Origin of the sequence: Flavobacterium sp. ABG, assembly GCF_001027725.1 — a bacterium.
GTDB lineage: Bacteria > Bacteroidota > Bacteroidia > Flavobacteriales > Flavobacteriaceae > Flavobacterium > Flavobacterium cupriresistens.
In genome coordinates, this window is sequence record NZ_LEKS01000003.1 from 57,672 (window position 1) to 457,279 (window position 399,608).

Here is a 399,608-nt window from a genome sequence, read left to right on the forward strand (position 1 = left end):
TACCGAAAGTCGCTTGCATTTGGTGCATCCATTTGGGTTTGTAATTAATGACAAAAACCTGAAGCGTTCGGGTTTGGATTACTGGGTACATCTTGAAGTTACCGAATATGCGGATGTGGAAGAATGGATCCAACAAATTCCGGATCAATCCCGTGTTTTTTTGATGAGTTCTCATGCTGAGAAATCCTATCTGGAAATCGATTTTCAAGACGGAGACTGGTTGGTTTTTGGTAAAGAAAGCGTTGGTTTAAGCAAAGAAGTCCTGGATCGTTTTGAAAATCATTTGACAATTCCGATGTCCAAATTGATTCGAAGTTTTAATATTGCTAATTCTGTTGCCTTTGTGGTTGGCGAGGCAAAAAGACAGATTGGTTTAAAAATTTAATCTTCTCGCGCTTTCTTCCTGCAAGGTTTCCAAAACCTTGTAGGTATCTCCTTTGAAACGTAAATGCACTCCATATATCATGATCTCACAGGAACACAAATAGCGACCTGACACTTTTTTCATCATTTGACGTGAAGAAGAAGTACTGATTTATCAAGTAAAATATTGAACACGAATTTCACTAATTGACACGAATTATTTTGGTTGTTGTGTTTTTTTCTGCTTAAGACTTGTCCTTTCGACGAAGGAGAAATCACATCCAATATTCTATAGAAGTATTGATTCCTCAAGGAAAACATTGGACACGAATTTCACTAATTGACACGAATTATTTTGGTTGTTGTGTTTTTTTCTGCGCAAAGCTTGTCCTTTCGACGAAGGAGAAATCACATCCAATATTCTACAGAAATATTGATTTATCAAGGAAAAAATTGAACACGAATTTCACCAATTGACACGAATTATTTTGTTTGTTGTATGTTTTTCTGCGAAAAACTTGTCCTTTCGACGAAGGAGAAATCACATCCAATATTTGACAGAAGTATTGATTTATCAAGGAAAATATTTGACACGAATTTCACTAATTGACACGAATTATTTTGGTTGTTGTGTTTTTTTCTGCGTAAAGCACAAGGTTTTGAAAACCTTGCAGGACTGGTGAAGTTCTTTTGGATACAAGTGCCCTAGCCCTTATGGGAGGGAAAATCCTTTTGCTTTTTTCTTTAAAAAGCAAAAGATTGGAAGGAACAGAAGGATTAGCTCCTGAGAATAATTATACTTCTAAGTAATTACAAACTTCCCTTTTTCAGCATCAAAAACAATATGTTCGTCTTTGAATAAGGTCGCAAAACTTCCTTTTGAAATCAAATTACAAGGTTCGTCCTGCACAAATAAATCGGGTGTCATGATGATCATTTCATCGCTTAACTGAATCGCCAAATCGATATCGTGCGTTGAAAATAAAATGCATTTTTGCGTTTCCTGAGTTAGCTTTTTTAGCAATTTAAAGAGGGAAACTTTGTGCAATAAATCAAGATGTGTTGTGGGTTCATCTAAAATAATTAGCGGCGTATCTTGCGCTAGTGCTCTTGCAATTAATACTTTTTGCAATTGTCCGTCACTTATTTCGAAATGTTTTTTTCGGGACAAGTGTGTGATTTGGGTAAGCTCTAAAGCCTCGTTTACTTTTGTTACATCTTCGGGCGTCAGGGTTCCTATCCAATTGGTATAGGGTTGGCGTCCCAAGGCTACTAGTTCAAAAACCGACAAATTGCTTGGAGGTAGTTTTTCGGTTAAAACAACGCTTAGATTTTGTGCTAATTCTAAAGGTTTAAATGTAGTGATGTCTTTGTCACTAAGTAAAACTTTTCCGGATAATGGCCTTTGAATTCCTGTAATGGTGCGCAATAAAGTCGATTTCCCAATTCCGTTTGCCCCTATTAGCGAAATGAGTTTTCCTGAAACCAAATTTAAATTCAGGTTCTCAGCGATTGTGACCTTCGCGTTTTTATTTCGATAACCTATACTTAGATTTATAGTTGATAAGATACTTTTCATTACAGGGTAATTTTATTTTTAACACATAGAAACATAGACTTACTAAACTTATTTTTTAAATCCCTTGTAGAATTTACTCGTAAATTATCACATAGTTTTATGAGTCACTTTTCAGGCAATAATCTAAAATATTCGTTCACAAATGTTTTCTGGCCATCTTTAAAAATATTGAAACAATTAAAATTAATTATAATTCCTTTTGGAGCTTTTAAAAGTTTCATATAAGTCAGCAGCTGGGCCTTATGCATTGCGTTTATTTCAGAAACTGTTTTTAATTCTACTACCAAACAATTTTCAACATACAAATCACATCTCAGATCTGTGCTTAGTTCTTTATTTTTATATTGCAATGGCACTTTCATCTCTGTGAAAAAATTTAATTTTCTTTGTAAAAGCTCTTCTTTCAGACATTGATGATAAACCTTTTCAAGCAATCCATTCCCAATTGCTTTATGCACTTCTATCGAAGCTCCAATCACCTCGTAAGTCAACTCATTCAAATATTTCTGAGTAATCATTAATTAATAAATTGAAATAAAAACTATGTTTCTATGTGTTTAAAAAACCAATTTACTGATTATTTTTGAAAGAATTAACTTATGAAAAACTTTTCTTTCTTACCAAAAGCCAGATTACTACCGGCGCACCGATAATAGATGTAATTGCGTTTATTGGGAGCGTGACTTCAAATCCCGGCATTTCTGAAACGATATCACAAAACAACATAATTGTGGCACCAAAAAACAAAGTACTCCAAAACAAAATAGTATGATTACTAGTCTGAAAAGTAAGTTTTGCTATATGGGGTACTGCCAAACCAATAAAGGCAATCGGACCAGCAAAAGCGGTAATACTTCCTGCCAAAATACTTGTTGCGAATATGATAATCAATCGGGCTTTCTTGAAATTCAAGCCCACACTTTTGGCATAATTCTCTCCTAGAAGCAAGGCATTTAAAGGTTTTATACTACTTGCGCTTAAAAGCAGCCCAATACTCACGCAAATCGAAAAAATACCAATGGTAGACCAGGAAAGGTTTCCTAAACTTCCCATAGACCAAAAAGTAAATTTCTGAAGCTGTTCTGCGGTACTAAAATACGTTAAAACACTTACAATGGCAGTGGTAAAACTTCCAAACATAAGACCCACAATTAAGATCGCCATAGTGTCCCGTAATTTCTGTGAGACCACCAAAACCAATAATAAAACTAAAGTACTTCCTAAAGTGGAAGCCAATACAATTCCGTAAGAAGACAACGCAATTGCACTTAAAAAGGATGGTAAAAATCCAGCTCCTAAAATCACAAAGGCGACTCCTAAACTGGCACCGGAACTCAGTCCTAAAACATAAGGCCCCGCAAGCGGATTTCGAAACAAAGTCTGCATTAGTAAACCACTAATTGACAAACCCGTTCCTACCAAAACAGCCGTAATCGCTTTTGGTAATCTGTAATTTATAATGATGTATTCCCATGCCGATTTACTCGCATGTCCACCCGTCAGGCTCGTATACACTTCTTTTAACGGAATGGTGACGGAGCCCAGACTAATGCTGGCCAGAAACATAAAAACCAAGCCTACACCCAGCATCAAAAATAAAATGGTATTTCGTTTTTTATCTGCCAATTTAGTTCAATTTAGCAGCAAAAGTAAACTCATAACCGGGAAGTAAATCCGGATGAAAAATCTTGATATAATCTTTTAAAACCAAATCAGGTCGGCTTGGTGATAATTCGTAATAGATAGTACCTCCGGTTGCCCCTAACTTACTTTCAAAATTATAAACATTTTTATTTTTAAAAGCATCAAATTCTGTATAATGCGGATTGTTCTTCCCTAATTCTTCGAGGTTTTTAACAGCTCCCGTAGCAATCCAAAAATTAGCCGTTTTGGCTTTTACCAGTACTTTTTCGAAAGACAAACCTTCGCTTCCGGTTCCTTTAAGATCGGCCCATAAATAATTGGCTTGTGCATCTTTCATAAATTCAGCTACCCAACTGTTTCCTTTTGCTACATACCAGGTGTCTTCGTACATAGAACCATATAAAACGGTAGAAGCGGCTTTTTTGCCCGCTACTAATTTCTTAGCCTGATTGTAACTCAAAACAATTTTATCAAACAATTCTTTTGCTTTTTCTTCTTTACCAAACAGGGCGCCATAAAGTTTGATCCATTCTGCTTTTCCAAGTGGAGACTGCTCCATCCAATCGGCCTGAATGAATACATTTAGTCCGCTTTTTTTCAAATTATCCAACATTGGATTGTTGTTGTCTACACCAAACGTTACAATTAAATCCGGTGTCAATTCGATTAATTGTTCGATATTCAATTTCTCGTTTTGTCCTACGTTTTTAACAGCTCCTTTATCGATTAGGGCTCTTGTTTTCTCAGAAGAAACATAATCGGTATGTGGGAAACCTACCAGTTTGTTCTCTACTTCGAGCATTTCCAGAAACGGAATATTGGTTGTTGAGGTCACTACAACAGACTCCAAAGGAACTTTAATAACCGGGTAAGTTTGTAAACTATCCGGAACTTCCGCCGTTTTTTCTTTTAAAATATAAGTGTAGTTTTTATTGGCATTTGGCCACGGATTTGAAACCGTTACCACCGAATACCCTTCGTGTTTTACAATAGAAAGCCCCGAAGCATATTCTATACTGTTTTTTGCAATTTCAGATTTTACGCTTTCTGTATTTTCATTCTTTTTACATCCAACCAGAAGAAAAAAAGAAAAAACAAAAATAAATTTAGATACTAAATGTTTCATAAGTAGATATAGGTATAGTATTTGTAATTCGTGATAAATATAGGTCATTTTGAATCATTACAATTTCATAATGCCGGTTTCAATTAACAGCAAAGGTAAATCAATTTCTATTTTTTTTACCCCTCTTTAATCTGACAAAATTAAATAAATATTATCTTTACCTACATGAATACCACAAAAACAAAAGTTTGCTCAAGCTGTGAATCTACTTTTAGCTGCGGAGATATTTCTGTTGAGAACAAATGTTGGTGCAATAATTACCCTCCTATTTTTAATCTCTCCGAAGGTGGCGATTGTCTTTGTCCGGCTTGCTTTAAAGAAGCCTGTGAAGATAAAATTGAAGCTTATGTAGAAACTTTAACTCCGGAAAAAGCGCTTCACAATAAAGCCGCAGCCTTACCCAAATCAGAACAGTTAATTGAGGGAATTGATTATTATCTCGAAGACAATAAATATGTTTTTAAAGCCTGGTTTCACCTAAAAAGAGGCAACTGTTGCGGAAATGGATGCAGACATTGTCCTTATTAATACTGTGAAATGTAATTTGTTAAATGTAAAATATTTTTTGTAAAAAGTGAATTGCAAATTACGGTTTAGTATCTCTTTCCATTTACATCTCACAAATAACATTACACATTTTACAATCAACATCTCACAAATAACACCTCACAAAAAAATGATCTATCTAATTACAGGCGGCGAGCGATCCGGGAAAAGCAGTTATGCTCAAAATTTGGCTTTGCAACTTTCTAGTACGCCTATATATGTCGCAACGGCAAGAAAATGGGATGCCGATTTTCAGAATAGAATCGACCGTCATCAGCAGGAACGTGACGAGCGTTGGACCAATATTGAAAAAGAAAAACATTTAAGCGAAATTGATTTCACCGGAAGCGTAGCACTCATCGATTGTGTCACCCTATGGCTTACCAATTTTTTCGTTGATACTAAAAATGACGTGTCTTTATCTTTAGAAGAAGCCAAAGCTGAATTTGAAAAAATAGCCAATCAAAAAGACGCGACCTTGATCATTGTTACTAATGAAATTGGAATGGGCGTTCACGCAGAAACTCATATCGGAAGGAAATTTACCGAGTTGCAAGGCTGGATGAATCAATTTTTAGCCTCAAAAGCAGATGAGGTTGTTTTGATGGTCTCTGGAATTCCTGTCAAAATAAAGGAACAGAGGTAGTAAATTCCAAATCTCAAATTCCAAATTCCAACGCATTTATTCGCTTTTTGGAATTTGGAATTTTTAATATTGTAATTTTACAAGCTTATGAGTTATTTAGACGATATTTTAAAATCACGTCGGGACACCCGACATTTCACCGCAGATGAAGTACCTGATGAAGTAATCAACAAAGCTTTACAGGCAGGACATTGGGCTCCTTCTGTTGGTTTGACTGATGCTACAAAATACTACATTATCAGATCGACTGAGGTTAAAAGTGCCATCAAAAATTTATTTTTAGAGTATAATAAAAAAGCCGAAGCTCTTACTGACAATCCGGAGCAAAAAGAGCATTATAAATCACTGAAATTAGAAGCGATTGAAGAAGCTCCAATTGGACTTATTATCGCTTATGACCGAGCGGTTTTAAATCAATTCACTATTGGAACGGTTGGCAGTAATGAAGCCGTTAAATTTAGTTCGGTTTGTGCTGCACAAAACATTTGGCTTTCGCTTACCGAACAAGGTTATGGGATGGGATGGGTTTCTATTCTAAACTATTATCAATTTAAAAAAATACTCGATTTACCGGAGAACATCGAACCCCTTGGTTATTTCTGTATCGGAAAACCGGCTACCAATTACGATAACCAGCCGATGTTGCAACAACTCAACTGGAAACAAAAATCGGAAGTCCCTGATGTGACCGAAATTACTAATGTGCTTGAAAATGTGGTTTCGAATCTTCAAATAAATCCACAATCAGTATCTAAGGACCAATCAGATTTCACTACACTTTTACAGGAAAAAATAGACTCTAAAACCAAACCTATTGGTGCTTTGGGCATTTTAGAAACCTTGGCTTTGCAAATGGGACATGTTTTTGAAACTTTAAATCCTAAAATAAAAAGTCCAAATATCGTTGTTTTTGCAGCAGATCATGGAATTGCAAATCATGGTGTCAGTGCCTATCCGCAGGATGTTACCCGCCAAATGGTTGCTAATTTTCTCGAAGAGGGCGCAGCAATAAATGTTTTCTGCAAACAAAATGACATTACATTATCTATTGTAGATGCGGGTGTGAACTATGATTTCCCAACAAATGCCAAATTAATAAATGCCAAAATTGCAAAAGGAACACAATCGTTTTTACACGCTCGCGCTATGAGCGAAACGGAGCTGCACTTGTGCTTTGAAAAAGGAAAAACCATTGTAAATACTATCGCAGAAACGGATTCTAATTGCATTGGTTTTGGTGAAATGGGAATTGGAAACACCTCTACAGCAGCAGTATTAATGAGTCTTCTAACGGGTTTTCCGATCGAAGAATGTGTTGGAAGAGGAACTGGTGTTGAAGACGAAAAACTGACCCAAAAACAAAACATACTGAAAAAAGCGATTGAAAATTATTCAGGTCAAACTGAAATGCAACAGCAATTGGCCTATTTTGGAGGTTTTGAAATTATACAAATGGCGGGTGGCATGCTAGCTGCTTATGATTGTAAAATGTTGATTTTGGTAGATGGCTTTATTTGCAGTGTAGCGTATTTAATAGCTTCGAAAATAAATCCGAATATTAAAAGAAATGCCGTTTTTTGCCATGTCTCAGCGGAACAAGCCCATCAGAAATTGTTAAATTATTTAGAAGCGAAACCTATTTTAAATCTCGATTTACGATTAGGAGAAGGAACAGGCTGTGCGATCGCTCTTCCAATTTTAAAATCTGCAGAAGCTTTTCTCAATGAAATGGCCACTTTTGAAAATGCCGGGGTTAACAAGAAGTAACTTTTAATATGTAGTATATGCCTTTTCTTAAAATTTATATTCATTTTGTTTGGAGTACAAAAAACAGGGTTCCTCACTTAAGTTCTTTCGAATTGCGAGAAAAAGTATGGAAACACATCAAAGTGAATGCCCAAGAAAAAGGAATTTACATTGATCACATAAATGGGTACTCAGATCATTGTCATTGTTTAATTTCATTAGGTACCGATCAAAGTATTCAAAAAATTATGCACTTAATAAAAGGCGAATCTTCTTTTTGGATTAATAAAAATAAGTTAACTAAAGAAAAGTTTGAATGGCAAGATGAGTATTTTGCTATCTCCGTTTCTGAATCAATAGTTGATAAGGTAAGGCATTATATAAAAAATCAAGAATTACACCATAAGAATAAAACATTTCAAGAAGAATATGATGAGATTATTAGAAAATTTGGGTTTCAAAAAATAAATCCTAAATAAAATTTAGCTAAAGTCTTTTCTAATTTAAATTTTATAATCCTCCAGATTTATCTGGAGGTAATTCAATAAAAAAACAGCTCTGACACAATCTATAAATTTATAATACAGCAAAAACAAATTGAATCGCAAAGAGTTATGCGCATAAAATTTGGCTAAAGCCCTTTTTAATTTAAACTTTGTTACCTCCAGATAAATCTGGAGGTAATTCAATAAAAAAATAGTCCCTAACATAAATCTATAAAATTTACAGTACCGCAAAGACAAAATGAATTGCAAAGAGTCATGCGCATAAAATTTGGCTAAAGCCCTTTTTAATTTAAACTTGGTAACCTCCAGATAAATCTGGAGGCAATTCAATAAAAAAATAGTCCCTAACATAATCTATGAAATTTATAGCACTGTAAAGACAAATAGAATCTCAAATAGTTATATGCATAAAATTTGACTAAAAACCTTTTTAATTTAAACTTGATAACCTCCAGATAAATCTGGAGGCAATTCAATAAAAACATTTCAAATCACAAATAACCTTTTCTTTTACTATCATTTTACAAAAAACACACCAAATAGAAATCCACTAAAAATTCAGAAAAACATTAATTTCAAAAAAAGAAAGCCTTTGTACAGATTCAATTGCCAACATCTTTAGATGTTGGTTTCATGAAAGCAATCAAACTGGCTTTAGCCAAATAACTACATACTCTTACCAATGAAAAAAGAACTCCATATATTCTTCACAGCACTCCTGTTTTACACCCGGATTCCATGTCCAAAAAACATTGATCATAATCCGGATTATCTAAATAAAGCCACACGGTATTTCCCTTTGATAGGCTGGATTGTTGGAAGTATTTCCTTTTTGGCATTTTATGTTTTTTCTCTTTTTCTGTCGGTAGAAACTGCTGTGATACTCGCTTTTATTGCTTCTATATTAACTACAGGAGCTTTTCATGAAGATGGCTTTGCAGATGTTTGTGATGGTTTTGGTGGAGGCTGGACCAAGGAAAAAATACTACTCATTATGAAAGACAGCGCTATTGGTGCCTATGGTGCCATTGGTTTGGTTTTGCTTTTTTTATTAAAGTTCAAACTGCTTTCAGAATCTATAGCACTTTTTCAAATTCAGGATTCAACAGCACTTTTTCAAATTTTCTTATTATTTGTTTCAGCTCATGCTTTGAGTCGTTTGGCAGCGATTAGTATCATTTTCACTCATGAGTATTCGCGTGATGATGCTTCAAGTAAAAGCAAACCCATTGCTAAAAGCAATACCTGGAAAGAAATTTTAGGTTCCTTTTTCTTTGGATTAGTTCCTCTACTTGCGCTGTCCTATTTCAAGTACCAGATTCTTTTGGTTTTAATTCCTGTTTTTTTGACCCGTTATTTTTTAGCGCGTTACTTTCAGAAATGGATTGACGGTTATACGGGCGACTGCTTGGGAGCTACACAACAGGTGTGCGAAGTTGTTTATTATTTAGCGCTTCTTTTTTTATGGAAATTTATTTAGTACGTCATACCGAAACGGTTTGCGAAAAAGGCATTTGCTACGGACAATCTGATGTTACTCTAGCAGAACCTTTTGATCTTATTTTTAAAAATATCCTTTCACAATTGCCACAAAAAGCGATTCTTTTCTCAAGTCCTTTACAGCGCTGTGTAATTTTAGCAAAACACATTCAAAACGAAATCAAAACTATTTCTTACCAGGAAGACAAAAGACTAATGGAAATGAATTTTGGAGATTGGGAAATGAAAAACTGGAATGACATTCTACCCGAACAACTTAATCCGTGGATGGAAGATTTTGTGACTGTTCACGCTACAAACGGAGAATCTTTTATTGAATTACATGACAGAACCGGTGCTTTTTTATCAGAGCAAATTTCAAAAAAAACAGACCAACCGATAATTATTGTTACCCATGCAGGAGTCATCAGAAGCCTGCTTTGCCACCATACTTCACTCCCGCTGAAAGATGCTTTTCAGAATAAAGTCGATTTTGGACAAGTCGTCAAAATAAACCTACAGCTGTAAATTTGTTTTAGGAATTCACATAAAAAACAAACCAAATTTGAAAATTCAATAATTTTAACTTTATCTTTGCAAAAAATTTAAGGTTGTGTTACTGATTTATTTAGCACATTAAAAAGGGAATCAAGTAAAAACTTGAGCTGTACCCGCAACTGTAAGCTTAGTTCAGAAATGAATGCTTGTTGTTAACTACAAAACCACTGCTCGCTCTGGCGAATGGGAAGGTAAACAACAAGACGCGAGCCAGGAGACCTGCCTTTGTAACTAATATCGAACTCTCGGGAACAAGAGTTTAGAAATTATGACTTTAAAAAAACGGTTGTCTTTTTGTTTGCTCTTATTGTGTCAGATCCTTTTGGCACAGAACGATTCTATAACAAAATTGAAAGAAGTGGTTGTTTCGGACACCAATCTTAAGAAATACTCGGGTACACAGTCTGTTCAAACCTTGAATGATTCTGTAATTAACAGAAATCAATCATCCTTAACCTCTCTTTTAAATTACAATACGGTTATCTATTTTAAAGAAAACGGACTCGGAATGACTTCCGGACCTTCCTTTAGAGGGACAACCAGCGCACAAACCGCAGTCATTTGGAACGGAATCAATATTAATTCCCAATTTTTAGGTCAAACTGACTTTAATACGATCGGGACACGTGATTTTAATTCCATAGCCGTAAAAGCCGGAGGGGGAAGTATTTTATACGGAAGTGGCGCTATCGGCGGAAGTATTCACCTTAATAATGATTTGAGTTTCAAAAAACAATTCTCTAATCATTTGTTTTTTAGCGGTGGAAGTTTTGACACCTACAGCGCAAATTACCGTGCTGCCATAGCATCAGAAAAGTACAGTCTTCAAGTCAGTATTTCCAGAAACAGTTCTCAAAATGATTTTAAATATCCGGGAACAATCGATCAAAAAAATCTAAATGGTGCTTATTATAATACCAGTATGAATACCTCATTTGGATATAAAATTGACTCCAAAAACACCTTGAAATTATACAGTCAGTTTTACGATTCAGAACGTCATTTCTCACTCACTTCTCCAAGTGATACTAAAACAAAATACAATGATTTTAACACCCGTAATCTTTTAGAATGGGAAAGTGTTTTTGATCGTTTTACTTCTAAGTTAAGAGCTGCTCATATTGGAGAATCTTATAAGTATTTTGGAAACATTAATTCGGAACTCTTTACCTATGGAAAAGTTGAGACTTCTATTCTAAAATATGATTTAGCCTTTGATGTAAATGATAAAATCAAATTAAATGCTATTATCGATTATACTAGAAATAAAGGATATGGTTCAAGTATTAATAATGTAAAAAGAGAAATCGGTTCGGCCAGTTTGTTATTGCGTCATTTAGTAACGGACAGATGGGATTATACCGCCAGTATTCGTCAAGAAGTAACCGACAATTACGGAAACCCTTTTCTTTTTTCTTTTGGAACAAGATATCAATTCACAGACTTTTATCGTATAAAATTAAACGCATCAAAGAATTTCAGAATGCCCACTTACAATGACTTATTTTGGCAAGGAAGCGGTAATCCTGACTTGAAACCTGAAACTTCTTATCAAGGTGAAATTGGCAATGAGTTTTTTACAAAAAATTTCACTCTTTCTGTAACTGCATATTACAATGCAATTCGGGACTTGTTACGCTGGGTTCCTAAAGAAGGCAGCGGTGATGTTTGGTCTCCGGAAAACACAGACAAAGTTAGGGCGTATGGTGCAGAAGTGCTCTTGGAATGGAAAACAAAAATAGAAAACCACAACTTCACACTCAATGGAACTTATGCGTATACCATTTCAGAAAGTAAACAAGTGATTCGTGGAGAATCAATTTACAAGCAATTAATATATGTTCCTTACCATAAACTAACAGGATCAGCTTCTTATAATTGGAAAAAGGTATCTTCTTATTTTCAATATTTATATACAGGAGATGCTTATACCACACCTTTTAATAACCCAAATACAAAAGTAAAAGCATACAGTATTGGCAATTTGGGTGTTGATTATGATTTTGGCAAAAAAAACAGTTACAAACTTGGATTTCAAATGCTAAATATCTGGAATGAAAATTATCAGCCAGTGACTAACAGACAAATGCCGGGGAGAAATTACACAATATACATTAACCTTAACTTTTAAAAAACATGAAGAAATTTAACAAACTATTTTTAGCACTCCTTGTAAGCTCGGCCTTTTTCGCCTCTTGTAGCAGTGACGACGACACTACAGATCCGGTACAAGAACCACGTGGTAATTATGATGGTGGATTGTTTATTGCTAATGAAGGAAATTTTGAAAAAGGCAATGGATCAATCTCTTATTTATCGGAAGATTTAAAAATCGAAAACAATGTATTTTCATTAGTAAATACCGGAAAAAAAATTGGTGATGCACCACAAAGCATTGGCTTTAATGGTAATTTTGCTTACATCGTGGTAAACGGTTCCAATAAAATTGAAGTCGTTAACCGATATACTTTTAAAAGTATAGCAACTGTTACCGCAGACTTAAGCAATCCTAGATATATTGCTTTTGCAAATGGAAAAGGATACGTAACAAACTGGGGAGACGGAGCAAGCGCGACAGATGACTATGTAGCTATATTTGACCTTACTGCAAATAAAATCACATCTAAAATCCCTGTTGTTGAAGGTCCGGAAAAGATCATCGAAAATAACGGAAGTCTTTATGTAGCACACAAAGGTGGATTCAGTCAAGGAAATTCTTTAACTGTTATCAGCAGTGCAACTAATAAAGTCACTACTAATTTTGTAGTGGGTGACGTTCCGAGTTCACTTGTAAAAGATAATGGAACTTTATATGTTTTATGTAATGGAAGACCAAGTTATGCAGCTCCTGAAACTGCCGGAAAATTAGTAAAAATTAACTTAAGCACTAATACTGTAGCATCTACAATTGACTTTTCAGCTAAAACACATCCTGGATTTTTAGACATTGAAAACAACAAGCTTTATTACACAGTTGGAAAAGACATTTATTCTGCCGCTACAAGCACTACAACTTTACCTGCTGCAGCAACATTCAAAGCAACTAAAGTTACCTCTCTTTACGGTTTTGCAGTTAAAAACAGTAAAATATATGTTGCCGATGCTATTAACTTTCTGGATAATGGAGACATCTACACCTATACATTGACAGGGACAGAAACTAACGTATTTAAAGTAGAAGTAACACCAAACGGTTTTTACTTTAATAACTAAGAAAAACGTCTGATAAAATAATTCTGTAATTATTTTTCAACGTAATCAATTCATCCTTTATTATTATTTTATTTTTTTGGAACAAAGAGGTTGTCTAATTAAAAATTAGGCAGCCTCTTTTTATTTGGAACTATTTATCGTAAGAACAAAAAAACACCCATAAAACTAATTTTATGGGTGTTTAATTAAACTATTTTTGTCTAATAATGTATCTCTTACAATACGATCATCATTAATTTAATGTTCTCAAAAGCCCTTCTGGAGCTTTTTCAACATACATCTGATTTCCAATACCATTTATTGCTTTGGAATCGATGAAAGATCGAAGTGCCTTTCCTCTGTCCTGTTGTACTTTTTTAGCCGAAGCACCGGTAATTTTTGCAATGGCAGTATTTAATAAAGGCTCTGAAGGATCTCCTAAAACACCTAAATTAGATAAATACTCAAGTTGTTCATAAGCAGGTTTTAGACCATCTGTATATTCACCAAACCCTGTTGCATTAACAATTTTAAGAACCAAAGGCTGCATGGCGTATTTATGACTTGTATTGACTTTGTTTTTTGTAAATGTTTCGGAATCATATAGTGTTACGGATCCTACATTTTTTCCAACTGTATAATCTCCAATTTGCACTACAGTAATATAAGGAACTAATCCATTTATAATTAATTCACTTGCAGACGCAGTTCCATTAGAAGTCAGTACATATACTTTGCTTAAACGCAAACTATTAATGGCTCTTCCGTTGATATTGTCTACAAACCTATTGTTTAAAGATTCCGAATCTTCCGTTTCAAGATAAGCGGTAAGCTTAGCGTTCCATTTTTCTTTAGCAAAAATCTGGTCTTTAAACTGCCCCGTAATCATACTGGCCAAACGTGTAGCGGTCTGAACCGATCCTCCTCCATTGTATCTCAAATCCAGAACCAAGTCAGTTACGCCCTGCGTTGCTAATTCCTCAAAAGCATCATTTAACTGCGAATCATAAGTGCTATAAAAACCATTATACATCAAATAACCAATTTTATGACTTCCGGACGTAATAACTTTATTGATCAGAATTGGATTTTCATTCAGCGTTGTCTTTACCAACGTAACCGATTTTCCATTTGATTCTATAACATTTCCGTTATACTGCGCTAAATTCAAAGTATAACTCTCCGAATCCAAAAGCAATTGTCTGTAATTAGAAGCGGTAAGCGGAGTTCCGTTTACAGCCGTAAAAAGATCGCCACGTTTGATACTTTTGCTCGAAGCGTCTGAACCCGGAACAACATAACGTACAAAACCTACCAGATCTGAATTGCTTTCTCCTTTATAACTCAACTTAAAATCAATTCCGGTACTTTTACTGGTTCCTTGAAGTTCTTGTTCTAAAACGCTATAATCCTTAACAATCCAACTGAATCGGTCAATTGCTTCTCCTTTAGGAAACTTACTCGCCGGTTTATTCAATAAATCCTGAAACAAATTCTCCGGCTCGGCATAACCACTCAAAAAAGAATTTAAGGCACTTTGCTTATTTCCGAAGCGCTCATCAGATAAATTAGGAACATCAGCCTGCCAAAGATAGTACTGATTTAGTCCTTTCCAGATAAAATCGTTTATCTGCAAATTTGCCGGAGCAGCAATGTCATCCTGGTCTTCACAAGATTGTAAAGAAAAGAGAAGTAAGCCTAATAATAGTAAACTTCTTAATATTGTTTTCATAAACTGGTATCTATATAAAAGTAATAACGTAAAAATACTATCTTTAGTTTTAACAATAGGTAGTTTAATTATCTTTTTTTTTATACTATTTTTTTTCAGTTCTGTTGTAACAAAATTAATTGTACCTCGTCTTCCTTTATATAAGCTAACCAATAACCCTGATTTATGAATCAAATTGTTTTCATAGAGTTAATAAATCCTTTTAAAGACAAAGTATTTCGTCTGGCCAAAAGGTTGCTGACCAGCACTGAAGAAGCCGAGGATGCTACTCAGGAAGTAATGGTTAAATTATGGAATAAAAAAGAAAATTTAGAAACCTATTCCAGTGTTGAAGCTCTAGCGATGACCATGACCAAAAATTATTGTCTCGATCAGCTAAAATCTAAAAGAGCCGGAAATCTTCAAATTGTACACAACAATTTTACAGACCGACAGCCACAATTAGATAAAAAACTCGAAGATGCGGACAGTTTAGAATGGGTAGAAAAAATAATCGGTCAATTACCCGAACAATTACAAATATTAATACAATTACGCGATGTTGAACAATATGAATTTGATGAAATAGCAAAAATTGTCAACATGAATGAAACGGCTATCCGGGTAGCCCTTTCGAGAGCGAGAAAAAAAATTAGAGAATCAATGCTTAATACACACCGTTATGGAATTAAATAGAATAGAATATATATTAGAAAAATACTTTCAGGGAGAAACTACTATTGCTGAAGAAAACGAATTAAAAGACTATTTTTCTTCACCAAATGTTGCGCAGCATTTGGAGCAATACCAACCAATGTTTGGTTATTTCTCTCAGGTAAAAGAGCAAAAATCGACGCAGGAGATTCCACTACAAACTAAAAAACGAAATGTTACGTGGTTATCAATTGCAGCCTCTGCTGTTATTTTACTGGGAATCGGGACCTATTTTTATGTAAGCGATAAAAACGCAACTCCGGTTGTAGCGCAATCAGAATTAGGAACCTACGACAATCCGGAAGAGGCCTTAGCGGCAACGCAAAAAGCTTTAGCCTTAGTGTCAAACAATGTGAATGTAGGTTTAGAAAGTGTACAATACATTCACGAATACGAACAATCAAAAAACAAAATCTTCAAACAATAATTTAAAATTTATAAAAATGAAAAATTTCATCATAACACTAGTTTTCACATTCGCTACCACTGTTTTTTATGCACAGGGTGCTTTTGACAAATTTGATGGTCAGGACGACGTGACCTCTGTAATTGTAAACAAAAAAATGTTCGACTTAATGAGCAAAGTAAAAGTCGATGCCAAAGACAAGGAAACGCAACAGTACGTTAACCTGATTAAAAAATTAGACTATCTAAAAGTATTCACTACCAAAAACCCAAAAATTGAAGCCGACATGAAAGCTTCTGCCGACAAATACATTAAAACTGCCGGTTTAGAAGAATTAATGCGCATAAATGACAGCGGTAAAAACGTTAGAATATTAATCAAATCAGGAGCCAGCGATACACAGGTAAGAGAATTACTAATGTATATTGACGGTGCTAAAAATGACGAAACTGTTTTATTATCTCTTACGGGTAATTTTGACTTAAACGAAATTTCAGTGCTAACAGACAAAATGCAACTTCCTGGTGGTTCTGACCTAAAAAAAGCTTCTAAAAACAAAAAATAACATGAAAGTCAGCGTCTTTACCTCAGCCCTTTTAGCTTTACTTACTTTACTAAGTTGTAAATCTGAGCCTTCCCTGCAAAAATATTTTGTTGAAAACACAGATAACAAAAACTTCATTGCTCTTGATATCTCGCCTAGTATTCTAAACTTGGACAAAGCAAAACTATCTACAGAACAATCCGAAGCTTTAAACTCTTTTGACAAAATGAATATTCTTGCCTTTAAAGCAAATGCAACAAACAAGGCCGAATTTGAAACAGAAAGAACTAAAGTAAAAGCTATTTTAAAAGATCCAAAATATCAGGAACTGATGAAGTTTGGCTCCGGTAAAGAAGGTGCTTCTATAAGTTATGTAGGTACTGATGAGAACATCGAAGAATTTATAGTTTTTGCCAACAGAAAAGAAAGCGGATTTGCAGTAGTACGCGTTTTAGGAAAAAACATGAATCCGAATAACATCATGACGTTAATGTCGGTTTTACAAAAATCTAAAATTGACATGGAGCAGTTGAAACCCTTGGAACAGCTAATTAAAAAATAATCTTACTTTATTAAAACAGAAAAAGCTCCTAATTTGGGGCTTTTTCTGTTTTTAATTCCTTTTTAAATACTAATACTATAATTCACTTTTACTCGATCCATTACCACATGAGTATAAAAATGTTTCAGATTTTTATTATCCAGAAGATACCTCTTTTGAAACACTTCAAAATGATGCATATCTTTTACTTGTACAATTAATACAAAGTCATAACTCCCCGTCACATAATAACATTGTGACACTTCTTCGCAGTTTTGCATTCCGGTTTTAAATTCATCAATTGCTTTCGAACTACCGTCAAGCAGAACAACATCTACGACACACGTTATCCCAATACCAATTGCTTCAGGAGATACAATAGAAATATCAGCCTCAATTATATTTTCCTCCCTCATTTTAGCAATTCTTCTTTGAACTGCACTCTGACTTAAATTTACTTTATGACTTAATTCTTCAGTTGTTATCCTGTTATTCTTTTGAAGAAAATGCAATATCCTTTTATCATACTCATCAAGTTGACGCATAATTAAACTATTTAAGCCCTAAAATTAAAAGTTTTATCCCACAAAAGAGACTACACAGCATAAAATAGTCAACATTTTGCTTCTAATTTTGTTTCTCAATTTAAACGAAAAGCGATGAAAATAGTAAACAGCACAATCGATGACATACCAAGCATCAAAACACTTTATGATGAAGCAATAGTTTATCAAAAAGAAAAAAAAGGAACACCTTGGCCGGATTTGCCAAAAGAAATTATAGCAAGCGAGATTGCAGAAAACAGACAATGGAAATTAGTCTTAAACGATGAAATTGTATGCGTTTGGGTTACCACTTTTGACGATCCTGAAATTTGGAACGAAAAAAATGCAGACCCAAGTGTATATCTCCATCGAATAGCCACTAACCCCAATTTCAGAGGATTAAACATTATTTCAAAAGTTTTGGAGTGGACGAAAAATTTTGCCCTTCAAAACAACAAAAAATATGTACGATTAGATACGGCCGGTATAAATCCGGGATTGATTACCATGTATGTCAAAATTGGTTTCAAATTTATTGAAATCACCAAAATAAAAAATCCTGAAAAACTACCCGCACACTACCACAATGTTCCGGTCTGTCTCTTCGAAATAAAATTATAACCAAACCTAAATAACTATGCTATCACTAATCACGGACCTTATTGGTTATTTAGGAATAACGATCAATCTGTTTTCTATGTCTCTTAAAGGAGAAAGAAAACTAAGACTATTTTCTCTGATTGCCAATTCTATATACATCACTTATGGAATGCTTATTGGCGCTATACCTATTGTAATTGGCTCCTCTATAGCGGTGTTACTGCATACCTACAGACTACGAAAAATCAATTCTGATTAAAAAAACAGCATCCTTCCTCTCATAAAAAACCGCAGCTTTTGCGGTTTTTTGTTATAAAAATTAAAAAGATTTTTCTTGACAATTCAGCGCATTATCATTTTGATATAAACTTAAATTAGTTACATTTGAAAAAAAAGAAATTAACATAATCAACTTGAAAAAAGCACTTAAAATCCTTTTAAAATCAATCTTATTCTTTTTAGGATTTGTTCTACTCTATATCGCAACCGCCTTCGTACTTTCAAAAATAACTGTAGATAAAGAACCCGACACAAAACCCGAAGTTCAGATATTCATCCTGACAAATGGTGTTCACACCGATATTGTAATGCCGGTCAAAAACGACCAGATAAACTGGAGTCAGCAAGTTCAATTTAAAAACACAAAAGCAGCAGATTCTACCTATAACTATATCGCTATGGGCTGGGGAGACAAAGGATTTTATCTGGAAACCCCGGATTGGTCTGATTTAAGAGCCTCTGTCGCTCTAAAAGCGGCAACCGGATTAGGTAAAACTGCCATTCATACCACTTATTACAGACAAATGAGATTGGGCGATGATTGCAAATCGATAATGATTAGCAAAGAACAATACAGCCGTTTGATTGCCTACGTTACAGCCAGCTTTCAAAAAGACAGCTCGGGTAATTTCATTCCCATTAAAACAGACGCCAACTATAGCAGAACAGATGCTTTCTATGAAGCCAACGGAAGTTATAGTTTGACACACACCTGTAATACCTGGGCCAATAACGCTCTGAAAGCATCTGGTCAGAAATGCTGTTTCTGGACGCCAATGGATACCCCAATTTTTTCGAAATACAACTAAATTAAATATAAAACATGGTACAAAAAACATCGAATGCCTTTATCGCGGCATCATGGGTCGCTCTTGGAGCTGGAACAATCGGATTTATAGTAGGACTTGCAAGAGCCGAAATGTTACTTAACGAAAAAGGATATTATTTCACCGTTTTAATGTTTGGTCTTTTCGCTGTAGTCTCCCTGCAAAAAAGTGTCAGAGACAAACTGGAAAACCTTCCTGTAACGGATATCTATTACGGAATTTGCTGGTTTGGAACTCTTTTATCAATTGTATTACTTGTCGTTGGTCTTTGGAACGCTACAATTCTCCCAAGTGAAAAAGGTTTTTATGCATTTGCATTTTTACTAGCTCTTTTTGGCGCCATTTCGGTTCAGAAAAACACCCGAGACAATATGTCTTTTAGCCAAAGTGAATAACACATACAACTAGCCAAAACAAAAGAGAAAACTCCATTTAGGAGTTTTTTTTTATGCCTTCTATTACTTATAATTTCCGTTTTTACCTAACCAAATATTAACAATTATTTATTTACATTTGGCTCCAAATTAATAAATCCCATAAATGAAAACGCCCAAAATTTTATTCTTATTTTTAGTTCTAATCTTAAACAGCTGCTCAAGTGACACTGACAATAGCAACAATACCGAAACCCCTGAAGTTATCAAACCCGTAACGAAATACGCGATGACTGCCAAAATTGATGGTACATTATGGGAAATGAATAATCCGTTTGGTTCAGATTATGCTACAAAAACAATATTCGAGATGTATCCAGCAGAAGAATATATCCTTTTACAAGGGAGAAACCGTAATTTTGTAGATGAAATTAGACTTTACATTAAGAGAAGCGATCTAAAAGTTGGAACATATCCTATAACAAAAAACACGTTTGATGCATCTAAAACACAAGTTGAAATCTCATTCAACACTAAAGGGAAAAGTCAATATCCTGTTAGTGGTTCCGTATCAATTACAGCAATTGACGTAAATACTAAAAAAGTAACCGGAACATTTTCATTTAATTGCGTAGATGACGATGATAAACCAATCGACGCTTCTAATCCCATTACTACAAAAGTAACAGACGGAACATTCAATTACAGATATGACGTTACCAACTAAAGAATAAACATAAAAGGCTCCAAAATTTTGGAGCCTTTTTTTATAATCACGATTTGAGTTTATTTACTCAAATACATTTTTCTTCTCGAGTACAATTCGTAGAACTGATCGTCTTTAAGATCATCAATAAACAAGATACTTTCTCCTGTTGATTTCATTTCCGGTCCTAATGCTTTGTTTACATTATGGAACTTACTGAAAGAAAAAACCGGTTGTTTGATCGCATATCCTTTTAACTGTGGATTGAAATCAAAATCAGTTACTTTATTATGTCCTAACATTACTTTGGTAGCATAATTTACATAAGGTTCTCCGTATGCTTTTGCAATAAACGGTACTGTTCTGGAAGCTCTTGGATTGGCTTCGATGATATAAACCGTATCGTCTTTTATCGCAAACTGAATATTGATTAAACCTACCGTTTTTAAAGCTCTCGCAATTTTAATTGTATGGTCTTTGATTTGTTGCATCACGAATTCTCCTAAGTTAAAAGGAGGCAATGTCGCATTACTATCTCCCGAGTGAACTCCACAAGGCTCGATATGCTCCATAATTCCGATAATGTATACATTTCCGTCAGCATCACAAATCGCATCTGCTTCTGCTTCGATTGCTCCGGCTAAGTAATGATCTAAAAGCAATTTGTTCCCCGGAATCGTTTTCAATAAATTGATAACGTGTTCTTCCAGTTCTTTTTTGTTGATTACAATTTTCATTCCCTGACCTCCTAATACATAAGAAGGACGAATCAATAACGGGAAGTCCAAAGTATCTGCCAAAGCTGAAGCTTCGTCTGCTGTTTCCGCAATTCCGAATTGTGGGAAAGGAATGTGTAAATCTCTCAATAAGTCAGAGAAACGTCCTCTGTCTTCGGCTAAATCAAGGGCATCAAAACTGGTTCCGATGATTTTTACTCCGTATTTAGACAATTTTTCAGCCAATTTTAAAGCAGTCTGACCTCCTAATTGCACAATTACACCTTCCGGTTTTTCGTGTTGAATAATATCGTAGATATGTTCCCAGAAAACAGGCTCGAAGTATAATTTATCAGCTGTATCAAAATCAGTCGAAACAGTTTCCGGATTACAGTTGATCATGATCGTTTCGTAACCACATTCTTTTGCTGCCAATACTCCGTGTACACAAGAATAATCAAACTCAATTCCTTGTCCGATTCTGTTTGGTCCAGAACCTAAAACGATGATTTTCTTTTTCTCTGTTACTACACTTTCGTTATCTACATAACGCTCTCCGTTTGCTTTTTCGATTTCAGCCTCAAAAGTCGAATAGTAATAAGGTGTTTTTGCTTTAAATTCGGCAGCACAAGTATCTACCAATTTAAACACACGGTTCACCTTCATATTCATACGCAACGTATGCACTTCACTTTCCAGACAATTTACCATGTGCGCGATTTGTCTGTCGGCAAAACCTTTTTGTTTGGCTTCCAGCAATAACTCTTTTGGTAAATTAGAAACCTTATAGTTAGAAATTTCTTTTTCTAAAGTATAAAGTTCCTCATATTGTTTCAAGAACCACATATCGATTTTAGTAATCTCATGAATACGGCTCAACGGAATTCCCATTGCAATCGCATCATAAATTACAAAAACACGATCCCAACTTGCAAAAGTCAGTTTCTCGATAATCTGTTCGTAGTTTTTATATCCTTTTCCGTCAGCACCTAAACCGTTACGTTTTATTTCTAAAGATTGAGTTGCTTTGTGTAACGCTTCCTGGAAAGAGCGTCCGATTCCCATCACCTCACCAACAGATTTCATCTGAAGTCCAAGAGTTCTGTCAGCACCTTCGAATTTATCAAAGTTCCAACGTGGGATTTTTACGATTACATAATCCAAAGTTGGTTCAAAAAGAGCCGAAGTCGATTTTGTAATCTGGTTTTCTAATTCATCTAAATTATATCCTAAAGCTAATTTAGAAGCGATTTTCGCAATCGGATAACCGGTTGCTTTTGAAGCTAATGCAGAAGAACGCGATACACGAGGGTTGATTTCAATTGCCACGATATCCTCTTTTTCGTCCGGTGAAACTGCAAATTGTACGTTACAACCTCCTGCAAAGTTTCCGATACTACGCATCATCAAGATCGCATAGTCACGTAATTTCTGGAATGTGGTATCAGATAAAGTCATTGCCGGTGCTACTGTAATCGAATCTCCGGTGTGAATTCCCATTGGATCCATATTTTCAATCGAACAAATGATTACTACGTTATCATTTTTATCTCTCAAAAGTTCCAATTCGTATTCTTTCCATCCCATTAAAGCTTTATCAATTAAAACCTCATGTATAGGAGAAGCTTCTAAACCGCGAGTCAAAAGCTCATCAAAATCCTCTTTTTTGTAAACAATCGCTGCTCCTGTTCCTCCTAGTGTAAAAGAAGGGCGAATTACTAACGGGAAACCAAATTCCTGCGCAATTTCTTTACCTTCTAAATAAGAAGTAGCTGTTTTTGCAGGTGCAGTAGGCACATTAATTTTTTCTAAAAGCTGTTTAAACTGCTCTCTGTCTTCCGTAATGTTAATTGCATTTACATCAACTCCGATTAATTTTACTCCGAAATCTTGCCAGATTCCTTTTTCGTCGGCTTCCAAACATAAATTCAAAGCCGTTTGTCCACCCATAGTAGGCAAAACAGCATCAATTTGTGGATGCTCCTTTAGAATTTCAATAATCGATTTTGTAGTTAATGGTTTCAAATAAATATGATCGGCCATTGTTGGGTCGGTCATAATAGTCGCTGGATTTGAATTTATCAAGATAACTTCAATCCCTTCTTCACGAATAGAACGTGCAGATTGAGATCCTGCATAATCAAATTCGCAAGCTTGACCAATAACAATAGGGCCTGAACCTATTATTAAAACTGATTTTATTGATGTGTCTTTAGGCATTTTATTTGTATTGTGTAGTTATTATATTGTATTCAAAAACATCCGTAGTGCTTTAGAAACTAGAATGTTGCAATGTTTTTTACCGACAAGGTATAAAAAAAGGCGATACTAAAAAAGTAACGCCTTATTTATGTTTATAGAAACATTATTTCTTGTGTCTAGGTTCGCTAGAAACAGTCAATTTATGTCTTCCTTTAGCTCTTCTACGCGCCAGAACTTTTCTTCCATTCGCAGAAGCCATTCTGTCCATAAATCCGTGCTTATTTCTTCTTTTTCTTTTCGATGGTTGAAATGTTCTTTTGCTCATTGCTTTGTATCTTTAAAATGGTATCTAATATCTGTTTTCTGTTTTAGAATTTCGTTATCCCAAAACCGAGTGCAAATATACAAAGACTTTTTTTTCTGGCAAGTAGTTTTATAAAAATATTTTTAATTCCTTTTACTATCTTTGCAATCACAAATATACATCTATTATGTTTCACAGAAATATTAAACTTATTTTGGCCGGACTTCTAGTAGTCGCAGGCGTTTGGCAATTTACAGAGAACAATATCGGGAATGGTATTTTTCTTATTTTACTGACTGCAATCCCAATCTTTCTTTACTTTAAAAACGAATTTATCCTTTTAGCTTTCCTAAAATTAAGAAAACAAGATTTTGAAGGCGCTAAAAAATGGCTATCCTATATTAAAAACCCTGAAGCTGCACTGGTAAGAAAACAACAAGGGTATTTTAACTACTTACACGGAATCATGTTGTCTCAAACCAATATCAACCAAGCAGAGAAACATTTCAAAAAAGCAATCGAACTAGGATTATCTATGGATATGGATTTGGCTGTAGCTAAATTAAACCTTGCCGGAGTTGCGATGTCACGCAGAAGAAAACTGGAAGCAACCAACTTATTAAACGAAGCTAAGAAATTAGACAAACAAGGGATGCTAAAAGAACAAATCTCTATGATGAAAGATCAAATGAAGAAAATTTAAAATTTTCTTAAATTCCAAATTTTTAAAATCCCAAATTCCAATGAGTTTGGGATTTTTTTTTTGGCTAATTTGAAATGTGTGATCTCAGATAAAAAACATGAAACATGAAACCCAAAACACTAAGCCCCAAAATGTCAGGCTGAGGGAAGTCGAAGCCCTTTTTAACTAGCGAGCGCGCTTCGACTTCGCTCAGCGTGACAGATTGGTTTTTCACTCCTTTCAGGAATCTGAGTTTGGAATTTGGAATTTTTAAAAACTTGAAACATGAAACACCAAGCCCCAAAGTGTCAGGCTGAGCGAAGTCGAAGCCATTTTGGAATTTGGAATTTGGAATTTAAAAAATTTGGAATTTACCCCTTCAGAGGTTCCTGTATAATCAATGGCAAATTCTCATTAAGCCATTTGTACTTATTAAGGATCATAACATGGGTTCCTCCTTTTACTATGATGCAGCTTTTGATGTATTTTATAGGAAAAACATCATCCTGATCGCCGTGAATATGGATTACCTTTTCATCAATTTGGTTTCTGTCCCAAAGGATTACGGACTCTACGGCCCATTGCAGATAATGGAGATCACGTACCGATAAAAACTTTTCGTATAGTTTAATCCGTTTGTTTATTTTTTCTCCGAAAGAAAATTTAGCCAACTTTTCAACATTCAGCAACAACTGCATTGGAATTAATTTATAGGCTTTTGTCGTTTTGCCTATCTTCATTCTTTTCGGAAATTCGAGATTGCTTCTAACACTTGAAATGATAATTATTTTTCGGGCATTAATATGTCTGGCCATTTCCTGAACTAAAATACCTCCAAACGAAACGCCAATTAAAACAGGGTTCGGATGTGTTATCTTTTTAGTGATGCGAAGGGCATACTCCGATAAAGATTCTTTTGGAAGCGGGATCTCCCACTCCAACAAACACACTTCAAAAACAGAATCATCCAATTGAATTCTTTCAAAAATAGATGAACTTGCCGCCAGACCTGGCATAAAATAAACCGGAATTTTACTCATTAGATAAACAGAAATTACAATTACGACTCTTCACTTATAAAAGTTAAAGTTACTTTTTTTTATAAACTTCAAGCAAATTTCAGACCGCAATCTTACGACTGAAATAAAATCTGCTACAGCAAAGCACCAGGCTTTAGAACTGCTCCTTTAAAAAATAATTCATTATTGAAAATCAATTGATTACCTTTACATATGAAATAATTCACAATTAAAGATCTTATACAGATTTTTCTTTCACAACTATTTCGCCCCACGATTATTTGCTTTTAAACATGACTAAAACACATTACTACTATGGAACTACCTATTGAAACTATGGAAATCAAAGACAACACTTTTGCAAGACAATTTGAAACCATAGTCCCAGAAGGAATGCTAACAGTTGAATATTCTTTTCAGGAAAAAAAAATCTTTTTAACTAAAATCAATACACCCGACGGCTACGAAAATCAAGCTGTAATTGATGGTTTACTGAAAAGTATCATGGAAATTATCATTGAAAAGAAATTCAGATTAATGCCTATTTCTCCAAAAATTGCTCAATTCATTAAAAAAAATCCAAAATACAAAGAACTCCTTCCTCCGGGAATCAGGATTTAATCTTTTTAGAAATAACCGATCACCCGAAGCCATGCCCCACCGATCGTCATATAAATAAAAAGCATAACCAGTCCGGTCACCAAACCTTTTACCCACCAATCTTTCAGATCGACATAACCGCTCCCAAAGAAAACCGGTGCAGGTCCGTGACCATAATGGGTTAGTGTTCCATATAGCGATCCTATAAAACCAAGCATAAAGGCCAAGAGTAACCCGGGAATTCCGAGCGAAACACCTACGCCCAGCAGTGCCGCATACATTGCTGCCACATGCGCTGTGGCACTCGCGAAAAGATAATGACTAAAGAAATACACCAATACAATAATCGGAAAAGCCATCTGCCAGCTTAATCCGCCAATTTCTGCTTTTACCAGATTACTAAACCAGCCAATAAATCCTAATTCGTTAAGCGAACTGGCCATCATCACCAGCACCGAAAACCAAACGATAGTATCCCAGGCTCCTTTTTCGGCTTTTACATCATCCCAACTTAGAACAGAGGTTAAAAGTAAAATCACCAAACCAATAAACGCAGTTGTTGTGGCATCTATAGAAAACAAATCACCGGTCATCCAAAGAAATAAAAGAATAAAAAAGGTCAGCAACATCATCCATTCATTGCGTGAAATTGGACCCATTTCTTTCAATTTTTGACTTGCAATTTGCGGTGCATCGCCTGTCTTTTTGAGTTCGGGCGGATAAATTTTATACAATACAAAAGGAATTACAAAAAAAGCCACCAAACCCGGAACAATAGCGGCTAAAGCCCACGAAATCCAAGTGATTTTTATGCCTAAATTGAGTGCAAATTTTTGACACATCGGATTACTCGCTGTTCCTGTCAAAAACATAGACGAAGCAATCAGATTCATATTATAACTGTTTAATGTCAAAAATGCGCCTAATTTTCGGTGTGTATCCGGTTGATCGGGCATTGAACCAAAACTCATTGACATTGATTTCATAATCGGATAGATGATTCCTCCTCCTCTTGCTGTATTACTGGGTACTGCCGGAGCGAGAACCAAATCTGCCAGACCTAAACCATACGCCAGCCCAAGCGAACTTTTACCGAATATTTTTATAAACAAAAAAGCAATTCTGTTTCCCAGACCGGTTTTAATAAATCCTCTGGCGATAAAAAACGAAATTCCAATCAGCCAGATTACTTTATCACCAAAACCCTTCAAGGCTAATGTGATTGACTTACCGGCATCTCCGGGTGCTAAAACCTGTGAGAAAGCCGTCAATGCAATGGCGATCATACACATGGTTCCCATTGGTGCCGCTTTTAAAATAATACCGAGAATCGTAGCCACAAAAATGGCAAACAAATGCCAGGCTTCTATCACAACACCCTCCGGAGCCGGAATCAACCAAATTGCTATTCCAACTGCCAGCGTAATTAAGATCTGAGGGATTTTTACTTCTTTCATAAGGTGAAAATTAGATTGTATTAAAGTCTGCATTGAAACTGTATAATAAACAAGTTATCATTATACATCGTCGTATCCGGAATATTTTTATCAAAGCGGTCTATTTCAAACCCCATTTCAATTCTGCCGGTATAAGCTTTTCCAAACTCCAGACTGATCATTGGTGTATAGGTTTGACGAACATTAGAATCCAATTTAAAACTGGTATCGAAAGACTCATAACGGCAGGATAATTCTAAGGAACTCAATTTTTTATAATTAATGCGATACCTCAAATTCGGCATTATATAATAGCCTCGCATCTGATAATCATTCGCATTTTTGGTTCTGGCCTCAGCGGGTAAGGAGAAATACAAATTATGATTGGTTCCCTGTTTGTATTCTATTTGAAGATCAAAAGTAAACGCATCATTAAGTACAAAATCACTGGTAATATCGGCTCCCAGAGCAAAAACATCCTGATCGAATACTTTTCCGCTTCCACCGTTTAAGCCTAAGTTAATCTTATGGAGTTTAGACAATCCAAAAACCAATCGTGTCGAATAGAGTTTTCCGTTGTCTTTGTCTTTTTCCTGATTCTTTCCGTTTCCGTTTAAAACAGAAACCGCATAACTTACGGGAATTTTTCCAAGATCAAAAGAACCCGTTGCCGAAGCTCCGATTTGAAAACTCGTCCAACCGTTTTTTCCAAATTCATAATATTGATTAGAAAAGTCAAAAGACTTGATGATGTCAACGGGAACCAATTCTTCAATTCCAAAAGCGGGACGAAACTGTCCTCCCGTTATCGCAAAATATTTATTGAAAGTATATTTTGCGTAGGCATTTTCGAGTACTTTAGTTTTTGGATCTGATTTAAAATCAGCGAGATTTACTAAAATTGCCACTTCTGTATTTTCGCTTAGTTTGGTATTAAGTCCAACACGCATTCTTTTAATATCGAAAGACGATTGTGTAACCTCTCCTGTGGAATGATGAAGCCCGAGCACATCCACATTATCCGAAAGTGCTCCGAGAAACCGAGCCTGAAAAAGTCCTTTAAATTGAAACTGTGGATATTTAGCAACGGCATCAGAATTGGTCGTTGCCTGATTTACATCGGTCTGGGCATTTGTAAAAAAAGGCAGTAGTAAAAAAATAAAAGCAATTCTGATTCTTAAAAATTTCCTCATAAAGTAACATGCTAAAAATTAGACTTTCAACTAAAAAATGTACTCTTTAAAACTTTCGATTATTTATGCTTCTCCAAAACACCCTTGTTTTTGACTTTAAAAAAAGTTGAAACCGCAGCTTAATTAAAATAACACCCGACAAAACCAAAGCCATCCATACCGTAACGGATTGCAAAAACACTGAAGTTCTACGCAACTAAACCTACACAATAAGTACAAACGCCATCGCTTTTTTCGTATTAATAAATCGTTAAATTCGAAATGCCCTACTAAGATATAAAAAAACATTCCATGTATAACATTGCTCCGTAACTTTCTGTTTTTACAGAAAAAACTGCAAAAATCATTCTAGCTGTTTAAAAAAATCAGCTGTCGCGAAATACAACATATAAGACTAATAGCTTAAACTTTCTAAACAGTCTTCTAACGCAAAGCCCAGACTAAATTTATAATATCTTATAAAATTTGTTTGCGATTTATCACGCATTCAAACCAAAATTACAACACTATTTGAAACAGAAATGCACGCTACAAAACCATACTATTCATTTTCTCGCAAATTTCCAATAAAACCAAGGTAATTCAGGAAGAAACACAGAAAGCACTATTTCGAAAAGAATCTGAAAAGACAGAGATAATCGGACTCTTCTCTCTTTCTTTTTCAACAATCTGATACACAAAAAAGAATCTATTTTCAAACGCATATAAAACACATAAATACATTTATAAAATACATCAGGCCAATTAATAAATTAATTACTCTTTTTGTTGTCATAATTAAACAAAAAGATGAAACTAATGAAACAAAGTTCTCTTACAATAGCACTAGTTTTTTTGACCGGTTTTGCCGGTTATTCTCAAATTGCTCAAAAAATAGGAAACAATCCCATGACTCTAAATAGTACTGCTGCTTTTGAAACAGAGTCTACTACTAAAGGTCTTTTACCTCCCAGAATGACCACTGCGCAAAGGAATGCTATTGCTACTCCCGCATCTGGTTTATTGGTATACAATACAACAACAAACCTATTGGAAGTCTATAATGGAACAATTTGGTCAGGAATCTACAATCTGCCAAAAGAAATGGTCAGCATACCACCAAACGGAACTGTAACGGCTTCCAATACAGAATCACAAATTTTTGTTTTGAACAATTGCAATAATTGTAATGCAACTGTTGTATTACCATTGGAAGTTACCAATGGATTAGAACATATCATATACAACAGAAACTCTGGTGGTACTATTACTGTTACACAACCGTCAGTAGCGTCTGGGGATAAACCTACTCCTTTTACTGATAATAAAGGTGACTCTATATTAACAACACCCGCTAGCATGAGTCTGACAGCTCAAAAAGCCACAAAAATTGTGTTTTTTGACTACGATCCAAATGATATCTACAATGGAGTCTGGTGTTTCTATAAATAACCCGCACCGCTCTATTTTAAACCGATGAAGATTTCAAAGCCGATTGCCTGATTCAAGAAAATGCAAGTATTGAATTAAAGAACTTACATCATTTATATGATTTAACCTCACTTCAAATTCGTTTCATAATACCGTAAAACAAACTTTTTCCTCAAGCTTTATCTGGAATCGAAAAACTACTTTTCACTCTCTCTATTGAATTCTTTTCACTCTCATTAATAAACTATAAATAACCACTAATAAATTAAAAAAATCCAAATATTAAAAATTTCTTTCCCTTTAAACTAAACACTATAATTATTAAAAAAATGAAACAAAATTTAATCATAATCGCATTTGTTTTTGGGGTTGCTTTTACAACCCATGCCCAAATGGCTCAAAAAATAGGAGACAATCCCATGACTCTAAACCCCTCTGCTATTTTTGAAACAGAGTCTGTAACTAAAGGTCTGTTGCCTCCCAGAATGACCACAATACAAAGAAACGCCATTGCTTCTCCCCCTGCTGGTTTAGTCGTATACAACACAACTACAAACCTATTGGAGATATATAATGGAACAATTTGGTCAGGAGGCCACAATATACCAAAAGAATATGTCGCCATACCGCCAAGCGGAACTATAAATGCTTCCAATACACAATCGCAAATTTTCATTATGAACAATTGCGATACTTGTAATCCAACTATACTATTACCAACTGAAGCTACTAATGGCTTAGAACACATCATACGCAACAGAACCACTAGTACTATTACTTTTATGAAACCACCCAGCGTGTCTGGTAATAAACCTGTTAGTTTTATTGCCAATAGCAATAGTACAGTAGAAGCTACTAGCTTCATTTTGGCACCTTACAAAACTATAACAATTGTATTTTTTGATTATGATGCGAATGACTCCTTCAGTGGAACCTGGTATTTCTTTGACTAATCCGTCCTAATTGTTTGAAGCACAAAAAATATAGTCCGTACTTAATAAAAAGAAGGAAGCAGTCTCATAATGTTGAGATTCTCTCCTTCTTTCTTTTATTTTTAACAGGACAACATCAGAAATAACGATTTTTAAAAGTGATAGAAAAATGTTTTGACTTCAATTAATTGAATCGTTATTGGCGATTTTTTTGTTTTCAGAGTTCTGGGACTGTCTTCTTTTGTTAAAAAAGTCTCACACAGATTTTAGCGGATTGGACTAAAAAACCTGCATAATCCGCAAAATCTGCGTAAAAAAATATCTGACCTTAATGACATTAGGCTAAAGCCTCTTAAAGCAAAACTACCTTATCGTTGGTTAAAATCAACATCTATTCAAATCCGGATGGATTACCGGCAATAGAGAAGACTAATTTTAGCAATGCTTCGTGTTATTTGGAATAAAAAAACCTCCTCACTTGCCATAAGTGTCTTATAACTAAATTGTCAGTGGTGAATTTCAATTTCATGATTTACTGCAATTTTGGATCCTTTTTATTGATTGGTTTTCTAAATACACTGCGCGTTGTCGTATTTTTTTTTATCATTTATAAATTATAAGTAACCTATAATAAATTAATACCGTTCAAATACTCCAAATTTATTTTTGTTTGCAGTCAAAATTATAAAATATAATGAAACAAAGTTTACCTACAATCGCATTGATTTTTTTGATCGGTTTTGCCGGTCATTCTCAAATTACTCAAAAAATAGGAGATAATCCCACGACCCTAAACCCCTCTGCTGTTTTTGAAACAGAGTCTACCACTAAAGGTTTTTTACCTCCCAGAATGACCACTGTGCAAAGGAACGCTATTGCTACTCCCCCCGCTGGTCTAATGGTGTACAATACCACAACAAATATACTTCAAGTATATAACGGAGTAGCTTGGTTAGAATGTAATCTCCCAAAAGAATATCTCGAAATACCGATAAACGGAAGCATAACGGCTTCGGGAACAAAATCTCAAACTTTTTCTAATGTCTATTGCAATAATTGCAATGCAACTGTACTATTACCATATTATGCTGCTAATGGGTTAGAACATACCATATATAATTATGGTGATGGTACAATTACCATTAAAATGCCTACTCAGAAAATTGGCGATCCTAACACCGGTTTTAGTGCACATAGTGGTAAAGATTTACCTACTACTCCTCAGTTCACTATACAAGCCAATCGTTTTGTTAAAGTTGAATTTGTAAACATTAATAGTAGTGCTAAATACTTCAAAGGAGTGTGGCTTATATATGACTAATCCTACCCCGCACAATTGCATTTTACGTCAGCACTCCATGTAGAGAGCCAATCTCATGCTTACAAAGGAAAGCAAATAAAATTAAACCCGTTTTGTACTATTAATTGGTTCAGCTAACGAAGATTCTAAACTTTTCTTTTATGGCAGTAACTGCTTTATTGCACCAAAATCATATCTCTAATTTTGTCTAAATACAGATTTAAGAAAAAGTTTTCCTAACACAAGTATAGATTACCCCGTCCTAATTGTTTGAAGCACAAAAAATATAGCCCGTACTTAATAAAAAGAAGGAAGCTGTCTCATAATGTTGAGATTCTCTCCTTCTTTCTTTTATTTTTAACAGGATAACATCAGAAATAACGATTTTTAAAAGTTATAGAAAAATGTTTTGACTTCAATTAATTGCATCGTTATTGGTGATTTTTTTGTTTTCAGAGTTCTGGGACTGTCTTCTTTTGTTAAAAAAGTCTCACGCAGATTTTAGCGGATTGGAATAAAAAAACCTGCAAAATCTGCAAAATCTGCGTAAAAAAATATCTGACCTTAATGACATTAGCTAAAGCCTCTTAACGCAAAACTACCATACCGTTGGTTAAAATCAACATCTATTCAAATCCGGATGCATTACCGGCAATAGAGAAGACTAATTTTAGCAATGCTTCCTGTTATTTGGAATAAAAAAACCTCCTCACTTGCCATAAGTGTCCTATAGCTAAATTGTCAGTGGTGAATTTCAATTTCACGATTTACTGCAATTTTGAATCCTTTTTATTGATTGGTTTTCCAAACACACTGCTATTTGTAGTATTTTTCTTATCATTTACAAATTATAAGTAACCTATAATAAATTAATACCGCTCAAATACTCCAAATTTATTTTTGTTTGTAGTCAAAATTATAAAATATAATTACTAATGAAACAAAGTTTACCTACAATCGCATTGATTTTTTTGATCGGTTTTGCCGGTCATTCTCAAATTATTCAAAAAATAGGGAATAATCCCACGACCCTAAACCCCTCTGCTGTTTTAGAAGTAGAGTCTACCACTAAAGGTTTTTTACCTCCCAGAATGACCACTGTGCAAAGGGATGCTATTACTCCCCCTCCCGCTGGTCTAACGGTGTACAACATCACAACAAATACACTGCAAATATACAACGGGACCGCTTGGTTAGATTGTAATCCGCGAAGAGAAGTCGTCGTGGTCCCGGTCAACGGAACTATAAAGGCTTCCGGAACACAGTCTCAAATTTTTCATTGTCCAGATTGCCCTTCTGCTAATTGCAGAGAAACAGTAGTATTACCGCGTGATGCTACTGATGGATTAGAACATATCATACTTAATAAAGGTTTAGGTACGGTTGTTTTTAAATATCCTACTGAGGATTATGTGCTTTTTATGGCGTTGAGTGGTAAAGATTTAGTCTCTACTGATTTTGTCCTAAACCCTAACCAATTTGTTAAAGTTACCTATCTTGACCTTAAAAAATTTAATCCTAATGCATTCTTCACTGGAGTATGGCTTTTCAATGACTAATCTTACCCTAGGCCGTTCTATTTTACAAAAACAATCAATGAACATATTGTATGTGATGCTTGCAAAGCAGAGCAAATAAAACTAAGCACGTTTTGTACTGTTTATTGGCTCAGTTAACGAAGATTATAAACTTTTCTTTTATGGCAGTAACTACTTTATTCCGCCAAAATCATATCTCTAATTTTGTCTAGATACAGATTTAAGAAAAAGTTTTCCTAACACAAGTATAGATTACCCCGTCCTAATTGTTTGAAGCACAAAAAATATATACAGAACCTAAAAAAAAGAAGGAAGCAGTCTCATAACATTGAGATTGCCTCCTTCTTTTTTTTATTTAACAGCTAATCGTTATTAATAACGCTTTTTTTCTTTTTAAGTCGTGAGACCAAGAATTTTCTGTTATTATGAATCAAAAACTACTTTTCGATTTCTCTCATAGAATCCATTTTTTTATGTGCCAGGAAACCGGCAACATCTTCAAAATGTTCTTTTACGCGTTTATTTCCAAATTCAAAAACTTTTGTGGCTAAACCGTCAAGGAAATCACGGTCGTGAGAAACCAAGATCAAAGTACCATCAAAATCACGTAAAGCGTCTTTAATGATGTCTTTGGTTTTCATATCCAGGTGATTCGAAGGCTCATCGAGAATCAATAAGTTAACTGGCTCTAACAACAATTTAATCATCGCCAGACGTGTTTTCTCTCCACCCGAAAGCACTTTTACTTTTTTGGTAATATCATCACCATGAAACATAAAGGCACCTAATATATTTTTAATTTGTGTTCTTACATCACCAACCGCAATACCATCTATAGTTTCAAAAATAGTCGCATTCTCATCTAATAATGCAGCCTGATTCTGTGCGAAATAACCAATTTGTGAATTATGTCCAATATCAACACTTCCTTCATCAATGCCAATTTCTTTCATAATAGCTTTGATCATAGTCGATTTTCCTTCTCCGTTTTTACCTACGAAAGCTACTTTCTGTCCTCTTTCGATTACGATGTTAGCATCCTTAAAAACAACATGATCACCGTATGATTTCGACAATTCTTTGACCACAACCGGATATTGTCCGGAACGTGCCGCAGGCGGAAATTTTAATTTTAATGCCGAAGTATCTACTTCATCAACCTGAACAATCACCAATTTCTCCAACATCTTAACACGAGACTGTACAGCATCGGTTTTAGAAAACGTGCCTTTAAAACGATCAATAAAAGCTCTATTATCAGCAATCATTCTTTGTTGTTCATCATATGCTTTCTGCTGGTGAATACGACGGTCTTTTCTCAATTCTAAATAATGCGAATATTTAGCTTTGTAATCGTAAATTCTTCCCATCGTAACTTCAATAGTACGATTGGTAATATTATCTACGAAGGCTCTATCGTGCGAAATCACCACTACTGCTTTTGCCTGATTCAGCAAAAACTCTTCTAACCACTGAATACTTTCAATATCCATGTGGTTGGTTGGCTCATCGAGTAAAATTAAATCCGGTTTTTTCAAAAGGATTTTAGCCAATTCAATACGCATTCTCCAACCTCCTGAAAATTCAGAGGTCTGACGTGTAAAATCTTCACGCTCGAAACCTAATCCAACCAGAATTTTCTCTACTTCGGCCTCGTAATTCACCTCTTCGATGGCGTAAAATTTCTCGCTTAAGTCTGAAACTCTTTCAATAAGTTTCATGTAGGCATCACTTTCGTAATCGGTACGAACGGTTAATTGTTCGTTGATTTCATCGATCTCTGCTTTCATGCTAAAGATTTCGCCAAAAGCTTTTGATGCTTCTTCCATTACAGTTGCCCCATCTGAAGTTAACAAATGTTGCGGCAGATACGCAATAACAGCCTCTTTTGGAGCCGAAATATTTCCGGTAGAAGGTTTGCTCTGCCCTGCGATTATTTTCAAAAGTGTCGATTTCCCCGCACCATTCTTACCCATAAGGGCAATTTTATCATTTTCGTTTATAGCAAAAGAAACATCACTAAAAAGAGTAGTTCCACCAAACTGAACTGAAATATCGTTAACTGTAATCATTTTTAGATTCTAAGATTTTTAGACAATTAAATTATCTGATTTTGAAAGCGCAAAGATAGATTAATTAGATAATTAGGCAATTAGAAAATGAGGAAATGTGCCAATTGAAAAATGTGCCAATTAGATAATTAGATAATGTGTCAATTTGGGAATTTGCTAATTAAAAATTATTTTATAAAAAAAACTTCGTAAGAACTAAATCTTACGAAGTCACTTTTAAATTATCTAATTAGCAGATTATCTAATTTGTATTTAATCTTTTCTCCACTTTTTGGTTTCTTCAAAAATATGTTCTAAGATTGCTGATTCGGTTGCATCAAAGTCAATATTTCTGCGTCCCATAACCAGTTTAGCGGTTTCGAAAGCTTTTTTAGTCACATAGGTTGTAAAACCTGCCGCACCGCCCCAAGAAAAACTCGGAACAAAGTTGCGTGGAAATCCACTACCGAAAATATTAGCACTGACACCGATTACAGTTCCGGTATTAAACATGGTGTTGATTCCGCATTTACTGTGATCTCCCATCATCAAACCACAAAACTGAAGTCCGGTTTTTGCAAAACCTTCTGTCTCGTAGCTCCATAATTTTACTTCTTCGTAATTATTTTTTAGATTTGAATTATTAGAATCGGCACCAATATTACACCACTCTCCTAAAACAGAATCTCCTAAAAATCCGTCGTGTCCTTTATTTGAATTGGCAAAAAGAACCGAATTTTTAACCTCTCCTCCTATTCTGGAGCCAACGCCAACGGTAGTTGCTCCATAAACTTTAGCGTTTAATTTTACCTGTGCATTTTCGCACAAAGCAAAAGGACCACGAATGGCAGAGCCTTCCATAATTTCGCTGTTCTTACCTATATATATCGGACCTGCTGAAGCGTTTAAAGTAACGAACTCCAATTTAGCCCCTTCTTCTATAAATATATTTTCGGGTGCAATGGCATTTACGCTTTTTGGAATCGGCATGGATTTCCTGTCTTCCGTCAGATATTTAAAATCTTCGCGAATTGCTGCATCATTTTTAGAAAAAATATCCCAAGTATGTTCAACAGTCAAACAATCGTCATCATACGAAATGATTTCATACGAATCAAAGTCAACTTCTTCCTGGTTCTCCGTCGTAAAAAAAGCAATTACATCATCACCTCTAAAAATCGCCTGATTTACGGTTAAATTAGAAACCATTTCGGCTAGCGTTTCATTTGGTAAAAACGCAGCATTAATCATTACATTTTCTTCTAATTCTACCATCGGAAATTTCTCCGACAAATATTCCTCTGTAATGGTTGTTATAGTTGAACCTAAACGCATTTCCCATTTTTGGCGAATGGTCATAATTCCGATTAGAATATCAGCCACCGGTCTGGTAAAAGTAAAAGGCAATAAAGCATTCCGGACGGGACCGTCAAAAAGAATGTAGTTCATAGATAAATTTAATATTTGTTAAAATCTTGATTTGGTTATCAGGTTCAAAGTTACAAATATTTTAAAGAAAGGAAATACAGCCAAAGTTATATCGGCTTGAATTCGGGAATTATTTTAGAACTTTATGGAAACTATGCCTTTTTGTACGCGGGGTTAAACCATATAAGTCATATAAGTTCATTTAAAAAATGGATTTAGTGCATGTGGAGGGAATCCAAAGTTTGCAACGGTTCTTATACACAGAATACTCGTCTAATTATTTTCTTTAACCGCGCGTAAAAATCTCGCGAAGTCGCAAAGTCGCCAAGTTTTTGTTTTGTTTTTTTTAAACTTCGTGACTTTGCGACTTCGCGAGATAATTGTTTCTCCGCAACTTTTTCACTTCAAAGCACACAAAGATTAAAATAAACACAAAGCTTAAAATGAACTTACATCACTTATATGGTTTAAAAAATCTCGCAAAGTCGCAACTACGCAAGGGTTTAGGCAAAGGCCGCAAAGAAGAATTTTTCAAAAAGTTTTTCTTACCCATGTGTCAAGCTGAGCGGAGTCGAAGCCCTTTTTTACTTAAACAGCCTTCGACTCCGCTCAGGGTGACAAATAGTATTAAATAAGCAATGGGTGTTTTGTGGAATCTATTTGAAATGCAAAGCGCACAAAGATTAAAATAAACACAAAGCTTAAAATGAACTTACATCACTTATATGGTTTAAAAAATCTCGCAAAGTCGCAAGTGCGCAAGGGTTTACGCAAAGGCCGCTAAGAAGATTTTTTCAAGAAGTTTTTCTTACCCATGTGTCAAGCTGAGCGAAGTCGAAGCCCTTTTTTACTTAAACAGCCTTCGACTTCGCTCAGGGTGACAAATAGTATTAAATAGGGAATGGGTGTTTTACGGAATCTATTTGAAATGCAAAGTACACAAAGGTTTACGCAATAAACGCAAAGCTTAAAATGAACTTATATCACTTATATGGTTAAAAAAATCTCGCAAAGTCGCAAGTGCGCAAGGGTTTACGCAAAGGCCGCTAAGAAGATTTTTTCAAGAAGTTTTTCTTACCCATGTGTCAAGCTGAGCGAAGTCGAAGCCCTTTTTTACTTAAACAGCCTTCGACTTCGCTCAGGGTGACAAATAGTATTAAATAGGGAATGGGTGTTTTACGGAATCTATTTGAAATGCAAAGTACACAAAGGTTTACGCAATAAACGCAAAGCTTAAAATGAACTTATATCACTTATATGGTTAAAAAAAAAAACATTACCGCATAAAAAAAGCCTTCCGATTGGAAGGCTTTTATATGAAAATAAAAAACAGCTATTATTTTTTAGCGTGTTTTGCATATTTAGTTTTGAATTTATCAATACGTCCTGCAGTATCGATAAGTTTAGATTTACCAGTATAAAAAGGGTGAGATGTTCTAGAAATCTCCATTTTTACAACTGGATACTCAACTCCGTCAACTTCAATTGTTTCTTTTGTATCTGCAGTAGATTTAGTGATAAAAACTTCGTCATTTGACATGTCTTTAAATGCAACTAATCTGTAATTTTCTGGGTGAATTCCTTTTTTCATCTTTTCTTTTATTTATTGTTTAGAGCATTTTCATTTTGAAGCTTTTCCATGGTTAGAAAAAGGTGTAAACAAACGATACTCTTTTTTGTTTAAAAATTTAATTATTTTTGAGTGTGCAAATTTACATTTATTTTTCAATAAACAAATCTTTTAACCAATATTTTTAACGTCCTCTTTATCTGTGTCAATATTTTTAATATATATCTCACTTTTGTATATAGGGTAATTGCTATATTTGTGGATTAATTTTAAAACATATAGAAAATATGATCAATGAAGTTATAAAGAAAAATGGGATTACCTATGGTGTAATGATTGGAATTGCATCTGCATTAGTTACTGCTACAATATATGCCGTTGATTTAAACTTGTTCACCTCTTGGTGGATTGGAGCTACAGGTCTCCTTATAAGTTTTACACTATCGATTATTCTACTAACTAAAACGAAAAGAGAGCTAAAAGGTGTTTTTCCTTTTAAGGAAGCTTTTACCACTTATTTTATTGCAGCTGTAATTGGAATATTGATCTCTACTTTTTTTAATGTTATCCTTTTTAATGTAATTGATCCTGAGGCGAAAGATACTGTAAGCGAATTAATGATTAAATATACGGTATCGATGTTGCAAAAATTCGGAACACCTGCGTCTGCCATTAATGAAGCTGTTGCCAAAATGAAACTAAGCAATCCGTATTCTACTTTAGAGTTATTAAAAGGATCTGTTTTCACTATCGTGGTTAGTTCTATTTTAGGATTAATTTTCGCCGCAATATTTAAAAGCAAAACTACAATACAAGAATAAAAAAATAAATGAATTTATCTATACTTATACCGCTTCTAAACGAGGAGGAATCACTGCAAGAACTCTATACGTGGATTATTAAAGTGATGCAATCTAACAATTACTCTTATGAAATCATTTTTGTAGATGATGGTAGTACAGATGATTCCTGGGCAATTATTGAAAATTTTTCTACCGAAAATCCGAATGTAAAAGGAATTCGTTTCATGAAGAATTTTGGAAAATCACAGGCCTTACATGCCGGTTTTGCAAAAGCAAAAGGAGATGTAATCATTACAATGGATGCCGATTTGCAGGATAGTCCGGATGAAATTCCCGGATTGTACGAAATGATTACAGCCGAGAAATTTGATTTGGTTTCGGGATGGAAAAAGAAACGTTACGACTCTGTTGTAGCCAAAAATCTTCCTTCGAAATTATTCAACTGGGCGGCAAGAAAAACATCCGGAGTAGAATTAAACGATTTTAACTGCGGATTAAAAGCATACAAAAATACGGTTGTAAAAAACATAGAAGTTTCGGGCGAAATGCACCGTTACATTCCGGTTTTGGCAAAGAATGCCGGTTTTAATAAAATTGGTGAAAAAGTAGTACAGCATCAGGCCCGTAAATATGGCGAAACCAAATTTGGAATGGAACGTTTTATAAACGGTTTTCTCGATTTGATTACGATTTGGTTCCTGTCAAGATTCGGAAAAAGGCCTATGCACTTGTTTGGCGCACTGGGTTCGGTAATGTTTATTATCGGATTTTTTCTGGCCGGTTATATTGGTATTTCAAAACTATACCATATGTACAATGGCATGAGATACAGCCTGGTTACAAACAACCCTTGGTTTTTTATTGCCTTAACTACAATGATTTTAGGGACTCAGTTATTTTTAGCAGGTTTCCTTGGTGAAATTATTTTGAGAACCAAAAGCAACGAAGGACGTTATAAAGTAGCACGAGAAGTTAATTTTTAACGTAATCCCTTGTTCATTAAAAAACAAGCGGACTGAGAGTGGAGTGAATTGACGAAATAAACAACCGCTCCTGAAAACAACAATTATTTTGATCTAAAATAAAAGAATACGAAAGATGAATATAGCACCTAACATTTTAAATGCTGTAAACGAATGGCTGACACCAACATTTGACAGCGAAACACAAGCAGCTGTTAAAGAATTAATGACCACATCACCAAAAGAGCTTGAGGAAAGTTTTTATAAAAACTTGGAGTTTGGAACTGGTGGAATGCGTGGTGTTATGGGTGTTGGAAGCAACAGAATCAACAAATACACGCTGGGTAAAAACACACAAGGCCTTTCGGATTATATGCATCAGGTATTTCCAAATCAGCCTTTAAAAGTGGTTATTGCCTACGACTGTCGTCATAACAGCAATACCTTGGCCAAACTTGTAGCCGATGTTTTCTCTGCCAATGGAATTCAGGTTTATTTATTTTCAGATTTGCGACCGACTCCTGAACTGTCTTTTGCTCTTAAATATTTAGGATGCCAATGCGGAATTGTACTTACGGCTTCACATAATCCACCCGAATACAATGGTTATAAAGTATATTGGGAAGACGGAGGACAAATAGTACCTCCTCAGGATACTGAAATCATTACTATTATTGAAAATTTAAGCTACGATAAAATCAAATATCAGGCTAACGAAAAACTGATACAGTACATTGACACTGAAATCGACAAAGCTTTTATAAAATCTTCTATTGATAATGCCAGTTTTAATACACCGGCTGAAGCAAAAGAAAAACTGCAAATCGTTTTTACCTCTTTGCACGGAACTTCGATAAAATCTATCCCGGAGACTTTGTCTCAGGCCGGATACACTAATGTGCATATTGTTCCCGAACAAGCAATTCCTGATGGAAATTTTCCAACGGTAAAATCGCCAAACCCAGAAGAGCCTGAAGCATTGACAATGGCTTTGGCTTTAGCAGAAAAAACCAATTCTGATATTGTAGTAGGAACAGATCCGGACTGCGATCGTTTAGGCGTTGCTGTTAGAAATAACGAAGGCAAAATGATTCTTCTTAACGGAAATCAAACCATGGTTCTGATGACTGCTTTCTTATTGAAACAATGGAAAAAAGCCGGAAAAATTAATGGCAAACAATTCGTAGGTTCTACTATAGTTTCTACTCCGATGATGATGGAACTGGCGACAAGCTATGGCGTAGAATGTAAAGTGGGTCTTACCGGTTTTAAATGGATCGCCAAAATGATCAAAGATTTCCCTGAACTTCAATTTATTGGAGGCGGTGAAGAAAGCTTTGGTTTTATGGTTGGTGATGCTGTAAGAGATAAAGATGCTGTTGCCGCTACCTTATTAATATGTGAAGTAGCCGCACAGGCAAAAGCAGCCGGAAGCTCTGTTTACAAAGAACTTTTACAACTTTATGTTGAAAATGGTTTTTATAAAGAACATTTGGTTTCATTGACCAAAAAAGGTATGGAAGGTTTAGAAGAAATTAATCAGATGATGATTAATTTACGTCAAAATCCTTTGAAAGAAATCAGTGGACAACGTGTGATTATGGTGGAAGATTACCAAGCATCTACAGCCCTGAATCTTTTTACAGGTGAAGAGTCTATAATGGACCTGCCAAAATCTAATGTTTTGATTTATTATACAGAAGACGGATCTAAAATTTGCGCCAGACCAAGTGGTACTGAACCAAAAATCAAGTTCTACATCAGTGTAAATGCCGAATTACAATCTGTGGAAGAATTTGATGCTGCAGAAAGTTTCTTAGATCAAAAAATACAAAATATCATTGCAGGAATGCAATTGAAATAGTAGAATGAGTGACAAACCTGACATAAATGACAATCCAAAACTATTAGATTCCATTATTGGATTAATAGACCAGACTCGTCATTATGTTGCCAAAACGGTCAATCAGGAACTCACTTTACTCTATTGGAAAATCGGAAAATCGATTAATGATGAGATTCTAAAAAATGATCGTGCCGATTATGGGAAAAAACTTATTTTAGAATTAAGCAAAGAATTATTAAACCGATTTGGGACAGGATTTAACAAAAGAAATCTACATAGTTTCATCAAACTAAACACTGTTTTTGAAGACTTTACAATTGTGCACACAGTGTGTGCACAATTGAGTTGGTCTCATATCAGAACACTGATTTATATTGAAAGTGATATAAAACGTGAGTTCTACATACAGATGAGCATACATGAAAGATGGAGTGTGAGAACGCTTCAGGAACGAATAGACAGCATGCTTTTTGAAAGAACCGCCATTAGTAAAAAACCCGAAGAAACCATCCTTAATGACTTGGCATTATTAAAAAATGACAAGCAGATCAGTCCTGATTTAACTTTTCGGGATCCTTATTTTCTGGATTTCTTAGGTTTACACGACAGTTATTCTGAAAAAGATTTAGAAAGTTCGATCCTGGCGCAATTGCAAAATTTCATTACTGAAATGGGAAGCGAATTTGCTTTTCTCGCGCGACAAAAGAGAATAACAATTGACGACGAGGATTTTTATATTGACCTGCTTTTTTACCACCGAGGCCTGCGTCGCCTGGTTGTCATAGATCTAAAATTAGGAAAATTTAAAGCCGCCTACAAAGGTCAGATGGAGTTATATCTTCGATGGTTAGAGAAAAATGAACAAAAAGAAGGCGAAAACAAACCAATTGGATTAATTTTGTGCAGTGAAAAATCACCTGAACAAATTAATTATTTAATGCTCGACAATGACGAACAAATCAAAGTCTCAGCTTACTTAACCCAATTACCTGAAAAAAAATTATTGCTGGAGAAGCTTGAAAGAGCCATTGCCATAGCAGAAAATAACATCAAAAATAAATGAGTAATTTCAAAAAAATAGTTCCTTTTATATACCCATATAAAAAATATGCGATTCTAAACATCTTTTTCAATGTTTTGTACGCACTTTTCAGCACCCTTTCCTTTATGGCATTAATCCCAATGATTCAGGTATTATTTGACCAGACAAAAAGAAACACCGTTCTGCCTAAATACGAAGGACTTGTACACATAAAAGAATATGGAGAGCAATACCTGAGCTATTATATCACGACAACTACTGAGAAACATGATATTGGTTATACCTTATCTATCATGGTAGCCGTAATTATTTCGATATTTTTACTAAAAAACCTGGTCGATTATTTAGCGATGTTTTTTATCACCTTTTTAAGAAATGGTGTCTTAAGAGACATGCGAAATGCCATGTATAAAAAAACACTCGAACTGCCTTTGGCTTTTTATTCTGAGAAAAGAAAAGGAGATGTTATTTCCCGAATTTCTGCGGACGTTAACGAGGTACAAAACTCCTTTCTGGCCATTCTGGAACTTATCGTAAAAGAACCCCTAACAATCGTTTTTACTATAGGCGCCATGTTAGTAATTAGCGCCAAACTAACTTTATTTGTTTTTGTTTTCATTCCGGTTTCAGGATATATCATTTCATTAATCGGAAAACAACTTAAAAAACAATCTACAAAAGCACAACAGGAACAAGGAACATTTCTGTCAACCATTGAGGAAACCATTGGAGGCCTGAAAGTCGTAAAAGGCTACAATTCAGAAAATTACTTTAATTCTGTTTTTCAGAGTTCGACAGATCGTTTTTTCAATTTATCAAATACTATTGGAAATCGTCAAAACTTAGCTTCTCCTGCCAGTGAGTTTATGGGAATTACTGTAATTGCGATATTACTTTGGTACGGTGGACAGATGGTTTTAATTGACAAAACACTAGACGGCGCTTCTTTTATCGCTTATATGGGACTAGCCTACAACATCCTGACACCCGCAAAAGCTATTTCTAAAGCTTCTTATGGAGTAAAAAGAGGAAATGCAGCAGCAGAGCGTGTTTTAGAGATTTTAGATCAGGACAACACCATTACCTCAAAACCGGATGCCATCAAAAAAACCACTTTTGATTATGCTATTGATGTTCAAAACATCAACTTTAAATACGAAGAAGAAACCGTACTGAAAAACTTTTCACTTACGGTTAAAAAAGGACAAACTGTTGCACTTGTTGGTCAGTCGGGAAGTGGAAAAAGTACCATTGCCAATTTACTGACCCGTTTTTATGATGTTAATGACGGAACAATTTCTATTGACGGCATCAACATCAAAGACATGAACCTGCAATCGCTTCGTAGTTTAATGGGATTGGTTACTCAGGACAGTATTTTATTCAACGACACCATAAAAGCAAATATTTCATTAGGAAAATTAGACGCTACCGATGAAGAAATTATCGAAGCACTAAAAATCGCTAACGCCTATGAATTTGTAAAAGACCTACCACTAGGAATCCACACTAATATTGGAGATAGCGGGAACAAACTTTCCGGAGGGCAAAAACAACGTTTATCTATTGCCCGTGCAGTACTTAAAAACCCTCCGATTATGATTCTCGACGAGGCTACCTCTGCATTGGATACGGAAAGCGAAAAATTTGTTCAGATTGCCCTTGAAAACATGATGCAAAACAGAACTTCGATTGTAATTGCACACCGTCTTTCGACTATTCAAAAAGCAGATCTTATTGTAGTAATGCAAAAAGGAAAAATTGTTGAACAAGGAACTCACGAAGAATTAATCGCGCATAACGGAACCTATAACAAACTGGTTACCATGCAGTCGTTTGAATCTTAATTGCTGATTTTAGATTGTAGACTTTAGATTATTGATTATTGATTGTAGACTATTTTTTGATATTTTACATTTAACATTTGACTCTTGCCTTTTGATTTCCCAAAAAAAATCATTAAATTAGATAAATGTATATCAACAATCCGAACATAAAACTGCCTGCAGATCCAGACACCGTTGTTTGGAAATATCTGGACTTGTCTAAATTTCTTGACATACTGCTTTCTAAGAAGTTATTTATGTCCCGTTCGGATAAATTTGAGGATCAATATGAAGGCACTTTTAGCGAACCTACTTTCGAAGAGATTAAAAAACTGGCGATTGACAATCCTGAATTTTTAAATTATTACAAAACACATCGCGAAAAAGTAGCGATAAGCAGTTGGCATATCAATGAATACGAATCGTTTGCTATGTGGCAGATTTTCACTCAAAACAGTGAAGGGTTAGCCATTCAGTCGACAATTGGGAGGTTGCAGAAAGCGTTAAAACCCGAAAACAATTTTGATCAATATATCGGCAAAGTAAATTACATCGATTATAAAAAAGAATACATTCCTTTTGACGATTCGTTCTTTCCGTTTTTATTTAAGAGAAAGAGCTTTCAATACGAACGTGAAGTACGCATCATTACAGATACTTCTGAGAGCACTATAAAGCTAAATGACGGAATAAAAATCAATGTTGATATCAATCAGTTAATTGAAAAAATATACATTCATCCAAAATCAGAAAACTGGTATAAAAAATTGGTAATCGAATTGGTAGAACGTTTAGGGTTCGGAATTGAAATCGAAAAATCAGATTTAGAGAGCGATATTTTGATTTAAGTTTTTTTTGCCACAGATTAAAAGGATTAAAATGATTATTAATCTGTCACGCAAAAAAATTAAACACGAATTGCACTAATTTGCACGAATTAATTTGTGGCAATTGGTGTAATTCGTGGCAAAAGATCAAGACAATCGAAAAACATGGAATAAAAACTACTTATCCACAAACAGCTTAAAAAGGGCTAGATATGATTAATAATCTGTCACCTAAAAAAATTAGATACGAATTGCACTAATTACACTAATTAATTTGTGGCAATTGGTGTAATTCGTGGCAAAAAATCAAAACAATCAAAAAACATGGAATATAAACGACTTATCCATAAACAGCTTGAAAAGAGCTAGATATGATTAATAATCTGTCACGCAAAAAAATTAGACACGAATTGCACTAATTACACTAATTAATTTGTGGCAATTGGTGTAATTCGTGGCAAAAGAATCTAGATAATCAAAAAAAAAGAAGCGCCTTTTAAAATTAGTTTTAAAAGGCGCTTCTTTATATCATAGATTAAAAAAATCATTCTAATCTGTATAATCTTTGGCAAAAAAATCAAATAGGCTTATAACTTTTAACTTCCCATTTTTTAGACGCCAAATCAATATAGCTATAGTGCAAAACGTCGTTTTTATCAAACTGACCGTTTTGATTGGTGTCTTCAATTGTTCTGAAATACAAGCGGTTTTTAGATTCGATTAAATTCCAATCTACCAATTCCTGAAAATCTTCAGAAACTTTGGTAAAATTCTCTCCGCTAATATGACTTAAATACAATGTTTTGATGTCACTAGTATCAATTTTTCCGTCTTTGTTCGTATCAGAATCGGCCAATGTATAAACCATAACCTGATTCTGTGTTTTATCGGCAATTGTTTTTAAATACGTTGCGGTTAGAATCAAAGCCGGTTTATCGGTCAAAGGACGAATTGAATCTGAATCTGTTTTTTGAAATTTCAGGTTTTGCAAATAACCTGTGATTTCAAATTCGCCCAAATTAGAAATCGTAAAACTTACATCATTGACACTTGAAGAGCCGTATCGTGCTTTTGTTCCTTTTTCATACACTCTCAAATCACCTACCGGATGAATCAAATAGTTTGTCCCTTCCATCTGAATAGGCAAATCTGCTACTTCAATCTGAGTTGAATCTGTTTTTACGGCACTACTGGTCTTATTCGTTCTATCGTAAATAACTTTAGGTTTCTGAACTTCATCACGGCAACTCGCTAGAGTTCCGACAATTACTAATACTATATATTTTAAATAATTTTTCATCTGCATTAATTATATTCGGTTATCAAATATAGTATTTTTGGCTGTATTATTTATTTTTATTGAATTTTACTAAAGTAAGGATATTTAGAAATACAATCCCAAAAAAGCCTAAAGCAAAGAATCAAAGATTTTTCATATCAAGAAATCAGACAGAACTGCTTTCCTTCTTACCAATTCCACAATTACAACCTCGCATTCAACTTAATATTAAAAACTCTCGAAGTCATATAATTCGGAATGGCGTATTGCGTTTTAGAGTATACATCACGCACCCAAGTATTGGTTATCGCATTCTGATTGTTGAAAAGATTAAAGATTTCAAAACCAACAGATAATTCTTTGAAGTTTTTCAACCAGCTTGTTTTAGCTGTTCTGGTACTGTTATCTACAAAAACTTTAGCAAAACCAATATCTGCTCTACGATAATCATTAAGTCTGCTCTGATACAAATACGGATCAGAATAAGCGGGAGAACCTCCCGGCACACCTGTATTATACACTAAATTCAAATACATTTTAATACTGGGAATATTAGGCATATAATCCTGAAACAACATGGCAAATTTTAATCGTTGATCTGTCGGTCGTGCGATATATCCTTTGTTCTCATAGTTCTCTTCTGTTCTCAAATACCCAAAACTTATCCAGGATTCTGTTCCCGGAACAAACTCTCCGTTCAACCTGAAATCAAGACCCTGCGCGTATGCTTTAGCATTGTTATTAGCCACGTAACGAATACGAACATTATCTACCGAGTACGTATTTACATCCGAAAGTGATTTATAGTATACCTCCGTCACCCATTTAAAAGGGCGATCCCACATTTTAAAACTGTAATCGTTACTCAAAACAATATTTATAGACTGCTGTGCTTTTACATTTGGATTCACTACTCCATTTAAATCCCTCAGCTCTCTATAAAAAGGAGGCTGATAATACAATCCACCGGAAAGTCTGAAAACCATATCCATATCCCAATCCGGTTTTATAGCAAACTGAGCCCTCGGACTGAAAACAATTTGATTTTTACCTTCCTCGGTAGCCCCTTGCACGGACCAGCTCTGAAAACGCGCCCCGATATTATACCAAACCTGATTGGAACCGATTGTCTTTTTCTGATTCCATTGTGCATATCCGGAAAATCTGTTTATCGTATTAAAGTTCGTCGCACGGACATCCTGGTACGACAACAACAGTCCCGCATAAGGCACATAAGGTTGATTGTTTTCCGGAAGACCAATAATTGGCGGTCGTATAGAAAACCCAGCCGAATCAATCATTTCCCATTCTGCTATCCGATCCCGAATGGACTCGCGGGTATACTTCATGCCAAATTCCAACTGACCATCTATCCATTCCTTAAAACCTTTTATTTCTGCATTTGCAATCAGAGCATCGAGATCGTTTCGGGCATGATTAAGTTGAGAACCTATTCCGCGTGTGAAATCAACATCATCAATAGAAGTTGTCCCATCCGCATTAACGTTTCCTAATCGGTATTGCGCCAAAATATCGAAATGTTCTTTTTCTATGGTATGAAATAAAGAACCTATAAATTTTAAAGTAAAACCTGGCGACACTTTATAAGTTGTTTTCAAAGCACCAAAATAAGTATCATATTGGTCTTTTTCCTGACCCTCATAATAAACAGCGAGCGCCATTGGCTGATCAATTGTTCCAAATTTGGTCTCGCGTGTTAAAGGCTGATATAAATATTTGTTCTGCGAAATATTCCCCAAAAAACTCATTTGCCATTTTTCGGAAATATCATAATTTATGTTGGTCTGAACATCAACAAAAGTGGGGGTGTAATTCGTTTGCGTATCCTGACTGTTTACAAGCAGGCTATTATTTCTATATCGGACTCCGGTTACGGCGGACCATTTTTTATTTTTGGAAACCGCATCAACCGATACACTCCCTCCTAACAAACTTGCCTCTAAGGAAGCACCAAACTCAGTAGGTTTTCTGTACGTAATATCCAAAACAGAAGAAAGTTTATCACCAAATTTAGCTTGAAATCCTCCTGCAGAAAAATCAACATTCTGAACTAAATCGGTATTGGTAAAACTCAAGCCTTCCTGTTGTCCCGAACGAATCAAAAAAGGACGGTATACTTCTATTTCGTTTACATAAACCAGATTTTCGTCATAATTCCCACCACGCACCGCATATTGCGTACTCAGTTCATTATTTGAATTTACACCGGGTAAAGTCTTTAGAATATTCTCGATCCCGGCATTTGCTCCGGGAACCTTTTTAATTGTTGCAGCATCAATAACCGTAATTCCCTGCACCCTCTTTTTATTCTTGGAAGACACGAAAACTTCTCCCATTTGTTCTTCGGAATTACTCATTACAGGATTAAAGACAAAAACTTCATTGGTTTTTAAATTTACCGTAAGACTCATCATTTTTAATGAAATATGAGTAAAGATCAAAGCCACTTTTCTATTGGAAGGAACTTCAACTTCAAAAAAACCATTTAAGTCTGTTTGTGAAGCATTTCCCAAAAAAGAAATATTCACACTGGATACAGGTCGTTTTTCACTATCTAAAATGATTCCTTTAACACGGGCTTTTTGCGCAAACGAAACATAACCAATGCACAAAAAAAAGAAGACGAATATTAACTTACTACGATTCAAATGTCTGATTTTATTTTTGTTGACTTCTAAAAAAGTGAGTTTCAAAGGTAGTAGAATTTCCTACATTATCAACTACTTCAATTTTTAAATCATTAGCACCTTCTGCGACAATCCCATCTTCAAACCGGTGCGTAATTTTTCTCGTTTTATTATCATATTCAAACAATACCCAATTTCCATTTAAATAACCGTTATACGATTTAACTCCAGACAAACTGTCCCCGATCGTAAACTGAATTGTTTTCATATCACTGATCCATTTGTCCTGAATTGGTTTTGCAATTCTGATGACCGGCGCTATTGTATCGAGCACCAATCCGAATTGTCCCAAAATTTTTGATTTAGCCGTAAAAACATCATTTTTGCGGATCGTTCCATTATAACTCTTGCTGTTTCCGCTAAATCTGGCAATAAACAATTTATCTCTGAGTGCTTCCGGATAAGTAGCATCTTTTATAGTAACGGTAAAATTAGAATGCACTGGAACAACATCTTCATGAATATAAATTCGGTTGTTCTTTACATCAAAATTTAAATTAAAATCATCATAAAAAGTTCCCGCAGGAAAAAACACGGACATATTGTCTTTTTCGAAATTAGAATCTTTATTATAACGAACGACATACTTTGACGCTATTGGTTCTGCAATTACTATTGGCGTAGCGGCATCATATTCAACTGGAACCGTCACCGAATTTAAATTCCCATAATAATCCGAAACCTCAATCTTGTAAGTCGATGTCAAATTGGGAGCAACCGGAATAATTCCGCGCAGCGAATCTGTTTTTATAATACTTAAAGCAAAAGGCGTTTTCATAAAAAGCTTCTGAATACGCTGTCCTGATTTTTTATATCTCGGATAATCGATAAACGCGTTGATAAAACGCATCTCATCAAAGGAGTACGTATTAAACTGATAGTTGTAATTTTGATTTCCGTTTAAAAAAGTAGAGACATTAAAAACTCCATTTTTATTAAAAGAAACATCATCGGTATCAACAGCATTAATCCCAAAGCCAATCGCACCATTTGCTTTTACTTTTCCTGCGAGATAGGTTCCGTCTTTCTGAAGTGACAGACTTAATAATAAAGGCTGTTTGGATAGATTTACAACGGTGTTTTCATTTATCGGATAAACCAACAAACTTGAAATCGTTGGTTTCTTTGTGTCTTTTATATTTTGATCAAAGCCAAAAAACATTGGATTAATAACAAATTCCGTTTTAGAATCGCGAAATTCAAAATGCAAATGTGGACCTTCTGAAGACCCCGTATTTCCTGAAAGCGCAATCAATTGTCCTTTTGTAACGGGCAATTCATTTGGTTTTGGAAACATTTCTATTTCAAAAGAACGCTCCGCATAATGTGTTTTCTGAACATAATCCTGAATCGGACCCAATGTAGTCTGCAAATGTCCGTAAACAGAAGTGTACCCATTGGGGTGTGTGATATAAATACATTTACCGTTACCAAAAGTAGAAATTTTGATTCTGGACACATAACCATCAGCAACGGCATATACATTTAACCCCTCTCTTTGATTGGTTTTCAAATCGAAACCGGCATGAAAATGATTCGGTCGCAACTCCCCAAAATTACCTGAAAGTTGCATCGGAATATCCAGCGGCGGACGAAAATAATCTTTAGGATATTGCGTCTGAGCACAAATAAAATTAGATAAAAACAGAACAAGTATTGAAAATCTCATAACCAACATTTTTGCTAAGATAAAAAAATATGAGGCCAAAACCGAGTAAAAAGCTACAATAATACAATGAATTGAATTTCATTCAATTGCCTATTTTTAATGTAAAAAAATCGATAAAAAATTGCATTAATAAAAAGGAATACTAACTTTGTATGATTAAGTAATGAATTAGGATTTATAATGAGTGTAATTGCCGAAATAATTGATACTCTTGAATATAAAGTCGAAAAGCTTTTTGAGAAATCAAAGGCACTGGAGAAAAACAATCAGGAATTAAGATTAGAACTAGCCAAAGCTTCGCAAATCATTCAGAAAAAATCTGAAGAAATGGACGCTTTGAGAAAGCAATACGAAACACTTAAGATAGCCAATTCATTGCTGGGCAGTGACAATAATAAGAGAGAGACAAAGCTTAAAATAAATTCATTAATTCGCGAAATTGATTACTGTATAGCACAACTATCAGACTAGGAAACATGGACGAAAAGCTTAGAATTAAAATATCAATTGCAGATCGGGTTTATCCATTAACGGTAGAACCAAATCAGGAAGAGGGACTTAGAAGTGCTTCTAAAAAAATTGATGCTATGATCAAGCAATTCGAAGAAAGTTATGCGGTTCGCGATAAGCAGGATGTATTAGCCATGTGTGCTTTACAATTTGCTTCACAAGTAGAACAAAAACAAATTGATTATAATGTTGATGGTCACGAAACCATCGAAAGAATTAAAAGATTAAATTTACTTTTAGATCAATATCTCGAAAATTAAACGTTCTTTACAAAAACTAAGATACTGCCTACATTAGTTCATTTTTGGTAAACTCAACACTAACAATTTAGAATGAGCGAATCATCACTACTAGAGCATGCCACGCTTTTTTGCGAGGAAACTTGAACAGTGAGTTAGCTCAAAACTTGTCTTTACGAGTTTATTCAAGCAATTAATGTAGGCTTTTTTATATATAAATTTTAACAACATGGACATAATAACGATCATTATTTCAGGTATTATAGGAATTGCGGCAGGGTTTGCAATCGCTAAAATTATCGAAAAAAGCAATATTTCTAATTTAATCAAAAACGCTAAAAAAGAAGCAGCCTCAATTTTAAAAGACGCCAATTTAGAAGCCGAAAACACTAAAAAAGACAAAATTCTTCAGGCAAAAGAACGTTTTATCGAATTAAAATCGGAACACGAACAAGTAATCTTAGCCAGAGATAAAAAGGTAGCTGAAGTTGAAAAAAGAGTTAGAGACAAAGAATCACAAATATCAAATGAGCTTTCTAAAGCTAAAAAAGTAAATGACGATTTCGAAGCTAAAACACAAGAATACAACAACAAAATTGAAGTTTTAGACAAGAAACAAACAGAAGTTGACAAATTACACAAAAGCCAATTACAACAGCTTGAAGTAATTTCAGGACTTTCTGCAGAAGAAGCTAAAGAGCAATTAGTAGAAGGTTTAAAAGCCGAAGCTAAGAGTAAAGCAATGTCTCACATTCAGGATACTATTGAAGAGGCAAAACTTACTGCACAGCAAGAAGCTAAAAAAATCATTATCAATACCATTCAAAGAGTTGGAACAGAGGAAGCAGTTGAAAATTGCGTTTCTGTTTTTAACATTGAATCTGACGATGTAAAAGGTAGAATCATCGGTCGTGAAGGTCGTAACATTAGAGCTTTAGAAGCAGCTACTGGAGTTGAAATCATTGTTGATGATACACCGGAAGCAATTATTCTTTCTTGTTTTGATCCTGTACGTAGAGAAATTGCCCGTTTGGCTTTACACAAATTGGTGACTGACGGACGTATTCACCCAGCAAGAATTGAAGAAGTTGTAGCTAAAACAGCCAAACAAATTGACGACGAAATTATCGAAGTAGGTAAACGCACCGTTATTGACTTAGGAATTCACGGCTTACACCCTGAATTGATAAAAGTGGTAGGTAGAATGAAATACCGTTCTTCTTACGGACAAAACTTACTACAACACTCGAGAGAAGTTTCTAAACTTTGTGGTATCATGGCAGCTGAATTAGGCCTAAATGTAAAACTGGCAAAAAGAGCCGGTTTACTTCACGATATTGGTAAAGTGCCGGATACAGAAAGCGATTTACCTCACGCCTTATTAGGAATGCAATGGGCAGAAAAATATGGTGAGAAAGAAGAAGTTTGCAATGCCATTGGAGCACACCACGACGAGATCGAAATGAAATCATTGTTATCTCCAATCGTTCAGGTTTGTGATGCGATTTCAGGTGCAAGACCAGGCGCAAGACGTCAGGTATTGGATTCTTACATTCAACGTTTGAAAGATCTTGAAGAAGTAGCTTACGGATTCAGCGGTGTTAAAAATGCTTACGCTATTCAAGCCGGTAGAGAACTTCGTGTAATCGTAGAAAGTGAAAAAGTTTCTGACGATAACGCTGCCAACTTATCTTTTGAGATTTCTCAAAAAATTCAAACAGAAATGACTTATCCAGGTCAGGTAAAAGTAACTGTAATCAGAGAAACAAGAGCTGTTAATATTGCTAAGTAACCTCCGATTTTATATAACAACAAAGGCTGTCTTCTTCAAGACAGCCTTTGTTGTTTTTAGGTATTACCTAAAACCTTGTATAAAATGAGTTTATCTGTTTTTAGTATTGATTTTACCTCAATTTCCTACACTCCTGTCATTAGGCTAGAAATTGCATTCGGCTCGACGTGAGTACGTATGTGATTTCTCCTATGGAATTGACACAAGCTGCTCCGTTTAGACTTTCCGCAATCTTGTCATACTAAGAAACAAAGTATCTTCACGACATAATCCGTGGAGTGAAGCTCAACTGTATCGTTTCAGCAAACGGAGATCCTTCGTTCCTCAGGATGACAAACTGTACGGAGTTTCTTGTGTGATTACCGGTGCCTCAGTATGACAAAAAAAGCATCTCTAAATTCTTTAATTATTTAAACAATTTATCACCCACAAGCCCCACATAGTTCTCGTTTAAAATTGGAATTTGGAATTTAAAATATTGGAATTTAAACCCCAACTTGGCCTCAGCTATCCCAAATCACCTAAACCTCATATATCATTAAATACAATTTTAAAGCTTGTCCCTACTCCTACTTCACTTTCAACAGAGATAGAGCCTTTCATCGCTTCAATTTGATTTCGGGTAATATACAATCCAATTCCGCGTGCTTCGCGATGTTTGTGAAAGGTTTTATACATTCCGAATAAGAGATCACCATAAACGTTCAAATCAATCCCTAAACCGTTATCGGTAATCTTAAGTGATTTAAAACCGTCCGGTTCAATTGCAAAATCAAAAATAATAACGGGGTCGCGATCGGGGTGCGCGTACTTTATAGCGTTTGTTGTGAAATTCAATAACACACTTTCCAGATAAGCCGGATTAAAATTGATGCTCACGTATTTGGGAACATTATTTACAATCGAAACATTTTTTTGTCTGTCATGCCCTCTAATGGTAAAAATCGTTTTTTCAATATATTCACTTAACCTCAAAGGAACCACAATGATATTGATATTACTTTGTGTTTTTACAATCTGGGTCAGATTAGAAATAGTTTCATTCAGATCATTGGAAACGGTTCTTAAATGCTCTAACATTTCGTCAACAGTTTGTTTGTTAACATCCGCATCGATAAAGTCTAATATCGATTTTATATTCCCGGCCTGCGTATTTAGATTATGCGAAACAATATGAGAAAAATTCAGCAATCGGCTATTCTGATCACTGTATAATTTCATTGTTTTTATAAGATCCAGTTCTTTTTCTTTTTGCGAAGAGACATCAGTATGCGTTCCGATCACACGCAAAGGTTTCCCATTCTCATCGCGCTTGATTACCTTTCCTCTGTCAAGTATCCATTTATAATTACCGCTGGACGTCATGACACGATGGTAATTTTCGTAATAGGGAATTTTATTCTCAAAATGATCCTTAATATCTGAATAATACTTAGGAAGATCATCGGGATGCACGATTTTATCCCAACGTTCCGGATCATCAAAAATATCGGTTGACTCCAGCTCTAAAATTTTCAATGACAAGGAAGAATAAAAAACACGGTTGGTCACCATGTCCCAATCCCAAATACCTGCAGTTGAAGCCTCCAAAGCAAACTGAAAACGCTCCTCAGAAATACGAAGATTCTCTTCTTTCTCTTTTAGATCTGTAATGTCAGAAATATGGCCAAAGAAAGCAACACCACCATCTGCAGCTAGTTCGGTTTTAGAAGAAACCTTAAACCAGCGCAATCCTTTTTTAGGCAAGACTGCTCTAAATTCAATCTCCCAAGGCTTTATCTCTTTTCTTGCTTTTACCAAAGACGTAAAAAACAATTCTTTGTCCTGAGCAAATATCCTATCGTAAATAATTAACTTAATATCATTAGTAAAATCACTAGCGGTAAGTTCAAAAATAGCATCCGCAGACTTACTGACAAGTGGAAAAGAATATTTATTATCGCCATCAATAATAAATTGAAAAAGTAAATCCGGCATCTCTGCAAACAGCTTTCTGTAAAAATTATTTACCTCTAAGCAATCCTCACTTCCATACAAATCAAAAACCATATATTACTTATTTTATTTAATTTGAACTCCCTACACCCTATTCAAGATAAAAAAGTAAGAAAATAACCCTATATTTTCCTGTATGTAAAATATATACCCAATATATTAAAATTTAAAAAGAAAAACGACAGTTGATCACAATTATTATTCGAAATTATTTTCGGGGATGAAAAGAGTGTATCACTTCTTTCAGAAAACTTCTGTCTAAATGAACGTAAATCTCAGTAGTTGTAATTGACTCATGTCCAAGCATTAACTGAATAGATCTTAAGTCAGCTCCATTTTCGAGCAAATGGGTTGCAAAGGAATGACGCAAAGTATGCGGACTAATATTTTTATTCAGATTTACTTTTACGGCCAGATCTTTTATAATAGCAAAAATCATGGAGCGCGTTAGCTGACTTCCTCTGCGGTTTAAAAACAAAGTATCTTCGTAACCTTTTTTTATATTTAATGTATTTCTAATGCTGCTTTGATACATGCGGATGTACTTTTCAGTAAACTTACCAATCGGAACAAAACGCTCTTTATTTCCTTTTCCGGTGATTTTAACAAAACCCTCCTCAAAATACAAATCAGAGATCTTAAGTGACACCAATTCCGAAACCCGGAGTCCACAGCCGTATAAAGTCTCTAAAATAGCACGGTTTCTTTCTCCTTCATTTGAACTCAGATCTATAGCCGCAATTAAGGCATCTATCTCCGTAACAGACAAGGTATCCGGTAATTTCCGTCCCGTTTTTGGGGCTTCAATTAATTCTAACGGGCTGTCTTTTCTGTAATCTTCAAATACTAAATAATTGAAAAAACTTTTCAAACCAGAAATAATTCGGGCCTGAGACCTTGGATTCACTTCTTTTGAAACGTCATAAATAAACTGCTGTACGGTTTCGTCTGTGATTTTCAATGGCGAAACTTCAATACCATTCGTCTCTAAAAAAAGACACAATCGTCCGATATCAAAACCATAATTTTCAATTGTATTTTTAGACAATCCTCTTTCGATTCGCAAATACGATTGATAATCTTTTATGTAGGTATTCCAATTCATACGTGCAAAGTAAAACATTTTTGGGTATAAAAAAACCTTCCCGGTTAGGGGAAGGTCCATTTATAAAAAACCGAACTCTACTGAACCCTAGTCGGTTCAATTGCTATAGAATACAACCCAGAACTATATTCTCTAGTTTGATAAACTCCAGGACTTGATTCGTTAACAATAATATTATCTGCAAAATTCACAATAACATCACCTAACAAATCATTTCCTTGTGTGAACGTTCTCTGAACTGTACTCGTCGTTATAGTCTTAAGACTAGACCCATATTTTAAACCTACTTTTGTAAGAGTACCAAAAGCAGCATCGATACTAAAATTAGTCGCAAACTCGACACTTCTTGTATCAGTTAAAACAATAGTTTCTGTTAAATCGACCTCTTCAACGTTAATCTTAATAGTAGATGCGTATTGATCAAGATCCCAATTAAAAATTGGGATATTCAAATGTATCGTCTTGATACTATTTATTTTACGATGATAAACATCCCTTCTATTCCATCCCTTCTCAGCCTTTACAAAAGTAAAATCAAATAAATCTCCCAATGGCACATTGAAATATTTTACTATTTCACTTCCTATTCCATTTTTACCATTAACTATTATTCTAATTTTAAACTCAAAACTTCCCTTACTCCAGTTTGAAATTGTAAAGTCGCCAGCCATATTATCCGCTAATGCTTTTTCTGCTATCACTGGATCTCCTGTTTGATCCGCAAGTGAATTAAAAGCTGCGGTAGGATCTCCTAATAATGTAAATGATTTTACAGTTTCTTGGAAATCATACTTGAAAGGCCCTTTAGTTGTCGTTGGTGTGATACCATAATAAATGAAATCTCTATGCCAACCATCAGCAGTAGCATACATATTATAAGCATTAATAATTTTTGCATCTAAAGCAACTGAAGATATGTTACGTGAAGTTTCTTTCTTAGCATTTTTAGATTTATCAAAACAATCATCAATAAATTTAAACTCTATACCACTAGCATTTCTCAAAGACCTAGTTTTTAACTTACCGAATCCCTTGTTCCTTGAGACAACAACCCTTTCATTGTCTTTAATAACAATTACAGGAAAACTAGGAATCTCCTTCGCTTTGATTATATCCTCAGTTCCATCTTCATTTATAATCGGCACATCATTACTTGTTGTTAATGCAATAGCAACTTTAGGTATCTGCTTTTCTGTATCCCAAATACTAGCAGAAAACGAATTTTCAGGTAATTCAGGAACAAAAAATGTAAGCGCAGGATTACTTACTTCAATTAAATTCAATAAAGCTTCACTTCCCAAATTTTTAAGTATAATCTCCCTTACAGTAATATTACCCTCCAATCTTTCATCCTTTATCATTTGGTACAAAACCTCATAATCATTATCAAACATTTCTAAAGATTTATTCTTTATCAAATCTCTCAACGCTTTACTCTCGGCTAAGGATTTAACCAAAGACTTACCAAATTCTCTTTTCAAATTTGAATTTGAATCATATAATTTCTCAACACTTGCTTTACTAGCTTCATCACTTGACATCTCCGAGCTATTATCTTTTTCACAACTTGACAAGACTAATAAACAAAAAGAAAACACAACAGACATTTTAAGGCTGTTCATCATAATATAAAATTTTTAATGTTAATTTAAACACAAAATAAAGTAAATACTTTCAAAAATACTATTTGCTTTTATAAGAAAAAAAACAGTCTTAAAGCCCTAACCTACTGAATTTACACATATGCCTGAGAAACAGAAACTCAACATTTATTTGAGAATTTATAAAGATTATAAAAAAACTTCATAAATACATTTAGATAAAATTCAAATCAATAGCCTTTCTATAAATTCTGAAATCATACACATATAAACTTTGTCATTAAACCAAATCTAACTTTCCTAAATTTGATAAATCACACATTAAAAATCATAACTAATACCAAAATACTCTTCACCTATTCGCCTTACTTTATAGATTAATAAATATTCTCCAAGCTTTAACTTCCAAAAAAAAACCTTCCCGGTTAAGGGAAGGTTTTAACTTGTATTATTTTAATTTACTAGAATTTATAACCTAAAGACAATGCAAGAACGCTGTTCTTAGGGCTGTCAAAATACTCTTCCGCATCTTCAACATCGTAATCCCCAATATTTGACAAACCTACCGTATAACGAAGATTCACAAAAACATTATCTGTAAAGTGATATCCTGCTCCAAAATTAAAACCTAAATCTATTGATTTATAAGAATCCTTTGCGTTATAGCTATCATATTTTGCAGATGTCAAAAACCCAATTTGCGGACCAGCTTCAACAGTGAACTGTTTAGTTATAAAAAACTTAGCCAAAACAGGAACATTAATATAATTCAGTTTCGCATCGATATCAGAATTCCCAAAAGACTCTAATTTTGCTCCTTGTGTAGAAAACAAAACCTCGGGCTGTATGGCCAATCTCTCTATAATTTTAATCTCAGCAAAACCACCAACGTGGAAACCTACTAAAGATTTAGCATCCCAATAATTTCCTCCGGCAAAGGTTGAAACATTAAGACCTCCCTTTACTCCAAATCTGGTTTTCTGCGCATTTACAAATCCAAATGCCAAAATCGCAACCAATGTTAAAACAATTTTTTTCATTTTTTATTTTGTTAAAGTTTAGACCGCAAACGTATAAAACGCATGTTAAAATTCCTAATAAAAGAATTCAAAAAGCGATTCGCAAATATACTTCAAAACCAGACCAAATATCTTGCATCATATTGATTTAAAAGGCATTAATCTTACTCATTTCATTAAATAAGTAAGTATACAAAGAACAATATCTGTTAAAAATTTAACAACTAAAATCTTTCAAAATAATTTAATAAATAAAAAAAAACTTCCTGAATCAGGAAGTTTTTAACTTTTAGAATTTGTAACCTACAGATAATAAATAAACACTGTTATAAATTTTATTGCCATCAAGGCTTTTTCCATAAGAAGTGAGGCTTAAATTATATCGAAACCCAACAGATAGATCCTTAGTAAAATCATATCCAGCGCCAAGATTCACTCCTAAATCTAAATCATCATAGGAACTTTTCACATCGTCATTTCCTGAAAAAGTACCATTCTCACTTGTCACTTCCCACTTAGATTTAGCCCCTAATAAAAATCTAATCTGAGGACCTGCCTCAATACTAAATTTATCAACAACATAAAACTTAGCCATAACCGGAATATTTAAATAAACTAAACTTGATTTCTCTTTACTTCTAAACCCAAATCCAGAGCCAGATATTTCAGTACACCTACCTTGAGTAGATAACAAAAGTTCAGGTTGAATGGCAAATTTATCCGAAATTTTAATCTCTGCAAACCCTCCAACTTGAAATCCAACTCTTGATGTTGATTGAGTACCATATCCGTTTATTGATGTAAGATTAACACCCCCTTTAATACCAATTCTGGTTTCTTGTGCATTCGAAAATGCGAACGTAATTACTGCCACAGCAGTTAACATTAATTTTTTCATTTATTGTTTTATTCAAATTTCAAAGCGCGAATATAGTAGTAACCCTGTTATAAAATGATTTGTATTTGAAGGAATAAAGCGGTAGTGACAGCAAAAATCAACATTCTAAAACCATCCAACCGATTAAAAAACGGCAACAAAAACCCTCCAAATAACTACCCCAAAAAAAGCCTTCCTGAAACGAGAAGCCTTTTGCGATTTAAAAATAGTTGTTAAAATTTATATCCAGCTGATACTGATAAAACTCTATTATACATTTCATAATTACGCATGTTCTCTCCAAGATTCGAACAACCAATATTATAGCGAATTCCAATAGAAAGATCTTCGGTGAAATCATATCCGGCACCAAAGTTTACACCTAAATCTACGGCCCTAAGATAACGCTTCAAATCTTCCTCTCCCGATACTCTATTACCATAACTCGTAATTTCTGATGTAGCTCTTGCTCTTGCTAAAAATCCAATTTGAGGACCAGCCTCAATACTAAATTTATCAACCACATAAAACCTGGCCATTATCGGAATATTTAAATACATTAAATTTATTCTTTTTTCAATTTTATACTCATTGTCAGGCTTAACTATTTCAGTGTGCACACCTTGAGTAGAAAACAAAAGTTCAGGTTGAATAGCGAATCTATCCGTAATTTTAATCTCTAAAAAGCCACCAGCCTGAAATCCAACTCTTGAAGTTGCTCCTTCTGCATCCCCGGTTAATGTAGCAATATTAATACCTCCTTTAATACCAGCTCTGGTTTCTTGTGCATTCGAAAATGCGAACGTAATTACTGCCACAGCAGTTAACATTAATTTTTTCATTTAATTTCTTTTTTGTTCAAATTCCAAAGTGCAACTATAGAATTATCACTACTAAAAAATAATTTTGAACCATAAAAAAACCTCCCTGAATCAGGGAGGTTTTGCTATTTTTCAACTATAAATTAGAATTTGTATCCTACAGATAAAGCTAAAACACTGTTTCTAATAGCGATGCTAGGTACATCAAAACCTTCAAATTCTGCATCACCTTTTGGAGTCTTAGCAACACTTGACAAACCAGCTGTGTAACGAACACCAACAGAAAGATCTTCTGTAAAGTTGTATCCAGCTCCAACATTGAAACCGAAATCTACTGATTTGTAAAAATCTTTAGCATTTTCTCCATCTGCTTTTGCAGATAACAAAACCCCTAATTGAGGACCTGCCTCAACACTAAATTCCTCAGTTACATAGTACTTAGCTAATACTGGAATATTTAAGTAACTTAAGTTAACATCATATTTATCAGTCTCTTCAAAGAAAGTCTGTTTTACTTTTGCTCCTTGAGCAGAATATAAAAGCTCTGGTTGAATTGCAAATTTGTCGCTTAATTTAATTTCTGCGAAACCACCAACATGGAAACCTACCATAGATGAAGCACCTTCGTAATCACCAGTTAAATTAGCAAGGTTAGCTCCACCTTTAACACCAAATCTAGTTTCTTGTGCATTAGAAAATGCGAAAGCCATTACTGCAACAGCAGTTAAAATAATTTTTTTCATTCTACTTTACTTTTTATTTGAATTATAGAGGACAAATATAAAAGCATACTTGTTAAAAAATAATTTGTTTTTTAACAAATAAAGACTTAATAAGACTAAAAAACCTGTTAAAAAAAGCCAATATTTGACACATCCGTAATTTTTAAACTTACAAGCCTATATCATAAATTAGTAAGTTTTTACCTCTATTCTATCCTGTCCCCTATAAATAAAACTTAAAAATTATATTACAAAAAAGCGATAGCAAGCAAATAACAGGCCTTAAAAAAAATGTTTTTTTAGCGAAAGTAAATGTTTAACCTTTAGACAATTGAATCATTATTTCAATCAAAAAAAAGATGAAAATTTGAAAAAACATGCGAATTATAGTAATTATTTAATCTAAAATATAATACAATAAAATACTAATTCTGTAGTTTTGACCTATAAAACAACTTTAATTCTAAAAAACAATTTTATGAAAAAGATACTTTTAGCAGCAGTATTGTTCCTAGCTACAACAGCAACAATTCAGGCACAATTTTTACAACTTGGGGTTAAAGCGGGGGTTAATTTCGCAAACCAAACAGGAGGTACCTCTATTGACGCAGGAGGATTTGACAAAGAAGGAATTACAAGCTACCATGCAGGTGTTGTTGCAGAGCTAAAAATCCTTGATAGCTTTTCTATTCAACCCGAACTTTTGTATTCTACGCAAGGTGCAACTTACAAAAATGCTGTTTCAGAGTTTAAAAACGAATTAGGTTATTTATCTATACCTGTGATGGCTAAATTCTATGTAGGTAAATCTTTTAGTATTGAAGCTGGTCCGCAAGCATCATTCTTATTAAGCGAAAAAAATGATTTTGATGTAAAAAATGCAGAAACATTTGATTTCGCACTTAATGCAGGACTTGGATTTAAAATTACTAAAAGTCTTTTTGTTCAAGGACGTTACAGCCTAGGTTTGACTGAAGCTTCAAAAAATGCAGATATTAAAAACTCAACTGTACAATTATCAGCAGGATTTATGTTCTAAAAATAATATCACATACTTTTACCAAAACCGCTCTATTAATTGGAGCGGTTTTTTTATTTTTACCACTCTTGTAAAATGTTTTTTGTGAAATGTGAAATGGCTTCCCTAAAACACCTTAATTAATTTAAAATCAACTTATGAAAATCTGCATTGTTAACGGACCCAATTTGAATCTTTTAGGAAAAAGAGAACCGGAAGTTTACGGAAGTCAAACTTTTGAAGCATATTTTGAAACACTGCAGGAAAAATATCCTAACATTGAACTTTCTTATTATCAAAGTAACATTGAAGGGGAACTGATTGGCAAAATCCAGGAATGTGGTTTCACATTTGACGGGATTATTTTAAATGCCGGAGCTTATACCCACACCTCTATCGGTTTAGGTGATGCTATGAAAGCAGTTACCACACCTGTTATTGAAGTTCATATCTCAAACACCTACGCTCGTGAAAGTTTCAGACATCAATCGTATTTATCCGGAAATGCTAAGGGTGTCATTTTAGGCTTTGGTTTAAAAAGTTATGAGCTGGCAATTCAGTCCTTTTTGTAATACTCTATTTAACAAATCTTTAATAGACTCTCTTTTAAGTTCTCCTATTTTTGCAGGATAACCAACTTTTTATGAGAAACTATACTTTATTAGCCTTTTTACTTTTTTCTCTTTCCAACTTTGCTCAAATCAAAGGAACTATTACCGATGAAAAAGGAAACCCACTACCCTTTGTTTCTGTTTTTGAGGAAAACACGTATACCGGCACCACTTCAAACGAGCAGGGAAAATACCAACTTACTGTAAAAGACATTGGCAAAAACAAAATTACTTTTCAGTACTTAGGTTTTAAAACCCAAAAAATCACCGTTTCACCTGACACCAAAACCATTGTTCTGGATGTAAAAATGCAAGAAGAAAATTTTGTTTTAAATGAGGTCGTCATCGACCCTAAAAACAATCCTGCCAATGCCATAATCCGAAGTGCCATTGCAAACAAAAAAGAAAACTCCCAAAAAACAGCACGGTATACCGCCGATTTTTACTCAAAGGGAATGTTTAAAATTAAAGATTTACCTAAAAAAATCTTAGGTCAAAAAATAGATCTTGGCGCAGATATGGCCTCCAATCTGGACTCTACCGGAACCGGAATTTTGTACTTATCCGAAACCGTTTCCAAAATCACTTTTGAAAAGCCGGACAAATTGAAGGAGAAAATTATTGCTTCTAAAATCTCCGGAAACAACAGAGGTTACAGCTACAATACAGCCGCTTTATCTACTTATGATTTTTACGATAATACTTTAGATTTTGATGTAAAATTAATTTCTCCATTGGCCGATAATGCTTTCAATTATTACAAATACAAATTAGAAGGAACTTTTTTTGATTCCAATAACCAGGAAATAAACAAAATAAAAGTAATCCCAAAACGGGATAAAGAACCTGTTTTTGAAGGCTACATTTACATTGTTGATGATAGTTTTGCCCTGTATGCAGTAGATTTTGATATAAAAGGATATCGAATGAAAAATGAACTTACCGAAATTATGACTTTAAAACAAAGCTTTAGTTATCATTCGAAAAATAAAATATGGTCCAAAAATGCCCAAACTTTATCGTTTAAGGCTGGTATCTTTGGCATCAAATTTTCTGCCCATTTCAACTATATTTACTCCAATTATGATTTTCCGGATTCTTTTGCAAAGAAAACATTTGGGAACGAAATTGTAGCTTTTGAGGCCAACGCCAACAAAAAAGACAACGCTTTTTGGAATGAGATTCGTCCTATTCCGTTAACAATTGAAGAGAGCAATGATTACACCAAAAAAGACAGTATTCAAACCATCAGAAAATCGCAGAAATACACCGATTCTGTAGATTCAAAAAACAATAAATTTAAAGTCTTAGATGTATTAACAGGTTACAATTACAAGAATACCTTCAAGCAACATTCTTTTACCTACGATGGTTTATTAGACATTTCTTCCTTAAGTTTTAATACCGTTCAGGGTTTTAATTTCGATACCGGTTTTTCTTTTAAAAAATGGGATGAGGAAAAAGGAAAAAGCACTCTGATAAAAACTACTTTTAATTATGGTTTTTCAGACGAACGTTTCCGCGCTACAGCTCAATTTCACCATAAATTCAACAACACAAATTTTGCTACAATCAGTGCTTCGGGAGGAACAAAAGCAGTACAGTTTAATGGCGCGGAACCTATCTCTAAAATTGTAAATTCTGTCAGTTCCTTGTTTTTTAAAGACAACTACATGAAACTCTACAATCTGGAATTTGCTCAAATTAACTATTCGCAAAATGTTGCAAACGGCATCACTTTGAATGCTAAAATGGCCTATGAACAGCGAAAACCACTTTTTAATACTACCGACTATTCTTTCTTTAAAAGAGATGATATGTACTCTTCTAATAATCCTTTGGCGCCAAATGATTTTGATACCCCTGCTTTCAATCAGCATCATGTACTCAAAACCAGCCTAACCACGCAAATTAATTTTGGAAACAAATACATTTCAAGACCCAACGCAAGATTCAATGTTAAAAACGACAAATACCCAACACTGTATTTAACTTATGAAAAAGCCTTTGCGGCAAGCGAGAAAAACTATGAATTTGACCGAATCGCAGCTTTGGTACAATACGATTTAGCATTAGCCAATAAAGGGTTACTGGGAACGAGTTTCAGAGCAGGGAAATTCTTTAATGCAGAAAATATTTCTTTTATAGATTACAAACATTTTAACGGAAATCAGACGCATATTGGAACAGCTGATCGCTATCTAAATGTTTTCAATTTAATGCCGTATTATGCAAACAGTACTAACGACAGTTATTTTGAAAGTCATTTAGAATACAATGACACCGGATTTATCATGAATAAAATTCCATTATTGAATCTATTAAAATCAACCTTGAATTTAGGTTTCCACTCCCTGGCGATTCCGGATCGAAAGCCTTATACCGAATTTACCGTTGGTTTAGATAATCTGGGATTTGGCAAATTCAAATTATTCAGAGTAGATTATGTACATTCGTATCAAGGCGGCATCCAACAAAACGGAGTTGTTTTTGGATTGAAAATTTTGAATGTGTTGGATTAGCAAGAAGTGACTAAGGTGCTAAGGTTCTGAGCGGCTAAGTTTTTGAATTGCATTGCGGTTCTCGACTTCGCTCGAACTGACTAAATGGATTGGGAACTGAGCAATCGAAAGGTTTTACCTTTCATTACTTTAGAAATAGAAATTTTCTTTCTTTAAAAGCGCAAAAAAGTAGTGACATCCCACAAGTAACAACATAAAAAAATCCGCTTATTCTTTCAAAGAACAAGCGGATTTTTTTATACTTAAAACCTCAGCATCTTAGTCACTTAGCACCTTTCCTAATGATAGTCATCTGGCTCAATATGGATTAAAACATTTCCTAATTGAGGAATTACTTCTTTAAGAGTATCTTGTAATTTATGTGATAACTCGTGTCCTTCTTTTACCGAAATTTTTGCCGACACTATAGCATGAAGATCAACATGGTATTGCATTCCTGCTTTTCTGATAAAACATTTTTCTGTTCCTAAAATGCCGTCAACTGTCAAAGAAGTGATGCGAATTTCTTCTACCAAATCGGCGTTTAGATTTTCGTCCATGATTTCACCAAGAGCGGGTCTGAAAATTTTATAGCTATTGTATAAGATGAAGAAAGCAGCAAAAAGTGCCGCCCAGTCATCGGCAGATTCATAACCTTTCCCCATAATCAAGGCAATTGAAATTCCGACAAATGCCGCAATAGAAGTTATAGCATCACTGCGATGATGCCAGGCATCTGCCGCCAGAGAGGAACTATTGGTTTGTTTACTGCGTTTCATTACCAATCGGAATGAATATTCCTTCCAGATAATAATCAGGCCTAAAATATACAAGGTCCATGATTTTGGTAAATCGTGTGGGGTTTGAATATTAGCAATGCTTTCGTACCCAATAATCGTTGCGGAAGTAATTAAAAATCCAACTACCAAAAAGGTAATCAGAGGTTCGGCACGACCATGTCCGTAAGGGTGATTTTCATCAGCCGGTTTACTTGAATATTTGATTCCGAATAACACCAAACAAGACGAAAATATATCCGTTGTTGATTCGATCGCATCGGCAATCAAGGCATAAGAATTGCCAAAAAAACCTGCCAATCCTTTTACAAGGGCAAGGCAGGTGTTTCCAGCTATACTAAAATAAGTAGCTTTTATAGCTTTTTGTTCATTCGTCATTTGAGATTTTTTAACTATGCTCTCACGATTTTTGCTCCAATAGCTCTTAAACGCTCGTCGATACGCTCGTATCCACGGTCGATTTGTTCTATATTTTGAATTGTACTTGTACCTTTTGCAGATAAAGCAGCAATTAACAATGAGATTCCCGCACGAATATCCGGAGATGACATTGTTGTAGCTTTAAGTTGAGATTCAAAATTATGTCCCATCACCACCGCTCTGTGCGGATCACATAACATAATTTTCGCTCCCATATCAATCAATTTATCAACGAAAAACAAACGGCTTTCGAACATTTTTTGGTGAATCAAAACATCGCCCTTAGCTTGTGTTGCCACCACCAAAACGATACTCAATAAGTCAGGCGTAAATCCTGGCCATGGTGCATCAGCAATAGTTAAGATAGAACCGTCAATGTCAGTTTTTACTTCGTACCCATTTGTATGAGCAGGAATGTAAATATCATCGCCACGTTTTTCGATTGTAATTCCTAATTTTCTGAATGTGTTCGGGATCAAACCTAAATTTTCCCAGCTTACATTTTTGATTGTAATTTCGCTTTTTGTCATAGCTGCAAGACCAATCCAAGAACCGATTTCAATCATATCCGGAAGAATTCTGTGTTCACAACCACCAAGGCTTTCAACACCTTCGATAGTCAGTAAATTAGAACCAACTCCTGTGATTTTAGCTCCCATCGAATTCAACATTTTACATAACTGTTGCAAGTAAGGCTCGCAAGCAGCATTATAAACTGTTGTTACTCCTTTTGCTAAAACTGCTGCCATTACAATGTTTGCAGTTCCTGTTACGGAAGCCTCATCAAGTAACATATCCGTTCCTGTAAGACCTCCTTCCGGAGATTCTACACCATAAAAGTGATCTTCTCTGTTGTATCTGAATTTTGCTCCAAGGTTAATAAAACCTTCAAAGTGTGTATCTAATCTGCGACGACCAATTTTATCTCCTCCCGGTTTTGGAATATATCCTCTTCCGAAACGAGCCAATAACGGCCCAACAATCATGATAGAACCACGAAGTGCTCCACCCTCTTTCTTAAAAGCTTCTGTTTCTAAATATCCAACATTTACCTCATCTGCCTGGAATGTAATAGAACCTGGTTCGTTTCTTTGAATTTTCACCCCTAAATTCCCCAACAAAGTGATTAATTTATTGATATCGATAATATCCGGAATGTTATTAATTCTTACCTTTTCTCCTGTTAGAAGCACTGCACATAAAATTTGTAATGCCTCATTTTTTGCTCCTTGCGGAGTGATTTCTCCTTTTAAAGGTATTCCTCCTTCGATTTTAAAAATTCCCATATTCTTTTTTTAGGTTCTGAGGTTCTAAGGTTCTGAGGCACTAAGCTTCTGAAAAAAATCAGGATCTTAGTCTCTTAGCAACTTAGCCGTTTTTTTTATTATTGTTTTTTTTTAAAGGTTCTAAGATTCTAAGGCTCTGAGGTTCTGAGTTTACATTCAAACAAAATCTCAGGAACTTAGTAACTTAGCTTCTTAGCCACTTTTTCTATTGTTTTCTTTTAAAGGTTCTAAGATTCTAAGGCTCTGAGGTCCTGAGTTTACATTCAAACAAAATCTCAGCAACTTAGTAACTTAGCCTCTTAGCAACTTTTTTTATTATTCTTTTTTAAAGGCTCTAAGGCTCTGAGTTCACATTCAAACAAAATCTCAGCAACTTAGTAGCTTAGCAACTTTCCCTAAACATTCTTTTGATTGTTGTTTTTCTGAAAAGGTTTTGGCTTCCCGCCTTTATTATTGTTTTTGTTGCTTTGAATTTTTGGTTGTCCCGCCGGTGTGATTTTATTAGAGATACGTTTGTTTGTACGCAATAAATCGGTGGTATTCAAAAGTTCTTCTGTGCTTTGAAGTAAGTTGATTTTTCCGCCTGACAATTCAAATAAGTGTTCAAAAATAACATCGTCTTTTACGGTGTCTTTATTCCAACTTAAGTATGATTTTTTCATGTGGTTGGCAATCACCAGAACCAATGCATTTTTCATTTCGCCATCATCCCATTTATTGGCAACATCAATCATATATTTGATATTGTTCCCATAAAATCTGTATTTCGGAAAGTTCTGCGGATATTGCAAAACATCCGGTTTCAATTGCAATACATCGCGAGATGGAATTGGGTATGGAGATTCTACATTTAATTTAAAATCAGACATGATAAAAAGCTGATCCCATAATTTATGCTGAAAATCCGGTACATCACGTAAATGCGGATTCAAACTGCCCATTACCTGAATGATATACTTTGCCGCTTTATTACGCGTTTCAGCATCTTCAATAACGGTTGCCTGATCAATCAATTTTTGTAAATGACGACCATATTCCGGAATAAGTAAACGCTGTCTTTCAGAATTGTATTCTAAATTAAAAACAACGTCATTTGCGACTTCTTTTTTATATTTTTCGACCATAAGTTATAATGAAACTATACCTTCTATTGTAGAAACTTCTTTGTACTTAACGATCACTTCATCAGCACTATTCATCGTTACATCTACAGAAACACTGGTAAATTTACCTGTTTTAGATTTTGTTGTTTTAATAACCGCACCCATACTGTCAAAAGCTCTTTCGACTCTCTCAACATTATCAGCAACTGAAGGCATTATAAATTTATACAAATATTCTGCCGGCCAAGTGTTACTGTTGTCTAACTCAGTCTTTAATCTTTCGTAAAATTCAGCGGTGCTTTTTTCTTTATCGTTCTCCATGCTTATATTAAAATAAACGCAAATATACGGTTTTGATTTCAGATTTCAGATTTTAGGTTTTAGATTTTTCTGAACCGGAAATATCTCGAATAAGTTTACTTTGTTCAACACGAATTTCACTAATTTTCACTAATTATTTTTGAGCAAAATCGAATTTCACCAATCCAAAATTGTGTTAACGCCTCCATAAAACTAAAATTAGTGTAATTCGTGTCTATCTCGCTATCTGATGGACTTTTCAATCTTTTTGCTTTCCAGAACTTAAAATACCGTAAAGCTGCTTCCTTTGTTCAACACGAATTTCACGAATTGGCACTAATTATTTTGGCGCGAAATCAAATTTCACCAATCCAAAATTTGTTTTAACGCTTCAATAAAATTAAAATTCGTGAAAATTAGTGTAATTCGTGTCTATCTCGCTATCTGATGGACTTTTCAATCTTTTTGCTTTCCAGAACTTAAAATACCGTAAAGCTGCTTCCTTTGTTCAACACGAATTTCACGAATTGGCACTAATTATTGGGGCGAAATCGAATTTCATCAATCCAAAATTGTGTTAACGCTTCCATAAAATTAAAATTAGTGGAAATTAGCGTAATTCGGGGCAACCTTTTACATTTGAAATATCTTACAGATTTATGCAATTAAAAAACAAAAAACATGAGTGATAAACGAACCGACTCTTCCGAAAATAAAAATACTGACCCAAAACCTGTGCAGGAAGAGAAAACAAATTTAATTTCACATTTAGCTATCCGACTAGGGATTCCTTTTTTTATTATTTTTCTAATTGCCGTAAGCATGACTGATGCCCGTGATGAAAAAGCAATATTCTTAGCTTGGACTATTACAGTTTTTCTTTTGCTACTTCTTATTTTCTTAGCGAAAGAAACTTCCCGATTTACCAACAAAAGACAAACGTTATTAAAAAATGTAAATATTTTTTTGCTGCTACTTTACATTTTTCTTTTTGTGATATCCGGCTTATTTACGCTCTTTATTGGCGGATACAATTAAATTTCTCTTCGAAAAAAAATTTAAAATAAAAATATTCTTTAATTCAAATGAACGATGGAGGAAACTGCAGTACTAACATAAGAATCAACCTAACTAAACATAATTACTCAAACTTAAGTGCCGCCGGACGGCCTTAACAAACAATCTACAATTCACCTCTCCTGCAAGGTTTTCTTCAACCTTGTAGGTATTTATTAGATATCTATTATCCTAAGAACACCGACAAGATTAAAAAAAAACCTTGCAGGTCTACTTTCAGAAGAAAAAACCCTAAAGAAAAGGGCATTCTTCTCTCTTAACATTAATTGGAACACCTTAGTTTCATAACCTCTGATTATTATTACTAGCCATCTAAAACAAAGCCAAAAACAGAAACCTTTCTCCCTAAAATTGCGAAATCGTTCGTTTCTGAGAAATAATCTTTTTAATTACGAATAAGTTTAGGTAAATTTGCGCTTTATTTTTAGAAAGTGCAAAAACAAATCATAGTTCTCATTGGTGGCCCGGGAACGGGAAAATCTACTCTTATTAACGAATTGGTAGCTCGTGGCTACTCCTGTTATCCTGAAATTTCAAGACAAGTTACACTCGAAGCGCAACAACGAGGTATCGATCAATTGTTTTTAGATCAGCCTTTATTGTTTAGCGAAATGTTACTTCAAGGACGTATCAAACAATATGAAGATGCGGTTCAAGAATCTGACAAGGTTGTTTTTATAGATCGCGGAATTCCTGATGTTCTCGCTTATATGGATTATATTGGTGATGAATATCCGGAGCATTTTGTAAAAGCGTGTGAGGATATCAAATATTCTAAAATTTTTATTCTACCACCTTGGGAGGAAATTTACGAAAGCGATACTGAGCGTTACGAGAATTTTGATCAGGCTGTAAAAATTCAAAATCATTTGGTTGACACCTATAAGAAATATGGTTACGACTTAATCGAAGTCCCTAAAGACACGGTTGAGAACAGAATTCTTTATATCTTAGATAAAATTTAGGCCTGTTTTAAAGTTGCAAAACTAGAAACTGATTTCTAAATTTTTTAACTTTAAAACAAGACCAATGCCCGAAGCGCAGGAAATTCTATTAAAACACTGGAAACATGACAGTTTCAGACCGCTGCAAAAAGAAATTATTGATTCGGTTTTAGACGGTCAGGATACCTTTGCCTTGTTGCCAACGGGTGGAGGGAAATCGATTTGCTTTCAGGTTCCGGCTATGATGCAGGAGGGAATTTGCCTGGTGATTTCGCCTTTGGTCGCGCTAATGAAAGATCAGGTTGCCAATTTGCAGAAAAGAGAAATCAAAGCGATTGCGCTTACCGGTGGAATTCACACCGAAGAAATCATCGATCTTCTGGACAATTGCCAATACGGAAATTACAAGTTTTTATACCTTTCGCCTGAAAGACTACAATCAGATTGGATTCTCGAACGCATTAAAAATCTTCCCATAAATCTAATTGCTATAGATGAAGCACACTGTGTTTCGCAATGGGGACATGATTTTCGTCCAGCCTATTTGAAGATTTCTGAACTTAAAAAATTCTTTCCAAAAATTCCTTTTTTAGCTTTGACTGCTACGGCAACACCCAGAGTTATAGAAGATATTAAGACAGAACTGAGTTTAAAAGATACCCGATTTTTCCAGCAATCTTTTGCAAGAGAGAATATTGCTTACATGGTTTTTGAAGTAGAAGATAAACTCTACCGCGTCGAACAAATCCTAAAGAAAAACCCGCAACCTTCTATTATATATGTGCGTAATAGAAAATCATGCCTGAACATTTCAACACAATTACAATCGTTGGGTTTTAGAGCAACTTATTATCACGGTGGTCTTTCCTCTAAAGAAAAAGATAAAAACATGCAATTGTGGATGTCCGAACAAGCACAGGTCATTGTGGCAACAAATGCATTTGGAATGGGAATCGACAAAGACAACGTAAAAACAGTCATTCACACCCAACTTCCTGAAAACATAGAAAATTATTATCAGGAATCGGGAAGAGCAGGAAGAAACGGAGCTAAATCTTTTGCTGTTTTACTCACCAGTCCATCAGACACCAATCAAACGGAGCAGCAGTTCTTGAGCATTTTACCTGATAAAAAATTCCTGAATACCGTTTACGTCAAGCTTTGCAATTATTTTCAGATTGCTTATGGTGAAGGTTTAGATGACTCTTACTCTTTCAAGCTGAATCATTTCTGCCAGAAATACGACTTCCCTACTTTAAAAACATACAATGCATTGCAATTTCTAAATCAGCAAAGCATTATTACAATGTCTCAGGAATTCTCAGAAAAGATAACCCTTCAATTTTTAATAGAATCGAAAGAAGTGTTGCGCTACATGAGTCTGAATCGAAATGACGAAGAAATCATTTTGGCTATTTTAAGAACCTATCCGGGGATACACGAAATGAAAGTTCCGTTTAATCTTTCTCTAATTGCAAAAAAATCAAATCATACCGAAGAACAGGTTACGATTGTTTTAGAAAAATTAAGAGACAAAGAAATCATAGAATACAAATCTAAAAACAACGACGCTACTATATTATTTAACGAAGTTCGCGAAGACGATCGCACGATAAACCGCGTATCGAAATATCTGGAAAAACAAAATCAGCTTAAAAAAGACCAGCTTTTGTCTGTTCTTCATTATATAAAAGAAGACAAAACTTGCAAGAACCGATTAATTCTGGATTATTTTGGAGAAAAAGCAGAATCGAATTGCGGCGTTTGTTCGTATTGCATTACCAAAAAAGGTAAAATAACCGAAGCCGATTCTATAGCGGATAAAATTCTGTCTTTATTAAAAACAGCTTCTTTGACCTCCAGAGAAATCCAATCCCAAATAAAACTGGATACCAATGATGTTATTTTGGTACTTCAGGAATTATTAGAAAACAATCACATTATCATACAATCCGATAACACCTATACTTTAAAAACCTAATGGAAAAATTAAGAATCATATTTATGGGAACTCCGGAGTTTGCAGTTGGCATCCTGGACACCATTATCAAAAACAACTACGATGTCGTGGGTGTTATCACCGCAGCTGATAAACCGGCAGGACGTGGACAAAAAATAAAATATTCTGCTGTAAAAGAATATGCATTAGAAAACAACCTGACTTTATTGCAACCTACAAATCTAAAAGACGAAGGTTTTTTAGCGGAATTAAAAGCGCTAAACGCCAATTTACAAATTGTTGTTGCCTTTAGAATGCTACCAAAAGTAGTTTGGGAGATGCCAAGTTTGGGCACTTTTAATCTACATGCTTCTTTATTACCTAATTATCGTGGTGCGGCACCCATCAACTGGGCTATTATCAACGGAGAAACTAAAACAGGCGTTACTACCTTTTTTATCGATGACAAAATAGATACCGGAGCCATGATCCTGAATTCAGAAATCGCAATTGATCCAGCAGAAAACGCAGGACATTTACACGATCGATTAATGCTTTTAGGAAGTCAGACTGTTGTTGACACTTTACAGGTTATCGAAAAAGGAAATGTCATTACTACAATTCAGGAAGACAACGCTGAAATAAAAACAGCTTACAAATTAAACAAAGAAAATTGCAAAATCGACTGGACAAAATCGGGAGAAGAAATCAATAATCTGATTCGCGGCTTGAGTCCTTATCCGGCAGCCTGGTGTTTTCTGAACGATAAAAACGAAGAATTAAGCATCAAAATATATGAAGCAAAACTAGTTTCTGAGCCACACTCTTATGAAGCTGGAAGCTTGATTAGCAGTAAAAAAGAGATCAAAATTGCGATTAAAGAAGGCTTTATTCAGCTTTTAAGTCTGCAATTACCAGGAAAAAAGAGAATGCAGGTGGCAGAATTATTAAATGGGATCACATTTTCTGAAGCAGCAAAGGTGCATTAAATTAAAAAGCCTTGCTTGTCAAGGCTTTCCATATTTTCTATTTAGATCGTTTTCTTTTTAAAACTAAAATAATAATTTACCCCAAGACCTATTACACCCTGTGTATTAAATCGGTTATCTTGATCCAACTTATTTAACGCTCTCCCCAAATCAACATTATTTAAATAAATATTTAATGCCAATGATTGTGCGCTGTCATCTGATAAATCTACAACATACCCTACTCCAAATCCGAAAGAATACTGATTTTCATAAGTTTTTTGCTTTTTTTCAATGGGTTGTGACAGATTATTTGGGTTTCTGGTAAAGGCATGACCAGTAGCCTGAATATTCGAATAGGTAAGTTTGGGAAGAATTTGAATGTACCCGGAACCATCTCCATTTTTATTCCCAAGAATAACTTTAGGACAAAAGCTGTAATTTACCGCAGCTGCTCTTTTTGAATATTCAGACATTACAAGCCCGGTTTCATTCCGATTTACAACTTCTTCAAGAGCTCCATAAGTAAAATTAATTTCCATTTCAGGCATAAAATAATAGAAAACTTTATACTCAGCTCCCATTTTAATATCTCCAAAAATTGATTTATTAAAATCTGTATGGATATAAGCTGAAGCCCCAACAAAAGGCCTAATTTTTTGAGCGAAAGCTCCAAATGAAATTAAAAAAAACAACCCTACAATATGTTTCATTCTTTATTTTTTACCAATTACCCAACCTAATGTGAAATTTACTACCGGAACAAAGTTAGCTTTTCGTTCATCCGTTCCAAAATTATAACCTGCACCTGCAATTAAACTTATATTAATTCCACTTCCATAAGTCCGGTGCAATCCCCATGCCGGTGCAATTGTCAATCCGTCGTAAACACTTACATATTCCGAATTGCCAATTGGTCTGAAATAGTAACTTCCGCTAAGCGCTATGAAGTTTCCAGAATTGTTTTTAGTGTTTCTGTCTCTTGAGTATCTTTTTTCTAAATTATAATAATACCTGTACTGTTCTCTTATATAAGGAGACAGTAGCAATTTGGAGCCAGAATTACTATTATAAGCGAAACCTGCGCTAAGATTTAAGTCCGTTGCTAGCGCTGTATTTTTACTTAACCTTTTTTCATATGTTATTCCCGGGGAAAGAACATTAATTTTAAACTGATTATTTTCTAAACTACTGCTTTTATCCTGAGCATTTAAATTAATTAAAGCCAGTAAAATTAACATTGTTATGTATTTTGTCATGTCTGTATTTTTTAAACCAAGCCAAAATATTGGCTTGGTTTTTATTTTATTTATTGACCTAAAATTAACCTTCTACCTTTCCATACATTATCATGAAGAGCAGCTCCATAAATATCTGCTCTAACTCTTGCATATTTTGTAGACCCCTGCAATCCTTTCAGATAATCTTCAGGATTATTATAGTCAGAGCTATAGGTTAGAACAAAATTAAAATCAAAATAATGAGTAATTGCATTATCATTATTATTGGTCCACTTCATTCCTTGTGTAGATATAGTCGCTTTATTTAAAAGTGGATTTACCGCTACTACTTTATAAGTAAGATCTCCATTCTCTACTTTCTTTCCAACTTCAGTTAGAGCAGGATTCTGAGCCACAATAGCCTTAAAAGCTTGTTTTACTGCTACATCAACAACTTGATTATACACTTTATTTGCATCGTATTTTATCTCGAATAAATCTTGCCTAAATATACTAACGGTAACTTCTTGAGGTGATGAGCCCGAGTAAGGAAAATTTGTTGCTCCACTCGGAAATTCAATAATCTGCTTACCCGAACCAGCATATTTAACTCCGTTAATTTCTATAAAAAAGTTTTCATAATTATATTTAGCTATATTATAAACCGGAACATTATAATTATATTCATAAGAAATATCATTAACTCCTAATTCAATTTGAGTTGCGTAAGATTTTTGCCAGCCTGAAACACCTAAAATCTTAACTCTTTTCTGAAACCTTGCACTACAACCCAATGATGAAAAAATAAAATAATTTTGATTCCAAAACTTAATTTTAATTCTACGTCCATCACCATACTCTTCTGTGTCTACTTCACTTTCTCCAAATATTTTCTCAAAAAAACCATCATTATCTACTCTTGAAATTGGCAAAGAAGATTTCATCAACCTTGGCGTAGGCTGCACAGGAAAAGGATCTTGTCTTGGAATGTCTGGAAGAGGAACCTCTAAAAATGGTCTGTCTTCTGGTATAAAAAAAGAAATCTCCTCATCAACCGGAGCAACCATTGCCATCTTTCTGGTCAAATTATTCTTTTTGGAAGAAGATTTTAAACCATTTAAGTAATTATACAATTTTTGTCTGTTTTTTTCCAGACAAAAGTATAATCCTTGCTCGGTATATTTATATAAACTATCCCCAACAATTAATTCTCTATTCTCATTTAGTATTGCTGCAAAACTTGGATCTTGTATTAGATCATCTTCAACATCAAAATTCTCATCTCCAGACTCATCATTACTAATCCCATATTCAGAATTCATTTTTTGTTTTTTTGCTTTTTTCGCAACAATATAGTCTTCCATTTTTTTAACATCATCTTCGTCAAACATTGGAGTCAATGATTTAAATCCTTTAGTTTGAATTTGCCTAATCTCATCATTAAAATCATTCTGAGCTTGGACATCATTTTGATAGGTTTTTAAAATGTTTTTTAACTTTTGTACGCTTTCAATTTTGATAGTACCATCTACTATCTCATAATTGTTATGAAGACTTAAAGCCTCCTCTTTATTATCATTTTCTATATCATTTTGACAACTCGCTGTTAAAATCAAAATCAAAAAAAAAACTTTTTTTCAGTAAATTTAAATCTCGTTTTCTATTTGTATACATTATAATTATTTAATTTTTAGATTTATTAGTTTATTTAATTTGTTGAGATTATACTAAGACTATTTCAATCTAAATATAATCTCGAAATGCTCAAATAGCAACTGTGGTTTACCACCATTTTTTTCTGAATTCATGAAAAGACTTATAAAATATTCTTTACAAATATAAATAATTTCCTACAAATATAGAATTTAATTTCATTCCTATTTTCCTATCATGCCGATAGCAAGCATCAAAATAAAAATAATTAACCCGAATTAGCTGCAAATATTAATTTTAATAGTCATATTTTTCTCATATATACTACAGAAATATTTATTATGTTTATAAATTAATATTGCAACTATATCTGGACAAAAATATATTCACTTAGCACATTTATAATAAACCATCATTAAGCATCCAGGTAATAATACTGGCGTTTTTTTTACTAGTTGCAGTCGGGTAATATAGATGATTTGCCTTTTTTCTTTTACGCTAAGAAAGTTTGATAGATTTCATACTTAACATAGAGCCTACTAATTATTCTCCCCACGAAATTTTATAACCTTTATCCTTGTCAAAACTTGATAAAACACCTAGAACCAAATTATTTAACAAATCCAGATTGCAATACCATCTAACATACAATTAATCCGTTAGCCTTTAACTAATTTTAAGTAAAGACTAGTAATTATATAAGGCAAAAAAACTCTCATTGTAATTTTAATAGTTCTAAAAATCAAACTATTTGAAAAGCCCTATTTAAGTTTACAAACAGGACATTATAAATATATCAAGACCCAACCAGCACCAATAAAACAGGGGTTTCTACCTGTTTTACTCGACAAATAACATGCTTTATGAACAAAAAAAACAAGTTATCAACAATTTTTGCTAAATTTACCGAAAACACTTGCAAGGAACGGATTTCCTACTAAATTTGTGTATTAACAATTTATTTTTTAACCAACAATTAATAACTAATTATTATGAACAAATCAGAATTAATCGATGCTATCGCTGCTGATGCAGGAATTACTAAAGCTGCGGCTAAATTAGCTTTAGAGTCTTTTTTAGGTAATGTAGGGACTACTTTGAAAAAAGGAGGAAGAATTTCATTAGTAGGGTTCGGATCATGGTCAGTATCTGCTAGAGCTGCAAGAGACGGTAGAAATCCACAAACTGGAAAAACTATCAAAATTGCTGCTAAAAATGTAGTAAAATTTAAAGCTGGTGCTGAATTAGAAGGTGCAGTGAACTAAGTAAGAAAGTTCTCTAAACTTATAATATAATCAAAACCCTTCCATGTGGAGGGTTTTTTTATGCGGTTTAACGATTTTATTTGGGATTTTTAAAATTTTATAACTAAATTTAATAAAAATTGTAACCGTATGATTTCAGAAAAATTAAAAAAAGGACACCTGCTTATTGCCGAGCCTTCAATAATTGGAGATTTATCTTTTAACAGATCGGTAATTTTATTAGCAGACCATAACAAAGAAGGATCAATAGGATTTATCATTAATAAACCTTTAAAGTACACTATTAATGACCTGATACCTGAGATTGAAGCTTCTTTCAAGATATATAATGGAGGACCTGTAGAGCAGGATAACCTCTATTTCATTCACAATATTCCAGAATTAATCCCGAATAGTGTTGAAATTTCTAATGGGATTTATTGGGGAGGTGATTTTGAATCAACGAAAGACTTAATTAACGACGGATCTATTAACAAAAATAATATTCGTTTTTTCTTAGGTTACACTGGTTGGGATGAAAATCAACTCGAAAGTGAAATGCAAGGAAACTCCTGGATAATTGCTGATAATAATTACAAAAACAAAATTATCGGAAAATCCACCACTCATTTTTGGAAAGAGCAAATAATAGAGCTGGGCGGAGATTACCTTATTTGGTCAAATGCACCCGAAAACCCATATCTGAATTAATTTTCAGATATGGATTCGTTTAGTTTTTGCACCAATAAATGCGCCAGATTACTTGTAAACTCTTTTTTTCGATATTTACTTATCGGCTGTATTCCTGTAATTACATTTGTCAAAAATAACTCGTCTGCTTTTTGAAGATCAAAAGGCGAAATTATTTCTTCAACCACTTCTATTCCTTCCACTTTTTTAGCCAATGCTAAAATTTGCTTGCGCATTACACCGTTCAGACAACCTTCAGAAACGGGTGGTGTACTCAGTTTTTTACCGACAACCATAAACAGATTCCCTTGTAATGCCTCAACAACATTTTTAGTATCGTTTAACAAAATACAATTGTCTAAGCCATTTTCGTGAGCAAATATACTTCCCGTGACATTAATCAACTTATTAGTCGTTTTAATGGACGATAATAATTGTTTGGTTACATAGAAATCTTTATACAAATCAACTTCGTAATAAGCCTTATTTAAGCCATACAAAGCGCTTTCGAGAGTAGTTGCGTGAATTAAAAATGAAACATCGTTTGTTTTTGGTAAATACAAACCTCCATCGTTTCTAAAAACGGTAATTCGAGCTCTTGCGGCTGCTGAAAATTTGTTTTCACGGATTACTTTCAAAACTTCCTCTTCAAAATACTCCATGGTAAAATTCATCGGGATTTCCATTCTCACCACTCGCATGGAAGCCATCAGTCTGAAATAATGATCTTCAAGAAACAATATCTTGTTATTGACTATTTTTAGTGTTTCAAAAACACCATCTCCATACAAAAAAGCACGATTTTGAGTTAGTATATTCTCGTCCTGCGCTACCATGTTTCCGTTAAAATTGATCATAAAAAAACCCTGAATTTTGTTCAGGGCAAATATAACGCTTAAAATAGACTTTTACTAAACAGATCCGATAAGATGTTTCAAATCTGAGATTTGATTTTCCCACAATTGTTTAGCCTCGCTAACCTCTTCTTTTTCAGCAAAATCGACTACCATTAATGATACATCTTTAGTCAATTCATCGACTAAAATATGCAATTCAAAAAAGTACTCTGTATCCTTACTACTTTCATCAACCCATTTAAACTTTACTTTTTCACCTGTTTTTTTAGAAGCCAGGCGTGCTTTTTCCTGTGAATCATTCCAGATGAAAGTAAAAAATTCTCCCCGTGAATTTACATTATCAGCAAACCATTCAGACAAACCTGACGGAGTGGATATATATTGATATAATAATTGCGGCGAAGAATTTATAGGAAACTCGATTTCGTAACGTATTTTTGTATCCATGAGCTACTTTTATTTTTTTTGGAAATATAAGAATATATGTCCGAAAACAATGCATTTTTAAAAATATTTTTTTTTCTTCATTTTTTGCTTGTACCATTTAATATTATTTCTATCTTTGCACCCGCAATGAGGGAATCATTCCTGATAGCAGTCTTGGCGAGGTAGCTCAGTTGGTTAGAGCGCAGGATTCATAACCCTGAGGTCACGGGTTCAACTCCCGTCCTCGCTACAAAAACAACCCCCTAATCATCCATTGATTAGGGGTTTTTTATTGGTGTTTTATTTCAAAAAAAAGGGACAATAACTCCCTTGAAAACAACGTTTTGCAAACTAAGTAATTTACAAACAATGGATATAGTAAAATTTAAAATCACATCAAAAACGATAAAAGTAGAAGTACGCAATTCGAACAATTATGTTTTTAATTTTAATACTGCTCTAGATATTGCAAAAGAAGACAAAGATGTTTTATTAAAATTATACAACGCATTAGATATTCTTTTTAAGAAAGAAAATGCTAATGAAACGAAAAATTACGTCTCACCCAACCAAACCAATATACTGGATCAGATTTCTGATGTTGATAATTTAGAACAGGAAAAATAATTCAATTATCGATGTATTTTTTTGCAATCTTATCATTTTAAATGAGATATACCCGTAAAGCAAAAAAACCTTGTATCAAATCTAATTTTATAAAGAGAATTAAATACTAAAAAGTCAAAGCTGACAGGTTTTAAAAACCTGTCAGCTTTGTTTTAAAAGTAATAAAACAATCGGGACTAATGGCCCGAAACTGTATTAACAATAAGTACTGAGAACCATAGTATCATTACGATCATTCTCGTTTCCCGTTAATATAAGCATACATGGCGGTAGCATGTCCGTGTCCGAGATCATAATCGGCTTTTAACCAGTTGATGATATTGGTGGCTTTAATAGTTGGCCCCATCGCTCCATTTACCGTATAGCCTTTTTCTTCGGCAAGAAGTTGAAAATCCTGAGGCGTTTTACCTGTTTTCTCTTCGATGTTTTTTAGATAGGTTGCAAATGACATAGTTTATAGTTTTTCAGTGTTCGTTTTTATATTTCTCATGGTACTCTCGATATCGGCACCAATAATTTTATCCATATTCACAAATAATAAAATAATATTCATTGGCCAGTCCTTCCCTCCTTGGTACTTCCACACCAGATTTGTTTGATTCTCGTTGACCGCATTAACGAACAAAGTTCCGTCGGCAGTAAAAACATAAGGCACCATAAATCTGATTTTAAAATCTATTTGCTTGTTTTTAATAAGTCGGACATTTTCAAACTCGCCCTTTCCACATTTTTCATGCTTACTTTCAAAAGAGAGAATCGCTCCCTCCTGTCCATCTGCATTTCCTTTTAACTCAATTTTAGTATTCGGATCATACTTCAGCCATTGATTAAACTCCTGATGATGATTAAGAAACCTCAGATACTCGTATACATTTTCAGCAGGTTTATTAATCGTAATCTCTCTTGTGATGACATACTTTTTTGGGGCAAAAGCGGCAATTATACATAGTACGGCTATTAGAATAATTAGTACTACCAGAATTTTTAATAGAAACATTTTCATTTGTTTTAAGTTTTTTATAGCATGATTAATAATCATTCCCTGACAAGGATCAAAGGTACCTGATCTTTAAAGCTTTAAATGGTTCAAAAAAGGACAATAATGGTCAATTCCGGCATTTTCAATTTATCCTTACAAAGGAGCGTTTGAATATTGCACAATTCGATTTGATTTTCGATATTAGACTTTATGTTAGCGCGCCCTAAGTCGTTAGCCTGCAATACGTCCAAATACATTTAGTAAATTAGTTATAATCCTTTATTCTGTTAGACTAACACCTTAAACCAGTATGCCTGAAGAAAAAGAAAACATTCCCTTTTACGATAGTATCAATTCTTTTTTAGAATCAACCGGTGTTGAACACCGTACCTCGAATCCTCTGTTTTATTGTATGAGATTGGCAGAACACAAAGGAGATATTTACCGATCTCCATTTCGCAGAGGTTTCTATTTTGTCGCACTTTTAATTTCTAATGGAAACACGCAGGTGGGTTACAATAATATTGAAGAGAATATAAAGGAATCCTTTTTAGTCTTTCAGTCTCCAAGGCAGGTTTATAGTTTTTTCAGAGACAAAAATACCGAGGGCTATTTAATCTACTTTAAAGAGGATAGTTTTCATTTTTTTAAACCCGATTTCGTACAGGAATTTCCTTTCTTTGATACCTTAAATACTAATTTATTTCAACTCACTCAAAGTCATTACGCAGACATAGCACCCCGTTTCGAAGAGGTATTTCTGGCCTATGAAGCTTCTCAATCTATTTACAACATAGCCGTTCATAAGTTCTTCGCATTGCTTTATCAGTTAAAAGAATTTGAGATTATTGAGCAACAAAAAGTGGTAAAACTACCCAACGCACAACAAGTACTCACCAAAAAGTTTATACAATTGATAAACTTGCATTATCTCACTAAAAGAACAGTAGAAGAATATGCCGATCTTCTCACGGTGAGCGTCAGCCACCTGTCTAAATCTGTTAAAACCGTAACCGGTTTAACTGTACTTACCTTAATTAATGACCGAATTACTAAAGAGGCCAAACTGATGATCAAACACACCGACCTCAACATCGCAGAGATTGCGTTCCAACTTAACTTTTCTGACACTTCTAATTTTGGAAAATTCTTCAGAAAACAAACCGGAATGAGTCCGCTTAGCTTCAGGAGCAATGAGAAAGAGCAGGTTTGACTGACCTCCTGTCTTTCTTATCAAGTCGTAAAATAATCCCTGTGATTTCTTAAATAAAAAAACGAGCGTAATTCAAAAATAAAATTTACCTAAATAGTATTATCTTTAGTTTTACTTATTCGGCATCAAAGCGGTAAGCAATTTTCGCGTAGATTTAACGGATTCTTTCTTTATATATTAAGGAGTTTGACTTACTAAATATGCGTAAAACCATTTAAACAAAACCACTATGACCAAAACAAATCCTGTAATCTATTTTGAAATTCCCGTGAACGATCTGAATCGGGCCGAAAATTTCTATAGAAATGTATTTGGTTTTAGTTTTGAAAGAGAAATAATTGATCATTACGAAATGACCTTATTCCCATTTGAAGATACTCGTAGCGGAATTTCGGGAGCATTAGCAAAAGGAGACGTTTACAAACCTTCAAAAGAGGGTGTTATAATTTATTTCAGAACAGCTAATATTGACCAAACCTTACAAAAAGTACTGGCACAAAACGGAACCATATTGTATCCTAAAACGATAAATGAAAATTACGGATTTATCGTTGCCGAATTCCAAGACAGCGAAGGAAACAGAATCGCTATTCAAGAAATAATAGAAAAGTAAAATCACCTGTGACAGTGGAAGATCATCCGATTAATTCTAAACATAAAAGCATAAAAAAAACTATTTTAACTTAGCCATAAAAAACAAATTCACAGGACTTATAAAAGCTTTTCGCTGCTATTTAACCTTAACAAAAAACAACAAAAATGAAAAAAGTAACCGGTATTGGGGGCATATTTTTTAAATGCAATGATCCTGACAAAATGAAAGAATGGTATAAAACACACCTTGGTTTGGATACAAACGAATATGGAGCCACTTTTGAATGGAAACAAGCTTCCGACTCCACCAAAAATGGTTCTACCCAATGGAGTCCGTTTCCCGAAACCACAAAGTATTTTGAGCCTTCCGCAAAAGACTTTATGATCAATTACAGAGTCGCCGATTTGGAGGCATTAGTCGAAGAATTAAAAAAAGAAGGCGTGACTATTGTTGACACCATAGAAACGTACGAGTACGGAAAATTTGTTCATATTATTGACATGGAAGGCAACAAAATTCAGCTTTGGGAGCCTTATGAATAAACCGCTCTACAAAATAATAATACCCGTATTTTAAATCTTTATTCAATAGTAAAATTAAAATATACGTTTCAAACGTAGTACAAATTTCAGTACCGATTAAAAAAAAATACTATCTTCGCTTTCGAAATGAATTCTTTGAACCACATATTACGCCTTTCTTTTTTTAGTACTTATTATTATATGATAATTGCTCGGATAGGCTATGTATATGCTTCAAGACGATCAGTATTGTAAGTAAATCAAATATCACATACCCAAGCCCGAGCAGAAATGTTCGGGCTTTTTTATTTTAAAAAAAAATGGAAACACTAAACAGACTAAAAAAAAATGTCGAAATCATTCTTCCGGAAAACGGGCTGGAAGAGAAACTGCAACAAGCGAAAAAAGAAAACCGTAAGCTTATTATTAAACTTGGCTTTGACCCTACTTCTCCTGATTTACATTTGGGACATGCTGTGGTGCTCAAAAAACTAAAAGAATTTCAGGATTTAGGGCATCAGATTGTCATTCTGGTCGGAAGCTTTACGGCAAGAATTGGAGATCCCACAGGCAAAAACAAAAGCAGAAAACCATTAAATATTAAAGAAGTTCAACACAATTCAAAAACATACATCACGCAATTATCAAAAATTATTGATGTAAGCAAAACCGAAATCGTTTTTAATTCAGAATGGCTCGATAAACTCTCTTTTTCAGAAGTCCTTCAGCTTTTGTCTAAAGTAACGGTCGCTCAATTGCTCCACAGAAACGATTTCAATAAACGGTTTACAGAAAACATACCGATTGCCATGCACGAATTGATCTACCCGATTCTGCAAGGATTTGACTCTGTTCAAATCAATGCCGATATTGAAATGGGTGGAACCGATCAACTTTTTAATTGCACAATGGGAAGACAACTTCAGGAAACTGGCGGCAAGAATCCTCAGATTGTTATGTGCATGCCTTTATTGAAAGGGCTTGACGGAAAAGAAAAAATGAGCAAATCGTTAAAAAACACGATTGGATTAATCGACGAACCTAACGAAATGTTTGGCAAAACAATGTCAATTCCCGATCACTTGCTTATCGAATTTCTAGAATTGACAACTGATTTTTCAATAAACGAAAAACAGGTTTTAAAAGACAAATTGTCTAATGGTGAAAATCCAATGAACTTAAAAAAAATAATAGCCAAAAATATTATAACCCAATACCATACCATAGAAGACGCTAACAAAGCCGAAGATTTTTTTGCAAATCAGTTTCAAAACAAAAACTTTGAAGAAAAAGTATTTATAACTGTTCCGATCTCTTCTTTAAACTTAGAAAATAATACGCCTCCTTTGATTGATTTATGCAGCAGGTTAAAAAATGACTTGACAAGATCCTCTCATAAAAGGTTGATTGAAAGTGGTGCGGTTAAAATTAATAATGAAAAAATTATCGATCCGTACACCATTATCAGCTTAGAATCAGATACAAAAATCAAAATCGGTAAAAGAAATTTCTACGAATTAAATTAAAGACCAACCCATTCACATCTAAACAAGAATCTTTTTACGGTTCTTTTTAGGTGTGAATTGAATTCTCAGGAAACTGAAAAAATATAACGTTCAATTATTTACTCAAAAAATAGTATTTTAGCTTGACCTCATCATTGAAAAAAGAGCATGGAAAAACATAGAATATTCACCACCTCCTTTGCAAGCGTCTATCCGCATTACATCAATAAAGCGGAGAGAAAAGGTCGCACCAAGGAGGAAGTAGATACTATAATTTACTGGCTAACCGGATATAATCCTGAAGCATTGCAACAATTAATAGACAACAAAACTGATTTTGAAACCTTTTTTGCAGAAGCGCCACAAATGAATGCAAACGTTTCAAAAATCACGGGGGTAATCTGTGGTTATCGTGTAGAAGAAATTGAAAATAAACTCATGCAAAAGATTCGCTATCTGGATAAAATGGTCGATGAACTGGCAAAGGGAAAAGCGATGGAGAAGATTTTAAGAAGTTAAACTAATTAGCCAAAATTTATGGAATTTGAAATCGATAAAGATTTAGTTCAAAAAATAATCAACGAAGAAATCAGCCCAAATTATGTAATAAACAATATTATTGATACTGAAAAATATATTTTTATTGGCTACAAACACCGTTATTATGATAGAGATGATGATAGAGCAACATTAGTAGGAGTTGGACATGTAATTTATGATAAAGAAAAAAGCGAATACAAATTGCTTGGATCAGGCGATTACATAACTGGCGATTATTTAGATTATTTACAAAATGAGACTGAAGAAGAAGAAATAGAAATTAAAAGTCTTGACCAAATCATTACCCGAATTAAAGAACGAAAATATGTAAATAGAGATGATTATCACATTTTTTTAGACTCTATTGAAAAAGAGCATTCTGAGTTTAAAAAAGGAATAACTATGGATCGAAATTTGAATCTTTCGGAGCATTTTCTTTTTGAAAGCGAAAATAATATCATTCAGAATAAAATAATAGCTTTTTGGAAACTGTTTGGATACCCTTATCATCCAAGAAATCACAACCAAATAATCTTATGTCGAACAGAAAAAAGCTGCTGTTAATGGTAATTTGCAAAGTCTAAAACCAATAAATTTCAATCATTTTAAGACGATAGGCAAAATCAAATAACTCTTTTCAATCCAATAAAAAATGAATCTGTTCTCGAAGCAAATCGAAAAAATACAATCTAAACCCAAAACTATTTTTCTCCTAGATGGTTTGGGAGCTCTTTTGACCGCTGTTCTATTATTGTTTGTTCTCAGTCCCTTTGACATTTATTTTGGTATGCCAAGAGCGATTCTCACTGCGCTGTCGTTAACAGCATTTCTTTTTGCCTTCTATTCCTTCTTTTGCTTTACAATATCCAAACCCAATATTCGAAAATTATTAAAACCAATTATTTTGGCCAATTCCATCTACTGTCTTACAACACTTGGACTGGTATTCTTTTTTCTGGACCGACTTACTACTTTAGGAATAAGCTACTTTATTGGTGAAATTTTAATAATCTTTGGATTGATTTACATAGAAGTAAAAATTCTAAAAACAAAGCAACAACTATAAACCACTGATTATCTTTACCTATAACCTATACAAACTTCTTTTCGATAAAGTATTCTTTTTCTCTAAAAACAGGTATTTATACGTGTTTTTTTATTTACAATAAAAACGATTTTTGTAATCGGATGTAAAAAACTGTTGCCGATAAAAAAATAAAAAGCAGAATATCACAACAAAACATTGCAAAAGTTAGATTAATAAAAAATAATACAATGAAAAATCTTTGGTGTTGGCGTTGCAAAAAAGAAGTCCCGATGTTGAATGAAGAAGAACATCTTATAGCAACAAAACTGTATCGTCACGGTTTTCAAACCGGCAAGTGTACTATGACAAGACAGGAACGCTTTAAAGGACTACTCGATTATTACAAAGAACTTTCCGGTTATGAAGAAAAAGACCCCAATGTCATCATGCATCACAGAATTGTATTATATGGTTCTCCCTGCGAAAATTGCAACAAACCCTATCGAACGTCAAAAGCTGCCTTCTGTGCCGCCTGCGGACATAAAAAGCCTGTACAGAAGTTAGTGGTTAGTCTTTAGTCTCGCTGTGCAGTCTCAGTCTACGGTCTCAGTTTACAATTTACAAACCACATTTTACTATTTGCCATTAATAAAATCACTTTCAATCTTATTCAAAAGTATTGTGTTTGTGCTTGCAATCGTTGCAACAGGCAAACTTTGATAAATGGGTTTCGAAAGATTAATTAAACCATCATTATTTACTTTATCAACTGCTGTTTCTTTAAAAACATAGATGGAATTTTCAAAAACTACCGGATGCATTTTATTGTCATAGGTGATTAATGCTTCCGCGCTGGCTTCAAAAGATTTTAATGCCAGTACATCATTTTCTATTTTATGAAAAGTTAATCTCCACGATGCTGTTTTATTTTCTGTTATAGATTCCTTTTTACTCTCTTTTACAATTCCCTTAGTTAAATTGTTTTGGTATTCGACCGTGTTTCTAAATTCTAAAACGGCTTTAGATTTTTTATCAAAAATAACTTTACCTCTTACTCTTTTAGAAACTTCTTTAGTCGTTTCCCAATCCGACTCAAAAGATACTATAATCTGATCCGAAGGAGATTCTTCGACTACTCCAATTACGTCTTTATTAAACTTAACGAAATTCGAAAGACAGGAATTCAAATAAATTGCACTAATTAAAGAACCGGGATTTATATAACCACTGTTATTCTCATTGACACGCGGAACATCTGTAAAAATATCCAGCGGAATATTTTTATTATAATCAATCGCGCCCAATCGCAGTTTTATTTTACTCCTCTTTTGAAATTCATACGTTTTGTCCCACCAATTGATCTTGCTCAGAATTAATCTTTTTAGTTGGTTATCTACCGATACTGTTTCTTTAAAACTGCACTCTTTTTCAAACGGAGTATGAACGTAAAAACGAGCATAATTATCTAAAACATATTGTATTGCTTTATTTAAATTAAAAGATTTTATAACGATCTCGTCAAGTTGAACTGCTTGGGCAATCATAAAAATTGTATCTGATTGAGTCTCCCATCCCTTTTCTAAAATAACATCATCAAAACCTAATTTTGAAATCTTAAAAGCACCATTTTTCAATACAATGGCCGCTTTACCTTCTGAATTTGTAAATGTTCCTTCGTTTTCCTCTATAGAAAAAATAGCGGCATTGTCTATAGGAAAACCTGTTGTTTTGTCGACAACAACCAGCGTCCTATTCTGCGAAAGTCCGATTTGAAATACAAGACACAATACAATTACAATTTGTTCCTTCGTCCATTTAAAAATTCTCATACGTGGTTTTTTATTTAATTAGTGTTGGTATAGTTTTTTGATAGTCATCTAAATCGCTCCTCGACTAACACAAATTTTATTCCAAAAAACTTGGTGTCTTTTTTTTAGTTTGCAGTTGCAGTTGCAGTCGCAGTTTTCAGTCACAGTCTCATCTCAAATCCGAACTCGCAAACCGAGACTGAGACTGTGACTGAAAACTGCGACTGAAAACTGCGACTGAGACCGAGACCGAGAGCTAAACACTAAAAAAAATCGTTAAAATCCCCTTTCGTCTACTACTTTTTATACAATAAAAAATATATTTGTCAGGAAGAACAAAGGCGACCACTTTGTTGCTTATAGAAAACCGGAAAATATAATGGTATGGATTATGAAAAATTTATTTTCTGTCTGGAAGGCGTTCCCGATGTAGAAACCATTGGTGCAACTGAGGTTGTCAAAAATTTAGAAGAAATTGCAATTGACCAAGGTATAGCCAGTATCTACAGAGCCTGCGACACTATTGAAGGATTAGAAGAAAGCCTGAACATTTTACTTTATGAAGATCATAATTTTAAAGATTATGAAATCATATATTTAGTGATGCCCGGAGAGCCTAACAATATTTGCCTACACGATTATTACTATAGTCTGGAAGAAATAGCCGAACTCTTTGAAGGGAAAATGAAAGGAAAAGTAATCCACTTCGCCAACAGAAAAATCTTAGACTTAACCGCCGAAGAAGCCCAATACTTTCTGGATATAACCGGAGCACGTGCTATATCGGGTTATGGATCTACTTACAACAAAATTGCCAGTTACAGCACTATCGACAAGGCCTTTTTTAGTTTGTATCAGGACAATGACGATCTTACCGAAGTGGTTGAAGAGTTGTATCAGAAACATTACAATCTTTGCAAACTCCTTGATTTTAGATTGTATTATTAGTTTATTACTATGAAGTTCTAAAATGTAAACTGAGACCGAGACTGAGACTGTGACTGAGACTGAGACTGAGACCGAGACTGAGACTGTGTCTGTGACTGTGACTGAGACCAAGACCAAGACCAAGACCTAAAAAAATAAAACATTCCTAAAATCACCCCTCTAATTCAACGCATTATTAAACAATAAGCAGCTTTTAAATGCAATAATTAACATCTAATTAATATTCTACTTAGCCGATAGATTTTGTTATAAAAAAAATGTGACTTACATTTGCAGCGAAATTTAGAGAGATTGTGTTTTTCTTTCTACTCTTCAAATCGACTAGAAATACCAGAATATGATAGAATTAAAGAATATTACTAAAAAGTTTTATAAAACAGGAAGAGAAATTATTGCTCTTCAGGATGTAACACTTCACGTACCTGCGGGTAAAGTTTTTGGAGTTATCGGTACCTCCGGAGCAGGAAAAAGCACCTTGATTCGTTGTATCAACTTACTGGAAAAACCAACTTCAGGAGACGTAATTGTAGACGGAAAATCATTATTACAATTAAGTAATTCTCAGTTGGCGCAGGAAAGAAGACAAATCGGAATGATTTTTCAGCATTTTAATCTTTTATCCTCCCGTACCGTTTTTGAGAATGTGGCTTTTCCATTAGAATTAGCCGGAGCTTCCAAAAACACCATCAAAGAACGTGTACTGGAATTATTAGACCTTGTTGGACTGTCCGAAAAAATCAATGATTATCCGGCGAGTCTTTCGGGTGGGCAAAAACAACGTGTAGCCATTGCAAGAACTTTAGCCAATAATCCTAAAGTTCTTTTATGTGATGAGGCAACAAGCGCATTGGACCCCGGAACGACCAGATCGATTTTAAATTTATTAAAAGACATCAACAAACGTCTGAACATTACCATTTTACTAATCACACACCAAATGGAAGTTGTAAAAGCAATTTGTGATGAGGTTGCCGTAATCAGTAATGGAAAATTAATTGAGCAAGGCACTGTGGGCGAGATATTTGCCAATCCAAAAAACGAATTGACACGCGAGTTTATAGCTTCCTCTTTACATATTGAAATTCCCGAACTGTATCAGGACCGCTTACAATCGGTTTACAAAGAAGGCTTATTTCCTTTATTGCGATTGGAGCTCAATGGAAAATCGGTAAACGAACCCATACTAACTCAGGCTGCCATTCAGTTTGGTGTGAATGCCAATATTATTACCGCACAAACCGCTTATGCCGGCGAAACCAATTTCGGAATTCTTATTGTTGAATTATCTGGTAATGAAACTCAGCAAAAAGAAGCCATTCAATTTTTTAATGACAAACACGTAAAAACAGAACTATTAGGCTATGTCTGAATCTATTATAACACTACTATTACAAGGTACATTAGAAACTATTGTAATGACATTTTTAGCCGGATTCTTCGGTTTTTTATTGGGACTTCCTTCGGGAATATTACTCTTTCTTACCCGAAAAGGTCAGATTTTAGAACACGTTGTATTCAACCGAATTCTTTCGATACTCGTAAACATCTTCCGATCGATTCCGTTTATTATTTTAATTGTCTGGATGATTCCTTTTACAAGAGCTTTGGTTGGAACTTCAATTGGAGTTAGTGCAGCCTTAGTTCCTTTAAGTATTGGAGCTGCTCCCTTTATTGCAAGATTGGTCGAAAACAGTTTACTGAGCCTGCCTTCAGGGTTAATCGAAGCAGCAAGAGCTTTAGGCGCCACACCATTACAAATTGTATATAAAGTGTTACTACCGGAAGCACTTCCGTCTCTTATCAATGCGGCCTCCATTACCCTGATCACCCTTGTTGGCTATTCTGCAATGGGCGGAGCTGTTGGTGCAGGCGGACTGGGACAAATTGGCTACCAATATGGTTATATCGGTTATGATGCAACCATTATGAATACCGTTTTAGTTTTGCTTGTGGCCCTTGTATTTATCATACAATTTACCGGAGACAGACTTTCAAAATATTTCGATCACAGATAAACTCCTTTTTAATTTAAAAAATAAAAATATGAATACCAGAAATAAATTTTCGATACTTACAGGAATTCTACTCTTAGCTTTAACGCTTTCTAACTGTGGAAAAGAAAAGAAAAACGACCCTAATCACATAAAAATCGGTGTTGCTACAGGGCCGGAATTTGCTGTTGCTCAAGCCGCTCAAAAAGTAGCTAAAGACAAATACGGTTTAGAAGTTGAACTCATTTCTTTTAATGATTATGTGGTACCAAACGAAGCTTTAAATCAAGGCGACATTGACGCCAATGCTTTTCAGCACAAACCTTATCTTGATGCACAAGCCAAACAAAGAGGGTACAAATTGGCTATAATCGGTAAAACTTTTATTTATCCAATCGCCGCTTATTCCAGAAAAATAAAAACACTTGCTGAATTAAAACCTGGAAGTACAATCGTAATTCCAAATGATCCGACAAATGGTGGGCGTTCGTTATTACTACTTCAAAAAAATGGTCTTATAAAATTGAAAGATAATGTTGGTCTTTTGCCAAAAGTAATTGACATTGCTGAAAATCCAAAGAACTTAAAAATCTTAGAATTAGAAGCTCCACAAATTCCAAGAACCTTAGACGATCAAAATGTAACGATTGCTATTATCAATAACACATTCTCCTCACAAGCCGGACTTGTTCCATCAAGAGATGCTTTGTTTGTGGAAGATAAAGATTCACCGTATGTAAATCTGGTAGTTTCAAGAGAAGACAATAAAAATGATCCAAAAGTTCTTAAATTCTTAAAAGCATTCCAATCGGTTGAGGTTGAAAAAGCGGCCGAAAAAGAATTTAAAGGCGGAGCTGTAAAAGGCTGGTAAAAATCATTTTTTTTCGAATACAAAAAAGGCTGACGAGTATATTGTCAGCCTTTTTTTATGAATAAAATTCTACATCAAAGCAAGCAATTTGTTCTTTAAAATAGTGCCTCGAATTATTTTGCCACAGATTAAAAAGATTCTCACAGATTTTTTTAATCATTTTAATCCTTTAATCTGTGCCTTTTTTTCGTATGCCAGGTTAGCAACTCTTTGCCAAAGTTCAAAACGCACTTTCTTGAAATCTGTACCATTTTCCCGGAACAAAGACAAACATTTTTATACGTTTCTCAAGTTATTTTTTCTTTAAAAAATTACGCTACTTTAACTTCCTGTACTTCCACAGCGGTACTTCTTCTCTGAATAAGAACAAAAGTGATAAGCATTCCAACAACAGACATTCCAACCCCGATAAGATTGGGTGAAGCATAGCTGTAACCCGCAGCCAGAGGCAATCCACCAAGGAAAGCACCCAGTGCATTTCCGATGTTAAAACTTCCCTGCAAAGAAGCCGAAGCAATCATTTCTGCATCTTTCGCAGTACGAATCATCAACATCTGAATAGGTGCAATAACAGAGAAAGAAATTGCTCCTGTTAAGAAAGTAAAGAATAAAGAAGCATACTGATTGAAAGAGAAAAAGTAAACCAAAATCAAATCGACCGACATTACAAACAATAACGCTAAGGTAGTCGGTGCCGGTGAAAATTTATCGGCCAGTTTACCGCCTAAGAAATTCCCAACAACCATTCCCAAACCTGCCAAAATCAAGATATACGAAACATCTTCTGCAGCAAATTTAGATACGTTTGTCAATAAAGGTGCGATATAACTAATCCAAGCAAACAATCCGCCAAAACCAACTGCTGTAATTCCGATTATCAACCAGGCATCGATCTGTTGGAAAAATTTTAATTGTGTCCTCATATTTACATTTTGATTTTTCTCCAGATTTGGCATCCATAAATAGAGAAACAAAAAAGTAAGCAAACCGACAATTGCAATAAGTATAAAAGTATGACGCCAGATAAAATGGTGTCCAATATAGGTTCCAATTGGCACACCGATCAGATTAGCCAATGTCAAACCTGAAAACATAATGGCAATCGCCTGAGCTTCTTTGCCTTTATCGGCTAAACGACTTGCTACTACTGCTCCTACTCCAAAGAAGGCACCATGTGGCAAGCCCGATAAGAATCTGGAGGCGAATAAAAATTCGTAATCCGGTGCAATGATCGAAAGAGCGTTAAAAACGGTCAGCATCACAGCTAAAATTAAAAGCATTTTCTTGGGAGCATAATTTCTTCCAAGAATTACTAATAAAGGTGCTCCGATAACAACTCCAAGTGCGTAAGCCGAAATCAAATATCCGGCCACAGGAATGGAAACATTCATATCTGAAGCAATATCAGGCAACAACCCCATCATTACAAACTCTGTAATACCGATCGTTAAACCACCTAATGACAGCGCAATAAGACTTTTTTTCATTTTATTTTTACAAGAAAGGAATAGATTTTCTATACTGCAAATTTAAAGCCCTTGCTGATAAAAATAATTGTATATTTACGACATAAACTTGTATATATACGTTATGCCAAGATTAAATCAATTCAAAACACTTGTAATAGATGAATTTGAAGATGAAAAATTTCATCTGCCGCCCCACTCTCATAGTTATTATGAAATCATTTTTATCAAAAAAGGAAGTGGCATTCATCATTTAAACAACAATTTATTACCGTATAAATCAGGTGACTTATTTGTTATTTCGCCAGATGACGAACATTATTTTGATATTAAAAAAAGCACTCGGTTTTTTTATATCAAGTTTACGGATCATTATTTCAATTCGAAACAAAACCTGACCTGCGATGAATTCTTAATCCACACTCCGGAAAGTTTCATGCGTGATAAAACACTAAAAGAAATAGTTCTGAAATTAGACGATCCGTGTAAAACAATACTGCGAAATACAATCGAAAACATTGCCGCTTACAACTGCGAAACTGATGTTTCTAATTCTCCGATCGTGTTCTACCAAATCCTTTCCATCTTTGGTTTGATAAAAGAAACCCTACGCGGAATGAATCTGGTTGTTAAAGGAAATGCCATCGACAACGAGCAAATCACTTCTTATATTCATCAAAATATTTATCAGCCAAAATTGGTTCAGATCAAAGTAATTGCGGCTCATTTTAATATAGCGCAGACCTATTTTAGTTCTTATTTCAAAAGAACTTTTTCCATTAGCTATCGGGATTACATTCACAATTTACGAACCACTTTGATCGAAAAACGTTTTCAAAACAATCAACTGTCAATCAAACAAGTCGCTCATGAATTTGGATTTACTGATGAAAGTCATTTGTCACATTATTTCAGAAAAAGAAAAAACATGAACCCTACAAATTATAAAAGACTTTAGTTATTGAAATCTTAAAAGAATCCTCCGATAACTATTTTTGCCTAAATTTGTATTGCAAATAAGATTTTCTTGAGTAAAAAAACCTGCATATTATTCCTTTTCCTGACCATTGGATTCTTCCTGATTCCAAGTCATGGTTTTGCATGTGGAAATAAAACAGAAAAAAATACTTCAAAAAAAGAAATTTCTTCAGATAAAAAAGAAAAAGGCAACTGTACAAAAGACTGTTGCAAAAACACCAATCCCGCAGAAAAAGAACAACACAATTGCGACGGTAAATGCAGTCACACCAATTGCACAACCTCTTCTTTACAATTCAGCATCCCAGCTTCGAATGATTTTGAACTTCAAACCAGTAGCTTCAATTTTTCAACAAAAAAAACGATCTCCTATTACAACGAAGCCAACATTTCTGATGGTTTCACCTCTATTTGGTTGCCTCCTAAAATAAAGTAATTGCATTCGTGACAGCCATAAGTGGGTTTTGTCAGTGAAAAGCAGTCTCAGTTTATAGTCTCGGTCACAGTCTCAACCTGAAACTTGAAACTTGAAACCTGAAACTTGAAACCTGAAACAAAAAACTTAGCGTCTTTGCGACTTTGCGAGCAAGAAACACACCCCTACACGCAAACCCCCGCGAACTTTGCAGTTAAACTTTCGCACAACCCCACAAATTCTCAAAGAAAAAAACTAATTTAAAGGAATTAAAATCCTTATTAAAAATATATCAAAATGAAAAACACAATAAAAGCTGTTTTGGCAGCCATCACAATAACCTTGTCTGTAAACACCATAACAGCGACAGAAGTAAAAACTCAAATAACGACAGCAGACGTTCAGGACTCCAATTCACTTCAAGCTGTTTTTGACAATTATTTTGCTTTGAAAGATGCCCTTATCAAAAGTGATGCAAAAACATCTTCAGCGAAAGCAACCACTTTATTAGCTTCAATTGGCGCTGTAAAAATGGACAAACTAAAAAACAACGAGCACAATGTCTGGATGAAAGTCATGAAAAAAATGACCTCTGATGCTAAAGCAATTTCATCTAATCAGGATCTTAAAAAACAACGTGAGACTTTCAAATCGTTGTCTAAAAACACTTACGAACTGATCAAAGCATCCGGTGCATCTCAGCCTGTTTATTACCAATATTGCCCTATGGCAGATGCCAATTGGTTGAGCAAAGAAAAAGCCGTTAAGAATCCATACTACGGTTCATCGATGCTTACTTGCGGAAATGTGGTAGAAACGATCAAATAAAGATGAAGCTCTATATCAAAAACATGGTATGCAGCAGATGTAAAATGGTTGTGAAGTCTGAGTTTGAAAAACTCGGGCTTCCAACTATTTCTGTAGAATTAGGTGAAGTTGAATTAAAAGACGCGATCACAGAAAATCAAAAAGAAGCTTTACTCCATAAGCTAAACGCCTTAGGTTTTGATTTGATTGATGACAAGAAAAGTAAAACGATCGAAAAGATCAAAACACTTATTATCGATCTGGTGCATCATAAAAACAATGAACTCAAAATTAACCTGTCCGATTATCTGGTCGAAAACCTCAACCAGGATTACAGTACGCTCAGTAATTTATTCTCGGAAATAGAAAACACCACTATTGAAAAGTACTTCATCAGCCAAAAAATAGAGAAAGTAAAAGAATTACTGATTTACAATGAACTTTCGTTAAGCGAAATCGCCGATTTACTCAATTATAGTAATGTGGCACATTTAAGCAATCAGTTTAAAAAAATTACAGGTTTTACGCCTACCTATTTTAAGCAGTTAAAAGACAAAAAACGCATTCAGATTGAGAATTTGTAACCATCAAGATTTAACCGCAAGGTTCGCAAAGTTTAATTATAGCATTGCGAATCCTTTTTAATTTTATACCTAATTTTTTTGCACGCAGATTTAGCAGATCGCGCAGATTTTTTTATATTAGGTAAATAGATCAGCCTAATCTGCTAAATCTGCGTGCTAGAAAAAACCTTAAGCCTTTGCGATAAAATAAAATTTTGTAAATCTTACAAATCATACTCAAAATTATACAACAAGAAGTAACCGTTACTTCGGAAATTTGCATTGTAATATTAAAAGAACAAAGCAATGACACATCAATATATAATTTCAGGAATGTCCTGTAATGGTTGCCGCACCAAGGTTGAAAACACTTTAAACACGATTGAAGGCGTACAAGCCGTCGTGACTTTAAATCCACAAACGGCAACGATCACAATGGACAAACACGTTGCAACAGAAAAACTTCAAGAAGTTTTAACTGCAGCCGGAAAATATACCATTGAAATGAAATCGTCGAAAGACACTGAAGAACCAATCGTTAAATCTTGCTGTTCTTCTAAAAATGGACAGGAGCATAAAAATCACGAACAAAAAAAAACGACTGTTATCCCGCATAACGCTACAGGAGTCTTTTATTGTCCAATGCATTGCGAAGGAGACAAAACTTACAACAAAGCAGGAGATTGTCCCGTCTGTGGTATGGATTTAGTGCCACAGATTGCCATCACCCATACACAGTTTACCTGTCCGATGCATCCGGAAATTATTTCGGATGAACCCGGTGACTGTCCTATTTGTGGAATGGATTTGGTTCCGATGCAAGCTTCAGAAAATGATGAAAACAAAACCTATTTAGATTTACTGAAAAAAATGAAGATTGCCGTATTATTTACGCTACCCCTCTTTATTATTTCAATGTCGGAAATGATTCCGAACAATCCGCTTTACAAATTGATGTCTATTGAAAATTGGAATTGGGTTCAATTCCTTTTTTCTATTCCGGTGCTTTTTTATGCAGGATGGATGTTTTTCGTCCGCGCCTGGAAATCAATTCTTACTTGGAATCTGAACATGTTTACTCTGATCGGAATCGGAACCAGCGTTGCCTTTTTGTTCAGTGTTGCCGGAATGTTTTTTCCGGATATTTTTCCCGCAGAATTCAAATCACATCACGGAACGATTCATTTGTATTTTGAAGCCGCAACCGTTATTATAACTTTAGTCTTACTCGGACAATTGTTGGAAGCAAAAGCACATGGCCAAACCAACGGCGCTATAAAAGAATTATTAAAGCTAGCTCCAACCGAGGCCACTCTGGTAGAAAACGGAACAGATAAAATAATCTCTATTCACAACATCAAAAAAGGAGATCTATTACGCGTAAAACCGGGAGAAAAAATTCCGGTAGACGGAAAAATCACTTCAGGTGAAAGCAATATCGACGAATCGATGATTACCGGAGAACCAATCCCTGTAGATAAAAAAATCGGCGATGCTGTCATTTCAGGAACCATAAACGGAACCAAATCATTTGTTATGATTGCCGAAAAAGTAGGTTCAGAAACCATGCTTTCACAGATCATTCAAATGGTAAATGATGCCAGCCGTTCGAGAGCACCAATTCAGAAATTAGCCGATAAAGTCGCTAAATATTTTGTACCTACTGTAGTATTAATTTCGATTTTAACTTTTATCGCCTGGGCGAAATTTGGTCCGGAACCCGCTTATGTATACGGATTAATCAATGCAATTGCCGTTTTAATTATTGCCTGTCCATGTGCTTTAGGGCTAGCCACTCCGATGTCGGTTATGGTGGGTGTGGGTAAAGGAGCTCAATTGGGCATTTTAATTAAAAATGCCGAAGCGCTGGAAAACATGAACAAAATCGATGTTCTGATTACGGATAAAACCGGAACCATTACAGAAGGAAAACCCTCAGTTGAAAAAATTTATGCTGTAGACAATGATGTCGATTCATTATTGCAAAGTATCGCTTCGCTAAATCAATACAGTGAACATCCTTTGGCACAAGCCGTTGTAAATTTCTCAAAAGCTAAAAATAGTACTACAGTAGAAGTTCCGGATTTTGAAACTATTGCCGGAAAAGGAGTTTTGGGAACAGTTAATGCTAAAAAAGTAGCGCTGGGAAATAAAAAACTGATGCTTCAGGTTAAAGCTTCCATTTCTGAAGCTATTGAGAACAAGATCATCGCAGAACAAAACTTAGGCAAAACGGTCTCTTATATCGCAATTGACCAAACTGTTTTGGGTTATGTAACCATTACAGACGCCATCAAAGAAAACAGTGCCAAAGCAATCAAAGCCTTAATTGATCAGGGTGTTGAAGTGATTATGTTAACCGGCGACAATCACAATACCGCAAAAGCAGTAGCAGATCATTTGCATTTAACTTCCTTTAAAGCCGATTGTTTACCGGAAGACAAACTAAAAGAAATTCAACGCTTGCAAGCCGAAGGAAAAATTGTGGCCATGGCGGGAGACGGAATCAACGATGCTCCGGCTTTAGCACAATCCAATATCGGAATTGCCATGGGAACCGGAACCGATGTTGCTATAGAAAGTGCCAAAATAACCTTGGTAAAAGGAGATCTTAACGGAATTGTTAAGGCCAAAAACCTCAGCCACGGTGTAATGTCAAACATCAAACAAAACTTGTTTTTTGCCTTTATATACAATGTTTTAGGGGTGCCAATTGCAGCAGGAATTTTATATCCGTTTTTTGGAATTCTGCTTTCGCCTATGTTGGCGGCCTTAGCAATGAGTCTGAGTTCCGTATCTGTAATCGTCAATGCATTGCGATTGCGAAATTTAAAACTTTAAACTCTTATGAAAGCTTACTATATTATTTTAGCCTTTTTTGTTGTTATCACGATGAAAGCCCAGAAAATCGTACGCTATGATTTGTACGTACGCGATACAATCGTCAACTTTTCCGGAAAGGAAAAACACGCTTTTGCCGTAAATGGTCAGATTCCAATGCCAACACTAACTTTTACAGAAGGAGATACTGCCGAAATTTATGTGCACAACGAATTAAAAGAAAATACTTCATTGCATTGGCACGGTTTATTTTTGCCCAATAAAGAAGACGGTGTTCCGTATTTAACTCAAATGCCGATTGCACCAAAAACAACGCACAAGTACAGTTTCCCAATTATACAAAACGGGACGTATTGGTACCACAGTCATTCCGGACTTCAGGAGCAAGTGGGGTTGTACGGACTTTTTATCATCAATAAAAAGAAAGACGATCCAACTTTCAGAAAAGGTATTGACGATTTACCAACGGTTCCGGTTATTTTGAGTGAATGGACCGATTTGAAACCCGAGAATGTACAACGAATGCTACACAACGCCAACGATTGGTTTGCGATAAAAAAAGGAACCACTCAAAGTTATGCCGAAGCCATCAAACAAGGCCATTTTTCGACCAAGGTGACGAATGAATGGAAACGAATGAATGCCATGGACGTAAGTGATGTGTATTATGAGAAGTTTTTAATCAATGGAAAAAATGAAGACCAGCTTTCACAATTCAAACCCGGAGAAAAAGTAAGGCTTCGAATTGCAAACGGAGGAGCCTCCAGCTATTTCTGGCTGACTTACGGAGGCGGAAAAATAACAGTCGTGGCCAGCGATGGTAACGATGTTGAACCCGTAGAAGTCGATCGTCTGATTATTGCCGTTTCTGAAACTTACGATATTGTAGTTACCATTCCCGAAGACAATAAATCCTTTGCTTTTTTGGCTACAGCCGAAGACAGAACAGGCGCAGCTTCTTTATATTTAGGTAATGGAATTAAACAACCGATCGTTCCTCTTTCAAAATTAAAATATTTTGAAGGTATGAAAATGATGAACGACATGATGAAAATGAATGGCGACATGAACGACATGGGCATGAACATGACATTGAATAAAATGGATATGAATGCCGTCATGTATCCTGAAATTACAGGCGAAGAGGAAACACCAAAGCCAATGGATCATTCACAACATAATAGCGAAGGAATGCAAATGGCAACTGATAGCACCGAAACTGCCGAAATTGTTACGTTGAATTACGGAATGCTAAAATCACCGACTAAAACAACGCTTCCAAAAGACGCACCCGTAAAAGAATTACGTTTTGAATTGTCCGGAAATATGAACCGTTATGTATGGAGTCTGGACAATAAAGTAATTTCTGAAACCGACAAAATCTTAATTAAAAAAGGAGAAACCGTTCGAATTGTATTGTACAACGGATCAATGATGCGCCATCCGATGCATTTACACGGGCATGATTTTAGAATCCTGAACGAACATGGTGACTATTCGCCCCTCAAAAACGTTATTGACATTATGCCAATGGAAACCGATACGATCGAATTTCAGGCGAATGCAGATGGCGATTGGTTTTTTCACTGTCATATTTTATACCATATGATGGCTGGGATGGGACGTATTTTCAGTTACGAAAATTCAGCACCGAACCCGTTGATTAAAGACCCGAAAATGGCCTACAAGATGCTAAAAATGGACGATCGGATGTTTCATTTCAGAGCAGAAAATGATTTTGCTACTAACGGAAATGATGGGGAAGCCATGTTCAGCAACACCCGATGGAGCATTGGAACCGAATGGAGATTGGGTTACAACGATCGTCACGGTTACGAAACCGAAACCCATATTGGACGTTACATCGGTAAAAATCAAATGTTGATGCCTTTTATTGGTTTTGACTGGCGTTACAGAAAAATGGGTATAGACGAACAAGAACAAAACCTTTTCGGACAAAAAAATACAAAAGACAATCGTTCTGTTTTTAGTGCCGGTTTGGAATATACGCTTCCCATGTTGGTAAAAGCGCAAGTTGAGGTTTATACTGACGGAAACGTTCGTTTGCAGTTCGAACGAAAAGACATTCCGTTATCCAGACGTTTGCGAATGAATTTAATGTGGAATACAGATAAGGAATATATGGCCGGGTTGAAATACATTGCAACCAGAAACTTAGGAATCACGACGCATTATGACAGTGATATGGGTGTTGGATTTGGTGTTAATTTGAATTATTAATAGTAGTTTTTTTAACCATTTAAGTTAATAAGTTTGCTTAGAACATTAAGGGTTAAGGCTTTTAAATCAAAAAAAAGAAAACAACAATTTTATTTATTCATTCGGTTTGAATTGGCATTAATTTTGACAAAGCACATAAACAATTAACCCAAATCAAATTTTATGTCCGGAATTATCCTTTTTTTATTAGTTACTTCACCATTAATTTTTCAAATACTATTTGGAAGAAAAGCTATCGCAGAAAGCATAAAATTAAATTTATCTCAAGTGTGTTTGATTAGTTTTATTTCACAAATTGTATTTTTTTTCTTAGCCTCTGAAATCCTTAGTTCTAATTTAGAGGGACGATCTCATTGTGGGATGCCTTTTGTTGGATTATTAGTTTTAAACTTCTTTTTTATAATCGTTTTATTCATAACAATGTTAATTCAATTTTTCATAAAAAGGTCGTATGACTCTGAGGAACAAGAATAAGAAAACAGATTCAAGACTGTTCACATTTTACATTTTAACATCTGACAATTCACATTTACAAAAACATTAACAATACACTTATTCTTACGAACCGAAAATCCTTTTATATTTGATTCGTTCAAAAACAGAATCATCAACTTTCAAAAACACAAAAAATGACAAAAGTAATTACAGTATTGACCGTTGCTTTATTTTCAGTTGGTATATCAGCTCAGGAAACTAAACCGGCAGCTAAAAAAGAAACAGCAGCAAAAACAACAAGCAAAGAAAAATCTAAATCTGACGCAAAAACTTGTGACATGTCTAAAAAAGACAGTAAAAAATGTTGCTCTAAAAAGAAGTAATCTTTGTTAATTTCAAAAAGAAAAGCCGTTTCATAATTCATGAAACGGCTTCGTTTTTTATATATTTTACTTCCAGGCAAAGCTATTCAAAAACCTCCTCACCTTTGTGCCTCTGTACCTTTGAACCTCCACTCAAAAAAAAACCTACTTTAACCTAACGCTCCATTCAAAATCCATTTCTGAGACCTGAACGCCTTCTTCGTTGGTTCCTATAGATTTCATCCAGAAAGTTTGTCCTTCTCCGGTTGCAATAGTTTGCTGAATCGCTTCGGCTATTAAATGCCCGTCGTTACAAGCAAATGTAATTCGGCCTGTTGCCTTTTTAGTAAAGTTCCCTTTGTTGTTGGCTACTAACATAGAAATCTTTCTTCCGCTTTCCTGAATTTGAGAAATCACCAAAGCGCCTGTTGTTAGCTCAGCCGCCATTGCCTGAACCGCAAAATACATCGAACTAAACGGATTCTGATTAATCCAACGGTGCTTTACACTTACGATACAACTGTCTTTGTCGATTGCTTTTACCCGAACGCCACAAATGAACGCTGAGGGTAACTTGAATAATACAAATTTGTTGAGTTTGGAAACTGAAACTGCCATATTATTTATTTTTTTATGTAAAAATACAAAAAAACTATGCACGCACAATAAATTCTTCTTACTTTCCTACAATAGCCGTAAACACTGGTATTAACGCTGATTTTCAGCTTTCTTAATGCCTGTTCAAAACCTTATACATGTTAAAATTTTGTTAACATTTGGTACTATGCAAAACAAGATACTGTCTTTTGGATATATATTTGCATAAGAAATTACTATATACTTTTAATCATGGAAACATCAACACCACTCATCATGGAAACAACATCAGAAAAGAACACTGCAACGTTCACACATCTTAGTGCATTAAGTCAATATATTATTCCATTTGGGAATTATATTTTTCCAATCCTGATCTGGACGGGTTACAAAGACAAATCAGAATTTGTAAACCACCACGGAAAACAGGTATTGAATTTTCAATTGAGTTTATTGCTTTACACTTTGATTCTGGCTTTAATTGCAATTCCGATTTTCATCAGTGTAGTATTGCAAAATATTCCGATCGAAGCTTTTCTTTACAATGACAACTATGTAATCAGAAATTTCAACTTTGACGGGCATATCGGATTATTAAGCGTTGGAGCAACGGCGGTTTTACTTTTTGGAATGTTAAAAGTAGTAGAGTTCTTTTTAATCATTTATGCTTCTATAAAAACATCAAACGGAGAATATTACAAATACCCACTCACAATTCCTTTTATAAAGTAATTGTAAAAGATTAAAAGTTATACGACAATACGAGCTAATTCTAACAGAATAAATTCGAGATCAATCATCAATCAATCATCATCAATCAAAAAACGAATTGTTCAATCTAAAAAAAACAAAATGAAATTATGAACATTGAAAACACAAAAGCACAGATGCGCAAAGGTGTTCTTGAGTTTTGCATCTTATCGGTATTAAAAGAAAAAGACGCATATACATCAGAAATATTAGACACTTTAAAAAACGCCAAATTACTAGTTGTTGAAGGAACTGTTTATCCACTTTTAACTAGATTGAAAAACGACGGCTTACTTAATTATCGTTGGGAAGAATCAACTTCAGGACCACCACGAAAATATTATGGATTAACTGAAATAGGACAAACATTTTTAAACGAACTTAGCGGTACCTGGACAGAATTGTCTGACGCCGTAAAACTAATCACCAATCAAAAACAATAGTCATGAACAAAACAGTAAATATTAACTTAGGAGGTATGTTTTTTCACATCGATGAAGATGCATATGTAAAACTAACGCGCTATTTTGACGCTATAAAACGATCCCTGAATAATTCTTCCGGACAGGACGAAATTATTAAAGACATCGAAATGCGTGTTTCTGAATTACTAACAGAAAAACAAAAAAGCGAGAAACATGTTGTGGCATTGAAAGACGTTGATGAGGTGATTGCAGTTATGGGTCAGCCGGAAGATTATATCATTGAAGACGAAGAAAAATCAAACCAGTCCTTTAATGGATCCGGTACCAGAAAACACAAAAAATTGTACCGTGACAAAGAGAAAGGTATGCTTGGTGGTGTGGCAACAGGTTTAGGTCATTATTTTGGAATTGAAGCAGTTTGGATAAAAATTCTATTCTTAATATTTGTCTTCGCAGGTTTTGGAACAGGAATTTTAGCTTATTTCGTTCTTTGGGTTGTAACTCCCGAAGCCGTTACAACATCTGAAAAACTGGAAATGACAGGGGAACCGGTAACCATTAGCAACATTGAAAAAAAAGTTCGTGAAGAAATTGAATCTTTATCTGACAAATTTAAAAATGCAGATTATGATCAAATGGGAAACCAGGTAAAGTCGGGAGCTGAGAGAATAAGTAGTTCATTTGGAGACTTTATCATGACGGTTTTTAAAATCTTTGCTAAGTTTTTAGGAATTATTTTGATCATGTCAGGAATATCAACTTTAATTTTATTGTTGATTGGCGTTTTTACTTTGGGATCAAACATTTTTATTGAGTTCCCATGGCAGAATTTTGTTGACGCAGGAAATTTTACCGACTATCCGATCTGGGTGTTTGGTTTACTAATGTTCTTTGCTGTTGGAATTCCGTTTTTCTTTTTGACACTTTTAGGTTTCAAACTATTGTCACCAAACTTGAAATCAATTGGAAACATTACTAAATATACGTTGTTGGCCGTTTGGATTATTGCGGTTGCTATTGCAATAAGTGTTGGAATAAAACAAGCTACTGAACTTTCATACGACAATAAAGTAGTGGAGAAAAAAACAATCAACATTAACCCTCAGGATACTCTTTTTGTAAAATTCAGATACAATGATTATTATGCTAAAGGCCTGAATCATCACAGAGATTTCGAATTTGTACAGGATTCTGCAAACAATGCCTTAATCTACTCAAATGATGTGCGTTTACATGTTTTGCGTACCGATAATGCAACTGCTTATTTACAAATAGAAAAAACCGCCAGAGGAAATTCTTTTACAGCTGCTAAACAAAGAGCCGAAAAAATTGACTATAAAATTCAACTAAATGGAAATCAATTAGTTTTAGACAATTATTTCTTAACAGGGGTTAAAAATAAATTCAGAGGACAAGAAGTTGATGTATATTTGTACTTGCCGGAAGGACAGTTGTTTAAACCGGACACTTCTGTACAAGATTACGATGATTCTGAAAATGATTTCTTCAACTTACACTTTAGCGGCGACTATAGCTATAAAGTAGAAGGTTCAAAAGTTAAATGTCTTAATTGTCCAGCTGACGAAAATGACTTTGATGAGGATGCAGACGAAGAAAACAATATTGTTACAGACACTGTAAAAGAAGTATCGATTAAAATTAATGGAAAAGAAGTTTTAAACGGTAAAAAAACTACCGGAAAATTAACCACAGACAAAAACGGAGTAATAATCAAAATTAACTAAGCCATGATAAAAATAATCATTCATATTACGAAATTTGTAGTTGCTACTATCACTGCATTGTTGTTTGCCTCTTGCGGTAACATCAACAGTATTGAAGGAAGCGGAAAAGTTACTAAGGAAAAAAGAATCGTTAACGGAGATTTCAAAAACGTATCCGTAAGCAATGCCATTGATCTGGTTATCGTACAATCTGACTCTACGGAAGTTGTTGTTGAAGCCGATGACAATTTACAGGACAACATAATTACTAAAGTAGAAAACGGAACATTGAGAATTAGCTGTAAATTTAGTTCTTTCCGAAATGTTACAATGAAAACAGTGACGGTAAAAATGCCGGTTATTGATAAATTGGAAGCTTCAAGCGCTTCTAATGTACAAAGCAAAAACACCATTCGGGCAGTAGATATAAGCCTGGAAAGCTCTAGTGCTGCTAACATGATGGTTGATGTAGAATCTGACAATATTAATTGCAATTCAGGAAGCGGAAGTAATATCAATATCAAAGGGAAAGCATTAAAAGTCACCACTTCAGCATCCAGCGGAGCCACTATTGATGCACAGAAATTATTAGCAAACGAAGTTCATGCTGATGTTTCGAGCGGAGGAACCATAAATGTACATCCTATAGTAAGTCTAAAAGCGGAAGCTTCCAGCGGAGGAAACATAAATTATGACACTACTCCTAAAATTATTGAAAAAACAGCGAGTTCGGGAGGGAACATTAGCAAGAGTTAAACCTTACTAATGTGTTAAATATAGAAGAAATCATTCACCAAAAGTGGATGATTTTTTTATATTTGTCTAAAATCAAATTATAGAATTAATGAAAAAGAACACCGCCTTACTCCTATTATTATTACTTACAACGGTAACTTTCGCACAAAAGAGAGAGAAAATAAAAGGATCTAAAATCGTAACCACTTCGGTAAAAGAAGTAGGAGAATTTGATGGTATTGAAGCCGATGATAATTTGGAAGTTTACCTGGAAAAAGGAGAGAAAAACGAGATCAAAATCGAAGCCGATGACAATCTTCACGACATCATTGGAATGGACCTTAGAGACCGAACACTTCGTTTGTATACTTCTAAAGAAACAACCATTTTTAAAAAACTGATTGTTCGCGTTACCTATACAAACTCTTTTAAAAATGTAATTGCAAAAAATGAAGCTGCTATTTATGCCCTTCAGGAAGTTCAGTTAGAAGACATTACCTTTAACAGCCTCGATTATTCTAAACTATTCCTGAATGTGAATTCAAAAAAATTCACTTTGATTGCCGACGACAAATCAAAAACTGAACTCAACTTAAAATCAGAAGACGCCAGTTTACAATTAAGTAAAAGCGCTTCGATTAAAACACTGGTATCTGCCATAAAATTCAAATGTGATTTATATCAGAAAGCCGTTGCTGCCATTGAAGGTATAGCTGAAAAAGCTACCATTCGTTTAGACAATAATTCTATTTTCACGGGAACAAAATTTACTTTAAAAGATTCTAATGTTACAGTTGAGAACTATGCTACAGCAAGTATTCTGGCAGAAACTACCATTGCAATAGCCGTTGGTGACCATGCAGAACTTTCTCTTCTTGGAAACCCAACGATACAACTAACCCGTTTTTCTGAAGAAGCTAAGCTTATTAAGAAGATTAAATAGGAGTGTTTAGTTTTCAGTCTCAGTCGCGGTCTCAGTTTTCGGTTTTCGGTCTCAGTTACGGTTTACTCTTTTCGGGACTGCTACTATTTAATTCAAATTGCTAGTTATCTTATCGCTGAAACGAAACAAGTTGTATCTCATTTTCTGAATTGTTATACTGTAAATTAAAAAAATTATAAAAGGACCATTTTGAATAGCCTCCTGCTTTAGCTCAATGTCATTAAGTTAGGAGCTTTTTTCACTCAGATTCTGCGGATTTTTTTTTATTTTAATACGCTAAAATCTGCGTGAGACTTTATTTTGATAATCCTTAACTTAATGACATTATGCTTTAGCTGGAGGAATATTGCTACAGCCAAAATATATCGTGCTTCTTTCGGCTAAAGCCAACTGTGCGCCTCTTAATTATTTACCCCCAGCTAAAGCAGGGGGCTATTCAAATAGTAACAGATTAAAAAAATAGTTAACTCACAACTTGAATTATTTAAATAAAAACAAAAAAACCGTTTCAAAAATATGAAACGGTTTTTTACTTTATTGTAAACAGACCTCTGAGACTGTAAACTCAGACTGCAAACTGAGACTGTAAACTAAGATTATTCTTTCCCAGCCAAATATCTTTCAGCATCCAAAGCAGCCATACATCCGGTACCTGCAGCCGTAATTGCTTGACGGTACACGTGATCTGCAGCATCACCGGCTACAAAAACACCGGCTATATTGGTATTAGAAGTACCCGGAGTATTAATAATATATCCGGTTTCGTCTAAAGTAAGATAGTCTTTAAAAATATCGGTGTTTGGTTTATGACCAATTGCAACGAAAAATCCTGTTGCAGGAATATCAAAAATCTCTCCTGTTGTTTTGTTTTTAGCTCTAATAGCAGAAACTACTTGTTCGTCTCCAATAACTTCAACCGTATCGTGATTCATTAAAATCTCAATATTCTCTGTTTTACGAACACGATCTTCCATGATTTTTGAAGCTCTGAATTTTTCGCTTCTCACCAACATGGTTACTTTTTTACAGAGTTTAGACAAATAGTGTGCTTCTTCACAGGCAGAATCTCCAGCTCCAACAATAACTACTTCCTGATTGCGGTAGAAAAATCCGTCACAAACCGCGCAAGCAGAAACACCACCACCCATTTGCAAGTAATGTTGCTCTGATGGTAAACCTAAATATTTAGCCGAAGCACCAGTAGAAATAATTACCGTTTCACAATGTAATTCGATAGTATCGTTTATCCAAACTTTATGAATGTCTCCTGAAAAATCAACTTTAGTTGCCCAACCATCGCGAATATCAGCACCAAAACGTTTTGCTTGTTCTTGTAATTGAATCATCATTTCAGGACCGGTAACACCGTCAACATAACCCGGAAAATTCTCTACTTCATTTGTTGTAGTCAACTGGCCTCCCGGCTGCATTCCCTGATATAAAACTGGATTCATGTTAGCTCTGGCAGCGTAAATAGCAGCGGTATAACCTGCAGGACCAGAACCTATAATAAGGCATTTAATTTTTTCAATAAGATTTGACATAATTATGATTGTATTAATAATTGATGGTGCAAAAGTAAGTTTTTATTGTGGGATATGGGAATCCACATAATCAGTTTTTGTTATTCTGAAATAGAGCATTACAAATAGAACCAAAATAAAAAGTCTGTTCTACGGCTACAGAAAAACATTCTGACAACACTGCTGTAGTCTTTTCTTTATTACTTAAGAATAAAAGTATCAAATACTAATCAAACCCATACATAGCAAGCTGTAAGGGTGTTAAACATTTTAACTTTTCTATACTTTATAACCAAGTATTTATACCTGTTTTTAGAACCGCTCGCAGGAGTACATTTCGCTTTTGTGTATTTTTATCGATAACAACTTAAAATAAGTACTATGAAAACAAAACTACTTTTTCTTTCTATTTTTTTATTATTCTTTTTAAATGGCTACACTCAGGTAAAACGATTTACCTCTGATAGTCCTGGTTATATGAAAACAACTTATATTTTTACTGATGCTCCCAAAATAGTAAAAGTAGATGATACCGGAACCGAAATTACTGACGATGAAAATATCCCACTTCGAGCACCTATAGGGGCAAGATTTCAAGTTTACAATGAAATTAAAAACTCCAGAAATGTTATCACCCATTTTATAATAAAGTTTTTATACTATAATAACACAAAAAGAGCAAATTCTTATCTGACCTATAATGTTACAGAAACTACAGATGAAAAAGAATCCCGAAAAAGCATAAAAGAAGAGCAACTTACACCTGCAAAAGCTACCACTGCAGAAGAGTACAAACTTACCGAAAAAGCAGCCAAAACCTTAAACAAAGAAAAATTAGATGATCTTCCGGATGCCTATTTTAAAGTACCCGTTTCAGATCTTGAAAAATTTGCAGCGGTATATGTTCCACAATCAAAATATCATTTTGCATATGGGACTATAAGCTATCTGGCTAGAATTCGACCTCGCACACACGACATCCCGAGTAAATGGTCTACTGACCTTAGCCTTGGACTTGCTGCAGGACTGCGGTATGACCTTACAGAAAACTGGGCGATCACAGGACTTGGCGGTGTAGCCATAACCCGCATATCGATTGATAAAAATTCTGTTAGAAATCTTGAAATCACTACTCCAATAGAAAAACCTGCCATTACACCTAATATTAATGCTATGATTTCATACAAAAACTTCTCCTTTGGATTGGGCGCTGGTTTTGACTGGATCAATCGCGATGGAACACCGGAAGCCTCAGCATGGGTTTACAATAAAAAATTGTTTTATGGTATCTCTATTGGTATTAATGTGTTCACCAGTAATTCAGAAAACACAGTACCTCAGGATGGAGATCAGGATCAAAACAAAAAAGGATAAATAGAAAATACTATAATTTGCATAGAACAAAAAAAAGCCGAACATTTCTGTTCGGCTTTTTTGTCGGGGTGGCAGGATTCGAACCTGCGGCCTCCTGCTCCCAAAGCAGGCGCGATAACCGGGCTACGCTACACCCCGTAAGCGGCTGCAAAGATAGAACTATTTTCGGCTTATCCAAAAGAATTTTAAAAATAAGAGCAATTTATTTTACAGTCCCGTCTGCAAAAACTAAAACCGATCTTATAAACTACTGGGAATGAAAATCAAATCCCATTTACACCCTGTTCAACTTTTTTTTAAAGAATTTGAAAAAATTAAATTTTACAGCTTTTTTCCCTTAAAAATAAAAAAAATCCCCAATCAAACACGCACAAAACAACGCTTAATCGAAGTTTCTTAAATGTTAACAAAATAGATTTTCAAAAACCATAAATAATTGTATTTTTACGGTTCAAAATTCAGAAAATAAATGGGCAAAATCATTGCGATTGCTAATCAAAAAGGAGGCGTTGGAAAGACTACTACATCTGTAAATCTTGCAGCCTCATTAGGTGTTTTAGAAAAAAAAGTGTTACTGATAGATGCTGATCCTCAGGCAAATGCTACATCTGGCCTTGGGATTGATGTAGAATCTGTAGAAATTGGTACTTATCAAATACTTGAACATAGTCACACCCCAAAAGAAACTATAGTTCAATGTACCGCTCCAAATGTTGATGTGATACCTGCTCATATTGACCTTGTTGCCATCGAAATCGAATTGGTTGATAAAGAAAACAGAGAATATATGCTTAAAAAAGCATTAGAAAGTGTTAAAGACGAATACGATTATATCATTATCGACTGTGCACCTTCATTAGGTTTACTAACCTTAAATGCATTAACAGCGGCTGATTCTGTAGTTATTCCGATTCAATGTGAGTATTTCGCACTTGAAGGATTAGGAAAATTACTGAACACTATAAAAAGTATTCAAAAAATACACAACCCGGATCTTGACATTGAAGGATTATTATTAACCATGTACGACTCGAGATTGCGTTTATCCAATCAGGTTGTAGAAGAAGTGCAAAAGCACTTTAACGATATGGTTTTTGATACCGTTATTCAGCGTAATGTAAAATTAAGTGAGGCACCAAGTTTTGGAGAAAGCATCATTAATTATGACGCTACCAGTAAAGGAGCAGTTAATTACATCAATCTGGCTCAAGAAATTATAAAGAAAAACAGTAAATAGTTTTTATGACAAAAGCAATTAAAAAACAAGCCTTAGGAAGAGGATTATCAGCCTTATTAAAAGATCCGGAAAACGACATTACCTCAGTAGAAGACAAAAATGCTGACAAAGTTGTTGGAAATATAATAGAGCTTGAAATAAGTGCTATCGAAATAAATCCATTTCAACCAAGAAGTAATTTTAACGAAGAATCATTACGCGAATTAGCCACTTCTATTAAAGAACTAGGCGTAATTCAACCTATTACTGTTCGAAAATTAGATTTCAACAAATACCAGTTAATTTCCGGAGAGCGTCGTTTGCGCGCTTCGACTTTAGTGGGTTTAAATACGGTTCCTGCTTATATTCGTATTGCGAATGACAACGAATCATTGGTTATGGCTTTGGTTGAAAACATTCAACGTCATGACTTAGATCCTATTGAGATCGCTCTTTCTTACCAGCGTTTAATTGACGAAATTCAATTGACTCAGGAACAAATGAGTGAACGTGTGGGAAAAAAACGTTCTACAATTGCCAACTATTTACGTCTTTTAAAATTAGATCCGATTATCCAGACCGGTATTCGTGATGGTTTTATCAGTATGGGACACGGTAGAGCAATCATTAACATTGAAGATTTAGACATTCAGACCGATATCTATCAAAAAATAGTAAGTCAAAATTTATCTGTTCGCGAAACAGAGAGTTTGGTAAAAAACTACCACGAAAGTTTAAAACCACAGGCAGAAGGAAAACCGAAACCGGAATCTTCTTTTGAAGTCGAAGAAACTAAAAAAAGCACCTTCAACGATTATTTTGGCGCGAAAGTTGACATAAAAGTTGCCAATAACGGAAAAGGAAAAATCACAATTCCTTTTAGTTCCGAGGCCGACTTTAACAGAATTATAAAATTAATAAACGGATAGTGAATAAAATTGTCCCCATAGGATTATTGTTCTTTCTCACAGGAACCGTATCTCTTTTTGCTCAGGCAAAAGAAGACACGGTTTTGGTCGTTAAAGACACAACCAAGTTACAAGAAATTGATCCGCTAACCCCTGCAAAAGCAGCATTCTATTCTGCAATCGTACCGGGTCTCGGTCAGGCTTACAATAAAAAATATTGGAAAATACCATTGGTTTACGGAGCAATTGGTACCAGTTTATATTTCTATATCGACAACAATAAAAAATACCACGATTACCGTGACGCTTACAAAAGTCGTCTGGAAGGTAAAACCGATGACGACTATAGATACCTGGATGACAGCAGGCTTATCGCCGGACAGAAATTCTATCAGCGTAACAGAGACTTATCCGCCTTATTTATTGTAGGTTTTTATGTTTTGAATATCATCGATGCTAATGTCGATGCGGCTCTGATTCAATTTAATGTGAATGAAAGACTATCGATGCGTCCCGAAATTTATCCCAACGATGTAACGTTCAGACCAAATGTAGGACTAACTTTTAATTACACCTTTTAATAGACTTCACCTCTATTTAAAATTCAAAAAATACACAAATGAAAATTGCTCTTTTAGGATACGGAAAAATGGGTAAAGTAATCGAACGAATTGCTTTAGAAAGAGGTCATGAGATTGTTTTAAAGAAAGATGAAAACAATACCTACGACGGACTTTCAACAGCAGATGTTGCGATCGATTTTAGCGTTCCCGCTGCCGCCGTTGACAATATTACAAATTGTTTTCACTCCAATGTTCCGGTAGTATCAGGAACAACAGGATGGTTAGAACATTACGATAAAATGGAAGCCCTTTGCAACGAAAAACAAGGCGGCTTTATCTCCAGTTCTAACTTTAGTTTAGGTGTAAATGTCTTTTTCGAACTGAATGAATACTTAGCCAAAATAATGGCTCAATTTGATTCTTATAAAGTTACGATGGAAGAAATTCACCATACTCATAAACTGGATGCTCCAAGCGGAACTGCCATTTCATTAGCCAAAGGGGTTATTGAAAACAGCACCTATACCAATTGGACTATGGAGGAAGCAAAAGCAAATGAAATTTTTATTGAAGCAAAAAGAATTGGAGAGGTTCCGGGCACACACACCGTAACTTATGACTCAGTTATTGACAGCATCGAATTAAAACATACTGCCCACAACCGTGAAGGTTTTGCTCTTGGAGCCGTTATAGCTGCGGAATGGCTAGCCGGTAAAAAAGGTATTTACAGTATGAAAGACGTATTAAATTTAAAATAAACTACTTACCGTTTAAGGCCTAATTTTTCTTAAACCTTAAACTTAAAACAAAATATTATGACACTATATCTTTGGTTTATTTTTTTCCTGGCCGTACAAGTTATTCATTTTTTAGGAACATGGAAAATGTATCAGGCAGCCGGAAGAAAAAGTTGGGAAGCTGCAATTCCGGTATACAATGCTATTGTTTTAATGAAAATAATTGGCCGACCAACCTGGTGGACTTTACTGCTTTTTATCCCTATTATCAACCTGATTATGTTTCCGGTTGTTTGGGTAGAAACCTTAAGAACATTTGGTAAAAAAACCACTTTAGATACGGTTTTGGGGATATTTACTTTAGGATTCTATATCTATTATGTAAGCCATACTCAGAAGTTAGTATACACAAAAGACAGAAAATTAACTCCCGAAAATAAAGCAGCTGACACGGTAAGCTCTTTGCTTTTTGCGATAATAGTAGCGACACTGGTTCATACTTATATTGTACAACCTTACACGATTCCAACTTCTTCGTTAGAAAAATCATTATTAATTGGTGACTTTCTATTTGTAAGCAAAGTAAATTATGGTCCAAGAGTCCCTATGACAACGGTAGCTTTACCAATGGTTCATGATTCTATCCCTTTAACTAAGCAAAAATCATATCTGAAATGGCCACAATTGCCGTATTTCAGACTACCAGCCTTAGAAAAAATCAAACGATGTGACATTGTCGTTTTTAACTGGCCTGCTGATACCGTACATTATTTCTACGAACCAAAAGGAAGACCAGGAGTCATCAAACCAATCGACAAAAAATCGAATTACGTAAAAAGATGTGTTGGTATTCCCGGAGACAGTCTGTCTATAAAAGACGGTTTGGTTTTCATCAACGGAAAAAAATTAGTTTTACCGGAAAGAGCTAAACCTCAATATTCTTATGCTGTTGCGTTGGATGGAAAAACGTCAATAGACTTTGAATCACTACTAAGAGAATTAGATATTACAGACCGCGCCGGTTTTAAAAGCGAGAAAAGAGATACGCTTTATTTTGCCGCTTTGACTGAAGCCAGCGCTGAAAGAATAAAAAACACACCTGGAGTAACCGCAGTAAAAAGAGAAATCGACAGAGGAAACGACAATGCTATTTTTCCACATATCGACAAATGGAGTCAGGACAATTTTGGTCCAATCTATATTCCGGAAGCAGGAAAAACAGTTGCTTTAAACAATGTATCGTTGCCTTTTTATAAAGAAATCATCACTAATTACGAAGGAAACACCTTAGAAATAAAAGGTTCCCAGTTCTTAATTAATGGAAAACCGGCTACAACTTATACCTTCAAACAAAACTATTACTGGATGATGGGAGACAACCGTCACAACTCTGAAGATAGTCGTTATTGGGGTTACGTTCCCGAAAATCACATTGTAGGTAAACCCGTTTTCATCTGGATGAGCTGGGATACCAACGGAAAAGGGATTAATCAAGTTCGTTGGGACCGCGTTTTCACAACCGTAGATGGCGAAGGGCAACCACAATCTTACTTTAAATACTTCTTAATTCTACTGGCAGCTTATTTTGTTGGAGATTTTTTCTGGAGAAAAAGAAAAGAAAACAAAGCATAAATAGAAGTTTTTTTGTTTCAGGTTTCAAGTTTCAGGTTTTGTTTAAGAACATGAAACCTGAAACTTGAAACCTGAAACTTTTAAACAAAAACACAAAACAATGAATTCCTTATTACTTCCTACCTATTTTCCGTCCATCAGCCACTTTGCAGTTATGGCTCAATCTGAAAATATTACTTTTGAGATGGAAGATAATTTCCAGAAACAAACCAACCGTAACCGTACTTATATCTACAGTCCAAACGGGATACAGTTACTAAACATCCCTGTTAAACATTCAAAAGCAGCACATCAAAAAACCAAAGAGGTTTTGATTGAGAATGAATTTGACTGGCAGAAACAACATTTTAAATCTCTGGAAGCAGCGTACAGAAGCTCTCCCTTTTTTGAATTTTTTGAAGACGACATTCTTCCTGTTTTTGAAAAAAAACATACTTTTTTGATGGATTTAAACCTTGAAGTATTCGAGATTGTTACCAAATGTCTGCGAATGAAAATTGAATTCGGCAAAACAACAGAGTACTTTCACGAAGCAGAAAACATAACCGACTTCAGATACTTGGCAAACGGAAAAAAAGACGCTAATACCTTCGAAAAATACCCTCAGGTGTTTGACGACAAACATGGTTTCATCAACAACCTAAGTGTATTGGACTTGCTTTTTAATGAAGGGAAATTTGCTGTGGATTATTTGAAGACTCAGAAAATCTAAAAGCTACCTTCTCACATCATTATTATTTATATCCTGAGAATCTATTTTGTCGCTGAATTTCTTGCCAAAATTATAAGTTAAAATCAGCAACAAATTTCTTGAATTATTTGTAGTTTCAACTTTTTGATAAAAATTACCATTATTACTTATATCGGTAAATCCACTAGCTGATTTACCCAGCAAGTTTCTACCATATAAACTAATGTTTATCTTGTCTTTTAATAGATTTGTGCTAATATTAAAATCAAGATATGGTTCTGTTATTCTCTTTGACAATAAGGAATAATTAGGGCCATCTTGCCTCCCTGAAAAGGAAACCGAAATTTTATCTTGTAAAAACTTCGTACTTAAATTTATATTTCCTTTAAAAGTAAAGCCACTATTTTTTTCGATTACCGCCATTTCGCTATTGTCTTCGTAAACATTATAATCAAAGCCTGAATTAATATTAGTCATTATTTTTTTAAACAATTTTGTTTTCACTCCCACATTAAAGCCTGATGAATTATACTTTGCAGCATTGTCAAGTGTTTGAATCAATAATTCACCCTCTTTTCTGTACACCTCTGCTATTGCATTATTGATAGATTCGTGATAAAATTTTATTGAAAAACTATCGGACTTTACTGATTTACTAAAAGTCAATGAATAATAATCTCTTAATTCCGGGTCTAAATTCTCATTACCCTGTTTTGCTAATCCCGGATATATCACTATAATACTATTATTCAAGTCACTGGCATCCGGCCGTAAAACTTTTCTGGAATAACTAAATTTAGCATCCAGTGTATTCTGAAAATGATAAATTCCATTAAATGTTGGCAGTACTAAGTTATAGTTCTGGTTTAAAACATTATTACTATTATTCGTGTTTTCAAAAGTCAAAGCTATTTCTGTCGAAATCTTACCGGACCAATCCGTATCTAATTCTACTGAAGCATCGACAACTTTTTGATTGAGAAAATAAGTACTGTCAAAAAAAGTATAGTCTCTATTAATAAATTTCAGATCAGAATAAAAACTCATATTTTTTTTAAAAAAAGTCATGTTCTCTGCTTCCAGATCCAATGCAATTGACAGCTCCTTATTCTTAGATCGAACATCATAGTATTTTAAGTCTTGATGCTCATAATCAAATATATTATCATCCACTTTTCTATAGATTGAATAAGCCCCTTTTACGAAAAAAGTCATGTTTTCTTTAAGAGAATGACTGAAAACTGAGGCCAAATTCCATTGACTATTTATTTCTTTTCCTTTTTTCGTAAAAAGTTCAACCTTTTCATCATTCGCCACTGATAATCCGTTCGCGATGCTTTTAAACTTATATCCGGAAAATGCATTCGTAAAAGTAATATTTGATTTCTCTGACAATTTAATACCTGCTCGCGTATTAAAATTCGCCTGATTTCCTTTTGATTTATTTCTATTATCCTGAAAAAAAACACCTTCTTCGTCATTTCTAATGGTTTTAAAATCGATGTTACTATCGTTATTCAAAAATCTAAAATTGGATCTCAAGGCAAATCTTCCTTTTTTATACGTAAAAGCGGGGTTCACAGACCAATAATTATTACTTGCACCGACAGTACCTCCAAGGCTTCCTTTTATAAATTCTTCTGCTCTTTTTTTAGTGATAACATTTATTATAGCCCCTAAAAACTCCGAACCATATAGTGTTGATGATGGATTTGATATCACTTCAACTTTATCAATATCAATTGCAGCAATATTTTGCAGTTCGTTTGACATTGCTTCTATCCCATCAATAAAAATTTTAGCGCTTAGCACTCCATCCACAATTCCCTTCTCTTCAATTTTATTAAAATAGACATTTGGGACGGTACTTAAAACCTCTCCAGCTTTCGCATTTTTTAAAAAATCTTTTGAATCAATCTTATAAATCGATTTTCGGGCAGTGTGTACTATTCGTGATTCAGATTTAATTATTACTTCATTCAGTTCCTTTGGTTCATCACTATCAAGATAAATATTATTATCTCCTTTTAGATTCTCAATTCTATGATAATAGGTTTTATAACCCGGTTTACTTACTATTAGAAACAAAGTATCATTCTCTTTAGCAGTTATATTAGAAAATTTATACAAACCCTTTTTATCACTTATTGCAAATTTCGAAAGCTTATTACTTTTTAATTCAATTACAACGTCTATTAAAGCTGATTTATCAGAAAAAATTTTCCCGCCGATATCTGCACTACTATTCTGAGAGAAGCAATTTATCAGTACAAAGAAAAATACAATAGAAAAATTTAAATTCATTGAAAGCCGCTATATTGGTTTAATAAAAATGTTTCCCAAAAATGAATCTAGGAAACATTTAGAATTAATGTACTACAATTCAATTCATTAGATTTGACCAAAGCATCACTTTAAATATTGTTCAATAATACATGGAAGAAAAAAAAATGAAATTAGTTTTTTATAAAAACATACTAATAATACTATTAATTTTTTAAATATACGAACTTCAAGTAAGCTCACAAAATAATAACTAAGAAAATTCCTAAAAAAAATAAAGTTTCAGATACTTGGCAAACGGAAAAAAAGACACTAATACCTTCGAAAAATACCCTCAGGTGTTTGACGACAAACATGGTTTCATCAACAACTTAAGTGTATTGGATTTGCTTTTTAATGAAGGGAAATTTGCTGTGGATTATTTGAAGACTCAGAAGATACAGTAGTCTTACTCCATTGAAAGCCTCGTCATAATAGGATAATGATCGGAGTTTTCGAAATCAGAGAAGCTTTCGAATTGTTTTACTTTTATTTTACTGTCTGTAAAAATATAATCGATTCGCGCCGGATAATAGCGGAATTTATAGGTAGCACCAAACCCTTCACCTGCTTCCTCAAAAGTATCTTTTAATTTTCCTCTTATACTTCTGTATACATACGAAAAAGGGCTGTTATTCATGTCGCCACAAATAATAATCGGGTTTTTACATTGTTTAATATTTTCCTTAAAAATCTCAGCCTGCTCTTGTTGCTGTCTGAATCCTTTGCTGATTCGGGTATAAATCAACTGAGATTTCTCCTGGTTTACGTTATCGATATTATTTGAAATATCACTAACATCGGGTGAAATCTTAATCGACTGCAAGTGCATATTGTAGACACGAATCACATCTTTACCACGTTTTATATCGGCATAGATTACATTATTGTCCGATTTAGGAAATATAATATTCCCCTGATACAGAATTGGAAATTTAGAAAATATAGCCTGTCCTGTTTTGATCTGATTGCCATCAATAAAAATATAACGGTGCGGATAGACCTTTAAGTCAATGTGAGCCGAATTAGAATATTCCTGAATGCAGAGAATATCAGGATCTTTCTCATCAATAAAAGCTTTAATATTCGAAGGAACATCATCACGATCCAGCCACTTAAAAACATTAAACAGACGAACATTATAACTCATTACAGAGAAATCCTTTTCTGTTTTCACATAGTCTTTGGCAGAGAATTTATAAAATTTACTGATAAAGGTAATTCCCGTCAGCAATACCAAACCGGATAAAATAAGACGTTTTTTAAACTGAATTGCCCAGTAGACAAAGAAGAACCCATTCAACACAAAAAAGGCCGGCATAAAGAGCGTTAAAACCGATAAAAGCGGAAAACTCTTGGGCGCCAAAAAAGGTAAAATATAGATGCTGAATGTCACTACAGTAAGTACTATATTCAAAAAGAACATCAATTTATTAAACCACGACAGGTTTTGCATGCTTTCTTTATTACAAGGATTATTTTCCTGCTTTAAATAAAAATTCTTTTTCTTCTTTAGTCAGACAATCGTAGCCGGATTGGCTGATTTTATCCAAAATTTCGTCAATTTGTTGTTGCGTTTTGTCTTTCGTAACAATCTTCGAAATCGGTTTTTCTGTAGGTTTCTTATAATTCTTATGAACCGTCTTGAAAGGGGTTGTAGGTGATTTTCGGAACAAATTAGAGAAAAAATCTATTGTTTTGGAAACCACGATACTCAAGTCAGTACCATTTTGAAGCAATTTAATAAAAATAAAACCAAAAACAGCACCTGCTAAGTGCGAAATATGTCCACCCATATTCCCAAGGCGGAATTGCATTAAATCTAAAATTAAAATGACTGCCGTAATGTGCCAAAGCTTCACATTTCCAATCAATAACAAACGGATATTCATTAAAGGCTGATAGGTTGTTGTAGCCACTAAAATTGCCATAATTGCAGCCGAAGCACCGACAATAGATGCGGCACTATTTAAGAAATAATAACTTAAGGCAAAAACAACTCCGGCAAAAACAGCACTTAAAAGATACAATCCCAAATATTGCTTTTGCGTAAAAAAGGTCAAAAACAAATTACTGGCAAAATTAAGCACCATCATATTAAACAGCAAATGGAAAAATCCATCATGAAAAAAGGCATACGTTAAAAAGGTCCAGGGCTTAAATAAAAAAACCTGAGGGTCTGATGACAAAGCCAACCAACCCGGAAAGGCAAATTGTCCGACTGAAAATTGATAAAAGAACACCAAGGAGATCATAAAACAAGCAATGTTCCAATAAATAACACGCATGGCGATGCCTCCTAATTTATACTGTAATTTTAAATCATCCAGAATATTCATAAAAGCCTTTTTAAGTTTCTATTTTTCGATATTAAAATTAAAAATTAATTCCAACGATTCTTATTAAATTGATTCTTTTTCCAATACAACATCATTAAAAAACCGGTTATTGCCCCACCAATATGAGCAAAGTGCGCAATTCCTGTTCCTCCGCTGCCAAATATAGAACTTCCTTTAAATCCTAAAAACAAGTCGACAGCCAAAATTCCCGGAACAAAATACTTTGCTTTAATCGGAATTGGAATAAACATCAATGCCAGTTCTGCATTAGGAAACATAAAAGCAAAAGCCGTTAATAAACCATAAATAGCTCCTGACGCTCCTAAAACAGTTGATCCTGTAATTCCATTAGCCTGAGCCAGAATATTAAACTGTTCTTGTGTACAATGTACCTTATTCAAAATAGTAGAAACAGCACCGGGATTCATTTGTCCGTCAGCATTAAATAAAAATTTAAAATCTGTATTTAAAATCAATTGGAGCTCAGATTTTGATAAATTTAAATTAGCAACTGAATCTAAAAGAGAATGCAATTGTACATAATTCACAGCAGTATGCAACAGCGCCGCACCTAAACCACATGAAATATAGAAAAACAGAAATTTCTTTCCACCCCAAAAATGCTCTAATGCAGAACCGAAGCTATATAATGCAAACATATTAAACAAAATATGCATCAAATTCGGATACTTAGCATGCATAAACATATGTGTAATCGGCTGCCAAACCCTAAAACTGGTACTCTCCGGATAAAAAAGTGCCAGATAGTCATAAGAAATCGGGACAAGTTGCGATCCTATAAAAAAGATAATATTTATTATCAATAACTGTTTTACTACGGGAGTCATGTTCATCATAAGGCAAACTTTTTATCTATATCCTCAACACGCATGGTGATGAAGGTAGGTTTCTGAAAAGGTGAAATATTGGGGTCTTTACAAGCAAACAATCCGTTAACCAGATTATCCTGTTCTTTCTCGGTTAAATAAGACCCGGTTTTAACCGCTAAACTTTTAGCCATTGATTTGGCAATGGTATCATTCTGACTGTAACTACTTGCTGGAATTCCGTCTTGCAAATCACTTAACAATTGTTCGATTACAAGCGAAACTTCACTTTCTGTAATATTCACGGGAATACCGGAAATCACAATATGATCCGCCTTTGCTGCGTCAAAAACAAAACCGGTTGTTTCTAATGAAGGTTTCAATTCTTCGATCAATTCCATTTCTGCTGACGAATAAAACAAGTCCAACGGAAACAACAATTGCTGACTGGAAGCTTGATTTACGGTCATATTCAACAAAAATTGCTCGTACAAAATACGCTGATGTGCGCGTTGCTGATCGACAATAACCATTCCCGATTTTATAGGAGAAACGATATACTTTTTATGAATTTGATAAGTCTTCTGAATGGCTTGCTCTACATCTTCATCATTAAACAAAGACGAAGTAACTTCCTCATTTTCGAAAGTAAAAGGAGAACTTTCTATACTTTCCGTCTCTAAACCAACGTACAAACTTTCCCAACTTGCGGTAGGCTCTACTCTTTTAGAATATCCTGAATAAGAACCGGAACCGGAGGAGTACGAACCCGATCCTGAACCTGAACTACCGGAAGAACCGGATCCTGAACTGGATTTAGAGTAATGCTGATTGGTTTTGTCATCTGTAAACGGATTAAAAGTACCATCTACCTGAATGGTTGGCGTTTCGCCTTCTAAATCTTTATAATGATACGGTGTGTCTAAATTAGAATCCCGATCAAAATCAAGCACAGGAGCCACATTAAATTGCCCTAAACTATGTTTGATTGACGCTCTTAAAATAGCATACAACGCTTGTTCATCGTCAAACTTGATTTCTGTTTTGGTCGGATGAATGTTGATATCGATTGTATTTGGCGGAACTTGCAGGTACAAGAAATAACTGGGTTGCGAACCGTCTTTCAAAAGTCCGTCGTAAGCCGCCATTACAGCGTGGTGCAAATAACCACTTTTTATAAAACGATCGTTTACAAAAAAGAACTGCTCTCCCCTGTTTTTCTTAGCAAATTCAGGTTTACAAACAAATCCCTGAACATTTATAATCTCTGTATCTTCGTTTACCGGAACTAATTTTTCATTGGTTTTACCGGACATCATCCCTACAATTCGCTGACGGTATCCCGCAGCCGGCAAATTATACAATTCGCTGCCGTTATGATAAAAAGTAAAATGAATATTAGGATGCGCCAAGGCTACACGCTGAAACTCATCCATAACATGGCGAAATTCAACCGTATCTGATTTCAAGAAATTACGTCGGGCTGGAATATTAAAAAATAAATTCTTAACAGCAAATGAAGTCCCTTTTGGCAGAACAGCCACTTCCTGAGAAACAAACTTACTGCCTTCAATAACAATATGCGTTCCCAGTTCTTCCTGATCTTGTTTGGTTTTCATTTCCATGTGCGCAATCGCCGCAATAGAAGCCAATGCTTCTCCACGAAAACCTTTGGTATGCAGCGAAAATAAATCTTCGGCCTGACGGATTTTAGAAGTTGCATGACGTTCAAAACACAAACGTGCATCGGTCACACTCATTCCCATACCATTATCAATAACCTGAACCAGCGCTTTTCCGGCCTCTTTAATAATTAGCTTAATGTCGGTTGCTTTTGCATCAACAGCATTTTCTAATAGCTCTTTTACAACAGAAGCGGGTCTTTGAACCACCTCTCCAGCAGCAATTTGATTAGCAACGTGATCAGGAAGTAATTGAATAATACTCGACATTAAGAAATTTGGGTTTAAGGTTCTGTCCTCGATTTCAGCCAACTGCAAAATCTCAGATTGATATTGTTAATTTTATCTGGTTTTAAAAACCAAGGTGTACAAATTTAATGAATTTTGATGGTGATTCAGAGCATCTAAACTCATAAAAAAAACAAAAAACCTATACTATTTTTACACAGTATAGGTTTTAGTATTTTTAAAACGATTGTGTTTTATTTTTTCTCTATCTTTTTTTGTGTTTCTTCAATTTGAAGTGCACCTGAAGACAACAAAGGCTGATTGAACGGATGTGACATAGAGGCTTGTTGACGGATGTAGGCCATTTTTATAGCTGCAATTGCCGCTTCTGTTCCTTTGTTTCCGTGAATTCCGCCACTTCTGTCAATAGATTGTTGCATCGTATTATCAGTCAAAACACAAAAAATAACCGGAATATCTGTTTGAACATTCAGATCTTTAATTCCTTGTGTTACGCCTTCACACACAAAATCAAAATGTTTCGTCTCTCCCTGGATTACGCATCCAATTACGATAACGGCGTCAACATTTTGGGTCTGAAGCATTTTTTTTGCGCCATAAATCAGCTCAAAACTTCCCGGAACATTCCAACGGATAATTTGTCGAGCCGGAACATCACAATCAACCAGGGCATCAAATGCACCATTGTAAAGTCCTTCTGTTATCGTTTCATTCCACTCAGAAACAACAATCCCAAATCGAAAGTCTTTCGCATTTGGGATTGTGTTTTTATCGTATTCTGATAAATTTTTATTTTCGGTAGCCATCTTTATATTTAAGATTTTAGATTTTACTTTAGATTTCAGATTCTGAAATACAAATCTACAATCTAAAATCTACATTCTAATATTTTTATTGCGCTAATCCAATCAATACATCAACAGAAGCAGCTTCCGGAGTTGCATCGAAGTTTTCTTTGATGTCTGTAAAATACTTTAAAGCATCTTCTTTTTGACCTAAAGCCAAAGCAGTTTTACCGGCTTTTAGCAAGAAACGAGGTGTTGTAAAATCGTTTTTATTAGATTCAGCTGCTTTTACATAATAGCTTAAAGCTTCTTTTTGTTGATTTTTTTGAGAGTAAGCATCTCCGATTGCTCCTTTAGCCAAAGCACTTAAAATCAAATCTTCTGATTTAAAGTCCCCTAAATATTTAATAGCATCATCAAATTTACCTGTATTCAAATAAGCCATACCTGCATAGTAGTTTGCTAGGTTTCCAGCATCAGTTCCAGAATATTCGTCAGCAATTTTCACAAATCCGAATTTCCCTTCAGAACCGTTTAATGCCAATTTGTATAAAGAATCACTAGCTACACCGTCTGTTGCTTTTTGAAAATTTTGTTGAGCAACAAACATTTCGTTTGCAGCCTCATCTTGCTTAGGCGCTTCAATAAATTTTTGGTAAGCCAAATATCCAATTGTCGCAACCGCAATACCGGCAACTAAACCAATAATGATTTTTTGATTTTTAGCAACCCAATCCTCAGTTTTAGAAGCAGTTTCATCTAACTTAGAAAAAACACCAGCTGTTGTGCTGTCTTTCTCGTCAATGATTACTTGTTGTTCCTCATTTACTTCTTTAACTTCCTTTTCTTTTGGTGCTTTATATCCTCTTTTATTGTAAGTAGCCATTTAAAATTAATTTAGTGAACGGCAAAAATAAAATTTTTATTGAAACCGACGTAAAAAAAATCAATTTTATCACTATTTTAGAAAAAATAATTTCAAATCTCCTAAGTCCTTCCACTTCAGCAACAAAATAATTCATCCTCAAAAGCACTAAAAGTCTTTTATATCGATATTTTTCGATAATTTGCACCCTCAAATTTTATGGTTTCCAAACCTGGCTTATCTCTGCTCAAACTATTGTTTTTGCTACAGATTTCACCAATTATCACTGATTTAAAAAGACCAAAAAGAAGTTTTAACAAACCAGTTCTTTCAAATCGGAGGCAGAAAAAACGAATCTGAAAGAAAAAGTACTGCTACAGAACAACCAATTTTATCCTTAGAGCTTAAAAATGCATTTAAACAAAATCTCTTTATTCAATTATAAAAATTTCTCCGAAGTCAGTTTTGACTTCGACACTAAGATTAATTGTTTTGTTGGAAAAAACGGAATTGGAAAAACGAATGTACTCGACGCTATTTATCATTTGGCGTACGGAAAAAGTTATTTCAATCCCTTGGCCGTGCAAAACATCAAACATGGTGAAGAGTTTTTTGTAATTGATGCGGAATTAGAGAAAAACGACAGAACGGAACAAATTGTTTGCAGCTTAAAAAAAGGGCAGAAAAAAATCTTAAAAAGAAACGGCAAGGCTTACGATAAATTCTCGGACCACATCGGATTTATTCCTTTGGTAATCATTTCGCCTGCCGATCGTGATTTAATTGTGGAAGGTAGCGAAACACGTCGTAAATTTATGGACAGTGTGATCTCGCAATTAGACAGCACTTACCTGCAACAACTTATACAATATCAGAAAATAATTGTACAGCGAAATGCGCTATTAAAGTATTTTGCGCTCAATCACGTTTTTGACAACGATACCTTATCTATATATAATGAGCAATTAAATGTTTTTGGAAAATCTATTTTTGAAAAACGAAAAGACTTCCTGGAACAATTCATTCCTATATTCAACAAACATCATCAATCCATAACCGGCTCTGAAGAAACGGTACAGCTGGTTTATGAAAGTCATTTGTTTGAAAAAGACTTATTGACTCTTTTACAAGAAACCATCAATAAGGATCGTGCTTTACATTATACAAGTGCCGGTGTGCATAAGGATGATTTATCATTTGAAATTGACTCCTATCCGATCAAAAAATTCGGTTCACAGGGGCAGCAAAAGTCCTTTTTGATTGCTTTAAAATTGGCCCAGTTTGAATTTCTAAAAAAACAGAGTGGTGTAAAACCGCTTTTGCTTTTTGATGATATTTTTGACAAACTAGACGAAAGTCGTGTTGCAAAAATCATCGAGATGGTCAACAGTGAAACGTTTGGTCAACTTTTTATTTCTGATACGCATCCGGAACGTACTGAAACAATCGTAAAATCGACACATCAGAGTTACAAGATCTTTAATTTATGATTTCATTCAGAATACAAAAATGAAAAATCATTACTTTAGCGGTACTATTTTAAAAATCAAGTCCCATGAAATTCTTTTCAACATTACTGCTACTAACCGTATTTACCATTACATCTTGCAACCAAAAACAGACAAACTCTTTTGAGGAAATCAGCCCGAAAGTATTTGCAGAAAAAATAAAAACTACCGAAAACCCTCAAATCTTAGACGTTAGAACCCCTGATGAATTTGCATCTGAACACATAGACAATGCCATAAATGTTAACTGGAATGACGAAGATTTCGCTACAAAAGCGGCAACTTACGACAAATCTAAACCTGTTTTTGTTTATTGTTTAAGTGGTGGAAGAAGTAAAAAAGCGGCTGCAAAACTAAACGAATTAGGTTTTACGACAGTATACGAATTAGAAGGCGGAATCATGAGCTGGAACGCAGAAGGATTATCTAAACCATCAACCGCCCAAATCGGAATGACTCAGGATGATTTTAATAAATTACTGAATACGGACAAAAAAGTTTTAGTAGACTTTTACGCCGAATGGTGTGGTCCCTGCAAACAAATGGAACCGTACTTATTGAAAATGCAAAAAGAAATGGGAGATCAGGTAACCATTATTCGAATCGATGTGGACAAAAACAAAACATTGACTACAGAAATGAAAATAGACCAACTTCCAACTATGTTTTTATACGAGAAAAAAGAAGTCAAATGGAGAAACGTAGGTTTCATCAGCGAACAGGACTTAAAAAAACAACTGCAATAAACTCCCGACTATGCTAACGAAAGAATCATTGCAATTTTTAGACGATCTAAAAGCCAACAACAACAGAGATTGGTTTCAGGACAACAAAAAGAGATACGAAGTTTTCAAAAAAGATTACCACCAATTGGTAAGTGATTTTCTGGATGTAATGAAACCGCTTGACCCTTCATTAGAGTTACTTGAAGTCAAAAATTGTACTTTCAGGATCAACCGTGACATTCGGTTTTCTAAAGACAAATCTCCTTACAAAGCCCATTTGGGTGTCTGGATATCGGGCGGAACCAAAGGCTTAAACCGTGCCGGATATTACGTTCACATTGAAAAAGGTGCCAGTTTTATTGCCGGAGGATTTTATTCCCCTGAATCGGATGATTTAAAAAAAGTCAGAAAAGAAATTGCTTTTTTTTACGATGATTTAGAAGGAATTCTATCCGACAAAAACTTCAAAAAAGAGTTTGGCAGTTTTGATATCAACGAGAGTAATTCGCTTAAAAACCCGCCACGTGGTTATGAGAAAGATCACCCTGCAATTGAATTCTTAAAATTGAAAAGTTTTACAGCTTCTCAAAAATACGACATAAAAGAAGTGGCTCAAAAAGACTTCGTTGCTAAAATGAGTCAAAAACTAATTGCGTTAAAACCTTTAAACGAATTCATCAACCGTGCTTTAGATACGGATGAATTTTAAATTTTATTTGCCACAGATTTCACAGATTCGCACAGATTATTTTTTGAAACGGATTTAGATCTATATAAATTTTTCGCCACAGATTCACACAGATTAGATCATAAACAGGAATTAAATCCTTTTAATCTTTCTAATCTGTGTGAATCTGTGGCAAAAAATACCAATGAATTTTAAACCCATATATTTTTTTACCACGAATTCCAGGAATTAACACCAATTAATTCGTGAAAATTCGTGAAATTCGCGGCTAAAACGCATTGAATGAAAAGAAAAATACTTTTTCTTGGCGAATCTTATCGTGCCGACGCTATCACCTGGATGAAAGGCCTGAAGGAGTTTGGTGATTTTGAGATTTGCACCTGGGAGCTTAAAACTCCAAACAATACGAAACTGAACCGTTTCAAACGTATTGCAGAATACCTGTTTGCTCCTCTTTCCATTCGCAAAATCATTCGTCAGGAAAAACCGGATATGGTTATTGCTGAAAGAACGACCAGTTACGGTTTTTTAGCCGCTTTATCAGGCGCCAAAACCATCGCCATTGCACAACAGGGAAGAACCGATTTATGGCCTGAGGGTTCTGTTTTATTGCCTTTAAAAAAAATCATTCAGAAATACGCTTTCAAAAAAGCACATCTAATTCATGCCTGGGGACCGGTCATGACCATTTCAATGAAGGAAATTGGTGTTGACATGAGCAAAGTTTTGGTGCTGCCAAAAGGTATTGATTTGTCTCTTTTTACTCCTTCAACTTCAAATTCCACCAAAATTGAAGCCATCGTAACCCGTTCTTTGCAACCGGAATACCGACACGATTCCATCCTAAAAGCTTTTTCGATTGTTCACCAAAAAGGAATTGATTTCACACTGACTATCGTTGGTGACGGTACCCGTTTGACTTATTTGAAAGATTTAGCTTCAACCTTACAGATAGAAAACAAGGTGGTTTTTACAGGAAGGATCCCGAATACGGAACTTCCTAAATTACTACAACAATCGAATATCTACATCAGCATGCCAATAACCGAAGGGGTTTCTGCTTCTTTATTTGAAGCCATGGCTTGCCATTGTTATCCTGTAGTTTCCGACATTCCCGGAAATCAGAGCTGGATCACACATCGAAAAAACGGTCAGTTAATAACAATTGACGATATCGAAAAACTGGCAGAAGAACTTATTTGGTCTTTTGAAAATCCGGAATCCCGAAATCAGGCTGTACTGCAGAACAGAAAATTTGTTGAGGAAAATGCGAATTACAGCAGCAACATGAAAATGATTGCAGATAAATACCATGAATTACTTGGCTTACGAGATATGTAGCGTTACTTAACCGCAAGGCTCGCAAGGATTTTTTCGCAAAGGCCGCAAGGTTTAAAACTAAGCCTCACCGCCTTTACAAATACTGCAGTTAAAAAAACTTACTGTTACCCCAAAACCATTACAAAAATTGCCCATTCAGAAACACAAAATGACAGATTTTACAAAAAAATTTAAATTAATCTACCTTCCATTTTTACTAATTACAATAAGTTCTATACTAGGTTATACTTTTTTACACTGGCTCCTTTTTATCCAACTAGAATTATTTTCTATTAAGGAAGATATTTTAAAATTCTGGCTTCCGATCGGATTAGCCTGCCTTTCGATTTACTTTTTTTTATACCCGAGAGTAAAATTACTTCGTTTTAAAAAAGACGACACACCTTCTTTTATTTGTTTTTTAGCAGCAGCTATAATTGTCATACCTACCATTACAGCCCAAGAGTATTTAACAACCGCCACAGGAAAAGTAACCGACCTTAAAGATATTTACCAAATACAGAAATTAGAAAAAACGAAATATTATACTTTAAAAAGATGTTACATAGACAAAAGAAATATTGGCGTTCTAAACACGTCCTCTCTTAGTGGAAAAGGCAATACAACTTTCAATATCGAAATTTATGTTACAATACCCATTTTCAGAACAGCCAAAGACACCTCAAAAACGGAATGTGAATATTGGCTGGGACAGAAATACACACATAGTATAAGCAACAGTCTTTCATCTGATGATAAAAAATATTATCGCAACGAATTCGCACAAACGATAAGCCAAGAATTTAAATATACCGATTTTAGTGATTTCACTTATCTGGAGGCGATCGGCGAAACTAAAGATCATGACAATTTTGACGATGCTGTTACCAAAAACACGCAATACGATTTTAAAAAACCAATTATTTTTAAAGCCCATAAGGAACGTTTTGAGAAAAGAAATGGCGACAAATTAGAGTGGTTTTTTATCCTATTAAGCGGCGGACTTTTCATCTCGTTAATTTTCCTTCTATTTGCAAAACTAAAAACGGGAGCGGTTTATGATTTTAAAAACAGAAGAAAAGCCAGAAACAAAAGCCTAAAAGAAGCCTTTGATATTCTCCTTCCAAAAGAAGACTATTATATAACACCAGTCTTAGTAAACATTAACATTATAGTTTTTCTTATAATGGTTATTTCAGGTCTTGGTTTTATGCAGTTCGAAGGAAAAGATTTACTGCAATGGGGAGCCAACTTTAAACCCTCTACAATCAATGGGCAATGGTGGAGACTCCTAACTGCTACATTTCTTCATGGTGGAATAATCCATCTAGCGTCAAACATGTTTGGACTTTTATTTATTGGCGCTTTATTAGAACCTGTTTTAGGGAAAACCAAATTTTTACTTCTCTATTTGTTAACTGGTCTTCTTGCAAGTTTAGCAAGCATATGGTGGTTCGATGCAACTGTTAGTGTGGGTGCTTCCGGTGCTATTTTCGGGCTTTATGGGATATTTCTTGCTTTACTATTAAAAGAGGTATTTCCAAAAGAGTTTAGTACTGTTTTTATGACCAGTACTTTAATATTTATCGCTTATAATCTATTAATGGGATTAACCGGCGGTATTGACAATGCAGCCCATATTGGAGGTCTTTTGAGCGGTTTTATAATTGGCCTTGTTTTATCTCCAATAGTAAAGAAAAAATCAGAATTCGATAACAAATAAAAAGGCAGTTCAAATAAATTATAATCCTTACTTTTGGCCTCAGAATTAATTCTCTAAAAAAGCCTTTTTTATTTATGGAAATTCAATCCAATTTTTCTTTAAAAAAACACAATACATTTGGTATTGAAGCTAAAGCAAAACAATTTGTTGCCGTTCACTCTATTGCCGAACTGAAAACCGTTTTACAAGAAAATAAAAACCAGAAGAAATTCATTTTGGGCGGCGGCAGTAATATGCTTCTGACTCAGGATATTGATGCTTTGGTAATTCATATTGATTTAAAAGGAAAAAAAATCATTGAAGAAAATGATGATTTTGTCTGGGTTGAAAGTCAGGCGGGCGAAACATGGCATGACTTTGTTCTTTGGACGATTGAAAATAATTTTGGTGGGTTAGAAAACATGTCCCTGATTCCGGGAAATGTTGGCACAACTCCAGTTCAGAATATTGGCGCTTACGGAACGGAAATCAAAGATACTTTTGTTTCTTGTGAAGCGATAAACATTGAGTCTCAGGAAATCAAAACTTTCACTAATGCTGATTGTAATTTTGGTTACAGAGAAAGTGTTTTCAAAAATGAAATTAAAGATCAGTATATCATCACAGCTGTGATTTATAAACTAACCAAACGCAATCATAAAATTAATACTTCGTACGGAGATATTCAGGCCGAATTAGCTAAAAACAACATTACTACACCTACCCTGAAGGATGTGAGCAATGCTGTAATTGCGATCCGACAAAGCAAATTGCCGGACCCTAAAGAATTGGGCAACAGCGGAAGTTTCTTTAAAAATCCGATTCTGTTAAAATCGGACTTCGAAAAGATCCATCAAAAATTCCCTGAAATGAAATTTTATGAAGTTTCGGAAACAGAGGTAAAAGTTCCGGCAGGCTGGTTGATTGAGCAAGCGGGTTTTAAAGGAAAACGTTTTGGAGATGCCGGAGTACATAAAAATCAGGCCTTGGTTTTGGTGAATTACGGAAATGCAACAGGACAGGAAATTTTAGCAGTTTCCAAAGCGGTACAGGATACTGTTTTCAAAACATTCGGTATTCATATCGAAGCTGAAGTAAATGTAATTTAAAAAATAGTCTAAGAATTTAATTTCTACATGAAAAAACTTAACATACGAATTGTTTTAATTCAATTATTAGGAATGATTTTCTTCGTTAATGGTATTATGCAACTCCGATTTTATACGGTAGCCGATGAGATTTTCTTCGCAAAGAATCATTTTCACTATCAAAAACTAGAACACTGGACTCGATTTTTCCCAACAAAAGAAGAGAGTTTTAATTTCTGGCCCAACGTTTACATATGGATCTTTTATGGTTTGTCATTTGGAATCTTAATCATTTCTTATCTAAACTGGAAAAACAAACTTTCGGCACTAAACACCATTTTGGTTGCAATCGTAATGTACGTTCTTTTGAGATTGAAATTTTTCAGAAGAGAGGTAATCTCTCATTTTTTCAATCCCTTTAGAACCTTGTTTTCTAATGACTTTGCCATACAATGTTTAATTGAAGGAGCAGCTTTTACTTTAATTGGAGTCCTTATTTTATATATAAGCATCAGTCCAAGTTTATTTAATTCTGAGGAAACTCTAATTCAAAATTAAAAACAACGATAGAGATTCGCTCATTACGTTCTTAAGTCCAAAATAATAAAAAACAGTAATACCGGCGAATAAACAATAAGAAAACACTTATATTTGTTTTAATGACAGAAGGAAGTCAGACCGACGTTTTACCGTTTATATTAGAGAACAAAGTCAAAGAAGGTGACGGCATAACGGAAACTTAAGAACGGTCGTCAAGAACAAAAAAAGGGCTTGTTTTTCTAAAACTGTATTAAATGAATTATCGTAAATTACACGAAATACATAAACTGACCTGAAACTATTTACTTCGGTCGTTTTTTTAACTCGATAACACCAACTAAAATGTACACACCTCAGCTCTATAAAAACGAAGATCCGGAAGCAATCAAAACTTTTTTGAAAGAGAATAGTTTTGGCATTCTGATCAATCAGACCAACGGAAAATTATGTGCCACGCATATTCCGATAGAACTCGAAATTAACGCTGACGGAAAAGAGGTTTTACAGGGGCATATCTCAAAATTAAATCCACAGGCAGAAGGTTTTGCAGAAAACGACCAGGTTTTGGCTGTATTTTCAGGACCTCACAGTTATATTTCGCCTTCCTGGTACGATCACGAAAATGTACCAACATGGAATTATATAGCCGTACATGTTTATGGCCGTATTAAAATCACGGATGAAACTGTAACACTCGAAGGACTTAAAAAATTAGTAGATAAATACGAAGCCAACTCAGAGAATCCGATTCGTCTGGAAGATTTATCTGCGAAAACAATGCGTGAAGCCAGAGGAATCTTTGGTTTTGAAATAGAAATTGATGAAATTCAGGCGACAAAAAAACTATCTCAAAACAGGGATGATCACAATTACAAAAACATAATTTCGGAATTAAAAAAAACCGAAAACCCTCAGGCTATTGCTGTTGCAAACGAAATGTCAAAATGCCGAAAGTAAATTGGTTTTAACCATTGAAAATTAGGAATTCATAAGTACATTTGCACTCGCAAGATTCAAAAATCAAAAGACATTAAAATCAGATGCTTACATTCATTTTTTACTTTTTTATTGCTGTTGTTGTCATCCAACTTTCTTATTATCTGGGTATTTTTGGAAAATTCGCTTTTGGTAAACCACAAAGTATCACGCCAAAGAATATTCCGGTTTCCGTAATTGTTTGTGCTAAAAACGAAGAAGAAAACGTAAAAAAATACATTCCGTTATTAGCGGAACAAAACTATCCGGATTTTGAAATTGTTTTAATTGATGATGCCTCAAGTGATGAAACACTCGAAGCTTTTGAAGAATTTGAGAAACAATACGCAAACGTTCGTTTGGTAAAAGTAGAAAACAATGAAGCCTTTTGGGGCAATAAAAAATATGCATTGACCTTAGGAATCAAAGCATCAAAAAAAGAATACTTACTCTTTACCGATGCGGATTGTTATCCGGCATCTAAAGACTGGATTACAGCAATGACCTCGCAATTTACCATGAACAGAACTATTGTTTTGGGATATGGAGGTTATGATAAAATAGAGCGTTCTCTGTTAAATAAAGTCATTCGTTTCGAAACTGTTCTTACTGCCATGCAATATTTATCGTGGGCAAAAGTCGGGGCTCCGTATATGGGAGTCGGGCGAAATCTTGCCTATAAAAAAGAAGAGTTTTTTAATGTAAATGGTTTTATTGAACACATTCAGATTCGCTCCGGTGATGATGATTTGTTTGTCAATCAGGCAGCAAACAAAAACAACACAGCCATCGCTTACACACCTGACAGTTTCACTTACTCAAAACCAAAAGAAACTTACAGAGAATGGTTTGCTCAAAAAAGAAGGCATGTTGCTACAGCAAATTATTACAAAGTTTTTGATAAAATTCAGTTAGGTCTTTTTTATACCTCACAATTATTTTTCTTTATATTAGTTATCCTTTTATTGGCTTTCCAATTTCAATGGATTGCTGTATTGGCTTTGCTGGCGACACGTTACACTATTGCGTGGATTGTAATTGGATTTTCGGCATCAAAATTGAAAGAAAAAGATCTTAGAGCTTGGTTTCCTGTTGTAGAAATCATGCTTATATTCACGCAAATTAATATCTTTATAACTAATATCTTTTCAAAACCCGTACATTGGAAATAAATTCTAAAATAGAAAAAGCAAAAAAAGGCGATCAGATCGCCTTTACTTTTTTGTTAGATTTTTATTGGAATGAAGTGTACGGATTTATGTTAAAACGTACAGAAAACGAAACCACTGCCGAAGATATTACCATTGAGACCTTCTCAAAAGCTTTTGACAAGATTGCTTCCTACAACCCGGAATTTCAATTCAACACCTGGTTAATTGCAATTGCAAAAAATGTTTATATTGATCTGTTACGTAAAAAGAAAACCAATCTTTTTATAGAAATCACTGATGCTGAGGACCAACAGGCTTACAATATCGCTGACACCACTCCGTCTGCCGAAGATGCTTTAATTAAAGAGCAAAACCTGTCCCGCTTACTACAATGCATCAAAGAATTAAAACCCCACTATCAGGAAGTAATTCAGCTTCGTTATTTTCAGGAAATGAGTTATCAGGAGATTGCACTCAAAATTGATGAGCCTTTAAGCAACGTAAAAGTAAAATTACTACGCGCTAAAAAATTATTAGCCGAAATCATTGAACGCAAAAGATAATTTACTATCTTTCGGTAAAGAATGAAATATCCATGTATTTTTTCTTAAAAAAGTGAATTATCAACCCTCTAAAGTTCTTTTGTTTTTAATGACAACCAAATTAAATTTTCGTTGCTTATGATGTAATTTTTACTTAACCTTAAAATCCAATTAAACATGTCAAAACTAAGCATCTATGAAACCAAGTGGACCGATCTTGTTTTCGAAAACAAAAACAAAGAATACGGAGCGTATCAATTGCGCCAAGAAAGTGCTAAAAACTCCATAACAGCCTTATTCGGAGGATTATTGGTTATAGCCTCGTTAGGAACTGCCTCTATGCTGATTAGTAAATTCAAAAAAGTAGACGTAACTCCGATACCAACTGACATTCCAATAAGCGACCCGCTCATTGTTACACAGGTAGATCTGACTCATGAAGTAACACCGCCACCACCTCCTCCGACACAACAAACTGCCGCGACACAGGTAACAGAGGCAGTTCAATTGACAAATCCGGTCGTAGTTGCGGCATCACAGGCTGCTGTTGAAGAAATAGCTCCAAATACAGTTAATGCTCCCGTGGTAACAAATACAACAGGAAATGGAATTGCGACTACAAACGTTTTACCGTCAACCGGTAATGGTACAGGAGTTACTCCATCTGTTCCCAACACTAATGAACCAGTGCTTGCAACTGCATTAGACAAAATGCCGGAATTCCCAGGAGGAATGGCCAAGTTCTATACGTTCGTTGGAAATAATTTCCAAAGACCGGAATTAGACGCCGAAAGAACGTTGAGAGTTTATGTATCTTTTGTAGTTGAAAAAGACGGTTCTTTAACAGATATCATGGTAAAAAATGATCCTGGTTACGGAATGGGAAGAGAAGCTGTTCGCGTTCTAAAATCACTAAAAACAAAATGGACTCCCGGAATCCTAAACGGAAAAGCAGTCCGCACCGCATATAACCTTCCAATAACAATCAAAACGGAAGCTGAATAACCAAACGAGAAAAACGGCTGTCTTAAAAAGGCAGCCGTTTTTTTGTTCTTTCTCCCAAAGTGCTGTCTCAGTTTTCAGTTTCAGTCTCAGTCTCAGTTCACATTCTACAGTTCACATTCTACAGTTTACATTTTCCAGTTCACATTTTCCAGTTCACATTTCCCATCCTACTTACAGCTCAAAAACTTAACAGCCCCACCATTTAACAAACAAAAAAGCGCCCCTTGCGCAAAACCTTGCGAACTTCGCGGTTAAACCCTCATGCAGAGTCTCAGCCCCAGTCTCAGTCTCAGTCTCAGTTGAAACATGAAACATGAAACTTGAAACATGAAACAAAAAAAACCTCCCCCTCCTTCCACAATAACAACTATTTCCACAAAGTAAAAATCCAATTCATAAAATCAGCAAAATCAACTACATTTACAGCTTATAAAAAGAATTGTATTAAAAATTAAAAACAATAAAAATGGGAATATTTTCGGCTTTACTTGGTAACGCAGGCACCGTTAGTCAAGAGGATTTAGTTAAAAATTACGGTCAGCTTCTAACAGACCGTGAGGAAATCGAAATGGGTTTTAAACTAATCAGAGACACTTTTATTTTTACAAACAAAAGATTAATTCTGGTAGACAAACAAGGAATAACAGGAAGCAAAACCGAATACAGATCAATTGCTTACAAAAGCATTTCAAGATTCAGTATCGAGACAGCAGGTACTTTTGACCTTGACGCTGAATTAAAAATCTGGGTGGCCAGCGAATTACAACCAAGTATCGTAAAACAATTTAACAAATCGGTAAACGTATACGAAGTGCAGAAAGTATTAGCGCACCATGTTTTAGGTTAATCTAATAAAAAAATAAACCCGACAGGTTTTTGAAACCTGTCGGGTTTTATTTTACGACAACCAAGAATTATTTCTTCTTTTTAGTTGTTTTTTTGGTCGTTGTTGCTTTTTTAGACGGTGCTGTGTTTACAATTTTCTGTTGTACATACGCTTTATACAAACCATCTTTTTCTGCTCTGGCTTTCGCATCATCCGCTCTCTTTTTAGAATCCGGATGTGAACTCATCATCTGATCGATAAAAGAAGCTTCAGCTCCTTCGCTCATTTTGGCCAGAATTCGGAATGCAGATTCTTCGGCATTCACGTTATATCCATTTTTCTTCATGAAATTGTACGAAAACAAATCTGCTTCTGCTTCTTGTTTTCTACTATGTTTACTATCAATCATAGCGCTTCCGATTTTACCCAGCTGACTGTCTGTAACTGATGTAATAGTCGCTGATTGAGATGCAGCTCCATCAATCAAAGCTTCTTTTTGATACGCTGCTCTCATCGCGTCTCTTGAATCATTATTGGCAACGTGACCAATTTCATGACCGATTACCGCAAGCAATTCATTATCATCCATAATATCCATTAAACCCGAATATACACGAACACTTCCGTCTGCCGTTGCAAAAGCATTTACTTCTTTAACTTTATATACTTTATAATTTAAGGTATACCCTTCACCGGTAGTATATTTTCCAAAAACACGATTCAACCTCAAAGTGTAACCATCCGTTGGACCTGCAATTTCATGTTCTGCATCTAATTTAACTACCGCTTCTTTAGACAACTTTGCAGCGTCAGCATTACTCAAAGTAAAACTTGTGATTCCTTTTTGAACAGCTCCAATGGCTTTATCTCCAAAACTAATTTGCGCATTCATTCTAGTAAAACCAAAAGTGGCAAACAAAACTCCCAATACAATAAATTTCTTTTTCATGTTTTTATACTATTACAATTTAACATCAAATGTACTACTAACGAAATACTATTTTATTTCTTTTCGGTTAATTTTTTAACAATTAAAGATATAAATTTTATACGGGTAAAAATCAAACCGATATCATAATTCTTTGACTTCAATCCATAAACAAATCAAAAATTAAGTAAACAAATAAAAATAGCCGTGTAAAATTAAAGTTTTAACAGTAACACAAAATTATACGCAAAAGCCATACCAACAGTTAATAGATATCAACAGCAAATTAACCGGTAAACGAATCTCCAAATAAACTACATTCCGTATCTTTGTGCTTTGAATTTTGATTTATGGAAACAGTCATTGAAAATATACCAACTGGAAAACCGAAATGGTTAAAAGTAAAACTTCCAATTGGACAAAAATATACAGAGCTTCGTGGTTTGGTAGACAAGTATAGTTTAAATACTATTTGCACCTCAGGAAGCTGCCCAAATATGGGAGAATGTTGGGGTGAAGGAACAGCAACTTTTATGATTCTCGGAAATGTTTGCACGCGTTCTTGCGGGTTTTGCGGTGTAAAAACCGGAAGACCGGAAACTGTCGATTGGGATGAACCTGAAAAAGTAGCCCGATCTATAAAAATCATGAACATCAAACATGCGGTAATTACAAGTGTTGACCGAGATGATTTAAAAGATGGTGGTTCTATCATCTGGATTGAAACGGTAAAAGCAATTCGCAGAATGAACCCAAATACCACTCTTGAAACCTTAATTCCGGATTTCCAGGGAATCGAAAGAAACATCGACCGAATTGTAGAAGCCAATCCTGAAGTAGTTTCACATAATGTGGAGACGGTACGCCGTTTGACACGTGAGGTGCGTATTCAGGCTAAATACGATCGTAGCCTTGAAGTATTGCGTTACCTGAAAGAAAAAGGAATCAACAGAACCAAGTCAGGTATTATGCTGGGTCTTGGTGAAACGGAAGAAGAAGTATTCCAAACGATGACCGATTTACGTAATGCAAATGTAGATGTAGTGACTATTGGTCAATACCTGCAACCAAGCAAGAAACATTTGCCCGTAAAAGAATTCATAACACCGGATCAATTTGCCAAATACGAGAAATTTGGTCTTGAATTAGGTTTCCGTCATGTGGAGAGTGGGCCTTTAGTTCGTTCTTCCTACAAAGCACAAAAACATATTTTATAAAATTTATCCTTCTATTCGATTGCTTATTTTAATCCGATAAAAGGACTAACTGAATACTAAATCGCTTGAAAACAAGAATTGCTATTAACGGTTTTGGAAGAATTGGAAGAAATTTATTTCGTTTACTTTTAAACCATTCAGAAATTGAAGTCGTTGCTATAAATGACATTGCAGATAACAAAACAATGTCTCATCTGATCAAATACGACAGTATACATGGTGTCTTGCCTTTTAAAGTAAGTCACGATGAAAAAGGGATTATCGTTGATGGAAAGCATTTTTTATTTTTTCATGAAAAAAGTATTTCAAATTTAGACTGGGAAAGTCATTCTATTGATTTTGTAATCGAATCAACAGGAAAGTATAAGACCCATGAAGATTTAAACAAACATATTGAAGTTGGAGCCAAAAAGGTGATTCTTTCTGCTCCTTCTGAAGTTGATACTATAAAAACGGTTGTACTTGGAGTAAACGAACATATTCTGGATGGAAATGAAACGATAGTTTCGAATGCAAGTTGCACAACAAATAACGCTGCTCCGATGATTAAAATCATTGAAGAACTATGCGGTATTGAGCAGGCATACATTACAACAATACATTCTTACACTACTGATCAGAGTCTTCACGACCAACCACATAAGGATTTACGCCGTGCGAGAGGCGCCAGTCAGTCAATTGTTCCAACAACTACGGGCGCAGCTAAAGCTTTAACAAAAATTTTCCCTAAATTGCATGAAAAAATAGGGGGTTGTGGAATTCGAGTACCCGTTCCGGATGGTTCATTAACTGATATCACATTTAATGTGCAACGTGCCGTGACGATCGAAGAAATCAACACCGCTTTTGAAAAAGCCTCAAATACAAATTTAAAAGGAATATTAGATTACACAGAAGATCCGATTGTATCGGTTGATGTGATTGGCAACACAAATTCGTGTCTGTTTGACGCACAATTAACCTCCGTTATTGACAAAATGGTAAAAGTTGTGGGTTGGTATGATAATGAAATTGGCTATTCATCACGATTGATTGATTTGATTTTACTGATGAAAAAAACATAAGATTCATTGTAAGAAGCATTGCGATACATGAAACATTATCTTTTAATTCTTATTAGTTTTTTTAGTCTGTTTTTGTATTCTCAAGTGGAACAGAATACAGATAGTGCTTTCTATTATAATAAGTTAGCCAACGCCAATCTTCAAAACAAAAAATTCGATCAGGCTGTTTTTTTCACACAGAAATCAATTGATTTTTGTGCTACAAACAACTTTCCCGATAATTTGGCCAATCAGACTTTTAAGCTTGGCAAAATTTACTACAACCAAAGAAATTATAATGAAGCTTTAAAAAACTTTTACAAAAGTGTTGCTTTGTTTGATAAAGCAAAACCAACCTGTACCAAAGCACTGGCACTACACTACATAGGCATAACCAATGTAGCAAAAGGCAATTATCAGCTCGCTGAAATTTATTATAAAAAAGCAGATTCTCTTTTAAAGAAATTAAATATTGTTGACAAAGCTGAAATTTTGCACTACGAAAAAGCAATCGCGTTTAAGGCCAGTAACAACTTTCCTTTAGCGATAGAAACTTTTCAAAAAATAGTCAAAAAACCGGACAACAAGCCCAATTTAAAAACTAAAACTGACGCGTATTATCAACTGGGATTAATTGAAACGCAGCTGAAACAAAATGATTCCGCTATCATTCATTTCGACAAAGCTTTAGAAATAAACGCCAAAACCAATGATCTGGTTCAAAAATCAAGAATAATTCTGGCCATAAGTCAGTACTACAAAAAAAACAAACATTTTGACCTTGCTTACTCCTATCTGGATGAATACTACCAGATCGAGAACTCTCTTTTAAAAATAAAAAGTGCCAAATTAGACTCCAATCAGTTTAAAAAATTCAAACACAGCCAGTCTGTCAGCACTACTTTAAAGCGAGAGAACGAGGAGAAAATCCAATTAAAAACGTATCGATACTCCAAACTCGTAAGCATCTTGGCGATTGCCTTAATTTCGATTTTATCTCTTTTGAGTCTGGCTCTTTATAAAAACAACATTATTCGAAATCAGAATAATTTACTTTTGAGAGAGAAAAACAAAGAACTCATTCTGGCTAAAAACAAAGCAGAGAAAGCATCAAAAGCCAGATCGGAATTTTTGTCAACGGTAAGTCATGAACTCCGGACTCCCTTAAATGCAATCAACGGTATTACGCATTTATTGCTCGAAGACAGTCCTAAAAAAAACCAGCTAAAGTACCTCGAGTCTTTAAAATTCTCCGGAAACTACCTGACCACTTTTATCAACGAGATTCTTGAAATCAACAAAATTGACTCCACAAAAGTAGAAGTCGAACATATTTCTTTCCATCTGAAAGAGTTGTTATTCAACATTCAAAGCTCCTTAAAAGAGCTCGCAACGGCTAACAAAAATTACTTCAACCTTGAAATGGACGAAGCAATTCCCGATAATTTAATTGGTGACCCTACCAAATTATCTCAGATCATACTTAACCTGATCAACAACGCATTAAAATTCACTCAAAACGGACATGTAAATGTAATTGCCAAATTATATGCCATTGAAGAAGAAAATGCCACCGTTTATTTTGAAATTGTCGACACCGGAATCGGAATCCCGGAAGACAAACTGCAAACCGTTTTTGAAAGCTTTTCTCAGGCCTCTGTAGAAGTAAACCGAAAATACGGCGGAACCGGCCTTGGACTTACCATCGTAAAAAAATTAATTGAGTTGTTGGGCGGCGAAATCAAATTAAAAAGTGAAGTTGGCAAAGGCTCTACTTTTACCTTCAAATTAAACTTTAAAATCAACAATGAACCTCTCGAGGTCAAAGAAGAATCAAAACCATACAACGACAAACAATTGAAACACAAATCGATTTTACTGATTGAAGACAACAAAATCAATCAGATGATTACCCGAAAAATGCTAGAGAATAAAGCGATCATATGCGAAATAGTCGATAATGGCGAAGATGCTGTTGAACTTCTAAAAGTAAAACGATTCGACATGATTTTAATGGATGTTCACTTACCGGGAATCAACGGAACAACAGCCACAAAACAAATTAGAGAATTTGACAAAATAACACCAATTATTGCTCTAACCGCTATTTCACTAGACGAAAACAGAGACATGTTATTGTCTTACGGCATGAATGATGTCATCACAAAACCCTTTGTTCCGGACGAGTTTTACAGTATAATTGCACGCTTTTTTGATTGATTCCTTAAACCGCTAAAATCAAACGCCTCCTTTTACATACGCTAAAATCGCAGCATCAAAATTTTGGTGTTTGCTGATAAATGTGCTTTTTATCGGCAGGTAATACAACTGCGAAACCAATTTCGAGTCTTTCAGGCGAACGTAGTCTTTCTCTGTTGTAATGATTTTTTTTCCTTGAGCTTTGTTCTGAATCATTTCCAAATCGGACTCTGAAAAATGATGATGATCCGGAAAAGTGAGGCATTCTTCTTTTCCATTTTTCAAATAATTAAAAAAGGAGGTCGGTTTTGCGATTCCGGCCAAAAGTAGTTTTGGTTCGCCCTCAATCTCTTTTACAGCAATTTTCTCCTCCTTACTATAAATAAAATCATCGTATGCTATAAAAGTAAAATACAATTGCTGGGAGTCAGCCAATTTTAATTTTACCTGGATTTCATTTTGTTTTTCAACTGATAAATCCTTCGGACATTTTGTTACAATAACAATATTTGCACGATTTGCACCACTTCTGCTTTCTCTTAAATTTCCGGTTGGCAACATAAAATCATCCGCGTACAAATCATCAAAAGCCGTTAATAAAATATAAAATCCGGCTTTTACTTTTCGGTGTTGATAGGCATCATCCAACAAAATAACTTCCGGTTTTGTTGTTTGCGAAAGCAATTGTGTGATTCCGTTCGTTCTGTTCGCATCAACAGCTACCTGAACATTTGGAAATTTCTGAAAAAACTGAAAAGGTTCATCGCCTAAAACAGCAGCATTTGATGTAGCATCTGCCAAAACAAAACCTTCAGATTGTCGTTTGTACCCACGACTCAAAGTTGCTATTTTGTAAGTATCCGCCAACAACCGAATAAGGTATTCGATCTGAGGTGTTTTTCCGGTTCCGCCAACGCTCAAATTTCCAACCGCTATAACCGGCAGATCAAACGAGGTAGATTTCAGGATCCCTTTATCAAAAAGAAAATTACGAATCGTAGTAATCAATCCGTATAAAATCGCAAACGGAAAAAGTAGTTTTCGAAGTACATTCATTTTACGAAAGTATAATTTTTTTCGTTAATTTGTGGTAATCTGTCTCAGCTTTCCTTTTTCAGCACCCCCAAAACCTGAAACCTGAAACTTGAGACCTGAAACCTGAAACTTCAAACAAAAAAATGAAACTAAAAGAAATAATTGCGGTTCTTGAAGAAATGGCTCCATTAGCCTATGCGGAAGATTTTGATAATGTCGGGCTCTTAGTCGGTAATGCTGACAGCATAACTACCGGAGTCTTAGTTTGCCATGATGCACTAGAAACTGTCATTGACGAAGCTCTTGCAAAAAAATGCAATTTGGTTGTTTGTTTTCATCCCATATTATTTTCGGGCATTAAAAAAATTACCGGCAAAAATTATGTGGAACGCGCGATCTTAAAAGCGATTAAAAATGACATTGCAATTTATGCCGTTCACACCGCACTCGACAATCATTCCCAAGGTGTCAATAAAATTTTCTGTGATGCTTTAGGATTACTCAACACCAAAGTTTTGATTCCGAAGCAAAATTTCATTCAGAAATTAGTAACCTACACCATTCCTTCTAACGCTGATAAAGTTAGAACGGCCTTATTTGAAGCCGGTGCCGGAAGAATTGGCAACTATGACGACTGCAGTTTTAACTCCAATGGAATCGGGACATACAAAGGAAATGAGAACAGTAATCCCGTAATTGGAGTACGAAATGAACACACTGAAACGGAAGAAGTAAAAATAGAGGTTACATTTGAAAAACATTTGCAATCTAAAATTTTAAAAGCCCTTTTTGCCCATCATATTTACGAAGAGGTAGCCTATGAAATTTATGATTTACAAAACTCACATCAGCAAATTGGCTTAGGAATGATTGGTGAATTGGAGACCGAAATGAACGAGGATGATTTTCTGCATTTCGTAAAAGATAAAATGATTGCCGACGGTATTCGTCATTCTGCCTTTTTAGAAAAAAAAGTAAAGAAAGTAGCCGTTTTGGGTGGCTCAGGTAGTTTTGCGATAAAAAATGCCATTTCGGCCGGAGCAGATGCTTTTTTGACTGCCGATTTAAAGTACCATCAATTTTACGAAGCCGAAAATCGATTACTTTTGGCAGATATTGGTCATTTTGAGAGCGAACGCTATACAAAAAACTATATTGTTGATTATCTTCGAAAAAAAATCCTTAATTTTGCCATCATTTTATCAGAAGAAAATACAAATCCAGTTAAGTACTTATAGAATATGGCGAATACGAAAGAATTAAGTGTTGAGGACAAGTTAAGAGCAATATACGATTTACAGCTTATTGACTCTAGAATTGACGAAATCAGAAACGTAAGAGGAGAACTTCCTCTAGAAGTGGAAGATTTAGAAGATGAAGTTGCAGGTTTGAGCACTCGTTCAGAGAAACTGAAGGGAGAACTTGAAGTGGTTGAGGAGCAAATCAAAGGGAAGAAAATTGCCATTGATGAGCACAAAGAGGTTATCAAAAAATACACAAAACAACAAGAATCAGTTCGTAATAACAGAGAATTTAATTCTTTGACTAAAGAGGTTGAATTTCAGGAATTGGAAATTCAATTGGCTGAAAAGCAAATCAAAGAAATGAAAGCTTCTATCGAACATAAAAAAGAAGTTATTTCTAATTTAAAAGAAAAACTTGACGCAAAAAGTTCTCATTTAAAACATAAAAAATCGGAACTGGATGCTATTATGTCAGAAACTCAAAAAGAAGAAATCTTCTTAACAGAGAAATCTGCTGAGTATTCTTCTCAAATTGAAGAAAGACTATTAGCAGCTTATACCAGAATCAGAACTAGTGTTCGTAATGGTTTAGCGGTTGTATCAATCGAAAGAGGAGCATCTGCAGGATCATTCTTTACTATTCCGCCACAAACTCAGGTAGAGATTGCTTCCAGAAAGAAAATCATCACTGATGAGCATTCAGGAAGAATTTTGGTTGACAGCGCATTAGCTGAAGAAGAAAAAGAAAAAATGGAACAATTGTTCTCTAAATTCTAAATATTAGTCCCGATCTGATCGGGACTTTTTTTTTACCCTTATTTTTCGCTGCAGCTTACAAAGAGTTCTTAACTTCAAAGACTTATGGGCAAAAAAATAGCCACAGATTAAAGGATTAAAAGGATTAAATAATCTGTGCGAATCTTTTTATCTGTGGCAAAAAAATAATTCGTGGCAATTAGTGCAATTCGTGGCAAAACAATCCCAACCAACTTATTTATCAAAGCCCTAAAGATATTTTCCTGAAATCTGTGGCATTTTTTTTAATCTGTTTAAGATCCAATTTTTATCTTTATAAAAAATTAAGTTTTGACCATTAAAAAAGGAATTCGTTTTATTACATTAAAATCGGTCGGATCCTACATTAACTTCCTGAGTTATGTTCGCCCGAAAAAAGCAGTCGCACTTTCTTACGCCCTATTCAGTCAGCCGCGAGTGGGTCGATTAGACAAGAACAAACTCCCTAAAATTTTACAAAACACAGAAAAAGAGACGTTTCATCACAATGAACATCATTTTCAGACGTATGTCTGGAAGGGTAACGAAACGAAAATCTTACTCGTTCACGGTTGGGAAAGTAACGCTTCACGCTGGAAAAAAACGTTACCTCATCTTCAGAAATCCGGAAGTACCATTATTGCGATCGATGCTCCCGCTCACGGACAAAGTAGCGGTAAAGAATTTAATATTCCGCTTTATGCCGAATTCATTAACAAAGCGGTAGAAAAATATCAGCCTACCCTAATTATAGGTCATTCGATTGGAGGCGCTGCCTGCGTTTATCATCAATATTTGTTTCCCGATACGAGCATCAACAAAATGGTCATTCTGGGAGCACCATCAGACCTAAAAGTTTTGATAGATAATTATATTTCGATGTTAAGTCTGAATACTAAAATATTTTCTCTTTTAGAAAGCCGTTTTATTGATCGGTTTAATTTTAAAATGGAAGATTTTTCAGGACAGAAATTTGCTTCACAATTCAACATTCCCGGATTAATCGCGCACGACACCGCAGATAAGGTCGTTGCTTTTGAAGAAGGAAAAAAAATCGCAAGCAACTGGAAAAACAGCCAGTTTATTGAGACCAAAGGCTTAGGTCACGGCATGCATGATGATGAATTGTATCAGAAAGTGATTGCGTTTTTGTTTTCTGAGTAAAGGTTAAATAGGTATAGAGGTGCAAAGGTTCAGAGCTACAAAGACAGCTCACTGAAACTAAAATCTTCCTCTCCCATTATACATTTCACTTTTTACTCTTTACTCTCAAACAACAATTTTAAAATACTTAAATAGTTCTTTTTCTCCTTTTCCCGTAATTTGTATGGCCCTTGAATCCTTTGTTCTTCTTAACCAGTCATCGGCAATCATTTTATCGAGTAAGGATGCACCGAGTGAACCGGCAATATGATTTTTTCTTTCACTCCAGTCTAAACAGGGCTTCAGGAATAATCGCCTTTGTTTTTTTATCTCTTCGATATTAATTCCAAAATCAGAAAACCACTTTACCCCTTTTGAAGTCACTTCCAGTTTAGTCTCAGAATCCAAAAGAATACTTTGTTCTACTAAGCTTTCGGCAACTGCAACCCCTATTTTTCCAGCTAAGTGGTCGTAACAAGTCCTGCAATGTTTGATGGGCGAATGTTTTTCGGAATTCTTCTTTTGCAGCATTACCGGCGGAATCAAACTTGCCATTGCTTCAATCGCATAAGCAACTTCTTTATTAGAGAATCTATAATATTTATGACGCCCTTGTTTTTCGACACAGAGTAAGCCAGCCTCTAAAAGTTTAGCCAGATGCATGCTTATATTTTGTGGCGACGTATTAGCCGCAATAGCCAGCTCTGTTGCTGTAAATGCTTTACCATCGAGCAAGGCCCACATAATGACTGCTCTGGTTGGATCTCCAAGTAACGAAGCAACCTTTATAAACTGATCTTCCATTTTATGTAATCATAGTTAAATATACACTGAAGTATTGCCTTGTAAAGTTAAATAACTTTGTCAAAAACAAATACAACATGTCAGCTATATTTCTACAATCCGAAATCGAAAATCCGTATTCTTTTTATCAAAAAATGATAAAAGAACAGCCTGTCTATTGGGATGAAACAAATAAAATCTGGGCCATTTATTCTTATGCAGCCTGTGTTGAACTATTAAACAATACGGCTGCAACTATTCCGGTCTTAACTGCAAACAGCGAACTCAATAAATCTGCGACCACAATCATTGAGAACCTGGCGCGATTATCAAACGGTATTCAACACGAAATAGCAAAAGAAACTGCCGTTGTTCTTTTTTCACATCTAAAAACAGTAGGGATCCATACAATTTTAGAAGAACTGTTACCCGAAAGATTAATTCAAAACCAAATAAACTGGGTTGATTTGGTTTGCAAAAAGTTACCTGTCTTAACGGTTTTAAAAAGTTTTAATTTCAATGAAAAAGATTCCGACTTCATCTGTAAAAAAATAGCGCAGCTCGTGAAAATAATGCAACCCCATAAAACAACTGAAGCTATCGAAGAAATCAACAAAGTTGCGGAAGAAATCTATTCCATCACAGAAAGACATTTTGTAACGCTTCCGTTTCATGAAACTTTGATCCGTAAAATTTCCAAGTCCTACCCTATCTCCCAAACAGAAATCTTTTCGATCTGCGTAAGTAATCTAATCGGATTATTTATCCAAAGTTATGATGCCGGCAGCGGTCTTTTGAGTAATTCCTTGCTACAACTACTTTCAAAAGAAAATTTTTCTAAAGACAAAGTTGATAAAATTTGGATCCAAAAAATGATTGTGGAAACCTTACGATTTGACCCGCCCATTCACAACACCAGACGCATTGCTTCTAAAGACATTCAATTAAATAACAGCACCATTAAAAAAGATGATTCCCTATTGCTTGTTCTTGCCGCAGCAAACCGTGACCCCAATCACTTTACAAATGCTATGGATTTTGACACCGAAAGAAATAATAATCACGATCATTTGACCTTTGGAACGGGCGGACATATGTGCCTGGCGAAACATTTCTCCGTTACTATTGCAACTGAAACTCTGTATTATTTAGTCAACAACTATAAAAACATTTCGATATCAGGAAATAAAATCGAATACGAACCTATGCTCAACGCCCGACTGCCGAAAGCAATTTGGATTTCACTTTTATAATTTAAAAAACAACAACATGATAGCAGTAATTTTTGAAGTCATTCCCAACGAAGGAAAAAAAGAAGCATACCTTGACATTGCAGCAAAATTAAGACCTGAATTGGACACTATAGAAGGCTTTATCTCTATAGAACGCTTTCAGAGTTTTAATGATCCCGAAAAAGTCCTGTCTTTATCTTTCTGGAAAGACGAGGAAAGTATTTTACAATGGCGAAATCTTGAAATGCATCGATTTGCACAAACAAAAGGACGCGAAGAGATCTTCAAGGAGTATCATTTGCGAATTGCCAATGTGAATCGCGATTACGGAATGTTCGACCGCAAGGAAGCACCAAAAGACAGTTTTAAATTTCACAATCGATGAGTAAGGGCCCAAAGTAGCAAAGAAACAAAGGCTCAAAGGTTTCTAAAACAAACTCCAACTAAAGCAAAAAAACAACTGCCCTAAATCCCGACGAGTTTCCTACATACCAAAAACCTGAAACCTGAAACTTGAAACTTGAAATTTCAAGAACATTGGAATTTGGAATTTCAAAGAATTGGAATTTTTGGAATTTACCCCTCTTTTCTCTTTTCCGGTAATTTTGACTACTTTTGCAGTATGGAAGAGAATTTAAAACGTCTTAATAAATTTATTGGGGAAACCGGTTATTGTTCCCGTCGCGAAGCCGATAAACTTATCGAAGAAGGGCGTGTAACTATAAATGGAGTTGTACCTGAAATGGGGACAAAAGTTTCTCCGCACGATGAAGTACGCATCGACGGAAAGTTAATCGTTGAGAAACACGAAAAATTGGTCTATCTGGCTTTCAACAAACCTGTTGGAATTGAATGTACGACTAATCTGGAAGTTAGAAATAATATTGTCGATTATATCAATTACCCTAAACGTATTTTTCCTATCGGAAGATTGGATAAAGCCAGTGAGGGATTGATCTTTATGACGAATGACGGTGATATCGTAAATAAAATTTTACGTGCTCGAAACAATCACGAAAAAGAATATACGGTAACGGTAAACAAACCGATTACGGATCGTTTTATACAACGCATGGGAAATGGTGTTCCGATTTTGGATACCGTTACCCGAAAATGTAAGGTAGAGCAGATCAGCAAATACACTTTCAAAATTATACTGACACAAGGTTTGAACCGTCAGATTAGAAGAATGACGGAGTATTTAGGTTATGATGTAACGGCACTAAAACGAATCCGAATTATCAATATTTCATTGGATATTCCTGTTGGTCGCTATCGTGATCTTACGGATGATGAGATTAAAGAACTGAATCACTTAATCGAACCCTCCAGTAAAACGGAAGAAGCGAGTTTACCAAAAGCTGAAGCTCCAAAACGCAGAACAGAGTTCATCTCGGAACATGATCCTAGGTTTAAGAAAAAGGGAGACTACTAAGAAATGAAATTCCAAATTTTTGAAATTCCAAATTCCAAGTCTTGAAGTTTCAAATTCCAAGTCTTGAAATTCTAAATTCCAATCTTTAGACTATATGGAAGCCCATCATTTGATGGGCTTCTTTATTTTAATATATAATTAATAGTTTAAAGTTTCGGGTTTTAAAAATAAAGGATACTTTTGCAACACTTAAAAAAAACTTCTCCAATGGACGATTATTATTCGTTAGTGTTAAACTGAAAATAGCTTTTGAATTCTTTCAAAATGCTATGATAAAACCCTGTATTTTGAAATGAAAGCCTTTTACAAAAATAATAACAACGGATTAATCGAGATCAAAGAATGGATTCCGAATTGCTGGATTAGCATTGAATCTCCAACCCTCGAAGAAAAAAAATACTTATTAGAAGAGCTCCAAATCCCGGAAGCCTTTTACAATGATATTGAAGACATTGACGAAAGACCCCGTATGGAAGCCGAGGATGGCTGGACTTTGTTTATTCTGCGTGTTCCCATAAAAAGCAATGATGTAAAATTACCTTTTCAGACTGTTCCGGTTGGATTAATTTTCAAAGAAGACATCTGCGTTACCATCAGCTTTTATGAAACAGAAATCATGTCTGATTTTGTGGTGTACACCCAAAGAAAAAATATTGAGATAAAAGATAATTTTGACTTGGTATTAAGATTATTATTGTCCTCCAGTATTTGGTATTTAAAGTACCTGAAACAAATCAATCAGAAAATAAAACTGGCAGAAGATAATTTAGAAAAATCCATAAAAAACGAAGAATTACAAGCCTTGCTTCAGATCGAAAAATGTTTGGTGTTTTTTATTACTTCTTTAAAAGGAAATGATGTTTTGTTTCATCGCATCAGAAATTTAAAAGCTCAAAAAGCCCATTATGATTTGGATTTATTGGAAGATGTTGAAATCGAATTGAGCCAGGCACAAGATACGGCTAATATTTACAGCAACATTCTTACCGGAATGATGGATGCCTATGCTTCCGTAATTTCCAACAATATGAATAATATTATGAAACAGATGACTTCTATTTCGATTATTCTAATGATCCCAACTTTAATCGCCAGTTTGTACGGAATGAACGTTCCGAACGGTTTGGAAGAAAGTCAGTACGGTATTTGGATCCTCCTTCTTGTATCCATTATTCTCTCTGTTTTTGGCGTCTTTTTGTTCAAAAGAAAAAGATGGTTTTAAAGAATTAGAAAACGATATATCCTAAAATTGCAATAAACAAAGCCTGTTCTACGGAACGGGCTTTGTTGTTTTTAATTGCAACTAAAAAAAATGAAATAAATGTTTGTCATTTCAGAATAAAATATAACTTTGCAGTACAAAGTACTTTAATTATGAATCAGAAGCACCAAGAAGATTTATCGCATATTCGTTCCATGATGGAGCGTTCTTCAAGATTTATATCCTTAAGCGGCCTCTCAGGAGTTTTTGCAGGGCTTTCCGCTTTAATTGGAGGATTGTATGTTTATCAATTGCTTAAAGCTAATGGTCTGGATACTTTTGACGATGGAGACCGATTGTATTCCTTTCATCTGGTTTCAGAATTGATTGTTATCGGTTTAGCAATATTAATGTCTGCCTTGACGTTTGGGGTGTTTTTTACGCTTCGCAAGAGCAAAAAGCACAATTTGCCAATCTGGACAACAGCCAGCAAAAATTTGCTGTTTAATTTAGCCGTTCCGTTACTGGCCGGAGGGATTTTTTGTCTGGCACTACTCTATCATGAAATATATGTGTTAATCGCACCAACCACTTTAATTTTCTACGGTCTGGCTCTTGTAAATGCTGAAAAATATACTTTTTCGGATGTGAAATATTTGGGGTTTTGTGAATTAGTTTTAGGATTTTTCTCTTTGTTTTACCTGGGATACGGTTTGATTTTTTGGATTTTAGGATTTGGTATTTTGCATATTATATACGGATTAGTCATGTTCAGAAAATACAAATAAACCAATGGGAATCATTGATAAATTAAATAAAGATTTCGAAAGCCGTGTCAGATTAGGTATAATGTCTATTCTGATTGTAAACGAGTGGATTGATTTCACCGAAATGAAGACCCTTTTGAACATCACCGATGGTAATTTAGCAAGTCATTCTGCTGCTCTTGAAAAAGCGCAATACATTGAAATTAAAAAAGAATTCGTAGGCAAGAAGCCTAAAACATCCTATAGCGTTACTGATCTGGGGCGTGCCGCTTTTAAAGAACATTTAAATAGCCTCGAAAAATTAATGAAATTCTAATAACTCTATTTTTTTATCTAATTACTTTGAAATACAAAGTACTTTTAAAATTTTTAATCATGAAAAAAATCCATTTTATCTTAGTCAGCAGTATGCTATTTATACTGCTTTTTTACAACGAGGCCCTAGGCGTTAATCTCGCTATTTTTGGTATGGTCTTAACGGGTCTGATTTCGTATTGCTTTCAGGATCGGTTTGTAGATCGTTCGCATTTGGTTTTAGTGATCACATCAGTACTCTCCTGCATTGCTTTTGCGTGGTATGGTGATTTTGTTTCTTTTTTGGCCTTAGTACTGTCTGTCCTTTTTCTGCAGTTCAAAACGCAGGAAACCGAACTGAAAATGATTCAGATTTTTCCGCTGATATTCCTGAATGGCGTTGCTTCATTAGGGAGAGTTTTAATGTTTAGCCAATGGCTTCCACAACGAAAAGTCAGTAATAATTTAGCCAAAAAACTAATCGCTTATGTTCTGATTCCAGCCATTTTCCTAATGCTATTCTTTGTGGTATATTCTTTCGGAAGCGATCATTTTTCGGCTTTGTTTACCGATTATAAGTTAGACATTGATATTTTACACCTTATTGTGATTGCTTGTTTAGGCTTCTACATTTCTTTTTCTTTCTGGAATTATTGGGTACCGGAGATCTGTTACGAAAAGAATTCCATGTTAGATAATGATTTTGATACTACAATTGAAATTGAAAATCAAAATACCTTTTCCTTTCTGGATTTAGAGTTTGAACGCAAAAGCGGGGAAATTACTTTACTGCTTTTAAATGTGTTGTTATTGATTTTTATAGGAACCTACAATTATGAACAGTTTTTTGAAGTAGTAAAAACAACACAACTAAGCGCCGACACACATGAGCGCGTAAATTCGGTTATTTTTTCAATACTTATGGCTGTTGGTGTGATCTTATTTTATTTTAAAGGCGGATTTAATTTTGATGAAAAAGCAACAAATCTAAAACGCTTAGCCAAACTATGGATTGTTTTAAACGGAGTATTAATCGTCAGCACCATTATTAAAAACTCAGAATATGTTTCCTTCTTCGGATTGACTTATAAAAGATTAGGAGTGTACGCCTTTTTGATACTGGCGATTATCGGATTGGTTTATGCGTTTTTAAAAATAATAAAGCAAAAAACAAATGCCTATCTTTTCAATCAGATGGTTTGGTATTTTTATGGCACAGTTCTTTTATGCAGTTTTGTCAATTGGGGAAATCTGATTACAACCTACAATATTTCGGTAAACAAAGGAGTGGAACCCAGATTCCTGAGCAATTTAAATTTTAACGATGAGACTCGCAGAGTTTACTTTTTAGAGAACGATTTAAACGTCCTATTTGTACATGACCCAAGAGAGGGTGAAATTCAGAGCCATCAAAGAGATTCTTTTTTATCTAAAGCGTTATACTATGAGTTTATAAACGAAAAAAAATAAAGCTACAATCCCATTCTAAACGAGTGGGATTTTTTATTAAACGAGTTAGTGTTATTCTCTTTACAAATTGCGTTTGTTAACTTTATATTTATAAAAAAAGAAGAAACAATTGTTAATTAATTGCACTTATTGTAAACATTAAAAACTTATTAAGAATATCTTTACTATATTTGATTTCTGAAAAACCCCCTTTTTTATGTTTGCCTAATCAGCCAATTTCTTAAAAACATAAGGAACGAATATAATTTAACCCAAAAACAAAAACCATGGAAAAAACTCTTTTAAAATCGCCTGTTGCCACTATTAATCCTCCGGGGATAGAAATTATCGATGACAAAACGTATACTTCAGTAGGAAGTGTTTCATTTCCGAAAAGAAAAACGGAAGGAATTTTGGCTCCTTATGTCGAAGCATATTACAACGCTGATAAAAACATACTTACAGCAAGAGCGGTTGTTTATGTTGATGTAAATGTTTCACAAAATGAGACCTTCACTTGCTCTATCTTCCAAAATTGTTATGTTGACATGAATGGAAAATCACAATTACAATTTTTTATTGCTTATGATATGCCGGAAAAAATATCAAAAGACTTTACTATTTATGAAATTGATTTTCATGCCAAACAAGATATATTTCCAGGAAACCTTTCTGATGTAGAAACAATTCAAACTTTTCTTTGGGATATTGATCCGATATCATCAAGAGGAACAGAAACAATCGTGAGACCAACTTAGTACTTTCACAATTGTATTTGAATGAATTTAAATTGGATATACAAATGAATAAAATTATTTATATATGTATATTAATAGTTTTTCCTTTTATTCTTTTTTCTCAAAAGAAAAACAATGAATCATTAAGTTTTCAGCTTAAAAAAAAAGTAATTGAATTCAATAAAGAAGTCAATTTTAAAAAAGCGCAATCTTTTTTTTTAGAAGAAAATTGGGATTCAACATTAGTATACTCTATGAAGCAACTAAACAGGCTTCCTGTAACAGAGTTAAATGACTACTGTCATTATTTTAGAGGGGTAAGTTTTACCCAGAAAAAACTTTTAGAAGAGGCTAAGCGTGAATTTAATTTAGTTTCAGTAAAATTTGCCTTTTATTATAAGGTAAAACTCAAGTTAGGTGAAATTGCTTTAAATCAGAATCAATTTAAAACTGCATTACATTATTTTGAGGAAATCCAAAAGCTTCCAAATTCGGGTTCGTATGACTTTAACAGAAGTAATGTTTTAAAAAACATCGGATTGTGTTATTTGCATCTTAAGAAATTTGATAAAGCTGAAGAATATTTACTAAAAAATTCTAAGTTAAATGAGGTTGAAAAAGATACAATATTGGTTGTTGAATCTTATTTAGATATTGCAACTTTGTATTATGAACAATACAAAGATAATTTAGCAATTCCTTACTATGAAAAAGCGTACCATTTATCTAAAAAAGTAAAATCTTTTAATTTAAAAAGGGCAACAGCAATGAATATGGCAGTTGTTGAAGAAAACAGAAAAAACTTCCCCTTAGCTTTAACCTATAGAAAAGAGTACGAGGCCTGGAAAGATTCCTTAAACGATCAAAACAAAGTCTGGGCGATTGCAGATTTGGAGAAAAAATTTGCTGTCAAACAAAAGCAAAAAGAAGTAAACATACTCGAAGCCGAGAATAAAGTAAAAAAAGCCGAAAGAAATGGGTTTCTCATTTCTTCGGTTTTATTACTGGTATTGTTGGGTGCCGGTGTTTATTTTTATAGACAAAAGATCAAAAGCAACAAAATTATCCTAGCACAGAAAAACGAATTGGATGAGTTGAACGCTACAAAAGACAAGCTATTTTCTATCGTGAGTCATGACTTACGCTCTTCGGTAAATGCTTTAAAAGTAAGTAATGGTAAATTAATCGAGAATCTGGAAAACAAAAAGTATACAGAATTGGATGTTTTGCTGCACAACAACAGTACTATTGCCGCGGGCGCTTACAATTTGTTAGATAACCTGCTCAATTGGGCTTTGTTGCAAACGCAACAAGCCTACTTTTATCAGGAATCGTTGCATTTGGTATCGATCGTGCAACATGTAGAGTACAACTACAAGCCCTTGATGTTGGATAAAAAGCTAAGTTATAAAAATGAAGTAACGCCATCAGAGTATGTATTTGCTGATTTGGATTCGCTTAAGATCATCATTCGGAATTTTTTAGATAATGCGATTAAATTCTCTAAAGAAAACGGAACGATTTCGGTCTACTCGCGCCCTTCAACCGAAGACTTTTGTTATTTAGTAATTGAAGACACGGGATTAGGAATGAGCAATGCAAGCAGAGAAGAATTACTAAAAGAAACTGTTTTACTTTCTAAAAAGAAAAATGACGACATTATTGGAACCGGTTTAGGAATGCAGTTGTGCAAAAGCCTGATTCATAAAAATGGTGGAAAATTGGACATAGAAAGCGAAGAAAACGTAGGGACGAAAATAATCATTGCCTTGCCAAAGTTTAAAAATCATGGATAATATTAATGTACTTATTATCGAAGACACTCCTGCGGAAAGTGATGCGCTTGTAAAAGTGCTTACCGAGAATAATTACAATATTGTTGGAATTGCAACATCCTACAGCGAAGCACTGACGCTGTTTTACAACAATGTGATTGATATTGTTGTGATCGATGTTTTTCTCAACGGAAATCCGGATGGAATTACTTTTGCCGAGACGATTACCATTGTTCCGAACGGTATAAAACCCTTTGTCTTTTTAACCAGTTCTAAGGATCGCCAAATTTTTGAAAGAGCCAAGTTGACCAAACCGTTTAGTTTTTTGCTAAAACCATTCAACGAACTCGAAATTTTGTATGCGCTGGAAATGGCTGTAGAGAAATTCTACGGACAGACCAATGTATTTCATAGTGAAGATCAGAATACAGTGATCAGCAATGAATCCCTTTTTATCAAAAAAAATAAGGCTTTAAAGAAAGTCCGCATTGAGGATATTGTCTACATTGAAGTAGAAGATCGATATTGCAACATTATAACCGATGTTGAAAAATTTGTCATTCTAATTTCTTTAACTAAGATTATTCAGCTATTAGATGAAACGAAGTTTTTTCAAACCCATCGCAACTACATCGTAAACGCGACAAAAATTGAAGAAATAATTGTAAATGACAATCTGGTTATCTTAAAAGGAAATCATAAAATCACCCTAAGTGATAAATACAAAGACTTCGTAAAAAACTTCCGCATCTTAAAATAGGAGTTACAAGAGTGTCTATATAACAAAGAGCCGTTTCATTGGAAGCGGTTTTTTTTGTTTCATGTTTCATGTTTCATGTTTCATGTTTCATGTTTCATGTTTCATGTTTCAACTGGGACGGAAACTGGGACTGAAAACTGAGACCAAGACTAGTCGATAAAAGAAAAAGTCCATCACAATGGATGGACTTTCTTTATTGACATCTAAGTCTTTTTTACTCTTATTTTGCGTTTCTCATTTTACGTGCTAAAAGCGTATTTTGAAGTAACATTGCAATGGTCATTGGTCCTACTCCGCCCGGAACAGGTGTAATATAAGACGCTTTTTTACTTACTCCGTCAAAATCAACATCACCGGTGATGATGTATCCTTTTGGATGTGAAGCATCGTCTACTCTTGTAATTCCAACGTCAATCACTACCACGCCATCTTTTACCATATCTGCTTTCAGGTAATTTGGAACTCCTAAAGCAGTGATAATAATATCTGCATTTCTGGTGAATTCTTCTATATTTTTAGTTCTACTGTGGGTTAACGTTACCGTTGAATCTCCCGGATTTCCTTTACGGCTCATCAAGATACTCATTGGACGTCCTACGATATGGCTTCTTCCAATTACAACGGTATGCTTACCGGCAGTATCAATTTTATAACGCTCTAATAATTGCATAATTCCAAATGGCGTTGCCGGAATGAAAGTATCCATTTCTAAAGCCATTTTTCCAAAATTGGTTGGGTGAAAACCATCTACGTCCTTAATAGGATCAATCGCCATTAAGATTTTTTGCTCGTCAATATGTTTTGGCAAAGGCAATTGAACGATATATCCGTCAAGCGCATCATCTTCGTTTAATTCTTTGATTTTTGCCAACAACGCTTCCTCAGTAATATCTTCAGGTAAACTTACCAAAGTAGAATCAAAGCCAATTTGCTGGCAAGATCTTACTTTACTTCCCACGTAAGTTAAGCTTGCTCCGTCTGTCCCTACAATAACGGCTGCTAAATGAGGTACTTTTCCTCCAGCATCTTTTATTGATTGAACTTCGGCTGCGATTTCGTTTTTAATGTCTTCAGCTGTTTTTTTACCGTCTAGTAGTTGCATTGTTTTTGTTTCAAGTTTAATGTTTCAAGTTTCAAAGTGAAACTTCTAATTATTATAGCAAAAAAGTTCCAAATTCCGGTCTCAAAACTTGAAACCTAAAACTTGAAACTTTTTTTATTTTTATCTCGGCATTCCACCTGGCATTCCTTTCATGCCTCCCATCATTTTCATCAGATTTTTTCCGCCCGGACCTTGCATCATTTTCATCATCTTACTCATTTGGTCAAACTGCTTCATCAACTGATTTACCTGCTCGACTTTCGTTCCGGAACCTTTAGCAATTCTGGCTTTTCTTTTCACGTCGATTAGGGAAGGTTTACTTCTTTCGATTGGCGTCATCGAGTGGATGATGGCTTCGATATGTTTGAAAGCATCATCTTCAATTTCAACATCTTTCATGGCTTTTGAAGCTCCCGGAATCATTCCAACCAGGTCTTTCATATTACCCATTTTTTTCACTTGTTGAATCTGCGTCAGGAAATCGTCAAAACCAAATTCATTTTTAGCGATTTTCTTTTGAAGTTTTCTTGCTTCTTCTTCATCAAATTGCTCTTGCGCTCTTTCTACAAGAGACACAACGTCTCCCATACCTAAGATACGCTCAGCCATACGATCCGGATAGAAAACATCAATTGCTTCCATCTTCTCGCCAGTACCTACAAATTTGATTGGTTTGTTTACAACCGATTTAATTGAGATTGCAGCTCCTCCACGAGTATCACCGTCTAATTTCGTTAAGATAACTCCATCAAAGTTTAAGATATCGTTGAACGCTTTTGCGGTGTTTACAGCATCTTGTCCTGTCATAGCATCTACAACGAACAAAGTCTCCTGTGGTTGAATTGCTTTGTGAACACGTGCAATTTCATCCATCATTTCCTGATCCACTGCCAAACGTCCGGCTGTATCGACAATCACAACGTTGAAACCGTTTGCTTTTGCATGTTTGATTGCATTTTGCGCAATCTCTACAGGATTTTTATTTTCCGGTTCTGAGTATACCTCAACCCCTATTTGATCTCCTACTACATGTAACTGGTTAATCGCCGCAGGACGGTAGATATCACACGCTACTAAAAGTGGTTTTTTATTTTTCTTTGTTTTTAGAAAGTTGGCTAATTTTCCAGAGAAAGTTGTTTTACCTGATCCTTGCAATCCTGACATTAAAATAATGCTCGGAGTACCGGAAAGATTAATTCCTGCAACATCTCCACCCATTAATTCAGTTAGTTCGTCTTTTACTAACTTTACTAATAACTGACCTGGCTGAAGTGTTGTTAAAACGTCCTGACCTATTGCTTTTTCTTTTACTTTGGTGGTAAAATCTTTAGCAATTTTAAAGTTAACATCGGCATCTAACAAGGCACGACGAACTTCTTTCAAGGTATCGGCAACGTTTACTTCTGTAATTTTCCCGTGTCCTTTTAATATATGGAACGCTTTATCTAACTTATCACTTAAATTATCAAACATACTATTTTCTTTATTTGAGCTGCAAAGATAATCTAATTAGATATTTTAGGCAATTTTTATTTAGTGTCAAAGTTGGTGGGGAGTTTTTGTTTCAGGTTTCAAGTTTCAGGTTGAAACCGGGAATGTAAACTGTGACTGTTACTCAGGTTTAAATTGCTTTTTGGCTCTTGTATTTGTGGGGAATTTGATCGTAAGGGGCTTTTTTTTTGCACGCGAAGGCGCGAAGACGCGAAGTTTTACTCTCTTTTTTGTAAAAAGGTCTTGCGAACTTTGTGTGAAAAACTTGAAGACAAGGAAGCCTTGTTGTTTTTGCTCGCAAAGGCGCGAAGACGCAAAGTTTTTTCTTTAGCACGCAGATTTTACAGATTGGGCTGATTTTACTTATCTCTGATAAAACCATTTTGTCTTTCATCCCACACAAAAAAAATCTGCTAAATCTGCGCGAAAAAAAATCAAATCAAAATTGAGTTTATTCTTCAACTTTAAACTGAAAACTGAAAACCAATACCGTAAACTGAGACTGTTTTTTTCTTTATATAGAATAAGACATATAGGTTTTTCTTTAGCACGCAGATTTTGCAGATTGGGCTGATTTTACTTGTATCTAACAAAAACCATTTTGTATTTCATCCCACACAAAAAAATCTGCTAAATCTGCCAGATCTGCGTGAAAAAAATCAAATCAGAAATAAATTTATTCTTCAACTGTTAACTGAAACCCGACACTGTAAACTGAAACTGTAAATTGAAACTGAAACTGTTTTTTTTTCAAACTTTATACAAAAAAGGACGCAAAGGTTCTTCTTTAGCACGCAGATTTTGCAGATTGGGCTGATTTACTTAGTCTCTAACAAAAACCATTTTGTATTTCATCCCCAAACAAAAAAAATCTGCTAAATCTGCCAGATCTGCGTGAAAAAAATCAAGCTAAAAACAAGTCGACAACTCAACTGTAAACTGTAAACTGAAACTGCGAACTGAGACTATTTTCTTTCACATTATAAAAAAAAGGCGCAAAGAATAAACTTTGTGCCTTTGTAGCTCAGAACCTTTGTAGCTCAAAAACCTATCCTCTTAAAACTGGAAGTAAATAAAAGGTTGTGAACCTGCAACTGCGGTTGCGTAAACGATCCAGTATACAAAACCTAAGACTACTGCTTTTAAAAGCAATGGTGTTCTGTCAAAAGTCCATTTTAATTTTGTGGTGAATAACTCCGGTAAGAAATGCCAAACGTAACCGAAAAGCATTAAAAGGAATACATTTTTATATCCTAAAACTATTGCTTTCCATTGTTCCGGTTCGAAAGTTAATTGACCGATATTATTGATTACCTGTAAAGCCGTATCAAAGTCTCTGGCGCGGAAAAAGATCCAACAGAAGACTACGAAATGAAAGGTTATAACTATTGAAATAAAAGTCCAAATAGCGGGTCTTTTACTTTCTTTTTTGGCCGGGAAAAATTCCAGAAAGATTTTATGTACCGCTAATGCTAAACCGTGTAAAGCTCCCCAGATAATAAACTGTGCTCCTGCTCCGTGCCACAATCCACCCAAAAGCATCGTCGTAAACAAGTTAAAATTGGTTACTGCAGTTTGACTTTTTTTGTTTGAAAGTAAAAAGGTAAGCGCAAAAACAACAATTGAACTAATCGCAATAACTAACGGAATTATACTCACATTGATGTTTGTAATTCCCCATAATAACAATCCGAAGAAAAATAAACTCGGGAACAAATATCCTGCGAAAGATCCTTCGCGGTTTCCTCCAATAGAGATATACAAAAAGTCTTTTAACCAAGTCGATAACGAAATGTGCCATCTCCTCCAGAAATCGGTAATTGAGGTTGACTTGTACGGCGTTCTAAAGTTGGCCGGCAACTTAAATCCTAACAATAAAGCAATACCAATTGCCATATCTGAATATCCTGAAAAGTCACAGTAAATCTGAATCGCATAACCATAGGAGGCCATCAAATTCTCAAATGATGTATAGGTCATCGGCGTATCGAAAACACGATCGACGAAGTTTACCGAGATGTAATTGGAAATAACGGTTTTCTTAATTAATCCTCCAATAATAAGGAACAACGCATTGTTTACATCTTCTTTGGTCAGATTCAGCTTTTGATAAATCTGAGGAAGAAAATCTTTGGCACGTACAATTGGCCCTGCCACTAATTGTGGAAAGAAGGAAACGAAAAACAAATATTCGATGTAATTTTTTGTTGGTTTGATTTCTTCTCGATAAATCTCAATGATATAACTCATCGACTGAAAAGTATAAAACGAAATCCCCACCGGAAGGAAAACATCGTGAAGTTGGAAATGACCATTGAACATATCATTGTAAGTCACAATCATAAAGTTCATGTATTTAAAATAGCCCAGCAATCCCAAGTTCAAAATAACACTTATCACCAGGTAAATTTTCTTGATTGTGTCTTTCTTTTGTCTGTAAATAATCTGACTCAGACCATAGTCGACTACGGAAGAAAGCAGTAACAATAAAAAGTAAATCCCGCTTGACTTGTAATAAAAGAAAAGCGAAAACAATATCACGTAGGTCAATCGCAAATAGAATGTTTTACGCAAAAAGGCGTAAACGAAATAAAAAACCAAAAACAATCCGAGAAACAAACCGGTATTAAACAGTAACTTTTCTTCTGGATTGTATATAAACCAACCTTTAACCTGTTCGATGGTTATTTCACCAAAATTATGAACAAACCAATCATTTATGCTATTAACTGTTATCAACTTATTTTTTTAATTTAAAATTATCGTATGCTTTTAAAAATGCCTCGGCAAACAATTTTCCTTGTTTTTCGTATCCTTTTTTAGAGTAATGAACCCAATCCGGCCCTATTAATCCTTCTGTCCTTAATCTTCGAACTCCATTTATACCTCCAAATTCATCGTATAAATCCCAAACTGCAAAATCATCTGTTTTAGAAACTTCAATGATATGTCGGGTATAATCGGCAACAAAAGTATTAGGTCTTCTGGCTTTAAGTAAAGACGGAGGGGGTGTTGCGACAATAATAGGAACATTAATGCCTTGTGCTTTCACATTCCTAATAAACTCACGCAACTGTTGTATGTAAGCCACGGCGTCCATTTTATCATAGCTTTCGTTTGTTCCTAATGAAAAAACCAGCATGTCGGGATGAAGCGCTTTTAATTGCTCAAAAAACAAGGGATATTTATTGTAATCTGAAAACTTGGCTCCATTTACTCCAATGCTGCTGTACAATAATCCCGGAGCGTCTTTTTCCAAAACAAGTCCGCTAAGCTCGTATTTTGAAGCACTTTTATTTGGAATCAGAAAAATTTTATCCAGTGCTTTATCCGAATTATAATAATGTGAAAACGAATCGGATTGCAACTGTAAGGGAACAAATTCTGATACGGAAACGGATCTTGTTCTTTTTTCGTTTGTTGAAATTTTCAGCGTTCTGCCGGCACGAATTGCATTTGACTTTAAATGATTGTCTCTTTTTAGTTCTGAGACCGAAACATTATACTTGTCTGCGATGGTAGAAAGTGCTTCTCCTTTTTTTATTTTATGTGTGATGACTTTTGGCTCACTCGTCTGGATTGTATTGATTTTAGACGAAACCGCCAAATCAAACATATCTTGATTTTTTGGGGTTATGATTCGAATTGAATTGAATTTATAAGCCGCATCCTTCACATTTAGCTCTACTACAAAAGCTCCGTTATCCCTCCAAAGTGCAATACCACTTAAACCAACGGGATTGTTTCTCACGGGATGAATGTTTCGATAACTTTCCCAGCCTTTGCTTGACTTGAAACGTTCGTTATAAGAACCATTTGTTTTGGCCAACTGATATGGGAAAACAAAACCACGACCTCCATTACCAAATTCCTGTTGAAGCCTCTTTCTGATTTCATTGGTCATAAGATCGCTCTGAATGTGAGAATCTCCGATATGTACAATATTAATCTTCTTATTCTTTTGACTCTCGTTATCCTTTAATTTTTGGAAAACGCTCTCTAACTCTTTCGCATTATAAATCCGATCATCAGAAAAAGAATCAATCGCTGTTGTATCCACTTTATGAGTCATACTTTTTGTTATTGGAAGTGGTGCTGTCTTTTGAGGTTTTTCATTCGTAGAAAAAAAGAAACAACAAAAGAAAATAATAAGTCTATTCATTTATACTATCTTTTTTGACAGATACGGAATCTGTCTTCGTTTTTCTGACGGGTCTTGATCCCTCGCCTCTTTCTCGTTTTTCACGCAGAATTTTATACTCTTCGTATCCTTTATTTAACTGACTGTATAATAAATTACCGATTGCTTTTGCACCACGCTGATTAAAGTGGGTGTAATCTTTATTGGCTCTTGCCGGCGATTCGTCAACCCATTTTACCATCGATCCATCTCCTCCCATCAAAGTATACAAATTGACAAATCCAGATTCTGTATCCAAAGCGTATCTTTTTTGCGCTCTCATTAACGGAACTACAGCTGAATCGGTCTTCATTTCAAGATCGTATTTAGTCGATTTATCTGCTGTTGAAACAATCAGAATAGAAACTCCCGGGAAAGATTCTTTTATTTTATTGATGGTTTTTGTCATTCCTCTTTGGTACCACGAATAATTTTTGGTTCCGTAGTTCAAGACGTTCGTACCGTAATGTAAAACAATCAAATCGTATTTTAGATTGTTGTTGAATGCTTGCATTACGCCTGCATTAAACGTTGAAATCGGCAATCCTGAATTTCCTCTCTGTGAAAAATTATCCACGTGAACTCCGCTACCATTATCAAAATTAAAACCATACACAGGGATAGAATCCGCCTTTATAAAGTTGGCTTTAAATGATTTTATACTTCCTGAAGTCACTTTTAAAGTATTTACCAGATTATTCGGAACAAGGCTTTTTCGTAAGGTATCTTTACCGATAATGAAATTCACATTTCCTTTTTTGGATCCTCTTCCATAAAACAAAGTTGGATTGTCTAAGGTGGTAGAAAATTTATTTAATCCTGCCTCGTATTGCACCCAGGTTGTATTGGCTCTGTCATTGGCAAAGAATACGTGCCCATTGACTCCAAAAGGACTTGTGGGTCTTTTTACATTTAAGTAGGATTGTGTTTTCCAGTTTTTAGAAAACAGTGTTTTTACAGAACCTCTCGATGCTGATGATTCTGAAATTATCGAAACAAAACCAACTCCGGTTCCTCCAAAGCGCTCCTGATACTTCATTCGCACGTCTTGTACAATTAAATCACCATCGGTCATAGAATCGCCATAATATGCAATTCGTACTTTGGCTTGTGGATTTTTCTCTAACTGGTATAATTTCTCGTAAAAAGAAATCAGGTATTGAAATCCTTTATAATCCTCAAAAGTTTCTGAAGGAAATTCAATGCCTTCCGATTCATCAAAAACGATATTTTCTCCTGCATCTCTTTTTTCTTCTTCAGAAATACTGTCTTCGTCTGCAGACAACGAATCATTTGCCACCGACTCTAAAAGAAGACTGTCAATCAATATGTTTTTGGAATCGATCTTACTGTCGGAAAAAATTTTATCCGGTAAGATTTGTTTAAATCCAATGAATGCTATGAATGCTAATGCTACAATGGCAAAAGACTGAAAGAAATAAGATTTTGTATTCACTTAGTACTTATAAATTTGAAGATTGGTTTTCTAAAAACTTCCGCCTTTAAAATTCCTATTAATTCCGCTTAAAAAAACAGCTGCAAAGATAGGATTAAACGTTAATTTATAATTCTTTTTAACGATTAAAATAAAAACAAAAAAAGAGGCCGGATAAATCCAACCTCTCTCAAAAAAAAATAAAAAAAACAAAGCTAATGATTAACTAAATTTTAAAGCCGTTTTATTGTACAACATTGGTTTCCAGAGTTTAAAACTAAAACCAATTATAGCCAAGTTGATAAGCAATAATCCGGACATCTGAACCAATTCTCCAACCTCATTGGGTTCTAAGAACAAATGGAACAGAAAAATGTTAATCGTAACAGGTAAGGCAATAATAGCTCCCATTAGCGAGAACAGCTGACTGATCAGCAACACACCCGCTAAAAGTTCGACAAATCCCAAAAACTGCCAAAAATAATTGGTCTGTTGCATCCCGAAAATATAATTTTGAATTTTCAGAACTTCGGTATTTGGTGCTACTTCTTCTCCTTTTTTTATGGTTTCCACCATTTCTGTCGGAGCAGGACTAGGAGATTCAAACTTATTGAATCCTCCTAAAATCATTATTCCGCCTAGAATTAGTGTAAAAATTATTCTTAGTATTTTTAGTGTTTTCATCTTGTCAAACAATTTAAATTATCAAAAACAAAACCTATTGAAACGAAATCTTACCGGATTTCACTTCTTTATTATCTGCCATTATCTTATAGAAATAAAGCCCTTTTGGATAATTAGCAGGGAAATTCCAATTCACTACCTGATTTGGAGTTACTGTACCTCTAAAAATAGATTTAGTTTCTCTTAACCCTTCTGAAAAAATGGTAATTTCAATTTCTTTGTTGGCAGAGAAATTGGTTGTAAAGTTTACAGATTGTGTTGTTGGGTTTGGGTAAACGGTTACATCAGTTGGAACTGATTTTTCACTTGCAATAGCTGTTTTTGCAGAACTTCCTTTAGGTAAAATTGTAATCGTATTACTTGTAGAAATTTTATTACCTGAGTAAACTTTTCTATAGAATTTAGTCGTCAAATAACCTTGAATAACTCCCTGATAACTCTGATTGCGTCCAACTACCGTTACCCCATCAACAACCTCTCCATCAGGTAATTCATGATAAATATAATGTTCATATTTAAAACCTCCAGTACCACCAGTTGGCAATGATCCCTCAATAGTATTTCCTGATAAAGTAATTATATTATTTCCGATTTCTTTAGCTGGAGAAATGACAATCGAATTACTACCGGAAGTTTTATTACCCGATGTTACAGTTCTATATATAAATAAATTAGGATATGAATTTAAATAATTATAAGTGTCAACACTAATCTCAAAATCTTTTCCTGTATCTGCAAAAGTAAATGGTTCCTCACCGCCCATTAACACCCAAGAATATTGATATGAATTATTCCCTCCTGTCGGCTGACTACCAGTTATAGTAGAACCACTAATTGAAATTGTATTATTTTCTAAGGATGCAAGAGGTAATATTTTAACTCGGGTACTTGTAATTGTTTGCCTACCTGAGGTGACTATTCTATTTATAAAAAGATTAGGATACAAATTTAAATAGTCATATATATCTTTAGTCAGTTCAAAATTTTGTCCCGTCTGTGGAAAAGTATATGGCTCTTCACCTCCCCATAAAACCCAAGAATATTGATAACGATTCGTCCCCCCTGTTGGCAAACTACCATAAATTGTTGAACCATTTAAAATAATTGTATTATTTTCTAAGACTGGGGCACGAACTACTGTTATAGTAACTTCATTACTTACATTAGCAGTTACACCTCCAGACTTAATAATTCTTCGGTATGAGTTTGTTTCTAAATTAAAACTATTCTCAGGTGAATAACTAACACTATTAGTCCCTAAAATAGTAATCCAATCATTCCCATTCTTTTTCTGCCACTCATAAGTATAAGTTCCATCTCCGCCTGCTGGCAAAGACCCACTTATAATGTTTGGTGTTATTCCTTCATTAATTGTTTGATTTCCTGAAATGGTATTATTAGTAATTGGCTCAGCAAGTTTCGTAACATTTATATTACTACTTTTAAAACTTAATAAACTAGAATTACCAGGTCTGTACTCTACATACACAATACCGCCAGAATTATCAAAATCAAATCTGCTTAAAGTAATCGTAAAAGTCTTGGTGTTACTATATCCATTTGGTAAAACAAAATTTGTATCCGCTCCGTTTGTAGGAAGTACAGGAGCAGTCGATTTTGATGAATTTCTTTTTAATTGTACCATTATAGTTCCTTTGCCAACATAGTAACTTGAACTTACATTCGCTGTAATAGAAACATTTACAGTTTCTACATTAGTTCCGAAATTTACTGTCGTAGCCTCTATGTTCCTAACCTTTAATTGGGTTACGGTAACAGAAGCTGTCTGTCCAAAAGAAAAAATGCTAAATAATAATAAAATACTTAGAGTAATTTTTTGCATGTTTAAATAAAATACAAGTTAAAAAATACCTCGAATAATAATTTATCCGAGGTTACTAATCTTTTTCTTAGAAAGTCGTTGTGCTATTAGCTTGATAAGCAAAATTGAAAGTATAATATCTAGCTGTTGCTGTTGCTGGGTCTGGTGTTACCGGCGCACCTTTGTAATAGCTTAAGATTTCAAATTTAGCGTATTTTCCATCATGTGTTTTTACAACAAATACTTTTCCTGCTTTAGCAGTAATAAGGTGATTTCCTCCATTATAATCATACCATGCATTTACTCCTGAAGTTGGAAACGCACTGGCAGCAGTTGCGTCTTGAGTAAAAGTAGCTGCTGCAGGAATTGCATTCACACTAGCAAATGTTCCCGAAACAATACTTACCGCACCACTTCCTGTTCTGTTTGGTTCCCCAGCTGTAGCGCTAATTACAGTTCCACCATTTACAATAATGGCAGTTCCACGAAAAGCAATATCCCACTTATCACTTGTTACTACTTTATTTTCAGAAAAACTGAATTTTGTAAAATCACCAGTTGTTGGTTGTCCCATCCCACCTGATTGTGGCGCATAAATATCAGAAACTTTTTGAGTTACAACTGCTGGAGGGGTTGTATCCTCTTTCTTATCATCATCACTACTGCAAGATGTCATAAAAATAGCTACTGCTAAAAGCGAAAGTTTTAAAAAATTTGTTTTCATTGTAAAAGTGTTTAAATATTTGTTAATTAAAAATTATATTGAATTCGTGCAAAAAGCTGTCTACCTGCAAGATTAGGAATTTCACTTGGGTCCTTATAATCAAGTAAATTATTAGCCCCCAACTGAAAGAATAACTGATCTGTAATGTTTTTTGATGCCGTTAAATTGGCTATAAAATAATCGCTGATAAACTTATCGTATTTGTCCAAAATCGCATTTCCATTAGTATCAAACAATCCATATTTACTTCGGTAAAAAACTCGCAAATTAACATCTGTTTTTATTACCGGGATACTGTAGGCAAATTTGATATTAGCGGTATGTTTTGATCTGTTAAACAATCCGAAATAATCTGATTTATTAAGTTGAATTGTTTCTAGCTTCGAATTCCTTATGTATTGATATTGTTCGAAATTATCAAGTACCGCTTCATCTTTAGCCGTTAGATACTGATATCCTACTGATACGGCAAATTCTTTTGTAAAACTATAGGTTGAATTAAACTCCAAACCATAGGTAAAAACTTTACTTGTATTAAAATAACTAAAAATATTTCCGCCCGATTTCTTAGTAGCTACCACTCTCGTGTCAATCAGATTTTCAATCGAATTATAAAAAGCATTAACATCTAATCGAAGTTTATTCTTTTTATAAAAAGTACCAAAATTGAAATTTACAGCACTCTCCGCATTTAATGGTTTATCAAAACTTATTCCCTGCACTCTGCTTGCAATCTGACCTTCACTCTCGAATTGGTTCAGGCGATCTTCAGCCACATTGTACCCCAAAACACTGTATCCTGCCGCCGGATTTGTAAAATCGAAAAACAATTGGCGAAAGTCCGGTGCTTTATAACCGTAACCTACAGAACCTTTTAAAGATAAATTGTCATTTACTTTATAATTTACCGCCAGTTTCGGGCTTAATTGTGATGCATATTCACTATGATTATCATATCTGAATCCGGCAAGAATATTCCATCTGTCCGCTGGATTATAATCGTATTGCACAAAAACATATTGAGAATTAAATTTTACATTTTTATCAAAATAGGTTCTGTCCAAACTCTCGTAATTCACCCCTACTCCCGCTGTCAACTTATCCTTATTTATTGTCAGTGTAGTTCTCACTTCCGGTCGAAAAAGCCACTGATTATAATAAGCTTTATCAAAAGCTACATTATTCTCATCGTTTAAATAGGAATCATTTTTATAATTTGTCGCATATAATTCATACTCTGTGTACAGCTTAGAATTCCATTTCTGCTCTAATTTAATTTGTGAATTCCACTCGTTTTCTTTTGCCTCTCCTTTATAACTCTTAGCATCAATTATAGCCGGATTATCCATCTTCTGATTATAGAAACGATTGCTTACTGTCAATTTTAGATTATCCGAAAAGTCATAATACAATTTTGGCTGAATGGTATAATTATAAAAGCTCTCAACATTTTTCAAAGGGCTATTTTTATCTAAATCATAGCCAGCAGTCGAATAAAAATCGGCAAATAAATTAGCTGCAAACTTCTTCTTCTTCCAAAGCAAATTAGCATTAGCATTATTGGTATTAAACGTTGCATATCGATAAGAAAGAGCTCCTGAAAACGTATCTTTTTTTGGTTTTTTTGTGATTACATTAATCACTCCACCCATTGCCTCTGAACCATATAAAGCAGATGACGCTCCCTTTACAATTTCTATTCTATCTATATTTCCAACAGAAACTCTTGATAAGTCCAAAACTCCTGAAGACCTACCCACAAGTGGCACACCATCAATTAAAATCATAGTGTAGGCTGCATCCAATCCCTGCATCTGAATCCCTTCGAAACCACTTTCATCCGGAATCAATATAACTCCTGTTTGCTCATTTAAAATTTCATTTAATCTTGTAACACCTGTTTTTAGAATTGCTTCAGATGTAATAACAGTCATTGGCAACGGTAATGACGAAAGGACTCTTTCTGTTCTTGTACCTGTAATTACTATTTCAGACAATTCTTCCTTCGAATTAATTGTATCTTTTTGCTTCTCCTGCGCTGAAAGATTTAGGACAAATGCAACGGCTGCAAAAAGGATAATTTTTCTTTTCATTATTTTTATTGAATCTTAATAAGTCGATGCAAATATATAATTATTTTTATCTATTCTAAATAAAAACCATATATTTGCGAAAAATTTAAAATAAAATAATTGAAGTTATGATTACAAAAAGCCTCTATTTTTCAGCCGTTATGGCTTTGACTTGCAGCCTTGGTTTCAGTCAGGATGCAAAAAAACAACAGGACCTAAAGTCAATAAAATCAATGTGTGGATGTTATGAAGTAAAATTTAATTTTGCTGAAACTTTTCAATATGCGAAGGATACTCTTACTTATAAACCTTCTCAAACCAAACACGAATCGGCATTAGAATGGGTAGAACTTTTAGAAGATACTCCAAATAAGGTTGTAATGCAGCACTTGTTAATTGTAAGTGACGACATGATCATCAAACACTGGAGACAAGATTGGTTGTATGAAAACACAGATCTTTATTCTTTCGACAAAAGCAGCTCTTGGAAATATAAAAAATTAGACAAAAAAGCCGTAAAAGGACAGTGGACTCAAAAGGTATATCAGGTAGACGACAGTCCAAGATATGAAGGTTCTTCTACTTGGGTACATGTAGACGGAAAAGACTACTGGGCAAATGTGGCTGATGCACCATTACCAAGAAGAGAGCAAACAAAACGTAACGATTACAATGTTTTAAAAAGAAGAAACATTCATGAAATCACTGCTACAGGTTGGAACCATGAACAAGACAACGATAAAGTAGTAAGAGATGATTCCGGAAAAGATTATGTATTGGCTCAGGAAAAAGGATTCGATGTTTATACTAAGGTTCCGGATATCAAATGTATCGCTGGTCAAAAATGGTGGGCAGCAAACAATGCTATCTGGAAAAATGTTCGCGATAAATGGCAAACTCTTTTTGACAGACATAAAGACTTAAACTTAGAGGCTAAAGTAGACAGAAAAGCGCTTTATTCTTTACTGTTTGATTTAAAACCAACTGCTACAAAAGCAGAAAGTGATGCTATAATAGACAAGTTTGTAAAACAATAAATATTGTGTGTTAGTTATAAAAAAGCTGGTAATCTTAGGATCACCGGCTTTTTTTATTCCTAAAAAAACCGTTTAAAAATTAATTTAAACGGTTTACCTTTATTTTTTTTTTCTAAAAGCTTACTAATTCAAAATAGTTAAAATGAATAAAGGTTTTTATTGTAGTCCGGGTTTAATCAGAATTTAGTTGAATCCTAGTATTTGTCCCAGAATAATTTAGTTGTCATTTTATCTCCTCCAATTGCACTTGAAGCTGCTGCATAATTGGCTCCGTTTGTAGAAGGGGCTAAATGCGAGTATACCATTCTCACGGGAACCTTACCCTCGGCAGCCGGTACTGCTGTAGATGGTGCAACAAGTTTAGGAAAATCAAGTCTTCTGTATGCCGTCCAGGCTTCAAATCCCCTGTTGTAGTAGGCAATCCACATTTGGTATGCAATTCTTTCTTTGGCATTACTACCTGTTGCAGTTGCAAAAGCAACATTAGGCTGTGCCAGGTAAGCTGTTATATCTGCATCTGCAACACCCCAATATTTCATACTTGCAGTAATACCATTGGTGTAATGCGTGCTTGCAGGGCTTCCAACTGCCCAGCCCCTGTTTGCAGCATCAGCCAGTAAAAAAGAAGTTTCGGCATAGTCAAAAAGATCTCCTTTGAAATTGATTTCTTTCAGGGCTTTATTGAATATGGATACGGTTTGAACATCCGCTTTAAAACCATATGGTGCCCCAACATATACACCTCCCTTTTTAGAAGCGGGGTCAAAGTAGAAATCTCTTCTCGGATCTGTAAGATCATTTAAAGCAGTTGTAAACAAACTTGATATCGAATAGTCTGCCCTGCTTTTGAAACTCTCATAATTTGGATTGAAGTGCGGTTTAACCGAGGTGTACTGGAAAATAGCATTATCACTGTTACTTGTCATAGCACCTGAAGTATAGGCCGTTTCAACCAAGGTCTTAGCAAGAACCGGATCTACATCTGACAATTGCATCCCTAATCTGATTTGAATAGAATTTGCGTATTTTTTCCACCTTGCCACATTCCCACCATAAACCAAATCAGCTTTACCAAAACTAGCCTGTGTGAGATCTAATTTACTTATTGCCAAAGTTAAACGGCTTGCCAAATCTTTATAAATTGTTAATCCATCATCGTATTTTGGCTGTAAAACTCCTGTTTTTATGGCTTCAGAATAAGGTATATTACCATACAGATCCACCAGCGTTTGGTAGACTTGTACAATCTGAATCTCAATAATCGCTAATTTATTTTGTTTTACAACTATAGCCTGAGCGCCCGTTGCGGGAGCAGCTGTTATTTTATTCTGTGCATCGATCAGGTCTTTTAATACATCTCTGTACAACAATACCCAATTTGAGTTTCCTAACAGACGGGAATCCATGTCATATCTGGACTCATCCGGATAAGCAACCTCTGACCATTGTTGCACATACAATCTAAAGTTGTTTCTATTTACTGATGAATTATTTAAAAAGATAGCATACTGTTCTTGAGCCGAAGACATAAGAGCTTCGGGTACAGGGGTAACATACGCTTTGGTATCATCGTTTAACCCCTCAAGGTTATCACAGGAATACAAACAGAGTCCTAAGAATGCAAAAAGTATAGGATATTTTCTTTTTTTCATTTTATTGTTTTTTTTTAGAATTGAACTTTTACATTAAAGCTAATTTCTCTAACCGAAGGCATAACACCGGTTTGGAATCCCTGAAAGTTCCCGGAACCAAAGTTCGATTCAGGATCTGCGTAGGGAAGATTTTTATGTATGATCCATAAATTACTGCCATTTGCCGCAAAAATCACATTGTTAAGAAAAGTCCCTTTTAATAATTTTACAGGCAATTGGTAAGCAATAGAAACCTCTCTCAATTTTACATATGAAGCATCATAAACAAAATATTGATTGGGAAAAGATTTATAACCTAAGTTAGATTCTCCTGTGGCCGTTGTTACCATAGCTCTAACGGTATTACGACTACCGTTGGCTTGTACTCCCGGCAAAATTTGCCCTCCCGGATTTGCATCAGTAATTTTGTTACGGATTGGATTCCCTAAATCATTTGTTCCGACACTACTTTGGTAAATACCGCTAGATTGTCCATACGCCTGATCCAGAGAGAACACATCCCCTCCTTTTTTTACATCAATTAAAAAACTAAACGTTAGATTTTTGTAATTAAAAATATTGTTGATACCACCAGTCCAATCTGGATTTATATTTCCAATAATGCTATCACTAACATTATCATAGTTTCCGTTTGGCAGCACTACTCTTTCTCCGTTTAAGTATTTATAACCAGAGCCTTTAATTACTCCTAATGACTGTCCCGGAATTGCATTTAAGCTTGTTCCCTTATTAAACGTACCAATAACAATTTGCGGAAGACCATCGGCTAACGATACTACTTCACTTTTGTTTTTATTCCAGTTAATTTTTGAAGTCCAAGAGAAATCTTTTGTTTTCACAGGAACCAAAGTAAGTGTAAATTCGACTCCCGTATTGGTAAGTTTCCCGGCATTAGTTGTTGTCCCGCTATAACCTATCTCAGAACCTGTAGTAATATCCATAATCAGATCTGTCGTGGTACTCTTATATAACGAAGCTTCAAGACCGATTCTCCTTTTGAACAATTGCAACTCAATCCCTAATTCTTGTCCATCAATCGTCTCCGATTTTAAGTTTGGATTTTTACGGATGTTTTCATTAGAAAATAAAGCATTATCACCAAAATTCGTGTCTTTAGTATAGACGGGCTTAATTACATGTACGTTAGCATCATTTCCGGTTTGCGCAAAATTAACTCTCAATTTACCAAAATCTAACCAAGGAACCGTAAGATGTTTACTAAAGATATAGGTACCGGTAACGGATGGATACTTATATTTTGCTGCTTTTGCGGGCAAGGTAGAGGATTCATCGATTCTGTACGTTCCTTCAATAAAAAAAGTTTCTTTGTAATCAAAAGAGGCACTGGTATAAACACTATTCGTTCCTCGCTCTTCTAAAAATTCTGTTGGGTTTTCAATTGAACTAATAGAGTTAGAAAGCGCATACAATTTTGGAATTAACAACCCCCCATTGGTTGAGGATCGAATAGAACTAAGTTCACTTCTTCTACTGGACGCCCCTAATAGCCCCCTAAAGTTAACATCTTCCGTAATTTTAGCCTTAAAATTGAGCAGTAAATCCAGATTGACCTCTCTGAATCTTTTGTCATATCTAGCATATTTGGCAATACCACTATTGGCTCCTGACCCTAAAGCTACTCTCTCTTCGTGATTTTCTACATAAGAATCCACTGCTCCTCTTCCCGTTACAGAAAACCAGTTTGTGATTTCAGTATTAATTGTAAAGTTCCCAAAGAAACGATCTCTACTAAAATTATTGTAATTTTCATAGCGACCAAAATAAGGGTTATCCCAATATAACGGAATCGTATTTGAGACAGCTCTTGGATTCCAGGTTATATTTTTACCTGTTAAATGATAAGCACGTTCTTGCTCCATAAGATCTACATCAGTATGCCACCACTGTCTAAAACTACCCACAATATTATCTGAGTATCCCGTATCGTTCAAACCCGTTCCACCAGAAGTGATATAATTTGCGGTTGCAGCAATTTCTGTTTTACTACTAACTTTATAACTACCGGAAAAATTAAAATTATGCTTCTTTATGGAGCTATTAGGCAAAACCCCTGTTTGATCCAAATTCGTATAAGCGAATCTAAAAGTTCCATTTTCATTTCCATTAGTTATCGCAACGTTATTGGTATAGGTAGTGGAGTTCTTGAAAAATGAGTTTGGATCGTTTTTCGCTGCTTGCCAAGGTGATGTTTTTCCATAAGTGGCAACTAATTCAGGATAATAGGCATTCCAACTGTATACCTTTTGGGAGGAATCGAATGCAGGTCCCCAAGAAGAATCTTCGGGCACTATAGTTGGAAATGAACCCTGTCCTAAATCTGCATTTGAACCGAACACAAAACCGTCTCCCCCTCCATATTGTTTTTGATACTCGGGAAGCGTGCTTTTGTCGGCAGTCCCAACAGTAAGTCCGGAACTAACAGAGATTCCTAATCCTTTTCCTTTTCTTCCTTTTTTAGTCGTAACAATAATTACTCCATTACCCGCTCTCGATCCATACAAAGCAGATGCGGCTGCACCCTTTAGCACATTGATGGTTTCAATATCGTCAGGGTTTATATCCGATGCGGCATTTCCATAATCATACCCCGAACCACCTGATTTCTGACTACTTGTATTTGAGTTGTCATTATTTAACGGAATACCGTCAACGACCCAAAGTGCCTGATTGTTTCCGGTAATCGATTTAGATCCTCGAATAACAACGTTTGTAGATCCTCCGAAATTACCACTTCTCTTTATTTCAATACCGGCTACTTTACCGGAAATTGAATTTGCAACGTTTCCAGTATTAACTTTTGTCAGGTCTTCTCCTTTGACCTCTTGCGTGGCGTAACCTAAAGATTTTTTCTCTCTTTTGATTCCCATGGCCGTGGACACTACAACATCATCCAGCTCCTGAGCATCTCCGCTTAATTTAATAGTAAGTACCGATGAATTTGCCGCCACTTCCTGATTTTTCATTCCGATGTAACTGAATACCAAAATCTGATTCGATGTTGCCTTAACAGAGAACTTACCTTCAAAATCTGTTTGTGTTCCGGATTTAGCTCCTTTTAACAATACGGTAACCCCCGGTAGTGGCATGCCCATATTATCAGAAACAGTTCCTGAAACAAGTCTTTCCTGCGCAAAAAATAATTGCGAACTAAGTACAAAAAACAGCATTACCATTACTTTAATTCTTTGCTTCATTGTTTAAATTTTAAATAATTTTGGTGCAACTTACTTCATTAATATAAATTTAACAAGAAATTTATTCTTTTTAACATATTAAATTGTAATCCTAGTATTACTTTTTAACACCTAAAAGAAAACAACAAGTACACAAACAGCTGAAATAAAGACAGTTAATACAATTCATCCTTGAAAGGACAATCTTACAATTCTGGATTATTATTTTTTTGAATAAATGCCTTTTATCCTTTTTGTAGGAAGAAAGAGTGTAGAAGAAGAGGCAAAGGCTCAGAGGGAGACAAAGTGACAAAGTTTTCTTTTGTTCTAACTTTAAGAACTGCAAATTGAGAACTGCAGCAAAGGCTAATCAACCAACCCTCGTAATAATCCAAAAAAAATAGGCTGTTCGTATGGGAACAGCCTATTTTTAATTTGATATATTTCTATTTTACATTCTCTCCGGAACTTCTATTCCTAATAAAGTAAAAGCCGATTTTATAACTTCTGCCACTTTTTGAGAAAGTTGCACTCTGAATATTTTTTTTGTCAGATCCACTTCTCCTAAAATATGTACGGATTGGTAGAACGAATTGTATTCTTTTACTAAATCATAAGTGTAATTAGCAATCAAAGCCGGGCTGTGATTCTGAGCTGCGTTTTGAATTACTTCCGGAAAAAGTTCGATTTGTTTTACCAATTCTTTTTCTTTTTCATGAAGTACTTCAACTCCATCCAACGTTACATTAAACTCAAAATCCGCTTTACGAATAATTGATTGGATTCTCGCATAAGTATATTGTATAAACGGTCCTGTGTTTCCGGCAAAATCAACAGATTCTTCGGGATTAAACAGGATACGTTTTTTAGGATCTACTTTTAAAATGTAATATTTAAGTGCTCCAAGACCAATTGTTTTGTACAATTTCGCTTTTTCCGTATCAGAATAACTATCCAGTTTTCCTAGATCTTCAGAAATTTGTTTGGCTGTATCGGTCATATCTTGCATCAAATCATCTGCATCTACGACAGTTCCTTCACGGCTTTTCATTTTTCCCGAAGGTAAATCAACCATTCCATATGATAAATGATACAAACTTGAAGCCCAGTCAAAACCTAATTTTTTAAGGATTAAGAATAGTACTTTAAAGTGATAATCCTGCTCATTACCAACGGTGTAAACCATTCCGCCCACATCTGGCATGTCTTTTACACGTTGAATAGCAGTTCCGATATCTTGTGTCATATAAACGGCAGTTCCGTCTGAACGAAGTACAATTTTACGATCTAAACCTTCGTCAGTCAAATCAATCCAAACCGAACCATCAGGATCTTTTTCAAAAACACCTTTATCCAATCCAACCTGAACTACATCTTTACCTAATAAATAGGTGTTGCTTTCGTAATAATAACGATCAAAATTTACTCCGAGATTGCTATAAGTAGTAGCAAAACCGTCATATACCCATTGGTTCATCATTTTCCAAAGTGTGATCACTTTTTCATCACCAGCTTCCCATTTTTTGAGCATATCCTGAGCTTCAATAATAATCGCAGCTTGTTTTTTGGCTTCCTCTTCTGTTTTACCGGTTTCTATTAATTGAGCAATTTCAGCTTTGTACGCTTTATCAAACTCAACATAATATTTACCAACCAGTTTATCTCCTTTTAAACCTGAAGTTTCCGGGGTTTCTCCGTTTCCGAATTTCTCCCAAGCCAACATCGATTTACAAATATGAATCCCACGATCGTTGATGATCTGCGTTTTATATACTTTTTTGCCTGAAGCCTTAATAATTTCAGCTACAGAATACCCCAACAAATTATTACGCACATGTCCTAAGTGTAATGGTTTGTTGGTATTTGGCGAAGAATATTCCACCATAATCGCCTTCTCTTCCGGATTTGGTGTTACATAACCAAATTTTGTATTGTCTTTTATTCCATTAAAGAAATCTAAATAATAACGATCTGCAATTACAATATTCAGGAAACCGGAAACCACATTAAATCGTGCTACTTCAGCAACATTTTCAACCAGGTAATTTCCAATTTTAGCACCCAATTCGCCAGGATTACTTTTAATCACTTTCAACAAAGGAAAAATAACCATTGTAATATCGCCTTCAAACTCTTTTCTGGTAGTCTGAAACTCGATTTTTTCAATAGCAACATCAAATAATGCCTGTATTGCTTTTTGTATAGAAGGGGTAAGAATTTGTGATAATGACATGTAAACTTATTTTTAAAGTGAGCAAAGATACTGCTTATTCACCAATTAGAGAAAATCAAAAACATATAAAATTCCCGAAAATCCTTAGAATTAAAAAAAACTAACAATTATTTAAATGGTTAAAATAATCAAAAAACCGAAACACTAAATTACTTCAAAACAGAACATTCATAAAACAACACTCTTCTTCTTTGATTTTTTCTGCAACATCCATAAAATAGAAGAAGTCATTATGGTGAAAGCAGAATCAATCCGCAGGAAAAAATACCTGCCACGGACCGGGTTTAGAACAGTCAAAAACCTATTCGCAAATGTGCATGCCGCTACGAACTTCCAACTGGAACGCAGAGTTAATAACTCCGTTTATCGATTCAATGATCTGATACTTTTACTGCATTCAAAAGAGGCAGTACTCCCGTCTTTAAAATTTTGCCTTAAACAACATTTTCTGCCATCACTCTGAGTATCTATTTCCTACTATTAGCCGAAAGAAAAGTACTATAAATACATTTATTGAAATTAAAATTTAAGAAGCTTAACCTCTTACAAAACAGCCTTTAACAAAAAAAGAACATTTTTTATTTCATTTTTTTTGTAACATATCGCTGGTAAAATAGTCTTAATAGGGACTTTGAATTTATTTCAAAAAAGAAAAAAACTAAAAAAACAATCATCATCAGTCAGATCAAATCAATCAATTACCTAACTATGAAATTAAAATTTTTACTGTTCGCATTACTGGGTGTAATGGCAACAGCACAAGCTCAGAATTCCGGGACGGTCTCAGGAAAAATTACCGAAAAGTCGAACAATGCTCCCATTTCATATGCTACTGTTTCAATTAAAGAAAATGGAAAAGTAGTTTCCGGAGTAAACACAGACGACAATGGTGATTTTACTATTAAAAATTTAGCCTTAAAAAACTATACCATCGAAATTCAATACATTGGATTTAGAAAATACATCGGTTCTATTCTTTTAAATGAAAACAAAAAAGAAGCTATTGTTAAAGTCGCTCTTGAAGAAGAAGCTACACAACTTAAAGGCGTAAATATTGTGAGCGAGCGTTCTACAATTGAACAAAAAATTGACCGTAAAGTTGTTACTGTCGGAAAAGACCTTACCACTGCCGGAGCATCAGCGTCTGACATTATGAACAATATTCCATCTGTAAACGTAGATCAGGACGGAAAACTTTCGCTTCGCGGAAATGATAATGTACGTGTATTAATTGACGGAAGACCAAGTAACATTGACCCGGCTCAGTTATTAAAACAAATTCCATCAACCTCAATCAAAAAAATTGAGTTGATTACCAATCCAAGTGCCAAATACAATCCGGAAGGAATGTCAGGAATCATCAACATTATTTTGCATAAAAACACTAACGTTGGTTTCAACGGAAGTTATAGTGGTGGTATTACTTTTGGAGAAACGGCCAAGTACAATCAGTCTTTGGATTTGAATTATAAAACCGGGAAAGTAAACCTTTTTGGAAACGTTGGTCAAAACTTCGGAACTTACTTTAACGATGGTTTCATCAAAAGATTTGATCAGGACGTTGTTCAGAATATCGATGTTAAGAACGATAATGATTCTTATCTGTATAAAATAGGAATGGATTATTTAATTGATGACCATAATACGTTGTCTTTTTATACCAATCAAAACAAATCGAACGGAAAAGGTTTTGTAAACACCGATATTGATTATAATAATGGTGATCCGGATATCAAAAACATTTACCAAACTTCTAAATATTCAGGACCTGAAAAAACAGGAACTTACAATTTAGCCTACAAACACATCTTCAAAAAAGAAGGACACACATTGGATTTTGAAGGAAACTATAGCGATAGTAAAGAATCTCAGAATGCGTATTTTGATACTAAAACTACAGCTCCAAACAATACTGCAAAAAATCTAATTTACAATGACTTGATCAAAGGAGATCGTAAATTAAGTACGCTAAACATAGATTATGTTAATCCGTTGAACGAAAAAACAACTCTTGAGGCCGGTGCTGAAGCCAGAATCACCAGAACAGGAAATGATTACACCAGAACAGGCGTAACATTTTCTGATCAGAATGTAAACTCAAATTATACTTACGATACAGATATTTATTCTGCTTACGTAACTTTTGGTCAGAAATACAAAAAATTCAGCTACCAATTGGGTGCTCGTTTTGAAAGCTATAAAGTAGCAGCTAATTTAAATCGTGGTCAACAAAAATTTGATGATGACTATATCACTTTATATCCATCAGCTTATTTGACCTATAACCTAAACGAAAAAAATACTTTGCAATTAAGCTATAGCCGTCGTGTAGACCGTCCAAGTTTAGAGCAGACAAAACCTCTTCGTGAATTTTCTACTCCATTAGTAACTTCGTTAGGAAACCCTGAATTAAGACCTCAGTTTACAAACTCTGTAGAAGCAAATTATACTAAAACTTTAGAAAAAGGAAGTTTCACTGCGGGAGTTTATGTGAGAAGTATCAATGATCAAATCAGTAGAGTTTTGTATCCTGACGATGTCGATAATGATAGCGGTAATAAGGTAATCTTGTCTTATGATAACTTTGATCGCAACACTGCTTATGGATTTGAAGCTTCCTTCAATTATAAAATCGCAAAATGGTGGGATATTTCTCCTTCTATTGATTTCTCAAGTATCAAACAACAAGGATATGTTTCTTTGTTCGATCCTGTAACAAAGGAAAGCGATCAAGTTGAAAGAAAGATTACAGTTTCTGCTTTCAACGCCCGTATGAATTCAAACTTTAAAGTAAACAAACGTTTGAGCTTCTTATTGTTCGGATTCTACAAAGGCCCATCTGACGGTCTTCAAAATAACAGTCACGAAATGTACAAAATCGACATGGGTTCACGTTATACTTTATTGAACAACAAAATGAACATAAGTGTTCGTTTTAATGATGTTTTCAATACGATGAAATATGCTTTTGATTCACAATATCCTTATCCTCACGCAGGACAGTTTACCTGGGAGAGCCAAACGGTTTATTTAGGTTTAACCTACAACTTTGGAGGAGCAAAAATCAAAAACTTGCAACGTAAACAAAGAGAAGACAACACTAGTCAAGGTGGTGGCGGAATGTTCTAGTCCCACTCTTAATTAGCAGATTTAAATAATTTTCTTGTAGCAAAAAAGGCCTGGAGTATGCCAACTCCAGGCCTTTTTTATTGTTATTATAGTCGGATTATTTTAACCAAAAGTGCGCAAAGATTTTCGCAAGGGAAACGCAAGCAGATTTAATATGAACTTACATCACTTATATGGTTTAAAAAAGCTTTTAGTATCCATTTAGAGTCGCCAGAAATATAACTTTAAAAAAAATCAGATTGCCCAATCTTTTTTGCCTAATCCCCAATTTTTGCATCCAATCCTTAAAAATAAGCCTGTATTTTTTTTATCTCCAAAGGATCTGCCGTTTCTGTATTATTTGTAATCGCAGAAGTATGAAAAAATGTTGGTTGCAGTTTCTCCAGTAACAACTGAATATTCGAGGATCGCAAACCCCCACCCGGCATGATCACAATTCGATCCCCTGCCAATTCCTGAATTTTCTCTAAAACTGCGATCCCTTCCAGAACATTCGTTCCTTGTCCGGAAGTCAGAATGGCGTTAAAACCACAATCAATAACCTCTTCGAGAGCTTGCTCTACATCAGCCACCACATCAAAAGCCCGGTGAAAAGTACTGGAATGAGGAGCCGCCAAAGCAACCAATTCTTTGTTAACGCTTTTATTTACGCTTCCATCTTCGTTTAAAATTCCAAAAACAAAACCATCAACTCCCAGTTTTTTGAATTGTTTGATGTCTTGTTTCATTACGATAATTTCTTCATCGGAATAAACAAAGTCCCCACCGCGGGGTCTGATAATAACATGCATTTTGATTGACAATTTCTCGCGGACTTTGGCTCCTAAAATATAATTTGGTGTTGTTCCTCCGAGTTGCATGTTCTCGCATAATTCGATTCGGTCTGCTCCATTTTCCTGAGCAATCAAAGCCGATTCGTAATTGAAACAGGCTATTTCGAGTTGGTTTTTTTTCATTGTATTCATTTGTTGTAAAGCAGGGCTTCGACTTCGCTCAGCCTGACAGTCGGCTTCGCTCAGCTTGACAGTTGTTATTTAAAAAACATCTCTTAAATCCTTAGTGTCACCCTGAGCGAAGTCGAAGGGCTGTTCACTACTAAATATCTTTTTTAATAAAATTTTTATGACTCGTTAAATTTAAACATTCTGAAAGTTTTTTTAAGTCCTCCCATTTATCATTTATTATTGCTTCTTTCTTTTTTCTGCTCCAACCTTTCACTTGTTTTTCAAAAGAGATTGCTTGATTGACATCATTAAAATCAGTACAGAACACTAATTCCAACGGTCTTTTATCATACGTATAACTTTCTTTATGCAAACCGGACTTATGTTCCTTGAGTCTTCGATCCATATTATTTGTTATTCCGGTATAGTAACTATCATCAGAACATTTTAAGATATAAACATAATAAAATTTCATTTAAATAGAGGTTATGAAGTAAAAAAAGGGCTTCGACTTCGCTCAGCCTGACAGTTGTTATTTTAAAAACATTTCTTAAACCTAGTGTGTCTCCCTGAGTGAAGTCGAAGGGCTATTCATCTTAAAGTGCTTCGACTTCGCTCAGCTTGACAGTTCGTTTAAAGTTGTAAATGTACGAAAAATAACACGATAAATTATCACCTCTAATTCTTCCAAAAAAAAAACCTGCTCAGAAACTGAACAGGTTTAGTATATTATTTAAACAAAAAAATTACCATTTAATAATAGCACTTCCCCAAGTGAATCCACTTCCGAAAGCTGCTAGAACAACTGTATCTCCTGTTTTTATTTTTCCTTGTTCCCATGCTTCGGTTAAAGCAATCGGAATCGATGCTGCGGTTGTATTACCATATTTCTGAATATTGTTATACACCTGATCGTCTGACAATTTGAATTTGTTTTGAATAAACTGTGAAATCCTCAAATTAGCCTGATGCGGAATCAACATATTAATATCAGAAACCTGTAAACCATTTGCTTCTAAACCTTCGTTGATTACTTCAGCAAAACGAACTACTGCGTTTTTAAATACAAACTGTCCATTCATATAAGGATAATAACTCTCATCATTTGGGTCATTATCTGCTATAATATCGGTTACCCAACGCGCTCCCATTCCCGGTGCTTGTAGCGCTAACTCTTCGGCGTGTTGTCCTTCTGAGTGTAGGTGTGTTGATAATATTCCTTTTGTCAAATCTTCTTCACGACTTAAAACAGCCGCTCCTGCTCCATCTCCAAAAATAACTGAAACACCACGTCCGCGGCTTGTCATATCCAATCCTGTTGAATGCACTTCAGAACCAATTACTAAAATGTTTTTATACATTCCGGTTTTGATGTATTGGTCTGCAACCGAGATTCCGTAGATAAAACCCGAGCATTGATTTCTAACGTCTAAAGCTCCAACCGTTCTCAATCCCAAATCACGTTGTACCAAAACTCCTGGTCCTGGAAAATAGTAATCCGGACTTAAGGTAGCAAAAACCACAAAATCAATATCTTCTTTGGCTATGCCAGAACGTTCTATAGCAATTTTAGCTGCTTTTACCCCCATAGAGGTTGTGGTATCCTCTCCACGAATAATATGTCGGCGTTCTTGAATTCCAGTTCTTTCCTGAATCCATTCGTCATTGGTATCAATAATTTTAGACAAATCATCGTTAGTCACAACATTAGAAGGAACATAATATCCTAAGCCCGCTATTTTTGAATGATACATATTCTTTTATTATTTGTTAAAAAATTGGATTGCAAATCTAAGTATACTTTAAAATATAACGGTACAAATTACTATTTTTTTCGTGATTGACAATTTAATATACTTCAATAATACGACATATAGAATCGTTTTAAATTCTGAAAAAGCAGTTAATACATTAAAACCTTAAAAAAATCTTAAAAAAATAAAATTCTCCATTAAAATGTAACATGTCTGCACTACTTTAGACAAACTTATTAATAATACTACTTAATTTAACCCCCTAAAATTCAAATTATGAAATTAAAGGTTACTCTCTTTTTATTTTTAACCTTAGGTTTTTCTGCGATTGCGCAAGAAAATTTAACCTATCAAAAGCCTTCCAAATCCATCCTGGATTTAGCCGATTACGAAAGAGCTCCTTCAGTATCAATGGATACTAAAAAAGAATACATGCTACTTTCTTACAGAAACACTTACAAAACATTAGATGATTTAAACCAAGACGAACTTCGTTTGGCTGGTATAAGGATAAATCCTGTAACTAACATCTCAAGTACCGTAACCTACATCAACAACTTAAAAGTACGAAAAATAAACGGTACAGAAGAAGTACAAGTTGCCGGATTACCTGTTAATCCAAGAATCAGTAACATCCTTTGGTCACCAAATGACAAAAAAATCTTGTTCTCTCATACTACAAGTACGGGGGTTGAACTTTGGGTTTTGGACGTTGCTACTGCAAAAGCTACAAAACTTACCGAAGCAAATGTAAATGCAAATCTTGGTAATCCGTTTAGCTGGCTTTTAGACAATGAAACGATCTTAGTAAAGATGCTTCCTAAAAACAGACAACCTTTACTGGATTCTAAAAAAGACTTACCAACCGGTCCTATTGTTTCTAACACTTCAGGAGAGAAATCTCAAAACAGAACGTATCCTGATATGTTGAAAAACAAAAATGATGAGGCTAATTTTGAAAACATCATCACTTCAGAATTATATAAAGTAAACATTAATGGAACTGCTACTTTATTTAAAGAAGCTGCCATGTTTGCTGGAGAAAGAATTTCACCTGATGGAAATTACATCATGCTGACTACAATTCAAAAACCATTTTCTTATGTTGTACCATTGTTCAGATTCCCATCTAAAACAGTAGTTTACGACAGTAGAGGAAAAGAAATCAAAGTTGTAAATGAGGTTCCTTTAAACGAAATTATCCCAAAAGGATTTATGGCGGTACAAAAAGGAAAAAGAGAAATGACCTGGAGAAATGACAAACCGGCGACTTTAGTATATGTTTCTGCTCTTGACGAAGGTAATCCTGCTAACAAAGTAGATTTCAGAGATGAAGTTTTTCTTTGGGATGCACCCTTTACAAACGAAGCTATTACATTGGTAAAAACACCTCAACGTTTTGGAGGTATTACTTGGGGGAATGATGCGATTGCAATTCTTTCTGATTCATGGTACGATACCCGTAATGTAAAAACCTATTTAATAAACCCATCAACTCCAGGCCAACAGCCAAAAGTACTTAATGACAGAAACTATCAGGATGTATACTCAGACCCGGGTTCATTTGAAACCAGAAAAAATGAGTACAACAAAAATGTTTTAGCCATTGAGAATAACAATGCTTACCTGATCGGTGACGGTTTTACAAAAGACGGTCAGTTTCCTTTTATTGATGAGTTCAATTTTAAAACGCTAAAAAGCAAGCGTCTTTACACTTCATCTTACAAAGACAAAAAAGAAGATTTAATTGAGATCGAAGATTTTAAAACCGGAAAAGTTTTAGTAATGATCCAATCAAAAAGTGATTACCCAAATTATTACTTCAGAAACATTAAAAAACAAAACAGCCTGACACCAATTACTTCTTTCAAAAATCCTTTTGAAAGCATTAAAAATGTTAGCAAAGAAGTAATTAAATACAAACGTAAAGATGGTGTAGAGCTTTCAGGAACTTTATACTTACCTGTTGGTTACGATAAAGCTAAAAAAGAAAAGATGCCTTTATTAATCTGGGCATACCCGGCTGAATATAAAGACAGAAACAGTGCAGGACAATCTACTCAGAATCCAAATGAGTTTACTTTTCCTTCTTACGGATCATTTGTATACTGGGTTACTAAAGGTTATGTTGTGTTAGATGATGCTTCTTTCCCTATTATTGGTGAAGGAACTACAGAACCTAATGACAATTTTATTACACAGTTAGTTGATAATGCAGAAGCTGCAATTAACGCTGTAGATGCATTAGGATACATTAACAGAAAGAAAGTAGCAGTTGGAGGACATTCTTACGGTGCTTTTATGACGGCTAACTTATTAACACATTCTAATCTTTTTGCTTGTGGAATCGCTCGTAGTGGTGCTTACAACAGAACTTTAACTCCATTTGGATTTCAATCTGAGCAACGTAATTACTGGGAAGTTCCGGAAGTGTACAACACAATGTCTCCTTTTATGAATGCTGACAAAATGAAAACACCTCTTTTGTTAGTTCACGGTGAGGCAGACAACAACCCTGGAACTTTTACCTTACAGACAGAGCGTTATTTCCAAGCCTTAAAAGGTTTAGGAGCTCCTGCAAGAATGGTAATTTTACCTAAAGAATCTCACGGATATGCTGCCAAAGAAAACATCTTACACTTACTTTGGGAACAAGATCAGTTTTTAGAAAAAAACCTGAAAAACTAATCTGTCAATCTGATTATTATAAAAAAAAAGAAGCCGATTCTACCTTGTTAGAGTCGGCTTCTTCTTTTTTGAGTTGCTAAGTTGCTGAGTGACTAAGATTCTAAGTTTTTTTTTAAAAGTTTCTAAGGTTCTGAGTAACTAAGGTTCTAAGTTTTAGATACCGGTCGTCAGCTGAAAACATGAACTGAGACTGAGACTGAGACTGAGACCGAAGACTGAGACTCTACTACAAATAATTCAAACTCAGGAAAACATTTTCTTCAAGCGGCAGGTCGATTTCACTTTCAAAGAAAACCAATTGTCTTTTATAAACCGATTCAATCAAATAGTGATTCCCTCTAAAATAAGTTCTTCTGATTTTTACCGGTAGATCAGACTCCGTTACCATTTTAAACTGGTGTGGATATACCAGCGTCTTATGTGCTTCGTCTTCGTATGGAACTAACAAATGTGTCGGTACCTCATTTACTTCTCCAAAAAGAGAGGCCACATATCTAGTTTGTGGATCTTCGTAAATTGTTGTCGGATTATCTTTTACGATCACTTCGCCATTTCGCATTACAATAGCCTCGTCTGCAAACGACAAAGCGTCTGTACTGTCATGCGTTGCTATAATGCAGGTAATTCCTTTTTGTTTTAAATATCGGAACAAATTACGTCGCAAAGCATTTTTTCGGAATGCGTCAATTTGACTAAACGGTTCGTCAAGCAAAATTACTTCCGGTTCTAAGGCCAAAACCCTTACCAAAGCAACTCTTTGTTGTTGTCCTCCACTTAAAAATTTAGCCTTCACGTTAGCAAACTGATCCATCTCTACCATTTCCAGCAATTCCTGAACGCGTAATTTTTTCATGTTGGCAAAACCATTCGAAAGAAACTTTCCAACGTTTTCTGCTACCGTTTCATATGGAGATAAATCAAAATCCTGCGCCAGATACTTCATAAAAGGCATTCCGGGAATCAGATTGTATTTAGGCCCTAAGATAGGTTTTTCATTATAAAACATTTCCCCTTCATCCAGATTATACAATCCGTACATCAATTTAAGCAGTGTACTTTTTCCACAACCACTTTCTCCTATGATCGCAATATTTTGCCCTTTTTCTATTGAAAAAGTCACGTTTTTAATAACCGGTGTATCCGTATAGGAAAAGGAGATATTTTTTATGTCAAGCATTGCGTTATAATTGAGGGGGCAAATTTACAATCTTTAAAACCGAAAGTCAAAAAAAAAGCCATTCATTACGAACAGCTTTTTTCAAATTATATTGTATGGAAATTATTTTCCAGCTTCTGCTTTTGCATCATTTACCATTTTATCGTTTGCAGTAATAGCAAATTCAACACGACGGTTTTGAGTTCTTCCTTCCGGAGTATCATTTGTTGCGATCGGATCAGCTATTCCTAAACCTGAAGTTTTAAAACGAGTTGATTTAATTCCTTTAGAAACTAAATAAGTTCTAACAGATGCCGCTCTTTGTCCCGAAAGTGTCAAATTGTACTCTGGTTTCCCAGTGCTGTCTGTATAACCAAAGATCTCAATATTAGTATCGCCATACTCATTAAATACAGGAACTAATTTGTCCAGATTTGCTTTTGCCTGAGCGGTCAATGTTGATTTATTAGTATCAAAACGAACTGCATTTTCGTTTAAAGTTAAGTGAATTCCTTCTCCTACTCTTTCTACATCTGCACCTGGCAACGCTTGGTCGATTTCACGAGCTTGTTTGTCCATTTTATTTCCAATAAGAGCTCCGGTTCCACCACCAACAGCAGCTCCAATAGCAGCTCCCAGTGCAGCATTTCCTCCGCGTCCCAAATTGTTACCTAAAATACCACCAATAATTCCACCTGCAACCACTCCGATTCCGGCTCCTTTTTGAGTATTATTTGCGTTTTTTACAGAGTCACAACTTGTAAAAAAACTAGTTAATACAAGTAAACTACTTAAACCAAATACTGTTATCTTTCTCATGTTCTATCTATTTTATATTAATTTGCTCTTTGAAATTGGTACGTTACATCTTTCGTTTGTCCACCAACATTAATGTTATCAATCAACTGAAAGGAATTATCTGTCAAACCTGCTACTTTTAATAAATACCCCGATTTAACATTTTTTGATTTTGTTCCAGGCTCTACAATTTTAAGTACGAAAAGCCCTTGATTGTTAATACTCCAAACAATTGGAGATGTAAATGCAGTACAGCTTGGAGCTGTAAGTGTCATCGTTCCTTTATTATTGTTTGAAATAAAATTCCAGGTACTTCCGATAAAACATTTTGAATCAGCAAGATCAAATGAGTTTACTTTAATATAATCAGAACCCGGATAAGATACGTTGGTTAGTACCCAATTCCCTTTAATAGCTACCTGAGTAGGTCTGTCAAGTTTAGTCGAAAGTGTTGGTGCTTCCGTTGAAGCTGTTGAAGACGAAGCTGATTTACACGCAAACACCATCGTGGCAATCATGCTAATAAAAATAATTTTCTTCATTTTGTACATTTATTTAAGTTAATACTTACACATTTAAGCAATTATTGTACCGCAAAGATACGATTCATTAAAACATCTTTTGTTTTAGAATCTGTTTTTTTTCTTTCATAATTAACACCTCCGACATTTTGTCACTCAAAAACTAATTGGTATTCTATTTGACTAAATGAAAGACATCACATTAAACTAAAAAATTAAAAAATATGACAACAGGTAAAATTAATGTTTCGGTTGAAAACATCTTTCCCTTAATCAAAAAGTTCTTGTACAGCGATCACGAAATCTTTTTACGTGAGCTGATTTCAAACGGAACAGATGCTACATTAAAACTAAAACATCTTATTAGCATCGGTGAAGCCCAAGTAGAATACGGAAATCCGGTTATTGAAATCAAAGTAGACAAAGAGGGTAAAAAAATCCACATCATCGACCAAGGTTTAGGTATGACTGCTGATGAAGTAGAAAAATACATCAATCAAGTCGCTTTTTCAGGTGCTGAAGAATTCCTGGACAAATACAAGGATTCTGCCAAAGATTCTGGAATTATTGGTCACTTTGGACTTGGTTTCTATTCTGCCTTTATGGTGGCTGAAAAAGTAGAAATCCTTACAAAATCATACAAAGACGAACCAGCAGCGCACTGGACATGTGACGGAAGCCCTGAATTTACTTTAGAGCCAGCTGACAAAACTTCACGCGGAACGGAAATCATCCTTCATGTTGCTGAAGATTCTCTTGAATTCTTAGAAGATTCAAAAATCAGTGGTTTATTAAACAAATACAATAAGTTCATGCCTATTCCGATTAAATTCGGAACAAGAACAGAAACACTTCCAAAACCGGAAGATGCTCCTGAAGATTACATCAACGAGACTGTCGAAACAGACAACATCATCAACAATCCAAATCCGGCATGGACCAAACAACCAACGGAATTAAGTGACGAAGATTACAAAAGCTTCTATAGAGAATTGTATCCTATGCAATTCGAAGACCCTTTGTTCCACATTCACTTAAATGTTGACTATCCGTTTAACCTGACAGGAATTTTATATTTCCCGAAATTAGGTTCTGACATGCAGATCCAAAAAGATAAAATTCAATTGTACCAAAACCAAGTTTACGTTACCGATAACGTAGAAGGAATTGTACCGGAATTTTTGACAATGTTAAAAGGTGTTATTGATTCACCGGACATCCCTTTGAATGTTTCTCGTTCAGGTCTACAAGCTGATGGTGCCGTTAAGAAAATTTCTAACTACATCACGCGTAAAGTAGCAGACAAACTAAAAGCTTTGTTTAACGAAAACCGTGCTGATTTTGAACAAAAATGGAACGACATTAAAATCGTTTTAGAGTACGGAATGCTTTCTGATGATAAATTCTACGAAAAAGCAGGTGCCTTTGTATTATATCCAACAGTTGACGACACCTACTTTACTATTGAAGAATTAAAAGAAAAACTAAAAGAAAACCAAACCGACAAAGACGGGAAATTGGTTGTTTTATATGCCGGAAATAAAGACGCACAACACTCTTATATCGAAACTGCAAAAGCAAAAGGATACGAAGTGTTACTATTAGACTCTCCTATTATTTCACATTTGATTCAAAAAATTGAAGGAGATAACAGCGGTTTAACTTTTGTTCGTGTAGATTCTGACCATATTGATAACTTAATCAAAAAAGAAGAGACTACGATTTCTAAATTATCAGACGAAGAAAAAGAATCATTAAAAACGTCTTTAGAATCTTATATTCCAAAAGCCTACTCGGTACAATTGGAAGCAATGGACAGCCAGTCAGCTCCATTTATCATCACGCAACCTGAATTTATGCGTAGAATGAAAGAAATGAGCCAATCCGGCGGCGGTGGAATGTTCGGAATGGGAAATATGCCGGAAATGTACAATCTGGTTGTTAACACCAATTCTGATTTGGCTACAAATATTTTAAATACAGAAGACAAAACACACCAGGAACACTTGGTAAAACAGGCTTTAGACTTAGCTAAATTATCGCAAAACCTTTTAAAAGGAGAAGCTTTAACTGCCTTTGTAAAAAGAAGTTTTGAAATGATCAAATAATCCAATTTTAGTACTAATTGGTCTCAAAGCCTGCAAGTTTACTCTTGCAGGCTTTTTATATTTTAAAAAGTCTCTGTTCTCGGTTTTCAGTCTCAGTTTTCAGTCTCGGTCTCAGTCTCAGTCTCAGCTCACATTTTACATCCCCCAGTCACAATTTAAACCTAAGACCAAAAACTCAGAACCTCAGCACCTTTAAAAAAAACCTCCCTACAAACTCAGATTCAAAAAATTTCTGACAACCGAAACCTTTTTTTATTATTTTTGAGCGCCCACTATTATCTAACACTTAACAAATACCACTATGAAAAAAAGTTTTTTTCTATCGCTAACTTTTTGTGCAACAGCACTATTCTACGTTTCTTGCGGAAATGACGACAATGAAATCGTCAATCAAACTGACAACTCAGCTATTAAAGCTTCTGTCTTAATTGATGCCGTTAACGAAATGGACCTTAAAACCGGATTGCTTGTAACCACAAATAACGGCACATCAAAATCAGCTGAAACAGCACCCGGGATTTGCGGTACTATTACGGTTGAAAAACCAACTGCCGAAAATTATCCAAAAATATTCACCGTAGATTACGGAACAGGCTGTGCCACGGATCAAATCACAAGAAAAGGAAAACTAAAAATCACACTTACCGGACCAGTTACTACAACCGGAAGTAAAATGACAATCGAAAGAATTGATTATTTTATTAACAAACTAAAACTGGAAGGCACTATTGAGTATGTGAATACCACAACAGAACAGACAATCCCAAAATGGACCCGAAAAGTTCTTAATGGAAAATTGACCGATTCAGACGGACGAGTGTACTTAAATACCGGAACCTATTCAATACGACAAACAGAGGGAGTTTTGACACCAACCTTAACTGATAATGTTTATGAAATGACCGAAGGAACGCACACTGTAACTTCAGACAAAGATGCCACATTAACTTTGACAGTTCAGGAAACTTTAATTAAAAAGTATTCTTGTGAATTTATTTCAAAAGGAAAATTAAAAATCCAGGGCGGTTATTTAAACGGAGTTGTAGATTACGGAAACAATGACTGCAACAGCGCTTATACCTACACTCATGAAAATGGCAATACCTATAATTTGACTATGTAACTGATTCATTTTTACAAAAATAAGCACATCCCAATTTAGAAATAGATTGGGATTTTTATTTTTAACAAAAATTAAACCCTTACTTCTCCACATTCAAACTATTTTCTTTATTTTGCAGCAAAATCTAAAAAACCAATGAAAAAATCAATTATTGCCTTTGTTACACTTGCCCTATTGGCATCTTGCAGCAAAAAAGAAACTACTGACGGTTTACATCTTACCGGAAACATAAAAGGATTAAAAAACGGAACTTTATATATTCAAAGAGTAGCAGATACTTCCCTGGTTGCGATTGACTCTATCAAAATAGACGGAAATTCAACTTTTGAAAAAGACATCAAATTAGAATCTCCGGAAATGCTTTATTTATTCCTGGATCGCGGTGTGACAAACTCTTTGGACAATAATATTTTATTTTTCGCAGAACCGGGAAATCTTAACATCGAAACCAACTTAGACAACTTTATATACGCTGCTAAAATTACCGGATCTAAAAATCAGGAATTATATGAAGAGTATAAAAAAATAAACTCCCGTTTTAATGACGAAAACCTTTCTATGGTTGAGTCAAAATTTAAAGCGTTAAAAAGACAAGATCAAAAAGCGGTTGACAGTATTGACGCAAAACAACAGTCCAATATCAAAAGAAAATATTTATTCGCTACAAACTTTGCCATCAACCACAAAGATCACGAAATAGCGCCTTATATTGCGTTAGCTGAGATTTACGATATCAACGTTAAATTCCTGGATACGATACAAAAATCAATGACTCCAAAAGTAGCACAATCTCTTTATGGCAAAAAACTAACAAAGTACGTTAGCGAAATCAAAAAACAGGAACAAAAGTAATTTTATCTTTTTCCATAAAAAAAATGCCTTGTAAAATTTTACAAGGCATTTTTTTTATGTGGAAATCTGCAATTACAAAAGAATATATTGCCGAATAGAAATCACAAACCTATTTACGCTATCATTTGTTTTTGTTTTGCCACAGATTAAAAGATTAAAATGACTAGACAATCTGTGCGAATCTCTTTAATCTGTGGCAAGAAAAATAACCATCAGGTACAAAAATCCAGAATTAACCAAAAATATATTTAAACCCTATAAGTGATGTAAGTTCATATGATTTTAAACTCTTTCTCTTTAATGAACTTATAACACTTATAGGGTTATAATTCTTATTCCCCCACAACTTCTGGGCTTGGTCCAAAAATAATACGTCTATTTTTTTGAGTAAAAAAGCCCAAAAGTTCAGCGCAAAAAAAAAACCATCACAAAAGTGATGGTTAATTTATGTTGAGCCGGCGGAGGGACTCGAACCCACGACCTGCTGATTACAAATCAGCTGCTCTAGCCAACTGAGCTACGCTGGCGACTCATTACGGGTGCAAATATAGTACGGTTTTTCGTTTTTCCAAAATAAATTTTAACTCTGAGCAATCTTTTTTTTAAGCACTGCAAACACTGAACTGAAAATGAGATTTTTAAACCCTAAAAAAACTTTCTCTTTTTATAAAAATTTCTTCAATTTAGCCCTAAATACCTAGACTTTTGATTAGAATCACTGTTCATTTCTCTCTGGATGTCACTCTCTTTTGTCAGCAAAACAGGATTGAAAGCTAAAATAAAAGTTTTCTGCAGTTCTTTCAATTTCGACAAAGGAGAAATCACACAAGAAATTCCGCTTAGAAAATCGCCAATCTTTGTCGAATATCGGATGTGATTTCTCCTTCGTCGAAAGGACAAACTGAAGGCGTATTGCGCAAACGTGTGTATGTATGCTAAACAAACTAAATTTTCACATTCCATTTTTTGCTGCTGTACAGCTTTTGGACCTGATCCAACTTTTACATCTGATTCAAATCATTTCCCGCAAAGACGCAGAGTCGCTAAGTTAAAAAATTAGAACAAAAACTTAGCGACTCTGCGTCTTCGCGAGATTTTCTGCAGTTCTGTCATTTCGAGGTACGAGAAATCACACAAGAAATTCCGCATAGAAAATCGCCAATCTTTGTCGAATATCGGATGTGATTTCTCCTTCGTCGAAAGGACAAGCTGAGGCGTATTGTGCAAACAGGGACTGTGTTTTTTAGATAAACTAAATCTCCACATTCCTTTTTTACTGCTGTACAGCTTTTGGACTAGATCCAACTTTTACATCTGATCCATTATTTCTCGCAAAGACGCAGAGTCGATAAGTTAAAAAATTAGAACAAAAACTTAGCGACTCTGCGACTTTGCAAGATTTTGGCATTCATCCCTTTAAGTTTAGAGCAAAAAAAAACCATCACAAAAGTGATGGTTAATTTTACGTTGAGCCGGCGGAGGGACTCGAACCCACGACCTGCTGATTACAAATCAGCTGCTCTAGCCAACTGAGCTACGCTGGCGACTCATTACGGGTGCAAAGATAAGGTGGATTTTCGTTTTTCCAAAATAAATTTGCACTTTTTTATACTTTTTTTTGCTTACAATTCGTTGATTTTAGCAATCAATTGATTAGCAGTTTGTTCCAATTCAACATTGATTTGTTTGAAGTGTGCTTTTTTGTTTTCAACATCTTTTGCGTTCACTTTAGTGATCAAAGTATCGAAAGCAGCAATAGCTTCGTCGATCAAAGCATTCGTTTCCGGAGTTGGATTTCCTGTCGTAGACATTTCGAATAAGTAAATCGCTTCAATAATATCACCTAATACGAAATTGATGTCTTTCTTTAAATTTTTAACGTTTGCCATTTTATTTTAATTTTAATTTGCGTCTGCAAAAGTACATATAATCTTTTTATTACGAGCTATGAAATGTAAATTTCTAAAATTGAAGCTTTTCCGGTCAACATAAATGCATTTATCGCAGCAGGAACCAAAACAGTATCTCCTTTTATATAAGACTGTTTAAAACCATCGTATTCTATTTCGAAACTTCCTTCCACACACATATATACCGTAAAAGTCTGGCCTGATTTAGAAACAGCCACTTTATCTTCTAACGGAATAAAATTGGTCGTAAAATAAGGACAATCTACTACAACATTAGAAGTGTTTGTTTTAGTCTCGTATTTCTTTTGTGTATCTACCTTATTGTAGTTAATAGCATCAAGTGCCAAATCTACATGAAGTTCTCTTGTATTTCCTTGCGCATCTTTACGGTCAAAGTCGTACAAACGGTACGTGATATCTGAAGTCTGCTGGATTTCTGCCACTACTAAACCGGCACCAATCGCATGAACAGTCCCCGTTTCTAAAAAGAAAACATCTCCCGTTTTTGCTTTTACATCATCTAAAATCGAAACTAAGGTTTTATCGTTTAGATGTTTTAAATACTCTTCTTTTCCTGAATCTTCTTTAAAACCAACAATAATTCTGGCATCTGTATCCGCCTGCAATACATACCACATTTCGGTTTTGCCAAAAGAATTATGACGCTCTTTTGCCAAAGTATCATTAGGATGTACTTGTATTGAAAGGTCCTCACGAGCATCTAAATATTTAAAAAGCAACGGAAATTGTTTTCCAAAACGTTCGTAAACTTTTGTTCCTAAAATTTCGTTTGGAGTTTCATCAATAAGTTCCATTAATGATTTTCCTTTCAAAGCTCCATTGGCAACCACACTCACATCACCTTCTACAGTCGATAATTCCCAACTCTCGCCGGTAATTTTGGAAACAATTGATTTATTAAGGATTGTTTTTAATTTTTCTCCTCCCCAGATTCTTTCTTTTAAAATAGGGGAAAATTGCAGAGGGTACATTTTTGAATTCATGTTTTTTTAAGAGGCGATTATTTTTGTTAACGAACTATAGTTTCTTTATAGTACTAATTCTTTAATGGTTGCTAAGGCTTTAGGAATATGCTTGGAAGCATTCATGCTATCGAAAATCAGAATAACAACTCCATTCCGATCGATAACATACGTCACTCTTCCCGGTAAAAGACCAAATAAATTATCCCGGACACCAAAAAGATGTCTCAATTTTTTATCCTGATCTGACAACAGTATAAACGGCAACTGATGTTTATTCGCGAATTTATGATGTGATTTGACACTATCACTGCTTATTCCGATAACCTCAGCTCCAAGATCTTTAAAATCTTCATATTGATCTCTAAAACTGCAGGCTTCGGTGGTACAACCCGGTGTATTGTCTTTTGGGTAAAAATAAACCACAAGTGGCTTTCGACCCAAAACACTTTGGCTTTCAAAAACTTCACCATGATTGTCCTTTGCAGTAAAATTCGGAACTATATCTCCTATTTTTAATGACATTTTATTTTTCTCCTTTATAGGTTACAAAATTACGTTCTGTTTCATTCAAAACGATTTCCAGGTCAAAATCGGGTTGAATTCTTTTTCTGATTTTATTCCATATCACAACGGCAATATTTTCAGCAGTTGGATTCAAATCCTGAAATTCGGGAACATCCAGATTCAGGTTTTTGTGATCAAACGGAATTTCTACTTCTTCGAGTATGATATCCGCTAATACTTTCACATCTATTACAAAACCGGTTTCCGGGTCAATTTTTCCTGTTACGCTTACTGTTAAACCATAATTATGACCATGGAAATTAGGATTATTACATTTTCCAAAAACAGCATTGTTTTTTTCCAATGTCCAATCTTTCCTGTGCAATCGATGTGCAGCATTAAAATGCGCTTTTCTTGATATGGTTACTCTCATTTAGGTTTTTGGTTTGGTATCATTAAATCTTATGGTCTTCTAAATAGTGATAAAATTCATCGAAAATTATCTTAAACCAGACGGTATAAATTTCCGGATGTTTTTCAATATCCTCTTTTACGTCTTCTATTTTCATCCATTTCCAATCTTCAACTTCATCCGTATTAATGGCCGGATCCTCATTATAATAGCCAATCATAACATGATCTAATTCATGTTCGGTCAAACCATTATCAAAAGGAGCTTTGTATATAAAATGAAATAATTCTTTTAATTCTGCTTTAAAGCCCATCTCTTCAAATAATCTTCGGCTTCCTGCTGCAACATTTGTCTCCCCTTCACGCTGATGACTGCAACATGTATTGGTCCATAACAAAGGTGAGTGATATTTTTGATGCGCACGTTGCTGTAACATTATTTCATTCTTATTATTTAAAATAAAAACAGAGAAAGCACGATGCAAAAGAGCCTTTTCATGTGCTTCTAATTTTGGCATTAAGCCAATTTGCTCATCATTTTGATTGACTAATATTACGTTTTCTTCTATCATAGGGCGTTTTGTACAAACAAAAATACGAAAAAAGAAATGGCTTGAAAATCTCAGAAAAGATTGTGAAAAGTTTAACGAGCTAAAAATTTTACAACACACTAATTTCCAAAACATTGTATTTGATAATTTTATAAAAAACCTTTAAAAATAAGCCTTAAAACTAAAAACAGCTCCTTTACGTAAATACTAAAACGTTAAATCATACTTAAAAAAAACGCAATTGTAAAGTGTACGACATTTCAAAACCTACTCTGGTCGTAACTTTGAACTACAAAAATAAAGTCTCATGAAAACCACAAAAACAAAAACCCAATTTTTCAGCCTTTGCTTTTTAATTCCGCTGTTTATTTTTCAGGCGTGCGGACAAAACACCAAAAAAACAACTTCAAAAACGGTCAGCATGGAAAATAAAATCAGCAAACCGGGGAATCCCTATTATTCGAACACAGACACTGCCAAACTGAATGTCAGTAACGCCGAATGGAAAAAAGTACTTCCCGAAGATGTCTATGCTGTAATGCGCGAAGCCGATACCGAGCGTCCTTTTACCGGAAAATACTGGAAGAGCGACGAAAAAGGAACGTATTATTGCGCCTCCTGCGGAAATAAACTTTTCAGATCTACTGCTAAATTTTCAAGCAGTTGCGGATGGCCGAGCTTTTTTGAACAGGACAACAAAAAAAGTGTGGTTTACAAAACAGATAATTCTCTGGGAATGGAAAGAACCGAAGCACTTTGCGGCAGATGCGGAGGCCACTTAGGCCACTTGTTTGATGACGGCCCGGAACCAACCGGAAAACGATATTGCATGAATTCGATCGCACTTGATTTTATCCCAGACTCTAAATAAAAAACGATGAAAAATATATTTTTAACATGCGTCCTCGCATTATCACTAAACAGCTTTGCCCAGAATACCGCAACAAAAAAGGTTTCAAATCTTGAGACCATTACGCTTGGTGGCGGTTGCTACTGGTGTGTTGAGGCGGTTTACGAAAATCTAAATGGTGTAAAATCTGTTGTTTCAGGTTTCTCCGGAGGTAAAGTTTCTAATCCAAGTTATGAAGAAGTATGCTCGGGAACTACCGGCCATGCCGAAGTCGTTCAGATTACTTACGACAAAACCGTTACGGACATCAACGAAATTTTTAAAGTGTTCTTTACCGTACATGATCCAACGACATTAAACAGACAAGGAGCAGATGTAGGTACTCAATATCGTTCTGTGATTTTTTACAACAATCCACAACAGAAAGCCGCAGCAGAAAGTATTATTGCACAGCTAAACAAAGCAAAAGTATACAGCAGTCCGATAGTTACAAAAATTGAACCTTTTACTAAGTTCTATAAGGCCGAAGATTATCATCAGAACTATTATGCAAACAACAAAAATCAACCGTATTGCAAAATGGTAATTCAACCCAAAATAGAGAAATTTGAAAAAGTCTTCAAAGACCAACTCAAAAAGAAATAATTGTTAATTCAGAAAGTAACCGCTCCTTTTTAGGGGCGGTTATTTTTTTGCTGCGAATTGCATGAATTTTTTTTATCAAAATGAGAATCCATTTTTATTCGTGATAATTCGTACAATTCGTGGCAACTCCTTTTTTTCAAAATCAAATCTTTTTTTTTGTAATTTGCGTTGCTTAAAAACTAATATCATCAACCAAAATCACTACAAATGAAGCATTTAATTCTGTTTTTTTTATCCCTCCTGACAACGGTCCAGGTTTTTTCTCAGAAAAATTTACCAACTGATTACCTCACCAAAGAGTTTCACAAGGGGCGTCGCGAAGCTTTTAGAGCATTGATGCCTGATAATTCTGTAGCTGTAATTTTCTCTTATCCGGAAAGAGTATTTTCAAGAGATATAAATTATATTTTTCATCAAAATCCCGATATGTATTACCTAAGCGGATACAAAGAACCTGATGCTGTTTTATTGATTTTTAAAGAAGCTCAAGGTACCGCCGAAACATACAATGAAGTCATTTTTGTCAGAGAAAAAGACGCTACAAAAGAAATGTGGACAGGAAGGCGCCTGGGGGCTGACGGTACAAAATCTCAACTGGGAATTGCGAAAACTTTTAACGGAAAAGATTTCAAAAATTTTGATATCGATTTTAAAAGATTCAAAACACTAATATACGACAAAATCCCCACCGACATTGGCAATAACAAAAGCGGTAATGATCTTTTTGGCTTATTTGAAACTTTCAAAACCAAAGCCGGAATCACAAAAGAAGATGTTGTTTCTTTAGATCTTTTTAGAACTATTACAAGTACACTTCGTGAAATAAAAACACCGGAAGAACTGGTATTAATGCGTAAATCTGTTCAACTTTCCTGCGTTGCCCATAACGAAGTAATGAAAGCTGTAGGACCGGATATGAGCGAAAACGAAGCAGAAGGAATTCACACTTACATTCACCGCAGATATGGTGCAGAAGCGGAAGGCTATTCCCCAATTGTAGGTGCCGGAGCAAATGGATGCATCTTGCATTACTCAGAAAACAACAGTACTAAAATGGAAAACCAACTGCTTTTAATGGATGTTGGATCCGAATATCATGGTTATTCTGCTGATGTTACCAGAACCATTCCGGCTAATGGCAAATTTTCAGAAGAACAAAAAGCAATTTACCAATTGGTTTATGATGCCCAAGAGGCAGTTTTTGCCATTTGCAAAGAAGGAACTCCACTTGTAGACCTGAACAATACCGCTAAAGAAGTTCTTGCAAAGGGATTATTAAAATTAGGAATCATCAACGACCTAAAAGACGTCAATCTTTACTACCCGCATGGATGCTCTCACTTTCTTGGTCTGGACGTTCATGACAAAGGAAATTTTAAAGGCCCGGAAACGCTTTTAAAAGAAAATATGATTCTTACTGTTGAGCCAGGGATTTATATTAGTCCAAACAGCAAATGTGACAAAAAATGGTGGAATATTGGTGTTCGTATTGAAGATGATATTTTAATCAAAAAAAATACTTACGAAAACTTATCTATTGATTCTCCAAGAAAATGGGATGAGATTGAAGCTTTAGCCAAACAAAAAAGCACTTTTAATGACATGGTGTTTCCTAAAATATAGTATATAACTCATTTTTTTTTTGCCACAGATTTAAAGGATTAGAATGATTTCTTTTTCGCCACGAATTACACTAATTTTCGCGAATTGTGCCTATGTTGTTGGGGTTAAGTCTTCCTACTCCTTTAATCTTTCGCAATGTCTCTCTACCAATAATTTTAAAACTTAATTCGTGGCAATTCGCGGCAAAATAGCAAAAAACAAGGTTAAGTTAAAAAATCTTTACAATCCTTCTAATCAATGATTGTAAAAAAACATAAATCAAACCTCGACTAAATTTAGTCGAGGTTTTTTTGTGCAGTTTTATGAAAAGCTTTTCAATCTTCAATTGGATTTTTCCTTTCTTTGTATTCCTAAAAAACAATTATAAATGAAAGCACTTACCTTTTCATCTTTCGGAGATTCAACTGTTTTAGAGTACATTGAGATTCCAAACCCACAATTAAAAAGTGATGAAATTTTAGTCGAAATGAAAGCTATCGGACTAAACTTCGCCGATGTTTACAGACGAAAAGGAAATTATCATTTAAAAGGAAATCCTCCTTTTATTGCAGGCTACGAAGGTGCAGGAATTGTTGTTGATGCTAATAATAATTCGGAATATAAAGTCGGAGATCGTGTTGCCTTCGCAGACGTTCCTTTTGCCAATGCAGAATTGGTAGCTGTAAACACCAATCATATCCTTCCTTTACCGGAAGCCATTTCTTTTGAAACTGCTGCCTCTATACTATTACAAGGTTTAACTGCGCAATATTTAGCGACAGACAGTCATAAAACAGTAAAAGGCGAAACGGTTTTAATTCATGCCGTTGCTGGTGGTGTTGGTCAGTTTTTAACTCAAATCAGCAAACTTTTAGGCGCGAATGTTATCGGCTTAACTTCTTCTGCAGAAAAAGCAAAAGTAGCTCTTGAACAAGGTGCAGATCATGTGTTTTTATATAATCAAGATTGGAAATCGGATCTTTTCAAGGTTATTCCGAACGGGGTAGATGTTGTTTACGACAGTATCGGCAGCACTTTGACCGAAAGTTTTGAAGTCACTAAAGAATGTGGACAAGTCGTTTTCTTCGGAATGGCGGGTGGCGATCCTGAACCTGTAAATCCGAGAATGTTGATGGACACTTCAAAAACATTAACCGGCGGCGATCTATGGAGCTATTTGAACTCTAAAGAAGAAAGAATCAAAAGAGCCAATCAATTATTTAATTGGATTATTGAAGGCAAAATTACGCTTTCAACACCAACTTCGTTCAAACTATCAGAAGGAAAACTGGCTCACGATTATTTAGAAAGCCGAAAAAGTACCGGGAAAATAATATTGATTCCTTGATTTTTTTTGCCACGAATTACACCAATTTTCGCTAATTTTTTATCTAAAGATTTAAATTATAATTCGTGTAATTCGTGGCTAACTTATTTCTACAACCATCCCGTTAAGTGTAATTAATTTTAACACATAGAGACATAGTTAATAAAGCTTAAAAAAGACGTTTCACTTTAAATAAATCACGAAAGACTATTCAAAAAAAATTAGCGTAATTCGTGTAATTCGTGGCAAACCTATTTTATTTCAAAGTCTCGGCAATCATCAAAGCGCATTTTTCGCCGTCAATTGCTGCTGATATGATTCCACCGGCGTAACCTGCTCCTTCTCCGCATGGATACAAACCTTTTATTTGCAAATGTTCGTAGGTAATAGGGTCTCTTGGAATACGAACCGGAGACGAAGTTCTGCTTTCCGGTGCGTGTAAAATAGCCTCATTGGTCAAATATCCTCGCATTGATTTTCCGAATTCTTTAAAACCTTCACGTAATATCTGTGATAAGAATCCAGGAAAAACCTGTCTCATTTCTACCGAAGTTGTTCCCGGAACATAGGATGTTTTCGGAATGTCTGCTGACACTTTATTTTGTGTAAAATCAATCATTCGCTGTGCAGGTACTTTTTGAGTTTCTCCTGCCAAGTGCCACGCTTTTTTCTCGATACTTTTCTGAAATTCCATTCCGGCTAAAGCACCAAATTTTGCAAAGGGCTTGAAATCTTCCAATTTCAATTCGATTACAATTCCTGAATTTGCAGTCACCTGATCCCTTTTAGAAGGCGACCAACCGTTGGTAACCACTTCTCCCGGACTTGTTGCACAAGGCGCGATAACACCTCCCGGACACATACAGAACGAATACATTCCACGTCCGTTAACCTGTTTCACTATTGAATACGGTGCCGGAGGTAAATGCTCGCCACGATAATCACAGCTGTATTGAATACTGTCTATTAATTCTTGTGAATGTTCTGCACGAACTCCCAAAGCAAAAGGTTTTGCTTCTATAAAGATTTTCTTTTTGTCCAATAATTCAAAAATATCCCTTGCGGAATGGCCCGTCGCTAAGATTAATTTACTGGCAAGAATCGTATCTCCATTTTGAGTTACAATTCCTTCTACTTCATTATTTTTAACTAAAATATCTGTTACTCGGGTATCAAATAAAACCTGACCACCAAATTCGATGATTTTTTTTCGGATGTCTTCGATGATTTTCGGTAATTTATTGGTCCCGATATGTGGATGTGCTTCTACCAAAATATCATCAGAGGCTCCAAAAGCAACTAGCAATTCTAATATCCTGGTTACATCACCACGTTTCTTAGAACGCGTATACAATTTCCCATCGGAATAGGTTCCTGCTCCTCCTTCACCAAAACAATAATTGGAATCTTCGTTAACCAAATGATCTACATTTATAGCTTTCAAGTCACGTCGGCGTCCACGAACGTCTTTTCCACGTTCGATTAGAATGGGCTTCAAACCTAATTCAATTAACTGCAATGCAGCAAAAAGTCCTGCCGGTCCTGCCCCGACTACAATTACTTCCTGAGCTTTAGAAACATCTTTATATATAGGTAATTCTATTTTGGTTTCCTGAAAAGGCTCACCCGCCATATAAATCAGCACTTTTAAATTGATTTTAATCGCTTTCTGACGTGCGTCTATGGATCGCTTCAAAATAGAAACATGTTGAATTTCTTTAGGCGAAACCTTTATTTGTTTAGACAAATAGTCACGTAACAACAATTCATTTGCTGCAATTTCGGGCGTTACCTGAAGTAAAAGTTCTCTTGGCATTGTATTTTATTTATTCTATTAGCTTTTCTTTTTATGAAAAGAACATGCAAAAGTACTATTTTTGAACCGAAACTAGTTATTTAATCTAAAATCCATTTTCGAAAGAGACTTTGTACCTTTGCCTCTTTGAAACTTCGCACCTAAAAAATCATGTCCAGAAAAATAAAACTGATTTGGGATTTTCGTGGCCCCGCTTCTGCAAAAACAGCCGAACACCACGAAATTCATTTAAAAGAATATATCGCCATAGAAAAACTTCCGTTAAATATCACGGGTTATAAAATCATAAATGACATGCAGGCAATTGCTTTTATGGTAGTTACTGACGAGCATATGATTGCTGTTAGAGATGCTTTGAAACCGCATCGGGGGGAAGTCTACGTGGAGTAAAATTCCAATATTTTAAAATTCCAAATTCCAATGTTGGGGCGGTCTTAAAACTGGGAAATCTATGTAGAATAAAATTCCAAATTTTTGAAATTCCAAATTCCAATTGTGGGGCGTTTTTTTTAATTAGAGCATCCTAATTTCTTTTGGAAAGTTAATGAGATTTGGATTTACTAGCGTAAAATTCCAATACTTTGAAATTCTAAAATCCAATGTTGGGGATTTTTTGCAATCTAATTCTTGGCTTGCTACAAATAAATTTAGATTACATTTCTACTATTAATTTATTCTACACAGCTATAAAGAAACAGCTTATATTTATTTAAAAATATTTAAATTCACTTGTCTCAATTTTTACTTTAGTAATGACAGGCATTGAGTCAATTGACTAAACTGTAGCAACTGTAAACCTTTAAATTTTACAATAGGGAGGTCTAAATAATCCTCAAATTCAACTGGTTATTTAGCTTAAAAAATCACAAAAAAATGAGCACCGTATTATATCTTTTTTCAATATTTTTATTTGCAAGAGTCGTATCTCTGTTTATATCAATCCTTAATGAGAGAAGAATTAAAAAGCTTGGTGCAAAACAATATGGAAAATTTAACTCTTTCCTTCTTTCCCTATGCCATATTGCTTTTTATTTATCCTGTTTCTATGAGACTTATACCAGTCAAGCACAATTTGATCGCAATAGTCAGATCGGTTTGGGTTTATTACTCTTTTCGTATCTAATCCTTTTTTATATCATTTATGAATTAAGAGCAGTTTGGACCGTAAAAATATACATTCTCCCTAATCATAAAATTTTGCGATCCTTTTTATTCAGAACGGTAAGACATCCTAATTATTTTTTGAACATAATTCCAGAACTTATTGGTGCCGTTTTACTCTGTAGCGCTTGGAATACCATGAAGTATGTATTACCTGTATATCTGATAATCTTATTTATTAGAATTATTCAGGAAGAAAAAGCAATGAAGACTATTGTTTTATAAAATCTATTTAGAATAAAATTCCAATATTTTAAATTCCAAATTCCAATGTTGGAGAGATTTTTTAAACGAAAAAATCCAAATTCCATTCACTTTTCAGTTGGAATTTGGATTTTCTATTTTGGAATTTAAAATTCAACTCCTAGTTCGCTACTTCGCTAATAAATTTTATTCGCATTAAACGCAATTCATCAATATCGTAATCACCGTCGAATTCCTTAAGAGCATCTTCGATTTTGTCTGATTCTGATTCCATGAAATAATCGTGAATTTCTTCTTGCTGATCGTCATCCAGCATATCGTCTACCCAATATTTGATGTTCAATTTTGTTCCGGCATATACAATTTGCTCCATTTCTTTAATCAGAGCATCCATGGTCAAGCCTTTTGCGGAAGCGATATCGTTTAATGATAGTTTTCGGTCAATATTCTGAATGATGTACAACTTATTGGCAGAATTGACTCCGGTAGATTTCACTACTAAGTCATCGGGACGAATGATATCGTTATCTTCTACATAACGATTGATCAAGGTAATAAAGTCACTACCGTATTTTTTTGCTTTCCCTTCACCAACTCCATGAATGTTGTACAACTCCGTTAAGCTAATTGGGTATTTTAAAGCCATATCTTCCAGCGAAGGATCCTGAAAAACAACAAAAGGAGGAACTCCCAGTTTCTTGGCTACTTTTTTTCGTAGTTCACGCAACATCCCCATCAAAACTTCATCGGCAGTACCGGATGATTTAGAGGCGGTTACTATTGCTTCGTCTTCAGATTCATTATACTCATGATCTTCCGACATCATAAACGAAACTGGTTTTTTAATATAATCCAATCCGCTTTTGGTAATTTTTATAATTCCGTAGGTTTCAATATCCTTAGACAAATATCCCATTACGAGAACCTGTCTTAGCAGGGCCATCCAATATTTCTCGTCATGATCGGCTCCCGATCCGAAGAAGGCTTGTGCATCTGTTTTATGTGCTTTAATTACGGCATTGACACGTCCAATTAAAGTAAAAACAATTTCTTTTGATTTATAAATATGTTTGGTATCCCGGACAATTTCCAACAATTTAACAACCTGTTCTTTTGCTTCGATACGGGTTTTAGGATTACGAACATTGTCGTCCATGTCTGCTCCTTCTCCATTTTCACCGTCAAATTCTTCACCGAAATAATGCAAGAGAAATTTTCTGCGTGACATTGAAGTTTCAGCATAGGCCACTACTTCCTGTAATAAAGCAAAACCGATTTCTTGTTCTGCAACCGGTTTTCCGGACATAAACTTCTCAAGTTTTTCTACATCTTTATAGGAGTAGTATGCCAAACAATGTCCTTCTCCGCCATCACGTCCGGCACGTCCGGTTTCCTGATAATAACTTTCTAATGATTTTGGAATGTCATGGTGAATAACAAAACGAACGTCCGGTTTGTCAATTCCCATTCCGAAAGCGATTGTTGCTACGACCACATCTACATCTTCCATCAAAAACATATCCTGATGTTTGGCTCTTGTTTTCGCATCTAAACCTGCGTGATACGGAACAGCACTAATGCCATTTACTTGTAAAACTTCGGCTACTGACTCTACTTTTTTGCGGCTCAGACAATAAATAATTCCTGACTTCCCTTTATGTTGTTTGATAAACCGAATAATATCCGATTCTATGTTTTTTGTTTTTGTACGAACTTCGTAGTATAAATTAGGTCTGTTGAATGATGCTTTAAAAGTATTGGCATCAGACATTTCAAGATTCTTCAGGATATCTTCCTGAACTTTTGGCGTTGCGGTAGCCGTAAGACCTATAATAGGCACTTTACCCAATTGTTTGATAATATTTTTCAGATTTCGGTATTCCGGTCTGAAATCATGACCCCATTCTGAAATACAATGCGCTTCATCAATGGCAACAAATGAAATGGGCACACTTTGCAAAAACGCCACATATTCTTCTTTTGTCAAAGATTCCGGTGCGACATACAATAGCTTGGTCAATCCAGAAGTAATGTCTTTTTTGACCTGTGTGATTTCTGTTTTAGTGAGCGAGGAGTTTAATACGTGCGCAATTCCGTTTTCCGAAGAAAGACTTCGAATCGCGTCGACCTGATTTTTCATCAGAGCAATTAAAGGAGAAACAACGATAGCCGTTCCCTCCTGAATTAAAGCGGGTAATTGATAACAAAGAGACTTTCCACCACCAGTAGGCATAATCACAAAAGTATTCTTTTTACCGAGGATACTTGTAATGACTTGCTCCTGCAAGCCTTTAAATTGGCTAAACCCGAAATACTTCTTTAATTCTTTGTGTATTTCAATTTCGTTTGAATTCATTCTTTATATTAATGGTATTTTGTATAAATTTGCAACACATAAAGATACAACTTTCTTTTACACATACAAATTTTAAATATTCTGTTTTGATCACAAAAGAAAATATATTAGCAATAGCAAAAAAAACCATACTATCTGAAAGTGAAGCAATTACAAAGCTAATTGATTTTCTCGACGAAAATTTCTACGAAGCAACCCAACGCATATACGAAACTAAAGGCCGACTAATCGTTACAGGCATCGGAAAAAGCGCGATCATTGCTCAAAAAATGGTGGCCACTTTTAACTCCACAGGTACGCCATCAATGTTCTTACACGCCTCAGAAGCGATTCACGGCGACTTAGGAATGATTCAAAAAGAAGACATTATTATTTGCATTTCGAAAAGTGGGAATAGTCCTGAAATAAAAGTTTTAGTTCCGTTATTAAAACGTTTCGGAAACATTTTAATCGGAATTACGGGAAACATAACCTCTTTTTTAGCAAAAGGTTCTGATTATGTTTTGAATACTACGGTTGACATGGAAGCTTGCCCTATCAATTTGGCACCAACAAACAGCACCACGGCACAACTTGTCATGGGAGATGCTCTTGCGGTTTGCCTAATGGAAATGCGCGACTTTAAACCCGAAGATTTTGCAGTATACCATCCAGGTGGTGCTCTAGGAAAAAAACTATTACTTCGCGTAAAAGATATGATTGAGCATTCACTAAAACCAATGGTCACACCTGATACCTCAGTTAAAAAGGTTATATTTGAAATATCTGAAAAGAGATTAGGAGTAACGGCAGTAATAGAAAACGATAAAATAATCGGGATTATTACGGACGGAGATATCAGAAGAATGCTGAACGACCGCGATACATTTGCCGAATTAACCGCTAAAGATATTATGACTAAAAACCCAAAGTTAGTATCCTCCGATACGATGGCAGTAGATGCTTTAAATATTTTAGAAGATTTTTCGATAACGCAATTGATTGTTTCAGATAATGGAACTTATAAAGGTGTTTTACATTTACATGATATTTTAAAAGAAGGAATCGTATAATGGCAAAGAAAAATCTTAACGAAATGTCGTTTTTAGATCATCTTGAAGAATTAAGATGGTTATTAGTAAGAAGTACTATAGCAGTAGTTGTAATGGGGATTGTGACTTACTTTGTGAGTGACTATTTATTCGACAGTGTTCTTTTAGGGCCTACCCGACCAACCTTTTTTACCTACCAATACTTTTGTCAATTATCACATCAATTGGGTTTTGCTGAAAGCATCTGTATTACGGAATTGAATTTCATTATTCAGAACACCGAAATGGAAGGCCAGGTAAACATCTTTGTATGGATGTGTCTTCTGGCTGGTTTTGTACTAAGTTTCCCTTACATCTTATGGGAACTTTGGAAATTTATCAGTCCGGCATTGTACGAGAAAGAAAGAAAAAATGCTAAAGTTTTTATTTTCACCTCTTCCTTACTTTTCTTTTTAGGCGTATTGTTTGGCTATTATGTGGTTATCCCAATGTCAGTCAATTTCGTGGCTACATTCTCGGTGAGTGATGTCGTAAAAAATCAATTTACCTTAGATTCTTATATGGGAATGGTTAAAACAAGTATACTTGCGAGTGGATTGTTTTTTGAATTACCGATCTTAATTTATTTCCTAACGAAATTAGGTTTAGTTACCCCTGATTTTTTAAGAAAATATTGGAAATATGCTGTAATTATCATTTTGATTGTTGCCGCAATTGTAACTCCGCCGGATGTGGTTAGCCAGACAATTGTTGCCATACCAATGTTACTTATTTATGAAGTAAGTATCCTTATATCCCGAATTGTTTATCGAAATAAAATGAAAGAAAATGTCTGATATTATTCAAGAATTTAACGACTACCGTTCTAAAATGAACGAGAAACTGCTTGCAGATAACAACAAAATTGTAAAAAGAATTTTTAACCTTGATACCAACGCATACGCTCCGGGAGCTCTTGATGTAAAAACGAAAGAGTTATTAGGATTAGTTGCGTCAGCTGTTTTACGTTGTGATGATTGTGTAAAATACCACTTAGAAACCAGCTATAAAGAAGGAATTACAAAAGAAGAAATGATGGAAGCAATGGGAATCGCAACGTTAGTTGGAGGAACAATTGTAATCCCTCATTTAAGAAGAGCTTATGAATTCTGGGAAGCACTTGAAGAGAGCGGCAAATAGAAAACGATAATTAGAAAATATGCTAATTAGATCATGAGATAATTTTATAAATGGTCTAATTATGTACTTTTAGCATATACTTTCGATAATTTCAAAAATGCAATAATTTGTTAATTGATTTATCTGATTGATTATTTTGTTTTTATTTTGTCCTTTCAAATCAAATTTTTAAAATAGATTGAGCTAGTTTTTAGAATTACCTCGCGATCTAATTTTCACATTATCTAATTAAAAAAAATGAAGCTAAGAGCCGATAATTTAATCAAAACTTACAAAGGCCGAAGTGTTGTTAAAGGAATTTCCGTTGAAGTTAATCAAGGGGAAATTGTTGGACTTCTGGGACCAAATGGTGCCGGAAAAACAACCTCTTTTTACATGATTGTCGGGTTGGTAAAACCAAATCAGGGCAATATTTATCTGGACGACCTGAACATTACCGATTATCCGATGTACAAGCGTGCACAGCAGGGAATTGGTTATTTGGCACAGGAAGCCTCAGTTTTTAGAAAATTAAGTATTGAGGATAACATTCTAAGTGTTTTACAATTGACTAAACTTTCTAAAGAAGAGCAAATTGCAAAAATGGAAAGTTTAATTGAAGAATTTAGTCTGGAACACATTCGTACCAACCGAGGGGACTTACTTTCGGGAGGGGAACGTCGTCGTACAGAAATCGCGCGCGCACTGGCAACAGATCCTAAGTTTATTCTGCTGGATGAACCCTTTGCAGGTGTTGACCCGGTTGCCGTTGAAGATATTCAAAGAATCGTAGCGCAATTAAAAAATAAAAATATCGGAATCCTAATCACCGATCACAACGTACAAGAAACCTTGGCCATCACCGATAAAACGTACTTAATGTTTGAAGGAGGAATCCTAAAAGCCGGAATACCCGAAGAACTGGTAGAAGATGAAATGGTTCGCCGTGTTTATCTCGGACAAAACTTCGAGTTACGTAAGAAGAAGCTGGAGTTTTAATTTAGTATTCAGTCGCAGTCACTGAATACTGAGACTGAATACTGAATACTGAGACTGTAAACCGAGACTAAAAACTAATCCACTGTAATAAACTGCAATTGTTGTAAGTCTCCATTATAGATATTAACGTCAACTGTGGTTTTTATGCCCGGTACAGTTGCTTTCTCTGTAAATTGCCAGAAGAGCCAGTCTTCCTCTATTCTTTCACGGTAGAAATTATAATTGGCAATCCAAAACAAATACTCGCTGAATTCTTCTTTCAAAAAATCAGCATAATACCTTTCGCCACTATAAATAATCGGACGAACTTTATAATGTTCTTCTACTTTGAGCAACCAACGCCTCAAGCCTTTTTTCAGACTGTCCAGAGATTGGTTTTTAGGAAGTTTTTCGATGTCTAAAACCGGAGGCAAGTCGCCTTTCTCTAATTTTACGGTTTTAATAAAGAGATTTGCTTGTTCTATTGAATTTTCATTGGGACGATAGTAATGATAGGCTCCTCGGATCATTTTGTTTTCTTTGGCTCCGATCCAATTTCGTTTGAACTGGAAATCTTTTCTGTCTCGGCCGACAGTTGCTCTGATAAACACAAAATCTATCGGGTATTTTTGTTCTAAAGTATCTACGTAAGACCAGCTTATTTTTCCCTGGTATTCAGATACGTCCACACCAACTGATTTTCCTTCCCGTTTGGCCAGAACCTGAAAGTTCCGGACATCCGAAAGTCGTTTGTCCTCGGTTTCTTTTTCTGAAACCTTATGTGATTTAAACCCCAAATAGTAAGCCAATCCTCTGCGATAATGATAGGCCGCCGTCAGAAAAAGTCCAATAAAAGCAAAAATAGTCAGGTAACGAAATAATCTACCGATCGAAGAACCTGAATTTGATTTTCGATTGTTATTTGTCCTTTTGGCCGGTTTTCTTTTCATTCAATAAAAACTAACTACTTTTTCAAAAAAGTATTGTTTACCACTGATAGTAGTACATAAAAAAGTATAATTACCGGAATCGCACTATACTGAAGTAAAAATAACAGTACAAGACAAATTGACAAAAACACGATTTGAAGCGCGTTCTCTTTTAAGCTCATTTTCTTTACTTTTAAAGAAAACAATGGTATTTCGGCATTCATAATATAAGCACTACATAAAGCGATCACTAACAAAACCCATTGATTAGTCAAAATTTCCAGTACTATCAAAGAATCTGAAAATTTCAATACCAAAGGCAAACTCAAAATAAACAAAGCATTAGCGGGTGTTGGCAAACCAATGAAAGAATCTGTCTGACGTGTATCTATATTAAAATTAGCCAATCTGTAACAAGAACCTAATGTCACTATAAATCCTAAAAACGGAATAAAGGCATTTGTCCCTAAATCGTGTGCACTATTAGTAAACAGAGTAAACATAACGTAACCCGGCACAACTCCACTCGTCACCATATCGGCCAAAGAGTCTAATTGCAAGCCAAGCGGACTGGAAACTTTAAATAATCTGGCAAAAAAGCCATCGAAAAAATCAAAAAATATTCCTAAACAAACCATGTAAAAAGCCATTAGATAGTTGGCTTCTGAAACATAAACAACTGCTACGCAACCGCAGAAAAGATTGATTAATGTAATTAAATTAGGAATGTGTTTTTTAATATTCATCTGTACTAAATTTTGATAATAGTGAGCAACAAATTTAGTACAATAACTGCATCCAAAACACGTTTTTTAAGGAGTTTTTTGTCTAAAATTTTGAGTTTTGTAATATTTATCAAAATCAACAAATTAGATGATTAAAATATTATATTTTTGATAAAATTTAAAACAGACCCCGGTTTACAAAAAAAATATCCGTTGAAGAAACTTTTCGCGCTTTTACTATTTTGGAGCTCTACTATGCATTATTCACAAACGATTCGAAAATACTCGAATGAGTTTATGAATATCGGCGTTGACGCTGCTGCACTTGGGATGTCAAGCGCTGTTGTATCCTCTACAAATGATGTGAACTCCGTTTACTGGAATCCTGCCGGTTTGACTCATCTTGAAGATCACCAAATATCCTTAATGCACGCCAATTATTTTGCCAACATTGCGCAATACGATTATATTGGTTATGCGAGTCCGATTGATGACAGAAGTTCCTGGGGAATTTCGATGATTCGTTTTGGTGTTGATGATATTATGGACACGACCGAACTAATCGACAATCAGGGAAATATTGATTACAACCGAATACGCTTATTCTCAACAGCAGATTATGGTTTTACCTTTTCATACGCCCGAAAATTGCCTATAGAAGGATTTCAATATGGGGTAAATGCAAAAGTGATTCGTCGTATTATTGGAAAATTTGCGAACTCGTGGGGATTTGGTTTCGATTTTGGACTTCAGTTTGAAAGAAACGACTGGAAATTTGGTTTAATGCTGCGAGACATCACTACTACTTATAATGTCTGGAATATTGACGAGGAAGAATATAAAAAAATCTCAGACGCAATTCCGGGAGAGAATAATACCTTGCCCGAAAGTACCGAAATCACGTTGCCAAAAGCACAATTGGGCGTGTCCAGAAAAATAGATTTTCATTACGACTACAGCCTTTTAATTGCTACCAATCTTAATATGCGTTTTGAGCAAACACATGATATTATTTCCTCCAAAATTGTAAGCATCGATCCGGCAGTCGGTTTTGAATTCGGCTATACAGACTTGGTTTTCTTAAGAGCAGGAGCCGGAAATTTTCAGAATGTAACACAACTGGACAACACCGAAAAACTAAGTTTTCAACCGAATATAGGATTAGGATTTAAATATAAAGGTATTCAGGTAGATTATGCTTTGACCGATTTGGGTAACCAAAGTACTGCTTTGTACTCTAATATTTTTTCGATAAAAGTAGATTTAGGTATCTTTAGATAATAATTACAAACCTTTAAACTTCTTAAAATTTTAAATCATGAAGAAAGTCATTTTTAAAATAACGTTTTTTACTTTATTATTATTAAGTTCTACTATTGGTTTTAGCCAAAATGTACCCTTATCAAAAGAAGCTAAAGTAAGCGTTATTACTTGCGGTCTTGGCAACGAAACGTATTCTTATTTTGGACACACCGCCATTCGCGTTTCCGATCCTTTGACCAATATTGATGTTGTTTATAATTATGGTGCTTTTGATTTCAGCACTCCTAATTTTGTTGCAAAATTCACAAAAGGAGATTTACAGTATTTTGTTATTGCCCACTCCTATGCTGAATTTATTGACAACTATAACTATGAAAAACGAAGTGTTTACGAGCAGGAATTACTTATTTCGCAGGATTTAAAACAAAAACTTTTTGACAAACTAAATACAACACTGCTTTCTGAAGATCGTTTTTATACTTATAAATTTATTGATAAAAACTGCACTTCGATGGTTGTAGATGTAATCAATAACACTTTAGGAAAAAACACGATTACCAAAAAAGGCGACACTGATATCACATACAGATCTATACTGTATCCTTATTTTGACGGGCATTTTTATGAAAAGTTAGGAACGAGCATTATTTTCGGAACCAAAGTGGACCAATTGGGAACCCGCATCTTTTTACCGTTTGAATTGAAAAACAGTTTAGAAAAAACTACTTTTCAAAATCGTCCTTTGGCCAGTGCAAGTAAAACACTTTTGAGTTTTGAAAAAGAAACACCAACATCTTGGTGGAACAACATTTACACTTACCTTATTGTACTTGCCTTTGTAATTTTAGCACACAACAAAATAGTAGACAAAATCTATCTTTTAATTTTGTCGTTAATGGGAATCTTTTTTGTTTCTGTCGGATTTTATTCTTTTCATCTGGAATTATCGATGAATTATAATGTGCTTTTATTCAGTCCGCTGTTGTTGATTCTACTATTTCTTTCTATAATCAAAAACAAAAAATGGACTTATCGATTTACAGTTTTACATCTGCTTTTTCTAATCGTTTATACCATCTTCCTGATCAATAAAGCACATTTCTTTATTGTTTTGCCAATGATAATAACGAGTGGCTTTGTTTTAGTACGAGTAGCAATCCGAAACAAAAAACGAATTCCTATTATCATCTAAATTACTGTCCGCGATAAAACACAATTGTAGTAATGGTTTTAAACGTAATACTCAAATCCAGAAAAACGCTTCTGTGTTTGATGTAATACAAGTCATATTGCAATTTTATCAGACTTTCTTCTATCGATTCACCATAAGAATAATTGACTTGTGCCCAACCGGTAAGGCCGGGTTTTATAACGTGCCTTGTTTCATAAAAAGGCATTCTTTGGGCAATTTCATCTACAAAAAACGGACGTTCGGGTCTTGGTCCAATAACAGCCATATCTCCTATAATAACATTGAAAAACTGTGGTAATTCGTCAATTCTGGATTTGCGCATAAATTTTCCAAACGGAGTAACACGTCTATCCCCTGAAGTTGCAAAAGCCACTCCATCAGATTCTGAGTTTTCGACCATTGTTCTAAATTTGTATATTTTAAAAACAACGCCATTTTTACCTACTCTTTCCTGCGTATAGAACAAACTCCCTTTATTCCCAATCAAATTTCCGATAAAAATGAAAGGAATAAAAACACAACAGATTATCAGACCCACGAATGAAAAAAAGAATTCAAAAAAACGAACCTGAAACAAATACAACTTATTATTATTACTTCGGCTAAAAGGGAAAAACCGATAAAAATCTCTTGAAATATAATGCACCGGAATACGCTGCGTTTTGCTTTCGTAAACTTGTGTATACTCCCGAATTATGTTTCCGCCTTCTAATAAATGGAGTAGCTTCTGGTACAACTCAGTCGTTATTCCATCCGTATTCTGAGAGGCTATGACAATCTCTGAGATATTGTGTTTAGAAACAAAATCTTCCAGATCTTCTCTTTTGATTTTTTTCACGTAATGAAAACCCAAATCCTCCTGAACTACCGAATCTGAGTTTACGAAACCCACAATTTTATAATGAGGATCAACATTTTCAAGCCCTAAAACCAATTCTTCGACCTGATTCTGATTGCATATTAAAACTACGTTCTGTACAAATCTGTGAGAAGCCAAAAAATAAACATACAGGTATCTCCAGGCTAATAATGAAAAGAGAATAGCAAAATAAAATACCACAATTGCGATTCTGTGTTTGGGTAATTCCGGCGATAAAATCGGGGTCAGCAAATACACAATTACGGTTGTACTGGTAGTAAATATAGTACTCTTAAGAATCTGAAGCTGGTTGCTTGCGACCTGTAAATTATACATTTCGAAGATAGAGCCGAACATGTAGATGTAAAAAATCAATACAATTTCCCAGTAATAATTTGCGCTTGAAAACTCAAAATACTTAAAATCAAAAGTAACACTCAACAAAAAAAGTGCGCTTAAGACCGAAATAGCATCTAAAATATGAAGTAGTACTTTCCGTTCCGATATTTCGAAATGAATTTTATTATTTAAAAACATTTATTCTATAGTTTAATTTGGGGTAATTAACTCGCAACAAATGTATTATAAAAAAAAGGATTTAATCCAGTGAATGTTCAGGTTTTTCAGGAATGTTAATTTGAACAGAAAGCAGCGCTAAAGCATATATAAAGGCCGGGGCTGCCAATCGCATAGCCGCGTGATTAATTGTTAATAGCCAAAAAGCCCAAAATGAAAGGACAAATACATTTTGGCGGTTATTTACAAAAAACAATAACGGAGTAAACAATAAAATCAGCAAATCTATTATGCCTAAAGTCCCGTGTTCAGCCATCATCCTGGTTATCTCGTTATGAGAAGCCGCTTCAATACCTGTTTCTTCTTCTCTGATTTCTTTATTCTTTCCTACCCCTACTCCCAGAATCGGATTATCAAGAAACATTTGAAATTCGGAAGCGATAAGAACTTCTCTACCCGATAATTTACTCTTTTTCTCTCTTCCTGCTGCATCCTGATTTGCATATCTTTTATTAATCAATCCACTGGTTTGCATTGACGAGTATCCCCAGACCCCTACTCCTGCCAGAAACGTAAGGATGATTACTAAACCAACTTTCGCCTTAGACTTTGCATTTCCTTGTTTGTACAAGACAATTAGAAGCAAAACAATCATTACAATACCGGTCATTACCCCTCCTCTTGAAAAAGTAACAATTCCCCTAAAAGCAAAAACGAGGACTAGAAAACCGTTAACCGCTATGAGCAACTTACTTTTAGAGTTCAATAATAGTTGTACGAAAAACACAAAAATTCCTAAGCCTAAAATAGTTGATACCTGATTGGGGCCAAATCCACCTGAAGTTGCAAAATTAGAATCTGTTCCTCTTACAACATCCTTCACACTTGGAGAATACATAAAAAGATAAGCAGCAATAGAAACCAGGGGCAGAGCCAAGGCCGTTATCACCACCTTTAATCTGTCGAAAGTTATTCTTCTCTGAAAACAGTAAATAGACGAAATCCCTAAACAAACTGGTCCTGAAATATTAAAAACAATTGCTTTCCTGATGTCTGTATCCATATTTAAGGAAAAAACAGATAAAATCACACTTGGAATAAGTAAAATAAAAAAGATCCAGTAGATAAATGCCCGGTTCGAAAAACCGGAATAGATGATCCCAATAAACATAAAGAGTATAACAGCATATTTACCAAATTCATTTAAAATAGCACCGTTTGTCATCCTTAAAAACACCTCAACTGTAATAACATATGCCGACATTATCAGAACTTCATTATTTTTGTTTTTATTTTTCACTATGTAAATAAGTCCAAAAGCGCAGATCGACAAAGCGTATATCTTTGAGGTAAACGGCAAAATAAAAACCAACACAGCAATTGCTGCATGAATGACGAGAAGGTATATGTATATTAGTTTCGGGTTTTTCATTGGTATTTTAATTGGTATTTTTCACCACAAAATTAGTTGAAGATTGCAACCAAAAAATATATTCTTTTATTATTGCATCTTCACTATAATCTGACAGGATTCTTTTATTCAAATTCAACCCCATTTCTGTTCTTAAATTTGGTTGTTCTATCAAGATTTGAATGGCTTCAATAAATTGATCGCTATTATTAGATTCAATAATCTGTCCTTCCTTTTCAGAAGTAATCACTTTGGAAATCTCGCCTACATTTGTTGCAACAACCGGTAATTTGTACAATCCATATTCCAGAACGGCTAAAGGAAGCCCTTCAGAAAAAGAAGGCAGGACCGCAATATCACATTGTTCTAAAGCACTGCCCACATTTTTTACAGCACCGTAAAAAAAGACGGTATCCTGAAGTTTAAATTCGGCCACCATTTTATTTAATCGGTCCGCATATAAATCTTTAAAATCTTTGCCGAACAGATGAAAACTCCAGTCCGGAAATTTATCTTTTATTAGACGGGCTACATTTAATAGTAATTCATAATTCTTTTGGGGACGCAAGTTCGCAACACAAATAATTCTCTTTCCTTCGGATCCAAATAAGGATATTTTTTCATTTAAAATTACTGACTTCTCAATAAAATTAGGAAGAAATATAATATCAGGACAGAACAAATACGATGCTGCCCACTTTTCTAATGCGGTATTCACTGAAATAATACCCTTAAAAAAAACAGAGCCAAATTTAAGACTTAAGCTCTTTCTTAAAGTTAGATCCTGTGAGATTCCATAATGATCGTGCCAGATAATTTTTACTCTCGGAAGCGTTATTTTAGCTAAAACAGCAATAAAAAAAGAAGAACTATGCGCATGAATAATATCAATTTTATTATTCTTCAGATACTTTCTCAGCTGAAAAACAGCTTTAAAATCTACACTCTTTTTTCTCTTTAAAAATAAATAAGACACTTTTTCGTCTATCTGACTTAAAAGCAGCCCTTCTTTCCGGGTTGCAATTAATCCCGAAAAAGTAATTTTCTTAGCCAGAGCATTAGCATAATTTACTGCCATTCTCTCTGCTCCACCCGTTTCTAAAGAGTCTATAAGCTGTACAATTCTCATTCTGTGAGTATCTTTTTAATCTCCGTTTCAAAAACAGTTGTTGTATAATTCTGTGACCATTCCAGTGCCAGCTTGCTTTTGGAAAAAAAAGCTTTTTCATTCTCCAGTATTTCTTCCAGTTGAATTACATCTTTCTCTAAATCCATATCCAACAAGATCCCTCTGTTTCCATAATCGAGCATAAAAGGAACGCACGAAACTTTGGTTGCAACAGGTACGCATCCCCAAAACATACCTTCGGCTATTGCTTTAGGCCAGCCTTCACTTTTAGATGGCAGTACTACAAAATGACTTTTTTTATATGCTTTTTTTATGATATCCTGGTTTTGGTTACCGTGCAATAAAACATGGTTTTCTAATTGATTTACTTTAATATAGTCCCGTAAAATCTCTTTTTCAACTCCTTCTCCATAGATATTCAAAACGACGTTTTTACCTTTTTTAATCAGTTTCTCCGCCAGTCGTATTGCGTAAATCGGATTTTTACCTTTAACTAAGCTTCCGACGAAAATCAATTCTATTACCGGATCAAGGCTTGGTTTTTCTATGCTTTCCTTCTCAGATACTGAATAGGTCGCTGTAAAAAAGGGCTTTATATTTTTAGATTGGTTTTCCCAATCTCCGTAAACCAAAACCTGCATATTTTTGGTCAAAAAAGTATTGCTTAAAATATATTTTTGTATCCGATACGCCCACGGTTGTTTACTTTTTGGATCCCAATTACCTGCATATTTGGCTGTTTTTGTTTTATTCGGAAATAAAATCTGCACCAGACATCCCAACAAACCCATATTTCCCGGACAACGCAAATGAATGTGATCTGCAGTTTGCATTGCTTTATAAATCCTCCACGATACCAAGGGCAAAAAAAGAAGACTCCTTAAAATACCAACAGGCGTAGTTAATGCCAAAGCAGGAACTTCCTGAAAATTAAGCTCGGGGTGTTGATAAACCAAATCAATGTTGCCGACTTTATCTTTAACTAAAGGAGCGACAATACTGACCTGATCTACATATTTAAACCAGATATTCATCTCCCAGACATACGGCCCATAACCGCACAAATGAGTCTCTTCCTTTTTATGGAGAACATGGGTGATGATTGTAAAATTCATAGATTCTGAGCTTTTTTCTGTGACAGAAAGGGTTCTTTTAAGTAGTATTCCGAATGCAATTGGATTTCCCTTACTTTCTTTCGATTATTTTTTTCATCATTGCGCTATAGGTTTCAATACCAAATTTTTCTACAAATGTTTTCCTTGCCTTAATCCCCATCTCATATTGATTTTCAGCACTATTTTCTACTCTTTCAAAAAGCAAAACCATTTCTTCTCTAGTAGGATTAAATTTAAAGCAATCTATCCCCTCTTCCAGTTCTGTAGAAAGTCCTGTGGTATTTGAAATTAACAAAGGAGTCTGATTCATCATCGATTCTAAACCCACTGTTGGTAAATTATCAAATTTAGAAGGTATAATAGTATAATGACTTTCATTGAGATATTTATCAATTTCATTATAAGTTAACGCCCCAACAAAATTAATCTTGACATCGTTACCTATTAATTCCTCAATTTGCTTGTGCTGACTACCGCTGCCTGCAATATTCAAAATAATTTTTGATGTCTTAAATTTCTCTTTATAAACTAAAAAAGCATGAATTAAATCAATAACTCCTTTTGATGGTTCGAGCCGCCCTAAATAAGATACTACAATAGAGTCTGAATTTAAACTACTTTTTCCATTAAACCTGTCTTTCATCGGATTCACAACTTTTATCCCTTTTGTGCATCCAAAATAGTATTCCAGATCTTCTTTAGCTAAGTCCGAAGGACAAATAACCTGATCTGCAAACCATTTATAAAGCAGTTTCTTTCTGTATTTTTTGAAATTCCTTTTCAAAGAGGAACTCGAAACATCTTGCTGAATCTGAGTAGACAATGTATGATAATAGGGAAATGTTTTAATCTTACCCAGTGAAAGTATTTTAGATACTATGGTAGTGATGTTAACATTTACAAAATGGCTTATTAGTACAGTTGGCCTGTATCTCCAATAGAGTTTAGCGAACCAAAGCGCATCCTTAAATTTTACAGGTCTGTTTGCTGTTGGCCAGGAATAAACGGAAAGTTCTCCTTCTCCGATATTTTCTTTGAAGGGTTTGTTAAAAAAAGGGTTGTGCGAAATAAATACAACACTATTGCCTGCACGTGTTAAATCACGAGCTAAATAATAACTCATAAAAGAAAATGAACTTTCGGTATAATTATGTGCTATTAAAATTGTTTTCATTTATTCGTTACCTAAAATTCCCATCTTATAAAAATCAATATTCTGAAGAACAATATTCTCTAAACCATATTTTTCAAGTACAACTTCTCTGGCCTTTTTCCCCATTACAATTGATTTTTCCTTGTTATCAAAAGTCCAAATAATCTTCTGAGCTATATCTGCAGGGTTATGTGGGTCACATAACAAGCCTGTTTTATAATTTTCTATTGTCTCCGGCCCGGGGCCTAATTTGGTAAAAACAACGGCTTTTTCCATAGCCATCGCCTCCGGTGCGACTAGCCCCTGTGTTTCCATATGAGACGGGAATACACAAACTGTAGCTTCTGAATACACTACTGGTATATTTGTATATGGAATTGCACCATGAAAATGAATGTCTTTTACAAGCTCTCCTAATTGCGGCAACTCTTTTTCTTTCAAGAGCTGCAGATAAGAACTATCGTCAGGGAAAAACCAATCTCTACCGTATATTTCTAAAGTTGCCTCAGGGTATTCTTTTTTCACCAATGGAAAAGCTTGTATTAACTGACGAATTCCCTTCTTCTCGCAAACCGTACCTACAAAGACAATTTTCGATTCAGGAACTTCTTTTACCATTGGCTGAAACAATGTTGTGTTTATCGGGTTTTTAATATAGGCAACAGCTTTCCCGTTATAACTTAAATATTTTTCGGTGTGCGTTTTTACATATTGAGAAACAGCAATAAAAGCATCGCTGTTTTTAAACGATCGGTTCTCTTGAAATCCTTTCCATTTATTGATTTTTCTATTTTCACTTTCCGCAAAAAAATGATGACCTCCGTGAAGTCGTATGATGTATTTTATAGTCTTTATTTTGCTGATAAAAGCAAGACCTAACTCAGAAGACTCCACTATATTGATCGGATTGCCTTGGTGAATTTCTTTTATCTTTTTGTTAATTGCTTTAAAATTAAAATACCAGGAAATCATTTTTAAAGTACTTCTTTTTAAACGATAGACATGCACACCGTCTACAATTTCGATCTCGTCATTTAAAGTATAATTAATCCCGATTACCGAAACATGAATTCCTCTTTTGACCAATGCTACAGCCAGAGTCTTTACAAAACTACCTATCCCGCCATGAGGAAATCCTTCTTTTGGATATTCATTTGTTAAAAAACAGATGTGCATTTTAATTGGCTTTAATGATTTCTCTTATTCTCATTGAGGCATTTTTATAATCTTCCAGTACTGTTTTTTTCCATTCGATCATCTGCAAACTACAACTCTTTTGAAGCGTTAGCTTTTCTACAATTTCCGCTTTATTGTTCAGCCAAATTACGGCATCTTTATTAGGCATACTCTTGAAATGCTGAAATTGATAAATCGTTTTTACCGACCAATCTCTCACATTTTTAATTGGCTGATCGTAATTAATAAAGACACAAGGTTTGCCGAACATGGCAAAATCAAAAGCCATAGTCGATCCAACATTCACCACTATATCCGAGTAAAAAGCAGTGCTGACTAACAACTTTACGTCGTCAACCGATGGATACACTGTACTCCATTCGTCTGTAGTATTAAAATACCACAAAGGAGCGGCTTCTTTTATCAAATCTTTATATTTATGTACAACAGCATCATATCTACCTGAAAAATCGACCGGACATCTTCTGAACAAAATTTGATATTCATCCTGCAAATTAGCTTTTATCAATTCTTCGGCAATATCATTCAAGTACGCCGGATCATCGGGAGATGTCTTTGTATCATCACCTGAAAAGCAAATGATTTTTTTATTTAAATCTAAATTATAGCTCTTGTAAAAAGTCTCTTTGTCAATACTGTTTTTTTTCTCTTCGTAAAACTCAAATTGAGAAGTTCCAGTAATAGCAATCTTTTCTGATGGAATTTCAGGATAATACAGCTCTAATTCTTTTTTCATGTAAGCGGACCATACCAAATAATTATCTGCTCTTAACGCCATTCTTGCCTTTGGCAAATTATCCCAGGAATAAATTACAGTTGCTGTCTTAATTCCCAGATCGGTCGCAGCGGCAAATATAGTGGCTACTTTCAGCGCACGTTGGTGCGAGCAAAAAACAGTTTTTGGCTGTACCTCTTTTAGTATATTTTTTACCTCATCGTAAAAAATATTCTGACGGATTGCTTTTTGGTATTTTTCTTCTAATTTGAGAATATTGGAGTATTCTTTAAAAAAAGGAGCTGCCATCTCAATTAGTTTATAAAAAACCTTTTTCGAAAATGTCTTTTGATTCCAATTCCAATTGGTCAATAAGGAAGTATTTTTTACTTTTTGGGTATTATAATAGAGTCTGGAAAGGCAAATTAATTCTCTTAAAAATTTCTCTTTAGCAGATTCTTTGTAAGCCGGAATAGTAATTTCGTCATCAATTGCTACATTATCTTTAATCGCATTTACCGTTTCAGTATCAAAATTATGAAACAATACTAAATCCTCTTCCATATCTTTAAAGACATTAGAATACAGATAATTTCTAATTCCGACTCCATCGGGAAAGAGCAATAAAATTTTATCCTTCTCCATTCAAAAATTCAATCATTAACTTATAATTCTTAAAACTGGCCTGGTTACTTTTTACCAAAAAAATCATTTATAATTCTCGCCGTAAAAATCTTTGCTCCGGTATCGTTCATGTGTCCACAGGATGAGAAATACTTGTCTTCGACTACTACATTTTCATAATTATGAATTTCAGGATAGGCCTTTTTTACTTTGTCAAAATAGTTCATTCCTTTAACATTCTCGCACATTGGTGTCATTACCACTATAAAATTAATGCCATTGGCTTTGCAGATATCCTTAATCTCTTGGTAGTATTTATTATGAGGCAGTGGATTCAGATTAACAATATTGTTTTTCATATTCCCGTTTTTTGTTTTGAACAAAGGGTAATATCCTAAATTATCCAACATAGATGTTTTTTTATGAATTGCAGTAAAAAAAGCCTCTCTAAATCCAATTTTGCCATCGTACTTTATATAGCGATAAAAAGGCAGGTAATACAACTCATTGAAATCTTTTTCGTTTTCAAAATGTTTTTTTATTGTTTCAGAACTGTGAATGTAGGGTAAAAACAAGGCCGAAATCCCCTCGGACTTCTCCTCGCCGGAAAGATTTAAATCGGCTTCTAAGATTACATTCTTAATCACATATTTTCTTTCGATCATTAACTTTAACATCAGTGAAGCTTCGAAAAGATGCCCCCCGCTCATTCCGTAATTAAATGTTTTCAATCCTTTATCCTCAAACATTTGTGGGACAAAATGGTTATTGGCACGAGAAGAGCCTAGGATTACGACGTCATATTTTTTCGCTTCAGAATTTACTACCGTTTCGACCTTACCACGGTTTTTTGATTGCATAAAAACAACGGTATACAATCCGTCCAGTATAACCGCTACAAGAGCTGTTACGAATATAATTTTGACTGTATAAATTAAAAAATTCTTCATTAAAACTGAAAATATATAAATTCTTTATAATCTGAATAGGTTCCGAAAGCTAGTATAGCCACGATGGCCAATGCCAATTTAAGCATGCTTCTTTTTCCTGAAAGCGGTTCAATTTTGTTTCTGTTATTCCATTCAACCAAAACAAACAAACCAATCATTACTAACAATTCGTAGCTGTAACGTTCGTTATCTAAATATTGAAAGCTGAAATCTCTGTTTGTAACTATTCTTTTTAAATAAGAAACAGCATCTGTAATAGATCTGGCTCTAAAAAACACCCAGGCAACACAGGTTAGTAAAAAAGTATAAAGAATACTCATTAGTACTTTTACGGAATCGAAATTAAATTTCAGCTCAATTGCATCCATATTATTGCGATTGCTGTTTGACAAAAGTAAAGGCAGGAAATACACAGCGTTTATAAAACCCCAGACTACATAAGTCCAATTGGCGCCGTGCCAAAATCCGCTGACCACAAAAATGATGAATGTATTTCTGATTTTCATCCCAAGGCCACCTTTGCTTCCTCCCAATGGGATGTATAAGTAATCACGAAACCAAGACGACAACGAAATATGCCAGCGACGCCAGAACTCGGCAATATCTCTGGAGAAATAAGGATAATTGAAATTTCGTAACAAGTCTAAACCAAACAATTTTGAAACCCCCAATGCGATATCCGAATAGCCTGAAAAATCTCCATAAATTTGAAATGCAAAATATACGGCTCCCAAAATAAGAGAGAACGAATTCATTCCTGTATAATTATCAAAAATAGCATTGGCATAGGTTGCACAGGTATCTGCAATAACTACTTTTTTTACCAGACCCCAAATGATTTGATAAACACCTTCTTTTGCCAGTTGAAAATTAAACTCTCTTTTTACTTTTACCTGTGGCAATAAGTGTGTGGCTCGCTCTATTGGTCCTGCCACTAAAAGCGGAAAATAGCTTACAAAAAGAGAATAATCTACAAAATTGTATTCTGCTTTTATTCTTTTGTAATAGATATCAATAACATAGGATAGTCCGTGAAAAGTGTAAAATGAAATTCCTACCGGAAGTATAACCTCTAATAAAATCGGACTTGCCTTAACTCCCGCCGAACTTAATAATTCTGCGAAAGAAGCTGCAAAAAAGTTGTAATATTTAAAAATTCCCAGAAATCCTAAATTGACTAAAATACTAAGCCAAAACCAGAATTTTCGGCTTTTTTCAGATCTTCCTTTTTCGATCTGAATACCGGTATAATAATCCAGAAATGTAGAAAAAACCAGTAAAAACAAGAATCTCCAGTCCCAACACGAATAGAAGTAATAACTCGCTACAATCAATAAGGCATTTTGGGTGCTTTTGGTTTTATTGAAAACAAACCAATATAGAAAAAAGACGATTGGTAAAAAAATAGCAAACGCTAAGGAGTTAAAAAACATAAATTGAATTAATTATTAAAATGCAAATGCTATTTATTTATTTATTTATGGCTACAATGAATTACTTAAACCACTTGGTAGTGAAATCATGAATCGAAATGTAAAAATCTCCTACGTTCTCTTCTACTTTATCGGGGCTCCAATTCCACCATTGTATTTTTTTCATTTTGTCGATGGTATCGAGATCATATTTCATTTTTACAATTACTCCGGGAATTCCTCCAACAATTGCGTAATCCGGAACATCTTTTGTAACCACTGTACCTGCCAGAATTGTAACTCCGTCTCCAATTTTTACATTGGGCAAAATTATGGCATTCATTCCAATCCACACATCATTGCCGACTATGGTTTTACTTTCCTCTGTTCTAATATTTCTTTTAAAATCAGACTGGGTACTGCTACCGATCGGTAACTCTTTATTAACAAGGTGATTGAAGTGCGGATAACTTGTGACCTCACTTATCGTATGATGCCCTGAATCTAATATAAAATTCACATCATTGGCTATCGAACAGTATTTTCCAATTTCTAATGCTGAATTTTGGTGCCATTGCCAGACAAATGCTCCATTATGATAAGTTTTATAGCCTATAGAAACATTTTTAGCCTTATGCAAATAGGTTTTATTTTGACCTTTTAAAAAGTCCAAATATCCTTTTCCCAGAATTGTCCACGCTATTCTTCGAAAAAACTGTTTCATTTTACTTTTCCTTAGCTTGATAGCTCATTTAATTGAAAGGCACTCGTATTCCAAAACGAAACAACATTGTTATTTTCAAGACCAAATTCACAAAAAAGGGCAGACGCAAAATTTCGTAAACCAATCCCCGAGTATCCTAAAATAAAAGCCTTATTGTTTCTCATTAAAAATCTTTAAACTGCTTTTGGTGATTCAGCTGCCAAATATCGTTTTTCTTTAGTGAATCCAAAAACAATTCGCTGCTATTTCCTTGTCCAAAATCAGTAGTAGAAGCCTGAACTTCGTGAGAATCTATAACCGATAATGCTTCTTTTATACTTTCGGAAGCATAATCTGTATTGATAATATCGGCATGAACGGCCCTATTCTGCTGGCGGGTTCCGATATTAATGATTGGAATTCCATAATAAGGAGCTTCTCGAATTCCGGCGCTGCTGTTACCTATAATAAACTGGCTGTTTTTTAGCAGGGTTAGAAAGTATTCAAAACGAAGAGATGGGAAAATTCTGAATCTTGTATTTTGTTTTAACTTTTCATAGGAATCTAAAATAAATTGACTCCCTAAATCATTATTTGGAAAAATGACAATATAATTATGATCATCCGCCAGTAAACAATCGACAAAAGTAGCTGCATATTCTTTCATGGATTGAAATTCCGTCGTTACGGGGTGAAACATCACAATGGCGAATTCCTGAAACGGAATTTCATAATATTTCTTGGTGATCTCTAAATCGGGTAGTGTATCAGAGAACATAATATCAATATCGGGCGAACCTATAGCAAAAACAGATTCTTTTATTTCTCCCATTTGAATTAATCTTCTCTTGGCCTCTTTATTCGACACAAAATGAATGTGACTTAATTTACTAACACTATGACGGATTAACTCATCAACGGTTCCTGAGACTTCTCCACCTTCAATATGAGCGACCAAAATATTATTTAAAGACCCAACGATAGCTCCTGCAAGTGTCTCTACACGATCACCATGCACCACAATCATATCGGGGTTGATCTTTTTACAGTAATTGGATAAACCTTCGATTGTTTTGGCCAAAGTTAAATCCATTGTGGTTTCGTGCGTGTGATTTTCGAAAGTAAATACATTCTTAAAATTACAGCGCTCAATTTCGATTAAGGTATACCCATAAATTTCCTGCAGATGCATTCCGGTCACAAAGACATAAACTTCAAATTCCGGTTGTGCTTCCAGAATTGAAATCAGCGACTTTATTTTACCAAAATCGGCTCGGGTTCCTGTTAGGAAAAGGATTTTTTTCATTAATTCGAAACTTTCTTTTTGGACTGTTTTTGAATTTCAATTTTGGCTTTCAAAAGCAAGAATTCATGATTCATTGATTCAAAATATTTTTTGGTATTGGCAAATAGTATATTCTTTAAAAACGAACCCCAAATAACGGTTGTACTGAGAAACTCTTTTTGTCGTAATACATTCGAGGCAATGGTTTCGTTTTTATATCTCGCAATATTTCCTTTTACCGTCCTTTTTATGAAATAAAAATAAGTTTCGTTCAAATCTATTATTTGAAAGTCGTTCTTAACTACCCTGTCGGACCATTCTTTATCTTCAATTGCAACGAGCTCTTCATTAAACTTAAACTGCGCCCACACTTCTTTATTTATTAAAGCACAGGCGGCCATTAAACCACTATCAAGAGGTTCTAGTACTTTAAAATTATTTATTACTGCTCGCTTATAATTCTCTATACTATTAATATATCTTATTCCTGCTATATTTTCATTGGCAGTTAAAGCAGCTAATGTATTTTTAAAGAAACTCGTGCCAACCGGAACCGCATGGGCACTTAACAATAAAACATATTTGGTTGCCGCAGCTTCGATCCCTACATTTATTGCTCTTCCGTAGGTAAAGTCTTTTAGATTTACCACCCTGCAATTGTATTTTAAGGCTATCTCTATGCTATTGTCTGTCGAATAATTATCTACAATTATAATTTCTTTATAGTCTCCGGAATATACATTTGTAATAATAGACAGAATATTCTCAAGAGCTTTTGCCTCATTTTTATTTCTAATAACAATAGATATCATAGCCTTTTTTAGTGTTGAAAATCAGAAAAATCTAACTGCTCATCGTTTTCTATATCTCTTGTTGCCACTTTTCCAATTAGATCATTAAAATGTTCTGCCAGAATTTTTCCTGTACCGGGACGTTTTACCCAGATATTCTCTTTTGATAATTTTTCTCCTTTTTTAATTGGTGCAATCGCGCAAACTGTTGCAAAAGCAAAATCTATAGTTACCTGCTCCTCTAGTGCCGGTTTTTTTGTTCCCCCGCGCATTAAAGCAATTTCGGCACTCGAAACAATTAATTCACCACAAGCTTTTTCATCCATACTGCAAACAATATCCGGACCTGTGCGTTGCATATGATCTGTAAAATGGCGTTCTAAAATACTGGCTCCAAGAGCAACAGCTCCCAAACAGGCATTATTATTTAAGGTATGATCACTCAATCCGAAAACTTTATCAGGAAATGCCTCATGCAATTCGGTCATGGCTCCATAACGAACCAAATGAATTGGTGTTGGATATAGGTTAGTCGTATGCAACAGAGCAACGGGAATGGCATGTTTATCAAAAATAGCCACCGCTTTTTGAATACTTTCAATCGTATTCATACCTGTGCTCAAAATAACCGGTTTCCCAAAAGAAGCAATATGTTCCAGTAGTGGATAATTGTTACATTCTCCTGAACCAATTTTATAAGCCGGTATATCAAATTTCTTTAATCTTTCTGCTGCTGCTCGTGAAAAAGGTGTTGAAATAAAGATCATACCTTTACTTTCAACGTAATTTTTAAGTTCCAGTTCCTCCTCTTCATTTAAGGAACAACGCTCCATGATTTCATAAATAGAAACATCTGCATTACCAGGAATTACTTTTTTGGCAGCACCACTCATTTCGTCTGCAACAATATGCGTCTGGTGTTTTACAACCTCAACTCCTGCTCTATATGCTGCATCAACCATTTCTTTAGCAACCTCAAGAGATCCTTCGTGATTAATTCCGATTTCGGCAATAACTAAAGGTGGAAAATCCGCTCCGATTTTTCTACCGGCAATTTCTATGTATGGATTCATATTTTTATTTTTCATTATTAAAAACAGACAATGCTTTTTTCTTATTTAAAAAAGGAGTTTCTATATAGCGATAAGAAATACCTGAAATAATAATTGTCAAAATTATAGACAAAATATAGATAAGCCAATCCTCTACAATATCCAATTTAAATAAAATATTTAATACCAAAACAATTACTATTTGATGATACATATATAAGCCATATGATATTTTTCCCAAATAATTTAAAATTCTGTTTTCCAGTATTTTTTTTAATTGAGGGTTATAAACGAGACACAATATTAACATGCCAAAAAGAAGTGGATATAAACATCTACTTACATAATGGTTTTCGAAATTTAATGTAATCAGTACTATTGTAGAAATACTCACAATTATAAATAAAGGTGTATAGGTAAAAAATCTAATAACCGGATGTTTGCTATACATTAGATAGGCTAACATGGCTCCAATTGTAAGGGCATCCAGTTGAAAGCTATAGATAAAACCTATTATTAAATTGGAATACGGAACACTTTGCAAAAACGTCATATCAATTAGATACAAAAGGGCATTATAACCAAAAATTAAGAATATAAATAACAGACTTAATCTTCTAACATTGTTTATTATCCATGGCCAAATAAGATAAAATTGTTCTTCAGTTCCAATTGACCAAGTCTGCGCTGCAAACGGAATTATTTTAATCTGAATCAGCAAATTTGGCAGAAAGAAAACGAATAAAAGAATGACGATCAAATATTCAAAAGAATTCTTCAGATCTATTCGCATTCCCGGAATTTGAAATAAATCAAAAAAAGGAAGTACCCCTAAGGAAAGAATCACAATAACAAAGTACAAGGGCCAAATTCGCAATATTCTTCTGGTGTAAAACTTTTTATATGCAACTGTTGCATATTTTCCCTTTTCCATAAGTAGAAGAAAAGTAATTAAAAACCCGCTTAAAACAAAAAATAATGAAACCCCTAATTTTCCAATGTGCTTAATTTCCTGAAAATGATTAGATATCCCAAAAAGCCCTTTATTTAACTCTAAATGACTAAATATCACCATAAAAGCCGCTATAGATCTTAGTCCATTTAAATTAGGAAAATAAATCTTATCCTTCATTTTGATTTAATGCTTGTATAAATTGTGCGTATTTAAAATCGTTTTCGGTATCAATATCAACTTGTGCAAAAATATGATTTACTTCGAACGGAAATGCATTTTCTGAAATAATAATATCATCCAAAATTAAGGATGCTTTTGTGATATATAACAATCCATTTTCGAAGAAAAGAGGCTCTAAATCCTGACTCCGTTGTCCAATAGTATAATTAAAAGGAGTAAACTTTTTATTAGTGATTTTTCCAAATTTCTGATGATTTCTGGTCACTGTAAATAGACTGTCAACGTTTTCTTTTTGATAGGCTTCGAAAGTTTCTGCTAACAAATTCTCCGGTCGCAACGGATTAGTGGCTTGCAGTAAAATTACGTTTTCGATGTCATTACTTTCAATAGATTCCAAAACATGTTTTAATGCTGAAACAGTGGGCTCTAAATCACCTGAAATTGTGGCAGGTCGATCAATTACCTTTGCTCCAAATTGCAAGGCTATTTTTTTTATTTCAGCATTATCTGTCGAAACATAAATTTCGTCAATTATGGTATCGTTTTGCTGGGCATATAAAATAGAATGTACTATTAAAGGCAATGTTCCAAAAATCTGAATGTTTTTATCCGGAATTCTCTTTGAACCTCCCCGAGCGGGAATAATAGCTATAGTTTTCATAATTTTTCTGTTTTTATCAAACTGCATTTTCAGAAAGTGCCAGCCTTTTTTTCTTTGATTTCAATTGGTTTCTCAAGATAAATATAAGTTATGGAAGAAACCAAAATCAGCATACCTGATATGCAATACTTACAAGGCTTTTCATTAAATCTAATCTATTACTTAATTTTATTGTTTTGTAATTACTTCCAAGATCAAAAAAACACTCTAACCTCAAGGACAGAGCTGTCAAGAGGCATTTTTTATCTGAAGGGCAGCCTTATTTCGAATTCTCATTTTGCTTTGAATTGGTTTCTCCAAATAAATATAAGCTACTGAAGAAAAGACTATCAAGATAAAAAGCCTTAGAAAAAAGACAATTGTTGGATCACTAATATGCAGGTATTTGTTAACACTATAAGCACTTATTAAAGCATAAATCGGATGTTGTAAAATATAAATTCCAAAACTAATTTCTCCCAAGAATACAAAGACTCTATTTCTGAACAGCTTTGTTATGATTCCATTGTTTAACGAAATAAAAAACAGCATCGGAATGAAAAGCACTGCTAATAATCCATTATGAAAATTTAAGCCTAGTGGAAATTTTAATGCCAAAATTAATAAAGCGACCAATATCAGAAGGATGAAATCATAGTTGCCTTTTTTCTCTTTTAAATTTCTAATAAAAAAAAGTCCGGCGAGGTTTCCGACAAGAAACTCATTCAAATGCAGTAACGGATTGTATTTCAAAACATCCTTGATAATGCTTAATTGATTTTCTTCGTACCTGAAAAAATACAGCTGAAAAATGATCTGGCTCAAAACCCAAAACAAAATAATAACGACCGTGATTCTTTCCAAGGACATTTTTTTGAGGAATCTATTGAATACAAAAGGAAAGATGGTATAAAAAAGTAATTCAACAGACAGCGACCATCCTGGCGGATTAACAGATAAAACTTTGTCTGGAATCCAGGCCTGAATCATAAAAACATTTAAGAACAAACCCCAGTAGTCTATGTTTTTTTCTCTGAATTGCAGTAAAAGTATAATCAGTATAGCCAAAAAATAGAGTGGGTAAATCCTGGCCAGCCTGTTTTTTAAATAATCTCCCGCTGAAATAAAAGCTTTATTTCCATAGGCCAGTATCATTACAAAACCTGATAAAATAAAAAAATAACTAACACATACGTCAGCATTGCGAAATATAAAAACAATATTCTCATTGTAGAAAGGGAAGCTTTTTCCACCGTAATGAAAAACAACAACTGAAACTGCAGCCAGAAATCTGGTAAAGGTTAACTGCTCTATTCTCATAATGCTATTTGACTGTTTGCCAGTCTGCATTTTGCCTGATCAATAATCTGGTTCATTTTTATATTCCAATTCTCCATAGCATACAATTCATTTGAAAATTCAGGAAGCTCAATATTTCCCTCTAAAAATGCATTTATTGCCGTTTCCCATTCTGAAATAAAATGAGGATTTTCGATTAGCTTTCCAAGTTTCCCGTAGTGCAGCACTTCCGGAACACCCCCAAAAGCAGATGCAATACAATAATTCCCACAATGCAAAGCTTCTATCAGGCTAAGCCCAAAACCTTCCTGACATAAAGTAGGGAAAAGATAACAATCAGAAGCCTGATAATATTTTGGAAGTTCTTCATTTGGAATTTTCCCCAGAAAAACTACCCCTTCCATTTTTTGTCTTGGATCGCAACCAATCACAACTAATTGTATTTTCTTTTCAACGGAATAGATTTTTCTCCAAACCTCTAAAATTAAGTTCAATCCTTTTTTTGGTCGGTCTTGCGAACACCAAACGAAGGTTTTTTTATTGCCAAAGCCTAATTCTTCTTTTAATTTTATTTTTTCGGTTTCAGAAACTTTCTTAAACTTCTTTGTATCAATTCCGTTATTTAAAATTGAAAAATGGCTTGGAAGTATAATATTGTTTTTTTGATGCGCTTTATAACTGTCCATCGTTAACACGATCATTTCATCAATAATTTCGTAAAAATCCTGACCAGAACCTGATTTTGTATAGGGTGAAAAACCGTGGTAAAAAAACTGGATGTAACATTGTTTCTCAATTCCTTTTGAAACAAGATGTTTTCTAAGTGACTTAACCATTCCATAATTATCAACAACCTGGATGATATATTTTTGCTTGGGGTCAATTATTTTATCAAGAGCTACAAAATATTCCAGATTTTTACGCTTCAGAAATTTACGTTGCAATTTGTGCCAGAACGTAAGTTTTGCAAAATGGTATTGTATTCCATCAAACAATTTTTGCGGTTTCGGACATATGATATAATCGATTTTATGATTGTTCTCGAGGTAATTTTTATACAGAGTCGTCCAACTCCCAATCTTACTATAAGGAAGAGAGGTTTGAGAAATCAGAATTACTTGCGCCGGATTATTCATATTTCCGGGTATATTGGAGTACTTCTTCTCGGGAAAGTCCTTTTAGCTTTAGACAATATTGCCATATCCTTTTTTGTGTAATGATCCTTGAGAATACTTTATATTTAAATAAAAATGCAATTTCCGATGATTTTATTTTTCTTAAAACAGGAGGTTCAACAGGAAAAAAATCATTCGGTTTTATTTGTTCCAAGGTTTCCTGCATCCATTTCTCTTCTACATTTCCTAAATGGTAAGCAAAATTATCCTCGGTTGAAAGTCGCCACATTCCATTCTTCACTACCGGAAGATCAAGAAATTTTTCTTCACTATCTCCTCCAAGCATAAAGGCGGAGTGTTTAATCTCCATTTTTTCAAAAACTTCTTTTCTATATGTTGCTAAAAAGTGACCTGCTCCGGGAACAGCTTTAAAATTACCATTTGCAACCGTCAGATATTTTTCGAGATGCAAACTACTATACATATTAGGTTTTCCAACACTTGCCGCAAAAGCCTTTAATGCCTCGGGATTCTTAACTTTTCTAAAACGAAGTGATTTTGAAAACAGCAGTTCAAACCATATATTAAAGGTATAACTTTTTAAAGACCTCGAAGATGGAGTTGGACAAACTGTCCCCGTTTTTGGAAACATCTCAAAAACAGCGTAAGTCTCTTTTTGCCAGTCTTTTAAAAACAAAACATCACAATCAGCAACGGTAATAAAAGTAAAATCATGTCCTGAAATACCTTTGACAATAGCATTTAGCTTTCCGATATTTGTAGAGTGGATTACTTCTTGTATTTTTCCGTCTTTTTGAAGCTCGTTTAAGTATTCAACCACATCATCATGGCTCCCATTATTTACAACCGTAATGTACGTTTTCTGATGAACAGTCTTGAATATTGATTCCAGACAATATTGCAAAATTTTAAAACTTTCCTTAAAATATCCTTCCTGATCGGGAATATAAACAGGAATTACAATCTGATGAAAAAAATCATTTGATTCCTGTGGTTTATCTTTATTGGGATTAAAGCCTATTCGCATTTAGAAATTTATTTCAATATTTTGGTATAAAGCTATTACTTTTCGCTGATTAAGGGCATAATCTAATTTTTCCAAAGCAATTTTTTCATTTAATTTATTCGCATTAACCAACATTTCTTTATTCTCAATTGCTTGAATAATTAACGCTGCAATAACTTCAACATTTTCAGGATCCTGAATTAAAAAACCATTAACGCCATGTTCAATAATTTCGGCCGAAACGTTACCTGGATTAGATTGAATCGGAAAGGCTCCCATAACTATTGCTTCAAGCATTGTATTTGCCATACCGTCTGAAATGTTGTTTCCAATATATAAAAGTGCTTTTCCCATCAATTCCATTACCTGATTTTGCGATAATTCATCTCTGTCAAATACCGTAAAGGGAAGATTATTCTGTTTTACGTAGGTTATGACCTGCGGATGTGCTCCAAAAATAATTACCTCATATTGACTCAAATTGGGTAATTTTTTCTGCAATGCTTTCACTACATTAAGAGCTCTTCCAAATTTATGTTGGTACCCTTTCACAAGAATTATTCTCCTTTCTTCGAAAGGGATTTTTAACTTATCCAACGCTTCTAATTTGTAACCTGTTCCGCCCGGAATTACACCCAAGTGTTTCCCTTTAAACCCTAATTCTTTGGCAATCTGATAATCTCTCAGACAATCTGTATGTATAAAATCTATTCTTGAAAGCGCACTTCTTATTTTTGCATTATGTTTCTTATCCTTTTGAAAATAAAACAAATCATTGCCCCAACACGAATAAATCCATTTGCTATTTGGAAACTTATTCATCGTTTTGACTATTGGATAAGAACAGGATTGCATCTCAAAACTATGAATTATATCTGGACTTATCTCTCTGATAATTTTTTCGAGGGCTTCATTTTCCGTAACCTCAAGAAAAGGGCGAATACACGAATAAAATCCGGGCATTTTTTTAGAAAGAAAAAATTCCCCCTTTATGTGCGGAATTTTTCTTTTTGAAGTTTCTAGCAATTGTCGGACACTTTCTAAAGTCTCCAACTTTCCTCTTCCAAGAATGTCATACCAATACAATTCAAAAGAAGTATCTTTTAGATTTTCAATCCAGCGAATGACATGGATTGATGGCATTGATATAAAAAGGATTCTCATTTTAATAATTTATATCCTTTATTAAAAACCAAAAATACAACAGAGCCAAATAGCGTTTTAAATATTCCTTTAAAGTCTAATATTTGCAGTTCTTTTTGCAATACTTTTTTTAAGTAATAAAAACGATATTGATTTTTTTGTACCATGGCCTCCTTAAAAAAATATTTATAGCGACCAATTATAAATTTTTTCAAAACAGTTATATCGGCCCTCTTATTTTGCTTTATTAATTTGACATGCTTCGCTCGTGCACGCATTTCAGACCTGATTTCTTTAAAATTTAACTTGCCTATTTCATGTGAAAGCGAATCTGCATGAATTCTATATTGAATTAAAGGTTCCTCTATATACGCAATAGAAGGATCTTCGTACAACATTCTCAAGTTAAAATCCCAATCATCTAAATTAAATATATTTTCGTCAAAAAGAGATAGCTGTTGTATCAAAAACATTCGCCTCCAAGTTGGTGTAAAAGTAAAAAAAGTAATTTTTCCGATTAAATAATCTTCGATTGTGTTTTTTGAAATAAAATTGTGTTTTTTATCCATTTTGATCCCTCTGTAATCAACGTATTCCAAAGACGAAATGACAACATCAAATTCGCTATTAAAATAAGAGCTATTTGCACTTATAGCATTTTTAAGAAGCACATCGTCGCTATCAAACCATTTAATCCATTCTCCTTTAGAAAGTTCAAAACCGTAATTCCGACAAGCATTAGCTCCTTTAACTCTATTGTCCGGTCTTTTATGAAACTGAAAGCGATTGTCCTTTTTTACGTATTCACCTACAATACCTTCTGTGTTATCTACTGAACCATCATCTATAACAATACACTCCCAATTCGAATAGGTTTGTGCTAAAATACTTTCTAACGTTTCTCCTATTAGGTGGGCACGATTGTACGTAGGTATAATAATGGAAATTAAAGGCTTATTCATAAATTATTTTTTGAATGCTTTTTTTAAAAATCGCAAAGGTTTCAAAATGCTGTTTCCTAATTTATAATCCATTGAGTTTAATCTTTTAATTTCGTTTGCCTTATATTTTAAGGTTCCTTTTTGCAAAAACGCAATTGTTTTATCAAAATCTTCAACGTACAATTCTTTGTGTTTATTCAATACGTATCGGTAATTCTCCTCTTCGTATAAAAGATTCGTTGTTTGTAACATCGAATTTTCTTTCTTTCTGTAGTTAAAGAGAAATTCCTCGATAATGTGTATTTTCCAACTTCGTTTGGTAACTGAAATCCAAAATTCCCAATCTTCATACCCCTTCCTCATTTTCTCATCGTACCCACCGGCATCAAGCCAGCATTGCTTTCTAAATAAAGCATTCGCTATTGCATTATTAACGTATAAAAAATCGCCAATAGCCCCTCCTTTCGGACAGTGTTTGAACGTAATCCTGTTTTTATCTACAAAACATTGTGTAAAACAACTCACAACACCAATAGCACGATCTGAATCTAAAATCGGAACCGCTTTTTCTAGAAAAGAACTTTCAAAAAAATCATCGGCATCTAAGGTTAAAATATAGTCTCCATTCGCATTTACAATTCCTGTATTTCTTGCTGCACTTAAGCCCTTATTTTCCTGAGTAATTAATTTAATCTTTATGTGATTAAAACTAGACAGAACAATTTTGGTAGCTTCATCTGAGCCGTCATCGACAATTATAATTTCAGTATTTTCATACGTTTGATTTAAAGCCGAATGAACACTTTCTTCAATATAATCTTTGTCATTATAACATGGAATAACAATCGAAACTAGTTTAGAATTCTCCATTTTTTCTATTTTCTTTTTAATCCAAAATTTTTAATAAACCGAAAAGGCTTTAGCAACTTATTTCCTATTTTATAATCAATTGATCCTCGAAGCGTATGACAATTCTTTTCTAAAACTTCCATTTGAGAAAAAATAGTATGTATCATTAGTTCGTGATTATCGAGAAATAAATCTTTGTGTTTCGTATAGATATATTTCCACAAGTCGTATTTAAATAGTTTATCGGCCTGCGAATTTCTCGAATTGGGTTTATCTCTGTAATAAAACAGGTATTCTTCTATCACTTTTATTTTCCAGTTCGCCTTAGTCAAACCAATATGAAAGTCCCAATCTTCAAAACCTTTCTTCATATCTTCATCAAATCCACCAATGGCAGACCAACTTTCTTTTCTGAACAAAGAATTTCCTATAGCGCTATTATTTAAAAAAAAATGGATTACGTCTCCTTCCTTTGAAATAATCTCATCAATTATCCCATTTTCATTAAATACATAGGCATTACATGTGACTAAACCTACATCAGATTCCTTCTCAAAAACCAACATCCCCTTCTCCACAAAAGTAGCATCAAAGTAATCATCAGCATCTAGTGTCAGAATAAAATCTCCTTTAGCATGAATTATTCCATTGTTTCTTGCCGTACTGGGTCCTGCATTTTCCTGATATAGAACTGTTAAGTTTTCTTGTTTTATATTTTTGAGAATTTCTTTTGTCTCCGTACCTGATCCATCATCGATAACAATAATTTCAACATTTTTATAGGTTTGATTGTTAACAGATCCTATTGCTTCTTCAATATATGCATGATCATTATAGCAAGGAATGATTACAGATACTAAATTATTTATATTTGGCTCCATAAATCTAAACTAAATATTTCTTTCCTACTTGTTTGTTCTGTGAAACACTATTCTCCAGGCTCTTTTTATCTACCAGTTTATACTTTGTGGTATTGATTCTAAATTCATTAAATTTAAATTTCACGACACTTAGTAATGCTTCTTTCAAAAAATGCCTCTTCAGTTTATTAATTTTTCTAAAATCCTGAGAATTAACATCTGCAAATTTAACCTTAATTCTATTTAAAAATTTATTGTAATAGTCTTTAGACCCTTTTGGAAAATCTACTTTATAATTATTGCCGCTATCATGTTTTATAACCGTTGACGGTGTAATTCCTATTTTTAAATTATGATAAAGCACTCTTTGGCAAAAATTATCGTCTTCACCATACAAGAAAAATAACGGGTCAAATCCGCCAACAATTTCGAACGTTTTTTTTGGCAAAAACCAAGCGGCAGCATTTACCATTTTTAACGGGTAAATTGCTTTCTTTTTTTTACCTAAAACCGAATCGGAAATAAAATCCGGACATCCGTTATTTATATAGTATAGGAAACTTAAATCTAATGAAGTGCTGTCTCCGTTGGAATGTATGGGACTGATTATCCCAAAATCAGTATTAGCAGTTGCTACTTCTTGTAGTTTCACAACTGTATCTTTTTCTATAACGGTATCCTGGTTTAATAAAAAAATGAAATCAGCATCATTTTTTAAAGCATGCGATATCCCAATATTATTAGCTTTTCCAAAGCCAATATTCTCATTCTGAGCAAACAGTTTAATATCTGGATAAGTGTCTTTAATAAAATTGATCGTATTATCTGAAGAATTATTGTCTACTATTATAATTTCACTTTGACCAACTAAGCTTTTTAAACATTGATCAATCCATTTCATTCCATTATAAGTTACAATAACTGTAGCTATTTTCATCTTTACGCTATGTTTTTTAAGATATCCTTCAAACTACCAACGCCTCCGGCCAAGTCAATCCATAATCTCGAATTGTCATCATTAAATGCGTCTAATAAACTCCCAAAATCAAATAAATATACATTGTACCCCTTTTTTAAGATTCTTTTTTGCAAAATTCTTCCGGGACACCCCATTGCCATTACCACTACTTGAAATGAATCTCCTTTTTCTTTTAGTGTTTTTTCTAACTCTATTTCAATCCTGTCAATTTCTGTATATGAATTTACAGGAGGCGTTTTAATGTGTATGTCTCCAAATAATTTTTTCACCAATTCTTCCTTTGTATGTTGATTACCCACAAAAATCGGGTTTGTGGATTTTAGAAAATTTAAAAAATCGATACAGGCTTGTTTATTAAATGTAGCTAAGTAATGTAAAGCTACGGGTGTATAAATATTTTTTACATCAATGTATTTAGAAGTTGCACTCAGATATCTAATGGCATCTTTATCATATACCAAATGCATATCCTCTTCCATGCCTTCCTCAAAGCCAAACAAAGTAGAATTGATCGGTATAGCAAAATGATTCATTCCAACATTACACTGCATGGCTTCTTTCATTTCTTTAGCCATTTTTTCAGTAGTTTGATGCATTGGCCCATCTTTACCCAACATTAAATAAATATCTTCATCGCCAAACCTAAAATAAGCTCCCCTTTCTTTATTACTAATAGTTTTTTTAATATCGTCAATTGTTTCTAAAGAGCTTTTAATTCTTACATTATCAACAAAATATTTGTTTTTTTTATTAGACACATAAGGCCATATACTTGTTTTTTTATACAGACCTATTCTTTGAAGAAACAGTCTCACTTTTTTTTTAAACAATTGTTTTTTATTCATTATTCTAACTTTCTAAATGTTATAAAATTTATGATCCAACATAATTTTACAGGGAATGTACATAACATTAAAAACTAAAATTACTTCTCTAAGTCTTCTGCATTGAGTTAACAATAGCTTTGTTTATTTAAATAGCTTTTAAAGACGTTTTTTAGCAAAATATTTAGTAATAAAATTAAACCTATACAAAATATTTTTTTTTGGAAAATTTACATGAACGTAGCTAACCTCTTTGGAAGTCAGTCTTAAAAAAGCATTATTTCTCATAAAACTATCTACTCTTTTTTCAAATAGCTCTCCCCCATATTTCGGATACCTCTCTGATGCGGCATTCTTTTCTCCGTAGATGTTTTTTTTGAACACCTCTGATTTAATTAAATAACATTGATCGGAAAAGCCATAACTTACATAAAAATTTTCCAACTCAAATAAAGACTCTGCCTTTGCCTCTTCATAGCTATAATTCCAAGTTGGATTTGCTACAATAATATCTTCTCTTTCCTCAAAAACCTTAATAGCATCACAAATCCAGTTTTTATTTGAATCTTTAATAAAAGAATCACTTGAGAAATGCAATAAATAATCCGTCGAACATAAATAGATACTTACCAACTCCGAAATGGAGTAGTAGTAACCTCCATCAAACGAATCCTTGTTTAATCCAAAATAATCTAAAGCCTTAGATGCATATTCTTCGACTATATAGAAACGATCCAATACTCCTTCATTAATTTTTTTGTTGGCATATTTTACAACTTCATCAAGCTCTTTAACATTGTTGATGAATAAAACTTTTTCCGCAAATTGACAATTGCAATTGCGTATCATTTTATCCAGATAATCGCCTGTTAAAATATACTTCCAATCCTGCTCCCAGACTTTTGTTTCAAAGGTTATCATACTATTTTTTTGCTTAAAAAATCAAATATTTCCGGGCATACCTTATCAGGTGTAAAATTCAAGAAGTTTTTCTGGTTTACTAAACCATCATGATAAATTTCTTCCGGATTGTTCATATAATGTTCAACTTTATCAGCCATTTTTTCTACTTCAAGATAGGGAATTATGTAACCTCCGCCATTCTTAAGTATTTCGGTTATTCCGGTAGCCTTATCGAAGCAAATAATTGGTTTTCCCAGCATTGCTGTTTCTATACAAACTAACGGAAAAGGGTCTTCTCTTGAAGGAAGCAGAAACACATCGCAATCTTTTAATATCGTATGAGGGGTTAATTGTTCCCCAACAAAACTAACATAATCTGTTAATCCCATTTTCTCAATGTCTGCCTCAATTATTATTCTTTCCTCTAGCGAAATCTTTCCGATCCAAATAAACTTTATCTTTCTGTTCCTTTTGTTAAAAACAAGATGACGAGCCACTTGAATAAATAAATCGGTGCCTTTTCTCCAATCTACATAACCACATCCGCATACTAAAAAATCATCCTCCCCTTTTTTCTGATTTATAACAACCTTCTCTACTTTAGAAAATTCATAGATCATTTTAATTTTCTCCGATTCGATAGCATATTTTGTTATTAAATTATCTTTAACTAATCCAGAAACTGCAATAAATTTATCGACTGTGTTTTTTAAATCTTTAAAATTAGGAGCTATTTGATTGATTACGGTATTGAGTTCATGTACATGCAACACTAACTCGCATTTAGAGCTATCTTTTAGTTTGCTTGCGATTTGTAAGGTTCCTATTGTATTTGCATATATAATATCATAACTATTATTTCGTAGGCCTTTAAAAAATCTTTTTTTCAGAAAATAATCAACTCTTTTTTTCAGAGAAAAAGGCAATTGTTTTTGGAATAAAAACTTTCTTTCTAAACTGGAAATGCTATAATAATTATCTGTTACATTTCTAAAATCAGGACTAAGTGTTCCTTCATTTAATACCAACAAATCTATTTGATAATTTTTATGATTGTGCTTTAGCCATTGCATGAAATATAAAAGTACAAGAGGAGCTCCCGATAAAGAATTTCCATGAGAAATAAATAATATCTTTTTCATTACCTAAACAATTTTCCGGCTTTATTTTTTAATCTCTTTAATGTCTTTCTAAAAACAGTATTTCCAGCTCTTTTCAAAGTTTTTAATTCTTGAATTTCAGGCAAATGACATTGAATTTCGTAGATTATAGCTTCTTTTACTTTTTTATCAAACCGTAAATTAGTGTGAAAATTAAAAGATTGATAGATGTATACCATTCCTATCACTTTAGAATATTCTCTATGCGTATTTGATATTCCTCCTGCGTGATGTCTATATGTAGACATTACTGCGTCAATGTATTTAAAATCCCCTCTTAAAGACAGTAACAATAATAAAGGTATATCTCCGCTCTGACAGTTAACAAACCAATCCGGTATGACAAAATCAGGGTAATTTCTAAAAACGATCGAAGCAGTCGGAATAAACCATTGACCTAAAATATCATCTGTATTAAATATTTGCTTGCTAAGTTCTCCCAGCATTTTTCTTTCGTTCTCTCCACTTTTCAATATAGCGTTATGAAAGCACAGACTAAACCCTGGATTATTCTCAAGAAAATCAACTTGTTTTTGTAACTTCAATGGATCAGTCCAATAGTCATCCCCTTCACAAACTGCAATAAATTCTCCTTTACATTCCTTTAAAATAAATACAGAATTTGGCATCATTCCGATGTTGAACTCCTGTTTTATATACCTAATTTTATATCCTAGTGGATGATTTTTGATAATTGACCTTACGATTTCATCAGTGTTATCAGGAGATGCGTCATTGGAAATGATCAATTCAAAGTCAAAATCAACCTCCTGCATAAGGACACTATTGATTGCTTCTTCAATAAATGATTCATGCCCATAGGTAATCATGCATACACTGACTTTTAGATTTTTCGGCATTCTTTACGCTATTAAAAATTTAATCTGACTATTTACGCTATGCTCCATTCAAATTGTGGTTTTATATAACCGGGCTCCCTCCCCATATAAGTTCCTAATTCCCTTCCAGAATCTACAACCGTAAAAGAAATAATATCATTTTCAACAAAAATGGGTTGTTTTGAATCTTCGACTATAAAAAGCGACAGAAAATATTGCCCCGACTGGAAAAAAGACGCCGGAAAATTACATGTGATCCTATTTACTCCACCCTTTAAAGAAAATGATCCTGCATTAGAGAACGAGAACATTGCCTCGCCCATTTCGTTAAACAAGTGATAGGTTATATGATATCTCTGTGCATCATTTACTTTTATATCTATTTTTGTATTCAGAATAATTAATTCATTCTCCAGTAATACAGTATCAGAACTTCTTCCTAAATTATGTAAAGAAATTTCGTTTAATTTGAAAATCGGAAGGTCATACTCTTTTCCAAATGTTTTCAAATTCATTGCTTCAGCACCACCACCAAGATAATAACTTACTGCATTTTCTATTTCGCCTTCAAAAACAACTTTACCATTTTCTAAAATAATCCCTTTGGTACACAAACTCTTCACTGCTGCCATATTGTGACTCACAAACAAAACTGTACGCCCTTCTCCTTTAGAAATATCCTGCATTTTACCAATTGCCTTTTTCTGAAACTCGGCATCTCCAACAGCCAAAACCTCATCAATTACCAAAATTTCGGGTTCTAAAAAAGCTGCAACCGCAAAAGCCAAACGAACCGTCATTCCGGAGCTGTATCTTTTTACGGGGGTGTCAATATAACGTTCACAACCTGAGAATTCAATAATTTCATCCAGTTTTGAAGCGATTTCTTTCTTGGTCATACCCAGAATAGCACCGTTCAAGAAAATATTCTCACGACCGGTCATTTCACCATGAAAACCTGTACCTACCTCAAGAAGTGAAGCAATACGACCGCGTGATTTTATACTACCCGTTGTTGGCGCCGTTACCTTTGATAATATTTTTAACAGTGTAGACTTTCCTGCTCCGTTTTTGCCGATAATTCCCAACACCTCTCCACGTTCTACTTCAAAATTAATATCCTGAAGGGCCCAAACATAATCTGAAGTTCCTTTGGTAGAACGATCATTTGTATCTCCGATTTTCAGATAAGGATTTTCTTTTCCTAATAATTGATGCCACCATCTGTTTAAATCATGGCTTATGGTTCCTGTACCAACCTGACCTAAACGATATTGTTTAGAAATGTTTTCGGCTTTTAATATGATATCTTTTTCCAATGGTAAATTATAAGTTGACTCTTTTAAAATTTTAAACTAAACGGTATCAATAAAACTTTTTTCAGTCTTGTTAAAAACTAAAAGTCCAATAAAAAATACTACAATAGTGATTGTGACGGTGTAACATAACCCTAAAATTGATATTTCACCAACATTTAAAAGCATGTATCTGGAAGTTTCTATAATATAAGCCAAAGGATTATACGTTACAATCCAACCGTAATCCGGCAGTTTTTGTTTAATCAAATCCATTGGATACATTACGGCAGACAAATACATTAGTAACTGTATTCCAAAACCAATTAAGTAGCTAAAATCACGGTATTTTGTTACCATTGAGGAAATCAACATTCCTAGTCCCAATCCTAAAATTCCCATGATGAGAATAAGAACGGGGAAAAACAATACAAGGCTATTAAAACTTAAGTCTCTTCCCTGAATAGCGTAATAACAATAGAAAGCAATGAAAATAAAAAATTGTATTCCGAACTTGATTAAATTAGAAATCACAACTGAAAGTGGTGTTATGATTCTGGGAAAATAGACTTTACCAAAGATTCCGGCATTTGCTTTAAAAGTATCTGATGTTCCGTTAAGGCAGGCTGTAAAATAGTTCCATACAGTTATTCCGGCCAAATTAAATAAAAACGGAGGAACAGTACCGGTATTAATTCCGGCAACGTTATTAAATATTATGGTGAAAGTTATTGACGTAAACAGCGGTTGAATCAGGTACCAAAGCGGCCCTAAAACAGTCTGCTTGTAAACCGTAATAACATCGCGCTTTACAAAAAGAAACAGTAAATCCCGATATTGCCAAATCTCTTTAAGATTTAGTGAGAAGAATCTGTTTTTTGGTGTTATTTCAAACAGCCAGTCATTAGTAGTATTTGTATTGTTCATTTTTACTTATATCACAATAAAATTGCAATAGTATTATTTAAAATTGGGGCCTGCTTTTTTATTGGTATATTCAATTAACAAGATTTTTGCTTCCTTAAAAATTATTTAAAAAGCAAAAAGGCGTTTTTTAAAAAAACACCTTTTAATATACCTCTTATAATCAAAATTTAATTTACCAAAACTAGTTATCCAAAACTTCAAAAGTCGAATTCATACTTTTAAATTCCGGAACTATTTTTTTCATTTTAGTAACAATATCGTCATTATCATAAAAATCTGCAATACCGATAAGCTCTTCGATCTCTGTATGTAAATTTTCATATTCATCCTGTATCTCCTGAGCTATCATGATTTTATTGTGATAAGTGGGTAATGTTTTAGAAGTATCATTCAATAATTCCTCGTATAGTTTTTCTCCCGGTCTTAATCCAACAATTTTTATTTTTATCTCTTTGTCAGGAATAAAACCTGCCAGTTTAATCATTTTTTTCGCTAAATCAATAATTTTTACCGGTTTACCCATGTCGAAGATATAAATCTCTCCACCGTTACCCATCGCTCCGGCTTCTAACACCAACTGACATGCTTCGGGAATAGTCATAAAATAACGAATGATATCCTGATGCGTAATCGTTACCGGTCCGCCTTCAGCAATTTGCTTGGTGAACAAAGGTACAACAGATCCATTTGATCCCAGAACATTTCCGAAACGAGTCGTAATAAACTTTGTTGCGGTTTGATTCTCTTCTCTTTGATTTTTCAAAAATAAAGACTGCACGTATTTCTCCGCAATTCTTTTACTAGCCCCCATCACGTTGCTAGGATTAACGGCTTTATCCGTAGAAACCATAACAAATTTTTTGATGTTATACTTACAGGATAAATCGGCTAAATTCTTAGTTCCTTTAATGTTTGTTAAAATTGCCTGAGACGGATTCTCTTCCATTAAAGGAACATGTTTATATGCCGCAGCATGATACACAACATGTGGATTATAGGTTTTAAAAACCTTTTCCAATGCTTTTTTACTCCTTACGTCAGCAATTACAGCAACGATTTTTGTTTCGCTGTTCATGCTTAAAGTTTCTAAGCATAAATTATGAAGAGGAGTTTCTGCATTGTCCAAAATAATGATTCTTTTAGGGTTAAACCCTAATACTTGTCTTACGATCTCACTCCCTATTGACCCTGCTGCACCACTAATAAGAATTGTCTTGTCTTTTAGCTGTTTCGAAATTGATTTACTATCCAAAACGATAGGTTTTCGCTCTAATAGATCTTCAATTTGAATATTTTTTACTTTCTGTGAAATCTCTTTTTGATTCTCCCAGTCAGAAATAAGAGGTACTGTATAAACCCTGTAATTAAACTCTAAACATTGATCAACGATAATCAATTGTTCTTCTTTCGACAAACTTTTATCCGCTATAATTACGCCTTCTGCAGCAACAGAACGCATTAATGCCGGTAATTTTTTTCTTAAAATCAAAATCGGCAGATCTAACATTCGTTTAGATGCATTTTGATTGTTTTTATCTACAAAACCAACGATTTTAAATCTGGAAGGAGATTCAAATTTTAATGCATTGGCTACCGAAATAGCATTAGCATCGGTACCATAAATAACGGTTCTGATTAACTTAGAACTGGTTTTCTCAGAAAAATACAATTCGAAAGTTTGTTTGACAATTACACGGTATAAAAACAAACCGCAAAAAGATAAAACTAAATTTATAAACAGTGCTGTATTTAAAAACGCTTTGTGCCCGAAATACAACTCAAATACCAGGTTAAAAAACAAAAAGAACACCAAAACTGACATTTGTGAAAACAGCAGTTTTATAGCGTCAATATAAGACGAGTGTCTAATAATTCCTGAATAAGTCCTAAATAACCAAAAGAAGAAGATATTAATAAAAATTAAACTGGTTACAAAGTAAAAATGATGCGAAGTAACAATGTATCCCAATGCTGTTCCTTCAAACAACATATAAGTAAAAGTAAAGGAAAAGACTAATACCATTACGTCTATACCAACAATAATCCACCTAGGTAAGTAACTTAAGTTATTAATATTGGCTCTTAGATTTCTTGGCGAAAAATAACTATGCAAGAAATCCGTGATTCTGGTTGGTTTATCTGTATTCAATTTGGTTTGCTTTGCTTTGGAAATCTTAATGTATAATTTCTACAAAAATACAAATTTAAATATACTAAAAATTCATTTCAATTAAAAATAACGACTTTAGTATTTTACATCAGAATTTAAAAGATTTAATAAATACTCTCCGTAACCCGATTTTTTTAAGGGTTCTCCCAGTTTTTTTAATTGTTCTGAAGTTATAAAACCTTGTCTCCATGCTATTTCTTCAATGCAACCTACTTTTAAACCTTGACGTTCCTCCAAAACCTGCACGAATTGACCCGCTTGCATTAAACTATTGAATGTCCCTGTATCTAACCAAGCTGTACCTCTGCTTAAAATACCTACCTTTAACTTACCTTTTTCAAGATATACTTTATTGACATCTGTTATTTCATATTCACCTCTAGCACTGGGCTCTATATTTTTAGCAATTTCAACAACTGAATTGTCATAAAAATATAATCCCGGTACGGCAAAATGTGATTTTGGATTTTCTGGCTTTTCTTCTATACTTATCGCATTTAAATTTTCATCAAACTCTACAACACCATAACGTTCGGGATCTGAAACATGGTAAGCAAAAACAACTCCGCCTATTGGTTTCGTATTTGATTTCAATAATTCCTGCATATTTGATCCAAAAAATATATTATCCCCTAAAATTAAAGCTACATCGTCATTACCTATAAACTCTTCTCCAATAACAAAAGCTTGTGCCAAACCATTAGGTATTGCTTGTTCCGCATAACTAAACTTGCATCCTAAACTTGAGCCATCGCCCAGTAGCTTTTTAAAATTTGGCAAATCATGAGGAGTTGATATAATCAATATTTCATTAATTCCTGACATCATCAAAGTAGACAATGGATAATAAATCATTGGTTTATCATAAACAGGCATCATTTGCTTACTCATTGCAAGCGTTAATGGGTGTAAACGTGTACCTGAACCTCCAGCTAAAATTATTCCTTTCATAATATCTTTTTAAATTTTAAAGATTATCAGTTAATCAAATCTTAAAATCAGTTTATACAAACATTTTTTTCAAACTTTCTTTATAATCCGGAACATCCAAATTATAAATTAACTTTATTTTTTCTTTACTTAACAATGAAAATTTTGGACGTCTTGCAGGTGTTGGATACTCGGATGTTGGAATTCCGCCGACATTACAGTTGTAATTCCCAAGCTCTTTTATTGCCAACGCAAATTCATGCCAACTTATTTCGCCTTCATTTGAAAAATTATAAATTCCCGGTACCCATTTTGAAGACTCTAAAATATCGATCATAGCATTAGCCAAATCAGCCGCATTTGTTGGCGAACCTATCTGATCGTTTACGACCTTAATTTCGTCTCTTTCCTGCATCAATCGTTGCATGGTTTTAACAAAATTATTTCCAAATTTACTGTAAACCCAAGAAGTTCTTATTATAATTGAATTAGGGTTTTCTTTTAAACAGGCAATTTCTCCGGCAAGTTTACTTTCACCATATGCATTTATGGGATTTGTTTCTGAATCTTCTCCCAAAGCTATTGAAGAAGAACCATCAAAAACATAATCTGTCGAAACATGAATCAATTTCACGTTATTTTCAACAGCATATTGGGCAATTAATTCGATTGCTAAATGATTGATTGTAAAAGCCAGTTCTTTTTCAGTTTCAGCTTTGTCAACTGCAGTATAGGCACCACAACTCAATATTATGTTCGGTTTAATTTCTTTTAATTGAGTTTCCAGAATGCTTAAATCATTTAATGTAATTTTTGTTCTATCAGCAAAAATCCATTCATATTTTGGGAACTTTACAGATAAAACTGCTATCTCAGATCCTAACTGCCCGTTAGCTCCTGTTACTAATACTTTCTTCATTAAAATAAGCTATTACAGTTTTCGATAAAAGGAAGTATCTGATCTTTTTCAGAAACAATAGCGTCTTGTAAATCCATTCCCCAATCAATATTTAATGAAGGATCATCAAATTTGATTCCACCTTCAGATTCTTTGTTATAAAACTGATCACATTTGTACATTACAGATGCCGTCTCGCTAATAACTGAAAAACCATGTGCAAAACCTTTCGGAACCATTAATTGTTTTTTATTTTCTGCAGATAATAAAATACTGAATGCTTTACCGTAAGTTTGCGAATCTTTTCTTAAATCTACAGCAACATCGATAATTTCACCTTCTAAAACACGAACTAATTTAGTTTGTGCAAAAGGTGGATTTTGATAATGTAAGCCTCGTAACGTTCCTTTTTTAGAATAGGATTGGTTATCCTGAACAAATTCTATATCAATACCTAAATCACTGAATTTTGTTTTGCTGTAGGCTTCAAAAAAATAGCCACGTTCATCACCAAAAACCGTTGGTTCTATTACTACTAAATCTTTTATAAATGTTTCCTCTATTTTCACGGTACTATATAATTCTGTATTATTTTTTAATTATTCTTATTTAAAAAAAACATCTAAGACATCTTTTATTCTTGATCTGTCTTGATCTGTCAAATTTGAACCAGACGGTAAACATAATCCATTTTGAAATAAACCTTCAGAAACTTGTTCGCCATAGTAAGGATATTTTTCAAAAATTGGCTGTAAATGCATTGGTTTCCATAATGGACGACTTTCAATATTTTCGGTTTCAAAGGCCATTCGTAAATCTTCTCGAGTTTTTCCTTCTGTTTTTTTAGGGTCAACAATGATCGCTGATAGCCAATGATTAGAATAATAATTATTGTCAATTTCTTTTAAAATAATAACCCCATCAATATTTGCGAAATAATCGGCATAAAATTGATTCATTTTTCTTCTTAAAAGTACGTGCGAATCTAAGACTTCCATCTGCCCTCTCCCGATACCAGCACAAATATTACTCATTCTGTAGTTAAAACCCACCTCACTATGCTGATAATGAGGCGCATTATCTCTTGCTTGCGTTGAAAGAAAAACAGCTTTGTCTTTTGTCTCTTTATTTTGCGTTACAATTGCTCCTCCGCCAGATGTTGTAATAATTTTATTCCCATTAAAAGAAAGTGCTGCTATATCTCCAAATGTGCCACATTTTTTATTTTTATAGTGGCTTCCCAAAGCCTCTGCACTATCCTCTAAAACAGGAATATCATATTTAGCAGCAACAGCATGTATTTCTTCAACTTTATATGGCATACCATAAAGATGAACAGCAATTATAGCTTTTGGTTTTTTTCCATTCAAAATTCGATCGACAATTGCTTTTTCTAAAGAAACTGGACACATGTTCCATGTTTCTGATTCACTATCAATAAAAACAGGCATTGCTCCTTGATATAATATTGGATTTGCTGAAGCTGAAAAAGTCATACTCTGACAAATAACTTCGTCTCCAGACTTAACATCTAGCAATATTAAACCTAGATGAATTGCCGCTGTACCAGAACTCATTGCTCCTACATGAGATTCAGCATTTAAATACTCCTCTAAATCTTTTTCAAAACCATTGACATTTGGTCCCAACGGAGCCACCCAATTGGTATCAAAGGCCTCTTGTACAAAATTGCGTTCGTTTCCTCCCATGTGTGGCGAAGAAAGCCATATTTTTGAGTTATTCATTATCATTATTGTATTTTATAATTTTCCCAGGGTTTCCTACTACTACTGCATAATCGGGAACATCATTAATGATGACTGCTCCCGCACCTATAGTAGCCCATTTTCCTATTTTTTTTCCTTGAATAACTGTAGCTCCTATTCCTATCTGGCTACCTTCTCCTACTAACACATTGCCAGCCAAAGTAGCATTAGGGCAAATATGAACAAAATCCTCTAAAAAACAATCGTGTTCTACTATTGCTGCTGTATTTATAATACAATGTTTCCCTATTACAACAGCCGGATTTATAATGGCTCCTGCCATTACTACACTTCCATCATCAATAGTTACACCATAACCTATTATTACTTTAGGATGAATTAAAACGGGATATTTTAATTTATATTTTTTAGTGGTTATTTTTCTTATCCTATTGTTTCCAATAGAAATAAACAAATTTTCATCTAGATTAAATTTAAAATCATTTGATTTTATTACCTCTATACCAAATATAGCATCCAATTTTGGGTCATCATCAACTATTACTTTAATTTCAAATAAATTATTCTCCTTAATTATATCTATTATCACTTTACAATGACCACTCGCACCAAATAAATACATATTAATTACCTTTAAATGTTTCTGTTGTAACCTGTCCCTCCATATTTATTCCTTCGCTAATGAATATTTTTTTTAAAGTTAAAAAAAATATTTTCACATCTAGTACAAAACTAATATGATCAACATACCAAACATCATACTCAAATTTTTTCGGCCAACTGATAGCATTACGTCCGTTTACTTGTGCCCAACCTGTTATACCTGGTTTCACTTCATGACGTCTTCTTTGCTCTTCATTATACAAAGGCAAATATTCTGGTAATAACGGACGTGGTCCTATTAAACTCATATCGCCTTTCACAACATTTATCAATTGAGGAATTTCATCTAATGACGTTTTACGAACAAATTTTCCGATTTTTGTCAAACGTTGATCGTCAGATAGTAAATTCCCAACTACATCCTTTTTATCGTTCATGGTTTTGAACTTAATAATTTTAAAAATTTTTCCATTTTTCCCCGGACGCAATTGGAAGAAGAACGGTTTACCTTGGTTCGAAAAAAACAATCCTACCGTACAAAACAGCAGTAACGGACTAAAAATCAGCAAACTTAAAAATGAAGCTGCAAAATCAATGACTCTTTTAAAAAAGGACCTATACATTTTATTTCTTTAATTTTACAGGAAGAATACTGACCATAAAAAATTGAATGAATTTTTTAGAACTTCTCATTAAGCTAAAATTATATCTCAATAAAATAAAAAATCTTGTCAAAACATTCTTTGAATATAACTCATAAATGTATCTCTCTTTTGATACTTTCGGAAGCAGTTCTACAAACCCTTTAATATTCTCAATATACCAACCCTGACGAACCATTTTTAATCTTTCTGTCAAAGCAAAAAATGAATTTGAATTTAATTGTCCATGAACATTACTATCATGAATCCTATATAAGATAAAAGCATTGTTATCTATGGAAATTTGATAATTATTTGCTCTTGCAAAAAAATAAACAAACCAATCATGAGAGAAGAACTTCCAATTTTCATAATCAGTGACCTCCAAAGTGTTTTTTAACTTAATACAAAAATCACTGGTAAATACATACGTACAACCTGCACTCCCTCCTTCAAACAAATAATCATACTTTTTCTGAGGATAACTTTTATTAATTATTGATTTCTTATTAGTCTTTTCATTCCACAAAATCAGATTTGAAAAATAAAGACTTGAATTTTCTTCAGTTAGTTTTTCAGTTGCTGCAAGTAATTTGTTTGGCAACCAAATATCATCTTGGTCTGCAAATGAAACAAAATCATATTGGGAAATAAAATCTTTATCAAGAAATTTAATTGCTCCAAAAAAATTATTAGCAGCACTTCCTGTTGGACGATTATTCACAATTAATTGAATTCGTTTGTCTTCCTTAAATGAATTTACAATTGCTAATGTACCATCTTTACTTACATCATCAAAAACAACGATATGAACCTCCGCTCCTTTCTGATTTAATATTGAGTCTATTTGTTCTTTTATATATTTTGCTCCGTTATATGAAGCTAGAACCACAAGAATTCTCATCTGTTTTTTTTTACTTTCCAATTATCTTCCATTTTTTTGTGGATTCACTATACACCTTAATGACTCTAGCAGGCGAACCGACTGCTATAGAATTAGAAGGAATATCTTTTGTGACAACACTCATTGCGCCTATTATTGCTCCGTCGCCAATAGTAACTCCTGGCAGTACTGAAACAAACTCTCCTATCCAAACATTTCTACCAATATTAATTTCTTCTGATTTAAGAACGCGAGAAATAGGTTTTTCATTAGGACTACTTTGTATTTCCCCATTATAACAACCATGATTATGATCAGAAATAAAAACCTTTGATGCTATTAATGTATTATCTCCAATAGTTACTCCATTGGCAACACCAATGTGAACATAATCATTAATCTCAACATTCTTTCCAATTATAAGAAAAGGATTTTTCTCCTTTGAATTAATAATATCAATTCTTAAATTAATTCCTGTAGTTAATCTCTCTCCACCTTTTATTCCTTTTTTACCACGAATGTATACGGGAAATCTAACTATTCTCGCATTTGGATAAAATAAAACCGTTAATATTTTATCTTTTATTAACCTAAGTAATCCAAAAAATCCATAATTCGTATAAATTTTTCTCATCATTTAATTTTTTATTGTTTTATTTTGGAAACAAAAACTTTTATACAATTTATTATTCATACAAGGTCTTTCAATAAGTAAAAAAAAGAAAACATCATGATTAACAATAGTAACTGAAAAACATAAATCATTTAATTTATAAAAATAATGTGAAAAAGTATTTTGAAAAGATAATTACCAAATAAACTAATAATTACCCTATTTATTTACTTCATTATCCTAACTATTAGACTGATATCCTCTATTAATAATACAGTCCCTATTATCTTAAATTACAATATTTTTTTCTTAAAAATTTTTATGTTTAAGTTTATATATCCATTATTAAAATACTATCTAAGTTTGACGATAATGATTCTTCTAATATATTTCAAACATGAAAATGCAACCAATAGTAAATATTCAAAATAATTAATTATTTTTAAATTCAATACTTCCCGTAAATTTTTCAACTCTCCTTTTTCCATTTCTTTTAGATTTCCAGAAAGCCCAGAATGTCCAAAATGTGGCTTCCCTCCACCTGTAAAAGCCAAACTCTCGTTTAAAAGATAACAATTGTAATTTTGAGCGATTTTAATAAAGAAAATTCCCTCTTCAGCAAATCTGAGAGTTTCATCAAAATATCCAACAGTTGAAAGGATTTCTTTTTTAAAAATAACTGTTGGAACAATAAAAACAAATTTTAGCAATAAATCCCTTGAAGAAATCTTATTTAAATCACCTAATTTTTTCCACAAAATATTTGAGAATTTTTCTCCATTTCTGCATGCTCCTAAAAAGTCAATAGCAGGATTTTCGTTTAGCACTTGAATCTGTCTTTCTAATTTATTTGACGACCATTCATCATCACTATCAAGCAATGCTATCCAATCTCCATCAGCTACTTTCATGCCTGCATTTCTTGCTGTAGAAACACCTCCATTTACTTTATTAATTAATTTTATATCAATTGAAGAACTATTTTTCAGTATTAATTCTTCAACAATAGTTTTCGAATTGTCATTCGCTCCATCATTTACTACTATGATCTCTATTTCTCCTCTGAAAGTCTGATTAAGTACCGAATTAATACACGTTGTAATTGTTTTTTCGGAATTGTACATTGGTATGACAACTGAAATTTTCATATTATATTTTATTAATCCGTTTGATAATAATTAGTATCATATTCTCAAGTTTTTTATTGTAAATTCTTTTGAAAAAAATATCCCCATACAACTAGTTATAATCACTACCTAACTGCTATTTTTTAATATTCTTTTTATAACTATCTATTTTATCCGAAATAGTTTTATTACTAGATTCCATCTTTAGACTAGATAAATTTGATGTATAAAAATAAAATTCATTCTTACTTTTCAAATAAGATGTTTCATTTATTCTAATATTCCCTTCTAAAATAAAGTTTTTATGTTTATTTTGAACCAATCCTTGCAATGAAAAAGCATTTTTTGATTTTATATCTATATGGTTTTCTATGTTTATATTCACTTTTTTATTAATTTCCCCTTCCAATCCTTGCAATACAACTAATATACCACTCCATTCATTATTAAAAGTAACAGGATTTAATATATTGATATTCTCAATTATATCATCATTTGTATTTGGCTCAATATCCAATCCGCTTTTTGGGTTATTTCCGTTAGTATTAGACAATACTGGCGATAAAATATTAATGTCTGTTCCGCAAGTAATTGAAATTCCATTTCTTCTAACATCATTAATCAATGCATTTACTACATTTATTCTCTCACTACACTCATTACCTAATTTGCCGATGTATATTCCATCTCCCCAAGTTTCATAAACTTTGGGTTCAATAATTAATACATCCTTAGCGCCTCTAATACTTATCCCAAAACCCCATTCTCCAGTGCTAGCCAAATGTTTATATTTATCACCAATAATATTAGGAAAATATACTTTTACGTTCTTAACCCCATTTAGATTCAAAATCTCATAATTAGTTAAATTATTAGGCTCAATAATTATTTTTGATTTGGCTTGAAATAACAAAACACTATTGTCTCTTAATTTTAATCCTTTGATATTAACTAAAACTGGAAAATTTGGAAGTACTACAATTTCATTTTCATTGATCGCATCTTGAATATTTTTTGTATAATCGACCGTACCATTTTTTATGAAATTTTCAGGTAAGCGCTTTTCTGCATAATAAGCCGTTTTTAAATATTTTTTATAGTCTTTGTCGTATTTGTTTATGTTAACACGTTTGTTTAATAACGTAGAATTTAAAGGAAGTACTTTATAATCTTGAGAAAACATACTGACACTAAAAAGTGTGATCAAAAAAAATAATTTGTTTTTCATTCTATATGTTTCTTAAATTGATTAAAACTTTCCTATTACTTTCACCTAAACAATTTTCACTATCAAAATTTATACTTTTTAATTAAGTACCGACTATTCTTCTTGCTATTTTTTTATACCAATCTTTACCCATACAAGGTCTTTCTATTAATAAAAAGAAGCATGAAGATATTATCCCAATAGCAAATATTAATATTGATATGTATATACATATTATTGCCTATCAAACTGATTATTGGATAATGCAATAAATATATCGAGTAACACATCCCTCCAATATTTCAAAATAATAATTTAATTGTTTTTTCTATAATAATTCATTCTTAATCGTTAAGAAACGAATACATAAATTCTCCGATATTTGTAATATCAAAATCAAGTGGATAAACTTAGTTTTTATCAATCCTAAATTTCAAATACTTTATCCAAACTATTTAACTGATTTTCCTCTGTAAAACTTGTTTTTACAAGATTGTAACCATTAATGGCTATAAAATCATATAGCTCCTCGTTCGTTATAAGTTTTTCAACATATTCAGCATATTCCTTTGCAGAATTATGATGGGGTAAAAATCCTGTAAAACCGTTTAATATGTAATCCGAAACTCCACCAACAGCATTGGCTACAACAGGTTTTTTTAATATCATAGCTTCCATTATAACTCTCGGCAAACCTTCAGTTTCTGATGGATGTATTAAGATGTCACAAGCGTTAAAATAAGTAATAACGTTTGTTTTGTTTTTAATAATTTCAACCACATCATCTAGTTTATACAATCGTACCAAATCAACTACTTTATTGTAAAAAACTTCCGATTCCCCTCCTTTATATACTAATCCAGCAAGAACTAGCTTGAAATCTACTCCTTTTCTTTTTAGTATTTTTGCCATTTCTAATGACACTAATTGTCCTTTATCTTTTAAGAAACCTCCAGCATGTAATATTATTTTAGTGTTTGCTTCTTTTTCAATAAGAGCTTTTTCTTTAGACAAACTAAATTCTGAAATGGCATTATGCACAACATACAAATTATCTAATGAAGTAAGGCCTCCGCAAAAAAGGGCCTGCTTAGTAGCATTTGAAACACATACAAATTTATCGACCAGATGTTTATAAAGCAATTTGTCAAGTTTGGTTATTTGACTGAGAATAAACCAGCCTCGAGCAAAAAACAAAACCTTAAATTTTTTATTTGAAAAAAAAACCAATGATGACAATACCTTAGAATTATTAAGGACAATATAATCAGGCTGTATTTCCTTAATTATACTTTGAACTTTTTTTCTTATCCTAATTAAATGAGGAACAAACAAAATAAAATTTACTATTTTTATCAATAAAACAGTAGAAGTATTAATGATGTAAGGAGTATCTCTTTTGTCAATAATACGCAAATCTATTCCTCTCTTTGTTACATTCTCTAAAAAAGGTTTGCAGGATCCATAAAAATCAATTATTGTTACCTTATGCTGTTTCGACAATCGCTCTGCAAGTTCTACGGCACTTATTCTTGCTCCTCCGTAATCTTGTACGGCTTCTAAAAAAATTATTTTTTTTTGCTTCATTTAAATTATTTTAATCTAATAACAAATAGAATTACGACTAATACTATTTTTTGTTGTTCAAGGCGTTATTAAATGTCTCTCTCAAATTCTCATCAACTAATCCTTCTCTATCTATTGTCATTTCCTTATCAAATACTGAATAGTAAGGGTAATAAACATTATATGCATGTGTATCTTTAATCAAATTATCCGTAGATCTGAAGTAATAATTTACTTTATGATAAGCCGGAATAAATAAAAACAATAAACATACAAGAACATTTATTAATACCACCACTCTTGAAATAATTCTATCACTACTTAAATTTTCATTGGAATGGAGTATTCTTTTTAAGCTATTTTTAATATTATTAAACATCAAACCAAATGTGTTTGCCGCATAAACAATTACAAATGGGGCTAAATAGTTAAGAAATCTACCAAGTCCTGCGATAAGAATAAAAACAAGCGACAATGAAAAATAAATGTAAATCAGGTCATCAAATAAAGAGACTTGTTGATATCTTTTGTTATACAAATAAATACAATAGGGAAAAATCACAAATACCACAAATGTATATACCATGCCAACAATATTGAAACCCACACCCGAATAAGCTTCAAATTTATTAGAGGCAAAATCTCCTAAAAACAACATAATAAGTTCAATGGGGAAAATTGAACTTAAAAAGATTAGAAACAGAGCAATTAAAGATAAAATCAAAAATCCTTTTCCATTTATTTTTGAGTTTCTAAACAATGGGAATAACAATAAAATTAGTGCCGAATAATGGAATAATATTGCAATTGCCACAAACATATAATACTTTAACCATTTTTTTTTTGAAAAATAAGGATATACAAGTACAAAAATCATAATAGCAATTGATTCTCTCAAAATCTCAAAATCTAAATAGAAATAAAAGAAAAAAGCATATACAATTAAAGCTACATACTTTTTTGAGGCATACTTTTTTATAAAAACAAAAAGGATTACGTTTAAAAAAACAGCATGAACAAATTGAAAAAACCAGAATTCATTGACTATTGTTTTACACAAAGAAACAAGTAACACAAATAAAGGTTCCCATTGAAATGTACTAATAAATTCAAAACTTATTTCGTTCAAGTTTGGAATTTCATTTTCAAAACTACGTTCATAGGACAACGAGTCCCCCCCCACTTTCCATCTTAGTCCAGCAATAAGAATAAAGACCAAGAGATAAAACCAATATAATTTATCAAATTGTCTTTTAGAAACATTAAAATCAAATAATATTGAACTGAACACCAATGAAAGTAAAACAAAAAAATAGATCATATGAAATTATTAAATACTTCTATATTTTTTTATAAAATAAATTAAAGAAAATAGGTAAAAAAGCATTGAAAAAAAAACCAAAATCATTCTGACAAAAAAAGGTGTCTCAAGAAACATCGATACGATACTTAATGAAAAAACCGGAAAAAATAACATTAAAAAATGACCTTTATTGAATGGAACAGGATACAAATAATTAGAAACAACCCAAGATAAAATAACAAGAGTCAGATTTGAAATTATCAAAGAAAACACAACTCCTCTCAAGCCATCGAGTTGAATTAATATATAAAGGCTGAGAAAATTAACAAATAGAGAGAAAAAAAAAGTATATGAGAGATATTTGGTTTTCTCCTTAATAACAGGTCCAATATCAACTACTTCCTTAATCAGAAATAAAGAAAAATAAAGAGATAGTCCACCAATATATTTATGCCCTTCATAGAACTCTTTTGATGTCATCAAAGCAAATATTTCTTGAGAAAATAAACATATGATACAAACCAATAGAAAAATTACACAACTTATTATTGGTAATACAGAAGAAAATATGGCTTTGCTGTTTTCACTCTTAAATTTATCAAACATAAATGGTCTCCATGCCATAACAAAAGCTGCATAAAAAAGCTGTATGCCAGAAGATAATTTTAAAGAGACAGCATACAATCCAATAGCAGATAAACTAAGAAAACTTAACATAAAAAAACGATTTGCTTGGGACATCAAAATACTCCCAATTCTCGCAGGAATTTGAGGTAGGGAATATACTAATGTTTTTTTAATTACTCTTAGCGAGTAATGAAAGCAAACATATTTTTTAATAAAACCAAATAACAAACTCGAGGAAAGCAACAACGCTAATAATTGCGCGAAAAAAACACCTTGAATTCCCATTTTATTATAAACGACAAATAATAGAACAAATAACAAAGATGTTAAAACCTTAACAATAATAATAATGAAAAATTTCAAATTTTCTTTTTCAAACCTAAGAACAATAAGCCCTAACACATTCATATTAATCAGTGGCAATTGAAAACAAGCAATCCTAATTATCTTTTGGTATTTATAGTCCTCTAATAATAAATTTGCTAATATTGGAGCGGAAAAATATAATATACTTGAAACCAATACTGAGGCGATAAAAACAAACAAAAACACATTAAATGTCAATATTTTTCTTCTTACTCCCGTTGAGTCATAATAATATCTTTGAAGAGCAGTTTCAATCTGTAATACACCAAATATCGTAGCAATCCCCAAAATTACTCCAACCATATCTATAACTCCATATTCTATTTTAGTAAAACGTCTAGTATAAATAGGTAATAACATAAAACCTAACAACCCTTCAATTGCTGTGGCTAATCCAAATAACAAAAATGATTTAAACAAATCTTTCATTTAACTACTCCCCTCTATAAAAAATTGCTTAGCCAATTTTTGAATTCATACTCTTTAACAACTTTATCATCAATCTCCTTGTATTCTGAATCTATAAATTGTTTTATAGTACTAAAATCATCAATCCCAAGTATAAATATATTTTCTGGGTCATAAAAAGGTTCATTTTTAATTGCAATAAAGTTCGTTACTAATTTTCTTTTAAAAAATAATGCTTCCATAGGACGCAAGGTCATACCGTTATTACCATCAGGCACTAGATCTAATATACATTTTGAACGTGAAATCAAACAAAGATATTCTTTATAAGATATTGGTTTTATATAATCAGTTTTACTGTCTTTTTTGTCCGGAACCACGTGAAAAAAAGTTTTAACACTGTTTTCAATCATTACATTATTCAATTCAAAAAGGATTTTTTTTCTACCTTTGTCGATACCCAAAAAAAGTAAATCAATATCTTTAAATACTTCTTTGATTTCTACATTCTTAAAATAAAATGTTGAATTAAATTTTAGACCATATTCTTTACAATCTACCGGGTCATAAGACCACATTTCACATAATTCCTTTGGAACCTTCATAGGATTCACCATTTTAATAGCAGGATTCCAATACCAAAGAATCAATCTAATATTTAGATTATGTTTCTTAATGTACTGTATGTGATCTATTCTATGAGTAGCAAATACAATAATTGTATCTACTTTATCTAATTCTTTTTTCCAATCATCATACCAGTAAGCAACACCTATATTAAACTTTAAAGCTATCTTACGAGCTATTTTCTTAAAGAAATAAATTTTTTTAAATGTAGAGTAAATCTTTATCCCTTCTTTTTTCATAAAGGGAGCAAAGTCTGGAACGGAGTCATAAATAATAAGCATACTCATTCACAATATTAAATAAACACCACTTGTATAGCAATATTTAGATTGGTTAAATTTTATACGAAATTTTAGCTTTTATAGTATCTGTTTAAAATACTTTTCTTTGAATCTATAAATCAATCTTGAAAATTTACACTTCTTATTACACGTGCGGGGGTTCCTACTGCAATAGAAAAATCAGGAATAGATTTTGTTACAACTGAATTTGCTCCAACAATTGAATTCTTACCAATTTTAACGTTTGCAAGGATGGTTACGTTTTGACCAATCCAAACATTATCTTCAATAATAATTGGCCCTTTTGAATCTAATTTCCTTAGTGAAGGAGAAGTGTTTATATCTCTAAAATCCACCCATCCATGAGAATGATCAGAAATAAATACATTACTTGCAATTAAAACATTATTTCCTATTACTATTTTATTTATCGCAACTAACTGACAATTTGGATTTATTGTAACATTTTCACCTATTATTATTTCGGGTTCATACGAATATTTTTGATACCTACTTATAGCTTGAATCCGTAAATTTTTTCCACTGTCGAAGTTTTTGCCAATTATAATTTTATCTAATCCTATTGCTTTTACTGGAAACTGAAAACGAGCTATCCCATTGACTTCCTTTAATTTCTTACTTAAAGAAATCGAAAGTAAAGAATTAAATAAATAAATAAACTTCAAAAAAAGATTATAGCTAAAAAAAAAAGATAAAAATTTAAGCATATGTAATTTACAATAAATTAGACAAAGAGTTAAACGTGCTAATTTTCTGATTTTTATTATAGTTTTCCATCTACTCCTTCTGACAAGACTCCTTTAACATCATAAAGAACCCCACATTCCTTTTGCAAAGATTGGGTATTAATAGTCAAAAACTCTTTATGTGCTACTCCTAAAACTACTGCATCGAATCGTTCAGTAGGTAAAATCGCAGTTGTTATTAAATCATATTCATGTTTTACTTCTAATGGATTTGCCCATGGGTCATAGGTGGTTACTACAATACCATAATCCGTCAAGGCTTCAATGACATCAACAATTTTTGTATTACGCACATCAGGACAATTTTCTTTAAAAGTAATTCCTAACATCAATAAATTAGCCCCTTTTATAGAAATGCCTTTCTTAATCATCAATTTTACTACTTGTGAAGCTACATACTCACCCATACTATCATTTAATCTACGACCAGCCAATATAATTTCAGGATGATACCCAAATTCCTGTGCACGTTGCGCTAAATAATACGGATCAACTCCTATACAATGCCCCCCAACCAATCCTGGTTTGAAAGGCAGAAAATTCCATTTGGTACCTGCTGCTTCCAAAACAGCATGCGTATCAATATCCATTAAATTAAATATTTTAGCCAATTCGTTTACAAAAGCAATATTAATATCACGTTGTGAATTTTCAATTACCTTTGCAGCTTCGGCAACTTTAATGCATGGTGCTAAATGAGTTCCTGCCGTAATAACACTTTTATACAACTCATCTACCACGATACCTATTTCTGGAGTAGAACCTGCAGTAACTTTTAAAATTTTTTCTACTGTATGTTCTTTATCTCCTGGGTTAATTCTTTCTGGAGAATATCCAGCAAAAAAATCAACATTAAAAACTAATCCGGATATTTTCTCCAGTACAGGCACACATTCTTCCTCTGTAACTCCTGGATATACTGTAGATTCATAAATTACAATATCTCCCTTTTTTAAAACCTTCGCAACTGTTTCACTTGCTTTATAAAGTGGTGTTAAATCAGGGCGGTTATTTTTATCAACAGGTGTTGGCACAGTAACTATGAAAACATTACATCCCTTTAAAACTTCTAAATTATCTGTACAAAAAAGTCCTTTTTTATCTGAAAACTGATTGACTAAGACAGCCTGAAGGACATCATCTTCTACTTCAAGAGTACTGTCATGACCTCTATTTAATTCTGTAATTCTGAATTTATTTATATCAAAACCCACAGTAGAATATTTAGTAGCAAATAATCTGGCCAACGGAAGTCCAACATAACCAAGTCCAATAATCGCAATTTTTTTCATGATAAATCTAATTTTTAATATAACCAACTATTCAATAGATTGATCCTTAAATTTTTATTTTAAATTATTATAGTACCAAGTAACAGCTTCTTTTAAACCATCTTGAATGGAAAAATGAGGTTGATATCCTAATAAGTCTCTAGCTTTATCGATACTAGCCAAAGAATGAGGGATATCTCCCGCTCTATTAGGGCCGTGAATTACTTCAACATTAGCTATTTTCGCATCAAAAGTCGATAAATTTTCCTTTAATAAACCAACTAATTGTTTCAGAGTCGTTCTGTCTCCATAAGCCGTATTATAAACCGTATTAACCGCCGTTGGATTTTGAGTAGTCATAGCCAACTCATTCATTTGAATTACATTATCGATATATGTAAAATCTCTGGAGTAATTACCATCCCCGTTAATTACAGGACTTTCATAATTCATCAATTGCATAACAAACTTAGGTATCACAGCTGCATAAGCTCCGTTTGGATCTTGTTTTCTTCCAAACACATTAAAATATCTTAGTCCAATGGTTTCCAAACCATACGTTTTGCTAAAAATTTCAGCATATAATTCGTTAACATATTTTGTGATAGCATAAGGAGAAAGTGGTTTTCCAATAACTTCCTCTACTTTTGGCAAACCAACTGAATCTCCATAAGTTGATGAACTGGCTGCGTAAACAAACCTTTTTACTTTAGCATCACGTGAAGCAGTAAGCATATTTAAAAACCCAGTAACATTGACATCATTTGTTGTAATAGGATCATTTATAGAACGAGGTACTGAACCCAACGCAGCTTGATGTAAAACGTAATCCACCCCCGCTACAGCTTTCTGACAATCCGATAAATTACGGATATCCCCTTCTATCAATTCATATTTAGAATCATCTAAAAAATTTATCAAATTTTTTCTATTCCCTGTTGAAAAATTATCTAAGCAAACTACTTGATAACCTTTATTTAAAAAGTATTCAGATAAATTGGACCCAATAAATCCAGCTCCTCCTGTAATAAGTATTTTCATTAATTTTTGTTTTTATATTTTGAAAACATTTGCGTAATCTTTTATTTTAAGTAAAATTTTTATGTTTTTATCAAAAGCACTAAAAGTTACTAGATCTTCTTCCTATTACCCATTATTCCTCAATACTTTACATCGTTTTTGCCTCTTAAGAATCCTAACAAATATCTGGCTTCTGTTTAACTATATTAAATCTATAACGCCCTAAATATCTTCCTTACAATCAAGAATAACACTATCAAAAAACCCGCTAAAAATCCACCTAGAACAATTCCTTTGATTTTTCCAAATCGTTCTTTCTTCAAAGGAAAAACTGGTTCATCAATCACTTGTATTAATGGGGTTTCTTTACGCAAAGTAACCTTTGCCAACTCACTTTGTTTAACAAGTTCTGTCAATATAGCAGTATTAGCCTGAACGTCTACTTGTCTCCGTAATGAAGGAGCTCTTCGAACATTTAATGCAGGATTTAAATTAAAGGTATTATCATTTGCAACGGCAACACCAGTAATAGATTCATTAAGTTCACCTCGAATCGAATCAGTTTGCCTTTCTAATATATTCATATTCAATCTGGCTTTTTTACTTTTAGTATCTATGTAAAACTTACCAACCTGTTTTGCCAAAGCTTCACAGAATTTTTTCGAGAACAACTCATTTGTTGAAGAAACTTCCATCGTAATAATAGATATCTTCTTATCTTTTTGACTGACACTTAATTCTCCTTTAGATAAATTTTCATAAATTGAACCTAAAATACTATCATGTACTCTAGTAAATTCTTCACGTGTTTTACCAGGTGAAAATTGAATATTTTCTAATTTCGGTTCCTTACCCCACTGCTTCCTCCACTCATTGTTTTGAATATACATTTCAGCAAAAGAAATTACTTTACCATTAATATTAACAGGACTAAGCAACGTTTTTTCAACCATAGATCTCGATTTAAAAAGCTCTGGTAAATTAGACCCGGTAAAAATACTTCCCCCATTTCCACCAACATCTAGGCCAAAAGTACTTGCAAGACCTAATGCACCACCTAGACCTCCACCAACTTTTTCATCTTCTAATGCAAAGGAAAGAGTAGCCGTATAGACAGGCTTTTTAATTAATGAGTAAGCAATCCCCGAACAAGCACCAATTATTACTGCTAATGCTATTATCTTCCACTGAGAATACAAATAATCAAAATACTCTTTACCCTTTTCAATTAAGTCTTTTAACGATATTTCATCGTTTTTTATAGATCTATCATCCATTAATATATCCTATTTAAATGCTGTTACAATTAATAATGCCAAACTGGTAATAACACTACCTATACTAACCCATTCTCCTGTACTCATTTTTTTTGTCTCTGGTCTCTCGGGAACAACTATTTGTGAATCGGGCTCTACTGTAGGGTACATTCGGAAAAATAAAAATGATTTTGTGACATCTGCTTTCCCATTAGGATATATAATATATGCCTTTCTCTTCCAGCCTTTATTATCTACGCCACCAACAGCATTTAAATAATACTTAAAGCCTTTACCACTTCGATATGGAATTTCAGAAGTTAGTAAAACATTTCCAGTAACTTTTACTCCTTCATTATAAACAGCTACTACAATCTCATCCCCAGGAAATAAAGTAACATTAGAAAAATGCTCTTTATCTTTAACGATTTTTTCCCAGTTAATAGGGATTGTAGAAAATTTTATAGTAGCTAATTTCTCTTTTAAAGAATCATTCTTGGACAAATTTAAATCTATACTTTCTATCTTATCGATTTCTTCTTGTTTAATAGGTCTCTTGATTTTCATACCCTCCAGATTAGAAATAGAAGTTAAACCTCCTGCTCTCATTACGATATCGTATACTTTTTCTTTTTTGTTAGCCAATACGTATTTACCAGGGTAAGCTACAGCTCCAGAAATAGTAACCATTTGAGGTTTCTCATAAACTGCTATCTTTCGAATATTAATTACATCAAAAGGCTTTAATAGAAAATTCTTAATCTGTTCATTGTTATCTGTAGTGATTTCTAGTTGTAATAATTCAATACGCTTTGGATCTCCATCGTTAATCGAATCAGATTTTACCATTCTGGCAATTTCAACACGCTTTGATGCTGAACCAGTCAGCCCCCCAACCTGTATAATTAAATCATTCAAAGTCAGATTTTCATAATATTCATATACCCCTGGTTTTTTTACTTCTCCATCAATAGTTACTTTATACTCCTCTCTAAAATCTAAAATAGAGTATACCGTTACTATATCTTCTCTTTTTAGTTCAATATCAGCATTTAAATCACCCGACAATGCTGCGCTCAAATCTATATTAACAATTTCTGTTGTTAAATCCGATTTTAAACGGATAATTCTTGCCCTTTTACTATATGCATCCTCTTTAAGTCCTTCTGCTCTGGTAATAAGATCTGAAATTTTCATTCCCTCAGTAAAAGAATAGTAATCTGGTCTAAAAACTGCTCCTTCAATTTTGATACGATTTTCAAATCGGTTTAAAATTTTCGTAACGGTAAAGACATCACCTGACTTCGGACTATAAGTTGTAAAATCACTTTCATTTATATCCTGAACTTTAAACTCTTTTCCAGTTTTTTGAACAACATTAACCGAAGCTGTATAAGCAAATTCATTAAAACCCGAAGCAAAATTTAACAAATCTGAAAAAGTTTCCCCCTTTTTCATTTCAAAAATTCCCGGGCGTTTTACTTCTCCTTGAACTTTTACTCGTTGACTATAAGCAGGAATTCGGATAACATCATTGTCCTTTAAACTAATATTATCAGATTGGTCTCCTTTTACTAAAAACCTGTAAATGTCAATATTTCTAAAGACTTTGTTATTCCTGATTAATTCAATGTTTCTGTAACTGCCATTTCTTCCCGGACCACCGGCTAAATGCAATGCGTTGTAAACCGTTGCTAAAGAAGACACGGAATAATTCCCCGGTTGCTTTCCTCCGACTATTGTTATTTTTATAGTCCGAATCTTACCCAAGCTTATACTGACTTGCGATTGCCCCGAACGGACAGTACTGTACACTTTTGCAATTGCAGCTTTTATTTTTTGTGTAGCAGCTTCAACAGTCATTCCTGAAACAGAAATTTGTCCAACATATTGAATCGTAATTTTTCCCTCTACACTTACTGGTGTAGTAGCGTTAAACTCCTGAATTCCGAACACACTAACTTGCAACTCATCACCAGGCCCCAATACGTAATTTATTGGAGTTGCCAACTTTAAATCAGGTTCAAAATTTAAAGTTGGATTATCAAATAACTCTGATCCAAAAATTATAGCATTAGCTGTATCTTTTACTTTTCCATTCTTAATTTCCTCTTGTTGCCTTCCAAATACAGCTTTATTCTCTTTACCTTCCGACTTACTACTCGTATTACTAGAATTTCCTGAGTATCCATTGAGTCTCATTTTTAATTTATCATACTCTGTCTGACTCATTCCTTTTGAAAGTGCCATTCCTTCAACTTGCTCAATCGTAGTATTATTACTTTTTAATTGTGCATTAATATTAGCCAAATCACCATCTGTCAAGTCATCTACTTTTAAAGTACTTAAATCACTTGATTTAAGTATATTCTGAGCACTTGCATTAAAAGAAACAAACAAAACAGCAAACAAAGTAAGAACGTATATAATCTTTTTCATAGAAAATAAATTTAAAAAAATTTAAGAATATTGTTTTTGGTAATACTCTTTATAGGATCCTGAAGTTACATTTTGCAGCCATTCTTCGTTGTTAAGGTACCAATTAATTGTTTTTTCAAGACCTTCTTCAAAAGTCACAGATGGCTTCCATCCTAATTCTTTATTGATTTTTGAAGCATCTATAGCATAACGCAGATCATGACCTGGTCTGTCTTTTACATATGTAATTAATTCCTGTGAAGTTCCAGTTACTCTACCTAATTTCTCATCCATAATCTGGCATAATAATTTCACTAAATCTATATTTTTCCACTCGTTGAAGCCTCCAATATTATAAGTATCATGATTTCTTCCTTCGTGAAAAACTAAATCTATCGCAATTGCATGGTCTTCTACAAACAACCAATCACGTGTATAATTACCGTCTCCGTAAACTGGCAAGGGTTTATTATTAATTATATTATTAATAAAAAGCGGAATTAATTTTTCCGGAAAATGATAGGAACCATAATTGTTTGAACAGTTTGTCAAAACATAGGGCAAACCATACGTTTCACCATATGCTCTCACAAAATGGTCGGAACTCGCTTTAGAAGCTGAATACGGTGAATTAGGATCATACGAAGTAGTTTCTGTAAAAAGGCCTTCGGCTCCAAGTGAACCATAAACTTCGTCCGTACTGATATGGTAAAAACGCTTTCCTTCAAAATTGCCTTTCCATTGATTCTTTGCCGCATTTAATAAATTCATTGTACCAATAACATTTGTTTTCACAAAAGCTAAAGGATCTTCAATAGAACGATCCACATGAGATTCAGCTGCTAAATGCAAAACTCCGTCAAATTCATGTTCTGAAAAAAGCTCATTTATAAATACTTCATCTACAATATCTCCCTTTACGAAAGTGTAGTTAGAGTTATTTTCTATATCTTTTATATTCTCCAGATTACCGGCATAAGTCAAAGCATCTAAATTGAATATCTGATAATCAGGATATTTATTCACAAAACGTCTTACAACATGTGACCCAATAAAACCGGCACCACCGGTTATAAGAATTTTTTTCATTTTAGCTTTCAATTAATTTAATAAATGTGAATTTGCTTTTTCTAATTCACCGTATAAGTCTTTTACATCTTGTGAATTCTCTTTTTGTAATAGTAGATTTGCACTATCCGTACAAACAAAAATAGTATTTTTCAATCCTAAGAATGCTGTATATTTATCGCTACCAATTACCATATTCCCATTTTTATCTACAGCATGCCCTTTAGATACCAAATAGTCATAAACAGATTCAAATGATCCTAAATCGGACCAGGAAAATGAAGCGGGAACCACTTTAATTTTTTTACTACGTTCCATTACAGCATAATCGATACTAATGGATGGAATTTCTAAAGACAAATCCAAATCAAGCACTCCATTCTTGCCGGATTCCCAAACTATCTTTGCTTTTTCGTAAACATCGGGTTGAAATTGTTTTAGCTCATCTAAAAGAACCCCTGCTTTAAAACAGAACATACCACTGTTCCATAAAAAATTACCTCTTGCTATAAAGTTTTTAGCTGTTGTTTCATTTGGTTTTTCACGAAATGAAATCACTTTATCTCCATTAGATTCAATATAACCATATCCCGTTTCCGGTTTGGTTGGAATAATTCCGAATGTTACGATATAACCCTCATTTGCTTTTAAAATAGCTTCATGTATGGCTTTATTATACTCTTCCATCTTATCAATGATATGATCTGAGGGTGTCACAATTAACACATCATCAGGATGAGATGCAAATGCCGCAAAAGCAATAGCTGCAGCCGTATTTCTTGGGGTAGCTTCTACAATATTTAGAAATTCAGTCTTGGTCTTATCCATCACCTTACTGCTTAAATGGTGATTATCAACATTACCTACCACCATAACTTTATTAGCCAAATGACTGTTTCTTTCTACCGTCATTTCAAATAAAGACTTCCCTTCAAATATCTCCAGATATTGTTTGGGTTGGCTTTTTCGTGACAAAGGCCATAATCTGCTCCCAACTCCGCCAGTCAAAATTACATGTATGATTGAACTGCTTATTTCCATTTTTTTTAAACTAAAAAAGAAACTTTATTTACTACAACCTATTATCGGCAACAGTACCTAAAACTCCTTTTACATCATATACTAAACTATTTGATTTTTGTAAACCGGAAAAATCCAGTTTCAAAAATTCTTTATGGGCTACTCCTAAAACAATAGCATCAAATTTCTCTTTTGGAATTGAATCTACTGTTGTCAGCTTATATTCTTTTCTAACCTCGTCAATACTTGCTAACGGGTCGTATATCGTTACCGCTATTCCATACTCTTTCAATGCTTTTATAACATCTACAATTTTAGTATTTCGAACGTCAGGGCAATTTTCTTTAAATGTAATTCCAAGCATTAACAGATTGGCACCATTTACAGAAATCCCTTTTTTAATCATTAATTTAACCACTTGAGAAGCAATATACTCTCCCATGCTGTCATTTAAACGTCGTCCTGCCAAAATTATTTCAGGATGATACCCAAATTCCTGTGCTCGTTGTGCCAGATAATAAGGATCAACACCTATGCAATGACCTCCGACCAAACCTGGTTTAAACGGTAAAAAATTCCATTTTGTCGCAGCGGCAGTCAGAACTTCTTGTGTATCAATATTCATTAAGTTGAATATTTTAGCCAATTCATTAACAAAAGCAATATTTATGTCTCGTTGTGAATTCTCTATCACTTTTGCGGCTTCTGCCACTTTTATGCTAGGGGCTAAATGAGTTCCTGCTGTAATAACAGATTTATATAGTGCATCAACTTTTAATCCAATTTCAGGAGTTGATCCTGAAGTTACTTTCAGAATTTTCTCAACCGTGTGTTCTTTATCTCCGGGATTTATTCTTTCAGGCGAATATCCTGCAAAAAAATCTTCATTAAATTTCAAACCTGAAACATTTTCCAACACAGGTACACATTGCTCTTCTGTCACGCCCGGATAAACCGTCGATTCATAAATAACAATATCACCTTTTTTCAGTATTTTACCAACAGATTCACTCGATTTATACAATGGGGTTAAATCCGGACGGTTATTTTTATCAACTGGAGTTGGAACTGTTATTATAAAGTAATTACAATCTGCGATGTCTGCCAGAGAGGTAGTGCAGTACAGCCCAATTTCAACATTAGGATTATCTACCAATACTTTCTGCAAAGTAACATCATCCACTTCCAGTGTAGTATCAAATCCTGATTTTAAAGAATCTACTCTTGATGTATTAATATCAAAACCGATAACAGCATACTTGGTGGCAAACAACCTTGCTAAAGGTAGTCCGACATAGCCCAGACCGATAACCGCTATTTTTATATTCTCATTCAAATTGTTTTCTTTTTATACGATTTAGTCCGTAAAATTCACGGCTACGCCGTTCCCTGTCACAGTAATCGACACAGAATTTGGAAAAATCATTTTTGGCAAATATAACACATTAAGTCAATTAATTCAATACGTTTTTTTGCAGACTTAAAAACAAAAAAACCTATAAACACAAACCTTTACAAATCAAAGCTGTGCCATTTTATTTGCAAAAAAAAGAGAATGAAAAACACCAAAAACGAATTTCACTCTCAATTAATTTATATTTTAATTTCGTACATAAAATATACTACTTGTACTTAATTTTCAAAACACAACCTAAAGATTCCAATACCAAAATATAATGGGTATTAGAAATTTCCTGAACAATTGCATTTTGACTACTAAAAACCCCGGATTCCAGTTTTATTCGATCTCCAACTTGAAATGCCGTTACCGAAACATCGCTTACATTTGAATCCGAAAGACCCTTTTTTATTATAGCTATTTCTTCGTCTTTAACAATTGCCGGCTTTCCAAGCCAAAACAAATAGCGAATTACACCAGCGACCTGAAAAACAGCATTTCGATCCATATCGGGTAATTGAACAAATACATAGGAATTAAAAAGAGGTGCTTCAATTTTTTTCTTTCTATCCGACCATTGCTTTATCTGAGTAATTACCGGACAATAACATTCGATTCCGATTTGATTTAGCCGCTCTGCAACCTTCTTTTCCCATTTGGGCTTAGTATAAACTACGTACCAATTCATATCTCTTTTATAATGAAATAAAATTTTTAATTCTATCGCTTTATTCGCTTTCTGCCAAATTTTAAATCAAGACTAATAATCGACTATGAACCAATTCCGTTATAAACAAACCCAATAGACTCTAACTCTTGTGCATTTAATATATTTCTACCATCAAAGACAAATGCAGGTTTGTGCATTGCATCATAAATTTTTTGCCAATCGTATGTTGTAAATTCATCCCATTCGGTAAGAATTGCAATCGCATGGGCGTCTTTGCAGGCATCATAAGGATTATCAAACGTTAAAACAGCCTTATTATTTTCTTCAACTGTTCTTGTTTCTAAATAATTTAAATCCGCCAGCATTTTAGTTCTTGAAACTTTAGGATCGTAAACAGCAATTTTTGCCTGTTCGTTAATCAAATCATCCGCTACATATATTGCTGCAGACTCACGGGTATCATTGGTATCTTTTTTGAATGCCCAGCCCAAAAAGGTAATTTTCTTATCAGCAACCGTATTGTATAAAGTCTGAACGATCTTATTTGAAAATCTTCGTTTCTGATGATCATTCATAATAATAACCTGTTCCCAGTAGTCCGCAACTTCATTCAATCCGTATGTTTTTGCAATATAAACTAAATTCAAAATATCTTTTTGAAAGCAAGATCCACCAAAACCAACGGAAGCTTTTAAAAATTTTGGTCCAATTCTGCTGTCCATTCCTATCGCTCTTGCCACCTCGTTTACATCAGCACCAGTTTTTTCACAAAGTTCAGACATTGCATTTATAGATGAAATACGTTGCGCTAAAAAGGCATTCGCTGTAAGTTTAGACAATTCTGAAGACCAAACATTTGTAGTCAGAATTTTATCCTTACTAACCCAGTTGGCATACACATCTACCAAAGCTTTAATCGCCACTTCCCCTTCAGGAGTAGTATCGCCACCAATTAGAATTCGGTCCGGATTTAATAAATCTGTAACAGCAGTTCCTTCTGCTAAAAATTCGGGATTGGATAAGATCTGAAATTGAACTCCATTTCCGGTATTATCTAAAATACTTTTTATGGCTTCTGCAGTACGTACCGGTAAAGTCGATTTCTCAACTACGATTTTATTTTCTTTTGCCACTTTTGCAATCTGTCTGGCGCATAATTCAATATATTTCAAATCAGCTGCCATACCTTTTCCTTTTCCGTAGGTTTTTGTTGGCGTATTTACTGATATAAAAATCACCTGAGCTTCATCAATTGCTTTTTCTACTTCGGTTGAAAAGAAAAGGTTTCTTCCTCTTGCCTCCGCCACAATTTCGGAAAGTCCCGGTTCGTAAATCGGAATATTATCGGTATTTGGATCGTTCCAATCTTTAATTCTTTGTTCGTTCAAATCAACAACAGTCACTTGAATATGTGGACATTTTTGAGCAATTACTGCCATCGTCGGACCTCCAACATAACCTGCACCAATGCAACAAATTTTTGTTACTTCCATTTAATTTAATTTAATATCTTAATCTTTGACTTTATTTCAAATTGCTCCAGTACCAGCTGACAGCTTCTTTTAATCCTTCTTGTAATGAATATTTCGGATCATATCCCAGCATTTTTTTGGCTTTAGCAATACTAGCTAACGAATGCGGAATATCTCCTGCTCTATTTTGACCGTAAACAACTTCTACATCAACAATTTTTGAATCCAATTCACTTAAGTATTTTTTCAAATATCCTGTCAAGTCATTCAAAGTATTCCGATCTCCAAATGCCGTATTGTAAACTGTATTTACTGCTTCCGGATTTTGACTTAACATCGCCAATTCGTTCATCTGAATCACATTGTCAATATAAGTGAAATCACGTGAATAATTTCCGTCACCATTTATAACCGGACTTTCATAATTCATAAACTGCATCACAAACTTAGGAATTACGGCTGCATAGGCACCATTTGGGTCTTGTTTTCGTCCAAAAACATTAAAATAGCGCAATCCAATCGTTTCCAGACCATAGGTTTTACTGAAAATTTCAGCATACAATTCGTTTACATATTTTGTAATAGCGTATGGAGACAATGGTTTACCGATAATCTCTTCTACTTTTGGCAATCCTTCAGAATCTCCATAGGTAGAGGAACTTGCTGCATATATAAATCGCTTTACTTTAGCATCGCGGGACGCTGTCAACATATTTAAAAAACCCGACACATTAACATCGTTAGTAGTTATCGGATCGTTTATAGATCTTGGAACAGAACCTAGAGCGGCCTGATGCAAAACATAATCAACTCCATCAACTGCAGCGACGCAATCGGCTATGGTGCGAATATCACCCTCAATCAATTTAAAATTGGGATTCTCCATACAATCTTTCAGGTTATGGCGATGTCCTGTCGCAAAGTTATCCAAACAAACCACCTTGTGACCTGATTTTAAAAAGTGCTCACATAAATTTGAACCAATAAAACCAGCACCTCCTGTAATTAAAATTTTGTATTGAGCCGATACTTCCATATGCTTCAAATTATTTTTTATTGAATTTGTTTAAAAGAGATTTCACAACACCTTCTTTTTCTCTTTCTTCATAATAGCCGTTAGAATAGGCACCATATCCGTACCCGGAACCATACTTGGCTTTATTTTCATATCCATTTAAAACGATACTTGCATTGTTAAGTTCTCCTCTTTTCACTCTGTTATTCAACAACGTGATCATATCTTTTTTGGTATAGTTCTGCCTTACAATATATAAAGTAACATCAGCATACTGAGCCAACTCTAAAGCATCAGAAACTAAACCAACGGGAGGCGTATCTAAAATAATGTAATCGTATTCTTGCTTTAACTCATCTATTAACTCTTTCATCGCTTCACTTAAAATAAGTTCGGAAGGATTAGGAGGGATTGGGCCTGACAAAATAACATCCAGATTTGGTATCTGTGTTGGATTTGTTATTTCACTTAAACTTTTTTGTTTAATCAAATAATTAACTACACCCACATTCTTAGTCAGATTAAATTCATCAGCCAACCTCGGTTTTCTCAAATCCAAACCGACAATCACCGTTTTCTTTTCACTTAAAGCAAAAACTGTCGCAATGTTTATGGAGCAAAATGTTTTTCCTTCACCACTTACCGACGAAGTAATCATTAATGTTTTTGCACCGCTAACACGTTGTTTTTTATACAAAAACTGTAACGAAGAACGAACAGCCCTAAAAGATTCTGAAAGCGCCGATTTTGGTCTGTCAAAAACCGCCAAGCTCATATTTTCTTTATCAACCCCAATAACCCCAATAAGAGGAATCTGCGTTAATTTACTTATGTCCTCAACATTCTGAATTGAATTATTAACGAAGAAAATCACAAAAACAAACAACAAAGGAACCAACATCCCCAGAAACAAAGCCAAAACATAATTGGCAGAAGTTTTAGGCCCTACCAGATCTCCACCTATATCTTTTGCGGGATCAATAAAATGAATATCTGATAAATTAGATGCTTTTACAATTTCTGCTTCATTTCGTTTCTGCAAAAACTCCGTATAAATATTATCATTTAAATCGTATTTTCTCTTAATCTTCAACAACTCCTGCTGTTCTTCAGGAAGTCGCTTAACCGTACTTTCTGCCTGACCAATTTTAGCATTTATCATAGACAGGTCATACAACAAAGATGATTTTGCACTTGTAATATTTTCCAACAAAACACCTTTAACAGCATTCATTTGATTATCAAAATCCTTGAAAATCTTATCACTTTTTACCGCATACGCCATTTCTGACCTTTGTGCAGAGAGCGCGATAAGTTTTGAAACATTCGTAATAATATTCGGGTCCTCAATTCCTGCAACAGAAGGAGCAGGCAAACGAGAGTAATCTACACTATTATTTAGATATGCTTTTAAAGAATTATAATAGGCTATTTTTCTGGAAATCAAATCTCTCTCAACATCGAAATCCATTATTTTATCCGAAAACTTAACACCTCCACCCTCAATTTCGTAGATATTCTTGTCCTTTCTGAACGTTTTTAGCTCGTTGCCGTTTTCTTTCAACTGAGACTCCATCGCAACAAGAGTACTATCTATAAATCGGATCGTGTTGTTTGCAAATTGATTTTTACCATCAAGCTGAATTTTAATCAACATCCTTACTGTTGAGTTCAAATAATCAACCATTCTGGCTTTGTTCGTACCCTGCAATGACAAAGTTAACAACGAACCTCCTTTGTCATCAGAAGTAACATTTATACCTCTGTAATTAGACACTGTACCGTCAAAATCATTAAATCTAACGAAGTACTCATTTCCTTTATAGAGCCCCGGATTGTCATTTATTTGCAATTTCCAATTTAGGAAAGGAAGCGAAACTTGTTCTCCGACTTTATATCTTTTAACAAATTCTACAGGCTGAACCGCCGTATTAGCATAAGAATTAGTCGAATAATTTAATACTGAAACAGAATTATTTTCAAATAAAATTCTGATTTCATATACATTTTCACTTATAAATTTAACTCCGATAAGAGTATTGGCAAGCTGTCCTTTTGATTTATCAATATTCAAATAAAAAGGTACTTCGCCATAAGAATCGACCAAATTGTATTTCCCTTGCGAAAGATAATCGATATAAAACTGCAATTTATCAACAACCAATTCATTATGTGATCTTGACTTCAAGATGGTAGAAATTCCATTTACCTGATCAGAAATTCCACCCCAATTAAAAACCAAACTGGTATTCGAAGTAAAAAACGGATTGCTTTCTTCTTTAATAGAAATCATGGTTTGCATGGCGTAAATTTTTTCTTTACGAATATTTACCTGATGGGCTATTGCAAACGCAATTATTAAACTCACCAGAAACCACTTCCAATAACTTATAATTTTTAATAAAAGTCCTTTAAAATCAAAATTCGAATGATTCTCAAAAATCGAAAAATCTTTTATATCTAACATCTTTTGAACTGAGTTTTAATTTTTAAGAATCAAATAAACTGTCGTTGCCAATGACAACAAAGTAATAACAGTACCTATAGACTGTATTCCTGTCTGCCCGGTCCCCCATGTTTTTTGCCTTAGAGGCTTCACATAAATATAATCGTTAGGCTGTAAGTAATAATAAGGCGATTTCATCACATTGACATCGGTAAGATCAATATCATGCATCTGAACTCCTGTCGGGGTTTGACGAATTACTGTTACTGCTTTTCTGTTTCCAACTGTCGTAATATCTCCTGCATTTGCAATAGCCTCCATAATATTTACATGTGGCTGAAACAATGTTTTAGTCCCTACATTTCCTACTTCACCATTTATCGTATATCTGAAACCTGCCAATTTTACTGTTACAAAAATATTGGCCTCACTTTTAAAATATTCTTCAAGTAATTTTTTTTCAATCATCACTCGTACTTCTTCAAGCGTATATCCAATAACATTTAGCTCTCCTAAAATTGGCATTCTTATATTTCCATGATCATCAACTGTAAAACCATCAAAATACAAAGCTCCTTCTGATTTACCGGACGCCGCTGCAGCACCATCATTTTTATTAAAAATGGAAACTAATTTGGGATCTATTGCTTTAATATCAACACTTATAACATCATTTACCTGTAATCTGTAAGGTTTCGATTCAACGGCAGCAACTGTATTTTGTTCTCCCGAAGTATTTTTATCCTGCAAATACACCAAGTCTTTTACAGGGATACAAGATGTAAATACTGTACTAATCAATAGTAATATATAAAAACTTTTCTTTGTCATTATTAATATTTTATCCGCAAATATAGCTTTTCCTTTAATCTTCAGGAAATCTAGCTTTTTATTGACTCTATTTAGTTGTTTTTGAAAGTTTTTTCAAACGGGACGCGGTGCAAAATACTTCTTCCAAGTGTAACTTCGTCTGCGTATTCTAATTCGTCTCCAACAGAAATCCCTCGTGCAATTGTAGAAACTATGATATCGTATCCTCCTATTTGCTTGTAGATATAAAAATTCGTTGTATCACCCTCCATGGTTGAACTTAGCGCAAAAATAAGTTCTGTTACTTTCCCTGATTTTACTTTTTCCACTAAAGTTGTAATATTTAGCTGACTGGGTCCAACACCTTCAATCGGGGAAATTTTCCCTCCTAAAACATGATAAATCCCTTTGTACTGACCCGTATTCTCAATAGCCATTACATCGCGAATATCTTCAACGACACAAATCAACTCATGGTTTCTTGCCACATTAGCACAAATTTCACAAACTTTAGTATCTGAAATATTATGACAGCTTTTGCAAAATTTAATATCCTCTCGCATATTTAACAATGCCTGAGATAAAAATCCCGTTTGTTCTTTAGGTTGCTTCAATAAATGCAAAACCAAACGCAATGCCGTACGTTTACCAATTCCCGGTAATTGTGACATTTCGTTGACTGCTTTTTCTATTAGTTTTGATGAAAATTCCATGACGACAAAAATACTGTTTTTAATAATTTAGCGGCCTTGAGGCACCAAAAATCAATCGGTATCGAAAAAGTGAATTAATATTGATTTGTAGCTAATAAAACCAATGTACAAGCAACTTCTGCTTTAATATTATTCAGTTCCAATAATTGATACAACTCCGGATTCTCAGAACCAGGGTTGAAAATCACCCTCTTTGGTTGTGCTTCAACGATATAATTATAATAATCACGCTGACGTGCCGGATTCAAATACAAGGTAATAGTATCAATATTTTTAACAGGAATCGCTTTTGTATAAATTTTCACCCCGGCAACTTCGCCTGTATTTTGACCTATTGCCAAAACGGTGTGTCCTTTTTCAACTAATGCATTTATAGCTCTAAAAGCATAACGCTCCGGTTTTGTAGTTGCTCCCAGAACTAAAGTTTTTTTATTTTTCATCATTTTTAAATATCGTACAAAAGTAATCAAAAAGTACGAGCTAAATTCAGGTAATTTAGCATAGACTTAACAACAATAAAAAAGCAATATCTCACCATAAATTTACACTCAAATATTAAAAAAAGACTATTTTTACCCTACTAACCCAAACAATATGGATTTATTCATTTATTTATTTGCTGCTCTTTTCTCGGTTCTAAACCCAATCGGTACCGTGCCGATTTTTGTTGGACTGACACAGCACGATTCTCAAAAAGAACGTTCCAGGATTTCACTTTGGACAGCGATCAACGTTTTTATCATTTTATTAGTTTCCTATTTCATTGGTCAATACGTATTGACTTTCTTCGGAATTAGTATTGATGCGCTACGAATTGCCGGTGGAATTGTAATCGTAAATTCAGGTTTCTCTTTGCTCTCCGGAAAATTCAACAAGAAAAGAGGTATTAACAAAAAGATTGAAAACGAGGCACAACAACGAAACGACATTGCCTTGACTCCTTTGGCGATTCCAATGCTCGCCGGTCCGGGTTCTATGTCATTATTAATTGCTTTTTATCAGGAGCATCACGAAATGAATGAAATTATTATTTCGACTTTGGCTATTGCAGCCATTGCAATAGCGATTTTTGCGATATTAAAAAGTGCTCATTATCTTGCCAGAATTTTAGGTGCTTCGGGAATTGTTGCAATCTCTAGAATTGTTGGTTTTATTGTAATCTCTATCGGAATTCAATATATCGTGAGTTCGATTATCAATATTGTAAAAGGAAATTTGATGTAAATCTGTTGTTTACTTTAATTCTAGCCGAAAAAAAATGAAAGAAATTAATTTCTCTTTTGGAGATTTCACTATTACAACCGATAAAAACAAATTGGATCTTGATGCCATTCATGATTTCTTATCAAAAAAATCCGGGTGGAGTGATGGTATTCCTTTTGAGACCATGAAAACTTCTATTGAAAATTCTCTAAATTTTGGATTATTCTATAAAAATATACAAATTGGTTTTGCAAGGGTAATTTCAGATTTTGCTACTATTGGGTATTTGGGCGACATTTATGTATTGGAAGAATATCGAGGAAGAGGACTTTCTAAAGCTTTGATGGAACAAGTAATGAACCATCCTAATTTACAAGGTTTACGCCGTTGGATTTTATTGACATCTACAGCTGAATGGCTTTACGAAAAATACAATTTTACAAAATTACCCAATCCTGAATTCTACATGGAATTATATAATCCTGAAGTTTACAAGTCAAATTAAGCTTAACGATTAATCCACAAACACAAAATTCCAAATTCCAAACTGTACTATTCAGCTTTTGGAATTTGGAATTTTTCTATTGAAAATTATAAAATTTAACTTCTTGGCAAGAACACCTCTGCCATCATACATCTTGCACTTCCGCCACCGCACGCTTCGATTGTATCTAAGCTTGAACTTAAAATTTCAGCATGAGCTTCTAACTGTGTAATTTGTTTTGGTGTTAAACTCTGGTGAGCTGAAGCACTCATAACAATATACTTTTTATCATCAGTTCCTCTAACTTCCAGCATATTACCAGCAAAATTATTTACCTGAGCTTCTGTAATCAAAATAACTTCTTTGTTATCTGCTTTTAGATTCTCCAGAACCATTTTGCGTTCTTTTTTATCATCGATGCAATCCGCACAAATAACAGCGAAAGTTTCACCCAAACACATCATTACGTTGGTGTGATAAATTAATTTACGTTCCCCATCAACGGTCTGAAAAGCTTCAAAAATTACCGGAGCATAATCAAAATCCTCACAGAATTCGATAAACAATTCTTCATCAGCTCTCGGAGACAAAGCACAATAGGCTTTTCCGTTAGCACGATCTAAAAGCAAACTTCCGGTACCTTCAAGAAAAATACCATCTTCTTCTGCCGAGGTATAATCCATTATATTGGCAATTTCAAAACCTTTGTCTTCAAGTGTATCTAAAATATCTTCACGACGCTCCTGACGACGATTTTCTGCAAACATTGGATATAAAGCCACGTCTCCGTTTTCGTGAAACGAAACCCAGTTATTTGGAAAAATACTATCCGGAGTATCTGTTTCTAAAGTATCTTCTATAACGGTAACATCAACCCCTACAGCTCTCAATTTCTCAACAAAAACATCAAATTCCTGTTGTGCTTTTGCATTTACTGTACTCGGTAAAAGTCCGTCCAAAACTTTTTGATAATAATTATTGACAGCCGTTTGCTCATTCATTCTAAAAGCAACAGGGCGAATCATTACAATTGCATTCGTTGTTTGTTTCATGTTTTAATATTTTTTTTGTTTCAAGTTTCAGGTTTCAAGTTATTGTGAACTTGAAACCTGAAACTTGAAACTACTTTTTAATCTCTAATTAATGGTAAAGTCGAACATCTTAACAATCCCTCTTGTTTTGCGATTTCAGCGTATGGAATTTCCTCAACTGTAAAACCATTTGCACGCAACCAATTGTTTAAGCGGGTAAAGTTTTTTTCTGAAACCACTACATCGGCATCAATAGAAAATACGTTAGAAAACATATGATACATTTCGTCTCTTTCGATATGAAATAAATTCTCTTTTCCAAAAAGGTTTACCAAATACAAATAATCTGCTTCTTCACGAAAACCTCGTTTGTAAATAATACCTTTGTCTTTTCCAACAGGTTGAAAGCAACAATCCAAATGCAAAGCATTATCTCTGGCTTCTAATTTAGATTTAACCAGATCAAACTCTTTAACAATTTTGTTTGGAAATAATTCTTTAATATAATTTACACCCTCCATATTGGTACGAGCTGTAATATAATCTTTGTAATCACTGCCTTTATAGGTTCCTATAAAAATATGATCGTTCCAAAGCATCACATCACCACCTTCGATATGAACTTCTTCCGGCGGACGAACCACCTTTAAAGTATTCATTTGGTCGATTACATATTGAATCGCATCTAATTCTCGCTCTCTATCCGGTAAAATATTAGATTTCACGAAAGTATCATCAATAACAAACCCTATATCTCTCGCAAAAATTTGATTGTAATTTTCTATCATCTCAGGACGATAAACCGTTACATCATACTTTTGAAAAACAGCATTAAAAGCATCCATTTCAACAACCATATCTTTTTCAAGAGGGTAGGTTCCTGCTTTAATATGTTCCAATGATTTAGGATCATAAGCCTCATCTAAGGATGGAGTTGGCCCATTATGAACCGCTGAACCCAAAACTACAGCACGTAATCTTGACGTTTCGTTCTTTACATTTAATTGCAACATAACTTTATTGTATTTTGAACAAAGATAAAAAAAGCTTCACAGTTAGGTGAAGCTTTAAAATGTTTTTATTTATTTGACTTAAAGTCTCTCAACGGATGTCCAGTGTATATTTGTCTTGGTCTTCCGATTGGCTCTTTATTCTCACGCATTTCTTTCCATTGCGCAATCCAGCCCGGTAATCTACCAATAGCAAACATCACCGTAAACATATCTGTTGGAATCCCTAAGGCTCTGTATATAATTCCAGAGTAGAAATCAACGTTTGGATATAAATTTCTTGATTTGAAGTATTCATCTTCTAAAGCTGCTGCCTCTAACTTTTTAGCGATCTCTAAAATCGGATCTTCAACACCTAAAGTTTCTAATACTTCTTTAGCTGCTTTTTTGATGATTCTTGCTCTTGGATCAAAGTTTTTATAAACTCTATGACCAAATCCCATTAAACGGAAAGGATCATTTTTATCTTTGGCTTTCGCCATGAATTTATCAGTATCTCCACCGTCTTTGTTAATTTCTTCCAACATCTCAAGAACTGCCTGATTAGCACCACCGTGAAGTGGCCCCCAAAGTGCAGAAACACCTGCAGAGATTGAAGCAAACAATCCTGCATGAGAAGAACCAACCATTCTTACAGTAGAAGTTGAACAGTTTTGCTCGTGATCTCCGTGTAAGATAAATAATTTGTCTAATGCATTAACAATAATAGGATTTGCAGCGTAAGGTCCTGTAGGCAATTTAAACATCAATTGCATAAAGTTCTCTACATACCCTTGTGTATTGTCATAATAGTTCAATGGATACCCCATTGTTTTTCTATATGTCCATGTAGCGATCACAAGAAACTTAGCTATAGTTTTACAGATAGCTTCGTACATTTCTTTTTCGTTCTCTACATTTACAGCTTTTGGATTAAAGGCGGTTAAAGCACTTGTCAAAGCAGACAAAACTCCCATTGGGTGAGCCGTTTTTGGGAAACCGTCAATGATGTTCTTCATTTCTTCGTTAACCAAAGTATGCTTTTTAATATCAGCATCAAATTGAGCTAATTGTTGGGCTGTTGGTAATTCACCAAAAATTAAAAGATAAGATACTTCAGGGAAACTTGCTTTTTCAGCTAAATCTTCGATTGAATATCCTCTGTAACGCAAAATCCCAAGTTCTCCATCCAAGAAAGTAATCTCACTTGTACAAGATCCTGAATTTTTATATCCTGGGTCAAGCGTAATGAAGCCAGTTAAATCACGTAATTTGTTAATATCGACAGCAGACTCATTTTCACTCCCAGTGATTACCGGAAGTTCAATTTTCTTACCATCTACTTCTAATGTAGCTGTTTTTGACATAATATATCGGAAATAAATCTTTAAAATAATAATTTACCAAATCTAAGGAATTTAAGACTAATTAAAAAAAGAATCCTGCTATGAATTTGTTAAAACTCCAAAAAAAAACCATCCGTAAAAACGGATGGTTTAAATATAGTCTATAATTGTTTACAATTATTTGATTTTGAAAGCATTTAAGCCAGGGAAATAAGCAGTACTTCCCAATTCTTCTTCAATTCTCAATAATTGATTGTATTTTGCCATACGATCAGAACGAGAAGCTGAACCAGTTTTAATCTGACCACAGTTTAAAGCCACTGCTAAATCAGCAATTGTAGTATCTTCTGTTTCTCCTGAACGGTGAGACATTACTGAAGTATACCCTGCATTTTTAGCCATATTTACAGCTGCAATAGTCTCCGTTAAAGTTCCGATTTGGTTTACTTTTACTAAGATTGAATTGGCAATACCTTTTTGAATTCCTGTAGACAAACGCTCTACATTAGTAACGAACAAATCATCACCAACTAACTGCACTTTATCACCGATTTTTTCTGTTAAGTATTTCCATCCATTCCAGTCATCTTCGTACATACCATCCTCGATAGAGATAATTGGATATTTAGCAGCAAGTTCCGCTAAATAATCCGCTTGCTCTTCAGAAGTTCTGATTTTTCCAGTCTCTCCTTCAAATTTAGTATAATCGTATTTACCGTTTACATAAAACTCAGAAGCAGCACAGTCAAGTGCAATCATAATTTCGTCTCCGAAAGAATATCCTGCATTTTCAACCGCTTTTTTGATGGTATCTAAAGCATCCTCAGTTCCACCGGCTAAGTTTGGAGCAAAACCTCCTTCATCACCAACAGCAGTACTTAAACCTCTATCATGTAATACTTTTTTCAAACTGTGAAAAATCTCAGTTCCCATTTGCATCGCATGTGTAAAAGAAGTTGCTTTTACAGGGAAAATCATAAATTCCTGAAATGCGATTGGCGCATCAGAGTGAGAACCACCGTTAATGATGTTCATCATCGGTACAGGTAATGTATTAGCAGAAACACCACCTACATATCTGTATAAAGGCAATCCAAGCTCATTAGCAGCCGCTTTTGCAGCAGCCAAAGAAACTCCTAAAATTGCATTAGCTCCTAATTTAGATTTGTTTGGAGTTCCGTCTAAATCAATCATGGTTTGATCGATCACGTTTTGTTCAAAAACAGAAATTCCAACTAACTCTTCAGCAATAACAGTATTTACATTATTCACTGCATTCAAAACACCTTTTCCAAGGTAAGCTTTACCACCATCACGTAATTCAACTGCTTCGTGCTCTCCAGTTGACGCTCCAGAAGGAACAGCTGCTCTACCTAAAACTCCGTTTTCAGTTATTACATCAACTTCAATAGTAGGATTACCTCTGGAATCAAGAATTTGTCTTGCGTGAATTTTAATTATAATACTCATTATTTTTACTTTTTTATTAATAAATTATATATTTTTTTCGAAATTATAAAAATATCCAATAGAAAATACGCATTTTAACTATTAAAAACCTTTATTTATTAACTATATCGTTTTAGCAGAAGCCTCTTTGATGTTCTCTACAAATTGATCGAACAAATAAGAAGAATCATGAGGACCAGGACTTGCTTCAGGGTGGTATTGTACTGAAAAACAATTTTTGTTTTTCATACGCATCCCAGCCACAGTTCCGTCATTCAAATGCAGGTGTGTAATTTCTAAATCCGGATGCTTATCTAATTGTTCTTTATTAACAGCAAAACCATGATTCTGAGACGTAATTTCACCTTTACCTGTAATGATATTTTTTACAGGGTGATTTATTCCTCGGTGCCCGTTAAACATTTTATAAGTCTGAACTCCATTAGCTAAAGCAATTACCTGGTGCCCTAAACAAATCCCAAATAGGGGTTTATCATTCGCCAGAATTTCTTTTGCTACTTCAATTGCCCCGAAAAGCGGATCCGGATCACCAGGCCCATTTGACAAGAAGTACCCATCCGGATTAAACGCAGCCAAATCTTTATAAGTTGAATTGTATGGAAATACTTTTATATAACAATCTCTCTTAGCCAGATTTCTAAGAATATTTGTTTTAATACCAAGATCTAAGGCAGAGATTTTATAAGTAGCGTTTTCGTCACCAAAAAAATAAGGCTCAGTAGTGGAAACTTTCGATGCCAATTCTAAACCTTCCATGTTGGGCACATTTGCCAACTCTTTCTTTAAATCTTCCACAGCAGTACCATCTGTACAAATAACAGCATTCATAGCTCCATTATCACGAATGTAACTTACTAATGCACGTGTATCAACATCAGAAATACAAATTAGATTTTGTTTTGTAAAATAATCTTCCAAACTACCGGAAGCATCTTCTCTGGAATAATTAAAACTAAAGTTTTTACAAACTAAACCGGCAATTTTTATAGAATCAGATTCAACTTCTGAATCATTAACCCCATAATTTCCGATGTGCGTGTTAGTAGCCACCATAATTTGTCCAAAATAAGAAGGATCTGTAAAGATCTCCTGGTATCCGGTCATTCCAGTATTAAAACAAACTTCTCCAAAAGTTTTACCGCTAATTCCGATAGATTTTCCATGAAAAATAGTTCCATCACTTAGTAATAAAATGGCGCTTTGACGTGTAGTGTATTTCATTCTTTAATTGTATTGTTTTTAATCGTCCTATAAAACCGGCGAAGCCTGTTTCAATTGTAATTAGATATTTTGCAAATTTACTTCTTTAAAAGAGTGTCTCCAAGATTTTTTAAAAATTTCATTCATAAAAATGAAACCTAAAAATTCAAATAAGTTAGATTTCCTTTTAAAAAAAATCAAAAAAAAAGGATAAACTAAAAATTAGTTTATCCTTGATTTCTATAGAATCATTACTTTCATAATTATTCAGAAGCTTCAGTAGTCGATTCTGATTCAGCAGCTGGAGCTTCCGGAGTATCCTCAGCTTTTTTTGCTTTACCACCACGACGGCTTTTTGCTTTTTTAACTTCTTTTTTACCACCATTGTAAAGTTCATTGAAATCTACAAGTTCGATCATTGCCATATCAGCATTATCTCCCAAACGATTTCCAACTTTAATGATACGAGTGTATCCACCTGGACGGTCACCAACTTTAGCAGCTACGTCTCTGAACAAGTCAGTTACCGCATATTTACTACGTAGGTAAGCAAAAACAATACGACGGTTGTGAGTCGTATCTTCTTTTGATTTAGTGATTAAAGGCTCAACGAATTGTTTAAGCGCTTTAGCTTTAGCAACAGTAGTGTTAATACGTTTGTGCTCGATAAGAGAACAAGCCATATTAGCCAACATAGCTTTTCTATGTCCAGTCTGTCTGCTTAAGTGATTGAATTTTTTTCCGTGTCTCATTGCTATTTTAAATTTAATCCGCCGCAGCGGATTGAATTATTCTTTATCTAATTTGTATTTAGCTAAATCCATTCCGAAGGTTAGATTTTTAACTGCAACAAGTTCATCAAGTTCAGTTAAAGATTTTTTACCAAAATTACGGAATTTCATTAGGTCATTTTTATTGAACGATACTAAATCACCAAGTGTATCAACTTCAGCCGCTTTCAAGCAATTTAATGCTCTCACAGATAAATCCATATCAACAAGCTTAGTTTTAAGCAATTGTCTCATATGCAATGACTCTTCATCATACGATTCTGTTTGTGCAATTTCGTCAGCCTCGAGTGTAATTCTTTCGTCAGAAAATAACATGAAGTGGTGAATTAAAACTTTAGCAGCTTCAGTAAGGGCATCTTTTGGATTAATAGAACCATCAGTTTTAATTTCAAAAACTAATTTTTCGTAATCTGTTTTTTGTTCCACACGGAAGTTTTCAATAGCATATTTTACGTTTTTTACCGGAGTAAAAATAGAATCTGTAAAAATAGTACCAATTGCTGCATTCTGTTTTTTGTTCTCCTCAGCAGGAACATATCCTCTACCTTTTTCGATTGTTAAATCGAAGTTCAATTTGATCTTTGAATCTAAATTACAGATAACAAGGTCTGGGTTCAGAACTTGAAAACCTGAAATAAATTTTTGAAAATCACCTGCTGTTAATTGATCTTTACCAGAAACAGAAATTGTAACTGCTTCATTATCGATATCTTCAATCTGACGTTTGAAACGTACTTGCTTTAGATTAAGGATAATTTCGGTAACGTCCTCAACAACACCTGAAATAGTAGAAAACTCATGATCTACACCTTCGATACGAACAGATGTAATTGCATAACCTTCTAATGCTGAAAGCAAAACTCTTCTAAGTGCATTACCAACAGTCAATCCATAACCAGGTTCTAAAGGTCTAAATTCGAATTTACCTTCAAAATCGGTTGAATCGATCATGATAACTTTATCGGGCTTTTGAAAATTAAATATTGCCATAAATTTCGACTAAGTCAATTATTATTTGTTGTACAACTCTACGATTAATTGTTCTTTAATGTTTTCTGGAATTTGAAGTCTCGCAGGTACAGAAACGAAAGTTCCTTCTTTAAGATCATTGTTCCAAGTAATCCATTCGTAAACATGACTTGAATTTGATAAAGAACGTTCGATAGCTTCTAAAGATTTAGATTTTTCACGAACTGCAACTTTATCACCAGGCTTAAGGTGGTAAGAAGGAATATTTACAACTTCACCATTAACAGTAACGTGTCTGTGAGATACGATTTGACGAGCACCTCTTCTAGAAGGAGCAATACCCATTCTGAAAACAACGTTATCTAATCTTGCTTCACATAATTGTAATAAAACTTCACCAGTAACTCCTTTAGTAGCTGATGCTTTTTCGAATAAATTTCTGAATTGTTTTTCTAAAATTCCGTAAGAATATTTAGCTTTTTGCTTTTCCATTAACTGAACAGCGTACTCAGATTTTTTTCCTCTTTTTTTAGCCATCCCGTGTTGTCCAGGTGGGTAATTTCTTTTCTCGAAAGATTTATCATCTCCGAAAATTGCTTCGCCAAATTTACGAGCGATTCTTGTGCTAGGACCAGTATATCTTGCCATTTTAAATTGTTTAAGATAGAGATTATGAATTCAGGTCTTATCCTTCGATAATCGTATATTCTATCTAGGTTATACTATAATTAAATTTGAGTATTAAACTCTACGTCTTTTTGGAGGACGACATCCGTTGTGAGGCATTGGAGTAACATCGATAATCTCAGTAACTTCAATTCCACCGTTATGAATAGAACGGATAGCAGACTCACGTCCGTTTCCTGGTCCTTTTACATAAACTTTTACTTTTTTAAGTCCTGCCTCAAGAGCTACTTTACTACAATCTTCTGCTGCCATTTGAGCCGCGTACGGAGTGTTCTTTTTAGAACCTCTGAAACCCATTTTACCAGCTGAAGACCAAGAAATAACTTCACCTTTCTTATTAGTCAAAGAAATGATAATGTTGTTGAAAGTGGCAGAAATATGAGCTTCACCCGTTGATTCAACGATAACTTTACGTTTTTTTGCAGTTGCTTTAGCCATATTACTTATTATTTAGTTGCTTTTTTCTTGTTCGCAACAGTTTTTCTTTTACCTTTTCTAGTTCTAGAGTTGTTTTTAGTTCTTTGTCCTCTTAATGGAAGACCAGATCTATGACGGATACCTCTATAACAACCAATATCCATTAAACGTTTGATGTTTAAAGAAACTTCAGAACGTAATTCTCCTTCAATTTTGTAAAATGAAACTGCGTCACGAATTGCTCCGATTTCATCATCATTCCAATCTTGAACTTTTTTATCTTGGCTTACTTGAGCTTTCTCTAAAATCTCAATAGCTCTACTTTTTCCTAATCCAAAGATGTAGGTAAGTGCTATAACACCTCTCTTATTTTTTGGGATATCTACCCCTGCTATTCTTGCCATAATTATCCTTGTCTTTGTTTAAATCTAGGATTCTTTTTGTTTATTACGTACAATCTCCCTTTTCTACGCACAATGATGCACTCGGGACTTCTCTTTTTTACTGATGCTCTAACTTTCATAGTGAATATCCTTTAATATCGATAAGTAATTCTTGCTTTTGACAAATCATAAGGGCTCATTTCCAGTTTCACTTTATCACCAGGTAATAATTTGATGTAATGCATACGCATCTTTCCGGAAATATGAGCAATCACGATATGTCCATTTTCTAACTCCACACGGAACATCGCATTTGATAATGCTTCAATGATTGATCCGTCTTGTTCTATTGCTGATTGTTTTGCCATAAATATATTAAGCTACCGCTTTTCTATTTTTACCAGTCTTCATTAAACCATCATAATGTTTGTTTAACAAGTACGAGTTGATTTGTTGAATAGTATCTATTGCAACACCAACCATAATTATTAATGAGGTACCTCCAAAAAACATTGCCCAAGATGGTTGTACATCCATAATACTTACAACAATAGCTGGGAACACAGCAATCAAAGCAAGGAATAAAGATCCTGGGAAAGTTATCAAAGACATCACTTTATCAAGGAAGTCTGAAGTTTCAGCTCCCGGACGAACGCCAGGAATAAAACCACCACTTCTTTTCAAATCATCGGCCATCTTGTTAGTCGGTACGGTGATCGCAGTATAAAAGAAAGTAAATACAATAATTAAAGTTGCAAATACCAAGTTATACCAGAAACCAAACATATCGCTAAATGCTCCAACGATTGATTGTGATGTATCTGATTTAGACAATCCAGCTACAGCCGCAGGTATAAACATAATTGCCTGAGCAAAAATGATTGGCATAACCCCAGAAGCATTAAGCTTAAGAGGAATCCATTGTCTATTACCACCTGCTAAATCTTGCTCATAGTCACCAGTTGTCGTACGACGAGCGTATTGAACCGGGATTCTACGTACTGCCATTGTAAGCAATACACAAGAAATAATAACTAATAACCACACAATAATTTCAATAACTAACAACATTGGGCCTCCATTGTTGTTGGTAACTCTCGTTGTAAACTCTTGAATAAAAGCTTGCGGTAAACGAGCTAAGATACCAACCATAATCAATAATGAAATTCCATTTCCAATACCTTTATCTGTAATTTTCTCACCAAGCCACATAGCAAAAATTGTACCTGTAACTAAAATGATAACTGATGAGAACAAAAATTCAGGAGAATTAAAGCCTAGTAAGAATGCACTACCAGGCAATGTTCTGTACAGATTATAGATATAAGTTGGACCTTGAACCAGTGTAATAGCTATAGTCAACCAACGAGTGATTTGATTAATCTTTTTTCTACCACTTTCTCCATCGTTTTGAAGTTTTTGCAAATAAGGAATAGCAATTCCCATTAACTGAACAACAATAGATGCAGAAATATAAGGCATAATACCTAAAGCAAAAACTGAAGCTTTAGAGAAAGCACCTCCTGTAAACATGTCTAGGATAGATCCTAAACCATTTTTAGTCTGTCCCGCTAAACCTGTTAATTGAGTTGCGTCAATACCAGGAAGCGTTACGTGTGCACCAAAACGATATACTAAAAGTAATCCTAATGTAATTAAGATTCTATTTTTCAGTTCTTCGATTTTCCAAACATTACTTATTGATTCAATAAATTTCTTCATCTTAGTAGATAAGTTATATAGTTACAGCTTCTCCACCAGCAGCTTCAATAGCAGCTTTTGCAGTAGCAGTAAATTTGTGGGCAGTTACTTTTAATTTTGCTTTCAATTCTCCTCTACCTAAAATCTTAACGATTTCATTTTTGGTAGCTAGACGGTTTGCTACGTAATCTGTCATGTTAACAGAATCAGTAATAACACCATTGTCTACTAATAATTGAAGCGTATCTAAATTAACACCTTCGTATTCTTTACGATTGATGTTTGTGAAACCAAACTTAGGTACACGTCTTTGAAGTGGCATTTGCCCTCCCTCAAAACCAATCTTTTTAGAATAACCAGAACGAGATTTTGCTCCTTTGTGACCTCTTGCAGAAGTACCACCTTTTCCAGAACCTTCTCCTCTACCTAATCTTTTATTTTGATTGTGTGTTGACCCTTCAGCTGGTTGTAAGTTACTTAAATTCATAACAGTATTTGTTATTTAGCTTCTTCGACAGAAACTAAGTGTTTAACTTTGTTTATCATACCAAGGATAGCAGGGTTTGAATCATGCTCTACAACTTGTCCCATTTTACGTAGACCTAAAGCTTCCAAACCTCTCTTTTGAGAAAGAGGACAGTTGATTTTGCTTCTTACTTGTTTTACTAATAATTTAGCCATAATTTCCTTGAATTAACCTTTAAAAACTTTTTCTAAAGAAACACCTCTTTGTTTTGCAACAGTGTAAGCGCTTCTCATTTGTAATAAAGCATCAAAAGTTGCTTTCACTACGTTATGAGGATTTGATGATCCTTGAGATTTAGATAATACATCGTGAATACCTACTGATTCAAGAACTGAACGAACAGCTCCACCAGCAATAACTCCTGTACCATGAGACGCAGGAATTAAGAATACACGTGCACCACCAAATTTACCTTTTTGTTCGTGAGGAACAGATTGTCCATTCAAAGGAATTTTTACTAAATTTTTCTTAGCATCTTCTACTGCTTTCGCAATTGCTTCAGAAACGTCTTTAGATTTTCCTAATCCGTGACCAACTACTCCATTTTCATCACCTACAACTACAATAGCAGAAAAACCGAAAGCTCTACCCCCTTTTGTAACTTTAGTAACACGATTAACACTTACCAGACGATCTTTAAGTTCAAGACCACTTGGTTTTACCAATTCTACATTTTTGTATTTAGACATAATATATTAGAATTTAAGTCCAGCCGCTCTTGCGCCTTCTGCTAATGATTTAATACGACCGTGATATAAATATCCACCTCTGTCAAAAGTGATGGTATCAATCCCGGCTTTTAACGCTTTCTCAGCAACTAGTTTTCCAACAGCAGCAGCGATTTCAACGTTAGTACCTTTTCCTATTTCTTTTTCTCTTGAAGATGCAGCTAATATAGTAACTCCATTTACATCATCAATAAGTTGAGCGTAAATTTCTTTGTTACTTCTAAATACAGATAGTCTAGGATTAGAGGTTGTACCACTGATCGATTTTCTAATTCTGAATCTAATTCTCTGTCTTCTATCAGATTTTGTTAATGACATAATCTTATTTTTTAAGCTGATTTACCTGCTTTTCTTCTTAATACTTCACCCACAAATTTAACACCTTTTCCTTTATATGGCTCAGGCTTACGGAAACCTCTGATTTTCGCAGCTACTTGACCTAAAAGTTGTTTATCGAATGATGTTAATTTTACGATAGGGTTTTTACCTTTTTCAGATATTGTTTCTAAAGCTACTTCTGGAGCAATTTCTAAAACAATATTGTGAGAATATCCAAGAGCTAAATCTAACTTTTGACCTTGGTTTGAAGCTCTATAACCAACTCCAACTAATTCAAGTTCTTTTGTAAAACCTTCAGATACACCAACAATCATGTTATTGATTAATGATCTGTATAATCCGTGTTTTGCTCTTTGATCTTTATGATCAGACGATCTTTCTACTAAAACCTGATCGCCTTCAACTTTTACAGTTACGTCCGAAAACTCCTGAGTAAGTTGACCTTTTTTTCCTTTTACTGTAATAATACCGTCTTTAACTTCTACAGTTACACCAGCAGTGATTACAATTGGGCTTTTACCTATTCTTGACATCTTTATCTAGTGTTTAAAATTAGTATACGTAACAAATTACTTCACCACCTACATTTAATTGCTTAGCTTGTTTTCCAGTCATCAAACCTTTTGATGTAGAAACAATAGCAATTCCTAATCCGTTAAGGATTCTAGGTAATTTGGCAGCACCTGCGTACTTACGTAAACCAGGTTTACTAATTCTTTGGATATCTTTAATTACAGGCTCTTTAGTATCTTTATCATACTTCAAAGCAATTTTGATTGAACCCTGAACAGAGTTGTCCTCAAATTTGTAACTCAAGATATAACCTTGATCAAATAAGATCTTAGTTATTTCTTTTTTTAGATTAGAAGCTGGAATTTCAACAACTTTGTGGTTTGCAGCCACAGCGTTACGAACTCTAGTCAAATAATCTGCAATAGGATCTGTATACATATGTATTTGATTGCGATTATGGTTTTCAGGAAGCACTATGCCTCCTGAACCTTTAATCAATTTATAAACTTTTTATATTACCAGCTGGCTTTTTTAACACCTGGAATTAATCCATTGTTAGCCATTTCACGGAAAGTTACACGTGAAATACCGAATTGACGGATATACCCTCTTGGTCTACCTGTTAATTTACAACGATTGTGTAAACGAACTGGCGAAGCATTTTTAGGTAATTTTTGTAATCCTTCAAAATCTCCAGCTTCTTTCAAAGCTTTTCTTTTCTCAGCATACTTTGCTACCGTTTTTTCTCTTTTAACCTCGCGGGCTTTCATTGATTCTTTAGCCATGTCTTAATTCTTTTTAAAAGGTAAACCTAATTCAGCCAATAATGACTTTGCTTCTTTGTCAGTTTGAGCAGTAGTAACAAAAGTAATATCCATTCCTGAAATTTTGTTTACTTTATCAATATCAATTTCTGGGAAAATGATTTGCTCTAAAACTCCAAGGTTATAATTACCTCTACCATCAAATCCAGTAGCTTTAATACCACTAAAGTCTCTTACACGTGGTAAAGCAGAAGTGATAAGTCTATCTAAAAACTCATACATTCTTTCTCCACGCAAAGTAACTTTTGCTCCAATCGGCATCCCTTTTCTCAATTTGAATGACGCAACGTCTTTCTTTGAAATAGTAGATACTGCTTTTTGTCCAGTGATCTTTGTTAACTCATCAACTGCATAGTCAATAAGTTTTTTATCAGATACAGCTGCACCAACTCCACGGCTCAAAACGATTTTTTCCAATTTAGGAACTTGCATTACGTTTGTATATCCGAATTCCTCTTTAAGAGCAGCGATTACTCTACTCTTATATTCTTCTTTTAGTCTAGGTGTATATGCCATTACTATAGTACTTGATTAGATTTTTTTGAAAATCTTACTTTCTTATCTCCTTCTACTCTAATACCAACTCTAGTTGTTTCCTTAGTTTTAGGATCAATTAGTGAAATGTTAGATATTTGTATAGAAGCTTCTTTCTTAACGATACCACCTTGAGGGTTTTTAGCACTTGGTTTTGTATGTTTCGAAACCATGTTTACACCTTCAACTATCGCTTTATTTTTCTCACGGTAAACACGTACAACTTTACCTTCAGCACCTTTATGGTCTCCGGCAATTACTCTTACGATGTCTCCTGTTTTTATTTTTAGCTTTATCATCTTAAAACGAATTAAAGCACTTCTGGTGCTAATGATACAATTTTCATGAATTGTTTTTCACGAAGTTCTCTTGCTACCGGACCAAAAACACGAGTTCCTCTCATTTCCCCTGCAGCGTTCAAAAGAACACATGCATTGTCATCGAAACGGATATAAGAACCATCGGCTCTTCTCACTTCTTTTTTGGTACGTACAACAACTGCAGTTGAAACAGCTCCTTTTTTCACGTTTCCGTTTGGAGTTGCATCTTTGATAGAAACTACAATCTTGTCACCAACAGAGGCATACCTTCTTTTGGTACCTCCTAAAACACGGATAGTTAAAACTTCTTTTGCTCCCGTGTTATCTGCTACTTTTAGTCTTGATTCTTGTTGTACCATAATTATTTAGCTCTTTCTAAGATTTCAACTAATCTCCAACATTTTGATTTACTTAAAGGACGCGTTTCGCTAATTCTTACAGTATCTCCAATGTTACAGTCGTTTGTTTCGTCGTGTGCAACGTATTTCTTAGTTTTCAACACGAACTTACCGTATAATGGGTGTTTTACTCTTCTTACTTCAGCAATAACGATAGATTTATCCATCTTATTTGAAGTGACAACACCAATTCTTTCTTTTCTTAAATTTCTTTTTTCTTCCATCTTTCAGCAGAATACAATTATTGTAACTCTCTTTTAGTTAACTCTGTAGCCAATCTTGCAACTGTTCTTCTTACACTTCTAATTTGAAGTGGGTTCTCAATTGGAGAAATAGCGTGAGCCATTTTTAGGTCAGCATATGTTTTCTTAGTTTGACTAAGTTTTTCTTGCAACTCCGCTGCAGAAAGATCTTTTATTTCTGATTGTTTCATAATATAATATAAATTATGCTTCGAAATCTCTAGCAACGACGAACTTAGTTTTTACTGGAAGCTTTTGAGCTGCAAGACGTAACGCCTCTTTTGCAACTGACAAAGGAACTCCTCCAACTTCAAACATAATTCTTCCTGGTTTAACAACAGCAGCCCAATACTCAACTGCTCCTTTACCTTTACCCATACGTACTTCAAGAGGCTTCTTAGTTATAGGTTTGTCTGGAAATATTTTGATCCATAATTGTCCCTCTCTCTTCATGAAACGAGTTGCAGCGATACGTGCAGCTTCGATTTGACGAGAAGTTAAGAACATTCCATCTTCATGTACAGATTTAATACCAAACATTCCATTAGAAAGTTCATGCCCTCTTTGAGAGTTTCCTTTCATCTTACCTTTTTGTACCTTACGGTATTTTGTTCTTTTAGGCTGTAACATTTTTCTTTAGTTTAAAAATTTACTTTCTTTTACGAGCGTCTGGTTTACCACCTTTATTAAAGGGCTTTCTGTCTCCTCTTGGAGAATCGCCACCTTTACCACCACCAGTTCCGGATTGTTTTTTATCCATTCCTGCAAGTGGAGAAAGATCTCTCTTTCCATAAACTTCACCTTTCATGATCCACACTTTGATTCCCATTCTACCATAAGTAGTATGAGCTTCAGCAAGTGCATAATCGATGTCAGCTCTGAAAGTTGATAGAGGAATTCTACCTTCTTTAAAACCTTCTGAACGTGCCATCTCAGCACCATTCAAACGACCAGAAATCAAAACTTTGATACCTTCAGCGTTCATACGCATAGAAGCAGCAATAGCCATTTTGATTGCACGTCTGTAAGAAATACGGCTTTCGATTTGACGAGCGATGCTTGTAGCCACAAGATACGCATCTAACTCAGGTCTTTTGATTTCAAAGATGTTGATTTGAACCTCTTTGTCAGTAACTTTCTTAAGTTCTTCTTTTAACTTGTCTACCTCTTGTCCACCTTTTCCGATAATGATACCAGGTCTAGCAGTAGTGATAGTAACGGTTACAAGTTTTAAAGTTCTCTCGATGATTACTTTTGATACACTAGCTTTTGATAAACGAGCATGGATATACTTTCTGATTTTGTGATCTTCGGCAAGTTTATCACCGTAATCATTTCCACCATACCAGTTTGAGTCCCATCCTCTGATGATACCAAGTCTATTTCCAATTGGATTTGTCTTTTGTCCCATGCTGCTTAAGAATTGCTTTGTGTGTTATTGATAGCTCCAAGCACGATTGTTACGTGGTTAGAACGTTTTCTTATTCTGTGTGCGCGACCTTGTGGAGCTGGACGAAGTCTTTTCAACATCATTCCACCATCTACTCTGATCTCTTTAACAAATAATCCAGCCTCTTCTAAATTACCTTCACTATTTTTTTGCTCCCAGTTGTTGATTGCAGATAATAATAGTTTTTCTAGTTTTCTCGAAGCTTCTTTAGAACTGAATCTTAAGATGTTAAGTGCTCTTTCTACCTTCTGACCTCTTACCAAGTCCGCTACTAAGCGCATTTTTCTAGGTGAAGTAGGGCAGTTATTCAATTTTGCGAAAGCAATAGACTTATTAGCCTCTTTTCTCGCATCTGCTGTTTCTCTTTTACGAACTCCCATTGCTTCTTATTTTTTACCTTTATTTTTTGCTCCAGCATGACCTCTAAAAGATCTAGTTGGTGAAAACTCTCCTAATTTGTGACCTACCATGTTTTCTGTTACGTAAACTGGTACAAATTGACGACCGTTATGAACTGCGATAGTTTGTCCAACAAAGTCTGGAGTAATCATGGAAGCTCTAGACCAAGTCTTTACTACTCCATTTTTTCCGCTTTCAATGTTTTCTTGAACTTTCTTGTCTAACTTATAATGAACGAAAGGTCCTTTTTTTAATGAACGTGCCATATCTTATTATTTCTTTCTACGTTCTACGATATACTTGTTACTCGGGTTTTTCTTAGAACGAGTTCTATAACCTTTTGCTGGTATTCCATTTCTTGAACGTGGATGTCCACCAGAAGAACGTCCTTCTCCACCACCCATTGGGTGATCAACAGGGTTCATTGCAACAGGTCTTGTTCTAGGTCTTCTTCCTAACCATCTTGTTCTACCAGCTTTTCCTGATACAACTAATTGGTGATCTGAATTAGAAACAGCTCCAATAGTAGCCGAACAAGTTAACAAGATCAATCTTGTTTCACCAGATGGCATTTTAATTGTAGCATATTTTCCATCTCTTGCCATTAACTGAGCAAATGTACCAGCTGAACGAGCAATTACTGCTCCTTGACCTGGACGTAACTCAATACAAGAGATTACAGTTCCTAAAGGAATTCTGCTTAAAGGTAATGTATTACCAATTTCAGGTTGAGACTCTGGACCAGAAACTAATTTCTGACCAACTTTCAATCCGTTTTGAGCAATAACATAAGTTTTCTCACCATCAGCATAAGCTAATAAAGCGATAAATGCAGTACGATTTGGATCGTATTCGATTGATTTCACAGTAGCCGGAATTCCGTCTTTAGTTCTTTTGAAATCAATAATACGATATCTCTGCTTGTGACCACCACCCGTATAACGCATGGTCATCTTTCCTTGACTATTTCTACCTCCAGAGTTTTTTATCGGCGCTATCAAAGAGCGTTCCGGCTTATCAGTTGTAATGGCGTCATAACCATTCACAACTCTAAATCGCTGACCTGGGGTAATAGGTTTTAATTTTCTTACTGACATTTTTCTATCTTAGATATTGTTGTAAAAATCAATTGTTTCTCCTTCTTGTACTTGAACAATCGCTTTCTTAATTGCATTTGTCTTTCCACTGATCAAACCACTTTTAGTGTATTTTGTAGTTCTATCCGGTCTAACGTTCATCGTGTTAACACTAACAATAGTTACTCCATAAGCAGCTTCGATAGCTTTCTTAATTTGAACTTTGTTTGCTTTTTTGTCAACAACGAATCCGAAGCGGTTTAAAACTTCACTTTCTTTGGTTACTTTTTCTGTTACTATAGGTCTAATTATGATGCTCATATTCCTATTATTTACTTAAATTTTCTTCAATTAACTCCAAAGAACCTTCTAAAAGCACTAAATTATTAGTGTTTAAAATAGCGTAAGTGCTTAATTCTGAGCTCTTTACAACATTTGAAGCCTTTAAATTGCGTGACGACAAATATACATTTTTATTCGTCTCTCCCAACACAAATAAAGATTTTTTATCTTCTAACCCTAAAGCTTTCAAAACGTTAATGAAATTTTTAGTGTTTGGTGTTTCAAAATTAAAGTCTTCAAGAACGATGATATTCGACTCTTTTGCTTTGATTGAGAAAGCTGATTTTCTAGCCAATCTCTTCAAGCTTTTATTCAATTTAAATGAATAACTTCTTGGTCTTGGTCCAAAAATTGTTCCACCACCTTTAAACAATGGATTTTTGATACTACCCGCACGAGCTGTACCAGTTCCTTTTTGTTTTTTAATCTTACGTGTACTACCAGTAACTTCAGCTCTTTCTTTAGCCTTATGAGTACCTTGTCTTTGATTAGCAAGATATTGCTTAACATCAAGATATACAGCGTGATTGTTTGGTTCAATTGCGAATACTGAATCAGAAAGTTGAACTTTTCTTCCAGTATCTTTTCCGTTGAAATCTAATACTTTTACTTCCATTACTTCTGAATGATTACATAAGAGTTTTTATGTCCAGGAACACATCCTTTAATAACAAGTAGGTTCTTTTCAGCCACTACTTTTAAAACTCTAAGGTTTTGTACTTTTACATTATCTCCTCCCATTCTTCCAGCCATACGCATTCCTTTGAATACTCTAGATGGATAAGAAGAAGCTCCCACAGAACCTGGCGCTCTTAAACGGTTATGTTGACCATGAGTTGCTTGACCAACACCACCAAAACCGTGACGTTTTACAACACCTTGAAAACCTTTACCTTTAGATACACCTTGTACATCTACAAATTCTCCTTCAGCAAAAATAGAAACATCAATAAGATCTCCTAATTTTTGTTCAGTTGCGAAATCTTGGAATTCAACGACTTTTTTCTTAGCAACAGTTCCAGCTTTTTTAAAGTGACCTAAAGCCGCTTTAGTAGAATGTTTCTCGTTTTTGTCATCGAAACCAAGTTGCAACGCTTCGTACCCGTCAACACCTTTGGTTCTGACTTGGGTAACAACACACGGCCCAGCCTCGATTACTGTACAAGGAATGTTTTTCCCGTTTTCGTCGAAAATACTAGTCATGCCGATTTTTTTACCAATTAACCCAGACATAAATATTAATTATTAATTACTAAAATTCCCTTCAATTTGAAAATAACAGAAATTTCCAAACAGGGAGTGCAAAAGTAGCTATTAAAATTGAATATACCAAACAGTTACAAAAATTAAATCGCTCATAATCAAAATCCAAGCCCGAAATCAAACTTCATCTACCGCATAATTATAGAAAAAATAAAAATATTTTCCTTAACCAAAAACAACAAAATACTTAACAATTACATCATAATTAAAAATAAAAAACGTTGCCAACAGCCTAAAATAAAGACCTTTCGCAAAAACAAACATTATTTTTACAAAAATAAAGCACAACAATTAACCCGGAAGAAAAAACTTAAAAGCATAAAAAAAGCGGAACATTTCTGTTCCGCTTTTTATTTATAAAATATAATAAAAAATTATACTTTGATCTCTACTTCAACCCCACTTGGCAATTCAAGTTTCATTAAAGCATCAATTGTTTTAGACGAAGACGAATAAATATCGATCAATCTTTTGTACGACATTACTTCGAATTGCTCTCTCGCTTTTTTGTTAACGTGCGGAGAACGCAATACAGTGAAAAGTTTTTTGTGAGTTGGCAACGGGATTGGACCTGTTACAACCGCTCCAGTAGTTTTTACTGTTTTTACGATCTTTTCAGCAGATTTATCTACCAACATGTGATCGTAAGATTTTAGTTTTATTCTGATTTTTTGACTCATTTTCTTAAGAATTAAGCGTTACCTTTTGCTTTTTTAATTACCGCTTCTGAAATATTAGAAGGCGTTTCTGCATAGTGAGAAAACTCCATTGTTGAAGTAGCTCTACCAGAAGATAATGTTCTCAATGTAGTAACATATCCAAACATCTCTGATAATGGCACATCAGCTTTAATAGTTTTAGCACCATTTCTGTCACCCATGTCATTAACCTGACCTCTACGACGGTTGATATCACCTACGATATCTCCCATGTTTTCTTCAGGAGTAATAACTTCCATTTTCATGATTGGCTCAAGAACAATTGCACCAGCAGCTTTAGCTACTTCTCTATAACCCATTCTAGCAGCTAACTCAAAAGAAAGTGCATCAGAATCGACAGGGTGGAAAGATCCGTCTGTCAAAGTTACTTTCAAACTATCCACTTGATAACCAGCCAAAGGACCAGTTTTCATAGCTTCACGGAAACCTTTTTCTACAGATGGAATATATTCCTTAGGAACGTTACCACCTTTTACAGCATTAATAAACTGTAATCCTTTTGGAACTTTACCATCAACTTCATCAGCAGGCTCAAGTGTAAATACGATATCACCAAATTTACCACGACCTCCAGATTGTTTCTTGTAAGTTTCTCTGTGTGTTGCAGTTCTTGTAAACGCTTCTTTATATTCAACTTGAGGCTCACCTTGGTTCACTTCAACTTTAAATTCACGTTTCATACGATCTACTAAGATATCTAAGTGAAGCTCACCCATACCTGAGATAATTGTTTGACCAGAAGCCTCATCAGTTCTAACTGTAAACGTTGGATCCTCTTCAGCTAATTTAGCTAAAGCCATACCCATTTTATCTACGTCAGCTTTTGTTTTAGGCTCAATAGCAATACCAATTACCGGTGCAGGGAATTTCATAGACTCAAGAATAATTGGGTGTTTTTCATCACACAATGTATCTCCAGTTTTAATATCTTTAAATCCAACAGCAGCTCCAATATCTCCAGCCTCAATATATTCGATTGGATTTTGTTTGTTAGCGTGCATTTGGTAAATACGAGAAATTCTTTCTTTACTACCAGAACGTGTATTCAAAACGTAAGAACCTGCGTCCAAACGACCAGAATAAGCACGGAAGAAAGCTAAACGACCTACGAATGGGTCAGTAGCAATTTTAAATGCTAAAGCTGCGAATGGCTCTTTAACATCTGGCTTACGTAAAATTTTAACTTGATCTTCTTCTAATAATTCAGCATCATCAGGGTGAATTCCTTCGATACCTTCTTTATCCATTGGAGATGGCAAATATTTACATACTGCATCTAACATGAACTGAACACCTTTATTTTTGAAAGAAGAACCAGCAATCATAGGAATGATAGCCATGTCAATTGTAGCAGCTCTTAAAGCAACATTAATTTCTTCTTCAGTAATAGAGTTTTCATCTTCCATGAATTTCTCCAACAAGTTCTCATCGTAATCAGCAACTGCCTCGATAAGAATTGATCTGTATTCTTTTACTTCTGCAACCATATCCTCAGGGATAGGCACAATATCAAAAGTAGCTCCTTGAGTAGCATCATGCCAAACGATTGCTTGGTTTTTTACTAAATCAACAACACCTTTAAAATCATTTTCTTCACCAATAGGTAAAGTGATCGCAACAGCATTAGATTTCAACATATCACGAACTTGTTGACAAACTGCCAAAAAGTTAGATCCTTGACGGTCCATTTTATTAACAAACCCCATACGTGGAACTCTATATTGATCAGCAAGTCTCCAGTTAGTTTCTGATTGAGGCTCAACACCATCAACAGCACTAAACAAGAATACTAAACCATCAAGTACACGTAAAGAACGGTTTACCTCTACAGTAAAATCAACGTGTCCAGGAGTATCAATAATATTAAAGTGGTAAGGCAATGTTTCAGGCAACGTTTTACCTTGCTCAGTTGGAAAATTCCACTCACAAGTTGTAGCTGCTGAAGTAATTGTAATACCTCTTTCTTGCTCTTGAGCCATCCAGTCCATTGTTGCAGCACCATCGTGTACTTCACCAATTTTGTGTGACTTTCCAGTATAAAAAAGAATACGCTCAGTTGTTGTTGTTTTACCAGCATCAATGTGAGCAGCAATTCCGATATTTCTTGTATATTTTAAATCTCTAGCCATTTCTTTACGAATTAAAATCTAAAGTGAGAGAAAGCTTTATTAGCTTCTGCCATTTTGTGAGTATCCATTCTTTTCTTAACAGCAGCACCTTCTTCTTTAGCAGCAGCTAAACATTCTGATGCTAAACGTTGTGCCATAGATTTTTCATTTCTTCTTCTTGAATAAAGTATTAACCACTTCATTGCCATAGAAATTTTTCTGTCTGGTCTAATTTGCATTGGAATTTGAAATGTAGCTCCACCAACTCTACGACTACGTACTTCTACGTGAGGCATAACGTTTGTTAAAGCATCTTTCCAAATTTCTAATGAAGATTTTTCTGAATCTTGCTTTTTAGACTCAATGATGTCAATTGCATCATAAAATACTTTGAAAGCTGTAGATTTCTTACCATCCCACATTAAGTTGTTCACAAAACGCGTTACCAATTGGTCATTAAACCTTGGATCTGGTAAAAGTGGTCTTTTCTTTGCCGCTCTTTTTCTCATGTCTTTTTTTTAATAAAAAGTTATAGGTTATCCGTTAAATGTTATGTGTCATCCATTTTAGCTTACGCTTTAATTTCAAACCCTTAACTCCTAACCTCCAACTCTTAACGTTTTAAATTACTTTTTTGCTTCTTTTGGGCGTTTAGCACCGTACTTAGATCTTCTTTGCGTTCTTCCTGCAACTCCTGACGTGTCAAGCGCTCCACGAACGATATGATATCTAACACCTGGTAAATCTTTTACCCTTCCACCTCTAACTAATACTATCGAGTGCTCTTGTAAATTGTGTCCTTCTCCAGGGATGTAAGCATTCACCTCATTACCATTTGTCAAACGTACACGCGCAACTTTACGCATTGCAGAGTTTGGTTTTTTTGGTGTAGTAGTGTAAACACGCGTACAAACCCCTCTTCTTTGAGGACAAGAATCTAAAGCAACCGATTTACTCTTCTTAGTTATCTGAGTTCTTCCTGTTCTTACTAATTGTTGAATTGTTGGCATAATTAATACTAAAAATTTATTATGTATATTAAATTCCCGCTTTTTACGGGGTTGCAAATGTATAAAATATTTTTCACTATACAAACGTTAATTCATTAATTTTCAATAACATTATTTATACTTATGATTTTACAAACAAACAATAGATATTTGCAATACAATTATTAAACTTAATTTAACACTTGAAACAGCTTCTAAACATATTGATTTTCATTTTTGGACTTAGCTGCCATGCCCAAAATTTTTATTTAAAAATAAATGGAACCAATCAAATTGAAAACAAAACTATCGATTCGCTAAATTACACAACAAAACACAACAACATAAAATCATTGTTTGAAGAAATCAACAGCACCTCAAAAAAGCTTTCTAAAAAAGGATACCCGGACAACAAAACATTAGAAACCAGCAAACTAAACGACAGCACTTATATATCGGTCATAAATCTTAAAAACAGAATAAAACAGGCCCGTATATATATAGGTAGAAATAATTCTTTTTTCAAAACATCAAAAAACCAAAACGACACTATCGTCATCCCCTATGTTGAGATAGAAAACTATCTGAACCAAAAAACAATTGAGGCCGAAAAGCTTGGTTACGCATTAAGCAAGATAAAACTTGAAAATATCACCCGAAAGAATTCAATAATTTACGCCGACTTAAACTTTAAATCCGAAAAAAAACGTGTCCTAAATTCAATTATTCTTAATTACACAAACAGTGATGGAAAAGATTTTTTTCCAAAAGGACACTTAAAACAACTCAATAAAAAATACATCAACAAAACTTTTAATCAGGAAATAACAAAAGAATTATACGACGATATAAACCGCTTTGAATTCATAACCCAAACAAAATATCCTGAAATATTATTCACCAACGATTCAACCAAAATCTACACCTACATAGAGAAAAGAAAAGCAAACACTTTTGACGGATACATAGGTTTCTCTAATGACGAAAACAAAAAAATCAACCTTAACGGATACCTCGATGTTACCTTGCAAAACATTCTTCATTCCGGGGAAAAATTCTCCTTGTACTGGAAGAGCGATGGAAACCAGCAAAAAACTTTTAACACAAAACTAGAAATCCCATACATTTTCAAAACTTCATTGGGAATAAAAGCGCAACTCAACATATTTAAGCAAGACAGCACCTTTCAAAACACAAAAACAGCAATTGATTTAGGTTACTACATCAACTACAATTCCAAAATATATCTGGGCTATCAATCTACCGAATCAAGCGATATTCAAAACACAAACAATTCTACTATTAGCGACTACAACAACTCCTACACTACCGCAACTTTTGAGTACAAAAAAATAGACCCTATCAACAATCTCTTCCCTAAAAAAGCTTCTGCAAACTTCATAATTGGCTATGGAAAAAGAGACACAAACAATGATCCGGATACCGCAGGATCAAGTAAACAATTTTTCATCAATCTGGACATTTCCTACAATTTTGAACTAAATGAAAAGAATTTTATTAGTATTAATTCACAGAATTTCTATTTAAAAAGCAAAAGTTATATTTCGAATGAACTATATCGTTTTGGCGGAATTAATTCCATCAGAGGTTTTTTAGAAAACAGTTTACAAGCCAATTTCAATTCGTTAATTCTTACAGAATACAGATATATCGTCTCTAAAAACTTATATCTAAATTCTATCGTCGATTATGGCTTATACCAAGACTTAACCAACACCTCAAACAAAAGCGAAATCAAAAAATTAATAGGAATCGGAATTGGAACTGCGATACAAACCAAAAACGGCTTATTAAAAATTACACTAACGAACGGAGGCGAGAATATTCAGGAAATGCAATTATATAACAGTATCATAAACATATGTTATAATGTTAAATTTTAGCGTTTATCAAAAAAAGATTTTTATTTATTAGGAAAGTTAACAAATTATTAAGAGTTTTGCGATACTAATTCAAAATATTTAAAAATGAAACTAAAGTTCAATGGATTCTTAGTGCTATTGCTAGTACTAGTGGCGCAACTAACTTTCGCGCAAGAAAGAGTTGTTTCAGGAATGGTTTCTGACAATACAGGAATGCCTCTTCCAGGGGTAAGTGTATTGATCAAAGGAACAAAATCTGGAACACAAACTGATTTTGATGGTAAATTCTCTATCAAAGCATCAACAAGCCAAGTTTTGGTATTCAGCTACATTGGGATGAAAACTCAGGAAGTAGCAGCAAGCTCATCCTCACTTAATGTAAAATTAGGCGCAGATGCAAACGAACTTGAAGCAGTTGTTGTAACAACAGCTTTAGGTATTAAAAGAGAGAAAAAATCTCTTGGATACTCTGCACAACAAGTAACTGCTGAGCAAGTATCAACAGTTCCTACAGGAAACTTCGTAAACAACTTATCAGGAAAAGTTGCTGGTCTTAACGTAACCAATGGTACTAACTTCGGTGGATCTACAAACGTAGTTCTTAGAGGTTTCAAATCACTTTTGGGAGACAACCAGGCTTTATTCGTAGTTGATGGGGTGCCAATTTTGAACAGTAACGTAAACAGTGCTGATCAAAAAAGTGGTAGAGGTGGTTACGATTATGGTAACGCTGCTTCAGATATCAACCCAAATAACATTGCAGATATAAACGTACTGAAAGGTGCAGCTGCAACAGCTCTTTACGGATCTAGAGCACAAAATGGAGCGATTATCATTACTACTAAAAAAGGAAAAGCAAGAACTGATTTAGCTGTAGAATTTTCATCGTCTTACACTATGTCTACTGTAGACAAAAAAACTTTCCCTGAATATCAAAGTGAATACGGACAAGGATATCTAGGACAAAGATTTTCAAGCTATAATGGACAACCAAGATCTATAACCGGACATGATGCCTCTTACGGACCAAAATTTGATGGTTCACCAGTTTGGCAATATGCTGCTTTTATTCCTGGTTCAGCAACAAATGGACAAAGAACTCCATGGGAAGCTGCAAAAAATGGTCCTATCGAATTTTTCGAAACTGCTACATCAACTATCAACAACATCTCATTAAACGGTGGAACTGAAAAGGCGACTTACAGATTAACTTATGCTAACACAAACAGCAATGACATCTTACCAAATGCCTTATTAAGCAAGAATAACTTTAACGCAAGTGCTACTTACAAGTTTAACGATAAATTAAGTTCAACTTTTAACGCTACTTACGTATCTCAAAACACTAGAAACAGAAATACTACTGGTTACGGTGGAAACAACATGGCTGGTTTCAGACAATGGTGGGCAACAAACGTTGACTTAAAAGAACAAAAAGATCTTTATGAATTAAGCCACCAAAACTACACGTGGAACATTAAGAGTGCGGCAGATATCGCACCTCAATATTGGGACAACCCTTATTTCACAAGATACCAAAATTACAACAACGACAGCAGAAAGAGATTTGCAGCTAATGCAAGTATAACTTATGATGTATCTAAAAGCTTAAGCTTTACCGGTAGAATGGGTACTGATGGTTTCACAATGAGAACTGAAGACAGAATAGCTGTTGGTTCAATTCCTGCAACTCTTGGATCAAATTCAAACGGTCAAAATTTACCTGTTCAACCATCTGGTTATGCTTTGGACATCTACGATTTCAGCGAGCAAAACTATGATTTCTTAGCTACTTACAAAAAAGACCTAGCTGAAGAATTAAATCTTAACGTGGTTTTAGGAACAAACTACAACGTACAAAGTAGATTTATCAACCAACAAATGACATCAGGAGGATTATACATCCCAGGACTGTATACTATCTCTAACTCAATGTCAGCTCCTGCTTTACCTAGAATTATAGACACAAGAAAAGAAGTACTTGGTTTATTTGCACAGGCAACATTAGGATACAAAGGAACTTACTACTTTGAAGGTTCTGTAAGAAGAGATGAGTCATCTGCATTACCTCAAGACAACAATGCATATTGGTACTCTGCAGTATCAGGAAGTGTTGTTTTCTCAAACTGGTTAAAAGATGTTGAATTCATCAATTTTGGTAAATTCAGAGCAGCTTATGCTCAAGTAGGTTCTGATACTGACCCTAACCAATTATTGGACACTTATACTGCAAGAAATCCATTTGGAACACCGGTTTACTCTTTCAACACTACTAAGAAAAATGCAAACTTAAAACCACAACAATTAGACAATGTCGAGTTAGGTTTAAACATGCAATTTGCAAAAAACAGACTTGGATTTGATGTTGCTTGGTTCCAAAACAAAGCATACGATCAAATTTTACCACTTCCTGTATCAACAGCTACTGGATCACCATTTAACACAGTTAACGCTGGTACATTGACAACTAAAGGATTTGAGGTTACCCTTAACGCTACACCTTTTAAAACAGACAACTTTTCTTGGGATGTAAACATTAACTGGTCAAATCCAAATACTAAAGTTACAAAACTAGCTCCTGGTATCGAAAACATCAACATCAACTCACTACAAGGTGGTATCAGTATCAATGCTCCTCTTAACCAAGATTACGGTCAAATTTGGGGAACAACTTATGTACTGGATGATGCTGGAAACAGAATTATCGGAGACAATGGTGCTTATGTAGTTTCTACTACAACTGACAACAAACTAGGAACCTACCAAGCTGATTGGACTGGTGGTATCAACAACAAATTCACTTACAAAAATCTTTCTTTCAGCTTCTTAATTGACATCAAGAAAGGTGGAGAGATATTCTCTCTTGATCAATATTATGGATACGGAACTGGTATTTATGCTAATTCAGTTGGAAATAATGACTTAGGAAACCCAATAAGAAATACATTAGCCAATGGTGGTGGTGAAATCTTAAAGGGTGTAATGGCTAACCCAGCTTACACACCAGGAGGTAACCAACCGCAATACATTACAAACACAACAAGATTAGACAAATCTCAATCTAGTCAAGTTTTAGGTACAGATCCTCCAGCTGCAGCATTTATTTATGACGCCGGATTTGTAAAATTAAGAGAAGTTGTTTTTACTTATAATCTTCCAGAAAGTATAATAGGAAAATCTATAAAAGGAGCTTCATTTAGCTTAATAGGTAACAATCTTTGGATAATTGACAAAAGCTTACCATATGCTGATCCAGAAGCTGGATTATCATCAGGTAACACGCAAGGATACCAATCAGGACCTATGCCGACAACAAGAAATATTTCTTTTAATGTCAAAGTTAATTTTTAAAAAAAATGGAAATGAAAAAAATCATAGCAATATTAACCATTGGTCTGTCGATGACAGCTTGTGTTAATGAGGACATAAATACAGACCCAAACAGTGCATACACCACTGTACCGGGATCGTTAATTAATTACGCACAAAAGGAACTAAGTGATTACGTTAATACTCCAAGTGTAAACGAAAATAACTTTAGACTGACTATGCAGTACTGGCAGGAAACAACCTATGTAAATGAAAGTAATTACGACTTTACAAACAGAAATGTTTCTAACCAAATCTACTCAGATAATTATGTAAACGTCCTAAACAATTTAGGTAAAGCTAAAGAAATTATCAAGAGCTATGCGCCAACTCCAACTGAGTTAGCAGGATGGCCAAAAAACCAAAAAAACCAATTGGCTATTATTGACCTAATGCAGGTTTATACGTATCAACTTTTAGTAGATACTTTTGGTAATGTTCCTTATACTCAGGCTGCAAATCTTGTTGCCTATCCATTACCAGCATATGATGATGCTGCTACTATTTATCAAGATTTAATTGCAAGAGTTAACGCTGACTTAACTAATTTAGACAACACTGCTACAGGTTTTGGAAGCTTTGATTCAGGTGATAAGTACTACAATGGAAATATTGCAAAATGGCGTGTATTTGCTAACTCATTGAAATTAAAACTTGCAATAGGAATCGCAGATGCAAACCCAACTTTAGCACAAACTACTGCGACAGCAGCTATTGCTGCCGGAGTAATGACATCTCCTGCTGATAACTGTCAATTAAACTACCTACCGGATTCACCAAATTACAGCCCTTTGTTTGAAAACTTATCAGCAAGCGGTAGAGATGATTACTTCGCAGGTAAAACATTAGTTGATTACATGAATACAACTAATGACCCAAGAATAAGCCATTATTATGATCCAATAACTGGTGGAACTTACGTTGGTCAAGTAATTGGTCAAGGTGGTGAGTTTGGAGATTTCTCTCATATTGGTGAATTTGCATATACAGCTACTACTCCTGGTATTTTATTAAACTACACAGAAGTTGCTTTTTATATTGCTGAAGCTAATGCTCGTTGGACTCCAGCAGCAGCTGCAACAGCTTATACTACAGCTGTAACTGCATCTATCGTAGAATGGGGTGGTACTCCGGCACAAGCTACAGCTTATCTTGCAACAAAACCATATGACGCAGCTAATTGGAAAAAATCAATTGGTGAGCAAGCATGGGTAGCTATGTTTAATCAGGCAATCACTTCTTGGAACTTCTGGAGAAGATTAGATTTCCCTGTTTTAACAGCTCCAACTACTGCTATTATCAATGCAGGTGGTAAAGTTCCTGTGAGAATGGCTTATCCTGTTCTTGAACAACAAGTAAATAGCTCAAACTGGAAAGCTGCATCTACAGCAATCGGTGGAGATTTATTGACAACAAAATTATTCTGGGATAAATTCTAATTTTATTCTCAAATAAATATACTAAACCACTCTGTTCATTCAGAGTGGTTTTTTTTTATATAAACATTATCCCTATATTTGCCCTATGGAAAAAGAACATCAAATATTTGGAATTAGAGCCATTATAGAAGCAATTCAGGCAGGTAAAGAAGTAGATAAAGTATTCATCCAAAAAGAGATTTCCGGTGAGCTAATGAAAGATTTGATGAAGGTGATGAAACGCGCCAACATAAATTTTTCCTATGTTCCTGTAGAAAAACTAAACCGACTAACACCGAACAATCACCAGGGTGCTGTAGCAACAATCTCCCCTATTGGTTTTATCGATTTAGAGCATTTGGTTGAATCAACAATCGAGTCAGGTACTAAACCTTTATTTCTTATACTGGATCAGATTTCAGATGCAAGAAATTTTGGCGCTATTATTCGTACTGCTGAATGTACAGGTGTAAACGGAATCATCGTTCAGAAAGCAGGATCTGCTCCTGTGAATGGAGATACTGTTAAAACATCAGCCGGGGCCGTTTTTAATGTGCCTATCTGTAAAGTTGAACATATTAAAGATGCGATCTTTTATTTACAAGGTTCAGGAATCAAAACCGTTGCCGCTACTGAAAAAACAGAGCAAACTATTTATGATTTATCTTTAAACGAACCTGTTGCAATAATAATGGGATCTGAAGATCGCGGAATAAACCCGTCTGTACTTAAAATTGTAGATGAAAAAGCAAAACTTCCAATGTTTGGAACAATTGGCTCTTTAAATGTTTCTGTTGCCTGTGGAGCATTCTTATATGAGGCTGTACGTCAAAGAAGCTAAATAGATCAGAAGTTTAGATTTTAGATTGGTAATGAATAATTTTAACTTAAAATCGAATGCATTCATACTTGCCGTTAAAACGATCCTTACAAAAACTTTTCATACTTTTATCCATAACAGTACTTTCAGATTACTGTTATGGACAAAAGACTACCTATAATCAATTCTGGAATGAGATTCAATTTACACGTACTTTAAACGAAAAATGGTCTGCAGAATTAGATCTCGCAAACTCTTTTAGCAGTACAGAATCCTCTTCCAATCTTTTCGAAAATAATGTACAGCGCTCTTTTAGATTTTGGGGAAATTACTACCTAACTCCGAGATGGAAGACTTCAGCTTTCGTAGCTTATTACGACAATAAGGATGTACCGGAAATTGGACAATTTAAATCCCCGGAATGGAGATTTGCGCTTCAGGGTACCTACTATTTTCACAAAATAGGTTATAGTTTAACCACGAGAATGCGTTTAGAGCTGCGACACATTAGAGATGAAAATCTAGAATATGAAAACGTTTTACGGTATCGGCAACAAATTAAATACCTAAAACCATTAAATAGTAAAGTACTACGAAAAGGAGTCATTTACGCAATAGCCTCTGATGAAATATTCTTAAAATCCGGCACAAAAGTGACTGGAGAAAGTTTCTTCGATCGAAATAGATTTAATATCGGAGCCGGTTATTTATTTAATGATGACATACAGCTTGAACTTACTTATGCCAATGAATACCTCCCAAGAAACAATGGTAATCAAATAGTAAATGCAGCTTCGTTAACCCTAACTTTTAACAATCTGTACAAAAACGTTAGAAAGAAACTATCTCACAAAAATGATCCCCCAGTTACTAAAGAGGACGAGTAACACATCATTCCTCTTCTTTCAAAAAGCAATTTAACTGCTGCATTATTGCCTTTTTATGTAATTTAAAAGCATAGTTTCTCACAAACTCTGTTCCTTCCATATTTATATCAGCTGAAACTGCTTCAAAAACAGAAAAGTCTTTTAAATCTTTTTTGTCAATCAGATACAGCACCTGCATAACAGAATCATGTTTTATATAACGGGTATCGAAATGCTGTAGTTTATACTTATTAGTATTTGACAACTCAATAATCAAATCTTCTTTTATCTTTTGTCCAGTTCCCTTAGAAGGAAATGGAATCGGCTGTAAGGCAATAAAATAGCTTTCTTTATCCGTAACAATTCCAATTTTTAATGACTTTGATTTTGTAGTGTAAAAAGTTGCCGGTTCCAAAAAATAGGACATCGATCCGTCAGCCTGCACTTTATTATGAATTTCACATTGGGCAACAACCGATACAGAAAAGAAAACCGAAAGAACTACAAAGATGATACTTTTCATAATTAAACATTTAGAAATTAAATCATTAAAACAAAAGTACTCATTTTATAAAAGCAAATTTCATCATATTAAAACTATTCAATTTCGTCGATTTCATCACTTTTTCTAATGGTATAATTAACCAAAACATCAGAGCTAAAATAACTCGAAATCACCTCTTCTTCTTCGATCTCGGTATTAACAAAATTTCCATTCTCATCAAAATGTTTCATAAATGCATCTCCTTGAGGATCAAAATCCGGCTTCTGCCAATCGTAAACAATTGGTTTTGCATATTCAGGTGCTTTATAAAACAAACTCAAAACAAAACCCGTGACAAATCCCGCTAAATGCCCTTCCCAGGAAATGGACTGATCTACATCCGGAAAAACATACCAAATCATACCACCATAAAGTAAAACAACAGAAAAAGAAAGAGCTACTAAACGGTAATAACGTGTCTGAATTCCTTTGAAAAAAATAAAACTAACCAAAACATAAATCAACCCACTAGCTCCGATATGATAGTTCTCCCGACCAATAACCCAGGTAATAAATCCTGAAAATAAAATCCCAAAACCAATAACACCTAAAGTCTGTTTGGGATAAAAAAATTGCAGCGCAGCCAATAACACAAACAATGGAATGGAGTTATTATACAAATGACCCAAATTTTCATGTATAAAAGGGCTAAACAAAACTCCTTGCAGACCCGAAAAATCCCGCGGATAAATACCATTTCGATAAAAATCCAAATCAAAACGAATTTGAAACCAATAAACAATCCAAAGAAAAAGGACAAAAAACAAAGGCAGACCAATTACGGCGGTTGAAAATTTAAAGTGATTGTCGTTCATAATATAATATTCCGTTCGATTGATAACCATCAAAAAACTATCCAATTACAATTTACTGTTAATTTGTCAGCTATCAAAAATATTGTTCCCAATAGCAACAAAATAGAATTGTACAACAGGAATATACTCCTAAAAATATAAAATTAAGATTGAAAATAGTAATTTTACAAAATGGAAGCACCTTTAGCCGAACGAATTCGTCCACAGAAATTAGAAGATTATATTAGTCAAACTCACTTGGTTGGACCAAATGGTTCCTTGACACAGCAAATTTCAAGAGGAGCTATTCCTTCTTTAATCTTTTGGGGTCCACCAGGTACAGGAAAAACAACCTTAGCCCAGATTATTGCACAAGAATCAAAACGCCCGTTTTATATTTTAAGTGCCATAAACTCGGGTGTAAAAGATATTCGGGACGTCATTGAAAAAGCCAAACAAAGTGGCGGCTTGTTTACGGCCAAAAATCCAATTCTGTTTATTGATGAGATTCACAGGTTTAGCAAATCACAACAGGATTCACTTTTGGCAGCCGTAGAGAAAGGCTGGATTACACTAATTGGTGCCACTACAGAAAATCCGAGTTTTGAAGTTATACCCGCATTACTATCACGCTGTCAAGTCTACATCCTGAATGCTTTTAGCAAACATGATCTGGAAGCTTTATTACACCGTGCCATGAAATCGGACACCGAATTAGCCTCAAAAAACATAACGCTCAAGGAAACGGAAGCACTACTACGACTTTCTGGCGGAGATGGCAGGAAACTGCTTAATATTTTTGAGTTAGTGATAAATGCCTCGCCAGACGGAGAAATTATCATTACAAATGATCGTGTATTTGAACTGGTACAGCAAAATACGGTTTTGTATGACAAAACGGGAGAGCAACATTATGACATTGTTTCTGCATTTATAAAATCAATTAGAGGCAGTGATCCAAATGGAGCCGTTTACTGGTTAGCACGAATGATCGAAGGTGGTGAAGATGTAAAATTTATAGCACGAAGAATGCTTATTTTATCGAGCGAAGATATTGGAAATGCCAACCCTACAGCTTTTATTATGGCAAACAGTACTTTTCAGGCTGTATCAACCATTGGGTATCCTGAAAGTCGTATCATATTAAGTCAATGCGCCATTTATCTGGCAACCTCACCAAAAAGCAATGCTTCGTACATGGCTATCGGGACTGCACAACAATTGGTCAAGCAAACCGGAGATTTACCAGTACCTATTCACCTGCGCAATGCCCCAACTAAGCTTATGAAAGAACTGGGATATGGTGAAGATTACAAATACTCTCATGATTATGCCAATAATTTTGCCGAACAGGAATTTTTGCCGGACGCCGTAAAAGAAACGGTTCTTTATAATCCGGGAAGCAATTCCCGAGAGAATAGCAACCGCGAATTTTTAAAGAACCGTTGGAGAGATAAATATGGTTATTAAAACCAGATCTTATATTTAGAATTTAACCGTCACTTTTTCAGATACCAGTTTATCGTTTTGATAGTACTCAAAATACCATTGATTGTCTTTGGCATTTAATGTACCCTGAACAGTATCCTTTATTGCTATAAAAGAATCCGAGCGAGACGTTTTAAACAATTTCATCACTACTTTTGGAGTCTTATCAATTAACTGATATCCGTTTTCTGTTGGCTGTGCGTATAGTAAATTTGGATCTGAAATGTCTGCAACAGGAGCTGCAACAGTATTTACAGCAGCAGTAGTTGCAACAGCAGCGGTAGCAACCACAGGTAAAGACGCAACAGTGTTCACCCTCGTTGCAGGAGCTGCAACCGGATTTCCACTATATTTATAATGTAAACTATTTACCGAAACAAAAGCGCCATCAAGAGCTTCTCTATAAGCAATTTCATAATCCTTCTCTTTGCTTTTTCCAATCTCCGAAGTGTAAATCACTTTCCCGTAACAATCTTTTAATTCAACAAAAAGCTTCGTTACTAAAAAGCCCCCCTCCTTCTTTACATCAACATATAAAAGCTGACAACGATCGTTTAATTCTGCAGGGATTTCTTCATTAATATAAAATGCATTAAAACCGGCTTTAAGCAAATTTGATTTAGTTCTAGTTGCCAATCTGTACTGATTATCTGTTTTAATAAAATCATATCGCAACGGAATAATGACAGCCTTATAATCATTAACGGATTGTGAAAATCCAATAACCGAAAATAAAAGTGCTGTCAGTAAAAATTTAATTTTCATAATTATAAATATTTTTTAAGTTCTAATAAATGATTTATTTGTTTAAAATTTGTCGGGGCTTCAATCTTTTTATCATTAAAAAAAATAGCATCTAAACCTGCATTTAAAGCACCATTAACATCTGCGTCAAGGTCATCACCTATCATAATACTATTTTCTCTTGTAGTCTGAGCTAAATTGAGCGCATAATCAAAGATAATACTATTTGGCTTTTTTACACCTGCCAATTCCGAATTAGTGATCGTGCTAAAATACCCCCCAAGAGCTGCATTATTTATTTTTTTATCCTGAACCTGGGCAAACCCATTGGTAATAATGTGCAATTTGTATTTTGTCTTCAAATATTCCAATACTTCAATAGCACCGTCAAAAAGGTGATTATTCTCTGTTAAGAGCTCGATATACTCATTTGCGATTAAATCGATATCTTCATCCGAAATCTCATAGTTTAATGCATCAAAAGAAAATTTCAGTCTATTATATCGCAGTTCCTGATGTGTGATTTTATCATGTTGATACAGTTTCCAACAGGCTTGGTTTATCGGCACATATTTATCAATAAAATCGGCTGTATTTATGTTTAGAGATTTCTCTTTAAAAATACGATTAAAAGTCATCTCAGAGTTTTTATCAAAATCCCAAAGTGTATGGTCTAAATCAAAAAAGATATCGGTAATAGTAGTGTTCATATATTAAAAAATTCCTTCATCTACAAAACTATAATATTTTGTTTCAGTAATAATCAAATGATCTAAAACTTTAACATCTAAGCTGTCTCCTGCCAATTTTAATGTCTTTGTAATTTTCTTATCTGCATCGCTTGGAGATAATGCCCCCGAAGGATGATTATGACACAAAATCAAGCCTGTAGCACCTTTTTCTAAAGCTAATTTAAAAACTAGGCGTACATCAACAATTGTACCTGCTATTCCTCCTTTACTTAGTTGTGATTTAAAAATTACTTTATTCGAATTATTTAGAAAAAGAACCCAAAATTCTTCATGTGGCAAATCACCAATTATGGGTTGCATAATCTCAAAGACCAACTTGCTGGATGTAATTTTAATCAATTCTACAGAATCCTCACTTCTACGGCGACGCCCCAATTCTAAAGCAGCGACAATACTGATTGCTTTCGCCTCTCCTATTCCTTTAAAATTCATCAATTGAGGAATCGACATTTTGCCCAATGTACTGAGATTATCAGCAGTGGTCAAGATTCTTTTACTTAAATCAACGGCCGATTCGTTTCTGTTACCGGATCCAATTAAAATTGCAATTAATTCTGAATCGCTCAAAGCACTTTTGCCTTTTAGCATTAACTTTTCACGTGGTCTGTCGTCTTCTGACCAGTTTCTTATAGGAAAATGTATTGCTTCCATCTGTAAAAATTTAGGTAAATATCTTATCCTTCAAATTTAAACAAAAACTAAGAAAATTCATTCAAAATAAATATAAATTATAATTTAAATTATTCCTACATTTAAATAAAAAACAATGAAATACTTTTCTATTCTTTTCCTTTTAATTATATCCTATTCCTGTCAACAAAAAAAGGAGAGTAAAATAATTTCATTGACTTCAAATCAGGCGATAAAAAAATTTGAAGAAAAACTATCTGATGCCGCAATTTCGATCATTGACCCCACAATAGAATATGATCCTGCTTATTTTTCTATACCCTATCCCAATGGAGATGTTCCTAAAAATAAAGGCGTCTGTACAGATGTTATCATTCGTTCCTACAGAAAACTGGGTATCGATTTACAAAAAGAAATACACGAAGATATGGTTGCAAACTTCTCTGCCTATCCCAATTTAGAAAAATGGGGAATGACAAAAACAGACCCTAATATAGATCATAGAAGAGTTCCAAATCTAGAGGTTTTCTTTGAACGAAAGGGGCAGAAACTTGCCATAAGTCAAGATCCGTCTGCTTATAAAACTGGCGAAATAGTTACCTGGATGATCAATGGTAAACTTCCTCATATTGGAATTGTTACCAACAAAAAATCAAAAGACGGGAAACGAAATCTGATCGTACACAATGTAGGTAGAGGCCAGGTTTTGGAAGATTGTTTATTTGATTATGAAATTGTAGGACATTATAAATATGTAAAATAAAAAAGCCAACTAACAAACTGTCAATTGGCTCTTAAAAAATATTTAGATAAAGGCTATTCGATTAGTCCTTTAACATCATCAAAATTTAATCCTCCATAATTTCCTGAACTCATCAAAAGCAGTGCAGAATTCTCGAGATTTAAATTGAACAGGTATTCCTTAAACTCAACAGGATTAGTATAAATAATTAAATCTTTTCTATTGAATGAACTTGCAATTTGCTCATAAGTAACTTCTTCAAGCTGTTTAATCTTAACAGCATCGGGAGAATAAAACACCACTGCCACATCGGCATATTCCAATGCTCCTTCATATTCCTTTAGAAACTCAGCATTCAAGCTACTGTAGGTATGCAATTCCAGACAAGCTACCAAAGTTCTGTTCGGATATTGTTCTTTTACCGCTTTGGTAGTAGCAGCTACCTTACTTGGCGAATGAGCAAAATCTTTGTAAGCCACCTTTCCTTTTCCTTCTGCAATTTTCTCCAGACGTTTAGACGCCCCTCTAAAACTGGCTATGGCTTCGTAGAAATCGGCTTCATCAACACCCATATTCTGACAAATCCATTTAGCTCCGGCAAGATTATTTAAATTATGCGCACCAAAAACTTCAATAGGCATATCTCCTTCGGGAGTTTTTAACAAAGTAACTCCATCACTAACGGTATATACGGGAGTTTCATAAGCTAATTTACGAATTGGATTTGTTGCTGCTTCGGCAACACGTTTTACTTCAGGATCATTTTCGTTGTAAACTAAAATTCCACCATTTGTAATTTTACCAATGAAGATTTCAAATTGCTCCACATAATTCTCATAGGTTGGAAAAACATTAATATGATCCCACGCAATTCCAGAAATCAAAGCGATATTAGGTTGGTACAAATGAAATTTTGGTCTTCTATCGATTGGAGAAGACAAATACTCATCCCCTTCTAAAACCACAAAATCATTCTCTTCTGTAAGATGCACCATGGTGTCAAAACCTTCCAATTGTGCTCCAACCATGTAATCCACTTCTATATTATGATAATGCATAACATGCAAAATCATCGAAGTTATAGTCGTTTTTCCGTGCGAACCACCGATTACAACACGGGTTTTATTTTTAGATTGTTCGTATAAAAATTCCGGATAAGAATATATTTTCAAACCCAATTCCTGTGCTTTTAGCAATTCCGGATTATCTGCCTTTGCGTGCATTCCTAAAATTATCGCATCAAGATCCGCCGTGATTTTTTCAGGGAACCATCCTAATTCAGCAGGAAGAATTCCTTTTTTCTCTAACCTTGATTTTGACGGCTCAAAGATAGCATCATCGCTTCCCGTAACCTGATATCCTTTGTTATGCAATGCTAATGCCAGATTATGCATGGCACTTCCGCCTATAGCGATGAAATGTGTTTTCATTTTAAATTCCAATTTTATCTTAAATTCCGAATCCTAATACTTTAAAAATCTATTTATTAGGCCTCGAATTTTTGTTTTAAATCCCGTGCTTTTTTGGGGTCTTTTAATTTGTTCAAATATAAATTATATAATTTTTGAAACGTCGTTTTTGATTTACCAATTTCATTCGCTTTCATATAATATTTTTCGGCCGAGTTATAGCGTTTAAAATATTCTTCAATCCTTCCTTTTGACAAGTATCCGTCTACCGCAGACAATTGCATTAATTCTACTGAATAAAAAATTGCCTTAGTCTCACTTCCTCCAAAAATACCGGGCAAATGCAAATAATATTCAATTAACCCCCAACGAGCCTGAAGGTGTCTTGGATTGAGTTCTATAGCTTTTTCAAATGATTCCCGCACTTCGGTTGCCATTCCTAAAGCTTTAAATTTATTTACTTCTGAAGCCCGCATTCCAAGAGCGCCGCCATATTTAAAATAATAATTAGCTTCAGTTGGTTTTAACTCTTTCAGCTTTTTATAATATGTAACCGCTTCTTCCCACGATTTATTATAAGAAGCAATATCACCTAAATACTCTATAACCTTTGTATCTGATGGTTTGCTTTTCAAAACCTCTTCGAACAGATTTTGCGCTTCATCGTATTTTTTTGCGTGAAACAACTTCTCTCCCTTTTCGAAATTAGATTGCGAGCACATTACTAATGGCGAAAGCAAAAATAGAAGTAGCAGTTGTTTCATGTTTCAAAAATAAGGAAATATAAAATGTATCATTTGCTTTTAGATATAAATTACTAATTTGTGAGAAAAATATTTTAATAGTCTCCCAACCTATTCATCAAAATCAGCATCTCTCTATTAAAACTCTCTTATGAAAAATATATTATTTGTATTCTTATTATTTTCAACAACGCTTTTTGCACAACAAACAGAGAAAGATTGGGATGCTGTGATAACTTATGAAAATGAAAGCAAAATAAAATCAGCCAATGAAAAAGTTGCTAAACTCTATAAAAAAGCGGTAGACAACAAAGATGAAGTACAAATAATAAGATGTTTCTTTTATCAATCCAAATACCTCCAGATTCTCGAAGAAAATGCGCAGACGAAGATTATAAACAATCTAAAAACAGAAATCAATCAGAGTACCGCATCTTCTAAAGCTATTTTGAATTTAGTTTATGCTAAATGTTTGATTGATTATGCTGCGCGAAACGAGTACAAAATAAGACAGCGAACTGCCATTAAAACACTCGATGATGATTTTCTGACTTGGACTCAGAAAAACTTTGATGATCAAATCGATAAAGCGATGAAAGAGTCACTTGAAAATGAATCTTTACTAAAAAAAGTCCCTTTAACAAAATACGAATCGATTTTTGACTACTCCACGGAAGAAAATTTTAAAACCGAAAACTTGTTTACCTATGTATTAAGGGAAAACATAACATTTTACACCAAAAAAATACATACTTGGGAAATTATCAAAGATGTTTTCACCCCTTTTAAAAAAGAGCTTTTAGGCAAATCTGACCCCTTTATAAAATTGAACTTCAGCTTTGTAGCCAACGAAAGCTTGCGTCTTGTACTTTCTCTGTATCAAAAACAAGAAGCGAATTATCCGACAGATGAAAATCAATTTAACCGCATCTTATTTTTCAAAAATTATATATTTGAACCGGACGCTGCTTATGCAAATGCGCTTAATGAACTTCAAAAAAGCACCAAGAATGAAAATTTATTTCAAAAAATTCAATTAGAGAAAGCCACTAACTTACAACTAAAAGCATCTAAAAATAATAATCCGGATTATAACATCAAAGCGCTTTTGATTCTGGATAGTATCCTAAAAATTAATAATCGGTCGAATAGTTACAAGTCAGCTCTTCTTCAAAAACAAAGTATTTTATCTAAATCATTAACCATTCAACTTCAAAAATATACTTATAATAATGAAACTACCAGAGCATTTATTGAATACAAAAATGTAGAACACCTGCAAGTTTCATTTTATAAAATCAGTCAAAACCAATTGATCTATTATAACACATTTTACAAAAACAGAGATAGTTTAGTTGACGCCATTATAAAAAAATCAAAACCAGTTTCTTCGGAATTACAACCGCTAAAAAGCAAAAATGACCATTTTGAATATTCTACAGAGGTTCTTTTGAAACATTTAAAAACGGGTACTTATCTGGCTTATTTTGAAAGTGAATCTGATGTTAAAGATAAAAAAGCAATTGCTTACGAAACCATTACAGTTTCTAATCTTTCTGTTTTAGCTATTCAAAACGATTCAAAAGAAACGTTTCAGGTTCTCGATCGAAAAAGTGGAAAACCTTTAGAGAATGTAGTGATCAAATCTCCCCGATCTAGTACTAAAACAGATAAAAACGGAGTAGCCTATTTTAAGAAAAACAACAATAACTACAATGAAGATCTTACATTGTCTCTGAATAATGATACACTCCTGATTCCAAAAAATTATATCCAACACAACAATTATTACACAGGAGTCAAGACAGAGAACTCCAAAAGAAAAGTAGAATTCTATTTGGACCGCGCCATTTATCGTCCCGGACAAACCGTCTATTTCAAAGGAATTGCGATACAAAAAAACAATACTATAACAAGTGTTATCCCTAATTCTAAATATGAAATTCTTATTGAAGATGCTAACGATACAGAATTAAAACTTATTGATGTAACAACGAATGAATTTGGTTCCTTCTCTGGAGAATTTACTTTACCAAAAAATGGAATAACTGGTGACTTTAAAATTACCGCTGAAGAGCCTGATAATAAAAAGAAAACAGCTACTAACAAAACTGATAATAATTCTTTTTTCAGGAATAGTCCCGATTTTGAATATTCTCAAATCCATTTTAAAGTGGAGGAATATAAGCGTCCAAAATTTGAAATAACTTTTGATTCTAAAAAAGAAACGTATCTGCTCAATCAATCCATAAAAGTAAACGGCACCGCTAAAGCTTTTGCAGGAAGTACTATTTCTGACGCTATCGTTACTTACCACATAAAGAGATATGTAAACTATAGCAATGATTCTTATGGACGTGAAGACGATGAAGAAATAGCAGATGGGGAAGTCAAAACGGATGCAACAGGTAAATTTGTTATTGATTTTATTGCTTCTCCTGCAGAAAATTCAAATAAAGAGAAATTACCCGTTTTCAATTATGAGATTTTCGTTTCTGTAACAGACATCAATGGAGAAACACGTACAGCATCAACTACCGTAAAAGTAGGATATCATGATTTAATTCTTGGTGTACAACTACCTTATCAAATAGAAACCAAAGATAAAAACGAAATTAAACTTACAAGTTCTAATTTAAATGGTGAATTTTTAGCAACAAAAGGCGAAGTCAAAATATATTATGTTCGTCCGCTTTCAAATAAATTTAAAGCAAGAGTTTGGACAAAACCGGAAATTGAAAACATCTCCGACCTGGATTTTGAACAATTGTTTCCCTATGAAATTAACACAACACAAACAGCAGAGAAACCTAAAGAAATTTTAGTTTTTTCGAAAAACATCGACACTGAAATAAATAAAAAAATTGATTTGGATTTTATTTCTGATTATAAATCCGGAGGCTATAAAATTGTCTTTGCCGCAAAAGACAGCTTTAACAACCCAATTGAAACCACAACAAATTTTGAACTTACGCAAAGTACTGATAAATTTAATCCCAGTAAATTATTTACAGCGCAACAAATTAATGAAGATCCAAAAAAAGATGGCTTTATTCAGATCAAAATAAAATCGGTAATTCCAGAACTTTATATAGTCACATCGGGGTATTATGATAACCAAATCTTTTTTGAAGAAACCAATCATCTTCTAAACAATGAAACCATTCTAAAAATTCCATTAAAAAGTGAATTTGAAAAAACACTTAAAATAAAATTCGAGAGTATTTTTGAAAATCAACCTTTCAAAGACGCACTAACGATAGTACTAAAAAACACCAAACCTAAACTGGAGTGGAAAATTGAAAGTTTTAGGAATAAAATACAACCCGGAAGCACAGAAAACTGGTCCTTTCAACTAAAAACAGACAATGCCAGAAAAGAAGCTGAAATTTTAGCCTCCATGTATGACAGCTCATTAGATCAGTTTACCACCAAAGAATGGAAGAACCTGGCATTTAATGATTACTATAACTACGACAGTAATAAATCACGTTTAGGTTTTCAGACTACTACTATCAATTTCCGAAATTTAAACACCTATTTAAAAGGAATGCAACTCAATAACGAATCGATCAGTTTGATCTGGTTTGGATTTGACTTCAACAACACTCATTCTGCCTATCTGCATAACCAATATTATAAACAATTAGGTAAAAAAGCAAAAAAACCCGCTAACGCAAAAGTAATTTCAGGCATTATAACAGACTTCACCGAAATAGGTGTTCCAGGAGTAAATATTGTAGTAAAGGGAACTAAAAGAGGTACCGAATCTGATTTTGATGGTTATTATGAAATTGAAGCTCTTGATGGAGAAGAATTAGTTTTTTCCTATATAGGCCTGAAAACAAAAACAATTAAGATCTCAAAAGAGAAAAATATCGACATTGTTTTAGAAAATGATTCGAACCAATTAGAAGCGGTTGTGGTTACAGCTTTAGGAATGAGAACAGTAAAAAAATCATTTACAGGTTCTGTTACAAGAATTAAATCTGAAGAGATTCAAGAAAATTCAGACTCAATACTAGATACACTATCAGGAATCGTTAGCGGAATTGCCATAAGTAGGGCGCCAGGTGCTGCAGACAACTTAAGAATTCGAGGCGCAGCAGGGGATCTCAAGGAAAAAATACTATATATTCTAGATGGAGAAATAGTCTCAGAAGATATCCTGAAAAATATAAATTCATCAGAAATTCTTTCAATGGAAGTCTTAAAAGAAGATAAAGCAACAGCTCTTTATGGCACTAAAGGAACAAACGGTGCAATTATTATCACTACAAAAAAAGCACTAGAAGCCTTAACGCAAGTAAAAGCCAGAAAAAATTTATCTGAAACCGCTTTCTTTCTACCCCATTTAAAAACAGATGCTAAAGGGAATGTAAATTTCAACTTTACTTCTCCGGAAGCTTTAACCAGCTGGAAACTTCGTTTACTGGCCCATAATAAAGAGGCAGCTTCGGGGTACTTAGAAAAAACGGTAGTCACTCAAAAAGATTTGATGGTATTACCCAATTTTCCACGTTTTTTAAGAGAAAAAGATACCATTGTAATTACTGCTAAGATTTCGAACATTACGAATGAAGTCAAAACCGGAATCTCCATTTTACAATTTTTTGATGCCACCACTATGGAACCAATAGATGCCAAAATGCTAAATGCTAAAAACGTCAAAAACTTCTCCGTTGGGGCTTTGGGGAACACGACAGCAAGCTGGACAATAACTATTCCGGAAGGATTACAAGGGGTTCAATATAAAATTTTGGCCAAATCCGGAGACTTCTCTGATGGCGAAGAAAATATTCTTCCTGTCTTGACCAATAATATGCTGGTTACAGAAAGTATTCCGATTTGGGTTCGTGAAAATTCTAGAAAAGAATACACTTTTGAAAACCTTAAAAACAATACTTCGACCACTTTAAGAAATCATCAGTTTACTTTAGAATACACTTCCAATCCATCTTGGATTGCGATTCAGTCTCTTCCTTATTTAATGGAATACGAGCATGAATGCGCCGAACAGACTTTTGCCAGATTCTATGCCAATGCTTTGGCGACAGAGATTATTTCGAGTAATCCCAAAATTGCTACCGTTTTTGAAAATTGGAAAAAAAACGGAAAATTGAATTCAAAATTAGAAGAAAATGAAGAATTAAAATCAATACTACTTGCCGAAACGCCTTGGTTTAATGATGCTCAAAGTGAAGACGAAAAGAAGAAAAATATAGCCCTGTTATTTGATTTAGAGAAAATGAAAGTGTCTCAGGAAACGACTTTCAAAAAATTAAAACAAAAACAGAAGAGCTCAGGAGGATTCCCTTGGTTTGACGGAAGTGCTGAAAACAACTATATCACCAGGCACATTTTGGCAGGTTTAGGCCATTTATCTAAATTGAGTAAAACAAAAGACAATCTTTCTAAAATGGATGCCATTGCAAAAACAGCAATCCCCTATTTAGACCAACAGTTTCTGGAAAATTACAAACTAAAAACCAAAAATTTAAAAGCTGCCGACAAACTACTTTGGATTAACCCAAATGCTGATTTACACCATTTGTATGCGAGAAGTTTTTATTTAGAGAACTACCCGCTTTCAGATACTTTAAAAAAGGCTTCCAAAATGTATCTCGATACCGCCAAAAAAAACTGGCTAACCTATTCTCTATATGAAAAAGGATTAGCGGCTTTAACATTAAACCGTTTTGGAGACGAAGCAGCTGCCAAAACAATCCTCGAAAGTCTAAAAGAAACTGCCTCCAACAACGAAGATTGGGGAATGTATTGGATTGCCAATAAATCGGGTTGGTACTGGTATCAGGCACCAATAGAAACACAAGCTCTATTGATTGAAGCTTTCAGCGAAATAAACAACGATACCAAAGCTGTCGATGCCATGAAAGTCTGGTTGCTAAAAAACAAACAGACTAAAAACTGGCCCACAACAAAATCTACGACCGAAGCCATTTATGCCTTATTGTTACAAGGAACAGATTGGCTTAGTGTAAAAGACAATACTGTTATTACACTTGGGGATGAAAAAATCATGACCAAAAAATTAACTGAAAACGAAAAAGAAGCCGAAACTGGTTACCTCAAACTGAATTGGAAAGCAGATGAAGTCAAAAAAGAAATGGCTACAGTAAAAATTGAAAACAAATCTAATGTTCCCGGTTTTGGTGGTATTTACTGGCAATATTTTGAAGACTTAGATAAAATCAAAACCAATACCGGAGCGGTTTTATCCGTATCAAAGGAACTGTATCATAATAAGAGTACTATAAAAGGAAATGAACTCGAAAAAATAACAGCTGAAAAGCCATTACAAATTGGTGATCTGATAACCGTAAGATTGCTCATCACCTCTAAAGAAGATACCGAATTCGTACACTTAAAAGACATGCGTGCTTCTTGTTTTGAACCTGTCGATGTGCTTTCAAAATACCAATACAGAGATGGATTGGGTTACTACACCAGTACAAAAGACGCCGCAACACATTTGTTTTTTGACAAAATAAACAAAGGGACTTATGTAATAGAATATAATATCCGTGTCAATAACAGTGGTGAATTTTCTAATGGTATTACCACAATCGAGAGTATGTATGCACCGGAATTTACCAGCCACACTAGAGGAATTCGGGTGAAGGTCAAATAATAATAATAATAATAAGGTAACTAAAGAAACCTAACAGGTTTTGAAAACCTGTTAGGTTTAGTTTACTCTTTAGAAATTATTTCACCTATTTAAAACAAAAAACCCGACAGGTTTTGAAAACCTGTCGGATCTATTTTATAAAAAAAATCGAATTATTTAATAATTGTCATTTCATCAATAATGTTTTTGGCACCTGCGTATTTGTCAATAATCCAAAGTACATAACGAATATCTACGTTGATGGTTCTTTGTAATTTAGAGTCAAAAATAACATCTCCGGCCATAGCTTCAATGTTTCCGTCAAAAGCAACACCAATTAATTCTCCTTTTCCGTTAAGAACCGGTGAACCTGAATTTCCTCCTGTGATATCATTATCAGTTAGGAAGTTTACTGGCATGTATCCTGCTTTATCAGCATATTGTCCGTAATCTTTGGTTTTGTTTAATTCTAACAATCTTGCCGGTAAATCAAATTCCTGGTCTCCTGCTTTATACTTTTTAACCATACTTTCCATGGTAGTATAATTGTTGATTTTAGCATCGTTACGTTTGTCTTCCGGCAAAGCACGAACTTTTCCGTACGTCAATCTCAACGTTGAATTGGCATCAGGATACTGAATCGTATTTAATTTAGATTCTCTTAAACCTTCCACTAATTTTCTGTAAGCTATTGCAAAAGCTTCATCAGATTTTACTTGATCATCAGATTTAGCACGGTATTTTGTCAATAAATCAGTAGAGATAATATACAACGGATCGTGTACAATAGCCAATGGCTTTGGATCAGCCATAAACGCCACTATTTTTTCTTTAGAAGTAAAGTAACTTGTTTCAGTTGCTTTTGCAACGTCTGCTGTAAAATCACCATTATTCAATGATTTCATTTTAGTTACTTGTGGGGCTAAACCGTATTCAGCTCCTTTCGCAGCGTATAAATTTAACTGTGCTGTTAATACATCTTTTTCAAGTGGAGCATAAAAATCACCATAAATGCCATCAATCATTGCGTTGATCTTTGGTAACATTTCTGCTTTTTTAGCATCATTCTCGTTGTAGTAAGCAATCAAAGCATTTCCTAAATTTGCAGGTCCGTTTGCATAACTTGAAGTACGCATCAGTTGCATTAAATAGTTATCATGAACTACTTTTACATTTGTACTTCTGTAATACTCATTAATAGTCGGAATTACATTCTCGTACTTTTCTTTATTAGCCGGCTTAGTTGCCCACTCATAAAACTTATCTTCTTGCTCTTCTTTAGTAGCTGCTGTTCCTGCTTTAGTCAAAGCATCAATCATTCCTTGACGGTTTTTCCAGTAATTAGCTGTAGACGCATATTTAGAAGCATACTGTAAACGAACAGTTGCATCTTTGTCCATATACTTTTTCATTTGGTCCATTCCGGTCTTAGCACCTTCAACCCATGCAGGATAAGCAAATTTTACATTTTGCTCGATTCCACCTGCCGGCATCCAACGGTTTGTTCTTCCCGGGTAACCCAAAATCATAGCAAAGTCATTTTCTTTAACTCCTTTAAGACTTATCGGTAAATAATGCTTCGGCTGTAAAGGCACATTATCTTTCGAATAAGTTGCAGGATTTCCGTTTTTGTCTGCGTATACTCTAAACATAGAGAAATCTCCAGTTTGACGCGGCCACTCCCAGTTATCTGTATCTCCACCAAATTTACCAACACTTTCCGGAGGTGTACCCACTAAACGTACATCAGTATAATCTTGGTAAACGAAATAGTAATATTCATTTCCTTGAAAGAAAGGGCGAACAGAAACCGTATATTTTCCACCTTCATTATTCTCCTTTTCAATCAAAGCGATCTCTTGTTGAATAATTTTGTTTCTTTCCGTTTCCGTCATTTTATCATCAACTTTAGACAATATTCTTTTCGAAACGTCATCCATACGAACGAAGAAACGAACATATAATGATTTTGGTTTCATCTCGGCACTTTTTTCTTTTGCCCAAAAACCATCTTTCAAATAATTTTTTTCTGCAGACGAAAGTTCTGCAATAGCATTATAACCACAATGGTGATTGGTTAAAACCAAACCGCTTTTAGAAACGATTTCGGCTGTACAACCTCCATTAAATTGTACAATAGCATCTTTCAAACTATGATTATTAATACTGTAAATCTCTTCGGCTGTTAATTGCAAGCCCATTTTTTCCATATCTCTATGGTTCAATCTTTCGATAAACATCAAAAACCACATTCCTTCATCAGCTCTTACAGGAAAAGCCATTAGGCACATGGTCAAGAATAAAATTATTTTTTTCATGTCAATTATTTTAAGTCATGCGAATATAGCTCATTTTCGCAATTATCTAATCGTTGAAGTTCTTAAAACTGTGTAGAACGAAGTATTATTGGCGTTTTTTTACGAATTTAACAGTATCAAAAACAAAAAAGGTGTTCTGTTTCCAGAACACCTTTTAAATAGTGTATTACTTTTTAGTCATTCAACATCTTCCAAAGTTTATCTTTAAGATCTGTTAAGCCTTGTTGTGCCACAGAAGAGATAAACATATAAGGAATATCTTTGAAAGCAACGTCTAATTCTGTTTTTAATTCAGCCTTAAGTTCATCATCCAGCATATCGCATTTTGAAATCACTAAAAGACGTTCTTTGTCCAACATCTCAGGATTATATTTTGTCAATTCGTTTACCAAAATATCGTATTCCGCTTTAATGTCCGGTGTATCAACAGGAACCAAAAACAATAATGTTGAGTTACGTTCGATATGACGCAGGAAATAATGACCTAATCCTTTTCCTTCAGCAGCCCCTTCAATAATTCCCGGAATATCGGCAATTACAAAAGATTGATAATCTCTGTACGCCACAATTCCTAAATTGGGTTTCAAAGTCGTAAACGGATAATCTGCAATTTTTGGTTTTGCAGAAGTCAGTACAGACAATAAAGTCGATTTTCCTGCATTAGGAAATCCAACTAAACCAACATCAGCCAAAACTTTAAGTTCCAGAATAACATCCATTTCTACTCCCGGTAAACCAGGTTGTGCGTATCTTGGAGTCTGATTGGTTGAACTTCTAAAGTGCCAGTTCCCTAAACCACCTTTTCCTCCTTTAGAAAGGATTCTTTTTTCTCCGTCTTCGGTAATTTCAAACAGGGTTTCTCCCGTTTCTTTATCTTTTACAACAGTTCCTAAAGGTACTTCGATAAATTTATCATCTCCGTCGGCACCGGTACTACGATCTCCTCCTCCATCACCACCGTGACCTGCTTTTACGTGTCGCGCGAACTTTAGGTGAAACAATGTCCAAAGACTTTTGTTACCCACTAAATATACGTGTCCACCACGTCCTCCGTCACCACCGTCCGGACCTCCTTTTTCAATAAATTTCTCTCTATGTAAATGTGTAGATCCTTTCCCTCCTTTTCCGGAAGAAACATATATCTTAACATAATCTACAAAATTTCCCTCTGTCATTGTTTTTAGTATTCAGTCGCAGTCGCAGTTTTCAGCACAAATGTGACTGAAAACTGAAACTGAAAACTATTTTCTTTTTGTTTATGTATAGTTTAAAGTTTAAAGTTTCAGGTTTCAAGTTGGTATATCACACTAAACTTGAAACCTGAAACATAATAAAACCTGAAACAAATTCTCTTTACTCTTTTAGCGCTTTTACCAGCACTTTATCAATCTTTACGCCATCCATATCGATGACTTCTAAAACAAATTTTTGCCAGATTAATTTCTCCCCTTCTTTTGGAATATGAGAAAGTTCCGTCATAATCATTCCGCTTACGGTATTTACCTCGTAATCGTTTGTTAATTCGTCCAGCTCAAAATAGGTTAAGAAATCGTGTAACGAATAATGTCCGTCTACCATCCATGAACCGTCTTCTCTTTCTATTAATTGGAATTCGTCTTTATAAAAATCAGACGCATCACCAACTAAGGCTTCTAATATATCATTTAAGGTAATTATACCTTGAAAAACGCCATATTCATCTGAAACCATAGCATAATGAATTCCTGTTTTTTTGAAATTCTCTAATGCCTTGTAAGCTGTTGTTTGCTCCATTAAATAAGGAGCTTCAATCATAATTGCCGCTAAATCAAAATGATCGCTTTCAATATTGGCGAATATATTTTTTAATGTAACTATCCCGACAATATCATCGTAGTTGTCACTATATACCGGGTAAACTGTGTGCAAATCCTGCAAAACCAGCTCTTTTATTTTGGCTTTATCTGCATTTAAGGGCAACATGTCTACCGATTTACGGTGTGTCATTAACGAATTTACCTTTCGGTCACCAATATGAAAAACACGTTCCACGATATCCTGTTCAATTTCCTGAACTTCTCCGCCTTCGGTTCCTTCTTTAATAATGGCTTTAATTTCTTCTTCTGTAACTTTCCCGTCTGCTGTGGGTTTAATTTGTAAAACATTCAACAGAAAATCAGTCGATGATGTCAACAACCAAATAAATGGCGCTGTAATAATCGAGACTATTTTCATTGGCATTGCTACCATTTTTGCAATAGACTCAGGATAATTTAACCCGATTCGTTTTGGCAATAATTCCCCTAAAACCAAAGAGAAAAAAGTCAAAACAACTACTACAATACCAACTGCGACAGAATGCGCATATGGTTTTAAAACTCCAAATCCACTTACAAATATTTCAACATCCATCGTGATTTTATCACCCGAATAAATACCGGTCAAAATTCCGATTAAGGTAATTCCGATTTGAACGGTTGATAAAAATTTATTTGGAGAATTGGCCAGATCCAGTGCTATTTTGGCACTTTTATTCCCTTTTTTTGCTGCAGTCTCCAATCTGTTTTTCCTTGCTGAGATCAATGCAATCTCAGACATGGAGAAAACTCCATTTAATAGAATTAGAAAAAATATTATTAGTATTTCCAATTTGTAATTGATTCGTTATTTAATAGTCGTTAAAATAATAATTTAAAGTTCACCTGTGTTACCATCCGGAAGTCAAAAGCTAAAAGCTAAAAAAAACTAATTTTTCCTCCCAAAAAACAGCAACTCGAAGAAGCTCATTTTATGGTATGGAAAAATAGTTTTTTATATCCCAATAACCCTCGGGATGTAACGACAGCCGGAAAAAGCTTCTACAAATTATCTATAACTGACGTTAATCGTTCTGTAATTTCTTCGATAGTTCCAATACCGTTTACCGCATGAAACTTATTCTGTGTTTTATAATATCCAATTAATGGAGCTGTTTTTTCATTGTATTCCTGATATCTCACGCGAATTTTCTCTTCGTCCTGATCATCCACTCTTCCGCTTGTTTTTCCTCTTTCCAACAAACGAGCTACCAAAATTTCATCATCTGCTTCTAAGGCAATTGTTGCGGTAACACTTGAACCAATTGTTGGCAAAAATTTATCTAAAGCTTCCGCCTGATCTAGCGTTCTCGGGTAACCGTCGAATAAAAATCCCGCAGTATCCGGATGTTTTTTCACTTCGTCAATTAACATTGCAGTTGTTACTTCGCAAGGTACCAACTCTCCATTATCCATAAAAACTCTTGCTTTTTTACCTAAATCTGTATCGTTTTTTAAATTAAAACGAAAAATATCTCCGGTTGAAAGATGTGTTAATTTGTATTTTTCTTTTAAAAATTCTGCCTGAGTTCCTTTTCCCGCTCCAGGCTTTCCAAATAAAACAATGTTAATCATAATAAGTGTGAGTGTTGCTTGACTTCTTATTTTCAAAGAAGTTTAAAATGAATATATAGTTGTGTGTTTGTGTTTTAAAATTTATTCGGCTAGTTTATATACTTCTGGCAGGTTTCTTCCCAAACCGTCGTAGTCTAAACCATAACCAACAATGAACTTATTCGGAATCCTAATCCCGACATAATCAATCTTAATGTCTTTTTTATAAGCTTCAGGTTTAAAAAACAAAGTGGCAATCTTAAAATGTTTTACATTTTGTGCCTTAAACAGTGCTTTTAATTCCTCAATCGTGTTTCCTGTATCCACGATATCTTCGATAAGCACTACGGTTCTGCCAGTCAAATCCTGATTAATTCCTATTATTTGTTTCACAGAATTTGTTGATTCTGTCCCTTCATAAGAGGCCATTTTGATAAATGAAACTTCGCATGGGCTTTTATATTTTTTCAGAAAATCGGCCACAACCATAAATGCGCCATTCAAAACCCCAATAAAAATTGGCGTATCATCTCCAAAATCATCTTCTACTTGGGCAACTATTTTCGTTAAAGCAAAATCAATTTCTTTTGCCGAAATAAACGGAACAAATTGTTTATCGTGAAGTTGTATCATTATTTTCATATTTAAAATAATGCGCAAAGATACAGAATTACAACCAAAGGACAGTATCAAAATACAAGGTGAGTTAATTTTTTTCAGATTGTTTAACATCCCCTACCAATTACAAATTTTAAGTTCAAAATATTTCGATTCCGATTAAACGATTACTCTTCAAAACCTTAAGTAAAATCTAAAACCATAACACCCCATAAAAGACCGAAACACCGAACTCAAAAACCTTTAAATTCTCTCCCGATGACGACTTGATTGCGACTAAAAAACGTGCTTCCTGAGTTCAATCTAATAGTACAATAATCGATACTGCTTTGCCTTCATCTCATCAGACTGATATTCCTACAAATTTTATGAGATATTCTCACTAAATTACCTATTTTAGTTGCGTATTTAAAACCCAAACAAATGTCCTCTGAACTCCAATCAAAACTTAACTATTTAAAAGCTTACCGGGAAAACCGGCTTAAAATCGCACAGGACATTTTAGAAAACAAGGATCAATTCAAAGAATTGCTTTCTATCTGCTTTTCTCCTCTTGACAAAAACAACCATAAAGCGTGTTGGATTTTAGAGTTTGTCTCTTACGAAGAATTGATCTGGCTGCAATCCCATCTTGATTTTTTCTGTTCGAATCTTAAAATCTTAAAAGACGAAAGTGCGATTCGTCCCATTGCAAAAATCGTTCAGCTATTAGTAAAATCGCATTATAAGAAAAACGAAAACAGCATTTTACTTTCAGAAGAAAACCTTCAGGATTGTATCGAAGCCTCTTTTGACTGGCTTATAAACGACACAAAAGTAGCCGCAAAAGCCTACTCCATCAGAACTTTATACGTTTTAGGAAACCATCACGACTGGATTCATCCGGAACTGCAAATCATTCTAAACAAGGATTATGCAGCACATTCGGCAGCATATAAAGCCGTTGCCAGAGAAGTTTTAACGAAAATAAAATAGCGTTTTCCTATTCAATCATTATAAAGTATCTTTGCGCATCACAAACACACAACAATGAATTATTTTTCTTCTGATTTTAAATTAGGAATTTTAGGTGGTGGACAATTGGGCAAGATGCTGTTATTTGATACCCGAAAATTTGACATACAAACTTATGTATTAGATCCGAGTGACGAAGCACCCAGTAAAATTGCCTGCAACCAATTTTTCAAAGGCGATTTAATGGACTATGAAACGGTGTACAATTTTGGAAAACTGGTTGATGTTTTAACTTTCGAAATTGAATTGGTTAATCTGGAAGCTTTAACACAATTAGAGAATGAAGGCCTAAAAATCTACCCTTCTCCAAAAACTTTAAAAGGAATTCAAAACAAAGGAATTCAAAAAGAATTTTATGCCGCAAACCATATTCCAACGGCTCCTTTTGAAAAATTTGAGAATCTGGAAAGTCTAAAATCAAAAATCAACGATCTGACATTACCATTTGTATGGAAATGTACGGAATTTGGATATGATGGAAATGGCGTAAAAGTGATTCGTAAAAGTACCGATCTGGATTCTTTACCAAATGTAGAATGTATTGCAGAAACGATGATTCCGTTCAAAAATGAACTGGCGGTTATTGTTTGTCGCAATCCGTCCGGTCAAATAAAAACATATCCGGTTGTGGAGATGGAATTTCATCCCGAAGCCAATCAGGTAGAATATGTAATCTGCCCTGCCCGTATTGATGAAAAAGTAGCGGAAAAAGCCAGAGCGATTGCCTTAAATGTTTCTGAAAAATTCAATCACGTTGGACTTTTAGCGGTCGAAATGTTTCAAACTAACGAAGATGAAATCCTGGTAAATGAGGTCGCACCGCGTCCACACAATTCCGGTCATTATTCTATTGAAGCCAGTTATACTTCACAATTCGAAAATCATTTACGTGCCATTTTAGATCTTCCATTAGGAGATACAGAAAGTAAAGTTGCCGGAGTAATGGTAAATTTAGTCGGCGCAGAAGGATTCTCTGGCGATGTCGTATACCAAAATATAGAAACCATTTTAGGATGGAATGGTGTTACACCGCATATTTACGGTAAAAAACAAACACGCCCGTTCAGAAAAATGGGACATGTTACGATTGTAAATCAAGACATGACCGAGGCAAGACGAATTGCAGAGGATGTTAAGAATACTATTAAGGTTATTAGTTAGGAAAGTATACAGTCGCAGTTTTCAGTCACAGTGTGAAACTTGAAACTTTAAACATAAAAACAGACACAGTTTTCAGTCGCAGTCTAAAACTTGGAACAAAAAACGGTCTCTGTTTTCAATTTAAGTTTTTAAGAATTTAAGTTTTATCAAAATATAAAAATGGATTTTTTAGACTTCTTAAGTAACCTCAGCAGCGTAAATAGTAATTCAAATTTGATTAAAGACAGTTTTAAAAGATTTACGGATAGTACGGAATATCTAGGTGAAAGAATCAAAAGCTTTATCGCATTCCTTATTTTAGTACTATGTTATATTGCAGTCGCTTTTGGAATTCTATTTTTGATTTATAAATTCTTCAAATAACTTTAACTAAAAAAGTTTTTATACAAAGACAAAAACCTGAACGTGAAACTTGAAACAAAAAAAACAGTCTCAGTTTTCAGTCACAGTCTAAAACGTGAAACGTGAAACATGAAACTTTTAACTTAAAACAAAACACACAACAAAAAAACAAAAAACATGAGCAAAGTAGCTATCATAATGGGAAGTATCTCAGACATGCCGGTCATGCAGGATGCCATCGACATACTAAAACAATTTAATATAGAAGTAGAAGTTGATATTGTTTCGGCACACAGAACACCGGAAAAATTATTTGATTTCAGTAAAAATGCGCACACTCGCGGTATTTCGGTGATTATTGCCGGAGCAGGTGGTGCAGCGCATTTACCGGGAATGGTTGCTTCGATGTCACCGTTACCTGTAATTGGAGTTCCTGTAAAATCAAGTAATTCTATTGACGGATGGGATAGCGTATTGTCTATTCTTCAGATGCCGGGTGGAGTTCCTGTAGCAACAGTTGCCCTAAATGGAGCAAAAAATGCCGGAATTCTGGCCGCACAAATCATCGGAAGTCACGACAAAGCGGTTCTTGAGACTATTATCTCATACAAAGAAGAACTTAAAGCTGCCGTTAATAAAGCTGCTGAGGGTTTAAAAAAATAAAAAACTAATTCCCGCAAGATTTCCAAAATCCTGCGGGAATTTTAGATTTCAATTCAAATGGACCTTTACGCTTATTCTCTTTTGACAAACAATCAGATTTAAAACACTTTAAAACTTAAAAGAAAAACTTAACTTTGATAAAAAAGCAGTAATGAATATCCAAGCCTCTAAAATAGAATTAGCTAAAATTGTTCTGGACATAGACAATCCTGATTTGATTCAGGAAATTGTTGATTTCATTCAATCGAAAGAAAGTTTATCAGAAGAGCAAAAAAGCAAAATCAATGAAGCTATTTATTCTTTAGAAAAAGAAGAAGGAATCCAACATGATGCCGTCATGGAAGAAACCAAAATCCGTTATTCAAAATATTTTAAATAATGGATGTAATTTGGGCTCCACAAGCTAAAAAAGATTTTTGGAACAACATCGATTATCTTGAAGCAGAATGGTCTGAAAAAAGTGCTTTACATTTTATTAAAAAAGTAGACACAATAATAGCCCTTCTAAAAAATGACACCGTTTTATTCCTAAAGACCAACTACAAAAACGTCTACAAAATTGTCATTACCAAACACATTTCACTTTATTACCGAATAGAAAACGAAACAATCCAATTACTACGTTTTTGGAACAACTTTCAAGATTTAGAAAAATTCAAATTATGACTTTAACTTTTCAGGCTCCTAACAATCAAAATTAAACCGCTAAATTAGCCCGAAACGTCATAAAAAATCAGTAGAATAAAAAACAATATCAATGAGTATCTTAACACAATATTTCAACACCAGACATAATACAGCCCCATTTTCGCAAATCAAAATCGAAGATTATTTTCCTGCTTTTCAGGAAGGAATTGCTCAGGCCAAGGCCGAAATTGATGCCATCGTAGACAATCCCGAAACACCCACTTTTGAAAATACGATTCTTACATTGGAATATTCCGGTGACATTTTGGATCGTATTTCGAGTATTTTCTTCAATTTAAATTCGGCTGAAACGAATGACGAAATGCAAAAAATCGCTCAGGAAGTTTCGCCTTTATTATCGGATTTCGGAAATGACATTACGTTAAACGCCGCTTTATTTTCTAAAGTAAAAGCAGTTTATGATCAAAAAGAAAGTTTGAATCTAACTCCGGAACAAACGACACTTTTAGATAAAAAATATAAAAGTTTCTCCAGAAATGGAGCCAACTTAGCCGAAGACAAAAAAGAGCAATTACGCGAAATCGACAAAGAACTTTCTAAATTAAGTTTACAATTTGGCGAAAATGTTTTGGCAGAAACCAATGCCTTCGAATTGCATTTAACAAACGAAAGTGACTTAGCCGGATTACCGGAAGGAACTATTGAAGCAGCCCGGTCACTGGCAAAAAGTCAGGAGAAAGAAGGTTGGATTTTTACTTTAGACCACCCAAGTTATATTCCGTTTTTGACTTATGCTGACAATCGCGAATTGCGTAAAAAAATGGCCATTGCCTTTGGCGCAAAAGCATTTCAGGGTAACGAATTTGACAATCAGGAGAATGTTTTAAAAATAGCTAAATTACGTTTCGAAAGAGCCAATTTGTTAGGCTATAAAACACACGCGCATTTTGTTCTGGAAGAAAGAATGGCAGAAAGCCCGGAAAAAGTTTTTACTTTCTTAAACGATTTATTAGCGAAAGCAAAGCCTGCCGCTCAAAAAGAGTTTGCAGAATTAACGGCTTTTGCAAAAGAACTGGACGGAATTGAAGAATTGGAGAAATGGGATGGCTCTTATTACTCTGAGAAATTAAAACAACAACTTTTCAACTTAGATGATGAAAAGCTAAAACCTTATTTCCAGTTAGAAAAAGTATTAAACGGAGCTTTCATCGTTGCCGAAAAACTATACGGATTAACCTTTACAGAAGTCTTTGATATTGACAAATACCATGAAGAAGTTACCACTTATGAAGTAACAGACGCTGAAAATAACTTAGTTTCGATTTTCTATGCGGATTTTTTCCCAAGAAAAGGAAAACGAAACGGCGCCTGGATGACCTCCTTCAAATCGCAATATGTAAAAAATGATGTAAACGAAAGACCACACATTTCTAATGTTTGTAATTTCACTAAACCAACAGAAACAAAACCTTCTTTACTTACTTTTAATGAAGTAACGACTTTATTCCACGAATTTGGTCACGGGTTACACGGAATGTTGGCCAACACCACCTACCCAAGTCTGTCCGGAACTTCCGTTTTTTGGGACTTTGTAGAATTACCAAGTCAGATTATGGAAAATTGGTGTTACGAACCGGAAGCTTTGGCTTTGTTTGCCAATCATTATGAAACGGATGAAATTATCCCAATTGAATATGTTCAGAAAATAAAAGAAAGTGCCAGTTTTCAGGAAGGACTAGCGACTTTACGTCAGTTGAGTTTTGGATTATTGGATATGGCTTGGCACGGACAAGATCCGACCAACATTACGGATCTAAAAGCTTTCGAAACGAAGCAATTTGCCGATACAAAATTGTACCCTGAAGTAAAAGAGAATGCTATGAGTACGGCATTTTCACATATTTTCCAAGGCGGTTATTCTTCCGGATATTACAGTTACAAATGGGCCGAAGTTTTAGATGCAGATGCTTTTGAATATTTTCAGGAAAAAGGAATCTTTAATGCTGAAGTAGCTTCAAAGTTCAAAGAAAATGTACTTTCAAAAGGAGGAACAGAACACCCGATGCTTTTATACAAACGTTTTAGAGGTCAGGAACCAAAACCTGAAGCTTTATTGAAACGTGCGGGATTACTTTAAAAAGTTCTCCGTTTTCAGTCGCAGTTTAAGGCTGTGACTGGAATTTTAATATTAAAAAATAGCTACTCTTGAAAAAGTATTTTAAACTATTCCTTTGCCTTTCTGTTATAGGATTGGTTGCGATTATTTCTGTTAATTACTATGTAAAATCAACTACAGAAGAACTTATTTACCACTCTTTAGAAAAATCACCAAAAAACGATATTGGAATTGTTTTTGGTGCGGGAATTAATGGTGATCAGCCAAGTAAATATTTAAAGGACAGACTTGATGCCGGAATTCTACTGTACAAAACCAAAAGAATTAGCAAAATTTTACTTTCGGGTGACAATGGACGTGACGAATATGATGAATTAACGGTCATGAAAAAGTACTGTTATAGAAACGGTGTTGATACGACTAAGATTTTTGTTGATTATGCCGGTTTCGATACGTATTCGACGATGTATAGAGCGAAGCATATTTTTAAAGTTGAAAAAGCAACTTTAATCTCTCAGGAATACCATTTAAACAGAGCCATTTACATTGGAAACAAACTTGGTGTAAAATCAATTGGTTTCTCTGCAAACAAAGGGGAATATAGCGGCTATAAATATGTCCGATTTAGAGAATGTATTTCTATAGTGAAATCCTTTTTTGATGTTCTGAGAAATCGCGAACCTCATTTTTTAGGAAATCCTATCCCTCTTGATGGAGAATCTAATTATTCCAAGGAAGACAAAAGATAACTAAAAAACCGAAGCAATTGCTTCGGTTTTGATTTATACTACTATAAATGGAGCTGCTTGCTATTGCGAATAGCTCCGTTTTTTTTTATGCTTTTACTGAAGCTTATTAATGATTTCAACTTGCTCCGGAAATTTAATTTTAAGCCTTTCAATTTGTTCAGGAGTAGGAAGAAAACTATCACTTTTATCCCAGGCTGGAGCAAGACTACAGCTCGATAAGGCATAACCCGGACCTAATAATTCGGCACCAAACCAATGGTTATGCGGTGCAGCTCCCATTAGAAGTTGTCCCTGATCGAGATCACTGCCAAAAGTTATCGTAGAATAAACGCCCTCTTCTGAGAATATATGCAGTTTGATCGCGCTTCCCTGATGGAAAAACCATTGCTCATCTTGATTCAAGGCATGAATTTTAAGCACCTCACCTTCTTTTAAAAGAAAATAATTGGTAGAATAAGCCCTACGATCACCATCAAAACGTTTCGGTAAAGCTGCTTCCGGGAGGATGATATCACTTTCGGGTCCATGGGCTAAATACCCTCCGATTCCAGTGGGAACCATATTTAACTTTCGAATCAATCGATCGGCCTCGATATTGGCGTTAGGAAATCGTTTAGAAAAACACACGGTGATTCCTATAATTTCGTCGCCACCTTTCTTCCGTAAAAGCCCTTTTTGAGTAACGATTTCTAAATCGGCAACTGATCCGTCTGGCTCGGTTATTTCAATGGTCTCATAGTAATTCAACAATGGGATACCACTTTCCATAACCTCTTTGTCATGGGCCACATGTGCGGCACGACTATCTCTGGTCCCGATAAGGTCTTCTTGCTTTTGCCCTAATAGATCTGCAAAATCTTTATTGACCCACAAAAAGACAGCATCGTGATTCTTGATACAAAAATATACACCATCTGTTTTATCGAGTACATCTCCCACTGTCATGGCAGGAATAGTATCTAATGGTATATTATTTATATCGGTATCGAGTTCGTTTATAGCTTGACTTTCCATGATTAATTGGAGACAAAAGTTTTAGATTCGCTTTTAACCTTAATATGGGACTCCTGGTGCAAATTATCTGCCAAATCCTGAGCCAGTGCAACCATAGTCATTGTTGGATTCCACGAACCACTTGCAGGCCAAAGTGCTCCTCCTGTCACATAGACATTCTCAACACCGTTTGGACGGTAATCCAAACCAACAACTCCTTCGTCTCCTTTGCCAATCCAAAGACTTGAACCTTCATGAACCAATCCGCCCACTCTGCGTTGTTTAACCGGTGGGTGCTCACTCATCCAGACTCCTTCATCTGCATTACCATGCCAATATTCTACAGCAGTGTGTCCTTTTGGTGATAAAGCCTCTTCTAACATTTGAAAAGTCCCATGATCCATGGTATCCCAAGTCTGCAAATCTGTTTCACCGGCTACCGCCTGCAACGTTACATTTGTTGTAGGATCAGATTGCCCGTTAAGACGCAGGTAATTCTCCGGATTTCTGAAATCCATTTCGCCCAGTACTGCACATACAAATACCAAATAATCCTCAGAACTTGTAAGCTGTGCCATAGAGGCAGTAGCAACAACATCCGGCATATAACGAGCTGCTTTCTGAGCATTCTTAAGCGGATTTTTATCTGAAAGAACCGAAAGTTGTACGTGATATTGCATACCACTTTCTTTATTTACACCTGCCATATAGATCGCCGCTAATTCCAATTCACTTAATTGATTCGCAAAATCATAATCTTTACGCGGGATACGTGCTACTACAGAGGTAATAAAATGTGCCGTAAAACGTTCTCCTGCTCTTTTTACCTGAGGAAAAGAATTTAAGATCAACGTAGCCGGAGGAAGTGTTCCCATTGCCAAAATCACTTTAGCATTACCTACGTTTACCATTCCTCTGGAAGTTTCTAAAGCAGTGGCAACGCCGTCTTGCTGATGAATACGGTTTACAATACAATTGCCTACCATTTGCAGCGGACTACCTTGTCCTTTTTTACTTAAATCAGATTGTTTTATCGCAAGATCCAACATTACAGATGGGGTAGAGAATTTAGCAAAATCCAAACCTTCCTGTACCCCTGACCCCGCTGCTAAAGGCGCTGCTATACTTCTGGTTGCTGAAGTCACTTTCCCTAAATTAGCAGCCAACATTTCCTGAAGCTCGGTTTGCAATAGTCCGTACACAGGGCGTTGCAAAGCAACATGTTTTAAAACGGCAGGATCTAAATCACTATCGATCTGATCGGCCGGCACTACATTTAATAAAATTTCTGCCGATTTAAAATGCGCTTTTGCAGCATCTATAGTTTCTTGCGGCCAATATTGCATTTCTTCCTGTGTAGGTCTTGGACACCAGGCACTCCACATAATACTTCTTCCTCCAAAAAAAGGAATCATTCCGTGTTGAAACTGGATATTCCCTGCAGGTTGTGTTGCCGTTTTACTCGAAAGTGTCCACGGAAATGTTTCTGACAATCCACCTAACACATGTTGATAAGGAATAGGTAAATTTTGAAAATGTTCCGGCAGGAAAAAAGGACCTCTTTCTACAATCAAAATTTTAGACATTGGGTTTTGAGCTAAAGTTCGCTCAGCAAAAGCCAAAGAACAAAAACCACTACCAATTATAATAAAATCAAAATGCTCTTGTTCTCTAGCTATTTTCCAATCTGTTTCTGAAAGAAAAAAAATATGATCGAAAACTTTTTGGGGTGTCGGATCTTGCGGTCCCGGTGTCGGGTAACCATTCGCAAAATTCGGACTTGATGAAAATGTTGTCATAATACTTCTTTTTTAGGTTAATTGTTGGTGTTTGAGATTTATTATTTAGAAAGACAAAAACAGCAAAAAAACCGAAACTGTTGCTTCGCTTTTTTTGCCATTCTTATTTTAGGTGATCAATCGCTTTTTGACGACAATACCATTTTTATTTCACTTATATTTTTTTCTTACTAGAGGACGATAACGGTATAATTTCACCGAAAACATGACTCAGGATTTTGGGTTGCAGACTAGGACTAGTATTATTACTATGACAAGAAAAACAAGAGATTGCCGTGCTGTCTGTCGAAGCCGTTGATGGAGATTGAACAAACGTTTCCATGGTACTATTAGACAACTGTCCGGTACCAATTGCATCTCCATTAGGAATTGAGTCAGCTGTCCCTCCGTAGGGGTAAACATTCCCGTTTGGTGCCGCACCTCCAAAAGTCCATGTTGCTCCTATTAACAGATAATTTTTTCTGACATCTTTGCCTACCAACATCTTACGAACGGCATTATTTATGGAAATGATCTCACTGTTGGAATCAGCCGGTGTTTGATCTTCTCCGTTAGGAACGGTATTAGAAGCCACTCCCCAAGCCATAATTCTTCTTACATTAGGAGTCTTAATCGTTGTATCTTTTACCTGAATCGTATTACCTGAAACAGTCATACTTTGAAAGTTTTGATTTCCTGTTGTATCATTGGCATTGACATTAAAAAGCCATCCTTTACCGGTATCGGCTCGCACCTGTTTTATATTATTTTGTTTGTCGCGATACGCATATGCATCATTTGGTGAATTTTTCTCATGTTCAAAAGTGGCCCAAACCATTTCAGGATGTCCGGCTACACTTCCTACAACATGCATTCCTACCAATGCTAATGTTGTTGTTTTTTGCCCCTTTTCAACCCATACCTTTGGATTGGACTTATCATAAGTAGGGATTACCGCTTTTATCGTAACATAAGTATCCGCGTTTGGTAAATCTTTGACTTCTACCCATGACGTTTTTAATTCCATTGCCAAAGCATCCGGATCGGGAGGTGCGGCCCAGCCTTTTGTTTTTGCATAGGCCAAAATACTATCTCTGGCGCTGGCTGTGGTTGGAAATTGATTTCCGTTTAATTTACCCTCGTTAACTCCTGTTAAAAAATAAGCGTAAACATCATTAACCATAGTGATATAATATACTAATGATTTATTTTCTCCCATTAAAGCGCCATGAGAACCTGCCTGTCCTTGTTCAGACTGCACTTCTCTACCTTTAGAATCAAGAAAAATTGATTTTGCCCCTATTTTAAATTCCTGTACCACCGCAGACGGGTTAATTTTACTGTCGATAACAGGTTTTGGATTTTTGATGACTTTTCCTTTTGTATCAATAAAAGAGTGTAATCCTGAGGCATTGGTCGAAATATGATCGAACTGGATTAATTTGTTAACGTCGTTTTTAACTTTTTCATCCTTTTTCGCTGCTTCAATTTCAAACCTTCTTCCATTTTTATCGATCAAAATAGGCAATCTGTTTGGTCCGCTTTGATTAATGTTACTTACCGCACGAAGCGCTTCATTGGCTTTGTGTTGTGTCAGCGTACGTTTGTTTAAGGAATCAGGAGGTGAAACATTGTAGAATACGGAAGATTCTAAAACAGTTCCTTTTCCGTTATATCCTCCTGAAGCCGGAGACGTTAGCCATAAGAACATCTGCTCCGACCATTTATAAAAATCACAATTGTTTTTACTCGGAAATAATACACTGTTCGCCGGTTTGACTAATCCGTTTTCAGTTACGGTACCTGAAGCGAACCAAGACTTAAACTCGGATTCAGACATCGTACAAGTTTCTTTTACATCTTGTGGTAAATACTCATAATCATTAGAAGCCAAAAGGCCTTTCTCTTTTTTACATCCTAAAAACAGGATTACTATTACCATAAATGCTACAGCAATAATTTTTGTGGTTGTTTTTTTCATCTTTTTCACAGTTTAGATTTGGTTTATTTAGGGATATAATTAAGCAGCAAAACATTTATTTAAATTCACATTACGGGCAGTAAAATGATCAGGCGCATCTTTTTTAATTGATACCAAATTCCTCTTTCAAATTTTCCGCCAAAGCAACAGGTTCATTTTCGATCTGGTGATTGTGGCACGAAAAACCTCCCGTTCCGTCCCAGCAGTTGTTAATCGCAAAATAGGCATCAAAATCAGCCAAAAAAGAGTCATTCTCCGATTTCTCCAGCGACTGTCTGTACTTTCCTTGCAGGCTGACTACTTTTGTGAATTGTCCTAATCGCGTAACATTGATTTTTCCTTTAACCTCAACGGCTATATCATTTTCAGCATCATCTACGGTTTGTTTAATGATAACGGTACCCGTCACAGAATTCTTCAATGGCTTTACTATCAAACTAAACGTAGCAATTGGAGCACCCGGCATCCCAACATTTCCTATAGTTCCTTCTGCTAAATAATCTTCTGTTACTAAATTTTCCATTATGGTTTGGTTTTTGGTTTTTGTCATGTTTAATTAGAACTTTTCAGAATGGAGCTGGTTTCTTTCGAGTGGTTGCTCTTCTCTTTATTGAAAAGTAAACGGGCATAAAAATGGAACGCTATTCTGTACTCCATCTCTTAAATTCCCTATCAAAGCTATAACAGCAGTCGTTCTTTGTGTAAAAAAATGTCATGGGGCAAATTTTTTTTGTCATGAAAGAGCTAAAAAATGCCCCAAGAGTCCTTTTAAATGTCATGAAAGCCCTTCTTACCTATATGAGATAAATAGTTTAGTAAATGAATTCAAAGCAAACACCCCTAACTTAATCGCAGAATAGCAGTGCTTTTAAAACTTTAAAAATGCAGTTAGCACACCATTGTAAGAGGCAATGCTATTCTATTTTAAAATTATCTTTCAATTATTTTTGAAAGTTTAAAAACTTTTGCCTACATTTGATCTATGGAATTCAAAGAAGCAAAAAATAAATTCATACAGACCTGGGGAGCTTTAGGTTCTCAATGGGGCATCAATAAAACCATGGCACAGATTCATGCTTTACTGATGGTTTCTAACGAACCGGTTTCTATGGAAGATATTATGGATGAATTGCAGATCTCCCGTGGTAATGCAAGTATGAACTTAAGAGGTTTAATGGATTGGGGAATTGTATATAAAGAATACAAAGCCGGAGAAAGAAGGGAATTTTTTACTGCTGAAAAAGATCTGGACGAATTGGCCGTAAAAATTGCCAGAGAAAGAAGCAAAAGAGAAATTAAACCTGCTCTTAAAATCCTAAAAGAAGTTTCCTCAATAGAAGCAAAAGACACTGCCGAAGAAAAACACTTTATCGATCAAACCAATAAATTGTATGATTTTGTTTTAAAGGCAGATAATATGCTGGATAAAATAACAGAGTTTAACGAAAACTGGCTGGGTCGTCTGGTCTTAAAAATCATGAAATAAAAAAATTTAATTAAAAGTTTCATTTTTTTCTGAAAGTTTAAAACAATCAATAACTATAAACAAACAGACCATGAATCTCAACATTACTGGCTATCTGATTTACCTCAGCATCACGATTTTCATCATTTTCAGAGTTGGGAAAATCTGTTACAAGAATGGGAACATTTATGTCCGCGAACTAATTCCGGATCACGTCGAAATCTGTCAAAAAATCAATCAGGTATTGTTACTGGCGTATTATCTTTTGAATAGTGGTTATTGTGCCATGACTTTAGTTTCCTGGCAGAAAATCACATCATCAACACAACTTATTGAAACCATCGGAATAAAAACGGCGATCATTATTTTCATCATTTCAATTTTACATTATCTCAATATTATAATTCTTACTAAATACATTCAAAAACTAATTAAATAACACCTTAAATTTAACTCTCATGGAAACTACAAAAATCTTAATCGGTTACAGTATTTATTTGCCAATTGCATTATTCCTTACCTATTATGTTTCTAAAACGCTTTTTAAAAATGGGAAAATCTTTATGCTTGATATTTTTAAAGGAAGAGAAGATATCGCTCAGGCTACTAATAAACTTTTTGAAACCGGTTTCTATCTTTTAAATGTTGGATTCGCTTTAATGATTTTACAACTTGAATTGAGCAGAGACAGTTACCAGGAATTAATTGAAAATTTAAGTTATAAAATTGGCGGGTTTTCTATTTACTTAGGTATAATGTTATTCATCAATTTGTACTTTTTCTTCAGAGGAAAAAGAAAAGCAAAAGAAACAAGAGAAGAACGATTAGTATTTAAAGCTTAAGTCATTCCTTACATCTGGCGGGACCTATAAAACCCGTCAGATTTACTAAAAACTAACTGTCATGAAAACACTGGAAAACCAAACTTTACTGTATGACGAAGACTGTCCGTTATGTCAAGTTTACACTACGGGTTTTATAAAAGCAAAAATGCTGGACGAAAACGGTCGTAAATCGTATTGTCAATTAGATGAAAACGAGCAAACTTTTGTTGACATAAACCGTGCTTCCAATGAAATTGCGTTAATAGACAACAAAAATCAAACGGTGCTTTACGGAATTGACAGTTTGCTAAAAGTCCTTGGATTCTCTTTTCCTTTAATTGAAAAAATCGGAAATATAAAACCTGTTAAATTCTTTTTGAAGAAACTGTATTCGTTTGTTTCTTATAATCGAAAAGTCATTATTCCGAGTAAAATCAATACAGCCGCGAAGTTACAATGTGTACCGAATTTCAATTATAAGTATCGCTTTTTATTTATTGGTTTTGCTACTGTTATGACCACAATCGTATTGTACAACTATTCTTTTCTGATTCCGAGTTTGCCAAAAGCAAGTATCACAAGAGAGTTTATGATAGCGATAGGACAACTCTTTTTTCAATCTTTGTTTCTTTTGAAATCAGACCGAAAAACAATCCTCAATTATAACGGGAATCTAATGACGGTTTCTTTAATGGGATCCTTACTATTGCTTCCAATACTGGCATTGCAGACTGTTGTGAATCTTTCAGCTAATGTAACCTTAATTTGGTTTGTTCTTACCGCTTTTATTATGTTTATGGAACATTACAGAAGGATTAAAATACTACAACTACCAACTTACTTATGTATCACGTGGGTTGTTTACAGACTTATTGTTTTACTCTTAATTTTAAATTTCTAATGATCCGAAATAAATTAATCATCGCAGCAGGAACCGGCTTTTTAGGTCAGAGTTTACTAAGTCATTTTAAAGACAGATTCGGAGAAATCGTAATCTTAACCCGAGGGAAATCAAAAACGATTGACGGAATTAAATATATCAATTGGAATGCTAAGACATTCTCCGGCTGGGAAAAAGAACTGGAAAACGCAGCCGTTTTGATAAACCTTGCCGGAAAATCAGTTGACTGCCGGTACACCAAAGAAAACAAAAAAGAGATACTGTTATCCCGAATTGAAAGCACCAAGATTTTAAATAAAGCGGTCTTAAATTGCAAAAACGCACCAAAACACTGGCTGAATTCCTCAACCTCCACCATATATCGTTTCTCTTTAGACAAGGAAATGGACGAAAGGAACGGCGAAATTGGCAATGATTTCTCGATGAACGTGGCGCAATCCTGGGAAAAGGCTTTTTTTAAAACCGAAACGCCAAGTACCTTAAAAACGGCTTTGAGAACTTCTATTGTTTTAGGAAAAAAGGGAGGTGCATTAGTGCCGCTAAAAACCCTTGCCCAATTTGGCTTTGGCGGAAAACAAGGAAATGGAAACCAAATGGTAAGCTGGATTCATGAAACAGATTTTGCCAGAGCAATAGATTTTATAATCGACAAAGAAATAACCGGAGTACTGAATATTGTTGCTCCAAAACCCGTGGCAAATAAAAATTTCATGTCCTTATTACGAAAAGCTGTTCAGGTTCCATTTGGGATTCCAATAACGGAATCGCTATTAAAATTGGGCTCTCTGCTTATCCGGACAGAACCGGAATTGGTTTTAAAAAGCAGGAATGTGATTCCGAAACGATTGCTTGAAGAAGGTTTTCAATTTGAATTTGACACTTTAGAAAAAGCATTAAAAAATCTAATACAATGACAACAATAAACTTAGTCACCAAAATAAAAGCCTCAAAACAAATTGTTTTTGATACCGCCAGAGATATTGATTTACATCAGAAATCAACAGCGACTTCAAACGAAAAAGCCATTGCCGGTGTTACATCGGGCTTAATTAATTTCAATGAAACCGTCACCTGGAAAGGAAAACACTTCGGGTTTTATCTGACGCACAAAAGCCGAATCACCAAAATGGATCTTTATGATTATTTTCTGGATGAAATGGAGGAAGGGAAATTCAAAACATTCAAACACCAGCATTTTTTTGAAGAACAAAACGGGATTACCATCATGAAAGACCATTTACAATATGAAACACCCTATGGAATTTTCGGGGAATTATTTGATATTATATGTCTCGAAAAGCATCTGACTAATTTTCTTTTAGCCAGAAATAAAATCCTCAAAGAAACAGCAGAAAACAGTTTCTTATAAAAAAGATCGTCCACGTCAGAAGATTTTTTGACACGAATTTCACGAATTGGCACGAATTATTCTTGCCATAGATTAAAAAGATTTACACGGATTTTTTTAATCATTTTAATCCTTTAATCTGTGGCTAAAGGCTCGCCACGAACTACACGAATTGGCTTGAATTATTCTTACCACAGATTAAAAAGATTTGCACGGATTTTTTTAATCATTTTAATCCTTTAATCTGTGGCTAAAGGCTCGCCACGAACTACACGAATTGGCTTGAATTATTCTTGCCACAGATTAAAAAGATTAGCACAGATTTTTTAATCATTTTAATCCTTTGATCTGTGGCAAAAATTCCCCGCCAAGAATCTCATTAATTAATTAGTGATAATTCGTGTAATTCGTGTTAAAAAAAAACTACTGAAGCTTATAGCAGAACCAACATCAGCCACCAAAAGATCGGCACACTTTCTACCCAAAAAGAAGTATAATACTTAGATCTATTGGTGTTTGCAAATACAATGAACAAACACAACATTGTGATCATGATAATATTAATAAAAAGATCTTGATAATTAAAGGTCGAAATTAAAAACTCCAACAAACAAAACGGTATCAGCAATAACAGCCCTAAAATTTTGGTTTGTTTTACACCTATCGTTTGTGGTACAGTTTGCAGATGCGGATCATCATTGGCTAAATCAAGAATTTCGAAAACCAAGATCAAAACAAAAACCAGAATAAAACGCTGAATGCATTTGATAAAAAAATCAGAAGTAAAAGGAATTTCAGCATTGATTAAGGGCAAAACCAAAGTCGCTCCCACCCAACAAATGGCAACCATATAAATTTTTACTCCGGCCCAGTTTCGGGCATTTCTTCTGTTCGGAAAAAACGGAAGGGTGTATAATGCGGTAATCGCAAAAATTCCAAACGAAACAACTTGAGTAATTCGCTTTAATTGAAAAAAATAATAACCAACCAAAACCACCGAAATAAGACTCAAAAGTGCAATAATTTTCAACTGACTTCCTATCGGATTTTTTTTCACCCGAACTAAAGCATCGTATTTAACAAAATTATACCCCACTATTGTTCCGAAAAAAACAAACAAAGCCATCGGCTCATCGTACTGAATATGAAAGACATGGAATGTAATATGCACCAATGCAAAACACGATAAAGCTACATGAATGCTGCTGTTTAAATAAAAATCTAATATCTGTTTGATAAGTTTCATGACTCAAATCTAATCAATTATTAAGAAATCAACCCATTAGTTATAAATTTCACAAAATTTGAAGTTAAAAATACCGAATAAATTATTATTAATACTTAATTTTGCACCACAAAAAAACAACACTTTTACAACTATATGAAAACAGATGCTTTTGCTTTAAGACACATTGGTCCAAGAGAAACAGATCTTCAACACATGTTACAGACAATTGGAGTTGAATCGATCGAACAACTTGTTTACGAAACCCTTCCAGATGACATTCGTTTAAAAGCACCTTTAGACTTAGACCCTGCGATGACTGAATATGAGTTCTCTAACCATATTCAACAATTAGGTAACAAAAATAAAATCTTTAAAACTTATATTGGTTTAGGTTATAATCAGGCGATTGTTCCTGCTGTAATCCAAAGAAATGTTTTTGAAAACCCGGGATGGTATACGGCTTACACACCGTACCAAGCTGAAATCGCACAAGGTCGTTTAGAAGCCATTTTAAACTTTCAAACTACTGTTATCGAATTGACCGGAATGGAAATCGCTAATGCTTCTTTGTTAGATGAAGCAACAGCAGCAGCAGAAGCTATGGCACTGTTGTTAGATGTTCGTTCACGTGACCAAAAGAAAAACAATGTAAATAAATTTTTCGTTTCAGAAGAAATTTTACCTCAAACGCTTTCTGTTTTAGAAACTCGTGCAACTCCAATTGGTGTTGAACTAGTAATTGGAAACCATGAAACTTTTGACTTTTCTACTGAATTCTTCGGAGCTATTTTACAATACCCTGGGAAATACGGACAAGTAAATGATTATACTGCTTTTATTGAGAAAGCTGCTGCAAGCGAAATTAAGGTTGCCGTTGCTGCTGACATTTTAAGCTTAGTAAAATTAACTCCTCCGGGAGAAATGGGAGCTGCTGTTGTAGTTGGTACTACACAACGTTTCGGAATTCCGTTAGGATACGGAGGACCACACGCTGCTTATTTTGCAACTAAAGAAGAATACAAACGTAGTATGCCGGGTCGTATCATTGGGGTAACCATCGATACCAACGGAAATCGTGCATTGCGTATGGCGTTGCAAACCCGCGAGCAACACATCAAACGTGATAAAGCAACTTCTAACATCTGTACTGCACAAGTATTATTGTCAGTAATGGCTGGAATGTATGCGGTTTACCACGGACCAAAAGGATTACAATATATCGCTGACAAAGTACATGCTGCGGCAGCTACTTTGGCAAACGAATTACAAAAAATAGGGGTACAACAACTGAACTCTGCTTTCTTTGATACGATCTTAGTACAAGCAGATGCTAAAAAAGTAAAAGCGGTTGCTGAAGCTAAAGAAGTAAACTTCTACTATGCTGATGAAAATACAATTTCGATTTCATTAAACGAAACGACAAGTATTTCTGATGTAAATGACATCATTGCCATTTTTGCAGAAGCGCTTTCTTTACAAGCTACCACTATTTCTGAATTAACAGAAATCAATCATTTCCCGGATTCAGTAAACAGAACTTCTGCTTTCTTAGAGCATGATGTTTTCAACAAATACCATTCAGAAACCGCTTTGATGCGTTACATCAAAATGTTAGAGCGTAAAGATTTAGCGTTAAATCACTCGATGATTTCGTTAGGTTCTTGTACGATGAAATTGAATGCTGCTGCTGAAATGTTGCCATTAAGTAATCCAAACTGGAATAATGTTCACCCTTTTGCGCCACTTGACCAAGCACAAGGATACCAGGAAATGTTGAAAAAACTGGAGCAACAATTAAACGTTATTACAGGTTTTGCCGGTACTACTTTACAACCAAACTCTGGTGCACAAGGAGAATACGCTGGACTTATGGTAATTCGTGCGTACCACCAATCACGTGGAGACGATCACAGAAATATCGCTTTGATCCCTTCCTCTGCTCACGGAACAAATCCTGCTTCTGCAGCAATGGCCGGAATGAAAGTAGTGGTTACTAAAACATTAGAAAACGGAAATATCGACGTAGAAGATTTACGTGAGAAAGCCATTCTTCATAAAGACAATTTATCTTGTTTAATGGTAACTTACCCATCTACACATGGTGTATTTGAAAGTGCTATTCAGGAAATTACAAAAATCATTCACGATAACGGCGGACAAGTTTATATGGACGGTGCGAACATGAATGCTCAGGTTGGATTAACAAATCCTGCTACAATTGGAGCTGACGTTTGTCACTTAAATTTACACAAAACTTTCGCTATCCCTCACGGAGGTGGAGGTCCTGGAGTTGGTCCTATTTGTGTAGCACCACAATTGGTTCCTTTCTTACCTGGAAACCCGGTAATCCCAACAGGAGGAGAAACGGCGATCACGGCTATTTCTGCCGCACCATGGGGATCTGCACTAGTTTGTTTGATTTCTTACGGATACATTTCGATGTTAGGAGCTGAAGGTTTAAAAAGCGCTACAGAGCATGCGATTTTAAATGCGAACTACATCAAAGAAAAATTAAACGGACATTACGACACTTTATATTCAGGAGAAATGGGTCGTGCAGCGCACGAAATGATCTTAGAATGTCGTCCATTCAAACAAAAAGGAATCGAAGTTACCGATATCGCAAAACGTTTAATGGATTATGGTTTCCACGCACCAACAGTATCTTTCCCAGTTGCAGGAACTTTAATGATCGAACCAACTGAAAGTGAAAACTTAGAAGAATTAGATCGTTTTTGTGAAGCTATGATTTCTATCAGAAAAGAAATTGAAGCAGCAACAATCGAAGACAGTAATAATGTATTGAAAAATTCTCCTCACACTTTAGCTATGCTAACAACAGAGACTTGGGATTTTCCTTACACAAGAGAACAAGCTGCTTTCCCATTAGAATATATCGCTGAAAACAAATTCTGGCCTTCTGTTCGAAGAGCAGATGATGCCTTCGGAGACAGAAACCTAATCTGTAGCTGTGCTCCTATTGAAGCATATATGGAAAATTAAAAAAAAATAATTTTTCGGCATATCAATAAACCCGATAACTTCAAAATTATCGGGTTTATTATTTTTATAACATTATGCAAAGAACTTGTTATTTTACTACACAAATAAGAATGTTTTTACAAAATAAAAATACGCCCAAAAAACAATCGCAAACGTTTGAAATCTCATATAAAGCTAAAATTCATTATAAAATAACCAATAACTAGAGCTAAAAATTCTTATTTCATAATTATATGCACGCATAGTATGTTTTATGATAGTTATCATCATTTTATTTATAATTTAGCAATAAATTTACCGGCTAATAAAGGAATAATGAAAATTAAAATAATAGGTATCGGAAGTTACATTCCGAATAAAGAAGTAAGCAATACAGACTTTGACAAACATGTTTTTTTGAATGAAGACGGAACTCCTTTTGCTTATCCAAATGAAGTAGTAATTAAAAAATTTAAAGGAATAACGGGAATCGAAAACCGCCGTTATGCCGAAGATCAACATACCTCATCAGATTTAGCGTTTTTTGCTGCTGAAAGAGCCATTGAAAATGCTAAGATCGATCCTGAAACTTTAGACTATATCATCTTTGCGCATAATTTTGGCGACGTAAAATCCGGAACACACCAAACGGATATTTTACCAAGTTTAGCGACACGCGTAAAAAATAAATTAGGGATTAAAAACCCAAAATGTGTTGCCTACGATATTCTTTTTGGATGTCCGGGCTGGATTGAAGGTGTACTTCAAGCCAATGCTTTTATCAAATCCGGTATGGCAAAACGCGTAATGGTAATTGGTGCAGAAACTTTATCAAGAGTGGTTGACGATCATGACCGTGACTCGATGATTTATTCTGACGGAGCAGGAGTTTCAATCCTGGAAGCTTCTGACGATGAAACGGGATTGCTATCTTACGAAAGCGCTACTTTTGCTAACGATGAAGCCAATTTTTTATACTTTGGAAAATCATACAATGCTGATTTAGATCCGGACATTAAATACATTAAAATGTACGGCCGTAAAATTTATGAATTTGCTTTAAGTCAGGTACCCTGTGCCATGAAAAACTGTTTAGACAAAAGCGGTATCGCCATTGATGACGTCAAAAAAATCCTGATTCACCAAGCAAACGAAAAAATGGACGAAGCGATTATAGATCGTTTTTACAAATTATACGACAAAACAGCTCCAAAAGACATCATGCCAATGAGCATACATGATCTTGGAAACAGCAGTGTGGCAACGGTACCTACACTCTATGATCTTTTGATACAAGGAAAAATAGAAAATCACGAAATAAACAAAGGCGACGTCGTAATCTTTGCTTCAGTTGGAGCAGGAATGAACGTTAATGCATTTGTGTACCGATATTAATTATATCCAAAATTTTCATTTATAATCAGAAGCCCGTTTCACTTTTTCATAGTTTAACGGGCTCTTTTATATCGAATACTGAGATATAGCTAACCCGGATTAATCACACTCCTGATTCGCTCTTTTAACTAACTGTTTTGCAAATCAATAAAACAAAACTTTAATCGCGAAGAGTAAAGAAATTATACTTAAGACACATATAACGATCCCCACAAAAGTTAGTTTATTGGGTATTTTACCGAAAATATCATTTTCCTCTTTTTTCATCACTCTCCTAATTCTAATTGGTTTTGTATCAATTCAAAGTATTTCCCTCTATTTTTAATCAACTCATTATGAGTCCCGATTTCAATCATTTTTCCGTTATCTAATACGACTATTTGATCTGCATTTTTTACAGTAGACAACCTGTGTGCGACTACAATCATTGTTTTATTTTTAAAAAAAGAGTCAATATTTTCAACAATTATTCTTTCGTTTTTTGCATCTAATGAATTCGTTGCTTCGTCAAAAAACAAATAATCGGGATTTTTATAAATCGCTCTGGCAATTAATATACGCTGGCGTTGCCCATGACTAATACCAACCCCCTCTGTCCCGATAAGCGTATTTAATTTAAGAGGTAGTTTGTCTATAAAGTCTTCAATATTTGAAAGTTTAACCGCATTTACTAGTTTTTCGTGATTTGGATTTTCTTCTAAAGAAATATTATACGAAATAGTGTCCGAAAAGATGAAACTATCCTGCAGGATTACGCCACATTTATTTCGCCATAGTTTGTTATCAACTTCTTCGAGTGCTGTTTCATGCAAAAACAAATCACCTTGTTGTGGTTTATAAAATTTAAGAAGTAATTTTAACAGGGTAGTCTTTCCACTGCCACTTACACCAACAATGGCGGTCGTTTTTCCTTTTGGAATTTTTAAAGTAATATCTCTCAGAATGTAATTCGAATTATCATAAGAAAAACTCACGTTTTTTATATTGATATCCTCTATTCCATCAAGCTTTACAATGCCGCTTTTATTCTCCTCATCCGGTTTGTTGTGAATCTCATTGAGTCTTTCAAAACTTACTTTCACTAATTGATACTGCATCACAAAATTTATCAATTGGCTTATAGGCGTATTCAACCCTCCTATTACATACATAACGGCCAACATACTTCCAATAGTCAGAGTTCCGTCCATAACTGCGATTGCAGACACAAACACAACTAATATCGTCTGAAGAAAACTAATAAACCTATAACTCTCGTATTGCTGATTGATCTTAAGTTTATCAATATTATTTAAATAAATGTTTGTTTGTATCTTCTGCCACTCGTTTCGTTTTTTTTCCTCCAGATTATTCAATTTAATTTCGTGCATTGAATTGATCAGCTCATAAATCTTATTCTGGTCTTTAGAATCTAATGAAAATCTTTTTTTATCCAGAATTTTAATTTTCTTAAAAAAACTAAATATCCATAACAACTCAACTGTTGTGCAGGCGCAAATAATTAAAAAAAGGTTTAAATTGAAATAAAGCAACACAAAAGAATAAATGACAATCGTAAAAATGGAGAAGACCGTCTGTATAAGATCTTTCGACAGAAAAGCTTCAATCCGCTTATGATCGTTAATTCGTTGTACCAGATCACCAATGTTTTTACTGTTAAAAAACTTTAGTGGCAACTTCATTAATTTGACAAGGAAATCAGAAATGATAGACAAACTTATCCTACTGCTTATATGAATAAAAAGCCAAGATCTGTAAAACTCCAAACCTACTCTACTAATGAATAAGACTATTTGAGCAATCAGAATTAAATAAATGAGATCTATTTTTTTTTGCCCTACTCCCTTATCAATAATTTTTTGAGAAAAAAACGGAAAAACAAGTTCAATGCAGGAAGATATAAATAAAGTTATAGCAATTAAAAATAACTCTTTTTTATGCTTTTTTAAATATTGAGTGACGTATTGTAAATTGCCTCTTGTATTCTTTTTTTTCTTTTTTAATTGGTCATCATTTTCTTGAGCCTCCAACAACAAGACAACACCTTCATCCTGATTTTGCGACCAGCCTTTTAAAAATTCGTCTTTGGAATAAGTAGTTTTACCAAATGCCGGGTCAGCCACTTTAACTTTGTCAGTCGCAATGTCTGATACTACTATAAAATGATTCTGATTCCAAAACGCTATAAAAGGAACGGGAGCCTTATCCACCAAAGAGACATAATCCGTTTTGGCAACCAAAGTACCAAAACCAAGAGACGAAGCAAAAAGCTCTAATTTACTTAATGAAACTCCATTGTATTGGACTTCATCGTTAAAATTTTCATTCGTATAAGCCTTACCATAGTACTCACTAATCATTCGCATACAGGCGAGTCCACAATCTGTACTTGATAATTGAAAATAAAAGGGGATTTTTTTTAAGCGAAACCATTTTTTATTAAGCATAATTCTGCAAATGTTTTTTCATTTAAAATTCCTTTATACGGATTAAGATCTAACAACAAGAAACCTTTGCTGATTAATTTTAATCGATCATTTCTATAGGTTTCAGATATCTGAACTCCATATTTATCCCAAAAATGATACAAACCATACCAAACGTAAATAGCCTGCACTAAATTTCGGATTGTTATTGAATTATTGGACCATGGCGAAATTACTGTCCTTCCTATTTCACTCGAGATTTCCCGACTTGGCTGCCAAACATTAAGCTCATCGATCATGTATAATAACCCATGAATTGCTTCATGAACCAGTGCATCTACAATTACGCTGTCTTCAACGGTATGACCATTACATACCACTATTCGTCCGACATACTCCCCATCTGATCCCGACGTAAAGAGATTCTCTTTTTCCGGTATTTTCCTTAACAATAGGGCATATACATGCTTTTGAATTAAACATTTTACTATTGGATAAAAACCATTATAGATCTGCGTTAGATTGTCTGTCAGACTTTCTGCCTCTTCATAATCATAGGTCGTCGATAACCACTCTTTTGGCATATGTTCCTCATTCATCCTGTTGTACACACTAAAACAATCAATCGGGATTTTGGTGTCTGCTAAATAAGGAGTAGAGAACGTTTCGAAATTATCATTTCCTGTGTGGCTGATAAAGAACGATCCGTCTAACGTCCAAGAGCTATCAGAGTACTCCGCGTAGTCGAATTTCTTCTTTAACTTTGCCCCTTCCATTTCTATGGCATAAGAAAAAAACACTTTCAGCTGGTTCTGATCAAAATTACTTTGCCACAACAGTTTACTTATTACCTCAGGAGTTCTTAACAAATTCTTTTTTTCTTCTGCATTTAACTCCTCATAATTTTCTTCTAAATCATTCTCTTTAATGAATTTAAGGAAACGCTTTTCTAAAAAATGATTAAATTTATTTTCTACCGTTGTAAAAATACCACAGCTTTCGTCAGAAAATAATAACGCATGGCGTGCAAGCGATATGTCTATAAATTGCTCTTCCATCTTAATTAGCTTATACTTGTTACATTATTATATTCCAATTTTGTAATCATCGTATCTTGTATTACATCCTCAGGCAGATTTGATATAATACTGTTTTGAATGTGAACGATTAGTTTCATAAGGCTATCGCAGTAAATACTAGGATTATCGAAACCTTTATCATGAGAGAAACGATGCGGTAAATAACCTCCTCCGCATATTTCTTTAACTTTACATTTTTTACATACCGGAGATAAAATCTTATGACTTAACTGGTATATCTTTGCCAAGGGTGTCTGTAAAGCCTCATCAAAGCTGGTAAGACTTACATTCGCATCTCCTTTTGTAAAACCGTCTCCACATATTTTTAAGACATCTAAAGATTCTATATCACCGTTTGTCTCAATAACAAGAACATCTGTATTTTTATTCCCCATACTATCCGCTGACACATCATAACCTAAAATACTCAACATAATTCTTTCAAAGTAACCAATCTTCAAATCATTTGTAGTATCGTTAAACCATAAATCAAAGATTTTTATCATCCAGTCAGCATGCAAAGTACTGTTGTTTTCTAAGTCAATAGCAAGCTTCTCCGGTATATTTTCATAATTGCCATCCGGTAATAAAATATCGACAGACGATACATTTAAAGAAATATACATATCATATAGCATTTCAGGTTCAATGTCTATATTAATAACCGAAAGTACCCCAACAGGTCTTTCTAAGTGTACATTGGCCAATTCAATTCCCTTAACAATATCTTTATAAGACCCTTTGCCGGAATGATAAATACGAAACATATCATTATATATTTCCGGACCGTCTATACTTATTCCGATAGAAATGTTCAGTCTGTTAAACAAATCACACCATTCTTTTGTGAGAAGAACACCGTTTGTCTGCATAGAAAATCTCAATTTAATATCTGTATCCTTAAGGATTTGCTCCGATACGGTAATTAAATTTTCATAAAAACTTTGAGGAGCTAACAATGGTTCCCCTCCATGAATTATAAATGTAAATTTTTTTATGCCATGTTGTAAACAATGCTCTTTTATTCTGTAAATAAGATCCTTAACAACATTGGGGCTCATCACTTTTGGCTGAGTCAGGTAGGTTTTATCCCCTTGATTGTAAACATAGCAATAGGTACAATTCAAATTACATCTGCTTGCAACTTTAACTACTGCAAAACGACATTTTAGATTTTCAGTGGTATTTGCCATAATTTTTTTATTTGGGAAGGAGGGAGTTAAACGAACTCCCTCCAAAAAATTAAATTTAGACTCTTTCTATTGATCTTTCCCAAGTTGATCTGGAAAATCCAACAGCACGTGCTGTTGCTCCTGATAAATCAACTATATCTTTCAATCTGTTATTTTTAAATAACGATAAAGATTTAGTAAGCACTTCTTTGTCCTTTTTTGAAAATTTTGTCTTTTTCATGATTAAAATTATTAAAGTTTTAATTAATCAAAGTTTTAACACATTAGATTCGATTTGGTGTATCCTTGCAAGTATATTTTTATTTTTTTTCTGCATTATCAATTACAAAATGTTTAGTTTATAAATTCAAAAATTAGTTCGTTCTCTTTTTTTCTTCGTCATTACTAAATTTTTTCTTTTGCTCTTTAATTGACTTCCCAAAATTCCATACTAGCGAAAATCTTATTCTTTGTGAATCCCGATAATCAAAATTCTTTTGTGCTATACCATTTACCGTTTGTTCAAATATTCGTTTTTGCGTTCTGAATACATCCATGAAATTAACTGCAGTCTGCAGCTTCTTTTTAAAAAATAAAAAACTAAAACCCGTATCAAAATAATAAAACCCTGAAGCCTTATAACTCCCGACAACAGCAGGAGATTTGCAAACAAAATTTAATTCAGATTTAATCGTTTTCGATTTATTTAAAACAAAAACATTGATGGAATTAAAAGAGCACGTCCAATTTTCGATATTAGAAACAATGTCCGGAATCTCAGAAGTCGTTTTGGAATAATAAACATTCAGCTGATTGTTGCTCTCCCACCATTTCCATTTAGTAAACGTATAACTCTCCACCAGTCCAATACTCTTTTCTGTATAAAAATTAACCGGACGAACAACTTGCGTAACAGAACCCGGAGAAACATAAGCAAATTCGTCAAAACCGTTTTTCAGATAATACGCATAAACAGAAGTATACAGATTTTTATAGGTATGCGATAGTTCTATATTATCAGTAAAATAAGGCTGTAAAAAAGGATTACCTTCCGTATAATTAAAAGAAGAAGTATAAAATCTAAATGGATTTAACTTGGAGTACCCTGGCCGGTCGATCCTGCGATTGTAGTTAAATCCAAACGTATTGTCTTCAGCCAATTTATACGTTACATATAAGGTTGGGAAAAGCTTTAGATAATCGTTAGTATTGGCTTGGCTTAACGTTTCAGAAAATCCTTTTGTTTGTGTATTTTCTAATCTGAAACCCAGCTGCAGCTCCCATTTCTTAGTTAAGGTTTTATTTCCTGAAATATAAATCGCTTGTGTATTTTCCTTATAGTCGAAAATATTACTTTTTGACAAATCTAAAATGGGATGTAAATCGGTCGTATTAAAGTAAGAAACTTTACTATCACTATTGATAAAAGAAAGTTTTCCGCCAAAAGAAAGATTCACCCATTTCAAGGGTAACTCATAATCTATTTTACCAGAATAGATGTCAATATTTTGATTACTTAAATTATTTGCGGCAATATACCTTCCGGCAATTTCTGTTCCATCAGATAAAAAAGTATTGGTACTGAAACTATTGTTTAAATCCGAAGTGTATTTAAAATAATCTATATCAGCAGAAAGTTGCCTCCCGCTACTGTCGATTTTTGTTATGGTATGAAAATTTACTGAATGCATTTTCCGCTCCACTTCTAAACGGGAAGGAGTAATGATTAAAGAATCTAAAACAAAGTTATTATTGGTAATCGAAGAGTTATTTACGCCTTTACGAATAGGCTTGCTTAATACTCCCGAATATTGTACCCCCATAACGGTCTTTGAGCTAATTTGGTAATCTACTGTAAATCCTCCACTCAAACTGTTTTGAAGGCTTCTTACTTTGTTGGTTTCAAACCAGGTATAATTGGGGTAAAATATTGTATATTCCTGATATGGGGCGGTGCTACCATTGCTGTAATTAACATTCGAAGTAATTGTTACTTTATCCTTTTGATAGTTTAATCCTCCTCCAAAATTTTCTAAAGGATACTTGGCTTGCGAATAGGACGTTTTTAAATTACCGCTCACACTATTTCCTTTTGCCTTTTTTAGTTTGATATTTACAATTCCACTATTGCCCTCTGCATCGTATTTCGCAGGTGGATTAGAAATAACTTCTATACTTTTGATGTTATCCGAAGGAATTGATTTTAAAAACACAATCAAATCTTCTCCCGAGAGTTTTATGAACCTATCATCGATCATTACAGACATTCCGCTTTTGCCAATCATAGCAATTTGATCCTCTTCTACTCTTAGCCCGGGAGTTATTTTCAAAGCGTCAATCGCATCACCTCCACTGGCAGAGACAGAATTCTCTACATTAAAAACCAACCTGTCTACTTTTCGCACTATAAGTTTTTTCTTTGAAGTAACGGTAACTTCCTGAAGTTGTTGCTGATTTTCAACTATTCTAATTTCACCTATATTTAAATCGTGATCAAGGTTAAGTCTCTGTTTATGTACCATTTTACCAAATTCTTTTATAAGCATTAGATATTCTCCTTTAGCTATCGTAACTGTAAAATCCCCATCAATCCCTGTTAACTCACTTTTTACTAGCACACAGTCTTTATCTTGAAACTGTACTTCCAATAATTCTAACGATTTATTATTCTGATTTTTAACCTTCCCGCTTATCTTTACCTGTGCCAATACTTTATATGGTAGGAAAACTGTTAAAAACAACACTAAAAAATATCCTTTATTCATTCCTTAGTTATTATACTTTTAATAAACAATTTGAAATCATAGCATCACATAAAGAAAAAAATGTATTTCATACCTTTTTTGAACAATGATGGTTAAAATAATTAAGTACTAACTTAATTTTGCAAAAAAGTAGCTTTTAACTTACTTAATACAAATTAAGGGAATAAATTCCTACAAATAAAACAAAAAATGTTAATTAAAAGTTATATTTACAAAAGTAATTACCTACAAAAATACAATCCTCATACAGCTTTACAAATTCAGTAGTGTAATGAAAAGATTACGGAACATTTTTTTTAACTTTCAACTGTTTAAAATTTCCATATTTTTAAAATTAAAATCTATCGACTATATAAAAAATGGACAACAATAACGATACGAAACGACTTTCCAGACTAACTGCAATTCTCTTACAATTGCAAACGAAACGACTTATAGCAGCATCAGAATTGGCTTCCAGATTTTCAGTAAGTACCAGAACCATTTATCGTGACATAAAAGCATTAGAACAGGCCGGTGTTCCCATAGTGACAGAAGAAGGAAAAGGGTATACTTTAATGGAAGGGTACAGAATTCCGCCCGTAATGTTTACCGAAAGCGAGGCCAACGCTTTAATCACAGCCGAGCAATTGATTCTGAAAAACAAAGACGCTTCCTTTGTCAAAGAATACTCCGGAGCCATCAATAAGATAAAAGCGGTTTTACGAAACGACACCAAAGACAAAGCTAATTTACTTTCCAACCGGGTGCTGTTCAGACAAAATATTGACAACGACCGCACGAGCAATTATCTATCGACGCTTCAATTAACATTGACCAATTTTAACCTAGTCAACATAAGCTATTTTTCGCCCGACAATAACCAAACCACCCAAAGAATCATTGAACCTTTTGCAATTTACTCCACTCAGGAAAATTGGTTGCTCATTGCATTTTGCAGATTAAGAAAGGAATTCAGATCCTTTCGCCTAGACCGAATCGAAAGTTTGTTTGTGACGGATCAAACATTTGAACCTCACAAAATCACCTTTGAAGAATACATTCAATCGTGTAGAAAAAGCATTCCCACACCCTTGACATAAGGTTGTCACAACCACATTCTAAATTTACCTTGTTATTAACTGTAACCCCTTGGGTGCAATTGATTTTAGCATTCACGGAAAAAAATAGTATGACGGTGATGCTGCCGAGGTAGAAACTTTTATATCGGTAAAAGAATAAAAACAGCAAATCAAAAAACACTGCATGCCCTCCTTTTTAGATGCGGGCATTTCATTTTCGTATCAGCTAAAAACGCAAAAGAAGAAGATATCTTTGTATATTTGCACCTTTGCCGATAAAAAATAAAAAATGTACGAAAAAACGTTTCCAAATAAAAGATTCAAACTTACTTTAGAATTTTTACAAAAACACATTACTACAGCTGAAACAATTTTGGATTTAGGAGTAGAAAATCCTTTTTCTAAAATCATGAAAGAGGCTGGATTTGCAGTCAAAAACACTACCGGAGAAGATTTAGATTTAGACCAAGCTGTTTTTAAAAACGAAAAAACGGATGTTGTAACGGCATTCGAAATCTTCGAACATTTATTGAATCCGTTTACTATTTTAAACGAAATAAAATCAGACAAACTGCTAATTTCTATCCCAATGCGTTTGTGGTTTTCCCCGGCATACCGTAGCAAAACCGATATGTGGGACAGACACTACCACGAGTTCGAAGACTGGCAGCTGGACTGGTTACTGGAAAAAGCAGGCTGGAAAATTATCGACAGACAGAAATGGACTAATCCTGTAAAGAAATTTGGTATACGACCACTACTTCGCAGTTTTACCAATAGATATTATATTGTTTATGCTGAAAGAGCATAGATAATAAATTCCAAATTTTTAAAATTCCAAATTCCAATTTTCGCAACTTCAGTTGGAATTTGGAATTTAGATTTTGAAATTTTATAAAAAGTATATGAATTATTACATCGTCATTCCCGCGCATAACGAACAAGAACTTATTGGTCTGACTTTGCAGTCTTTGATTTCGCAAACCGTTTTACCTAAAAAGGTGGTGGTTGTAAATGACAATTCTACCGATAAAACAGAAGAAATTGTTTTAGAATTTGCGAAAGAAAACCCGTTTATTTCTGTTGTGAATAAAACTTCAGATGCCATACATATGCCCGGAAGTAAAGTAATTCAAGCTTTTCAAAAGGGTTTTGAGACTTTAGATTCCGATTACGATATTATTGTAAAAATAGATGGTGATTTGATTTTTCCTCCTAATTATTTTGAAACTGTTATAACGCACTTTCAATCGGATGCAAGAATCGGAATGGCCGGAGGATTTTGTTACATCGAAAAAAATGGCGATTGGGTACTTGAAAACCTAACCGACAAAGATCATATTCGTGGTGCCTTGAAAGCGTATCGAAAAGAAACTTTCCAACAAATCGGTGGATTAAAACCTGCCATGGGCTGGGACACCGTAGACGAGTTGTTATGTAAATTCTATAATTGGAAAGTTGTAACAGATGCGTCGCTACACGTAAAACACCTTAAGCCAACCGGGGCAAATTATAACAAAACAGCGCGCTACAAACAAGGCGAAGCTTTTTTTACCCTTGGATACGGTTTTTGGATCACCGCAATTGCATCGGCTAAACTGTCGATGATGAAGAAAAAACCACTTTTATTTTTTGATTATATTAAAGGATATTGGAAAGCTAAAACTGCCAAAACACCTTTATTGGTCACTCCCGAACAAGCTAAATTCATTAGAAATTATCGTTTACAGAAAATGAAAGAAAAGCTTTTTTAAGCCAAACCTTAAAAAACTCTAAACTGAAACTCTAAACTGTAAACTAATCCTTAATTTAGCCAATATTTGTAAAAACTATGATGCTCATTCGTTATTTATCCCAAATAGGAAAATATTTTTTAATGCTGAAAGAAATTTTCAACAAACAGACCAAATGGCCTGTAATGAAAAAATTAATCTTCAAAGAAATAGACGATCTAATTATTGACTCTCTCGGAATTGTATGTTTTATCTCTTTCTTTATTGGAGGGGTTGTTGCCATTCAGACCGCATTAAATTTAACTAATCCGTTAATTCCAAAATATTTAATTGGTTTTGCTACACGTCAATCCGTAATTCTGGAGTTTGCTCCTACTTTTATTTCTGTTATTATGGCAGGAAAAATGGGATCTTACATCACTTCCAGTATTGGTACAATGCGTGTTACAGAACAAATCGATGCGTTGGAAGTTATGGGGGTTAATTCCTTAAACTATCTTGTTTTCCCTAAAATAGTAGCCTTATTAATGTATCCTTTCGTAATCGGAATTAGTATGTTTTTGGGTGTTTTTGGTGGATGGTTAGCTTGTGCTTATGGAGGATTTTCGACCAGTCAGGATTTTATTCAAGGTGCTCAAATGGAATTTATTCCTTTTCATATTACTTATGCTTTTATCAAAACTTTGATTTTTGCCATGTTACTAGCTACAATCCCTTCTTTTCATGGTTACTATATGAAAGGTGGCGCACTTGAAGTTGGTAAAGCTAGTACGGTATCGTTTGTATGGACATCGGTTTGTATTATTCTTTTTAATTACATATTAACTCAATTATTATTAGGATAATGATAGAAGTAAAAAACATAGAAAAATCATTTGGTGACAGTAAAGTTTTAAAAGGGGTTTCGACCGTTTTTGAAACCGGAAAAACCAACTTAATCATTGGACAAAGTGGATCCGGAAAAACGGTTTTATTAAAAACATTATTAGGAATTCATACTCCTGACTCGGGAACTATCGAATTTGACGGACGTGTTTATTCGGCATTAGATCCGGATGAAAAAAGAGAATTAAGAACTGAAATTGGAATGGTTTTTCAAGGAAGTGCTTTATTCGATTCGATGACTGTTGCAGAAAATGTGGCGTTCCCTTTGAGAATGTTCACCAATGACAATAAAACAAAAATTAAAGAACGTGTTGATTTTGTTCTGGAAAGAGTAAACTTAGTTGATGCGCATCAAAAACTTCCTTCCGAAATTTCGGGTGGAATGCAGAAGCGTGTGGCCATTGCCCGTGCAATTGTAAACAATCCTAAATACTTGTTTTGTGACGAACCAAACTCAGGTCTGGACCCGAACACCTCAACTTTGATAGACAACCTAATTAAAGAAATTACCGAAGAATACAATATCACAACCGTAATCAATACGCACGATATGAACTCGGTAATGGAAATTGGAGAGAACATCGTTTTCCTCAAAAAAGGACTAAAAGCATGGCAGGGAACAAAAGAAGAAATCTTCAGAACAGACAATAAAGACATCGTAAAATTTGTTTACTCGTCTAATCTGTTCAAAAAAGTAAGAGAAGCTTATTTAAAAGGGTAAACCTTTTTAAATTCCAAAAAATATAAATCCCAAATTCCAATCTTAAAAGCTGGAATTTGGGATTTTTTTATTGGAATTTAATACTTCTAGTATTTTTTGCTGAGGCCGAAACCTACTGATACTCCTACTCCTGCAAAGCTGTAGGTGCCGATATGTCCGAATAGTTTAACACCTACACTTGGTATCATGGCATTGTAGATTAGTTTGGATTTCTTTTTTCTGTAGAACCATTTATAGTTTGCCTCAAAGGGAACAGCCCAAAAATTCTCGTAATGCGCGAAACGATTGCCATCGATATCTTTAACAGCCAGTTCTAAATTGTTATAACTTATTCCGGTAGAAACACTATACGAATGATTGTCCATTAGCCAGCGTCTACCGTATAACAAGGCATACTCGCTATTGTCCTCTGATTTATAATAGGCAGGAAATACTATTACAATATTTGACTTTCTCGTATAGCCAGCCGAATTGGTATATCTAAAACTAAACAGACTTTTTCCGGACTGATAATTCAATTCAACACCACCCGAAACCCCAACATTCTTAACCACCGACGGACCACCAAAACCCTCTATATAAATAATAGGATTTGAGTCTTCTTTTAGTTTAACATCACTTGTTTGCTGACTAAACATGGAATTCGAAAGAACAAATGCAAGAACAATTTTAAGTGTTTTTTTTACCACAATCTTTTATTAAAGGTTAAATCATATTGACAAAATGACAATACAAAAATCCCAAATTCCAACCGTAAAATTTGGAATTTGGGATTTAAATTATTGGGATTTAATTGCCACTCGGCAGTAACTCTACCTCAGCGTTTGGATTAAACAGATACATTTTTCCGGAACTTAACTCGATGCATTCAAAACGTTTGGTTCGTACGGCAAGTTTTTTAAATACCTTTCCGTTTTTAATTCTGAAAACACTTCCGTATGGGATCTCAAAAACATAGTTTTTGTCGTCTCTGGCATCGTATTGCTTCAAAGCCAGTGACAAAGTAGTATCGGTATCGCTACTGGCGCTAGGGTTCTTAAAATGCCTTGCTAACAGCGGCAACAAATGACCGGGGAATATTTCGGGACGAATAAACGGCACCATCAAACGTTGAAACGAATATTTCCATTCATTCCCATGAGGTTTTATATTTCGTCCAAACTTTTCAAAGGCGACCAAATGCGCAATTTCATGAACCAGCGTAATCAAAAAACGATACTTATTCAGACTTGCATTTACCGTGATTTCATGTTTACCACTCAGTCCTCGTCTGTAATCTCCATGACGCGTTTGACGCTCATTTACGATTTTCAGATGAACCTGATTGGCAACAATCAATTCAAAAACAGGCTTTACAGCATGTTCCGGTATATATCTGGCTAAAGTTTCGTTCAAAATTAGTTATGAGTTATAAGTTATGAATTATGAGTTTTTCTTGCATGAAATTTTGATGCTCTTAATAATTTTTAGCACTTCATCATATTCTTTTTTTGTGATTGATAATTTATAATTTAAAAAAAAAATCGCTTTTTACACTAACACCCTCTCGTACATTCTGCCTTCGATAAAAGTAACATAGCGTAAAAATTGCTTGCTCATGACAAAATTCTTTTCTTTCGGATATGAACCACTTACAAGAATCCATCTTTCTTATTGCTAACTCAAAACTTTTAACCTTCACAATGCTTTCACTCATAACTTATTAACTATAAGTTTTTTTTGGACGTAATTATGATACTTCTAATAATTTTCAGCACTTCGTCACATTGCTTATGAATTGAATCGAATTCGGCTAAAGAGATGTAATCTGTTTCTCTTAAGATTTCAAGCCAGTACATAGATTCGTCGCATTCTTTTTGTGCGATTGATAATTTATGAATAAAATCAGGTTTGCTTTGTGCATTAACAGCTTCACGGACATTGGCTCCGACAGAAGTAACAGATCGCAAAAATTGCTTGCTCATAACAAATTCTTTCCTTTCGGATACAAACCACTTATAAAAATTAACACCTCTTATTGCTAACTCAAAACTTTTAACCTTCACAATGCTTTCACTCATAATTCATAACTTATAACTCATAATTATTTACGGATTCGTTGAAGAAACTTCTAAAACTTTTCCGTTAAAGTATTTATTTCCGTTTAGGGTAAAATCATAAATATAAGTGGCCATTCCTTCTGCTGAAATTGGTGCCTGATATCCCGGGAAAGCTTCTTGTAACATTTCAGTCTGAACAGAGCCTAACGCCAATACGTTAAATGAAATCCCTTGTTCTTTATACTCTTCCGCCAATAACTCTGTCAACGTAATTACTGCACCTTTACTGGAACTATAAGCAGCCAGACCTGCGAATTTCAAACTACCGCGAACACCACCAATCGAACTAATGGTTACGACGTGGCTTCCCTTCCCAAGAAAAGGCAAACAAATTCGGGTAAGATTTGCTACTGCAAAAACATTCACCTTATAGATACTTTCAAAATCTGCTTGTGTGGTTTCTGCGAAAGGCTTTAGCAACAAAGCACCTGCGTTATGTACCAAAGCATCCACTTTCTTCCAGGTTGATGAAAGAAAATCTTCCACTTTATATAATTCTGACTCGTTTGATAAATCGACTGATAAACACGTTACATTTTCATGCTCCAGAAGTGCCTTGGGTACTTTTCTGGAAATAGCCAATACCTTGTTACCGGCATTTGCAAACTGCAAAGCCAATTCATAACCGATACCTCTACTCGTTCCTGTTATAATAATATTTTTCATGAAGCAAAAATAAGCAAAACCCTTAAAAAGAAGGGTTATTTAGTCATGGTAATTTCTTGTGTTTTAGAATCGGTAATTTTAGTTACGGCAGGAAGAAATTCTTGTATAAAGGCAGTCATGTGTGGAATATCCATCGCTTTGAATTCATCTGAAGGGTGATGATAAAACTCAAAATTCTCAAAATCGAAAGTACTTATGGACTGACAAGGCTTCTTGAAAACGTCATAAAACGAGTAGTTATCAGATCTGTAAAACAATTCATATTCAGCTTCTTTTGGAAGGAAACCAATTGTTTTTTTACCTGTATACTCATTTATTTTTTGAGCCATATTCGATTTATCAAAACCGGTAATGTAAGCCAAATAATCTCTTTTCATTGGCACACCGATCATCTCGATATTTAACTGGGCATACAAATTGAAGTTTTGCACTTTTAGTTTTTGCACTAAACTTTTAGACCCTAACAATCCTTTTTCTTCTCCGGCAAAAAACACGATAAGAATACTGCGTTTATTAGATTTCGTTTTACTGAAATACTTTGCCATTTCGGCTACAGCAGTTACTCCCGAAGCATCATCGTTTGCTCCATTGTTTATATTGTCTCCTTGTTTGCTTTTATCGATACCGATGTGATCATAATGAGCACTCAAAACCACAAACTCTTTTTTAAGTTCAGGATCAGTACCTTCCAGAACTCCAACAATATTAAAAGCCGGCGAATCAAAATTCGTCAATGTATCGCGATAGGTTTTAAAATAGGGCTTTACATTGTTTTTCTTTAAAAAGTCTTCCAGAAAAACAGCTGCTTTGTTAATTCCTTCCGTTCCGGTATCACGGCCTTCTAATTCGTCAGAAGAAAGATATTTCAAGAAATCCGAAACATCGGTCTGATTGACCTTATAGCCAGTCTCAGTTGGTTTTGAAGCTGTATTGGCTACAGTTGCATTAGTAGATTTACAAGAAAGCAAAACAAATGGAAGAAGAAGAAAATACAGTTTTTTCATGAATAGAATTTTAGCTTTAGAAGCTAGAATTCCAAAGCGGTTGATTTAAAATATTTTTTGTACACTTTAAATACCTGAATACCTCCCAGAACAATAAAAAACAACGGAATAAAAACAGGCATTACATACTTTGAAAATGGATTTGCTTTTTGAAAAACAGTCTGTAAAATTAAAATCAAACTTAACATTCCTAAAAACACACCTACCAAAGTTCCTGCAATATAATAATATTTTAACTTCTTTTCCGTAGTGATAAATTTTGCATTCACTAAATACAAATTCCAACTGGTCCAGAAGGGTAACTGTAAAAAATTAAAACAGTTTAAGATAACTCCAATTACAAATGGGGAGTACATTAAATATTGATTCAAATTGTTATTCACTCCGGAAGTTTGTTTTGAATTGGCGTAAAACAAATAAGCCAGAACAAACATAAAACCAACTGCAAAAAAATCAATAATTTTCATCAGTTTTCTGTTTTCTACCAATCGTTTTGCGAAAAGCAGTGTAAAATAAATCACAAAAGTTTCTACAAAAACGACACCGAACAAAAACAAAATCAGATTATCGAGCCCTGATTTGGAATAGATTTCCAAACCAGCCAGATTGAGGTAGCCCAATGGAATTGACCCGATAAAACTTACCAGAAATCCGACAGCCATATTTTGCGCCCTCTTTAACATCCTTAAAAATTTAGAATTTTACTGTTTTGAACCTGATGCAAACGGTATTGTTCCATACCGTCTTTATGAGGTAAATAGTCAAAACCTCTTTTATGATTAGCAGCACTTATCTCATACATATAAGTAATGTGACGTGCGAGTTCTTTCCAGGCAAACCAAATAGAATGTTTCGGGTCATAAATATGAGTTGGCTCACTTGCCGCACCATTTAATTCGACAATTTGAAAATTCTCGCCTCTTTCCAGCTCTTCAAAAGTGTTGTACATAATATCAAATCTTCCAAAATAAAACTCGGGAATCTCCGCACAAATTTTATTCATAGTCTCCGTTAATTGGGGTGTAATCCAATGACTGCCATCTAAAAATTTGGCTCCGCGGGCATGATTCCCAAATGGGACTAAATTTAAGGATTCACCATTTGCCAAAGTATGCTGTAACAAATCGCCATATTCTTCCTGCAAAGCTTCCAATTGCAATTCAAACCTTGGCGTTTGGCGAATTAAATCTTCAATGGTAGAAACTCCATCTCCAATTACAATTAAAAATTCTTTAGAAACAATTCCGGTAATTTTACCTTCTTTTTCGTCCGGATGACGAACATAAAAGATTCCTACTTCATTTTCAAACAAAATCAAATCTTGCAGTAAAAAGTCGAAATTGGCTTTTTCTACATACTTTTTCAACTCCGAAACAGTGTATATTTTTTTTACCCCCGAACCACGTAAACCAATATCCGGCTTCGCTATAAAGGGAAAGTAAATTCCTTTTTCGACAACCTCAGCAACAATTTTCTCCAAATCGGTATTCTCTTTTACCAGCATCGTTTTAGGATAATACCTATTGGGAAGCAAATCATAAATCTGTTTTTTACTGTCCATGATAAATCCTCCATTTCTAATATTTGGATTTGATGCACTAAAGAAAAAAACAGATCGTGCCTTGATTGCATAGAAGCCCCAAAGAAAATAAATGGGGATGTATATCACCTGAAATGGCCAATACTCCCAATTTGTGATTTTATGATAGAATAATTTCATATTAGACATCTTTAAATACTAATAAATGTGTTAGAAAATTGCTTATCGTCGACTAAGTCATGATAGGCTATAACGCCTTTGTTCTGCTCTATAAGAACCTGAGTAATACTTAATGTTTTTAAAGTATTCTCTCTATTTATCACCAAACCATTTTCAGAATCATCGTCTTCTGTATTCCGGTGAAATTCGAGCATATCTGCGGTTGAAATTTCTTCTCTTCCTCTTAAAAAATCAAAAAACCAACCCGATCGTTTCTGCCGGATCGAATCAGAATACAAGGTTACGGACGACCATATGTGATTTTGATTTTCATCTAATTGGGTCCTTCTTTTGGTTATCCCATCCCAGATCAATTCGTATAGCTTTTTTTCCTGATACAACACCAAGGTAAAGGGCTCTATATCCTCCAGATTGATCTCTTGCCAAAAATCCTTGGGAGAATCACTGCAAATAACATCCAATGCAATTAACCCTCGGCTCTTTCGATATAAAAACTGATTTTTATGCTTGGTGATTCCTCCGTTTAAAAGTACTAAAACAGTTCCCTTGGCATCTACTACAAACCAAGTTCCACCGGCTTTCGGGTCTTTCGGGTACATCACATTTTTGCCGTTACAGGTATAAGTTCTGGGTGGAATTGCACTTGGCCGAATCACTTGCTCATCCCGATTAGATGTTATAATAACCGTTCCGTTATGAGATACAAAACTTACTGTACACATTGATTTCTATAGGCTATGGTAGAACGCGCTACACCAAAATTTTCATCCAGTAAAATATCCTCAATTGGTAAAACGGCCACTTTAATCAAAGCCTGATGGTGAATACAATGTTCTAAATTGTATAGCAATTCTCTGTAATAATTACTTTGAATTCGGAACACCAATCCATCAATCATTTGTTCTAAGTAGAGTATTTTGTTCTCTTTTCTTAAACCGGATTTAACATCCAGAATAGACTGTTTTGCAAATTCTATTTCGGTTTGGATTCTTTTATTTCGTTCTCGATTATCATAATTCAAAATCCCGGAATCGTAGCTATTTTCAAGGCATTGAAACATTTCGAGGATATGACGGGTATGCTCACCTATACTTGAGTTGCTTAGCGCCTCGCAAGGTTTGGAGTAGGACTGATCTGATAATTGAGTCAACAAATTTGTCAACTCTTCTAAACTGTGGTTGATTGATTTTAGTAGCATAATTATTTCGTTTTTAAAAGGTTAATAATTATATTTCTATTTTGATAAAGCAATATCAGGCAACATAACAATGTAATCAGAGCAAGAGAAAAAAGAAAACCTCCATCTCCTTTTACTTCAATTCCTAAAACAAATAAATGCGAAAAAACAGCACCTGTCATAACGCCACATCCGCCTAAAGCTCCAAGCCACGTTGTTTTAGGAATTAAAATTAAGATTGCAACAATCAGTTCGGCAATTCCGGATCCGATTCTTCCGTAAGGTTCAATTCCCAAAGTCGAGAAAATATACACACTTTCGGGCGCAGCAGTAAACTTAAAATATAAGGTTTGCAATAAAATAGCCGAAGCAATTATTCGTAAAATCCAGGCAATTTGTTCCGTTTTCATGAGCTCTCTATTTATATACTTTTTTCCAGTTAACTTCAGCCTTAGCTTTCAAATTGGCCTCGTCTTTGTTCCAACTTTTTAGTGTATTGTTAAAATAAGCGTTGTAAAACAAATACAATTTTCCGTTTGAGATTTTAAAAGTTTCAGGATTTATATCCACTTTATCCCCATCACTTCCCATTGCATAAGCACACCAACCACCAAACTGAGGCTCATAAACAGCAGGATTTTTTATAAAAAGATCTTTATTCGCTGCCGAGATAAACTTATACACAACTCCCATATATGAAGTTACGAAATCATTGTTACCCTTTAACGCTTTTTTTTGCACAAAGTAAGCTACAGGATCATAGCCTTGAATCGCTACTTTTTTTTCTAAATTATACTGAGAAACTCGTTTTGCTTCTTCTTGTGAAAAAGAGGAAATCGAAGTAAAAACTAATAGTAATACAATTAACTTTTTCATCTTATTTTATTTTAGGTTTTTTAAAACTGAAAGTAATAATTCCGATGATATCCTGTTTTTGTAGTCCGGAGAGATGTATTCGAATAAAATAACACCTTCAGTATCTACAACAAAAACAGATGGAACAGGCAAAAAGTCCTTGTTCACCCCATTAGAATGTACGTTAATAACTGATTTATAGTTTTGCGGAGCTTTGTAAGAAATTCCGAATGCACTACTTAATTCTCCTTTTGAGTCAGACAGCAAAGTATATTTTACTTTATCTTTTCCTTCGGTAATTTTCAGATTCTCGGCAGAATCAGGACTTACTGCAATAACCTGATATCCTTCGGCTAAAACCTGATCTTCTATCTGAGCCAGATTAGCTAAATGCAGATTACAGTAAGGGCACCAGCCTCCACGGTAAAAAACCAAAACGGTTTTCTTTTTTCCAACTAAATCAGAAAGACGAACGTCTTTGTTATCTGCTGATTTTAAAGTTTGGTTTGGAATTTTCTCTCCAATCAATAAGGGCGAAATATCGGTTGCTGTGTTTGCAACTGTATTTTGTGCACTAGCGATAGTACTAAACGTTACGAATAGAATAAAAAGTGTTTTCTTCATTAGTTCCATAGTTTTTCATCTTTTATGATGATGTAAAACTACTTAAGAATGAAAAAGCAAAATGTCAGCTAATTTACACTTGAGGTAAAATAATCTATAATTGTGTAATATCCTGTATAATAATCTCTTTTCGGGTATAACTTAAAAGATGATTGGTTTCCATCTCATTGAGTAATTGCGTGGCAGTTTGTCTTGAAGTACAGATAATCTGAGCAATATCACTTTGGGTCAGATAATTTTCGATCGCGACCGATTTACCGTCAACAACGCCTTCTTTTTCTGCCCAGTCTTTTAAAAACTGATACAGTCTTGTTTTCGCATCTTTTGAAATTAAATTGGCATAACTGTTTTTGATGCGTTTCATTTTTAAACCAACAAACTTAGTATAGGAAAGTGCCAAGTTTGGATTTCTCAATAATAAATCTTCGAAATCCGAAAGCAGGAAACTGCAAATGGCAACATCATCAGAAAGTACTTTTGCATATTCGTTGTCTTTATCATCTGTTTCTAAAGTTAACTCCCCAAACAAATCTCCTTTCTGGATAATGTCTTTTATCGTTTCGTTTCCTTCTTCATCAACCGCAACAATTTTGATGGTTCCTTTTTTAAGTAAAAAAATACGGGGCACTTCTGATGAAGAAAAATAAATAATTTCTCCCTTGGAAGCTTTTTTAAAACCGGTGATAATACACAATTGTTTGATCTGTCCAAAGCTCAAAGTTCGGAACAATTTATGATCTCGCAAATACCAATATTTTAATTCTTCATACATAATCAACAAATTCTAGTATTGTAAATGTAGTTAAATTTTTTCCTCAAAAACAAAACCCTTTTGAAGCCTGAACTTCAAAAGGGTTTTTTATATGAATTAATTTACGAAAAATTATCCTGCGATAACGGCTCTCGAAATTACTATTTTCTGAATTTCTGAAGTTCCTTCATAGATCTGGGTAATCTTAGCATCACGCATAAAACGTTCTACGTGATATTCTTTCACATAACCGTTTCCACCATGAATCTGAACGGCTTCAACAGCGGTATCCATTGCCACTTGCGAAGCAAAAAGTTTAGCCATAGCACCACTTACATCATAGTTTTTATGCTGATCTTTGTCCCAGGCTGCTTTCATACACAAATGACGAGCCGCTTCAATATTCACCGCCATATCTGCCAATTTAAAAGCAATTGCCTGATGGTTACAGATTTCTGTTCCGAAAGCTTTGCGTTCTTTTGAATATTTTAAAGCCAGTTCGTAAGCACCTGAAGCAATACCCAAAGCTTGAGAAGCAATACCGATACGACCACCGGCTAACGTTTTCATAGCAAATTTAAATCCGAAACCATCTTCACCAATTCTGTTTTCTTTAGGAACTTTTACATCACTAAACATTAATGAGTGTGTATCAGAACCACGGATTCCCATTTTTTGCTCTTTTGGACCAATTGAAAACCCCGGCATGTCTTTGGTCATAATCAAAGCGTTGATTCCTTTGTGTTTCAACTCAGTATTTGTCTGAGCAATTACCAAATATACAGAAGCAGTGTTTCCGTTTGTGATCCAGTTTTTTGTTCCGTTTACCAGATAATGGTCTCCCATATCAATAGCTGTAGTTTTTTGTGAAGTTGCATCACTACCGGCTTCCGGCTCACTTAAACAAAAAGCACCGTGAATTTCACCTGAGGCTAAACCCGGTAAATATTTTTGTTTTTGCTCTTCCGTACCAAACTCCTGCAATCCCCAGCAAACTAATGAATTGTTTACTGACATTACTACAGAAGCGGATGCATCAACTTTAGAAATCTCTTCCATCGCGATTACATAAGAAATAGCATCTAAACCACTTCCTCCGTATTTCGGATCAACCATCATTCCCATGAAACCCAATTGTCCCATTTTTTTTATTTGCTCTGTCGGAAAAATTTGTTTTTCGTCACGTTCGATAACACCCGGCAACAATTCGTTCTGAGCAAAATCTCTTGCAGCTTGTTGAATCATTAAGTGTTCTTCGGTAAGATTGAAATCCATAGTCTTGTTTTTTTGTTTTTTTCTTATTCTTTTTACTAAACCAAATTCAAATCATCAGTTTAGGTGGTATTGTTTGTGTTTTTATTTAATTGCTTTTTTCTCAAAGAAAGGCTTCCAAAGATAATTTTTAAATACGAATTAACAATGCATGCATATCTTTTTAAGATATTATCGCAATTCACGATAACGATTTCGTAAAAATATTAAATTTTAAACCTCCTTATCCCATTTTTTCAACATTTTCTTCAAAAATTAAGAATTAAAGTATGGATCAAAAAAGGCATTTTCCAAAAATCTTAAATTATTATAATCTCAAAAACACAAACCCAGTAAAAACGCCTATCTCAACGTAAAACAAGTCTTACTATTTTGATTTTGAATCCCCTACAAATACAGTAAAATAAATTTCCTTAAAAAAAATATTCGTCATAAATAGCCAAAAATTATAAATTACGTTATTTTTGCCCTCAAAAATTAAATTATTGATAGCGTATGAAAAAGATTTTACTAGCATTAACATTACTTTTAAGTTTACAATTTTCTACTGTTTCTGCCCAGTCTCAGTTAGATGTTAATGGTGTTACAGTACCAAGAAAAATAGACTTTCAAAATAAATCTTTGCAACTTAATGGTGCAGGCGGAAGATCAAAAATGTGGACGGAAGTTTACGTACAAGCCTTATATTTATCTCAATTGAGTCAGGATCCAAAATTCATTATTGACAGTGACACCGAAATGGCGATCCGAATAGAAATTACTTCTTCATTGGTTTCTTCCAACAAACTTACTAAAGCAATGAATGCCGGTTTTGAAAAATCAGCAGGGAACAATTTCGAAGAATTACGACCAAGAATTGAGGATTTCAAAAAACTTTTAAGTGATGTTATTACTGAAAAAGATGTTTTTATATTGGCTTACAATCCATTTGACCAAACCATAAATGTATACAAAAATGAAGTCTTGAAAGGAAAAATCCCTGGATTTGATTTCAAAAAAGCATTCTTCGGAATCTGGCTTTCTGACAAACCAGTTGATGAAACCTTAAAGAACAACTTACTTGGGAAATAAAAATTTCTAAGTTTTTATACCATTTTAAAGCCGGAAACTACATCGTTTTCGGCTTTCTTGTTTTGTTTAAATAAAATTGCCTCCAAATACATTATTCGCATTATTCTATTTTATACTTTTACGCAAAATAAACATACGACAACAAAATGAAAGATTTATTACAACAATTTGAAAATAAAGAACCTGAAATTGTTTTTAACTGGAAAGATTCTGAAACAGAGGCAGAAGGTTGGACAGTAATTAATTCACTTCGTGGAGGAGCCGCAGGTGGAGGAACAAGAATGAGAAAGGGCTTAGACATGAATGAAGTTTTATCATTAGCCAAAACCATGGAAGTTAAATTCTCCGTTTCGGGCCCTGCAATTGGTGGTGCTAAATCCGGAATTAACTTTGATCCTAACGATCCTCGCAAAAAAGGAGTTTTACAACGTTGGTACAAAGCCGTTTCGCCTTTATTAAAAAGTTACTACGGTACTGGTGGAGATTTAAATGTTGATGAAATCCATGAAGTAATCCCAATGACAGAAGAATGTGGTGTATGGCATCCGCAGGAAGGTGTTTTCAACGGACACTTCAAACCAACCGAAGCTGATAAAATCAATAGAATTGGTCAATTACGTCAAGGTGTTATTAAAGTAATTGAGAATCCTAAATTCTCACCTGATGTTACTCGTAAATATACTGTTGCTGACATGATCACCGGTTATGGTGTTGCTGAAGCAGTTCGTCATTTTTACACTACATACGGTGGTGATGTAAAAGGCAAAAAAGCAATCGTTCAAGGATTTGGAAATGTTGGTTCTGCAGCTGCTTTTTACTTAGCAGAAATGGGAGCTAAAGTAATCGGAATTATTGATCGTGACGGAGGATTAATCAAAGAAGAAGGTTTTTCTTTTGAAGAAATCAGAAGTTTGTTCTTAAACAAAGACGGTAACAAACTGGTAGCTGAAAACATGATTCCTTTTGAAGAAATCAACTCTAAAATATGGACAATTGGTGCGGAAATCTTCACTCCTTGTGCTGCTTCTAGATTGGTAACTCAAGCTCAGATTGACGGTTTAATTGCAAACGGATTAGAAGTTATTTCTTGTGGAGCGAATGTACCTTTTGCTGACAAAGAAATTTTCTTCGGTTCAATTATGGAGCAAGTAGACAGCAAAGTAAGTTTGATTCCTGATTTTATTTCAAACTGTGGAATGGCAAGAGTTTTTGCTTACTTCATGGAGAAAAAAGTTCAAATGACAGATGAGGCGATCTTCAATGATACTTCAGATATTATAAAAAATGCGATTGTAAAAGCGCATGCTTTAAGTCAATCTAAAACAAATATCAGCGCAACTGCTTTTGAAATTGCATTGAAACAATTAGTATAATTTTTCTATACTTCATTCTAAACGAATCAAACGAGATTTTCTAATCTGTTTGATTCGTTTTTTTTTTATGTTCTTTTGGCTCACACAGATTTGGCAAATTAAGCGGATTCTTTTTCTCTTTCCTCAATCCGAAATCAAATAAAATCTGCTCCATCTGCCAAATCTGCGTGCTAAAACATTATACGAAAATCGCCTGTTATACCTTTTAATCCAAAACGAATCAAACATCTTTAAATTTGTTTGGTTCGCTTTTTTATGTTCATTTGACTCACGCAGATTTGGCAGATTAAGCGGATTATTTTTCTCTTTCTCAATCCAAAATCAAATAAAATCTGCTCAATCTGCCAAATCTGCGTGCTAAAACAGCCACTCATACCCTTTTCATAAACAAATCAAACCTCCTTAAATCTGGTTGGTTTGCTTTTTGCCACAGATTTTAAAGATTAAAAAAAAATTATAAAGCTTTGGATTTTGCCTCTAAACTTAATCAAAGACCTCTATTTAACACTTTGATGAACTTTACGTTTAAATTCTATACTCCCTTTAATTACAAACAATTTTTAGTACTTTTAAGCGTTTTTATTTAATACAATTACAAAATTCAGAATCAAAATGACTTCTACGGATTCTTCAGATAAAAAGAAATCACTACTCCTCTCGACTGCTATATATGCGGCATTATTGCTATTGCTGTTTTTCATCCGTTTTTGGCCTCCTTATAATCCGGAAAACAATGTTGCACTTGCTGCCGGTGGCGGAGGTGGTGGCGTAACTGTCAATTTTGGAGACAGTGATTTAGGCTCGGGTGCAAATTACAAAAGCGAGGTTCTCGAAGTCAAAAACGAAGCCAAACAAACTCCTGCAAAAGCAACTCCGGAAGAAGCTATTATCACACAGGAAAACACCTCAACAGATGAAAGTGTCGTAATTCCAACAAAAGAAAAACCTAAAAAAAATACTCCTGTTGAAAAACCAACAGTAAAACCCGTACCGGAAAAACCAAAAGTTTCCAATTCGACTAATGATGCTTTATCCAGCATCTTAAAAGGATCAAACAAAGGTGGTGACGGAAATGATAAAACAGCCGGAAACAAAGGAAAATCCACAGGAAGTTTAGGCTCCAATGGCTATTACGGCGATGGAGGTTCGGGTGGAGGGACCGGAGGTGGTCACGGAACCGGAAGCGGCATCGGTACTGGAAGTGGCTACGGAGCTGGAAGCGGCGGAGGCTCCGGCGGTGGATCGGGTTATTCCCTTGGAAACCGAAAAGCATTATCTAAACCTAAACCAAATAGTGAATGCAGCAATGAAACAGGGACAATAGTTGTACAAATCACCGTTGATAAAAATGGTAATACTATCAGTGCCATTCCAGGAGTAAAAGGAACTACAATTACTGCTAAATGTTTAAGAGAACAGGCTAAAATGGCCGCTATGAACACTAAATGGGATGCTAACAGTAATGCTCCGACAAAGCAAACTGGAACAATTACTTACAATTTCAGTTTAAACTAAAAAAAAACAAACCTGACAGGTTTTTGAAACCTGTCAGGTTTGTTTTTTTTATACGTTACCTCAGTTATTTAGGACTTGTAGCAATCACAAACTTCAAATTATTCTTGACTCCTATCTGCAACACATCAACTAAATCCTGTACTTGTAAATTAAACGGAATACGAACTACAACCGTTTGTTGTTTGTCTGCTCCTATTTTTGACATTAAAGAGGTTTCCAGATTTTCAAAATCTACCGGTTCTTTGTCTATATAAAACTTTTTATCTTCTGTAACCGACAAACTAATCAGTTGTTTGTTTGTTTTTTCATTGGCTTTCGCTTTAGGCAGCGTCATTTTAATAACATTCGGATTTGCAAGTGTTGAGATAATCAGGAAAAACAACAGCAGGAAAAACATAATATCACTTAATGACGATGTTGCCACCTCAGCATGAAATCTTCTTTTTCTTTTAATAGACATAGCTTATGCTCTTTGAATTATATTGACAAATTCTAATATCTGTTTTTGAATTTTTAAAGCAAAATCATCAATTTTTCCGTTCAATAAATGGTAAGCACTATAGGCAATAATACCCACGATTAATCCGGATCCACTACTGATCATTTTTTCGTACAAACCTCCCGAGATATTACCAATACTAATATTTTCCGTAACCGAAATGCTATAGAAAATCTTAATAACTCCCGAAATAGTTCCAATAAAACCTAAGGTTGGCGCAATACCGGCGATAAGTCCTAAGTGACCTAAACGTCTTTCCATCTCACCAATTTCAATATCGGCAGCACGATCCATATTCGATTCGATCTCGGCAATAGGTCTTCCAATCACCAGTACACCTTCTTTCAGGATATTGCCGGCAGCAGTATTACTTCTTTCCACAATTGTTCTGGCCAATTCAATATTTCCAGCATTCAGTTTATCGCCTACATCCTGCATCAATCGATTGTCAATCTTAGAAGCCTTACTGATATACAAATAGCGCTCTATAATAACATAAAAAGTATAAAACAATAAAAGGGCAATTGGGATCAGAAAAAAACCTCCTTTTAAGATAAATCCTAAAACTGAGATTTCCGTATTTGGAGCAATTTTTTCGACAACTAAACCAGATGCGGCATTTGCAATAGTATCAGTTTGTAATTGAATGAGGCTAAACATATTTTAATTCTTGTTTTTAATAATTAATTCTAAAAAATATTTCAATTTTGCACTAAAGATAATTTTCATTGTAGTATTAAACTAAAAAAAAGGGAAATTATTTCAATTCAACACCATTTTATCCAAACAAAATGAACTATCAAGAGACTACAAATTGGATGTTTAACCAATTGCCCATGTATCAGCTTCAGGGCGCATCGGCATACAAAGAAGATTTAACTAATATCAAGTTACTTGCGGAACATCTTGGCAATCCGGAACGTCAATTAAAATGCATTCATGTTGCCGGAACGAACGGCAAAGGCTCTACATCACATATGCTGGCTTCGGTACTACAGGAAGCCGGATACAAGGTTGGATTGTACACTTCACCACATCTAAAAGATTTCAGAGAAAGGATCAGAATAAACGGCATCGAAATTTCAGAAGATTTTGTTTGTGCTTTTATCGCCAAACACAAAAGTTTCTTTGAATCTAACGATATGAGCTTCTTTGAAATGTCGGTTGGATTGGCATTTGATTATTTTGCATCTGAAAAAACAGATATTGCCATCATTGAAGTCGGCCTTGGCGGACGTCTTGATGCCACCAATATTATCACGCCACTAGTTTCTGTTATCACCAATATAGACTTAGATCACACACAATTTTTAGGAAATACTCCGGCAGCCATTGCCGGTGAAAAAGCAGGAATCATAAAACCAAACGTTCCTGTTGTTATTGGGGAATACACTTCGGAAACTCAACCTGTTTTTTTAGCCAAAGTCAAAGAAAAAAATGCTCCGATATACTTTGCATCTGATTTGATCCAGGATGTTTTTCCATCTGATTTAATTGGTGATTATCAATTTCACAATAAAAAGACAGTACAGCAAACGATAGCGGTTTTAAACAATCAAAACGAATTTAAAATTACGGTTGAAAATTTAAAAAGCGGACTATTAAACGTCAGTAAAAATACCGGACTCCAAGGAAGATGGCAGCAGTTGGGCGAAAATCCGAAAATAATTTGCGATACCGCGCACAACAAACACGGACTGGCAGTTGTCATGAACCAGATTCAAAAGGAGACTTTTGATACGCTTCATATTGTTTTGGGTGTTGTAAACGACAAAGATCTCGACTCTATTTTACCTCTTTTCCCCAAAAAAGCACAGTATTATTTCTGTCGACCGGATTCGTCGAGAGGTTTAAGTACGGAGATTTTACAAAATGAAGCAAAAAAATACGATTTACAGGGCGAAAAATACGACACAGTTGCAGCCGCTTTTTCTAAAGCAAAGCAAAATGCCTCCCAAAATGATTTTATTTATGTTGGAGGAAGCACTTTTGTCGTTGCCGAATTGCCTTTGAATTAAGAAAAACTGAAATGCTGGTAAAAATTCAAAATTTTCACGTTCTATAATAAATTCAACACCAGCGGTATATAAAATTTCAAGAAAAAACTTTAAAATTTTACGGGATTTTCTTTGCAGAACTCAAAAACAAGAGTATATTTGCACTCGCAATCACAAATGATAGCAACCTAGTAAAATAGGGCGATTAGCTCAGCTGGTTCAGAGCACCTCGTTTACACCGAGGGGGTCGGGGGTTCGAACCCCTCATCGCCCACAAAGAAACTCCTTAAAAAATAAGGAGTTTTTTTATCAAAATTGATTACACCCTATAAAAAGGGCGATTAGCTCAGCTGGTTCAGAGCACCTCGTTTACACCGAGGGGGTCGGGGGTTCGAACCCCTCATCGCCCACCAAAAAACTCCTTAAGAAATTAAGGAGTTTTTTTATGTCTATACCTCACTTAAAAAAGCAAATTGCGACAGCGGAGTCAAAGAACAAATTCAAGCTCTACTTCATAAATTATAAAGGATTGTTTCTATATTCGCATTAAATAATATCATACTCTTATTGAGGTATGATATAGATCCAAGATATTTTTAGGTTTAACTAACGCTAAAAATATCAAACAAATTTAAATAGTAATAAACATTAGAAGCAAAAGAAATGCGTATCATTTTTGGTTGGAGTGAGTTTAAAATAAAAAAATACACAAGCGTTGAAATTGGAATTAAAGAATCTGTGTTACCAAAAACAGAGATTCAATTAATACAAAAATATTTTCATTTATTCTTTATTCCCTTTTTTTCAACTGGTAAAATTTGGAATTATAACTCTAATGGTTACTGGCTAAAATTACATCCTGAACAAGAAGCTCATATAGCACCAGAATATAAGCATCAATTTGCGCCATGGTATGCTTTTTCGGGAATTTTATTATTACTATTAATTGGAATTAGTTTCTCAATTTATGATATGACAAACAAGATCAGTCAACATAATTCTGATGAACGTGATTTAGAAATAACTAAAGACAAGTTAACAAAACAAATAAATCATCTAAATGAGCATTTTTATATTGGTTTGGAAAACAGAAGTGACGGAAGTACAGTTTCTACCCTTTTTTTAAAAATTGAAAAGATAAAAAATCAAAAGATTATTTGCTCGATAATAGAACCTATTAATACTTATGAACCTGCACCGCTTTATATAGATTCTTTGTATAATAATAGCAAAGACAATTTTGATACAATTTCAATTACTAAACAAACCCTATTGAAATCTATTCCACTGAAAAATAATGAAAAATACAATACCTCTATTTCCGGTATTTTAATAAAGGGGAAAAACTATTCAATAACTGATGTAAAAGAACATGACAAACCTTTATTGATAATAGGTAATCGTAGAAGTAGAGATACAGAAGGAAATTTTATGTTTTCATTTATTAATCAATTAGACTCAGGAACTTTAATAGGAATCGAAAATGACAAATCAACTAAATTAAACTGGAAAATAACATTCCCTTTTGCTATTCCTGCAGGTTGTATGACAAATGATCTAAATGATTTAAAAAGTATTTTTGAGTTATATGGAACTGGTTATAAAGCAAATCAACCTTTTCAATTTGTATTAAAATGTATTGATAAAAAAAACAAAAAAATCAATTTCTTAGTAAAAGGTAACGATTCGGAACATACCATTGAAGAGGTATACTAGATATTTTCTATTTATCAGGGAATATTCAAGCTCAAATTCAACAATTTTACATTTTAGAATCCCACAAAAATATTCTTCAAAAAACCAATTTTCCTTAAACCTTGCAAAAAATGATTCGTAAACAGACTCATAAGGATCACAAAAATATAATGGTATTGAATGTTAATTTTTCTATAACTTTAAAATCAACCGTTATATAAACTTTTGTGAGTTGATTTAGTTTAATAGATTATTTTAAATTTCAACTGAGCCAAGATAATTACCAAGCGTAATCTATTTCTTAATATTTATGTTAATTAGGATAATTTTACCAGAATCTACTTTGATCCTACTTTCTGTTTTCCTTTCCTCAACTAAAGAAACATAGCTTCTTCATTTTTAAAACTCTACTTTTCGACCAAATAACTAAGTCATCGATAATTCCGTCATTTTGTGTTTTATACCAATAATGATTAGTAACCATAAAGTATGTCAACGGCAAAATTCTTTAAAAAACAAAAGACAAATCCGAAGTAAAAAAAATACTACTTTAGTCTTTCCTAAACACTAACAATCCAATCACCATCATTCATGCAACTCAAAAAGAGCATTACCGGCTTTGAAAAAAAACTCTTAAGCCTTTAAAAGATTGAAACGAAAAACTAACTACAACGCAGACCTTATAAAATGAATCGAGCTTTATTGTTATTTCTATTTCTGGTTTCAATTACTGCACAAAGTCAAAAAACAGTAAACGGCTTGGAAGCTTCTGTCACTAAAGCACGCGAGATGATGCATGAAAAACAGATTACTGATTATGTAGTATTGACCAATAGTCACTATGCTAACGTTACGACTTATTATCAAGATTCTGAAGGAAAGAGAGAAAAGGAAGAGACTTACTTGACCAATATGTTTGAGGCTTACCTCTTTTGGAAGGAAAATTCTAAGTGTTATCTACAACTAACAGATATGAATTTTACCTATCAGCCTTTGCTACTTGATCAATGCGGTTTCTTAAAACTGGATGCTAAAACTATCGATCAAATCTCGAAAGAAGAAGTGCTTCCGATTGTAATCCTAGAAAATGGAGCAAAGACCTATCTGGATATCCCAAATCATTTTCAGAGCCAATTTTATTTTAGCAATGGAAATTCAAAGGAATTTCCCGCTTTTTATTTGTCTGAACCCGAAAAGAGAAACTCAAATAACACTAAAAACAGCAAACTTCAGATCACTAAATTATACAAAACCTGCGAAAAAATAATACGCGACAATTCGGATCTACTACATAGAAATAAACAAAAAAATTAACTAATCTAAAACAACCATAGAAAACGCTATTATGCAAAAATTACAAATCACATTAATTCTGTTTATTTTCACTCAATTAAATTTTGCACAAAAATTAGAGATCATAAACAATCAGGCTATTTTATTTTCTTTAAAGGAGAAAAAAGACACGATTAATTTTATTGTAATTGACACAAAATTGGAAGAGAAAAAACCAATCTTTTTATTCTGTCAGGGTTCTTTACCAATCCCTTTGTTTATTAAACCCGAAAAAGAAGAAATGTGGATGTACGGTGGCGGTATAACTAATTTTGACTTTGCTGAAATAAAAAAACACTACCATCTTATCGTAATTTCAATGCCGGAGACTCCGGTAATTGCTAACGAAAAAGACCTCAATTCCTCTTTTAGTTATGTTCCGGATCCAAGTGAGCCGCGAGCCCTCTCCCTCGCCTATGAACAAGCGGACTATTTAGAAAATTACGAAAGCAGAGCCAATAAAGTGATTCATTTTTTGCAGCAACAGAAATGGGTAGACCATTCAAAACTTATCGTTGCAGGGCATTCCCAAGGTTCTAAAGTGGCAACACTAATTGCCTTAAACAATAAAAAGGTTACCCACTTAGGTTTGTTCAGCACAAATCCATTTGGCAGAATTGACCAGCTCCTGCGAGAGGAGAGAAAAGCAGCCGAAAGTAAAGCAATCACTTGGGAAACAGCAGATAAAAACATGGAAGAAACCTACCAGATGTATCGGGATGCATACACACCGGATAGTGTGAAGGTAAAACCCTATTTGCTGGCTTGGAAATCTTTCTCAAGACCCTTGGTAAACGATTGGTTAAAAATAAAAATCCCTACTTATCTGGCATACGGAACAAATGATACCACAGCAGATTTATGTGATTTGGTTCCTTTGTTTTACATTCAAAATTCAAAAAACAACTTAACCTATAAAAGATATTTAGGCTTAGACCATAATTTTTATGAAAGAAAAGAAAACGGACAACCGGATTACGATAAAGAACATTGGCCCGAGGTTATGACTAATTTTGTAAAATGGACTTTAAAACAAGTACCTAAAACCACTAATTATGAGTCGTTTGTAACTACTCGTACGTTTTCATTAAATACTCGTACCAATTTCACTAACAGAAATTGGTACGAGTATTTTCTTTCGGTCGCCTAACGAATATTTCTAAAGCATCTTTGCCTTCAGTTACTAACAACACAAAAATTTAGAAATCATGAAAAAAAGAAACTTACTTATTTTTTTACTACTACCTTTATTCTGTTTAGCACAAACTTCATTGAAAATAAAAAACGAAAAAGAGACAACCTTTCCTCTAAAATCCCTGATTGATAGTACAGCAAATAAAATGGTCGAAAAACCACTCATTAATGCGGTATCAATCGGAATGGTATACCAAGGCCAAGAATTTATTGGACATTACGGTGAGCTAGAAAAAGGCAAATCAAATGTACCCACTAATCAAACTATTTATGAAATTGGCTCTTTGAGTAAAACCTTCACAGGAACATTAGTAGCAAAAGCCGTTTTAGATAAAAAAATAAACCTTGATGATCCTGTTCAGAAATACTTAACAGAAGACTATCCAAATTTAAGTTTTAACGGTTCTCCTGTTCGTGTAAAGGATTTACTAACGCACACAAGTGGTTTACCCAATATGATCCCATTGGAATTGACTGCAATCATAAAAGACTTTACCAATATAGACACACCAAAAAAGATGAATGATATTCTGGTAAACTATACTCAAAAAGATTTTTTAAGAGACTTACATACCATTAAAATTGACACTATTCCGGGATTTAACTTTTCTTATTCAAGTGCAGGAATTGAGCTTTTGGCTCTTATTCTTGAAAAAACATACAACAAAAAATTTGAGGTACTGTTAAAAGAATACTATTCTGAAAATGCTCAAATGAAACCTGTCCAACTCGTTCTGTCGAAAAAAGAAGAAAAAAACCTTGCCGTTGGTTACCATTGTGATTATCCTTCTATAACTCTTCCGAATCAGAAATTACCCTGGGGTGCTGCTGCAAACGTAAAAATAACAGTTCCCGAAATGATAAAATACATTAAATACCAATTAAAAAACAATGTCGATGTAGCAGAATCTCACAGAGGATTGGTAAAAGTCAATGAAAAATTTAGCGCAGGCTACTGCTGGAGAGTGCTAAAAGACGAAAAAATGGGAGAAATCTACATGCATCACGGAGGAGTTCCACGATCACAATGTTTCATTTACATACTCCCAAAATACAATATGGGTGTATTTATTATAACCAACCAAAGCGGCGAAAATACACCAAAAGACATGAAAGAAGTATTAAACACCATATTTGAAAAAATACAGAATAAGAATCTCCTATAGACAATGACTCGTAAGATTATCAAAAACTCCTTAATTTCTTGAGGAGTTTTTTTTTACGCTTTTATTTTTCCTCTCATTTTTAAACTATTATAAAAATGATCCCTTCAAAAAGCAATTCCTTTTCGCACAAAACAAGAATAACATTACTTTTAAAATTAGGAATAGCTATAAATTGACACAAGGTTTTTCAGGCAAATAATAAAATAAGCAAATAAATATTGAAAACAATTACTAAAAAAGCGATCAAGACATTTCTAGCTACTAATTATTTACAATTCAAGCCGACCCATCAGAAGCTTTCTCTTCCTATAATAAATAGAATTTATAAGAAAATGGCAAATGGAATAAAGTTTGACAATATAAAAACATGTGATCACTTAATAATTGACGGACATCATCGATATGTAAGTTCATTAATTGCAAAAGTTGAAATTAAAAACTCAAAATATCCAAAAACAATAGCAACGATCGAACATGAATGGCAAACAGTTGTTTTTACCGAAACTGAATGGGATACAGAATATAAAATACAACAATTCAACAAGATAGACGCTAAACTCAACAACATGACGATCGAAAGAATAATTGAAATAATTAAATAAAACAGTAACTTTGCATTCATGTTAATCTTTTTAGACATAGATGGCGTTATGGCTCCTGCTAACTCCTGGAAGAGACCTGAATTTTTAAGCGATGGTTTTCCTGCATTTAGTCATAGGGCAACTCAGGCACTTCAGAGAATCATTTCTGAAACAAGTGCTGATATTGTATTGACTACTTCCCACAAATCTAATTATTCAGTAGAAGAATGGAAAAATATCTTTGCCATAAGAAAACTAAAGACCAACAAAATTACTCGTCTTACTGAAAACACAAATCATTCGAGCCGAAAAGAGGAGATCTTAAATTGGTTTAACAGCAATACTGTCTTTGAAGATTTTATTATTATTGATGATGATAAATCGCTGAACTCTTTGCCGGAATTATTAAAAATGAATTTAATTCAAACGAGCGCTGCTGTTGGATTAACAGACGAAATAGCCAGTGAAGCATTAGCATTACTAGAAAAAAAACACATTCATTTACATAATTCAACAGTCTAAAAGTCAAGTTTCGGACTTTTTATAAATTGAATACCAAAAACTCCTTAATTTCTTGAGGAGTTTTTGGTTTCTTTATCAAAAGAATATTTCGTAGCACAATATCTAAACCCAATAAATAGAACTCTTTTTTCAATTTTACATAATAGCTTCTAATTTTTGAACCATTTCTTTTGCCGATTCTAAGTTTGGGTTTAATTCCAGCGCTTTTTTATACGATTTTAAAGCATTTTCTTTGTCCTTATTTATAGAATACGCTTCACCTAAGCTGTCCCAGGTATTTTCATTTGTTGGAAATAACTTTGTGTTTTCCTGAAATACAATTATAGCATCATCAAAAGATTTTTCACTTAAAAGGGCATAACCAATTTTATTTAAAATACCATTTTTACTTCCTGTAACAGTTTTATTGACCGCATCGATATAAGCATATACAAAAGCATCTTTTCCCATTGTTTTAATATCGGGTTGCACACCTTTCCCCTCCCAGTTCGTTTTTGTTACCGGGTGAATTGCTTTGATGTAGGGAACAGAAATCGTAAACCCATCACTTAAGTTAATTCTTTTGGCACGATTGGCACCACCTTCAGTAATTTCACCAACAACAATTGCTTTACCTAAATGTTTTAGCGTATAAGTAAAAGCCTCGGCAGCAGAAAATGTATGTGCACTTGTTAGAATATAAACCGGTTTGTTTACACTACGTTTTCCTTTAACGGTTGCAAACGTATACAATTGCGTTTTGGTATCGGTCTTGCGTTCGTAGAAATCGCTCAATAAAACCGGAGTTTCGTCAAAAAAATAACTCGCTAACAATTGCATCATACTGGGAACGCCACCTCCGTTATTTCTCAAATCAATAATAATCGCATTGGTATTACTTAAAAAATTCATTGCCGCTGTAGCCGTTTCTTCTGCATATTTTATATCTGCAAACTGAAGTAAATTTAAATAACCAATATTTCCTTCGAGTATTTTGGCATCCTTAAAACCATAATTCGTTTCTGCCATTTTCTGGGCTATCATTTTTTCTCTTTTTTGCTTCTCTTCCTCTGTAATCTCCGGTTTATTCTGAGCACTACGCTGTGGTTCAAATCGAACCAGAAGATGCAAATCATTACTGACACTTTGCAGATCTTTTGTTACCGCTTTAGAAAATTCGGCAGGACTTGTAATCATCTTATATTTGTTAGATTTTGAATTTTTATCCAATTCAATTATCATCTTTATTGATAATTCTAAATCAACATAGGATTCCTTTATATTGCTTTTTATCCCTGATAGAATAGCGTCTTTCTGTTTTGTGTTTAGCCCATTTTTAAGGTCCTGTGCAGTGCTATTTTGCGTCATTGCAAATGATAGAATTAAAAACACGATTTTAAAATAATTTTTCATAATACTTTTGTTTAATTGATATAATTTCCCGCAAACATAAGAGGGAACCAAAAGCGTATAAAACATTTTTCACCAACACATCAGTACTCGTCACATACAATTGTTTTATACACTTAAATCGGCTTGAAGTCGAAAAAAACACTGTTTATGCTGTTTTTTAATGTGTTCATGCAAATTGTACCAGAAAAAAAGCAATAATCCTTACTTTTGAAACATGATAAAATTTCTAAAAAAATATAAAGCATTCCTTTACGGGTTGTTAATTCATCGAATTATCGTTGTTGCTTTGTTGTATTTTAAACTTATCCATATTGAGAATTCAGAAGTATTGACAAACACATTGAGTTTTGTTTTTAGTTGGTTGTTAATCTCACTGCCTATTTATTATTTTTCGTTTCTAAAACAAAATAGAACAACCTGTTTAAAGCTGTTCGCATTGCTTCTTCTTTTTTTCATTATCATAATCAATGACCTGAATTCCAAAATAGCCGATAACCCAATTACTTTTGTTGGATTCGTAATCACAGGGCTGAGTTTTTTTTCGATACTAGCGCCACTATATTTTAGAAAACATGCCCTACTTACCATCGTATTCTATATTTTGGCTTTAGGTTATTTCTATTATATAAGAATTTATGCCGAGGACACAAGCAGCTACCTGCAACAAGAAAAAGAAATTAAAATTATCTTAACCATTCCCTTTTTTGCGTTGACTTTAAATTGGTTTTATCAGCAATGGAAATGGCTAAAAACCCTGGAATCAAAGAAATCTAAAGCAGAATTATCGCTATTAAAAAGCCAGATAAATCCACACTTCTTTTTCAATACTTTAAATAATTTATATGGTTTAGTTGTTGAAAAATCTGATGATGCGCCAGATGTTGTTTTAAAATTATCCGACATAATGCGCTATACCATTTATATGGGAAAAGAAGATTTTGTGCCACTACAGGACGAAATTGAATATTTAAAAAGTTATATTGATTTACATAAAATACGATATCAAAAAAAAGTCGACATTCAATTTAATTGTTCACAAGAGAAAAAGGGTCAAATTGCTCCATTGCTGTTGATCATTCCTTTGGAAAATGCATTTAAACATGGTGTAGAAAGCTTAACAGAAAATGCCTATATTCATGTTGATTTAAAAATGACCAACGGTATTATTTATTTTGACATCGAAAATAATTTTGAAAGAATAGAATCTAATAAAAATAGGGGCATTGGATTAGAAAATTTAAAACAACGTTTAGAATTGTTGTATCCGCACAAACACAAAATGCAAATTGAAGTTAAAGGCACGATTTACAAACTATCTCTAATAATAAAAACGACATGATTCATTATTTAATTATAGATGACGAACCTATAGCGCATCGTATTATTGAAAACTTTTGCAACAATTTACCGCATTTGGAAAAAGTAGGGAATTGTTATAATGCCTTTGAAGCCATGCCGTTTTTAAATCAAAATACGGTCGACTTACTCTTTTTGGATATAAACATGCCCAAATTATCCGGTTTTGATTTTTTGAAAACACTGGTTAATCCGCCAAAAATAATAGTTACCACTGCTTACAAAGAATTTGCTTTAGAAGGTTACGAACTTAACATTTCTGATTATTTATTGAAACCTTTTAGCTTTGAACGTTTTGTAAAAGCTATTAATAAAACGATTAATACTATAGAAGACAAGAATACTAAATCCGTACTACACACACCCGAAACGAAGTCCGATACTGTAACTGGATTTTTCATAAAAGGCAATAAAAAACATCACCAAATTCATTTTGAAGACATACTATTTATTGAAGCGTACGGACATTATTCTAAAATCTATCTAAAGGAGGAGATGATTATAAGTCCTCAAAAAATATCCACTCTGGAAGAACTTCTTGTCGGATTCAACTTTATTCGAACCCATAAATCTTTTATTGTTGCTAAAAACAAAATCAAACAAATTGAAGGAAACCGAATTTTAATTAATCAATACAAAATCCCCATTGGACAAACTTACAAGGCAACTATCAATACGTTTTTCTAAACAGGAATTACATCCTGCTTTAAATCAATTTGATTCAGAATAGTACGATTTCATCAATCTTGCAACAATTACCAACTCCACTTTTCAAAGCATTTCAAGTACATAAAATATCTAAAAAAAGCCACCACACAAAATGCAAACCATGAATAAAATAGTGTTATTATTTTGCTTTTTTACGCTCCTTTCGTGTGAAAAGGCAAAGACAGAAAAACATCCAAAGATTATTGTTTTGCAGCCTTTGGGAAACTTCCAAGTAGGTTCAGCTAATGAGGTACTCGAAAAAATCAGAAAAATCAATCCAAACGTGGTACTTAGAAAATCGATAGACTTTCCTTCAGGTTCTTATTACCAGCCCAGAAACAGATTTCGTGCCGACAGTATTATTAAAAATTTAAAGACAAAAGTTGGCAAAGATTCCGTTATTGTTGGACTCTCACACAAAGACATCAGTACAACAAAAGACAACCATCAGGATTGGGGTGTTATGGGATTAGGTTATCATCCGGGAAGTGCTTGCGTTGTTTCCGATTTCAGATTATCGGATAAAAATAAAAAAGAACAATTCTATAAAGTAGTTTTGCACGAGTTAGGTCATACTGAAGGTTTACCACATTGTAAAACCAAAACTTGCCTCATGAGAGACGCCGAGGGAGGAAATCCAATCGATCAGGAAAAAGACTTTTGTAAAAACTGCAGTGCTTTTCTAAAAGCTAAAAACTGGGATTTGCGATAAAGCAACAATTCCAGCCAAAATAGTATCATTGAGGCCTATAAAAGCAAAACACCACTAAAACTTAGATACAACAACTCAAAACATTAAATTGCATAACTTTACTTTTCTAATGAATCTAAAACTTTAAAAATGGAAACTAAAATGATATGGGCAAATTTAGCCTCAGACAATTTAAAAGTAACATATGAGTTCTATATCAAACTAGGATTTGAATCAAACAATAAACATAGTTCTGATGAAAATGCAAGTTTCAATTTCGGTAAAAACAAATTCATCATTAATTTCTTCAAAAAATCAAAACTAGAAACGGATATAAATGGAGCAATCGGAAATTGGAAAACTCAAAGTGAAGTTATATTTTCGCTTTCCGCTAACACCAAAGAAGAAGTAGACCAATGGGCTGAAAAAGCTCGAAAAGCCGGCGGAACAATTTTCTCAGAACCACAAAACTACGAACAAGGTTACACCTTCTGCTTTTCAGATCCGGATGGCCATAAGTTTAATGTTTTATATTGGCCGGGCATGTAATACCAAATGCCTTCCAGTTCTCTTAATCTCCACCACAGCCACCGCAAGAGCTTCCACAGGAACTTCCGCAAGAAGAACTGCATGATCCCGAACTACTCGAATTATTAGCCCAAGAAACATTCGAATCATAATTTGTTATAGGTACAAATGAGCTTGCCAGAATCACATTTCCATAAAGGAAATAATTCCACTCCCAACTAGTTTCATTTTTATTGCTTTCCCGCACTTCTGCTATAAAATGCGAAGGTATAATTTTAGTAAACATTAAATTTAGTACCCTGTCTAAGTAGTAAGAAGTGATCACAACTATGGCAATAATTGCTAACAATAAAAAAACGACAGGTTTATCTCTCCATACTCCCGAGATGAATCTACTAAAAAGAATACTTAATAATGCCCCTAAAACAATCATCGATAAAATCATCACCGATATAAATTCTTTTGAGCTGCTAATTCTTTCCCTGATTCTATAGACACCTTTTCGCAATTGCTCAAAAATTGGCTTTTGCATGGCTGCTATACATAAAAACTTATAGGACATGGTATCATACTCTTTCATGATTTCGACGATACAATTCTCGTATGCATTATCAACAACATCTTCATCGATTAATTGTAATTTGCCATTCGTTAAAATTATAACTTTTTTATTCTTTATTAAATTGTTGACCACACCATGAACTACAGCTTCCAATTTGTTTTCTTTAAAAAAGACCAATTCAAAAGCGGTGAGATTTCTTAAAATTGAATTTGATTTAATATTCTCGTACAACGAAATTAAGCTTCTTCTGATATAAAATTCCAAAAAGAGAATAATCAATCCGAAAGACAAAATATAAAATAGTAAAAAATGGGGATTCTGGATTTGTATTAAAACTGGAAAAATAATCCAGCAAATTGGGAAAGCAAGAAATATAGAATACCACAAAAACATTTTCCTGAGCTTCGAAATCTCATATTTGCTTTTGTCGAAGTTTAAAGAATCTAATTCATTTTCATAATACCAAATCTCCCTAGGCTGGGTTCCAAAAAGATTTTCATACAATTTTGTAGTTCTCTCTTTTGCGATTTTAAATTTTTCAAAATCAATTCGGTTATGAGTAGACGGAATATGTTCAATCCTTTTATCAAGCAGTCTACATAAATCCGAATAAGAATTAGTAAAAATCAAGTGTTGATGCCAAACAATATCGACAATTTCCGAAGGAGAAACCATTTCATTATTGGTTGCCGCCAGGAACATAAACTTTTTGTATTCCAGTATAGCACTTTGTGTAAAATATAACGTCCAATGATTCTCAAGTGCTAATCGTGTCGAAAATCCATATTGGCCAGTTGGATGATCAAAGTCAAATTCCAAAACTTTCTCCCAAAGTATTGTATCCATAAAGAATAACCTGTTTTTTTATTCTGTTCGTTTATCGAGCTTCTTCAATAGAGCGGCAACTCCTTTCATTGATTAAATATAAGCATTTCATCATTTCAATTTTATTCCTATTGAATCATTTACCAAAAAAATACAGCTAGTATATTTAACCGCAAAGCACGCAAGAGGTTTACGCAAGGAGTCGCAAAGTAAATCTAAACTGAACTTACATCACTTATATGGTTTAAAAAAGCCAACAACCAAAAAGTATATAAAATAAAAAACCCTATCCGATTTGGATAGGGTTTTTAAAAGAAAGGCGACGACATACTCTCCCACATAACTGCAGTACCATCTGCGCAGGCGGGCTTAACTACTCTGTTCGGGATGGGAAGAGGTGAGCCCCGCCGCAATAACCACCTTAAGGTCGTTGTTACTTGAGGTAACGTACAATTAATTAAAAATTTAATATTAATAATTAAATAATTGCAACAATATCTTAACATACTGAGATAAAGAA

375 protein-coding genes, 6 tRNA genes, 1 rRNA gene, 1 pseudogene and 1 riboswitch (1 of these 384 only partly in view) are annotated in these 399,608 nt (G+C 34.3%); of the genes and pseudogenes, 167 read left to right on the forward strand and 216 right to left on the reverse strand.

Annotation, left to right across the window (positions count from 1 at the left end; all coding sequences use genetic code 11):
* Positions 1–385, forward strand: partial view of a tRNA (cytidine(34)-2'-O)-methyltransferase gene (locus AB674_RS03360; RefSeq protein WP_047773884.1) — the 3' portion only. 71 nt of this gene lie to the left of the window's left edge; only the last 385 of its 456 coding nucleotides appear in the window; its start codon lies off the left edge, out of view; it ends in the stop codon at positions 383–385.
* A 780-nt stretch (positions 386–1,165) separates the two neighbouring features.
* Here AB674_RS03360 and AB674_RS03365 read toward each other — a convergent pair.
* From AB674_RS03365 to AB674_RS03380, 4 genes are all read right to left on the reverse strand, one after another.
* A complete protein-coding gene (locus AB674_RS03365) occupies positions 1,166–1,942 on the reverse strand; it encodes an ABC transporter ATP-binding protein (protein ID WP_047773885.1) in 777 nt (258 codons plus the stop codon).
* Positions 1,943–2,046: 104 nt separating this feature from the next.
* Positions 2,047–2,460, reverse strand: a complete 414-nt coding sequence (locus AB674_RS03370) for a GxxExxY protein (protein WP_047773886.1) — start codon at positions 2,458–2,460, stop codon at positions 2,047–2,049.
* Positions 2,461–2,539: 79 nt separating this feature from the next.
* Positions 2,540–3,568: an iron ABC transporter permease gene (locus AB674_RS03375; RefSeq protein ID WP_117610257.1), complete on the reverse strand. Its 1,029-nt coding sequence runs from the start codon at positions 3,566–3,568 to the stop codon at positions 2,540–2,542.
* Between the two features lies 1 nt (position 3,569).
* Positions 3,570–4,712 carry an ABC transporter substrate-binding protein gene (locus AB674_RS03380; RefSeq protein ID WP_047773887.1) on the reverse strand — a complete coding sequence of 381 codons (1,143 nt, stop codon included), beginning with the start codon at positions 4,710–4,712 and terminating at the stop codon, positions 3,570–3,572.
* A 165-nt stretch (positions 4,713–4,877) separates the two neighbouring features.
* On the opposite strand from AB674_RS03380, the gene AB674_RS03385 reads away from it, so the two are divergent.
* From AB674_RS03385 to AB674_RS03425, 8 genes are all read left to right on the forward strand, one after another.
* Positions 4,878–5,240, forward strand: a complete 363-nt coding sequence (locus tag AB674_RS03385) for a DUF5522 domain-containing protein (RefSeq protein ID WP_047773888.1) — start codon at positions 4,878–4,880, stop codon at positions 5,238–5,240.
* Positions 5,241–5,388: 148 nt separating this feature from the next.
* Positions 5,389–5,904, forward strand: a complete 516-nt coding sequence (gene cobU / locus AB674_RS03390; protein WP_047773889.1) for a bifunctional adenosylcobinamide kinase/adenosylcobinamide-phosphate guanylyltransferase — start codon at positions 5,389–5,391, stop codon at positions 5,902–5,904.
* Between the two features lie 87 nt (positions 5,905–5,991).
* A complete protein-coding gene (cobT, locus tag AB674_RS22085; RefSeq protein ID WP_082210584.1) occupies positions 5,992–7,671 on the forward strand; it encodes a nicotinate-nucleotide--dimethylbenzimidazole phosphoribosyltransferase in 1,680 nt (559 codons plus the stop codon).
* 17 nt (positions 7,672–7,688) lie between these two features.
* Complete coding sequence (tnpA, locus tag AB674_RS03400; protein ID WP_047773890.1) at positions 7,689–8,129, forward strand: IS200/IS605 family transposase; 441 nt, start codon at positions 7,689–7,691, stop codon at positions 8,127–8,129.
* 709 nt (positions 8,130–8,838) lie between these two features.
* A complete protein-coding gene (locus tag AB674_RS03410) occupies positions 8,839–9,636 on the forward strand; it encodes an adenosylcobinamide-GDP ribazoletransferase (RefSeq protein WP_047773892.1) in 798 nt (265 codons plus the stop codon).
* On the forward strand, positions 9,621–10,163 hold the full coding sequence (gene cobC / locus AB674_RS03415) for an alpha-ribazole phosphatase (protein WP_047773893.1): 543 nt from the start codon (positions 9,621–9,623) through the stop codon (positions 10,161–10,163). The genes AB674_RS03410 and cobC overlap by 16 nt, the downstream gene beginning before the upstream one ends.
* A gap of 63 nt (positions 10,164–10,226) precedes the next feature.
* Positions 10,227–10,435: riboswitch (cobalamin riboswitch) on the forward strand.
* Positions 10,436–10,461: 26 nt separating this feature from the next.
* Positions 10,462–12,324, forward strand: coding sequence for a TonB-dependent receptor plug domain-containing protein (locus AB674_RS03420; RefSeq protein WP_047773895.1), 1,863 nt, complete (start codon positions 10,462–10,464; stop codon positions 12,322–12,324).
* Positions 12,325–12,329: 5 nt separating this feature from the next.
* Entirely contained in the window at positions 12,330–13,406 is a 1,077-nt protein-coding gene (locus AB674_RS03425; RefSeq protein ID WP_047773897.1) for a DUF5074 domain-containing protein, read from the forward strand.
* A gap of 232 nt (positions 13,407–13,638) precedes the next feature.
* On the opposite strand, the gene AB674_RS03430 is transcribed toward AB674_RS03425, so the two are convergent.
* A complete protein-coding gene (locus tag AB674_RS03430) occupies positions 13,639–15,117 on the reverse strand; it encodes a S41 family peptidase (protein ID WP_047774445.1) in 1,479 nt (492 codons plus the stop codon).
* A gap of 165 nt (positions 15,118–15,282) precedes the next feature.
* On the opposite strand from AB674_RS03430, the gene AB674_RS03435 reads away from it, so the two are divergent.
* Genes AB674_RS03435 through AB674_RS03450 form a run of 4 tightly spaced genes read left to right on the forward strand, consistent with a single transcriptional unit; the run spans position 15,283 to position 17,322 of the window.
* Positions 15,283–15,792 carry an RNA polymerase sigma factor gene (locus tag AB674_RS03435; protein WP_047773898.1) on the forward strand — a complete coding sequence of 170 codons (510 nt, stop codon included), beginning with the start codon at positions 15,283–15,285 and terminating at the stop codon, positions 15,790–15,792.
* A complete protein-coding gene (locus AB674_RS03440) occupies positions 15,779–16,237 on the forward strand; it encodes a hypothetical protein (protein WP_047773899.1) in 459 nt (152 codons plus the stop codon). The genes AB674_RS03435 and AB674_RS03440 overlap by 14 nt, the downstream gene beginning before the upstream one ends.
* A 16-nt stretch (positions 16,238–16,253) precedes the next feature.
* Positions 16,254–16,781 (forward strand): DUF4252 domain-containing protein, encoded by a 528-nt coding sequence (locus AB674_RS03445; RefSeq protein ID WP_047773900.1) that lies wholly within the window; start codon positions 16,254–16,256, stop codon positions 16,779–16,781.
* A 1-nt stretch (position 16,782) separates the two neighbouring features.
* Positions 16,783–17,322 carry a DUF4252 domain-containing protein gene (locus AB674_RS03450; RefSeq protein ID WP_047773901.1) on the forward strand — a complete coding sequence of 180 codons (540 nt, stop codon included), beginning with the start codon at positions 16,783–16,785 and terminating at the stop codon, positions 17,320–17,322.
* Between the two features lie 62 nt (positions 17,323–17,384).
* Here AB674_RS03450 and AB674_RS03455 read toward each other — a convergent pair whose 3' ends face one another.
* Positions 17,385–17,846 carry an Lrp/AsnC family transcriptional regulator gene (locus tag AB674_RS03455; protein ID WP_047773902.1) on the reverse strand — a complete coding sequence of 154 codons (462 nt, stop codon included), beginning with the start codon at positions 17,844–17,846 and terminating at the stop codon, positions 17,385–17,387.
* 114 nt (positions 17,847–17,960) lie between these two features.
* On the opposite strand from AB674_RS03455, the gene AB674_RS03460 reads away from it, so the two are divergent.
* From AB674_RS03460 to AB674_RS03475, 5 genes are all read left to right on the forward strand, one after another.
* On the forward strand, positions 17,961–18,467 hold the full coding sequence (locus AB674_RS03460) for a GNAT family N-acetyltransferase (protein WP_047773904.1): 507 nt from the start codon (positions 17,961–17,963) through the stop codon (positions 18,465–18,467).
* A 16-nt stretch (positions 18,468–18,483) separates the two neighbouring features.
* The gene (locus tag AB674_RS22495; RefSeq protein ID WP_117610259.1) at positions 18,484–18,705 is read left to right on the forward strand and encodes a YgjV family protein; all 222 of its coding nucleotides are present in this window, start codon (positions 18,484–18,486) and stop codon (positions 18,703–18,705) included.
* A gap of 154 nt (positions 18,706–18,859) precedes the next feature.
* Positions 18,860–19,534 (forward strand): TIGR02117 family protein, encoded by a 675-nt coding sequence (locus AB674_RS03465; RefSeq protein WP_047773906.1) that lies wholly within the window; start codon positions 18,860–18,862, stop codon positions 19,532–19,534.
* Between the two features lie 14 nt (positions 19,535–19,548).
* Positions 19,549–19,947 (forward strand): inner membrane protein YiaA, encoded by a 399-nt coding sequence (gene yiaA / locus AB674_RS03470; RefSeq protein ID WP_047773908.1) that lies wholly within the window; start codon positions 19,549–19,551, stop codon positions 19,945–19,947.
* Between the two features lie 145 nt (positions 19,948–20,092).
* Positions 20,093–20,653, forward strand: coding sequence for a DUF6252 family protein (locus AB674_RS03475; protein ID WP_047773910.1), 561 nt, complete (start codon positions 20,093–20,095; stop codon positions 20,651–20,653).
* A gap of 59 nt (positions 20,654–20,712) precedes the next feature.
* On the opposite strand, the gene carB is transcribed toward AB674_RS03475, so the two are convergent.
* Positions 20,713–23,568 (reverse strand): carbamoyl-phosphate synthase large subunit, encoded by a 2,856-nt coding sequence (gene carB / locus AB674_RS03480; protein WP_047773912.1) that lies wholly within the window; start codon positions 23,566–23,568, stop codon positions 20,713–20,715.
* A 145-nt stretch (positions 23,569–23,713) separates the two neighbouring features.
* The gene (gene rpmH, locus AB674_RS03485; protein ID WP_008464848.1) at positions 23,714–23,875 is read right to left on the reverse strand and encodes a 50S ribosomal protein L34; all 162 of its coding nucleotides are present in this window, start codon (positions 23,873–23,875) and stop codon (positions 23,714–23,716) included.
* 166 nt (positions 23,876–24,041) lie between these two features.
* Here rpmH and AB674_RS03490 point away from each other — a divergent pair, with 166 nt between their 5' ends.
* Positions 24,042–24,557, forward strand: coding sequence for a hypothetical protein (locus AB674_RS03490; RefSeq protein ID WP_047773913.1), 516 nt, complete (start codon positions 24,042–24,044; stop codon positions 24,555–24,557).
* A gap of 350 nt (positions 24,558–24,907) precedes the next feature.
* Here the strand turns inward: AB674_RS03490 and AB674_RS03495 are convergent, their stop codons facing one another.
* Entirely contained in the window at positions 24,908–25,576 is a 669-nt protein-coding gene (locus tag AB674_RS03495; RefSeq protein WP_047773915.1) for an alpha/beta hydrolase, read from the reverse strand.
* A 315-nt stretch (positions 25,577–25,891) separates the two neighbouring features.
* On the opposite strand from AB674_RS03495, the gene AB674_RS03500 reads away from it, so the two are divergent.
* On the forward strand, positions 25,892–26,176 hold the full coding sequence (locus tag AB674_RS03500) for a GNAT family N-acetyltransferase (protein ID WP_047774447.1): 285 nt from the start codon (positions 25,892–25,894) through the stop codon (positions 26,174–26,176).
* A 5-nt stretch (positions 26,177–26,181) separates the two neighbouring features.
* Here the strand turns inward: AB674_RS03500 and AB674_RS03505 are convergent, their stop codons facing one another.
* Together AB674_RS03505 and AB674_RS03510 are read right to left on the reverse strand one after the other, a co-directional pair.
* Positions 26,182–27,612: an anion permease gene (locus tag AB674_RS03505; RefSeq protein WP_047774448.1), complete on the reverse strand. Its 1,431-nt coding sequence runs from the start codon at positions 27,610–27,612 to the stop codon at positions 26,182–26,184.
* A 20-nt stretch (positions 27,613–27,632) separates the two neighbouring features.
* Positions 27,633–28,784 carry a porin gene (locus AB674_RS03510; protein WP_047773917.1) on the reverse strand — a complete coding sequence of 384 codons (1,152 nt, stop codon included), beginning with the start codon at positions 28,782–28,784 and terminating at the stop codon, positions 27,633–27,635.
* A gap of 798 nt (positions 28,785–29,582) precedes the next feature.
* Here AB674_RS03510 and AB674_RS03515 point away from each other — a divergent pair.
* From AB674_RS03515 to AB674_RS03530, 4 genes are all read left to right on the forward strand, one after another.
* Positions 29,583–30,215 carry a hypothetical protein gene (locus AB674_RS03515; RefSeq protein ID WP_131701512.1) on the forward strand — a complete coding sequence of 211 codons (633 nt, stop codon included), beginning with the start codon at positions 29,583–29,585 and terminating at the stop codon, positions 30,213–30,215.
* Between the two features lie 308 nt (positions 30,216–30,523).
* Complete coding sequence (locus AB674_RS03520) at positions 30,524–31,147, forward strand: hypothetical protein (protein ID WP_047773920.1); 624 nt, start codon at positions 30,524–30,526, stop codon at positions 31,145–31,147.
* A gap of 673 nt (positions 31,148–31,820) precedes the next feature.
* Positions 31,821–32,447 carry a hypothetical protein gene (locus AB674_RS03525; RefSeq protein ID WP_047773921.1) on the forward strand — a complete coding sequence of 209 codons (627 nt, stop codon included), beginning with the start codon at positions 31,821–31,823 and terminating at the stop codon, positions 32,445–32,447.
* 914 nt (positions 32,448–33,361) lie between these two features.
* Positions 33,362–33,985: a hypothetical protein gene (locus AB674_RS03530; RefSeq protein WP_047773923.1), complete on the forward strand. Its 624-nt coding sequence runs from the start codon at positions 33,362–33,364 to the stop codon at positions 33,983–33,985.
* A 416-nt stretch (positions 33,986–34,401) separates the two neighbouring features.
* Here the strand turns inward: AB674_RS03530 and AB674_RS03535 are convergent, their stop codons facing one another.
* The 3 genes from AB674_RS03535 to AB674_RS03545 all read right to left on the reverse strand — a co-directional run bounded on the left by AB674_RS03535 (position 34,402) and on the right by AB674_RS03545 (position 39,034).
* On the reverse strand, positions 34,402–36,036 hold the full coding sequence (locus AB674_RS03535) for an ABC-F family ATP-binding cassette domain-containing protein (RefSeq protein ID WP_047773925.1): 1,635 nt from the start codon (positions 36,034–36,036) through the stop codon (positions 34,402–34,404).
* A 252-nt stretch (positions 36,037–36,288) separates the two neighbouring features.
* On the reverse strand, positions 36,289–37,464 hold the full coding sequence (locus tag AB674_RS03540; RefSeq protein WP_047773927.1) for a GlmU family protein: 1,176 nt from the start codon (positions 37,462–37,464) through the stop codon (positions 36,289–36,291).
* Positions 37,465–38,779: 1,315 nt separating this feature from the next.
* Positions 38,780–39,034: a type B 50S ribosomal protein L31 gene (locus tag AB674_RS03545; protein ID WP_008464817.1), complete on the reverse strand. Its 255-nt coding sequence runs from the start codon at positions 39,032–39,034 to the stop codon at positions 38,780–38,782.
* Positions 39,035–39,300: 266 nt separating this feature from the next.
* Here AB674_RS03545 and AB674_RS03550 point away from each other — a divergent pair, with 266 nt between their 5' ends.
* From AB674_RS03550 to AB674_RS03575, 6 genes are all read left to right on the forward strand, one after another.
* Positions 39,301–39,834: a DUF4199 domain-containing protein gene (locus AB674_RS03550; RefSeq protein WP_047773933.1), complete on the forward strand. Its 534-nt coding sequence runs from the start codon at positions 39,301–39,303 to the stop codon at positions 39,832–39,834.
* Positions 39,835–39,842: 8 nt separating this feature from the next.
* The gene (locus tag AB674_RS03555) at positions 39,843–40,799 is read left to right on the forward strand and encodes a glycosyltransferase family 2 protein (protein ID WP_047773934.1); all 957 of its coding nucleotides are present in this window, start codon (positions 39,843–39,845) and stop codon (positions 40,797–40,799) included.
* A 115-nt stretch (positions 40,800–40,914) separates the two neighbouring features.
* On the forward strand, positions 40,915–42,642 hold the full coding sequence (locus tag AB674_RS03560) for a phospho-sugar mutase (protein ID WP_047773936.1): 1,728 nt from the start codon (positions 40,915–40,917) through the stop codon (positions 42,640–42,642).
* Between the two features lie 4 nt (positions 42,643–42,646).
* Positions 42,647–43,687, forward strand: a complete 1,041-nt coding sequence (locus AB674_RS03565) for a YhcG family protein (RefSeq protein ID WP_047773938.1) — start codon at positions 42,647–42,649, stop codon at positions 43,685–43,687.
* Positions 43,684–45,513 (forward strand): ABC transporter ATP-binding protein, encoded by a 1,830-nt coding sequence (locus AB674_RS03570; RefSeq protein WP_047773944.1) that lies wholly within the window; start codon positions 43,684–43,686, stop codon positions 45,511–45,513. The genes AB674_RS03565 and AB674_RS03570 overlap by 4 nt, the downstream gene beginning before the upstream one ends.
* A 125-nt stretch (positions 45,514–45,638) precedes the next feature.
* Positions 45,639–46,340, forward strand: coding sequence for a DUF2971 domain-containing protein (locus tag AB674_RS03575; protein ID WP_047773946.1), 702 nt, complete (start codon positions 45,639–45,641; stop codon positions 46,338–46,340).
* Positions 46,341–46,896: 556 nt separating this feature from the next.
* Here AB674_RS03575 and AB674_RS03580 read toward each other — a convergent pair.
* The 3 genes from AB674_RS03580 to AB674_RS03590 form a co-directional block, all read right to left on the reverse strand.
* Positions 46,897–47,619 (reverse strand): hypothetical protein, encoded by a 723-nt coding sequence (locus AB674_RS03580; protein ID WP_047774450.1) that lies wholly within the window; start codon positions 47,617–47,619, stop codon positions 46,897–46,899.
* A gap of 182 nt (positions 47,620–47,801) precedes the next feature.
* Positions 47,802–50,267, reverse strand: coding sequence for a TonB-dependent receptor plug domain-containing protein (locus AB674_RS03585; RefSeq protein WP_047774451.1), 2,466 nt, complete (start codon positions 50,265–50,267; stop codon positions 47,802–47,804).
* 10 nt (positions 50,268–50,277) lie between these two features.
* Positions 50,278–51,975, reverse strand: a complete 1,698-nt coding sequence (locus AB674_RS03590; protein ID WP_053004204.1) for a M23 family metallopeptidase — start codon at positions 51,973–51,975, stop codon at positions 50,278–50,280.
* A 180-nt stretch (positions 51,976–52,155) separates the two neighbouring features.
* Between AB674_RS03590 and AB674_RS03595 the strand changes: the two genes are divergently transcribed.
* The 3 genes from AB674_RS03595 (at position 52,156) to rny (ending at position 54,516) form a co-directional block, all read left to right on the forward strand.
* A complete protein-coding gene (locus AB674_RS03595; RefSeq protein WP_047773949.1) occupies positions 52,156–52,446 on the forward strand; it encodes a hypothetical protein in 291 nt (96 codons plus the stop codon).
* Positions 52,447–52,451: 5 nt separating this feature from the next.
* Complete coding sequence (locus AB674_RS03600; RefSeq protein WP_047773953.1) at positions 52,452–52,745, forward strand: cell division protein ZapA; 294 nt, start codon at positions 52,452–52,454, stop codon at positions 52,743–52,745.
* A 208-nt stretch (positions 52,746–52,953) separates the two neighbouring features.
* Entirely contained in the window at positions 52,954–54,516 is a 1,563-nt protein-coding gene (gene rny / locus AB674_RS03605) for a ribonuclease Y (protein ID WP_047773955.1), read from the forward strand.
* A 528-nt stretch (positions 54,517–55,044) separates the two neighbouring features.
* Here rny and AB674_RS03610 read toward each other — a convergent pair.
* The 7 genes from AB674_RS03610 to AB674_RS03640 all read right to left on the reverse strand — a co-directional run bounded on the left by AB674_RS03610 (position 55,045) and on the right by AB674_RS03640 (position 62,677).
* Positions 55,045–56,565 (reverse strand): sensor histidine kinase, encoded by a 1,521-nt coding sequence (locus AB674_RS03610; protein ID WP_047773957.1) that lies wholly within the window; start codon positions 56,563–56,565, stop codon positions 55,045–55,047.
* Positions 56,566–56,719: 154 nt separating this feature from the next.
* Positions 56,720–57,616, reverse strand: a complete 897-nt coding sequence (gene xerD, locus AB674_RS03615) for a site-specific tyrosine recombinase XerD (protein WP_047773959.1) — start codon at positions 57,614–57,616, stop codon at positions 56,720–56,722.
* Between the two features lie 77 nt (positions 57,617–57,693).
* Positions 57,694–59,241, reverse strand: a complete 1,548-nt coding sequence (locus AB674_RS03620) for a hypothetical protein (protein ID WP_053004187.1) — start codon at positions 59,239–59,241, stop codon at positions 57,694–57,696.
* 437 nt (positions 59,242–59,678) lie between these two features.
* Complete coding sequence (locus AB674_RS03625; protein WP_047773960.1) at positions 59,679–60,257, reverse strand: porin family protein; 579 nt, start codon at positions 60,255–60,257, stop codon at positions 59,679–59,681.
* A 268-nt stretch (positions 60,258–60,525) separates the two neighbouring features.
* Complete coding sequence (locus tag AB674_RS03630; protein WP_047773963.1) at positions 60,526–61,134, reverse strand: porin family protein; 609 nt, start codon at positions 61,132–61,134, stop codon at positions 60,526–60,528.
* Positions 61,135–61,346: 212 nt separating this feature from the next.
* On the reverse strand, positions 61,347–61,955 hold the full coding sequence (locus AB674_RS03635) for a porin family protein (RefSeq protein WP_047773964.1): 609 nt from the start codon (positions 61,953–61,955) through the stop codon (positions 61,347–61,349).
* A 122-nt stretch (positions 61,956–62,077) separates the two neighbouring features.
* The gene (locus tag AB674_RS03640) at positions 62,078–62,677 is read right to left on the reverse strand and encodes a porin family protein (protein WP_047773966.1); all 600 of its coding nucleotides are present in this window, start codon (positions 62,675–62,677) and stop codon (positions 62,078–62,080) included.
* A 457-nt stretch (positions 62,678–63,134) separates the two neighbouring features.
* Between AB674_RS03640 and AB674_RS03645 the strand changes: the two genes are divergently transcribed.
* From AB674_RS03645 to AB674_RS03655, 3 genes are all read left to right on the forward strand, one after another.
* Complete coding sequence (locus tag AB674_RS03645) at positions 63,135–63,695, forward strand: porin family protein (protein WP_047773968.1); 561 nt, start codon at positions 63,135–63,137, stop codon at positions 63,693–63,695.
* A 137-nt stretch (positions 63,696–63,832) separates the two neighbouring features.
* A complete protein-coding gene (aroQ, locus tag AB674_RS03650; RefSeq protein ID WP_047773970.1) occupies positions 63,833–64,246 on the forward strand; it encodes a type II 3-dehydroquinate dehydratase in 414 nt (137 codons plus the stop codon).
* 71 nt (positions 64,247–64,317) lie between these two features.
* Positions 64,318–66,807, forward strand: a complete 2,490-nt coding sequence (locus AB674_RS03655) for a DUF5686 and carboxypeptidase regulatory-like domain-containing protein (RefSeq protein WP_047773971.1) — start codon at positions 64,318–64,320, stop codon at positions 66,805–66,807.
* Positions 66,808–67,085: 278 nt separating this feature from the next.
* Here AB674_RS03655 and AB674_RS03660 read toward each other — a convergent pair whose 3' ends face one another.
* The 4 genes from AB674_RS03660 to AB674_RS03675 form a co-directional block, all read right to left on the reverse strand.
* Positions 67,086–67,961 (reverse strand): cation diffusion facilitator family transporter, encoded by an 876-nt coding sequence (locus tag AB674_RS03660; RefSeq protein ID WP_047773973.1) that lies wholly within the window; start codon positions 67,959–67,961, stop codon positions 67,086–67,088.
* A gap of 14 nt (positions 67,962–67,975) precedes the next feature.
* Positions 67,976–69,289: a UDP-N-acetylglucosamine 1-carboxyvinyltransferase gene (gene murA / locus AB674_RS03665; RefSeq protein WP_047773975.1), complete on the reverse strand. Its 1,314-nt coding sequence runs from the start codon at positions 69,287–69,289 to the stop codon at positions 67,976–67,978.
* A 395-nt stretch (positions 69,290–69,684) separates the two neighbouring features.
* A complete protein-coding gene (locus AB674_RS03670; RefSeq protein WP_047773976.1) occupies positions 69,685–70,413 on the reverse strand; it encodes a DUF4290 domain-containing protein in 729 nt (242 codons plus the stop codon).
* 3 nt (positions 70,414–70,416) lie between these two features.
* Entirely contained in the window at positions 70,417–70,713 is a 297-nt protein-coding gene (locus tag AB674_RS03675; protein ID WP_047773978.1) for a DUF493 family protein, read from the reverse strand.
* A gap of 660 nt (positions 70,714–71,373) precedes the next feature.
* Here AB674_RS03675 and AB674_RS03680 point away from each other — a divergent pair.
* The 4 genes from AB674_RS03680 to fmt all read left to right on the forward strand — a co-directional run bounded on the left by AB674_RS03680 (position 71,374) and on the right by fmt (position 75,641).
* Positions 71,374–71,730, forward strand: coding sequence for a hypothetical protein (locus AB674_RS03680; protein WP_047773980.1), 357 nt, complete (start codon positions 71,374–71,376; stop codon positions 71,728–71,730).
* A gap of 470 nt (positions 71,731–72,200) precedes the next feature.
* Positions 72,201–72,734, forward strand: coding sequence for an AAA family ATPase (locus AB674_RS03685; protein ID WP_047773981.1), 534 nt, complete (start codon positions 72,201–72,203; stop codon positions 72,732–72,734).
* 64 nt (positions 72,735–72,798) lie between these two features.
* On the forward strand, positions 72,799–74,694 hold the full coding sequence (locus AB674_RS03690) for an ATP-dependent DNA helicase RecQ (protein WP_047773982.1): 1,896 nt from the start codon (positions 72,799–72,801) through the stop codon (positions 74,692–74,694).
* Positions 74,694–75,641 (forward strand): methionyl-tRNA formyltransferase, encoded by a 948-nt coding sequence (gene fmt / locus AB674_RS03695; protein ID WP_047773984.1) that lies wholly within the window; start codon positions 74,694–74,696, stop codon positions 75,639–75,641. Before AB674_RS03690 ends, fmt begins: the two co-directional genes overlap by 1 nt.
* A gap of 41 nt (positions 75,642–75,682) precedes the next feature.
* On the opposite strand, the gene AB674_RS03700 is transcribed toward fmt, so the two are convergent.
* The 3 genes from AB674_RS03700 to AB674_RS03710 are packed head-to-tail and all read right to left on the reverse strand — an operon-like array spanning position 75,683 to position 78,462.
* The gene (locus AB674_RS03700; RefSeq protein ID WP_047773986.1) at positions 75,683–76,333 is read right to left on the reverse strand and encodes a hypothetical protein; all 651 of its coding nucleotides are present in this window, start codon (positions 76,331–76,333) and stop codon (positions 75,683–75,685) included.
* A 3-nt stretch (positions 76,334–76,336) separates the two neighbouring features.
* On the reverse strand, positions 76,337–76,879 hold the full coding sequence (locus AB674_RS03705) for a hypothetical protein (protein WP_047773988.1): 543 nt from the start codon (positions 76,877–76,879) through the stop codon (positions 76,337–76,339).
* 50 nt (positions 76,880–76,929) lie between these two features.
* Positions 76,930–78,462, reverse strand: coding sequence for a hypothetical protein (locus tag AB674_RS03710; protein ID WP_047773989.1), 1,533 nt, complete (start codon positions 78,460–78,462; stop codon positions 76,930–76,932).
* Between the two features lie 1,023 nt (positions 78,463–79,485).
* Between AB674_RS03710 and AB674_RS03715 the strand changes: the two genes are divergently transcribed.
* A complete protein-coding gene (locus tag AB674_RS03715; protein ID WP_012022249.1) occupies positions 79,486–79,758 on the forward strand; it encodes an HU family DNA-binding protein in 273 nt (90 codons plus the stop codon).
* Between the two features lie 129 nt (positions 79,759–79,887).
* Positions 79,888–80,448: a YqgE/AlgH family protein gene (locus tag AB674_RS03720; protein ID WP_047773992.1), complete on the forward strand. Its 561-nt coding sequence runs from the start codon at positions 79,888–79,890 to the stop codon at positions 80,446–80,448.
* Here AB674_RS03720 and AB674_RS03725 read toward each other — a convergent pair.
* Complete coding sequence (locus AB674_RS03725) at positions 80,445–81,284, reverse strand: aminotransferase class IV (RefSeq protein ID WP_047773994.1); 840 nt, start codon at positions 81,282–81,284, stop codon at positions 80,445–80,447. The genes AB674_RS03720 and AB674_RS03725 overlap by 4 nt on opposite strands.
* A gap of 54 nt (positions 81,285–81,338) precedes the next feature.
* On the reverse strand, positions 81,339–81,731 hold the full coding sequence (locus tag AB674_RS03730; protein ID WP_047773995.1) for an START-like domain-containing protein: 393 nt from the start codon (positions 81,729–81,731) through the stop codon (positions 81,339–81,341).
* A 155-nt stretch (positions 81,732–81,886) separates the two neighbouring features.
* Here AB674_RS03730 and AB674_RS03735 point away from each other — a divergent pair.
* Together AB674_RS03735 and AB674_RS03740 are read left to right on the forward strand one after the other, a co-directional pair.
* Positions 81,887–81,960, forward strand: a tRNA-Met gene (locus AB674_RS03735).
* A gap of 119 nt (positions 81,961–82,079) precedes the next feature.
* On the forward strand, positions 82,080–82,337 hold the full coding sequence (locus AB674_RS03740; protein ID WP_047773996.1) for a hypothetical protein: 258 nt from the start codon (positions 82,080–82,082) through the stop codon (positions 82,335–82,337).
* 232 nt (positions 82,338–82,569) lie between these two features.
* Here the strand turns inward: AB674_RS03740 and AB674_RS03745 are convergent, their stop codons facing one another.
* Together AB674_RS03745 and AB674_RS03750 are read right to left on the reverse strand one after the other, a co-directional pair.
* Complete coding sequence (locus tag AB674_RS03745) at positions 82,570–82,788, reverse strand: DUF4287 domain-containing protein (protein WP_047773998.1); 219 nt, start codon at positions 82,786–82,788, stop codon at positions 82,570–82,572.
* 3 nt (positions 82,789–82,791) lie between these two features.
* The gene (locus AB674_RS03750; RefSeq protein ID WP_047774454.1) at positions 82,792–83,334 is read right to left on the reverse strand and encodes an SRPBCC family protein; all 543 of its coding nucleotides are present in this window, start codon (positions 83,332–83,334) and stop codon (positions 82,792–82,794) included.
* A 292-nt stretch (positions 83,335–83,626) separates the two neighbouring features.
* On the opposite strand from AB674_RS03750, the gene AB674_RS03755 reads away from it, so the two are divergent.
* The 7 genes from AB674_RS03755 (at position 83,627) to AB674_RS03790 (ending at position 89,295) form a co-directional block, all read left to right on the forward strand.
* A complete protein-coding gene (locus AB674_RS03755) occupies positions 83,627–84,529 on the forward strand; it encodes a helix-turn-helix domain-containing protein (RefSeq protein WP_047774000.1) in 903 nt (300 codons plus the stop codon).
* A gap of 229 nt (positions 84,530–84,758) precedes the next feature.
* Positions 84,759–85,142 (forward strand): VOC family protein, encoded by a 384-nt coding sequence (locus tag AB674_RS03760; protein ID WP_047774001.1) that lies wholly within the window; start codon positions 84,759–84,761, stop codon positions 85,140–85,142.
* 146 nt (positions 85,143–85,288) lie between these two features.
* Positions 85,289–85,666 (forward strand): VOC family protein, encoded by a 378-nt coding sequence (locus AB674_RS03765; protein WP_047774003.1) that lies wholly within the window; start codon positions 85,289–85,291, stop codon positions 85,664–85,666.
* 299 nt (positions 85,667–85,965) lie between these two features.
* Entirely contained in the window at positions 85,966–87,171 is a 1,206-nt protein-coding gene (gene tyrS / locus AB674_RS03770; RefSeq protein ID WP_047774004.1) for a tyrosine--tRNA ligase, read from the forward strand.
* Between the two features lie 147 nt (positions 87,172–87,318).
* Positions 87,319–87,669 (forward strand): DUF2200 domain-containing protein, encoded by a 351-nt coding sequence (locus AB674_RS03775; RefSeq protein WP_047774005.1) that lies wholly within the window; start codon positions 87,319–87,321, stop codon positions 87,667–87,669.
* Between the two features lie 18 nt (positions 87,670–87,687).
* The gene (locus AB674_RS03780; protein WP_047774006.1) at positions 87,688–88,254 is read left to right on the forward strand and encodes a hypothetical protein; all 567 of its coding nucleotides are present in this window, start codon (positions 87,688–87,690) and stop codon (positions 88,252–88,254) included.
* Between the two features lie 711 nt (positions 88,255–88,965).
* Positions 88,966–89,295: a hypothetical protein gene (locus AB674_RS03790; RefSeq protein ID WP_047774009.1), complete on the forward strand. Its 330-nt coding sequence runs from the start codon at positions 88,966–88,968 to the stop codon at positions 89,293–89,295.
* A gap of 57 nt (positions 89,296–89,352) precedes the next feature.
* Here AB674_RS03790 and AB674_RS03795 read toward each other — a convergent pair whose 3' ends face one another.
* Positions 89,353–90,546 (reverse strand): hypothetical protein, encoded by a 1,194-nt coding sequence (locus AB674_RS03795; protein WP_047774011.1) that lies wholly within the window; start codon positions 90,544–90,546, stop codon positions 89,353–89,355.
* 363 nt (positions 90,547–90,909) lie between these two features.
* Here AB674_RS03795 and AB674_RS03800 point away from each other — a divergent pair, with 363 nt between their 5' ends.
* The 4 genes from AB674_RS03800 (at position 90,910) to metQ (ending at position 94,335) form a co-directional block, all read left to right on the forward strand.
* Positions 90,910–91,473: a DUF6642 family protein gene (locus tag AB674_RS03800; protein WP_047774015.1), complete on the forward strand. Its 564-nt coding sequence runs from the start codon at positions 90,910–90,912 to the stop codon at positions 91,471–91,473.
* A 337-nt stretch (positions 91,474–91,810) separates the two neighbouring features.
* Positions 91,811–92,842 carry a methionine ABC transporter ATP-binding protein MetN gene (metN, locus tag AB674_RS03805; RefSeq protein WP_047774017.1) on the forward strand — a complete coding sequence of 344 codons (1,032 nt, stop codon included), beginning with the start codon at positions 91,811–91,813 and terminating at the stop codon, positions 92,840–92,842.
* Complete coding sequence (gene metI / locus AB674_RS03810; RefSeq protein ID WP_047774019.1) at positions 92,835–93,488, forward strand: methionine ABC transporter permease MetI; 654 nt, start codon at positions 92,835–92,837, stop codon at positions 93,486–93,488. Before metN ends, metI begins: the two co-directional genes overlap by 8 nt.
* Before the next feature lie 28 nt (positions 93,489–93,516).
* The gene (gene metQ, locus AB674_RS03815) at positions 93,517–94,335 is read left to right on the forward strand and encodes a methionine ABC transporter substrate-binding lipoprotein MetQ (protein ID WP_047774021.1); all 819 of its coding nucleotides are present in this window, start codon (positions 93,517–93,519) and stop codon (positions 94,333–94,335) included.
* A gap of 311 nt (positions 94,336–94,646) precedes the next feature.
* Here the strand turns inward: metQ and AB674_RS03820 are convergent, their stop codons facing one another.
* Complete coding sequence (locus tag AB674_RS03820; RefSeq protein ID WP_047774022.1) at positions 94,647–95,822, reverse strand: MFS transporter; 1,176 nt, start codon at positions 95,820–95,822, stop codon at positions 94,647–94,649.
* 103 nt (positions 95,823–95,925) lie between these two features.
* On the opposite strand from AB674_RS03820, the gene AB674_RS03825 reads away from it, so the two are divergent.
* The 7 genes from AB674_RS03825 (at position 95,926) to AB674_RS22670 (ending at position 104,464) form a co-directional block, all read left to right on the forward strand.
* On the forward strand, positions 95,926–96,759 hold the full coding sequence (locus AB674_RS03825) for an AraC family transcriptional regulator (protein ID WP_047774024.1): 834 nt from the start codon (positions 95,926–95,928) through the stop codon (positions 96,757–96,759).
* Positions 96,760–96,828: 69 nt separating this feature from the next.
* A complete protein-coding gene (locus AB674_RS03830; RefSeq protein ID WP_047774025.1) occupies positions 96,829–97,215 on the forward strand; it encodes a hypothetical protein in 387 nt (128 codons plus the stop codon).
* Positions 97,216–97,491: 276 nt separating this feature from the next.
* Positions 97,492–98,022, forward strand: coding sequence for a DUF3347 domain-containing protein (locus tag AB674_RS03835; protein WP_047774027.1), 531 nt, complete (start codon positions 97,492–97,494; stop codon positions 98,020–98,022).
* A gap of 2 nt (positions 98,023–98,024) precedes the next feature.
* Positions 98,025–98,585 (forward strand): helix-turn-helix domain-containing protein, encoded by a 561-nt coding sequence (locus tag AB674_RS03840; RefSeq protein ID WP_047774029.1) that lies wholly within the window; start codon positions 98,025–98,027, stop codon positions 98,583–98,585.
* A gap of 285 nt (positions 98,586–98,870) precedes the next feature.
* Positions 98,871–101,405 (forward strand): heavy metal translocating P-type ATPase, encoded by a 2,535-nt coding sequence (locus tag AB674_RS03845; RefSeq protein ID WP_047774031.1) that lies wholly within the window; start codon positions 98,871–98,873, stop codon positions 101,403–101,405.
* Between the two features lie 6 nt (positions 101,406–101,411).
* On the forward strand, positions 101,412–103,646 hold the full coding sequence (locus AB674_RS03850) for a multicopper oxidase domain-containing protein (protein WP_047774032.1): 2,235 nt from the start codon (positions 101,412–101,414) through the stop codon (positions 103,644–103,646).
* A gap of 629 nt (positions 103,647–104,275) precedes the next feature.
* Positions 104,276–104,464 carry a hypothetical protein gene (locus AB674_RS22670; RefSeq protein WP_131701513.1) on the forward strand — a complete coding sequence of 63 codons (189 nt, stop codon included), beginning with the start codon at positions 104,276–104,278 and terminating at the stop codon, positions 104,462–104,464.
* A 144-nt stretch (positions 104,465–104,608) separates the two neighbouring features.
* Here AB674_RS22670 and AB674_RS03860 read toward each other — a convergent pair whose 3' ends face one another.
* The gene (locus AB674_RS03860) at positions 104,609–105,061 is read right to left on the reverse strand and encodes a DUF4442 domain-containing protein (RefSeq protein ID WP_047774035.1); all 453 of its coding nucleotides are present in this window, start codon (positions 105,059–105,061) and stop codon (positions 104,609–104,611) included.
* 255 nt (positions 105,062–105,316) lie between these two features.
* On the opposite strand from AB674_RS03860, the gene AB674_RS03865 reads away from it, so the two are divergent.
* The 5 genes from AB674_RS03865 (at position 105,317) to AB674_RS03885 (ending at position 109,617) form a co-directional block, all read left to right on the forward strand.
* Complete coding sequence (locus AB674_RS03865; protein ID WP_047774455.1) at positions 105,317–105,772, forward strand: DUF4870 domain-containing protein; 456 nt, start codon at positions 105,317–105,319, stop codon at positions 105,770–105,772.
* 128 nt (positions 105,773–105,900) lie between these two features.
* Entirely contained in the window at positions 105,901–106,233 is a 333-nt protein-coding gene (locus AB674_RS03870; RefSeq protein WP_047774036.1) for a PadR family transcriptional regulator, read from the forward strand.
* A 2-nt stretch (positions 106,234–106,235) separates the two neighbouring features.
* The gene (locus tag AB674_RS03875) at positions 106,236–107,960 is read left to right on the forward strand and encodes a PspC domain-containing protein (protein WP_047774038.1); all 1,725 of its coding nucleotides are present in this window, start codon (positions 106,236–106,238) and stop codon (positions 107,958–107,960) included.
* A 3-nt stretch (positions 107,961–107,963) separates the two neighbouring features.
* Entirely contained in the window at positions 107,964–108,695 is a 732-nt protein-coding gene (locus AB674_RS03880; protein ID WP_047774040.1) for a head GIN domain-containing protein, read from the forward strand.
* 88 nt (positions 108,696–108,783) lie between these two features.
* Positions 108,784–109,617, forward strand: a complete 834-nt coding sequence (locus AB674_RS03885) for a GIN domain-containing protein (RefSeq protein WP_047774042.1) — start codon at positions 108,784–108,786, stop codon at positions 109,615–109,617.
* A 596-nt stretch (positions 109,618–110,213) separates the two neighbouring features.
* On the opposite strand, the gene trxB is transcribed toward AB674_RS03885, so the two are convergent.
* A complete protein-coding gene (gene trxB / locus AB674_RS03890) occupies positions 110,214–111,161 on the reverse strand; it encodes a thioredoxin-disulfide reductase (RefSeq protein ID WP_047774043.1) in 948 nt (315 codons plus the stop codon).
* 360 nt (positions 111,162–111,521) lie between these two features.
* On the opposite strand from trxB, the gene AB674_RS03895 reads away from it, so the two are divergent.
* Complete coding sequence (locus AB674_RS03895) at positions 111,522–112,514, forward strand: hypothetical protein (RefSeq protein ID WP_047774045.1); 993 nt, start codon at positions 111,522–111,524, stop codon at positions 112,512–112,514.
* Positions 112,515–112,577: 63 nt separating this feature from the next.
* Here AB674_RS03895 and AB674_RS03900 read toward each other — a convergent pair.
* Positions 112,578–112,652: transfer RNA gene (locus AB674_RS03900), tRNA-Pro, on the reverse strand.
* A gap of 331 nt (positions 112,653–112,983) precedes the next feature.
* On the opposite strand from AB674_RS03900, the gene AB674_RS03905 reads away from it, so the two are divergent.
* The 6 genes from AB674_RS03905 to AB674_RS03930 all read left to right on the forward strand — a co-directional run bounded on the left by AB674_RS03905 (position 112,984) and on the right by AB674_RS03930 (position 118,282).
* On the forward strand, positions 112,984–113,751 hold the full coding sequence (locus AB674_RS03905) for a ParA family protein (protein ID WP_047774047.1): 768 nt from the start codon (positions 112,984–112,986) through the stop codon (positions 113,749–113,751).
* A gap of 5 nt (positions 113,752–113,756) precedes the next feature.
* The gene (locus tag AB674_RS03910) at positions 113,757–114,659 is read left to right on the forward strand and encodes a ParB/RepB/Spo0J family partition protein (protein ID WP_047774049.1); all 903 of its coding nucleotides are present in this window, start codon (positions 113,757–113,759) and stop codon (positions 114,657–114,659) included.
* Positions 114,659–115,219, forward strand: a complete 561-nt coding sequence (locus tag AB674_RS03915; RefSeq protein WP_047774051.1) for a DUF5683 domain-containing protein — start codon at positions 114,659–114,661, stop codon at positions 115,217–115,219. The genes AB674_RS03910 and AB674_RS03915 overlap by 1 nt, the downstream gene beginning before the upstream one ends.
* Positions 115,220–115,257: 38 nt before the next feature.
* Positions 115,258–115,959 (forward strand): 4-hydroxy-tetrahydrodipicolinate reductase, encoded by a 702-nt coding sequence (gene dapB / locus AB674_RS03920; RefSeq protein WP_047774053.1) that lies wholly within the window; start codon positions 115,258–115,260, stop codon positions 115,957–115,959.
* Between the two features lie 57 nt (positions 115,960–116,016).
* Positions 116,017–117,570 carry a signal peptidase I gene (lepB, locus tag AB674_RS03925; protein ID WP_047774055.1) on the forward strand — a complete coding sequence of 518 codons (1,554 nt, stop codon included), beginning with the start codon at positions 116,017–116,019 and terminating at the stop codon, positions 117,568–117,570.
* A 100-nt stretch (positions 117,571–117,670) separates the two neighbouring features.
* Complete coding sequence (locus AB674_RS03930) at positions 117,671–118,282, forward strand: WbqC family protein (RefSeq protein WP_047774457.1); 612 nt, start codon at positions 117,671–117,673, stop codon at positions 118,280–118,282.
* Positions 118,283–118,285: 3 nt separating this feature from the next.
* Here AB674_RS03930 and AB674_RS03935 read toward each other — a convergent pair whose 3' ends face one another.
* The gene (locus tag AB674_RS03935) at positions 118,286–120,565 is read right to left on the reverse strand and encodes an outer membrane beta-barrel protein (protein WP_047774057.1); all 2,280 of its coding nucleotides are present in this window, start codon (positions 120,563–120,565) and stop codon (positions 118,286–118,288) included.
* 260 nt (positions 120,566–120,825) lie between these two features.
* On the opposite strand from AB674_RS03935, the pseudogene AB674_RS22500 reads away from it, so the two are divergent.
* Positions 120,826–120,990, forward strand: a pseudogene (locus AB674_RS22500) (WbqC family protein); the annotation flags it as partial.
* Between the two features lie 2 nt (positions 120,991–120,992).
* Here the strand turns inward: AB674_RS22500 and AB674_RS03940 are convergent.
* From AB674_RS03940 to AB674_RS03965, 6 genes are all read right to left on the reverse strand, one after another.
* Complete coding sequence (locus AB674_RS03940) at positions 120,993–122,009, reverse strand: endonuclease/exonuclease/phosphatase family protein (protein WP_117610263.1); 1,017 nt, start codon at positions 122,007–122,009, stop codon at positions 120,993–120,995.
* Between the two features lie 49 nt (positions 122,010–122,058).
* Positions 122,059–122,922 carry a rhomboid family intramembrane serine protease gene (locus AB674_RS03945; protein ID WP_047774061.1) on the reverse strand — a complete coding sequence of 288 codons (864 nt, stop codon included), beginning with the start codon at positions 122,920–122,922 and terminating at the stop codon, positions 122,059–122,061.
* Positions 122,923–122,966: 44 nt separating this feature from the next.
* Complete coding sequence (locus tag AB674_RS03950; protein ID WP_082210585.1) at positions 122,967–123,779, reverse strand: rhomboid family intramembrane serine protease; 813 nt, start codon at positions 123,777–123,779, stop codon at positions 122,967–122,969.
* Positions 123,776–125,701: a DNA mismatch repair endonuclease MutL gene (gene mutL, locus AB674_RS03955; RefSeq protein ID WP_047774459.1), complete on the reverse strand. Its 1,926-nt coding sequence runs from the start codon at positions 125,699–125,701 to the stop codon at positions 123,776–123,778. Before mutL ends, AB674_RS03950 begins: the two co-directional genes overlap by 4 nt.
* 212 nt (positions 125,702–125,913) lie before the next feature.
* Positions 125,914–126,486, reverse strand: a complete 573-nt coding sequence (gene ribH, locus AB674_RS03960; RefSeq protein WP_047774065.1) for a 6,7-dimethyl-8-ribityllumazine synthase — start codon at positions 126,484–126,486, stop codon at positions 125,914–125,916.
* Positions 126,487–126,571: 85 nt separating this feature from the next.
* Entirely contained in the window at positions 126,572–127,351 is a 780-nt protein-coding gene (locus tag AB674_RS03965; RefSeq protein WP_047774067.1) for a tetratricopeptide repeat protein, read from the reverse strand.
* 389 nt (positions 127,352–127,740) lie between these two features.
* On the opposite strand from AB674_RS03965, the gene recF reads away from it, so the two are divergent.
* The 12 genes from recF to AB674_RS04025 all read left to right on the forward strand — a co-directional run bounded on the left by recF (position 127,741) and on the right by AB674_RS04025 (position 139,421).
* On the forward strand, positions 127,741–128,820 hold the full coding sequence (recF, locus tag AB674_RS03970; protein ID WP_047774069.1) for a DNA replication/repair protein RecF: 1,080 nt from the start codon (positions 127,741–127,743) through the stop codon (positions 128,818–128,820).
* A gap of 65 nt (positions 128,821–128,885) precedes the next feature.
* Complete coding sequence (locus AB674_RS03975) at positions 128,886–129,584, forward strand: thioredoxin domain-containing protein (RefSeq protein WP_047774071.1); 699 nt, start codon at positions 128,886–128,888, stop codon at positions 129,582–129,584.
* A 10-nt stretch (positions 129,585–129,594) separates the two neighbouring features.
* Positions 129,595–130,272 (forward strand): DUF2461 domain-containing protein, encoded by a 678-nt coding sequence (locus AB674_RS03980; RefSeq protein ID WP_047774073.1) that lies wholly within the window; start codon positions 129,595–129,597, stop codon positions 130,270–130,272.
* 261 nt (positions 130,273–130,533) lie between these two features.
* Positions 130,534–131,592, forward strand: a complete 1,059-nt coding sequence (locus AB674_RS03985) for a glycosyltransferase family 4 protein (protein ID WP_047774075.1) — start codon at positions 130,534–130,536, stop codon at positions 131,590–131,592.
* Positions 131,593–131,740: 148 nt separating this feature from the next.
* Positions 131,741–133,294 carry a rhomboid family intramembrane serine protease gene (locus AB674_RS03990; RefSeq protein WP_047774077.1) on the forward strand — a complete coding sequence of 518 codons (1,554 nt, stop codon included), beginning with the start codon at positions 131,741–131,743 and terminating at the stop codon, positions 133,292–133,294.
* Between the two features lie 74 nt (positions 133,295–133,368).
* Positions 133,369–134,382, forward strand: a complete 1,014-nt coding sequence (gene murB, locus AB674_RS03995; RefSeq protein WP_047774079.1) for a UDP-N-acetylmuramate dehydrogenase — start codon at positions 133,369–133,371, stop codon at positions 134,380–134,382.
* 27 nt (positions 134,383–134,409) lie between these two features.
* Complete coding sequence (locus tag AB674_RS04000; protein ID WP_047774081.1) at positions 134,410–134,919, forward strand: hypothetical protein; 510 nt, start codon at positions 134,410–134,412, stop codon at positions 134,917–134,919.
* Between the two features lie 324 nt (positions 134,920–135,243).
* Complete coding sequence (locus tag AB674_RS04005; RefSeq protein WP_047774083.1) at positions 135,244–135,858, forward strand: FMN-binding negative transcriptional regulator; 615 nt, start codon at positions 135,244–135,246, stop codon at positions 135,856–135,858.
* An 83-nt stretch (positions 135,859–135,941) separates the two neighbouring features.
* Positions 135,942–137,048: a glycosyltransferase gene (locus AB674_RS04010; RefSeq protein ID WP_047774085.1), complete on the forward strand. Its 1,107-nt coding sequence runs from the start codon at positions 135,942–135,944 to the stop codon at positions 137,046–137,048.
* Positions 137,039–137,590: an RNA polymerase sigma factor gene (locus AB674_RS04015; RefSeq protein WP_047774088.1), complete on the forward strand. Its 552-nt coding sequence runs from the start codon at positions 137,039–137,041 to the stop codon at positions 137,588–137,590. The genes AB674_RS04010 and AB674_RS04015 overlap by 10 nt, the downstream gene beginning before the upstream one ends.
* Positions 137,591–137,746: 156 nt before the next feature.
* A complete protein-coding gene (locus tag AB674_RS04020) occupies positions 137,747–138,574 on the forward strand; it encodes an energy transducer TonB (RefSeq protein WP_047774089.1) in 828 nt (275 codons plus the stop codon).
* Between the two features lie 466 nt (positions 138,575–139,040).
* A complete protein-coding gene (locus tag AB674_RS04025) occupies positions 139,041–139,421 on the forward strand; it encodes a PH domain-containing protein (RefSeq protein WP_047774091.1) in 381 nt (126 codons plus the stop codon).
* A gap of 67 nt (positions 139,422–139,488) precedes the next feature.
* On the opposite strand, the gene AB674_RS04030 is transcribed toward AB674_RS04025, so the two are convergent.
* Positions 139,489–140,349: a M48 family metalloprotease gene (locus AB674_RS04030; protein WP_047774093.1), complete on the reverse strand. Its 861-nt coding sequence runs from the start codon at positions 140,347–140,349 to the stop codon at positions 139,489–139,491.
* A gap of 329 nt (positions 140,350–140,678) precedes the next feature.
* Between AB674_RS04030 and lipA the strand changes: the two genes are divergently transcribed.
* The 3 genes from lipA to AB674_RS04045 all read left to right on the forward strand — a co-directional run bounded on the left by lipA (position 140,679) and on the right by AB674_RS04045 (position 144,808).
* Positions 140,679–141,545, forward strand: a complete 867-nt coding sequence (gene lipA, locus AB674_RS04035) for a lipoyl synthase (protein WP_047774095.1) — start codon at positions 140,679–140,681, stop codon at positions 141,543–141,545.
* A 65-nt stretch (positions 141,546–141,610) separates the two neighbouring features.
* Positions 141,611–142,609 carry a type I glyceraldehyde-3-phosphate dehydrogenase gene (gap, locus tag AB674_RS04040; protein ID WP_047774097.1) on the forward strand — a complete coding sequence of 333 codons (999 nt, stop codon included), beginning with the start codon at positions 141,611–141,613 and terminating at the stop codon, positions 142,607–142,609.
* Positions 142,610–142,636: 27 nt separating this feature from the next.
* Complete coding sequence (locus AB674_RS04045; RefSeq protein WP_047774099.1) at positions 142,637–144,808, forward strand: ATP-binding protein; 2,172 nt, start codon at positions 142,637–142,639, stop codon at positions 144,806–144,808.
* Positions 144,809–144,826: 18 nt separating this feature from the next.
* On the opposite strand, the gene lpxK is transcribed toward AB674_RS04045, so the two are convergent.
* On the reverse strand, positions 144,827–145,843 hold the full coding sequence (gene lpxK, locus AB674_RS04050; RefSeq protein WP_047774101.1) for a tetraacyldisaccharide 4'-kinase: 1,017 nt from the start codon (positions 145,841–145,843) through the stop codon (positions 144,827–144,829).
* A gap of 122 nt (positions 145,844–145,965) precedes the next feature.
* Between lpxK and AB674_RS04055 the strand changes: the two genes are divergently transcribed.
* The 3 genes from AB674_RS04055 (at position 145,966) to AB674_RS04065 (ending at position 149,004) form a co-directional block, all read left to right on the forward strand.
* Complete coding sequence (locus tag AB674_RS04055; protein WP_047774102.1) at positions 145,966–147,060, forward strand: Nif3-like dinuclear metal center hexameric protein; 1,095 nt, start codon at positions 145,966–145,968, stop codon at positions 147,058–147,060.
* Between the two features lie 3 nt (positions 147,061–147,063).
* Positions 147,064–147,843, forward strand: a complete 780-nt coding sequence (locus tag AB674_RS04060; protein WP_047774104.1) for a zinc ribbon domain-containing protein — start codon at positions 147,064–147,066, stop codon at positions 147,841–147,843.
* A 309-nt stretch (positions 147,844–148,152) separates the two neighbouring features.
* Positions 148,153–149,004 carry an alpha/beta fold hydrolase gene (locus AB674_RS04065; RefSeq protein WP_047774108.1) on the forward strand — a complete coding sequence of 284 codons (852 nt, stop codon included), beginning with the start codon at positions 148,153–148,155 and terminating at the stop codon, positions 149,002–149,004.
* A gap of 105 nt (positions 149,005–149,109) precedes the next feature.
* Here the strand turns inward: AB674_RS04065 and AB674_RS04070 are convergent, their stop codons facing one another.
* The gene (locus AB674_RS04070; RefSeq protein ID WP_047774110.1) at positions 149,110–149,787 is read right to left on the reverse strand and encodes an ArsR/SmtB family transcription factor; all 678 of its coding nucleotides are present in this window, start codon (positions 149,785–149,787) and stop codon (positions 149,110–149,112) included.
* 77 nt (positions 149,788–149,864) lie between these two features.
* On the opposite strand from AB674_RS04070, the gene AB674_RS04075 reads away from it, so the two are divergent.
* The 10 genes from AB674_RS04075 to AB674_RS04120 all read left to right on the forward strand — a co-directional run bounded on the left by AB674_RS04075 (position 149,865) and on the right by AB674_RS04120 (position 159,416).
* Positions 149,865–151,019 (forward strand): cytochrome P450, encoded by a 1,155-nt coding sequence (locus AB674_RS04075; RefSeq protein WP_047774111.1) that lies wholly within the window; start codon positions 149,865–149,867, stop codon positions 151,017–151,019.
* Positions 151,020–151,035: 16 nt separating this feature from the next.
* Positions 151,036–151,383 (forward strand): antibiotic biosynthesis monooxygenase family protein, encoded by a 348-nt coding sequence (locus AB674_RS04080; protein WP_047774112.1) that lies wholly within the window; start codon positions 151,036–151,038, stop codon positions 151,381–151,383.
* A 237-nt stretch (positions 151,384–151,620) separates the two neighbouring features.
* Positions 151,621–152,433 carry a 23S rRNA pseudouridine(2604) synthase RluF gene (gene rluF / locus AB674_RS04085; RefSeq protein ID WP_047774461.1) on the forward strand — a complete coding sequence of 271 codons (813 nt, stop codon included), beginning with the start codon at positions 151,621–151,623 and terminating at the stop codon, positions 152,431–152,433.
* 292 nt (positions 152,434–152,725) lie between these two features.
* A complete protein-coding gene (locus AB674_RS04090) occupies positions 152,726–153,655 on the forward strand; it encodes a magnesium transporter CorA family protein (protein ID WP_047774113.1) in 930 nt (309 codons plus the stop codon).
* A 152-nt stretch (positions 153,656–153,807) separates the two neighbouring features.
* A complete protein-coding gene (locus AB674_RS04095) occupies positions 153,808–154,422 on the forward strand; it encodes a hypothetical protein (RefSeq protein WP_047774115.1) in 615 nt (204 codons plus the stop codon).
* Positions 154,423–154,426: 4 nt separating this feature from the next.
* Positions 154,427–154,717: a winged helix-turn-helix domain-containing protein gene (locus tag AB674_RS04100; RefSeq protein ID WP_047774117.1), complete on the forward strand. Its 291-nt coding sequence runs from the start codon at positions 154,427–154,429 to the stop codon at positions 154,715–154,717.
* Between the two features lie 59 nt (positions 154,718–154,776).
* The gene (locus tag AB674_RS04105; protein ID WP_047774119.1) at positions 154,777–156,165 is read left to right on the forward strand and encodes a DUF4173 domain-containing protein; all 1,389 of its coding nucleotides are present in this window, start codon (positions 154,777–154,779) and stop codon (positions 156,163–156,165) included.
* Positions 156,166–156,431: 266 nt separating this feature from the next.
* The gene (locus AB674_RS04110; protein WP_047774120.1) at positions 156,432–156,902 is read left to right on the forward strand and encodes a hypothetical protein; all 471 of its coding nucleotides are present in this window, start codon (positions 156,432–156,434) and stop codon (positions 156,900–156,902) included.
* Between the two features lie 44 nt (positions 156,903–156,946).
* Positions 156,947–158,677 (forward strand): tetratricopeptide repeat-containing sensor histidine kinase, encoded by a 1,731-nt coding sequence (locus AB674_RS04115; protein ID WP_047774122.1) that lies wholly within the window; start codon positions 156,947–156,949, stop codon positions 158,675–158,677.
* Positions 158,670–159,416, forward strand: coding sequence for a LytR/AlgR family response regulator transcription factor (locus tag AB674_RS04120; protein ID WP_047774123.1), 747 nt, complete (start codon positions 158,670–158,672; stop codon positions 159,414–159,416). The genes AB674_RS04115 and AB674_RS04120 overlap by 8 nt, the downstream gene beginning before the upstream one ends.
* 220 nt (positions 159,417–159,636) lie before the next feature.
* Here AB674_RS04120 and AB674_RS04125 read toward each other — a convergent pair whose 3' ends face one another.
* The 9 genes from AB674_RS04125 to AB674_RS04170 form a co-directional block, all read right to left on the reverse strand.
* Positions 159,637–160,518 (reverse strand): bifunctional 5,10-methylenetetrahydrofolate dehydrogenase/5,10-methenyltetrahydrofolate cyclohydrolase, encoded by an 882-nt coding sequence (locus tag AB674_RS04125; RefSeq protein ID WP_047774125.1) that lies wholly within the window; start codon positions 160,516–160,518, stop codon positions 159,637–159,639.
* 120 nt (positions 160,519–160,638) lie between these two features.
* On the reverse strand, positions 160,639–161,991 hold the full coding sequence (gene ffh, locus AB674_RS04130) for a signal recognition particle protein (RefSeq protein ID WP_047774126.1): 1,353 nt from the start codon (positions 161,989–161,991) through the stop codon (positions 160,639–160,641).
* Positions 161,992–163,065: 1,074 nt separating this feature from the next.
* Entirely contained in the window at positions 163,066–164,748 is a 1,683-nt protein-coding gene (locus tag AB674_RS04140) for an MBOAT family O-acyltransferase (RefSeq protein ID WP_047774129.1), read from the reverse strand.
* Between the two features lies 1 nt (position 164,749).
* Entirely contained in the window at positions 164,750–166,171 is a 1,422-nt protein-coding gene (locus AB674_RS04145; protein ID WP_047774131.1) for a GDSL-type esterase/lipase family protein, read from the reverse strand.
* Positions 166,164–167,645, reverse strand: coding sequence for an SGNH/GDSL hydrolase family protein (locus AB674_RS04150; RefSeq protein WP_047774133.1), 1,482 nt, complete (start codon positions 167,643–167,645; stop codon positions 166,164–166,166). Before AB674_RS04150 ends, AB674_RS04145 begins: the two co-directional genes overlap by 8 nt.
* Before the next feature lie 201 nt (positions 167,646–167,846).
* Positions 167,847–168,308: a DoxX family membrane protein gene (locus AB674_RS04155; RefSeq protein WP_047774134.1), complete on the reverse strand. Its 462-nt coding sequence runs from the start codon at positions 168,306–168,308 to the stop codon at positions 167,847–167,849.
* A 34-nt stretch (positions 168,309–168,342) separates the two neighbouring features.
* A complete protein-coding gene (locus tag AB674_RS04160) occupies positions 168,343–170,151 on the reverse strand; it encodes a T9SS type A sorting domain-containing protein (RefSeq protein ID WP_047774136.1) in 1,809 nt (602 codons plus the stop codon).
* A 67-nt stretch (positions 170,152–170,218) separates the two neighbouring features.
* The gene (locus AB674_RS04165) at positions 170,219–170,854 is read right to left on the reverse strand and encodes an HmuY family protein (protein ID WP_047774138.1); all 636 of its coding nucleotides are present in this window, start codon (positions 170,852–170,854) and stop codon (positions 170,219–170,221) included.
* Between the two features lie 26 nt (positions 170,855–170,880).
* Positions 170,881–172,947, reverse strand: a complete 2,067-nt coding sequence (locus AB674_RS04170) for a TonB-dependent receptor plug domain-containing protein (protein WP_047774139.1) — start codon at positions 172,945–172,947, stop codon at positions 170,881–170,883.
* A 107-nt stretch (positions 172,948–173,054) separates the two neighbouring features.
* Between AB674_RS04170 and AB674_RS04175 the strand changes: the two genes are divergently transcribed.
* Entirely contained in the window at positions 173,055–173,963 is a 909-nt protein-coding gene (locus AB674_RS04175; protein WP_047774141.1) for a DUF6607 family protein, read from the forward strand.
* A 194-nt stretch (positions 173,964–174,157) separates the two neighbouring features.
* On the opposite strand, the gene AB674_RS04180 is transcribed toward AB674_RS04175, so the two are convergent.
* The 3 genes from AB674_RS04180 to argS form a co-directional block, all read right to left on the reverse strand.
* Positions 174,158–175,615 carry a SusD/RagB family nutrient-binding outer membrane lipoprotein gene (locus AB674_RS04180; protein ID WP_047774142.1) on the reverse strand — a complete coding sequence of 486 codons (1,458 nt, stop codon included), beginning with the start codon at positions 175,613–175,615 and terminating at the stop codon, positions 174,158–174,160.
* A 14-nt stretch (positions 175,616–175,629) separates the two neighbouring features.
* Entirely contained in the window at positions 175,630–178,830 is a 3,201-nt protein-coding gene (locus AB674_RS04185; RefSeq protein WP_047774144.1) for a SusC/RagA family TonB-linked outer membrane protein, read from the reverse strand.
* 430 nt (positions 178,831–179,260) lie between these two features.
* A complete protein-coding gene (gene argS / locus AB674_RS04190; RefSeq protein WP_047774145.1) occupies positions 179,261–181,042 on the reverse strand; it encodes an arginine--tRNA ligase in 1,782 nt (593 codons plus the stop codon).
* A 708-nt stretch (positions 181,043–181,750) separates the two neighbouring features.
* Between argS and AB674_RS04195 the strand changes: the two genes are divergently transcribed.
* A complete protein-coding gene (locus AB674_RS04195; protein ID WP_047774147.1) occupies positions 181,751–184,171 on the forward strand; it encodes a TonB-dependent receptor domain-containing protein in 2,421 nt (806 codons plus the stop codon).
* 284 nt (positions 184,172–184,455) lie between these two features.
* On the opposite strand, the gene AB674_RS04200 is transcribed toward AB674_RS04195, so the two are convergent.
* The 3 genes from AB674_RS04200 to AB674_RS04210 form a co-directional block, all read right to left on the reverse strand.
* Positions 184,456–185,127 (reverse strand): copper homeostasis protein CutC, encoded by a 672-nt coding sequence (locus AB674_RS04200; RefSeq protein ID WP_047774463.1) that lies wholly within the window; start codon positions 185,125–185,127, stop codon positions 184,456–184,458.
* 139 nt (positions 185,128–185,266) lie between these two features.
* Positions 185,267–185,590, reverse strand: a complete 324-nt coding sequence (locus AB674_RS04205) for a GIY-YIG nuclease family protein (protein ID WP_047774149.1) — start codon at positions 185,588–185,590, stop codon at positions 185,267–185,269.
* Between the two features lie 271 nt (positions 185,591–185,861).
* Positions 185,862–186,869 (reverse strand): 3-oxoacyl-ACP synthase III family protein, encoded by a 1,008-nt coding sequence (locus tag AB674_RS04210; protein ID WP_047774151.1) that lies wholly within the window; start codon positions 186,867–186,869, stop codon positions 185,862–185,864.
* A gap of 276 nt (positions 186,870–187,145) precedes the next feature.
* Here AB674_RS04210 and AB674_RS04215 point away from each other — a divergent pair, with 276 nt between their 5' ends.
* Entirely contained in the window at positions 187,146–189,557 is a 2,412-nt protein-coding gene (locus AB674_RS04215) for an alpha/beta hydrolase family protein (protein ID WP_047774153.1), read from the forward strand.
* Between the two features lie 226 nt (positions 189,558–189,783).
* Here the strand turns inward: AB674_RS04215 and AB674_RS04220 are convergent, their stop codons facing one another.
* The 3 genes from AB674_RS04220 to AB674_RS04230 all read right to left on the reverse strand — a co-directional run bounded on the left by AB674_RS04220 (position 189,784) and on the right by AB674_RS04230 (position 192,053).
* Positions 189,784–190,734 (reverse strand): ABC transporter ATP-binding protein, encoded by a 951-nt coding sequence (locus tag AB674_RS04220; RefSeq protein WP_047774154.1) that lies wholly within the window; start codon positions 190,732–190,734, stop codon positions 189,784–189,786.
* Positions 190,735–190,836: 102 nt separating this feature from the next.
* Positions 190,837–191,532 carry an OmpA family protein gene (locus AB674_RS04225; protein ID WP_047774156.1) on the reverse strand — a complete coding sequence of 232 codons (696 nt, stop codon included), beginning with the start codon at positions 191,530–191,532 and terminating at the stop codon, positions 190,837–190,839.
* 17 nt (positions 191,533–191,549) lie between these two features.
* Positions 191,550–192,053, reverse strand: coding sequence for a lipocalin family protein (locus tag AB674_RS04230; protein WP_047774464.1), 504 nt, complete (start codon positions 192,051–192,053; stop codon positions 191,550–191,552).
* Between the two features lie 203 nt (positions 192,054–192,256).
* On the opposite strand from AB674_RS04230, the gene htpG reads away from it, so the two are divergent.
* From htpG to AB674_RS04245, 3 genes are all read left to right on the forward strand, one after another.
* On the forward strand, positions 192,257–194,140 hold the full coding sequence (gene htpG / locus AB674_RS04235; protein ID WP_047774157.1) for a molecular chaperone HtpG: 1,884 nt from the start codon (positions 192,257–192,259) through the stop codon (positions 194,138–194,140).
* Between the two features lie 301 nt (positions 194,141–194,441).
* A complete protein-coding gene (locus AB674_RS04240; RefSeq protein ID WP_047774159.1) occupies positions 194,442–195,263 on the forward strand; it encodes a hypothetical protein in 822 nt (273 codons plus the stop codon).
* A 135-nt stretch (positions 195,264–195,398) separates the two neighbouring features.
* Positions 195,399–196,115: a DUF4369 domain-containing protein gene (locus tag AB674_RS04245; protein ID WP_047774162.1), complete on the forward strand. Its 717-nt coding sequence runs from the start codon at positions 195,399–195,401 to the stop codon at positions 196,113–196,115.
* A 453-nt stretch (positions 196,116–196,568) separates the two neighbouring features.
* On the opposite strand, the gene AB674_RS04250 is transcribed toward AB674_RS04245, so the two are convergent.
* The 7 genes from AB674_RS04250 to idi form a co-directional block, all read right to left on the reverse strand.
* Positions 196,569–196,642 (reverse strand) — tRNA-Thr (locus AB674_RS04250).
* A gap of 943 nt (positions 196,643–197,585) precedes the next feature.
* Positions 197,586–197,659 (reverse strand) — tRNA-Thr (locus AB674_RS04255).
* A gap of 78 nt (positions 197,660–197,737) precedes the next feature.
* Positions 197,738–198,004, reverse strand: coding sequence for a hypothetical protein (locus AB674_RS04260; RefSeq protein ID WP_047774164.1), 267 nt, complete (start codon positions 198,002–198,004; stop codon positions 197,738–197,740).
* A 56-nt stretch (positions 198,005–198,060) separates the two neighbouring features.
* Entirely contained in the window at positions 198,061–199,029 is a 969-nt protein-coding gene (locus AB674_RS04265) for a type I phosphomannose isomerase catalytic subunit (protein WP_047774166.1), read from the reverse strand.
* A gap of 45 nt (positions 199,030–199,074) precedes the next feature.
* A complete protein-coding gene (locus tag AB674_RS04270; protein ID WP_047774167.1) occupies positions 199,075–199,533 on the reverse strand; it encodes a peroxiredoxin in 459 nt (152 codons plus the stop codon).
* 1 nt (position 199,534) lies between these two features.
* Complete coding sequence (locus AB674_RS04275; RefSeq protein ID WP_047774169.1) at positions 199,535–199,948, reverse strand: 6-carboxytetrahydropterin synthase; 414 nt, start codon at positions 199,946–199,948, stop codon at positions 199,535–199,537.
* Between the two features lie 22 nt (positions 199,949–199,970).
* On the reverse strand, positions 199,971–200,498 hold the full coding sequence (idi, locus tag AB674_RS04280; protein WP_047774171.1) for an isopentenyl-diphosphate Delta-isomerase: 528 nt from the start codon (positions 200,496–200,498) through the stop codon (positions 199,971–199,973).
* 286 nt (positions 200,499–200,784) lie between these two features.
* Here idi and msrB point away from each other — a divergent pair, with 286 nt between their 5' ends.
* From msrB to AB674_RS04300, 4 genes are all read left to right on the forward strand, one after another.
* The gene (msrB, locus tag AB674_RS04285; RefSeq protein WP_047774173.1) at positions 200,785–201,348 is read left to right on the forward strand and encodes a peptide-methionine (R)-S-oxide reductase MsrB; all 564 of its coding nucleotides are present in this window, start codon (positions 200,785–200,787) and stop codon (positions 201,346–201,348) included.
* 6 nt (positions 201,349–201,354) lie between these two features.
* Positions 201,355–201,972 carry a peptide-methionine (S)-S-oxide reductase MsrA gene (msrA, locus tag AB674_RS04290; RefSeq protein WP_047774174.1) on the forward strand — a complete coding sequence of 206 codons (618 nt, stop codon included), beginning with the start codon at positions 201,355–201,357 and terminating at the stop codon, positions 201,970–201,972.
* A gap of 207 nt (positions 201,973–202,179) precedes the next feature.
* The gene (locus AB674_RS04295) at positions 202,180–203,595 is read left to right on the forward strand and encodes an aminopeptidase P N-terminal domain-containing protein (protein WP_047774176.1); all 1,416 of its coding nucleotides are present in this window, start codon (positions 202,180–202,182) and stop codon (positions 203,593–203,595) included.
* 367 nt (positions 203,596–203,962) lie between these two features.
* The gene (locus tag AB674_RS04300; RefSeq protein ID WP_047774177.1) at positions 203,963–204,922 is read left to right on the forward strand and encodes a quinone oxidoreductase family protein; all 960 of its coding nucleotides are present in this window, start codon (positions 203,963–203,965) and stop codon (positions 204,920–204,922) included.
* Between the two features lie 235 nt (positions 204,923–205,157).
* Here the strand turns inward: AB674_RS04300 and AB674_RS04305 are convergent, their stop codons facing one another.
* Entirely contained in the window at positions 205,158–206,717 is a 1,560-nt protein-coding gene (locus tag AB674_RS04305; RefSeq protein WP_047774179.1) for an NAD(P)/FAD-dependent oxidoreductase, read from the reverse strand.
* Positions 206,718–206,867: 150 nt separating this feature from the next.
* Between AB674_RS04305 and AB674_RS04310 the strand changes: the two genes are divergently transcribed.
* Both AB674_RS04310 and AB674_RS04315 read left to right on the forward strand, forming a co-directional pair.
* Entirely contained in the window at positions 206,868–207,107 is a 240-nt protein-coding gene (locus AB674_RS04310; RefSeq protein ID WP_047774181.1) for a hypothetical protein, read from the forward strand.
* Positions 207,108–207,590: 483 nt separating this feature from the next.
* Positions 207,591–208,103 (forward strand): isoprenylcysteine carboxyl methyltransferase family protein, encoded by a 513-nt coding sequence (locus tag AB674_RS04315; RefSeq protein ID WP_047774183.1) that lies wholly within the window; start codon positions 207,591–207,593, stop codon positions 208,101–208,103.
* A 139-nt stretch (positions 208,104–208,242) separates the two neighbouring features.
* On the opposite strand, the gene recQ is transcribed toward AB674_RS04315, so the two are convergent.
* Entirely contained in the window at positions 208,243–210,438 is a 2,196-nt protein-coding gene (gene recQ / locus AB674_RS04320) for a DNA helicase RecQ (protein ID WP_047774185.1), read from the reverse strand.
* 86 nt (positions 210,439–210,524) lie between these two features.
* Between recQ and AB674_RS04325 the strand changes: the two genes are divergently transcribed.
* The 4 genes from AB674_RS04325 to lptB all read left to right on the forward strand — a co-directional run bounded on the left by AB674_RS04325 (position 210,525) and on the right by lptB (position 213,626).
* Positions 210,525–211,490, forward strand: a complete 966-nt coding sequence (locus AB674_RS04325) for an SIS domain-containing protein (protein WP_047774466.1) — start codon at positions 210,525–210,527, stop codon at positions 211,488–211,490.
* Complete coding sequence (tatC, locus tag AB674_RS04330) at positions 211,490–212,305, forward strand: twin-arginine translocase subunit TatC (protein ID WP_047774187.1); 816 nt, start codon at positions 211,490–211,492, stop codon at positions 212,303–212,305. The genes AB674_RS04325 and tatC overlap by 1 nt, the downstream gene beginning before the upstream one ends.
* The gene (locus AB674_RS04335) at positions 212,298–212,648 is read left to right on the forward strand and encodes a carboxymuconolactone decarboxylase family protein (protein ID WP_047774189.1); all 351 of its coding nucleotides are present in this window, start codon (positions 212,298–212,300) and stop codon (positions 212,646–212,648) included. The genes tatC and AB674_RS04335 overlap by 8 nt, the downstream gene beginning before the upstream one ends.
* Positions 212,649–212,885: 237 nt before the next feature.
* Complete coding sequence (gene lptB / locus AB674_RS04340; protein ID WP_026982881.1) at positions 212,886–213,626, forward strand: LPS export ABC transporter ATP-binding protein; 741 nt, start codon at positions 212,886–212,888, stop codon at positions 213,624–213,626.
* Positions 213,627–213,700: 74 nt separating this feature from the next.
* Here lptB and AB674_RS04345 read toward each other — a convergent pair whose 3' ends face one another.
* Positions 213,701–214,555: a glycoside hydrolase family 25 protein gene (locus AB674_RS04345; RefSeq protein ID WP_047774192.1), complete on the reverse strand. Its 855-nt coding sequence runs from the start codon at positions 214,553–214,555 to the stop codon at positions 213,701–213,703.
* A gap of 14 nt (positions 214,556–214,569) precedes the next feature.
* Positions 214,570–215,280 carry a CDP-alcohol phosphatidyltransferase family protein gene (locus tag AB674_RS04350; protein ID WP_047774194.1) on the reverse strand — a complete coding sequence of 237 codons (711 nt, stop codon included), beginning with the start codon at positions 215,278–215,280 and terminating at the stop codon, positions 214,570–214,572.
* A gap of 276 nt (positions 215,281–215,556) precedes the next feature.
* Between AB674_RS04350 and AB674_RS04355 the strand changes: the two genes are divergently transcribed.
* Positions 215,557–216,540: a PorV/PorQ family protein gene (locus AB674_RS04355; protein ID WP_047774468.1), complete on the forward strand. Its 984-nt coding sequence runs from the start codon at positions 215,557–215,559 to the stop codon at positions 216,538–216,540.
* A gap of 37 nt (positions 216,541–216,577) precedes the next feature.
* On the forward strand, positions 216,578–217,714 hold the full coding sequence (locus AB674_RS04360; protein WP_047774195.1) for a DUF4105 domain-containing protein: 1,137 nt from the start codon (positions 216,578–216,580) through the stop codon (positions 217,712–217,714).
* A 1-nt stretch (position 217,715) separates the two neighbouring features.
* Here AB674_RS04360 and AB674_RS04365 read toward each other — a convergent pair whose 3' ends face one another.
* The 59 genes from AB674_RS04365 to AB674_RS04655 form a co-directional block, all read right to left on the reverse strand.
* Positions 217,716–219,110 carry an exopolysaccharide biosynthesis polyprenyl glycosylphosphotransferase gene (locus AB674_RS04365; RefSeq protein WP_047774197.1) on the reverse strand — a complete coding sequence of 465 codons (1,395 nt, stop codon included), beginning with the start codon at positions 219,108–219,110 and terminating at the stop codon, positions 217,716–217,718.
* Between the two features lie 61 nt (positions 219,111–219,171).
* Positions 219,172–220,521, reverse strand: a complete 1,350-nt coding sequence (locus AB674_RS04370; RefSeq protein WP_047774198.1) for an O-antigen ligase family protein — start codon at positions 220,519–220,521, stop codon at positions 219,172–219,174.
* Between the two features lie 7 nt (positions 220,522–220,528).
* Entirely contained in the window at positions 220,529–221,629 is a 1,101-nt protein-coding gene (locus AB674_RS04375) for a glycosyltransferase (protein WP_047774200.1), read from the reverse strand.
* Complete coding sequence (locus tag AB674_RS04380; RefSeq protein WP_047774201.1) at positions 221,626–222,744, reverse strand: glycosyltransferase family 4 protein; 1,119 nt, start codon at positions 222,742–222,744, stop codon at positions 221,626–221,628. Before AB674_RS04380 ends, AB674_RS04375 begins: the two co-directional genes overlap by 4 nt.
* Before the next feature lie 70 nt (positions 222,745–222,814).
* Entirely contained in the window at positions 222,815–223,918 is a 1,104-nt protein-coding gene (locus tag AB674_RS04385) for a glycosyltransferase family 4 protein (protein WP_047774203.1), read from the reverse strand.
* Positions 223,919–225,073 carry a glycosyltransferase family 4 protein gene (locus AB674_RS04390; RefSeq protein WP_047774204.1) on the reverse strand — a complete coding sequence of 385 codons (1,155 nt, stop codon included), beginning with the start codon at positions 225,071–225,073 and terminating at the stop codon, positions 223,919–223,921.
* Between the two features lies 1 nt (position 225,074).
* Positions 225,075–226,454 carry a hypothetical protein gene (locus tag AB674_RS04395; protein ID WP_047774206.1) on the reverse strand — a complete coding sequence of 460 codons (1,380 nt, stop codon included), beginning with the start codon at positions 226,452–226,454 and terminating at the stop codon, positions 225,075–225,077.
* A gap of 44 nt (positions 226,455–226,498) precedes the next feature.
* On the reverse strand, positions 226,499–227,383 hold the full coding sequence (locus AB674_RS04400) for a hypothetical protein (protein ID WP_047774208.1): 885 nt from the start codon (positions 227,381–227,383) through the stop codon (positions 226,499–226,501).
* Positions 227,383–228,816, reverse strand: coding sequence for an MBOAT family O-acyltransferase (locus AB674_RS04405; RefSeq protein ID WP_047774209.1), 1,434 nt, complete (start codon positions 228,814–228,816; stop codon positions 227,383–227,385). The genes AB674_RS04400 and AB674_RS04405 overlap by 1 nt, the downstream gene beginning before the upstream one ends.
* A gap of 61 nt (positions 228,817–228,877) precedes the next feature.
* A complete protein-coding gene (locus AB674_RS23185) occupies positions 228,878–229,519 on the reverse strand; it encodes a CatB-related O-acetyltransferase (protein ID WP_053004190.1) in 642 nt (213 codons plus the stop codon).
* Positions 229,520–229,682: 163 nt separating this feature from the next.
* Complete coding sequence (neuC, locus tag AB674_RS04415; RefSeq protein ID WP_047774210.1) at positions 229,683–230,804, reverse strand: UDP-N-acetylglucosamine 2-epimerase; 1,122 nt, start codon at positions 230,802–230,804, stop codon at positions 229,683–229,685.
* Entirely contained in the window at positions 230,804–231,595 is a 792-nt protein-coding gene (locus AB674_RS04420) for a glycosyltransferase family 2 protein (RefSeq protein ID WP_047774212.1), read from the reverse strand. Before AB674_RS04420 ends, neuC begins: the two co-directional genes overlap by 1 nt.
* Positions 231,596–231,603: 8 nt before the next feature.
* Positions 231,604–232,647, reverse strand: coding sequence for an N-acetylneuraminate synthase (gene neuB, locus AB674_RS04425; protein ID WP_047774472.1), 1,044 nt, complete (start codon positions 232,645–232,647; stop codon positions 231,604–231,606).
* A 4-nt stretch (positions 232,648–232,651) separates the two neighbouring features.
* Positions 232,652–233,758, reverse strand: coding sequence for an acyltransferase family protein (locus tag AB674_RS21820; RefSeq protein WP_053004191.1), 1,107 nt, complete (start codon positions 233,756–233,758; stop codon positions 232,652–232,654).
* Positions 233,748–234,422, reverse strand: a complete 675-nt coding sequence (locus tag AB674_RS04435) for a cytidylyltransferase domain-containing protein (RefSeq protein WP_047774475.1) — start codon at positions 234,420–234,422, stop codon at positions 233,748–233,750. Before AB674_RS04435 ends, AB674_RS21820 begins: the two co-directional genes overlap by 11 nt.
* 228 nt (positions 234,423–234,650) lie before the next feature.
* Positions 234,651–235,721: an acyltransferase family protein gene (locus AB674_RS22090; RefSeq protein WP_165579345.1), complete on the reverse strand. Its 1,071-nt coding sequence runs from the start codon at positions 235,719–235,721 to the stop codon at positions 234,651–234,653.
* Complete coding sequence (locus tag AB674_RS04445) at positions 235,718–236,836, reverse strand: glycosyltransferase family 4 protein (protein WP_047774215.1); 1,119 nt, start codon at positions 236,834–236,836, stop codon at positions 235,718–235,720. Before AB674_RS04445 ends, AB674_RS22090 begins: the two co-directional genes overlap by 4 nt.
* Positions 236,829–237,863 carry a glycosyltransferase family A protein gene (locus tag AB674_RS04450; protein ID WP_047774217.1) on the reverse strand — a complete coding sequence of 345 codons (1,035 nt, stop codon included), beginning with the start codon at positions 237,861–237,863 and terminating at the stop codon, positions 236,829–236,831. Before AB674_RS04450 ends, AB674_RS04445 begins: the two co-directional genes overlap by 8 nt.
* Positions 237,864–239,006 carry a glycosyltransferase gene (locus tag AB674_RS04455; RefSeq protein WP_047774219.1) on the reverse strand — a complete coding sequence of 381 codons (1,143 nt, stop codon included), beginning with the start codon at positions 239,004–239,006 and terminating at the stop codon, positions 237,864–237,866. It lies immediately after the preceding gene.
* Positions 239,003–239,947: a glycosyltransferase family 2 protein gene (locus AB674_RS21825; protein WP_053004192.1), complete on the reverse strand. Its 945-nt coding sequence runs from the start codon at positions 239,945–239,947 to the stop codon at positions 239,003–239,005. The genes AB674_RS04455 and AB674_RS21825 overlap by 4 nt, the downstream gene beginning before the upstream one ends.
* Positions 239,948–239,950: 3 nt before the next feature.
* The gene (locus AB674_RS04465; protein WP_047774222.1) at positions 239,951–240,796 is read right to left on the reverse strand and encodes a glycosyltransferase family 2 protein; all 846 of its coding nucleotides are present in this window, start codon (positions 240,794–240,796) and stop codon (positions 239,951–239,953) included.
* Between the two features lie 5 nt (positions 240,797–240,801).
* Positions 240,802–241,656, reverse strand: a complete 855-nt coding sequence (locus AB674_RS04470) for a glycosyltransferase family 2 protein (protein ID WP_047774224.1) — start codon at positions 241,654–241,656, stop codon at positions 240,802–240,804.
* Between the two features lie 4 nt (positions 241,657–241,660).
* Positions 241,661–242,572 carry a glycosyltransferase family 2 protein gene (locus AB674_RS04475; RefSeq protein WP_047774226.1) on the reverse strand — a complete coding sequence of 304 codons (912 nt, stop codon included), beginning with the start codon at positions 242,570–242,572 and terminating at the stop codon, positions 241,661–241,663.
* A gap of 2 nt (positions 242,573–242,574) precedes the next feature.
* Positions 242,575–243,459 (reverse strand): GT-D fold domain-containing glycosyltransferase, encoded by an 885-nt coding sequence (locus AB674_RS04480; protein ID WP_047774227.1) that lies wholly within the window; start codon positions 243,457–243,459, stop codon positions 242,575–242,577.
* A 138-nt stretch (positions 243,460–243,597) separates the two neighbouring features.
* Positions 243,598–244,359, reverse strand: coding sequence for a hypothetical protein (locus AB674_RS04485; protein ID WP_047774228.1), 762 nt, complete (start codon positions 244,357–244,359; stop codon positions 243,598–243,600).
* Entirely contained in the window at positions 244,356–245,483 is a 1,128-nt protein-coding gene (locus AB674_RS04490) for a glycosyltransferase family 4 protein (RefSeq protein WP_047774229.1), read from the reverse strand. Before AB674_RS04490 ends, AB674_RS04485 begins: the two co-directional genes overlap by 4 nt.
* A complete protein-coding gene (locus AB674_RS04495) occupies positions 245,483–246,331 on the reverse strand; it encodes a glycosyltransferase family 2 protein (RefSeq protein WP_047774481.1) in 849 nt (282 codons plus the stop codon). Before AB674_RS04495 ends, AB674_RS04490 begins: the two co-directional genes overlap by 1 nt.
* A 62-nt stretch (positions 246,332–246,393) precedes the next feature.
* The gene (locus AB674_RS04500) at positions 246,394–247,659 is read right to left on the reverse strand and encodes a polysaccharide ABC transporter ATP-binding protein (RefSeq protein ID WP_047774230.1); all 1,266 of its coding nucleotides are present in this window, start codon (positions 247,657–247,659) and stop codon (positions 246,394–246,396) included.
* Positions 247,660–247,695: 36 nt separating this feature from the next.
* Positions 247,696–248,562 (reverse strand): ABC transporter permease, encoded by an 867-nt coding sequence (locus AB674_RS04505; protein WP_047774231.1) that lies wholly within the window; start codon positions 248,560–248,562, stop codon positions 247,696–247,698.
* Between the two features lie 181 nt (positions 248,563–248,743).
* Positions 248,744–250,711 carry a polysaccharide biosynthesis protein gene (locus AB674_RS04510; protein WP_047774232.1) on the reverse strand — a complete coding sequence of 656 codons (1,968 nt, stop codon included), beginning with the start codon at positions 250,709–250,711 and terminating at the stop codon, positions 248,744–248,746.
* Between the two features lie 96 nt (positions 250,712–250,807).
* Positions 250,808–251,683 carry a glucose-1-phosphate thymidylyltransferase RfbA gene (gene rfbA, locus AB674_RS04515; RefSeq protein ID WP_047774233.1) on the reverse strand — a complete coding sequence of 292 codons (876 nt, stop codon included), beginning with the start codon at positions 251,681–251,683 and terminating at the stop codon, positions 250,808–250,810.
* Between the two features lie 52 nt (positions 251,684–251,735).
* Positions 251,736–252,581, reverse strand: coding sequence for a dTDP-4-dehydrorhamnose reductase (rfbD, locus tag AB674_RS04520; protein ID WP_047774235.1), 846 nt, complete (start codon positions 252,579–252,581; stop codon positions 251,736–251,738).
* On the reverse strand, positions 252,581–253,129 hold the full coding sequence (gene rfbC / locus AB674_RS04525) for a dTDP-4-dehydrorhamnose 3,5-epimerase (RefSeq protein ID WP_047774236.1): 549 nt from the start codon (positions 253,127–253,129) through the stop codon (positions 252,581–252,583). The genes rfbD and rfbC overlap by 1 nt, the downstream gene beginning before the upstream one ends.
* A gap of 36 nt (positions 253,130–253,165) precedes the next feature.
* Positions 253,166–254,305, reverse strand: a complete 1,140-nt coding sequence (locus AB674_RS04530; RefSeq protein WP_047774238.1) for a DegT/DnrJ/EryC1/StrS family aminotransferase — start codon at positions 254,303–254,305, stop codon at positions 253,166–253,168.
* Complete coding sequence (locus AB674_RS04535) at positions 254,298–254,909, reverse strand: acetyltransferase (protein ID WP_047774240.1); 612 nt, start codon at positions 254,907–254,909, stop codon at positions 254,298–254,300. Before AB674_RS04535 ends, AB674_RS04530 begins: the two co-directional genes overlap by 8 nt.
* A 1-nt stretch (position 254,910) precedes the next feature.
* Complete coding sequence (locus AB674_RS04540; protein WP_047774241.1) at positions 254,911–255,513, reverse strand: sugar transferase; 603 nt, start codon at positions 255,511–255,513, stop codon at positions 254,911–254,913.
* Between the two features lies 1 nt (position 255,514).
* A complete protein-coding gene (locus tag AB674_RS04545; RefSeq protein ID WP_240478065.1) occupies positions 255,515–256,456 on the reverse strand; it encodes a glycosyltransferase in 942 nt (313 codons plus the stop codon).
* Positions 256,446–257,051 carry an acetyltransferase gene (locus AB674_RS04550; RefSeq protein ID WP_205625350.1) on the reverse strand — a complete coding sequence of 202 codons (606 nt, stop codon included), beginning with the start codon at positions 257,049–257,051 and terminating at the stop codon, positions 256,446–256,448. Before AB674_RS04550 ends, AB674_RS04545 begins: the two co-directional genes overlap by 11 nt.
* Positions 257,052–257,380: 329 nt before the next feature.
* Positions 257,381–258,175, reverse strand: a complete 795-nt coding sequence (locus AB674_RS04555) for a glycosyltransferase family 2 protein (protein WP_047774246.1) — start codon at positions 258,173–258,175, stop codon at positions 257,381–257,383.
* A 115-nt stretch (positions 258,176–258,290) separates the two neighbouring features.
* Positions 258,291–259,382 carry a hypothetical protein gene (locus AB674_RS04560; RefSeq protein WP_053004194.1) on the reverse strand — a complete coding sequence of 364 codons (1,092 nt, stop codon included), beginning with the start codon at positions 259,380–259,382 and terminating at the stop codon, positions 258,291–258,293.
* Positions 259,383–259,787: 405 nt separating this feature from the next.
* Entirely contained in the window at positions 259,788–260,948 is a 1,161-nt protein-coding gene (locus AB674_RS04565; protein WP_047774248.1) for a glycosyltransferase family 4 protein, read from the reverse strand.
* 43 nt (positions 260,949–260,991) lie between these two features.
* On the reverse strand, positions 260,992–262,248 hold the full coding sequence (locus AB674_RS04570; protein ID WP_047774250.1) for an EpsG family protein: 1,257 nt from the start codon (positions 262,246–262,248) through the stop codon (positions 260,992–260,994).
* 9 nt (positions 262,249–262,257) lie between these two features.
* Positions 262,258–263,652: a lipopolysaccharide biosynthesis protein gene (locus tag AB674_RS04575; RefSeq protein WP_053004195.1), complete on the reverse strand. Its 1,395-nt coding sequence runs from the start codon at positions 263,650–263,652 to the stop codon at positions 262,258–262,260.
* 14 nt (positions 263,653–263,666) lie between these two features.
* Complete coding sequence (locus AB674_RS04580; protein ID WP_131701514.1) at positions 263,667–264,497, reverse strand: hypothetical protein; 831 nt, start codon at positions 264,495–264,497, stop codon at positions 263,667–263,669.
* Between the two features lie 161 nt (positions 264,498–264,658).
* A complete protein-coding gene (locus tag AB674_RS23145) occupies positions 264,659–265,267 on the reverse strand; it encodes an acyltransferase (RefSeq protein WP_053004196.1) in 609 nt (202 codons plus the stop codon).
* Between the two features lie 56 nt (positions 265,268–265,323).
* Positions 265,324–266,598: a nucleotide sugar dehydrogenase gene (locus tag AB674_RS04590; protein ID WP_047774254.1), complete on the reverse strand. Its 1,275-nt coding sequence runs from the start codon at positions 266,596–266,598 to the stop codon at positions 265,324–265,326.
* Positions 266,599–266,652: 54 nt separating this feature from the next.
* A complete protein-coding gene (locus AB674_RS04595; RefSeq protein WP_047774255.1) occupies positions 266,653–267,618 on the reverse strand; it encodes an SDR family oxidoreductase in 966 nt (321 codons plus the stop codon).
* A gap of 191 nt (positions 267,619–267,809) precedes the next feature.
* Positions 267,810–268,874, reverse strand: coding sequence for a Wzz/FepE/Etk N-terminal domain-containing protein (locus AB674_RS04600; protein WP_047774258.1), 1,065 nt, complete (start codon positions 268,872–268,874; stop codon positions 267,810–267,812).
* A gap of 9 nt (positions 268,875–268,883) precedes the next feature.
* The gene (locus AB674_RS04605) at positions 268,884–271,292 is read right to left on the reverse strand and encodes an SLBB domain-containing protein (protein ID WP_047774259.1); all 2,409 of its coding nucleotides are present in this window, start codon (positions 271,290–271,292) and stop codon (positions 268,884–268,886) included.
* Positions 271,293–271,313: 21 nt separating this feature from the next.
* Complete coding sequence (gene rfbB, locus AB674_RS04610) at positions 271,314–272,360, reverse strand: dTDP-glucose 4,6-dehydratase (protein WP_047774492.1); 1,047 nt, start codon at positions 272,358–272,360, stop codon at positions 271,314–271,316.
* A 12-nt stretch (positions 272,361–272,372) separates the two neighbouring features.
* A complete protein-coding gene (locus AB674_RS04615) occupies positions 272,373–273,380 on the reverse strand; it encodes a mannose-1-phosphate guanylyltransferase (RefSeq protein WP_047774261.1) in 1,008 nt (335 codons plus the stop codon).
* A gap of 31 nt (positions 273,381–273,411) precedes the next feature.
* A complete protein-coding gene (locus AB674_RS04620; protein WP_047774263.1) occupies positions 273,412–274,695 on the reverse strand; it encodes a nucleotide sugar dehydrogenase in 1,284 nt (427 codons plus the stop codon).
* A gap of 286 nt (positions 274,696–274,981) precedes the next feature.
* On the reverse strand, positions 274,982–275,446 hold the full coding sequence (locus AB674_RS04625; RefSeq protein ID WP_047774266.1) for a UpxY family transcription antiterminator: 465 nt from the start codon (positions 275,444–275,446) through the stop codon (positions 274,982–274,984).
* An 83-nt stretch (positions 275,447–275,529) separates the two neighbouring features.
* A complete protein-coding gene (locus AB674_RS04630) occupies positions 275,530–276,921 on the reverse strand; it encodes a UDP-glucose 6-dehydrogenase (protein ID WP_047774267.1) in 1,392 nt (463 codons plus the stop codon).
* 31 nt (positions 276,922–276,952) lie between these two features.
* Positions 276,953–277,936, reverse strand: coding sequence for an SDR family oxidoreductase (locus tag AB674_RS04635; RefSeq protein WP_047774269.1), 984 nt, complete (start codon positions 277,934–277,936; stop codon positions 276,953–276,955).
* Positions 277,937–277,946: 10 nt separating this feature from the next.
* A complete protein-coding gene (locus tag AB674_RS04640; RefSeq protein WP_047774271.1) occupies positions 277,947–280,382 on the reverse strand; it encodes a polysaccharide biosynthesis tyrosine autokinase in 2,436 nt (811 codons plus the stop codon).
* A 15-nt stretch (positions 280,383–280,397) separates the two neighbouring features.
* Complete coding sequence (locus AB674_RS04645; protein ID WP_047774273.1) at positions 280,398–281,192, reverse strand: polysaccharide biosynthesis/export family protein; 795 nt, start codon at positions 281,190–281,192, stop codon at positions 280,398–280,400.
* A 71-nt stretch (positions 281,193–281,263) separates the two neighbouring features.
* Positions 281,264–281,884, reverse strand: a complete 621-nt coding sequence (gene recR, locus AB674_RS04650; RefSeq protein WP_047774274.1) for a recombination mediator RecR — start codon at positions 281,882–281,884, stop codon at positions 281,264–281,266.
* 74 nt (positions 281,885–281,958) lie between these two features.
* Positions 281,959–282,324 (reverse strand): CoA-binding protein, encoded by a 366-nt coding sequence (locus AB674_RS04655; protein WP_047774276.1) that lies wholly within the window; start codon positions 282,322–282,324, stop codon positions 281,959–281,961.
* A gap of 154 nt (positions 282,325–282,478) precedes the next feature.
* On the opposite strand from AB674_RS04655, the gene AB674_RS04660 reads away from it, so the two are divergent.
* Both AB674_RS04660 and AB674_RS04665 read left to right on the forward strand, forming a co-directional pair.
* A complete protein-coding gene (locus tag AB674_RS04660; RefSeq protein WP_047774278.1) occupies positions 282,479–283,108 on the forward strand; it encodes a MarC family NAAT transporter in 630 nt (209 codons plus the stop codon).
* Positions 283,109–283,142: 34 nt separating this feature from the next.
* On the forward strand, positions 283,143–283,592 hold the full coding sequence (locus AB674_RS04665) for a GNAT family N-acetyltransferase (protein WP_047774280.1): 450 nt from the start codon (positions 283,143–283,145) through the stop codon (positions 283,590–283,592).
* A 95-nt stretch (positions 283,593–283,687) separates the two neighbouring features.
* Here the strand turns inward: AB674_RS04665 and ctlX are convergent, their stop codons facing one another.
* The 37 genes from ctlX to rpsL all read right to left on the reverse strand — a co-directional run bounded on the left by ctlX (position 283,688) and on the right by rpsL (position 307,346).
* Positions 283,688–284,623 carry a citrulline utilization hydrolase CtlX gene (gene ctlX / locus AB674_RS04670; RefSeq protein ID WP_047774282.1) on the reverse strand — a complete coding sequence of 312 codons (936 nt, stop codon included), beginning with the start codon at positions 284,621–284,623 and terminating at the stop codon, positions 283,688–283,690.
* 77 nt (positions 284,624–284,700) lie between these two features.
* The gene (locus AB674_RS04675; RefSeq protein ID WP_047774284.1) at positions 284,701–285,615 is read right to left on the reverse strand and encodes a dimethylarginine dimethylaminohydrolase family protein; all 915 of its coding nucleotides are present in this window, start codon (positions 285,613–285,615) and stop codon (positions 284,701–284,703) included.
* 65 nt (positions 285,616–285,680) lie between these two features.
* A complete protein-coding gene (locus AB674_RS04680) occupies positions 285,681–286,958 on the reverse strand; it encodes a citrate synthase (RefSeq protein ID WP_047774286.1) in 1,278 nt (425 codons plus the stop codon).
* Positions 286,959–287,114: 156 nt separating this feature from the next.
* On the reverse strand, positions 287,115–288,407 hold the full coding sequence (gene eno, locus AB674_RS04685) for a phosphopyruvate hydratase (protein ID WP_047774288.1): 1,293 nt from the start codon (positions 288,405–288,407) through the stop codon (positions 287,115–287,117).
* Between the two features lie 102 nt (positions 288,408–288,509).
* A complete protein-coding gene (gene carA / locus AB674_RS04690) occupies positions 288,510–289,628 on the reverse strand; it encodes a glutamine-hydrolyzing carbamoyl-phosphate synthase small subunit (protein WP_047774290.1) in 1,119 nt (372 codons plus the stop codon).
* 242 nt (positions 289,629–289,870) lie between these two features.
* On the reverse strand, positions 289,871–290,359 hold the full coding sequence (gene rplQ / locus AB674_RS04695; RefSeq protein WP_047774292.1) for a 50S ribosomal protein L17: 489 nt from the start codon (positions 290,357–290,359) through the stop codon (positions 289,871–289,873).
* 36 nt (positions 290,360–290,395) lie between these two features.
* A complete protein-coding gene (locus tag AB674_RS04700; RefSeq protein ID WP_026109818.1) occupies positions 290,396–291,388 on the reverse strand; it encodes a DNA-directed RNA polymerase subunit alpha in 993 nt (330 codons plus the stop codon).
* A gap of 21 nt (positions 291,389–291,409) precedes the next feature.
* Complete coding sequence (gene rpsD / locus AB674_RS04705; protein WP_035619621.1) at positions 291,410–292,015, reverse strand: 30S ribosomal protein S4; 606 nt, start codon at positions 292,013–292,015, stop codon at positions 291,410–291,412.
* Between the two features lie 93 nt (positions 292,016–292,108).
* A complete protein-coding gene (gene rpsK / locus AB674_RS04710; RefSeq protein ID WP_007803677.1) occupies positions 292,109–292,492 on the reverse strand; it encodes a 30S ribosomal protein S11 in 384 nt (127 codons plus the stop codon).
* Between the two features lie 8 nt (positions 292,493–292,500).
* Entirely contained in the window at positions 292,501–292,875 is a 375-nt protein-coding gene (gene rpsM / locus AB674_RS04715) for a 30S ribosomal protein S13 (protein WP_012022478.1), read from the reverse strand.
* 2 nt (positions 292,876–292,877) lie between these two features.
* Positions 292,878–292,994, reverse strand: a complete 117-nt coding sequence (gene ykgO, locus AB674_RS22095; protein ID WP_072945378.1) for a type B 50S ribosomal protein L36 — start codon at positions 292,992–292,994, stop codon at positions 292,878–292,880.
* Between the two features lie 12 nt (positions 292,995–293,006).
* On the reverse strand, positions 293,007–293,222 hold the full coding sequence (gene infA, locus AB674_RS04720) for a translation initiation factor IF-1 (protein WP_007136545.1): 216 nt from the start codon (positions 293,220–293,222) through the stop codon (positions 293,007–293,009).
* A 7-nt stretch (positions 293,223–293,229) separates the two neighbouring features.
* Positions 293,230–294,576: a preprotein translocase subunit SecY gene (secY, locus tag AB674_RS04725; protein ID WP_047774297.1), complete on the reverse strand. Its 1,347-nt coding sequence runs from the start codon at positions 294,574–294,576 to the stop codon at positions 293,230–293,232.
* Positions 294,577–294,589: 13 nt separating this feature from the next.
* Entirely contained in the window at positions 294,590–295,042 is a 453-nt protein-coding gene (gene rplO / locus AB674_RS04730; RefSeq protein ID WP_047774299.1) for a 50S ribosomal protein L15, read from the reverse strand.
* An 11-nt stretch (positions 295,043–295,053) separates the two neighbouring features.
* Complete coding sequence (gene rpmD, locus AB674_RS04735; protein ID WP_017495010.1) at positions 295,054–295,236, reverse strand: 50S ribosomal protein L30; 183 nt, start codon at positions 295,234–295,236, stop codon at positions 295,054–295,056.
* 12 nt (positions 295,237–295,248) lie between these two features.
* Positions 295,249–295,773, reverse strand: coding sequence for a 30S ribosomal protein S5 (rpsE, locus tag AB674_RS04740; protein ID WP_085950271.1), 525 nt, complete (start codon positions 295,771–295,773; stop codon positions 295,249–295,251).
* 3 nt (positions 295,774–295,776) lie between these two features.
* Positions 295,777–296,127: a 50S ribosomal protein L18 gene (gene rplR, locus AB674_RS04745; RefSeq protein ID WP_047774303.1), complete on the reverse strand. Its 351-nt coding sequence runs from the start codon at positions 296,125–296,127 to the stop codon at positions 295,777–295,779.
* A gap of 11 nt (positions 296,128–296,138) precedes the next feature.
* The gene (gene rplF, locus AB674_RS04750; RefSeq protein ID WP_047774306.1) at positions 296,139–296,681 is read right to left on the reverse strand and encodes a 50S ribosomal protein L6; all 543 of its coding nucleotides are present in this window, start codon (positions 296,679–296,681) and stop codon (positions 296,139–296,141) included.
* Between the two features lie 19 nt (positions 296,682–296,700).
* Positions 296,701–297,099: a 30S ribosomal protein S8 gene (rpsH, locus tag AB674_RS04755; protein WP_017495014.1), complete on the reverse strand. Its 399-nt coding sequence runs from the start codon at positions 297,097–297,099 to the stop codon at positions 296,701–296,703.
* Positions 297,100–297,176: 77 nt separating this feature from the next.
* On the reverse strand, positions 297,177–297,446 hold the full coding sequence (gene rpsN / locus AB674_RS04760; RefSeq protein ID WP_007803655.1) for a 30S ribosomal protein S14: 270 nt from the start codon (positions 297,444–297,446) through the stop codon (positions 297,177–297,179).
* A 3-nt stretch (positions 297,447–297,449) separates the two neighbouring features.
* Positions 297,450–298,001 (reverse strand): 50S ribosomal protein L5, encoded by a 552-nt coding sequence (gene rplE, locus AB674_RS04765; protein ID WP_047774308.1) that lies wholly within the window; start codon positions 297,999–298,001, stop codon positions 297,450–297,452.
* A 2-nt stretch (positions 298,002–298,003) separates the two neighbouring features.
* Positions 298,004–298,318 (reverse strand): 50S ribosomal protein L24, encoded by a 315-nt coding sequence (rplX, locus tag AB674_RS04770; protein WP_047774310.1) that lies wholly within the window; start codon positions 298,316–298,318, stop codon positions 298,004–298,006.
* Between the two features lie 11 nt (positions 298,319–298,329).
* Positions 298,330–298,698 (reverse strand): 50S ribosomal protein L14, encoded by a 369-nt coding sequence (gene rplN / locus AB674_RS04775; RefSeq protein ID WP_007803649.1) that lies wholly within the window; start codon positions 298,696–298,698, stop codon positions 298,330–298,332.
* A gap of 2 nt (positions 298,699–298,700) precedes the next feature.
* Positions 298,701–298,961 carry a 30S ribosomal protein S17 gene (gene rpsQ, locus AB674_RS04780; protein WP_047774311.1) on the reverse strand — a complete coding sequence of 87 codons (261 nt, stop codon included), beginning with the start codon at positions 298,959–298,961 and terminating at the stop codon, positions 298,701–298,703.
* Between the two features lie 17 nt (positions 298,962–298,978).
* On the reverse strand, positions 298,979–299,170 hold the full coding sequence (gene rpmC, locus AB674_RS04785) for a 50S ribosomal protein L29 (RefSeq protein ID WP_047774317.1): 192 nt from the start codon (positions 299,168–299,170) through the stop codon (positions 298,979–298,981).
* 13 nt (positions 299,171–299,183) lie between these two features.
* Entirely contained in the window at positions 299,184–299,609 is a 426-nt protein-coding gene (rplP, locus tag AB674_RS04790; protein ID WP_007803637.1) for a 50S ribosomal protein L16, read from the reverse strand.
* 19 nt (positions 299,610–299,628) lie between these two features.
* Positions 299,629–300,390: a 30S ribosomal protein S3 gene (rpsC, locus tag AB674_RS04795; RefSeq protein WP_007803635.1), complete on the reverse strand. Its 762-nt coding sequence runs from the start codon at positions 300,388–300,390 to the stop codon at positions 299,629–299,631.
* A gap of 5 nt (positions 300,391–300,395) precedes the next feature.
* Positions 300,396–300,809, reverse strand: coding sequence for a 50S ribosomal protein L22 (gene rplV, locus AB674_RS04800; protein WP_007803631.1), 414 nt, complete (start codon positions 300,807–300,809; stop codon positions 300,396–300,398).
* A 6-nt stretch (positions 300,810–300,815) separates the two neighbouring features.
* Positions 300,816–301,094: a 30S ribosomal protein S19 gene (gene rpsS, locus AB674_RS04805; protein ID WP_031456039.1), complete on the reverse strand. Its 279-nt coding sequence runs from the start codon at positions 301,092–301,094 to the stop codon at positions 300,816–300,818.
* 6 nt (positions 301,095–301,100) lie between these two features.
* The gene (gene rplB, locus AB674_RS04810; RefSeq protein ID WP_007803623.1) at positions 301,101–301,925 is read right to left on the reverse strand and encodes a 50S ribosomal protein L2; all 825 of its coding nucleotides are present in this window, start codon (positions 301,923–301,925) and stop codon (positions 301,101–301,103) included.
* 9 nt (positions 301,926–301,934) lie between these two features.
* Positions 301,935–302,225 carry a 50S ribosomal protein L23 gene (gene rplW, locus AB674_RS04815; RefSeq protein ID WP_007803621.1) on the reverse strand — a complete coding sequence of 97 codons (291 nt, stop codon included), beginning with the start codon at positions 302,223–302,225 and terminating at the stop codon, positions 301,935–301,937.
* A gap of 7 nt (positions 302,226–302,232) precedes the next feature.
* Positions 302,233–302,862, reverse strand: coding sequence for a 50S ribosomal protein L4 (rplD, locus tag AB674_RS04820; RefSeq protein WP_047774320.1), 630 nt, complete (start codon positions 302,860–302,862; stop codon positions 302,233–302,235).
* Positions 302,862–303,479 (reverse strand): 50S ribosomal protein L3, encoded by a 618-nt coding sequence (gene rplC, locus AB674_RS04825; RefSeq protein WP_007803612.1) that lies wholly within the window; start codon positions 303,477–303,479, stop codon positions 302,862–302,864. Before rplC ends, rplD begins: the two co-directional genes overlap by 1 nt.
* 404 nt (positions 303,480–303,883) lie before the next feature.
* Positions 303,884–304,189 (reverse strand): 30S ribosomal protein S10, encoded by a 306-nt coding sequence (rpsJ, locus tag AB674_RS04830; RefSeq protein ID WP_007803605.1) that lies wholly within the window; start codon positions 304,187–304,189, stop codon positions 303,884–303,886.
* An 11-nt stretch (positions 304,190–304,200) separates the two neighbouring features.
* On the reverse strand, positions 304,201–306,357 hold the full coding sequence (gene fusA / locus AB674_RS04835) for an elongation factor G (RefSeq protein ID WP_047774322.1): 2,157 nt from the start codon (positions 306,355–306,357) through the stop codon (positions 304,201–304,203).
* 11 nt (positions 306,358–306,368) lie between these two features.
* Positions 306,369–306,845 carry a 30S ribosomal protein S7 gene (gene rpsG, locus AB674_RS04840; RefSeq protein ID WP_007803600.1) on the reverse strand — a complete coding sequence of 159 codons (477 nt, stop codon included), beginning with the start codon at positions 306,843–306,845 and terminating at the stop codon, positions 306,369–306,371.
* 117 nt (positions 306,846–306,962) lie between these two features.
* Entirely contained in the window at positions 306,963–307,346 is a 384-nt protein-coding gene (rpsL, locus tag AB674_RS04845) for a 30S ribosomal protein S12 (protein WP_007136570.1), read from the reverse strand.
* Between the two features lie 182 nt (positions 307,347–307,528).
* Here rpsL and AB674_RS04850 point away from each other — a divergent pair, with 182 nt between their 5' ends.
* The 5 genes from AB674_RS04850 to AB674_RS04870 all read left to right on the forward strand — a co-directional run bounded on the left by AB674_RS04850 (position 307,529) and on the right by AB674_RS04870 (position 315,702).
* The gene (locus tag AB674_RS04850; RefSeq protein WP_047774325.1) at positions 307,529–309,229 is read left to right on the forward strand and encodes a membrane protein; all 1,701 of its coding nucleotides are present in this window, start codon (positions 307,529–307,531) and stop codon (positions 309,227–309,229) included.
* 84 nt (positions 309,230–309,313) lie between these two features.
* Positions 309,314–312,559: a SusC/RagA family TonB-linked outer membrane protein gene (locus AB674_RS04855; RefSeq protein WP_047774326.1), complete on the forward strand. Its 3,246-nt coding sequence runs from the start codon at positions 309,314–309,316 to the stop codon at positions 312,557–312,559.
* Between the two features lie 11 nt (positions 312,560–312,570).
* Positions 312,571–314,016, forward strand: a complete 1,446-nt coding sequence (locus AB674_RS04860) for a SusD/RagB family nutrient-binding outer membrane lipoprotein (RefSeq protein WP_047774493.1) — start codon at positions 312,571–312,573, stop codon at positions 314,014–314,016.
* A gap of 85 nt (positions 314,017–314,101) precedes the next feature.
* Complete coding sequence (gene rlmB / locus AB674_RS04865; protein ID WP_047774328.1) at positions 314,102–314,836, forward strand: 23S rRNA (guanosine(2251)-2'-O)-methyltransferase RlmB; 735 nt, start codon at positions 314,102–314,104, stop codon at positions 314,834–314,836.
* Between the two features lie 56 nt (positions 314,837–314,892).
* A complete protein-coding gene (locus AB674_RS04870) occupies positions 314,893–315,702 on the forward strand; it encodes a DUF2490 domain-containing protein (RefSeq protein WP_047774329.1) in 810 nt (269 codons plus the stop codon).
* A 4-nt stretch (positions 315,703–315,706) separates the two neighbouring features.
* Here the strand turns inward: AB674_RS04870 and AB674_RS04875 are convergent, their stop codons facing one another.
* On the reverse strand, positions 315,707–316,204 hold the full coding sequence (locus tag AB674_RS04875) for a hypothetical protein (protein WP_047774330.1): 498 nt from the start codon (positions 316,202–316,204) through the stop codon (positions 315,707–315,709).
* A gap of 74 nt (positions 316,205–316,278) precedes the next feature.
* On the reverse strand, positions 316,279–317,040 hold the full coding sequence (locus tag AB674_RS04880) for a rhomboid family intramembrane serine protease (RefSeq protein ID WP_047774332.1): 762 nt from the start codon (positions 317,038–317,040) through the stop codon (positions 316,279–316,281).
* A 171-nt stretch (positions 317,041–317,211) separates the two neighbouring features.
* On the opposite strand from AB674_RS04880, the gene AB674_RS04885 reads away from it, so the two are divergent.
* Positions 317,212–318,489, forward strand: coding sequence for a replication-associated recombination protein A (locus AB674_RS04885; protein ID WP_047774333.1), 1,278 nt, complete (start codon positions 317,212–317,214; stop codon positions 318,487–318,489).
* Positions 318,490–318,504: 15 nt separating this feature from the next.
* On the opposite strand, the gene AB674_RS04890 is transcribed toward AB674_RS04885, so the two are convergent.
* From AB674_RS04890 to radC, 3 genes are read right to left on the reverse strand one after another with little or no spacing between them, the layout of a single operon-like run.
* Positions 318,505–319,272, reverse strand: a complete 768-nt coding sequence (locus AB674_RS04890) for a hypothetical protein (protein ID WP_047774334.1) — start codon at positions 319,270–319,272, stop codon at positions 318,505–318,507.
* 2 nt (positions 319,273–319,274) lie between these two features.
* On the reverse strand, positions 319,275–319,961 hold the full coding sequence (locus AB674_RS04895) for a YjjG family noncanonical pyrimidine nucleotidase (protein ID WP_047774336.1): 687 nt from the start codon (positions 319,959–319,961) through the stop codon (positions 319,275–319,277).
* Positions 319,962–319,964: 3 nt separating this feature from the next.
* The gene (gene radC / locus AB674_RS04900) at positions 319,965–320,654 is read right to left on the reverse strand and encodes a RadC family protein (RefSeq protein WP_047774337.1); all 690 of its coding nucleotides are present in this window, start codon (positions 320,652–320,654) and stop codon (positions 319,965–319,967) included.
* 115 nt (positions 320,655–320,769) lie between these two features.
* On the opposite strand from radC, the gene AB674_RS04905 reads away from it, so the two are divergent.
* On the forward strand, positions 320,770–321,396 hold the full coding sequence (locus AB674_RS04905) for a DUF1287 domain-containing protein (RefSeq protein WP_053004197.1): 627 nt from the start codon (positions 320,770–320,772) through the stop codon (positions 321,394–321,396).
* Positions 321,397–321,449: 53 nt separating this feature from the next.
* Here AB674_RS04905 and AB674_RS04910 read toward each other — a convergent pair whose 3' ends face one another.
* Positions 321,450–322,805 carry a UDP-N-acetylmuramate--L-alanine ligase gene (locus AB674_RS04910; RefSeq protein ID WP_047774339.1) on the reverse strand — a complete coding sequence of 452 codons (1,356 nt, stop codon included), beginning with the start codon at positions 322,803–322,805 and terminating at the stop codon, positions 321,450–321,452.
* A gap of 56 nt (positions 322,806–322,861) precedes the next feature.
* Positions 322,862–323,548: a tetratricopeptide repeat protein gene (locus AB674_RS04915; RefSeq protein ID WP_047774341.1), complete on the reverse strand. Its 687-nt coding sequence runs from the start codon at positions 323,546–323,548 to the stop codon at positions 322,862–322,864.
* 130 nt (positions 323,549–323,678) lie between these two features.
* Here AB674_RS04915 and AB674_RS04920 point away from each other — a divergent pair, with 130 nt between their 5' ends.
* The gene (locus AB674_RS04920; protein ID WP_047774343.1) at positions 323,679–330,179 is read left to right on the forward strand and encodes an alpha-2-macroglobulin family protein; all 6,501 of its coding nucleotides are present in this window, start codon (positions 323,679–323,681) and stop codon (positions 330,177–330,179) included.
* 152 nt (positions 330,180–330,331) lie between these two features.
* Here AB674_RS04920 and AB674_RS04925 read toward each other — a convergent pair whose 3' ends face one another.
* The 5 genes from AB674_RS04925 to hpt all read right to left on the reverse strand — a co-directional run bounded on the left by AB674_RS04925 (position 330,332) and on the right by hpt (position 336,498).
* Positions 330,332–332,476, reverse strand: a complete 2,145-nt coding sequence (locus AB674_RS04925) for a S46 family peptidase (RefSeq protein WP_047774345.1) — start codon at positions 332,474–332,476, stop codon at positions 330,332–330,334.
* A gap of 173 nt (positions 332,477–332,649) precedes the next feature.
* Positions 332,650–333,651 (reverse strand): GTPase ObgE, encoded by a 1,002-nt coding sequence (gene obgE, locus AB674_RS04930; RefSeq protein WP_047774347.1) that lies wholly within the window; start codon positions 333,649–333,651, stop codon positions 332,650–332,652.
* A gap of 178 nt (positions 333,652–333,829) precedes the next feature.
* Positions 333,830–335,104 carry a hemolysin family protein gene (locus AB674_RS04935; protein WP_082210587.1) on the reverse strand — a complete coding sequence of 425 codons (1,275 nt, stop codon included), beginning with the start codon at positions 335,102–335,104 and terminating at the stop codon, positions 333,830–333,832.
* 209 nt (positions 335,105–335,313) lie between these two features.
* The gene (locus tag AB674_RS23045; RefSeq protein ID WP_047774351.1) at positions 335,314–335,886 is read right to left on the reverse strand and encodes an adenylate kinase; all 573 of its coding nucleotides are present in this window, start codon (positions 335,884–335,886) and stop codon (positions 335,314–335,316) included.
* A gap of 81 nt (positions 335,887–335,967) precedes the next feature.
* On the reverse strand, positions 335,968–336,498 hold the full coding sequence (gene hpt / locus AB674_RS23050; RefSeq protein ID WP_047774499.1) for a hypoxanthine phosphoribosyltransferase: 531 nt from the start codon (positions 336,496–336,498) through the stop codon (positions 335,968–335,970).
* 408 nt (positions 336,499–336,906) lie between these two features.
* Between hpt and AB674_RS04950 the strand changes: the two genes are divergently transcribed.
* The 7 genes from AB674_RS04950 to AB674_RS04985 all read left to right on the forward strand — a co-directional run bounded on the left by AB674_RS04950 (position 336,907) and on the right by AB674_RS04985 (position 343,176).
* Positions 336,907–337,458: a hypothetical protein gene (locus AB674_RS04950; protein WP_047774352.1), complete on the forward strand. Its 552-nt coding sequence runs from the start codon at positions 336,907–336,909 to the stop codon at positions 337,456–337,458.
* A 54-nt stretch (positions 337,459–337,512) separates the two neighbouring features.
* A complete protein-coding gene (locus AB674_RS04955) occupies positions 337,513–338,658 on the forward strand; it encodes a 5-(carboxyamino)imidazole ribonucleotide synthase (RefSeq protein ID WP_047774354.1) in 1,146 nt (381 codons plus the stop codon).
* 519 nt (positions 338,659–339,177) lie between these two features.
* Positions 339,178–339,663: a 5-(carboxyamino)imidazole ribonucleotide mutase gene (purE, locus tag AB674_RS04965; RefSeq protein WP_047774357.1), complete on the forward strand. Its 486-nt coding sequence runs from the start codon at positions 339,178–339,180 to the stop codon at positions 339,661–339,663.
* A gap of 151 nt (positions 339,664–339,814) precedes the next feature.
* Positions 339,815–340,042 (forward strand): hypothetical protein, encoded by a 228-nt coding sequence (locus tag AB674_RS04970; protein ID WP_047774358.1) that lies wholly within the window; start codon positions 339,815–339,817, stop codon positions 340,040–340,042.
* Complete coding sequence (locus AB674_RS04975; protein WP_047774360.1) at positions 340,042–340,329, forward strand: type II toxin-antitoxin system RelE/ParE family toxin; 288 nt, start codon at positions 340,042–340,044, stop codon at positions 340,327–340,329. The genes AB674_RS04970 and AB674_RS04975 overlap by 1 nt, the downstream gene beginning before the upstream one ends.
* A gap of 91 nt (positions 340,330–340,420) precedes the next feature.
* Positions 340,421–342,448: a M3 family metallopeptidase gene (locus AB674_RS04980; protein ID WP_047774362.1), complete on the forward strand. Its 2,028-nt coding sequence runs from the start codon at positions 340,421–340,423 to the stop codon at positions 342,446–342,448.
* 68 nt (positions 342,449–342,516) lie between these two features.
* Positions 342,517–343,176, forward strand: coding sequence for a vancomycin high temperature exclusion protein (locus tag AB674_RS04985; RefSeq protein WP_047774364.1), 660 nt, complete (start codon positions 342,517–342,519; stop codon positions 343,174–343,176).
* 93 nt (positions 343,177–343,269) lie between these two features.
* Here AB674_RS04985 and AB674_RS21830 read toward each other — a convergent pair whose 3' ends face one another.
* The 4 genes from AB674_RS21830 to AB674_RS05005 all read right to left on the reverse strand — a co-directional run bounded on the left by AB674_RS21830 (position 343,270) and on the right by AB674_RS05005 (position 348,451).
* The gene (locus AB674_RS21830; protein ID WP_165579346.1) at positions 343,270–344,121 is read right to left on the reverse strand and encodes a cupin domain-containing protein; all 852 of its coding nucleotides are present in this window, start codon (positions 344,119–344,121) and stop codon (positions 343,270–343,272) included.
* Between the two features lie 71 nt (positions 344,122–344,192).
* The gene (locus tag AB674_RS04995; protein WP_047774366.1) at positions 344,193–345,968 is read right to left on the reverse strand and encodes a GMC oxidoreductase; all 1,776 of its coding nucleotides are present in this window, start codon (positions 345,966–345,968) and stop codon (positions 344,193–344,195) included.
* A 154-nt stretch (positions 345,969–346,122) separates the two neighbouring features.
* On the reverse strand, positions 346,123–347,928 hold the full coding sequence (locus AB674_RS05000; RefSeq protein WP_047774367.1) for a hypothetical protein: 1,806 nt from the start codon (positions 347,926–347,928) through the stop codon (positions 346,123–346,125).
* A 103-nt stretch (positions 347,929–348,031) separates the two neighbouring features.
* Positions 348,032–348,451 (reverse strand): DUF1842 domain-containing protein, encoded by a 420-nt coding sequence (locus AB674_RS05005; RefSeq protein WP_047774503.1) that lies wholly within the window; start codon positions 348,449–348,451, stop codon positions 348,032–348,034.
* Positions 348,452–348,910: 459 nt separating this feature from the next.
* On the opposite strand from AB674_RS05005, the gene AB674_RS05010 reads away from it, so the two are divergent.
* From AB674_RS05010 to AB674_RS05035, 6 genes are all read left to right on the forward strand, one after another.
* Positions 348,911–349,414, forward strand: coding sequence for a GbsR/MarR family transcriptional regulator (locus AB674_RS05010; RefSeq protein WP_047774369.1), 504 nt, complete (start codon positions 348,911–348,913; stop codon positions 349,412–349,414).
* Between the two features lie 70 nt (positions 349,415–349,484).
* Positions 349,485–349,832 carry a hypothetical protein gene (locus AB674_RS05015; RefSeq protein ID WP_047774371.1) on the forward strand — a complete coding sequence of 116 codons (348 nt, stop codon included), beginning with the start codon at positions 349,485–349,487 and terminating at the stop codon, positions 349,830–349,832.
* A 19-nt stretch (positions 349,833–349,851) separates the two neighbouring features.
* Positions 349,852–350,235: a hypothetical protein gene (locus tag AB674_RS05020; RefSeq protein ID WP_047774372.1), complete on the forward strand. Its 384-nt coding sequence runs from the start codon at positions 349,852–349,854 to the stop codon at positions 350,233–350,235.
* Positions 350,236–350,296: 61 nt separating this feature from the next.
* Positions 350,297–351,118, forward strand: coding sequence for a hypothetical protein (locus AB674_RS05025; protein ID WP_047774374.1), 822 nt, complete (start codon positions 350,297–350,299; stop codon positions 351,116–351,118).
* Entirely contained in the window at positions 351,118–352,032 is a 915-nt protein-coding gene (locus tag AB674_RS05030) for a TIGR01777 family oxidoreductase (RefSeq protein ID WP_047774376.1), read from the forward strand. Before AB674_RS05025 ends, AB674_RS05030 begins: the two co-directional genes overlap by 1 nt.
* Positions 352,029–352,487 (forward strand): SRPBCC family protein, encoded by a 459-nt coding sequence (locus AB674_RS05035; RefSeq protein ID WP_047774377.1) that lies wholly within the window; start codon positions 352,029–352,031, stop codon positions 352,485–352,487. The genes AB674_RS05030 and AB674_RS05035 overlap by 4 nt, the downstream gene beginning before the upstream one ends.
* Positions 352,488–352,899: 412 nt before the next feature.
* On the opposite strand, the gene AB674_RS05040 is transcribed toward AB674_RS05035, so the two are convergent.
* A complete protein-coding gene (locus tag AB674_RS05040) occupies positions 352,900–353,712 on the reverse strand; it encodes a hypothetical protein (RefSeq protein ID WP_047774379.1) in 813 nt (270 codons plus the stop codon).
* A 135-nt stretch (positions 353,713–353,847) separates the two neighbouring features.
* On the opposite strand from AB674_RS05040, the gene gcvP reads away from it, so the two are divergent.
* Together gcvP and AB674_RS05050 are read left to right on the forward strand one after the other, a co-directional pair.
* A complete protein-coding gene (gcvP, locus tag AB674_RS05045; protein WP_047774380.1) occupies positions 353,848–356,697 on the forward strand; it encodes an aminomethyl-transferring glycine dehydrogenase in 2,850 nt (949 codons plus the stop codon).
* 315 nt (positions 356,698–357,012) lie between these two features.
* On the forward strand, positions 357,013–358,071 hold the full coding sequence (locus tag AB674_RS05050; RefSeq protein WP_047774505.1) for a 3-oxoacyl-ACP synthase III family protein: 1,059 nt from the start codon (positions 357,013–357,015) through the stop codon (positions 358,069–358,071).
* Positions 358,072–358,337: 266 nt separating this feature from the next.
* Here the strand turns inward: AB674_RS05050 and AB674_RS05055 are convergent, their stop codons facing one another.
* The 5 genes from AB674_RS05055 to AB674_RS05070 form a co-directional block, all read right to left on the reverse strand.
* On the reverse strand, positions 358,338–360,518 hold the full coding sequence (locus AB674_RS05055; protein ID WP_047774382.1) for a peptidase domain-containing ABC transporter: 2,181 nt from the start codon (positions 360,516–360,518) through the stop codon (positions 358,338–358,340).
* Positions 360,491–361,555 (reverse strand): hypothetical protein, encoded by a 1,065-nt coding sequence (locus AB674_RS05060; protein ID WP_047774383.1) that lies wholly within the window; start codon positions 361,553–361,555, stop codon positions 360,491–360,493. The genes AB674_RS05055 and AB674_RS05060 overlap by 28 nt, the downstream gene beginning before the upstream one ends.
* Before the next feature lie 5 nt (positions 361,556–361,560).
* Positions 361,561–362,769, reverse strand: coding sequence for a radical SAM protein (locus tag AB674_RS05065; RefSeq protein WP_053004199.1), 1,209 nt, complete (start codon positions 362,767–362,769; stop codon positions 361,561–361,563).
* Between the two features lie 55 nt (positions 362,770–362,824).
* Entirely contained in the window at positions 362,825–362,989 is a 165-nt protein-coding gene (locus AB674_RS22750; protein ID WP_165579347.1) for a hypothetical protein, read from the reverse strand.
* Positions 362,990–363,122: 133 nt separating this feature from the next.
* The gene (locus tag AB674_RS05070; protein ID WP_053004200.1) at positions 363,123–365,513 is read right to left on the reverse strand and encodes a TonB-dependent receptor domain-containing protein; all 2,391 of its coding nucleotides are present in this window, start codon (positions 365,511–365,513) and stop codon (positions 363,123–363,125) included.
* A 359-nt stretch (positions 365,514–365,872) separates the two neighbouring features.
* On the opposite strand from AB674_RS05070, the gene AB674_RS05075 reads away from it, so the two are divergent.
* From AB674_RS05075 to AB674_RS05095, 5 genes are all read left to right on the forward strand, one after another.
* Positions 365,873–366,595, forward strand: a complete 723-nt coding sequence (locus AB674_RS05075) for a helix-turn-helix transcriptional regulator (protein WP_047774384.1) — start codon at positions 365,873–365,875, stop codon at positions 366,593–366,595.
* Between the two features lie 268 nt (positions 366,596–366,863).
* Positions 366,864–367,385 carry a methyltransferase gene (locus AB674_RS05080; protein WP_047774386.1) on the forward strand — a complete coding sequence of 174 codons (522 nt, stop codon included), beginning with the start codon at positions 366,864–366,866 and terminating at the stop codon, positions 367,383–367,385.
* A gap of 94 nt (positions 367,386–367,479) precedes the next feature.
* Entirely contained in the window at positions 367,480–368,328 is an 849-nt protein-coding gene (locus AB674_RS05085) for a glycosyltransferase (protein WP_047774388.1), read from the forward strand.
* A 77-nt stretch (positions 368,329–368,405) separates the two neighbouring features.
* On the forward strand, positions 368,406–369,152 hold the full coding sequence (locus AB674_RS05090; RefSeq protein WP_047774390.1) for an MlaE family ABC transporter permease: 747 nt from the start codon (positions 368,406–368,408) through the stop codon (positions 369,150–369,152).
* A complete protein-coding gene (locus AB674_RS05095) occupies positions 369,152–369,913 on the forward strand; it encodes an ABC transporter ATP-binding protein (protein ID WP_047774391.1) in 762 nt (253 codons plus the stop codon). Before AB674_RS05090 ends, AB674_RS05095 begins: the two co-directional genes overlap by 1 nt.
* An 86-nt stretch (positions 369,914–369,999) precedes the next feature.
* On the opposite strand, the gene AB674_RS05100 is transcribed toward AB674_RS05095, so the two are convergent.
* From AB674_RS05100 to AB674_RS05165, 14 genes are all read right to left on the reverse strand, one after another.
* The gene (locus tag AB674_RS05100; RefSeq protein WP_047774393.1) at positions 370,000–370,602 is read right to left on the reverse strand and encodes a hypothetical protein; all 603 of its coding nucleotides are present in this window, start codon (positions 370,600–370,602) and stop codon (positions 370,000–370,002) included.
* Between the two features lie 100 nt (positions 370,603–370,702).
* Entirely contained in the window at positions 370,703–371,308 is a 606-nt protein-coding gene (locus tag AB674_RS05105; RefSeq protein WP_047774395.1) for a SprT-like domain-containing protein, read from the reverse strand.
* A 311-nt stretch (positions 371,309–371,619) separates the two neighbouring features.
* The gene (locus tag AB674_RS05110) at positions 371,620–371,973 is read right to left on the reverse strand and encodes a four helix bundle protein (protein ID WP_047774396.1); all 354 of its coding nucleotides are present in this window, start codon (positions 371,971–371,973) and stop codon (positions 371,620–371,622) included.
* 27 nt (positions 371,974–372,000) lie between these two features.
* The gene (locus AB674_RS05115; protein ID WP_047774398.1) at positions 372,001–372,678 is read right to left on the reverse strand and encodes an SDR family NAD(P)-dependent oxidoreductase; all 678 of its coding nucleotides are present in this window, start codon (positions 372,676–372,678) and stop codon (positions 372,001–372,003) included.
* 35 nt (positions 372,679–372,713) lie between these two features.
* The gene (locus AB674_RS05120) at positions 372,714–373,682 is read right to left on the reverse strand and encodes a M20/M25/M40 family metallo-hydrolase (RefSeq protein ID WP_047774399.1); all 969 of its coding nucleotides are present in this window, start codon (positions 373,680–373,682) and stop codon (positions 372,714–372,716) included.
* 23 nt (positions 373,683–373,705) lie between these two features.
* Positions 373,706–374,365 carry a hypothetical protein gene (locus AB674_RS05125; RefSeq protein WP_047774401.1) on the reverse strand — a complete coding sequence of 220 codons (660 nt, stop codon included), beginning with the start codon at positions 374,363–374,365 and terminating at the stop codon, positions 373,706–373,708.
* 2 nt (positions 374,366–374,367) lie between these two features.
* On the reverse strand, positions 374,368–375,402 hold the full coding sequence (locus AB674_RS05130) for a D-alanine--D-alanine ligase (RefSeq protein WP_047774511.1): 1,035 nt from the start codon (positions 375,400–375,402) through the stop codon (positions 374,368–374,370).
* 11 nt (positions 375,403–375,413) lie between these two features.
* Positions 375,414–376,124 (reverse strand): NRDE family protein, encoded by a 711-nt coding sequence (locus AB674_RS05135; RefSeq protein WP_047774402.1) that lies wholly within the window; start codon positions 376,122–376,124, stop codon positions 375,414–375,416.
* Complete coding sequence (locus AB674_RS05140) at positions 376,112–376,600, reverse strand: hypothetical protein (protein WP_047774404.1); 489 nt, start codon at positions 376,598–376,600, stop codon at positions 376,112–376,114. The genes AB674_RS05135 and AB674_RS05140 overlap by 13 nt, the downstream gene beginning before the upstream one ends.
* Positions 376,601–376,602: 2 nt before the next feature.
* Positions 376,603–376,989: a DoxX family protein gene (locus tag AB674_RS05145; protein WP_047774406.1), complete on the reverse strand. Its 387-nt coding sequence runs from the start codon at positions 376,987–376,989 to the stop codon at positions 376,603–376,605.
* Between the two features lie 7 nt (positions 376,990–376,996).
* Entirely contained in the window at positions 376,997–377,455 is a 459-nt protein-coding gene (locus AB674_RS05150) for a YHS domain-containing (seleno)protein (protein ID WP_047774407.1), read from the reverse strand.
* 6 nt (positions 377,456–377,461) lie between these two features.
* On the reverse strand, positions 377,462–378,058 hold the full coding sequence (locus tag AB674_RS05155) for a peroxiredoxin-like family protein (protein WP_047774514.1): 597 nt from the start codon (positions 378,056–378,058) through the stop codon (positions 377,462–377,464).
* Between the two features lie 94 nt (positions 378,059–378,152).
* Entirely contained in the window at positions 378,153–378,830 is a 678-nt protein-coding gene (locus AB674_RS05160) for a Crp/Fnr family transcriptional regulator (RefSeq protein ID WP_047774409.1), read from the reverse strand.
* 111 nt (positions 378,831–378,941) lie between these two features.
* Positions 378,942–380,084 carry an acyl-CoA dehydrogenase gene (locus AB674_RS05165; protein ID WP_047774411.1) on the reverse strand — a complete coding sequence of 381 codons (1,143 nt, stop codon included), beginning with the start codon at positions 380,082–380,084 and terminating at the stop codon, positions 378,942–378,944.
* A 492-nt stretch (positions 380,085–380,576) separates the two neighbouring features.
* Here AB674_RS05165 and AB674_RS05170 point away from each other — a divergent pair, with 492 nt between their 5' ends.
* From AB674_RS05170 to AB674_RS05180, 3 genes are all read left to right on the forward strand, one after another.
* Positions 380,577–381,152 carry a chalcone isomerase family protein gene (locus tag AB674_RS05170; RefSeq protein WP_047774413.1) on the forward strand — a complete coding sequence of 192 codons (576 nt, stop codon included), beginning with the start codon at positions 380,577–380,579 and terminating at the stop codon, positions 381,150–381,152.
* A 146-nt stretch (positions 381,153–381,298) separates the two neighbouring features.
* Complete coding sequence (locus AB674_RS05175) at positions 381,299–382,525, forward strand: Glu/Leu/Phe/Val dehydrogenase dimerization domain-containing protein (protein ID WP_047774415.1); 1,227 nt, start codon at positions 381,299–381,301, stop codon at positions 382,523–382,525.
* 612 nt (positions 382,526–383,137) lie between these two features.
* Positions 383,138–384,040: a hypothetical protein gene (locus AB674_RS05180; RefSeq protein WP_047774416.1), complete on the forward strand. Its 903-nt coding sequence runs from the start codon at positions 383,138–383,140 to the stop codon at positions 384,038–384,040.
* Positions 384,041–384,104: 64 nt separating this feature from the next.
* Here AB674_RS05180 and AB674_RS05185 read toward each other — a convergent pair whose 3' ends face one another.
* Both AB674_RS05185 and AB674_RS05190 read right to left on the reverse strand, forming a co-directional pair.
* Entirely contained in the window at positions 384,105–384,500 is a 396-nt protein-coding gene (locus AB674_RS05185; protein ID WP_047774417.1) for an ExbD/TolR family protein, read from the reverse strand.
* Between the two features lie 3 nt (positions 384,501–384,503).
* Entirely contained in the window at positions 384,504–385,199 is a 696-nt protein-coding gene (locus tag AB674_RS05190) for a MotA/TolQ/ExbB proton channel family protein (protein ID WP_047774419.1), read from the reverse strand.
* A 131-nt stretch (positions 385,200–385,330) separates the two neighbouring features.
* On the opposite strand from AB674_RS05190, the gene AB674_RS05195 reads away from it, so the two are divergent.
* The 9 genes from AB674_RS05195 to AB674_RS05235 all read left to right on the forward strand — a co-directional run bounded on the left by AB674_RS05195 (position 385,331) and on the right by AB674_RS05235 (position 393,026).
* A complete protein-coding gene (locus AB674_RS05195) occupies positions 385,331–386,557 on the forward strand; it encodes a bifunctional folylpolyglutamate synthase/dihydrofolate synthase (RefSeq protein ID WP_047774421.1) in 1,227 nt (408 codons plus the stop codon).
* A gap of 178 nt (positions 386,558–386,735) precedes the next feature.
* Positions 386,736–386,810: transfer RNA gene (locus tag AB674_RS05200), tRNA-Val, on the forward strand.
* 61 nt (positions 386,811–386,871) lie between these two features.
* Positions 386,872–386,949: transfer RNA gene (locus AB674_RS05205), tRNA-Val, on the forward strand.
* 250 nt (positions 386,950–387,199) lie between these two features.
* Positions 387,200–388,252, forward strand: a complete 1,053-nt coding sequence (locus AB674_RS05210; RefSeq protein WP_047774422.1) for a hypothetical protein — start codon at positions 387,200–387,202, stop codon at positions 388,250–388,252.
* Between the two features lie 666 nt (positions 388,253–388,918).
* Positions 388,919–389,545, forward strand: coding sequence for a hypothetical protein (locus tag AB674_RS05215; RefSeq protein WP_047774424.1), 627 nt, complete (start codon positions 388,919–388,921; stop codon positions 389,543–389,545).
* 31 nt (positions 389,546–389,576) lie between these two features.
* On the forward strand, positions 389,577–390,713 hold the full coding sequence (locus AB674_RS05220; protein ID WP_047774426.1) for an alpha/beta hydrolase: 1,137 nt from the start codon (positions 389,577–389,579) through the stop codon (positions 390,711–390,713).
* A gap of 58 nt (positions 390,714–390,771) precedes the next feature.
* The gene (locus AB674_RS05225; RefSeq protein ID WP_053004201.1) at positions 390,772–391,923 is read left to right on the forward strand and encodes a serine hydrolase domain-containing protein; all 1,152 of its coding nucleotides are present in this window, start codon (positions 390,772–390,774) and stop codon (positions 391,921–391,923) included.
* Positions 391,924–392,255: 332 nt separating this feature from the next.
* Entirely contained in the window at positions 392,256–392,525 is a 270-nt protein-coding gene (locus AB674_RS05230; protein ID WP_131701515.1) for a hypothetical protein, read from the forward strand.
* An 18-nt stretch (positions 392,526–392,543) separates the two neighbouring features.
* Positions 392,544–393,026 carry an HAD domain-containing protein gene (locus tag AB674_RS05235; RefSeq protein ID WP_047774429.1) on the forward strand — a complete coding sequence of 161 codons (483 nt, stop codon included), beginning with the start codon at positions 392,544–392,546 and terminating at the stop codon, positions 393,024–393,026.
* A gap of 135 nt (positions 393,027–393,161) precedes the next feature.
* On the opposite strand, the gene AB674_RS05240 is transcribed toward AB674_RS05235, so the two are convergent.
* On the reverse strand, positions 393,162–394,418 hold the full coding sequence (locus AB674_RS05240; protein WP_165579348.1) for a S41 family peptidase: 1,257 nt from the start codon (positions 394,416–394,418) through the stop codon (positions 393,162–393,164).
* Between the two features lie 214 nt (positions 394,419–394,632).
* Here AB674_RS05240 and AB674_RS05245 point away from each other — a divergent pair, with 214 nt between their 5' ends.
* The 4 genes from AB674_RS05245 (at position 394,633) to AB674_RS05260 (ending at position 397,722) form a co-directional block, all read left to right on the forward strand.
* On the forward strand, positions 394,633–395,757 hold the full coding sequence (locus tag AB674_RS05245; RefSeq protein WP_047774431.1) for a sensor histidine kinase: 1,125 nt from the start codon (positions 394,633–394,635) through the stop codon (positions 395,755–395,757).
* Positions 395,754–396,461: a LytR/AlgR family response regulator transcription factor gene (locus AB674_RS05250; RefSeq protein ID WP_047774433.1), complete on the forward strand. Its 708-nt coding sequence runs from the start codon at positions 395,754–395,756 to the stop codon at positions 396,459–396,461. The genes AB674_RS05245 and AB674_RS05250 overlap by 4 nt, the downstream gene beginning before the upstream one ends.
* 142 nt (positions 396,462–396,603) lie before the next feature.
* Positions 396,604–397,194, forward strand: coding sequence for a Zn-dependent protease (locus tag AB674_RS05255; RefSeq protein WP_047774519.1), 591 nt, complete (start codon positions 396,604–396,606; stop codon positions 397,192–397,194).
* Positions 397,195–397,323: 129 nt separating this feature from the next.
* Positions 397,324–397,722, forward strand: a complete 399-nt coding sequence (locus AB674_RS05260; protein ID WP_047774434.1) for a VOC family protein — start codon at positions 397,324–397,326, stop codon at positions 397,720–397,722.
* 22 nt (positions 397,723–397,744) lie between these two features.
* Here AB674_RS05260 and AB674_RS05265 read toward each other — a convergent pair whose 3' ends face one another.
* Positions 397,745–399,109, reverse strand: a complete 1,365-nt coding sequence (locus AB674_RS05265) for a hypothetical protein (protein ID WP_047774436.1) — start codon at positions 399,107–399,109, stop codon at positions 397,745–397,747.
* A 293-nt stretch (positions 399,110–399,402) separates the two neighbouring features.
* Positions 399,403–399,512: ribosomal RNA gene (gene rrf / locus AB674_RS05270) — 5S ribosomal RNA — on the reverse strand.
* Positions 399,513–399,608 lie beyond the last annotated feature (96 nt).

Excerpts from the sequence above, each read along its gene's own strand:
- AB674_RS05075 (WP_047774384.1), top strand. The coding sequence starts at position 365,873 with ATGGACAACAATAACGATACGAAACGACTTTCCAGACTAACTGCAATT.
- AB674_RS04360 (WP_047774195.1), top strand. The coding sequence starts at position 216,578 with ATGAAGAAAGTCATTTTTAAAATAACGTTTTTTACTTTATTATTATTA.
- AB674_RS04100 (WP_047774117.1), top strand. The coding sequence starts at position 154,427 with ATGGGAATCATTGATAAATTAAATAAAGATTTCGAAAGCCGTGTCAGA.
- AB674_RS03725 (WP_047773994.1), bottom strand. The coding sequence starts at position 81,284 with ATGATCAATTTTAACGGAAACATGGTAGCGCAGGACGAGAATATACTA.
- rpsM (WP_012022478.1), bottom strand. The coding sequence starts at position 292,875 with ATGGCAAGAATAGCAGGGGTAGATATCCCAAAAAATAAGAGAGGTGTT.
- AB674_RS05245 (WP_047774431.1), top strand. The coding sequence starts at position 394,633 with ATGATAAAATTTCTAAAAAAATATAAAGCATTCCTTTACGGGTTGTTA.
- AB674_RS04385 (WP_047774203.1), bottom strand. The coding sequence starts at position 223,918 with ATGAAAACAATTTTAATAGCACATAATTATACCGAAAGTTCATTTTCT.
- AB674_RS03625 (WP_047773960.1), bottom strand. The coding sequence starts at position 60,257 with ATGAAAAAAATTGTTTTAACATTGGTTGCGATTTTGGCATTTGGATTT.
- AB674_RS04535 (WP_047774240.1), bottom strand. The coding sequence starts at position 254,909 with ATGTATTTATTTGGTGCGAGTGGTCATTGTAAAGTGATAATAGATATA.
- AB674_RS03490 (WP_047773913.1), top strand. The coding sequence starts at position 24,042 with ATGTTTCACAGAAATATTAAACTTATTTTGGCCGGACTTCTAGTAGTC.
- gcvP (WP_047774380.1), top strand. The coding sequence starts at position 353,848 with ATGAAAACAGATGCTTTTGCTTTAAGACACATTGGTCCAAGAGAAACA.
- rpsQ (WP_047774311.1), bottom strand. The coding sequence starts at position 298,961 with ATGGAAGAAAAAAGAAATTTAAGAAAAGAAAGAATTGGTGTTGTCACT.
- metQ (WP_047774021.1), top strand. The coding sequence starts at position 93,517 with ATGAATACCAGAAATAAATTTTCGATACTTACAGGAATTCTACTCTTA.
- AB674_RS04400 (WP_047774208.1), bottom strand. The coding sequence starts at position 227,383 with ATGAAGAATTTTTTAATTTATACAGTCAAAATTATATTCGTAACAGCT.
- AB674_RS03440 (WP_047773899.1), top strand. The coding sequence starts at position 15,779 with ATGGAATTAAATAGAATAGAATATATATTAGAAAAATACTTTCAGGGA.
- AB674_RS04215 (WP_047774153.1), top strand. The coding sequence starts at position 187,146 with ATGAAATTAAAGGTTACTCTCTTTTTATTTTTAACCTTAGGTTTTTCT.
- AB674_RS05185 (WP_047774417.1), bottom strand. The coding sequence starts at position 384,500 with ATGTCTATTAAAAGAAAAAGAAGATTTCATGCTGAGGTGGCAACATCG.
- AB674_RS04095 (WP_047774115.1), top strand. The coding sequence starts at position 153,808 with ATGAATCAGAAGCACCAAGAAGATTTATCGCATATTCGTTCCATGATG.
- AB674_RS05110 (WP_047774396.1), bottom strand. The coding sequence starts at position 371,973 with ATGAGTGAAAGCATTGTGAAGGTTAAAAGTTTTGAGTTAGCAATAAGA.
- AB674_RS04560 (WP_053004194.1), bottom strand. The coding sequence starts at position 259,382 with ATGAAAAACAAATTATTTTTTTTGATCACACTTTTTAGTGTCAGTATG.
- rplC (WP_007803612.1), bottom strand. The coding sequence starts at position 303,479 with ATGTCTGGGTTAATTGGTAAAAAAATCGGCATGACTAGTATTTTCGAC.
- AB674_RS04170 (WP_047774139.1), bottom strand. The coding sequence starts at position 172,947 with ATGAAAAGAAAAATTATCCTTTTTGCAGCCGTTGCATTTGTCCTAAAT.
- AB674_RS03660 (WP_047773973.1), bottom strand. The coding sequence starts at position 67,961 with ATGACGAATGAACAAAAAGCTATAAAAGCTACTTATTTTAGTATAGCT.
- rfbD (WP_047774235.1), bottom strand. The coding sequence starts at position 252,581 with ATGAAGAAAGTATTAGTAACAGGAGCTAACGGGCAGTTAGGATCTGAG.
- AB674_RS04055 (WP_047774102.1), top strand. The coding sequence starts at position 145,966 with ATGAAACTAAAAGAAATAATTGCGGTTCTTGAAGAAATGGCTCCATTA.
- rplX (WP_047774310.1), bottom strand. The coding sequence starts at position 298,318 with ATGATAAAGCTAAAAATAAAAACAGGAGACATCGTAAGAGTAATTGCC.
- AB674_RS04405 (WP_047774209.1), bottom strand. The coding sequence starts at position 228,816 with ATGTTTTTTAACTCCTTAGCGTTTGCTATTTTTTTACCAATCGTCTTT.
- lptB (WP_026982881.1), top strand. The coding sequence starts at position 212,886 with ATGAAGCTAAGAGCCGATAATTTAATCAAAACTTACAAAGGCCGAAGT.
- AB674_RS04455 (WP_047774219.1), bottom strand. The coding sequence starts at position 239,006 with ATGAGAATCCTTTTTATATCAATGCCATCAATCCATGTCATTCGCTGG.
- AB674_RS04210 (WP_047774151.1), bottom strand. The coding sequence starts at position 186,869 with ATGTATCATTCAAAAATAGCGGGCTTAGGATATTATGTTCCTTCTAAT.
- AB674_RS04980 (WP_047774362.1), top strand. The coding sequence starts at position 340,421 with ATGAGTATCTTAACACAATATTTCAACACCAGACATAATACAGCCCCA.
- AB674_RS04295 (WP_047774176.1), top strand. The coding sequence starts at position 202,180 with ATGAAGCATTTAATTCTGTTTTTTTTATCCCTCCTGACAACGGTCCAG.
- metI (WP_047774019.1), top strand. The coding sequence starts at position 92,835 with ATGTCTGAATCTATTATAACACTACTATTACAAGGTACATTAGAAACT.
- mutL (WP_047774459.1), bottom strand. The coding sequence starts at position 125,701 with ATGTCGAGTATTATTCAATTACTTCCTGATCACGTTGCTAATCAAATT.
- lpxK (WP_047774101.1), bottom strand. The coding sequence starts at position 145,843 with ATGAATGTACTTCGAAAACTACTTTTTCCGTTTGCGATTTTATACGGA.
- AB674_RS04550 (WP_205625350.1), bottom strand. The coding sequence starts at position 257,051 with ATGATGAGAAAAATTTATACGAATTATGGATTTTTTGGATTACTTAGG.
- AB674_RS04080 (WP_047774112.1), top strand. The coding sequence starts at position 151,036 with ATGATAGCAGTAATTTTTGAAGTCATTCCCAACGAAGGAAAAAAAGAA.
- AB674_RS05190 (WP_047774419.1), bottom strand. The coding sequence starts at position 385,199 with ATGTTTAGCCTCATTCAATTACAAACTGATACTATTGCAAATGCCGCA.
- rplE (WP_047774308.1), bottom strand. The coding sequence starts at position 298,001 with ATGGCATATACACCTAGACTAAAAGAAGAATATAAGAGTAGAGTAATC.
- AB674_RS03865 (WP_047774455.1), top strand. The coding sequence starts at position 105,317 with ATGGAAACAACATCAGAAAAGAACACTGCAACGTTCACACATCTTAGT.
- hpt (WP_047774499.1), bottom strand. The coding sequence starts at position 336,498 with ATGATACAACTTCACGATAAACAATTTGTTCCGTTTATTTCGGCAAAA.
- aroQ (WP_047773970.1), top strand. The coding sequence starts at position 63,833 with ATGAAAATCTGCATTGTTAACGGACCCAATTTGAATCTTTTAGGAAAA.
- AB674_RS04110 (WP_047774120.1), top strand. The coding sequence starts at position 156,432 with ATGGAAAAAACTCTTTTAAAATCGCCTGTTGCCACTATTAATCCTCCG.
- AB674_RS05180 (WP_047774416.1), top strand. The coding sequence starts at position 383,138 with ATGACTTCTACGGATTCTTCAGATAAAAAGAAATCACTACTCCTCTCG.
- neuB (WP_047774472.1), bottom strand. The coding sequence starts at position 232,647 with ATGAATCCATACATAGAAATTGCCGGTAGAAAAATCGGAGCGGATTTT.
- AB674_RS03540 (WP_047773927.1), bottom strand. The coding sequence starts at position 37,464 with ATGAACTACATTCTTTTTGACGGTCCCGTCCGGAATGCTTTATTGCCT.
- AB674_RS05085 (WP_047774388.1), top strand. The coding sequence starts at position 367,480 with ATGAATTATTACATCGTCATTCCCGCGCATAACGAACAAGAACTTATT.
- msrA (WP_047774174.1), top strand. The coding sequence starts at position 201,355 with ATGAAAAATATATTTTTAACATGCGTCCTCGCATTATCACTAAACAGC.
- ctlX (WP_047774282.1), bottom strand. The coding sequence starts at position 284,623 with ATGAAACAAACAACGAATGCAATTGTAATGATTCGCCCTGTTGCTTTT.
- AB674_RS04450 (WP_047774217.1), bottom strand. The coding sequence starts at position 237,863 with ATGCGAATAGGCTTTAATCCCAATAAAGATAAACCACAGGAATCAAAT.
- AB674_RS04475 (WP_047774226.1), bottom strand. The coding sequence starts at position 242,572 with ATGAAAATAGCTACAGTTATTGTAACTTATAATGGAATGAAATGGATT.
- AB674_RS04615 (WP_047774261.1), bottom strand. The coding sequence starts at position 273,380 with ATGGAAATAAGCAGTTCAATCATACATGTAATTTTGACTGGCGGAGTT.
- AB674_RS04390 (WP_047774204.1), bottom strand. The coding sequence starts at position 225,073 with ATGCACATCTGTTTTTTAACAAATGAATATCCAAAAGAAGGATTTCCT.
- AB674_RS04860 (WP_047774493.1), top strand. The coding sequence starts at position 312,571 with ATGAAAAAAATCATAGCAATATTAACCATTGGTCTGTCGATGACAGCT.
- AB674_RS04575 (WP_053004195.1), bottom strand. The coding sequence starts at position 263,652 with ATGAAAGATTTGTTTAAATCATTTTTGTTATTTGGATTAGCCACAGCA.
- AB674_RS04370 (WP_047774198.1), bottom strand. The coding sequence starts at position 220,521 with ATGAAAAACCCGAAACTAATATACATATACCTTCTCGTCATTCATGCA.
- AB674_RS05255 (WP_047774519.1), top strand. The coding sequence starts at position 396,604 with ATGAATAAAATAGTGTTATTATTTTGCTTTTTTACGCTCCTTTCGTGT.
- argS (WP_047774145.1), bottom strand. The coding sequence starts at position 181,042 with ATGTCATTATCACAAATTCTTACCCCTTCTATACAAAAAGCAATACAG.
- AB674_RS03510 (WP_047773917.1), bottom strand. The coding sequence starts at position 28,784 with ATGAGGAAATTTTTAAGAATCAGAATTGCTTTTATTTTTTTACTACTG.
- AB674_RS03410 (WP_047773892.1), top strand. The coding sequence starts at position 8,839 with ATGAAAAAAGAACTCCATATATTCTTCACAGCACTCCTGTTTTACACC.
- AB674_RS04660 (WP_047774278.1), top strand. The coding sequence starts at position 282,479 with ATGGATTTATTCATTTATTTATTTGCTGCTCTTTTCTCGGTTCTAAAC.
- AB674_RS03495 (WP_047773915.1), bottom strand. The coding sequence starts at position 25,576 with ATGAGTAAAATTCCGGTTTATTTTATGCCAGGTCTGGCGGCAAGTTCA.
- AB674_RS03590 (WP_053004204.1), bottom strand. The coding sequence starts at position 51,975 with ATGAGATTTTCAATACTTGTTCTGTTTTTATCTAATTTTATTTGTGCT.
- AB674_RS22495 (WP_117610259.1), top strand. The coding sequence starts at position 18,484 with ATGCTATCACTAATCACGGACCTTATTGGTTATTTAGGAATAACGATC.
- infA (WP_007136545.1), bottom strand. The coding sequence starts at position 293,222 with ATGGCAAAACAATCAGCAATAGAACAAGACGGATCAATCATTGAAGCA.
- AB674_RS03705 (WP_047773988.1), bottom strand. The coding sequence starts at position 76,879 with ATGACAAAATACATAACAATGTTAATTTTACTGGCTTTAATTAATTTA.
- lepB (WP_047774055.1), top strand. The coding sequence starts at position 116,017 with ATGACACTATATCTTTGGTTTATTTTTTTCCTGGCCGTACAAGTTATT.
- AB674_RS03670 (WP_047773976.1), bottom strand. The coding sequence starts at position 70,413 with ATGGTCGAAAAATATAAAAAAGAAGTCGCAAATGACGTTGTTTTTAAT.
- AB674_RS04045 (WP_047774099.1), top strand. The coding sequence starts at position 142,637 with ATGAAACATTATCTTTTAATTCTTATTAGTTTTTTTAGTCTGTTTTTG.
- murA (WP_047773975.1), bottom strand. The coding sequence starts at position 69,289 with ATGGGAATTTTTAAAATCGAAGGAGGAATACCTTTAAAAGGAGAAATC.
- AB674_RS05015 (WP_047774371.1), top strand. The coding sequence starts at position 349,485 with ATGAATCTCAACATTACTGGCTATCTGATTTACCTCAGCATCACGATT.
- AB674_RS04855 (WP_047774326.1), top strand. The coding sequence starts at position 309,314 with ATGAAACTAAAGTTCAATGGATTCTTAGTGCTATTGCTAGTACTAGTG.
- AB674_RS04645 (WP_047774273.1), bottom strand. The coding sequence starts at position 281,192 with ATGACAAAGAAAAGTTTTTATATATTACTATTGATTAGTACAGTATTT.
- AB674_RS04180 (WP_047774142.1), bottom strand. The coding sequence starts at position 175,615 with ATGAAAAAAAGAAAATATCCTATACTTTTTGCATTCTTAGGACTCTGT.
- AB674_RS03680 (WP_047773980.1), top strand. The coding sequence starts at position 71,374 with ATGAGTGATAAACGAACCGACTCTTCCGAAAATAAAAATACTGACCCA.
- AB674_RS03750 (WP_047774454.1), bottom strand. The coding sequence starts at position 83,334 with ATGTTTCTATTAAAAATTCTGGTAGTACTAATTATTCTAATAGCCGTA.
- AB674_RS04555 (WP_047774246.1), bottom strand. The coding sequence starts at position 258,175 with ATGAAAATTTCAGTTGTCATACCAATGTACAATTCCGAAAAAACAATT.
- ykgO (WP_072945378.1), bottom strand. The coding sequence starts at position 292,994 with ATGAAAGTTAGAGCATCAGTAAAAAAGAGAAGTCCCGAGTGCATCATT.
- AB674_RS03755 (WP_047774000.1), top strand. The coding sequence starts at position 83,627 with ATGCCTGAAGAAAAAGAAAACATTCCCTTTTACGATAGTATCAATTCT.
- rpsJ (WP_007803605.1), bottom strand. The coding sequence starts at position 304,189 with ATGAGTCAAAAAATCAGAATAAAACTAAAATCTTACGATCACATGTTG.
- AB674_RS05060 (WP_047774383.1), bottom strand. The coding sequence starts at position 361,555 with ATGGAAGAGCAATTTATAGACATATCGCTTGCACGCCATGCGTTATTA.
- AB674_RS04530 (WP_047774238.1), bottom strand. The coding sequence starts at position 254,305 with ATGAATAACTCAAAAATATGGCTTTCTTCGCCACACATGGGAGGAAAC.
- AB674_RS05150 (WP_047774407.1), bottom strand. The coding sequence starts at position 377,455 with ATGAAAAAGTTAATTGTATTACTATTAGTTTTTACTTCGATTTCCTCT.
- AB674_RS05065 (WP_053004199.1), bottom strand. The coding sequence starts at position 362,769 with ATGGCAAATACCACTGAAAATCTAAAATGTCGTTTTGCAGTAGTTAAA.
- AB674_RS04975 (WP_047774360.1), top strand. The coding sequence starts at position 340,042 with ATGGATGTAATTTGGGCTCCACAAGCTAAAAAAGATTTTTGGAACAAC.
- rplF (WP_047774306.1), bottom strand. The coding sequence starts at position 296,681 with ATGTCAAGAATAGGTAAAAGCCCAATTGTAATCACTGCTGGTGTAACT.
- AB674_RS04920 (WP_047774343.1), top strand. The coding sequence starts at position 323,679 with ATGAAAAATATATTATTTGTATTCTTATTATTTTCAACAACGCTTTTT.
- AB674_RS04470 (WP_047774224.1), bottom strand. The coding sequence starts at position 241,656 with ATGGAGCCAAATATAAATAATTTAGTATCTGTAATCATTCCTTGCTAT.
- AB674_RS03700 (WP_047773986.1), bottom strand. The coding sequence starts at position 76,333 with ATGAAACATATTGTAGGGTTGTTTTTTTTAATTTCATTTGGAGCTTTC.
- AB674_RS04225 (WP_047774156.1), bottom strand. The coding sequence starts at position 191,532 with ATGAGAAAGATAACAGTATTTGGTTTAAGTAGTTTACTTGTATTAACT.
- AB674_RS05010 (WP_047774369.1), top strand. The coding sequence starts at position 348,911 with ATGGAATTCAAAGAAGCAAAAAATAAATTCATACAGACCTGGGGAGCT.
- AB674_RS03835 (WP_047774027.1), top strand. The coding sequence starts at position 97,492 with ATGAAAAACACAATAAAAGCTGTTTTGGCAGCCATCACAATAACCTTG.
- msrB (WP_047774173.1), top strand. The coding sequence starts at position 200,785 with ATGAAAACCACAAAAACAAAAACCCAATTTTTCAGCCTTTGCTTTTTA.
- AB674_RS21825 (WP_053004192.1), bottom strand. The coding sequence starts at position 239,947 with ATGAATAAGCCTTTAATTTCCATTATTATACCTACGTACAATCGTGCC.
- tatC (WP_047774187.1), top strand. The coding sequence starts at position 211,490 with ATGGCAAAGAAAAATCTTAACGAAATGTCGTTTTTAGATCATCTTGAA.
- AB674_RS04245 (WP_047774162.1), top strand. The coding sequence starts at position 195,399 with ATGAAAAAATCAATTATTGCCTTTGTTACACTTGCCCTATTGGCATCT.
- AB674_RS03515 (WP_131701512.1), top strand. The coding sequence starts at position 29,583 with ATGAAACAAAGTTCTCTTACAATAGCACTAGTTTTTTTGACCGGTTTT.
- AB674_RS04485 (WP_047774228.1), bottom strand. The coding sequence starts at position 244,359 with ATGATAACCTTTGAAACAAAAGTCTGGGAGCAGGATTGGAAGTATATT.
- AB674_RS03595 (WP_047773949.1), top strand. The coding sequence starts at position 52,156 with ATGAGTGTAATTGCCGAAATAATTGATACTCTTGAATATAAAGTCGAA.
- AB674_RS04480 (WP_047774227.1), bottom strand. The coding sequence starts at position 243,459 with ATGAATAAAAAACAATTGTTTAAAAAAAAAGTGAGACTGTTTCTTCAA.
- AB674_RS04495 (WP_047774481.1), bottom strand. The coding sequence starts at position 246,331 with ATGATTACCTATGGGCATGAATCATTTATTGAAGAAGCAATCAATAGT.
- AB674_RS04120 (WP_047774123.1), top strand. The coding sequence starts at position 158,670 with ATGGATAATATTAATGTACTTATTATCGAAGACACTCCTGCGGAAAGT.
- AB674_RS04970 (WP_047774358.1), top strand. The coding sequence starts at position 339,815 with ATGAATATCCAAGCCTCTAAAATAGAATTAGCTAAAATTGTTCTGGAC.
- AB674_RS05020 (WP_047774372.1), top strand. The coding sequence starts at position 349,852 with ATGGAAACTACAAAAATCTTAATCGGTTACAGTATTTATTTGCCAATT.
- AB674_RS03715 (WP_012022249.1), top strand. The coding sequence starts at position 79,486 with ATGAACAAATCAGAATTAATCGATGCTATCGCTGCTGATGCAGGAATT.
- AB674_RS04270 (WP_047774167.1), bottom strand. The coding sequence starts at position 199,533 with ATGTCATTAAAAATAGGAGATATAGTTCCGAATTTTACTGCAAAGGAC.
- AB674_RS05095 (WP_047774391.1), top strand. The coding sequence starts at position 369,152 with ATGATAGAAGTAAAAAACATAGAAAAATCATTTGGTGACAGTAAAGTT.
- AB674_RS04005 (WP_047774083.1), top strand. The coding sequence starts at position 135,244 with ATGTACACACCTCAGCTCTATAAAAACGAAGATCCGGAAGCAATCAAA.
- AB674_RS04365 (WP_047774197.1), bottom strand. The coding sequence starts at position 219,110 with ATGTTTTTAAATAATAAAATTCATTTCGAAATATCGGAACGGAAAGTA.
- AB674_RS03790 (WP_047774009.1), top strand. The coding sequence starts at position 88,966 with ATGAAAAATCTTTGGTGTTGGCGTTGCAAAAAAGAAGTCCCGATGTTG.
- AB674_RS05155 (WP_047774514.1), bottom strand. The coding sequence starts at position 378,058 with ATGAAGAAAACACTTTTTATTCTATTCGTAACGTTTAGTACTATCGCT.
- AB674_RS05130 (WP_047774511.1), bottom strand. The coding sequence starts at position 375,402 with ATGAAATTATTCTATCATAAAATCACAAATTGGGAGTATTGGCCATTT.
- AB674_RS05080 (WP_047774386.1), top strand. The coding sequence starts at position 366,864 with ATGTACGAAAAAACGTTTCCAAATAAAAGATTCAAACTTACTTTAGAA.
- AB674_RS23185 (WP_053004190.1), bottom strand. The coding sequence starts at position 229,519 with ATGAAACAGTTTTTTCGAAGAATAGCGTGGACAATTCTGGGAAAAGGA.
- AB674_RS05165 (WP_047774411.1), bottom strand. The coding sequence starts at position 380,084 with ATGGATTTCAATCTTACCGAAGAACACTTAATGATTCAACAAGCTGCA.
- rpsG (WP_007803600.1), bottom strand. The coding sequence starts at position 306,845 with ATGAGAAAAAGAGCGGCAAAGAAAAGACCACTTTTACCAGATCCAAGG.
- AB674_RS04885 (WP_047774333.1), top strand. The coding sequence starts at position 317,212 with ATGGAAGCACCTTTAGCCGAACGAATTCGTCCACAGAAATTAGAAGAT.
- AB674_RS04375 (WP_047774200.1), bottom strand. The coding sequence starts at position 221,629 with ATGAGAATTGTACAGCTTATAGACTCTTTAGAAACGGGTGGAGCAGAG.
- AB674_RS04445 (WP_047774215.1), bottom strand. The coding sequence starts at position 236,836 with ATGAATAATCCGGCGCAAGTAATTCTGATTTCTCAAACCTCTCTTCCT.
- AB674_RS05135 (WP_047774402.1), bottom strand. The coding sequence starts at position 376,124 with ATGTGTACAGTAAGTTTTGTATCTCATAACGGAACGGTTATTATAACA.
- AB674_RS04145 (WP_047774131.1), bottom strand. The coding sequence starts at position 166,171 with ATGAATAGACTTATTATTTTCTTTTGTTGTTTCTTTTTTTCTACGAAT.
- rpsD (WP_035619621.1), bottom strand. The coding sequence starts at position 292,015 with ATGGCAAGATATACTGGTCCTAGCACAAGAATCGCTCGTAAATTTGGC.
- AB674_RS04665 (WP_047774280.1), top strand. The coding sequence starts at position 283,143 with ATGAAAGAAATTAATTTCTCTTTTGGAGATTTCACTATTACAACCGAT.
- AB674_RS05120 (WP_047774399.1), bottom strand. The coding sequence starts at position 373,682 with ATGAAAAAACTGTATTTTCTTCTTCTTCCATTTGTTTTGCTTTCTTGT.
- yiaA (WP_047773908.1), top strand. The coding sequence starts at position 19,549 with ATGGTACAAAAAACATCGAATGCCTTTATCGCGGCATCATGGGTCGCT.
- AB674_RS03730 (WP_047773995.1), bottom strand. The coding sequence starts at position 81,731 with ATGGATACAAAAATACGTTACGAAATCGAGTTTCCTATAAATTCTTCG.
- rluF (WP_047774461.1), top strand. The coding sequence starts at position 151,621 with ATGGAAGAGAATTTAAAACGTCTTAATAAATTTATTGGGGAAACCGGT.
- AB674_RS03850 (WP_047774032.1), top strand. The coding sequence starts at position 101,412 with ATGAAAGCTTACTATATTATTTTAGCCTTTTTTGTTGTTATCACGATG.
- AB674_RS05145 (WP_047774406.1), bottom strand. The coding sequence starts at position 376,989 with ATGAAAACGGAACAAATTGCCTGGATTTTACGAATAATTGCTTCGGCT.
- htpG (WP_047774157.1), top strand. The coding sequence starts at position 192,257 with ATGACAACAGGTAAAATTAATGTTTCGGTTGAAAACATCTTTCCCTTA.
- AB674_RS03425 (WP_047773897.1), top strand. The coding sequence starts at position 12,330 with ATGAAGAAATTTAACAAACTATTTTTAGCACTCCTTGTAAGCTCGGCC.
- AB674_RS23145 (WP_053004196.1), bottom strand. The coding sequence starts at position 265,267 with ATGCTTAAATTTTTATCTTTTTTTTTTAGCTATAATCTTTTTTTGAAG.
- AB674_RS04915 (WP_047774341.1), bottom strand. The coding sequence starts at position 323,548 with ATGAAACAACTGCTACTTCTATTTTTGCTTTCGCCATTAGTAATGTGC.
- AB674_RS04465 (WP_047774222.1), bottom strand. The coding sequence starts at position 240,796 with ATGGAGAATTCTAAACTAGTTTCGATTGTTATTCCATGTTATAATGAC.
- AB674_RS04395 (WP_047774206.1), bottom strand. The coding sequence starts at position 226,454 with ATGGAGAAGGATAAAATTTTATTGCTCTTTCCCGATGGAGTCGGAATT.
- AB674_RS04890 (WP_047774334.1), bottom strand. The coding sequence starts at position 319,272 with ATGAAAATTAAATTTTTACTGACAGCACTTTTATTTTCGGTTATTGGA.
- AB674_RS04380 (WP_047774201.1), bottom strand. The coding sequence starts at position 222,744 with ATGAATTTTACAATCATCACCCATGTTCTCCATAAAAAGGAAGAGACT.
- AB674_RS03740 (WP_047773996.1), top strand. The coding sequence starts at position 82,080 with ATGGATATAGTAAAATTTAAAATCACATCAAAAACGATAAAAGTAGAA.
- rpsH (WP_017495014.1), bottom strand. The coding sequence starts at position 297,099 with ATGTATACAGATCCTATTGCAGATTATTTGACTAGAGTTCGTAACGCT.
- AB674_RS05215 (WP_047774424.1), top strand. The coding sequence starts at position 388,919 with ATGAATCGAGCTTTATTGTTATTTCTATTTCTGGTTTCAATTACTGCA.
- rpmH (WP_008464848.1), bottom strand. The coding sequence starts at position 23,875 with ATGAGCAAAAGAACATTTCAACCATCGAAAAGAAAAAGAAGAAATAAG.
- AB674_RS04315 (WP_047774183.1), top strand. The coding sequence starts at position 207,591 with ATGAGCACCGTATTATATCTTTTTTCAATATTTTTATTTGCAAGAGTC.
- AB674_RS04870 (WP_047774329.1), top strand. The coding sequence starts at position 314,893 with ATGCATTCATACTTGCCGTTAAAACGATCCTTACAAAAACTTTTCATA.
- AB674_RS04630 (WP_047774267.1), bottom strand. The coding sequence starts at position 276,921 with ATGGAAGTAACAAAAATTTGTTGCATTGGTGCAGGTTATGTTGGAGGT.
- AB674_RS04605 (WP_047774259.1), bottom strand. The coding sequence starts at position 271,292 with ATGAAAAAGATTATATACGTTCTTACTTTGTTTGCTGTTTTGTTTGTT.
- AB674_RS04060 (WP_047774104.1), top strand. The coding sequence starts at position 147,064 with ATGGCGAATACGAAAGAATTAAGTGTTGAGGACAAGTTAAGAGCAATA.
- AB674_RS03990 (WP_047774077.1), top strand. The coding sequence starts at position 131,741 with ATGACAGATTTTACAAAAAAATTTAAATTAATCTACCTTCCATTTTTA.
- AB674_RS04895 (WP_047774336.1), bottom strand. The coding sequence starts at position 319,961 with ATGAACACTACTATTACCGATATCTTTTTTGATTTAGACCATACACTT.
- AB674_RS05115 (WP_047774398.1), bottom strand. The coding sequence starts at position 372,678 with ATGAAAAATATTATTATAACAGGAACGAGTAGAGGTATCGGTTATGAA.
- AB674_RS04125 (WP_047774125.1), bottom strand. The coding sequence starts at position 160,518 with ATGCAACTACTAGACGGTAAAAAAACAGCTGAAGACATTAAAAACGAA.
- AB674_RS21820 (WP_053004191.1), bottom strand. The coding sequence starts at position 233,758 with ATGAAGGATAAGATTTATTTTCCTAATTTAAATGGACTAAGATCTATA.
- AB674_RS04640 (WP_047774271.1), bottom strand. The coding sequence starts at position 280,382 with ATGTTAGATATAAAAGATTTTTCGATTTTTGAGAATCATTCGAATTTT.
- AB674_RS05025 (WP_047774374.1), top strand. The coding sequence starts at position 350,297 with ATGAAAACACTGGAAAACCAAACTTTACTGTATGACGAAGACTGTCCG.
- AB674_RS03895 (WP_047774045.1), top strand. The coding sequence starts at position 111,522 with ATGAAAACAAAACTACTTTTTCTTTCTATTTTTTTATTATTCTTTTTA.
- AB674_RS03500 (WP_047774447.1), top strand. The coding sequence starts at position 25,892 with ATGGAAATCAAAGACAACACTTTTGCAAGACAATTTGAAACCATAGTC.
- AB674_RS03450 (WP_047773901.1), top strand. The coding sequence starts at position 16,783 with ATGAAAGTCAGCGTCTTTACCTCAGCCCTTTTAGCTTTACTTACTTTA.
- AB674_RS04910 (WP_047774339.1), bottom strand. The coding sequence starts at position 322,805 with ATGAAAACACATTTCATCGCTATAGGCGGAAGTGCCATGCATAATCTG.
- AB674_RS05175 (WP_047774415.1), top strand. The coding sequence starts at position 381,299 with ATGAAAGATTTATTACAACAATTTGAAAATAAAGAACCTGAAATTGTT.
- AB674_RS03435 (WP_047773898.1), top strand. The coding sequence starts at position 15,283 with ATGAATCAAATTGTTTTCATAGAGTTAATAAATCCTTTTAAAGACAAA.
- AB674_RS03935 (WP_047774057.1), bottom strand. The coding sequence starts at position 120,565 with ATGAATTTAAATTTTTCTATTGTATTTTTCTTTGTACTGATAAATTGC.
- AB674_RS03975 (WP_047774071.1), top strand. The coding sequence starts at position 128,886 with ATGAAATTCTTTTCAACATTACTGCTACTAACCGTATTTACCATTACA.
- AB674_RS04490 (WP_047774229.1), bottom strand. The coding sequence starts at position 245,483 with ATGAAAAAGATATTATTTATTTCTCATGGAAATTCTTTATCGGGAGCT.
- AB674_RS04165 (WP_047774138.1), bottom strand. The coding sequence starts at position 170,854 with ATGAAAACAAATTTTTTAAAACTTTCGCTTTTAGCAGTAGCTATTTTT.
- AB674_RS23045 (WP_047774351.1), bottom strand. The coding sequence starts at position 335,886 with ATGATTAACATTGTTTTATTTGGAAAGCCTGGAGCGGGAAAAGGAACT.
- AB674_RS22670 (WP_131701513.1), top strand. The coding sequence starts at position 104,276 with ATGACAAAAGTAATTACAGTATTGACCGTTGCTTTATTTTCAGTTGGT.
- AB674_RS03385 (WP_047773888.1), top strand. The coding sequence starts at position 4,878 with ATGAATACCACAAAAACAAAAGTTTGCTCAAGCTGTGAATCTACTTTT.
- AB674_RS04185 (WP_047774144.1), bottom strand. The coding sequence starts at position 178,830 with ATGAAGCAAAGAATTAAAGTAATGGTAATGCTGTTTTTTGTACTTAGT.
- AB674_RS05230 (WP_131701515.1), top strand. The coding sequence starts at position 392,256 with ATGGCAAATGGAATAAAGTTTGACAATATAAAAACATGTGATCACTTA.
- AB674_RS04265 (WP_047774166.1), bottom strand. The coding sequence starts at position 199,029 with ATGAATTCAAAAATGTACCCTCTGCAATTTTCCCCTATTTTAAAAGAA.
- AB674_RS04260 (WP_047774164.1), bottom strand. The coding sequence starts at position 198,004 with ATGGCAAACGTTAAAAATTTAAAGAAAGACATCAATTTCGTATTAGGT.
- AB674_RS04435 (WP_047774475.1), bottom strand. The coding sequence starts at position 234,422 with ATGAAAACTATAGCTATTATTCCCGCTCGGGGAGGTTCAAAGAGAATT.
- cobU (WP_047773889.1), top strand. The coding sequence starts at position 5,389 with ATGATCTATCTAATTACAGGCGGCGAGCGATCCGGGAAAAGCAGTTAT.
- AB674_RS04220 (WP_047774154.1), bottom strand. The coding sequence starts at position 190,734 with ATGCTTGACATAAAAAATATCTCCTTTTCCTATACGGATACACCGGTT.
- rplN (WP_007803649.1), bottom strand. The coding sequence starts at position 298,698 with ATGGTACAACAAGAATCAAGACTAAAAGTAGCAGATAACACGGGAGCA.
- secY (WP_047774297.1), bottom strand. The coding sequence starts at position 294,576 with ATGAAGAAATTTATTGAATCAATAAGTAATGTTTGGAAAATCGAAGAA.
- AB674_RS04565 (WP_047774248.1), bottom strand. The coding sequence starts at position 260,948 with ATGAAGCAAAAAAAAATAATTTTTTTAGAAGCCGTACAAGATTACGGA.
- AB674_RS04090 (WP_047774113.1), top strand. The coding sequence starts at position 152,726 with ATGAAAGCCTTTTACAAAAATAATAACAACGGATTAATCGAGATCAAA.
- AB674_RS03570 (WP_047773944.1), top strand. The coding sequence starts at position 43,684 with ATGAGTAATTTCAAAAAAATAGTTCCTTTTATATACCCATATAAAAAA.
- rpmD (WP_017495010.1), bottom strand. The coding sequence starts at position 295,236 with ATGGCTAAATTATTAGTAAAACAAGTAAGAAGCAAAATCAACTGTCCT.
- AB674_RS03965 (WP_047774067.1), bottom strand. The coding sequence starts at position 127,351 with ATGGCTACTTACAATAAAAGAGGATATAAAGCACCAAAAGAAAAGGAA.
- rplR (WP_047774303.1), bottom strand. The coding sequence starts at position 296,127 with ATGTCATTAACAAAATCTGATAGAAGACAGAGAATTAGATTCAGAATT.
- AB674_RS04880 (WP_047774332.1), bottom strand. The coding sequence starts at position 317,040 with ATGAACGACAATCACTTTAAATTTTCAACCGCCGTAATTGGTCTGCCT.
- AB674_RS03910 (WP_047774049.1), top strand. The coding sequence starts at position 113,757 with ATGACAAAAGCAATTAAAAAACAAGCCTTAGGAAGAGGATTATCAGCC.
- xerD (WP_047773959.1), bottom strand. The coding sequence starts at position 57,616 with ATGAATTGGAATACCTACATAAAAGATTATCAATCGTATTTGCGAATC.
- AB674_RS04205 (WP_047774149.1), bottom strand. The coding sequence starts at position 185,590 with ATGAAATTTTATTATGTTTATATCTTAAAATGTTCTGATGATAGTTAC.
- AB674_RS05220 (WP_047774426.1), top strand. The coding sequence starts at position 389,577 with ATGCAAAAATTACAAATCACATTAATTCTGTTTATTTTCACTCAATTA.
- AB674_RS04680 (WP_047774286.1), bottom strand. The coding sequence starts at position 286,958 with ATGTCAAAAACAGCTACATTAGAAGTAGATGGTAAGAAAATTGAACTT.
- AB674_RS03620 (WP_053004187.1), bottom strand. The coding sequence starts at position 59,241 with ATGATGAACAGCCTTAAAATGTCTGTTGTGTTTTCTTTTTGTTTATTA.
- AB674_RS03455 (WP_047773902.1), bottom strand. The coding sequence starts at position 17,846 with ATGCGTCAACTTGATGAGTATGATAAAAGGATATTGCATTTTCTTCAA.
- AB674_RS05240 (WP_165579348.1), bottom strand. The coding sequence starts at position 394,418 with ATGAAAAATTATTTTAAAATCGTGTTTTTAATTCTATCATTTGCAATG.
- rpsC (WP_007803635.1), bottom strand. The coding sequence starts at position 300,390 with ATGGGACAAAAGACAAATCCAATTGGAAATAGACTTGGTATCATCAGA.
- AB674_RS03580 (WP_047774450.1), bottom strand. The coding sequence starts at position 47,619 with ATGAAAAATTATTTAAAATATATAGTATTAGTAATTGTCGGAACTCTA.
- AB674_RS04155 (WP_047774134.1), bottom strand. The coding sequence starts at position 168,308 with ATGAAAACACTAAAAATACTAAGAATAATTTTTACACTAATTCTAGGC.
- carB (WP_047773912.1), bottom strand. The coding sequence starts at position 23,568 with ATGCCTAAAGACACATCAATAAAATCAGTTTTAATAATAGGTTCAGGC.
- AB674_RS05000 (WP_047774367.1), bottom strand. The coding sequence starts at position 347,928 with ATGAAAAAAACAACCACAAAAATTATTGCTGTAGCATTTATGGTAATA.
- AB674_RS03545 (WP_008464817.1), bottom strand. The coding sequence starts at position 39,034 with ATGAAAAAAGGAATTCACCCAGAAAATTACAGATTAGTTGCATTTAAA.
- AB674_RS03940 (WP_117610263.1), bottom strand. The coding sequence starts at position 122,009 with ATGTTCTTTTTGAATATAGTACTTACTGTAGTGACATTCAGCATCTAT.
- radC (WP_047774337.1), bottom strand. The coding sequence starts at position 320,654 with ATGGAAGCAATACATTTTCCTATAAGAAACTGGTCAGAAGACGACAGA.
- AB674_RS04625 (WP_047774266.1), bottom strand. The coding sequence starts at position 275,446 with ATGAATTGGTACGTAGTTTATACTAAGCCCAAATGGGAAAAGAAGGTT.
- AB674_RS05140 (WP_047774404.1), bottom strand. The coding sequence starts at position 376,600 with ATGCTACTAAAATCAATCAACCACAGTTTAGAAGAGTTGACAAATTTG.
- rpsN (WP_007803655.1), bottom strand. The coding sequence starts at position 297,446 with ATGGCTAAAGAATCAATGAAAGCCCGCGAGGTTAAAAGAGAAAAAACG.
- tnpA (WP_047773890.1), top strand. The coding sequence starts at position 7,689 with ATGCCTTTTCTTAAAATTTATATTCATTTTGTTTGGAGTACAAAAAAC.
- AB674_RS05055 (WP_047774382.1), bottom strand. The coding sequence starts at position 360,518 with ATGCTTAATAAAAAATGGTTTCGCTTAAAAAAAATCCCCTTTTATTTT.
- AB674_RS05160 (WP_047774409.1), bottom strand. The coding sequence starts at position 378,830 with ATGTATGAAGAATTAAAATATTGGTATTTGCGAGATCATAAATTGTTC.
- AB674_RS04000 (WP_047774081.1), top strand. The coding sequence starts at position 134,410 with ATGAAAAAACTTAACATACGAATTGTTTTAATTCAATTATTAGGAATG.
- carA (WP_047774290.1), bottom strand. The coding sequence starts at position 289,628 with ATGAAATACACTACACGTCAAAGCGCCATTTTATTACTAAGTGATGGA.
- rplQ (WP_047774292.1), bottom strand. The coding sequence starts at position 290,359 with ATGAGACACGGAAAAAAATTCAATCACTTAAGCAGACAGACTGGACAT.
- AB674_RS04700 (WP_026109818.1), bottom strand. The coding sequence starts at position 291,388 with ATGGCAATATTTAATTTTCAAAAGCCCGATAAAGTTATCATGATCGAT.
- AB674_RS04030 (WP_047774093.1), bottom strand. The coding sequence starts at position 140,349 with ATGAAAAAGAAATTTATTGTATTGGGAGTTTTGTTTGCCACTTTTGGT.
- AB674_RS03600 (WP_047773953.1), top strand. The coding sequence starts at position 52,452 with ATGGACGAAAAGCTTAGAATTAAAATATCAATTGCAGATCGGGTTTAT.
- AB674_RS04070 (WP_047774110.1), bottom strand. The coding sequence starts at position 149,787 with ATGGAAGATCAGTTTATAAAGGTTGCTTCGTTACTTGGAGATCCAACC.
- AB674_RS03885 (WP_047774042.1), top strand. The coding sequence starts at position 108,784 with ATGAAAAAGAACACCGCCTTACTCCTATTATTATTACTTACAACGGTA.
- AB674_RS03555 (WP_047773934.1), top strand. The coding sequence starts at position 39,843 with ATGAATTTATCTATACTTATACCGCTTCTAAACGAGGAGGAATCACTG.
- AB674_RS03950 (WP_082210585.1), bottom strand. The coding sequence starts at position 123,779 with ATGATGAACATGACTCCCGTAGTAAAACAGTTATTGATAATAAATATT.
- AB674_RS04105 (WP_047774119.1), top strand. The coding sequence starts at position 154,777 with ATGAAAAAAATCCATTTTATCTTAGTCAGCAGTATGCTATTTATACTG.
- rfbB (WP_047774492.1), bottom strand. The coding sequence starts at position 272,360 with ATGAAAAAAATTCTTATAACCGGTGGTGCCGGTTTTATTGGGTCACAT.
- tyrS (WP_047774004.1), top strand. The coding sequence starts at position 85,966 with ATGGAAACACTAAACAGACTAAAAAAAAATGTCGAAATCATTCTTCCG.
- AB674_RS05195 (WP_047774421.1), top strand. The coding sequence starts at position 385,331 with ATGAACTATCAAGAGACTACAAATTGGATGTTTAACCAATTGCCCATG.
- AB674_RS04420 (WP_047774212.1), bottom strand. The coding sequence starts at position 231,595 with ATGATATCTATTGTTATTAGAAATAAAAATGAGGCAAAAGCTCTTGAG.
- AB674_RS03645 (WP_047773968.1), top strand. The coding sequence starts at position 63,135 with ATGAAAAAGATACTTTTAGCAGCAGTATTGTTCCTAGCTACAACAGCA.
- AB674_RS04300 (WP_047774177.1), top strand. The coding sequence starts at position 203,963 with ATGAAAGCACTTACCTTTTCATCTTTCGGAGATTCAACTGTTTTAGAG.
- rplO (WP_047774299.1), bottom strand. The coding sequence starts at position 295,042 with ATGAATTTAAGTAACTTACAACCAGCTGAAGGGTCAACACACAATCAA.
- trxB (WP_047774043.1), bottom strand. The coding sequence starts at position 111,161 with ATGTCAAATCTTATTGAAAAAATTAAATGCCTTATTATAGGTTCTGGT.
- AB674_RS03610 (WP_047773957.1), bottom strand. The coding sequence starts at position 56,565 with ATGGTTTTTGATTTGTATGGAAGTGAGGATTGCTTAGAGGTAAATAAT.
- AB674_RS04020 (WP_047774089.1), top strand. The coding sequence starts at position 137,747 with ATGTCAAAACTAAGCATCTATGAAACCAAGTGGACCGATCTTGTTTTC.
- AB674_RS05210 (WP_047774422.1), top strand. The coding sequence starts at position 387,200 with ATGCGTATCATTTTTGGTTGGAGTGAGTTTAAAATAAAAAAATACACA.
- ffh (WP_047774126.1), bottom strand. The coding sequence starts at position 161,991 with ATGTTTGATAATTTAAGTGATAAGTTAGATAAAGCGTTCCATATATTA.
- AB674_RS05035 (WP_047774377.1), top strand. The coding sequence starts at position 352,029 with ATGACAACAATAAACTTAGTCACCAAAATAAAAGCCTCAAAACAAATT.
- AB674_RS03845 (WP_047774031.1), top strand. The coding sequence starts at position 98,871 with ATGACACATCAATATATAATTTCAGGAATGTCCTGTAATGGTTGCCGC.
- AB674_RS21830 (WP_165579346.1), bottom strand. The coding sequence starts at position 344,121 with ATGACAGTGGGAGATGTACTCGATAAAACAGATGGTGTATATTTTTGT.
- AB674_RS03930 (WP_047774457.1), top strand. The coding sequence starts at position 117,671 with ATGAATTCCTTATTACTTCCTACCTATTTTCCGTCCATCAGCCACTTT.
- AB674_RS04600 (WP_047774258.1), bottom strand. The coding sequence starts at position 268,874 with ATGGATGATAGATCTATAAAAAACGATGAAATATCGTTAAAAGACTTA.
- AB674_RS03475 (WP_047773910.1), top strand. The coding sequence starts at position 20,093 with ATGAAAACGCCCAAAATTTTATTCTTATTTTTAGTTCTAATCTTAAAC.
- AB674_RS03765 (WP_047774003.1), top strand. The coding sequence starts at position 85,289 with ATGAAAAAAGTAACCGGTATTGGGGGCATATTTTTTAAATGCAATGAT.
- AB674_RS03675 (WP_047773978.1), bottom strand. The coding sequence starts at position 70,713 with ATGGAGAACGATAAAGAAAAAAGCACCGCTGAATTTTACGAAAGATTA.
- AB674_RS22090 (WP_165579345.1), bottom strand. The coding sequence starts at position 235,721 with ATGAGAATAGAGCAGTTAACCTTTACCAGATTTCTGGCTGCAGTTTCA.
- AB674_RS03775 (WP_047774005.1), top strand. The coding sequence starts at position 87,319 with ATGGAAAAACATAGAATATTCACCACCTCCTTTGCAAGCGTCTATCCG.
- AB674_RS04995 (WP_047774366.1), bottom strand. The coding sequence starts at position 345,968 with ATGACAACATTTTCATCAAGTCCGAATTTTGCGAATGGTTACCCGACA.
- AB674_RS03575 (WP_047773946.1), top strand. The coding sequence starts at position 45,639 with ATGTATATCAACAATCCGAACATAAAACTGCCTGCAGATCCAGACACC.
- AB674_RS03565 (WP_047773938.1), top strand. The coding sequence starts at position 42,647 with ATGAGTGACAAACCTGACATAAATGACAATCCAAAACTATTAGATTCC.
- ribH (WP_047774065.1), bottom strand. The coding sequence starts at position 126,486 with ATGGCTACCGAAAATAAAAATTTATCAGAATACGATAAAAACACAATC.
- AB674_RS05090 (WP_047774390.1), top strand. The coding sequence starts at position 368,406 with ATGATGCTCATTCGTTATTTATCCCAAATAGGAAAATATTTTTTAATG.
- rpsL (WP_007136570.1), bottom strand. The coding sequence starts at position 307,346 with ATGCCAACAATTCAACAATTAGTAAGAACAGGAAGAACTCAGATAACT.
- AB674_RS03655 (WP_047773971.1), top strand. The coding sequence starts at position 64,318 with ATGAGAAACTATACTTTATTAGCCTTTTTACTTTTTTCTCTTTCCAAC.
- fusA (WP_047774322.1), bottom strand. The coding sequence starts at position 306,357 with ATGGCTAGAGATTTAAAATATACAAGAAATATCGGAATTGCTGCTCAC.
- AB674_RS04240 (WP_047774159.1), top strand. The coding sequence starts at position 194,442 with ATGAAAAAAAGTTTTTTTCTATCGCTAACTTTTTGTGCAACAGCACTA.
- cobT (WP_082210584.1), top strand. The coding sequence starts at position 5,992 with ATGAGTTATTTAGACGATATTTTAAAATCACGTCGGGACACCCGACAT.
- AB674_RS04200 (WP_047774463.1), bottom strand. The coding sequence starts at position 185,127 with ATGAAAAAAAACCAACTCGAAATAGCCTGTTTCAATTACGAATCGGCT.
- recQ (WP_047774185.1), bottom strand. The coding sequence starts at position 210,438 with ATGAATTCAAACGAAATTGAAATACACAAAGAATTAAAGAAGTATTTC.
- AB674_RS03430 (WP_047774445.1), bottom strand. The coding sequence starts at position 15,117 with ATGAAAACAATATTAAGAAGTTTACTATTATTAGGCTTACTTCTCTTT.
- AB674_RS04505 (WP_047774231.1), bottom strand. The coding sequence starts at position 248,562 with ATGAACAATACAAATACTACTAATGACTGGCTGTTTGAAATAACACCA.
- idi (WP_047774171.1), bottom strand. The coding sequence starts at position 200,498 with ATGATAGAAGAAAACGTAATATTAGTCAATCAAAATGATGAGCAAATT.
- AB674_RS04350 (WP_047774194.1), bottom strand. The coding sequence starts at position 215,280 with ATGAATATTAAAAAACACATTCCTAATTTAATTACATTAATCAATCTT.
- AB674_RS04925 (WP_047774345.1), bottom strand. The coding sequence starts at position 332,476 with ATGAAAAAAATAATTTTATTCTTGACCATGTGCCTAATGGCTTTTCCT.
- AB674_RS04355 (WP_047774468.1), top strand. The coding sequence starts at position 215,557 with ATGAATATCGGCGTTGACGCTGCTGCACTTGGGATGTCAAGCGCTGTT.
- AB674_RS05235 (WP_047774429.1), top strand. The coding sequence starts at position 392,544 with ATGTTAATCTTTTTAGACATAGATGGCGTTATGGCTCCTGCTAACTCC.
- AB674_RS03870 (WP_047774036.1), top strand. The coding sequence starts at position 105,901 with ATGAACATTGAAAACACAAAAGCACAGATGCGCAAAGGTGTTCTTGAG.
- AB674_RS03760 (WP_047774001.1), top strand. The coding sequence starts at position 84,759 with ATGACCAAAACAAATCCTGTAATCTATTTTGAAATTCCCGTGAACGAT.
- AB674_RS03635 (WP_047773964.1), bottom strand. The coding sequence starts at position 61,955 with ATGAAAAAATTAATGTTAACTGCTGTGGCAGTAATTACGTTCGCATTT.
- AB674_RS04305 (WP_047774179.1), bottom strand. The coding sequence starts at position 206,717 with ATGCCAAGAGAACTTTTACTTCAGGTAACGCCCGAAATTGCAGCAAAT.
- rplV (WP_007803631.1), bottom strand. The coding sequence starts at position 300,809 with ATGGGAGTTCGTAAAAGAGAAACAGCAGATGCGAGAAAAGAGGCTAAT.
- AB674_RS04310 (WP_047774181.1), top strand. The coding sequence starts at position 206,868 with ATGTCCAGAAAAATAAAACTGATTTGGGATTTTCGTGGCCCCGCTTCT.
- rlmB (WP_047774328.1), top strand. The coding sequence starts at position 314,102 with ATGGAAAAAGAACATCAAATATTTGGAATTAGAGCCATTATAGAAGCA.
- AB674_RS03365 (WP_047773885.1), bottom strand. The coding sequence starts at position 1,942 with ATGAAAAGTATCTTATCAACTATAAATCTAAGTATAGGTTATCGAAAT.
- AB674_RS03875 (WP_047774038.1), top strand. The coding sequence starts at position 106,236 with ATGAACAAAACAGTAAATATTAACTTAGGAGGTATGTTTTTTCACATC.
- AB674_RS03945 (WP_047774061.1), bottom strand. The coding sequence starts at position 122,922 with ATGAATATTCTGGATGATTTAAAATTACAGTATAAATTAGGAGGCATC.
- AB674_RS04115 (WP_047774122.1), top strand. The coding sequence starts at position 156,947 with ATGAATAAAATTATTTATATATGTATATTAATAGTTTTTCCTTTTATT.
- AB674_RS03460 (WP_047773904.1), top strand. The coding sequence starts at position 17,961 with ATGAAAATAGTAAACAGCACAATCGATGACATACCAAGCATCAAAACA.
- rpsK (WP_007803677.1), bottom strand. The coding sequence starts at position 292,492 with ATGGCTAAAGCAACTGCAAAAAAACGTAAAGTTATCGTTGAATCAACG.
- AB674_RS04595 (WP_047774255.1), bottom strand. The coding sequence starts at position 267,618 with ATGAAAATACTTATTACAGGAGGAGCTGGATTTATTGGGTCCAATTTA.
- AB674_RS04335 (WP_047774189.1), top strand. The coding sequence starts at position 212,298 with ATGTCTGATATTATTCAAGAATTTAACGACTACCGTTCTAAAATGAAC.
- rpsS (WP_031456039.1), bottom strand. The coding sequence starts at position 301,094 with ATGGCACGTTCATTAAAAAAAGGACCTTTCGTTCATTATAAGTTAGAC.
- AB674_RS04025 (WP_047774091.1), top strand. The coding sequence starts at position 139,041 with ATGGGAATATTTTCGGCTTTACTTGGTAACGCAGGCACCGTTAGTCAA.
- AB674_RS04175 (WP_047774141.1), top strand. The coding sequence starts at position 173,055 with ATGATTACAAAAAGCCTCTATTTTTCAGCCGTTATGGCTTTGACTTGC.
- AB674_RS03445 (WP_047773900.1), top strand. The coding sequence starts at position 16,254 with ATGAAAAATTTCATCATAACACTAGTTTTCACATTCGCTACCACTGTT.
- AB674_RS03780 (WP_047774006.1), top strand. The coding sequence starts at position 87,688 with ATGGAATTTGAAATCGATAAAGATTTAGTTCAAAAAATAATCAACGAA.
- AB674_RS03520 (WP_047773920.1), top strand. The coding sequence starts at position 30,524 with ATGAAACAAAATTTAATCATAATCGCATTTGTTTTTGGGGTTGCTTTT.
- AB674_RS03690 (WP_047773982.1), top strand. The coding sequence starts at position 72,799 with ATGCCCGAAGCGCAGGAAATTCTATTAAAACACTGGAAACATGACAGT.
- AB674_RS04195 (WP_047774147.1), top strand. The coding sequence starts at position 181,751 with ATGAAATTAAAATTTTTACTGTTCGCATTACTGGGTGTAATGGCAACA.
- AB674_RS04675 (WP_047774284.1), bottom strand. The coding sequence starts at position 285,615 with ATGTTGCAATTAAATGTAAAGAACGAAACGTCAAGATTACGTGCTGTA.
- AB674_RS04635 (WP_047774269.1), bottom strand. The coding sequence starts at position 277,936 with ATGGAAGTATCGGCTCAATACAAAATTTTAATTACAGGAGGTGCTGGT.
- AB674_RS04590 (WP_047774254.1), bottom strand. The coding sequence starts at position 266,598 with ATGAAAAAAATTGCGATTATTGGACTTGGTTATGTTGGACTTCCGTTG.
- murB (WP_047774079.1), top strand. The coding sequence starts at position 133,369 with ATGGAAATTCAATCCAATTTTTCTTTAAAAAAACACAATACATTTGGT.
- AB674_RS05265 (WP_047774436.1), bottom strand. The coding sequence starts at position 399,109 with ATGGATACAATACTTTGGGAGAAAGTTTTGGAATTTGACTTTGATCAT.
- recR (WP_047774274.1), bottom strand. The coding sequence starts at position 281,884 with ATGGAATTTTCATCAAAACTAATAGAAAAAGCAGTCAACGAAATGTCA.
- AB674_RS03720 (WP_047773992.1), top strand. The coding sequence starts at position 79,888 with ATGATTTCAGAAAAATTAAAAAAAGGACACCTGCTTATTGCCGAGCCT.
- cobC (WP_047773893.1), top strand. The coding sequence starts at position 9,621 with ATGGAAATTTATTTAGTACGTCATACCGAAACGGTTTGCGAAAAAGGC.
- AB674_RS03535 (WP_047773925.1), bottom strand. The coding sequence starts at position 36,036 with ATGATTACAGTTAACGATATTTCAGTTCAGTTTGGTGGAACTACTCTT.
- AB674_RS05070 (WP_053004200.1), bottom strand. The coding sequence starts at position 365,513 with ATGAATAAAGGATATTTTTTAGTGTTGTTTTTAACAGTTTTCCTACCA.
- AB674_RS03840 (WP_047774029.1), top strand. The coding sequence starts at position 98,025 with ATGAAGCTCTATATCAAAAACATGGTATGCAGCAGATGTAAAATGGTT.
- AB674_RS03370 (WP_047773886.1), bottom strand. The coding sequence starts at position 2,460 with ATGATTACTCAGAAATATTTGAATGAGTTGACTTACGAGGTGATTGGA.
- AB674_RS04875 (WP_047774330.1), bottom strand. The coding sequence starts at position 316,204 with ATGAAAAGTATCATCTTTGTAGTTCTTTCGGTTTTCTTTTCTGTATCG.
- fmt (WP_047773984.1), top strand. The coding sequence starts at position 74,694 with ATGGAAAAATTAAGAATCATATTTATGGGAACTCCGGAGTTTGCAGTT.
- AB674_RS03530 (WP_047773923.1), top strand. The coding sequence starts at position 33,362 with ATGAAACAAAGTTTACCTACAATCGCATTGATTTTTTTGATCGGTTTT.
- AB674_RS05125 (WP_047774401.1), bottom strand. The coding sequence starts at position 374,365 with ATGTTAAAGAGGGCGCAAAATATGGCTGTCGGATTTCTGGTAAGTTTT.
- AB674_RS03505 (WP_047774448.1), bottom strand. The coding sequence starts at position 27,612 with ATGAAAGAAGTAAAAATCCCTCAGATCTTAATTACGCTGGCAGTTGGA.
- AB674_RS05050 (WP_047774505.1), top strand. The coding sequence starts at position 357,013 with ATGAAAATTAAAATAATAGGTATCGGAAGTTACATTCCGAATAAAGAA.
- obgE (WP_047774347.1), bottom strand. The coding sequence starts at position 333,651 with ATGACAGAGGGAAATTTTGTAGATTATGTTAAGATATATGTTTCTTCC.
- rpmC (WP_047774317.1), bottom strand. The coding sequence starts at position 299,170 with ATGAAACAATCAGAAATAAAAGATCTTTCTGCAGCGGAGTTGCAAGAA.
- AB674_RS04950 (WP_047774352.1), top strand. The coding sequence starts at position 336,907 with ATGTCCTCTGAACTCCAATCAAAACTTAACTATTTAAAAGCTTACCGG.
- AB674_RS04905 (WP_053004197.1), top strand. The coding sequence starts at position 320,770 with ATGAAATACTTTTCTATTCTTTTCCTTTTAATTATATCCTATTCCTGT.
- AB674_RS03795 (WP_047774011.1), bottom strand. The coding sequence starts at position 90,546 with ATGAGAATTTTTAAATGGACGAAGGAACAAATTGTAATTGTATTGTGT.
- AB674_RS05225 (WP_053004201.1), top strand. The coding sequence starts at position 390,772 with ATGAAAAAAAGAAACTTACTTATTTTTTTACTACTACCTTTATTCTGT.
- AB674_RS04955 (WP_047774354.1), top strand. The coding sequence starts at position 337,513 with ATGAATTATTTTTCTTCTGATTTTAAATTAGGAATTTTAGGTGGTGGA.
- purE (WP_047774357.1), top strand. The coding sequence starts at position 339,178 with ATGAGCAAAGTAGCTATCATAATGGGAAGTATCTCAGACATGCCGGTC.
- AB674_RS05260 (WP_047774434.1), top strand. The coding sequence starts at position 397,324 with ATGGAAACTAAAATGATATGGGCAAATTTAGCCTCAGACAATTTAAAA.
- AB674_RS03420 (WP_047773895.1), top strand. The coding sequence starts at position 10,462 with ATGACTTTAAAAAAACGGTTGTCTTTTTGTTTGCTCTTATTGTGTCAG.
- AB674_RS04230 (WP_047774464.1), bottom strand. The coding sequence starts at position 192,053 with ATGAAGAAAATTATTTTTATTAGCATGATTGCCACGATGGTGTTTGCG.
- recF (WP_047774069.1), top strand. The coding sequence starts at position 127,741 with ATGCATTTAAACAAAATCTCTTTATTCAATTATAAAAATTTCTCCGAA.
- AB674_RS03800 (WP_047774015.1), top strand. The coding sequence starts at position 90,910 with ATGGATTATGAAAAATTTATTTTCTGTCTGGAAGGCGTTCCCGATGTA.
- AB674_RS03560 (WP_047773936.1), top strand. The coding sequence starts at position 40,915 with ATGAATATAGCACCTAACATTTTAAATGCTGTAAACGAATGGCTGACA.
- eno (WP_047774288.1), bottom strand. The coding sequence starts at position 288,407 with ATGAGTATTATAATTAAAATTCACGCAAGACAAATTCTTGATTCCAGA.
- rplP (WP_007803637.1), bottom strand. The coding sequence starts at position 299,609 with ATGTTACAGCCTAAAAGAACAAAATACCGTAAGGTACAAAAAGGTAAG.
- AB674_RS03825 (WP_047774024.1), top strand. The coding sequence starts at position 95,926 with ATGCCAAGATTAAATCAATTCAAAACACTTGTAATAGATGAATTTGAA.
- AB674_RS04570 (WP_047774250.1), bottom strand. The coding sequence starts at position 262,248 with ATGATCTATTTTTTTGTTTTACTTTCATTGGTGTTCAGTTCAATATTA.
- AB674_RS04010 (WP_047774085.1), top strand. The coding sequence starts at position 135,942 with ATGCTTACATTCATTTTTTACTTTTTTATTGCTGTTGTTGTCATCCAA.
- AB674_RS04655 (WP_047774276.1), bottom strand. The coding sequence starts at position 282,324 with ATGAAAAATAAAAAAACTTTAGTTCTGGGAGCAACTACAAAACCGGAG.
- rplD (WP_047774320.1), bottom strand. The coding sequence starts at position 302,862 with ATGGAAGTAAAAGTATTAGATTTCAACGGAAAAGATACTGGAAGAAAA.
- AB674_RS03745 (WP_047773998.1), bottom strand. The coding sequence starts at position 82,788 with ATGTCATTTGCAACCTATCTAAAAAACATCGAAGAGAAAACAGGTAAA.
- AB674_RS05040 (WP_047774379.1), bottom strand. The coding sequence starts at position 353,712 with ATGAAACTTATCAAACAGATATTAGATTTTTATTTAAACAGCAGCATT.
- AB674_RS03880 (WP_047774040.1), top strand. The coding sequence starts at position 107,964 with ATGATAAAAATAATCATTCATATTACGAAATTTGTAGTTGCTACTATC.
- AB674_RS03985 (WP_047774075.1), top strand. The coding sequence starts at position 130,534 with ATGAAAAGAAAAATACTTTTTCTTGGCGAATCTTATCGTGCCGACGCT.
- rfbA (WP_047774233.1), bottom strand. The coding sequence starts at position 251,683 with ATGAAAGGAATAATTTTAGCTGGAGGTTCAGGTACACGTTTACACCCA.
- metN (WP_047774017.1), top strand. The coding sequence starts at position 91,811 with ATGATAGAATTAAAGAATATTACTAAAAAGTTTTATAAAACAGGAAGA.
- AB674_RS03550 (WP_047773933.1), top strand. The coding sequence starts at position 39,301 with ATGATCAATGAAGTTATAAAGAAAAATGGGATTACCTATGGTGTAATG.
- AB674_RS03380 (WP_047773887.1), bottom strand. The coding sequence starts at position 4,712 with ATGAAACATTTAGTATCTAAATTTATTTTTGTTTTTTCTTTTTTTCTT.
- AB674_RS22750 (WP_165579347.1), bottom strand. The coding sequence starts at position 362,989 with ATGAAAAAGACAAAATTTTCAAAAAAGGACAAAGAAGTGCTTACTAAA.
- AB674_RS05030 (WP_047774376.1), top strand. The coding sequence starts at position 351,118 with ATGATCCGAAATAAATTAATCATCGCAGCAGGAACCGGCTTTTTAGGT.
- lipA (WP_047774095.1), top strand. The coding sequence starts at position 140,679 with ATGGAAACAGTCATTGAAAATATACCAACTGGAAAACCGAAATGGTTA.
- AB674_RS03525 (WP_047773921.1), top strand. The coding sequence starts at position 31,821 with ATGAAACAAAGTTTACCTACAATCGCATTGATTTTTTTGATCGGTTTT.
- AB674_RS03630 (WP_047773963.1), bottom strand. The coding sequence starts at position 61,134 with ATGAAAAAATTAATGTTAACTGCTGTGGCAGTAATTACGTTCGCATTT.
- rny (WP_047773955.1), top strand. The coding sequence starts at position 52,954 with ATGGACATAATAACGATCATTATTTCAGGTATTATAGGAATTGCGGCA.
- AB674_RS04580 (WP_131701514.1), bottom strand. The coding sequence starts at position 264,497 with ATGAAAAAAGAAGGGATAAAGATTTACTCTACATTTAAAAAAATTTAT.
- AB674_RS04345 (WP_047774192.1), bottom strand. The coding sequence starts at position 214,555 with ATGAAAAGAAAACCGGCCAAAAGGACAAATAACAATCGAAAATCAAAT.
- AB674_RS05005 (WP_047774503.1), bottom strand. The coding sequence starts at position 348,451 with ATGGAAAATTTAGTAACAGAAGATTATTTAGCAGAAGGAACTATAGGA.
- AB674_RS03905 (WP_047774047.1), top strand. The coding sequence starts at position 112,984 with ATGGGCAAAATCATTGCGATTGCTAATCAAAAAGGAGGCGTTGGAAAG.
- rplB (WP_007803623.1), bottom strand. The coding sequence starts at position 301,925 with ATGTCAGTAAGAAAATTAAAACCTATTACCCCAGGTCAGCGATTTAGA.
- rplW (WP_007803621.1), bottom strand. The coding sequence starts at position 302,225 with ATGAGCATCATAATTAGACCTATAGTAACAGAAAAAGTAACCAAAGAA.
- AB674_RS04075 (WP_047774111.1), top strand. The coding sequence starts at position 149,865 with ATGTCAGCTATATTTCTACAATCCGAAATCGAAAATCCGTATTCTTTT.
- AB674_RS04540 (WP_047774241.1), bottom strand. The coding sequence starts at position 255,513 with ATGTATAGGTCCTTTTTTAAAAGAGTCATTGATTTTGCAGCTTCATTT.
- AB674_RS04160 (WP_047774136.1), bottom strand. The coding sequence starts at position 170,151 with ATGCAAAAAATTACTCTAAGTATTTTATTATTATTTAGCATTTTTTCT.
- neuC (WP_047774210.1), bottom strand. The coding sequence starts at position 230,804 with ATGAAAAAAATCCTTTTCCTAACAGGAACCCGAGCCGATTTTGGTAAA.
- AB674_RS03860 (WP_047774035.1), bottom strand. The coding sequence starts at position 105,061 with ATGGCAGTTTCAGTTTCCAAACTCAACAAATTTGTATTATTCAAGTTA.
- AB674_RS03980 (WP_047774073.1), top strand. The coding sequence starts at position 129,595 with ATGCTAACGAAAGAATCATTGCAATTTTTAGACGATCTAAAAGCCAAC.
- dapB (WP_047774053.1), top strand. The coding sequence starts at position 115,258 with ATGAAAATTGCTCTTTTAGGATACGGAAAAATGGGTAAAGTAATCGAA.
- AB674_RS04275 (WP_047774169.1), bottom strand. The coding sequence starts at position 199,948 with ATGAGAGTAACCATATCAAGAAAAGCGCATTTTAATGCTGCACATCGA.
- AB674_RS03640 (WP_047773966.1), bottom strand. The coding sequence starts at position 62,677 with ATGAAAAAAATTATTTTAACTGCTGTTGCAGTAATGGCTTTCGCATTT.
- AB674_RS05170 (WP_047774413.1), top strand. The coding sequence starts at position 380,577 with ATGAAAAAGATTTTACTAGCATTAACATTACTTTTAAGTTTACAATTT.
- AB674_RS05250 (WP_047774433.1), top strand. The coding sequence starts at position 395,754 with ATGATTCATTATTTAATTATAGATGACGAACCTATAGCGCATCGTATT.
- AB674_RS03820 (WP_047774022.1), bottom strand. The coding sequence starts at position 95,822 with ATGAAAAAAAGTCTTATTGCGCTGTCATTAGGTGGTTTAACGATCGGT.